General features: G+C 74.5%; 338 protein-coding genes, 6 tRNA genes, 3 pseudogenes and 4 riboswitches. Of the genes and pseudogenes, 205 read left to right on the top strand and 142 right to left on the bottom strand.

The window, feature by feature from the left end; all coding sequences use genetic code 11:
* The 5 genes and pseudogenes from ACH443_RS10190 to ACH443_RS10210 form a co-directional block, all read right to left on the bottom strand.
* Positions 1-125 (bottom strand): annotated as a pseudogene (locus ACH443_RS10190) (superoxide dismutase); the annotation flags it as partial.
* Between the two features lie 170 nt (positions 126-295).
* Positions 296-1999 (bottom strand): cytochrome b, encoded by a 1704-nt coding sequence (locus ACH443_RS10195; protein WP_429763780.1) that lies wholly within the window; start codon positions 1997-1999, stop codon positions 296-298.
* On the bottom strand, positions 1996-3048 hold the full coding sequence (locus tag ACH443_RS10200) for a Rieske 2Fe-2S domain-containing protein (RefSeq protein WP_430556298.1): 1053 nt from the start codon (positions 3046-3048) through the stop codon (positions 1996-1998). The genes ACH443_RS10195 and ACH443_RS10200 overlap by 4 nt, the downstream gene beginning before the upstream one ends.
* Positions 3045-3824, bottom strand: coding sequence for a c-type cytochrome (locus tag ACH443_RS10205; protein WP_429763778.1), 780 nt, complete (start codon positions 3822-3824; stop codon positions 3045-3047). The genes ACH443_RS10200 and ACH443_RS10205 overlap by 4 nt, the downstream gene beginning before the upstream one ends.
* A gap of 67 nt (positions 3825-3891) precedes the next feature.
* The gene (locus tag ACH443_RS10210) at positions 3892-4545 is read right to left on the bottom strand and encodes a cytochrome c oxidase subunit 3 (RefSeq protein WP_429763777.1); all 654 of its coding nucleotides are present in this window, start codon (positions 4543-4545) and stop codon (positions 3892-3894) included.
* 307 nt (positions 4546-4852) lie between these two features.
* Here ACH443_RS10210 and ACH443_RS10215 point away from each other — a divergent pair, with 307 nt between their 5' ends.
* Together ACH443_RS10215 and trpD are read left to right on the top strand one after the other, a co-directional pair.
* Entirely contained in the window at positions 4853-5275 is a 423-nt protein-coding gene (locus ACH443_RS10215) for a hypothetical protein (protein WP_430590420.1), read from the top strand.
* Positions 5276-5342: 67 nt separating this feature from the next.
* Positions 5343-6437, top strand: coding sequence for an anthranilate phosphoribosyltransferase (trpD, locus tag ACH443_RS10220; protein WP_429763776.1), 1095 nt, complete (start codon positions 5343-5345; stop codon positions 6435-6437).
* Between the two features lie 69 nt (positions 6438-6506).
* Here the strand turns inward: trpD and ACH443_RS10225 are convergent, their stop codons facing one another.
* The 3 genes from ACH443_RS10225 to ACH443_RS10235 form a co-directional block, all read right to left on the bottom strand.
* Positions 6507-6788 carry an Lrp/AsnC family transcriptional regulator gene (locus ACH443_RS10225; RefSeq protein WP_380245000.1) on the bottom strand — a complete coding sequence of 94 codons (282 nt, stop codon included), beginning with the start codon at positions 6786-6788 and terminating at the stop codon, positions 6507-6509.
* A complete protein-coding gene (locus ACH443_RS10230; protein ID WP_430590230.1) occupies positions 6782-8590 on the bottom strand; it encodes a DEDD exonuclease domain-containing protein in 1809 nt (602 codons plus the stop codon). Before ACH443_RS10230 ends, ACH443_RS10225 begins: the two co-directional genes overlap by 7 nt.
* 101 nt (positions 8591-8691) lie before the next feature.
* Positions 8692-10503, bottom strand: coding sequence for an AMP-dependent synthetase/ligase (locus tag ACH443_RS10235; RefSeq protein ID WP_429763774.1), 1812 nt, complete (start codon positions 10501-10503; stop codon positions 8692-8694).
* A gap of 276 nt (positions 10504-10779) precedes the next feature.
* On the opposite strand from ACH443_RS10235, the gene ACH443_RS10240 reads away from it, so the two are divergent.
* The gene (locus ACH443_RS10240) at positions 10780-11724 is read left to right on the top strand and encodes an ROK family glucokinase (RefSeq protein ID WP_429763773.1); all 945 of its coding nucleotides are present in this window, start codon (positions 10780-10782) and stop codon (positions 11722-11724) included.
* A 49-nt stretch (positions 11725-11773) separates the two neighbouring features.
* Here the strand turns inward: ACH443_RS10240 and ACH443_RS10245 are convergent, their stop codons facing one another.
* Positions 11774-12322 carry a hypothetical protein gene (locus ACH443_RS10245; protein ID WP_429763772.1) on the bottom strand — a complete coding sequence of 183 codons (549 nt, stop codon included), beginning with the start codon at positions 12320-12322 and terminating at the stop codon, positions 11774-11776.
* 116 nt (positions 12323-12438) lie between these two features.
* On the opposite strand from ACH443_RS10245, the gene ACH443_RS10250 reads away from it, so the two are divergent.
* A complete protein-coding gene (locus ACH443_RS10250; protein WP_429763771.1) occupies positions 12439-13158 on the top strand; it encodes a lysophospholipid acyltransferase family protein in 720 nt (239 codons plus the stop codon).
* 4 nt (positions 13159-13162) lie between these two features.
* On the opposite strand, the gene ACH443_RS10255 is transcribed toward ACH443_RS10250, so the two are convergent.
* A complete protein-coding gene (locus tag ACH443_RS10255; RefSeq protein WP_430590231.1) occupies positions 13163-13786 on the bottom strand; it encodes a GNAT family N-acetyltransferase in 624 nt (207 codons plus the stop codon).
* Between the two features lie 169 nt (positions 13787-13955).
* On the opposite strand from ACH443_RS10255, the gene ACH443_RS10260 reads away from it, so the two are divergent.
* Both ACH443_RS10260 and ACH443_RS10265 read left to right on the top strand, forming a co-directional pair.
* Positions 13956-15182 (top strand): pyrophosphate--fructose-6-phosphate 1-phosphotransferase, encoded by a 1227-nt coding sequence (locus tag ACH443_RS10260; RefSeq protein ID WP_430590232.1) that lies wholly within the window; start codon positions 13956-13958, stop codon positions 15180-15182.
* Positions 15183-15228: 46 nt separating this feature from the next.
* The gene (locus ACH443_RS10265; RefSeq protein ID WP_430590233.1) at positions 15229-16593 is read left to right on the top strand and encodes a class II 3-deoxy-7-phosphoheptulonate synthase; all 1365 of its coding nucleotides are present in this window, start codon (positions 15229-15231) and stop codon (positions 16591-16593) included.
* 3 nt (positions 16594-16596) lie between these two features.
* On the opposite strand, the gene ACH443_RS10270 is transcribed toward ACH443_RS10265, so the two are convergent.
* A complete protein-coding gene (locus ACH443_RS10270) occupies positions 16597-18633 on the bottom strand; it encodes a PASTA domain-containing protein (protein WP_430590234.1) in 2037 nt (678 codons plus the stop codon).
* A 48-nt stretch (positions 18634-18681) separates the two neighbouring features.
* Between ACH443_RS10270 and ACH443_RS10275 the strand changes: the two genes are divergently transcribed.
* Entirely contained in the window at positions 18682-19113 is a 432-nt protein-coding gene (locus ACH443_RS10275) for an Rv2175c family DNA-binding protein (RefSeq protein WP_429763766.1), read from the top strand.
* A 36-nt stretch (positions 19114-19149) separates the two neighbouring features.
* On the opposite strand, the gene ACH443_RS10280 is transcribed toward ACH443_RS10275, so the two are convergent.
* Positions 19150-20256, bottom strand: coding sequence for a polyprenyl synthetase family protein (locus tag ACH443_RS10280; protein WP_430590235.1), 1107 nt, complete (start codon positions 20254-20256; stop codon positions 19150-19152).
* Positions 20257-20330: 74 nt separating this feature from the next.
* Positions 20331-20969 carry a hypothetical protein gene (locus ACH443_RS10285; protein ID WP_430590236.1) on the bottom strand — a complete coding sequence of 213 codons (639 nt, stop codon included), beginning with the start codon at positions 20967-20969 and terminating at the stop codon, positions 20331-20333.
* 170 nt (positions 20970-21139) lie between these two features.
* Here ACH443_RS10285 and ACH443_RS10290 point away from each other — a divergent pair, with 170 nt between their 5' ends.
* The 3 genes from ACH443_RS10290 to ACH443_RS10300 all read left to right on the top strand — a co-directional run bounded on the left by ACH443_RS10290 (position 21140) and on the right by ACH443_RS10300 (position 24771).
* Positions 21140-22468 carry a DUF4192 domain-containing protein gene (locus ACH443_RS10290; protein WP_430590237.1) on the top strand — a complete coding sequence of 443 codons (1329 nt, stop codon included), beginning with the start codon at positions 21140-21142 and terminating at the stop codon, positions 22466-22468.
* Positions 22469-22477: 9 nt separating this feature from the next.
* A complete protein-coding gene (locus tag ACH443_RS10295) occupies positions 22478-22834 on the top strand; it encodes a universal stress protein (protein ID WP_430590238.1) in 357 nt (118 codons plus the stop codon).
* Between the two features lie 344 nt (positions 22835-23178).
* On the top strand, positions 23179-24771 hold the full coding sequence (locus tag ACH443_RS10300; protein ID WP_430590239.1) for an RNA polymerase sigma factor: 1593 nt from the start codon (positions 23179-23181) through the stop codon (positions 24769-24771).
* A gap of 95 nt (positions 24772-24866) precedes the next feature.
* Here the strand turns inward: ACH443_RS10300 and ACH443_RS10305 are convergent, their stop codons facing one another.
* Positions 24867-26306 (bottom strand): FAD-binding oxidoreductase, encoded by a 1440-nt coding sequence (locus ACH443_RS10305; protein WP_430590240.1) that lies wholly within the window; start codon positions 26304-26306, stop codon positions 24867-24869.
* A gap of 136 nt (positions 26307-26442) precedes the next feature.
* Between ACH443_RS10305 and ACH443_RS10310 the strand changes: the two genes are divergently transcribed.
* Positions 26443-28032: a SpoIID/LytB domain-containing protein gene (locus ACH443_RS10310; RefSeq protein WP_430590241.1), complete on the top strand. Its 1590-nt coding sequence runs from the start codon at positions 26443-26445 to the stop codon at positions 28030-28032.
* Between the two features lie 97 nt (positions 28033-28129).
* On the opposite strand, the gene ACH443_RS10315 is transcribed toward ACH443_RS10310, so the two are convergent.
* Complete coding sequence (locus ACH443_RS10315; protein WP_429729875.1) at positions 28130-28345, bottom strand: DUF7455 domain-containing protein; 216 nt, start codon at positions 28343-28345, stop codon at positions 28130-28132.
* Between the two features lie 136 nt (positions 28346-28481).
* On the opposite strand from ACH443_RS10315, the gene ACH443_RS10320 reads away from it, so the two are divergent.
* From ACH443_RS10320 to ACH443_RS10335, 4 genes are all read left to right on the top strand, one after another.
* Positions 28482-30608 carry a type IIA DNA topoisomerase subunit B gene (locus ACH443_RS10320; RefSeq protein WP_430590242.1) on the top strand — a complete coding sequence of 709 codons (2127 nt, stop codon included), beginning with the start codon at positions 28482-28484 and terminating at the stop codon, positions 30606-30608.
* A gap of 70 nt (positions 30609-30678) precedes the next feature.
* A complete protein-coding gene (locus ACH443_RS10325; RefSeq protein WP_430590243.1) occupies positions 30679-31098 on the top strand; it encodes a DUF4430 domain-containing protein in 420 nt (139 codons plus the stop codon).
* Positions 31095-31709 (top strand): DUF6580 family putative transport protein, encoded by a 615-nt coding sequence (locus ACH443_RS10330; protein ID WP_429763756.1) that lies wholly within the window; start codon positions 31095-31097, stop codon positions 31707-31709. The genes ACH443_RS10325 and ACH443_RS10330 overlap by 4 nt, the downstream gene beginning before the upstream one ends.
* Before the next feature lie 67 nt (positions 31710-31776).
* The gene (locus ACH443_RS10335; protein ID WP_430590244.1) at positions 31777-32112 is read left to right on the top strand and encodes a DUF2200 domain-containing protein; all 336 of its coding nucleotides are present in this window, start codon (positions 31777-31779) and stop codon (positions 32110-32112) included.
* Positions 32113-32281: 169 nt separating this feature from the next.
* On the opposite strand, the gene ACH443_RS10340 is transcribed toward ACH443_RS10335, so the two are convergent.
* The 5 genes from ACH443_RS10340 to ACH443_RS10360 all read right to left on the bottom strand — a co-directional run bounded on the left by ACH443_RS10340 (position 32282) and on the right by ACH443_RS10360 (position 40938).
* Positions 32282-33271 carry a sugar phosphate isomerase/epimerase family protein gene (locus ACH443_RS10340; RefSeq protein WP_430590245.1) on the bottom strand — a complete coding sequence of 330 codons (990 nt, stop codon included), beginning with the start codon at positions 33269-33271 and terminating at the stop codon, positions 32282-32284.
* Positions 33272-33357: 86 nt separating this feature from the next.
* A complete protein-coding gene (locus ACH443_RS10345) occupies positions 33358-35490 on the bottom strand; it encodes a PQQ-dependent sugar dehydrogenase (protein ID WP_430590246.1) in 2133 nt (710 codons plus the stop codon).
* A 169-nt stretch (positions 35491-35659) separates the two neighbouring features.
* Complete coding sequence (locus ACH443_RS10350; RefSeq protein WP_430590247.1) at positions 35660-36319, bottom strand: GNAT family N-acetyltransferase; 660 nt, start codon at positions 36317-36319, stop codon at positions 35660-35662.
* Between the two features lie 61 nt (positions 36320-36380).
* Positions 36381-39956, bottom strand: a complete 3576-nt coding sequence (gene metH, locus ACH443_RS10355; protein ID WP_430590248.1) for a methionine synthase — start codon at positions 39954-39956, stop codon at positions 36381-36383.
* An 88-nt stretch (positions 39957-40044) separates the two neighbouring features.
* Entirely contained in the window at positions 40045-40938 is an 894-nt protein-coding gene (locus ACH443_RS10360; protein ID WP_430590249.1) for an SMP-30/gluconolactonase/LRE family protein, read from the bottom strand.
* A gap of 150 nt (positions 40939-41088) precedes the next feature.
* Between ACH443_RS10360 and ACH443_RS10365 the strand changes: the two genes are divergently transcribed.
* Positions 41089-42204 (top strand): GNAT family N-acetyltransferase, encoded by a 1116-nt coding sequence (locus ACH443_RS10365; RefSeq protein WP_430590250.1) that lies wholly within the window; start codon positions 41089-41091, stop codon positions 42202-42204.
* Between the two features lie 85 nt (positions 42205-42289).
* Positions 42290-43039 (top strand): lysoplasmalogenase, encoded by a 750-nt coding sequence (locus tag ACH443_RS10370; RefSeq protein ID WP_429763747.1) that lies wholly within the window; start codon positions 42290-42292, stop codon positions 43037-43039.
* On the opposite strand, the gene ACH443_RS10375 is transcribed toward ACH443_RS10370, so the two are convergent.
* Together ACH443_RS10375 and ACH443_RS10380 are read right to left on the bottom strand one after the other, a co-directional pair.
* Positions 42952-43167 carry a GNAT family N-acetyltransferase gene (locus ACH443_RS10375; protein WP_430590251.1) on the bottom strand — a complete coding sequence of 72 codons (216 nt, stop codon included), beginning with the start codon at positions 43165-43167 and terminating at the stop codon, positions 42952-42954. The two genes, ACH443_RS10370 and ACH443_RS10375, sit on opposite strands and share 88 nt — an antisense overlap.
* A gap of 44 nt (positions 43168-43211) precedes the next feature.
* A complete protein-coding gene (locus ACH443_RS10380) occupies positions 43212-43421 on the bottom strand; it encodes a hypothetical protein (protein WP_430590252.1) in 210 nt (69 codons plus the stop codon).
* A gap of 50 nt (positions 43422-43471) precedes the next feature.
* On the opposite strand from ACH443_RS10380, the gene ACH443_RS10385 reads away from it, so the two are divergent.
* Positions 43472-44179: an alpha/beta fold hydrolase gene (locus tag ACH443_RS10385; protein ID WP_430590253.1), complete on the top strand. Its 708-nt coding sequence runs from the start codon at positions 43472-43474 to the stop codon at positions 44177-44179.
* Positions 44180-44188: 9 nt separating this feature from the next.
* Here ACH443_RS10385 and ACH443_RS10390 read toward each other — a convergent pair whose 3' ends face one another.
* The gene (locus ACH443_RS10390) at positions 44189-46672 is read right to left on the bottom strand and encodes a DNA gyrase/topoisomerase IV subunit A (RefSeq protein ID WP_429763743.1); all 2484 of its coding nucleotides are present in this window, start codon (positions 46670-46672) and stop codon (positions 44189-44191) included.
* Positions 46673-46865: 193 nt separating this feature from the next.
* Between ACH443_RS10390 and ACH443_RS10395 the strand changes: the two genes are divergently transcribed.
* The 6 genes and pseudogenes from ACH443_RS10395 (at position 46866) to ACH443_RS10420 (ending at position 53829) form a co-directional block, all read left to right on the top strand.
* On the top strand, positions 46866-49700 hold the full coding sequence (locus ACH443_RS10395) for a GNAT family N-acetyltransferase (protein WP_430590254.1): 2835 nt from the start codon (positions 46866-46868) through the stop codon (positions 49698-49700).
* Between the two features lie 84 nt (positions 49701-49784).
* A pseudogene (locus tag ACH443_RS10400) lies at positions 49785-50354 on the top strand (DUF899 family protein); the annotation flags it as partial.
* Between the two features lie 282 nt (positions 50355-50636).
* Entirely contained in the window at positions 50637-51236 is a 600-nt protein-coding gene (locus ACH443_RS10405) for a DUF5998 family protein (protein ID WP_429763740.1), read from the top strand.
* Positions 51233-52450: an alkaline phosphatase family protein gene (locus ACH443_RS10410; RefSeq protein WP_430590255.1), complete on the top strand. Its 1218-nt coding sequence runs from the start codon at positions 51233-51235 to the stop codon at positions 52448-52450. The genes ACH443_RS10405 and ACH443_RS10410 overlap by 4 nt, the downstream gene beginning before the upstream one ends.
* A gap of 56 nt (positions 52451-52506) precedes the next feature.
* Positions 52507-53121, top strand: coding sequence for a DinB family protein (locus ACH443_RS10415; RefSeq protein WP_430590256.1), 615 nt, complete (start codon positions 52507-52509; stop codon positions 53119-53121).
* 48 nt (positions 53122-53169) lie between these two features.
* Positions 53170-53829: a thymidine kinase gene (locus ACH443_RS10420; RefSeq protein ID WP_429763737.1), complete on the top strand. Its 660-nt coding sequence runs from the start codon at positions 53170-53172 to the stop codon at positions 53827-53829.
* Between the two features lie 44 nt (positions 53830-53873).
* Here the strand turns inward: ACH443_RS10420 and sepH are convergent, their stop codons facing one another.
* A complete protein-coding gene (sepH, locus tag ACH443_RS10425) occupies positions 53874-55091 on the bottom strand; it encodes a septation protein SepH (protein WP_429763736.1) in 1218 nt (405 codons plus the stop codon).
* A 152-nt stretch (positions 55092-55243) separates the two neighbouring features.
* On the opposite strand from sepH, the gene ACH443_RS10430 reads away from it, so the two are divergent.
* The 3 genes from ACH443_RS10430 to ACH443_RS10440 all read left to right on the top strand — a co-directional run bounded on the left by ACH443_RS10430 (position 55244) and on the right by ACH443_RS10440 (position 57388).
* On the top strand, positions 55244-55906 hold the full coding sequence (locus ACH443_RS10430) for a trimeric intracellular cation channel family protein (RefSeq protein WP_429763735.1): 663 nt from the start codon (positions 55244-55246) through the stop codon (positions 55904-55906).
* A gap of 66 nt (positions 55907-55972) precedes the next feature.
* Positions 55973-56818, top strand: a complete 846-nt coding sequence (locus tag ACH443_RS10435; protein ID WP_429763802.1) for an inositol monophosphatase family protein — start codon at positions 55973-55975, stop codon at positions 56816-56818.
* 270 nt (positions 56819-57088) lie between these two features.
* Positions 57089-57388 (top strand): DUF4193 domain-containing protein, encoded by a 300-nt coding sequence (locus tag ACH443_RS10440; protein WP_429729811.1) that lies wholly within the window; start codon positions 57089-57091, stop codon positions 57386-57388.
* A 122-nt stretch (positions 57389-57510) separates the two neighbouring features.
* Here ACH443_RS10440 and ACH443_RS10445 read toward each other — a convergent pair whose 3' ends face one another.
* Positions 57511-57981 (bottom strand): DUF3093 domain-containing protein, encoded by a 471-nt coding sequence (locus ACH443_RS10445; RefSeq protein WP_429763734.1) that lies wholly within the window; start codon positions 57979-57981, stop codon positions 57511-57513.
* Positions 57982-58123: 142 nt separating this feature from the next.
* Here ACH443_RS10445 and dut point away from each other — a divergent pair, with 142 nt between their 5' ends.
* The 4 genes from dut (at position 58124) to ACH443_RS10465 (ending at position 60812) form a co-directional block, all read left to right on the top strand.
* Positions 58124-58609 (top strand): dUTP diphosphatase, encoded by a 486-nt coding sequence (gene dut, locus ACH443_RS10450; protein WP_430590421.1) that lies wholly within the window; start codon positions 58124-58126, stop codon positions 58607-58609.
* Between the two features lie 106 nt (positions 58610-58715).
* The gene (locus tag ACH443_RS10455) at positions 58716-59498 is read left to right on the top strand and encodes a DUF3710 domain-containing protein (protein ID WP_429763733.1); all 783 of its coding nucleotides are present in this window, start codon (positions 58716-58718) and stop codon (positions 59496-59498) included.
* A gap of 46 nt (positions 59499-59544) precedes the next feature.
* On the top strand, positions 59545-59913 hold the full coding sequence (locus ACH443_RS10460; RefSeq protein ID WP_429729800.1) for an OB-fold nucleic acid binding domain-containing protein: 369 nt from the start codon (positions 59545-59547) through the stop codon (positions 59911-59913).
* Between the two features lie 47 nt (positions 59914-59960).
* Complete coding sequence (locus ACH443_RS10465; protein ID WP_430590257.1) at positions 59961-60812, top strand: DUF3159 domain-containing protein; 852 nt, start codon at positions 59961-59963, stop codon at positions 60810-60812.
* On the opposite strand, the gene ACH443_RS10470 is transcribed toward ACH443_RS10465, so the two are convergent.
* Positions 60809-61570 carry a potassium channel family protein gene (locus ACH443_RS10470; RefSeq protein ID WP_429763731.1) on the bottom strand — a complete coding sequence of 254 codons (762 nt, stop codon included), beginning with the start codon at positions 61568-61570 and terminating at the stop codon, positions 60809-60811. The genes ACH443_RS10465 and ACH443_RS10470 overlap by 4 nt on opposite strands.
* On the bottom strand, positions 61570-62223 hold the full coding sequence (locus ACH443_RS10475) for a potassium channel family protein (RefSeq protein ID WP_430590422.1): 654 nt from the start codon (positions 62221-62223) through the stop codon (positions 61570-61572). The genes ACH443_RS10470 and ACH443_RS10475 overlap by 1 nt, the downstream gene beginning before the upstream one ends.
* A gap of 139 nt (positions 62224-62362) precedes the next feature.
* Here ACH443_RS10475 and ACH443_RS10480 point away from each other — a divergent pair, with 139 nt between their 5' ends.
* Together ACH443_RS10480 and ACH443_RS10485 are read left to right on the top strand one after the other, a co-directional pair.
* Positions 62363-64357, top strand: a complete 1995-nt coding sequence (locus tag ACH443_RS10480) for an APC family permease (RefSeq protein ID WP_429763799.1) — start codon at positions 62363-62365, stop codon at positions 64355-64357.
* A 65-nt stretch (positions 64358-64422) separates the two neighbouring features.
* Positions 64423-65733, top strand: a complete 1311-nt coding sequence (locus ACH443_RS10485) for a class I SAM-dependent RNA methyltransferase (RefSeq protein ID WP_429763730.1) — start codon at positions 64423-64425, stop codon at positions 65731-65733.
* 17 nt (positions 65734-65750) lie between these two features.
* On the opposite strand, the gene ACH443_RS10490 is transcribed toward ACH443_RS10485, so the two are convergent.
* Positions 65751-66479, bottom strand: coding sequence for a DUF5701 family protein (locus tag ACH443_RS10490; RefSeq protein ID WP_430590258.1), 729 nt, complete (start codon positions 66477-66479; stop codon positions 65751-65753).
* 254 nt (positions 66480-66733) lie between these two features.
* Between ACH443_RS10490 and acnA the strand changes: the two genes are divergently transcribed.
* Positions 66734-69499 carry an aconitate hydratase AcnA gene (gene acnA, locus ACH443_RS10495; RefSeq protein WP_429763728.1) on the top strand — a complete coding sequence of 922 codons (2766 nt, stop codon included), beginning with the start codon at positions 66734-66736 and terminating at the stop codon, positions 69497-69499.
* 60 nt (positions 69500-69559) lie between these two features.
* Here the strand turns inward: acnA and ACH443_RS10500 are convergent, their stop codons facing one another.
* A complete protein-coding gene (locus tag ACH443_RS10500; protein ID WP_430590259.1) occupies positions 69560-70426 on the bottom strand; it encodes an alpha/beta fold hydrolase in 867 nt (288 codons plus the stop codon).
* Between the two features lie 82 nt (positions 70427-70508).
* Between ACH443_RS10500 and ACH443_RS10505 the strand changes: the two genes are divergently transcribed.
* Complete coding sequence (locus ACH443_RS10505; RefSeq protein WP_430590260.1) at positions 70509-71210, top strand: TetR/AcrR family transcriptional regulator; 702 nt, start codon at positions 70509-70511, stop codon at positions 71208-71210.
* Between the two features lie 15 nt (positions 71211-71225).
* Here the strand turns inward: ACH443_RS10505 and ACH443_RS10510 are convergent, their stop codons facing one another.
* Genes ACH443_RS10510 through ACH443_RS10525 form a run of 4 tightly spaced genes read right to left on the bottom strand, consistent with a single transcriptional unit; the run spans position 71226 to position 74875 of the window.
* On the bottom strand, positions 71226-71693 hold the full coding sequence (locus tag ACH443_RS10510; protein WP_430590261.1) for a DUF1801 domain-containing protein: 468 nt from the start codon (positions 71691-71693) through the stop codon (positions 71226-71228).
* Between the two features lie 34 nt (positions 71694-71727).
* The gene (locus ACH443_RS10515; protein WP_430590262.1) at positions 71728-72675 is read right to left on the bottom strand and encodes an aminoglycoside phosphotransferase family protein; all 948 of its coding nucleotides are present in this window, start codon (positions 72673-72675) and stop codon (positions 71728-71730) included.
* Between the two features lie 51 nt (positions 72676-72726).
* Positions 72727-73419: an NUDIX hydrolase gene (locus tag ACH443_RS10520; protein ID WP_430590263.1), complete on the bottom strand. Its 693-nt coding sequence runs from the start codon at positions 73417-73419 to the stop codon at positions 72727-72729.
* Between the two features lie 7 nt (positions 73420-73426).
* On the bottom strand, positions 73427-74875 hold the full coding sequence (locus ACH443_RS10525; protein ID WP_429763721.1) for a GuaB1 family IMP dehydrogenase-related protein: 1449 nt from the start codon (positions 74873-74875) through the stop codon (positions 73427-73429).
* 194 nt (positions 74876-75069) lie between these two features.
* Between ACH443_RS10525 and dxs the strand changes: the two genes are divergently transcribed.
* The 6 genes from dxs (at position 75070) to ACH443_RS10555 (ending at position 81728) form a co-directional block, all read left to right on the top strand.
* On the top strand, positions 75070-76956 hold the full coding sequence (gene dxs, locus ACH443_RS10530) for a 1-deoxy-D-xylulose-5-phosphate synthase (protein WP_429763720.1): 1887 nt from the start codon (positions 75070-75072) through the stop codon (positions 76954-76956).
* A 71-nt stretch (positions 76957-77027) separates the two neighbouring features.
* Positions 77028-77342: a hypothetical protein gene (locus tag ACH443_RS10535; RefSeq protein WP_430590264.1), complete on the top strand. Its 315-nt coding sequence runs from the start codon at positions 77028-77030 to the stop codon at positions 77340-77342.
* Complete coding sequence (locus ACH443_RS10540) at positions 77339-77692, top strand: HAD family hydrolase (protein ID WP_430590265.1); 354 nt, start codon at positions 77339-77341, stop codon at positions 77690-77692. Before ACH443_RS10535 ends, ACH443_RS10540 begins: the two co-directional genes overlap by 4 nt.
* A 107-nt stretch (positions 77693-77799) precedes the next feature.
* Positions 77800-80055, top strand: coding sequence for a formate C-acetyltransferase (pflB, locus tag ACH443_RS10545; RefSeq protein ID WP_430590266.1), 2256 nt, complete (start codon positions 77800-77802; stop codon positions 80053-80055).
* A gap of 2 nt (positions 80056-80057) precedes the next feature.
* On the top strand, positions 80058-80942 hold the full coding sequence (gene pflA / locus ACH443_RS10550; protein WP_430590267.1) for a pyruvate formate-lyase-activating protein: 885 nt from the start codon (positions 80058-80060) through the stop codon (positions 80940-80942).
* 18 nt (positions 80943-80960) lie between these two features.
* A complete protein-coding gene (locus tag ACH443_RS10555; protein WP_430590268.1) occupies positions 80961-81728 on the top strand; it encodes a PIG-L deacetylase family protein in 768 nt (255 codons plus the stop codon).
* A 15-nt stretch (positions 81729-81743) separates the two neighbouring features.
* Here the strand turns inward: ACH443_RS10555 and ACH443_RS10560 are convergent, their stop codons facing one another.
* Positions 81744-82847, bottom strand: coding sequence for a glutamate--cysteine ligase (locus ACH443_RS10560; protein WP_430590269.1), 1104 nt, complete (start codon positions 82845-82847; stop codon positions 81744-81746).
* Positions 82848-83030: 183 nt separating this feature from the next.
* On the opposite strand from ACH443_RS10560, the gene ACH443_RS10565 reads away from it, so the two are divergent.
* Positions 83031-84425 (top strand): pyridoxal phosphate-dependent decarboxylase family protein, encoded by a 1395-nt coding sequence (locus ACH443_RS10565; RefSeq protein WP_430590270.1) that lies wholly within the window; start codon positions 83031-83033, stop codon positions 84423-84425.
* 112 nt (positions 84426-84537) lie between these two features.
* Here the strand turns inward: ACH443_RS10565 and ACH443_RS10570 are convergent, their stop codons facing one another.
* The 4 genes from ACH443_RS10570 to ACH443_RS10585 form a co-directional block, all read right to left on the bottom strand.
* Positions 84538-86694, bottom strand: coding sequence for a 3-hydroxyacyl-CoA dehydrogenase NAD-binding domain-containing protein (locus ACH443_RS10570; RefSeq protein ID WP_430590271.1), 2157 nt, complete (start codon positions 86692-86694; stop codon positions 84538-84540).
* Between the two features lie 5 nt (positions 86695-86699).
* On the bottom strand, positions 86700-87959 hold the full coding sequence (locus ACH443_RS10575) for a thiolase family protein (protein ID WP_430590272.1): 1260 nt from the start codon (positions 87957-87959) through the stop codon (positions 86700-86702).
* Between the two features lie 205 nt (positions 87960-88164).
* Positions 88165-89394 (bottom strand): HRDC domain-containing protein, encoded by a 1230-nt coding sequence (locus tag ACH443_RS10580; protein WP_430590273.1) that lies wholly within the window; start codon positions 89392-89394, stop codon positions 88165-88167.
* Positions 89391-90050 (bottom strand): DUF3000 domain-containing protein, encoded by a 660-nt coding sequence (locus tag ACH443_RS10585; protein WP_430590274.1) that lies wholly within the window; start codon positions 90048-90050, stop codon positions 89391-89393. The genes ACH443_RS10580 and ACH443_RS10585 overlap by 4 nt, the downstream gene beginning before the upstream one ends.
* A 201-nt stretch (positions 90051-90251) precedes the next feature.
* On the opposite strand from ACH443_RS10585, the gene gndA reads away from it, so the two are divergent.
* The 4 genes from gndA to ACH443_RS10605 are packed head-to-tail and all read left to right on the top strand — an operon-like array spanning position 90252 to position 95078.
* Complete coding sequence (gene gndA / locus ACH443_RS10590) at positions 90252-91688, top strand: NADP-dependent phosphogluconate dehydrogenase (protein ID WP_429763709.1); 1437 nt, start codon at positions 90252-90254, stop codon at positions 91686-91688.
* The gene (locus tag ACH443_RS10595) at positions 91685-93016 is read left to right on the top strand and encodes a hypothetical protein (protein WP_430556252.1); all 1332 of its coding nucleotides are present in this window, start codon (positions 91685-91687) and stop codon (positions 93014-93016) included. The genes gndA and ACH443_RS10595 overlap by 4 nt, the downstream gene beginning before the upstream one ends.
* Positions 93013-94335, top strand: coding sequence for a carboxylate--amine ligase (locus ACH443_RS10600; RefSeq protein WP_430590275.1), 1323 nt, complete (start codon positions 93013-93015; stop codon positions 94333-94335). Before ACH443_RS10595 ends, ACH443_RS10600 begins: the two co-directional genes overlap by 4 nt.
* Positions 94332-95078, top strand: coding sequence for an aspartate/glutamate racemase family protein (locus tag ACH443_RS10605; RefSeq protein ID WP_430590276.1), 747 nt, complete (start codon positions 94332-94334; stop codon positions 95076-95078). Before ACH443_RS10600 ends, ACH443_RS10605 begins: the two co-directional genes overlap by 4 nt.
* A gap of 88 nt (positions 95079-95166) precedes the next feature.
* On the opposite strand, the gene ACH443_RS10610 is transcribed toward ACH443_RS10605, so the two are convergent.
* Both ACH443_RS10610 and ACH443_RS10615 read right to left on the bottom strand, forming a co-directional pair.
* Positions 95167-95664: a hypothetical protein gene (locus ACH443_RS10610; RefSeq protein ID WP_430590277.1), complete on the bottom strand. Its 498-nt coding sequence runs from the start codon at positions 95662-95664 to the stop codon at positions 95167-95169.
* A 99-nt stretch (positions 95665-95763) separates the two neighbouring features.
* Positions 95764-96567, bottom strand: a complete 804-nt coding sequence (locus ACH443_RS10615) for a dihydrofolate reductase family protein (RefSeq protein WP_430590278.1) — start codon at positions 96565-96567, stop codon at positions 95764-95766.
* Positions 96568-96605: 38 nt separating this feature from the next.
* On the opposite strand from ACH443_RS10615, the gene zapE reads away from it, so the two are divergent.
* Complete coding sequence (zapE, locus tag ACH443_RS10620; RefSeq protein ID WP_429763703.1) at positions 96606-97712, top strand: cell division protein ZapE; 1107 nt, start codon at positions 96606-96608, stop codon at positions 97710-97712.
* Positions 97713-97782: 70 nt separating this feature from the next.
* Here zapE and ACH443_RS10625 read toward each other — a convergent pair whose 3' ends face one another.
* From ACH443_RS10625 to ACH443_RS10660, 8 genes are all read right to left on the bottom strand, one after another.
* Positions 97783-99294 (bottom strand): hypothetical protein, encoded by a 1512-nt coding sequence (locus ACH443_RS10625; RefSeq protein WP_429763702.1) that lies wholly within the window; start codon positions 99292-99294, stop codon positions 97783-97785.
* 597 nt (positions 99295-99891) lie between these two features.
* Positions 99892-100203, bottom strand: coding sequence for a hypothetical protein (locus tag ACH443_RS10630; protein ID WP_429763701.1), 312 nt, complete (start codon positions 100201-100203; stop codon positions 99892-99894).
* A gap of 14 nt (positions 100204-100217) precedes the next feature.
* Positions 100218-100544, bottom strand: a complete 327-nt coding sequence (locus ACH443_RS10635; RefSeq protein WP_429729700.1) for a DUF2277 domain-containing protein — start codon at positions 100542-100544, stop codon at positions 100218-100220.
* Between the two features lie 109 nt (positions 100545-100653).
* Positions 100654-100728 (bottom strand) — tRNA-Val (locus ACH443_RS10640).
* Between the two features lie 42 nt (positions 100729-100770).
* A tRNA-Gly gene (locus tag ACH443_RS10645) sits at positions 100771-100843 on the bottom strand.
* 226 nt (positions 100844-101069) lie between these two features.
* A tRNA-Val gene (locus ACH443_RS10650) sits at positions 101070-101144 on the bottom strand.
* Between the two features lie 8 nt (positions 101145-101152).
* A tRNA-Cys gene (locus ACH443_RS10655) sits at positions 101153-101223 on the bottom strand.
* A 54-nt stretch (positions 101224-101277) separates the two neighbouring features.
* Positions 101278-101350: transfer RNA gene (locus ACH443_RS10660), tRNA-Gly, on the bottom strand.
* Positions 101351-101476: 126 nt separating this feature from the next.
* Here ACH443_RS10660 and ACH443_RS10665 point away from each other — a divergent pair.
* Together ACH443_RS10665 and ACH443_RS10670 are read left to right on the top strand one after the other, a co-directional pair.
* The gene (locus tag ACH443_RS10665; RefSeq protein WP_429763700.1) at positions 101477-102598 is read left to right on the top strand and encodes a chorismate-binding protein; all 1122 of its coding nucleotides are present in this window, start codon (positions 101477-101479) and stop codon (positions 102596-102598) included.
* 46 nt (positions 102599-102644) lie between these two features.
* Positions 102645-103247, top strand: a complete 603-nt coding sequence (locus ACH443_RS10670) for a dihydrofolate reductase family protein (RefSeq protein ID WP_430590279.1) — start codon at positions 102645-102647, stop codon at positions 103245-103247.
* Between the two features lie 17 nt (positions 103248-103264).
* Here the strand turns inward: ACH443_RS10670 and ACH443_RS10675 are convergent, their stop codons facing one another.
* Both ACH443_RS10675 and ACH443_RS10680 read right to left on the bottom strand, forming a co-directional pair.
* Positions 103265-104800, bottom strand: a complete 1536-nt coding sequence (locus ACH443_RS10675; protein ID WP_430590280.1) for a multicopper oxidase family protein — start codon at positions 104798-104800, stop codon at positions 103265-103267.
* Between the two features lie 12 nt (positions 104801-104812).
* Complete coding sequence (locus ACH443_RS10680) at positions 104813-105310, bottom strand: hypothetical protein (protein ID WP_429763697.1); 498 nt, start codon at positions 105308-105310, stop codon at positions 104813-104815.
* A 160-nt stretch (positions 105311-105470) separates the two neighbouring features.
* Between ACH443_RS10680 and ACH443_RS10685 the strand changes: the two genes are divergently transcribed.
* Positions 105471-106337, top strand: a complete 867-nt coding sequence (locus ACH443_RS10685; RefSeq protein ID WP_430590281.1) for an aminotransferase class IV — start codon at positions 105471-105473, stop codon at positions 106335-106337.
* Positions 106338-106396: 59 nt separating this feature from the next.
* Positions 106397-106468 (top strand) — tRNA-Val (locus ACH443_RS10690).
* A gap of 235 nt (positions 106469-106703) precedes the next feature.
* Here ACH443_RS10690 and ACH443_RS10695 read toward each other — a convergent pair.
* On the bottom strand, positions 106704-108080 hold the full coding sequence (locus tag ACH443_RS10695) for a glutamate decarboxylase (protein ID WP_429763695.1): 1377 nt from the start codon (positions 108078-108080) through the stop codon (positions 106704-106706).
* Between the two features lie 206 nt (positions 108081-108286).
* Between ACH443_RS10695 and ACH443_RS10700 the strand changes: the two genes are divergently transcribed.
* A complete protein-coding gene (locus ACH443_RS10700) occupies positions 108287-108748 on the top strand; it encodes a DUF7144 family membrane protein (protein WP_429763694.1) in 462 nt (153 codons plus the stop codon).
* Between the two features lie 66 nt (positions 108749-108814).
* Entirely contained in the window at positions 108815-109078 is a 264-nt protein-coding gene (locus ACH443_RS10705; protein ID WP_429763693.1) for a hypothetical protein, read from the top strand.
* Positions 109079-109123: 45 nt separating this feature from the next.
* Here the strand turns inward: ACH443_RS10705 and ACH443_RS10710 are convergent, their stop codons facing one another.
* The gene (locus ACH443_RS10710) at positions 109124-111910 is read right to left on the bottom strand and encodes a LuxR C-terminal-related transcriptional regulator (protein WP_430590282.1); all 2787 of its coding nucleotides are present in this window, start codon (positions 111908-111910) and stop codon (positions 109124-109126) included.
* A gap of 415 nt (positions 111911-112325) precedes the next feature.
* Between ACH443_RS10710 and ACH443_RS10715 the strand changes: the two genes are divergently transcribed.
* The gene (locus ACH443_RS10715) at positions 112326-113594 is read left to right on the top strand and encodes a family 43 glycosylhydrolase (RefSeq protein ID WP_430590283.1); all 1269 of its coding nucleotides are present in this window, start codon (positions 112326-112328) and stop codon (positions 113592-113594) included.
* Between the two features lie 26 nt (positions 113595-113620).
* Here the strand turns inward: ACH443_RS10715 and ACH443_RS10720 are convergent, their stop codons facing one another.
* Positions 113621-114409: a uracil-DNA glycosylase family protein gene (locus tag ACH443_RS10720; protein ID WP_429763690.1), complete on the bottom strand. Its 789-nt coding sequence runs from the start codon at positions 114407-114409 to the stop codon at positions 113621-113623.
* A gap of 167 nt (positions 114410-114576) precedes the next feature.
* On the opposite strand from ACH443_RS10720, the gene ACH443_RS10725 reads away from it, so the two are divergent.
* The 4 genes from ACH443_RS10725 to ACH443_RS10740 are packed head-to-tail and all read left to right on the top strand — an operon-like array spanning position 114577 to position 119129.
* Positions 114577-116109 (top strand): amidohydrolase family protein, encoded by a 1533-nt coding sequence (locus ACH443_RS10725; protein ID WP_430590284.1) that lies wholly within the window; start codon positions 114577-114579, stop codon positions 116107-116109.
* Complete coding sequence (locus ACH443_RS10730; protein ID WP_430590285.1) at positions 116106-117767, top strand: S41 family peptidase; 1662 nt, start codon at positions 116106-116108, stop codon at positions 117765-117767. Before ACH443_RS10725 ends, ACH443_RS10730 begins: the two co-directional genes overlap by 4 nt.
* Before the next feature lie 46 nt (positions 117768-117813).
* Positions 117814-118065, top strand: coding sequence for a hypothetical protein (locus ACH443_RS10735; protein WP_429763687.1), 252 nt, complete (start codon positions 117814-117816; stop codon positions 118063-118065).
* Between the two features lie 44 nt (positions 118066-118109).
* Entirely contained in the window at positions 118110-119129 is a 1020-nt protein-coding gene (locus ACH443_RS10740; RefSeq protein ID WP_430590286.1) for a LacI family DNA-binding transcriptional regulator, read from the top strand.
* A 13-nt stretch (positions 119130-119142) separates the two neighbouring features.
* On the opposite strand, the gene ACH443_RS10745 is transcribed toward ACH443_RS10740, so the two are convergent.
* Together ACH443_RS10745 and ACH443_RS10750 are read right to left on the bottom strand one after the other, a co-directional pair.
* Positions 119143-119571 (bottom strand): MmcQ/YjbR family DNA-binding protein, encoded by a 429-nt coding sequence (locus tag ACH443_RS10745; protein ID WP_430590287.1) that lies wholly within the window; start codon positions 119569-119571, stop codon positions 119143-119145.
* A 7-nt stretch (positions 119572-119578) separates the two neighbouring features.
* On the bottom strand, positions 119579-120361 hold the full coding sequence (locus tag ACH443_RS10750) for a GTP pyrophosphokinase family protein (protein ID WP_430556237.1): 783 nt from the start codon (positions 120359-120361) through the stop codon (positions 119579-119581).
* Positions 120362-120539: 178 nt separating this feature from the next.
* A riboswitch (SAM riboswitch) is annotated at positions 120540-120653 on the top strand.
* Positions 120654-120988: 335 nt separating this feature from the next.
* On the opposite strand from ACH443_RS10750, the gene ACH443_RS10755 reads away from it, so the two are divergent.
* From ACH443_RS10755 to ACH443_RS10840, 18 genes are all read left to right on the top strand, one after another.
* Positions 120989-122260, top strand: a complete 1272-nt coding sequence (locus tag ACH443_RS10755) for an LLM class flavin-dependent oxidoreductase (protein WP_430590288.1) — start codon at positions 120989-120991, stop codon at positions 122258-122260.
* A gap of 95 nt (positions 122261-122355) precedes the next feature.
* The gene (locus ACH443_RS10760) at positions 122356-123288 is read left to right on the top strand and encodes a DUF1684 domain-containing protein (protein ID WP_430556235.1); all 933 of its coding nucleotides are present in this window, start codon (positions 122356-122358) and stop codon (positions 123286-123288) included.
* Positions 123285-124379, top strand: coding sequence for an amino acid ABC transporter permease (locus ACH443_RS10765; RefSeq protein WP_430556234.1), 1095 nt, complete (start codon positions 123285-123287; stop codon positions 124377-124379). The genes ACH443_RS10760 and ACH443_RS10765 overlap by 4 nt, the downstream gene beginning before the upstream one ends.
* The gene (locus ACH443_RS10770) at positions 124376-125200 is read left to right on the top strand and encodes an amino acid ABC transporter ATP-binding protein (RefSeq protein WP_430590289.1); all 825 of its coding nucleotides are present in this window, start codon (positions 124376-124378) and stop codon (positions 125198-125200) included. Before ACH443_RS10765 ends, ACH443_RS10770 begins: the two co-directional genes overlap by 4 nt.
* Before the next feature lie 87 nt (positions 125201-125287).
* Positions 125288-126322, top strand: a complete 1035-nt coding sequence (locus tag ACH443_RS10775; protein ID WP_430590290.1) for an ABC transporter substrate-binding protein — start codon at positions 125288-125290, stop codon at positions 126320-126322.
* A 61-nt stretch (positions 126323-126383) separates the two neighbouring features.
* Entirely contained in the window at positions 126384-127352 is a 969-nt protein-coding gene (locus tag ACH443_RS10780) for an NADPH-dependent oxidoreductase (RefSeq protein ID WP_430590291.1), read from the top strand.
* Between the two features lie 59 nt (positions 127353-127411).
* Positions 127412-128608: an LLM class flavin-dependent oxidoreductase gene (locus ACH443_RS10785; protein ID WP_430590292.1), complete on the top strand. Its 1197-nt coding sequence runs from the start codon at positions 127412-127414 to the stop codon at positions 128606-128608.
* Positions 128609-128644: 36 nt separating this feature from the next.
* Complete coding sequence (locus ACH443_RS10790; RefSeq protein WP_430590293.1) at positions 128645-129088, top strand: rhodanese-like domain-containing protein; 444 nt, start codon at positions 128645-128647, stop codon at positions 129086-129088.
* A 54-nt stretch (positions 129089-129142) separates the two neighbouring features.
* Positions 129143-130315: an LLM class flavin-dependent oxidoreductase gene (locus tag ACH443_RS10795; RefSeq protein WP_430590294.1), complete on the top strand. Its 1173-nt coding sequence runs from the start codon at positions 129143-129145 to the stop codon at positions 130313-130315.
* Complete coding sequence (locus tag ACH443_RS10800; RefSeq protein ID WP_430590295.1) at positions 130315-131463, top strand: LLM class flavin-dependent oxidoreductase; 1149 nt, start codon at positions 130315-130317, stop codon at positions 131461-131463. The genes ACH443_RS10795 and ACH443_RS10800 overlap by 1 nt, the downstream gene beginning before the upstream one ends.
* A gap of 96 nt (positions 131464-131559) precedes the next feature.
* Entirely contained in the window at positions 131560-131994 is a 435-nt protein-coding gene (locus tag ACH443_RS10805; protein WP_429763673.1) for a TlpA family protein disulfide reductase, read from the top strand.
* Positions 131995-132025: 31 nt separating this feature from the next.
* Positions 132026-132502, top strand: a complete 477-nt coding sequence (locus tag ACH443_RS10810; RefSeq protein ID WP_430590296.1) for a DUF4395 domain-containing protein — start codon at positions 132026-132028, stop codon at positions 132500-132502.
* A 148-nt stretch (positions 132503-132650) separates the two neighbouring features.
* Positions 132651-132764: riboswitch (SAM riboswitch) on the top strand.
* Positions 132765-132842: 78 nt separating this feature from the next.
* Positions 132843-134504, top strand: a complete 1662-nt coding sequence (locus tag ACH443_RS10815; protein ID WP_430590297.1) for an ABC transporter substrate-binding protein — start codon at positions 132843-132845, stop codon at positions 134502-134504.
* A gap of 1 nt (position 134505) precedes the next feature.
* Positions 134506-135498 carry an ABC transporter permease gene (locus ACH443_RS10820; protein ID WP_430590298.1) on the top strand — a complete coding sequence of 331 codons (993 nt, stop codon included), beginning with the start codon at positions 134506-134508 and terminating at the stop codon, positions 135496-135498.
* On the top strand, positions 135495-136409 hold the full coding sequence (locus ACH443_RS10825; protein WP_429763669.1) for an ABC transporter permease: 915 nt from the start codon (positions 135495-135497) through the stop codon (positions 136407-136409). Before ACH443_RS10820 ends, ACH443_RS10825 begins: the two co-directional genes overlap by 4 nt.
* The gene (locus ACH443_RS10830; protein WP_430590299.1) at positions 136406-138100 is read left to right on the top strand and encodes a dipeptide ABC transporter ATP-binding protein; all 1695 of its coding nucleotides are present in this window, start codon (positions 136406-136408) and stop codon (positions 138098-138100) included. Before ACH443_RS10825 ends, ACH443_RS10830 begins: the two co-directional genes overlap by 4 nt.
* 101 nt (positions 138101-138201) lie before the next feature.
* Complete coding sequence (locus tag ACH443_RS10835) at positions 138202-138720, top strand: gamma carbonic anhydrase family protein (RefSeq protein WP_429763667.1); 519 nt, start codon at positions 138202-138204, stop codon at positions 138718-138720.
* 85 nt (positions 138721-138805) lie between these two features.
* Complete coding sequence (locus ACH443_RS10840; protein ID WP_430590300.1) at positions 138806-139810, top strand: aldo/keto reductase; 1005 nt, start codon at positions 138806-138808, stop codon at positions 139808-139810.
* Positions 139811-139893: 83 nt separating this feature from the next.
* Here the strand turns inward: ACH443_RS10840 and ACH443_RS10845 are convergent, their stop codons facing one another.
* From ACH443_RS10845 to ACH443_RS10870, 6 genes are all read right to left on the bottom strand, one after another.
* On the bottom strand, positions 139894-140658 hold the full coding sequence (locus ACH443_RS10845; protein WP_430590301.1) for a GNAT family N-acetyltransferase: 765 nt from the start codon (positions 140656-140658) through the stop codon (positions 139894-139896).
* A 34-nt stretch (positions 140659-140692) separates the two neighbouring features.
* Entirely contained in the window at positions 140693-142135 is a 1443-nt protein-coding gene (locus ACH443_RS10850; protein ID WP_430556221.1) for an LLM class flavin-dependent oxidoreductase, read from the bottom strand.
* 9 nt (positions 142136-142144) lie between these two features.
* Entirely contained in the window at positions 142145-143338 is a 1194-nt protein-coding gene (locus tag ACH443_RS10855) for a nitrilotriacetate monooxygenase (protein ID WP_430590302.1), read from the bottom strand.
* A gap of 14 nt (positions 143339-143352) precedes the next feature.
* Positions 143353-143886 (bottom strand): flavin reductase family protein, encoded by a 534-nt coding sequence (locus ACH443_RS10860; protein WP_430556825.1) that lies wholly within the window; start codon positions 143884-143886, stop codon positions 143353-143355.
* Positions 143887-143915: 29 nt separating this feature from the next.
* Positions 143916-144530 (bottom strand): NADPH-dependent FMN reductase, encoded by a 615-nt coding sequence (locus ACH443_RS10865; RefSeq protein WP_430590303.1) that lies wholly within the window; start codon positions 144528-144530, stop codon positions 143916-143918.
* A gap of 21 nt (positions 144531-144551) precedes the next feature.
* Positions 144552-144686: riboswitch (SAM riboswitch) on the bottom strand.
* 139 nt (positions 144687-144825) lie between these two features.
* Positions 144826-145380 (bottom strand): DoxX family protein, encoded by a 555-nt coding sequence (locus tag ACH443_RS10870; RefSeq protein ID WP_429763660.1) that lies wholly within the window; start codon positions 145378-145380, stop codon positions 144826-144828.
* A gap of 148 nt (positions 145381-145528) precedes the next feature.
* Here ACH443_RS10870 and ACH443_RS10875 point away from each other — a divergent pair, with 148 nt between their 5' ends.
* Both ACH443_RS10875 and ACH443_RS10880 read left to right on the top strand, forming a co-directional pair.
* Positions 145529-145948, top strand: a complete 420-nt coding sequence (locus tag ACH443_RS10875) for a hypothetical protein (RefSeq protein WP_430590304.1) — start codon at positions 145529-145531, stop codon at positions 145946-145948.
* A 73-nt stretch (positions 145949-146021) separates the two neighbouring features.
* Positions 146022-147104, top strand: a complete 1083-nt coding sequence (locus tag ACH443_RS10880; protein ID WP_430590305.1) for a DNA polymerase IV — start codon at positions 146022-146024, stop codon at positions 147102-147104.
* A gap of 18 nt (positions 147105-147122) precedes the next feature.
* On the opposite strand, the gene ACH443_RS10885 is transcribed toward ACH443_RS10880, so the two are convergent.
* The 4 genes from ACH443_RS10885 to ACH443_RS10900 form a co-directional block, all read right to left on the bottom strand.
* The gene (locus ACH443_RS10885; protein ID WP_430590306.1) at positions 147123-148220 is read right to left on the bottom strand and encodes a rhamnogalacturonan acetylesterase; all 1098 of its coding nucleotides are present in this window, start codon (positions 148218-148220) and stop codon (positions 147123-147125) included.
* Positions 148217-150946: a Tat pathway signal sequence domain protein gene (locus ACH443_RS10890; protein ID WP_430590307.1), complete on the bottom strand. Its 2730-nt coding sequence runs from the start codon at positions 150944-150946 to the stop codon at positions 148217-148219. The genes ACH443_RS10885 and ACH443_RS10890 overlap by 4 nt, the downstream gene beginning before the upstream one ends.
* A 121-nt stretch (positions 150947-151067) precedes the next feature.
* Positions 151068-152096 (bottom strand): hydroxyacid dehydrogenase, encoded by a 1029-nt coding sequence (locus tag ACH443_RS10895; RefSeq protein WP_430590308.1) that lies wholly within the window; start codon positions 152094-152096, stop codon positions 151068-151070.
* Positions 152093-154357, bottom strand: coding sequence for a DUF2264 domain-containing protein (locus tag ACH443_RS10900; RefSeq protein ID WP_430590309.1), 2265 nt, complete (start codon positions 154355-154357; stop codon positions 152093-152095). The genes ACH443_RS10895 and ACH443_RS10900 overlap by 4 nt, the downstream gene beginning before the upstream one ends.
* Before the next feature lie 131 nt (positions 154358-154488).
* On the opposite strand from ACH443_RS10900, the gene ACH443_RS10905 reads away from it, so the two are divergent.
* Entirely contained in the window at positions 154489-155571 is a 1083-nt protein-coding gene (locus ACH443_RS10905) for a substrate-binding domain-containing protein (RefSeq protein ID WP_430556732.1), read from the top strand.
* A gap of 15 nt (positions 155572-155586) precedes the next feature.
* Here the strand turns inward: ACH443_RS10905 and ACH443_RS10910 are convergent, their stop codons facing one another.
* The gene (locus ACH443_RS10910; protein ID WP_429763651.1) at positions 155587-156300 is read right to left on the bottom strand and encodes a hypothetical protein; all 714 of its coding nucleotides are present in this window, start codon (positions 156298-156300) and stop codon (positions 155587-155589) included.
* A gap of 224 nt (positions 156301-156524) precedes the next feature.
* On the opposite strand from ACH443_RS10910, the gene ACH443_RS10915 reads away from it, so the two are divergent.
* From ACH443_RS10915 to ACH443_RS10925, 3 genes are read left to right on the top strand one after another with little or no spacing between them, the layout of a single operon-like run.
* Positions 156525-156950, top strand: coding sequence for a DUF6325 family protein (locus ACH443_RS10915; RefSeq protein ID WP_429763650.1), 426 nt, complete (start codon positions 156525-156527; stop codon positions 156948-156950).
* A 1-nt stretch (position 156951) separates the two neighbouring features.
* Positions 156952-157317, top strand: a complete 366-nt coding sequence (locus tag ACH443_RS10920; RefSeq protein ID WP_429763649.1) for an SHOCT domain-containing protein — start codon at positions 156952-156954, stop codon at positions 157315-157317.
* Between the two features lie 43 nt (positions 157318-157360).
* Positions 157361-158683 (top strand): chloride channel protein, encoded by a 1323-nt coding sequence (locus ACH443_RS10925; protein WP_430590310.1) that lies wholly within the window; start codon positions 157361-157363, stop codon positions 158681-158683.
* An 18-nt stretch (positions 158684-158701) separates the two neighbouring features.
* Here ACH443_RS10925 and ACH443_RS10930 read toward each other — a convergent pair whose 3' ends face one another.
* From ACH443_RS10930 to ACH443_RS10940, 3 genes are all read right to left on the bottom strand, one after another.
* Entirely contained in the window at positions 158702-159784 is a 1083-nt protein-coding gene (locus ACH443_RS10930; RefSeq protein WP_429763647.1) for a DUF664 domain-containing protein, read from the bottom strand.
* A gap of 100 nt (positions 159785-159884) precedes the next feature.
* Entirely contained in the window at positions 159885-160661 is a 777-nt protein-coding gene (locus tag ACH443_RS10935) for a uracil-DNA glycosylase (RefSeq protein WP_429763646.1), read from the bottom strand.
* A 124-nt stretch (positions 160662-160785) separates the two neighbouring features.
* Complete coding sequence (locus ACH443_RS10940; protein WP_430590311.1) at positions 160786-161283, bottom strand: aromatic ring-opening dioxygenase LigA; 498 nt, start codon at positions 161281-161283, stop codon at positions 160786-160788.
* Positions 161284-161531: 248 nt separating this feature from the next.
* On the opposite strand from ACH443_RS10940, the gene ACH443_RS10945 reads away from it, so the two are divergent.
* The 24 genes from ACH443_RS10945 (at position 161532) to ACH443_RS11060 (ending at position 186280) form a co-directional block, all read left to right on the top strand.
* Entirely contained in the window at positions 161532-161771 is a 240-nt protein-coding gene (locus ACH443_RS10945; protein ID WP_429763644.1) for a hypothetical protein, read from the top strand.
* Between the two features lie 203 nt (positions 161772-161974).
* Positions 161975-163969, top strand: coding sequence for a threonine--tRNA ligase (gene thrS / locus ACH443_RS10950; RefSeq protein WP_429763797.1), 1995 nt, complete (start codon positions 161975-161977; stop codon positions 163967-163969).
* An 11-nt stretch (positions 163970-163980) separates the two neighbouring features.
* Positions 163981-164589 carry an HIT family protein gene (locus ACH443_RS10955; protein ID WP_430590312.1) on the top strand — a complete coding sequence of 203 codons (609 nt, stop codon included), beginning with the start codon at positions 163981-163983 and terminating at the stop codon, positions 164587-164589.
* Positions 164589-165236: a phosphatidylinositol phosphate synthase gene (gene pgsA / locus ACH443_RS10960; RefSeq protein ID WP_429763643.1), complete on the top strand. Its 648-nt coding sequence runs from the start codon at positions 164589-164591 to the stop codon at positions 165234-165236. Before ACH443_RS10955 ends, pgsA begins: the two co-directional genes overlap by 1 nt.
* The gene (locus ACH443_RS10965; RefSeq protein WP_430556740.1) at positions 165236-166198 is read left to right on the top strand and encodes a phosphatidylinositol mannoside acyltransferase; all 963 of its coding nucleotides are present in this window, start codon (positions 165236-165238) and stop codon (positions 166196-166198) included. The genes pgsA and ACH443_RS10965 overlap by 1 nt, the downstream gene beginning before the upstream one ends.
* A 41-nt stretch (positions 166199-166239) precedes the next feature.
* Positions 166240-167445 carry a glycosyltransferase family 4 protein gene (locus tag ACH443_RS10970; RefSeq protein WP_429763796.1) on the top strand — a complete coding sequence of 402 codons (1206 nt, stop codon included), beginning with the start codon at positions 166240-166242 and terminating at the stop codon, positions 167443-167445.
* A complete protein-coding gene (locus ACH443_RS10975) occupies positions 167442-168032 on the top strand; it encodes a hypothetical protein (protein ID WP_429763641.1) in 591 nt (196 codons plus the stop codon). Before ACH443_RS10970 ends, ACH443_RS10975 begins: the two co-directional genes overlap by 4 nt.
* A gap of 69 nt (positions 168033-168101) precedes the next feature.
* Positions 168102-169022 carry a pyridoxal 5'-phosphate synthase lyase subunit PdxS gene (pdxS, locus tag ACH443_RS10980; protein WP_429763640.1) on the top strand — a complete coding sequence of 307 codons (921 nt, stop codon included), beginning with the start codon at positions 168102-168104 and terminating at the stop codon, positions 169020-169022.
* 80 nt (positions 169023-169102) lie between these two features.
* Positions 169103-171628, top strand: a complete 2526-nt coding sequence (gene hrpB / locus ACH443_RS10985) for an ATP-dependent helicase HrpB (RefSeq protein WP_430590313.1) — start codon at positions 169103-169105, stop codon at positions 171626-171628.
* A 168-nt stretch (positions 171629-171796) separates the two neighbouring features.
* Entirely contained in the window at positions 171797-172372 is a 576-nt protein-coding gene (locus ACH443_RS10990) for an NUDIX hydrolase (protein ID WP_429763638.1), read from the top strand.
* A gap of 109 nt (positions 172373-172481) precedes the next feature.
* Positions 172482-173018 carry an alternate-type signal peptide domain-containing protein gene (locus ACH443_RS10995; RefSeq protein WP_429763637.1) on the top strand — a complete coding sequence of 179 codons (537 nt, stop codon included), beginning with the start codon at positions 172482-172484 and terminating at the stop codon, positions 173016-173018.
* 7 nt (positions 173019-173025) lie between these two features.
* Positions 173026-173712, top strand: a complete 687-nt coding sequence (locus ACH443_RS11000; RefSeq protein WP_430590314.1) for a signal peptidase I — start codon at positions 173026-173028, stop codon at positions 173710-173712.
* Entirely contained in the window at positions 173709-174392 is a 684-nt protein-coding gene (locus ACH443_RS11005) for a hypothetical protein (protein ID WP_430590315.1), read from the top strand. The genes ACH443_RS11000 and ACH443_RS11005 overlap by 4 nt, the downstream gene beginning before the upstream one ends.
* Positions 174385-175278 (top strand): hypothetical protein, encoded by an 894-nt coding sequence (locus ACH443_RS11010; RefSeq protein ID WP_430590316.1) that lies wholly within the window; start codon positions 174385-174387, stop codon positions 175276-175278. Before ACH443_RS11005 ends, ACH443_RS11010 begins: the two co-directional genes overlap by 8 nt.
* Positions 175279-175321: 43 nt before the next feature.
* The gene (gene pdxT, locus ACH443_RS11015) at positions 175322-175966 is read left to right on the top strand and encodes a pyridoxal 5'-phosphate synthase glutaminase subunit PdxT (protein WP_429763633.1); all 645 of its coding nucleotides are present in this window, start codon (positions 175322-175324) and stop codon (positions 175964-175966) included.
* Positions 175967-175973: 7 nt separating this feature from the next.
* Positions 175974-176732 carry a YebC/PmpR family DNA-binding transcriptional regulator gene (locus ACH443_RS11020; protein ID WP_429763632.1) on the top strand — a complete coding sequence of 253 codons (759 nt, stop codon included), beginning with the start codon at positions 175974-175976 and terminating at the stop codon, positions 176730-176732.
* 54 nt (positions 176733-176786) lie between these two features.
* Complete coding sequence (gene ruvC, locus ACH443_RS11025) at positions 176787-177377, top strand: crossover junction endodeoxyribonuclease RuvC (protein WP_429763631.1); 591 nt, start codon at positions 176787-176789, stop codon at positions 177375-177377.
* 163 nt (positions 177378-177540) lie between these two features.
* Positions 177541-178179, top strand: a complete 639-nt coding sequence (gene ruvA / locus ACH443_RS11030; protein WP_430556744.1) for a Holliday junction branch migration protein RuvA — start codon at positions 177541-177543, stop codon at positions 178177-178179.
* Entirely contained in the window at positions 178172-179263 is a 1092-nt protein-coding gene (gene ruvB, locus ACH443_RS11035; protein ID WP_429763629.1) for a Holliday junction branch migration DNA helicase RuvB, read from the top strand. The genes ruvA and ruvB overlap by 8 nt, the downstream gene beginning before the upstream one ends.
* Positions 179264-179429: 166 nt before the next feature.
* Positions 179430-179873, top strand: coding sequence for a preprotein translocase subunit YajC (gene yajC, locus ACH443_RS11040; protein ID WP_429763628.1), 444 nt, complete (start codon positions 179430-179432; stop codon positions 179871-179873).
* Between the two features lie 187 nt (positions 179874-180060).
* Positions 180061-182121: a protein translocase subunit SecD gene (gene secD / locus ACH443_RS11045; protein ID WP_430590317.1), complete on the top strand. Its 2061-nt coding sequence runs from the start codon at positions 180061-180063 to the stop codon at positions 182119-182121.
* Positions 182121-183218 (top strand): protein translocase subunit SecF, encoded by a 1098-nt coding sequence (gene secF / locus ACH443_RS11050; protein WP_430590318.1) that lies wholly within the window; start codon positions 182121-182123, stop codon positions 183216-183218. The genes secD and secF overlap by 1 nt, the downstream gene beginning before the upstream one ends.
* 15 nt (positions 183219-183233) lie before the next feature.
* Complete coding sequence (locus tag ACH443_RS11055; RefSeq protein ID WP_430590319.1) at positions 183234-183860, top strand: adenine phosphoribosyltransferase; 627 nt, start codon at positions 183234-183236, stop codon at positions 183858-183860.
* Between the two features lie 53 nt (positions 183861-183913).
* On the top strand, positions 183914-186280 hold the full coding sequence (locus ACH443_RS11060) for a RelA/SpoT family protein (RefSeq protein ID WP_429763624.1): 2367 nt from the start codon (positions 183914-183916) through the stop codon (positions 186278-186280).
* Here ACH443_RS11060 and ACH443_RS11065 read toward each other — a convergent pair.
* On the bottom strand, positions 186223-186582 hold the full coding sequence (locus ACH443_RS11065; RefSeq protein ID WP_429763623.1) for a hypothetical protein: 360 nt from the start codon (positions 186580-186582) through the stop codon (positions 186223-186225). The genes ACH443_RS11060 and ACH443_RS11065 overlap by 58 nt on opposite strands.
* A 102-nt stretch (positions 186583-186684) precedes the next feature.
* On the opposite strand from ACH443_RS11065, the gene ACH443_RS11070 reads away from it, so the two are divergent.
* The 3 genes from ACH443_RS11070 (at position 186685) to ACH443_RS11080 (ending at position 188865) form a co-directional block, all read left to right on the top strand.
* The gene (locus ACH443_RS11070; protein WP_429763622.1) at positions 186685-187077 is read left to right on the top strand and encodes a hypothetical protein; all 393 of its coding nucleotides are present in this window, start codon (positions 186685-186687) and stop codon (positions 187075-187077) included.
* Between the two features lie 10 nt (positions 187078-187087).
* On the top strand, positions 187088-188242 hold the full coding sequence (locus ACH443_RS11075) for an ATP-dependent DNA ligase (RefSeq protein WP_430590320.1): 1155 nt from the start codon (positions 187088-187090) through the stop codon (positions 188240-188242).
* Positions 188243-188322: 80 nt separating this feature from the next.
* Positions 188323-188865 (top strand): dihydrofolate reductase family protein, encoded by a 543-nt coding sequence (locus tag ACH443_RS11080; protein WP_430590321.1) that lies wholly within the window; start codon positions 188323-188325, stop codon positions 188863-188865.
* A 3-nt stretch (positions 188866-188868) separates the two neighbouring features.
* Here the strand turns inward: ACH443_RS11080 and ACH443_RS11085 are convergent, their stop codons facing one another.
* The 4 genes from ACH443_RS11085 to ACH443_RS11100 all read right to left on the bottom strand — a co-directional run bounded on the left by ACH443_RS11085 (position 188869) and on the right by ACH443_RS11100 (position 193324).
* A complete protein-coding gene (locus ACH443_RS11085) occupies positions 188869-189957 on the bottom strand; it encodes a DNA polymerase domain-containing protein (RefSeq protein WP_430590322.1) in 1089 nt (362 codons plus the stop codon).
* A 10-nt stretch (positions 189958-189967) separates the two neighbouring features.
* Positions 189968-190654 (bottom strand): hypothetical protein, encoded by a 687-nt coding sequence (locus ACH443_RS11090; protein WP_430590323.1) that lies wholly within the window; start codon positions 190652-190654, stop codon positions 189968-189970.
* A 109-nt stretch (positions 190655-190763) separates the two neighbouring features.
* The gene (locus tag ACH443_RS11095; protein WP_430590324.1) at positions 190764-192542 is read right to left on the bottom strand and encodes a DUF349 domain-containing protein; all 1779 of its coding nucleotides are present in this window, start codon (positions 192540-192542) and stop codon (positions 190764-190766) included.
* Positions 192539-193324 carry a peptidylprolyl isomerase gene (locus tag ACH443_RS11100; protein WP_429763616.1) on the bottom strand — a complete coding sequence of 262 codons (786 nt, stop codon included), beginning with the start codon at positions 193322-193324 and terminating at the stop codon, positions 192539-192541. The genes ACH443_RS11095 and ACH443_RS11100 overlap by 4 nt, the downstream gene beginning before the upstream one ends.
* A gap of 139 nt (positions 193325-193463) precedes the next feature.
* On the opposite strand from ACH443_RS11100, the gene ACH443_RS11105 reads away from it, so the two are divergent.
* Positions 193464-194231 carry an MBL fold metallo-hydrolase gene (locus ACH443_RS11105; RefSeq protein WP_430590325.1) on the top strand — a complete coding sequence of 256 codons (768 nt, stop codon included), beginning with the start codon at positions 193464-193466 and terminating at the stop codon, positions 194229-194231.
* A gap of 74 nt (positions 194232-194305) precedes the next feature.
* Positions 194306-195724 carry a histidine--tRNA ligase gene (gene hisS / locus ACH443_RS11110; RefSeq protein WP_429763614.1) on the top strand — a complete coding sequence of 473 codons (1419 nt, stop codon included), beginning with the start codon at positions 194306-194308 and terminating at the stop codon, positions 195722-195724.
* Between the two features lie 12 nt (positions 195725-195736).
* On the opposite strand, the gene ACH443_RS11115 is transcribed toward hisS, so the two are convergent.
* The gene (locus ACH443_RS11115; RefSeq protein ID WP_429763613.1) at positions 195737-196120 is read right to left on the bottom strand and encodes a VOC family protein; all 384 of its coding nucleotides are present in this window, start codon (positions 196118-196120) and stop codon (positions 195737-195739) included.
* Between the two features lie 191 nt (positions 196121-196311).
* Between ACH443_RS11115 and ACH443_RS11120 the strand changes: the two genes are divergently transcribed.
* The 3 genes from ACH443_RS11120 (at position 196312) to ACH443_RS11130 (ending at position 200283) form a co-directional block, all read left to right on the top strand.
* Positions 196312-196926, top strand: a complete 615-nt coding sequence (locus ACH443_RS11120) for a hypothetical protein (RefSeq protein WP_429763612.1) — start codon at positions 196312-196314, stop codon at positions 196924-196926.
* Between the two features lie 61 nt (positions 196927-196987).
* Positions 196988-198058: a hypothetical protein gene (locus ACH443_RS11125; RefSeq protein ID WP_430590326.1), complete on the top strand. Its 1071-nt coding sequence runs from the start codon at positions 196988-196990 to the stop codon at positions 198056-198058.
* Positions 198059-198105: 47 nt separating this feature from the next.
* Entirely contained in the window at positions 198106-200283 is a 2178-nt protein-coding gene (locus tag ACH443_RS11130; protein WP_430590327.1) for an intein-containing Rv2578c family radical SAM protein, read from the top strand.
* Between the two features lie 13 nt (positions 200284-200296).
* On the opposite strand, the gene ACH443_RS11135 is transcribed toward ACH443_RS11130, so the two are convergent.
* Complete coding sequence (locus ACH443_RS11135; RefSeq protein ID WP_430590328.1) at positions 200297-200656, bottom strand: DoxX family protein; 360 nt, start codon at positions 200654-200656, stop codon at positions 200297-200299.
* A gap of 54 nt (positions 200657-200710) precedes the next feature.
* The gene (locus tag ACH443_RS11140) at positions 200711-201184 is read right to left on the bottom strand and encodes a PPOX class F420-dependent oxidoreductase (RefSeq protein ID WP_430590329.1); all 474 of its coding nucleotides are present in this window, start codon (positions 201182-201184) and stop codon (positions 200711-200713) included.
* Between the two features lie 117 nt (positions 201185-201301).
* On the opposite strand from ACH443_RS11140, the gene aspS reads away from it, so the two are divergent.
* Both aspS and ACH443_RS11150 read left to right on the top strand, forming a co-directional pair.
* Positions 201302-203074: an aspartate--tRNA ligase gene (gene aspS / locus ACH443_RS11145; protein WP_430590330.1), complete on the top strand. Its 1773-nt coding sequence runs from the start codon at positions 201302-201304 to the stop codon at positions 203072-203074.
* Positions 203071-203931, top strand: a complete 861-nt coding sequence (locus ACH443_RS11150; protein ID WP_429763606.1) for a GNAT family N-acetyltransferase — start codon at positions 203071-203073, stop codon at positions 203929-203931. Before aspS ends, ACH443_RS11150 begins: the two co-directional genes overlap by 4 nt.
* On the opposite strand, the gene ACH443_RS11155 is transcribed toward ACH443_RS11150, so the two are convergent.
* Positions 203920-205422: an FAD-dependent monooxygenase gene (locus tag ACH443_RS11155; RefSeq protein ID WP_430590331.1), complete on the bottom strand. Its 1503-nt coding sequence runs from the start codon at positions 205420-205422 to the stop codon at positions 203920-203922. The genes ACH443_RS11150 and ACH443_RS11155 overlap by 12 nt on opposite strands.
* Before the next feature lie 89 nt (positions 205423-205511).
* On the opposite strand from ACH443_RS11155, the gene ACH443_RS11160 reads away from it, so the two are divergent.
* Positions 205512-206081, top strand: coding sequence for a TetR family transcriptional regulator (locus ACH443_RS11160; protein WP_430590332.1), 570 nt, complete (start codon positions 205512-205514; stop codon positions 206079-206081).
* 42 nt (positions 206082-206123) lie between these two features.
* Positions 206124-207512, top strand: a complete 1389-nt coding sequence (locus ACH443_RS11165) for a replication-associated recombination protein A (protein WP_429763603.1) — start codon at positions 206124-206126, stop codon at positions 207510-207512.
* A 26-nt stretch (positions 207513-207538) separates the two neighbouring features.
* Here ACH443_RS11165 and ACH443_RS11170 read toward each other — a convergent pair whose 3' ends face one another.
* Positions 207539-207982, bottom strand: a complete 444-nt coding sequence (locus ACH443_RS11170; RefSeq protein WP_429763602.1) for a globin domain-containing protein — start codon at positions 207980-207982, stop codon at positions 207539-207541.
* Positions 207983-208285: 303 nt separating this feature from the next.
* Between ACH443_RS11170 and rpsD the strand changes: the two genes are divergently transcribed.
* The 10 genes from rpsD to aroB all read left to right on the top strand — a co-directional run bounded on the left by rpsD (position 208286) and on the right by aroB (position 218354).
* Complete coding sequence (gene rpsD, locus ACH443_RS11175) at positions 208286-208912, top strand: 30S ribosomal protein S4 (protein WP_429729429.1); 627 nt, start codon at positions 208286-208288, stop codon at positions 208910-208912.
* A gap of 145 nt (positions 208913-209057) precedes the next feature.
* The gene (locus ACH443_RS11180) at positions 209058-209441 is read left to right on the top strand and encodes a DUF948 domain-containing protein (protein WP_429763601.1); all 384 of its coding nucleotides are present in this window, start codon (positions 209058-209060) and stop codon (positions 209439-209441) included.
* Positions 209441-209833 (top strand): hypothetical protein, encoded by a 393-nt coding sequence (locus ACH443_RS11185; protein WP_429763599.1) that lies wholly within the window; start codon positions 209441-209443, stop codon positions 209831-209833. Before ACH443_RS11180 ends, ACH443_RS11185 begins: the two co-directional genes overlap by 1 nt.
* Before the next feature lie 160 nt (positions 209834-209993).
* On the top strand, positions 209994-212705 hold the full coding sequence (gene alaS / locus ACH443_RS11190; RefSeq protein WP_430590333.1) for an alanine--tRNA ligase: 2712 nt from the start codon (positions 209994-209996) through the stop codon (positions 212703-212705).
* Positions 212702-213247, top strand: coding sequence for a Holliday junction resolvase RuvX (gene ruvX / locus ACH443_RS11195; protein WP_429763597.1), 546 nt, complete (start codon positions 212702-212704; stop codon positions 213245-213247). The genes alaS and ruvX overlap by 4 nt, the downstream gene beginning before the upstream one ends.
* Positions 213248-213314: 67 nt before the next feature.
* Positions 213315-214463 carry an endolytic transglycosylase MltG gene (gene mltG, locus ACH443_RS11200; protein WP_429763596.1) on the top strand — a complete coding sequence of 383 codons (1149 nt, stop codon included), beginning with the start codon at positions 213315-213317 and terminating at the stop codon, positions 214461-214463.
* A gap of 1 nt (position 214464) precedes the next feature.
* Positions 214465-215349: a shikimate dehydrogenase gene (locus tag ACH443_RS11205; protein ID WP_430590334.1), complete on the top strand. Its 885-nt coding sequence runs from the start codon at positions 214465-214467 to the stop codon at positions 215347-215349.
* Between the two features lie 43 nt (positions 215350-215392).
* Positions 215393-216610, top strand: a complete 1218-nt coding sequence (gene aroC, locus ACH443_RS11210) for a chorismate synthase (protein WP_430590335.1) — start codon at positions 215393-215395, stop codon at positions 216608-216610.
* Positions 216607-217203: a shikimate kinase gene (locus ACH443_RS11215; protein WP_430556766.1), complete on the top strand. Its 597-nt coding sequence runs from the start codon at positions 216607-216609 to the stop codon at positions 217201-217203. The genes aroC and ACH443_RS11215 overlap by 4 nt, the downstream gene beginning before the upstream one ends.
* Positions 217200-218354, top strand: coding sequence for a 3-dehydroquinate synthase (aroB, locus tag ACH443_RS11220; protein WP_429763592.1), 1155 nt, complete (start codon positions 217200-217202; stop codon positions 218352-218354). Before ACH443_RS11215 ends, aroB begins: the two co-directional genes overlap by 4 nt.
* On the opposite strand, the gene ACH443_RS11225 is transcribed toward aroB, so the two are convergent.
* Complete coding sequence (locus ACH443_RS11225; protein ID WP_430590336.1) at positions 218351-218809, bottom strand: hypothetical protein; 459 nt, start codon at positions 218807-218809, stop codon at positions 218351-218353. The genes aroB and ACH443_RS11225 overlap by 4 nt on opposite strands.
* A gap of 65 nt (positions 218810-218874) precedes the next feature.
* Between ACH443_RS11225 and ACH443_RS11230 the strand changes: the two genes are divergently transcribed.
* Complete coding sequence (locus tag ACH443_RS11230; protein ID WP_430590337.1) at positions 218875-219603, top strand: ArsR/SmtB family transcription factor; 729 nt, start codon at positions 218875-218877, stop codon at positions 219601-219603.
* 12 nt (positions 219604-219615) lie between these two features.
* Here ACH443_RS11230 and ACH443_RS11235 read toward each other — a convergent pair whose 3' ends face one another.
* Both ACH443_RS11235 and ACH443_RS11240 read right to left on the bottom strand, forming a co-directional pair.
* The gene (locus ACH443_RS11235) at positions 219616-220422 is read right to left on the bottom strand and encodes a glycerophosphodiester phosphodiesterase (protein ID WP_429763587.1); all 807 of its coding nucleotides are present in this window, start codon (positions 220420-220422) and stop codon (positions 219616-219618) included.
* A complete protein-coding gene (locus tag ACH443_RS11240; protein WP_430590338.1) occupies positions 220419-221525 on the bottom strand; it encodes an alpha/beta hydrolase in 1107 nt (368 codons plus the stop codon). The genes ACH443_RS11235 and ACH443_RS11240 overlap by 4 nt, the downstream gene beginning before the upstream one ends.
* Before the next feature lie 99 nt (positions 221526-221624).
* Between ACH443_RS11240 and ACH443_RS11245 the strand changes: the two genes are divergently transcribed.
* On the top strand, positions 221625-223094 hold the full coding sequence (locus tag ACH443_RS11245) for an MFS transporter (protein WP_430590339.1): 1470 nt from the start codon (positions 221625-221627) through the stop codon (positions 223092-223094).
* Here ACH443_RS11245 and sigJ read toward each other — a convergent pair.
* Positions 223033-224097, bottom strand: a complete 1065-nt coding sequence (gene sigJ, locus ACH443_RS11250) for an RNA polymerase sigma factor SigJ (RefSeq protein WP_430590340.1) — start codon at positions 224095-224097, stop codon at positions 223033-223035. The genes ACH443_RS11245 and sigJ overlap by 62 nt on opposite strands.
* Positions 224098-224188: 91 nt before the next feature.
* On the opposite strand from sigJ, the gene ACH443_RS11255 reads away from it, so the two are divergent.
* Entirely contained in the window at positions 224189-224542 is a 354-nt protein-coding gene (locus ACH443_RS11255) for an iron chaperone (RefSeq protein WP_430590341.1), read from the top strand.
* 31 nt (positions 224543-224573) lie between these two features.
* Here ACH443_RS11255 and ACH443_RS11260 read toward each other — a convergent pair whose 3' ends face one another.
* The 3 genes from ACH443_RS11260 to ACH443_RS11270 form a co-directional block, all read right to left on the bottom strand.
* Positions 224574-225977: an FAD-binding oxidoreductase gene (locus tag ACH443_RS11260; protein ID WP_430590342.1), complete on the bottom strand. Its 1404-nt coding sequence runs from the start codon at positions 225975-225977 to the stop codon at positions 224574-224576.
* A gap of 98 nt (positions 225978-226075) precedes the next feature.
* Complete coding sequence (locus tag ACH443_RS11265; RefSeq protein ID WP_430590343.1) at positions 226076-227422, bottom strand: MFS transporter; 1347 nt, start codon at positions 227420-227422, stop codon at positions 226076-226078.
* On the bottom strand, positions 227419-228429 hold the full coding sequence (locus ACH443_RS11270; RefSeq protein ID WP_430590344.1) for an alcohol dehydrogenase catalytic domain-containing protein: 1011 nt from the start codon (positions 228427-228429) through the stop codon (positions 227419-227421). Before ACH443_RS11270 ends, ACH443_RS11265 begins: the two co-directional genes overlap by 4 nt.
* A 74-nt stretch (positions 228430-228503) precedes the next feature.
* Here ACH443_RS11270 and soxR point away from each other — a divergent pair, with 74 nt between their 5' ends.
* From soxR to pyrF, 13 genes are all read left to right on the top strand, one after another.
* Positions 228504-228983, top strand: coding sequence for a redox-sensitive transcriptional activator SoxR (soxR, locus tag ACH443_RS11275; protein WP_429763571.1), 480 nt, complete (start codon positions 228504-228506; stop codon positions 228981-228983).
* Between the two features lie 103 nt (positions 228984-229086).
* A complete protein-coding gene (locus tag ACH443_RS11280) occupies positions 229087-229533 on the top strand; it encodes a type II 3-dehydroquinate dehydratase (protein WP_430590345.1) in 447 nt (148 codons plus the stop codon).
* 84 nt (positions 229534-229617) lie between these two features.
* Positions 229618-230340: a hypothetical protein gene (locus tag ACH443_RS11285; RefSeq protein WP_430590346.1), complete on the top strand. Its 723-nt coding sequence runs from the start codon at positions 229618-229620 to the stop codon at positions 230338-230340.
* The gene (locus ACH443_RS11290; protein WP_430590347.1) at positions 230337-230714 is read left to right on the top strand and encodes a hypothetical protein; all 378 of its coding nucleotides are present in this window, start codon (positions 230337-230339) and stop codon (positions 230712-230714) included. Before ACH443_RS11285 ends, ACH443_RS11290 begins: the two co-directional genes overlap by 4 nt.
* Positions 230715-230807: 93 nt before the next feature.
* Positions 230808-231371 (top strand): elongation factor P, encoded by a 564-nt coding sequence (efp, locus tag ACH443_RS11295; RefSeq protein ID WP_429763563.1) that lies wholly within the window; start codon positions 230808-230810, stop codon positions 231369-231371.
* Between the two features lie 15 nt (positions 231372-231386).
* Positions 231387-231803 carry a transcription antitermination factor NusB gene (gene nusB / locus ACH443_RS11300; protein ID WP_429763561.1) on the top strand — a complete coding sequence of 139 codons (417 nt, stop codon included), beginning with the start codon at positions 231387-231389 and terminating at the stop codon, positions 231801-231803.
* A 278-nt stretch (positions 231804-232081) separates the two neighbouring features.
* Positions 232082-232693 (top strand): bifunctional pyr operon transcriptional regulator/uracil phosphoribosyltransferase PyrR, encoded by a 612-nt coding sequence (pyrR, locus tag ACH443_RS11305; protein WP_429763795.1) that lies wholly within the window; start codon positions 232082-232084, stop codon positions 232691-232693.
* The gene (locus tag ACH443_RS11310; protein WP_429763559.1) at positions 232690-233736 is read left to right on the top strand and encodes an aspartate carbamoyltransferase catalytic subunit; all 1047 of its coding nucleotides are present in this window, start codon (positions 232690-232692) and stop codon (positions 233734-233736) included. The genes pyrR and ACH443_RS11310 overlap by 4 nt, the downstream gene beginning before the upstream one ends.
* The gene (locus ACH443_RS11315; protein ID WP_430590348.1) at positions 233733-235082 is read left to right on the top strand and encodes a dihydroorotase; all 1350 of its coding nucleotides are present in this window, start codon (positions 233733-233735) and stop codon (positions 235080-235082) included. Before ACH443_RS11310 ends, ACH443_RS11315 begins: the two co-directional genes overlap by 4 nt.
* The gene (locus ACH443_RS11320; RefSeq protein ID WP_430545476.1) at positions 235079-235621 is read left to right on the top strand and encodes a hypothetical protein; all 543 of its coding nucleotides are present in this window, start codon (positions 235079-235081) and stop codon (positions 235619-235621) included. The genes ACH443_RS11315 and ACH443_RS11320 overlap by 4 nt, the downstream gene beginning before the upstream one ends.
* 56 nt (positions 235622-235677) lie before the next feature.
* Complete coding sequence (carA, locus tag ACH443_RS11325; protein WP_430556829.1) at positions 235678-236931, top strand: glutamine-hydrolyzing carbamoyl-phosphate synthase small subunit; 1254 nt, start codon at positions 235678-235680, stop codon at positions 236929-236931.
* Positions 236931-240302: a carbamoyl-phosphate synthase large subunit gene (carB, locus tag ACH443_RS11330; protein WP_430590349.1), complete on the top strand. Its 3372-nt coding sequence runs from the start codon at positions 236931-236933 to the stop codon at positions 240300-240302. The genes carA and carB overlap by 1 nt, the downstream gene beginning before the upstream one ends.
* Positions 240299-241186 carry an orotidine-5'-phosphate decarboxylase gene (pyrF, locus tag ACH443_RS11335; protein WP_430590350.1) on the top strand — a complete coding sequence of 296 codons (888 nt, stop codon included), beginning with the start codon at positions 240299-240301 and terminating at the stop codon, positions 241184-241186. The genes carB and pyrF overlap by 4 nt, the downstream gene beginning before the upstream one ends.
* 85 nt (positions 241187-241271) lie before the next feature.
* On the opposite strand, the gene ACH443_RS11340 is transcribed toward pyrF, so the two are convergent.
* Complete coding sequence (locus ACH443_RS11340; protein ID WP_430590351.1) at positions 241272-242057, bottom strand: class I SAM-dependent DNA methyltransferase; 786 nt, start codon at positions 242055-242057, stop codon at positions 241272-241274.
* A gap of 207 nt (positions 242058-242264) precedes the next feature.
* On the opposite strand from ACH443_RS11340, the gene mihF reads away from it, so the two are divergent.
* The 11 genes from mihF (at position 242265) to ACH443_RS11395 (ending at position 253614) form a co-directional block, all read left to right on the top strand.
* Positions 242265-242576 carry an integration host factor, actinobacterial type gene (gene mihF / locus ACH443_RS11345; RefSeq protein WP_079575226.1) on the top strand — a complete coding sequence of 104 codons (312 nt, stop codon included), beginning with the start codon at positions 242265-242267 and terminating at the stop codon, positions 242574-242576.
* Between the two features lie 85 nt (positions 242577-242661).
* Positions 242662-243270, top strand: coding sequence for a guanylate kinase (gmk, locus tag ACH443_RS11350; protein WP_429763793.1), 609 nt, complete (start codon positions 242662-242664; stop codon positions 243268-243270).
* 80 nt (positions 243271-243350) lie between these two features.
* Complete coding sequence (gene rpoZ / locus ACH443_RS11355; protein ID WP_430545481.1) at positions 243351-243668, top strand: DNA-directed RNA polymerase subunit omega; 318 nt, start codon at positions 243351-243353, stop codon at positions 243666-243668.
* 55 nt (positions 243669-243723) lie between these two features.
* A complete protein-coding gene (gene coaBC, locus ACH443_RS11360; protein ID WP_429763543.1) occupies positions 243724-244971 on the top strand; it encodes a bifunctional phosphopantothenoylcysteine decarboxylase/phosphopantothenate--cysteine ligase CoaBC in 1248 nt (415 codons plus the stop codon).
* A gap of 75 nt (positions 244972-245046) precedes the next feature.
* Entirely contained in the window at positions 245047-246264 is a 1218-nt protein-coding gene (gene metK, locus ACH443_RS11365) for a methionine adenosyltransferase (RefSeq protein WP_429763541.1), read from the top strand.
* 141 nt (positions 246265-246405) lie between these two features.
* Complete coding sequence (locus ACH443_RS11370) at positions 246406-248694, top strand: primosomal protein N' (RefSeq protein ID WP_430590352.1); 2289 nt, start codon at positions 246406-246408, stop codon at positions 248692-248694.
* Positions 248694-249320 (top strand): HAD family hydrolase, encoded by a 627-nt coding sequence (locus ACH443_RS11375; RefSeq protein ID WP_429763537.1) that lies wholly within the window; start codon positions 248694-248696, stop codon positions 249318-249320. Before ACH443_RS11370 ends, ACH443_RS11375 begins: the two co-directional genes overlap by 1 nt.
* 158 nt (positions 249321-249478) lie before the next feature.
* Positions 249479-250462, top strand: a complete 984-nt coding sequence (gene fmt, locus ACH443_RS11380) for a methionyl-tRNA formyltransferase (protein ID WP_429763535.1) — start codon at positions 249479-249481, stop codon at positions 250460-250462.
* Complete coding sequence (locus tag ACH443_RS11385) at positions 250459-252006, top strand: RsmB/NOP family class I SAM-dependent RNA methyltransferase (RefSeq protein ID WP_430590353.1); 1548 nt, start codon at positions 250459-250461, stop codon at positions 252004-252006. Before fmt ends, ACH443_RS11385 begins: the two co-directional genes overlap by 4 nt.
* A gap of 92 nt (positions 252007-252098) precedes the next feature.
* Positions 252099-252344 carry a helix-turn-helix transcriptional regulator gene (locus ACH443_RS11390; RefSeq protein WP_429763531.1) on the top strand — a complete coding sequence of 82 codons (246 nt, stop codon included), beginning with the start codon at positions 252099-252101 and terminating at the stop codon, positions 252342-252344.
* Positions 252331-253614: a type II toxin-antitoxin system HipA family toxin gene (locus tag ACH443_RS11395; RefSeq protein ID WP_430590354.1), complete on the top strand. Its 1284-nt coding sequence runs from the start codon at positions 252331-252333 to the stop codon at positions 253612-253614. The genes ACH443_RS11390 and ACH443_RS11395 overlap by 14 nt, the downstream gene beginning before the upstream one ends.
* A 14-nt stretch (positions 253615-253628) precedes the next feature.
* Here ACH443_RS11395 and ACH443_RS11400 read toward each other — a convergent pair whose 3' ends face one another.
* Positions 253629-254180, bottom strand: coding sequence for an N-acetyltransferase family protein (locus ACH443_RS11400; protein ID WP_429763526.1), 552 nt, complete (start codon positions 254178-254180; stop codon positions 253629-253631).
* Positions 254181-254218: 38 nt separating this feature from the next.
* On the opposite strand from ACH443_RS11400, the gene rpe reads away from it, so the two are divergent.
* The 4 genes from rpe (at position 254219) to ACH443_RS11420 (ending at position 256739) form a co-directional block, all read left to right on the top strand.
* Complete coding sequence (rpe, locus tag ACH443_RS11405; RefSeq protein WP_430590355.1) at positions 254219-254881, top strand: ribulose-phosphate 3-epimerase; 663 nt, start codon at positions 254219-254221, stop codon at positions 254879-254881.
* A gap of 136 nt (positions 254882-255017) precedes the next feature.
* A complete protein-coding gene (locus tag ACH443_RS11410; protein WP_079575216.1) occupies positions 255018-255281 on the top strand; it encodes a phosphoribosyl-ATP diphosphatase in 264 nt (87 codons plus the stop codon).
* 101 nt (positions 255282-255382) lie between these two features.
* Entirely contained in the window at positions 255383-256231 is an 849-nt protein-coding gene (gene hisG, locus ACH443_RS11415) for an ATP phosphoribosyltransferase (RefSeq protein WP_429763524.1), read from the top strand.
* 61 nt (positions 256232-256292) lie between these two features.
* Positions 256293-256739, top strand: a complete 447-nt coding sequence (locus ACH443_RS11420) for a PH domain-containing protein (RefSeq protein ID WP_430590356.1) — start codon at positions 256293-256295, stop codon at positions 256737-256739.
* Positions 256740-256829: 90 nt separating this feature from the next.
* Here the strand turns inward: ACH443_RS11420 and ACH443_RS11425 are convergent, their stop codons facing one another.
* Positions 256830-258716: a DEAD/DEAH box helicase gene (locus tag ACH443_RS11425; RefSeq protein WP_429763522.1), complete on the bottom strand. Its 1887-nt coding sequence runs from the start codon at positions 258714-258716 to the stop codon at positions 256830-256832.
* Between the two features lie 235 nt (positions 258717-258951).
* On the opposite strand from ACH443_RS11425, the gene ACH443_RS11430 reads away from it, so the two are divergent.
* The 8 genes from ACH443_RS11430 (at position 258952) to ACH443_RS11465 (ending at position 265105) form a co-directional block, all read left to right on the top strand.
* Entirely contained in the window at positions 258952-259563 is a 612-nt protein-coding gene (locus tag ACH443_RS11430; RefSeq protein ID WP_429763521.1) for a CDP-alcohol phosphatidyltransferase family protein, read from the top strand.
* Positions 259560-260540: a DUF881 domain-containing protein gene (locus tag ACH443_RS11435; protein WP_429763520.1), complete on the top strand. Its 981-nt coding sequence runs from the start codon at positions 259560-259562 to the stop codon at positions 260538-260540. The genes ACH443_RS11430 and ACH443_RS11435 overlap by 4 nt, the downstream gene beginning before the upstream one ends.
* On the top strand, positions 260537-260869 hold the full coding sequence (locus ACH443_RS11440) for a small basic family protein (RefSeq protein ID WP_079575212.1): 333 nt from the start codon (positions 260537-260539) through the stop codon (positions 260867-260869). The genes ACH443_RS11435 and ACH443_RS11440 overlap by 4 nt, the downstream gene beginning before the upstream one ends.
* Before the next feature lie 7 nt (positions 260870-260876).
* Positions 260877-262250, top strand: a complete 1374-nt coding sequence (locus tag ACH443_RS11445) for a DUF881 domain-containing protein (RefSeq protein WP_430590357.1) — start codon at positions 260877-260879, stop codon at positions 262248-262250.
* Between the two features lie 185 nt (positions 262251-262435).
* Positions 262436-262912, top strand: a complete 477-nt coding sequence (locus ACH443_RS11450; RefSeq protein WP_430556788.1) for an FHA domain-containing protein — start codon at positions 262436-262438, stop codon at positions 262910-262912.
* Positions 262909-263652: a MerR family transcriptional regulator gene (locus ACH443_RS11455; RefSeq protein WP_429763517.1), complete on the top strand. Its 744-nt coding sequence runs from the start codon at positions 262909-262911 to the stop codon at positions 263650-263652. Before ACH443_RS11450 ends, ACH443_RS11455 begins: the two co-directional genes overlap by 4 nt.
* 117 nt (positions 263653-263769) lie before the next feature.
* Positions 263770-264303 (top strand): bifunctional nuclease family protein, encoded by a 534-nt coding sequence (locus tag ACH443_RS11460; protein ID WP_429763792.1) that lies wholly within the window; start codon positions 263770-263772, stop codon positions 264301-264303.
* 214 nt (positions 264304-264517) lie between these two features.
* Positions 264518-265105 carry a MerR family transcriptional regulator gene (locus ACH443_RS11465; protein WP_429763516.1) on the top strand — a complete coding sequence of 196 codons (588 nt, stop codon included), beginning with the start codon at positions 264518-264520 and terminating at the stop codon, positions 265103-265105.
* A gap of 37 nt (positions 265106-265142) precedes the next feature.
* On the opposite strand, the gene ACH443_RS11470 is transcribed toward ACH443_RS11465, so the two are convergent.
* The 3 genes from ACH443_RS11470 to ACH443_RS11480 form a co-directional block, all read right to left on the bottom strand.
* On the bottom strand, positions 265143-266420 hold the full coding sequence (locus ACH443_RS11470; RefSeq protein ID WP_429763515.1) for a phospholipase D-like domain-containing protein: 1278 nt from the start codon (positions 266418-266420) through the stop codon (positions 265143-265145).
* A gap of 14 nt (positions 266421-266434) precedes the next feature.
* Entirely contained in the window at positions 266435-267595 is a 1161-nt protein-coding gene (locus ACH443_RS11475; protein ID WP_430590358.1) for a tyrosine-type recombinase/integrase, read from the bottom strand.
* Positions 267596-267913: 318 nt separating this feature from the next.
* Positions 267914-268471 carry a methylated-DNA--[protein]-cysteine S-methyltransferase gene (locus ACH443_RS11480; RefSeq protein WP_430590359.1) on the bottom strand — a complete coding sequence of 186 codons (558 nt, stop codon included), beginning with the start codon at positions 268469-268471 and terminating at the stop codon, positions 267914-267916.
* 1225 nt (positions 268472-269696) lie between these two features.
* Between ACH443_RS11480 and ACH443_RS11485 the strand changes: the two genes are divergently transcribed.
* Entirely contained in the window at positions 269697-271526 is a 1830-nt protein-coding gene (locus ACH443_RS11485) for a glycoside hydrolase family 3 protein (RefSeq protein ID WP_430590360.1), read from the top strand.
* 66 nt (positions 271527-271592) lie between these two features.
* On the opposite strand, the gene ACH443_RS11490 is transcribed toward ACH443_RS11485, so the two are convergent.
* Genes ACH443_RS11490 through ACH443_RS11500 form a run of 3 tightly spaced genes read right to left on the bottom strand, consistent with a single transcriptional unit; the run spans position 271593 to position 274347 of the window.
* Entirely contained in the window at positions 271593-272387 is a 795-nt protein-coding gene (locus ACH443_RS11490; protein ID WP_430556797.1) for an SDR family NAD(P)-dependent oxidoreductase, read from the bottom strand.
* A 57-nt stretch (positions 272388-272444) separates the two neighbouring features.
* Positions 272445-273245, bottom strand: coding sequence for a hypothetical protein (locus ACH443_RS11495; protein ID WP_430590361.1), 801 nt, complete (start codon positions 273243-273245; stop codon positions 272445-272447).
* A gap of 52 nt (positions 273246-273297) precedes the next feature.
* Positions 273298-274347, bottom strand: a complete 1050-nt coding sequence (locus tag ACH443_RS11500; protein WP_430590362.1) for a nitronate monooxygenase — start codon at positions 274345-274347, stop codon at positions 273298-273300.
* 143 nt (positions 274348-274490) lie between these two features.
* Between ACH443_RS11500 and ACH443_RS11505 the strand changes: the two genes are divergently transcribed.
* From ACH443_RS11505 to ACH443_RS11515, 3 genes are read left to right on the top strand one after another with little or no spacing between them, the layout of a single operon-like run.
* Entirely contained in the window at positions 274491-275123 is a 633-nt protein-coding gene (locus tag ACH443_RS11505) for an AAA family ATPase (protein WP_430590363.1), read from the top strand.
* A 10-nt stretch (positions 275124-275133) separates the two neighbouring features.
* Positions 275134-275586, top strand: a complete 453-nt coding sequence (locus ACH443_RS11510) for a pyridoxamine 5'-phosphate oxidase family protein (protein ID WP_430590364.1) — start codon at positions 275134-275136, stop codon at positions 275584-275586.
* Positions 275579-276433, top strand: a complete 855-nt coding sequence (locus ACH443_RS11515) for an alpha/beta fold hydrolase (protein WP_430590365.1) — start codon at positions 275579-275581, stop codon at positions 276431-276433. The genes ACH443_RS11510 and ACH443_RS11515 overlap by 8 nt, the downstream gene beginning before the upstream one ends.
* 67 nt (positions 276434-276500) lie before the next feature.
* Here ACH443_RS11515 and ACH443_RS11520 read toward each other — a convergent pair whose 3' ends face one another.
* Positions 276501-277520, bottom strand: a complete 1020-nt coding sequence (locus tag ACH443_RS11520; protein WP_429763505.1) for an LLM class flavin-dependent oxidoreductase — start codon at positions 277518-277520, stop codon at positions 276501-276503.
* Positions 277521-277633: 113 nt separating this feature from the next.
* Here ACH443_RS11520 and ACH443_RS11525 point away from each other — a divergent pair, with 113 nt between their 5' ends.
* Positions 277634-278473: an alpha/beta fold hydrolase gene (locus tag ACH443_RS11525; RefSeq protein WP_429763503.1), complete on the top strand. Its 840-nt coding sequence runs from the start codon at positions 277634-277636 to the stop codon at positions 278471-278473.
* Between the two features lie 39 nt (positions 278474-278512).
* Here the strand turns inward: ACH443_RS11525 and ACH443_RS11530 are convergent, their stop codons facing one another.
* Positions 278513-278662 (bottom strand): hypothetical protein, encoded by a 150-nt coding sequence (locus ACH443_RS11530; RefSeq protein WP_430590366.1) that lies wholly within the window; start codon positions 278660-278662, stop codon positions 278513-278515.
* Between the two features lie 130 nt (positions 278663-278792).
* On the opposite strand from ACH443_RS11530, the gene ACH443_RS11535 reads away from it, so the two are divergent.
* Complete coding sequence (locus tag ACH443_RS11535; protein ID WP_430590367.1) at positions 278793-279308, top strand: GNAT family N-acetyltransferase; 516 nt, start codon at positions 278793-278795, stop codon at positions 279306-279308.
* Positions 279309-279317: 9 nt separating this feature from the next.
* Positions 279318-280232: an alpha/beta fold hydrolase gene (locus ACH443_RS11540; RefSeq protein ID WP_430590368.1), complete on the top strand. Its 915-nt coding sequence runs from the start codon at positions 279318-279320 to the stop codon at positions 280230-280232.
* Between the two features lie 33 nt (positions 280233-280265).
* Here the strand turns inward: ACH443_RS11540 and ACH443_RS11545 are convergent, their stop codons facing one another.
* Positions 280266-280877, bottom strand: coding sequence for an Lrp/AsnC family transcriptional regulator (locus tag ACH443_RS11545; protein ID WP_430590369.1), 612 nt, complete (start codon positions 280875-280877; stop codon positions 280266-280268).
* A 157-nt stretch (positions 280878-281034) separates the two neighbouring features.
* Between ACH443_RS11545 and ald the strand changes: the two genes are divergently transcribed.
* Positions 281035-282147 (top strand): alanine dehydrogenase, encoded by a 1113-nt coding sequence (gene ald / locus ACH443_RS11550; protein ID WP_430590370.1) that lies wholly within the window; start codon positions 281035-281037, stop codon positions 282145-282147.
* A gap of 39 nt (positions 282148-282186) precedes the next feature.
* On the opposite strand, the gene ACH443_RS11555 is transcribed toward ald, so the two are convergent.
* The 6 genes from ACH443_RS11555 to ACH443_RS11580 form a co-directional block, all read right to left on the bottom strand.
* Positions 282187-283116 carry an alpha/beta fold hydrolase gene (locus tag ACH443_RS11555; RefSeq protein WP_430590371.1) on the bottom strand — a complete coding sequence of 310 codons (930 nt, stop codon included), beginning with the start codon at positions 283114-283116 and terminating at the stop codon, positions 282187-282189.
* 9 nt (positions 283117-283125) lie between these two features.
* Complete coding sequence (locus ACH443_RS11560; RefSeq protein WP_430590372.1) at positions 283126-284139, bottom strand: ribonuclease Z; 1014 nt, start codon at positions 284137-284139, stop codon at positions 283126-283128.
* Positions 284140-284149: 10 nt separating this feature from the next.
* Positions 284150-284416 (bottom strand): hypothetical protein, encoded by a 267-nt coding sequence (locus ACH443_RS11565; protein ID WP_430556809.1) that lies wholly within the window; start codon positions 284414-284416, stop codon positions 284150-284152.
* A 58-nt stretch (positions 284417-284474) separates the two neighbouring features.
* Positions 284475-285497 carry a UDP-glucose 4-epimerase GalE gene (gene galE, locus ACH443_RS11570; RefSeq protein WP_430556810.1) on the bottom strand — a complete coding sequence of 341 codons (1023 nt, stop codon included), beginning with the start codon at positions 285495-285497 and terminating at the stop codon, positions 284475-284477.
* Between the two features lie 79 nt (positions 285498-285576).
* On the bottom strand, positions 285577-286227 hold the full coding sequence (locus ACH443_RS11575) for an FMN reductase (RefSeq protein ID WP_430590373.1): 651 nt from the start codon (positions 286225-286227) through the stop codon (positions 285577-285579).
* Positions 286224-287408 (bottom strand): LLM class flavin-dependent oxidoreductase, encoded by a 1185-nt coding sequence (locus ACH443_RS11580; protein ID WP_430590374.1) that lies wholly within the window; start codon positions 287406-287408, stop codon positions 286224-286226. Before ACH443_RS11580 ends, ACH443_RS11575 begins: the two co-directional genes overlap by 4 nt.
* A 383-nt stretch (positions 287409-287791) precedes the next feature.
* On the opposite strand from ACH443_RS11580, the gene ACH443_RS11585 reads away from it, so the two are divergent.
* Positions 287792-288136, top strand: a complete 345-nt coding sequence (locus ACH443_RS11585) for an RNA polymerase-binding protein RbpA (RefSeq protein ID WP_079575180.1) — start codon at positions 287792-287794, stop codon at positions 288134-288136.
* An 87-nt stretch (positions 288137-288223) separates the two neighbouring features.
* Here the strand turns inward: ACH443_RS11585 and lnt are convergent, their stop codons facing one another.
* From lnt to ACH443_RS11635, 10 genes are all read right to left on the bottom strand, one after another.
* Positions 288224-290056 carry an apolipoprotein N-acyltransferase gene (lnt, locus tag ACH443_RS11590; RefSeq protein ID WP_430590375.1) on the bottom strand — a complete coding sequence of 611 codons (1833 nt, stop codon included), beginning with the start codon at positions 290054-290056 and terminating at the stop codon, positions 288224-288226.
* A 126-nt stretch (positions 290057-290182) separates the two neighbouring features.
* On the bottom strand, positions 290183-291847 hold the full coding sequence (locus ACH443_RS11595; protein WP_430590376.1) for an amidohydrolase: 1665 nt from the start codon (positions 291845-291847) through the stop codon (positions 290183-290185).
* A 126-nt stretch (positions 291848-291973) separates the two neighbouring features.
* On the bottom strand, positions 291974-294964 hold the full coding sequence (locus ACH443_RS11600) for a DEAD/DEAH box helicase (RefSeq protein WP_429763486.1): 2991 nt from the start codon (positions 294962-294964) through the stop codon (positions 291974-291976).
* Between the two features lie 135 nt (positions 294965-295099).
* On the bottom strand, positions 295100-296128 hold the full coding sequence (locus tag ACH443_RS11605) for a diacylglycerol/lipid kinase family protein (RefSeq protein WP_430590377.1): 1029 nt from the start codon (positions 296126-296128) through the stop codon (positions 295100-295102).
* Between the two features lie 61 nt (positions 296129-296189).
* Entirely contained in the window at positions 296190-296930 is a 741-nt protein-coding gene (tatC, locus tag ACH443_RS11610) for a twin-arginine translocase subunit TatC (RefSeq protein ID WP_429763484.1), read from the bottom strand.
* A 36-nt stretch (positions 296931-296966) separates the two neighbouring features.
* Positions 296967-297266, bottom strand: a complete 300-nt coding sequence (tatA, locus tag ACH443_RS11615) for a Sec-independent protein translocase subunit TatA (protein WP_429763483.1) — start codon at positions 297264-297266, stop codon at positions 296967-296969.
* 133 nt (positions 297267-297399) lie between these two features.
* Complete coding sequence (locus tag ACH443_RS11620) at positions 297400-297570, bottom strand: hypothetical protein (RefSeq protein WP_430590378.1); 171 nt, start codon at positions 297568-297570, stop codon at positions 297400-297402.
* A 225-nt stretch (positions 297571-297795) separates the two neighbouring features.
* Complete coding sequence (locus ACH443_RS11625; protein WP_429763481.1) at positions 297796-298191, bottom strand: hypothetical protein; 396 nt, start codon at positions 298189-298191, stop codon at positions 297796-297798.
* Between the two features lie 5 nt (positions 298192-298196).
* Positions 298197-299240, bottom strand: coding sequence for a helix-turn-helix transcriptional regulator (locus ACH443_RS11630; protein ID WP_430590379.1), 1044 nt, complete (start codon positions 299238-299240; stop codon positions 298197-298199).
* Complete coding sequence (locus ACH443_RS11635; RefSeq protein WP_430590380.1) at positions 299233-300387, bottom strand: helix-turn-helix transcriptional regulator; 1155 nt, start codon at positions 300385-300387, stop codon at positions 299233-299235. Before ACH443_RS11635 ends, ACH443_RS11630 begins: the two co-directional genes overlap by 8 nt.
* Before the next feature lie 34 nt (positions 300388-300421).
* Between ACH443_RS11635 and ACH443_RS11640 the strand changes: the two genes are divergently transcribed.
* The 8 genes from ACH443_RS11640 to ACH443_RS11675 are packed head-to-tail and all read left to right on the top strand — an operon-like array spanning position 300422 to position 307371.
* Positions 300422-301684, top strand: coding sequence for a DUF3866 family protein (locus ACH443_RS11640; protein WP_430590381.1), 1263 nt, complete (start codon positions 300422-300424; stop codon positions 301682-301684).
* 9 nt (positions 301685-301693) lie between these two features.
* Positions 301694-302431, top strand: coding sequence for a DUF4129 domain-containing protein (locus tag ACH443_RS11645; RefSeq protein WP_430590382.1), 738 nt, complete (start codon positions 301694-301696; stop codon positions 302429-302431).
* The gene (locus ACH443_RS11650; protein WP_430590383.1) at positions 302428-302982 is read left to right on the top strand and encodes a hypothetical protein; all 555 of its coding nucleotides are present in this window, start codon (positions 302428-302430) and stop codon (positions 302980-302982) included. Before ACH443_RS11645 ends, ACH443_RS11650 begins: the two co-directional genes overlap by 4 nt.
* Positions 302979-303992 carry an AAA family ATPase gene (locus ACH443_RS11655; RefSeq protein WP_430556820.1) on the top strand — a complete coding sequence of 338 codons (1014 nt, stop codon included), beginning with the start codon at positions 302979-302981 and terminating at the stop codon, positions 303990-303992. The genes ACH443_RS11650 and ACH443_RS11655 overlap by 4 nt, the downstream gene beginning before the upstream one ends.
* A gap of 7 nt (positions 303993-303999) precedes the next feature.
* Positions 304000-305346: a DUF58 domain-containing protein gene (locus ACH443_RS11660; protein WP_430590384.1), complete on the top strand. Its 1347-nt coding sequence runs from the start codon at positions 304000-304002 to the stop codon at positions 305344-305346.
* On the top strand, positions 305343-305930 hold the full coding sequence (locus tag ACH443_RS11665; RefSeq protein WP_429763472.1) for a hypothetical protein: 588 nt from the start codon (positions 305343-305345) through the stop codon (positions 305928-305930). Before ACH443_RS11660 ends, ACH443_RS11665 begins: the two co-directional genes overlap by 4 nt.
* A gap of 42 nt (positions 305931-305972) precedes the next feature.
* Positions 305973-306635 carry a Dps family protein gene (locus ACH443_RS11670; protein ID WP_430590385.1) on the top strand — a complete coding sequence of 221 codons (663 nt, stop codon included), beginning with the start codon at positions 305973-305975 and terminating at the stop codon, positions 306633-306635.
* Positions 306636-306672: 37 nt separating this feature from the next.
* Complete coding sequence (locus tag ACH443_RS11675) at positions 306673-307371, top strand: GNAT family N-acetyltransferase (protein ID WP_430590386.1); 699 nt, start codon at positions 306673-306675, stop codon at positions 307369-307371.
* A 119-nt stretch (positions 307372-307490) separates the two neighbouring features.
* On the opposite strand, the gene ACH443_RS11680 is transcribed toward ACH443_RS11675, so the two are convergent.
* Positions 307491-308207 carry a hypothetical protein gene (locus ACH443_RS11680; protein WP_430590387.1) on the bottom strand — a complete coding sequence of 239 codons (717 nt, stop codon included), beginning with the start codon at positions 308205-308207 and terminating at the stop codon, positions 307491-307493.
* 77 nt (positions 308208-308284) lie between these two features.
* On the opposite strand from ACH443_RS11680, the gene ACH443_RS11685 reads away from it, so the two are divergent.
* Positions 308285-308989 carry an IMPACT family protein gene (locus tag ACH443_RS11685; RefSeq protein ID WP_430556824.1) on the top strand — a complete coding sequence of 235 codons (705 nt, stop codon included), beginning with the start codon at positions 308285-308287 and terminating at the stop codon, positions 308987-308989.
* A gap of 98 nt (positions 308990-309087) precedes the next feature.
* On the opposite strand, the gene ACH443_RS11690 is transcribed toward ACH443_RS11685, so the two are convergent.
* The 3 genes from ACH443_RS11690 to ACH443_RS11700 form a co-directional block, all read right to left on the bottom strand.
* Positions 309088-310503 (bottom strand): UTP--glucose-1-phosphate uridylyltransferase, encoded by a 1416-nt coding sequence (locus tag ACH443_RS11690; protein WP_430590388.1) that lies wholly within the window; start codon positions 310501-310503, stop codon positions 309088-309090.
* Between the two features lie 85 nt (positions 310504-310588).
* Positions 310589-311209 carry an L-threonylcarbamoyladenylate synthase gene (locus tag ACH443_RS11695; RefSeq protein WP_430553344.1) on the bottom strand — a complete coding sequence of 207 codons (621 nt, stop codon included), beginning with the start codon at positions 311207-311209 and terminating at the stop codon, positions 310589-310591.
* A gap of 65 nt (positions 311210-311274) precedes the next feature.
* Positions 311275-312282: a threonine/serine dehydratase gene (locus ACH443_RS11700; RefSeq protein WP_430590389.1), complete on the bottom strand. Its 1008-nt coding sequence runs from the start codon at positions 312280-312282 to the stop codon at positions 311275-311277.
* A 94-nt stretch (positions 312283-312376) separates the two neighbouring features.
* Between ACH443_RS11700 and ACH443_RS11705 the strand changes: the two genes are divergently transcribed.
* The 3 genes from ACH443_RS11705 (at position 312377) to ACH443_RS11715 (ending at position 316099) form a co-directional block, all read left to right on the top strand.
* Positions 312377-313336: a LysR family transcriptional regulator gene (locus ACH443_RS11705; protein WP_429763466.1), complete on the top strand. Its 960-nt coding sequence runs from the start codon at positions 312377-312379 to the stop codon at positions 313334-313336.
* Between the two features lie 9 nt (positions 313337-313345).
* Entirely contained in the window at positions 313346-314842 is a 1497-nt protein-coding gene (locus ACH443_RS11710) for a lipase maturation factor family protein (RefSeq protein ID WP_430590390.1), read from the top strand.
* A 195-nt stretch (positions 314843-315037) separates the two neighbouring features.
* Positions 315038-316099 (top strand): pectinesterase family protein, encoded by a 1062-nt coding sequence (locus ACH443_RS11715; RefSeq protein WP_430590391.1) that lies wholly within the window; start codon positions 315038-315040, stop codon positions 316097-316099.
* 255 nt (positions 316100-316354) lie between these two features.
* Here ACH443_RS11715 and ACH443_RS11720 read toward each other — a convergent pair whose 3' ends face one another.
* The 3 genes from ACH443_RS11720 to ACH443_RS11730 all read right to left on the bottom strand — a co-directional run bounded on the left by ACH443_RS11720 (position 316355) and on the right by ACH443_RS11730 (position 322169).
* Positions 316355-318220 (bottom strand): ABC transporter ATP-binding protein, encoded by a 1866-nt coding sequence (locus tag ACH443_RS11720; RefSeq protein WP_430590392.1) that lies wholly within the window; start codon positions 318218-318220, stop codon positions 316355-316357.
* The gene (locus ACH443_RS11725; protein ID WP_430590423.1) at positions 318217-320037 is read right to left on the bottom strand and encodes an ABC transporter ATP-binding protein; all 1821 of its coding nucleotides are present in this window, start codon (positions 320035-320037) and stop codon (positions 318217-318219) included. Before ACH443_RS11725 ends, ACH443_RS11720 begins: the two co-directional genes overlap by 4 nt.
* Before the next feature lie 431 nt (positions 320038-320468).
* Positions 320469-322169 carry a bifunctional hydroxymethylpyrimidine kinase/phosphomethylpyrimidine kinase gene (locus ACH443_RS11730; RefSeq protein WP_430590393.1) on the bottom strand — a complete coding sequence of 567 codons (1701 nt, stop codon included), beginning with the start codon at positions 322167-322169 and terminating at the stop codon, positions 320469-320471.
* Positions 322160-322290: riboswitch (TPP riboswitch) on the bottom strand. It overlaps the preceding gene by 10 nt.
* Positions 322291-322424: 134 nt before the next feature.
* Between ACH443_RS11730 and ACH443_RS11735 the strand changes: the two genes are divergently transcribed.
* The 5 genes from ACH443_RS11735 (at position 322425) to ACH443_RS11755 (ending at position 326597) form a co-directional block, all read left to right on the top strand.
* Positions 322425-323078 (top strand): hypothetical protein, encoded by a 654-nt coding sequence (locus ACH443_RS11735; protein ID WP_430556204.1) that lies wholly within the window; start codon positions 322425-322427, stop codon positions 323076-323078.
* A gap of 89 nt (positions 323079-323167) precedes the next feature.
* Positions 323168-323977, top strand: coding sequence for a YcnI family protein (locus ACH443_RS11740; RefSeq protein ID WP_430590394.1), 810 nt, complete (start codon positions 323168-323170; stop codon positions 323975-323977).
* Positions 323974-324621, top strand: a complete 648-nt coding sequence (locus ACH443_RS11745) for a copper resistance protein CopC (protein WP_430590395.1) — start codon at positions 323974-323976, stop codon at positions 324619-324621. The genes ACH443_RS11740 and ACH443_RS11745 overlap by 4 nt, the downstream gene beginning before the upstream one ends.
* Before the next feature lie 178 nt (positions 324622-324799).
* A complete protein-coding gene (locus tag ACH443_RS11750) occupies positions 324800-326251 on the top strand; it encodes a hypothetical protein (protein WP_430590396.1) in 1452 nt (483 codons plus the stop codon).
* Between the two features lie 67 nt (positions 326252-326318).
* Complete coding sequence (locus ACH443_RS11755) at positions 326319-326597, top strand: acylphosphatase (protein WP_429763456.1); 279 nt, start codon at positions 326319-326321, stop codon at positions 326595-326597.
* On the opposite strand, the gene ACH443_RS11760 is transcribed toward ACH443_RS11755, so the two are convergent.
* Complete coding sequence (locus ACH443_RS11760; protein WP_430590397.1) at positions 326587-327291, bottom strand: class I SAM-dependent methyltransferase; 705 nt, start codon at positions 327289-327291, stop codon at positions 326587-326589. The two genes, ACH443_RS11755 and ACH443_RS11760, sit on opposite strands and share 11 nt — an antisense overlap.
* A 64-nt stretch (positions 327292-327355) precedes the next feature.
* Here ACH443_RS11760 and ACH443_RS11765 point away from each other — a divergent pair, with 64 nt between their 5' ends.
* Positions 327356-328096, top strand: a complete 741-nt coding sequence (locus ACH443_RS11765) for a class E sortase (protein WP_429763454.1) — start codon at positions 327356-327358, stop codon at positions 328094-328096.
* A 25-nt stretch (positions 328097-328121) separates the two neighbouring features.
* Positions 328122-328283, top strand: a complete 162-nt coding sequence (locus tag ACH443_RS11770; protein WP_429763453.1) for a hypothetical protein — start codon at positions 328122-328124, stop codon at positions 328281-328283.
* A gap of 16 nt (positions 328284-328299) precedes the next feature.
* Here the strand turns inward: ACH443_RS11770 and ACH443_RS11775 are convergent, their stop codons facing one another.
* A complete protein-coding gene (locus ACH443_RS11775; RefSeq protein WP_430590398.1) occupies positions 328300-329289 on the bottom strand; it encodes a LacI family DNA-binding transcriptional regulator in 990 nt (329 codons plus the stop codon).
* A gap of 44 nt (positions 329290-329333) precedes the next feature.
* On the opposite strand from ACH443_RS11775, the gene ACH443_RS11780 reads away from it, so the two are divergent.
* Positions 329334-330206 carry an LLM class F420-dependent oxidoreductase gene (locus ACH443_RS11780; RefSeq protein WP_430590399.1) on the top strand — a complete coding sequence of 291 codons (873 nt, stop codon included), beginning with the start codon at positions 329334-329336 and terminating at the stop codon, positions 330204-330206.
* Positions 330207-330217: 11 nt separating this feature from the next.
* On the opposite strand, the gene ACH443_RS11785 is transcribed toward ACH443_RS11780, so the two are convergent.
* Both ACH443_RS11785 and ACH443_RS11790 read right to left on the bottom strand, forming a co-directional pair.
* Complete coding sequence (locus ACH443_RS11785) at positions 330218-332005, bottom strand: ABC transporter ATP-binding protein (protein ID WP_430590400.1); 1788 nt, start codon at positions 332003-332005, stop codon at positions 330218-330220.
* A 34-nt stretch (positions 332006-332039) separates the two neighbouring features.
* On the bottom strand, positions 332040-332363 hold the full coding sequence (locus ACH443_RS11790) for an antibiotic biosynthesis monooxygenase family protein (RefSeq protein WP_429763449.1): 324 nt from the start codon (positions 332361-332363) through the stop codon (positions 332040-332042).
* Between the two features lie 125 nt (positions 332364-332488).
* Between ACH443_RS11790 and ACH443_RS11795 the strand changes: the two genes are divergently transcribed.
* Positions 332489-332908, top strand: coding sequence for a hypothetical protein (locus tag ACH443_RS11795; RefSeq protein ID WP_430590401.1), 420 nt, complete (start codon positions 332489-332491; stop codon positions 332906-332908).
* 93 nt (positions 332909-333001) lie between these two features.
* Here the strand turns inward: ACH443_RS11795 and ACH443_RS11800 are convergent, their stop codons facing one another.
* The 6 genes from ACH443_RS11800 to ACH443_RS11825 form a co-directional block, all read right to left on the bottom strand.
* Positions 333002-334189, bottom strand: a complete 1188-nt coding sequence (locus ACH443_RS11800) for an RNA polymerase sigma factor (protein ID WP_430590402.1) — start codon at positions 334187-334189, stop codon at positions 333002-333004.
* Positions 334186-334599 (bottom strand): YciI family protein, encoded by a 414-nt coding sequence (locus ACH443_RS11805; RefSeq protein ID WP_429763446.1) that lies wholly within the window; start codon positions 334597-334599, stop codon positions 334186-334188. The genes ACH443_RS11800 and ACH443_RS11805 overlap by 4 nt, the downstream gene beginning before the upstream one ends.
* A 109-nt stretch (positions 334600-334708) precedes the next feature.
* Positions 334709-334870 (bottom strand): hypothetical protein, encoded by a 162-nt coding sequence (locus ACH443_RS11810; protein ID WP_430556213.1) that lies wholly within the window; start codon positions 334868-334870, stop codon positions 334709-334711.
* 90 nt (positions 334871-334960) lie between these two features.
* A complete protein-coding gene (locus ACH443_RS11815; protein ID WP_429763445.1) occupies positions 334961-335236 on the bottom strand; it encodes a metal-sensitive transcriptional regulator in 276 nt (91 codons plus the stop codon).
* 31 nt (positions 335237-335267) lie between these two features.
* On the bottom strand, positions 335268-336998 hold the full coding sequence (locus tag ACH443_RS11820; protein ID WP_430590403.1) for an FAD-dependent oxidoreductase: 1731 nt from the start codon (positions 336996-336998) through the stop codon (positions 335268-335270).
* A gap of 74 nt (positions 336999-337072) precedes the next feature.
* Positions 337073-338548 (bottom strand): MFS transporter, encoded by a 1476-nt coding sequence (locus ACH443_RS11825; RefSeq protein ID WP_430556191.1) that lies wholly within the window; start codon positions 338546-338548, stop codon positions 337073-337075.
* 109 nt (positions 338549-338657) lie between these two features.
* Here ACH443_RS11825 and ACH443_RS11830 point away from each other — a divergent pair.
* Both ACH443_RS11830 and ACH443_RS11835 read left to right on the top strand, forming a co-directional pair.
* A pseudogene (locus tag ACH443_RS11830) lies at positions 338658-338995 on the top strand (substrate-binding domain-containing protein); the annotation flags it as partial.
* 46 nt (positions 338996-339041) lie between these two features.
* The gene (locus tag ACH443_RS11835; protein ID WP_429763442.1) at positions 339042-339662 is read left to right on the top strand and encodes a TetR/AcrR family transcriptional regulator; all 621 of its coding nucleotides are present in this window, start codon (positions 339042-339044) and stop codon (positions 339660-339662) included.
* Between the two features lie 50 nt (positions 339663-339712).
* Here ACH443_RS11835 and ACH443_RS11840 read toward each other — a convergent pair whose 3' ends face one another.
* The gene (locus ACH443_RS11840; protein ID WP_429763441.1) at positions 339713-340810 is read right to left on the bottom strand and encodes a Gfo/Idh/MocA family protein; all 1098 of its coding nucleotides are present in this window, start codon (positions 340808-340810) and stop codon (positions 339713-339715) included.
* Positions 340807-341607: a sugar phosphate isomerase/epimerase family protein gene (locus ACH443_RS11845; RefSeq protein ID WP_430590404.1), complete on the bottom strand. Its 801-nt coding sequence runs from the start codon at positions 341605-341607 to the stop codon at positions 340807-340809. The genes ACH443_RS11840 and ACH443_RS11845 overlap by 4 nt, the downstream gene beginning before the upstream one ends.
* A 216-nt stretch (positions 341608-341823) precedes the next feature.
* Between ACH443_RS11845 and ACH443_RS11850 the strand changes: the two genes are divergently transcribed.
* Entirely contained in the window at positions 341824-342462 is a 639-nt protein-coding gene (locus tag ACH443_RS11850; RefSeq protein ID WP_430590405.1) for a dihydrofolate reductase family protein, read from the top strand.
* 21 nt (positions 342463-342483) lie between these two features.
* On the opposite strand, the gene arfB is transcribed toward ACH443_RS11850, so the two are convergent.
* The 3 genes from arfB to ACH443_RS11865 form a co-directional block, all read right to left on the bottom strand.
* Positions 342484-342921 carry an alternative ribosome rescue aminoacyl-tRNA hydrolase ArfB gene (arfB, locus tag ACH443_RS11855; RefSeq protein WP_430590406.1) on the bottom strand — a complete coding sequence of 146 codons (438 nt, stop codon included), beginning with the start codon at positions 342919-342921 and terminating at the stop codon, positions 342484-342486.
* 100 nt (positions 342922-343021) lie between these two features.
* On the bottom strand, positions 343022-344050 hold the full coding sequence (locus ACH443_RS11860; protein ID WP_430590407.1) for a linear amide C-N hydrolase: 1029 nt from the start codon (positions 344048-344050) through the stop codon (positions 343022-343024).
* 72 nt (positions 344051-344122) lie between these two features.
* Positions 344123-344872 (bottom strand): hypothetical protein, encoded by a 750-nt coding sequence (locus ACH443_RS11865; RefSeq protein ID WP_430590408.1) that lies wholly within the window; start codon positions 344870-344872, stop codon positions 344123-344125.
* A gap of 1310 nt (positions 344873-346182) precedes the next feature.
* Here ACH443_RS11865 and ACH443_RS11870 point away from each other — a divergent pair.
* Genes ACH443_RS11870 through ACH443_RS11885 form a run of 4 tightly spaced genes read left to right on the top strand, consistent with a single transcriptional unit; the run spans position 346183 to position 353121 of the window.
* Positions 346183-347661, top strand: coding sequence for a DUF3375 family protein (locus ACH443_RS11870; protein WP_430590409.1), 1479 nt, complete (start codon positions 346183-346185; stop codon positions 347659-347661).
* Positions 347658-348473: a DUF4194 domain-containing protein gene (locus ACH443_RS11875; RefSeq protein WP_430590410.1), complete on the top strand. Its 816-nt coding sequence runs from the start codon at positions 347658-347660 to the stop codon at positions 348471-348473. The genes ACH443_RS11870 and ACH443_RS11875 overlap by 4 nt, the downstream gene beginning before the upstream one ends.
* The gene (locus ACH443_RS11880) at positions 348470-351958 is read left to right on the top strand and encodes an ATP-binding protein (RefSeq protein WP_430590411.1); all 3489 of its coding nucleotides are present in this window, start codon (positions 348470-348472) and stop codon (positions 351956-351958) included. The genes ACH443_RS11875 and ACH443_RS11880 overlap by 4 nt, the downstream gene beginning before the upstream one ends.
* A complete protein-coding gene (locus tag ACH443_RS11885) occupies positions 351955-353121 on the top strand; it encodes a Wadjet anti-phage system protein JetD domain-containing protein (protein WP_430590412.1) in 1167 nt (388 codons plus the stop codon). Before ACH443_RS11880 ends, ACH443_RS11885 begins: the two co-directional genes overlap by 4 nt.
* A gap of 141 nt (positions 353122-353262) precedes the next feature.
* Here ACH443_RS11885 and ACH443_RS11890 read toward each other — a convergent pair whose 3' ends face one another.
* The 6 genes from ACH443_RS11890 to ACH443_RS11915 form a co-directional block, all read right to left on the bottom strand.
* On the bottom strand, positions 353263-354465 hold the full coding sequence (locus ACH443_RS11890) for a tyrosine-type recombinase/integrase (RefSeq protein ID WP_430590413.1): 1203 nt from the start codon (positions 354463-354465) through the stop codon (positions 353263-353265).
* A 64-nt stretch (positions 354466-354529) separates the two neighbouring features.
* Positions 354530-354808, bottom strand: coding sequence for a helix-turn-helix transcriptional regulator (locus ACH443_RS11895; protein ID WP_430590414.1), 279 nt, complete (start codon positions 354806-354808; stop codon positions 354530-354532).
* Positions 354809-355478: 670 nt separating this feature from the next.
* Positions 355479-355988: a hypothetical protein gene (locus ACH443_RS11900; protein ID WP_430590415.1), complete on the bottom strand. Its 510-nt coding sequence runs from the start codon at positions 355986-355988 to the stop codon at positions 355479-355481.
* Between the two features lie 327 nt (positions 355989-356315).
* Entirely contained in the window at positions 356316-356942 is a 627-nt protein-coding gene (locus ACH443_RS11905) for a hypothetical protein (protein ID WP_430590416.1), read from the bottom strand.
* 13 nt (positions 356943-356955) lie between these two features.
* Complete coding sequence (locus ACH443_RS11910; protein ID WP_430590417.1) at positions 356956-357192, bottom strand: hypothetical protein; 237 nt, start codon at positions 357190-357192, stop codon at positions 356956-356958.
* A 426-nt stretch (positions 357193-357618) separates the two neighbouring features.
* Complete coding sequence (locus ACH443_RS11915) at positions 357619-359382, bottom strand: ATP-dependent nuclease (RefSeq protein ID WP_430590418.1); 1764 nt, start codon at positions 359380-359382, stop codon at positions 357619-357621.
* Between the two features lie 282 nt (positions 359383-359664).
* On the opposite strand from ACH443_RS11915, the gene ACH443_RS11920 reads away from it, so the two are divergent.
* Complete coding sequence (locus tag ACH443_RS11920; protein WP_430590419.1) at positions 359665-360543, top strand: HIRAN domain-containing protein; 879 nt, start codon at positions 359665-359667, stop codon at positions 360541-360543.
* The last annotated feature ends 362 nt before the right edge of the window (positions 360544-360905 follow it).

The following is a 360905-nucleotide window of genomic DNA, read 5'->3' on the forward strand; positions in this document are numbered from 1 at the left end:
GTGTTGGCGCCGGTGACGTAGGCCGCGTGGTGCTTGTCGTGGTGCAGCTCCATGATCTTGCCGCTGATGTGCGGCTCGAGGGCGCTGTAGTCGTAGGGCAGGTCAGGGAGCGTGTAGACAGCCATGCTGAGATACCTCCGGTTGCGTGCCGCACGTCGTACCGGCGTGCGATGGGGACGTCGTCGACGGCTGGTCCCCGGCCGCTCTCACGTGCCGGGGACGACGACGGCCCGCGCACCCCGCCCGACGGATCGGGGGAGGGGAGCGCGGGCCATGGGTCCAGCCTGCAGGAGACTCAGTGCTCCCGCTCGACGTTGCCAGACCCCGAGACGAGCTCGGGGGTGTCGTGGGCGGGCTCGAGCTCGTCGTGCTCGCCGTGGGCGTGCGCCGCGGCCAGCTCGGCCGGGGTCACGGGCTCGACCCGGTCCTCGTAGAAGAACTGCGACAGCTTCTGCCAGCGCTTGTCCTTCTTGTAGCCCTTGCGCTTGACGCCACGGGCGTCGGTCGCGGGCTCGATCTCCAGGGGCCGGCGCGCCTCGTAGTTGACGCGCAGCCAGCGCTCCTGCTCGTCGAGCGGGCGGTGGACCTCGATGTACTCGCCGTTGGCGAACCGCACGATGCGACCCGTCTCGTGCCCGTGCAGCACCAGCTCGCGGTCCTTGCGCTGCAGGCCCAGGCAGATCCGCTTCGTGACCCAGAAGGCGAAGACCGGTCCGACGAAGAACAGGACCCGGAAGACCCAGGTGATCGTGTTGATCGACAGGGCGAAGTGCGTCGCGATGAGGTCGTTCGACCCCGCCAGCGCCAGGATGACGAACGCCGTGAGGAACGCGACGCCGAGGCCCGTGCGGGTCGGGACGTTGCGCGGACGGTCGAGCACGTGGTGCTCGCGGTGGTCGCCGGTCACCTTCGCCTCGAGGAACGGGTACACGAACAGGAACGTGAACAGCAGGCCCGGGATGATGACCGCCGGCACCAGGATGTTCAGCGACAGCGTGAAGTCACCCCACGTGACGATCTCGGCCTGGCCGGGCATCAGACGCAGCGATCCCTCGAGGAACAGCATGTACCAGTCCGGCTGGGCACCCGCGGACACCGGTGACGGGTCGTACGGGCCGTAGTTCCAGACGTTGTTGATCGCCATCGTGCCGCCCATGAGGGCCAGCACGCCGAAGATGATGAAGAAGTTGCCGCCCATCTTCGTGGCGAACGCCGGGACCGCGGGGTAGCCGACCACGTTCTTGTCGGTGCGGCCGCCGCCCGGGTACTGGGTGTGCTTGTTGAGCACCATGAGGAACAGGTGCACGCCGATCAGCGCCAGGATGAGCGCGGGCACGAGCAGGATGTGCACCGTGAACAGGCGCGGGATGATGTGCTCGCCCGGGAACTCGCCGCCGAAGACGAACCACGAGAGGTACGACCCGATGATCGGGATCGACTTGATGACGCCGTCGGTGATGCGCAGGCCGTTGCCGGAGAGCACGTCGTCCGGGAGCGAGTAGCCCGAGAACCCGGCGAGGAGGCTGCAGATCAGCAGCAGCGTGCCGACGAGCCAGTTGAGCTCGCGGGGCTTGCGGAAGGCGCCGGTGAAGAAGACGCGCATCATGTGCACCACGATGCCGGCGACGAAGATCAGCGCCGACCAGTGGTGGATCTGCCGCATGAGCAGACCGCCGCGCACCTCGAACGACATGTTCAGCGTCGAGGAGAAGGCCGTGGACATGAGCTGGCCGTCCATGGTCGCCGGCGCGCCGTGGTGCGTGACGAGCGCCATCGACGGGTCGAAGAACATCGCCAGGAACACGCCGGAGATGAGGAGCACGACGAACGAGAACAGCGCGATCTCGCCGAGCATGAAGGACCAGTGGTCCGGGAAGACCTTGCGGACGAGCTGCTTCGCGAGCACGCCGACCTTGGTCCGCTGGTCGAGGTAGTCGGCGGACTTGCCGATCACGGTGGTCGGCTCCGCCGCGGTGGGGGGAGTTGTCGTGGTGCTCACTTCAGGCGCTCCCAGTAGCTCGGGCCGACGGGCTCGTTGAAGTCGTCCTCAGCCACAAGATACCCCTCGTCGTCGACGGTGATGGGCAGCTGGGGCAGCGGGCGCTTGGCAGGTCCGAAGACCACCTTGGAGCCGTCGGAGATGTCGAACGTCGACTGGTGGCAGGGGCACAGCAGGTGGTGCGTCTGCTGCTCGTACAGGGCGACCGGGCACCCGACGTGGGTGCAGATCTTCGAGTACGCGACGATGCCGTCGTAGGAGGCGCCCTCGCGGTGGTCGCGCTTGTGGTCGCGCGGGTCCATGCGCACCAGGAGCACGACGGCCTTCGACTTCTCGGTGATCCACTCGTGCGACTCGCGCTCCTCGGCGGGCACGTCGGGGATGACGTGCGCGACGGAGCCGACCGTCAGGTCCGACGCCTTGATCGGGCGGCCGGACGGGTCGTAGGCGAGGCGCGTGCCCTTCTTCCAGATGGTGTGCCGGAAGGAGTTGACGTTCCACGTGCCGCCGACGCTCGAGACGAGCGGCACGGCGATGGTCAGCGGGAAGAGAGCGAGCGCGGAGACGACCGCGCCCTTGAGGACGGGCCGGCGCGCGATGCCGGAGTCCTCGAGCCCGTCCTTGAACTGCTGCTGGACGACCTCGCGGACGTCCTCCGAGCTGCTGCTCGAGTGGCGCTCCTCGACGTACTCCTTGCCGGACATCAGGGTCTTGGCCCAGTGGACGGCCGCGAAGCCGATGCCGAACAGGGAGATCGCGATCGCGACACCGAGCAGCACCGTCGAGAGGCGCACGCCGGGCGTCGTGCCGTCGGGACGCACGGCGAAGTAGGCCACGATCGAGGCGATCGTGCCGAGGCACGAGATGGCGAAGAGGATCGCGATGATCCGCTCGTTGCGCTTGGCCGCCTTCGGGTCCGTGTCCGCGAGGCGCGGGTGGTGCGCGGGGACGCCCGGGTCCGCGAAGCGGTCGGTCCGGGCGACCGTGCCGTCGCCGTCGTGCCGGGCCACGTCGCGGGACGGGCCCTGGGGGTTCTGGTTCTCGCTCACGAGGACTTCGCTCCGATCCACACCGCGCCACCGATGATCAGGCCGATGCCGATGATCCAGGCCCACAGGCCCTCGCTGACCGGACCGAGCGAGCCCAGGGTGAGGCCGCCGGCCGAGCCCTGGTCCTGCTCGTCGAGGAACGCGATGATGTCGCGCTTCTCGTCGGGGGTGATGTTGGCGTCGTTGAACACCGGCATGGACTGCGGGCCGGTGAGCATGGCCTGGTACACGTTGCGGCCGGAGGTGTCCCACAGCGGCGGCGCGAACTTGCCCTCCGAGAGGGCGCCACCGGCGCCGACGGCGTTGTGGCACATCGCGCAGTTGGTGCGGAAGAGGGCCATGCCGTTGGCGGGGTCGCCCTTGCTCCCGTCCACCTGCTCGTCGGTGGGGATGGCCGGGCCGGCGCCGAGGGACGCGACGTACGCGGCGAGCGCGGCGGTCTGGTCCTCGTCCATCTGCCGGGGCTTGGCCTCGGCCTGGGGGCCGTTCATCTGCATCGGCATCCGGCCGGTGGAGACCTGGAAGTCGACCGCGGCCGCACCGACGCCCACGAGCGACGGCGCCTCGGTGGTGCCTTCCGCGTTCGGGCCGTGGCAGGTGGCGCAGTTGGCCTGGAAGAGCTTCTTCCCGGTCTCGATGTCCGCGGTGCTGGCGGTGTCGGCCTGGGCCGGGCTCGGGGCCAGGGCGGCGTAGACGCCGCCCGTGACCAGCAGCGCCAGCAGCAACAGCACGACCGGTGCGAACCGGTGGTGCCTGCGGGCGGCGAGTGCCTTCACGAAATGATCCTCGTCTCGCAGATCGAAGGTGCAGGGTCAGTGCCGGCGGCGACGCCGGCCGGGGGGTTCAGCGCAGGAGGTAGATGACGGCGAAGAGGGCGATCCACACCACGTCGACGAAGTGCCAGTAGTAGGACGTGACGATCGCGGTGGTGGCCTCGTGGTGGCCGAAGTTCTTGGCGGCGAAGGAGCGCCCCAGCAGGAACAGGAAGGCGATGAGGCCGCCCAGCACGTGGAGGCCGTGGAATCCGGTGGTCAGGTAGAAGACCGAGCCGTACGGGCTGGAGGAGATGGTCAGGCCCTCGTGCACCAGCTCGGTGTACTCGAAGATCTGGCCGCCGATGAAGAACGCGCCCATGAGGTAGGTGAGGGTCATCCACTCGTGCATGCCCCACTTGCTCACCTGCAGCAGGGAGCCGGAGCGCACCGGCTTGAACCGCTCGGCGGCCCACACGCCCATCTGGCAGGTGACCGACGACAGCACCAGCACGGTGGTGTTGATCGTCGAGAAGGTGATGTTGAGCTTGTCCGCCTGAGCGGCCCACTCCGCCTCGGGCATCACCGACCGGACGGTGAAGTACATCGCGAAGAGGCCGGCGAAGAACATGAGCTCGCTCGCGAGCCAGACGATCGTCCCGACCGACACGGGGTTCGGACGGTTGACGCTCACGTGCTGGTGGGCATGGGGGGCAGCAGCCGTTGCGGTCGACACGTCAGCCATTATGGCCGACATACGGCCTGTTCGAGCCACTCGGGCGGGTCTGGCGGAAAGTCGATGTGCACAGAATCTGCGGAAACTCGCCACTCTGCTACTACGAGGTGACGGATCCGTGGAGAGTGCCAGTAAAAGACCACGTTCGGCACCTGCCCGAGGTGACGCGAGTGTGCCACGATGCCAGCAAACGTCGACGTCCGACGGTCGCTGTACAGCTGCCGGACGTCGTGCCCGTGCCCGAAGCCGTGCACGTCCGCGAAGGGGAGCCAGAAAGTTGACGGATCAGACGGACCAGACGGACCCGACGACGACCATCTCGACCCGCTCGACCGGAGCGATCGCCCCGGCGGCCCGCGGACCGCGCATCCTGCTCTACAGCGACGACCGGACCGTCCGCGCCCACGTGCGGACCGCCGTCGGGCCCCGTCTGCGCGCCCACGCCCCGGAGATCGCGTGGGCGGAGGTCGCGACGCCTGCGGCACTCATCGCCGCGGCCGACCGCGGCGGGTGGGACCTGCTCGTGCTGGACGGTGAGGCGGACAAGTCCGGTGGCATGGGACTGTGCCGTCAGCTCAAGAACGAGGTGTACCGCTGCCCGCCCGTCGTGGTCCTCACCGGCAGGCCCGACGACGGATGGCTAGCATCGTGGTCGCTCGCCGACGCCGTGGTGCCGAGGCCGCTCGACGCGATCGAGCTGCAGCGCGCCGTGGCCGGCCAGCTCGCCGCGACGGCCTGACCGACGGACCCGTGAGGGTCGAGCCAGGTGCGTCCGGACCGCGCGACCACCGAACCGGAGGAACCTGGTGCCCACGAACGACCGCCCCGTGCCCGCGCAGCCCGAGCAGACGTCGCCCGAGCAGACGTGGCCCGGGCTGCTCACCGAGCTCATCGCAGGCCACGACCTGAGCTCGCAGGACACCGCCTGGGCCATGGACGCGGTCATGTCGGGCGAGGTGTCGCCGGCCCGGCTCGCGGCCTTCCTGGTGGCGCTGCGGGCCAAGGGCGAGACGGTCGAGGAGCTGACGGGGCTCGCGGACACGATGCTCGCGCACGCCCGCCGGTTCACCGTCCCGGGGCCGAGCGTGGACATCGTCGGCAGCGGCGGCGACCGCGCGCACACGGTGAACATCTCGACCATGGCGGCGGTCGTCGTGGCCGGCACGGGCGTCAAGGTGGTCAAGCACGGCAACCGCGCCGCGTCCTCCTCGTCCGGTTCGGCCGACGTCCTCGAGGCGCTGGGTGTGCGGCTCGACCACGGACCCGAGCGCGTCGCCGAGCTGGCCGAGCAGGTCGGCATCACCTTCTGCTTCGCGATGGTCTTCCACCCGTCGTTCCGGCACGCCGGCGTGGCGCGGAAGGAGCTCGGCGTCGCGACCGCGTTCAACTTCCTCGGTCCGCTGACGAACCCGGCGCAGCCGCGGGCCACGGCTGTCGGGGTCGCGGACCCCCGGATGGCGCCGCTGGTGGCGGGTGTCTTCGCCGCGCGGGGGACGCGGGCGCTCGTGTTCCGTGGCGACGACGGCCTGGACGAGCTCGCTGCGACCGGCGGCTCGACCGTCTGGGAGGTCCGCGACGGTCAGGTCACCGAGGCGCGCCTCGACGCCGCCGCCGAGCTCGGGCTGCGGCGCATCGACGTCGCCGACCTGCGCGGCGCCGACGCGCACCACAACGCCGGCGTGGCACGCGACGTCCTCACGGGGGTCGACCAGGGCCCGGTGCGGGAGACGGTGCTGCTCAACGCGGCGGCCGCCCTCGTGGCGGACGGCAGCCTGCCCGGCACGGACGCCGGCACGCTCGTGGAACGGCTGGCGGCCGGTATCGGCCACGCCGCGCGCAGCATCGACGACGGCGCTGCCGCCCGCGTGCTGGAGCGCTGGGCGGCCGCGACGCAGGACTGACCGGAGGTGCACGGCGGGCGGCCGATCCTTCGCGCGCGAGCACGTGTCCGGCCGCCCGCCGGGGCGGCGTCAGTCGTCGAGGCCGATCGCGAACGCCTGCTCGAGGTCGACGTTCGAGTAGGTGCGGAAGGCGATCAGGGTCTCGGTGCGCACGACGCCCGGGACCTTGCTGATCCCGTCGGCGATGACGTCGGCCAGCTCCTCGTGCTCGCGTACCCGGACCATGGCGACCAGGTCGGCCTTGCCGGTGACGGAGTAGACCTCGCTGACTCCCTTGAGGTCGGTGACCTTGGTGGCGACCTCGGGGATCTGGTCGGCCTCGGTGTCGATGAGCACGATCGCGGTCAGCATGCCGTCATCGTAGCCACCGGCGGCGGGGCCGCGAGGCGCCCGGCGGTCTCGTCGCCCTCGCCCGGCGCGGCCCACAGACCCGCGACGGTCGTCGAGACCGCGCCGAGGTCGGCGTGGGCGGCGGCGGAGCGCACGGGGCACGTCCAGGGGTCGCTCACGTGCACCAGCCGGACCCCCGGCTCGTCCAGCCAGGCCAGCACGAGGGCTGCCTCCTCGGGATGGCACGCGGGAGCGGGAGCCACGGGCGGGGTGACGGCCTCCGCCGTCGCGCGCAGGGCGTCGACGACGGGCAACGGGTCCTCGTCGGGTCCGGTGACGGCGGTCGCGGCGAGCCGCGCGTGCTTCACGACGACGAGCTCCCAGCCGCCCGCGGGGGTGGGCCGCGCGGCGACGAGCTCCGCGCACCGGGCGACGGGGTCCAGGCGCTGGGCACGCGCCGCGCCCTGGACGAACGCCCGGAGCCGGTGGGTCACCGTCCCCGCCTCCTCGAAGCGTTCCTGGGCCGCGAGCCGGCCCACCCGCGCGGCGAGGACGTCGACGACGACCGAGGGGTCGGACGTGAGCGCCGTGCGTGCCGCGTCCGCGACGGCGTCGTACCCCTCGTCGGGTGTGCCGGTCGCCGTGCACGGCGCGGAGCAGCGGCCCATCCCCGCGAGGGCGCACGGGCTGCCGGCCGTCCGCGCGACCCGGGGGAGCCGTGCCGCGCACTGGCGCAGCGGCAGGGCGTCGTGGACCGCCTCGACGGCGGCCAGCGCGGCCTGCCGGGACGTGAACGGGCCGATGTGCGGGGTCCCGGCCCGCACCTCGCGCACCACCGACAACCGGGGGTAGGCCTCGTCCGTGAGACGCACCCACGCCTGGCGCTCGGGGTGCTTCGAGCGCCGGTTGTACCGCGGCGCGTGCTCGGCGATGAGGCGCAGCTCGCGCACCGACGCCTCAAGCGGCGTCGCGCAGACCACGGGCGTGACGGCGTGCGCGATCCGCACCATCTCGGTGATCCGACCGCGCTTCTCGGCAGCCGTGAAGTAGGACCGCACCCGCTTGCGGAGGTTCGTGGACGTCCCGACGTACAGGACCTCGTCCCCGGGGCCGCGGAAGAGGTAGACGCCCGGGGCCTCGGGCAGGCCGTCGGCGAGGGTGCGCTTGCGGCGCACGTCGGGCGGGACGGGGTCGGCGGCGCCGGCGAGATCCTCCAGGTGGGTGATGCCGAGGGGCGCCAGCCGCTCCAGGAGCGCGTGCAGCACGTCGACGGTCGCCCGCGCGTCCGCCAGGGCGCGGTGCTCGGGCGTCACCCGCGCACGGAAGAGCGCGGCCAGGGTGGACAGCTTGTGGTTCGGCGCCTCGTCGCGGGTGACGACGCGACGCGCGAGGGGGACGGTGTCCACCACCCGGAACCCCGGCCAGTCGTAGCCGAGCCTGTCGCAGGCGGCCCGCAGGAAGCCGACGTCGTACGGCGCGTTGTGCGCGACGAGCACGGCGTCGCGCGCGAACTCCAGGAAGCTCGGCAGGACGAGCTCGACCGGGGGAGCCGTGGCGACCATGGACGTCGTGATGCCCGTGAGCCGGGCGACGAAGGCCGGCACCGGGTGGCCCGGGTTGACGAGCGACTGCAGCTCGCCCAGCACCTCTCCGCCGCGCACCTTGACCGCGCCGATCTCCGTGATGCCGCCGTCGGCGGCCCGCCCCCCGGTCGTCTCGAGGTCGACCACGACGAAGGTGACGTCCCGCAGGGAGGTGCCGAGGTCCTCGAACGAGGGCTGGAGCGCGGTCGTGCGCGTCGGGTGCGGGGTGGTGCTCGGCATGCCGGGACCGTAGCGGCGGCCTCCGACAGTCGGGGGTGGGGACGGGCGAGCCCGCCGAGACGGTGGTCTCGGCGGGCTCGGGTCCGTGCGGGCGTGCCGGGTCAGCTCGCGGACTTCTGCCGGGTGTCGACGTACAGCTCGTCGATCTCGGCGGCGAAGTCCTTGACGAAGACGTGGCGGCGCACGCTCTGCTTGGGCGTGAGATAGCCGTTCTCGACCGTGAGGTCGCCCGGCAGCACGGCGAACTTGCGGATCGACTCGGCCTTCGAGACCGCCTGGTTGGCGCGGGTGACGGCGGCGTCGAGCGCGGCCAGCACCTCCGGGTCGGTCGCCGCCTGCGCGGGCGTCATCTCGGGCTTGCCGTGCATCTTGAGCCAGCCGGGCAGGCCCTCGGCGTCGAGAGTGATCAGCGCGCCGATGAAGGGGCGGTTGTCGCCGACGACGACGCACTGGCTCACGAGGGCGTGCGCCCGGATACGGTCCTCGAGGAGCGCCGGGGCGACGTTCTTGCCCCCGGCCGTCACGATGATCTCCTTCTTGCGGCCCGTGATCGTGAGGAACCCGTCGTCGTCGAGCGTGCCGAGGTCGCCGCTGCGGAACCAGCCGTCGGCGAACGCCTCGGCGGTCGCCTCCGGGTTGTTGTGGTACCCGCGGAACACCTGGATGCCGCGCAGCAGGACCTCGCCGTCCGAGGCGATCTTGACCCCGCAGCCGGGCAGCTGGGGCCCGACCGAACCGATCTTGATGGCGTCGGGGCGGTTCACGCTGGTCGGCGCGGTGGTCTCGGTGAGCCCGTAGCCCTCGAGGATGGTGACCCCGAGACCGCGGAAGAAGTGCCCGAGCCGCTCGCCGAGGGGGCCGCCCCCGGAGACGGCGTACTGGGCCTGCCCGCCGAGCACGGCGCGCAGCTTCGAGAACACGAGGGTGTCGGCGACCTTGTGCTGGAGGCGGAGCCACAGCGACGGGCCCGACGGCGTGTCGAGCGCGCGCGAGTAGGCGATGCCGGTCGCGGCCGCCCAGTGGAAGATCTTCAGCTTGCCCCCGGCGGCGGCCTTCTGCTCCGCGGCGTTGTAGACCTTCTCGAAGACCCGCGGCACCGCGAGGATGTAGGTGGGCCGGAAGGCCTCCAGGCCGGCGGTGACCGTCTTGAGGTCGGCCCAGTGGCCGAGCACGGTGCCGCTCGCGATCGCGAGGATCTCGATGTAGCGCGCGAAGACATGCGCCAGGGGCAGGAAGAGCAGGGTGCGCCCGCCGTCCTTGAAGACGTCGGGCACGGCGGCGACGGCGTTCACGCCGAGCAGCGCGAGGTTGCCGTGGGTGATCTCGGCACCCTTGGGGGTCCCGGTCGTGCCGGAGGTGTAGATGATCGTCGCGACGTCGGCGAGATCGGCGATCCCGCGGCGGCGGGCGATCTCGTCGTCGGCGACGTCGGCGCCCGCGGCCGTCAGCTTGGCGATCGCGCCGTCCTCGATCTCGAGGACCTCGCGCAGGGCCGGGGCCCGGTCGGAGACCTCCGCGACGGTGGCGGCGAGGCCGGAGTCCTCGACGACGAGCAGCGTGATGCCGGAGTCGGTGAGGATCCACTCCACCTGCTCGGCGGAGGACGTCTCGTAGATCGGCACCGGGACCGCGCCCGCCGCCCAGGCGGCGAAGTCGAGCAGCGTCCACTCGTAGCGCGTGTGCGACATGATGCCGACGGGGTCGCCGGGCTGGACGCCCCGGGCGACCAGCCCCTTCGCGACGGCCACCACCTCGGCGTCGAACTGTGCGGCCGAGACCGGCTGCCAGCCGTCGCCGGAGGGACGCTCGGCGAGCGTGGCGCGCGGGTCGCTCGCCACGCGGGTGGCGAGGAGGTCGTTGAGGTTCGACGTGGCAGGCAGCTCGACCGCCTGCGGAATGGTGATCTCGTCCATGCTGACTCCATCGTCCATGCTCATGCATTGGCCAGGGGTGCGTTCCCCGGCCGCCACGATACCGGGTCTCACGCGTGGTCCAGGACACGGTTCGGTGACGGTCCGTGACCACCGGTGACGTCGCGGTGACGTCCCGGTGGTGGACGAGCGTCGCACCCCTCGGTCGCGGTGGCTAGTCTTGTCCCTGCGCGCACCGCGCGCCCCCGCGCCGCGACGGCGACCGGGTGATGCGCCGTACGGACGCGGCGTCCCGACACATGAACGCGAGGTTCCCGCATGCACGCCATCGGAGTCGACATCGGCGGCACGAAGATTGCCGTGGGTGTGGTGGACGAGGCGGGCAAGATCCTCGCGAAGGTGCGGCGCGAGACGGTCGCCGACGACGTCGCCTCCATCGACCGGGCCATCGCGGACGCGTGCGCCGAGCTGGCCAAGGAGCACGAGGTCGGCGCCATCGGCCTGGCCGCCGCCGGCTTCGTGAGCCCCGACCGCCGGTCCGTGCTCTTCGCCCCGAACATCGCCTGGCGCGAGTACCCGCTCGCCGAGCGGATCGAGGCGCTGCTGGACGTCGACGTCCCCGTGGTCGTCGAGAACGACGCGAACGCCGCGGGCTGGGCGGAGTTCCGCTTCGGTGCCGCCCGCGAGGCCACCGACATGCTCATGCTGACGGTCGGCACCGGGCTCGGCGGCGCGATCGTGGTGGACCGGGAGCTCGTGCGCGGCAAGTGGGGTGTCGCGGCCGAGGTGGGGCACATGCGGGTCGTCCCGGGCGGCCACTACTGCGGCTGCGGGCACGAGGGCTGCTGGGAGCAGTACGCGTCCGGCACGGCCCTGGTGCGCGACGCGAAGCAGGCCGTGATCGCCCAGCCGGAGCGGGCGACGCGGCTGGTCGAGCTCGCCGGCGGCGACGTGTCGGCGCTCGAGGGCCCGCACGTCACGCAGGCGGCACAGGAGGGCGACGAGCTCGCGGTCGAGCTGCTGGCGACGCTCGGCCGGTGGATCGGCGAGGGCTCGGCGTCCGTCGCCGCGCTGCTGGACCCCGAGCTCATCGTCATCGGAGGAGGCGTCGGCGCGGCCGGCGACCTGCTGCTCCTGCCCGTGCGCAAGGCCTACGAGGCGCAGCTGTCGGCCCTCGGGCACCGCCCGGTGGCGCAGATCGAGCTCGCCGAGCACGGCAACGAGGCGGGCATCATCGGCGCCGCCGACCTCGCCCGGCGCTGATCCGCCCGTCGCCCGGCCCCGTCGCCAGGCCTGGCCCCGCACGGGCCGGTCAGACGACGGCGCCCGTGCTGTGGTCGTCCGGGTCGCGGCGGTGCGGCATCCGCCAGACGAGGATGCCCAGCGCGACGAGGAACAGGACGCCGGCGACAGGGCCGGACCATCCCGGGATGCGCAGGGCCGGGACGGCCGAGCGCAGGACGACGCCGAGCACGACGAGCACCGGCACCCCGACGACCACCGCCCACGCGAGGGTGAGGAGCGGGTCGCGGGAGAGCACCGGTTCCGGCTCCGGCGGCGTGAAGTGAGACTCCGTCTCTTCGAGATCCTCGATCTCGGGCGTGACGGGCCAGTCGCGGGGACCGGGGCTCACCACCCGACCGGGCGGCGGCGCGGTGTCCTCGCGGCGCGGGTCGGCCGCGGGCTCGCTCGCGGTGTCGCCCGTGGTGCCGCCCGCAGGCTCGTCCGCCCGGTCGGCGTCGTCGGGCTCGTCGAGCGGCCCGAGCTGGGCGACGATGTCGGCCCACCGCGCCTCGACGGCGTCGTCGGGCAGGTCGTCGTCCGGCAGGTCCGGATCGGCGTCCGGGTTCGGTGCGGGCATGGGTTCACTCTATTGTCGTGGGCGAAGCAACGCGTCGACGGTCCGCCCGCCGGCGCCACGGCCCGTCGACGGCGGTCCGCTGACCGGGGGCTGCCGGGACTGGGCGAGGAGGACAGTTGTTCTACTGGGTGATGAAGAACGTGCTGGTGGGGCCGTGGCTCCGGCTGGCGTTCCGCCCCTGGACGAAGGGCGTCGAGAACGTTCCGACCTCCGGTCCGGCGATCCTCGCGAGCAACCACCTCGCCGTCATCGACTCGTTCGTGCTGCCGCTCGTCCTCGACCGCCAGGTCCAGTTCCTGGGCAAGTCGGACTACTTCACCGGGGGAGGCGTCCGCGGTCGCCTCGTGGCCGGCTTCATGCGTGGGGTCGGGACGATCCCGGTGGACCGCTCGGGCGGCAAGGCCAGCGAGGCCGCGCTCAACACGGGGCTGCGGGTGCTGGACGACGGCGACCTGTTCGGCATCTACCCCGAGGGCACCCGCAGCCCCGACGGGCGGCTGTACCGCGGCAAGACCGGCGTCGCCCGCCTGGCGCTGGAGTCCGGCGCCCCCGTGATCCCCGTCGCGATGGTGGGCACCGACGTCGCGCAGCCGCTCGGGCGGTCGGTCCCCAAGCCGATGCCGATCGGGATGGTCTTCGGCGAGCCTCTCGACTTCAGCCGCTACCGCGGGATGGAAGGCGACCGGTTCGTGCTGCGCTCCGTGACCGACGAGATCATGTACGCCATCCTGCGGCTGTCCGAGCAGGAGTACGTCGACGTCTACGCGGCCACGATGAAGGCGCGCCTCGCGGCGGCCCAGCAGCAGCCGCCGGAGGAGCCCGCCGCCGGCTCCTGACCGGCTACCCGGGCACCTGGCCCAAGACGAGGCTCAGCCAGGCGTCCGGCGGGACCTCGGGCCGGCCGGGCACCGGACGGTGCGTGACCGACCACCCGTCGCCCGCGACGTCGGTCGCGACGCGCGGCCAGAACGACGCGGCGCCGGCGTTGGCGTCCTGGTACGCGATCTCCCACGGGCCCGGCACGTCGCGCAGCACCGCCGCCGCGACCTCGCGCCCGACGCCGCGCTGGCGGGCGGCGCGCGCGACGAAGAACGCCGAGAGCACGCGGGTCGGCGCGTCGAGCCCCCGGACCAGGGCGAACGCCACCGGCCGCTCGTCCGAGCGGCCCCGTGCCCCGTCGGGGGCCATGGCCAGGTAGCCGCGCCAGGTCGCGGCACGACGGCCCGTCCCGTCCTCGTCCGCCCGCACGTCGCGGTCGATCTCGTCGAGGGCGGTGCGGAGCCGGTCGTCGCGGAACCGGCCGTCGGGCCCCGGCAGCTCGCCCGAGACGGCGGACATGTCGTGGCGGAAGAGCAGCCACAGCCGTTCGAGGAGCGCGCGGTCCTCCGGCGTGGCGCGGCAGACTCGGACCGGCGCGCCGGCGAGGTGGGCGGACGGGTCGGGGAGGGGTGCAGGAGTCGTCATACGCAAGAGCCTCCCGGCGCCGGACGGCGGGGAGGCTCGCCCGACATCATCGCACGGCCGGGCGCCGCCGCGCACGGCGCGTTCGCCCGGCGGACGGCCGGGACCGGCACGGGGAGGTGCTCCTAGGATGGAGTCGCTGTCCGTCCCCCACCGAGAGGTAACCCCTGTCATGTCGGTTCGTCGCGTGGCTCTCCTGACCGCCGGCGGCTTCGCGCCCTGCCTGTCCTCCGCCGTCGGCGGCCTCATCGAGCGCTACACGGAGCTCGACCCGTCGATCGAGATCATCGCCTACCAGTACGGCTACCACGGGCTCCTCACGGGCGCGAAGATCGTGGTCGACGAGGAGGGCCGCAAGCAGGCCGGCATCCTGCACCGCTTCGGCGGCTCGCCCATCGGCAACTCGCGCGTCAAGCTGACCAACGCCGCGGACTGCGTCAAGCGCGGCCTCGTGCAGGAGGGCCAGAACCCGCTGGAGGTCGCGGCCGAGCAGCTCAAGGCCGACGGCGTGGACGTGCTGCACACCATCGGTGGCGACGACACGAACACCACGGCCGCCGAACTCGCCGCGTACCTGCACGACAACGGCTACGAGCTCACCGTCGTGGGCCTGCCCAAGACGATCGACAACGACGTGGTGCCGATCAAGCAGTCGCTCGGCGCCTGGACCGCCGCCGAGGAGGCCGCGGGCTTCGCCGCGAACGTCATCGGCGAGCACCGCTCCGGTCCGCGCATGCTCATCGTGCACGAGGTCATGGGCCGGCACTGCGGCTGGCTCACGGCGGCCACCGCGAAGGAGTACCGCTCGTGGCTCGACGCCCAGGAGTGGGCCCCGGCCCTCGGCCTGACGCGCGAGCGCTGGGACGTGCACGCCGTCTTCCTGCCCGAGCTGGAGATCGACATCGACGCCGAGGCGGCGCGCCTGCGCGCCGTCATGGACGAGATCGGCAACGTCAACATCTTCCTGTCCGAGGGCGCGGGGATGAACGAGATCGTGCAGCAGCTCGAGGCCGCCGGCGAGGAGGTGCCGCGCGACCCGTTCGGGCACGTCAAGCTCGACACCATCAACCCCGGCCAGTGGTTCGCGAAGCAGTTCGCGGAGAAGCTGGGCGCCGAGAAGGTCATGGTCCAGAAGTCGGGCTACTACTCGCGCGCCGCGGCCGCGAACGCCGAGGACCTGCGCCTCATCAAGTCGATGACGGACCTCGCCGTCGAGTGCGCGCTGCGCGGCGAGGCCGGCGTCATCGGCCACGACGAGGAGGACGGCGACCGCCTCAAGGCGATCGCGTTCCCGCGCATCGCCGGCGGCAAGGCGTTCGACGTCAGCCAGCCGTGGTTCGGCGAGATCCTCGAGGGCATCGGCCAGCCGCTGGTGCCCGCGAAGCCCGCCGCGCACTGACGACGGCGACCCGCCGACCACCGAGCCAGAGGCAGGAGCAGCCCGCATGACCACCGCCGTCGACACCGTGGTGCCCGGGAGCGACCCCGAGGGCCTGGACCGGTTCCGGACCCTCGAGGCGCGCCAGCAGCCCGTGTGGCCGGACGCCGAGGCGCTCGCGGCGGTGGCGGGCCGGCTCTCCCAGGCGGCGCCCCTCGTGGTGCCGGCAGAGGCCCGGCTGCTCACGGAACGTCTCGCCGCGGCGGGCCGCGGCGAGGCGTTCCTGCTGCAGGGCGGGGACTGCGCGGAGACGTTCGCAGACGCGAACGCGACCCGCATCCGCAACAAGGTGCGCACCATCCTGCAGATGGCGGTGGTGCTCACCCACGGCGCGAGCACGCCCGTGGTGAAGATGGGGCGGCTCGCGGGGCAGTACGCCAAGCCGCGCTCGTCCGACCTCGAGACCCGCGACGGCGTGACGCTGCCCGCCTACCGCGGCGACATGGTCAACGGGCACGAGTTCACCCCGGAGTCGCGCACGCCCGACCCGGTGCGCCTCGAGCAGGCGTACCGGATCTCGTCGGCGACGGCGAACGTCGTGCGGGCCTTCACCCAGGGCGGCCACGCCGACCTGCGCCGGGTGCACGAGTGGAACCGTGGGTTCATGCGCAACCCCGCCTACGCGCGGTACGAGCGCACCGCGGCGGAGATCGATCGCGCGATCCGCTTCATGGAGGCCTGCGGGGCGGACTTCGACGCCCTGCGCTCGGTGGAGTTCTACCTCAGCCACGAGGCGCTCATCCTCGACTACGAGCGGGCGCTGACCCGCGTCGACGCCCGGACCGGCGAGGCCTATGCGACGTCGGCCCACTTCCTGTGGATCGGCGAGCGCACCCGTCAGCTCGACGGCGCGCACGTGGAGTTCCTCTCGCGCGTCGCCAACCCCGTCGGCGTCAAGCTCGGCCCGACGACGTCGGCTGACGACGCACTGGCGCTGGCGGCGCGGCTCAACCCGGGAAACACCCCCGGCCGGCTCACGTTCGTCACCCGGATGGGCGCGGGCAAGGTGCGCGACGTGCTGCCCGAGGTCGTCGAGAAGGTCACCGCCGCGGGCGCGGCCGTCACCTGGGTGACCGACCCGATGCACGGCAACACGATCACCTCCGACAGCGGCTACAAGACGCGCCGGTTCACCGACGTGCTGGACGAGGTCACGGGCTTCTTCGAGGTGCATCGCGCCCTCGGCACCGTGCCCGGCGGGCTGCACATGGAGCTCACGGGCGACGACGTCACCGAGGTGCTGGGCGGCAGCGAGGAGATCGACGACGCCGGGCTGGCGCTGCGGTACGAGACGCTGGTCGACCCGCGTCTCAACCACCAGCAGTCGCTCGAGATGGCGTTCCGCGTCGCGGAGATGCTGACGAGCTGGTGACGCTCACCAGACGGTGACGGTCACCGTGCTGCCCTTCGGCGCCCTGCCGGTGGGGTCCTGGAACCGGACGGTGTCGAGGATGCCGCCGAGGTAGGTGTTCTCCTTGACCACGAAGCCGGCCTTCTCCAGCGCCTTGCGGGCAGGCTCGGTGTGCTTGCCCACCACGTTCGGCACCTCGACCAGGGGCGGCCCCTGCGAGATCGTCAGCGTCACGGTGTCGGTGCGGTGCGCGGTGGCCCCCTCCTTCGGGTCCTGCGCCAGCACGTGCCCCTTCGGGACGTCCTCGGAGTACTCCGGGTCGGCCAGCTCGACGACGAGCCCCAGACCCTCGAGGTCGGTGACGGCCGCGTCCTTCTCCTTGCCCACCTCCTGCGGCACCTGCACGGGGGCGGGGCCGTCGGAGACGGTGAGCGTCACGACGGTGTCGTGCCGCTGGCGCGAGCCCTCGTCCACCGACACGTCGAGCACCTGGCCCCGGGCGGCCTCGTCGTCGTACGACCGGGCGGGGTCGCCGACCGTGAAGCCGGCGTCCTCCAGCGCCGCGGTGGCGTCCTTGTCGGCGGCGCCGACCAGGTCGTCGGGCACCGTGAGCATCTGCACGCCGCGGGACACGACCAGCTCCACGGAGCCGTCGGTGCGCACCCGGTCGCCGGGCGCGGGCACGCTCGTCACGACCGAGCCCTCCGGGACGTCGTCGTCGAAGGCGCGGCTCGTCGTCGTGCCGAGCCCGGCGTCCTCGAGGACGGCGCGGGCGTCGTCGGCAGCGACTCCGGCGATGCCGGTCGGCACCGAGGTCCACGCCCCGGGACCGTCCGCGAACCACCACCACGTGCCCAGCCCGCCGCCGGCCAGGACGAGCACCAGGGTGAGGGTCCACGCGACCGCGCGGCGACGGCGGGAGGGGCGCCGGTACGCCTCGGTGGGCTGCTCGACGAGCCGGTCCGTGGGCTGCGCCGGCGCGCTCGCCGACACCTCCTGGAAGAACGCCGTCGGGATCTCGTCGACGGCGTCCGTCCCCGTGCGCCCGTCGTCCTCGTCGTCGTGCGGCGCGCCGCCGGTCCCGCTCGGGCCGCCGGCGTCGGAGGGGCCGTCGGCGGGCCGTTCCGCGCGGCGCGCGAGCACGTCGGCGTCGAGCGACGACCGCAGCGCTTCGACGGCGGCGAGGGCGGCGCCCGCGTCGGGCGGGCGCTGCTCGGCGTCCCGGGCCGCGAAGGACGCGACGAGCGCGTCGACCTCGGCGGGCAGCCAGTCCACGAGCGCGGACGGGGCCGGGAGGTCCTCGTGCACGTGGTGGAAGGCGACCTGGATCGGCGTCTCGCCCGCATACGGCAGGGTGCCGGTGACGAGCTCGTACGCGAGCACCCCGACCGCGTAGACGTCGGTGCGGGCGTCGCAGGTGCCGCTGGTGATCACCTCGGGCGCCAGGTACGCGACCGTGCCCAGGACGGTGCCGGTGGTGGTGGTGGTCACCTCGGTGACCGCGCGGGCGAGGCCGAAGTCGGCGACCTTGACCCGCGTCCCCGGCGGTGTGCCGCCCGGGGCGTCGTCCTGGGCGGTGCCGCCAGGGACGGCGTCGTCGCCGACGACGAGCACGTTCTCCGGCTTGACGTCCCGGTGGACCAGGCCCTTGCGGTGCGCCGCGGCGAGGGCCGCGAGGACCTGCGCCACGACGTCGAGGGCCCGGTCCAGGGTGAGGGCGCCGGACGTGTGCAGCTCTCGACGCAGGTTGGTGCCCGGCACGTACTCCATCGCGAGATAGCTGGTGTCGCCGTCGACGCCCTGGTCGTAGACCGCCACGACGCCGGGGTGGGTGAGCCGGGCGGCGGCGCGCGCCTCGCGGCGGAAGCGGGACACGAAGGCGGCGCCGTCCACCCCGTCCGCGAGGTGCGGGTGCATCACCTTGACGGCGACCTCGCGGTCGAGCCGCCGGTCGGTGGCCCGGTACACGGTGGCCATGCCCCCTCGGGCGACGCGCGCGACGATCTCGTACCGCCCGTCGACCAGGCGGCCGAGCATCGGGTCGGTCGTCGTGATGGCCACGCGACGAGTGTAGGGGCGCCCGGTTCGGCAGGCCCGTAGGCTGGCCCGGTGAGCGACACCACTGCGCCGGAGCCCGGCGCCCCCGTCCCCGACAGCACCGACGACCGCACCGACGACCGCGCCGCCCTGGAGTCCCTCGTGGACGCGTGGCTCACCCTGCCCGACGTGGCGGAGGTCCTCGGGACCCAGGTGTCCAAGGTGCGCGGGCTGGTCTCGGAGCGGACCCTCGTCGGGGTCAAGCGGGGCGACCGGAACACGTTCCAGGTGCCTGCCGCGTTCCTCGTGACCGACGACGGGGCGCCCCACGTGCTGCACACGCTGCGCGGCACCGTGCTGGTGCTCTCGGACGTCGGGCTGGACGACGCCGCCATCCTGCGCTGGCTGTTCGAGACCGAGCCGTCGATCGGCGCCACCCCGATCGGGGAGCTGCGCGCCGGTCGTCGCGCCGAGGTGCGCCGGGTGGCCCAGGCGCTGCTCTGACGCCCGGTCCCTCCGGTCGGAGGGATGGCCGGCGGGTCAGGCCGCCCGGTCGACGGCGGCCCGCGCCAGGTCCAGGAGGACCTCGCGGGCGGGCTCGGCGAGCCCTGCCGCGGACAGCGCGTCCAGGGCGCCGTCCGCGAGCGTGTCGATGAGGGCCTCGACGCCGTCGAGCGCCCCCGAGCCGGCGATGACCCCGCGCAGCCTCTCGACGGTGGCGCCGTCCAGGTCGGGGTCGCCGAGGCGCGCGACGACGAGGTCGCGGTCGCTCGCGCCCGCGGCCGCGAGCGTGCGGGCCACCAGCACGGTGCGCTTGCCCTCGCGCAGGTCGTCGCCGGCGGGCTTGCCCGTCACCGACGGGTCGCCGAACACGCCCAGCACGTCGTCGCGGAGCTGGAACGCCTCCCCGAGCGGCAGCCCGGCGTCCGAGACGGCGGCCACGTGCGCGGGGGACGCCCCCGCGAGGACCGCGCCGAGCACGAGCGGGCGCTCGACCGAGTAGCGCGCCGACTTCGCGCGCAGGACGTCCCGGGCGCGCTCTTCGTCGGCCGCGGGGTCCAGGCCCCACGGCTCGGCCTGCACGAGGACGTCGAGGTACTGGCCCACGACGACCTCGGTCTGCATGGCGTCGAACAGCGCGCGGGCCGCGGCCGCGCGCTCCGTCGGCAGGTCGGCGACGGCAGCGGCGATCTCGCGCTGGCATGCGACGAGGCACAGGTCGCCGAGCAGGATCGCGGCGGACGTGCCGAACCGCTCGGCCGATCCCGCCCAGCCGGCCGCGGCGTGCCGTGCCTCGAAGGCCCGGTGCGCGGTGGGCTCGCCACGCCGCGTGTCCGAGGCGTCCATGACGTCGTCGTGCAGCAGGGCGGCGGCCTGGAACAGCTCGAGCGCCGCCCCGGCCCGCACCACCGCGTCCCGCTCGGGGCCGGACGTGGCGCCGCCGTGGGCCCGGTAGGACCAGTAGCAGAACGCCGCCCGCAGGCGCTTGCCCCCGCTGAGCAGCACGGCCGCCTGGTCGGTCAGCGCGGTCGCCGCGTCGCCGATCGAGGCGACCTCCCGGGCGAGGGCGTCGAGGTGCTCCTCGACCCTGGTGTCGACGTCGGTGCGGAGGTTCTCGAGGTCGACCAGCGACGCGGCGGTGGGCATGCCGACAGCCTATGCGCCCGGCCGGGCGGTCCCGACGGGGGCGGGGCCGGTCAGCAGGTCCGTCAGCAGGTCCGTCAGCCGACGACGACGGAGCCGCTGACCGTCACGAGGCGGCGCTCGCCGTCGTCGAGCACGCCGAGGGTGACGGACTCCACGATCGGGCCCGCGTCCTTCTTCTTTCCCCGGGGCGTGCTCTCGCGGCCGAACACCGTCTGCGCGGTGAGGCCGGAGAGGCTCGACGTGCCGGACTCCTCGAAGCCGGCCTTGCGCAACCGCTCGGCGAGCTGGTCGATGACGTCCTGCGTGCCGCGCTGCGTGGCGAGGTTGAGGGTGACGTCGGTGAGGCCGCCCTCGCCCGGGGTGGCCGAGCTGGCGAGCACCGTCGCGTCCTCGGGCGCGCCGAGCAGCTTCTCGGGGAAGCCGTCGGCGTACCCGCCGACCGTCGTGTCGGGGTCGAACGTCGGCAGGGCGGACGCGCCGCCCGTCCCCGGCTCCGCGCTAGGGGTCTCCGTGGCGCCACGCACGCCGACGCCCGACCCGTTCTCGCCGGTCGCGGAGACGTCGTCGTCCGGGGCCCCTCCGCCGCCGAGCAGACCGCAGCCGGACAGCGCGAGGAACGCGGTGAGCGCCACGGCGCCCACGCCGCGTGCCCTGGTCGCGGGCGCGCGACGCGACCGGGCGCGGCGGCGCGGGGCGCGGGGGAGCGAGGGCACGGCGCCTACCGTAGCGGCCCGCGGCACCTCGCTCGCACGTCTCGGACGAGGGGGACGCCGCGGACGTCGCACGGCGGCGCAGGCCACGGAGTCTGCCCCCAGCGGGGTGCCGTCCACAGCGGGGCGGCCCGCGGCGCCGGGGCCCGCGGTCGTGCCCTGGGATCGGACCCATGGACGCCGCATACGCCACCGACCGCGCCGGGGAGCCCGGCACCGCCTTCGACACCCCGCTCGTGCTCCGCTCGTCCCGCGACCTGCTCGCGGCCGTGCCGTACCTGCTGGGGTTCCGCCCGCGGGAGTGCGTGGTCGTCGTCGCGGTCACCGACGAGGGCCGGGTCGGCCTCGTCGCACGGACCGGCCTGCCCGACCTCGACGGACCCGTCGGCGACCCCGGGGACGAGGCGGGCGCCGGGACGACGGGAAGCGCGGCCGTCGTCGCCCGGGCGGCCGCCCGGGTCGGGGCCCGCCTGGCGCTCGTCGTGCTCTACACCGCGTCACCGCCGGACCGGGTCCGGGCGTGGGAGGCGGCCGCGGTCGGGGCGCTGGAGGAGTTCCTGGGCCCGACGGTCGACGTGGAGACCTGGCTCGTCGGCCCGGACGGCTATCGCGGCCTCGACTGCACGGACCCCGCGTGCTGTCCGGCGGGAGGACGACCCACGAGCGAGCTCGAGCACGGCGAGGTGGGGGCGGCGTTCGTGGTCGCGGGGCGGGCGATCGCCCGCTCGGAGCAGGAGGCGTACCGGGTCCGTACGCTGCCGGCGGGAGTGCGTGACCGAGTCGCCAAGGCGGCGGGACGTGCGGAGCGGGCGCGTGCGGCGGCAGGTGACGCCACCGGTGCGGCGTCTCGTGAGCCGGCCCGTGCGACGCCCCGTGCGACGGCACCTGACGGGCCGGGTCGCTGGCGCACCGAGGCCTACGGCGTCTGGTGCGACCTGGTGCGACAGGCGGCCGCGGAGCTGCGCACCTGTCCGGCCGGCGACGTCGAGCTGCCCCCGGCACGCCTCGGTCGCCTGGCGGTGGCGCTCGCGGACGTCCGGGTCCGGGACGCCGTGCTGCTGTCCCTGGTGCCGGGCGCACGAGAGGCGGCGGACCGGACGGTCCGGGCGGGCGGGGGCGTCGACGTCCCGCGCGACGTGGAGTCGGGCACGGCCCGGGCGATCGCCCGGGTGGTGGACCCGCGGGTCGGGGTGCCTCCCGACGGGGCGACCGCCGACGCGGCCCGGCTCGTGCTGGAGCAGCTGGTGGGCGGCGCGCCGCGGCGGTGGCACGCGCCGCCCCTCGCGCTCCTGGGCTTCCTGGCCTGGTGGCGGGGCGACGGGTGGCTCGCGGCCCGGCGCGTGCGAGAGTCCGCGCGGCAGGACCCGAGCTACCGACTGGCCGCGCTCGTGGCCGGGGTGCTGGAGGCGGCGGTCCCGCCCGGGTGGGTGAGCGCGGCGCGAGGGCCTGCTGCGGAGGATCTCGCCGGGGCGACCGATGTGGCCGGGCCGACGGTCGGGTAGCGTGCCCCCATGGCGATCGTCGTCGGACTCCTGAGCACGGCCGAGGGACAGGCGGCACTCGCCGCAGCGAAGCGCGAGGCGCAGGAGCGGTCCGTCCCGCTCACGGTCGTCGTCACCCGGGACGACGGCGGGCCCGAGAGGCAGGCGGTCGAGGACGACCTCGCCTCCTCGGGGCTCGCCTACTCGGTGGTGGGCGGCACGGGGGACCTCGCCGAGGATCTCGTGCGCACGGCGCAGGAGGTGGACGCCGAGCTCATCGTCGTGGGTCTCCGACGACGCAGCCCGGTGGGGAAGCTGATCCTCGGGTCCGGCGCGCAGCGCATCCTCCTCGAGGCGCCCTGTCCGGTCCTGGCGGTGAAGCCGTGACGACACGCGCGGCGACGCGCGCGGTCCACGCGTCGTGCGATGTGACGCTCGCGACCGTCCTCGGGCGGTCCTGCGCGCGGGCGTGCGAGGCCCGGCCCCACCGTGCCGCCCGGGGTTTCGCCCGTCGTTCCGCCTCTGCCGTCGGGAATCTTCGCGACTCCCCGGACGTTGAGCCAGCACCGGGGAACGGACGACGTGGGTACGGGAGTGGGCGCAGGAGCCCGTGGTGCCCTTCCGTCGCGGATGTCGCCGGTACAATAGAGGTGTCCGCCTGAGCCACGACAGTCCGAGTCGGAGGCCTTGACGGCGGTGCACCGTCCCCTCGAATGCCGAAAGGTCGGTTTGTGGCGTCCACTGCGCAGAACCCTGCACTTCCCCGCGAGTTCGAGCACCCTGCCCTGCAGGGGCTGCTCGCTCGAGGCACCGCCGACGGCCGGGTCGACGCCGAGAGCTTCCGCGCTGCCTGCGAGAACGCCGCGGTGGCGGACCCCAAGCGTCTGAAGGCGGTCCTGCGCGCCTTCGCGACCGCCGGGGTGGAGATCGGTGTGCCCACGGCCACCAAGGTCGCCGCCGCCAGCTCGAGCCGGGGCACCACCACGCGCGCGAAGGCGCCGGCGGCGCGCTCCGCGAGCGCGGTGAAGACCTCGACCGTGACGACCTCCGCCGTGAAGTCCGCCGCGTCGACGGACGACGAGCCGGCCGAGGCGACGTCCGCGAAGAAGCCCGCGACCAAGGCCGCCGGCACCAAGACGGCGGCCAAGGGGGCGAAGCCGACGCGTGGCCGCAAGGCGGCGTCGAAGGACGAGCCCGCAGCCGACGACGTCGAGGACGTCGAGCTCGACGACGCGACCGACGCCGACGACGAGCAGGAGAACGAGGCCGCCGCGAAGGGTGCTAAGCCCGCGGCCGGCAAGGGTAAGGGCGAGGACGAGGAGACCGGCTTCGTCGTCTCGGACACCGACGACGACGACCAGCCCGCGCAGCAGGTCGTCACGGCCGGCGCGACCGCCGACCCCGTCAAGGACTACCTCAAGCAGATCGGCAAGGTCGCGCTGCTGAACGCCGAGCAGGAGGTCGAGCTCGCGAAGCGCATCGAGGCCGGCCTGTTCGCGGAGGAGCGCCTGTCCCAGGACTACGCCGCCTACGACAAGACGAAGGCGAGCGCCGACGAGCGCCGGATGTACCGCGACCTGCGGTGGATCGCGCACGACGGCAAGCGCGCCAAGAACCACCTGCTGGAGGCGAACCTGCGCCTCGTCGTCTCCCTCGCCAAGCGCTACACCGGCCGCGGCATGCTGTTCCTGGACCTGATCCAGGAGGGCAACCTCGGTCTGATCCGCGCCGTCGAGAAGTTCGACTACACCAAGGGCTACAAGTTCTCGACGTACGCCACCTGGTGGATCCGGCAGGCCATCACCCGCGCCATGGCCGACCAGGCCCGTACCATCCGCATCCCGGTGCACATGGTCGAGGTCATCAACAAGCTGGCCCGCGTGCAGCGGCAGATGCTCCAGGACCTGGGTCGCGAGCCCACCCCGGAGGAGCTCGCCAAGGAGCTGGACATGACCCCCGAGAAGGTGGTCGAGGTCCAGAAGTACGGGCGCGAGCCCATCTCGCTGCACACCCCGCTGGGCGAGGACGGCGACAGCGAGTTCGGTGACCTCATCGAGGACTCCGAGGCCGTCGTCCCGGCGGACGCCGTGAGCTTCACGCTGCTCCAGGAGCAGCTGCACCAGGTGCTCGACACCCTGTCGGAGCGCGAGGCGGGCGTCGTCTCCATGCGCTTCGGCCTGCAGGACGGGCAGCCCAAGACGCTGGACGAGATCGGCAAGGTCTACGGGGTCACCCGTGAGCGGATCCGCCAGATCGAGTCCAAGACGATGTCGAAGCTGCGGCACCCGTCGCGGTCCCAGGTGCTGCGCGACTACCTGGACTGATCCGCCTCAGGAGCACGTCGTCACGAGAGCCCCGGTACCCGTCGGTACCGGGGCTCTCGTGCGTCCGCGCGGCTCGTCGAGCAGTGGGCCAGCCGTCAGGGCGCGACGTCGGCGGCGATGTCGGCGGCGACGGACCAGCGCGACGACGGGGCGAGGGTGCCGGCGGGGTCCAGCCGGCGGCGCAGCGCCAGGAGCCGGTCGTAGGTCGCCGGGCCGTACGCCTCGCGCACCAGGGCGGCGGAGACGTCGTCCCGCGGGCCGGCGAAGTTGAGCAGCGAGCCGCCGGTGGTCCAGGGCGCCAGCGCGTCGTGCACCGCCTGGAGGCGGTCGGCGACGTCGGGCGGCCCGACCGGGCTGCCGAGCGCCCCGGTGAACAGGGTGCAGGCGGCGTCGCGCCCGCCGACGGCGTTGGCCACGGCGGGCGGCCCGGCCACGGCGCCGCCGAGGAGCCGGATCTCGGCCGCGAGGACGGGGGAGTCGGGCGGCACGGCCCCGAGGAACGCGTCGACCGCGTCCTCGGTCAGCTCGCGCAGCAGCCCGCCACGCTCGACGAACGGCATCGGGTCGTCCGGGTCGGCGTGCACCGCCCCGATCTGCGCGTACGGCAGGTCTCCGACCGCGTCGAGGATCGGCACGGCGACCTGCCTCAGGTCGTCGACCAGGGGGTCGGGCGCCGCGAGGTGCCCGTGCCGGACGTAGCGCACCACGAGCACCGCGCGCCCGCGCAGCGGCTCGGGCACGTCGGGCAGGGGCGGCAGGTTCAGGCGTGCGACGGACGTCGAGACGTCGTCGGCCAGCGTCGTCGTGTGCTCGCGCCACCGGTGCAGCACGGCGTGCGCGTCGTCGACGTCGAACCAGAGCGTGCCCGCGCGCACGGTGGACAGGGGGAAGAGGTCGAACGTCATCCCGACGACGACCCCGAACGCGCCCCCGCCGCCGCGCAGCGCCCAGAAGAGCTCTTCGTGCTGCGTCGGCGTCGCCGTGACGAGGTCGCCGGCCGGGGTGACCACGTCGATCGCGCGGACGTGGTCGGCGGCGAAGCCGAAGGTGCGCGCCAGGGGGCCGAGCCCGCCGCCGAGCGTGTAGCCGATCACCCCGACCTGGGGGGACGAGCCGCAGAGCCCGCCCAGCCCGTGGTCCGCGCCGGCGGTGAGCACCGCCTGCCAGGGGACGCCGGGCCCGACGGTCGCGGTGCGGGCGACGGGGTCGACGACGAGGGCGTCGAGGGCGGACACGTCGAGCAGGACGTCGCCGGCGCCGGTCGCGGCGGCGCTGTGGCCCGTGGAGCGGACTCCGACGCCAAACCCGTGGCCCGCGGCGGCGCGGACCGTCGCGACGACGTCCTCGGGCGAGGCAGCCCGCACGACGAGCGCCGGCCGGTGGGCGAGCGCGAGGTTGAAGCCGGGGAGCGCGGCGTCGTAGGCCGGGTCGGCGGGCAGGGCCGTGGTGCCGTCGAGCGCGGGGTCGAGCTGTGCCGCGAGGGCGGCGGCCCTGTCGAGGTCGCGGTCGGGGGCGACGGGAGCGGAGCTGGACATCGGGGACTCTCCTTCGGTGGACGGTGCCGAGAGGAGAGAGACGCCCGCGCGCCGGCGATGACGGTCGGTGCCCCGGGCCCCCGGGTGAAGTGCGGGGGCGTTCCCCTGACCTGGGCCGATGTGGCAAGGTGTCCGCGTGCTCCAGACCACGACCCTCCCCGGGCGGCCCCGGGTCGTCGCCCTGCTCGCGCTCGTCGTCGCCCTGGCGCTGTCGCTCGCGTCGGTGCTCGTGGCGCCTGCGGCGCAGGCGGCGACCTGGTCGCTGACGGGCTCCGGCGGAGGGACGACGACGGCGGCGACCGGAAAGTCCCTCACGGTCCGCTACCTCAAGTCCGGCCAGCCGGTGCGGGGCGCGACGGTCACGCTGCAGCGCAAGGCGGGGACGTCGTGGGTGAAGGTCCGCACCGTGCGGACCGGGTCGACGGGCCGCGTGTCGACGACGGTGAAGCCCACCGCCTCGACGACGTACCGCTTCAGGACCAGCCACGCCACGAGCGGCGGTGTCACGGTGCTCGTGGTGCCGGTGCGGTTCGCGATCTCCGGCTCGGGCTCGGGGCACGGCGTCGGGATGGCCCAGTGGGGCGCTTACGAGCAGTCGCGCTCAGGTCGTACCGCGGCCCAGATCCTCGGTTACTACTACCCGGGCACCACCGTCTCGACGGCGAACGACCCCCGGACCACCCTGGACGTGCAGGTGCTCGGACCGCCGTCGGACAGCCGGACCACGACGGTGCTGGCGGTCGGCTCCGGAGCCTGGCGGCTCATGGACCCGGCGGGGGCCGTCGTGGCGAGCGGCGGAGCCGCGGAGAGGGTCACCGTCGGCGTCGCGCCCTCGGGGGTGACTGCCAAGGTGACGAAGGGCGGTGCGACGACGAAGAGCGTGTCCGCGCGCTCCAGCCTGACGTACGAGTGGTCCGGCACGCGGAACTACCAGCCCACCGGGACGAAGGCGGTCGCGACCGTGGCGGGCGCCCAGGGGACCTACCGCAACGGACGCCTGGTGGTGACGAAGCGGTCGGACCGGCCGAACGTCGTCAACCAGGTGGTCATCAACACCGAGTACCTCTACGGGCTGGACGAGATGCCCTCGGGCTGGGGCGCGAGCAGCAACCGCGGTGCTGCGGCGCTGGAGGCGCAGGCGGTCGCGGCGCGCAACTACGCGATCGTCGAGAAGGTCAAGGGCCTGAAGTCCACGTGCGGCTGCCACGTCTACGACGACACCCGCTCGCAGCACTACACCGGCTGGAAGAAGCAGGGCGGAAGCTGGGGGAGCGCCTGGGTCGCGGCGGTGGACGCCACGGTGCAGGACGGCACGGTGACCGTGCTGCGCGACGCCGAGGGCGGGTTCGCGGAGACGCCGTACTTCGCGTCGACCGGCAGCGCGGGAGGGCGCCGCGGCACGGCGACCAACACGGAGGTGTTCGGGACGGCGGCCCTGCCCTATCTCGCGCACGTCGCCGACACGTACTCGGCCAAGGCGCCCGGCAACCCGTACCTGACGTGGAGCGACTCGATCACGCAGGCGACGGCCAGGTCGGTCTTCGGCCTCGCGTCGGTGCGCTCGATCGCGGTGACGTCGCGGTGGTCGAGCGGCCAGATCAAGACGCTGACGGCCACCTCGGCCATGGGGACGAAGGTGTCGCGGACCAAGACGGCGGACGGGTGGCGCACCACCCTCGGCGTCCGGGCGTCGTGGGTCGGCTCGCTCTCGGGCCGCAGCAGCTGATCCTCGCCGGCCTCGGCCGTCGTCCCGCCCCCCCACGCACGAGAGCCCCGCACCGGACGGTGCGGGGCTCTCGTGGGGTCGGTGTGCTTGCGCCGGGTCAGCGCGCCCCGTGCTCCTCGTGGAGCCGGTCCGTCTCGTCCTGGACGTGGACGGCGACACCCTGGTAGGCGTCCGCGTGCGCGCGTGCGTGGTGCCCGCAGAAGAGGAGCTCTCCGACAGGCAGGACCACTCGCACGTACGCCTGGGCGCCGCAGCGGTCGCAGCGGTCGGCGGCGGTCAGCGGCTGGGTCGGTTCGGTCGTCGTGGTGCTCACATGACCATCCAACCAGACAGGTGGACCGGAGCATCCCGGACCCGGGCCGGGTTCGCTCCGGGCATAGCGGCGTGGAGCACAGTCCGACGGCGTGGAGCGCACAAGAACACCTGTTCGGTCGTCTACCCTCGTTCCCGTGACTGCCACCTCCGAGTCCGGGTACACCGCGCGCCACCTCACCGTCCTCGAGGGCCTCGAGGCCGTGCGCAAGCGCCCCGGCATGTACATCGGGTCGACGGACTCGCGCGGCCTCATGCACTGCCTGTGGGAGATCATCGACAACTCCGTCGACGAGGCCCTCGGCGGGCACGCGACGAACATCCGCGTGGTGCTGCACGCCGACTCGTCGGTCACGGTCGAGGACGACGGCCGCGGCATCCCGGTCGACGTCGAGCCGAAGACCGGCCTGAACGGCGTCGAGGTCGTCTTCACGAAGCTGCACGCCGGCGGCAAGTTCGGCGGCGGTTCGTACACGGCGTCGGGCGGACTGCACGGCGTGGGCGCCTCCGTGGTCAACGCGCTCTCGGCGCGCCTCGACGTCGAGGTCGACCTCGGTGGCAAGACCCACCGGATGACGTTCCACCGCGGCGAGCCGGGCGTCTTCTCCGACCCGGTCTCCGGGCCGTCCCCGGAGTCGCCGTTCGAGCCGTTCGTGTCGGGGTCCGAGCTGGCGATCGTCGGGAAGACCAAGCGGGGCGTCACCGGTACCCGGGTGCGCTACTGGGCGGACCGCCAGGTGTTCCCGAAGACGGCGGTGTTCAGCTACGACGAGCTGGTCACGCGCGCCCGCCAGACGACGTTCCTGGTCCCCGGGCTGAAGCTCACGCTGCGCGACGAGCGCGGTCTGCCGGGCACGCCGGGGGAGTCCGGCCCGCACGAGGAGGTCTTCCAGCACGACGGCGGCGCGATCGACTTCGTCGAGTTCCTCGCGCCCGACGCCCCGGTGACGTCGACGTGGCAGCTCAAGGGCAGCGGCCACTTCACCGAGACGGTGCCGGTGCTGGACTCCCGCGGTCACATGTCGCCGCAGGAGGTTCAGCGCGACTGCGAGGTGGACGTGGCCCTGCGGTGGGGTGGCGGGTACGACACCGAGGTCCGCACCTTCGTCAACATCATCGCGACGCCCAAGGGCGGCTCCCACCTGTCCGGGTTCGAGCAGGGCCTGCTCAAGACCGTCCGCAAGCAGATCGAGGCGAACGCGCGTCGTCTGAAGGTCTCCACGAAGGACGCGGCCGAACGGATCGAGAAGGACGACGTCCTCGCCGGCCTCACCGCTGTCGTCACGGTCCGGCTCGCGGAGCCGCAGTTCGAGGGCCAGACCAAGGAGGTGCTCGGCACCGCTCCCGTGCGGGCGATCGTCTCCCGCGTCGTCGAGAAGGAGCTGGGCGCCCTCCTCACGTCGTCCAAGCGCGACGAGAAGGCGCAGTCCGCCCTGCTCCTCGAGAAGGTCGTCGCCGAGATGCGTGCGCGCGTCACGGCCCGCAAGCAGAAGGAGATCTCCCGGCGGAAGAACGCCCTCGAGGCGTCGTCGCTGCCGGCGAAGCTCGCGGACTGCCGCAGTGACGACGTGAACCGCAGCGAGCTCTTCATCGTCGAGGGCGACAGCGCCCTCGGCACGGCCAAGCTGGCCCGCTCGAGCGACTTCCAGGCGCTGCTGCCGATCCGCGGCAAGATCCTCAACGTCCAGAAGGCGTCGATCAGCGACATGCTCCGCAACGCGGAGTGCGCGGCCATCATCCAGGTGCTCGGCGCCGGTTCCGGCCGGTCCTTCGACCTGGACGCCGCCCGCTACGGGAAGATCGTCCTGATGACGGACGCCGACGTCGACGGCGCGCACATCCGCACCCTGCTGCTCACGCTCTTCTACCGGTACATGCGGCCGATGCTCGAGGCGGGCCGCGTGTTCGCCGCCGTCCCGCCGCTGCACCGGGTGGAGGTGCTGGGCAGCGGCCGGCGCAAGAACGAGTACCTGTACACGTACTCGGAGGCGGAGCTCACCGCGACGCTCAAGAAGCTCGACCGGGCCGGGCGCCGGTACAAGGAGGACATCCAGCGCTACAAGGGCCTGGGGGAGATGGACGCCGACCAGCTCGCCGAGACCACCATGGACCCGCGCCACCGCACGCTGCGCCGGGTCACGGTGGAGGGCGCGGAGGCGGCGGAGCGCGTGTTCGAGCTGCTCATGGGCAGCGACGTCGCGCCCCGCAAGGAGTTCATCGTCGCCGGGGCGAGCACCCTCGACCAGTCCCGCATCGACGCCTGACCCGTCCGGGCCGTCGTCCGCATGGCGGCCCGAGCGGCGGGTGCGCTCCGGTGATGGGTACCCTCTGGCCGTGAAGACCGCACCGCGCCGGACGGCGCCTCGACTGCTCGTGCTCCTGCCCGCTCTGGCCCTGACCGCGGGGCTCGTCGCCGGGTGCTCGGAGGGCGGCTCGTCGGACGGCGCCTCGCCCACCGCGTCCGCGTCGGTGGAGGCCTCCGAGCAGGTGGCCGGGAACGTGGGCGAGTTCTCCTACGAGGGCGTGGACGGCAAGACCGCTCTCGAGCTGCTGCAGGAGAAGGATCCGGACGCCCAGGTGCAGGGCAAGGGCGAGAACGCGTACGTCACCGCGATCCGCGGGCGCGAGGCCGACCCGGAGACGGAGTTCTGGGGCCTGTACGTCGACGACGAGCTGGCCCAGGTCGGGGCGGGCTCGCTCGAGACGAAGGACGGCCAGACGATCACCTGGAAGCTCGAGGAGATCGAGCAGTGAGCGCCGCGACCACTCGCCTGGAGGCTCCGCTCACCGCCCGCGAGCTCGTGCACCGGTGGTGGCGGCCCGCGCTGGCGGTGCTGCTCGTCGCGGGCGCCGTCGTCTGGCGGCTCGTGAAGACGGACCTCGGCGCACCGCCGAACCTCGAGCTCTCGACCGCCGCGGCCTTCGCCGCCGCCGGGCTGCTGCGCCACCGGCTCGCGATGCTCGCGCCGCTGGTCGTGGTGGCGCTGAGCGACGTGCTGCTCGGCAACTCCTCGGTGCTGGTGTTCACGTGGACCGCGTGGGCCGCGATCGGCGTCGGCGCCTGGTGGGCCGGCCGCACCCGGGGCGCCATGGGTCGCCTCGTCGCCGCGCTGGGCTTCGGCGTCGGCAGCTCGCTGTTCTTCTACCTCTGGACCAACGCGGGCGTGTGGTGGCTCGGCCGCGGGACGTTCTACCCTGCGGGGCTGGACGGCCTGCTGGCCAGCTACGTCGCCGGCCTGCCGTTCCTGCGCCCGATGCTGCTGGGCAACCTCGTGCTCGTGCCGCTCGCTGCCGGTCTCGTCGCGCTCGTGGCGCGGCTCGAGCGAGCGTCGTCGGCTGCTGTCGACGCGCTCCCCGCGCGGTAGCCTCGGCAGGAGCACACCCGACCGTCACGACAGGGGGCGACCGATGCCTGCCGACCGGATCCGCCGGATGACCTTCGCCAGCATCTACCCGCTGTACGTGCGGAAGGTGGAGCGCAAGGACCGCAGCACGGACGACCTCGACCGGGTCCTCACCTGGCTCACGGGCTACGACGACGCCGGCCTCGAGAAGGTCATCGCCGACGAGGTGGACCTGGAGACGTTCTTCGCCGAGGCGCCCGCGATGAACCCGAACGCGTCGCTCATCACCGGGGTGATCTGCGGTGTCCGCGTGGAGGACATCGACGACCCGCTGATGCAGCAGATCCGCTGGATGGACAAGCTCGTCGACGAGGTGGCCAAGGGCAAGAAGATGACGTCGATCCTGCGGGGCGTGGCCGCGTAGCCGGGCGGGCGTCCCGGCGTGGGGGGGCCCCCCCCGGGCCCCCCCCCCGGGCCCCCCCCCCCCCCCCGGGGGGGGGGGGCGGGGGGGGGGGGGGGGGGGGGGGGGGGGGGGGGGGGCGGGGGGGGGGGGCCCCCGGGCGGGCACCCGGGCGGGGCCCCCCCACCGCCGGTCAGTAGCGGATCCTGCGGAGGTAGTCGTAGCCGACGTCCGCCGTCTGGAGGTACGTCACGTCAGGCGTGTCGTTCTCGACGATGTACTCCTCGACCTCGTGCGCGCGGAAGATGCGCGCGAAGTCGATGAAGCCCGTGCCGAGGTCGGCGTGGCTGGTCTCCTCCGGCCCGTCGTCGTGGCGGTCCTTGACGTGGTACTGCCGCACCCGGAGGGGTGACCTGCGGATGGTGCGGATGGCGAAGTCCTCGGCCTGCCGGTTCGACAGGCCGAGGTTCACCCCGCCGGTCACGACCCAGTACAGGTCGACCTCGAGATGCACGAGGTGTGGATCGAGCTGCGAGGTGAGGACGTCCCACGGGGTGACGCCGCCTCCCAGGTCCGTCGTGAACTCGTGAGCGTGGTTGTGGTAGCCGTACCGCAGGCCGTACAGCCGTGCGAGGGCCGCCTCCTTGTTCATCTGTCGGGCCCATGTCTTCCAGTCCGCCAGCGAGTCGGACGCGAGGAACGGCACCACGACATAGCGCTGACCGAGCGTCGTCGCGTTCTGGAACTTCTCGTGCAGCGCCGCGCGGGACTCGGAGATGCCGTCGTGCGACGACGAGGCACGGATGCCGAGGTCGTCGTAGAACTCGCGCAGGTCGCGGGCCGTCCGGCCGAAGTACCCGAGCGCCTGCTCGACGCGGGGGTACCCCGTCTCGGCGATGGCGCCGAGCGTCTCGTCGTAGAGACCGCCACCGAGCCCGTCCCGCACGGTCCAGAGCTGGATGCTGATCCTCCCCCGTGGGACGCGCCGCCCCCAGCGCGGGCCGTGGCCCGCCCGGGGCCTGGCGGAGGCGGAACCGGTGGCGGCGGTACCGGCCAGCGCCACCCCGGCGGCGCCGGTGAGGCTCCCCCGAAGCAGGGTGCGGCGGCTGACGCCGGACGGGTGGGAACCTCTGGTCTCGAGCGAACGCCGCAGCGCGTCGTGGCCGTCAAATCCATAACACATGTCGACTCCTCGTCGTCGAGGCAGATCGTGCAGGGCATCACGGAGGGTGGGGGCGCCCGGCACGGGCCGGGCACCCCCGGTGCTGGTCACTCGGCGGGCACGAGCACCACCTCGGCGCTGCCGGTGAGGCCGGGCAGCCCGTCGACGCCAGGGTCGGTGTACCCGGCCACGAACACCCCGCGAAGGGTGTCGTTCTCCGGGTCGTGACCGGACGGCACCGAGGTGACGATCGACCCGGTGCATCCGGACGCGGTCGTCTGCGGGTGGCCGTGGTCGTCGTGGCCGACGACGTACGTCACCTGGACCCGGGCACAGTCGACCGGCTGGTCGTCCGTGACCTCGACCTCGAAGTCCACCGTGTCGCCGAACGAGAACGACTGGCCCGCGACCGGGGCCACGAAGCTCACCTGCGGCGACTCGTTGCCGACCACGACGTCCACGTCGGCGGAGGCGTGCCGGCCGCGGTCGCGTCCCCCGACGTCCCTGACGGTCAGGGTGGCGCGGTAGACGCCGGGCTCGTCGTACGTGTGGGTGGCGTCGGGACCGCGCGCGTCGACGTCACCGTCGCCGTCGAAGTCCCAGGCGTAGCGGAGCCGGTCGCCGTCGGGGTCGGCCGTCCCCGCGCTGGTGAACTGCACCGTCAACGGCGGGAGGCCCGCCGTGACGTCGGCTCCGACGACCGGGACCGGACTGTGGTTCCCGCGGCGGCCGATGTGGTCGTACCGGGCGAGCTGCGCGTCCGGGTTCTCGGCGAAGTACCCGTCTCCGTACTCGAGGACGTAGAGCGCCCCGTTCGGGCCGAACTCCATGTCCATCGGGTTGTCGAACACGAACGACGGCAGCACCGGCTCGATGTCCGCCAGGGTGCCCCGCCGGTCGAGGTGCATGGCCTTGACGTAGTCGCGCGTCCACTCGTAGAACAGCGGGATCCCGTCGTAGTGCTCCGGCCACGCGACTGCCCGCGGCCGCAGGGTGTCCCTGCGGTCGAACTGGTACACCGGGCCGGCCATCGGCCCGATGCCGTCGTCCGGTCCCGCCGTGAGCTCCGGGAACTCGGGTGAGACGCCGTACGAGTACCAGACGTCGGGCTGCGCGACGGGTGGGAGCACGGTTCGACCGGTGTTGTACGGGGAGTCGTTGACCAGGTTCGCGCAGTCGAACGGCTCCCCGGAATCACCGGTCGCGAAGTCGTGGTCGACGTACGGCAGCTCCGGCGTCGCGCAGAACGGCCAGCCGTAGTTGGCGGGTCTGTCGACGATCGTCCACCTGCCGTGTCCCGCCGGCCCACGTGCCGGGTCGGCCTCGCCGGCGTCGGGAGAGTAGTCCCCGACGTAGACCGCGTCGGTCTCGGGGTCGACCTCGATGCGGAACGGGTTGCGCAGTCCCATCGCGTAGATCTCCGGGCGGGTGTCCGGGGCGCCGGGCCGGAACAGGTTGCCCCTCGGGACGGTGTAGCCGCCGCCGCGCTCCGGCGTGATCCGTAGCAGCTTGCCGCGCAGGTCGTCGGTGTTGGCCGACGTGCGGCGGGCGTCGAACGCGGGGTTGGTCCCGGGGGAGTCGTCGATCGGGGTGTACCCGTCCGAGAAGAACGGGTTGGTGTCGTCTCCCGTGGAGAGGATGAGGTTGCCGTCGGAGTCGAACACGATGTCGCCGCCGACGTGGCAGCAGATGCCGCGGTCGACCGGCACGTCGATGACCTGCTGCTCCGAGCAGAGGTCGATCCCGCCGTCCCGGTACTGGAACCGCGACAGGCGGATGAGTCCCTCGAACGGCGCGAAGTCCTGCGGCGTCCCGGTCAGGGGCGCGTCGCCCTCGTTGACGTCCGGGGTCGCGGGGTCGTCGACCGGGGTGTCCAGCGGCGGCGAGTAGTACATGTAGATCCAGTGGTTGTCCTCGAAGTCCGGGTCGAGGGCGATGCTCTGCAGCCCTTCCTCGTCGTGCTGGTAGACGTCCAGCTGGGCGATCTGGCGGTTGACGCCCGAGCGGGCCTCGTTGAGCCAGACGGCGCCCGCCCGGGTGACGTGCAGGACGTCGTTGTTCGGCAGGACCGCGAGGTCCATCGGCTCGCCGGGCCGGTCGTTGAGCGTGACCTTCTGGAACGTGGTGTCCCGAGGTGGGTCGTCGCTCGAGGTGGCCGCCTCGCCGGTGGCCACGAACGTTGCTGTCAGCAGTGCTGCTGTCACGCCTGTCGCGACGTTGCGACCTGTCGTGCTGCGCACGGCGCCTTCTCCTTGTCTGGCGACGACCCACCGTGGGGCCCGGTGCTCATCACCGTGGTCGAGTCAGCGAGACAGCAGCATCATGTCGCGCGCGGGCAACGGTCGCGACCCGGGCGGTGCGGTCCCAGCGGACGACGTGTCGTCGGCTCGACCGCGGCGGCCGGCGGGGTCAGCGGCGCGGCAGGCGCATCCCCATGGTCAGGCCCCAGGGGTGGTGCTCCAGCGTGCGGAAGCCCAGGTGCTCGTAGAAGCCGATGGCGCGCACGTTGCGCCCGCCGACACCGAGGTGGATGCCTGGTGCGCCGGTGGCGGCGACGGCGTCGAGCGTCGCCTCGAGCACGCGGCGGCCGCGGCCTCCGCCCTGCGCCTCGGGCAGCAGGTCCACGTGCAGGTGCGCGGGGAACTCGGCGAGCCACGGGGTCTCGGTCCGGGACGGCGAGTAGATCGTGCGCAGCAGCCGCGCGTCCGGAGACTCGTCGTCCTCGGCGGGGGCGTCGTAGCGGGCGCGCAGCGCCGGCCACCAGCGCTCCTCGCAGCGGCGCTCGAAGTCGGTGGTGCTCGCGGTGGCCACGCAGTAGCCGACGGCGGCACCGTCCTCTCGGCGCAGGACACGCGCGAGCTCGGGGTCGAGCTCGAGGTACGCGCCCAGGTAGACGTGGCCGAGGAGATCGCCGTCGGCGTACAGGCCGGTGGCGTCCTCGCCCGAGTCGCCCGTGCGCAGGCAGACGTCGTAGAGGCCAGCGCGGTCGGTGGGCCGGTAGGAGTCCACCGTGATCGCCGGACGGGTCCCCGCGGGCATGACGTCGTGACCGGTCTGCGGCGTGATCATGACCGTATCCTCCCCGGTCGCGCGCCTGACGTCGAACCTCGCGCGCCCCGACAGGCCGACGTCAGACGCTGAAGTACTTCGCCTCGGGGTGGTGGAAGACGAACGCGTCGGTGGACTGCTCGGGGTGCAGCTGCAGCTCGTCGGACAGGGTCACGCCCACGCGCTCGGGGCGCAGCAGCTCGACGACCTTGTGGCGGTCCTCCATCTCCGGGCACGCGGGGTAGCCGAGGGAGAACCGCGCGCCGCGGTACTGCAGCTTGAACAGGCCCTCGACGTCGGTGGGCTCCTCGTCGGCGAAGCCGAGCTCGTCGCGCACGCGGGAGTGCCAGAACTCGGCCAGCGCCTCGGTGAGCTGCACGGACAGGCCGTGCAGCTCCATGTACTCGCGGTAGGCGTTCGCCTCGAAGAGCTTCGCGGTGTGCCCCGAGACGGCGTCGCCGACGGTCACGAGCTGCACGGGCAGCACGTCGAACCGCCCGGACTCCTCGGCGAACGAGCGCGGGCGGACGAAGTCCGCCAGGCACAGGTGCCGGTCGCGGCGCTGCCGCGGGAACCGGAACCTCAGGCGCTCGGTACCCGGCTCGCCGCCGGAACCGCCGTCCGGCCCGTCGTGGTGCGCCACCACGACGTCGTCTCCCTCGGACCACACGGGGAAGTACCCGTACACGACGGTGGGATCCATGATCTGGTCGGTGCGGACCCGATCGAGCCAGGCGGCCAGCCGTGGCCGGCCCTCGGTCTCGACGAGCTCCTCGTACGACGCCCCGTCGTCCCCGCGGCCGGGCTTGAGCCCCCACTGGCCCATGAACGTGGCGCGCTCGTCGAGGAACGCGGCGTAGTCGGCGAGCTGGATGCCCTTGACGATGCGGGTGCCCCAGAACGGCGGCTCCGGCACCGGGTTGTCGGCGGCGACGTCGGAGCGCGCGGGCAGGTCCTCCGGCGCGGTCTCCGTCACGGTCACGACGCCGTGCCGGCGCTTGCGCAGCGCGGGCAGACCCACCGACTCCGGGTCGGCGCCACGCGCGATGGCGACGAGCGGCTCCATCAGCCGCAGGCCCTCGAAGGCGTCCTTCGCGTACCGCACGGTGCCGGGGAACGCGGAGGCGAGGTCGTCCTCGACGTACGTCCGGGTCAGGGCGGCGCCGCCGAGCAGCACCGGCCAGCGCTTCTCCATGCCGCGGGAGACCAGCTCCTGGAGGTTCTCCTTCATCACGACCGTCGACTTCACGAGCAGCCCGGACATGCCGATGACGTCGGCGTCGTGCTCCTCGGCGGCCTCGATCATGGCGCTCACCGGCTGCTTGATGCCGATGTTCACCACCGTGTAGCCGTTGTTGGTGAGGATGATGTCGACGAGGTTCTTGCCGATGTCGTGCACGTCGCCGCGCACGGTGGCGAGCACCACGGTGCCCTTGGACCGGCCCTCGCCGCCCTCGACCTTCTCCATGTGCGGCTCGAGCAACGCCACCGCGGTCTTCATGACCTCGGCGGACTGCAGCACGAAGGGCAGCTGCATCTGGCCGGAGCCGAACAGCTCGCCCACGACCTTCATGCCACCCAGGAGGTGGGTGTTGACGATGTCGAGGGCCTTCATGCCGGCGGCCAGCGCCTCGTCGACGTCCCCCTCGAGACCCTTGCGCGCGCCGTCGACGATGCGGCGCTCCAGGCGCTCGCCGACGGGCAGCGCGGCGAGCTCGGCGGCACGCTGGTCGCGCAGGGCGGTGGCGTCGACGCCGGAGAACAGCTCGAGGAGGTGCGCGAGCGGGTCGTGGACGAGGTTGCCCTCGTCGTCGTACCGGCGGCGGTCCCACACCAGGTCCGCCGCGGCCTCCCACTGCTCGTCGGGGATCGCGTTGCGGGGCAGGATCTTCGCCGCGTGCACGATGGCGGAGTCCAGGCCCGCCTGCGTCGCCTCGTGCAGGAACACCGAGTTCAGCACGGTGCGGGCGGCCGGGTTGAGGCCGAACGACACGTTCGAGACGCCGAGCGTGGTGTGCACGCCGGGGTAGCGGGTGGTGATCTCGCGGATCGCCTCGATCGTCTCGATGGCGTCGCGCCGCGTCTCCTCCTGACCTGTCGCGATGGGGAAGGTCAGGGCGTCGACGATGATGTCGTCCACCCGCATGCCCCAGTCGCCCGTGAGCTGCTCGACGAGGCGGGTGGCGATGGCGACCTTGCCGTCCTTGGTGCGCGCCTGCCCCTCCTCGTCGATGGTCAGCGCGACGACGGCCGCGCCGTGCTCCTGCACGAGCGGCATGATCTTGGCGTAGCGCGAGCCGGGGCCGTCGCCGTCCTCGAAGTTCACCGAGTTCACGACGCCGCGGCCGCCGAGCAGCTCGAGCCCCGCCTGCAGCACGGCCGGCTCGGTGGAGTCGATGACCAGCGGCAGCGTGGACGCCGACGCCAGCCGCGAGACGACCTCGCGCACGTCCGCGACGCCGTCGCGCCCCACGTAGTCGACGCAGACGTCGAGCAGGTGGGCGCCGTCGCGCGTCTGCGCGCGGGCGATGTCGACGACGTCGTCCCATCGGCCCTCGAGCATCGCCTCGCGGAACGCCTTGGAGCCGTTGGCGTTGGTGCGCTCGCCGATGGCCAGGTACGACGTGTCCTGCCGCAGGTCCGTGTGCGAGTACAGGGACGCGACGCCGTTCTCGCGCTGCGGGTTCCGGTCGGGCAGCGCGCGGCCGCGCACGGCCTCGACGACCTGGCGCAGGTGCTCCGGCGTCGTGCCGCAGCAGCCGCCCACCAGGCCGAGGCCGAACTCCTGCACGAACTGCGTGTGCGCCGCGGCCAGCTCCTCGGGCGTGAGCGGGTACACGGCGCCGTGCGGCCCCAGCTCCGGCAGGCCCGCGTTGGGCATGCAGGTGACCGGGACCTCGCTGTGCCGCGCGAGGTGGCGCAGGTGCTCGCTCATCTGGTCCGGGCCGGTGGCGCAGTTCAGCCCGATCGCGTCGACGCCGATCGCCTGCAGGGCGGTGAGCGCGGCGCCGATCTCCGACCCCATGAGCATGGTGCCGGTGGTCTCGACCGTCACGGAGACGATGACCGGCGCCGACCGGCCGACCTCCGCGATCGCGTCGTGGCAGCCCGTGACCGCGGCCTTCGCCTGCAGCAGGTCCTGGCTCGTCTCGACGAGGAGCGCGTCCGCGCCGCCGTCGAGCAGGCCGGCCGCCTGCTCGGCGAACGTCGCGCGCAGGTGCGCGTACGTGGTGTGCCCCAGGCTCGGGAGCTTGGTGCCGGGGCCCATCGACCCGAGCACCCAGCGCGGGTGGTCGGCGGTCGCGAAGGCGTCGGCGCGCTCGCGCGCCAGCGCCGCCCCGGCCCGCGCGAGCTCGCGGATCCGGTCGTCGATCCCGTAGTCGGACAGGTTGGACCAGTTGGCGCCGAAGGTGTTCGTCTCGATCGCGTCGACGCCCACCTCGAGGTACTCGTCGTGCACGGCGCGGATGATGTCCGGGCGCGACACGTTGAGGATCTCGTTGCAGCCCTCGTGCCCCTCGTAGTCCTCGAGGGTGGGGTCCGCGGCCTGGATCATCGTGCCCATGGCGCCGTCGGCCACCACGACGCGCGTGCGCAGGGCCTCGCGCAGGGCGGTGGAACGGGCGTCGGCGGCGGCGGGGTCGAGCGTGGTCGTCACCCGTGCAGCGTAACGGCGCGGGGCGGGGCTCGGACGGTGCGTCCACAGCCGCGGGCGGGCCACCGAGCACGCACCCCGGGCGGGCCGCTCAGAGCAGCGGCGCGCCGTTCACGGTGAGCAGGATCGAGTACACCGACGTGGACGCCGTGACGAAGAGACGGTTGCGCTTGCGGCCGCCGAACGCGAGGTTCGAGACCTCCTCGGGCAGGTGGAGCCGCCCGAGGAGGGTGCCGTCGGGGTCGAGCACGTGCAGGGCCTCGCCGGCGGCCACCCAGACGCGGCCCGCCGTGTCGACGCGCACGCCGTCCGGGCCGCCGTCGAGCTCGGCGAACACCTCCCCGCCCGCGAGCCGGCCGCCGTCGACGGCGAAGACCCGCAGGTGCCGGCGGTGCGTGTCCGCGACGTACAGGTGCGTCCCGTCCACCGACAGCGCGAGGCCGTTGGGCCGCTCGAAGTCCGTGGCGACGGCGGTCACGTCGCCCGTGGCGGGGTCGACCCGGTAGACGTGGCAGCCGTCGATCTCCGGGTCCGCGCGCTCGCCCTCGTAGTCGGTCGTGATGCCGTACGGCGGGTCGGTGAACCACACCGCTCCGTCGGCGGACACCACCACGTCGTTCGGGCTGTTGAGCCGCCGTCCGCGCCAGCGGTCCGCGAGGACCGTCGTCGAGCCGTCGTGCTCGGTGCGCTCCACCCGGCGCGCGCCCTGCCGGCACGTCACGACGCGCCCCTGGCGGTCGATCGTGCGGCCGTTCGGGTAGCGGCCCGGTGACTCGAGGACGCTCACCGACCCGTCCGCCTCGTCCCACCGCAGCACGCGGTCGTTGGGGATGTCGCTGAACAGCAGGTACCGGCCGGCGGGCACGTACAGCGGGCCCTCCGTCCAGCGGCCACCCGTCCACAGACGTTCGAGGCGGCCGTCGCCGCGCACGGCGGCGAAGCGCTCGTCGAGGCGTTCGTAGACGGCGGGGACGGTCTCGGTCATCGCGGGCTCCGGCGGTTCGTGGTGCGTGGTCCGCGCAGGTCAGGAGGCTGCGCGGTGGCTGCACCGTGCCACACGCCGTCGCACCGCGACAACCGGCGCCGGCCGCGAAAAGCCGTGCGCGCGACGCCGCGGCCGACCTACCGTGGGCCCATGGCCAGCACCGACCTGCGCGGGTCCCTCGCCGAGCGCGCCGCCGCCCCCGCCGTGCTGCCGGCGCTGACCGCGGGCGGCCTGACCTGGCGGCCCGCGACGACCGACGACGCGCCCGCGCTCCTGGACCTGCGGAACACGATCGCCGCCGCGGACCACGAGCCCTACCGCGAGTCCCTCGCGGAGATCGTCGAGCTCCTGGGGACGCCCTGGCGCGACCTCGCGGCCGACACGGTGCTCGGCCTGGACGCCGCGGGCGCGCTGCGCGCCTACGGCGACGTCGAGACGATGCCCGGCGACACGCGGCGCGTCCGTGCGTTCCTGTGGGGCGGGGTGCACCCGGACCGCCGCGGTGAGGGCATCGGCCGGGAGGTGTTCGCCTGGCAGGAGGCGCGGGCGCGCCAGGTGCTCGCGGCCTCCGGCAAGGACGTGCCGGGACGGCTCGCGGGGTTCCTCGAGGACAACGCGCCCGCCGCGAAGGTGCGCCTGTACGAACGGGCGGGCTTCACGCCGCGGCGCTACTACTCCGACCTCGAGCGGGACCTGCGCGACCTCCGCACCCACCCGCTGCCCGTCGTCGAGCTCGGCGACGGCCTCCGGCTGGTGCCGCTCGACGACGAGCACGACGAGCCGGCCCGCCTGGCCCACAACGACGCGTTCCGCGACCACTGGGGCAGCGAGCCGCAGACGCCGGAGCAGTGGCGCAGCGGCCGGGCGACGTACGCGCCCGAGTGGTCGTTCGTCGTCGTGGACCCTGCACCGGACGTCGAGGCCCTGCTCGCCGACCCCGCCACCGACGCCGAGACCGCGGCCGCGCTGCAGGTCGGCGCTCCGCTCGTGGTCGGCTACCACGTGGGGTCGCGGTACACCGAGGACTTCGCGGTGCGCGGCCACCCGTTCGGCTACACGGACATCCTCGGCGTGCGCCGTGCGTACCGCGGGCGCAAGGTCGCGGTCGCGCTGCTCGCGGCGGGGATGCGGGCGTTCGCGGCCGACGGCATGGCGGTCGCGGCGCTCGACGTCGACACGCAGAACCCGAGCGGGGCGCACGGGCTGTACGCGAGCCTCGGGTACACGAAACGCCACGGGTCGCGGCTGCTGACGATCGAGCTCTGACCGCGCAGCGCCCGCGCGCCGTGCCGCGGCGGAGCCGGGAGGCCGGGTTTCGGCGGGAGGCCCCGGGGGGCCTAGGCTGCCGGGCGTGACCGACGTCGTTCATCACGGGCTGCTCCCGGCGCCGCCCCCGCGGCTCCTGCCCACCGTCACCTCCCGCGCGGCAGCCGTGGCGCTCGCGATGCTCACCGTGCTGCACCTCGTGGCCCAGGTGGCCGAGGCCAGCACCTGGGCGCGGGTCACGCAGGTCTGCCTGATGCCGCTGCTCGCCGCGACGCTCTGGTGCGCCGCGCCCGCCCCTCGCTCGCGGCTGGTCCGCCTCGTCGTCGTCGCCCTCGGCCTGTCGTGGCTGGGGGACACGGCGCCCGCGGCGTTCGAGGGCGACGCCGCGTTCCTCGTCATGGTGGGCTTCTTCCTGCTCGCCCAGGTGGCCTACGTCGTCGCGTTCTGGCCGTCCCGGCGAGCGAGCGTCGCGCGCCGACCGGCGCTCCTCGCCCCCTACGCGCTCGCGGCCGTCGCACTCGTCGTGGCGTGCGCCCCCGGCGCGCCCGGCCCGCTGCTGGGCGCCGTGGTCGTGTACGGGGTCTGCCTGGTGGCGATGGCGGTGCTCGCCACGGGCGTGCACCCGCTGGCCGGAGCGGGCGGTGCCGTGTTCCTGGCGTCGGACGCCATGATCGCGCTGGGCGCGTTCACCGGCTGGTTCGACCCGCCCGCCTCCGGCTTCTGGGTGATGCTCACCTACGTCGCGGGTCAGGCGCTGCTGGTCGCCGGCGTGCTCGCGCGCAGCTGCAGCCAGCTGTCGGGCTCGGGGACGGGCGTGAAGCCGGCGCGCTCGTAGATGCGCCGGCCCTGGTCGGACGCGCGGAGCAGGACCCGCTTCAGCCCGAGGGACTCGATGTCGGCCAGCGCCCCCGCGACGACGGCGCGGCCCAGCCCGTGCCCGCGGTGCGCGGGGTCGACGATCACGTCCGCGAGCCAGCCGAACGTCGCGCCGTCCGTGACCAGGCGGGCTAGGCGGCGAGGTCGCCCGTCGCGGCGAGGACGCCGTAGTTCCGCGACCCCGCCATGGCGGCGCGGTGCCGCTCGCGGGAGCGGCCGACGGCCCAGTACGCGTGCGCGGCGAGCAGCTCGTGCACCCGGTCGGCGTCGATCCGCTCGGGGGCGGTGGTGAAGGCATAACCGTCGGGCAGATGGAGGTCGGTCGGGTCGAGGTCCGGCATGGCGGCAGTGAAGCAGCCGACGTGTCGGAGGTCACGCCTAATCTCGGGACATGGACATCATCCTGGTACCCGGGTTCTGGCTCGACGGATCGGCCTGGGACGACGTCGTCCCGGTGCTCACGGCGGCGGGGCACACGCCCCACGCCGTCACTTTGCCGGGCATGGAGGCGGTCGACGCCGACCGCTCCGGCATCCACCTCGCGGACCACGTGGACGCCGTCGTCGCCGCGATCGACGCCGTCCCGGGCGACGCGCCCGTCGCCCTGGTCGGGCACTCCGCAGGCGGCGGGCTCGTGTATGCGGCCTCCGACCGGCGACCCGGGCGGGTGGCCCGCGTGGTGTACGTCGACTCGGGGCCGTTCGCCGAGGGCCAGGCCGTGAACGCCGAGCTCCCGGCCGACGTCGTCGACCACGAGCTGCCCGCGTGGGACGCGTTCGAGGAGCAGGACCTCGCCGGGCTCGACGACGACCTGCGCGCGCGGTTCCGGGCGCGCGCGATCCCGCAGCCAGGCGGCACCGTCCGCGAGGGGCACCGGCTCAGCACCGACCTGCAGCGGCTCGACGTCCCGACCACCGTCATCGCCTGCGAGATGCCCGGCGAGGTGCTGCGCGGCCTCATGGCCGAGGGGCACCCGTTCGTCGCCGAACTTGCGCGGCTGCACGACTACGAGATCGTCGACCTGCCCACAGGGCACTGGCCGATGTTCTCGCGCCCGGCCGACCTGGGCGCGGCGGTCGTCGCCGCCGTCGCGCGCTGAGTCGCGGCGTCAGCCGATCGCCGCGACCGGCGCGGCGAGCGGCTGGCCCGAGCCGTCGCGGCGGTCGGTGCTCTCCGGCAGCTCGGCGGGCTGGCCGGCGCCGCCGACGGCGCGGGCGGGGCCCTCGCCCACCCAGGCCAGGACGAGGCCGTCCTCGCCCTTGAGGAAACGGTGCGCGCGCACCCCGCCCGTGCCGCGCCCCTTGCCGGGGTACAGCTCGTACGGCGTGACCTTGGCCGAGCCCCCGCCCGTGCCAGGCAGCGCGCCCGACGCGCCTGCCACCGTGACGACGGTGTGCAGGTCGCGGGTCGCCGCCCGTGCGACGCCGAAGAAGACGACCTGCTGGCCTGCACCGAGGCGGATGCCCGCCATGCCGGCCGCGGCCCGGCCCTGCGGGCGCACGGCGGAGGCGTCGAAGTGCAGCAGGCTCGCGTCGGAGGCGACGAAGACGAGCTCGTCGTCCTCGCCCACCGGTGCGGCGCCCACCACCCGGTCGCCGTCCTTGAGGGCGATGACGTCCCACTCGTCGCGGTTCGCGGGCACGTCGCCCGCCGCGACGCGCTTGACGACGCCGTTCGCGGTGCCGAGGGCCAGGGTGGGCGCGTCCTCGTCCAGGGAGGCCACGGCCAGCGCCGTCTCGCCGGGCGCGAGCGCGACGAGCTCGCTCACCGGGATCCCGCCCGACAGCGACGGCGGGCCGTCGACCGGGGGCAGCGCGGGCAGGTCGAGCACCGACACCCGCAGCAGGCGGCCGGCGGACGTGACGAGGCCGACGTCGCCGCGGGTGGTCGTCGCGACGTCGCCGCGCATCGCGTCGTGGGCGTGCCGGCGGCCGGCGCGCTCGAGGGGCGCGTCCGCGGCCTCGCCCGACGTGCGGGCCAGGAGTCCGGTGGCGGACAGCAGCGCCCGGGTGGGGGAGTCCGCGATCTCCAGGCTGATGGCCGGGGCCTTGCTGCGACCGTTCGTCGCCGCGGGGGCGGTGGCGCCGCCGGCGGAGTCGAGCAGCACCGTGCGGCGTGGCGTGCCGTAGGTGGAGGCGACCTCACCCATCTCGGCGCTGACGACGGCGCGCAGGCGCGCGTCGTCGGCGAGGATCTCCTGCAGCTCGGCGATCTCGCGCTCCAGCTCCGACTGCTCCTTCTCCAGCTCGATCCGGGAGAACTTGGTCAGGCGGCGCAGCTGCAGGTCGAGGATGTACGTGGCCTGGGGCTCCGACAGGTCGAACACGCCCATGAGGCGCTCGCGGGCGGCCGCGGCGTCGTCGGAGGAGCGGATGACCTGGATGACCTCGTCGATGTCGACGATGGCCAGCAGCAGGCCCTCCACCAGGTGCAGGCGCTCCTGACGCTTGGCGAGCCGGAACGTCGACCGGCGGCGCACCACGTCGATGCGGTGCTCCACCCACACGCGCAGCAGCTCCAGCAGGCCGAGCGTGCGCGGCTGGCCGTCGACGAGGGCCACGTTGTTGATGCCGAACGAGTCCTCGAGCGGCGTGGTGCGGTACAGCTGCTCCAGCACGGCGTCCGGGTCGAAGCCGGTCTTCACCTCGACGACCAGGCGCAGGCCGTGGGTGCGGTCCGTGAGGTCCTGCACGTTCGTGACGCCCTGGATCTTCTTGGCCTTCACGCCGTCGGCGATCTTCTCGATCACCTTCTCCGGGCCGACGCCGTAGGGCAGCTCCGTCACGACGATGCCCTTGCGGCGCGGCGTGACGTTCTCGACGCGGGCCGTCGCGCGGGTGCGGAAGGTGCCGCGCCCCGTGCGGTACGCGTCGCGCACGCCGTCGAGCCCCACGATCTTGCCGCCAGAGGGCAGGTCGGGGCCGGGGACGAAGCGCATGACGTCGTCGAGCGTCGCGTCCGGGTGCGTGATGAGGTGCTGGGCCGCGGCCACGACCTCGACGAGGTTGTGGGGCGCCATGTTCGTCGCCATGCCGACGGCGATCCCGGACGAGCCGTTGACGAGCAGGTTCGGCACGGCGGACGGCAGCACGGACGGCTGCGTGAGCTTGTTGTCGTAGTTCGGGACGAAGTCGACGACGTCCTCGTCGAGCCCGGCGGTCATCGCCATCGACGGCGGGGCGAGCCGGGCCTCGGTGTACCGGGGGGCGGCCGGCCCGTCGTCGAGCGAGCCGAAGTTCCCGTGCCCGTCGACCAGCGGCAGGCGCATCGAGAAGTCCTGCGCGAGGCGCACCAGCGCGTCGTAGATCGCGGTGTCGCCGTGCGGGTGCAGCTTGCCCATGACCTCGCCGACCACGCGCGACGACTTCACGTGCGCGCGGTCGGGCCGCAGGCCCATGTCCGACATCATGTAGAGGATCCGGCGGTGCACCGGCTTCAGGCCGTCGCGGGCGTCGGGCAGCGCGCGCGAGTAGATGACGGAGTACGCGTACTCGAGGAACGACGTCTCCATCTCCGCCGCGACGTCGATGTCGACGATCTTCTCGTCGAACGGCTCGTCGGTGACGGGTGCGCTGGTGCTCTTGCGCGCCATGCGGTGCGGCTCCTGAGTTCGAAGGGTGGCTCGGCGGGACGGACGGTGTCGTGCTCGTGTCGTGCTCGGTGTCGTGCTCGCTGGGGGCGCGGGCGTCCTCCGCGGACGGCACCAGACTCTAGTCGCCGGCGCCCACAGGGCCGCGCAGGCGCGGCGACGAGCCGCCGTCGCAGGCCCCGGATAGCCTGCTCGGGTGGACGTACCCGACACTCCGGACGAGCGGCAGGACGCTCGGCAGCACCCCGAGTACCCGGTCGCGTGGGAGGCCGACGTCGTGCTGCGCGACGGCACCACCATGCACGTGCGCCCGCTGCGTCCCGACGACGCCGACGCGATCCAGCGCTTCCAGGTGGCGCAGTCCGAGCGCTCGGCGTACTTCCGCTTCTTCGCGCCGGTGCGCCGGCTCACGGACCGGGAGCTGAACCGCCTCACGCACCTCGACCAGCGCGACCGGGTGGCCCTGGTCGCCGTGCGCCCCGGCGTCGACGACGACGGCCGCCCGCGCGAGGACGTGCTCGGCGTCGCCCGGTACGACAAGGTCTCGCCCGCGGAGGCGGAGGTGGCCTTCAACATCGCCGACGCGATGCAGGGCAAGGGCCTCGGCTCGGTCCTCCTCGAGCACGTCGCCGCGGCGGCGCGCGAGCGCGGGGTGCGGCGCTTCACCGCGGACGTGCTGCCGCAGAACTCGTCGATGCTCGCCGTCTTCCGTGACGCCGGGTACGCGGTGAGCCAGCACCTCGACGACGGCGTGGTCACGGTCGCGTTCGACCTCGACCCCACGGAGCGCTCCCGCGAGGTGATGGCCGACCGCGAGCACCGCGCCGAGGCGCGCTCGATGCAGGCGCTGCTGTCGGCCCGCCGTGTGCTGCTCGTCGGACCCGGCCCGGTCGGGCCGGCGGGAGCGACGCCGGAGCACCACCTCGCGCAGCGCGTCGTCGACGCCGCCGCGGCCGACCCGGGGGACACCCGGCTCACCGTGCTCGGCGCCCCCGGGCCGGTCCCGGACGCCCCGGGGCTCGCGGTCGCGGCGTCGTGGGACGACGCGCTGGGGGTCGAGGGCGGCGCGAACGGCGCTGCGGACGGCGGCGCTGCGGGCGGCGGCGACGACGGCGACGCCGACGACGGCGTCGACCTCGCCCTGCTGTCGGTGCCGCCGGACGACGCCGTCGACGCGGTGCGGCGCCTGGCCGGGCGCGGCGTGCGCGGCGTCGTCGTGCTGGCCGCCGGGTACGCGGAGACGGGGCCGGACGGCCTGGCCAGGCAGCGCGAGCTGGTGCGCGCCGCGCACGCGGGCGGGATGCGGGTGGTCGGCCCCGCGTCGTTCGGCCTGCTCACCACGACGCCGGGCGCACGGCTGCACGCGAGCCTCGCGGAGCGGTCGCCGCGCGCCGGCGTGGTCGGGATGTTCTGCCAGTCGGCGCCCGCCGCCGTGACGCTCACGCGGACGCTCGAGCGGCGCGGCCTCGGCGTCTCGGCCCTGCTGTCCGCGGGCCACCGCGCCGACGTGTCGGGCAACGACCTCATGCAGTACTGGCAGGACGACGCGCGCACCGCCGTCGTCTGCCTCTACCTCGAGTCCATCGGCAACCCCCGCAAGTTCTCCCGGATCGCGCGCCGCCTGGCCGGGGTCAAGCCCGTCGTCGTGGTGGTGGCGGGCCGGTCGGGGCAGGTCGTGCCCCCGGGGCACGCCGTGCGCGCGACGCGTGCGCCGCGCCGCCTGCTCGACGAGATGCTGCGGCAGTCCGGCGTCATCCGCGCCGAGAACACCCACCAGCTCATGGACGTCGCGCAGGTGCTCGCGCACCAGCCGCTGCCGACCGGCGGCCGGGTGGGCATCCTCGCGTCGTCCGCCGCGCTGGCCGCCCTCGTCGCCGAGGCCGCGGCCGCCGCGGGCCTCGTCGTCGCGGCGTCGTCCGACTTCCTGCCGCCGGACGCCACCGACGAGCAGATCGCCCACGTGACCGACGCCCTGTACGCGCCGGGGGCGTGCGACGTCGTCGTCGCCGTCGACGTGCCCGTCGTCGTGCCGCGCACCGGAGCCGTGGCCCGGGCCGTCGCCGAGGCCGCCGCGCGGACCGGGCGCACCACGGTCGCGTCGATGCTCGGCCTCAGCGGCCTGCCCGACGAGCTCGCGGCGACGGGCCCGGACGGCACGCCCGTGCGGATCCCCGCGTTCTCCACGCCGGAGGACGCCGTGACGGCGCTCGGCAAGGTCGTGACGTACGCGCGCTGGCGCACGGAGGACCGCGGCACCCACGTGCGGCCCGAGGGGATGGACGCGCGGCGCGCGCGCCGGCTCGTCGAGGGCTGGCTCGCCGACGCCGAGGGCGGCGACGGGCGGGTGCTCACCCAGGACGAGACGGCCGAGCTGCTCGACTGCTACGGCGTCCGGCTGTGGCGCTCGCGGACCGTGCGCACGGCGGACGAGGCCGTCGCGGCGGCGGACGCGCTCGGCTGGCCGGTCGCCCTCAAGACCGCGTCGACGGCGCTGCGCCACCGCACCGACCTGGGCGGGGTGCGCCTGGACATCGCGGACGCCGCCGAGCTGCGTGCCGACGTCGAGCGCATGCGACAGGTGGCGCTGGAGGTCCTGGGGGAGGACGAGCCCGCCATGGAGGTGCAGGCGATGGCTCCCGTCGGGGTGCCGTGCGTCATCCGCTCCGGCGAGGACCCGCTGTTCGGCCCGAAGGTGTCCTTCGGCCTCGCGGGCGACGCGACCGACCTCCTCGACGACGTGGCCTACGGCATCCCGCCCCTGACCGACGTCGACGTGGCCGCCATGGTGCGCACCGTGCGCGCGGCGCCGCGGCTGTTCGGGTACGGCGGCGCGCCGGAGGCCGACATCGACGCGCTCGAGGACGTGCTCGCGCGCGTGTCCGTGCTGGCCGACGACCTCCCCGAGCTCGCGTCGCTGGAGCTGTACCCGGTCGTCGTCGGCTCGGTCGGCGTGAGCGTGCTGCACGCCGTCGTCCGGCTGCGGTCGGGGGCCCAGCGGGCCGACGCTCCCCGGCGCGCGCTGCCCGGCTGATCCCCGGCTGGTGCCCGGCTGAGTGTCGGTCCGGGCGTCCCCCGTTCGTCGTGCTGATGACAGCCGACCAGCGAGGAGCGCACCATGACCACGACCCGGACCGAGGGCGTCGCCTCGGCGCCCGCCGTCCCGCCCATCGTCGACCGGGAGGCCTGGCGGGCCACCCGCGAGGACCTGCTCGTCCGGGAGAAGGCGCACACGCGGGAGGGAGACGCGATCGCCGCCGCCCGCCGCCGCCTGCCGATGACGGAGGTCGACGCGGGCTCCGTCGTCGTCGGGCACCACGGCCCCACCACGCTGCTGGACCTGTTCGCCGGGCGCGAGGAGCTCGTCGTCTACCAGCACATGTGGCACCCGGGCGCGCCGGTCGAGGACCAGTGCGCGGGCTGCACCCTCACGTACCTCGCCGTGCAGGACCCTGCCTACCTCACCGCCCGTGGCGTGTCGTTCGCGGTGCTCGCGCAGGCGACCTACGCCGAGCTCGCGCCGTTCGTGGAGTTCATGGGATACCCGCAGCACTGGTACGCGGTCGCGGACCCCGCGTCCCGCGGGGAGGACGAGATCGTGCGCGGCGACAACTCCGGTACCTGGGTGTGCTTCCTGCGCCAGGGCGACCGGGTGTTCCTCACCGGCACGCTCACGGGGCGAGGTTGCGAGGCCACGATGCCGGCGCTCGCGCTGCTCGACCTGACGCCCCGCGGCAGGCTCGAGGCCTGGCAGGACTGCCCCCGGGGTGGCCGGACGGCAGGGAGCCCGGCTGGTTCTGGCGGGCGCACGCGGACGGGTCCGGCAGCGGCTGGGGTGCGGGCCGGCCCACCGCCCAGTGGGCGCGCCCGGACGCCGCCCCGGCGGGGGACTCGGGTCACGACCACCCGCACGGGACGGCCCGCCCCGGCGATGGTGGTCTCCCGCCGGGGGTGGTGGGAGAATGCGCGGGTGCCGCATGCGACCGCCCGTGAGAACCTCCGTGCCGACCTGTCCGCCCACGTGCGCCGGGCCGGGTACTACCCGGACCTCGTGGAGGACGTCCTCGACGTCGCCCTCGCCGACGAGGACGTCCTCGCCCACCTCGTCCAGGCGGAGACCACGTTCGACGACGCCGTGCGCCGGCACCTCACCGTGCTGGCCCTCACGCCGACGCGCCTCGTCACCGCGCACGTCGACGACCACGAGGGCGACGCCGCCCACCCGTCGTCGGCGGCCGCGACCACGGAGGCCGTGCCGCTGAACGAGATCCGGTCCGTCGCGCTGACGCACATCGTGGACGAGCCGGCGGAGCACCGGCCCGGCGACAGCGCGTCCGAGCTCACGCTCGCGATCGGGTGGGGCGCCGTCTCCCGCGTCGACCTCGAGCCGGCGCAGTGCCCGGACCCGAACTGTGAGGCCGACCACGGCCTCACCGGCACGCTCACGCCCGACGACGTCGTGGTACGCGTCAGCGGGGCCGCGGAGGGTCGGGACGCCCTGCGCCGCGCGATCGCGTTCTCGCGCTCCTTGTCGGCGGCGACCGGGGCGGGCGGGCGCGCCGCCCGATGACGGCGACCCTCGCGCTGCCCGACGGCCTCCTCGCACCCTCCTACGGGACGGGCTCACTCGCCGCCGTGCTGCCCGCCGTCGCGGGCGCCCTCGGGGCGGACCTCACGACGGCGACCGGGCTGCGGTCGGCGGACTGCCGCGACGCGCTCGGGCTGCCGTCCGAGGTGCAGCGCGCGGTCGTGGTCCTCGTCGACGGCCTGGGCCTGGCCAACCTCGCCGAGCGCGGCGGGCACGCCCCGTTCCTGCGCTCGCTGGCCGCGGACGGCCGATCGGTGCTCTCCAGCTTCCCCTCGACGACGGCGGCGGCGCTCGCGACCTTCGGCACCGGGACGGCCCCCGGCCGCACAGGGCTCCTGGGCTACACGCAGCGCAACCCCGCCACGGGCGGCCTCGCCACCACGGTGTCCTGGACCGAGCAGTCGGACCCGTACCGGCGCACCAAGCTCTCCGGGCCGATGCGTGCCGAGCCTGAGGACGTGCAGCGCGAGCCCACGGTGCTCGAGACGCTCGTGCGGGACGGCGTGCGCGTCACCTCGCCCGGCCCCGCCCGGTTCGCGGGCTCCGGGATGACCCGCGCGGCGCTGCGCGGGCCGCGCTACCTGGCCGCCGAGGGGCTGGACGCCCAGGTGGGTGCCACGGTGCGCGAGCTGCGCGCGCCCGGCCTCGTGTACCTCTACCACGGCGCCGTGGACAAGGCGGGCCACCAGCACGGCCCGCAGTCGTGGCAGTGGGGAGACGCCCTGGAGGAGACGGACTCCGAGCTGCGCCGCCTCGTGCGCTCCGTGCCGAGGGGCACGCTCGTCGTCGTCACGGCCGACCACGGTCAGGTGACGGCGGACCTCTCCCGCCAGCACGACGTCGCCGCGCACCCTGAGCTCGCGCGCGACGTCGCGCTCCTCGGCGGCGAGCCGCGCGCGGGCCACGTGTACGTCACGCCCGGCGCCGACCCGCGAGACGTCGCGGCCCGCTGGGCCGCGGTGCTCGGGGACGACGCGCTCGTCGTCCTGCGCGACGACGCCGTCGCGGCCGGCTGGCTGGGCCCGGTGGCCGACCACGTGCTCCCCGCCGTGGGCGACGTCCTGGTCGCGGCGCGAGGAGCGGCGACCGTGGTCGACTCGCGCCTGCACCCGTCCGGCGCCCGCGAGATGCCGGGCGTGCACGGGTCGCTGACACCCGCGGAGATGGTCGTGCCGCTGCTCGTCGTGCAGGCGTAGCGCGCGCCGCGCCGAATGTCGTGGCGCGCCCGCGTGCCGGGTGCCACGATGCCGAGATGGAGCAGCTCGATCAGGGCGGCGAGCAGGACCCCGCGCCCCGCTGGACCCGCGCCACCGTCTACCCGGACATGTGGGTGGACCCCGACGACGACCCGCGCGAGAGCGACGTCGAGCTGGTCGACGAGCGGGCGATCCTGCTCGACGCGCTGCGCTCGTACCGGCTGACCGTCGAGATGAAGTGCGCCGACCTGGACGCGGAGCAGCTCGCCCGCCGCTCGGTGCCGCCGTCCACGATGTCGCTGCTGGGCCTGGTGCGGCACCTCACGGAGGACGAGCGGCACGTGCGCCGCATCATGACCGGCGAGGACGCGCCGTGGCTGTACCGCAGCGAGGCCCGCCGCGACGGCGACTGGGACGGCGCCGTCGCCGACCCTGTCGTCGTCGACGAGGCGTTCCGGCACTGGCGCGAGGAGATGGCCGCCACGGACCGCATGATCGACGGCATCGACGACCTCGGCGCGACGAACGCCGGCTTCTCCGACCTCGGCGCGGAGCCGGGCGGCGCGATCTCGCTGCGGGAGCTGCTGCTCAGCCACGTCGAGGAGTACGCGCGGCACTGCGGGCACGCGGACCTGCTGCGGGAGCGCGTGGACGGGCGCGTGGGCCAGTAGCGCGGGGCACGACGCCGGGGAGGCGCGAGGTCTGACAGGATCTGGCCCATGGCCGAGCTCGTCTTCTTCTCCGGGACCATGGACAGCGGCAAGTCGACGCTGGCGCTGCAGACCGACCACAACCACGCGGCGCGCGGGCGGACCGGGCTGATCTTCACCCGCGACGACCGCGCCGGCACGTCCCGGCTGTCGTCGCGGCTCGGGCTCGAGGTGGACGCCCGCGAGGTCACCGATCACACCGACTTCTGGGACGTCGTGGCCGCCGAGCGGCAGGCTGGTCGCGTCGTCGACTACCTCGTGTGCGACGAGGCGCAGTTCTACTCCCCGGCGCAGGTCGAGCAGCTCGCCCGGCTCGTCGACGAGGTGGAGCTGGACGTCTTCGCCTTCGGCATCACCACCGACTTCCGCACCCGGCTGTTCCCCGGCGCCGCCCGCCTCATCGAGCTCGCGGACCGCGTCGAGGAGCTGCAGGTGCGCTCCCTGTGCTGGTGCGGCGCCCGGGCCACCCACAACGCGCGCACCGTCGGTGGCGTGATGGTCGTCGAGGGCGACCAGGTGGTGGTCGGCGACGTCGCGGGGGCGCCCGACGGCGGGCCGGTGTCGTACGAGGTGCTGTGCCGGCGTCACCACATGCGACGCATGACGCAGGCCGACGCCCGCCGTCGCGCGGCGGTCACGGACCAGCTGGACCTGGGCGACGGCGCGTAGCCCGCCGGACGTCGGCCGGAGGTGGGCCGGCGGTGGGCCGGCGGTCAGGACGAGGGGCGGCCGCCGCCGAACACGATCTCGTCCCAGCTCGGCACCTGCGCGCGGCCCTTGCGTCCCGGGCGTCGCGCGCCCGCAGGCTTGTCGGTCCGGGGCGCCGGTGCGGCGGGCTGCGGCCCGGCGGCGCCCTGCGCGGGCGGACCGCTGGGTGCGGGCGCGTCGTCGACGACGTCGGAACGGGTGTCCTGGTGACCGTCCTGGTGATGGTCCTGGCGCGCGTCCGTGGCGCCGTCGGCCTTCTCGGACCCGTCGTCGGCCTGGTCGAGCGGCAGCACCCCGGGCACCGGCCGGCGCGCGGACGACGGGTGGGTCGAACGGTCGGGAGGCGGGCGCAGGCCCGCCCGGCGCGACCCGAGGTCGACGACGCTCGCGCCCGCCGGGTCGGCGTGCTCCGGCTCCGGGGCGCCGGCCGACGCGTCGGCCGGGGGAGCGCTGACGTGGCCGACGGGAACCGGCTCCGGCGCGGGCGGGACGTCGTCCGCCGCGCGGGCGGGCGTCCTCCGGCGGTCGCCGGGCCGCTGTCCGCGCCGTCCGGCCAGGTCGTCCAGGAGCAGCGCCGTGGTGTCGTCGTCGGGGTGGCGGCGGGGGGCGACCGTCCGGCCGCTCGTCGAGGGCACGCCCAGCACGTCGGGGGAGACCGGGTCGTCCGGCTGGCCGAGCCAGCGCGCCTCGTCGTCGAGCGGTGTCACGACGCGGCCCTTGGGGTCGAAGGTCCAGCGTGCCGACCGGTCGCGGTCGCCGGCGGAGAACCGCACCTCGACCACCCACGGCGCGGTGCCGTCGCGGCGGGCGGACCAGCGGGCCTCGTCGGCCGTAACGCCCCTCGCGGCCAGCCGCGTGTCGGCGACCTCCCCGAGCGTCGTCGTCTCGTCGTCGCCCGGCAGCCGGTGGGCGCGCACCTGACCGATGACGTGGTCGCGCTCCGCGGCCACGGGCCACTCGTAGCGCTGCACGTGCTCGACCGGGAGCCCGGACTCCTCGGCCAGCTCCTCGACCGACGCCCCCGCACGCAGGCGCGCCTGGAGGTCGCGCGGGCGCAGGGTCGTCGCCGCCTGGGCGCGCAGCGCCTCCGTGCGCGGTCGGTCGCGTCGCACCGCGGCGCGCAACGCCTCCGTGATGGGCAGGGTGCTCTCGGTGCCGTCGGGGCCGCGCAGGACCAGGCGCTCACCGTCCTCGTGCAGCCTCACGAGCTCGAGCTCGGCCATGCTTCCTCCCTCACAGGTCGCCCTCGGGAACTCCGTCGGGGCGGGTCCGCCTGTTCGAGGGTGCCACCGGCGCGGGGCGGCGCCGCGCAGGCGCGTCGGTGTGCCGTCGATTGGCGCGCCCCGGGCGGGCGGGCCTGGGAGGATGGCGTCCCGTGGACGCGTTCACCTCCGGCCCCGTCTCCTACCTGGAGCTCGTCGCCGTCTTCGTCGCGGCGGTCTCGGGAGGGCTCGCCGCCGTGCGCAAGCGGTTCGACGCGTTCGGCGTCCTGGTCCTCGCGTGGGTGACCGGGCTCGGCGGCGGGATCCTGCGCGACGTCCTGATCGGCGACACGCCCCCGGTCGGCATCTCGAGCTGGCGGCTCGTGCTGGCCGCGCTCGCCGCGGGCGTGATCATCTTCTTCTTCCACCCGGGCCTGGAGCGGATGCGGCGCTCCATCCTCGTGCTCGACGCCGCCGCGCTGTCGCTCTTCGTGCTGCAGGGGACCACGAAGTCGCTCGACCTCGGCGCGGGCGTCCTCGCCTCCGTGGTGGTCGGGGTCCTCACCGCCGTGGGCGGCGGGATCCTGCGGGACGTGCTCGTGGGCGAGGTGCCGCTCGTGTTCGCGGACCGCCAGCTCTACGCCGTGCCCGCGCTCGTCGGCGCCGGCCTCACCGCGCTGCTGTGGCACGAGGACGTGCTGCAGGTATGGACCGCCCTCGGGGTGGTGGTCCTCGTCTTCGGTTTTCGCATCGCGTCGCTCGCGCGCGGGTGGACCGTGCCGCACCCCGGCCCCGGGTGGACCGCCCGGTGGGGGCGGCGGTCGGGCAAGATGTAGGCCGTGGACGAGCGAGCGGCGAACGGGGACCAGACCGACGGGAGCGACACCGGCACCGGTGTCGAGATCGACGTCGAGATCGACGTCGACGTCGAGGCGCTGCGGGCGCTGGCCCGCAGCCTCGCGTGCGAGGCGGGGGCCCTGGTGCGCGACGGCCGCCCGGAGCGGGTCGAGGTCGCCGCGACCAAGTCGTCCGACGTCGACCCGGTGACGGACATGGACCGGGCGGCCGAGGCGCTGCTGCGCCGGCGGCTGGCCGAGGAGCGGCCCGACGACGCGATCCTCGGCGAGGAGGGCGACGACGTCCCGGGGACGTCCGGGCTCACGTGGGTGCTGGACCCGATCGACGGCACGGTCAACTACGTGTACGGCGTCGCGTCCTATGCCGTCTCGGTGGCCGTCGTGGCGGGTCCCCCCGACCCGCGGCGGTGGACGGCGCTCGCAGGCTGCGTGCACTCGGTGGTCGACGGACGCACCTGGACCGCGGCACGGGGTGGCGGGGCGGAGCGCGACGGGCGGCCGCTGTGCGTGCGCCGCCCGGACGCGCTGTCGCGGTCGCTGGTCGGCACGGGGTTCGGGTACGCGCCCGAGCGGCGCGCCCGCCAGGCCGAGGTCCTCGTCGACGTCCTGCCCCGGGTGCGCGACATCCGGCGGATCGGGTCCGCGGCGATCGACCTGTGCCTGCTCGCAGAGGGAGCGCTGGACCTCTACTACGAGCGCGGGCTCAACCCGTGGGACCTGGCGGCCGGGGCGCTCGTGGCCGCGGAGGCCGGGGCGTGGGTCGGCGGGCTGCACGGTCGTGGCCCGGGCGCCGCCATGACGGTCGCGGGCGCGACCCCGGTCGTGACGGAGCTCGTCCGGTTGCTCGAGGACGCCGACGCCGACCGTCCGGAGGACGGCGCGCGCGGCTGAGCGGCTGACGAGGTTCGGCGTTCCACGCCCGGGCGCCGGGGTGAAAAACTGCGTCAGACCGACCGTCACGCCGAGGGCGAACAGCGCGCAGCGGCGGTGCGTCGTCGCAGGTCAGCGGCCGATCGTCGCGCTGTGACACGAGGAACAGCGCGTGGTGTCGCGCGCCCGCCCGAAATGGTGCACAATCCGTGGGCCGACCGGGAACAAAACCCGGTCACCGAGCATTATCAGCGCGTACCGATCCCGACACCACGGAGCGTGACCACACAGATGGCAACCGACTACGACGCCCCCCGCAAGAACGACGAGGACGTGGAGCAGGACTCGATCCAGGAGCTCCAGGCGCGTCGTTCCGACAAGTCGTCGGGTGTCGTCGACGAGGACGAGACGGAGGCCGCGGAAGGCTTCGAGCTTCCCGGCGCCGACCTGTCCGGCGAGGAGCTCGCGGTCCGCGTCCTGCCCCGCCAGGCCGACGAGTTCACCTGCACGAGCTGCTTCCTCGTCCACCACCGCAGCCAGCTGGCCTACGAGAAGAACGGCCAGATGATCTGCACGGAGTGCGCCGCCTGACCGACCGCAGCGTCGGGGCACCAGCACCACGGACGACACGGGCCGTCACGTCGAGGACGTGACGGCCTTCGTCGTCCCCGGGACGGCGCGACGACGGGAGCCGACGAGACGGGTGCCTGCCCTCAGCGCGTGAGCGCCGCGGCCAGCTCCTGCGGACGCCGGGTCGACAGCAGCCAGTACGGGGTCGGGTCGAGCGGGTCCTCGAGCTCCACACGCACGCCGGTGCGCGCCCACGCGCGCAGGCACACGAACGCGCGCGCGTCGAGGGCGGGGCCGAGGGCGGTCCGCATCGCCTCGGTGTCGTCCATCGTGGTGACCTCGCCCAGGAGGTCGACGGCGATCTGCGCCTTGCCGGCGCGCAGCCGCCCGTCGGCCACCTCGATCACGGGCGCGGTCGCGACGAGGGCCGCGAGGGTGGCGGCCGCGACGAGCAGGCCGACCACGGCACCGACCGTGTGCGCCAGCGGCCACAGGGTCACCCCGACGATGACGCCCAGCCCGACGGCGCCGCACCAGGCCGCCGGCCCCGGGGACAGCCGCTCCCGGTAGACCGGGCCGGTGACGGTGGGAGGGTGGGCCGCGTGCTCGCTCATGGGTCCATCATCCCAGCACCGCGGCACGGACCCGCCCCGGTCCGGGACGCCGGTGAGCCGTCCGCCGGTCGGCTACGCTTCCCGGGTGCCTGACACCGCCAGCCAGCCCGTGACGCCGCCCGCGAGCCACGACGCCAGCCACGTGAGCACGGACCCGAGCACCGACCCGAGCACCGACCCGAGCACCGTCGACGTCCTCGTCACCCTGCTCGACGACGTGCCGACCCCCGCGTACGCGCACCCGGGCGACGCGGGCGCGGACCTCGTGACCACGGTCGACGTCGAGATCCCTCCGCAGTGCCGCGTCGTCGTGCCCACCGGGGTCGCGATCGCGCTGCCGGAGGGGTACGCCGCGTTCGTGCACCCGCGCTCCGGCCTCGCGGCGAAGCACGGGGTGACCGTGGTGAACGCCCCCGGCACGATCGACGCGGGCTACCGGGGGGAGATCAAGGTGATCCTCCTCAACACGGACGTCGCCGAGCCGGTGCGGCTGCGCCGGGGCGACCGCGTGGCGCAGCTCGTCGTGCAGCGGGTGGAGCACGCCCGTTTCCTCGTGGCGACGACGCTGCCCGGGTCGCACCGGGGCGCGGGCGGGTTCGGTTCGAGCGGCGGTTTCGCCGGCGGCTGACGCCCCCGGGCGCGGACCGGGGGCGTGAGCGAACCGGTCTACTGTGGGAGATGGGTAGGGCTCGTCCGGCCGCCGGACGAGCAGGACGACGAGAAGGAGATCCTCCGTGGGGCTGTTCCGGCGCAACGCGTCGCAGAAGGCGACCGACGAGGCCCGCGAGCCCGCGGCCGCGGAGGCCGTGGCGCCCGCCACCGGCGCCGACGCCGCCACCGACCCGGGAACCGACGGGGCCGCGGGCGAGCGTCCCGAGCGCGGCCCGTTCGACTCGACCCAGGTGACGGGCATGGGCCCGCGCGTGGACCTCGGCGCCGTCTGGCTGCCCGTCCTGCCCGGCCTCGAGCTGCGCATGGAGGTCGACAAGAAGACCCAGAAGGTCACCGGGGTGTCCGCGACGCTCAACGGGTCCGGTCTGCAGGTCCAGGCGTTCGCCGCCCCCCGCACGGAGGGCATCTGGGACGAGGTGCGCGCCGAGATCGGGTCGTCCATCACACGCCAGGGCGGCACGGTCGACGACGTGCCCGGCACGTTCGGGCGAGAGCTCATCGCGCGCATCCCCGCCACCGGGCCCGACGGCAAGCCGGCCGTGCGTCCCGCCCGCTTCGTGGGCGTGGACGGGCCGCGCTGGTTCCTGCGCGGCGTGCTGTCCGGGCGCGCCGCGGTCGACCCGGAGGCCGCGAAGCAGCTCGAGTCCGTGTTCGCGAACGTCGTCGTCGTGCGGGACGGCAACCCCCGCCCGCCGCGCGACCTGCTCACGCTGACCCTGCCCAAGAGCGCGCGCCAGGGCGACGCGCCGGGCGAGGACACCACCGCGGGCCCGGAGGGCGCCGCGCCGCAGACACCGTCGTTCGACCCGCTGACCCGCGGGCCGGAGATCACCGAGATCCGGTGAGCGACCCGGCCGCGAGGCCGGCCCGTCCACCAGCCTGGAGCTGTTGATGTCCCTGCGAACCGCCGTCCGGCACGCGCTGGCCTCGGCCGACGAGGTCGCCGCCGACGAGGAGCGCCACGAGGCCGCGGCCCACCGCGGCTGCACGCCGGTCGCCGACCTGGGCGACCGACGTCGGGCGAGCGCCGCCGGCGTGCTGCGCTCGGTCGTGCTGCGCCCCCGCGAGGGCGTCCCGACCGTGGAGGCCGAGCTGTACGACGGCTCCGGCTCCCTCGACCTCGTGTGGCTCGGGCGCCGGGCCATCGCGGGGATCGACCCGGGGCGCCGCATCCGGGTCGAGGGCCTGGTGTGCGACATCGACGGGCGGCGCACCATGTTCAACCCCCGGTACGAGCTGCGCGCGCGGGCCGGCGAGTGAGCGACGGGTACCCCGCGGCGGGGAAGCCGACCGGGCCGACGGAGCCCGTGACGTCAGCAGCGCCCGCGGGGCCCGCGGCGGACGGGCGCGGCGTGCGGGCGGTCACGGGCGACTCGTTCTCGTTCGGGCAGGCCGTCGGCGGCGTGCGCGGCGTGGTCGAGGCGGTGCTCCCCGGCCTGCTCTTCGTGGTCATCTACGTCGTCGCGTCGATGGGCGGCGATGAGCGCGGTGCCCTGACCTGGGCGCTGATCGCCTCCGTGGGCGCGGCCCTCGTCGCCGTCGTGGCGCGGCTCGCGCAGCGCACGCCGATCACGCAGGCCCTGGGCGGGCTGCTCGGCATCGGCGTGGGCGTGTTCTGGGCGTGGAAGTCCGGCGAGGCCCAGAACTTCTACGTGTGGGGGCTGTGGACCAACGCCGCCTACCTCGCGGCCATCCTCGTCTCGCTGGTGGTGCGCTGGCCCGTCGTCGGGCTCGTGGTGGAGGCGGTGCGCGGCGGGTTCGCCGACGTCGCCGCCGAGCGCGCCCGGCACGCCGACGGCGAGCAGCCGCAGGCCGGGCCCGCCGGCACCGGTTCGCCCGAGACCGCCGCGTCCGGGGCGACCGCGCCGGACGCCGCTCCGAGCCCCCTCGCCGCGCTGGTGGCGTGGCGCAAGGACCCGGAGCTGGTCCGGCGCTACACCCTCGCCACGTGGTTCTGGGCGGGGCTGTTCGCGGTGCGCCTGGCGGTCAAGGTGCCGCTGTACTTCGCCGACAGCGTCGGCTGGTTGGGCACCGCCCACCTGGTGCTGGGCGTCCCGCTCTGGGGCCTCGTGCTCTGGCTCACCTGGGTCGTCGTGCGCGGCGCGCACTCCGGCCGGCCCGCGGCCGCGGCCGACGAGCCGGCCCGACCGGGCGCCTAGCGGTCGTCGCCAGGTCCCTCGTCGTCGAGGCCGTCCACCGCGGCGAGCTCCGGCGCCACGAGGGGATCGCCCGCCGCGATGGCGGGGACGGCCGGGGCGCCGTGGCTGAGCAGGTGCTGGAGCGACTCCTCGTCCGCCTGGCTGCCCATCACGAGCACCAGCTCGTCGCCGGTCTCGAGCGTGTCGTCCGCGGTCGGCGCCAGAGGCTGCGCGCCGCGCACGATGCACGCGAGCACCGTGTCCGTCGGCCAGACGACGGAACCGACGCGGGCGCCCACGAGCGGCGAGTCGTCCGGCAGCGTCACCTCCACGATGTCCGCGCCGGACTGGTGGAAGGTGAAGATCCGCACCAGGTCCCCGACCGCCACGGCCTCCTCGACCATCGCGGTCATGATCCGCGGGGTCGACACGGCGACGTCGACGCCCCAGGAGCCGTCGAACATCCACTCGTTCTTCGGGTTGTTGACCCGCGCCACGGTGCGGGGCACCCCGAACTCGGTCTTGCACAGCAGCGAGAAGACGAGGTTGGCCTTGTCGTCGCCGGTGGCGCCGACGACGACGTCGGCGCTCGTGACGTCCGCGGCCTCGAGCGAGGACAGCTCGCAGGCGTCGGCGAGCAGCCAGTCGGCCTCGGGCACCTGCGCCACCCGCATCGCGGCGGGGTTCTTGTCGATGAGCACGACGTCGTGGTCGTGCGAGAGGAGCTCGCGGGCGATGGACCGGCCGACCGACCCGGCCCCGGCGACGACGACGCGCATCAGCTCTCCTCCCGCCGCGGCTCGTGGGTGAGGACCCGCTCGACGGCGGCCGCGTCGTCGGCGCGCATGAGGACGTGCAGCACGTCGTTCTCCTGCAGCACGGAGCCGGGCGTCGGCAGGATGCCGTCGGTGTAGCGCGACAGGAAGGCGACGCGCGCGCCGGTGGCCTCCTCGATGCGGTGCACCGTCAGGCCGGCCCAGCCGGGGTGGTAGTCGATCTGCGCGAGGCGCACCTGCCCGGACGGGTCGCGGTACTCGTCGGTGGCGCCCAGGGGGAGCATGCGGCGCAGCACCTGGTCGGCCGTCCAGCGCACGGTCGCGACCGTCGGGATCCCGAGGCGCTGGTAGATCTCCGCGCGCTGGGGGTCGTAGATGCGGGCCACGACGTTCTCGACGCCGTACGTCTCGCGCGCGACCCGCGCGGCGAGCACGTTGGAGTTGTCGCCGTCGGACACGGCGGCGAAGGCGTACGTGTCCTCGATGCCCGCCTGGACCAGCGTGTCGCGGTCGAAGCCGACGCCCGTCACCTTCTGCCCGGAGAACCCGGCCGGCAGACGGCGGAACGCGTCGGGGTTCTGGTCGACGACGGCCACGGAGTGGCCGTGGGACTCGATCGTCTGCGCGAGCGTCGACCCGACGCGGCCGCAGCCCATGATCACGAAGTGCACGGGCGAAACGCTATACCTCGCGGGGCCCCTCGACATCGCCGCCGGCGTCGCCACCGACGTCGCCGCCGACATCGCGACGGGACGCGCGCGCCCGCCGGGCACGGCGGGCATAGCATTGCTCGACGTGTCGGACATCGCGGACGCTGCCAAACGGCTCCTCATCGGGCGCCCCGTGCGCAGCGAGAACCTGGGGCACACCCTCCTGCCCAAGCGGATCGCCCTGCCGGTCTTCGCCTCCGACGCGCTGTCGTCGGTCGCGTACGCCCCGGACGAGATCCTCCTGACCCTGGCGGTCGCCGGCATCGCCGCGACGACGATCTCCCCGTGGGTGGGTCTCGGCGTCGTCGTCGTGCTGCTCGTGGTGGTGTCGTCCTACCGCCAGAACGTGCGCGCCTACCCCTCCGGCGGTGGCGACTACGAGGTGGCGACGACGAACCTCGGGCCGTCGGCCGGCATCGGCGTCGCCTCGGCCCTGCTCGTCGACTACGTCCTCACCGTGGCGGTCTCGATCTCGTCGGGGGCCCAGTACGCGGCCTCCGCCCTGCCGTTCCTCCGCGGCCACGAGGTGCTGTTCGCCGTGGCGGTCGTCGTGATCCTCACCGTGATGAACCTGCGGGGCGTGCGCGAGTCGGGCACGGTCTTCGCGATCCCCACCTACTGCTTCATGGCTCTCGTCGGCCTCCTGGCCGTCGTCGGGGCGATCCGGTTCTTCGCCGGCGACCTGCCGCTGGCCGAGAGCGCAGGCTTCGAGATGACGCCCGAGGCGGGCTTCGACCAGGGGCTCACCGGCCTGGCGGGCGCGTTCCTCCTGGCCCGGGCCTTCGCCTCGGGCTGTGCCGCCCTCACCGGCGTGGAGGCGATCAGCAACGGCGTCCCGGCGTTCCGGAAGCCCAAGTCGCGCAACGCGGCCACCACCCTGGCCCTGCTGGGCGGCATCTCCGCCACGATGATGATCTCGATCCTGCTGCTCGCTCAGGCCACCGGCGTGAAGTACGTGGAGGACGCGCACGAGCAGCTCACCGCCGGCGGGCAGCCGCTGCCGTCCGACTACAACCAGCACCCCGTGCTCAGCCAGCTCGCGGAGGCCGTCTTCCAGGGCTTCACCCCCGCGTTCGTGGCGATCTCGATCGTCACGGGGCTGATCCTCGTGCTCGCGGCGAACACGGCGTTCAACGGCTTCCCCGTGCTCGGCTCGATCCTCGCCAAGGACGGCTTCCTGCCGCGCCAGCTGCACACGCGCGGCGACCGGCTCGCGTTCTCCAACGGGATCATCACGCTCGCCGTCGCGGCGATCGTCCTCATCGTGGCGTTCGACGCGCAGGTCACGCGCCTCATCCAGCTGTACATCGTCGGTGTGTTCGTGTCGTTCACGCTCTCGCAGCTCGGCATGCTGCGGCACTGGACGCGGGCGCTGCGCAAGGAGCCCGACCCCGCCGAGCGTGCCCGCATGCAGCGTTCCCGGATCGTCAACGGCGTCGGCTTCGTGATGACGGCGACCGTGCTCGTCATCGTGCTGGCGACGAAGTTCACGCACGGCGCGTGGATCACCCTCCTGGCGATGGGCGTGCTCTTCGCGCTGATGAAGGCGATCCGCGCCCACTACGCCCGGGTGCGCACCGAGCTCGAGCTCGACGACGTGGCCGGGGCGCGTGCCCTGCCCAGCCGCGTCCACGCGATCGTGCTGGTGTCCAAGATCCACAAGCCGACGATGCGCGCCGTGGCGTACGCGCGGGCGTCGCGCCCGTCGGTGCTCGAGGCGGTGACCGTCGGCGTGGACGCCGAGGAGATCGCGGAGCTGCGTGCGAGGTGGGAGGCGTTGGACCTCCCGGTGCCGCTCCGCGTCCTCGACTCGCCCTTCCGGGAGATCACGCGGCCGGTGCTGAAGTACGTGCGCTCCGTGCGCCGTGACTCGCCGCGCGACCTGGTGGTCGTCTACATCCCCGAGTACGTCGTCGGGCACTGGTGGGAGCAGCTGCTGCACAACCAGTCGGCCCTGCGCCTCAAGGGGCGGCTGCTGTTCACGCCCGGCGTGGTGGTGGCGTCGGTGCCGTGGCAGCTCTCGTCGTCGGCCGGCCAGACCGGGCTGGAGGGGACGTCGCCCCGCGGTCCGCGGTTCTGACCGGTGTCCTGACCGGTGTCCTGACCGTGTTCTGACTGGGCCGCGCGCGGGGGAGAATGGTGCCCATGCCCCGACCTCGCCGTTCCGCGCCGCGCCCCCGTCCCACCACACCGGACCCCGAGGTGGGCCGGGAGGTCGAGCTCGAGATCGGCCCTGTCGCGCACGGCGGGCACTGCGTCGCGCGGCTCGACGGCCGCGTCGTCTTCGTACGCCACACGCTGCCCGGCGAGCGCGTCCGCGCACGCGTCACGGAGACCGGCAGCCGGTTCTGGCGCGCCGACGCGGTCGACGTCCTCGAGGCGTCGCCGGACCGCGTCCCGTCCGCCTGGCCCGAGGCCGGCCCGGGCGGGGTCGGCGGAGGCGAGCTCGCCCACGTGGCGCTGCCCGCGCAGCGCCGCTGGAAGGCCGCCGTCCTCGTCGAGCAGCTGCAGCGGCTCGCGAGGCTCGAGCGCGACGTCGTGGTGGAGGGGGCGCCCGGGGACGACGAGCGCGGCGGGCTCGGCTACCGCACCCGCGTCGACCTCGTGGCCGACGCCGACGGCCGGGCCGGGATGCGGCGCTTCCGCTCGCACGACGTGGTGCCGCTCGACGGCATGCCGCTCGCGACCGAGGCGGTCGCGGCGCTCGCGGACGCCGAGGACGTGTGGAGCCGCCGCTGGCGGCCGGGCGCCCGCCTCGAGCTGGTGGCACCGGCCGACGGCGCGGACGCCCTGCTCCTGGTCGACGAGGTGCCGTCGCGTCGCGGCCGCGCGGACACCCGCCCGAACGCCCGCCGGTCGGTCACCGAGACGGTGCGGGCGGGCGGCGCCGAGCACCGCTACCGCGTGGCGGGCGACGGGTTCTGGCAGGTGCACCGGGCGGCGCCCGACCTGCTCGCCGGCGCCGTGCTCGACGCCGTGCACGCGACCCCGGGCGGCCTCGACGGCGCGACCGTGCTCGACCTCTACTCCGGTGCGGGCCTGTTCACCGTGCCGCTCGCCGCGGCCGTGGGTGGCTCGGGCCGCGTCGTCGCCGTCGAGGGCGACGCCCGCGCCGTGAAGGACGCCCGCCGCAACGCCCACGACCTGCCGCAGGTCGAGCTGCACCTCGGCGCCGTCGACCGTGTCCTGGCCGACGGCGACGCGACCGGCGCGGACGTGGGCGCCGCGGACGTCGTCGTGCTGGACCCGCCGCGCGCCGGCGCCGGCCGGACCGTCGTCGACGCGATCGCCGGCCGCGGCCCGCGGCGCGTCGTCTACGTCGCCTGCGACCCCGCGGCGCTCGCCCGCGACGTCGCCTACCTCGCCGGGCACGGGTACGAGCTCACCGGGCTGCGCGCCTTCGACCTGTTCCCGATGACGCATCACGTCGAGGCGGTCGCGGTCCTCGACCGCTGACGGGTGTCGTCCCCGGGTCAGGGGTGACGAGCGGCCGTGGACGCGAAGCCGAGCCACGTGTGCCGGTTGCGCCACCAGCACCAGCCGACCTTGGGGGCGCCGCGCCGCTCGCTGCCGTCACGGCCGGTCCCGTTCGAGATCCACACGGCGGGGGTGCGCGCGTCGTAGGTCCCGTCCGGCCGGCGCAGCCGGGAGCCGATCGTCATGAAGCAGAGGTTCCGGGCGAGGACGTCGGGGGACTGCAGCACCCAGTGGATCCCCTCGGCGAGGGTGAGCGGGCTGCGACCCTGCGCGGCGATCGCCGGCTCCGCCTCCTCGGGCGACCAGTTCGCCATCTCGTCGCCCCGGTCGGGGCCGGCGACGGCGTAGACGTCGGCGTCCGGCACGTCGACGCCTGGCACGGGCACGAAGTCGTCCGCGTCGGTCATGTCGACGACGACGAAGCCCGCGCGCTCCACGGCGCGTCCGCGGACCGTCGTCGTGCGGCGCAGGTGCCCGGCGAGGGCGGACGGCGGCAGGACGCGCGGGTGGACCACCAGGAGCGACCCGGCCGGGGCCGTGCGCTCCAGCGCCGCGGCGGCGTCGCGCAGCGCGGCGGGGGAGAGCGCCTGCGGGGGCACGACGTCGCGCGCCAGGAGGAGCTCGGCCTGCGCGGTGAGCGAGGGCAGCCGGGGCAGGCCGCCGGTCGCGACAGCGGCGCGGGCGTCGGACGGGGCGGCAGAGGTCGTGGGCGTGCGCGACGGCATGGGCGTCCTTCCGGTCGAGGGCAGCAGCACAACGCGCTGGCCACGACGGTTGTTCCCGTGCGCCGTACGGAAATCTGCCCGCGCACCGGGCCGGGGGACCTGACGCCGAGATATCTTGACGTCAAGATATATGGGCTATGCTGAGCAGGTGCCCGGCGTACGCTGGGCGGAGCCCCCCAGAACCACGGCGTCGGAACCGTCGCGCCGCAGCGCGCACGGTGCCCTCGCCGGCCAGCCCCGCAGAAGGAGCCGCAGTGAGCAGCGTGGACACGTTCGGATCGAAGGGAACGCTGGAGGTCGGCGGGAAGGCCTACGAGATCTTCCGCCTCTCCGCCGTCGAGGGCGCCGAGCGCCTCCCGTACTCCCTGAAGATCCTCGCCGAGAACCTCCTGCGCACCGAGGACGGCGCCAACATCACGGCCGACCACGTGCGCGCCCTCGCGTCCTGGGACCCGGACGCCCAGCCCGACACGGAGATCCAGTTCACGCCCGCCCGCGTGATCATGCAGGACTTCACCGGCGTGCCCTGCGTCGTCGACCTCGCCACGATGCGCGAGGCCGTCGCGGAGCTCGGCGGCGACCCGAAGCGGATCAACCCGCTCGCCCCCGCCGAGATGGTCATCGACCACTCCGTGCAGATCGACGTCGCCGGCCGTGCGGACGCCTTCGCCCGCAACGTCGAGTTCGAGTACGAGCGCAACCACGAGCGCTACCAGTTCCTGCGCTGGGGCCAGACGGCGTTCGACGACTTCAAGGTCGTCCCGCCGGGCACCGGCATCGTGCACCAGGTCAACATCGAGTACCTGGCGCGCACGATCATGACCCGCGAGGTGGAGGTCGACGGGCAGAGCGTGCTGCGCGCCTACCCCGACACCTGCGTCGGCACCGACTCGCACACCACGATGGTCAACGGCCTCGGCGTGCTGGGCTGGGGCGTCGGCGGCATCGAGGCCGAGGCGGCCATGCTCGGCCAGCCGGTGTCGATGCTCATCCCGCGCGTCGTCGGCTTCAAGCTGTCGGGCTCCATCCCGGCCGGCGTGACCGCCACCGACGTCGTGCTCACGATCACCCAGATGCTGCGCCAGCACGGCGTCGTCGGGAAGTTCGTCGAGTTCTACGGCGCGGGCGTCGCCCAGGTGCCGCTGGCCAACCGCGCCACCATCGGCAACATGAGCCCCGAGTTCGGCTCGACCGCCGCGATCTTCCCGATCGACGACGTCACCCTCGACTACCTGCGCCTCACGGGCCGCAGCGACGAGCAGCTCGCGCTCGTCGAGGCGTACGCCAAGGAGCAGGGCCTGTGGCTCGACCCGAGCTCGGCGTCCTACGTCGAGCCGAAGTTCTCGGAGTACCTCGAGCTGGACCTCGGCACCGTCGTGCCGTCGATCGCCGGCCCGAAGCGCCCGCAGGACCGCATCGAGCTGTCGCACGCCAAGTCGGCGTTCGCCCGCGACCTGCCGGCCTACGCCCCCGAGGTCATCGACTCCGTGGACGAGGCCGAGAAGGAGTCCTTCCCGGCCTCCGACTCGCCGTCCACCCACGCCCAGGTGCGGCGCACCGTGCCGGTGACGGACAGCGAGGGCAAGCAGTTCGACCTGTTCCACGGTGCGGTCGCGATCGCGTCGATCACGTCGTGCACCAACACGTCGAACCCGTCCGTCATGCTCGCCGCGGCGCTCCTGGCCAAGAAGGCCGTGGAGAAGGGCCTCGTGTCGAAGCCCTGGGTCAAGACGTCCATGGCGCCCGGCTCGCAGGTCGTGACGAACTACTACGAGAAGGCCGGCCTCTGGCCCTACCTCGAGAAGCTCGGCTTCCACCTGGTCGGCTACGGCTGCGCCACCTGCATCGGCAACTCCGGCCCGCTGGACGAGAAGATCTCGGAGTCGGTCAACGAGCACGACCTCGCCGTCGTCTCGGTGCTGTCCGGCAACCGGAACTTCGAGGGCCGCATCAACCCCGACGTGAAGATGAACTACCTGGCGTCCCCGCCGCTGGTCATCGCGTACGCGCTCGCGGGCACGATGGAGTTCGACTTCGAGTCCGACCCGCTGGGCCGCGACGAGGCCGGCGACCCGGTGTTCCTGCGGGACATCTGGCCGACGCCGGAGGAGGTCCAGGCCACGATCGACGCCTCGATCGACCGCGACATGTTCACCAAGGACTACGCGGACGTCTTCACCGGCGACGAGCGGTGGCGCGCGCTGGAGACCCCGGAGGGCGACACGTTCTCCTGGGACGGCGAGTCCACCTACGTCCGCAAGCCCCCGTACTTCGAGGGCATGGGCGCCGAGCCGTCGCCGGTCACCGACATCTCCGGCGCCCGCGTGCTGGCGAAGCTGGGCGACTCGGTCACGACCGACCACATCTCGCCCGCCGGCTCCATCAAGGCGGACAGCCCGGCCGGCAAGTACCTGGCCGAGCACGGCGTGGGCCGCCGCGACTTCAACAGCTACGGCTCGCGCCGCGGCAACCACGAGGTCATGATCCGCGGCACGTTCGCGAACATCCGCCTCAAGAACCAGCTGCTCGACGGCGTCGAGGGCGGCTTCACGTTCAACTTCGTGAAGAACGCGCAGGACACCATCTACGACGCGGCGCAGGACTACGCGGCGCAGGGCACCCCGCTGGTCGTGCTCGGCGGCAAGGAGTACGGCTCCGGCTCGTCGCGCGACTGGGCCGCCAAGGGCACCGCGCTGCTGGGTGTCAAGGCCGTCATCACCGAGTCGTTCGAGCGCATCCACCGCTCCAACCTCATCGGCATGGGCGTGCTGCCGCTGCAGTTCCCGGCCGGCGAGAACGCCGAGTCGCTGGGCCTCGACGGCACCGAGACGTTCGACATCGCGGGCATCACCGCGCTGAACGACGGCGCCACCCCGGAGACGGTCAAGGTCACCGCCGCCAAGGCGGACGGCTCGACCGTCGAGTTCGACGCCGTGGTGCGCATCGACACGCCCGGTGAGGCGGACTACTACCGCAACGGCGGCATCCTGCAGTACGTGCTGCGCTCGCTCGTCGCCTGACGGGCCCGCACCGACGGCGCCCCGTCCCTCCCGCGCGGAGGGGCGGGGCGCCGTCGTCCGTCACGGCGTGACGGCGGGCAGGGGCGCCGTGACGTGCGCGACGACGGCCGCCACGACCGCCGGGTCGTCGAGCACCCGGTTGTGGCCGAGGCCGCGGGTGGTGAGGAGCGTGCTGCCCGGCACCGCCGCGTGCAGGAGGGGCGCGCCCGTGGGCAGCGACATGCGGTCGTCGTCGTCCTGGACGAGCAGCGTCGCGACGCGCTCCGGGACGGGGTGCGCGACGAGGTCGATCCGGGAGCGGACGTCGCGCACGCCGCCCGGGAAGGTGCGCTCGACGTGGTCGCAGAACCGGTCGTGCAGCCCGGCGGGCATCCCGACCAGGCGCAGGAACGACTCCGCGATCGCGTCGAAGCCGGTCATCGCGGCCACCGAGACGAAGCGGTCGACGGGCAGTCCGTCGGCGAGGGAGAGCCCGGCCGCGAGGGCGCCCAGGGAGTGCCCGACGACGGCGGTGAACGGCCCCTCGGCGTCGTGCACGGCCCGGATCGCCGCCATGTGCTCGAGGGCTGACATGCGCCGGCCGCTCGACGCGCCGTGGGCGACGCCGTCGAACGACACGACGCCCAGGCCGGCCGCCTCGAGGGACGTGACGAGCCCCGCGAACCGTGAGGCCCGGCTCTTCCAGCCGTGCACGAGGAGCACGGTGGGCGCCCGGGGGTCGCCCCACCGGTAGGTCACGACGCGCTCGCCGTCGACGTGGACCGCGCCCTGGCGGGCGCGGTCGTGCACGGCGCGGTCGGCGGGGCGGACGTCGGCGGGCGGGCCGACGTACCAGAACGCCCGGGCGGCGACCCGGACCGCGAGCGGGGGAGCGACGGCGGACAGCGCGCGCAGGCCGGCGCTGACAGGGGCGGGGACGTAGGGCACGACGACCTCCAGGTGAGGGCCACGAGATATCTGAACGAACGTTCGCACAGTAACACTGAACGAACGGTCGTACACTCATCCCGTGAGCACCGAGACGCCGACCACCCCGACAGGCCGCTCGACCCACGCCCCGACGGGCGACCCGGGCGACGCGCCGACCGACGGCCGCCGCGTGCGTGGGGACCGGTCCCGCCGCGCCGTCCTCGACCTCGCCGTCCAGGACGCGTCGGTCCGCGGGCTCGAGGCCCTCACGCTCGGCTCCCTGGCCGCGCGGCTGCCGGTCAACAAGAGCGGTATCGCAGGCCTGTTCGGCGGCAAGGAGGGCCTGCAGCTCGCGGCCGTGGAGCACGCCCGGGGCATGTTCGTCGAGGCCGTCGTCGAGCCCGCGCGGGTGGCGGGGCCGGGGCTGGCCCGGCTGTGGTCGCTGGTGCGGTGCTGGTCGGACTACTCCCGCCGCCGGGTGTTCGCGGGCGGCTGCTTCTTCCGCACGGTGGAGGTCGAGTTCGACACGCAGGACGGGGTGGTGCGCGACGCGGTCGTCACGGCACACCGCGACTGGACGTCCTACCTGCGCCGGCACGCGGAGCTGGCGGTGGAGGTCGGGGAGCTCGCGGCCGGCACCGACGTCGACCAGCTCGCCTTCGAGATCACGGCGATGCTGAACGCCGCCAACGACGGCTCGCTGCTGCTCGGCGACGACGCCGCCTACGACCGCGCGCTCGCGGCCGTGCGGGGGGCGCTCGTGGCCCGCGGCGCGGACCCGGCGGCCGTCGCCGCGGGCTGACGGCCGTCGGTGGGGTCAGCGCGGCGCCGACGTCGGGTCGCCTCCCTCGCGCGCCCGCAGCCCGTACGTCCCCGTCGTGAGCGTGGCGTAGGACGCGGCGACGATCTCCTCCAGGACGCCGAGGTCCACCTGCGTGAGGTCCTTGAGGTAGAGGCAGCCGACGGCGGTGGTGTGCGGGCCCAGGCGGGCGAGGGCGTCGGCGTGCGCCTCGACGCCGTCGGAGAGGTAGACGACCGACGCCGCCGCCCGCGGGGAGAACCCGGCGGCGGCCGCGTGGCCCGTGCGCCCGCTGGCGTAGGCGTACCGGTCCTCGCCGAACCCCACGATCGAGGTGCCGAACATCCGCGCGGGCTGCCCGGTGGCACGCTCCATCAGCGCGAGCAGCGTCTCCGCGTCCCTCCGGCGGCCGGGGCGCGCGACGGCGGCGACGACCGCGCGCGGGTCGGCGTCGCTCCAGGTGGTCTTCTGCGTGTCGCGGGCCATGCCTCGAGTCTGCCGCAGCGATGCCGTCCGCCGCTCAGGCAGCGCCGTCGAGCAGCGCCGCGAGGGCGTGCCGGCCGATCGGCACCATGCGGGGGTGCTGCTCGGGGTGCGCGAGCATGTTCGTCGCGTACAGCAGCGACCAGCCCGCGGCGCGCGCCCACGTCGCCTCGTCCCAGCCGCCGCCGCCGTTGGCCCGGGCCTGGATCTCGGCCCGGCAGGCGGCCCGGCCCGCGTCGTCGAAGCACAGCCACAGCGACCCCAGGTCGGAGGCGGGGTCGCCGGACGTCACGTCGCCCCAGTCGACGACGGCGGCCAGCCGGTCCGCCCGCCCGCCCGCGCCGGGCGCCACGACGAGGTTCGCGGGGTGCGGGTCGCCGTGCAGCCACACCGGCGGGCCGTCGGACGCGGGGGCGTCCAGCGCACGCTCCCAGACGCGGCGTGCCGCCCCCCGGGCCTCCGCCGGGACCACCGCCAGACGCTCGTCGAGGGCGGCGGGGTCGCGCGCCTCGGCACGCTCGCGCATGGGCACCCCGCGCACCGGGTTCGGCGGCGCGTCCTCCGGGGCGGGGGTGTGCACCGCGGCGAGGAGCCGGCCGAGCGTGCCCGCCCAGGCGGTGCGGGCGGCCACGGACGTCGCCTCCGCGCTCACCCCGTCCGCCCACGGCACGACGTTCCAGGGCCACGGGTAGTCGAGCGCGGTGCTCGGTCGCCCGACACGGACGGGCACGGGCACGACGACGTCGGGCGCCGCCGCGCGGAGCCGGGCGGCCAGCGCGGGGAGCGCCCGCTGCTCGTGCTCGACGAGAGGCGCGGCCAGGGCGCGCCGTGGCAGCCGCACCGCCAGGTCGTCGCCGAGCCGCACCATGACGTTGTCCCAGCCGTGGGCGACGATCTCCAGCGGACGGTCCGCCAGGTCGGGGTGCTGCTCGGCCAGCAGCGCGCGGGTCAGGCGGACGTCGACGTCGATCTCGGCGGCAGGCACCCGGGCATCATCCCAGGCGACGGGGTCGACGACGGCGCGGGCGTCGTCGGCTCAGAGCTCGCGCTCGCGGGAGTGGTCCCACGGCTCGGTCCACCCGAGGCGGTCGAACGCGGCGTCGAGGATCCCCGCGGTGAAGCCCCACACCAGGTGGGGCACGCCCGCGCCGTCGAGCACCTCGAAGCCGGGCCCGCGCCAGGTGCGCCCGGCGCGGTGCAGCACCGTCGTGACCCGGTGCTCCGGGTCCAGCAGGTCGGCGACGGGGGCGCGGAAGACATGCGCCGACTCGGCGACGTCGACCACGCGCACCGGCGTGGGCCGCGCCCACCACCCGAGCACGGGCGTGACCAGGTGGTTGCTCACCGGCATCGGGAGCTGGGCGAGCGTGCCGAGCACCTCGACCCCGGCGGCGTCGAGCCCGGTCTCCTCGACCGCCTCGCGCAGCGCGGCGTCGACGGGGCCCTCGCCGTCCTCCGCGCGCCCGCCGGGGAACGCGACCTGCCCGGCATGCGAACGCAGCGTCGCCGCCCGCTCCAGGAGCAGGACGTCGAGGTCCTGAGCGACGGCGAGAGCCTGGGCGTCGTGGTCGGCGGCGAGGTCGTCGAGCACCCCGAAGAGCACGAGGACGGCCGCGGGGCGCGCGGACGCGGCGTCCAGGTCGCCCCGCGCCAGCCCCCAGTCGGACAGGAAGCGGCGGTCTGCCGCCAGTGCCGCGAGCTGGGCGCGCGCGGCGGCCGTCCCCCTCATGGCCGGCTCACCAGCTCGTGGCGACCGGCATGCCCTCGGCGTAGCCGGCGGCGGACTGCACGCCGACCAGCGCGCGCTCGTGGAACTCCCCGAGCGTGCGCGCCCCGGCGTAGGTGCAGCTGGAGCGCAGGCCCGAGGTGATCTCGTCGAGCAGGTCCTCGACGCCCGGGCGCAGCGGGTCGACGTACATCTTCCCGGTGGAGATGCCCTCCTCGTAGAGGGCCTTGCGCGCGCGGCCGAAGGCGGTGCCCGCCCCGGCGGTGCGCGCCGCCACGGCCCGCGCGGAGGCCATGCCGAACGAGTCCTTGTACAGGCGGCCCGTGCCGTCGTCGTGCAGGTCGCCGGGCGACTCGTACGTGCCGGCGAACCACGAGCCGACCATCACCTGCGACGCGCCGGCGGCCAGCGCCAGCGCGACGTCGCGGGGGTGGCGCACGCCGCCGTCGGCCCACACGTGCTTGCCGAGCTCGCGCGCTGCAGCCGCGCACTCGAGCACGGCGGAGAACTGCGGGCGGCCCACGGCGGTCTGCATGCGCGTGGTGCACATCGCGCCCGGCCCGACGCCGACCTTGAGGATGTCGGCGCCCGCGGCGACGAGGTCGCGCACGCCGGCGGCGGTCACGACGTTGCCGGCCACGACCGGCACCTGCGGGTCGACGGAGCGCACGGCCTCGAGGGCCTGCAGCATCTTCGACTGGTGACCGTGCGCGGTGTCGACGACGAGCACGTCCACCCCCGCGTCGAGCAGCTCGCGGGTCTTGGCGGCCACGTCGCCGTTGATGCCGACGGCCGCGCCGATCCGCAGCCGGCCGGCGGCGTCGAGCGCGGGCCGGTACACGGACGAGCGCACGGCGCCCTTGCGGGTGAGGACGCCCGCAAGGACGCCGTCGCGCACGACGGGCGCGAGGTGGATCTTGGCGGCGTGCATGCGCTCGAACGTGGCTTCGAGCCCCTCGGCGTCGATCGCCGCGGCGTCGAGCGCGACGACGTCGTCCGACATCACCTGGTGCACCTGGGCGAACCGGTCGACGGCGGCGCAGTCGCCCTCCGTGACGACGCCCACGGGCTTGCCGTCGGCCACCACGACCGCCGCGCCGTGCGCGCGCTTGCCCAGCAGCGTCAGCACCGTGGAGACGGTGTCCGTGGGCGCCACGACGACGGGCGTCTCGATGACCGGGTCCTTGGACTTCACGTCGGCCACGACGTCGGCGACGACGTCGACCGGGATGTCCTGCGGGATGATCGCGATGCCGCCGCGGCGGGCGACCGTCTCGGACATCCGGCGGCCCGCGACGGCCGTCATGTTCGCCACGACGACCGGGATCGTCGTCCCCGTGCCGTCGTCGGTGGAGAGGTCGACGTCGAAGCGGCTGGTCACGTCCGAGCGGGACGGGACCATGAAGACGTCGCCGTAGGTGAGGTCGGTGGTGGGCTGCTGCCCGTCGAGAAAGCGCACAGGTGTCCCCTGAGAGGTGTGTCGGGAGAGGACGAGCTTCCTGGGTCGTCCCTCTGCCGAACGCTCGCCGGCGGTCACGTGTTCCCGTCGGCAGGGTCGAAACTACCCCGTGCGGCGCCGGTACGTGGGGCGCGACGGTTCGTGGGACGCTGCGGACCGCCTATTGTGGTGTGGCTATGAACGGGGAGGAACGCATGAGCCTGCTGAGCACCATCGGCTCGCCCGAGGACGTCCGCCGGCTCTCGCCGGAGCAGACGACGCGGCTCGCGGCGGAGATCCGGGCCTTCCTGGTCGACCAGGTGTCGCGCACCGGAGGGCATCTGGGGCCGAACCTGGGCGTCGTCGAGCTGACGATCGCGCTGCACCGCGTCTTCGCCTCCCCGCGGGACACCCTCGTGTTCGACACGGGCCACCAGGCGTACGTGCACAAGCTCCTCACGGGCCGGCAGGACTTCTCCGCGCTGCGCAAGGCGGGCGGCATGTCCGGCTACCCCTCGCGCGCCGAGTCCGAGCACGACGTCGTCGAGAACTCGCACGCCTCCACCGCGCTGTCGTGGGCCGACGGCGTGGCCAAGGCCAACGCCGTGCAGGGGCACCCGGAGCGGCACGTCGCCGCCGTCATCGGCGACGGCGCGCTCACGGGCGGCATGGCCTGGGAGGCGCTGAACAACATCGCGGCGTCGCAGGACCGCCGGCTCGTCATCGTCGTCAACGACAACGGGCGCTCCTACTCGCCGACGATCGGCGGCGTGGCCAACCACCTCGACACCCTGCGGACCACCCGCGGCTACGAGGCGTTCCTGTCGTGGGGCAAGCGCACGCTGCACCGCACGGGCGCGCCCGGCCGCTTCGCGTACGACTGGCTGCACGGGCTGAAGAAGGGCATCAAGGACGTCGTCGCGCCGCAGGGCATGTTCGAGGACCTCGGCCTGAAGTACGTCGGCCCGGTCGACGGGCACGACGTCGCGGCGATGGAGCAGGCGCTGCGCCGGGCCAAGGCCTACGGCGGGCCCGTGATCGTGCACGCCATCACCGAGAAGGGTCGCGGCTACACCCCGGCCGAGCAGGACGTCGCCGACCGTTTCCACGCCGTCGGTCAGATCCACCCCGAGACCGGCCTGCCCGTCGCGCCGTCGCGGTTCGGCTGGACCAAGGTCTTCGCCGACGAGATCGTGAAGATCGGCCGCGACCGGCCCGACGTCGTCGCCATCACCGCGGCGATGCTGCACCCGGTGGGTCTGGCGCCGTTCGCGCAGGAGTTCCCGGACCGCACCTTCGACGTGGGCATCGCCGAGCAGCACGCCGCGACCTCGGCGGCCGGCATGGCCTTCGCCGGGCTGCACCCGGTGGTCGCCGTCTACGCCACGTTCCTCAACCGCGCCTTCGACCAGGTGCTCATGGACGCCGCGCTGCACCGGGCGGGCGTGACGTTCGTGCTCGACCGGGCCGGGATCACCGGCGACGACGGGGCCAGCCACAACGGCATGTGGGACATGGCGATGCTGCGCATCGTCCCCGGGCTGCGGCTCGCCGCCCCCCGCGACGAGCCCACCCTGCGCGCAGCCCTGCGCGCGGCGGTGGACGTCGACGACGCGCCGACCGTCGTGCGCTACCCCAAGGGCGCGCTCTCCGACCCGCTCCCGGCCCTCGAGTCGCTCGACGGTGTCGATGTGGTGGCCCGGCACCCGTCCGCCCCCGGCGCGGACGGACGCAAGGTCCTCGTCGTGGGCGTGGGCTCGATGGTGGGCACGGCGCTCGCGGCGGGCGAGTCCCTGGCCGCGCACGGCCTGGCGGTCGACGTCGTCGCGCCGACGTGGGTGCTGCCGGTGCCCGAGGCGCTGGTGAAGCTGTCCGGCGAGCACGACCTCGTGCTCACGATCGAGGACGGCGTCGTCGACGGCGGCGTCGGCGCCATGACCGCCCAGCGGGCGGGGGAGCAGGGCGTGCGCACGCCGTTCGTGCACGTCGGCCTCCCGGTGGCCTTCCTCGACCACGCGAGCCGCGACCAGATCCTCGGCCAGCAGCGGATGCGGGCCGAGGACGCCGTGCGGGACACCCTCGCCGTGCTCGCCCGGGACTGACGCCACCCGCCACGGGGCCCGCGCGGCGAGACGGCCGGGTGCGACCGCGCCCCGGCCGTTAGCCTCCCGTCATGATCTGGCTCCTCGACCTCGACAACACCCTGGTGGGCCGCGCCGAGGCGTTCGAGGCGTGGGCGTCGGGCGAGGTCGACAGGGCCGGGCTGGGTCCCGCCGAGCTGGGCGCGATCCTCGCCGCAGACGAGGGCGGGCACGGCTCCAAGGAGGCGCTCGCGCGGGTGCTGATCGACCGCCTCGGCTGGGACGACGACGTCCCCGCCGCGATCCGGCGGTTCCGCGCCGGCATCCTCGACGGCGTCCGGGTGTACGACGGGTCCTCCCCGCCCTCGACGCGCTGCGTGGCGCGGGTCACCGGGTCGCCGTCGTGACCAACGGGACGTCGGCCCAGCAGCGCGGCAAGATCGCGCGCTGCGGCCTCGGCGACCACGTCGACGCCGTCGTGGTGTCCGAGGAGGAAGGTGTCGCCAAGCCCGACCCGCGCCTGCTCGAGATCGCCCTCGAGCGACTGGGTGCGGCGGACGCGGACCGGCGCCAGGTCTGGATGGTCGGCGACGCCGGGCACGCCGACGTCGCGGCCGGGCGCGCGGCGGGCACGCGCACGGCGTGGGTCTCCCACGGTCGGTCGTGGGACGGGCCGGACCGGCCCGACGTCGTCGCGCCGACGACCCGCGCGGCCCTCGCGCTCGCGACGTCCCCTCCCGCCCTCGTCCTGGACTGAACCCGCGACCGGTTCGGCGGTGTCTGCGACGTCACAGCCGCTCGGCATCGCTTGTGAAGATGTTCACGAATAGGCTGTGGTCATACCTCAGAAGGAGGGGGCTCCCTATGACCACCGACGCGGCACCCACCACGACCACCGCCTGGACGGGCTTCACCCCGGGACCGTGGTGCGACGGCATCGACGTGCGCGACTTCATCCAGCGCAACTACACCCCGTACACGGGGGGCGACGGGTTCCTCGCGGGACCGACGGCGCGCACCACGGCGGTGTGGGAGCAGCTCTCGGCGATGTTCCCGGCCGAGCGCGAGAAGGGTGTCTACGACGTCGACGCGCACACGCCGGCGGGCATCACCGCGCACGGGCCGGGCTACATCGACCGGGACGCGGAGCTGATCGTCGGCCTGCAGACCGATGCCCCGCTCAAGCGCGCGATCATGCCGAACGGCGGCTGGCGCATGGTCGAGGGTGCGCTGAAGACCTACGGCTACCCGGTGGACGAGGACCTCAAGAAGGTCTTCTCCGAGTACCGCAAGACGCACAACCAGGGCGTCTTCGACGTCTACCCGCCGAACGTCCGCGCCGCCCGCAGCTCGCACGTCATCACCGGCCTGCCGGACGCCTACGGGCGCGGACGCATCATCGGCGACTACCGCCGCGTGGCCCTGTACGGCGTCGACCAGCTGGTCGCCGCGAAGAAGGTCGACAAGCTCGGCCTCGACGTCCAGCCGTTCAGCGAGTCCGTCGTGCGCGAGCGCGAGGAGCACGCGGAGCAGATCCGCGCGCTGGGCGAGCTCAAGGAGATGGCCGCGTCGTACGGGTACGACATCTCGGGCCCGGCGACGACGGCGCGCGAGGCCGTGCAGTGGCTCTACTTCGGCTACCTCGCCGCGGTGAAGGAGCAGAACGGCGCCGCGATGTCGCTCGGCCGCACGTCGACCTTCCTCGACGTCTACATCGAGCGCGACCTGGCCGCCGGGCGGCTCACCGAGCCCGAGGCGCAGGAGATCGTCGACGACTTCGTCATCAAGCTGCGGATCGTGCGCTTCCTGCGCACCCCCGAGTACGACGCGCTGTTCTCCGGCGACCCGACCTGGGTCACCGAGACCATCGGCGGGATGGGCGAGGACGGCCGGCCCCTCGTCACGAAGAACTCGTTCCGCTTCCTGCAGACCCTGTACAACCTGGGCCCGGCGCCCGAGCCGAACATGACGGTCTTCTGGAGCCCTCGGCTGCCCGCGGGGTTCAAGGAGTTCTGCGCCAAGGTGTCGATCGACACGTCCGCGGTGCAGTACGAGTCGGACGAGCAGATCCGCCCCGCGTGGGGCGACGACGCCGCCATCGCGTGCTGCGTCTCGCCGATGGCCGTCGGCAAGCAGATGCAGTTCTTCGGCGCCCGCGTGAACCTCGCCAAGGCGCTGCTGTACGCGATCAACGGCGGCAGGGACGAGGTCACCGGGAAGCAGGTCTCGCCGGCGTTCCCCGCCGTCGCGCCGGGGCTGCCGCTGGACTACGACGACGTGCGCGCCCGCTTCGACCGCACCATGGACTGGCTCGCCGAGACGTACGTCGAGGCGCTGAACTGCATCCACTGGTCGCACGACAAGTACGCGTACGAGCGGCTCGAGATGGCCCTCCACGACAAGGACGTGCTGCGCACCATGGCCTGCGGCATCGCCGGCCTGTCCGTCGCGGCGGACTCCCTCTCGGCCATCCGGTACGCCACCGTCACCCCGGTGACCGACGAGCGCGGCATCGTCGTCGACTACGAGACGGACGGCGACTGGCCCGCCTACGGCAACGACGACGACCGCGTCGACGCCATCGCCGTCGAGCTGGTCGAGTCGTTCATGGCGAAGATCCGCAGCCACCGGATGTACCGCGACGCGGTGCCCACGCAGTCGGTGCTGACGATCACGTCCAACGTGGTCTACGGCAAGGCGACCGGGAACACGCCGGACGGCCGCCGCGCGGGGGAGCCCTTCTCGCCCGGCGCCAACCCGATGAACGGCCGCGACACGCACGGCATGCTCGCCTCGGCGCTGTCCGTCGCGAAGCTGCCCTACGACCAGGCGCAGGACGGGATCTCGCTGACCAACACCGTCGTGCCGTCCGGCCTCGGCCGCACCCGCGAGGAGCAGGTCGCGAACCTCGCCGGCCTGCTCGACGCCTCGGTGGGCGCCGACGGCTACCACATGAACGTCAACGTCCTCGTGCGCGAGACGCTCGAGGACGCGATGGAGCACCCGGAGAAGTACCCGCAGCTCACGATCCGCGTCTCCGGCTACGCGGTGAACTTCGTGCGGCTGACCCGCGAGCAGCAGCTCGACGTGCTGTCGCGGACCTTCCACGGGGGGCTCTGACCATGACTGCCGGCCCGGCGTTGCTGGACGCCCCCTCCCGGCGCCGGGCCGGCGCCGGCCTCGGGGGAATCAGGTCCGTGGGGAGCGAGACCGTGGACACCGCCGAGGTGGGCCGCTCCGACCGCCTGGCACTGATGCGCTCGGGGGAGCTCGGCTCGGTGCACTCCTGGGAGCTCGTGACCGCCGTCGACGGCCCGGGGACGCGGCTGACGGTGTTCCTCAGCGGCTGCCCGCTGCGCTGCCTGTACTGCCACAACCCCGACACCCTGGCGATGAAGGACGGCGAGCCCGTCCTCGCCGAGGACCTGCTGGCCCGCGTGGCGCGCTACCGCGGCATCTTCTCCGCGACGGGCGGCGGCGTCACGCTCTCGGGCGGCGAGGTGCTCATGCAGCCCGCGTTCGCCGCGCGGGTCCTGCGCGGGGCGAAGGAGCTCGGGGTGCACACGACCCTCGACACCTCGGGCTTCCTCGGCGCCAACGCGACCGACGCGATGCTCCACGACACGGACCTGGTGCTGCTCGACATCAAGGCGGGCGACGAGGAGACCTACCGGCGGGTGACGGGACGCTCCCTGGCACCCACGCTCCGCTTCGGCCGCCGCCTCGCCGAGCGCGGCGTCACGGTCTGGGTGCGGTTCGTCCTCGTGCCCGGCCTCACCGACGACCCGGAGAACGTCGCCGCCGTCGCCCGGCACGCGGCGGACATCGAGGCCGTCCGCCCCGGCACGGTCGAGCGCGTCGAGGTGCTGCCGTTCCACCAGATGGCCCGCGACAAGTGGGCCGAGCTCGGGCGCACCTACGAGCTCGACGGCACCGAGCCGCCGACGCCGGAGGCGACCGAGGCCGTGCGCGACGTCTTCCGCGCCCACGGGCTGACGACGTACTGAGTCGCTAGCGTGGTCGGCATGGCGACGACACCCGACCGTGCCGACGAGGACGCCCCGCTGCGCCCCCTCGACGAGACCTGGACGACGGCGCTCGCGGTGGTGGCGCACCCCGACGACATGGAGTTCGGCGCGGCCGCGGCCGTCGCCCGCTGGACGGGCCAGGGCAAGCGGGTCGTCTACAGCATGGTGACCAGCGGCGAGGCCGGGATCGACGGCATGCACCCCGACGAGGCGCGCCGGGTGCGCGAGGCCGAGCAGATCGCCTCCGCGAGGGCCGTCGGCGTCGAGGAGGTCGAGTTCCTCGGGTTCGCCGACGGGGTGATCGAGTACGGCCTGCCGCTGCGCCGGGCGATCGCGGGCGCCGTGCGCCGGCACCGGCCGGAGGTCGTCATCACCGGCAACTACCGCGAGACCTTCCCCGGCGGGATGCTCAACCAGGCCGACCACGTCGCGACCGGGCGCGCCGTCGTCGACGCGGTGCGCGACGCCGGCAACCGGTGGGTCTTCACCGACCAGCTCGAGGCCGAGGGGTTCCAGCCGTGGGGCGGCGTGCGTCAGGTGTGGGTCGCCGGGTCGCCCGACGCGGGACACGCGGTCGACGTCACCGACACGTTCGACGCCGGCGTCGCGTCGCTGCGGGCCCACGCCGCCTACCTGGACGGTCTCGGGTGGGAGCACTTCGACCCGGCCGAGTTCCTCGCCCGGATGACGTCGGCCACGGGGCCGCGCCTCGGCGTGCAGCACGCGACCCCGTTCGAGGTGCTCCGCATGGGCTGGGACGACTGACGCGAGACCGCACGCTCAGGCGTGGGTGACCTCGACGGCGCGGTCCACGACGGCGCGCAGGTCGCCCGACTCCGCGTGCCACGCGCGCTGCCGTGCTGCACCGCCGCCCCCGGCCCACAGCCGTCCGAGAAGCTCGGTGACCGCGTCCAGGTCGCCGTCGTCGGCGAGCGCCTCGCGCACGTGCGCCACGAGCTGCCCGACGACGTCGTGCGCGGGGGCGGGCTGCCACGTGTGCGGCGACAACAGCTCCGTCGACAGCCCCGAGCGACCTGCGCGCCACGAGGCGGTGCGCAGCAGCTCGGGCCGCAGCAGCGGCGCGGCAAGCCCCTCCGAGGCCTCGCGAGCCGCCGTCTCGACCAGTCCGCGGGCGAGGGCGCCCAGCAGGGTGGCCGTGTCGGCGTCGAGGCAGACGTCGGCGACGCGGATCTCGACGGTGGGGTAGCGGGAGGAGAGCCGGGCGTCGAAGTACACCATGTTCTGGTCGAGGATCGTCCCGGTGGCGACGAGGTCGTCGACCGCCTGCCGGTAGCCCTCCGGCGACCCGAAGGAACGGGCCGGCCCGGACGTGGGCCAGCGCGCCCACACCTGGGAGCGGTAGCTGGCGAAGCCGGAGTCCTCGCCCTGCCAGAAGGGCGAGTTCGCGCTCAGCGCGAGCAGCACGGACAGCCACGGCCCGATGCGGTCGAGGACGGCCACGCCCTCGGCGTCGTCGGCCACGGCGACGTGCACGTGGCAGCCGCTGGTGAGCTGCTCGCGGGCCGTGAGGCCGAACGCCGCCCGCGCCTCCAGGTAGCGCAGCCGCGCCACCGTCGTGCCCTCGAACGGCCACGGGGACGTGGCCAGCGCCGCGACGCGCACCCCGACCCGGTCGGCCGCCGCCTGGGCGCGCTGCCGGCCCGCGCGGACCTCCGCGGCGAGGTCGGTGAGCTCGTGGCGCGGGTGGGTCGCCGTCTCGAGCTGTTCCTCCATGAACTCGGTCTCGAGCGCGCCTCCGCCGGTCTCGGGGGACCTCGTCAGGTCGACGCCGGAGGCGTCGAGCGCCTCGCTGGCCCGTGCGACCGGCCGTCCGTCGTCCCCGACCAGCAGGAACTCCTCCTCGATACCCATGGTCCGCTTCATGCGGGGAAGTCTCACACGCGTGCGTGATCGTCGCGCACTTCCGCCGGCCCCCGGGACTTCGCGGCGAGGACGTCCCGGGCGTCGGGCGCTGCCCTCCCTCCTACCGAGGCGTCGTCCCGCCCCGTGATATTCCCCTCGGTATCCTGGCGGCGGCACCGAGGCCGGTCGCGAAGGAGCACCCGGATGACGGTCAGAGGCAAGGACTTCGACGGCGCGCTCGACCGCGCCGTGCACCACGCGCGCGCCTGGCTCGACGACGTGGGGGAGCGGCCCGTCCCGCCGCGCGCCGACGCGGACGCCGTCGGGCGGACGTTGCCCGGGCCGCTGCCCGATCAGGGGCTCGCGCCGGCGGGCGTGGTCGACGAGCTCGCCGCCCGGGTCGAGCCCGGCCTGATGGCGATCGGGTCGGGCCGGTTCTTCGGCTGGGTCATGGGCGGCACCCTGCCCGCGGCGCTGGGCGCCGACTGGCTCGTGAGCGCCTGGGACCAGAACGCGGGGATGCGGTTCTCCACGCCGGGCGTCGTCGCGGTCGAGGAGGAGGCGGGACGGTGGGTGCTCGACGCGCTCGGCCTGCCCGCGGGCTCCGACGTGGGCTTCGTGACCGGCGCGACGACGGCGAACCTCACCGGGCTGGCCGCGGCGCGCGGTGCGGTGCTCGCCCGCGCGGGGTGGGACGTCCACGAGCGGGGCCTGACGGGCGGCCCTCCGGTGCGCGTGCTGGTCGGTGCCGAGCGCCACGACTCCGTCGATCTCGCGCTGCGCTACCTCGGGCTCGGCGCCCCGACGGAGGTGGCGGCCGACGACCAGGGCCGGCTGCGCACGGACTCCCTCGCCGCCGCGCTCGCCGAGGGGTCGCCCGGGACGCCGACGATCGTGGCCCTGCAGGCCGGCAACGTGCACTCCGGGTCCTTCGACCCCTTCGCGGAGGCGATCCCGCTCGCGCACGACCACGGCGCCTGGGTGCACGTCGACGGCGCGTTCGGCCTCTGGGCGGCGGCGACACCCGGCCTCGCTCACCTCGTGCGTGGGATCGAGGGCGCCGACTCCTGGGCGACCGACGCGCACAAGACCCTGAACGTGCCTTACGACTGCGGCGTCGCCGTCGTGGCTGATCCCGCCTCCGTGCGCGCGGCGTTCGGCGTGCACACGGCCTACCTCGTGGACGCGCCCGGCCCCGGCAACCCCTACGACAAGGCGCCCGAGCTCTCGCGGCGTGCCCGCGGCGTCCCCACCTGGGCCGCGCTGCGTTCGTTGGGGCGGGAGGGGTTGGCCGGGCTCGTCGGAGGGCTGGCGGATCGCGCCCGGGCGATCGCCGAGGGCGTGGCACGCATCGACGGCGTGCGGGTGGTCAACGACGTCGTCTACACCCAGGTGTGCCTCGCGCTGGACGACGACGCCCTGACGCGGGCGGCCGGCGTGCGGCTCCTCGCCGACGGCGAGACATGGATCTCCGGCTCCCGGTGGCGCGGCCAGGACGTCCTGCGGGTCTCGGTGAGCAACTGGTCCACGGACGAGGACGACGTCGCGAGGACGGTCGAGGCGGTCCGGCGCGCGGTCCGAGGCCCGGCCTCGTCGTAGTCCACGGCGCAGGTCTGCGGGTCGAGGCACGCTCCGGTGGCCCGGTCCCGACGAGGGACCGGGCCACCGGAGCGTCCTGAGCCGTGGGGCTCGGGTCTCCGAGGAGGGCGTGTCAGGCGACGGCCTCGGGGACGTTCGCGGCGCCGTCGGGCAGGATCCGGCGGCCCAGGACCTTCACCGAGTACCCGGCGCGGTCGAGGTACGGCGTGATGCCGCCGGTGTGGAAGCCCCACCCGGCGCCGAGGATCATGCACAGGTCGATCTGCTGCGGCCCGGCGACCACGCCCTCGTCGAGCATGTGGCCGATCTCGACCGTCAGCGCCGTGAGCACGGAGTCCAGCACGCCCGCGGCGTCGAGCACCGGGGTGCCGTGCCGGCCCTGCTCGCCTGCCGGGAGCGCCTCGCCGAAGACGGCCTGGATCGCCGGGTCGACCGGCTTGGGCAGCCCGGGGGCCGGACGGTCGAGCACGACGCGCGTGCCGTCGGCGACGAGCTTCTCCAGGCCGGGGGAGGTCGGGAACCGGTCGCCCAGGTCCTCGCGCAGCGAGGTGAGCACGTGCAGGCCGACGGCCGGGCCGACGAGGTCGAAGAGCTCGAAGGTCGGCATCGGGAAGCCCAGCGGCGCCAGCGCGGTGTCGGCCACCTCGACGGACGTGCCGTTCTCGATGGCCTCGACGACCTTGCCCATGACGAGCACGAGCAGCCGGTTGACGACGAAGCCGGGCCGGTCGGCCACGAGCACCGCCGTCTTGCGCAGCTTCTTCGTGATGGCGAACGCCGTGGCCAGCGCCTCGTCGGAGGTCCGCTCGGCCTTGACGACCTCGACCAGCGGCATCTGGGCCACGGGGTTGAAGAAGTGGATGCCCACGACCCGCTCGGGGTGCTGGAGGTCGGCCGCCATCTCGGTGACCGACAGCGCGCTGGTGTTCGTCGCGAGGATCGTGTCCTCGCGGACGATGCCCTCGAGCTCGGCGAAGACCTTCTTCTTGAGGCCCATGACCTCGGTGACGGCCTCGACCACCACGTCGCAGGTGGCGAACTCGCCGATGTCGGTGGTGCCGTGCACGCTCGCGACGATGCGCGCGGCGGCCTCGGGCGCCATCCGTCCGCGGCCGACGAGCTTCTCGACCGTGGACCGGACGAAGCCGAGGCCCTTGTCGACCCGCTCCTGGTCCAGGTCGCGCATGACGACGGGTACGCCGAGGCGCTGCGCGACGAGCAGGGCGATCTGCGCGGCCATGAGGCCGGCGCCGACGATGCCGACCCGGGTGACCGGTCGGGCGAGGCTCTTGTCCGGGGCGCCGACGGGCTTCTTGCCGCCCGAGACGAGCTGGAAGGCGTAGACGCTGGCGCGCATCTCGTCGGACATGATGAGGTCGGCCAGCGCCCGGTCCTCGGCCGCGAAGGCCTCCTCGCGGGTGGCCGTGCGGGCCGCCGCGAGCAGGTCCAGGGCGCGGTACGGCGCCGGGCGAGAGCCCGCGACGACGGCGTCGAGCCGCTGGCGCGTGGCCGCGACGACGGCGTCCCACACCGGCTGCGGGTCGAGCTCGCGGCGGGGAACCTCGACGTCGCCGCGCAGCACCCGCGACGCCCACAGGATCGACTGCTCGAGGAAGTCGGCCGGCTCGAGGAGCTGGTCCACCAGGCCGATCTGCGCGGCCTCGGCCGCCTTGAACGGCTTCTGCGTCGCGGGGCGCGTGAGGATGACGTCGACGGCCTTCTCGATGCCCACGAGGCGCGGCACGAGGTAGGCGCCGCCCCAGCCCGGGATGAGGCCGAGGCCGGTCTCGGGCAGGCCGAGCGCGGGGGCGTCGGACGACACCGTGCGGTAGTCGCAGTTGAGCGCGACCTCGAGGCCGCCGCCGAGCGCCAGCCCGTTGACGAACGCGAACGTGGGCACGCCCATCGTGTGCAGCAGCTCGTAGGCGGCGTGGCCGGACCGGCCCAGCTCGAGCGCCTGCTCGTGCGAGGTGACGGTGGAGACCTGCAGCAGGTCGGCGCCCGCGGCGAGGAAGTACGGCTTGCCGGTGACGGCGACGGCGGCGATCTCCCCGCGGCCCGCGCGCTCCTGCAGCGCGGTCAGCGCCGCGGTGAGCTCGGCCATGCCCTCGGGGCCCAGGGTGTTGGGCTTGGTGTGGTCGAGGCCGTTGTCCAGCGTGACGAGCGCGAGGGTGCCCGCGCCGCCCGGGAGCTCGACGTCCCGGACGAGGGAGTGCGTGACGCGCTCGGCGCGGACGCCGGAGGTGTTCTCGGTCGTGTTCGAGGGCATCGTGGTCAGTTCTCCTCGTCCGTCGCGGTCGTCGCGGTGGTGTGGCCGGAGTAGTCGGCGTGGTGCGGGTTCTCCCAGATCACGGTGCCGCCCTGGCCCAGGCCCACGCACATGGTGGTGATGCCGTACCGGACCTCGGGGTGCTGCGCGAACTGGTGCGCGAGCTGCGTCATGAGGCGCACGCCCGAGCTGGCCAGCGGGTGGCCCATGGCGATGGCGCCGCCGTAAGGGTTGACGCGCTCGTCGTCGTCGGCGATGCCGTAGTGGTCGAGGAAGCTCAGCACCTGCACGGCGAACGCCTCGTTGATCTCGAACAGGCCGATGTCGTCGATGGTCAGCCCGGCCTGGGCGAGCGCCCGGTCGGTGGCGGGGACCGGGCCGTAGCCCATGATCGACGGGTCGACGCCGGCGAACGCGGACGAGACCAGGCGCATCGCGACGGGCAGGCCCAGCTCGGCGGCGGTGTCGCCCGAGGCGAGCAGCGCGGCGGTGGCCCCGTCGGTCAGCGGGGACGCGTTGCCCGCGGTGACGCGGCCGCCCGGGCGGAACGGCGTCTTGAGGTTCGCGATGCCCTCGACGGTGGTGCCGGGGCGGGGGAGCTCGTCGGCGGTGGCCAGGCCCCAGCCCTGCTCGGCGGAGCGGACGGCGACCGGGACGAGCTCCGGGCCGACGTCGCCGTTGGCGAGCGCCTTGGCGTACTTGGCCTGGCTGTTGACGGCGTAGGCGTCCGCGCGCTCCTTGGTGAGGTGCGGGAACTTGTCGTGCAGGTTCTCCGCCGTGACGCCCATGTTGAGCGACTCGGGGTCCACGAGCTTCTCGGACAGGAAGCGCGGGTTCGGGTCGGCGTCGAAGCCCATCGGGTGGCGGCCCATGTGCTCCACGCCGCCCGCGATCACGACGTCGGCGCCGCCGGTCGCGATGCCGGCGGCGGTCGTCGTGACGGCCGTCATCGCGCCCGCGCACATCCGGTCGATGGCGAAGCCCGGGACGGTCTGGGGGAGGCCGGCGAGCATCCCCACGGTGCGGCCGAGGGTCAGGCCCTGGTCGCCCTGCTGGGTGGTGGCGGCGATGGCCACCTCGTCCACGCGCTCGCCCGGCAGCTCGGGGTGGCGGCGCAGCAGCTCGCGGACGGCCTTGACGACCAGGTCGTCGGCTCGGGTCTCGGCGTACAGGCCGTCGGGCCGGGCCTTGCCGAACGGCGTGCGCACGCCCTCGACGAAGACGACGTCGCGCAGCGCGCGGCGGGCCGGGTTCCGTGTGGTCATGGAAGCTCCATCCGCAGGCGGGGGTCGGGACTTCGGCGTCCGACGAGCGACGCCGCTCTCGGGCGACGACCCGGTAGGGCCGGCGCCGAGGTACACGCTACCGCGAGTACCGGGAACCAGGATAGACCACTCTGAGACCCCGTCTCACACGAGCTGTCAGGGCCAGGAGCACCACTACCTGCGTGTGGTCCTGACAGGTCGGGGGTCAGGAGACGGTGGAGAAGGCGTCCTCGAGGAGGGTCGCGACCAGCTCGATCTGCCACGGCCGGGCTCCGCGGCCCCGGAGGAACTCCGCGATCTCTGCCGAGCGGGCCGGGTCCGGCGGCGTCCAGCACAGGCGGCGCAGGGCGTCCGGCTGCAGCAGGTTCTCCACGGGCACGTGCAGGTCGCCGGACATCGTGGCGAGAAGGTCGCGGGCCGTCGTGAGCCGCCGGGCTGCGACGGGGTCTCGGTCGGCCCAGGTGCGCGGCTGGGGCGGCCCGTCGGTGCGCGGGCCGCGCTGGCTCGGCAGCCGGTCGTCGGGCAGGGCGAGGGCCTCGTCGATCGCGCGCTGCCAGGCGGGCGCGCGGCGGCGCGTGGCCTTCCCGGCGAACTCCGGCAGGGCGGTGAGCTGCGGCACCGTGCGCGGCAGCGCGCGGGCGGCGGCCACGATGGCGCGGTCCGGCAGCACCCGGCCGGGGGAGACGTCGCGGGCGCGCGCGCTCGCGTCGCGCGCCAGCCAGAGGCTGCGGACCACGGCCAGCTGGCGACGGTCGCGCAGCGTGTGCGTGCCGGACGTGCGCCGCCACGGGTCGACGCGCGGTGCCGGCGGGGGCGCGGTGCGCTCGGCCTCGAACTCCTGGGCCGCCCACTCCGCCTTGCCGTCCGCGTCCAGCCGTTCCGCCAGGCGGTCGCGCAGGTCCACCAGCACCTCGACGTCGAGCGCGGCGTAGCGCAGCCAGTCCTCGGGCAGCGGCCGCGTGGACCAGTCGACGGCCGAGTGCTCCTTCGCCAGGCCCAGTCCGAGCAGCTCGGCGACCACGGCGGCGAGCCCCACGCGCTCCAGGCCCAGCAGCCGGGCGGCGAGCTCGGTGTCGAAGACGCGCGCCGGCCGCAGCCCGTGCTCGGCCAGGCCCGGCAGGTCCTGGGAGGCGGCGTGCAGCACCCACTCGGCGTCGCCCACGGCGTCGCCGATCGCCGACAGGTCGGGCAGCGCGACCGGGTCGAGGAGCGCCGTGCCGGCGCCTTCGCGCCGCAGCTGGACCAGGTAGGTGGCCTGACCGTAGCGGTAGCCCGAGGCGCGCTCCGCGTCGGCGGCGACGGGGCCGGTGCCGGCCGCGAACCGCTCGACCACGCGGTCGAGGGCGGCCGGGGTGTCGACGACGCGCCCGACGCCGTCCGCCGGCTCGGTGAGCGGGACGACGTCGGTGGCGGTCGGGGGGACTGCTGAGCTCATGGCCCCACGGTATGCGGTCGGGACCCGGGGCGTGGGTGCCCGCGACCGCCCGAGCGTGCGGCGAGCGAGGCGACGCCGTCGGGCAGCGGGGGCAGGCCGCCGGCCGTCGCCATGAGGTCTCCCCACACGGCGAGGTGCACCCCGAGGTCGGTGTCGGTGGCCGTCCAGGACGCGCGGATCTCGAGGTCCACGGCGTCGGGCGTGGCGCCCAGCGCGCCGAAGCTCTGGGAGAGGACGCGCGTCACGGTGCCACCGACCGCGAGGGCGTCCACGCCCGCGGCGTCGAGCGACTCCGTCACCCAGGTCCACGCGACGTCGGCCAGCAGGGGATCGGCAGCGAGCTCGGGCTCGAGGGTGGCGCGCACCAGCGTGACGACCCGGAACGTTCCCTGCCAGGTCTCCTGCCCCTCAGGGTCGTGCAGGACGACGAACCGGCCCGTGGCGACCTCCTCGCCCCCGGGCTCGGCGACCTCGCCCTCGAGGGCCACCGAGAACGGGGCCACGCGCGTGGGGCCGGGGATCTCCGCCAGGTGCACCTCGCCGCGCAGCCGCCGCTCGCGCAGGGACGCCAGCGCGGCCGCGAACGGGGCGGGCACCTGCTGCCTGGGATCCTGCTGCGGATCCCGCTTCGAGTCACCCGTGCGATCGCCGGTCACGCCAGCCACCGTACGGCGCGGTGCGGTCGGTCGGGTGAAACGACGCACCGGGGGGCCGGTCGTGTCCGGATCGTGATGGTCCGTACACCTCGGCCGCTGCGACGACTACGCTGGTCCCGGCTCCCGGGCGGGGGAGCGTGCGCCAGTCGCCGCCACCCGGCCGCCCGACCCGAACCGAGAACCGACGGAAGCAGGGAAACGATGACAGCTCGTGCCCAGATCGGCGTGACCGGCCTTGCGGTGATGGGCCGCAACCTCGCCCGCAACTTCGCGCGGCACGGCTACACGGTGGCGGTGCACAACCGGTCGTACGCCAAGACGCAGTCGCTGATCGCCGACGCCGGGCACGAGGGCGACTTCGTCCCGTCCGAGTCGATGGCCGACTTCGTCGCCTCCCTGGAGCGGCCCCGCAAGGTCGTCATCATGGTCAAGGCGGGCGCCGCGACCGACGCCGTCATCGACGAGCTCGTGCCGCTGCTGGAGGAGGGCGACATCGTCGTCGACGCCGGCAACGCGCACTTCCCCGACACCATCCGCCGCGAGAAGGACCTCAGCGCGAAGGGCCTGCACTTCGTGGGCACCGGCGTCTCCGGCGGCGAGGAGGGTGCGCTCAACGGCCCGTCGATCATGCCGGGCGGCACCCGCGAGTCGTACGCGAGCCTGGGCCCGATCCTCGAGGACATCTCGGCCAAGGTCGACGGCACGCCGTGCTGCACCTACGTCGGCCCCGACGGCGCCGGGCACTTCGTCAAGATGGTGCACAACGGCATCGAGTACGCCGACATGCAGCTCATCGCCGAGGCCTACGACCTGCTCAAGCAGGGGCTGGGCGCGTCCGCGGCCGAGATCGGGCAGATCTTCGCCGAGTGGAACACCGGCGACCTCGAGTCGTTCCTCATCGAGATCACCGCCGACGTGCTGCAGCACGTCGACGCGGCCACCGGCAGCGCGTTCGTCGACGTCGTGCTCGACCAGGCCGAGCAGAAGGGCACCGGCCGCTGGACGGTGCAGAACGGCCTCGACCTCGGCGTGCCGATCACCGGCATCGCCGAGGCGACGTTCGCCCGCGCGCTGTCCGGCTCCGTGCCGCAGCGCGAGGCCGGCCGCGCCGCGCTGCCCGCCGATGCCGGGACCTGGGAGATCGCGGACCGCGACGCCTTCATCGAGGACGTGCGCCTCGCGCTGTACGCGTCGAAGGTCGTCGCGTACAGCCAGGGCTTCGACCAGATCGCCGCCGCCTCCGCCGAGTACGGCTGGGACATCGACCGCGGTGCCATGGCCCGCATCTGGCGCGGCGGCTGCATCATCCGCGCCCGCTTCCTCAACCGCATCACCGAGGCGTACGAGCGCGACGCCGCGCTGCCGCTGCTGCTCGCAGACGAGTACTTCACGAACGCCGTGGGGAACGGCCTCGCCGCCTGGCGTCGGGTCGTGTCGCAGGCCGCCCTCAACGGCGTCCCGACCCCCGCGTTCTCCTCGTCCCTCGCCTACTACGACGGCGTGCGCGCCGAGCGGCTGCCCGCCGCGCTCATCCAGGCGCAGCGCGACTTCTTCGGCGCGCACACCTACCGCCGCACCGACCGCGAGGGCACCTTCCACACCGAGTGGTCGGCAGACCGCTCCGAGCAGGAGGCATGAGCGCACCCGTGAGCACCACCAGCACCGACGCCGGCCCCGGGTTCCAGCCCGTCATCGTCGGCTCGGACATCGGTGTGTACGCCCTCGCCCGCTCGTTCCACGAGCGCTACGGCGTGCGCACCACCGTCGTCGCCTTCGCCGAGCCGGGCCCGATCGCGCACTCGCAGATCATCGACACCGAGCTGTCCGGCACCGCGCCCGAGCAGATCGTCGCGGCGCTCCAGGACGTCGCGGGCCGGATGTCGGCCCCCGGCCGCACCCTCGTGCTCCTCACCAACATGGACTGGGTGGTGCGCGTGCTCGTGCACCACCGCACGGAGCTCGAGGCCGCCGGTTACGTCGTCCCGTTCGCGGACGCCGCGCTCATCGACCGGATCTCCGACAAGGCGGAGTTCCAGGAGGTGTGCGCGGAGCTCGGGATCCCGACGCCGGCCACGGTGATCCAGGACTTCGCCCGGGCGGCCGAGCCCGGCTGGGAGCCGCTGCCCGTCGGCTTCGACTTCCCGGTCATCGCCAAGCCCGCGAGCAGCGCCGACTACCACGACGTGCAGTTCGCCGGGAAGAAGAAGATCTACGAGATCGCGACGCCGGCCGAGCTGGACCGGCTGATGATCTCGCTGCGCGAGGCCGGCTTCCGCGGGCGCTTCCTGGTGCAGGAGAACATCCCGGGTGACGACACGCGGATGCGGTCGGTCACGGCGTACGCCGACTCGAGCGGGAGGGTCACGCTGCGCTCCTCGGCGCAGGTGCTCCTCGAGGAGCGCACGCCGGCCGCGCGGGGCAACCCGTCGGCGATGATCGTCGAGCCGATCGACGAGATCCTCGACGCCGCCCAGCGGATCCTCGAGCACACCGGCTGGCGCGGGTTCGCGAACTTCGACGTCAAGCTCGACCCGCGCGACGGCGTGTTCAAGTTCTTCGAGCAGAACCCGCGCATCGGTCGGAACAACTACTACCTCACCGCGGGCGGGCAGAACCCGACCGAGGCGCTGGTGGACGACGTCGTGCACGGCGTGCGTCGCGAGCCGGTGACGGCGGACCGCGAGGTCCTGTACGCCGTCGTGCCGAAGCGGTTGCTGCGCTCGTACGTGCTGGACCCCGAGCTGCGCGCCCGCGTCGTGCGGCTGCAGCGTTCCGGGCGCACCGTGCACCCGCTGCGCTACAAGGCCGACGCGTCGCCGCGGCGCCGCCTGTACGTCCTCACGGCGATGCTCAACCACGTGCGCAAGTACCGGCAGTTCTACCCGGCCGACGCGCTGCGCCGGAACTACGCGGCCAACAGCGCGGCCGGCACGTCGTCGACCACCGGCGCCAAGGAGGCATCGTGACGCAGACCCCGCAGCGGCGGCTGCAGCCCGTCGTCCTGGGCGGCGACATCGGCGCGTACAGCCTGGCCCGGGCGTTCCACGAGGCGTACGGCGTGCGCTCCGTGGTGGTGTCCGGCGCGTCGACGGGCCTGGTGCGGCACTCGCGCATCCTCACCCACGTGGCCGAGCCGCGGATCGACGACCCCGAGGCGATCGTGGCGCGCCTGCGCCGGATCGCGGACGAGCACACCGACGCCGACCTGGTCGTGGTGGGCTCCGCCGACTGGCTGGTGCGGATGCTCGTGCAGCACCGCGACCGCCTCGAGGACCGCTACCTGGTGCCCTACGTGGGCGAGGAGCTGCTGCTGCGGCTCACCGACAAGGAGGAGTTCGGGGCCCTGTGCGCCGAGCTCGGCCTCGCGCACCCGACGACGGTCGTGCACGACGTCGCGTCGGGCAGCGAGCCGGACACGAGCGGGCTCACGTTCCCCGTGATCGCGAAGGCGGCCAGCACCGCGGCGTACCACGACGTCGAGTTCGCGGGGAAGAAGAAGGTCTTCCTCGTGGACACCCGCGCCGAGCTGCTCGACCTGCTCGGGCGCGTGAAGGACGCCGGGTACGTCGGCTCGTTCGTGGTGCAGGACTACATCCCGGGCGACGACTCCGGCATGCGGATCCTCACCTGCTACAGCGACGCGCAGGGCAAGGTGCGGTTCTCCTCCTTCGGGCACGTCCTGCTCGAGGAGCACGCCCCCGGTGCCCTCGGCAACCCGGCCGCGATCGTCACGGGCACCCAGCCCGAGGTCGTGGAGCAGGCGCGCCGCCTGCTCGAGCACGTCGGCTGGACCGGCGTCGCGAACTTCGACCTCAAGTACGACCCGCGCGACGGCCGGTACGTGTTCTTCGAGCTCAACCCGCGCCTGGGCCGCTCGAACTACTACGTCACGTCGACGGGCGCCAACCCGGTGAAGTTCTACGTGCACGAGCACCTGCGCGGGCTCGACCCCGACCCGCGCGCCGCGCTCGGGCCCGACGTCCCGCTCTCCGGCGACGGCGAGGTCACCACGGAGCACCTGTACACGGTGCTGCCGGGCGCCCTGCTGCGGCGCTACGTCGCGAACCCCGCGATCCGCTCCAGGACGCGGCGCCTGCAGCTGACGCGCCGTGCGTCCAACCCGCTCTGGTACCGCAAGGAGTGGGACCCCCGCCGGGTCGCGTACCTGCTGGTGGCGCAGCTCAACCAGTTCCGCAAGTACGCCAGGCACTACCCGGTGGCGCAGTCGCGGGCCCTCGCCTGGACCGGCCCGGCCGCACGGCAGGGCACCCGGGAGGGCGCGTGACCCCGGAGGCCGGGCACGACGCCGACGGGGCGCTCGACGACCGCCCCGTCGGCGTGATCGGCGGAGTCGGCCCGTTGGCCACCGCCTACTTCCTGCAGCGGGTGGTGCAGCGCACCGACGCCGAGCGGGACCAGGACCACGTGGACCTCGTCGTGCTCAACCACGCGACCATCCCGGACCGCACGGACTTCGTGCTCGGGCGGTCGCCCGCCGACCCGGGCCCCGTGCTCGCGCGGGACGCCCGGCGCCTGCAGGACTTCGGCGTGCAGTTCCTCGTCATGCCGTGCAACACCGCGCACTACTTCACCCAGCAGGTGCTCGACGCGGTGACGGTGCCGTTCGTCTCGATCATCGACGTGACGGTCGCGGCGGCGCGCGAGCGGGTGCCCGGCCTGCGGCGCGTCGGCCTGCTGGCCACGGCGGGCACGGTCGTGTCGAAGGTGTACGACGACGCGTTCGCCGCCCACGGGATCGACGTCGTCGTCCCGGACGCGGCGGACCAGGACGTCGTCAACGCGGTGATCTACGACCAGGTCAAGGCCGGCCGGCCGGCGGACCCCGACGCGCTGCGCGGCGTGGCGGCCCGGCTCGTGGAGCGCGGCGCGTCGGTCGTCGTGCTCGGGTGCACGGAGCTGTCCGTCGCGGCGGTCGACCACGACCTGCTCGACGAGGAGCCCTTCCTCGACTCCATGGACGAGCTGGTGCGCGCGACGATCACGGGTGCCGGGCACCGCGTGCGCTGACGCTCCGCACGCCGCACGGCACGCACGAGGGCCCCGTCCGTCCGCCGGACGGGGCCCTCGTGCGTGTCAGGGTCGGAGGGGACCGGCCTCAGTCGCCGATCTCGCTGGTCCCGGCGTACAGGTGCAGCACGGGGACCTGCAGGTGCTCTCGCGCGCGCGACGCCCAGTCGGAGCGGAAGGTGTCGGCGACCACGTGCGGGTAGGTCACCACGACGACGTCCTGCACGGAGTCCGCGCCGCCCTGGGCGGCGACGGCGGCGCTCAGGGCGGGCAGCGGGTCCTCCTCGGTGACCGTGCCCTCGGCGGCTGCACCGGCGGCCCGCAGCGCCGCGAGGGACCGCTCGAGGCGCTCTGCGGCGGTCACCTTCGCCTGCTCGGGCGTGGGCTCCTTGCCCACCAGGTCCTGCCCGGCCTCGCGCAGCTCGCCCACCCACAGGTGGTCGATGATCGCGGCGACCACGTTGCGGTCGGTGTCCGAGGGGACGAGCACGCGATAGCGCTCGGCCTGCTCGTCGTGCAGGGACAGGATGTGCGCCACGTCGGCGTCGGTGAGGGCGTCCTCGGTGAGGACGACGGTCGTCGGCATGCCAGCACCGTAGCCACCCGGGGCCGCGGATGCGAGGCCAGGCGCCTGCCGGGGGCCGGGACGTGACGCGTGCCTCTCCGCCGCCGTTCCCGGGATCGCTCAGCGCAGCAGCCAGCGCGCGACGAGCGTGCCCGTGCTCGGCGCGTGCAGCAGGTGCGCGAGGCGGGCGGGCGTGGGCGGTGTCGCCGGCATCCCGGCCGGCGCAGGGGCCTCGCCGGGGGCCCCGGCGGGTGAGGCGGCGACGATGCGGGAGGGTCCCGGCCCGACGAGGCACGGGCTCGTGGTCACGCACAGCTCGTCGACCAGGTCGTCTGCGAGCAGGGCGGCCAGCAGGGTCGGCCCGCCCTCGCACAGCACGCGACGCAGCCCCCGGTCGGCGAGAGCGGCGAGGCCGGCGCGCAGGTCCACCTCGTCGGGGTCGTGCGCCGACGCCACCGTGAGCACCCGGTCGGCGGGGACCATCCGGCTCGCGGTCCGCGCGCCGGCCTCGCCGGTGAGGACCAGCGGCGGCCGGTCGCCGTCGGCGAGCTGCTGCGGCACGCGGCCGGAGCGGCTGACGAGCGCGAGCTCCAGGGGACGGTCGCCGGCGGCGCGCAGGCTCTCGGGCCGCTCGAGCGCCGTGTAGCCCTCGTGCCGGGCCGTGCCCGCCCCCACCAGCACGACGTCGGCCGCGGCGCGCAGGACGCGGAACACGCGCCAGTCGGCGTCGTCGTTGATCGAGCCGGACAGGTGGTCCGGGCCCCACGCGCCGCCGTCGACCGTGCTGACGAAGTTGGCCCGCAGCCGGGCGCCCGACCCGGTGCCCTCGTCGTACAGCGCGGCCAGCCGGGTCTCGGCGGGGTCGGCCGGGAGATGCTCGGGTGCCGGGACGAGCAGGTCGAGGGGCGTGGTGGCAGATCTCACAGCGGTCAGCGTACTGACGCGGCGTAGCCTTGACGGTCGTGACGCTCACGCAGGACGAGGACCGGGACCAGGACACGGGCGCGGACGCAGTCGCGACGCCCCCCGCCCGGGGCGGCGCGGTGCCGTCCCTGTCGGCCGTGCGCCCGACCGTCTCCCCGGGCCGGCTGCTCGCCGACCTCGTGCCTCCGCGCCACTTCGCCGAGGCGCGCTTCTCCACCTACCGGGCCGACCCCGCCCACCCGAGCCAGACGACGGTGCCCGCCCGCCTGCAGGAGGTCGCGCGCGAGATCGTGGCGCCCCGGTCCTCCGGGCTGAAGGCGCTGTTCGGCCGGCGTCGCGCGGTGCCCGCGGTCTACATGGACGGCGGCTTCGGCGTCGGCAAGACCCACCTGCTCACCTCGCTCGCGCACGAGGTCGCCGCGACCCTCGGCGAGGGGTCGGTCGCGTACGGCACGTTCGTCGAGTACACGAACCTCGTGGGCGCCCTGGGCTTCCTCCCCACGGTCGAGGCGCTCGCCACGCGCCGCCTGGTCTGCATCGACGAGTTCGAGCTGGACGACCCGGGTGACACCGTGCTGATGTCCCGGCTGCTCCGCGAGCTCGCGGACCGCGACGTCGCCCTCGCCGCGACGTCGAACACCCTGCCCGAGGCGCTGGGCGAGGGCCGCTTCGCGGCCGAGGACTTCCTGCGCGAGATCCAGGCGCTCTCCTCCCGCTTCGAGGTGCTGCGCGTCGACGGCGAGGACTACCGGCACCGCGCGGTCGTGACCGAGGCGTCCCCGCTCGCGGCCGACGTCGTCGCGCGCGCGGCGGCCGACCACCCCGGCGCGGTCCTCGACGAGTTCGACGGGCTGCTCGCCCACCTCGCGACCGTGCACCCGAGCCGCTACGGCGCCCTCCTCGACGGCGTGGAGCTCGTGGCGCTCACCGGCGTGCGCCCCGTGCAGCGGCAGGAGGTGGCCCTGCGTCTCGTGGTCCTCGTCGACCGCCTCTACGACCGCGACGTCCCCGTGCTCCTCGCCGGCGACGGCGCGCAGCACCTGTTCTCCGACGAGATGCTGCGCGGGGGCTACCGCAAGAAGTACTTCCGGGCGCTCTCGCGCCTCGGCGCCCTGGCGGAGGAGGGTCGGCGCCTGACGGCGTGACGGCCCCCTGACGACCGCTGACGACGCCGGGACGGCTCGGTGACGGCCCGCCCGCGGCGAGCCGTGGCCGCTACGGCTCGACCGGGCCGGCGTGCAGCACGGCCGGGGCGCGCGGCGGGATCCGCAGGACGCCGTCCGCGAGCGTCGTCCCCTCGGGGTCCCAGGCGGCCAGGACCTCCGTGCCGGCCGGCAGGGAGGAGACGTCGACGTCCGCCGGCTCCGTGCCGGTGACCAGCGCGACGGCGGTGCGCCCGCGGCGGCCGAGGAGCGTCGTCCCCTCGGTCCGCACGTCCACCGGAAGGTCTCGGTCCGCCGACGCGGCGGGGCGCAGGGACAACAGCGTCCTGGTCCAGTCGACGAGACGCCGTGCCCGCTCGTCCCTGGCGGGGACGGGGAGGTGCTCGGTGTCGAGCACCGGCGGCGTCCCGGCGAGGATCGCGAACGTCAGCAGGCACGCCCGGTCGTCGTCGGTCGAGCCCGAGGCCTCCAGGGAGGGCTCGCCCGCGTCGGGCGTCCACGGGACGGAGCGGTTCGCGGCGGGCAGCCGCGTGAGGTCGCGCACGAGCACCGCGGAGGCCCGCTGCGCGGCGCGGTGCGCCCGTCGCAGGCTGGGCGGACGCCACGGTGCCGTCGTCGGGGGGAACACCTCGTGCGCGAGCCGACGCAGGTCCTGGACGGCGTCGGCGTCGCCCGGCGCGGCGAGGATGTCGTGCACGACGGTGGTGAGCCGGTCGCTGCGCCCCGGCCCGTCGACGAGGAGGTGGAGCCGGCGGCCGAGCTGCTCGCCGAGGTGGTGCACGTCCTCGGCGAGCTCTCCGAGGAACGGCACCGCCGAGCGGTCCACGAGCGCCTCGACGTCGAGCAGCAGGCCGTCCACGTGGAAGTCGCGCAGCCAGCGCTCGGCGTCGGCCACGAGGAAGTCGCGCGGGCCGCGGCTCCCGCTGCCGTCGAGGTTGATCCGCGGGCTGTCGGAACCCGGCGGGCCCGGCCGCGCGCCGGTGCGGGGACCGATCCGCGAACCGGTGGCGTAGGGACCGAAGGCGTGCAGGCCGAGGTCGTCGGCGACGGCCCACCGGTGGGGCGCGTCCAGGACGACGGCGAGCCCGCACCGGTGCGCGCGGTCCACGAACCGGTGGAGCGCGCGGGGGCCGCCGAGCGGCTCGTGCACGGCGAACAGGCGCACGCCGGCGGCCGGGCCGCGGTCGGGGTCGTGCGCGGCGACGGGGGAGAGCTCGACGCCCAGGACACCGGTCGCCGCGACGTCCTCCAGGAGGTCGGCGGCCGCGTCGAGGGTGCCGGCGGCGGTGAACGTGGGCAGGTCGACGCGCAGCAGCGCGCCGGTGTCGAGGTCCACGCCCCGCCAGGCGCCGTCGGTCCAGCAGAACTCCTGGTCCAGCACCCGCGAGGGGCCGTGCAGGCCGCGCGGCAGCCAGGCGCTGCAAGGATCCGGGACCGGCGGTCCCCCGTCGACGGAGAAGAGGTAGTCGGTGCCGGGCGTGAGCTCGGCGTCCGCGCGCCAGTACCCGGGCTCGTGGGCGCCGACGAGGCGCAGGGGGAGCCGGGAGCCGGACGCCGGAAGCACGACCTCGACCGTGTGGGCCCGCGGCGCCCACACCAGCGGCCGGGGCCCCGGCCAGCGCTCCCGCGTCCCGGGGAGCGGGGGAGGGGTTCCGGGTGCCGCCCTGTCGGCAAGGCCTGGATCGGCAGCGGTCACGGCGGACACTCTAGCCACCGGAGGCAACCTTCGCGGCTCCGGGTCCAGGTGCCGGATGTCGCGGGCGAAGGTGGCGCGCAGCGCTCGTCCGGCCGGCGTCCGGCGCGCGTGCAGGCGGAGATCCTGCCGAGCTGTCCGCGTTAAATAGTGTGCCAAGCGCGAGCGCGGCACACCGCCGGCTGCTAGACCTTGGCCATGAGCACGGATGGCACAGGCACCCGACCCACGGTGCCGGTGGACAGGTTGGACGAGTCGATCGCCTCGCAGGCCAGGCTGGCACCCCGGCGGCGCCCGCTGGGCGATCGCGACCGGGACGCCAGGTCCGGGGGAGACGCGGCGAAGGCGCCTGCGTCCCTCTCCGCGGCGGAGCTCGGCCCCATCGAAGGCGCCTCGAGCGGAGTCTCCTGGGACGACCCGGACGAGCTCTGACCCCGAGCGTCGACGCGACCCCGAGGGCGCCTGGCGTCAGCGGGGCAGGCGGTCCGCGCCGACGGGGACCAGCCGCGGCATCCCGGCGGGGGCCACACGGCTCAGCGCGACGTAGCGCGCCTCGGCGCGGTGCAGCCTGATGTGCTCGTCGAGGGACCAGTCCGGCCCGTTGGTGAGGACCATCCCGCAGGAGCAGTCGATCTCCACGGCGCCGCCGTGGCCGTGCCGGACCTGCCCCACGGTGACGTGCGACGCCCGGGCGTGCGCCTTGGCGCGGTGCATCGTCGCGGAGACGGGGTCGGGCGCGGTCGGCGGCACGTCGACGGGGGCGGGGAGGGGCTGATCCACGCGGGCGAGCCTACCTAGTGGGTGTGCGCGATCCCGAGCTCGTGCATCCGCTCGTGCTCCTCGCGCGCGGCCTGGCGTGCGGCGATGCGCGCCTGCACCTCCTCGCGGCGCAGCGGGGGCACGGTCTTCGGGGGCTGGCGTCGCTCGGGGAGCTCGCCGAGCAGGCGGGTGACGATCTCCGCGATCTCCGCGGTCGCCTGCTCGCACGGCTCGCGGGTGGCGGCGCTCGCCGAGCGCTGGACGCCCGTCACCTTGCGGACGAACTGCTCCGCGGCGGCCCGGATCTCCTCGTCGGTGGCGGGCGGCTCGAGCCCCCGCAGGGTCGTGATGTTGCGGCACATGCTCTCGACGCTACGCCGCGGGGGTGACGAGGGCGACACCCTGCGGAGAGAGGGGCCCGAGGGCGGGTACGCGAAAGGCCGCCCCGGGCGAACCGGGACGGCCTCGTTCTGGTGGGCGATACTGGGATCGAACCAGTGACCTCTTCCGTGTCAGGGAAGCGCGCTACCGCTGCGCCAATCGCCCGTACGGCTGCTGCGCTTCCCGCGAGGGAAATGCAGAGCTCGGAGCGGATGACGGGACTCGAACCCGCGACCCTCACCTTGGCAAGGTGATGCTCTACCAACTGAGCCACATCCGCGCGACCGGGTCGTTCAGGATCGCTGTCCTGGCCTCCCGGCGCCTGAGGAACATTACTCGACCTTCGGCGCGCTGGTCCAATCGCGGCCGTGTGACCTGCGACGCTGCCACGGCTCCGGCCCTCGGTGGCGCGTCGGTGGGCACGCCGATGGGCACGTCGGAGGGGCTGGCCCGTGTTCCGGGAACGACGAAGCCCCGACCGGATCCCGGTCGGGGCTTCGTGATGCTGGTGGGCGATACTGGGATCGAACCAGTGACCTCTTCCGTGTCAGGGAAGCGCGCTACCGCTGCGCCAATCGCCCGTGCTGCGAGGTGGGTACGGGATTCGAACCCGTGTATACGGCTTTGCAGGCCGCTGCCTCGCCTCTCGGCCAACCCACCTTGAGACGTGCTCTCTCGACGCTCGACGTGAGTCGATCAGAGAGTGGGCCTCCGAGCGGATGACGGGACTCGAACCCGCGACCCTCACCTTGGCAAGGTGATGCTCTACCAACTGAGCCACATCCGCACGACCAGGACCAGGACACCCTGCGGTGCCCGCCGTTCTGGCGCGCCCCAAACATTAGTGGACCCCTGGCGGTCCGTCCAATCGCCCCCGCCCGGAGCTCCGCGCGGGACCCGCTAGCGTGCTCGTGTGCACGAGCCGACCTCCTGGGCCGCGTTCGCCGGCCGCCGTGCGTCGCGCGCCGTCGAGTGCGTCGACCTCTCCGAGCAGCCGGAACGGCTCGACTCGGGGCTGTGGTTCGTCGTCGCCGACTTCGAGGCCGACCTGGGTCGCGACGGCGCGACGCGGCCGGGCGGCCGGGCCCGCGCGTGGCGGTTCGCCGACGTCGGCCCCGCGCCGGCGACGCAGAGCGACCCCGGGCCCTGGCACGGCCCGGCGCCGTCGTCCTGGACCAGCTCGCTCGACCGCGACACGTACGTGCGCGCCGTCGCCACGGTCCGGGACCGGGTGCGGCGCGGCGACGTCTACCAGGTCAACGTGTGCCGGGTCCTGTCCGCGCCGTTGGCCGCGACGGACGCCGGCGCCGTCGTCGAGCCCGACGCCGCCGCGCTCGCCGCCCGGCTGGCGGCCGGCAACCCCGCCCCCTACGCGGCCGCGGTGCACGTGCCCGCCGCGACCGGGCTCGACCCCGTGTGGGTCGTGAGCGCGTCGCCGGAGCTCTACCTCTCGCTCGAGGCCGCCCCCGGCGGGACGGCGTCGCTCGCCTCGGGCCCGATCAAGGGCACGGCGCGCACGCCGTCCGGCCTCACCGCCAAGGACCGCGCCGAGAACGTGATGATCACCGACCTCGTGCGCAACGACCTGCAGCGCGTCTGCCGCCCCGGCACCGTCGACGTGACCGACCTGCTCTCCGTCGAGGAGCACCCCGGGCTCGTCCACCTCGTGTCCCGCGTGCGCGGAGAGCTGCTCGCCGCCGGCCCCGGGCTCTGGGCGCGGGCGCTCGAGGCCACGTTCCCGCCGGGGTCGGTCTCCGGGGCGCCCAAGTCGTCCGCGCTGCGGCTGATCGCCGAGCTCGAGCCGACGGCCCGCGGGCCCTACTGCGGGGCCGTTGGCTGGGTCGACGGCGACGCCGGGCGTGCCGAGCTCGCCGTCGGGATCCGCACCTTCTGGTGGGAGGACGAGGGCGACGGCGGCGTCCTGCGGTTCGGCACCGGCGCCGGGATCACGTGGGGGAGCGACCCCGGTCGGGAGTGGGACGAGACGGAGCTCAAGGCGGACCGGCTGGTGGGTCTCGCGACGTCGGAGCGGTGAGTCGCCGCACCGATGAGTCTCCGTGCCCGGCGCCGTCTCCCCGTGCATGACACAGGTGACGTGCGACCTCGGCATCTCCCTCGACGGCATCTCCGCGGGGGTGAACCAGTCCCTCGACCAGCCGTTCGGCGACGGCGTCGGCGACGGCGAACGGATCATGCACGCGTGGATGTTCGACAACCCCGACGACCACCGGGCGGAGCTCGACGCGATCACCGCGGCGGGCGCGTTCGTCATGGGCCGCAACATGTTCAGCCCCGGCCGCGGGGACTGGGACCTCTCGTGGCGAGGCTGGTGGGGAGAGGACCCGCCGTACCACGCGCCGGTCTTCGTCCTGACGCACCACGAGCGCGACCCGATCGAGATGCAGGGCGGCACGACGTTCCACTTCGTGACCGGCGGGCCGCAGGAGGCCCTCGCCCGGGCGCGCGAGGCGGCCGGCGACCAGACCGTGTCCGTGGCCGGCGGGGCGACGACCGTCAACCAGTTCCTCGCCGCGGACCTCATCGACGAGCTGCGGCTGCACGTCGCGCCCGTGGTGCTCGACGTCGAGGGGGTGCGCCTGTTCCAGGGCGTCGGGACGCACGACCTGCGCATCGTGTCCGCGCGCGTCACGCCGGAGGTGACGCACCTGGTGCTGCGCCGCTGAGCACCACCCGGCGCCTGTCACTCCGGGACGTTGCCGCTGTCGTGCCCCAGCAGGTACGGCGTCGTGACACCCGCGTACATGAGGTGCGCCACGAGGCCCTCGGTGGCGTGCGGCAGGTTGTGGCAGTGGTCCATCCAGATCCCCGGGTTGTCCGCGAGGAACGCGACCTCGTAGACCTCGCCGTCGGCCACCTCGAGCGAGTCCGTCCACCACGGGCTGCCGCTCGCGGCCACGCCGTCGCGGGACAGCACCACGACGTGGTGGCCGTGCAGGTGCATCGGGTGCGGGGCGCCGCTGCGGTTGTCGATCCGCATGCGCACGACGTCGCCCTCCGCCACCTCGAACATCGGGACGTCCGGGTAGGTGTGCCCGTTCACCGTCCAGTGCATGCCCGGCTTGCCGTCGAGGAACCCGGGCGCCCGGCCGATGACGTAGTCGAACGAGCGGTCGGCCGCGCCCGGGTCCAGGCCGAGCGGCGCCGGCGTCCCGTAGGTGAGCAGGTCGAGGGTCGCCGTCGGGCGGGCCGTCGCCGAGGACGCCGCGCCGTCGGGCCCGACGACGACGGCGGAGGCGCCGCCCAGCTCGACGCGCGCCGCCGAGCCGTCCGCCGGCGCCACGACGAGCAGGTCCGCGCGCCCGCCGGCCGGGACCACCACGGCGCGGTCGCGCACCTCGGGCGGGCCGTGCACGTCGGTGCCGTCGACGGCGAGGAGGCGGAACGCAGCCCCGCCCACCCAGACCGGCAGGACGCCGTTGTCGGTGTTGATCACCCGGACGCGCGCCGCCGTCCCCGGCGGGACGTCGACCGGCAGGTCCCCGGTCGCCCCCTGCACCGTGCGCCGCGCCCCGTACCGGTGCACCAGCGCCGGGACGTCGACGGCGTCGTCCAGCAGCCTCGCGACCTCCGGCCCGCCGACCGGTCGGGCGTCCCGCCGCGGGGACACGACCACCGCCCCGAGCAGCCCCTTGCGCACCTGCTCGTGCGAGACCTGGTGCGAGTGGTACCAGAAGGTGCCTGCGTCGGCGACGACGAACCGGTACGTGTGCGACCCGCCGGCCGGCACGGCGTCCTGCGTCACGCCCGCGACGCCGTCCGCAGCGTTCGGCACGTCGATCCCGTGCCAGTGCAGCGTGGCGCCGCCCGGCACGCTCTCGTTGACGAACCTCACCTCGACCACGTCGCCCTGCGCGGCGCGCAGCGTCGGGCCGGGGGTGGTCCCGTTCACCGTGTACGCGTCGGTCGCGACGCCGGGAGCGAGCTCGACGCGCTCGGCGCGTGCCGTGAGGGTGAGCGCCACGTCGGCAGGGCCGGGCGGGGCCACCAGGGCGTCGACGCTCGTGGCGGCGGCCGCGGGCCCGCCGCCGTGGCCCGCGTGCCCCTCGAGCGTCGTGACGCGCGGCCCGCTGCCCCGCTCGAACGCGCCCGCCTCCGAGACGGAGAACCGGCCGGGCGTCCTGCTGGTCTGCCAGAGCAGCAGGAGCGGGACCAGGACGGCCGCCGCCGCCAGGCCGGCGACGACGCGCCGCAGGACCGGTGAACGGTCGGCCGTCATGGTGCGCCGAGGTCAGGGCGTGACGCCGTCGGCTGCCAGGCCCGGGGACGCGACGGCAGGTGCGCCGCGATCGGCCCGGCCGCGCGCCGCCACGCGCCAGCCCGTGTACAGCGAGACGCCGAACAGGAGCAGCGCGTTGACCCCGTGCAGGCCGCCCAGGAACGGGACGCTGTGCCCCGCGATGCCCAGCGTGGCCTGGAGCGCCACCAGCAGCAGGATCGCGAGGCCCCAGCGCCAGGCGCCGCGCACGCCCGCGAAGAACGAGGCGACGAACGTCAGGAGGGCGACGACGGGGATCACCATCATCCCGTTCGTCCCGTGCAGCAGCATGCCGGACTGCTCCGGGAAGACCTCCTCGCCGGCGAACACCTGCTCCATCGCCGCCTGGTCGAGGACGCCGCCGTCGTCGATGTAGAGGCCCATGCCCGCCACCGCGTAGACGATCACGGCCGCCTGGACGACGACGCCCGCGGCGACGACGTACGCGAGCACACGAAACACCTGTCTCATGCCGATCACCTCGATCGTGCAGGGGCCGCGCTGTCGCGACCCGTTCTCTGATGGTGAGACGGGCGCAGTGCCCCCGCTACGAGCGACCGGGGTGAACCAGGGGTGAATTCGAACGCCCCGGGCGACGCCGTCCGGGCGTGATGTCGGGCACACTGGCCCCATGAGTCTGGTGATCTGGGCGGAGGGCCGCCTCGTCGGGCAGGGGGAGGCCGCGCTGAGCGCCGTCGACCACGGCATCACGGTCGGCGACGGCGTCTTCGAGACGTGCACGGTCTTCGACGGTCGGGCGTTCGCGCTCACGCGGCACCTGCGGCGCCTCGCGCGCTCGGCCACCGGGCTCGGCCTCGCAGCCCCCGACGAGCAGAAGGTGCGCGACGGCGTCGCGGCCGCGCTCGCCGAGGCCGTGCGCCTCGACGGCGCGTTCGACGGCCGGCTCCGCATCACCGTCACGGCCGGTGTCGGCCCGCTCGGCTCCGGCCGCGTCGACGCGCCGGAGACCGTCGTCGTGGCCGCGCAGCAGTCGGCCATGGCGCCCACGTCGCGGTCGGCGCGCTCGCCGTGGCCGCGCAACGAACGGTCCGCCGTCGCGGGCCTCAAGACGACGTCGTACGCCGAGAACGTGGTGGCCCTCGCGGACGCCGTGGGGAAGGGCGGAGACGAGTCGATCCTGCCCAACACCGTCGGCGACCTGTGCGAGGGCACGGGGTCCAACGTGTTCGTCGAGCGCGACGGCGAGCTGGTCACCCCGACCCTCGACTCCGGCTGCCTTGCCGGCATCACCCGCGCCCTCACGCTCGAGTGGGCGGCGGAGGAGGGGCTGCCCGTGCGCGAGGCGAAGGAGGGTGAGCTGTCCTTCACGGTGCTCGACGAGGTGTCTGAGGGTCGCGCGCAGCTCGCGCTCACGTCGTCGGGGCGCAACGTGCAGCCCGTCGTCTGGCTGGACGGCGTCGGCGTCGAGGCGGGGGACGTGACCCGTGCGGCGCGCGAGCTCTTCGAGCGGAACTGCCGCGAGCGCCTCGACCCGTGAGTGCCCGCGGCGCCGGTTTGGTCCGCCGCCCGATCTGTGGCTAATATCGTCCACGCACCGGGCGATTGGCGCAGTGGTAGCGCGCTTCGTTCACACCGAAGAGGTCACTGGTTCGAACCCAGTATCGCCCACCCGTAAGCAAGGCCCCTTGACCAGCGAGCACGCTGAGCAGGGGGCCTTGTCGCATCCCGGGGCCCGCCGCAGGTGGTCTGCTGCGCGGGCAGGCCCGCCGCTGGGGTGGTGTCATGGGCCGGGCCGGGGCGTGGCGGTCGCCCTCCACAGGCGGGGGAGTCGCGACCCGGAGCCCGACCACGGGGGCGTCGACCTGCGAGGGCCGGCGTAGGACGTCTGCGGCACCCGCGACCGTCAGTGGCCGCTGCCCGTGACGATCCGGCGGCGTTCCGACTCGTGCACGCCCCCCTTCTTGTCCAGGGTCGCGCACGCCTCCTCGATGTCCCGGGCGAGCGTGTCGACGTGCTCCCGGCTGAGGGTCTGCTTCACGAGCGCTCGCATGATCGTCACGTCCTGCGCGTCGGGGGGCAGGGTGTACGCCGGGACCATCCAGCCGCGTTCGGCGGACAGCTGCCAGGCGATGTCGAACTCGTCGTAGGGCTGCCCCTGGTCCGCGAGCCGGAAGGCGACGAGAGGCAGCTGCTCCTCGCCGGCCCCGATCAGCTCGAACCGGCCGATGGCCTGCAGCTTCTCCGCCAGCGCGCGTGCGTTGAGCTGCATGTTGCGCATGATGTAGGTGTATCCGGCGCGCCCGTAGCGCACCAGGTTGTAGTACTGCGCCAGGACCATCGCGGAGCCGGTGGAGAAGTTCAGGGTGAAGGTGGCGTCGGTCTTGCCGAGGTAGTTCTCCTCGAACACGAGCTCCGGAGCGAGGTCGGCCCGCTCGCGGAAGATCAGCCAGCCGATGCCGGGATAGACGAGCCCGAACTTGTGGCCCGACACGTTGATGGACCGCACCTGCTCGAGGCGGAAGTCCCAGGGGGAGTCGGGGTAGAGGAACGGCCAGACGAAGCCCCCGCTCGCGGCGTCGACGTGCAACGGGACGTCGAGACCTCGCGTCTCCTTGAGGTGCACCAGCAGGTCGTTGATACCCACGACGTCGTCCTTGTGCCCCGTGAACGTCGTGCCCAGGACGGCGGCGACCCCGATCGTGTTCTCGTCGACGTGCGGGGCGACGTCGTCCGGGCCGATGGTGTACTTGCCCGGCGTCAACGGGACGATCCTCGGCTCGACGTCGAAGTACCGGCAGAACTTCTCCCAGACCACGTGGACGTCGCCGCCGAAGACGAGGTTCGGGTTCGACGTCGACGCCCGCGCCGCCTCTCGGCGCTTGCGCCAGCCCCACTTCAGGGAGAGCGCGCCGAGCATGATCGCCTCGGAGGACCCCTGCGTGCGCGCGCCGGTCGTCTCGCCGGGCGCGTGGAAGAGGTCGGCGAGCATGCGGATGCACCGCTGCTCGATCTCCGCGGTCCGGGGATACTCCGCGTGGTCGATGAAGTTCCGGTGCAGGTTCTGGGCGATCACCCGTTGAGCCTCGGGCTCCATCCAGGTGGTCACGAAGGTCGCCAGGTTGCGTGCGGGGTCGCCCTCCAGCGCCAGATCCTCCCCGACCAGCCGCATCGCGTCGACGGCGGACATGCCGTCCTGGGGAAACTCGCTGGTCGGGACCTCTTCGATCGCAAAGCGGTTGCCGAACAGCGTGGCGTCGACGTCGCGTGGCGGGGTGCTCATGGATACTCCTCCGGCCGGGCTCCAGGCACACATCCTCGTCCGTGCCTCCTGCGAAGTACTCACCCTCTTCGGGTGAGCGCGGGACGGGGCGCCGGCGGGGTCGGCGCTCCGCGCGGGTGCGGCGCTCACCCGTTCGGGAGGAGGCCGCCCGCCTCTCCGGGGCCCACCCTGGAGGGGACCGCCCCCCCGCGCACCGAGGAGCCGACATGACCGACACCAGCTCGACCGCCGCCTACGGTTCGCCCGGCCCGTACGTCCCGGGCCAGTTCACCCAGACCCCCGAGGCCACGGGATGGGCGGGCTGGGTGGTCTTCGCCGGGACCCTGATGATCATGCTCGGGATCTTCCACGCCATCCAGGGTGTGGTCGCGCTGTTCAACGACGAGTACTTCCTCGTCGGTCCCAGCGGGCTCACCCTTCAGCTGGACTACAGCGCGTGGGGCTGGGTGCACCTGATCGGTGGGACCGTCGTGCTCCTGGCGGGCGTCGGCCTGCTGGCCGGCCAGATGTGGGCCCGGGTCGTCGGGGTCCTGCTGGCGATCGTCAGCGCGGTCGCCAACTTCGCGTTCATCGCGGCCTACCCGGTGTGGAGCACCATCATGATCGCGATGGACGTCGTCATCATCTTCGCCCTCACGATGCACGGCCAGGAGCTCCGCAGGCGCTGAGGTCCTCCCGCCGGTCCCGGACGGGGCCGATCCAGCAGGTCTGCAGCGAGAGAAGGGGAACGGGAGATGGCACAGCGGGCCGAGGCGGGCGCCATGATCTACGAGATCCGGGTCGACGGCCGGCTCGACCCGGCCCGGCTGGCGGACTACGCCGCGGTCACAGCACGGCACCAGGAGGCCGGGACCGTGCTGACCTGCGCCATCGTGGACGCGTCGGCGCTGACCGGCATGATCGCGCTGATCGCCGACCTCGGCCTGATCGTGCGTGACGTCCACCAGGTGTCGGCCGGCGCGTCGGTGACGCCGTCGTCCGACAGCTCGCCGCGGTGACCCCGCGACCCGCTCGACCGCCCCGCCCGGCCCGGAGGGCATGACTCAGAGGGCATGACGTTCCGTGGCGATGCGGACGGCGTCACGCCGGCCGGCGGCCCCGAGCTTGCGATAGATGGCCCGCAGGTGCGTCTTGACGGTGTTGGACGAGACGAACAGCGCCTGGGCGATCTCGGTCGTCGTCATCGGGGAGCGGAGGTAGACCAGGACGGTGCGCTCTCGGGCCGTGAGCTCCCAGTAGGACCGCCGTCGGTGGTCGTCCCCGCGGGGCTGCATCCGCGCGACGATGTCGGCCACCAGCTCGAGGTGCCCGGTGCCCCAGGCCTGGTGGTCGTGGAGCAGACCGCGCAGGTCCGCGCCGCGCTCGACGAAGGGGCGGCGGATCCTGGCAGGGCTCGCCACCTCCAACGCCCGCTCAAGCCTGTGGTGTGCCTCCCGCACCCTGCCGCGATCACGTTCCAGCAGGGCCTCGGTGAGCGTGGCGGCCACGTCGATGTGGGAGACGCGCCGGTCGGCGGGGATCCGGGCGAGGGCGGTCGCGGCCCCGGCGACGTCTCCGACCCGACGGGAGACCTCTGCCTCCCAGAGGCTCACGACGGGGTGTCGTTCGCCCGGGTCCGTGGTCGTCAGCGCGGCCAACGCCAACTCGTCGTTCCCACGCGCGTACGCCACGATCGCGTCGACCAGCCGGGCGAAGCCGACCAGGTACGGCGGTGCCGCCTCGGCGGACACGCCCGCGAGCGCACGGGCACGGTCCAGGACGGCCGCGTCGTCGCTCGCGACCGCGATCAGCGCGAGGAGGACCGCCGCGTGGAGCCGGTAGCCGGCCTGCCGTGGCGTGGCCAGGCGGAGCACCTGGTCGAGGCTGCGCCGGGCGGGCACGAGCTCGTCCCGCCAGAAGTCGGCGAGGCTGCACGTCAGGTATGCGGGGACGACGATGCCGGCCCAGTGCTGGCCCGTGCGGTGCGCCCGGCCGATCGAGTCACGGGCGAGCGCGTCGGCCTCGTCGAGACGCCCGCTCATGAAGAGCGGGACGGACATCGAGGCGCGGCACGCGAAGCCGATCGCCGGCAGCTGGTGCTCGGCGGCGAGAGCCGCGCCCTCCCTCAGGTGCCGGAGCGCGGTGGCGGGGTCGCGCTGGAGCTGGGCGACCGCCTCTCCGACGAGGAGGTGCCCGAACGCGCGGGCGACGGGCGCGTCCGTCGCGTCACGGAGTGCCGCGCGCCCCCGGCGGACCGCCTCCTCCGGGCCGGGCCGACCCGGGGCCAGGAAGTCCGTCAGGAGCACGTCGGTGAGCTCGAACCGGCGGCGGCGTCGGGCCGGCAGCCGGCCCGCGACGGAGCGGGCCCTGCTCATCGCGATATCGGCTGACCGGCCGTCGAGCAGCTGCCCCACCGCGCGGAGCTGGAGCACCTCGGCGTCGTCGGACCGGGGCGCGGGGATCCGTTCGCACAGGTCGGTCAGGGCACCGGAGTCGCTGCGGACGAGGAGCTCAGGCCAGCGCTCCGTGAGCACGTCGGCGGCGAGGCCGGGGTCGTCCGCCGCGAGAGCGGCGGAGACGGCCTCGGCGGCGTCACGCGTGCGCCAGTGGTTCGCGACGACCCGATGCAGCTCCTGAACCGTCCCGGGCGACCTCTCGGTCATGATGGCGCGGCACTGGGACGCGAACACCGGGTGCCAGCGGTACGACGGCTCGCTCTCCGTCTCTGCCTCGGGTGCCAGGAAGACGGCCTTCCGGGCCGCCTCCGCGAGCAGCTCGGCACCGCCCGTACCGTCGTGGAGCGCCTCCGCCAGCCCGGCGTCGATGCGGTCGCCGACGGTGGCCCGCATGACGAACCGTGCCAGGTCGGGCCGCAGCGCGCCGAGCACCTCCTCGGTCAGGTACTCGGTGAGCGGGAGGTCGCCACGCTGCAGACCTGCGAGCCGGTAGACGGGTGCGGGGTCGTCCTCGACCGTGAGGAGGGCCATCCGGACGGCGGCCGGCCAACCCCGGGTGAGCGCGCTCAGCGAGCTGGCGACCTCGGGGGTGAGCGACGGGCCGGTCAGGGCGGCGAGCTCGGCGATCTCACGGGCGGAGAAGGCGAGGTCGTGCTCGCGTACCTCGCCGAGCTCGCCCGCGAGACGCAGGCGGTGCAGCGGCAGCTCCGGATCCGACCTGCTGGACAGGAGGAGATGGAATCCGCCGGGGGCGAGGCGGATCAGCCGCGCGAGGACCTCCCGCGCCTTGGCGCCGGCGAGCAGGTGGAGGTCGTCGACGACCAGGACCATCGGTTCGACGAGCGCCTCGATCGCGCGCACCAGCTCGTCGTGGTGGTCGGGCCAGCCGGCGTCCCGCGGCCACCGGCCGATGGGGTCGCGGCAGGCGATCTCCAGGAGCGGGCCCGCGTCGTCCCGTGCCTGCCCGTGCGCCGCGACCTGCAAGGCCGCGACCACGTGACGGAAGAATCGGCGCGGGTCGCTGTCGAACGCGTCCACCGTGAGCCAGCCGACGGTGGTGTCGGTGCGGTGGCACCACTGGGCCAGCACCGAGGTCTTCCCGAAGCCGGCGGGTGCTGCCACGAGCGTCACCGGGCGGTGGACGACGACGTCGTCCAGGAGCGACATGAGCCGGGCGCGCGGGATGATCTGCTCGCCGAGCGGGGGGACCGTGACCTTCGTGACCGGCGTCGAGAGGGCCGCGTCGCCGGGGGCGTGCGTCCCGTGCGCCGGGCTCTCCGCGCCGGCCGGCGTCCGGGTCAGGGGCGGCCGGTGGGCGCCCGGGACCGCCCCGGACAGGCGGAGCTCCGGGGTGACCTGCGACGCCCCGCGCGAGCGCCCGTCGGGGTTGCTCATCCTGGACCCGTGGCTCTCTGCCGTCGCCGCCCACCGCCGGCACGTTGTCAGCGTCCGGATCGTCGACGAGGCGGACGTACCGTGTCGAGTGTAGGAGCGGGCCGGGCGGTCTGTCCCACGTCGGGCACCCCGGCGCCGTGACTTCACCCTCATGTGCACCTGTCGACAAGCGCCTCAGGCTCATGCTCTGCTCCGCGAGAACGGGTGGGGCCCGGTGCTCGTCCCGGACCACAACTCCGACGACCTGAGAGCCTGGTTCGGGCTCGACGGCGCGACCCTCGCCACGCTCCGCGAGCACCGGCTGCTCGACGACAGGTCCGCCGACGGCGAGCTCCGGCACTTCTCGGCTGATCGTCGTCGACCGTGGCGTGCAAGCGCTTTCCTCCGTCCGTGGACTGTGGTCTGCTGTCGGCCCATGATCCTCAACGGAGTGCCTTGGTTCGACGACCGCGGCGAGGTCGTCAACGCCCACGGCGCCTGCCTCGTGGACCACGAGGGGCGCTACTACCTGTTCGGCGAGCACAAGACCGACGACGTCAACCGGTTCGACGGCGTGGGGTGCTGGTCCTCGGCCGACCTCGAGCACTGGACGTTCGAGCGCGTCGTCCTGCCGGTGCAGCCGGACGGTCCGCTCGGGCCGGACCGGGTGGGCGAGCGCCCGAAGGTGATGCGCTGCCCGGCCACCGGGCGCTTCGTGATGTACGTGCACGCGGACGACCTCGGCTACACCGACCCGCTGGTCGCCGTCGCCACGTGCGACACCGTGGCCGGCGAGTACCGCTGGCACGGCCCGCTCGTGCACCAGGGCGAGCCCGTCCGCCGGTGGGACATCGGCGCGTTCCAGGACGACGACGGCACGGGCTACCTGCTGGTGCACGAGGGCGACGTGTACCGGTTGGGCGACGACTACCTGACGGCGGAGGAGAAGGTCGCGGAGAACCTGGCCCCCGGCGGCGAGTCGCCCGCCATGTGGCGCTCCGACGACGGCTACCACCTCCTGATGTCGCGGAAGACGTCCTGGGAGCGCAACGACAACGAGGTGCTCACCGCGCCGTCCGTGCACGGCCCGTGGCGGCGCGCCGGGCTGCTGGCCCCCGAGGGCACGCTGACGCACAACTCGCAGTGCTCCTTCGTGGCTCGCGTACGGCGGGGCGACGACGTCGTGCCGATGTACCTCGGCGACCGCTGGTCGTTCCCGCACCAGGCCTCGGCGGCGACCCAGGTGTGGCTGCCGCTCCTGACCGACGGCGGGCGGGCGCGGCTGGGGGAGTACTGGCCCGCCTGGGACCCGGCGACCGGGGAACCGGTGCCCCTCGACCACGACGCCGCGGGCGCCGTGGCTGCCGTCGACGCGCCGTTCCGGTCCGCCGGCCCCGGCGATCGCCTCGAGGTCGACCTGGAAGGGGCGCGGTTCGCCGTGGTCGGCACGTCGGACGACGAGAGCGGGTATGCCCGGGTCGAGCTGCTCGACGACGGGCGCGTCGAGACGTCGCACCTCGTGGACTTCTACTCGAAGGTGCCCGACACCGGCCCGCGCTACGTCTCGCCCGTGCTGCCGGCGGGGCGCTGGACGCTGCGCGTGACGCCCACGGGCGAGGTGCCGACGTGGTCCCAGAAGGACGGCACCAGGTTCGGGTCGACGGGCAGCCGCGTCACCGTGCACCGGGTGCTCGTCCTCGCCTGATCGGATCGCCCCGAGGGCGGACCCGCTCAGGCAGGCGGCATCTCGATGGTGATGTTGGCGCGCTCGGTGCCCGGCGGGTCGCCGAGGGTCGCCCAGAAGTCGGTGTCGCGCATCCAGCCGGGGAGGCCGGCGGGGAGGTCGCGGCTCGGGATGGCGGGCAGCTCGGCGGGCGTGAAGTCGGCGCCGTAGGGGACGAGGGGGCGCGCCTCGTCGGGCTGCTGGATCCTCGCGTGCAGCCGCCCCAGCGCCACGTTCCAGTTGTCGAGCAGGTCCTGGCGGCTGATCGGCCCGCCCGGCTTGTCCGCCGTCGGGTGCAGGGCTCGCTGGTGGAACACGGAGACGCCGGCGCCCTCGGGCGAGGTCACGAACGTGCGCCAGGCCTCGAAGGCGGGGGTGCCGAACGTCACCACCGCCTCGATGCGGCCCGGCGCGAGCGCCGCCGCGAACCACCGGTGGCGGTAGGCGACGACCTCCGGGTCGTTCAGGTGGGGCAGCGCCATCTTCTGGTTGTAGATGCCGTAGAGGAACGCGTTGACCATGAGGTAGCTCGACGTGAACCCGAGCTTCTCGACGAAGCCCTGCACCCGGCGTCCCGCCTGCCCGGACAGGATGCGCCGGGTGAACGCCTCGGTCTGGGCAGGGTCCTGCCCGACGACGAGCAGCCGGGCGGTGCCGTTCGCGCGGCCCCGGTAGAACACGGGCCCCCACAGCGACCGGAAGCCGTCGGCGCCGCGGAACACGGTGTCGTCGGGGTAGGTGCGGCACAGCGTCCGGAACCGGCCGGTGGGCCCGGCGTCGAACGGGTCGGTGATCATGGCGCCTCCTCACCGACAGGGAGCGCCGCGCGGCGTCCGCACGCACGCGCACGACCGGGTGAAGTCGGGGCGCACAGCCGGTGGGACGCTGTCGCCCGTGCCGACAATGAGGGAGCAGTCCCGGTGCGGGCGCCCGCCCCGCCGGGGTCGACCTCAGGGGGACGGCCATGGCGCAGCTGGTCATCACCGGGAACGTCGCGACGATGGCGCAGGGGGCGACGGCGCCCCCGGTGCCCGGTCGGGTCTGGATCGACGGCGACACCGTCGTCGACGTGACGACCGGGCGCCGCCGGGTCGCCGGCTTCTCCCGGGCCCCGGAGGTCGACGTCGGCGACGCGGTCGTGCTGCCGGGGTTCGTCGACATGCACAACCATCTGGCCTACAACGCCCTGCCGCTCTGGACGGAGCCCGGCCGCACCGAGCCGTGGCTGCACAACAAGCACTGGCCGGACGCCGACACCTACACCGAGTCGATCACCGAGCCGGCCTGGGTGTACGCGAAGGCCTGCCCCGAGGCGCTGCTCGCCTACGTGCAGGTGCGGGCGATGGCCGGGGGAGCGACCGCGGCGCAGGGGTGGCCCACCGCGAACCGCGGGTATCGCACCGTTATGCGCAACGTCGACGCCGAGGACGTCGGCACCGGCCGGGACGACCTGATCTACACCTCGGTGGTCACCAAGACGGGCGAGGCGCTCACCACCGCCGTCCGCCGCATGGCCGCCGGATCCGGGTTCATCTACCACTGCGCGGAGGGGCGCCGCGGCTCCCGCGTCCTGTCCGACTACACGGACCTGGACCGCGCCGACGGGCTGCTCCCCACCCTGCTGGCCGTGCACGCCTGCGCGGTGGACGCCGACGGCTGGGCCCGGTGGGACACCGCCGAGGCGGGCGGTGTCGTCTGGTCGCCCCTGTCCAACCTCCTGCTCTACGCCGAGACGACGCTCGTCGACGACGCGCGCGCCCGCGGGATCACCGTGTGCCTGGGCAGCGACTGGGGCCCGTCGGGCACGAAGAACCTCCTCGGCGAGATGAAGGTGGCCCGCATCGCCGCCGACCACCTCGGCTACGACCTCACCGACGCACAGATCGTCGAGATGGTCACCAGCAACCCCGGCACGCTGCTCGAGCGGTGCTGGCACCGACCCGTCGGCCGCCTCGTCCCGGGGGCGCTCGCGGACGTCACCGTCGTGCGGGGGCGGGGGCGCGGCGACGCCTGGACGCGCGTCGTCGCCGCCCGGGAACGCGACGTCGCCCTCGTCGTCGTCGGCGGCGTCCCGCGCTACGGGGACACGAGCCTCATGACGGCGGCCGCGGCGCCGCCCAGCTTCGCCGCCACGGTCGGGGGCCGACGGCGCCGGGTCGCGGTGCCGGACCCCGCGGACCCGCAGCGGGCCTGGTCGTGGCGGGCGGTCCTGGACACGCTGCGGGAGGTGCAGCAGGACCCCCAGCAGGCCATCGCGACCGCCCAGGCGCGCGCCTCCGCCGGCCCGCGCTTCGCGGAGGACGCCGAGCTCGAGCTCTTCCTCGACATGCCCGACACCCGGCGCACCGGCCGTGCCGGGCCGCCCAAGGACCCGGCCACGGTCCGGATCCCACCGGTGCCCGCGCCGGAGCACGACGCGGCGTACTTCGACCTCCTCGACGCCGCGCCGATCCCGCAGGGCGTGCTCGCCCCGCTGCGCGCGAGGTTCGGGCAGTGACGCCCCCGAGCCCGGCGGCCCTCCGGGCGCGCGCCGGCAGCCGCCTCGACGACGTCGTGCCCACCCGGGCCGAGCCCGGACCGGAGCCGGTGGCGCTCACCGCGACGCAGCAGCACGACCTCGTCGACCTCTGGACCACGCTGCTCACCGACGTCTACGTGCACGCCGGGCAGAAGCGCGCGCTCTACGGGTACGACCCGCTGCGGGCGCTCGCGGCCCTGCGCCGGGAGCTCCCCCTGCTCGACAGCGCCGGGTTCCTCCGGGCGCTCACCAGGGTGGTCAACCGGCTGCGCGACCAGCACACCCAGCTGTTCGTGGGCGCACCGGGGGCCGAGCCGTACGTCGCCGCGCTGCCGTTCCTCGTGGAGCCGTTCGGCCCGTACACGTCGCCCACGTTCCTGGTCACCAAGACGACGGGCGAGGCGCCCGACCCGGCGTTCGCCCCCGGGGTGCGGCTCACCACCTGGAACGCCGTGCCCTTCACCAGGGCGGTCGACCTGTTCGCCGACACCCTCACCGGGGGCCGGCCGGACGCGCGCCGGGCGCGCGCCCTCGAGACGCTCACCCAGCGGCCGCTCGCCTACCTGCCCCCGCCGGACGAGCTGTGGGTCGACGTCGGCTTCCGGCTCCCCGGGGACCCGGCGGGCGACCCCGACCGCACCGCCCGGTTCGAGTGGCGGGCGATCCGCCCGGGGGCGGCCGCGACCGCCGACGACCGGGTCGCGACCCGGACACGCCGCGGGATCGACGTCGTGGGCGAGACCGCGCGCCGCGCCCGCAAGCTGTTGTTCGCCACCGACCTGTGGGAGGGCGACCGGCAGGGTGTCCAGCCCCGGGCGAAGGGCTCCGGCTGGCTGCGCACCAGCGTGGCCGACGCCCTCGCCGCCCGGCCGGTGACGACCTCGCACGGCACGTTCGGCTACCTGCGGATCTGGACGTTCGACGTGCGCCACCCCGGACGGTTCGTCGACGAGGTCGCCCGGCTCCTTCGCCGGCTGCCCCAGGAGGGTCTCGTCGTCGACCTGCGCTCCAACCCGGGGGGCGTCGTCGACGCGGCCGAGCGGTTGTTCCAGCTCTTCACGGACCGACGCGTCGAGCCCGTGCGGTTCGCGTGCCGCGCGACGCCGGCGATGGCCGACCTCGCCGAGGCCGATGGCAACGGCGCCGACCTCGCCGACTGGGCGGGCTCCCTGCGCGCCGCCCTCGACCTCGGCGAGGAGTTCTCCCAGCACCTGCCGCTCGCGGACCCCGACCTCTGCAACGGCGCGGCCCGCGCCTACCGGGGACCCGTCGTCGCCGTCGTCGACGCCAACACCTACTCGTGCGGCGACCTCTTCGCGGCCGGGATCGTGGACCACGGCATCGGGCGGGTGGTCGCCGTGGGCGCCGCGACCGGCGGGGGTGGCGCGAACGTCTGGACCGGCGACGACGTCCAGTACGCCTACCACGCGGCCCACCGCACGCTCCCGGCGCTGCCGCCCGGGATCGGCTTCTCGCTCGCGGTGCGCCGCATGGTCCGGTCCGGCACGTCCGCGGGCCTCGCGATCGAGGACGTCGGGGTGGCCGGCGAGGAGCGGTACGACATGACCGAGCGTGACGTCGTGGACGGGAACCCCGACCTGCTCGAGCACTGCACCGCGCTCCTCGCCTCCGCGTAGCCGCGCGAGGTCAGGACGCCGGGGCCGCCGTCGTGAACAGTCCGCGGTGCACGATCTCCCGGGCCCGCGTGCCGCGGGCGGCGGCCAGGGACTTGAGGTCGGCGACGTTGTGCTCGAGGACGGCCGACGCCAGCGCCTCGCGGCCCCGACGTCGTACAGCCCCGGCCCTGTCGCGTTCCACCGCCTGCTGGCCGAGTGGCGCGAGGGCGACATGAGCGACGTCCTCGTGCTGTCCGGCGACGGGGCCACGGCCCGGCCCGAGCGTGCCGGCGCCGGGCTCGCGGCGCGGCGCGGGTAATCTCGTCCCGTCCCCACCCGCAGGCCCGAGGAGCGACGACCCCGGTGAGACGTTCGTCCCCCAGCATCTCGGACGTCGCGCGCGCCGCCGGTGTGTCGATGGGCACGGTGTCGAACGTCCTCAACGGCACGGTGCGCGTCTCCCCGGCGACCCGGGCCCGGGTCGAGGCCGCGATCCGGGAGCTCGGGTTCGTCCGCAACGGCGTCGCGCGGTCGCTGGCGGCCGGTCGGAGCTCGACGCTCGGCTTCGTGATCATCGACCTCGCGAACTCCTACTTCCTGGACATCGCGCGGGGCGCCGAGGAGGAGGCCGGCCGGGCGGGGCTGAACCTGCTGCTGGCGAACTCCGACATGTCGGAGGAGAAGCAGCGCACGTACGTCGACCTGTTCGTCGAGGACCGGGTGGCGGGCATCCTCGTCGCGGCGAACCACGGGTCGACGCACGACCTGCACCGTTCGGCGCCGGGCGTGCCGCTCGTCGTCGTCGACGCGCCGGGCGACCACTCCGACGTCTGCTCCGTGGTGCCGGACAACGAGCTGGGCGGCTACCTCGCCGCGACGCACCTCGTCGAGCAGGGGCGCCGGCGGCTCCTGTTCGCCGGCACGACCGAGCTCGTGCCGGTCCGCGACCGCCTGCTGGGGGTCGAACGTGCCGTCGCCGAGCACCCGGGCGTCGTGCTCGAGGTGGAGCAGACGGGGAACGTCCAGGTCGAGGACGGGCGCCGCGTGGGCGACGACATCGTGCTGCGCGACCCCCGCGAGCGTCCCGACGCCGTCGTCGCGGCGGCGGACCTGCTCGCCGTGGGCGTGCAGCAGTCGCTGCTGCTGTCGTCGTCGCTGCGGGTGCCGGACGACGTCGCGATCATCGGCTACGACGACAACCGCGCCGCGTGGGACTCCGCCGTCCCGCTGTCGACGATTCGGCAGCCGGGGGAGGCCGTCGGCCGGGAGGCGGTGCGGCTCCTGCTGGAGGAGCTGGAGACCGGACCCGAGGCCCACCGGCACCGGCTCGTCACGTGCGAGCCGCGGCTCGTGGTGCGGGCGAGCACCGCCGGAACCTCCTGACGGGTCGGCGGGGTCAGCCGCCCGGCGGGAGCCGGCCGACGAGCACGTCGCGCAGGCCGGTGCGGGACCGCTCCGTGTCGTCGAGGTCGACCGGTCGCAGGCGACGGGGGAGTGCCGCGACGACCAGCGCGTACGCCTCGAGGACCAGCTCCTCCACGAGGTCGGGCGTGATCCCCGGCCCTGGGGCCAGCGAGATCCAGTGGCGCTTGTTCATGTGGTAGCCGGCGGTCACGCTCTCGAGCTCCTGGCGGAGCGCCTCGCCGTCGTCGGGCGTGCACTTGAGCGTCACGAGCGGGGTGCCCGTGACCTCCGTGGTCATGCAGAAGACCTTGCCCTGGACCTTGAACACGTCGTGGTCGGGCCCGAAGGGCCAGGTGCGGGTGGCACCGGGGAGGGCGAGCGCGACGGCGGTGGCGAGGTCCTGGTGCTCGGAGGGTCCCATGCCCGCCTCAGCTCTCGCGGGTCGTGCGGAGCACGTCTCCCTCGGCCTTGGCCGCCGTCCAGAAGGTGCGGAGCATCTCCTCGGGGGTGAGCAGCGAGTCCCGCTGCTCGACAGGCTCCGCCTCGCCGGCGATGGCCTTGACCTCGTCGTGGATGCGTTCCATGGAGCTGTCGAGCGACGACGCGACGTCGGCGGCGAGCTTGAGCGAGTCCGTGAGGTGCCGGGGCACGTCGCGCGCGTACTTGTAGTAGATCTTGTGCTCGAGGCTCGCCCAGAAGTCCATGGCGATGGTGCGCAGCTGGATCTCGACGACGACGTGCTCGACCCGGTCGGAGAGGTACACGGGCACCTGGACGATGAGGTGCAAGGACTTGTACCCGTTCGCCTTGGGGTGGGCGATGTAGTCGCGCTCCTCCAGGACGGTGATGTCGGCCTGGTTGGTCAGCATGTCGCGGACCTTGTAGATGTCGGAGACGAAGCTGCAGGTGACGCGGACCCCCGCGACGTCGAACATCTGCTGGCGCACGCCGTCGGGCGTCAGCGGGATGCCCTTGCGGCGGCACTTCGCCACGATCGACTCGAGCGACTTGAGTCGCGAGCCCACGTGCTCCACGGGGTTGTAGTTCTGCATGAGCCGGAACTCGTCGCGCAGGATCGAGATCTTCGTCATGACCTCGTCGATCCCGAACTTGTAGGTGAGGACGAGCCGGCGCAGCTGGTCGACCAGCTCCCGGATCTCGGCGACCGCGGGAGTGTGCTGCTCGGGTCCGTGCCCTGCGTCCTGGCTCACGGGCACCACGGTAGACGGGTTTCCTGACGCTCGATAATCCGATAAAAACGGTCGGAACTGTTCGGTATTCGAGACGGTCGGGAGGAACCGTTGACACCCCCCTTCCGGAGACCTACGTTCCTGCGCACCGGGTCGGACGACCGCGGCGCCCCAGGCGGTGCGGCCGGACGTCCCGGATGGTCACGAGCTCCGACGCGAAGCCCCGGCTCGTCGGACGGCAACCCCCAGCGCGGGCGGGTGCCCCGGGTGAGGACCAGGCCGGCCGTCGCCGACGGCACGGCAACACGCGACCCCCGCCCCGGCGGGGAGCAGGAGAGGACGAGCATGCACCGCGTCGCCACCACCGTGCGCCCCCTGTCGTCCCGGCACGTGCCGTCCGCCTCGCCGGTGACCTCGGCGTCCGCCCGGGCGTGGTGTCGCCGCCGCTGATCGCGGCCTGATCGTCCGCCGCCCGCGGCGGACGACCCTCCTCGACGGCCCGGCACCCGCCGGGCCCGGCCGCAGACGGCCCCGCCCGCCGGTCCCGGCGGGCCTTCCTCCCCGTGCCCTCCCGGCGGCGGCGCGCACCCGCAGGTCCACGACCCGCGCCCGAGTGCGCCCGTCCGCCGCGCCCTGATCGGAGCCGACGTGCCCTACTCCCTGCCCTCGACGTCCACCACCAGCACCCCGTCCCCCCTCGTCGTCGGCGTCGACCTCACGGCGGCCGGCGCCCGCCCCGGCGTGCACCGGGCGCGCGGCATCGTGCAGCCGCGGTCGTTCGACGCCGAGCGCTTCGTCCAGCTCGTGCGCACCGCCGACGGCGGCGGCCTCGACCTCGTCACCCTCGACGAGGGCTTCCTGCTGCACCCGGGCCGGCGGCAGGTGACCGGGCGGCTCGACGCGGCCGTGGCCGCCGCACGGGTGGCACCCCACACCACGCGGGCCGGGCTGGTCGCCGCCGTCGACACCGCGCACGTGGACCCGGCGCACGTCGCCCAGGCCGTCGCCCGCGTCGACCAGGCGAGCTCCGGCCGGGCCGGGTGGCAGGTCGGGCTCCCCACCGGAACCGTCGCCCAGGACGACGCGTGGGCGGAGCAGGCCCGCGACGTCGCGGCACAGGTCGTGCGGCACTGGGACGGGCTCGCGACGTCGGCCGGGCCGAACGCGGGTGACACGGCCGGCGCCGTCGCCGTCGACGACGAGGGGCGCTTCCGCGTGGACCACGACGGCATCCGCTTCGCCGTGCGCCGGCACCGGCCCGCCGAGGGCCGGGCCGCCGACGGGCCCCGGAGCGCCGGGACGCGGCAGGGGCGGCCGCCCGTCGTCGTCTCCGCCCGGAGCGAGGCCGCGCTCGACCTCGCCGCCCGGACGGCGGACGTCGTGCGCGTCGCCGCCACCGCGCCGGCCCGCGCCGTCCGGCTGCGCTCCCGGCTGCGCGACGCTGCCGAGGCCGCGGGCCGCGACCCCGACACGCTGCGCGTGCTCACCGAGGCGTATGTCGTGCTGGCCGAGGACCGGGCCAGCGCGCAGGCGCGGCTGGAGCTGGTCGAAGCCCTCGAGGGCCCGGAGATCTCCGGCGGGCTGCTCGTCGTGGCCGGCACCCCCGACGACCTCGCCGAGACGATCGTGGACTGGCGGGACGCCGGCGCGTCCGACGGGTTCCTGCTGCGGCCCTCGTCGCTCGGCCCCGACCTGGACGCCCTCGTCGACGGTGTGCTCCCGCGCCTCGCGCGGGACGGCGTGCGGGCGGTGGCGTCCCCGGCGCCGCGCACCCTCCGCGCGACCCTCGGGCTGCCGGACGTGGGGCCCGCCGCCGACGCCGGCGATGCCGGCAGCGCCGTCGTCGCCCCCGCACCGGCGCACGCGCGGCCGCGCGCCCGGGCGGGCCGCACCGCCGACTCCCGGCTGGTGCGCGCGTGACCGCCCGCCCCGACGCCCGCCACGTCACCCCCGCCGCCCGCATCGCCGACACCCGCCGCGACGTCGCTCGCCCTCTTGTGACCGGAGGCCCCCCGATGACCGTCACCGACACACCACGCGTCCGTCCCACGGACCCCGCAGGCGCCCCTGCGCACGCGCCGGCCGCCGGTTCCGCCGCCGGTCCTGCCGCGGCACGGAGCGCGAGCCGGCGGGCCGACCGCGAGCGCGAGCTCGCCGCGCCCCACGGCTGGCTGAGCCTGGCGGGGTTCCACTGGCTGCCCTCGCGACCCGAGCCGCTGCCCGGCGTGCCCGGGCTCTGGCTCGCCGACGGTGCCGGCGCCCACCTGCGGCCGGGGGAGGCCGACGGACCCCGGGTCCGAGGGCCGGAGGTCGCGGACGGCGCGTACGACGGCGACGTCCCCGAGGGTGGCAGCGTCGTCCTGGGCACGTTCCTGCCCTCCGGGCGCGAGCCCGCCGACGGCGCCGACCCGGACCTCCCGCCGGCAGGGGAGACGGCCGCGGTGGCGATCGAGCTGGTGCGGCGCACCGGACGCCTCGCGATCCGGCTGCGCGACCCGCACGCCCGCACGCGCCTCGACTTCGCCGGGGTGCCCGCCTTCGACCACGACCCCTCGTGGGCGGTCGAGGCGCCCGTCCGCCTGTACGACGTACCCCGCGGGCTCGTGGTCGGGGCCGCCCGTCCCGGCCTGGTGCACCGGCTGCAGGCGGTCGGCGAGCTCGACCTGAAGCGCGGCGACCGGACGGTCACGCTCGTGCTGACCGGCTCCCCGGGTGGCGCCCCGACGCTGCTCTTCAGCGACGAGGCACCCGGCGTCGCGCCCTGGCGGGTGGTGCGCCCCGAGCTCCCCGGGTCCCTGACCCCGGGCGACGCGGGCGTCGCACACCTCGACCTCAACGACGCCGTCAACCTGCCGTACGCGTTCAGCGACCACGGCACGTGCCCCGCCCCGCCGCCGGGCAACCACGTCCCGTTCGCCGTCACGGCGGGGGAGAGGGCGCCGCGATGACCGCCGTCACGACGCCGGGCGCACAGACGCCGAGCGCACAGACACCTGGCGCACGGGCTCCGGGGCCTGCGGCACCGGCTCGGGACGCCGCGGCCACCCCGTACGCGGACCTGCGCATCGTCCCCGCCCGCCACCCGGGGCGATGGGTCGCGACGGCCGGCGTGGCCGTGCTGCTGGCGATGGTCGTCAGCTCGCTGCTCACCAACGACCGGTGGGAGTGGGACGTCGTCGCGCAGTACCTCACCTGGCCCTCGATCCTGTCCGGCGCCTGGGCGACGATCCGGCTCACGGCCGCGGCGTCGGTGGTGGGGTTCGCGCTGGGCACCGTGCTGGCGCTCATGCGGCTGTCGCGCTCGCCGCTGCTCGTCGGGGTGTCGTGGGCGTACACGTGGGTCTTCCGCTCCGTGCCCCTGCTGCTGCAGCTGCTGCTCTGGTACAACCTCGCCTATCTCTACCCGCACCTGAGCCTCGGGGTCCCGTTCGGCCCGGAGTACCTCTGGTTCGACACCCTCGGCGTCATCGACAAGTTCGGCGCCGCCATCCTGGGCCTGGGGCTCTCGCAGGCCGCCTACTCCGCCGAGATCGTGCGCGCCGGCATCCTCAGCGTCGACCAGGGGCAGCAGGAGGCGGCCGCGTCGCTCGGCATCCCGCGCCGGCGCCAGGTGACCCGCATCGTGCTGCCGCAGGCCATGCGCTCGATCGTGCCGACGGCCGTCAACGAGGTCATCGGCCTGCTCAAGGGCACCTCGATCGTCTACGTCCTGGCGTACGGCGAGCTGTTCTACATCGCGTCCGTCATCTACGGCCGCAACGGCAAGGTCGTGCCCCTGCTCATCGTCGCGGCGATCTGGTACCTGGTGCTGACCACGCTGATCACGATCGTCCAGTACTACGTCGAGCGGCACTACGCGAAGGGCGCCGTGCGCACCCTGCCGCCCACGCCCCTGCAGCGGCTGCGCTGGTCGTCCGCCGTGACCGTGGCCCGCCTCACCGGCCGTCCGGTGCCCCCGCACGTGCCGCCGGCGTTCGCGGCCCGCGCCCGGGTCGGCGTCCTCACCCGCACCGCCCGCACCTCGGGAGGCCCCGCATGACCGCCACGACGACACGCACGACGGCGCACGAGGGCGCGGCGGGCCGGGTCGAGGTGCACGGCCTGCACAAGAGCTTCGGCACCCTCGAGGTGCTCCGGGACGTCGACCTCACCTTCGAACCCGGCACCGTCACCGTCGTCCTCGGGCCGTCGGGCTCCGGCAAGTCCACGCTGCTGCGCGCGATCAACCACCTCGAGAAGGTCGACGCGGGCTTCGTCACGGTGGACGGTGACCTCGTGGGCTACCGACGCCGGCACTCCCGACGTGGTGGCCGCCGGGGCGACGTGCTGCAGGAGCTCAAGGAGCGGGAGATCCTCGGGCAGCGCACCCGCATCGGGTTCGTCTTCCAGGGATTCAACCTGTTCCCGCACCTCACCGTGCTGGAGAACGTCGTCGAGGCGCCGCTGTCCGCGCAGCGCCGCCCTCGCGCCGAGGTGGAGCCCGAGGCCCGCGAGCTGCTCAGCCGCGTCGGGCTCGCGGACAAGGCGGACGCGCGACCACGGCAGCTGTCCGGCGGGCAGCAGCAGCGCGTCGCGATCGCCCGCGCCCTCGCGCTGCGGCCCCGGGTGCTGCTCTTCGACGAGCCCACCTCCGCGCTCGACCCCGAGCTGGTCGGCGAGGTGCTCGAGGTCATCAAGGACGTCGCGAGCACCGGCACCACCCTCGTCGTCGTCACCCACGAGATCGGCTTCGCCCGCGAGGTCGCCGACAACGTCGTCTTCATGGACGGCGGGGTGGTCGTCGAGCAGGGGCCGCCCGCCGAGGTGCTCTCCCGCCCACGCCACGCCCGCACCCGCGCCTTCCTCGACAGGGTCCTCTGACCTTCTCCGGCCCCACATGCCTTCCCACGTCCGTTCACATCCCCTGACCTGCGGCCCCGGCCGCACACCCATCCCCTGGAGACACCCGTGACCGCACCGACCCGCCGAGCCCGCGCGCTCGCCCTGCTCGCCACCGTCCCCCTGCTGGCACTCACGGCCTGCGCCGGTGTCAGCACCTCGGCCCCCGAGGCCGCCGGCACCGGCGACGGCGTCGAGGCTCCCGCCGGCACCAGCTCCGAGGGTGCCGCTGCAGCCGGGCTCGAGGTCAGCACCAGTCCCGACCAGGACCGGATCCGGTCGACCGAGTCGGCCGAGGCCGTCGGCCTGCTGCCGGAGGCGTTCGCGGACAAGGACGACTTCGTCGTGGCCGTGAGCGCCGGCGCGGCACCTCCGCTCGGCTTCTTCGCCGATGACGACAAGACCCCCATCGGCAACGAGACCGACATCGCGCAGCTCGTCGCCGACGGCCTCGGCAAGGACCTGCGCCTCGAGGTCAAGGCCTGGGCCGACTGGCCCCTGGCCCTCCAGTCGGGCGACGTCGACGCCGTCATCTCCAACGTCACCGTGACCGAGGAGCGCAAGGAGACGATCGCCTTCTCCTCCTACCGCAACGACGAGCTGGGCTGGCTCACCAAGGCGGGCTCCGACGTCCCGGAGATCGGCGAGCGGCAGGACGTCGCGGGGCTGCGGGTGGGCGTCGGCTCGGGCACCAACCAGGAGAAGATCCTGCTCGAGTGGAACGACCAGAACGTCGCCGAGGGGCTCGAGCCCATCGCCGGCGGACAGCCGGAGTACTACGAGCAGCTCTCCGACGTCCTCCTCGCCCTGAAGTCCGGCCGTCTCGACGTCTACGTCGGCCCCAACGCGTCCCTGGCCTACCAGGCCAAGATCGCGCCCGACGAGCTCGCCGTCGTCGGCACGCTCAACGGCGGCTGGCCCGACACCGCGCAGATCGCCGTCGCGACCAAGAAGGGCAACGACCTCGCGCCCGCCGTCACGGCCGCTCTGCAGCAGGCCTTCGACGACGGCACGTACGCCCAGGTGCTCGAGCGCTGGGGCCTGGAGACCGAGGCCGTCGAAAAGCCCGAGACCAACCCGCCGGGCCTGCCGAAGACGGAGTGACGGCACCCGACCGTCCGGACCATCCGTCCCGTCCCCGACCCGTCCGTCCCGAGGAGTGCAGGTGACCGAGAACGCCACGCCGTCCGCCGTCGCGGTGCCGCGACCCCCGAACCGCCCCCGCCCCGCCCGTCCGACGACGCCCCGCGTGGCCGCGGACCTGCGGGACCTGCGGGCCCGCGCGCGGGTCGCCGCCCGCTACGGCGTGCGGCCCGAGGACGCGGACGACGCCGCGCCGGGCGTCGCCGCAGCGCTCACCGCGGCGGTCACCGGCGCCCCGGGCGGCGGGCCGGCCGTCCTCGACGTCCAGCTGGGCCACCGCTCCGTGCGGGCGTTCCTGCCGGGACCGTTGGAACCGTGGGTGCTGCCCACCGTGGTGGCGGCGGCGCAGTCCGCGCCCTCGTCGTCGAACCTGCAGCTGTGGAGCGTCGTGGCGGTCACCGACCGCGACCGGCTTGCCCGGGTCGCGGCGCTCGCCGGGCACCAGGAGCACGTGCGCGACGCGCCGCTGCTGCTCGTGTGGGTGGCCGACGTGGCACGGGCCCGGCAGCTGGGCGCGCAGGACGGCGTCGAGCTCGAGGCCGCCGGCTACCTGGAGACGACGGTCGTCGCGTTCCTCGACGCCGCGCTCGCGGCGCAGAACGCGGTCGTCGCGGCCGAGTCCCTCGGCCTCGGCACCGTGTACGTCGGGGCGGTGCGGAACCACCCCGAGGACCTTGCGGCCGAGCTCGGCCTGCCGCCCGGCGCGGTCGCCGTCGTCGGGCTGGCCGTCGGGCACCCCGACCCCGGCCACGCCCCGCGCGTCAAGCCACGCCTGCCCCAGGACGCCGTGCTGCACCGCGAGACGTACGACGAGGGGCGCGTCGCGCACGTCGCCGACTACGCGCCGCGCATCGACGCCTTCTACCGCGAGGAGCGGCTCGACGGCTCGTGGTCGCGACGGGTCGTCGACCGACTGCGCGGCGGAGGCTCGCTCCAGGGCCGCGAGCGCCTGCGCGAGGCGCTCACCGCCCTCGGGCTGCCGTCGCGCTGACCGACCGCGCGCCACGCCCGAACCGCCCGACCCGCACCACCCGCCACCTGGAGACCACCATGACCGACCCCGCCGCGACCCCGAACCGCAGGGTGCCCCTGTCCGTCCTCGACCTCGCCCTCGTGCCCGAGGGCCGCGCGGGCGCGCAGGCGGTGCGCGACGCCGTCGACCTCGCCGTGGACCTCGACCGGCTCGGCTACCGCCGGGTCTGGTACGCCGAGCACCACCTGTCGCCGGGGGTCGGGTCCGCCGCGCCGGCGGTGCTCGCCGCCGCCGTCGCCGCCCGCACCGAGCGCATCCGCGTCGGCTCGGGCGCGGTGCTGCTGAGCACCACGAGCCCGCTCGTGGCGGCCGAGCAGTTCGGCACGATCGCCGCGCTGCACCCGGGGCGGGTGGACCTCGGCCTGGGCCGGGCGTTCACGCCGCCGAAGGGCGGCGCGCCGCGCCCGGCCCCGGCGGCGGCGCCGGAGAGCGGACCGCGCGTCGTCGACGGGCTGTACGTGCCGCCCGCGCCGCCGACCGCGGGGGACTCCGTGCTGCGCGAGCGCGCGCTCGCGCAGGCCGCCGTGGTGGGGGCCTCGCGCACCCCGGCGAGCTTCCGCGCCGAGGTCGAGCTCGTGCTCGGGCTGCGGGCGGGCACGTACGCCGACGACGGCGGGCGCCGGTACGTGTCGCCGCCCGTGCAGGACGCCGCGTTCGACCTGTGGGTGCTGGCGTCCTCCGGCGGCGGGAGCGCCCGTGTGGCCGGAGAGCTGGGCCTGCCCCTGGCGGCGAACTACCACGTGAGCCCGTCGAACACCCTCGAGACCGTCGCCGCGTACCGGGCGGCGTTCCGCCCCGGGGTGCTCGCCGAGCCGTACGTCGTCGTCTCCGCCGACGTGCTCGTCGCCGACACCACCGAGCGGGCCCGCGAGCTCGCGGCGCCGTTCGCCGACTGGGTGCTGTCCATCCGCCGCGGGGCGGACGGCGCGATCGCCTACCCGCGCCCCGCCGACGCCACGGACTGGGCCGAGCGCCCCGAGGACGAGCGCGCGGTGGTCGCCGACCGGGTGGACACGCGCGTCGTCGGCGACCCGGCGACCGTCGTGGGCCGCCTGGAGACCCTGGCCCGGGTCACCGGGGCCGACGAGCTCCTCGTCACCACCGCCGCGCACGACCTCGCCGACCGGCAGCGGTCGTTCGCGCTGCTCGCCCAGGCGTGGGGTGCGACCGAGGGCGAGGCGCCCCGCGTCCCCGCCCTGGCCGCGACGCCCTGACCCGCACCGACCGACCACCACCCCTCAAGGAGGACCATGACCACGTCCGAGACCGCGCCCGATACCGCGCCCGAGACCACGTCCGAGACCGTGCCCGGGACGGCACCCGGAGGCACCGGTCCGACCACGCCGCCGACGCAGGACGCGCGCACGGCCGGCGCGCGGGTCGCCGACGGCGCCCTGCTGGTCGACGTGCGGTCGGCGCGCGGCCGCGCCGCCACCGGCGACATCCCCGGGGCGACGCTCGCCGACCGGGACGACCTGGACGCGCTCTTCGGCCCGGCCGACGCGCCTGCGATCTCGCTCGACACCCCGGTCGTCGTGGTCTGCGGCTCGATCGACGGCTCCGGACCGGTCGCCGCGGCGCTCACGGCCCGCGGCTTCACCGACGTGACCCACGTCGACGGCGGGTTCCCCGCCTGGCGCGACGCCGGCCTTCCGGCGACCGCGCCGTCGGACGGCCCCGCCGCGGGCGCCTGACCCGCCCGGCACGAGCACGACCCCAGCCCCACCGCTGCAGCGAAGGAGACCACCATGCCCGTCGAGTTCCTCGGCATCGCCACCACGAACGACGCGTCCGAGACGTCCGCCCGCACCACCGCCGCGTTCGACCCCGCCTACCTGGAGCGCATCGTGCGCGCGCACGAGGACAACGGGTGGACGCGGGTCCTGTTCGCCTACGGGTCCTCCGGCCCGGAGCCGGCGGCCCTCGCCGCGTACACGGCGGCACGTCTGCAGAGCATCGAGCTGCTGCTGGCCCACCGGCCCAACGTCTCGTACCCGACGTACGCCGCCAAGACGTTCGCCACCCTCGACCAGCTCTCCGGGGGCCGGTTGTCGGTGCACTTCATCACCGGCGGCAACGACCACGAGCAGGGCCGCGAGGGCGACCGGCTCACCAAGGACGATCGGTACGCGCGCACCCACGAGTACATCCGGATCGTCAAGCAGGCGTGGTCCAGCGCGGAGGCGTTCGACCACCACGGCGAGTTCTACGACTTCGAGGACTTCGTGCTCGACGCGAAGCCGGTCGAGGGCCACGTGCCGACGATCTCCTTCGGGGGGTCCTCGGATGCCGCCTTCCGGGTTGGGGCGGCCGAGGCCGACATCTACGCCGTGTGGGGCGAGCCCCTGGCCCGCACGCAGGAGCAGATCGACCGCGTGCACGCCGAGGCCGCGGCCGCGGGACGCACGACGCCGCCGCGCATCCACGCGGCCTTCCGGCCGATCGTGGCGCCCACCGAGGAGCTGGCCTGGGAGAAGGCGCACCGCGTGCTGGACCGGATCGAGGCGCGCAAGGCGCAGCTGGGCGGGCAGCTGTCCCGGCGGCACCCGATCGACAGGCCCGAGAACGCCGGGTCGCAGCGCCTGCTCGAGATCGCCGCCGCGGGGGACCGGTACGACACCGCGCTCTGGACCGCCACGGCGAAGGCGACGGGAGGGGCCGGCAACTCCAACGCGCTGGTCGGCACGCCCGAGCAGGTCGCGGAGGCGCTGCTCGCCTACTACGACCTCGGGGTGCGGGTCATCTCGGCGCGCGGTTACGACCTGCTCGACGACGCCATCGACTTCGGCAGACACGTCATCCCGCTCGTGCGCGAGGGCGTGGCCGCGCGCGACCGCTCGACCGCCCGGGCCGCTGCGACGGCCGAGGCCTCCGCGGATGCCGACGGCGCGGCGGTCGGCACCGGGGAGCGCGTGGCCTGATGCGCTTCCAGCTGCTCGACATCGTCTTCAACCCGCCCCATCCCGTCACGGGAGAGGCGGTGCCGCCCGCGGACCGCCTCGCGCGCGTCGTCGAGCACGCGGTGCTGGCCGAGGAGCTCGGGTTCGACTCGTTCGCGGTCGGGGAGCGGCACGCCGGCGACGTGCTGTCGTCCGCGCCCACCGTGATCCTCGGGGCGGTGGCGGCCCGCACCCGCCGCATCCTGCTGTCGACCGGCGTGACCGTGCTGTCCCTGCTCGACCCGATCCGGGTGGCGGAGGACCTGGCGACCGTCGACCAGCTCTCCCGCGGGCGGCTGGAGATCGTCATCGGCAAGGGCAACGAGGAGCTGCAGTACCCGCTGCTCGGCCTCGACATCGCGAAGCAGTACGAGTACCTCGAGGAGAACTACGAGCTCCTGCGGCTGCTCCTGTCGTCCGAGGACGTCACCTGGTCAGGCCGCCACCGCCACCGGCTGGAGCACGCCACCACACTGCCGCGACCCTTCGCCGGGCCCTTCCGCATCTGGCACGGGTCCGCGACGAGCGAGTTCGCCGTCGACCTGGCCGCCCGGTGGGGCGACCCGATCGTGAGCGCCAACGCGCTGCAGCCGCGGGAGAGCTACGGGCGGCTGATCGACCGGTACCGCGAGCGGTACGCGGCCGCCGGGCACGACCCGGCGTTCCGGTTCGTCGGCGCCGGCTCCGGGGGCCTGTTCCTCGCCGACACCACGGAGCAGGCGATCGAGCAGTACCGGCCGCTGTACGAGGGGCAGGTCGCGCGGCTGCGGGCGCGCGGCTACGACCCCGCGACGCACGTCGGCAAGGCCCAGGCGTTCGAGACGATCGAGGACGCCGTCGAGCGCGGCCCGGCGCTGGTCGGGTCGCCCGAGCGGGTGGCCGAGAAGATCCTCGACTACCACGGCTCCTTCGGGCACGTGCTGCAGTCCGTCTCGGTGAACCACCTGCTGGAGCCGTCCCGCCAGGAGGACGTGCTGCGCCGGTTCGCGGCCGAGGTCGCGCCCGTCGTGCGCGCCGAGGTCACGACGACGCTCTGGGGGCCCGACGACGAGCGGCGGGCCGCCGGCCTCACCGCGGCGCAGGCCCCCGCGGTGCACGACGGCACGCGTGCCGCGGCGCTGACCGTCTGACCGCCTGGCGGGGTGTCCGGCATGCGGTCATCCCGTCGACCGGATGGTGGGCGCCGGGGAGAATGGCCGCGACGTCGACCGTGTGAGGAGGCCACCGTGACGGTCCAGCCCACCCAGCTGGTGATCCTGGCCGTGCTCGTCCTGGCGACCGTCGTCCTCGGCGCGGTGTGGAGGTCCCGCCAGGGGCGCGTCCGCACCACGCCCGCGCGGCAGGACCCCGTCGTGGACTGGGCGGCCCGCGGGGTCCGGCTGGGGGAGCGGGCGACGTTCGTCCAGCTGTCCGCCGAGGTGTGCGCCCCGTGCCGCGCCACGGCCCGCGTGCTGGAGGGCCTCGTCGAGCGCGAGGCCGGCGTGGAGCACCACGAGCTCGACGTCGACGACCATCTCGACCTCGTGCGCGAGCTCGGCGTCCTCACCACCCCGACGGTGCTGGTGCTGGACGCGACCGGGGCGCAGGCCGCCCGCAGCAGCGGCGGGATGTCGCCCGCTCAGGCGCGCCAGGCCCTGGCCGCCGTCGTCCCCGTCGGCTGAGCCCGCCGAACCCCGTCCCCGAGGAGAACCGATGACCTCCGAGCGTCCCGCCGGCCAGGCCCCCGTCACGCGGGCCCCGGCCGGCATCGACCCGCGCGGCCCTCGGGTGGGCGCCGCCGTCACGGCGCTGCTGCTCGCCGTGGTCGTGCTCCTCGGGGCGAGCCCCGCCGGCCTCGTGCTGCTCGCCGTCGTGGCCGCCGGGTTCCTCCTGGGCGCCGTGCGCGGCGCGCAGGGCACGGTGCAGGGCTGGCTCTTCAAGACCCTCATTCGCCCCCGGCTCGCGCCGCCCGCCGAGCTCGAGGACCCGCGCCCGCCGCGGTTCGCCCAGCTCGTCGGCCTCGTCGTCACGGGCGTCGGCGTCGTGCTCGGGCTCGCAGGCGTGCTGGCCGCGGTGCCGTGGGCCGCGGGGATCGCGTTCGTCGCGGCCGGCCTCAACGCCGTCGTCGGCCTGTGCCTCGGCTGCGAGCTCTACCTGCTCGGCGCGCGCCTGCGGCCCTCCGCCCGCTGAGGCCGCCGCCCACCACCGGACCCCTCGAGGCCCCGCCGTCACCGACGGCGGGGCCTTCGGCGTCTGCGGCGCCCGTCCCGCGTCCGTGATGTGAGACGACCCGCCCGACCCTTGACTCGGGAGGCCGCGGCGGCTTCCCTGCCGCCCAGGTGACGAGCGCCAGCACCCAGGCCCGGCTCGCTGGCCAGCAACCCTTCGACGTGACGGGGTGCTCCGGGAACGACCTGACCCCGCCGCGCCCGCGGCCGGGTAAGCACGGCTCCGGTCGTCCATGACCGCGCCCCGGCCCGTGCCGGCGCGGGGGTGGGCGACCCGCCATGACCACGAGGAACACCACGCGATGACCACCACCCCGCGCGCACCGCGCACCCAGGACCCCAGGCGCACCCCGCGACGCTGCGTCGTCGGGCTCGCCGCCACCGTCTCGGCCGCCGGCCTCCTGCTCAGCGCCTGCTCGACGGGCGCCGACGCCGCGGGCACCGGCACCGACGCGGGCGGCGAGCCCGTCGCCGGCGGCGACCTGACGTTCGCCATCACGGTGGACTCGCACTGCGTCGACCCGCAGCAGGTCGGCAACAACGACGCGATCGCGGCCGCCCGTCAGACCGTCGCGTCGCTCACCGCCCAGGACCCGGAGTCCGGCGAGATCCTGCCCTGGCTCGCGGAGAGCTGGGAGGTGAACGACGACGCCTCCAGCTACACGTTCCACCTGCGCGACGACGCCACGTTCGCCGACGGCACGCCGATCGACGCCGCCGCGGTGAAGACCAACTTCGACGCGATCGTCGACCTGGGTGCCGTGGCGTCCCTCGGCTCCCAGTACCTCGTCGGCTACGCGGGCACCACCGTCGTGGACGAGCACACCGTGACCGTCGACTTCGACGAGCCGAGCGCGCAGTTCCTCCAGGCGACGTCGACGTTCTCCCTCGGCCTGCTCTCGCCCGACTCGGCGACCCTCTCGACCGAGGACCGCTGCGCCGGGAAGTACGTCGGCTCCGGGCCGTTCGCCGTGAAGTCCTACACCCCGGACCAGGAGATCGTGCTGGAGAAGGTCGCGGGCTACGACTGGGGGTCGGAGGCCAGCAGCCACACGGGCGAGGCGTACCTCGACACGGTGACCCTGAAGGTCATCCCCGAGGCGGGTGTGCGCTCCGGATCCCTGCAGTCGGGACAGATCGACGCGACCGCCGCGCTGAACGCCGTCGACCTGCCGCAGTTCGACGGCAACGGGTTCTGGCTGTCCTACCGCGCGAACCCGGGCGTCGTGTTCAACCTGTTCCCCAACGAGTCCAGCCCGCTGGCCGCCGACGAGGCCGTGCGCACCGCGCTCGTCAAGGGGATCGACCGCCAGCAGATCGTGGACACCGTGCTGACCCCGCAGGACCAGCCGGCCACCGGTGTGCTGTCCCGTTCGACGCCGCTGTTCGAGGGTGCGGACGACCTGCTCGCGTACGACCCCGAGGGTGCGACGAAGGTCCTGGACGACGCGGGCTGGGTCGTGGGCGCCGACGGCATCCGCGAGAAGGACGGTCGGAGGCTCTCCACCACGGTGACGTTCTGGCAGGAGCCCGGCGCGCTCGAGCTCGTGCAGCAGCAGCTCCGGCAGATCGGGGTCGACCTGCAGCTCAAGCACGTCACGGTGGCCGAGAAGGAGGCGGCCACCGCCGCCGGCGACTTCGACTTCGACTACTACAACCTCACCCGGTCGGACGCCGACGTGCTGCGCACGATCTTCTCGGCGAACGCGCGCAACGTGAACCAGCGCGACCCGGAGGAGGTCGACGAGCTGCTCGACGACTCGGCCGCCGCCACCGACCCCGAGGAGCGCCGGACGCTGGTCTCCGAGGCGTCGAGGCTGCTGCTGGAGCGTGGTCACGCCATCCCGGTCTACGAGCTGTCCACCACGATCGCGGCGGCCGACCGCGTGCAGGGGCTGACCTTCGAGGCCTCCTCGCGGCTCGACTTCTACGACGCCTGGGTGACCGACGGCGCGGGAGAGTGAGATGACCCGCTACGTGCTGCGACGGGCCGGGCAGGGGGTGTTCGTCCTCTGGGCGGCCTTCACCGTCGCGTTCTTCGTCCTGTACCTGCTGCCGAGCGACCCGGCCGCGCTGGTCGCGTCCGGGGGCGGCGAGGTGAGCCAGGTCGACCCGGCCCAGCTCGCCGCGCTGCGCGCGGAGCACGGGCTCGACCGCCCGATCCTCGTGCAGTACGGCGACGCGCTCCTCGGCGCGCTGGCCGGCGACTTCGGCGCCTCGTACGTGAGCGGCGCCTCCGCGACGGCCCTCGTCGCGCAGGCGCTGCCCGAGACGCTCAGGCTCACCGGTGCGGCGCTCCTTGTCGCCGTCCTCGGCGGGACGGCGGTCGCGGTGGCCAGCGTCCTCCCGCGGGCCCGGTTCCTGCGCCAGGCGCTGTCCGCGCTGCCGCCGCTCGGCGTCGCCCTGCCCACGTTCTTCGTGGGCCTGGTGCTGCTGCAGTGGTTCTCGTTCCGGCTGCCGGTGTTCCCGGCGATCGGCAACGAGGGCGCCGTCAGCCTGGTGCTGCCCACGATCACGCTGGCCGTCCCGGCCGGGGCGCAGCTCGCGCAGATCCTGTCCCGCTCCCTGCGCGGCACGCTCGGCGAGCCCTACGTCGAGACGGCGTGGGCGAAGGGCGCGAGCCGCGCCCGGGTGCATCTCGCGCACGCCCTGCGCAACGCCGCCATCCCGGCGTTCACCGTTCTCGGCGTCATGGTGGGTGGCCTGCTCGGCGGCGCCGTCGTGACTGAGACCGTGTTCTCGCGGCAGGGGCTCGGGCGGCTCACGGTGCAGTCGGTCAACCAGCAGGACGTGCCCGTGGTCCTCGCGATCGTGGTGTTCTCCGCGCTCGTCTTCGTCGTCGTGACCCTGGTGGTCGACCTCGTCTACCCCGTGCTCGACCCCCGGATCCAGCTCCGGACACCGCGGGCCGCCTCCCGGCGGGCTGCGTCCCGGCGAGCCACGGCGGTGACCGCATGACGCTGCAGACCCTCACCCGCCCCGTCGTGACCGACGCGTCGGCGCCGGATCCCGCGGCGACGCCTGCCCGGCACGGCGGTGCCCGGCGCACCCTGCGCGGCGCACGCCACGTGCTGCGGCGGCCGGGCCTGCTCGTCGCGGTCGCCGTCCTGCTCCTCGTGGCCGCCTGGGCCGTGGCACCGCAGGTGTTCACCGCCCAGGACCCGCTGGTCGGCGTCCCCGCCGACCGGCTCCAGCCACCGTCGGGCGCGCACTGGTTCGGCACGGACCACCTGGGCCGCGACGTGTACGCCCGCGCGGTGCACGGGGCGTCGCTGACCCTGCGCACGACGGCGCTCGCGGTGGCCGTCGGCCTCGTCCTCGGCTCGCTCCTCGGCCTGCTCGCGGGGTTCCTGCGCGGCTGGGTGGACGACGTGGTCGGCCGGCTCGTCGACGTGCTGCTGGCGATCCCGAGCATCCTGCTCTCCCTGGCGATCATCACGGCGCTCGGCTTCGGTCCGGTCAAGGTCGCGATCGCGGTCGGCATCGGCTCGGTGGCGACGTTCGCCCGCGTGATGCGGGCCGAGGTGCTGCGCGTGTCGACCTCCGTCTACGTGGAGGCGGCCCGCGCGTCCGGCCTGCGGTGGCCGGCCGTGCTCGGGCGGCACGTGCTGCCCAACTCCTCCGGCCCGGTGCTGGCGCTCGTCGCCCTCGACCTCGGGACCGCCGTGCTGGCCGTGTCGGCGCTGAGCTTCCTCGGCTACGGCACCCCGCCGCCCGCGCCCGAGTGGGGCGCGCTCGTCTCCGGTGGGCGCGACTACCTCGCCACCGCCTGGTGGCTCACCACCCTGCCGGGTCTCGTCATCGTGGCCGTCGTGCTCGCCGCCAACAGGGTGTCGCGGGCCCTGGAGAAGACGGGAGAGGACCAGTGACACGCACGACGGCGAGTACCCCGGTGCTGGAGATCAGCGGACTCGAGGTGGCCTACCGGACCGCCGACGGCGGGCATCGACCGGCCGTGCGCGGCGTGGACCTGCGGGTCGGGGCCGGAGAGGTCGTGGCGCTCGTCGGCGAGTCGGGCTCGGGCAAGAGCACGACGGCGCACGCCGCGCTGCACCTGCTGCCACGGGGCGGCGAGGTGACCGCAGGCCGCCTCCGGCTCGACGGCCGCGACCTGTCCGGCCTCACCGAGAAGGAGTGGCAGGACGTCCGTGGTCGGCACGTCGGCCTGGTGCCCCAGGATCCGACCGTCTCCCTCAACCCCGTGGTGCGCGTCGGCGACCAGGTCGCCGAGGTGCTCGTCGTCCACGGGCTGGTGCGCCGCGCCGACGCCAGGGTCCGGGCCGTCGAGCTGCTGCGCCAGGCCGGCGTGGACGACCCCGCGGCGCGGGCCCGCCAGTACCCGCACCAGCTCTCGGGCGGGCTGCGGCAGCGCGTGCTCATCGCGATCGCCATCGCGGCAGGGCCGCGCCTGATCGTCGCGGACGAGCCCACCAGCGCGCTCGACGTCACCGTGCAGCGGCGCATCCTCGACCACCTCGATGCCCTCGCGCGGGAGACCGGCACGGCCGTGCTGCTCATCACCCACGACCTGGGCGTCGCCGCCGACCGCGCGGACCGGATCGTCGTCCTCCAGGACGGGGTGGTGGTGGAGGAAGGACCGGCAGCGCGGCTGCTGGACGACCCGCGGCACCCGTACACGCGTGCGCTGATCGCGGCCGCCCCCAGCCTCGCGAGCGCGCGACTCGTCGTCGGGGCGCGGGACGGCGGTGCGCGGGAGGGTGCTGCGCAGGGCGGGGAGGCGCCGCCGTCCTCGGCGGAGCCGGCGCCCGTCCTCGCCCTCGACGGTGTGCGCAAGGAGTTCGCCCTGCCGCGCGGCGCCGAGCGCCGCACCCTCGTCGCGGTGGACGACGTCAGCCTTGCCGTCGGCCCGGGGCGCACGTACGCGCTGGTGGGCGAGTCCGGCTCCGGCAAGACGACGACGGCGCGCCTGGCGCTGCGGCTCGAGCGGCCCTCGGCCGGGCGGGTCGTGTTCCGGGGCGAGGACGTCACCGCCGCGCGCGGCCGGGAGCTGCGGTCGCTGCGGCGCGGGTTCCAGGTCGTGTACCAGAGCCCGTACGCCTCGCTCGACCCGCGCTTCACCGTCGAGCAGATCGTCACCGAGCCCCTGCGGGCCTACGGCGTCGGCGACCGGGCGGAGCGTGCCGACCGGGTGCGCTCCCTGATCGACGACGTGGCGCTGCCCGTGGACGTGCTGCGGCGGGGCCCCCGGGAGCTGTCCGGCGGGCAGCGCCAACGCGTCGCCATCGCGCGGGCGCTCGCCCTGCGGCCGGACCTCGTGGTGCTCGACGAGCCGGTGTCCGCGCTCGACGTCTCGGTGCAGGCGCAGATCCTCGAGTTGCTGGTGCGCCTGCAGGCGGAGCACGGGCTCGCGTACCTGTTCGTCTCGCACGACCTCGCCGTGGTGCGCCAGGTCGCCGACCAGGTCGGTGTGATGCGCCGGGGCCGGATCGTGGAGCAGGGCGCGGCGGACCAGATCCTGCTCGACCCGCAGGAGGACTACACGCGCGAGCTCGTCGCGGCCATCCCGGGCCGCCGGGCGCGGTCCGGGACCTCGACGTAGTAGCCGCTGTCGCTTCCCGGCCCGGAAGCGACAGCGGGTACGACGTCGGTGGCGCTCCGTCGGTGGCGTGGCGCCTGCCCGGGGCAGGTAGGGTCGCGCGCATGGCGACGGTGCTCCCCTTCGACGGTCACACTCCCGACATCCACCCCACGGCGTGGGTCGCCCCCACGGCGACGATCGTGGGGAACGTGCGCATCGGCGCGGGGGCGAGCGTCTTCTACGGCGCGGTGCTGCGCGGCGACATGGACGCGATCGTGCTCGGCGAGGGCTCCAACATCCAGGACAACTGCGTGGTGCACACCGACACCGGCGTGCCCGCGACCATCGGCGCCGGCGTGGGCGTCGGCCATGGCGCGATCGTCCACGGCGCCACGGTGGGCGACGGCAGCCTGATCGGGATGGGCGCGACCCTGCTGAACAACGCGGTCGTCGGCGAGGGCGCGTTCGTCGCGGCGGGCGCGCTGGTGCGCGAGGGCCAGGAGATCCCGGCCGGGCACCTCGCCGTCGGCGTCCCGGCGAAGGACCGCGGTGAGCTCGACGCCGAGGGCGCCGAGCGCGTGCGCCGCAACGCGATCGAGTACCAGGAGCTCGCCGAGCGCCACCGCCGCTCGGTCGGCTGACCCGCTCGCGCGCACCGCTCGTCCAGCATCCGAGAGGGGCGGCCCGGCCCTTGCGCGCCGGCGGTCGCGGTGGTCGGCTGCGGCCATGACGACACCTCCCACGGGCACGCTGCCCACCCGCACCCTGGGCTCCGGCGACCACGCCCTCACCGTGTCCGCGCTCGGCTTCGGCGGCATGTCCGTCGCCGACTCGTACGGCCCGGCCGACGCCGCCGAGGCGGAGGCGGTGCTGCGGCGCACCCTCGAGCTCGGCGTCACGCTGATCGACACCGCCGACGTGTACGGCGCAGGGCGCAACGAGGAGCTCATCGGGCGCGTGCTCGGCCCGCACCGCGACCGGGTCGTGCTGGCGTCGAAGTTCGGGCTGGGGAAGCACCCCGACGGCCGCCCCGTCGACGGGCGCCCGGAGTACCTGCGCGCCGCGATCGACCGTTCGCTGGCCCGCCTCGGCACGGACCACCTCGACCTGTACTACCTGCACCGCGTGGACCCGCAGGTGCCCGTCGAGGAGACCGTCGGGGCGCTCGGCGAGCTGGTCGCGGCAGGCAAGGTCCGCGCGATCGGCCTCTCGGAGGCGGGCGCGGGCACCGTGCGTCGCGCGCACGCCGTGCACCCGGTCACCGCCGTGCAGAGCGAGTACTCGCTGTGGACCCGCGACCCCGAGGACGCCGTCCTGCCCGCCCTGCGCGAGCTCGGCATCGGCTTCGTGCCGTTCTCCCCGCTCGGGCGCGGCATCCTCACCGGCACCGTCGACCGGGTCGCCGAGCTTGCGGACGACGACGTGCGGCGCAGGCACGCCCGGTACGCCGGGGAGGCGTTCGAGCACAACCGGACCCTGGTCCGCTCGCTCGAGGGGCTCGCCGCCGAGCGCGACGTCACCGCCGCGCAGCTCGCCCTCGCGTGGCTGCTCGCGCAGGGCGACGACGTCGTGCCCATCCCGGGCACCAAGCGGCTGCGCTACCTCGAGCAGAACGTCGCCGCCGCGTCGATCACGCTGTCGCCGGACGACGTCGCCGCGATCTCGCAGGTCATCCCCCGCGGCGCCGTGCAGGGTGTGCGGCACCCGCAGCCGGACCTGCTCGAGGCCTGAGCCGACGGCGCGACCAGCCGCCGGGAGCGCAGCGTGCGACGGCCCGGGTCCCCGCGGGGACCCGGGCCGTCGGCCTGCGGAGGTCAGGCCGAGGGCGTGCGCACCGCGCCGAACGCGGTGCGTGCGCGCAGCCGGAACCCGAGGTTCTCGTACAGCCGGATCGCGTTCGCGTTGTTCCCCGCCGCGTGCAGCATGGGGCGCGCGCCACGCTCGCGGACGTGGTGCGCGACGTCGAGGACCAGGCGCGTGGCGAGGCCCTGGCCGCGGTGGTCGGGGTCGGTGGTCACGGCGCTGATCTCGGTCCAGCCCTCCGGCTGCAGGCGCTCGCCGGCCATCGCGACGAGGCGCCCACCCCGCCGGATGCCGACGTACCGGCCCATGAGATAGGTGCGGGGGAGGAACGGGCCGGGCCGCGACCGCTCGACGAGCGCCAGCATGTCGGGGACGTCCTCGGCGCCGAGCACGACGGCCTCGTCGTCGGCGCGGGTGCGCAGCCGGTCCGTCTCGACGAGCTGGACACCCTCGTGGAGCGAGGCGCGCTCCCAGCCCGCGGGGAGCACGACGTCGGCCGGCGGGCCGGGGAACTCGGCCCCGCGGCCCGCGACGTCGACGATCGCGTCCCACACGTCAGGGTCGTCCCACGACCGCACGGCGGCGAACGGGGACACGTCGGCGGGGTAGCGCAGCACCAGGTCGTTGCCCTCCGCCAGGTGGGCGTGCGCCCCCGTGAGCGACGACCAGCGCGGGTTGTCGAGGACGGCCTCGGACGCCTCGTCAGGGGTGCCGGCGGGAGCGTCGGTCGTGGTGGTCGTGGTGGTCGTGGTGGTCGTGGTGGTCGTGGTGGTCATGTCGCCTCCTGGTCTGCCGGTGCAGCGTACGTGCTCAGGGCACCGGTACAGGCGTCGGTTCGCTGTCGGCGTCGAGGACCCCGGACCGGTCGCGGGCACGACGGGTCAGCGGTGCGCGCAGGCCGAGGTGCTCGCGCAGCGTGCCGCCCTCGTACGCGGCGGGGTAGGCCCCGCGCTCCTGCAGCGCGGGCACGACCCTGTCCACGACGTCGTCGAGGCCTGACGGCACGATCCACGGGCTGAGGTTGAACCCGTCGACGGCGCCGGTGCGCACCCAGCGGGTCAGCTCGTCCGCCACGGCCTCGGGGGTGCCGGTGAAGCCGCGCTCGCCCGCGTTGCGCACGACGAGCTCGCGGATCGACAGGTTCTCGGCCTCGGCGACGGCGCGCCACTGCCGCGCGATCTCGTGCGTGCGCGCGCCGGTCGTGGCGGAGCCGCGCTCGCCGCCGAGCTCGGCGACCACCGGGTCGTGCGCCGGGAGCGGGCCGTCCGGGTCGTAGGACGAGAGGTCCTCGCCCCAGATGTTGCCGACGATCGACAGCGCCGTGGCGGGGGTGACCTGGGCGCGGCGCACCCAGCGGGCCTTCTCCTCGGCCTCGGCCGGGGTGTCGCCCACGACGATCGCGGTGCCGGGGAAGATCTTCACGTCGTCCTCCGGGCGCCCGGCGGCGACGACGCGGCGGCGGACGTCGGCGGCGAACCCCAGCGCGTCGGCGAGCACCGCGCCGTGCCGGGAGAAGATCACGTCGGCGTGCGCGGCGGCGAAGTCGCGGCCCTGCGGGGAGTCGCCCGCCTGGAAGATCACCGGGTGGCCCTGCGGGCTGCGGGGCGTGGTGGCGTCGAGGACCAGGTCGCGAGGCGTGCGCAGGTCGGTGCCGGGCACGGTCACGCGTGCCACCGTTCCCTCCCCGGCCCCGCCCGTGGCGTCCGGGAACGCGTCCCAGACGCCGCGGGCGACCGCGAGGACGGCGGCCGCGCGCTCGTAGCGGTCGGCGTGGTCGAGGTACCCGCCGCGGCGGAAGTTCTCGCCGGTCCAGGCGTTGTCCGTCGTGACGACGTTCCACGCCGCCCGCCCGCCGGACAGGACGTCGAGGCTCGCGAGGCGCCGGGCCAGGTCGGCGGGGTCGTGGTACGTGGTGTTCTGCGTGGCCACGAGGCCGATGCGCTCGGTGATCGCCGCGAGCGCGGCGAGCTGGGTGATCGCGTCGGGCCGGCCCACGACGTCGAGGTCGTGGATCCGGCCGCGGGTCTCGCGCAGGCGCAGGCCCTCGCCGAGGAAGAACGCGTCGAACAGGCCGCGCTCGGCCGTGCGGACCACGCGTTCGAAGGACGCGAAGTCGGTCTGCGACCCGGACTCCGGGTCGGACCAGATGGTGGTGTGGTTGACGCCCTGGAAGAAGACGCCGAAGTGCACCTGCGCGCGGGGGCGGGTGATCGGGGCGTCGGGGGCGTGGGGCGGTGTCGTCGGTGCGGTCATCGGGGTTCCTCAGGCGATCGCGGCGGCGTGCGGGGCGGCGTGCCGCGCCCGGGTGCCGGCGCCGGGGCGGGTGTCGTAGCGGTTGGCGGGGCGCGGGAGCCCGAGCGTCTCGCGCAGGGTGGCGCCCGCGCGGGGCGCTGCGGTGAGCCGGGCGGCACGCAGCGCGGGGAGCACGTCACGGGCGAGCACCGGCAGGTCGACGTCGAGCACGGCGGGCAGCAGCCGCACGCCCGCGACGTCGCCCGAGGCTGCCAGCCGGGCGAGGAGACCGGACAGGCCCGCGGCGTCGCCGGAGTACCGCAGGGCACCCGCCCCCCAGCCCGTGCGTGCCCCGGCGGGGGTCGCGGCGTCGAGCTCGGCGAGCCGGGCCCGTGCGGTGCGGCCGTCGGCGTCGAGCACCACCTCCAGGTCGACCACCGCCAGTGCGGCGCCGTCGTCCGCGCCGGGCGCGGGGGCGGTCGCGGCGCGCGCCGCCGCCCGGGCGGCCGCGATGTCGGAGCCGCCGACGAGCGCGACGTCGACCAGGGGATCGTCGCTCACCGACGGCGCGACGTCGCCGGCCGGGGCGAGCACCACGAGCTGCCCCTGCGGCGGCCGGGGGCTGATGAGCGGGCCCTTCACCGAGAAGGTCTCGCCCACGAAGTCGACGTGGTGCAGCCGGTCGCGATCCACGTAGCGTCCGGTCGCGACGTCGCGGATCACGGCGTCGTCCTCCCACGAGTCCCAGAGGTCGCGCACCACCTGCACGACGTCGCGGGCCTCGCGGGCGAGATCGGCGACAGGCTCGCGACCGTAGGCGTCGGCCGTCTCCGGGGTGCGGGTGGCCGCGGCGAGCCAGCCGCCGCGGCCACCCGCCACGATGTCGAGGGAGGCGAGCTGGGCCGCGACGTGGAACGGCTCCGGGTAGGTGGCCGGGACCTGGGGCACCAGGCCGATCGCGGTGGTGGTGCGGGCCACGAACGCCGCGCGTGTGACGGCGTCGAGCCGCGCGGAGCCGGGCGACCCGGCGACCGCGGGCAGCAGCGCGTCGGCGAACGTCGCGAAGGTGACGCCGGCGTTCTCGGCACGCCGCACGCCGCGGGCGAGGCGAGGTGCCCCGACGAGCTCGGCCGGCGTGAGGCCTGTCGCGGGGGCTGCCGCAGGGTGGGCGCCCGCGCCGTCGACGTCGAGCCCGACGACGAAGGGGGTGGTGAGGTCGGTCATGTGTCGCTGTCCCGTCAGATCGCGGACTCGTCGCCGAGCCGGTGGTAGGTGCGGTCGAGGTAGACCAGGGGCGAGGTCCCGTCCGACCCGGACTGCAGCGCGCGCAGCGAGACCAGGTAGCTGTCGCCGACCGGGGTGCGCTGCAGCACGCGGGCGCGCACCCAGGAGACGGCTCCGTCGATGACGGGCTCGCCCGAGGGCAGCGCCGTCCAGCCGCCCCCCGCGAAACGGTCGATGCCGCTGGTGGCGAAGCGGGCGGAGAGGTCGTCCTGGTGGTCGGCGAGGAAGCTGATCGCGAGCGTGCTGGCCGCCGAGACGGCGGGCCAGGACGACGACGTGGACGCCAGCGAGAACGCGAGCAGGGGCGGCGCGGCGGACACGGAGATCACGGACGTGGCGGTGAACCCGACGGGGCGGCCCGCGTGCTCGAGCGCGACGACGGCCACGCCGGCCGGGTGCTGGCGGAACACCGTCTTGAACTCGTCCGGGGACAGCTGGGGCTCGTCCTGCTGGGCCAGGAGCTCCTCGATCTCGGACAGGGCGGACAGGTCGGTGCGCTGGTGGGCGTGTTCCGTGGTCACAGGGCGGCTCCCGTCAGCTCGGTGGTCGAGGGGGTGGTCGAGGGGGTGGCCGTGGGGGTGGTGGTCGTGGCCGACGGGACGGGGACGCCGGCGGCCCGGCGCAACGGCGTCGCCCAGCGGGCGAACCAGGGGTCCAGCGCCTCGCCGAGCTCCGGCAGCTGGGCCTCGGTGAGGGTCAGCGTGCGGGTGGGCACGACCGCACCCAGCTCCACGAGCACGGGTCGGAGGTGTGCCTCGCCGGCGAGGGCGTGCGCCGGGTTACCGGACACGACGAGCGGCACGACGACGACGCCCGCCAGGCCGTCGGGCCCGTAGAGGTCGAGGAACGCCTTGAGGAGGCCCGTGTAGGAGGCCTTGTAGACGGGGGTCGCGACGACGGCGACCGTGGCGCGCGCCAGGCGCTCCTTCGCCGCGTCGGCGGCCGGGTGCGCGGCCGTGAGGATCTCGCCCGCGAACGCCGCGAGCTCGATCGTCGCCACGTCCGCGGTGCCGAGCAGCTCGGCGACGCGGCTGGCGGCGGCCTCCGCCGCGGTCACGGTGCGCGAGCCCGCGCGCGGGTTGCCGGAGACCACCACCACGGAGGGGGTGGCGGGGCGGGTGTTCTCGGTCATGGGTCGTCCCTCGCAGTCCGTCGATCACGCTTGCCGCACGGCGTCTCGACCCGCGGGGACGGGCCGGCCGGCGGCCAGGTCATCTCCCGGAGCACCCCGCCGTGACATGGGGGTTGCTGCCCAGCCAGCCGGGGCTTCGCGCTGGGGCTCGTGACCTGCGCGGAGGTATAGCAGCCGGTCGGACGAACGCCAGGGCCGTCCGGAGACTTCTCACCATCCGGACACGTGGACGCACCGGAGCCTCCGGCCGGGGGACGGCCGGAGGCTCCGGGGTGGTGCGAGGGCGCCTGTCTCGTCAGGCCTCCAGGCGCAGGCGCGCGCCGAGCGCGACGGCCGCGACGACGGCGGCGCCCGCGACCAGGACGACGTCCTTGAGCACGTACTGGCCCAGCAGGGTCATGCCGTGCCCGAACAGCTCGTCGCCGAACAGCGCGACGGGGGACAGGATGCCGACCATCGCGACGGCGAGGACGACCAGCCCGACCCGCAGCAGGCGGCCGGAGACCAGGGTGAGCCCGATGAAGGTCTCCATGACGGCGACCAGGACGACGGCGGTCGTGGCGGGGACGAGCCCGAGCGTGAGCGTCTCGACGGTGCGGCCCGCGATCTCCTCGGCGGGGCTGGCGCCGGGGAAGAACTTCAGGACGCCGAAGCCGAGGAACACGAGCCCGAGCGCGACCCGCAGAGCCGGGACGGACCACCGGGTCAGGAACCGGGCCAGGGCGGTGACGGCGACGTCGAGCCGCAGCGCCACCTGCTCGGCCAGCGCGTTCGGGAGCCGACGGGCGGCGGGGGCGCTCGGTGCGCGGGTGCCGGCGGTCGTGCGGTGGGTCGGGGTGGAGACGGACATGGTGGTGCTCTCTTCCAGGGGGAGGTGCGACCCGGGGGTGGTCGCCCTGGGAGAGAGCGGCCCACGGGGCCGGGAATGCGTGCGCCCCCGGTTTTCGCCCGGTCCTCACCCGCTCGACGACGCGCCCGGCACCGCCTACGGTGCCGGCATGGACCACGAGCCGATGCGACGGGTCGCCGAGTTCCGTGCGGCGTTCGACCTCGAGGTCGAGACCGCCCGACCGGGTCTGGCGGAGCACCGCCGGGCGCTGCTGGCAGAGGAGTCCGGGGAGGCGGCCGAGGCGCTCGCGGACCTCGCGACGGCGCTGGCCGAGGGCGGCGACGTCGCCGCCGCGTACCGGGCCGTGGCGAAGGAGCTGGCCGACGTCCTCTACGTCACGTACGGCGCCGCCGACGCGCTGGGGATCGACCTTCCGGCGGTGTTCGTCGAGGTCCACCGCTCGAACATGAGCAAGGTGGACGCCGACGGCTGCGTGCTGCGGCGGGCGGACGGCAAGGTGCTGAAGGGGTCGGGATACAGCCCGCCGGACCTCGGCGCGCTGGTCTCCCCGCCGACGGGCCCCGCGTAGGTTTCCGCACGACGGTCCCCGCGCGGACGTCCCCGCGCGGCGCGGGCGGGACGTCGTGACGCAGACTCGGGGCATGGGCGCGCGCCGCTTCCGCTGGGTGCTGCACGTCGACCTCGACCAGTTCCTGGCCGCGGTCGAGGTGCTGCGGCGCCCGGAGCTCGCGGGCAGGCCGGTGATCGTCGGTGGGCGCGGCGACCCGACGGAGCGGGCGGTGGTCTCCACCGCGTCGTACGAGGCGCGGGCGTACGGCGTCCGGTCGGGGATGCCGCTGCGCGTGGCGGCCCGCAAGGTCCCGGACGCGGTGATCCTGCCGGTCGACCACCCGGTGTACGAGGCGGCCTCCGCGCAGGTGATGGGGGCGCTGCGCGGGCTGGGCACGGTGGTCGAGGTCCTCGGCTGGGACGAGGCGTTCCTCGGGTACGACGGCGAGGCCCCGGAGGCGTTCGCGCACGACGCGCAGCGGGCGGTGCTCGACGCGACCGACCTGCGCTGCTCGGTCGGCATCGGCGACACCAAGGTCCGCGCGAAGATCGCGACGGGGTTCGGCAAGCCGGCGGGTGTCTACCGGCTCACCGCGGAGAACTGGTTCGAGGTGATGGGGGAGCGTCCGACCTCCGACCTGTGGGGCGTGGGCCCCCGGGTGTCGAAGCGGCTCGCGGCGCACGGCCTCGACACCGTCGCGCAGCTCGCCGCCGCGGACGACGCCGTCCTGGTCGGCGAGCTCGGGCCGCGGATGGGCGCCTGGTACGGGGAGCTGGGGCGCGGGGAGGGCTCCGCCGTCGTCGACGACACCCCGTGGGTGGCCCGCGGGCACAGCCGGGAGACCACCTACCAGCGCAACCTCACGACGACCGACCAGGTCACGGCGGCGTTGCGCGAGCTCGCCGCGCAGGCGCACGCGGACACCGAGGCCGAGGGCCGGGCGGTGTTCCGGGTGGGACTCAAGGTGCGCTACGCGCCGTTCTTCACGCGGACGCTCTCGCGGAAGCTCCCGGCACCGACGCGCTCCCTCGAGGAGGTGACCGCCGCGGTGCTCGACCTCGCGGCCGGGCTGGAGCCCGGCCGCGAGGTGCGGCTGCTCGGCGTCCGCGCCGAGATGGTGATGCCCGAGGGCGGCACGGACGCCGAGACCACGCCGGTGCGCGGGCGGATCTGAGCCACAGGGGCACGGGACTCAGCGCCAGTACCGCTCCGGCACGAGGCCGAGCCGGTGCAGCTCGTCGGCCACGAGGTCGGCGTAGACGCCGGCTCCGTACCACGAGGTGTGGGTGCGGTCGCCGTTCTCCCGGACCAGGTAGATCGGCTGGGCGTCGACGGGTCCGAGCCGCTCGACCAGCTCCTCGCTCAGCGCGGTGAGGTCGACGAGGTCGACGTCGAGGTCGGCGGCGACGTCGCGGACGTGCTGGGGCAGGCTGCCGGCGGCGGTCTCGACGAGGCCGGTGGAGCTCAGCTGGTCGCCGTCGAACCGGAGCCGGACGATCGGGGTGACGAGCACGGGCGTGGCCCCCGTGGCCCGCACCCGGGTGACGATCTCGGTGAGGTTGGCGCGGTACTGCTCGGCGGTCGTGGTCTTGTCGTTGTGCGCGAGCTGCACGAGCGCGAGGTCGCCGGGGCGCAGCTGCGGCACCAGGGCGTCGAACATCTCCGGCTCGGCCAGCACCGAGACCGTGCTCTCGCCGGAGCCGGAGTGGTTGATGACGCTCACCCCGAGCCGGAGGTGCGCCGGCAGCCGTTGGCCCCAACCCGTGTACGGCGCACCGCCCTGGTCGGTGACGGTGGAGTCGCCGAGCAGGGCGATGCGCGGGGTGCGGGCGTCGGCGGCCCGGATCCCGATCCCGGCGACGTGCGGCGCGTCGCCGGTGAACGTGAGCGTGAGGCCGGCGGTGCCCTCGCCGACGGGCTGGTTCTGCTGGCTCTCGGGGTCGCGCACGTTGACGGTGAACGTGCGGCGGGCGAGCTCGCCGTCGGCGGTGTGGACCTCGGGGACCATGAGGAGCCGTGCCTCCGCCTGCACCTCGGTGCCGGCCGGGCCGTGCCGGTCGCCCAGCATGACGGTGACGTCGTAGTGGCCCGGCGACAGGTCGGGGTAGGTGCACACGACCGGGTCGGTGCCGGTGCACCGCTCGAGCAGCGCCGCGTCCGGGCGGGGACCGGCCAGGCCGGGTCGCCCGACGGCGGCGTGCGCGGTCGGATCTCCGAGTGCGGCGCCGGCGACGAGCGCGCAGAGCGCGGCCGTCGTGACACGGCCGACAGGGCGACGTCGGGCGCTCACGACAGCTTCTCCCCGACGAGGGCGAGGCACTGGATCGCCGCGAGCCCGTACTGCGCGGACGCGTTCGACGAGAAGCCGGCCTCGTCGACCGCCCGCAGGACGGCGGGCGGCTCCACGCGGTGCGTGCCCCAGTCCATGTCGTCCGGGTAGCCGGCGTGCCCGGTCGCGAGCTCCTTCCAGGCGCGCGCCGCGAGCACGTCGTCGTCGAGGCGCACGGCGGCGTACGCGGTGGCGCGGGCGTACGACTGCTTGAGGTTGAGGCTTCCCCAGTCCGAGCCGGTCGCGTCCTTCTGCTCGGCCTTCGAGCTGTTGTAGAGCCGGCAGAACTCCACCCAGCGGGCCTCGACCTCCGGCTCGTCGACGAGGTCGAGGAGCTCCGTCATGACCTCGACCAGGCCGAACACGGAGCTGAGGCTGCCGACCTCCACCGCCTTCTCGGGTCCGGAGCTGAACGTCGCGGTCTCCAGGTCGTAGGTGGAGCCGGCCTGGACCCACGCGTTGGGCAGCGCCGCGATCGACCGCGCGCTCGCCAGGAGGCGCTCCTTCGCCCTCGGGTCGCCGCCGCGCTCCCACTCGGTGAGCCACGCCCCGGCGATGGCGCCCCAGTCCGTGGTCTTGCTCAGCGGGAGCGCCGTCGGGTCCGGGTCGTACTCGCCGGTGGACCCGTCGACCTTGCGGCCCGCGTTGAGGACCAGGTACGTGCGGTCGGAGTCGACGAGCTCGTGCAGCAGGTCGCCGGAGCGCTCGTCGCCCGTGAGGAAGTAGGCGAACCGGCGGTAGTTCGCGTTGCTGATGCGGACCTGCTTGGCGCTGTCGCCCCAGTGCTGCACTCCGTGCCGGGTCCCGAGGCCCTTCCACTCGCCCAGGTGGTACTGGTCGACCTCGCCGGTGTGCCGGCTCATGGCCTCGGCGAACCGGAACGCGGCGGCGTCGCCGGTGCGCAGGTAGTGGTACCAGAGCCACAGGTCCGTCGACAGCTCCGAGTTGTCCCACGCGTAGCCGCCGACGTCGTACCTCCACTGGTGCCGGTCGCCGTCGTAGGAGTGCATGACGTCGCCGTAGTCCCAGAAGCCGTACCAGGAGCGCTGGTCGACCTGCTCCAGGTGGTAGCGGTGGATCGCGTCCAGCCGGTCCTCGATGGTCGCCCTCGCCGTGGTGGACCGATCGACCGGGGACCAGGACCCGAACACGCCCGCGGAGTGGTTGTGGGCCGGTGTGCTCGCGGGCAGGGGCGGGGTGGCGGTCGCCGCGGCGAGCTCGGCGAACCGCGCGGCGGTGGGCGTGGCGGCCAGGGCCCAGAACATCAGCTCGGTGGTGCGCGCGACGCCGTAGGGCGTCCCGAACCCGGGCTCGTAGTCCTCGTAGGTGATCTCGAGGGCGTCGAGCTGCTCGGGGTAGGTGTCCTGGCCCATGCCGTCGTGGTAGAAGCGCAGGTCCATCGCCTCGGCCCGCGGCGACCACATCCACACCGTGGCGTCGGCCTCGTCGGTGGCGGCGCCGGTGATCTCCAGCTCCGTGGGGTGAAGCTGCCAGAAGTTCCGCATCCCGAACACCAGACCGCCCGCCGGCGTGCCGACGTAGCCGAGGCCGGGCGCACGGCCTCCGGCGTCCGACCTGATCCACGAGTGCCCGGAGCCCGTGCGCTTGCGGATCTCGAACCCGTGCGCGGTCAGCTGCGACAGGCTGTGGTCGCCCCACGCGGGGATCCACTTCAGGCGGGTGGTGACCCGCTGGTCCCAGGTGGCGGGGTCCGGCAGGGCCCGGCCCTCGACCTGAGCGGCACGCACCGCCTCGCCCGGGTCGCGGCGCATCCCGGTGACGCCGCGCACCGCCTCGGCGAGGACGCCGCCGTCGGGCCCGGCGAAGCGGACGTGCCGGTCGTAGAGCTCGCCCCGCATCGGGACGGTGAACCGCACGCCCAGCCCGGTGACGAAGTCCTTGTCCTCGTCGCCGTCGAAGACGAACGTGTGCACGAGCCGGATCCCGTCCGAGCCGGCGAACAGCGCGAAGCGCAGCACGAACGGCAGCCAGTCGCGGCGGCCCTTGCGATGCCTGCCCTCGACCTTGACGACCGCGCGCACCGGCCCGGACTGCTCGACGGTGACCTTCTCGACCGTCCCGGCGAACGCCTCGGACCCGACCTTCGCGCCGCGGCCGGTGTCGGGGGAGTCCTGCCGCTGCGCGACGAGCCGCCCGTCCTGGGCGATCACCGCGCCGTCGCGGCGGATCGCGCGGACGACCTTGTCGCCCTGGCGGCCGAACTCGACCTGCACGACCCCCGTGTCGACCACGACGCGGCCAGGGTTCTCCCGCACCGTGATCGCGTGGGTGCCCTTCGCGGGGGCCCCCGGCGCGAGCCGGTACGACTCGGCCCGCGGCGCGGACTCGCTCACGGCGTGCGCGGTCCACTTCAGCGACCCGTCGGGCCACCAGGCGGTGGGCCAGGTCTGCACGGGCACGGCCTCGCCGGCCGCGGTCGTCAGGGCGAAGGCCTGGTCGCCGGCCAGGGCGCCGCGCGGCCAGGGCACGCCCCAGGTGGCGCCGCCGGCGAGGGCGGCGGGGGCGCCGCCCTCCAGCCAGCGCACGTCGACCGGGTCGTGCCCGGCGGGGGCGGACGGGACCGCGGCCGTGGCCGGTGCGGCGCTCGCGGTGCGCGCGCTGAGCGCGGCGACCGCGCCGGCGGCGAGGGCGGAGGTGAGGACGGTACGGCGGCTGACGTCGACCACGGTGGGTCACTCCTTCGTGACGGTGGGTGCGTTGTCCGTCGGCGGACGTGCCCATCGTGCGAGGAGTCCGCGCATCCGGTCGGGAAACGTGCAAAACCGGACCGGCGACGACGCGGGACGCTCAGGCGGTGGTGCCGAGCTGTTCCGGGAGCACCTCGTGCCCGAGCGGCGCACCGGCCGCGAGGCGCTCCACCTCGCCCACGGCGAGGTCGCCGAGCCGCCGCAGCTCGTTGCCCAGCGACCCCGCGACGTGCGGCGTGAGCAGCGCCCCGGGGGCGTCCCACAGGGGATGGTCGGCGGGCAGCGGCTCGGGGTCGGTGACGTCGAGGACGGCGCGCAGCCGCCCCGACAGCACCTCCCGCGTGAGCGCCGCGGTGTCGACCAGGCGCCCCCGCGCCGTGTTCACCAGGGTCGCGGCGTCCGGCATGAGGGCCAGCTGAGGCGCGCCGATCATCTGGTACGTCTCCGGCAGGTCGGGGGCGTGCACGGTGACGACGTCGCTCGCCCGTGCGAGGTCGTCGAGCGACACGGCGGTGGCGCCGAGGGCACGCGCCGCGTCGGCGTCGACCCACGGGTCGTGCAGCAGCACGTCGACGTCGAACGGCGCGAGCAGCCGCATCACCTGCCGGCCGATCCGGGAGGCCCCGACGACGCCGACCGTCAGGCCGTGGTTGCCCAGCGGGTCGGGCAGCGACCAGCCGTCGAAGCGGCGGTGGGACGCGAAGGCGTCCGCGGCCTCGAGCACGCGCTTGCCCGCCAGCAGCACCGTCGCCAGCGTGTACTCGGCCACCGGGCGCGCGTTCGCGGCCGCGGCGCTGGACACCCGCACGCCGCGCGCCCAGAGCGCGGGCGTGACGAGCGGCTTCACCGACCCGGCGGCGTGCACGACGGCGCGCAGTCGCGGCGCGCGCCGCAGCAGCGCGTCGTCGAGGCGGGGCGCGCCCCAGCCGGTGAGGAGCACGTCGACGTCCGCGAGGGCACCGCCGGCCGGCCCCTGTCCCGGGTCGCCGCCGCGGGCCAGCGCGTCCGGGGTGAGCACGCCCTCGGCCACGTCGGCCACGCTGCGCAGCCTGGCCACCGCGGCGTCGTCGAACAGCTCGGGGACGAGGTCGGGGTGGCGCACGGCGAAGGCGGCGCGCAGCCGCGTCACGACGCCGCCCCGGCGGTGCCCGTCGTGCCTGTCGTGCCCGTCGTGGCCGCCGCGGCGGGTGCGCCCGTCGGGACGGTGTCGACGCGGCCGTCCGGCCATCGCACCTCCACGGCCACGGGCGGGCCTTCGTCCGCGCCGGGCAGCACCCGCACCGCGGGTACCGGTCGGCGTCGTGCGCCGTCCTCGCCCGTCAGCACGACGAGTGCGGCGACCACCTCGCCGGCGTCGACCGACCCCGACGTGCGCAGCCAGGGCACGGCCGACGCCGCGCCGAACGGGTCCGACCCGGTGCGGCGTGCCGCCCCGACGATGTCCAGCGAGACGTCCGGCGAGGTGGTCGGCAGGGCGTCCGGTGCGCCGTCGTCCTGGCCGGTCACGCGGAGGGCGCGCACGGACGACGACGTGCCGTCGTCGCGGACGACCCGGACCAGGGTGCCCGAGCGGTCGGCGCTCCGTTCGACGTGCAGCGCCCCGTCCTTCGGCGCGGCGAGCGGCCAGCCGCCCACGTGCAGTCGCCAGGGGCCGGGGTCGACGGGCCACGCGGCGTCCCGGTCCAGGTCCTCGGCCGTGGTGCCCGGCGCCGGCGCGCGGCCGGGCACCGCCGTCGCGGGGGGCGTCCACCACGCCAGCCGGACCTCGTCCGGGCCGCGCACCACCGACGCGGTCGTGAGCACCGGGCCGAGGCGCAGGCCCGCCCACCCGGCGTCGTCGCCCGGTCCGACGGCGGGCCGCGCGGCGGCCGGGCCCTCGTCGTCCGGCGCGCCGCCGGGGACGTCGAGCCAGCAGACCCGGGAGCGGGACACGGCCACGGCGTCGTCCAGGTGCACGCGCTCGACGGCGTCGCGGTGGGACGGCACGCCCCGCGCGTCGAGGAGCGCGGTGTGCGAGTCGAGCGGGGCGGCGACGTCGGCCGCCCCCAGCTGCGGGGACGTCGCGCCGGAGTAGGCGAGACGTCGGTAGAACGGGTCGTCGCCGCGGGGCGCCAGCGCGTGCTCGATCGCGCGGTCGGACCCGTGGTTGAGCAGGCGCACGACGCCGTCGGCGGGCGTGGCGCTCACGAGCCACCCGGGCGCCCGGAGCGCCACGGCGTGCGGCTCCTGCCAGGCCTCGGGCAGCTCGGGCGCCGCCGTCCAGACGGGGTGGTCGGCGCCGAGCAGCAGGCCGAGGAAGCCCTTGCTCGCCCAGTAGGGCGACGACCCGCCGGTGTAGAGCTGGCGCACGCGGTCGTACGGGCCGTGCCAGCCGACCGGCAGCAGCCCGCGGTCGTCGACCGCGCCGGCGGCGTCGAAGTGCCCGGCCACCGCGGCGGTGAGCGCGCGGGTGGCGCCGTGCGACAGCGGCGTCGCGTCCGCGATCGCCCCCGCCCAGAACGGGGCGAGCACGGCGTGCCGGTAGGTCACCGAGCGGCCCTGCAGCATCGGCGCCCCGCGCGATCCGACGAGGTGCCGGGCCTGGTCGAGGTACGCCCGCAGGCGCCCGGCGTGCACGGCGTCGAGCGGGCGGCCCTGGATCCGTGCGTGCAGCAGCGGGTAGACGTGCCAGGCCCACCCCGCGTAGTGGTCGAAGTTCTGCCGCCGTCCGTCGCGGCCCTGGCCGTCGGAGTACCAGCCGTCGCCCACGTACAGCGCCTCGGCGGTCTCGGCGTTGTGGTCCAGGTCGGCCTGCTCCCAGGGGCCGCCGACGCTCGCCAGGAACGCCTCGATGACGTTCTGGAACCACAGCCAGTTGTTCGTGTACCCGCGGGTGCCGACGACGCCGGCCAGCCAGTCGACCGTGCGCTGCCGGGTGCCGTCGTCGAGCCGGTCCCACAGCCAGGGCCGCGTCTCGGACAGCCCGATCGCCACCGACGCCGCCTCCACCACGGCCTGCCGCCGCTCGTCGACCCGGGGCCAGCGCTCGTCGCCGGCGGGGTCGGTGCCGTGCCGCAGCCCGGCGGCGTACCGCTCGAGCAGCCCGCGCGGGTCACGACCGTCCTCGCCGCGCAGGCGGAACGCCGCGAGCAGGAACGTCCGCGCGTACCCCTCGAGCCCGTCGCTCCAGGTGCCCGACCCGCTGACGGGCCCGGGCAGCGTGATCAGCGCGCCGCCCGGCGAGGCGAAGGGGCGGACGGCCTCGAGCAGCCCGTCGGCGGTCGCGAGCCACCGCTCGCGGGTCCAGCGGCGCGCGGGCGCGAGACGCGGGTCGGACGTCGCGGCACCCGTCGTCCTTCCCGTCGTGGCTGTGCTCGTGGTGCGGGCGGGCGTCGTCGCGGCGGGTGTCACCTCGGCATCCTCGCCCAGCGGAAGGCGGTCGCGGAAGGTCCGAACATTTCCGATCATCCCCGGACATCGTCGGCTACGGTGCTGCTCTGCCACGACGACCCGATCCGCTCGACGACGACGGAGGACCACCCATGCACCTGCCCACGGCCCGGCACGAGTACCTGCTGCGCGAGGTGGAGCTGCGGGGGAGCGTGCGCTCGGCGGAGGCGGCCGCCGCGCTCGGCGTCGCCGAGGTGACCATCCGCCGCGACATCGTCGAGCTCGACCGCGCGGGGCGGCTGGCGCGGGTGCACGGCGGTGCCGTGACCGTGCGCTCGGCCCGCGAGCCGCAGGCCGCCCGCGTGCTGGTCGGCGTCGTCGTGCCGAGCTCCACGGTGCACTTCCCGCCGCTCGTGCGCGGCATGGAGGCGCTCGCGCCCAGCCTGCACGTGCGTCTCGTGCTCGGCGTCTCGCAGTACCGGCCCGAGGTGGAGGCCGCCCAGGTGGACCGGCTCGTCGGCCTCGGCGTGCAGGGGATCGTCGTCGCCCCCACCACCCGGGACCGGTCGCCGGAGGAGCTCGCGGCGTGGCTGCGGTCGGTGCCCGTGCCGGTGGTGGTCGTCGAGCGCCGCGTCGACGGGCTCACCGCCCTGAGCGAGCTCGACCAGGTCCGGTCGGACCACGCCCACGGGGCGGTGCTCGCAGTCGAGCACCTCGCGCGGCTCGGGCACCGCCGGATCGGCCTGGCGGTGTACGACCGGACGCCGACCGCCCCGCACGTGCGGGAGGGCTTCGCGACGGCGGTCGCCCGGCTCGGCGTCGAGCCGGGGCCGGACGTGTCGCTGCCCAAGGGCGAGGGCGACCCGGCCGGGCTCGAGCGCGAGCTGTCCGCGTTCCTCGACCGGTGCCGCGACACCGGCACGCGCGCCGTCCTCGTGCACACGGACGACCACGCCGCGCGCCTGGTCGAGGCGGCGCTCGACCGCGGCCTGCGCGTGCCGGAGGACCTCGCCGTGGTGGCGTACGACGACGAGAACGCGGAGCTCGCCGTCGTCCCGCTCACGACGGTCACCCCGCCCCGCCGCGAGCTGGGCCGCGAGGCGTTGCGCGTGCTCGTCGGGCGGATCGTGGGGGACGAGGGCGGCGAGGTGCCGGGGGCTCACGGGTCGCCGCGGCACGTCGCCCTGCTGCCGCGGCTCACCGTCCGGGGCTCCTGCGGCGCGGCGGCGCCCTGACCGGCCGGTACCCCGCTACAGCTCCTTCGGGAACGTCAGCACCACGACGGTGGAGACGACGAAGAGCACCGCGGCGACGCCGAGCAGCCCGCGCCGGGCGGTGCGGTGCGCCAGCTTGGTGCTGAGGGCGGCGAACAGGGCGACCGACGCGAACAGGATCGACGTCAGCACGTAGTTGTCGCCCGTCTGGTTGGCCTGCCGCGCCGTGGCCGACAGGTCCTCCGCGCGGTCGAGCTCGGCGTCGGCGCGCGCCTGCGCCTCGAGCCGGTACTCGGGCATGAGGAACGGCGTGCGCGGCGCGTCGTCGTCGTGGATCGGGTCGGTGGCGAGCCAGGCGTCGAACGCGGGCACCATCTCGGGCCGGAACCGCGTGTACAGGAACTCGGACTCGGTCCCGTCCACGGGCTCGTACGTCCCGTCCTCGGCGAGCCCGGAGTCCCGGCCCGCGCGGGTCTCGGCCGCGACGGCGTCGATCCAGGACGCGAACGCCGTCACGTCCATCACCGTGAGCTGACCGGCCTCGGTCGAGGCGCGCGTGGACTCCGCCCGGGCTGCTCCGGCCGCGGCGTAGCTGTTGGCCTGCACGCCCGACCACTTGGTGGCCTGGAACGCCGACCACGCCGTGACGACGGTCGCCAGGGCGAGCAGGACGGTGGCGGCGAGCTCGACCCGCCGGCTCATCGTGCCGCCGCCCGGGTTGTCCGGGTCGCGCTCGTCCCGCCGTGTCATCGCGTCGCCCTCCGTCCCGGCGCCGGGTCTCCGGTCGCCGCCGCGGTCACGGCTCATCGTGTCGGATGACCTGCGACTTCGCCCCCGGAGCAGGCGGTCGTGTGAGTTGCGCCGCCCGGAATGCGGACCGTCCGCAGCGGTGCCAGAGTGTCGGCAGGACGGGCAGGGGCGGACGGCTTCCACCATGCCCGTCCTCCGCCGACAGGTCGACCGAGAGGCAGGACATGCGACCCACAGGACCCGTAGAGCTCGTGCTCATCGAGTTCCCCCGGAGCGACTTCAAGGGCGAGATCGTCGCGGAGCTCGGGCGTCTCGTCGACGCCGGCACGATCGACGTGCTCGACGCGCTGGTCGTGCGCAAGGGCGAGGACGGCTCGGTCGAGTGGCTCGAGGCGAGCGAGGAGAGCGGCGCCGAGGAGCTGGCCCGCATCGTGGGCGAGCCCGCCGGGCTGCTCGCGGCCGACGACGTCGAGGACATCGCGGACGAGCTCGCCCCGGGCTCCGCTGTCGGGATGCTCGTGTTCGAGCACACGTGGGCGCGGGGCCTCGGAGCCGCCGTGCGCGGCGCCGGCGGGCAGGTGCTCGACTGGACGCGCGTGCCGGCCGAGGCGATCGACGCCCTCGCCGACGAGATCGAGAAGGAGAACTGAGATGCCCCCCATGCGACGGATGGGCCGGCCCGGCCTGATCGGCACGATGGCCCGCACGGCCGTGATCACCGGGACCGCGAACGCGACCAGCCGGGCGATGAACCGCCGCGCCGCCTCGCGCGAGCAGCAGCAGTACGAGGCCCAGCAGTACCAGGCACAGCAGGCGCAGGAGCAGGCCTGGGCCCAGCAGCAGGCCCAGCAGCAGGCCCAGCTGCAGGCCCAGCAGCAGGCGCAGCTCGCGGCGGCGCCTGCGGCGCCGGCGGAGGACGACCTCATCGCGCAGCTGAAGCAGCTCGGCGACCTCAAGGCCGCCGGCATCCTGTCCGACGCGGAGTTCGCCGCCGCCAAGGCCAAGCTGCTCGGCTGAGCGAGCGCCCCCACCCGCGACCCGTGCACCCCGAAGAGGAGCCGTGACCGACGCTGTCGCCGACGACCCGACCACCCGCCGGCCCTGGGCGAGATTCCTCGGCGTGTGCGCGCTGCTCGGCATCCCGGTGTCGGTGGCCGCCTTCCTGTTCCTCGCGGTCCTGCACGAGCTGACCCACCTGGTCTGGGAGACGCTGCCGGAGGCCTGGGGCTTCGAGGGGCCGCCGTGGTGGTGGCCGCTGCCGTGGCTGGCGGTGGCGGGCGTCATGGTCGGCGTCGCGGTGCGCTCGCTGCCCGGGCACGGGGGCCATCTGCCGGTGCACGGGCTGAGCCTCGGCCCGGTCCCCGCGTCCCACGTCCCCGGCGTCCTCCTCGCCGCGCTGGCCGGCCTCCCGCTCGGCGTCGCGCTGGGCCCCGAGGCGCCGTTGCTGGCGATCGGCGCCGCGCTGGCCCTGGTCCTCGTGCGGCCGTGGGACGCGCGGCTCGGCGACCCGGCGCGCCAGGTCCTCGCGGTGGCGGGCTCCGCCGCGGCACTGTCGGCGATCTTCGGTAGCCCCGTGGTCGGGGCGGTGTTCGTCGTGGAGGCCTCGGCGATGACCGGCGTGACCGGCGCGCGGCTCGCGGCCGTCGTGCTGCCGAGCCTGGCGGCCTCCGGGGTCGGTGCCCTCGTGTTCACGGGCATGGGGACGTGGACCGGCCTCGAGATCGCCTCGCTGGCGCTGCCCGACGTCGACGCCCCGGCCCGGCCCGACATCGGCGACGTGCTGTGGACCCTCCCGGTGGCCGTGCTCGTCGCGGTCCTGGTCCGGCTCGTGCACCGGCTGGGCGAGGCGGTCGCCCGCCGGGCGGCGTCCCGGCCGTTCTCGGGGGCGGTCGTCGGGGCGCTCGTGGTCGCGGTCTGCGCGTCGGCCTACGCCCTGGCCACCGGCCGGTCGCCCGAGGAGGTCGCGCTCTCCGGGCAGGCGCTGCTCCCGACGCTCGCGGCCGACCCCGCGGCGTGGGGCGCCGGGGCCCTGGTCGCCCTGCTCCTGCTCAAGGGCGTCGCCTACGCCGTGTCCCTCGGCACCCTCCGCGGCGGCCCCATCTTCCCCGCCGTCCTGCTGGGCGCCGCCGCCGGTGTCCTGGCCGCCGACCTGCCCGGGTACGGGGCGGTGCCGGCCCTAGCAGCCGGCATGGGCGCGGCCACCGCCGCGACCCTGCCGTTCCCGGTCTCGTCGACCGTGCTGGTGGTCATGCTGCTGGGGTCGGGCGCACCGGCGATGGCGCCGGTCGTGATCGTCGCGGTCGTCGTCGGGTACACGACCGAGCAGTTCCTGCTGCGACCCCGCCGCGAGGCCAGGGACCGGGCGCGCGCCGCGGCCGGCTGACCCCGCGGGCCGCGCCGGTCACTCCCCGGTCGAGCCGTCCAGCGCCTCGCGCAGCAGGTCGGCGTGGCCGTTGTGCCGCGCGTACTCCTCGATCATGTGCACGAGGATCCAGCGCAGGCTGAACGCGCCCTCGCCGGGACGCCGGGACTCCCGGGCCGACGTGCCGTCCAGCCCGCCCGCGGCGAACGCGGACTCGATGCGGCGGTCCGAGTCGGCGACGGCGGCGTCGAGCAGGGCCCGGAGCTCCTCCGGGGAGTCGTCGGCCGCGGAGTGGAACTCCCAGTCGCCGTCGGCGTCCCAGTCCACCGTGTCGAACGGCGGCATGAGGGTGTCGCCGTCCAGCTTCTCGGCGAACCAGCCCGACTCGACCAGGGCGAGGTGCTTGACCAGGCCGCCGAGCGTCAGGCTGCTCGGCGGGTGCGCGGCGTTGAGCTGCTCGGACGTGAGGCCCGCCGTCTTCCACCGCAGGGTGTCACGGTGGAAGTCGAGGAACGCGCGCAGGGTGGTGAGCTCGTCGGCCCGCAGCGGCGGGTCGACCCGCGTGTCGTCGGCCCGCAGGGTGGCCGCCGCAGGCAGCCGGAACGCGCCGCCGGCGAGCGCCGCGCGCACGGCCGCGGCGGTCTCCGCAGGTTCCTCGGCGCCCGTGTCCCGGGCGTGCGCCTCCAGGTCGGCCAGGTCGGCGAACGCGGCGTGCATGCTGCGCACGGCGGCCGGGTCGCGCAGCTCGGCGTCGGCGCGGCCCGTGGCGCGCGCGAGCGTGGCCTCGAGGTCCGGGCGCAGGACGACGTACGCGAGGTCCCAGCCCTCCCGCGCGGCCGCGGCCCGGAACGGGGGCAGGAACCACGGGCCGACGACGCCGTCGAGGACGACGTCGTAGCCGCCCCGGGCGTAGGCGCTCGCCGCCGCGACGATCACCTCGGCGACGACCTCGTTCTGCCGCTGCGACCCGGCGAGGTACGGCGGCACGAACCCGGTGCTGATCGACCGGTAGAACGTGTCGGTGGTGAGGGTCGCGGTGGGGCGGTCGGCGTCGGCCCCGAGCAGCGCGGCCACGGTGGTCTTCCCGGCGCCGGGCGGCCCGGTCAGGATGGTCACGGTCACGCCGCGACCCTAGCCGTGGCCCCGGACACGAGCCCCGTCTTTTCCGCGCCCCGTCCTTTCGCACGCCTCTCGCACGACCCGCCCACGACCTGGTCTCCGCTCAGGCGCCCGCGAGCTCGCGGGCACGACGCAGCACGCGGTCCAGCATGTCCGGCGTGAGGCGACCGGTGAACGTGTTCTGCTGCGAGACGTGGAAGCAGCCCAGCACGGTGAGGGTGGCTCCCGCGGCGGTCGTGGCGCCGTCGGCGGACCGGCGCGCGAGGGTCACCTCGGCGCCGTGGGCGAACCGCGGCCGGGGTCGCGGCACGTCCCAGCCCTGCTCCGCGAGCGTCGTGAGCAGCGCCTGCCAGCCGATGCCGCCGAGCGCGACGGCGACGCGCACGCCGGAGCCCACGAGCTCCAGCTCCCGCGCCAGGTACGGAGCGCAGCGGCGCCGCTCCTCGGGGGTGGGCGTGTTCGCGGGCGGCGCGCAGCGGACCGGGGCGGTGACGCGGATGTCGCGCAGCTCGAGGCCGTCGTCGGCCGCGACCGACGTCGCCTGGTTGGCGAACCCGGTGCGGTGCATGGCGGCGAACAGGAAGTCCCCGCTCCGGTCGCCGGTGAACATGCGACCGGTGCGGTTGGCGCCGTGCGCCGCGGGGGCGAGGCCCACGACCACGACGCGCGCGGCCGGGTCCCCGAAGCCCGGGACGGGGCGCCCCCAGTAGTGCTCGTCGCGGAAGGCGGCGCGACGCTCGCGGGCGACCTCCTCGCGCCAGGCGACGAGGCGCGGGCACGCGCGGCACTCCACGAGGTGGTCGTCGAGCGCCGCCAGCGTCGGCGCGGTGCGGGCGGCGAGCGGGTAGTCGGGGGAGTCGGGTGGCGGGACGGCGGGCACCGGTCCATGGTGGCGTACGGCGGCCGGCCCCACGACGGCGCGGGCGGTGCGGACGCACGAGGGCCCGCCGTCCCGGGTCGGGGGAGGGCGGGCCGTGCGGGTGTCGTCGGGGCGACGCGGGGTGTCAGACCGCCGGGTTGAGCCGGCCGCGGGCCGGGGTGGCCGTGGCGGCGGGCACGGTCGCGGTGGCGACGGCGGGCTCGGCGGCGAGGCGGCGCACCGACCAGCCGAGCAGCCCGAAGAGGACGCCGAGGCCCATCACCAGGGCGCTCACGCCGTAGGCGACGACCGACGTGAACAGCGAGGCCCGCAGGAACGAGGCGTTCATCGCGGTGGCGCGCAGCGGGTCGTCCTGCTCGAGCTGGGCGTAGGTCTGGCCGCCGGTGGCCTCGAGCGCGTGCTTGTCGATGACCTGCGCCTGGGCGTACGCCGTGAGCGGGCCGTCGACCGTGGCTCCACCGAGGAACGCGGCGTCCTCCGAGACGGTGATGTCCTGGGCGGCGAGCTGCGTGCTCACGGTGGCCCACGTGGCGGCGCCGGCACCGATCATCAGGATGCCGGCGATCAGCGCGATGAGGCCGACGATGCGAACCGGTCGCTGGGTGGTGCGGGTGGTGGTCATGGTCCCCTCCGGGTGCCGGGTCGCGTGGTCCGCGGCCGGTCTGGACTGCGCCGGGTCTGGCGCTGCCTCTATGGTATGACCACAGGTCCTGACCTGCACGGACGATTCTTGTGAAGTCCTTCACAAAGCGTCCCGGGGCGACGGCCCGCGTGCTCGCGGCCCGCCCCGGTCGCGGGTGCGCGGCGGGCGTGGTGGTCTGGACGGCGGCCGGACGGCACCGGGCCGGCCGGCACCGAAGGGGGAGCAGCATGAGCGAGAGCTCGGGCCTGGGCGGCCTGTTCGACAAGGCCAAGGAGAAGATCAAGGACCTCGCCACCGACGAGAACATCGACAAGGCGGCGGCCGAGGTGAAGAAGCGGACGCCGGACAACGTCGACGGCTACGTCGACAAGGCGGCGGCGGAGGCCAAGAAGCGCAACGACGACGGCCCGGCCGCCCGGCCCGACGACGGCCCGGCCGCCCGGCCCGGCGGCGGCCAGGGCGCCTGACCAGGTCGGCCCGCGCCCGCCCGACGGCGCGTGGCGCGGGCCCGGGCCCCGCGGATGAGTACGATCGTGGGGCGTCACCGAAGGTGGCGCCCCACGACCGTGCCCGGCGCCCAGCCCCGGCCGGTCCCGCCCAGGCGCTGCCGTGCCCGTCCGCAGCGCCCACGACCCGCAAGGAGCAGCACGTGTCCGACGTCGCCTCGCCGATGCCACCGAACCCCGACGACGCCACCCAGGACACGGTGACGGTGCAGACGCCGACGACGGGCACGGAGCTGTTCGCGGACCGTAAGGACGTCGTCGTGATGCGCGTCGGCGGCGAGCTGCTCGACCTCTCGCGCGACCTGGCGGCCGGCACGGTCGTCGAGCCCGTGACGATCGGCTCGCCCGACGGCCTCGCCGTGCTGCGCCACAGCGCCGCGCACGTGCTGGCCCAGGCGGTGCAGCAGGTGAACCCGGACGCGAAGCTCGGCATCGGCCCGCCGGTCACCGACGGCTTCTACTACGACTTCGACGTCGCGACGCCGTTCACCCCCGAGGACCTCAAGGCCCTCGACAAGGCGATGGCGCGCATCATCAAGGAGGGCCAGACCTTCCGCCGTCGCGTCGTCACGGAGGACGAGGCGCGCGCCGAGCTGGCCGACGAGCCCTACAAGCTGGAGCTCATCGGCCTCAAGGGCGGCTCCTCGGACGAGGACGGGTCCTCGGTCGAGGTCGGCGGCGGCGAGCTGACGATCTACGACAACGTCCGCGGCGCCGGCCGCGAGAGCGAGACGGTGGTCTGGAAGGACCTGTGCCGCGGGCCGCACCTGCCGAGCACGAGGCTCATCGGCAACGGCGTGCAGCTCATGCGCAACGCCGCCGCGTACTGGCGGGGCAGCGAGAAGAACCCGATGCTGCAGCGCGTCTACGGCACCGCCTGGCCCAGCAAGGACGAGCTCAAGGCGTACCTCGAGCGCCTGGCCGAGGCCGAGCGTCGCGACCACCGCCGCATCGGGTCCGAGATGGACCTGTTCTCGTTCCACGACGAGGTCGGGTCGGGCCTGCCGCTCTTCCACCCCAAGGGCGGCGTGATCAAGCGGGTCATGGAGGACTACGTCCGCCAGCGCCACATCGAGGAGGGCTTCTCGTACGTCGGCACGCCGCACATCACCAAGGAAGAGCTGTTCTACACGTCGGGCCACCTGCCGTACTACGGCGACACGATGTTCCCGCCGCTCGACCTCGAGGACGTCGGCGACCACGGGCGCTACCGCCTCAAGGCGATGAACTGCCCGATGCACAACCTCATCTTCTCGAGCCGTGGGCGCTCCTACCGCGAGCTGCCGATCCGGCTCTTCGAGTTCGGGTCGGTGTACCGGTACGAGAAGTCGGGCGTGGTGCAGGGCCTCACGCGCGTGCGCGGGCTGACCCAGGACGACTCGCACTCCTACGTCACCCCGGAGCAGGCGCCCGCCGAGGTCAAGCACCTGCTGGACTTCATGCTGTCGGTGCTGCGCGACTTCGGCCTCGACGACTTCTACCTGGAGCTGTCGACGCGCGACGACAAGAAGAAGGACAAGTTCGTCGGCTCCGACGACGACTGGGCCAAGGCCACGGCGGTGCTTCAGGAGGTCGCGGTCGCCTCCGGCCTCGAGCTGGTCGCCGACCCGGGCGGTGCCGCCTTCTACGGCCCCAAGATCTCCGTCCAGGCCAAGGACGCGATCGGTCGCACGTGGCAGATGGGCACCGTGCAGTACGACTTCAACCAGCCCAAGGGCTTCGGTCTGGAGTACACCGCGGCGGACGGCACCAAGCAGCAGCCGGTGATGATCCACTCCGCCAAGTTCGGCTCGATCGAGCGGTTCATGGGCGTGCTCATCGAGCACTACGCGGGGCTCTTCCCGGCCTGGCTCGCGCCCGTCCAGGTGCTCGCCGTGCCCGTCGCCGAAGCGTTCGACGACTACCTCAAGGACGTCGTCGCCCAGCTCACGGCCCGCGGCATCCGCGCCGAGGTCGACCTGTCGGACGACCGCTTCGGCAAGAAGATCCGCAACGCGTCCAAGGAGAAGGTGCCGTTCGTGCTCATCGCCGGCGGCGAGGACGTCGAGGCCGGGGCCGTGTCGTTCCGGTTCCGCGACGGCACCCAGGAGAACGGGGTGCCCGTCGCCGACGCGATCGAGCGCATCGTCGCGGCGGTGCGCGACCGCGCCCAGGTCTGAGCGGGGCGCGCATGAGCGGCCACCATCAGGAGCACGACGAGGAACCCGGCGCGACGACGGTCCCGGCGGGCGGCTTCGGGCCGCCCGAGGACGGGCTACAGCGGCTGTGGACCCCGCACCGCATGGTCTACATCGGCGGGCAGGACAAGCCCGCCGACGGGACGGTGGCGCAGTGCCCGTTCTGCCGCATCCCCGCGGGCGACGACGAGGCGGGCCTCGTCGTCGCCCGCGGGGCGGAGTGCTACGCGGTGCTCAACCTGTACCCGTACAACTCCGGGCACCTCATGGTGCTGCCGTACCGGCACGTGTCGGGCTACGTCGACCTCACGGGGTCGGAGACCGTCGAGCTGGCCACGATGACCCAGACGGCGATCCGCACCCTCACCGCGGTCTACGGGCCGGCCGGCTTCAACATCGGTATGAACCAGGGTGAGGTCGCCGGCGCCGGCATCGCGGCGCACCTCCACCAGCACGTCGTGCCGCGCTGGCTCGGCGACGCGAACTTCCTGCCCGTCGTCGGGCAGACCAAGGCCCTCCCGGAGCTGCTGGCGGACACGCGCGCCCGGCTCGCCGCGGCGTGGCCGGCGGGCCGCGGCGCCGCGCCCGAGGGAGGTCGCTGATGCTCGGCGGGCTCCGCGCGGCCATGCAGCGCCTGTTCACCCCGCTCGCGCGGCTGCTCCTGGGCTGGGGCGTGTCGCCGGACGCGGTGACGATCGCCGGGACGGTGGTGGTGTCCGTCCTCGCGCTCACGCTGCTGCCCACCGGCCACGTGCTGCTCGGCGGGCTCCTCATCGGCCTGTTCGTCCTCACCGACTCGCTCGACGGCGTCATGGCGCGCCTGTCGGGGCGTTCGGGGCCCTGGGGGGCGTTCCTCGACTCGACGCTCGACCGGGTGTCGGACGGCGCGGTGTTCGCGGGCATCACCCTGTGGTTCGTGCTGCACCCCGACCTCCCGTACGCCACGTGGGGGGTGGCGGCGTCGCTGGCCTGCCTCGTGCTGGGCGCCGTCGTCCCCTACGCGCGGGCGCGCGCGGAGAGCGTCGGCGCCACCGCGGCGGTCGGCATCGCCGAGCGCAGCGACCGGCTGCTGGTCGCTCTCCTGGCGGTCGTGCTCACCCAGGTAGGGGTGCCGGTCGTCGTGGCCGAGGTCATGCTCACGCTGCTCGCTGTCGCGAGCCTCGTCACGGTGGTGCAGCGCGTCGCGACCGTACGTCACCAGCTGTCGCGCAGCGCGCACACCGAAGCCACCCCCGACCCGGAGGCCTGATGCGGATCGACGTCGCCCGCCTGTACACGTTCGCGTGGCGCCACGCGCCGAAGATCCCGGAGCCGGTGCTGCGCGCGGCGTTCACCGCCGTCGCCGACGTCACCTGGCTGCGGCGCACCGAGGGGGTGCGGCGGCTCGAGGCGAACTACGCGCGGGTGCGGCCCGACCTGGGCGGCCCCGAGCTGCGCCGGCTGACGCGCGCGGGCATGCGGTCGTACATGCGGTACTTCCGCGAGGCGTTCACCCTGCAGGGCGCGACGGCCGAGCAGGTCGCGGCGCGGGTGCGCGTCGACGGGCTCGAGCACGTCGCGGGCCCGGTCGCCGACGGGCGGGGGGTCTCGCTCGCGCTCGCCCACCTGGGCAACTGGGACCTCGCGGGCGCGTACGCGACCCCGCACATCGCGCCCGTCCTCACGGTCGCGGAGCGACTCAAGCCGGAGGAGCTCTTCGTCGAGTTCGTCGAGTTCCGGCGATCGATCGGCATCGAGGTGCTGCCGCTCGGCGACCACGACGTCTTCCGCAACCTCGTGCGGGGCGCGGTGCGGGGCGGCTGCATCGTCCCGCTGCTCGCCGACCGCGACCTCACGGCGTCCGGCGTCGAGGTGGACCTCTGCGGGCACCGCGCCCGCGTCGCCGCCGGGCCGGCCGCCCTGGCGCTCGCGGCCAAGGTCCCGCTCGTCCCGGTGGGGATCACCTACGAGCGGCTCACGGGAGAGCGCCGGCGCGCCGCCGGCACGGCCTGGGGCATCGTGATCCGGTTCTACCCGCCCGTCCCGGTGCCCGACGACTCCGGGCTGCACCGCAAGGACCGGGTGGCGCGCATGACGCAGGGGTGGGTGGACGCGGTCGCCGTCACCCTGCAGGAGTCCACGCAGGACTGGCACATGCTCCAGCGCGTCTTCGTCGACGACCTCGACGCCGAGCGGTACGCCCGGACCAGGGCCGAGGCGGGCGAGGCATGAGCGCGCCCGCCGACCTCGCCGCCGCGACGCCGTCGCGCCCGCTGCGCGTCGGGATCGTGTGCCCGTACTCGTTCGACGCGCCGGGCGGCGTGCAGTTCCACGTGCGCGACCTCGCCGGTGCGCTGCAGGACGCCGGGCACCACGTCTCCGTGCTCGCGCCGGCCGACGACGACACCCCGGTGCCCGACGTCGTCACGTCCGCGGGCCGTGCGGTGCCGGTGCGCTACAACGGCTCGGTGGCGCGCCTGACCTTCGGCCCCCGCACCGCGGCGCGGGTGCGGCGCTGGCTGGAGGCGGGGCGCTTCGACGTCGTGCACGTGCACGAGCCGATGGTGCCCAGCCTGTCCATGCTCGCCCTGTGGTCCGCCGAGGGGCCCGTGGTGGCCACCTTCCACACGTCCCAGACGAGGTCGCGGGCGCTGCAGGTCGCCTACCCGCTGCTGCGTCAGTCGCTGGAGAAGATCGCGGCGCGGATCGCGGTCTCCGAGGACGCGCGCCGCACCCTCGTCGACCACGTGGGCGGCGACGCCGTCGTCATCCCCAACGGCGTCTACGTGGACACGTTCGCTGCCGCCGCGCCGTCCGACCGGTGGCGCGGCACCCCCGAGGCACCGACCGTCGCCTTCCTCGGCCGGCTCGACGAGCCGCGCAAGGGCCTCCAGGTGCTCGTCGCGGCCGCGCCGCGGGTGCTCGAGCAGGTTCCGGGGGCGCGCTTCCTCGTGGCCGGCAAGGGCGACGACGGTCGCGACGCGGCCCTCGAGGCCCTCGGCCCGCACGCCGGGTCGTTCGAGTTCCTCGGCGGCGTGAGCGACGAGGACAAGGCGTCGCTGCTCGCGTCGGCGGACCTGTACGTGGCGCCGCAGACGGGCGGCGAGAGCTTCGGCATCGTCCTGGTCGAGGCCATGAGCGCCGGCGCGGGCGTCGTGGCCAGCGACCTCGGGGCGTTCCGCCGGGTGCTCGACGACGGCGCCGCGGGGCGTCTGTTCCGCACCGGAGAGCCCGACGACCTGGCGCGCGCGATCCTCGCGGCCCTGGCGGACCCGGTGGGCACCGGCGAACGGCGCGAGCGCGCCACGGCGTTCGTGCGCCGGTTCGACTGGTCCGCGGTGACCGCGCAGGTGCTCGCGGTCTACGAGATGGCGCTCGCCGCCGGGGAGGCGCTGGGCTCCCCGGTGGCCCCGTCGCGGACGGAGAGCGCCGTCGGCTGGCTGCGCACGCGGCGTGCCGGGGGAGGTGAGGGCGCATGACCTGGTCCGAGCTCGCGCTCGTCGTCCTCGTCGTCGCGGCCGTCGCGGTCTGGCTCGCCTGGATCTCGGCGTCGCGCCTCGACCGGCTCCACCGCAAGGTGGTCGCGTCGCGCATCGCCCTGCAGGCCCAGCTCGCGCGCCGCGCGGGCGCGGCCGTCGACCTGGCCTCCTCGGGGCTGCTCGACCCGGCGGGGGCCGTGCTCGTCGCGGACGCGGCGTTCGCCGCCCTGGAGGACGACACCGGGCCCGCGCCGGCGGCGGGCGCCGAGCTCGCGCTCGAGGGGTTCGGGCCCGGTCGGGAGCGCGCCGAGAGCGAGCTGTCCGCGACGCTGCGCTCCGCGCTCGGCGACGACGAGGCGCTGGCGGAGCTGCGCCGGGAGCCCGGTGGCGACGAGCTCGTCGGACAGCTCTCGGCGGCCTGGTACCGCGCCCAGCTGGCCCGCCGGTTCCACAACGAGGCCGTCGCGCAGGCGCGACGGGCGCGACGCAGCTGGTACGTGCGTCTGCTGCGCCTCTCGGGGCACGCGGCGCTGCCGCACATGGTCGAGCTGGACGACCAGATGCCGGAGGGGCTCTCCGGGGCCTGACACGCGGAACTAGGATGGAGGGTGCGTGACAGCGGTCACGCGTCCCACTGCGACACGAGCGAGGTTGCGTTGAGCGAGACCAGCGGCAGCGACGGCCGGATCCCCGCGGGCGAGGTGGGCACCGCCCGCGTCAAGCGCGGCATGGCCGAGATGCTCAAGGGCGGCGTCATCATGGACGTCGTCACGCCCGAGCAGGCGAAGATCGCCGAGGACGCCGGCGCCGTCGCCGTCATGGCCCTGGAGCGGGTGCCCGCCGACATCCGTTCGCAGGGCGGCGTCGCCCGCATGAGCGACCCCGACATGATCGACGGCATCATCGACGCCGTCTCGATCCCCGTGATGGCGAAGGCGCGCATCGGGCACTTCGTCGAGGCGCAGGTGCTGCAGTCCCTGGGCGTCGACTACATCGACGAGTCGGAGGTGCTCACCCCCGCCGACTACGCCAACCACATCGACAAGTGGCAGTTCACGGTGCCGTTCGTGTGCGGCGCCACCAACCTCGGCGAGGCGCTGCGCCGCATCACCGAGGGCGCGGCGATGATCCGCTCCAAGGGCGAGGCCGGCACGGGCGACGTCTCCAACGCGACCACGCACATGCGCCAGATCCGTGCGCAGATCCGTCGGCTGACCTCGCTGCCCGAGGACGAGCTGTTCGTCGCCGCCAAGGAGCTGCAGGCCCCCTACGAGCTCGTCGCCGAGGTGGCGCGGGCCGGCAAGCTGCCGGTCGTGCTGTTCACCGCGGGCGGCATCGCCACCCCGGCGGACGCCGCGATGATGATGCAGCTCGGCGCCGAGGGCGTGTTCGTCGGCTCCGGCATCTTCAAGTCGGGCGACCCGGTCGCGCGCGCGAAGGCGATCGTCCAGGCGACCACCTTCCACGACGACCCGGACGTCGTCGCCAAGGTCTCCCGCGGGCTGGGCGAGGCCATGGTCGGCATCAACGTCGAGGCCGAGCCGGCGCCGGTGCGCCTGGCCGAGCGCGGCTGGTAGCACCGGCTCCGACCGCGACCGGGGGTCCCGCCGACATCGCGTCCGCGGGGCCCCTGGTCGCGCTCGACTAGTGTCGGGGCGTGCTGCTCCCTGAACCTTCGGTGCCGGGTGCGGACCTGCCCGTCCGGGCGGTCCTGCCTGCCACGGTCGACGCGGTGCGGTCGAGCGGCGCTGCGGTGCTGGTCGCGCCGCCCGGGTCGGGGAAGACCTCGTTGCTGCCCCTGGCCCTGGCCGACGCGCTCGGCGGCAGGATCATCGTCGCCGAGCCGCGCCGGATGGCCACCCGTGCGGCGGCGACCCGGCTGGCGGCGCTGGTCGGCGAGCCGCTCGGACGGCGGATCGGCTACGCGATGCGCGGTGAGCGCAGCGGCGGGAAGGACCTCCGCGTCGAGGTGGTGACGACGGGGCTCCTCGTGCGTCGGCTGCAGCAGGACCCGGAGCTGGCGGGTGTCACGGCGATCGTGATCGACGAGTGCCACGAGCGGCACCTGGACGCCGACCTCCTGCTCGCGCTCCTCGTCGACGTCCGGGCGAACCTTCGGGACGACCTGGCCGTCGTCGCGACCTCGGCCACGGCGGACACGGTCGGGCTGAGCCGCGCGCTCGGCGCGGGCGCTCCCGCACCCGTGATCACGGCGACCGCCGCGCTGTTCGACGTGGCGACCGAGTGGGCGCCCCCGCCGTTGCCCACGCCGCTGCTTCCCGGCGGTCGGGTCGACCCTCGCCTGCTGGACCACGTCGGGACCGTCGTCCGGCGCGCCCTGACCGAGAACGACGGCGACGTCCTCGTGTTCGTCCCGGGCGAGGCCGAGATCGACGGGATGGCCCGCCGGTTGGCCGACCTCCATGTCCTGCCGCTGTTCGGTCGCCAGTCCCGGGCCGAGCAGGAGCGAGCGCTGGTGCCGTCCGCCGCGCGTCGGATCGTGGTGACGACGTCGGTGGCGGAGAGCTCGCTGACGGTGCCCGGGGTCAGGGTCGTGGTGGACGCGGGTCTCGCCCGGGAGCCGCGGACCGACCAGTCCCGCGGTCTCGGGACGTTGGTCACCTGCCGGGTCTCGAGGTCGTCGGCCGACCAGCGGGCGGGTCGCGCCGGGCGGGAGGCGCCGGGCCGGGTCTACCGGTGCTGGTCCGCCACCGACCACGCGCGTCTCGACGATCATGCGGCGCCGGAGATCGCGGTCGCCGACCTGGCGGCGTTCGCCCTCGACCTCGCGGCGTGGGGCGCGCCTGCGGGGGCCGGCCTGACGCTGCTCGAGGCGCCGCCCGCGCCCGCGATGACGGCGGCCACCGCGCTGCTGCGCCGCGTCGACGCCGTGGACGACGACGGCAGGATCACCGAGCGGGGCCGGCGGATGCGGGCGATCGGGGCGCATCCTCGCCTCGCTCGTGCGTTGCTGGACGGGGCCCCGCGGGTCGGCGACGACCGGGCGCGCGAGATCGTCGCGATGCTCTCGGACGACTCGGGCCGCGCCTTCGGCGACGACCTGCCGGCACGCCTGCGGGCACTCCGCCGCGGTGACGACCGGGGGGCGACCGCCCGCTGGCGGGAGGAGTCGGCGCGCCTCGGCCGCGGCGCGCCGTCGGGCCACCCGTCGGACGGGCGGGCCGGTCGGGGGACGCCCGGGGTGCCGGACGATCTCGCGGTGGGCATCGTGGCGGGGCTGGCGTACCCGGAGCGGATCGCGCGGGCCCGGGGGGCCGACTCGACGACGTACCAGATGTCCGGCGGCACGGGTGCTGCGCTGGATCCGCGGTCGCCGTTGCGAGGCACCGCCTGGCTGGCGATCGCGGTCGCCGACCGGGCACCCGGTCGCGCCGACGCCCGGATCAGGTCCGCGGCGCCGATCGACGAGCAGACCGCGCGGGACGTCGCGGGCGATCTCGTCTCGACCGAGGACCGGATCCGCTGGGACGACGGCCGGATCGTGACGCGGCGGGTCGAGGCGCTCGGCGCGATCGTGCTGGGCGACGTCCCGTTGACCGACCCCGACCGGATGCTCGTCCAGGCGGCGGTGCGCGAGGGCATACGGGGCAGCGGTCTGTCCGTCCTGCGCTGGTCGGAGACCGCGCTCACCCTGCGGCAGCGGCTCGCGTTCTGCCACGCCCACCTCGGAGCCCCGTGGCCCGCGGTCGACGACGAGGCGCTGCTCGCCGATCTCGACGCGTGGCTGGGTACGGAGCTCGCCTCGGTGCGGGTCGCGCGCGACCTCGCCCGCATCGACGTGGCCTCGGCGCTCCGTCGGCTCCTGCCGTGGCCCGCGGCAGCCCGGTTCGACGAGCTGGCGCCGGAACGGCTCCAGGTCCCGTCGGGCTCCGCGGTCCGGCTCGCGTACGACGGTGCCGAGCCGCCGGTCCTCGCGGTGAAGCTGCAGGAGGTCTTCGGCTGGACCGCGGCCCCGGCCGTCGCGGACGGCCGCGTCCCCGTCGTCCTGCACCTGCTGTCGCCCGCCGGACGACCGGTCGCGATCACGAGCGATCTCGCGTCCTTCTGGAGACAGGGCTATCCCGGGGTCCGGGCCGACCTGCGGGGCCGCTATCCCCGCCACCCGTGGCCGGAGGATCCGCTGTCCGCCCTCCCGACGAAGCGGGTGAAGCCCCGCCGGTGAGCGCCGGCCCGGTCCCGTCCGTGGCGGTGACCGTCCAGGGCGCGGGGACCGGGTCGTCGAGGTCTCGCCCCTGGCTACCATGAGCGCCATGGATGCACGTTCCCCGTCGGCCGTGAACCGCGACGTCGAGGCCGAGCCGGAGTCGGCGCGCCTCACGGGGCGGGACCGGTGACGCCGGCGCTCGGCGACGACTGGGCGGTAGGGCCGGACGGGCTGCGCCAGCGGCGCGCGGCGCGCGTCATCGTGCTCGACGACGCGGACCGGGTGCTGCTGGTGCGCGGTCACGACGCCGACCAGCCGGAACGCTCGTGGTGGTTCACCGTCGGCGGCGGCATCGACGCCGGCGAGAGCGAGGTCGACGCGGCCCTGCGCGAGCTGCGCGAGGAGGCCGGGCTCGAGCTCGCGCCGGGCGACCTGGTGGGCCCCGTGCTGACCCGGGACGCGTACTTCCACTTCTTCGCGGAGACGTGCCGCCAGCAGGAGGTCTTCTTCCTGGCGCGCGTGGACGGCGGCCACCGGCCCACCGACGACGGGTGGACGGCGGAGGAGCGCGACGTGCTCGACGAGATGCGCTGGCTGACCACGGCCGAGCTGCGCGCCGAGACGCGCGAGGTCTTCCCGACCAGCCTGCCGGACGTCGTGGAGGACCTGGCCCGGGGGTGGGACGGCACCGTCCGCCACCTCGGCGTCCAGCACGACGACGAGCCGTCCGACCCCGAGGAGCTGGGTACCCGCACGCCCTGACCCTCCAGGCGTCCCGGGCCGCCGACGCGCGCCCCGGGCATCAGTTGGCTACCGTCGTCTCATCGGGCCGCACGCAGGGGTGCGGACAGAGCGGCAGGGGGATGTCGACATGAACCGACTGACGAAGGCTGCGATCGCCGTAGGAGGGGCCGCCGTCCTGCTCGTCGGCGGCGCCCAGACGATTGCCTACTGGACGGCACAGGGCACGGCCACCGGGTCGGACGTCACCGCCGGCACGCTCACGATGTCGGACGGGGCGTGCGGTGACTGGACCCTCGACGGCGGCGGCTCGGTCGCGGCGGGCATCGTGCCGGGCGACACGGTCACCACCACCTGCACGCTGGCGGTGGGGGGCACCGGTGACCATCTGGCGCTGGGCGAGATCACCGTCTCGTCGCCGACCTGGGCGGCGGAGAACGCGCTCACGGGCGCGCTCGACCTCAGCCTCACCTCGGCGACCCTGGGCGGCGAGACGCTGGAGCTCCCGCTGACCGAGCCGGTCCCGGTCGGCGAGACCGACTCGCTCGTCGTCAACCTCGAGGCGGCGTTCGACACGGCCGCGGGGAACGACACGCAGGCGCTGACCGCCGCGCTCGAGGACGTCACGGTCCAGGTCACGCAGGCGCACGTCGTCCCCGCTCCCTGAGCGCGCCGTGGCTGCGGCACCGCCGGGCCCGGGCCGTGTCGTGGGACGCGCGGCGGGGCGCGTCCTCGCGTGCGTCGTCCTGCTGGTCGCGGGCGGGGCCCTGCTCCTCGTCGTCCTGGTTCCGCGCCTGGCCGGCGCCACTCCGTACGGCGTGGCGACCGGGTCGATGCGCCCCGCGCTCGACGTCGGCACGCTCGTGGTGGTGCGCCCGGTCGACGTGGACGAGATCACGACCGGACAGGTGGTCACGTACCAGCTGCGCTCCGGGGACCCCACGGTCGTGACGCACCGGGTGGTCGGCCTCGGCACCACCGTCGACGGGGAGCGGACGCTGCTGACCCGGGGTGACGCGAACGCGGTCGCCGACCCGGAGCCCGTGCAGGCCGTGCAGGTGCGCGGCACGCTCTGGTACGCCGTCCCGCAGCTGGGCCGCCTCATGGGTCTCGGGACGCCCGAGCAGCGCCGGTTCCTCACGACCGGGTTCGCGGTCCTCCTCCTGGGGTACGCGTCGTGGCTCGTCGCGGGCGAGGTCCGGGAGCGGCGGGGGCGCCGGTCGTCCGGCGCGGGGGAGCCCCCGTCGGCCCCCGCTCCGGCGTCGGGTACCGGGCCGAGCGTTCCGCCCGACGGGCTCGCGACCTGGTGGCCGGCGGCGCCGCCGGCCGCGGGCGGTGCGCGGAAGGGCGACGGCCGATGAGGGGCGAAGGGCGCCGGGTCGCGACGTGCGGGGCCGCGCTCGTCGCCGGGGTGCTGCTGGCGCCGGCGCCGTCGGCGGGAGCGTACGGCGGCCCCGAGCACGGAGGCGTGGCGCTGAGTGTGGACGGCCGCCGCTGGACGACCGACCTCGAGGCGGCGCTCTTCGGCTCCGCGCCCTGGACGCCGGGCGAGACGCGCCGGGCCGTGCTGCTCGTGCGCAACGACGGGCCCGGCCCGGCCGGCAGCCGCGTCGCCGTCTCGGTCGGGGACGGGGTGACCGGCCACGGAGCCTCCGCCCTCGCAGAGGCGGTGCAGGTCCGGGTGCGCCCGGAGGGGGGCCGGTGGTCCGACGGCGCGGGGTCCGCCCCGGTGCTGCTCGCCGAGTCGGAGGTGCTGCCCGTCACGGTGGAGGCGTCGCTCGACCGCGCGGCGGGGAACGAGACGCAGGGCGGGACCGTCCCCGTGGACGTGCTCGTGACGTTGGCGGGCGACGGGCCGCCGGACAGCGGAGGCGAGCAGGACGGCGGGCGCCGACAGGCCGACGACGTCCCCGACGGCCCGGGCGCGCTCGCACGGACCGGTGGGCAGCCGCTGCCGGTGCTGCTCGCGGCCGCGGGTGCCGTCGTGGCCGGCGTGCTGCTGAATCGTGCCCGCCCGCGAGGGAGCGACCACCGTGCCTGAGCCGACGCGGGCCGGGGCGACCGTGCGCCGCGTCGCGGTCCTGGTGGTCGCGGCGATGGTGTGCGTGCTCGCCGGGGGCGGGATCGCCTGGGCCTGGTGGCGCGGGTCGGGCACCGCCGCGGCGCCGACGACCCAGATCTCTGCGGGCACGGTGGACGTGCAGGTCGCGAACCTCGGCAACGGCCTCGTGGGCCGCGGGGGCACGGTCAGCCTGCCCGCTCTCACCCTCCCCGGCGCGGTGCCGGGCTCCGGCGCGTCCGAGATCGTCACGGTGCGCAACGGCGGCTCGCGGCCGACGACGGTGACCGCCACGCCGACGCGGACCGGGACCCTGGGCACGTCGTTCACCACCAGCGCGTCGTTCGGCGCCGCCGACACCGGGACGGGGTGCGGCGCGGGCAACGGCACCTCCGCGACCATCCCCGCGGGTGGGACGGCCGCGCTGTGCGTGGCAGTCACGCTCTCCGCGTCGGCGCCGTCGACGGTGCAGGGGCAGGCAGGCGGGGTGTCCGTCGCGCTCGCGGCCTCGCTCGGGGGCACGGCGTGGACCGACACGGGCACGGTCGTGAGCGGCGCCGTGAGCGCGGCGACCGTTCCCGCCCCCACCCTCTCGTGCGGCGCGCTCGGTCTGGTCTCCGTGACCTTCAACTGGACGGCGGTCGCCAACGCGACCCGGTACCAGTTCACCTTCGGACCCGCCGCCACGCCCACCACCGTGCAGGTGCCGGCCGGTACCACCAACTATCAGGTGACGGGGGTCGCGACGAACGCCTCGGCGCGCGTGCGCGCCGAGCGGGTCTTCACGGGCAACGTCGTGTGGACGTCGGTGCCGTCGAACACTCGCACCTACAACATAGCCCTGGGCCTGATCGGCACGTGCACCTGAGCGGCCGCCGGTCGGGCGGGCCCGGGGCCCCTACACTGCCCCGGTGACCACGACGATCGGAGTCCTCGCCCTGCAGGGCGACGTCCGCGAGCACGCGGCCGCGCTGGAGCAGGCGGGGGCGCGCGCCGTGAGCGTGCGCCGCCCGTCCGAGCTGGACGCGGTCGAGGGGCTCGTCCTGCCGGGCGGCGAGTCGACGACGATCGACAAGCTGCTGCGGCTGTTCGAGCTCGCCGACCCGCTGCGGCGGCTGATCGGCGAGGGGTTGCCCGTGTTCGGCTCGTGCGCGGGGATGATCCTGCTCGCGGACCGCATCGAGGGCGGCACCGCCGACCAGCGCACGCTGGGCGGGATGGACGTCGTCGTGCGGCGCAACGCGTTCGGCCGCCAGGTGGACTCGTTCGAGGCGGACCTGCAGGTCGCGGGCGTCTCGGACGCGCCGGGCGGGCGCCCGGTGCGCACCGCCTTCATCCGCGCTCCGTGGGTCGAGGAGGCCGGGCCGGACGTCGAGGTGCTCGCCCGCATGCCGGACCGCTGGGCGGACGGCTCCACGGTGGGGCCCGCCGCCGGTAAGATCGTCGCAGCACGTCAGGGACGGCTGCTCGCCACCGCGTTCCACCCGGAGATCACGGGGGACGCGCGCGTGCACGGGTTGTTCGTCCGGCTCGTCCAAGCATCGCGAAGGAGTTAGGGAGCGCATGTCAGGTCACTCCAAGTGGGCCACGACCAAGCACAAGAAGGCGGCGATCGACGCCAAGCGCGGCAAGCTTTTCGCGAAGCTGATCAAGAACATCGAGGTCGCCGCGCGCACGGGCGGCGGCGACCCGGCCGGCAACCCCACGCTGTTCGACGCCATCCAGAAGGCGAAGAAGTCGTCGGTCCCCAACGACAACATCGACCGCGCGCTCAAGCGCGGCTCCGGCGAGGGCGCCGACGCCGTCGACTACCAGACGATCATGTACGAGGGTTACGGCGCGAACGGCATCGCCGTCCTCGTCGAGTGCCTCACGGACAACAAGAACCGTGCCGCCTCCGAGGTGCGCCTCGCGTTCTCCCGCAACGGCGGTAACCTGGCCGACCCGGGCTCCGTGTCCTACCTGTTCTCCCGCAAGGGCCTCGTCGTGGTGCCGAAGGCGGAGGGCGTCACGGAGGACGACGTCATGCTCGCCGCGCTCGACGCGGGCGCCGAGGAGGTCAGCGACGAGGGCGACGTCATCGAGGTCCTCTCGGAGGCCACCGACCTCGTCGCCGTGCGCACGGCGATCCAGGAGGCCGGCATCGAGTACGACTCGGCCGACTCCATCTGGCACCCCTCCATGGAGGTCGAGGTCGACGTGGAGGGCGCGCGCAAGATCATGCGCCTCATCGACGCGCTCGAGGACAGCGACGACGTCCAGAACGTCTACGCGAACTTCGACGCCTCCGACGAGGTCATGGCGGCCCTCGACGAGGAGTGACGGCTCCCGGCGCGGGTCGGCCGTCCGCGGCCGCCCGCGTGAGAGGGTGACGACGTGCGCGTGCTGGGGGTGGACCCGGGTCTGACCCGGTGCGGGGTCGGCGTCGTCGACTCGTTGCCGGGCCGCAAGGCCCGGATGGTCGACGTCGGGGTCGTGCGCAGCGAGCCCGAGCTGAGCGTCGACCTTCGGCTGCTGCGCGTCGCCGAGGGGCTCGAGGAGTGGCTCGAGCGCACGGTGCCCGACGTCGTCGCCGTGGAGCGCGTCTTCGCCCAGAACAACCGCGGCACCGTGATGGGCACCGCGCAGGTCGCCGGCCTCGCGATGGTCGCGGCCGCCCGGCGCGGCGTCCCGGTCGCGATGCACACGCCGAGCGAGGTGAAGGCCGCCGTCACCGGGTCCGGCCGCGCCGACAAGGAGCAGGTGCAGCGCATGATCGCGCGCATCCTCGGGCTCGACGAGCTGCCGCGGCCGGCCGACGCCGCCGACGCGCTCGCCCTCGCCGTCACGCACCTGTGGCGGCCGTCCGGAGCGCTCCAGGGCGGCGAGCGGAACGAGCTCACCCCGGCCCAGCGCGCCTGGGCGGCGGCCGAGCGCACCGCGCGCACCGGCTCGCACCGCGGCGCCCCCTCCCGAGCCCGGCGCTGAGCGGGACCCGGGCCGCCCGGTCGCCGTCGCGCGGCTCGTCGTGCGGCTCGTCGAGTGTCGCCCGCCCCGGCGTCGGCGCCGGTTGTTACAGTGACGCCTCGTACGGGTGTTCGACGGCCGTGTCGACGGACATCTCGACGGCCTCTTCGACGGAAGGACCACGGTGATCGCCTCCCTGACCGGCACGGTCACGCACGTGACGCTGGAGCGGGCCGTGCTCGACGTCGGCGGGGTCGGGTACCTCGTGCACGCCACCCCGGGCACCCTCGCCGGCCTGCGGGTGGGGGAGCGGGCCCAGCTGCACACCACGCTGGTCGTCCGTGAGGACTCGATGACGGTGTTCGGCTTCGCGGAGGCGGACGAACGGGAGGTCTTCGAGACCGCCCAGTCCGTGTCCGGCGTCGGGCCCCGGATCGCTCTCGCCATGCTCGCCGTGCTGACCCCCGACGCCCTGCGCCGCGCCGTCGCGTCCGAGGACCTCGCGGCGCTGCGCCGCATCCCCGGTGTCGGCCCCAAGAGCGCCCAGCGCATGGTGCTCGAGCTGTCCGGCAAGCTGGGCGCCCCGACGTCCGCCGCCGCCGGCGCCGTCGTGCCCGACGCGCCGCCCGTCGCCGCGGGAGACCCGGCGCGCGACCAGGTGGTCGAGGCGCTCGTGGGCCTGGGCTGGGCCGCCAAGGTCGCCCAGGACACCGTCGACCGGGTCCTCGCGGACGCGGGCGACGACCGCCCGGCCGACAGCCCGATCGACGTCGCGGCCACGCTGCGCGCGGCGCTGCGTTCCCTGGGCGGCCGCCGTGGCTGAGGCGGACCCGGAGTACGGCGGGGAGCGGCTCGTCACCTCCTCGGCCGACGACGTCGAGCGCGCGGCCGAGGCGGCGCTGCGCCCGAAGAAGCTCGACGAGTTCGTGGGCCAGCGCGTGGTGCGCGACCAGCTCTCCCTCGTCCTGCAGGCCGCGCTCGCCCGCGACGCGTCGCCCGACCACGTGCTCCTGTCCGGACCTCCCGGGCTCGGCAAGACCACGCTGGCGATGATCATCGCCGCCGAGCTCGGCACCTCGCTGCGGGTCACGAGCGGGCCGGCCATCCAGCACGCGGGCGACCTCGCCGCCGTCCTGTCCTCGCTGGAGGAGGGCGAGGTCCTGTTCATCGACGAGATCCACCGCCTCGCGCGCCCCGCCGAGGAGCTCCTGTACGTCGCGATGGAGGACTTCCGCGTCGACGTCGTCGTCGGCAAGGGGGCGGGCGCGAGCGCGATCCCGCTGGCGCTGCCGCCGTTCACCGTCGTCGGCGCGACGACGAGGTCGGGCCTGCTGCCCGCCCCGCTGCGCGACCGCTTCGGGTTCACCGGGCACCTCGACTTCTACGACGCCGCCGAGCTGGAGCGCGTCATCACCCGGTCCGCCGGCCTGCTCGGCGTCGACATCCAGCACGCCGCAGCGCACGAGATCGCGGGCCGGTCGCGCGGCACCCCCCGCATCGCCAACCGCCTGCTGCGCCGCGTGCGCGACTGGGCCCAGGTGCGCGGGGACGGCAGCCTCGACCTCCGGGCGGCCCGGGCGGCGCTGGAGGTCTACGAGGTCGACCCGATCGGCCTCGACCGGCTGGACCGTGCCGTGCTCGACGCCGTCTGCCGCCGGTTCGCCGGCGGTCCCGTGGGCCTGGGCACGCTCGCGATGACCGTGGGTGAGGAGCCGGACACCGTGGAGACGGTGGCCGAGCCGTACCTCGTCCGCGAAGGGCTCCTGGGCCGCACGCCGCGCGGCCGGGTCGCCACGCAGGCCGCCTGGGAGCACCTCGGGCTCGAGCCGCCGCCCGGCGCGTGGGGCGCGCCGCTCGGGGGAACCCTGTTCGACGGGTCCGACAGGGACGCCGGGCCGCCCCAGTAGACTGGGAGCGCCCCCGGCCGCCGACGGCCCAGGGCCGGAACTCGACGGGTGCCGTGCTCGTTGGGGGCCGTGTGCGCAGGACTCTGCGCCGGCGTGCCGACCGGTGCGCCCCCGACGCCCGGCAGTCGGTCGACGACCGTCGGGCAGCGACAGACAAGGACGCTCCGTGGAACTCATCATCCTCTTCGTGGTCCTCGCCGGCCTCATGTTCTTCATGAGCCAGCGGACGCGCAAGCAGCAGAAGCAGCAGGCCGAGTTCCGGTCGCAGCTCGAGCCGGGTCAGGAGGTCATGACCGGTTCGGGCCTGTTCGGCACGGTCGTGGAGATCGACGAGGCGACCGACACCGTCACCATCGAGACCGGCCCCGGCGGCGCGCAGACCCGCTGGCTGCGCGCGGCCATCGCCAAGCGCGTGGACGCGCCGGTCGAGGAGCCCGTGGCCGAGGCCGACGAGACCGACGTCACAAGCGACTCCTCCGCGACCGGTACGATCACCTCCGGCGACGGTCACATCGACGTCCCCGACGACCTGTCGAGCCTGGACACCGCGCAGCGGGAGTACCGGGAGCAGCAGCGTCGTGACGAGGGCGAGGCCGGCACCACCAAGTGACAGCATCGAAGTGACAGCACCAGCGACATGGGACGGCGGGCGCTCGCGCCCGTCGGCCTGACGACGCGCCGGTCGGGGTGATCCCGGCCGGCGCCATCACGCGCCGGCCCCGCGGCGGCGCGCAGACGGGAAGAGACAGAAGTTGGCGAACTCACGCACGAAGCGGTCGCGTCCGGTACGCACCCTCGTGGTCTTCACGATCCTGACGATCGTCCTGCCGTTCCTCGCCCTCGGCGCCGGCGTCTTCTGGGACGCCAAGTCCGACTCCAACCCGGACGGCGCGAGCTGGGCCCCGGGGCTGGCGCTCGACCTGCAGGGCGGCACGCAGCTCATCCTGAAGGCGGACACCACCGACGGGTCGCAGGTGACGTCGGCGACGATCGACGAGTCGATCAACGTCATCCGTCAGCGCATCGACTCCTCGGGCGTGTCCGAGGCGGAGATCACCGCGCAGGGCTCCCAGAACATCGTCGTCGGGATCCCCGGCGAGGTGTCGCAGGAGACCATCGACCTCATCTCGCAGCCGGCGCAGATGCGCTTCCGCCCGGTGCTGACGTACGCCGCGGGCACGCCGACCCCCGAGCCGTCCGCCTCGCCCAGCGCCGACGCCGGCGACGCGGCGCAGGACGACGCCGCCAAGGACGACGCGGCCAAGGACGACGCGGCCGCTGAGGACGCCGCCGGCGACGCGCCGAGCGGCAAGGGCGCGGGTGCGCCGCTGTCCGTCCCGGCGGACGTCGACCCGTCGGCCACGCCGACCGCCACCGCGACCCCGACCGAGGGCGACGACGCGGACCCGTCGCCGTCGGCGACCCCGGAGGGCGAGGAGGCAGCAGCCTCCGACCCGAGCGACCTGGCGCAGATCACGCCGGAGATCCAGAAGCAGTTCGAGCAGCTCGACTGCACCGACCCCGCCAACCTCAAGGGCGGCGGCGGGGACGACCCGGACAAGCCGCTGGTGACGTGCGGCGAGCAGGACGGGCTGAAGTACATCCTCGGCCCGATGGAGGTCGACGGCGTGCACATCTCGTCGGCGAGCTCCGGCCTCGTCCCCGGCGCGAACGGCACCACCACCAACGAGTGGGGCGTCTTCCTCAACTTCGACTCCGTGGGCACGAAGGAGTTCCGCGAGACCACGACCCGTCTGCAGGGTCTCGAGGCGCCGCGCAACCAGTTCGCCATCGTCCTGGACGGGCTCGTCGTCTCGGCGCCGTCCCTGTCCCCGGGCACGATCATCTCCAACGGCCAGGCGACGATCTCCGGGTCGTTCACGCGCGACTCCGCGGCCACGCTGGCCAACCAGCTGAGCTTCGGCGCCCTGCCGGTGCAGTACACCGTCGAGAGCCAGGAGGTCATCTCCGCGACCCTCGGCTCCGAGCAGCTGCGCAACGGCCTGATCGCCGGCCTCATCGGCCTCGCGCTCGTCGTCGTGTACTCGCTGCTGCAGTACCGCACGCTCGGCCTGCTGACGGTCGCGTCGCTGGTGGTCGCGGGCGTGATCACCTACGTGTCGATCGCCCTGCTCTCCTGGGGGATGGGCTATCGGCTCTCGCTCGCGGGCGTCGCCGGCCTGATCGTCGCCATCGGCTTCACGGCGGACTCGTTCATCGTGTACTTCGAACGGATCCGCGACGAGCTGCGCGACGGGCGGACCCTCGCCTACGCGGTCGAGCGCGGCTGGGCCCGCGCCCGGCGCACGGTGCTCGCCGCCAAGGCCGTCAACCTGATCTCCGCGATCATCCTGTACTTCCTCGCCGTGGGCGGCGTGCAGGGCTTCGCGTTCACCCTGGGTCTGACCACGATCATCGACGTCGCCGTCGTGTTCTGGTTCACGCACCCGATGATGGAGGTCATCACCAAGATCCCGTTCTTCCGGGACGGCCACCTGTGGTCGGGCCTGTCGCCCGAGCGCCTGCGCGCGAGCTCCGGCCCGCGGTACGCGGGCGCCGGGCGGGTGCGGATGCCGCAGCCCGCCGTGGCCGGCGCCGCCTCCGAGGGCGCCGACGCCGGCGCCGGGGCGCCGGGCGAGCGCGTGGTCGCCGAGCCCGTGCACAGCGGTGCACGGCAGGCCCCCGCGGCCCCCGTCACCGACGCCTCCGGGCGCCGGCTGACGATCGCCGAGCGGCGCGCGGCCGAGCGCCGGGCGGCCGCGGAGGAGGCGGACCCGCAGCCGGACGCAGGACCGGACGACGGATCGCCCTCGGCGACCGGTGAGAACCACTCCGGCACGAACGAGGAGAGCCGCTGATGGCCGGCATGCACTTCGCCCAGTGGGGCAACGACCTGTACACGGGCCGGCGGTCCTACCCGATCGTGCAGCGCCGCAAGCGCTGGTTCACGATCGTGGGCATCCTCGCCGTCGCGTCGATCGCCGTGATCCTGATCAAGGGCCTCACCCTCGGCATCGACTTCCGCGGCGGCACGGAGTTCACGGTGAACGACGCGAGCTCCACGGAGCAGCAGGTCGCGATCGACGCGGTGCACGAGGTGCTCCCGAACGAGGAGCCCCGCGTCGCGATCGTGGGCGGCTCGGCGGTCCGGGTGCAGACCGAGACGGTCACGCCGGAGCAGGAGGCCGCCCTGGTCACGGGCCTCGCCACCGCGTACGACGTCGACGAGTCCGCGGTGACGACGTCCTTCGTCGGCCCGACCTGGGGCGCGGGCGTCTCCATGCGGGCGCTGTGGGGCACCGTGGTGTTCGTGGTGGCCGCGGCGCTGTTCATGGCGGTGTACTTCCGCGCCTGGCGGATGTCCGTGGCGGCGATCGTCGCGATGCTCGCCGACCTGCTCATCTCGGCCGGCGTCTACGCGGCCATCGGCTGGGAGGTCACGCCGTCGACGATCATCGGCTTCCTCACCATCCTCGGCTTCTCGCTCTACGACAAGATGGTCGTGTTCGACAAGGTCCGCGAGAACACGGCGGACGTACTCACGCAGACCCGCAGCACGTACGCGGAGCGCGCCAACCTCGCCGTGAACCAGACCCTCGTGCGCTCGATCAACACGTCGGTCGTGGCGCTCCTGCCGGTGGCGAGCATCCTCTTCGTCGGCGCGTTCCTGCTGGGGGCGGGCACGCTCCGCGACCTGTCGCTGTCGCTGTTCGTCGGTATCGCCGTCGGCGCCGCGTCGTCGCTCTTCCTCGCGACGCCGCTCGACGTCGCGCTGCGGGATCGCGAGCCGAAGATCGCCGCGCACACGAAGGCGGTCCTGGCGGAGCGCGCCGGCCTGGTCGCCGAGGGCGGACACGACGCCGAGGTCGCGGCGTTCACGACAGGGTCCGCGCAGCTGATCCCGGGCCATCACCAGGGCAACCGCGCCCAGCCGCGCCGCAAGCGCGGACACTGAGCCGGGGGCCACGCGATGGATGACAGCTCAGGCTTCGGCGCGCCTGGCGGCGGGCGCCCCGGCGACCGTCCGGACGACATCGTCCTGGACGGGCTCCGGGGGCTCGGCGCCGAGCGGGCGGCGGAGGTGCGCGCGCTGATCCGCGACGTGCCGGACTACCCGCACCCGCCCGTCGTGTTCCGCGACATCACCCCGCTGCTCGCGGACGGCCCGGCGCTGGCGGACGTCGTGGAGGCGTTCGCCCGCCTCGTGGACGCGGACGGCGGCGTGGACGTCGTCGCGGGCATGGAGGCGCGGGGCTTCCTCCTGGGGGCGCCGCTCGCCACTCGCCTCGGGGTGGGGTTCCTGCCGCTGCGCAAGGCGGGCAAGCTGCCGCCGCCGGTGGAACGGGTGGACTACGACCTCGAGTACGGCTCCGCCGCGATCGAGCTGCGCACGGGAACGCTCGAGGCGGGGGCGCGTGTTCTCCTGGTCGACGACGTGCTCGCGACCGGCGGCACGGCGTGCGCGGCGGCCGAGCTCGTGGAGCGGTCGGGCGGCCAGGTGGTCGCCCTGGCGTTCCTGCTCGAGCTCGCCGGCCTGGGCGGACGCGACAGGCTGACCGGACGGACGGTCGAGGCTCTGCTCCGCGTGGAGTCGTAGACTTGCCGTCCCGGCCGGCGGCGACCCCGCGGTGGTTGCGGAAGGAGGCGCAGATGAGCGACGAGACGAAGGTCGTGCGCGCCGCCAACGCGCCCCAGGGATCGACCGGGCAGGGGGCTGTCCCGGGCCGAGGCTCGGGGTCCGGCCGGAGCGTGCGCAACCGGCTCGTGCGGCTCGGGGTGCGGGGCGCGCCGCCCACGACGCCGGCGCTGGAGCCGGTGCTCCAGGCTGTGCGCACCAACCACCCGAAGTCCGACCTCTCGGTGCTCGAGCGCGCCTACGCGACGGCGGAGCGGTGTCACCGGGGCCAGGAGCGCAAGTCCGGCGACCCGTACATCACGCACCCGGTCGCCGTGGCGACCATCCTCGCCGAGCTCGGGTTCGACGGCGCGACCCTGGCGGCCGCGCTGCTGCACGACACGGTCGAGGACACGGACTACGGGCTCGACGAGCTGACCCGCGAGTACGGCGAGGAGATCGCCATGCTCGTCGACGGCGTCACCAAGCTGGACAAGGTGAAGTACGGCGACGCCGCCCAGGCGGAGACCGTGCGCAAGATGGTCGTGGCGATGGCCAAGGACATCCGCGTGCTGGTCATCAAGCTCGCGGACCGGCTGCACAACGCCCGCACGTGGAAGTACGTCTCCGGCTCGTCGGCGCAGCGCAAGGCGCGCGAGACGCTGGAGATCTACGCCCCGCTGGCGCACCGGCTGGGCATGAACACCATCAAGTGGGAGCTGGAGGACCTGTCCTTCCAGACGCTCTACCCCAAGGTGTACGACGAGATCGTGCACCTGGTGGCGGAGCGCGCGCCCGCCCGCGAGGAGTACCTGTCGGTGGTGCGGGAGCAGATCTCCGCCGACCTGCGCAGCGCGAAGATCAAGGCGACGGTCACCGGCCGCCCGAAGCACTACTACTCGATCTACCAGAAGATGATCGTCCGCGGGCACGACTTCGCGGAGATCTACGACCTGGTCGGCACGCGCGTCCTCGTGGACACGGTGCGGGACTGCTACGCGGTGCTCGGCGCGCTCCACGCGCGCTGGAACCCGGTCCCGGGCCGGTTCAAGGACTACATCGCGATGCCGAAGTTCAACATGTACCAGTCGCTGCACACGACGGTCGTGGGCCCTGGCGGCAAGCCCGTCGAGATCCAGATCCGCACGCACGACATGCACCGTCGCGCGGAGTACGGCGTCGCCGCGCACTGGAAGTACAAGCAGATGGCGCCTGCCGGCAAGACGACGTCGGACGACCCGCGCGCCAACGACATGGCGTGGCTGCGCCAGCTCGTGGACTGGCAGCGCGAGACCGCCGACCCGAGCGAGTTCCTCGACTCGCTGCGCTACGAGATCGGCGGCGCGGAGGTGTACGTCTTCACGCCGAAGGGCGAGGTGATGGCGCTGCCCGCCGGGGCGACGCCGGTCGACTTCGCGTACTCGGTGCACACCGAGGTGGGCCACCGCACCATGGGGGCCCGCGTCAACGGACGGCTCGTGCCGCTGGACTCGACGCTGCAGAACGGCGACACGGTCGACATCCTCACCTCCAAGGCGGAGTCCGCGGGCCCCTCGCGCGACTGGCTCGCCTTCGTGAAGTCGGCGCGCGCCCGCAACAAGATCCGCCAGTGGTTCACCAAGGAGCGGCGCGAGGAGGCGATCGAGCAGGGCAAGGACGCCATCACCAAGGCGATGCGCAAGCAGAACCTGCCGATCCAGCGCCTGCTCAGCCACGAGGCGCTGGTCGGGCTGGCGAACGACATGCGCTACGCCGACGTCTCCGCGCTCTACGCGGCGGTGGGCGAGGGGCACGCGTCCGCGCCGCACGTCGTCGACCTGCTGGTCAAGTCGCTGGGCGGCGAGGAGGGCACCGAGGAGGACGCCGCAGAGGCCGCGGCCCCCGGCCGCCCGTCGCGCCGCGGCCGCACCGGCGACCCCGGCGTCGTCGTCAAGGGCGTGGACGACATCTGGGTGAAGCTCGCCAAGTGCTGCACCCCGGTGCCCGGCGACTCGATCGTCGGCTTCGTGACCCGCGGCGCTGGCGTCAGCGTGCACCGCGCGGACTGCGCCAACGCCGAGCAGCTGGCCAAGGCGCAGCCCGAGCGCATGGTGGACGTGTCCTGGACCACGGGCGCCAACACGATGTTCCTGGTGCAGATCCAGGTCGAGGCGCTCGACCGGTCGCGGCTGCTGTCCGACGTCACCAAGGTGCTGTCGGACTACCACGTCAACATCCTGTCGGCGTCGGTCTCGACGTCGTCCGACCGGATCGCCCTGTCGAAGTTCGTCTTCGAGATGGCGGAGCCCGGCCACCTGCAGCAGGTGCTCACCGCGGTGCGCAAGGTAGACGGCGTCTTCGACGTCTACCGCATCACCGGGACGAGGGCCGCCGACGTGCACCAGGAGTCGGCGGGAGCCTGAGCGACTCCAGCAGCCCCCGGCCGGTCGGGGCGGGCAGCCGCACGGCGCCGTCGGCGCGCAGCCCGCTGAGCAGGAGGCCGACGAGCCGGCGCGAGGCGACCGCGGCCTCCTCCGGTGTGGCGGCCACCGACGCCGCTGTCGGCCATGACGACGAGCGCGAGGTCGTCGCGGGTGACGGCGAACAGCTCGCGCGCCGCGGCGACGATCCGGTCGCGGTTGTGGCGGGCGTCGGCCCGCTGCGCGGCCGTGGCGCCGTCCGCGGGGCGCGCGGCCGGGCGGGTGTGAGAGTGCTCGGCGGTCATCGCTCTCACTCGAGGCGGAAGTGGACGAGTCGTTCCGGTTGCCTTGCTAGCGTGACGGGGCGCCGACCGGCGTCCCCGCCGCGCGTCAGGAAGGAACACCTCATGCCGAGCCTGGGCTCGCCCCGCTCCCGCCGCTTCGTCACCCGGTTCAACGCCGGGGTGCTCGCCTGGCGCAGGTCGCCCCGCTGGGGCGGAGCGCTCCGCCGCACCCTCACGATCGTCCGGTACACGGGGCGCCGGTCGGGGCGCGAGTTCGCGATCCCGGTCGGGTACCGCCGCCGGGGGGACGAGGTCGTCATCGGGGTCGGGATGCCGGACGCCAAGAGCTGGTGGCGCAACTTCCTGGGCGAGGGCGCCCCCCTGACGGTCGAGCTCGACGGCGCCGAGCGCGGAGGGCACGCGGTCGCGCACCGGGACGACGCCGGCAGGGTGACCGTCCGGGTGCGGCTCGAGTTCCCGAGGCGAGCGGAGGTGCCAGCCCACCTCCCGGAGTAGGTTCGCCAGCATGACACTGCCGCTCGAACCGCCCGTGCTGCCCATGCTCGCGAAGTCGGTGCCGGACGTGCCGGACCAGCCTCCGGGCGACGACGTCTGGGTGTACGAGCCGAAGTGGGACGGGTTCCGCGCCCTGGTGTTCCGCGACGGCGACGACGTGCGGATCGACTCCCGCAACGGTCGGCCGATGCAGCGCTACTTCCCGGACGTGGTGGACGCGGCGCTCGACGCGCTGCCGCAGCGCTGCGTCGTCGACGGCGAGATCGTGGTCGTGCGCCCCGGGGACGGCGCGGCCCGGGCGGCGCACCTGGACTTCGACGCCCTGGGCCAACGGATCCACCCCGCCGAGTCGCGGGTGCGGCTCCTCGCGTCGGAGACGCCGGCCAGCCTCGTCGTCTTCGACGTCCTCGCCCTCGGCGGCGACGACCTGTCCGGGCGGCCGCTGCGCGAACGGCTCGAGGCGCTCGACGGGCTGGCGCTCGACGGGCCGCAGGTGCACGCCACGCCCCGCACGCAGGACGCCGGCGTCGCGCGCGACTGGTTCGAGGCGTTCGAGGGCGCGGGCCTCGACGGCGTGGTCGCAAAACGGCTCGACGACCCGTACCAGCCGAACAAGCGGGCGCTGCTGAAGATCAAGCACGCCCGCACGGCCGACGTGGTCCTCGCCGGCTACCGGCTGCACAAGACGTCGACGCCCTCGACGCCGCTCATCGGCTCGCTCCTGCTGGGCCTGTACGCACAGGAGGACGACCCCGACAGCCTGCAGTTCGTCGGCGTCTCCGCGTCGTTCCCCGCCGCACGCCGGGCGGCCCTGCACGCCGAGCTCGCACCGCTCGTCGTGGAACCGGGCACCGAGGACGCCGCCGCGCACCCGTGGGCGGACTGGCAGGACCCGGCGGTCGCGGACGGCAGCGCGGGCGAGAGGCGCCCGGGAGCGCAGTCGCGCTGGAGCGCCGGCAAGGACCTGTCCTTCACGCCGCTGCGCGTGGAGCGGGTGCTGGAGGTCGGCTATGACCACATGGAGGGCGCGCGCTTCCGGCACACCGCGCAGTTCAAGCGGTGGCGCCCCGACCGCGAGCCGTCGTCGTGCACCTACGACCAGCTCGAGGAACCGGTCGGCTACGACCTCGCGAGCCTCCTGCCCGGGGCTCCGGGCACCGCCTGAGCCCACCGATCGGCGGGCCGCCGATGAGTCGAGGCCCCCGGGCGGGTCTGGGGAGCATGGGCACACTGAGGTACGGACTGATGAGCTGTTCCATCGACGGCTACGTGGCCGACGCGTCGGGCGACTTCGACTGGGGCGCACCGGACGACGCCGTCCACGCGTTCATCAACGACCGGGTCCGGGACGTGCGGACCTTCGTCGTGGGCCGCCGCATGTTCGAGACGATGCGCGTGTGGGACACGTGGGAGCCCGGGCAGAGCGACGCCGCGGACGAGTTCGCCGAGATCTGGCGCGGGATCGACAAGATCGTCTGCTCCGACGGCCTCGTGGCGGAGCAGGGCACGGTCGACGCGCCCCGCACCACGTTCGAGGCGCGCCTCACCCCCGAGCGCCTGGCCGAGATCGCGGCGGGGACCGACGGCGTCGTCGAGGTCTCGGGCCCGACGACCGCCGCGGTGGCGCTGCTGGCCGGAGTGGTCGACGAGATGACGGTACGCGTGGTGCCGCACGTCGCCGGCGGCGGGCTGCGCCTGCTGCCCGACGGGATGCAGGCCGACCTCACGCGCGCCGAGTGCGTCCCGCTCGGCGACGGGTCGGTCTTCCTGCGGTACACGCGTCCCTGACGGTCAGGTGCGCTTGCGGTCGGTGTCCCGGCTGGGCTGCACACGCTTGGGCTCGCCGGGCATCTTGGGATACTCCGGCGGGTAGGGCAGGTCGCCCAGGCCGTGCTCCTCCTCGTCGCGGCGCGCGAGCTCGAGCGCGGCGTCGAGGGAGCAGTCCAGCACCGGGTCGCGGTCGGCGCGCAGGGCGGCGAACAGGTCGCCGCGCTCGGCGAACCGGGCGGGGACGGTCGTGACGTCGAAGTCGTCCGGGTGCACCTCGCCGACCTCGTCCCACTCCAGCGGGGTGGAGACGGTGGCGCGCTTGTTCGCCCGGACGGAGTACGCGGAGGCGATGGTGCGGTCGCGGGCCATCTGGTTGTAGTCGACGAAGATCGCCTCGCCCCGCTCCTCCTTCCACCACTTCGTCGTGACGTGGTCGGGGAGGCGGCGCTCCAGCTCGCGGCCGACCGCGATCGTGGCGCGCCGGGCCTGCTGGAAGGACCAGCGGGGCGCGAGCGGGACGAAGACGTGCAGGCCGCGCCCGCCCGAGGTCTTGGGGTACCCGGTGAGCCCGAGCTCCGTGAGCAGGTCGCGCAGGTGGGGCGCGACGGCCGCGGCGTCGTCGAAGGAGGTGCCGGGCTGCGGGTCGAGGTCGATGCGCAGCTGGTCGACCGCCTCGACGTCGTCGCGGCGCACGGGCCACGGGTGGAAGGTCAGGGTGCCGAGGTTCGCCGCCCAGGCGACGACGGCGAGCTCGGTCGGCGCCACCTCGTCGGCGGTGCGCCCGCTGGGGAAGGCGATGGTCGCGGTCTCGACCCAGTCGGGGGCTCCCTTGGGCAGCCGCTTCTGGTAGAAGGCGTCGCCGCGGTTGTCGGCGCGCGTCGCCATCACCGCCTCGGGCCACCAGCCCTTCGGCCACCGCTCGAGCGTCGTGGGCCGGTGCAGCAGCGCGCCGAGGATCCCGTCGCCCACCGACAGGAAGTACTCGACGATCTCGCGCTTCGTAAGGCCCGGGCGGTCGGGCAGCTCGGGGAAGACGACGCGGTCGGGGCTGGAGACGCGCACGGCGCGGCCAGCGGCGTCGAGCTCGACGGCGGGTGCGGCGGAGGCCATGCGGCTCAACCTAGGGCAGGGCGGCGGGCGCCGCACGGAGGGCGGCGGCCCGGGCCAGCACGCGGCGGGCCCGCGGGCGTCCGACGACGCGGACGCGACGTTCCAGCAGCGCGGCCGCGTCCGGGAGAGCGAGGCCGCAGGAGTCCGCGACGACGCGGGCGAGGCGGGTCGCGTCCTCCTCGCCCGGCACGTGCACCGCCACGTCGACCACGGTCCGCAGCGGCGCGGTCACCCGCACCCCGGCCAGCTCGACGACGTCGCCGCGCAGCAGCGGCGCCTGCCACACGAGCCCCGCTCCCCAGAGCTCGGGCCGGTGCCCGCCGGCCGGGTAGGTGACGTCGAGGTGCTCGGCGGACCGGGTGCCCGCCAGCCGGCCGGCGTGCACCCACGCCGCCGTGCGCCCGGCGGCCACGGCCCCCGCGGGCAGCGACCCGGCCAGCAGCGCGGCCCGCAGCACGGGGGTCACGGTCGTGCCGGCGACGACGGCCGCGTCGTCGCGCACCACCTCGAGGGAGCCGTCGCGCACGAGGACGTCCCACGCCGCCCGCCCGCCGACGTCCGCCGGGCGTACCAGGGGACCGGACGCGCGTCCCGGCGCCGTGAGCAGGTCACCGAGCCGCCGCGGAGCGACCGGGGACCGGAGGCGGTCGCCCGTGGGTGGGCCGGGCGGTGCGGGGAGGACGACGAAGGGGCTCACGACGCGGAAACTATCCGGTCGTGAGCCCCTTCGGGCACCGCCTGTGGATCGTCGCGCGCACGCGCCGTCCGGTCGGGCCCCGCCCGGTCAGGCCGGCGGCCGTGCGCCGTCAGCCGCGGGTGTCCTCCGCGGCGCGGACGACCTGCTCGAGCCAGGCGCGCCGCGCGGCGAGCGCCGTCTCGGCCTCCTCGACGCGCCGCGCGTCACCCGACTCGCGCGCCTCGGCGAGATCGCGCTCGAGCCCCTCGATGGCGGCCTCGAGCTGTGCCGCGGCACCCTCGGCCCGCGCGCGGGTCTCGGGGTTGGTGCGATCCCAGCGAGCCTGCTCGGCCCCCCGGACGGCCGTCTCGACCGCCCGCATGCGGGCCTCGACGCGCTGGATGTCCCCGCGCGGCACCTTGCCGGCCTCCTCCCAGCGGTCCTGGAGGTCGCGCAGTTTCTCCTTCGCCGCGGCCAGGTCCTTGACGGGCAGGAGGGCCTCGGCCTCGGCGAGCAGCGCCTCCTTGACCTCGAGGTTCTGCCCGTACTCGGCGTCGATCGCCGCGTTCTCGGCGTCGCGGGCGCCGAAGAACGCGTCCTGCGCCGCCCGGAACCGGGCCCAGAGCGCGTCGTCGTCCTTGCGGCTGGCACGCCCCGCGGCCTTCCACTGCGCCATGAGGTCGCGGTAGGCGGCGGCGGTCGCTCCCCAGTCGGTGCTGGTCTGCAGGGACTCCGCCTCGGCGACCAGCTGCTCCTTGGCCGCCTTGGCCGTCGAGTTGCGCTGCTCGAGGTCGGCGAAGAAGTGCCGCCGCTCCCGGTCGAACGCGGTGCGCGCGTGGCTGAACCGCTTCCAGAGGGCCTCCTCCGAGGGGCGGTCGATGCGCGGCCCGCTGCGCTGCGCCTCCTTCCAGCGATCCAGGAGGCCCCGCAGCTCCTCGCCTGCCGGGCGCCACTGCATCTTGGCGGGGTCGGTGGCGGCGATCTTCTCCGCGGCCTCGACGATCGCGGTGCGGGCGGCGACGGCCTCGGCCTTGGCGGCCGCACGCTCCTGCTCGAGCGCGGCCCGGCGCTCCGCCGCGCGTGCCTTGAGGCCCTCCACGCGGGCCCGCAAGGCGTCCAGGTCGCCGACGGCGGCGGGCTCGCCCGTCTCCTCCGCGAGCTTCGCGAGGGTCTGGTCGATCTCGCGCACCGACAGGTCGGCGCTGTCCAGCCGGGTCTCGAACAGCGCGACCTTGGCGTCCAGGTCCAGGTAGCGCCGCACGTAGAGACTCATCGCCTCCGAGGCGTCCACGCCGGGGAACTGGCCCACCTGGCGCTCGCCGGCGGCCTCCCGCACGAACACCGTGCCGTCGTCGTCCACCCGACCGAACGCCTCCGCGGCGGACGCCGCGGCCGCGTCCAGCGCCGGGGGGACGACCGGCGCCGCAGGCGTCGTTGGCTCGGCCGGCGGCACGTCGGCGGGTGTGGGCGCGGCCGGGCGGCGCAGCGCCGACGGCTTGGGCGCGCCCGGGCGGGGCGGCTTCGGCACGGCGGACGGCTTCGGCGCCGCGGGAGTCGCCGGGGCGGGCGCGGCGGTCGCCTCGGCCTCGGCCTCGGCGGCCTCGGGCTCAGCGCTCGTCCCGGTCGTCCCGGTGGTCTCGGTCGACTCGGCCACGGGGGCCGTCTCGGCGGCCTCGGCGGGAGCCTGCTCCGCGGTCTCGGGCTCCGCGGTCTCGGGCTCCGGGGTCTCCTGCGCGGGCTCGGCCGGGGGAGCCGGGTCCGTGGTCTCGCCCGGGACGGGCTGCGGGTCCGCCGCGGGAGCCGGCGGGGTCGCCTCGTCCGGGGTCGTCTGCGATGGAGTCTCGGCCGTCTCCTCGGTGCCGGCCGGGGTCTCCTCGGGGCCGGTCGAGCCGGGGGTGCTCTCGCTCACTGGGTCTCCACTCCTTCGATGATGACGGGGGTCGCGGGGGAGCCGTCGCCGGCCCCTCCGTCGACGCCCTCGTCAGCGACTGCCTGGACGGCGTCCAGGCCGGACGTGACGGTGCCGAGCACCGTGTACCCGCCCGCGGTGTCGGACGGGATGGTCGAATCCTGGTACACGATGAAGAACTGCGAGCCCATCGACTCGCCGTCGTCGCCGCGGCGGGCCATCGCGATGGTCCCGGCGGGGTAGACGTCGTCCTCCGGGGCGTTCTCGATCGGGCCGTACGAGTAGCCGGGGTCACCGGTCCCGGTCCCCGTGGGGTCGCCGCACTGCAGGACGTAGATGCCCTGGGTGGTGAGGCGGTGGCAGGGGGTGCCGTCGTAGTAGCCCTGGTCCGCGAGCGACACGAAGCTCGCGACGCCCTGCGGGGCGGCGGCGCCGTCCAGCTCGAGGACGAGGTCCGTCTCCGTGCCGCCGGCGCACAGGTCGACGGTCGCGGTCCACGTGCGGTCCTCGGCAGCCGAGGGGTCGGGCAGGTCCCCGCCGTCGCGGGCGCCGACCTCCGCCGCGGGGCAGTCACCTGCGGCCTGCGGCGTCGACGATGCTGCGGGGTTCGCGGCACCGCCCAGGTTCGCGACGACGAACCCGCCGCCCACCAGGGCGAGCACCGCCACGATCGCCACGATCGCGAACGTCCGCTGCCGCCGGGCGCGCGCCTGCGCCTGCCGCTGCTCCCACTGCTGCTGCCGCTTGCGGGCGTACTCCCGCTCGCGCTTGGTGGCCGCCAACGCGCGGTCCTCCTCGCCTCGTCCCGGTCGCCGCACGGGAACTCCCGCGCGCGGGGGACAGTCTAGAGGCCGGGACGCAGGTCACATCCGCTACGGCGGCGGCGACCCCGGGCCGGGCCGCGGCGGCTACGGTGGCGCGGTGCAGATCCTCCTCGTCGTCGCGCCCGTCTTCGCCACCAACTGCAGCGTCGTGGTCGCCGGCGCAGAGGGCCGGGACGCCGACTGCGTGGTCGTGGACGCCGGGGCGGGGGTCGCCCCCGACGTCGAGCGCCTGGTCGCCGAGCGCGGCCTGGTCCCGCGCGCCGTCGTCGCGACCCACGGGCACGTGGACCACACCTGGGACGCCGCGGCGCTCTGCGAGCGGTACGACGTCCCGTTCCGCATTCATCCCGCGGACGCCTACCGCCTGGCCGACCCGTTCGGGACGCTGGGCCTCGCTGCGGTGCGCGACGGCGGCGACCCGGGGGTGAGCGGCGCGCTCGCGCAGGCGCTCGCGGCCACGGGCCGGCGGGCCGAGGACTACCGCGCGCCGGCCGTCGTCGAGCCGCTCGACCTCGGACCCGACGGCGAGGGGGCGCTCGCTGCGGGAGCGGTGCGGCTGCGCACGCTGCACGCTCCGGGGCACACCGAGGGCTCGACGCTCCTCGTCGTCCGGGACGGCGACCACGACGGCGACTCTGGCGGCGACCACGGCGGCGGCGTCGTCCTCGCGGGAGACGTGCTCTTCGCGGGCGGGGTCGGGCGCACCGACCTGCCGGGTGGAGACGCCGCCACCATGGCGCGCACGCTGCGCGACGTCGTGGGCGCGCTCGGCCCGGAGCTCGGCGTCGTGCCCGGCCACGGCCCGACCACCACCGTCGGCCGCGAGCTGGCGACGAACCCCTTCCTGCGCCCGCACCTGCGCTGATCCGTCCCGTCCGCCCCGTCCCCGGCGGTGGGACGGGTCCGGACACGGCCCCGGCGTCTGGGAGGATAAGGCCCATGGCACGCCCCACCCCGCTCTCCGGCTTCCCCGAATGGCTCCCCGACGGTCGCGTCGTCGAGCAGCACGTCCTCGACACGCTGCGGCGGACGTTCGAGCTGCACGGGTTCGCCGGTATCGAGACGCGGGCGGTGGAGCCGCTCGACCAGCTGCTGCGCAAGGGCGAGACCTCGAAGGAGGTCTACGTGCTGCGCCGGCTGCAGGAGGAGCAGGACGGCGACGCCGAGGGATCGAGGGCCGACAGGGCAGCGGCGGCCGAGAAGCAGCTCGGCCTGCACTTCGACCTCACCGTCCCGTTCGCGCGGTACGTGCTGGAGAACGCCGGCCGCCTCGCCTTCCCTTTCAAGCGCTACCAGATCCAGAAGGTCTGGCGCGGCGAGCGCCCCCAGGACGGCCGCTTCCGCGAGTTCGTCCAGGCCGACATCGACGTCGTCGGCGCGGGCGAGCTGCCCTACCACTACGAGGTCGAGCTCCCGCTCGTCATGGCCGAGGCGCTCGGCGCGCTGCGCGACGTCGGCGTGCCCGAGGTCCGCATCCTCGTGAACAACCGCAAGGTCGCCGAGGGCTTCTACCGCGGCCTGGGGCTCGACGACGTCGAGGGCGTGCTGCGCCAGGTCGACAAGCTCGACAAGATCGGGCCGGACGCCGTCGCGGAGCTGCTGCAGGCGGAGCAGGGCGCCGCCCCCGAGCAGGCCAAGGCGTGCCTCGAGCTCGCCGCGATCTCGGGCGCGGACACGACCGTGGTGGACCGGGTCCGGGCCCTCGCGGCGTCCTACGACGCGGGCACGGAGCTGCTCGAGACGGGGCTGGGCGAGCTCGCCGCGCTGATCGAGGCGGCCGCACGCCGCGCTCCCGGCGTCGTCGTCGCGGACCTGAAGATCGCGCGCGGCCTCGACTACTACACCGGGTCGGTCTACGAGACGGTGCTGGTGGGGCACGAGCAGCTCGGCTCGATCTGCTCGGGCGGGCGCTACGACACCCTCGCCTCCGACGGCAAGAACACGTACCCGGGCGTCGGCCTGTCGATCGGCGTCTCCCGCCTCGTCTCGCGGCTCCTGTCCGCAGGGCTGGTCGCCGCGACGCGCGGCGTGCCCACGGCCGTGCTGGTCGCCGTCACGGACGAGGCGCACCGGGACCGGTCCGACGCGGTCGCGGCGGCCCTGCGCGCCCGTGGGGTTCCCGCCGACGTCGCGCCGTCGGCGGCGAAGTTCGGCAAGCAGATCAAGGTGGCCGACCGCCGCGGCATCCCGTTCGTGTGGTTCCCGGCGCAGCCGGGCGAGGACGGCACCGAGCCCGCCGTCCTGTCCGGCGAGGTGAAGGACATCCGCTCGGGGGAGCAGGTGGACGCGGACGCCGCGACGTGGGAGCCGCCGGCGGAGGACCTGTTCCCGCGGGTCGTGCCGGCCGCCGCCGAGTGAACCCGGCGTCCCTCAGGCCTCGATGAGCGCGACGACGTTGCGCGCCGGGTCCCGGAACCAGCCGATGGTCGGGCCCTGGCGCGGGTCGTCGCTGCGCACGACGCCGTCGGCGTCCTGGGCGAACCCCGGGTAGCGCACCAGGTCCACGCCGGCGGCGTGCAGGTCCGCCGCCGCGGCGGCGACGTCGGGCACGACGAGGTTGAGCACGGTGTGGCTCGCGGGCTCGTGGGCCTCGCCCTTCGGGTAGACGAAGACGGCGCTGCCGCCGGTGACGTCCAGCTCGAGCCCCATGGACGTGCGGTGCACGCGGAGCCCCACGACGTCCCGGTAGAACGACTCGACGGCGTCGAGGTCGTCGACGGAGAAGCTGCTGAAGCCACGCTGCACGGTGATCACGGGGGTCTCCTCGGGTCGGGAAGCAGCCGGCGGGGACCGGCCTGAGAGGTGGACCCCGCGGGCGGCCGGAACTGATCGGGAGCCATCCCGCGGGGGTTGTCCCCCGAAGACCCTGAGGCGCCCCTGAGATTCACCCTGATCTCGCCGCTGACCTGGCCGGACGGCGCCCGGGGGACGGTACGGTGACCGCCGTGAGCATCTACGTCGTCCTGTCCCGCAGCAGCACCGTCCTGTCGCGGACGATCCGCCTCGCGACGCGGGACGAGTACACGCACGCGGCCCTGGCCCTCGACGCCGACCTCGAGCTCATGTTCAGCTTCGGGCGTCGCCGCGCGTCCAACCCGTTCGTCGGCTGCTTCAAGCGCGAGCGGCTCGACGACGACCTGTACCGGGGGATGGACCGGCTGCCGGGCGTCGTCCTCGAGGTCCCCGTGACGTCCCGCCAGCGGGACGCCGTGGGCGCTCGCGTCGCGGAGTTCCTCCTCGACAGCCACACCTACGCCTACAACGCCCCCGGCCTCGTGACCGGTCTGCTCGGGCGGGGGTCCGAGGACGACCGGCGGTTCTTCTGCTCCGAGTTCGTCTACCACGTGCTGCGCGACGCGGGGGTGTGCGACCTGGGCGTCCCGCGCTGGAAGGTGCGCCCGCAGACGCTGCTGGACGTGCCCGGCACCGTCGTCTACCGCGGGGACCTCAAGCGCTACCGGTCGTCGGACCTCGCCGCGGCGCCGGTCCCGGCGCTCACGCTCCAGGGCGCGGACGGGCTGTTCGCCACGTCGCGGTCGGGGGTCTCGCTGGCGTTGTGAAGCCGAGCCACGGGCGGACGCCGTCCAGGGCTCGCACAGGGCGTCGTGCGACGCTGGGCCCATGCCGAGCCGAGTCTTCCTGCACGTGGGCGCGCCCAAGTCCGGCACCACCTACCTGCAGTCGCGTCTCCACGCGAACCGCCACGACCTGCGCCGGCACGGGGTGCTGTACCCCAGCGGGCCGCTGGGCGAGCCGAGGGTGCACTACTGGGCCGCGCTGGACGCCACGGGGGCGCGGCACGGCATCGACCCGCGGCGACTGCGCGGCGCGTGGGACCGCCTGGTGGGCCAGGTGCGGCGGGCGCGGGGAGACGTCGTCGTCAGCCACGAGCTGCTGGCGAGGGCGGACCCGGCCCAGGCGGCCCGGGTGCTCGCGGACCTGGCGGCGACCGGCGCCGAGGTCCACGTGGTGCTCACCGTCCGCGACCTGGCGCGCGAGCTCGCGAGCGGATGGCAGGAGACGCTGAAGTTCGGCGCGAGGACGACGCTGCGCGCCTACCTCGACCGGGTCAGGGCGGGGCGGTCCGCGTTCCTGGACTCCGTGGACCCGACCCACGTGCTGACCGTGTGGGCCGCGGACCTCCCTGCCTCGCGGGTCCACGTGGTGACCGCGCCGCCGGCGGGCGGCGCCGGGGACACGCTCTGGCTCCGCTTCCTGGAGGCCGTCGAGGTCGACCCCGCCTGGGCGCCGCGGGACGCCGAGCGGTCGAACGCCTCGGTCGGGGCGCCCGAGGCGCAGGTGCTGCGCGGCCTCAACCGCCGGCTCGGGGACGAGGTGCGGCGCGGCGGTGCCCTCTCGCCGCTCGTCGACGGCGTCGTCGCCGGGGACGCGCTCGCGCCGAGGCGGTCCACCCCCATCGCCCTGGGGCCCGACGACCACCCGTGGGTGGCAGAGCTCAGCGAGACCTGGGTCGCCTGGCTGCGCGACCAGGACGTGACCGTGCACGGCGACCTGGCCGACCTGCTGCCCGTCCCGCCCGGCGACGACTGGACCGACCCCGACACGCCGCGACCGCGCGAGGTGACCGCGGCCGCCCTGGACACGGTCGCGGTGCTGCTCGCGGAGCTGGCCCGGCGCCCGCTGCCGTGGCGGGATCGGGCCCGCCGGGCGCTCGCGCGGCTCCGCCGCTGACGCCGGGCGGGCTGGACAGCGAGTCGAACGTCTGTTCGAATGATGGCGTGAGATGGGATGGTCAGACGGTCGGCGCCGACGACGGTGCCCTGCCCGGGCTCGAACGCTCCGCCCTGGGGCGGCTCGGCCTGGTGCGCACGGTGCGGACGCCGGAGTTCGCCGACGTCACGTTCCACGAGGTGCTCGCGAAGAGCGCGCTGTCCAAGGTGCCCGCCGCATCGAAGATGCCGTTCGGGTGGACCGTCAACCCGTACCGGGGATGCAGTCATGCGTGCCGCTACTGCACCAGCCCGGAGACCCTGGTTCTGATGGCCGACGGGAGGCAGAAGCCGATTCGCGACATCCGGGTGGGGGAGCAGATCGTCGGGACGGTCGTCGACGGCCGATATCGGAGGTATGAGGCGACGGCGGTCCTCGCCTGGTGGCGGACCATCCGTCGGGCGTACCGCGTGACCCTGGCCGACGGGACGGAGATCGTGGCCAGCGGTGACCACCGGTTCCTGGTCAGCGGGCGCGGCTGGAAACATGTGGCGCGGCAGGAGCGCGGCTACCCGCAGCGTCCGTTCCTGACGCTGAACAACACGCTCATGGGGTTCGGCAACGGGAGGGCCGCCGCCGAGCCGACGGTTGCTGGACCCTCGAAGGAGTACCGGCGCGGCTATCTCACGGGCATGATCCGCGGTGACGGCATGCGCCTCGACAAGACGTACACAAGGGCTTCCGGGCGGCCGGTGCGCGTCACCCATGTCCGTCTGGCGTCGGCCGACGCGGAAGCTCTGGAGCGCTCGGCCGACTACCTCACGCAGGAAGGCGTCGCGCTCAAGCGTCGCCCGTTCAGCGCCGCGTCCGCGACCCGTCGGGCGATCGACTGCATATACACCGGTCGCCGTGCGGACTACGAGAAGATCAACCGGTTGGTGGCCTGGCCCGGTGACCCGACCGAAGAGTGGTCGAGGGGGTTCCTGGCGGGCATCTTCGATGCGGAAGGATCGTGTTCGCGGGGCATCCTCCGCGTCTCGAACAAGGACGAGGAGATCCTCTCCAGGACGAGCGCATCCATGGATCGGCTCGGTGTGCCGAACGTCCGAGAGCGCTCCAACCCTCGCGGCGTCGGGGGCGTGCGGGTCGTGGGTGGGCTTCCCTCCCGGCAACGCTTCTTCCGTCTCGTGCGCCCGGCGATCACCCGGAAGCTCTCCGTGCTCGGTGGGGCCGTCAAGACAGCCGCCGACCTGCGCGTCGTGAGCATCGAGGACCTGGGTTACGAGCAGGAGATGATCGACATCACCACCGGCACCGGCGACTTCATCGCGAACGGGGTCGTCTCGCACAACTGCTTCGCCCGCCCCACCCACGAGTACCTCGACCTGGACGCCGGCCGGGACTTCGACTCCCAGGTCGTGGTGAAGACGAACGTGGCCGAGGTGCTGCGCGCCGAGCTGGCGCGGCCGGCCTGGACGCGGGAGCCGGTGGCGATGGGCACCAACACCGACCCGTACCAGCGGGCCGAGGGGCGGTACCGCCTCATGCCCGGCGTCATCGGGGCGCTCGCTGACTCCGGCACGCCGTTCTCGATCCTCACCAAGGGCACGCTCCTGCGTCGGGACCTGCCGCTGATCGCCGAGGCGGCGCAGCGCGTGGAGGTCGGGCTCGGGGTCTCCCTCGGCTTCGCCGACTCGCCCGCCGACGAGGAGCTGCAGCAGTCGGTCGAGCCGGGGACACCGACACCCCGGGCGCGCCTCGACCTGATCCGCGCGGTGCGGGCCACGGGCCTGCCCTGCGGCGTCATGGTGGCCCCGGTGCTGCCCTGGCTGACCGACTCCCGCGACCACCTGCGCCGCCTGCTGGACGCCGTCGCGGACGCCGGTGCCACGGGAGTCACCGTGGTGCCGCTGCACCTCAAGCCCGGCACCCGCGAGTGGTACCTGCAGTGGCTGGAGCGCGAGCACCCACGCGCCGTCGCCGGCTACGGGCGCGTGTACGCCCGCGGCACCTACGCGCTCGAGGCCTACCGGCAGTGGCTGTGGGACCGGGTCGAGCCGCTCCTCACCGAGCGCGGCTTCCGCTCGTCCGGGCACCGCTCGCGGTCGGGCGCCACGGGGCGGTTCCCGGACGACCTCACGCCGCACGACGAGGGTGACTACCCGTCCGGGGCGCTCGCGGGGATGCCTCGCGACGGCGGCGGGCTCCAGGTGGCCGGCGCGGACGTCGAGCAGGTGCTCTTCTGAGGCACAGGCGGGCTCAGCGCAGGAACGAGAACCACAGCACGAACAGGCACAGCAGGAACATGCCCGTGGCGTTGACGAAGAAGTTGCGGCCGAAGTCCCGCGCCCGGACGTGGAACGTCAGGGCGAGCACGAAGTACACGACCAGGCAGACGGCGGTCACGAGCCCGAGGTAGGGGATCCAGATCCCGGCGACGAGCCCGGCCGCGGCGGCGGCCTTGATCCACGGCATCACCCACCACCAGCGCTCCGGGAAGTTCACGTCCCGGAAGCACTGCGCGATGAACGCCGCGGGTCTCACGCACAGGAGCGCGTCGCCCGCGGAGACGAGCGCGAGAACGAGCACGGGCCAGACGGGGTCGGGCAACGTCGCCATGGGGTCGACGTTACGGCCCGCCGGGCAGGCCGTGCCGTGGGTGTGACCAGGCTCTCAGGCGCCCTCGACCAGCCGGGCGGGGAACCCGCCGGTGGCGACGGGGCCCCACCGCTCGATCGTGATCCGCACGACGCTCTTGCCCTGGCGCAGCATCGCCTCCCGGTACTCCTCCCAGTCGGGGTGCTCCTTGCCCGCGGCGGCGCGGTAGTACTCGACCAGCGGCTCCACCGAGTCGGGCACGTCGATGACCTCGGCCGTGCCGTCCACCTGCACCCAGGCGTCGTCGAAGTCGTCGCCGAGGGCCAGGAACGACGCCCGCGGGTCCCGCCGCAGGTTCACGGCCTTCGCGCGGTCCGGGTACGTCGAGACCACCACCCGGCCGGCCGTGTCGACGCCGAACGTCACCGGGCTCAGCTGCGGCGAGCCGTCCCGCCGGGTGGTGACGAGCACGCCGTGCCGACGCTCCCGCAGCACCTCCAGCAGCCCGTCGCGGTCGACGGCGGTCGTGGTGGCGATCCGTGGCGCCATGGGAATCTCCTCGCAGAAGGGGGCCGGCCAACGACTAGACTCGCACGGGCGCGCCAGCGCGCCCGGACGTCGCCACCGGCGACACGGTCCCCCCACCCTGTTCGAAAGGAACACTCCGTGCTCCGCACCCACACGGCCGGCTCACTGCGGGCCGAGCACATCGGTCAGACCGTCACCCTCACGGGGTGGGTCGATCGGCGCCGGGATCACGGGGGAGTGGCCTTCATCGACCTGCGCGACGCGTCCGGCATCGCCCAGGTCGTCATCCGCGACGAGGCGGTGGCGCACCCGCTCCGCTCCGAGTTCGTCCTCCAGGTCACGGGCGAGGTCGGTCGCCGCCCCGAGGGGAACGCCAACCCGAACCTCGCCACCGGCGAGATCGAGCTCCTGGCCAAGGACGTCGTCGTGCTGAACGAGTCCGCGCCGCTGCCGTTCCAGGTGTCGACGGCGCTCGCGGACACCGAGGTGATCGGCGAGGAGGCGCGCCTCAAGCACCGCTACCTCGACATCCGCCGCCCCGCGCCGGCACACGCCCTGCGGCTGCGCGCCAAGGCGAACCAGGCGGCCCGCCGCGTGCTCGACGAGCACGACTTCGTCGAGGTCGAGACGCCCACGCTGACCCGCTCGACGCCCGAGGGCGCGCGCGACTTCCTGGTGCCCGCGCGCCTGGCGCCCGGCTCCTGGTACGCGCTGCCGCAGAGCCCCCAGCTGTTCAAGCAGCTGCTCATGGTCGGCGGGCTGGAGCGCTACTACCAGATCGCACGCTGCTACCGCGACGAGGACTTCCGCGCCGACCGCCAGCCGGAGTTCACGCAGCTGGACGTCGAGCTGAGCTTCGTCGACCAGGACGACGTCATCGCGCTCGCCGAGCAGGTCCTCGCCGCCCTGTGGAAGCTGATCGACGTCGAGATCCCCACGCCGATCGCCCGTATGACCTACGCCGAGGCCATGCGCCTGTACGGCACGGACAAGCCTGACCTGCGCTTCGGCAACCCGCTGGTCGAGCTGACGGACTACTTCGCCGAGACCCCGTTCCGGGTCTTCCAGGCCGAGTACGTGGGTGCCGTCGTCATGACCGGGGGCGCGTCGCAGCCGCGCCGCCAGTTCGACGCCTGGCAGGAGTGGGCCAAGCAGCGCGGGGCCAAGGGCCTCGCGTATGTCACCTACGGCGAGGACGGCACGCTGGGCGGCCCGGTCGCCAAGAACCTGTCCGACGCCGAGCGCGACGGCCTCGCCGCCGCCACCGGCGCGCAGCCGGGCGACGCCGTGTTCTTCGCGGCGGGCAAGACCGCCGAGGCCCGCGCGCTGCTCGGCGCGGCCCGGCTCGAGATCGCGCACCGCACCGGCCAGGTCGACGAGGACGCCTGGGCGTTCGTCTGGGTCGTGGACGCGCCGCTGTTCAAGCCGACCGGCGAGGACGACGACGTCGACCTGGGCCACTCCGCCTGGACCGCCGTGCACCACGCGTTCACGTCGCCCAAGCCGGAGTGGGTCGACAGCTTCGAGTCCGACCCGGGCAACGCGCTCGCCTACGCCTACGACATCGTCTGCAACGGCAACGAGATCGGCGGCGGCTCGATCCGAATCCACCGCCGCGACGTGCAAGAGCGCGTGTTCGACGTCATGGGCATCGGCCCCGAGGAGGCGCAGGAGAAGTTCGGCTTCCTCCTCGACGCCTTCAAGTTCGGCGCCCCGCCGCACGGCGGCATCGCGTTCGGCTGGGACCGCATCGTCGCGCTGCTGACGAGGTCGGCGTCGATCCGCGACGTCATCGCGTTCCCGAAGTCGGGCGGCGGCTACGACCCGCTCACCGAGGCCCCCGCCCCGATCACGCCCGAGCAGCGCAAGGAGGCCGGGGTGGACGCCGTCCCCCAGGCCGACGGGGAGTGACGCTCTCCCTCGACGCGCCGTCGCTCGCCCCGGTCACCCAGGTGGCCGGGGCGAGCGTGCCTCCCCGTTGGGCGCACCACCCCGTCGTGGTCGCCGAGGCCGCCCACGGCGGGTGGGACGCCAGCCACGTCTGGCACGACGACGACGCGTTCCTCGTGCGGCTGCGCTGGCGCGAGCGGATCGACGGGGGGCGCCCGCTGGCCGTCGACCACGACGCGGCCGGGGTCAGCCTGCTGGCCGTGGGCGGCGCCGAGGGCGCGGCACGTCTGCTCCTCGCCGCGGAGGCGGAGCTTCGCCCTGGCGGGCTGGGGCCGGTCGTGCGGGCGTCCATGCCGCGCGGCACCTACGCCGCGGTGTCGGCGGCCGGCGCGTGCGGCGGCGCCGTCGTCCCCGCGCCGTTCGACCGTGCGCCGTTCGACGCGTGGGACTGGTACGCCGTCACGGGACCGCCCGCCGTCGTCGCGGGCGAGGAGCGGGTCGTCGAGCTGCTGGGCGACGCCGGACGTGCCGAGGCGGCCGCCTGCCTCGCGGTCGCGAACCCGGACGGCGAGCTGCCCGTGGGCGAGCCGCGGTCCCGCTGGTGGGGCTGGCGGGACGACGACGGCGTCGTGCGCGCCGTGGCAGGCGCGTCGCGCCGCGTGCCGGGGCGGCCGTGGACCCTGGGGTCGATCGGGACGGACCCGGCGTGGCGGGGCCGGGGGATCGGGGCGGCCGTGACGGCCTCGGCGACCCGCGCCGGGGTCTCCGAGGCGTCGATGGTCACGCTGGGCGTGTACGCCCACAACGTCGCCGCCCGCAACATGTACCGGCGGCTGGGGTACGTCCTGGGTCAGGAGTTCGAGAGCTCACGCCCCTGACGTCGCCGCCGGCACCCGGGCGTCGGCGAGGTAGCCGTCGGGGCGCACGAGCAGCGTCGCGTCGCGGCCGTCCGCGCGCCGCACCACCACCCGCTCGGCGGCGTCGACCTCACCGGGTCCCGGCGGGACCGTCGCCGGGGAGCCCTCCGCGGGCCCGACGAGCACGAAGCGCCCCTCGCGCAGGGCCTCGGCCAGGCGCGACCCCGAGGGGCCCGCGACCAGCGGCAGGTCGGGCACGCGGCGCCCGGCGGCATGGTGCGCCCCGGGCGGGGCCGGGTAGCGCACGCCGAGCGCCGACACCACGCCCGCGGCGCGGCGGCGCACGGGCGCCGCGCGGGACAGGAGCGTGGCGCCCGCCGCGCGCGCCGCGGCTGCGGCCGGTCCCGGGCGGGTGGCGAGCCGCAGCAGGGTCCCGCTCGCGCGCAGCACCTGGGCGCCCACCGGGTGCCGCTCGGCCGAGTACCCGTCCAGCAGCGCGTCGTCGGCGCCACGCACCACGGCGGCGAGGCGCCACGACAGGTTCGCGGCGTCCTGCAGCCCCGTGTTCATGCCGAGCCCGCCCGCCGGGCTGTGCACGTGCGCGGCGTCGCCCGCGAGCAGCACGCGCCCGACCCGGTACCGCGGCACCTGGCGCTCGTCGGCGGCGAACCGGGTGGCGAACCGCAGCTCCGCCATGCCGTGGTCGTCGCCGAGCGTCGCCCGCGCGACGGCGCGCACCTCGTCGAGATCCACGGGCCCCTCGTGGCCGGGGTCGAGCGCCTCGTCCCAGCCGATGAACCGGTACCAGTCGTCGCCGAACGGCGCGAGGAAGCCGAGCGAACCCCCGGACGACGCCACGGTGAGCGCGTCCTGCGGGGGCCGGGCGAGGCGGACGTCGGCCAGCACCATCGCGCGGATCACCGTCTCCCCGGGGAACGGCAGGCCCGCCGCCCGCCGCACCGTCGAGCGCACGCCGTCCGTACCGACCACCCACGGCGCGCGGAACCGGACCGGGGCGCCCGCAGCCGCGTCGCCTCCCTCGTGGCCGGCCCCGTCGCCGGTCTCGTCGGCCGCCAGCACGGAGGCGCCGCCGTCGTCCTGGCCCACGTCGGTGACGCGCATCCCGTGCCGGAACACGGCGCCCGCCTCCTCCGCACGCCGGCGCAGCAGCCGCTCCACCTCGTACTGCGGCGTGACGAGCACGAAGGGGAACCGGCCGGGCAGCGTGTCGAGGCGCACGTCGGCCCGCCCGAACACGCGGATGCTCCGCACCCGCCGGCCGGTGGCGAGCAGCTCGTCCGCCAGCCCGCGCGCGTCGAGCGCCTCGAGGCTGCGCGCGTGCACCGCGAACGCGCGGGTGAGGTTGCTCAGGCCCGCAGGCCGCTTCTCGAGGACGGTCACGCGCGCCCCTGCCGCGGCGAGGTCGCCGGCGAGGAGCAGCCCGGTGGGCCCGGCCCCGACCATCATCACGTCCGCCACCGGGTCCGATGTCGTCCTGTTGCGCGCGCTCATGATCCCTCCCGACGTCAACAAGCGTTGGCATGTTCGACGGTAGGCCTGTCGGCCCGCAAGGTCAACAGGTGTTGGCATATGCTCTCGGCATGGAAGTCACCCCCGCACCCCGGCGCTCGGACGCCACCCGCGCCGCGATCCTCGAGGCCGCGCGGGACCGGTTCGCCCAGGACGGCTACGACGGCGCGACGGTGCGGGCCATCGCCGGGCAGGCGGGCATCGACCCCTCGATGGTCATCCGCTACTTCGGCTCCAAGGAGGGCCTCTTCGCGCGGGTGGTGGACGTGGCCCTCGACATCCCCGACCCCGCGCGGATCCCCGCCGAGGACCTCGGCCGCGTGCTGGTCACGCACTTCCTGGAGCTGTGGGAGCGCGACGGCGTGCTCGTCACGCTGCTGCGCGTCGGCGTCACGAACCCGGCGGGCGCCCAGCGCCTGCGCGGCGTCTTCCGCGACCAGCTCGTGCCCGCCGCGGAGCGCTTCGGCCACGACCCCGCCGACGCGCCCCGCCGCGCGACGCTGGTCGCGTCGCAGATCCTCGGGATGGCGCTGCTGCGGTACGTGCTGAAGTTCGGTCCCGCGGCCGAGATGTCCCGCGCGGACGTCGTCGCCTGGCTCGCGCCGACCGTCGAGCGCTACATCACATCCCCCGAGCCGTGACGCGGGCCCGGGGCGTGGGTGGCGCTCCGTAGGCTGGGCCGCATGGACCTGTTCGACGCCGCGCTCACCGGCACCCGCGGCACGCCGGCGACCGGCCGCAGCGGCCCGAGCGCCCCCCTGGCCGTGCGCATGCGGCCGGCTGCCCTCGACGAGGTCGCGGGCCAGGCGCACCTGCTCGTGCCGGGATCGCCGCTGCGCCGCCTGGTGGAGCCGGACGACGAGTCCGCGCGCCGTGCCGCCCCGGGGTCCGTGATCCTGTGGGGGCCGCCCGGCGTGGGCAAGACCACGCTGGCGTACCTCGTCGCGACGGTGTCCGGGCGGCGGTTCGTCGAGCTCTCCGCGGTCACCGCCGGCGTGAAGGAGGTGCGCCAGGTCGTCGAGGACGCCCGGCGGCGTCTCGCCACCGGCGGCGAGGAGACCGTCCTCTTCATCGACGAGGTGCACCGCTTCTCCAAGACGCAGCAGGACGCGCTGCTGCCCAGCGTCGAGAACCGCTGGGTGACGCTGGTGGCCGCCACCACGGAGAACCCGTCGTTCTCGGTCAACTCCCCGCTGCTGAGCCGGTCCCTGCTCCTCACGCTCAAGCCCCTCACCGGCGACGACGTCCGCGCCCTCGTGCGCCGCGCCGTCGCGGACGAGCGCGGCCTGGACGGCGCCGTCGAGCTGACGGACGAGGCCGAGGACCAGCTCGTGCGCATGGCGGGCGGGGACGCGCGCAAGGCCCTGACCATCCTGGAGGCCGCCGCCGGCGCGGCCCTCGCGGACGCGGTCCCCGGCCGCACGCCCGGGGACCCGGTCGCCGTGGACCTCGACACGGTCGAGCGCGCCGTCGACGTCGCCGCCGTGCGGTACGACCGCGACGGCGACCAGCACTACGACGTCGTCTCGGCGTTCATCAAGTCGATCCGGGGCTCGGACGTGGACGCCGCCCTGCACTACCTGGCCCGGATGGTGGCCGCGGGCGAGGACCCGCGCTTCATCGCGCGGCGTCTCGTGATCTCCGCGGCGGAGGACGTCGGCATGGCCGACCCGTCCGCCCTGCAGACCGCGGTGGCGGCGGCGCAGGCCGTCCAGCTCATCGGGATGCCCGAGGGGCGGATCGTCCTCGCGGAGGCGGTCGTGCACCTGGCGACCGCGCCGAAGTCCAACCGGGCGTACCAGGGGATCGACGCGGCGCTCGCGGACGTGCGGGCGGGGAAGGTGGGCGTCGTGCCGCCGCACCTGCGTGACGCGCACTACGCGGGCGCCGAGGGGCTCGGGCACGGCAAGGGATACCGGTACGCGCACGACGCGCCGCACGCGATCGCGGCGCAGCAGTACCTCCCCGACGAGCTCGCGGGGCGGCGGTACTACGACCCGAGCGACCGCGGGTTCGAGAAGCAGGTCACCGACCGGGTGGCGCGGATCCGGCAGATCCTGGACGACGCCTGACGCGCCTACCGGCCGGCGACCGTGCGTCAGGCGGCCTCGAGCTCGATGAGGGTGCCCGCCATCGTCCGGTAGACCTCGTCCCAGGCGGCCGCCACCTCCGGCGTCACCGCGTCCCCCAGCACCGCGACGATGGCGGCGAACAGGTGCTGGTGGACCACCTCGTACTGGGCCGGCTCCACGCCGACCGCGCGGTGCCGCTGGGCGACCGGGGCGAGCACGTCGCGGGGGTCGGCGTCCTCGTCGGCGACGAGCATCGCCGCGCACGAGGTGATCGCGGCCGCGAGCGCGCGCTGCTGGCTGCCGTCGGTGATGCGTTCGGGGGAGAACATCGACCCGAGCAGGCCGGGGTGCTCGTCCAGGAGGGTGCGGTAGAAGATCGTGGTGATGTCGTCGATCGAGTCCTCGACCACGGGCAGGGTGGAGCGGACCACCTCGGCGGAGCGGGGCGAGAGGGTGACGGGGGAGGGCATCGGGGCGACTCCTTCGGGCGACCGACCGGCGCCGTGCCGGCGGTGCACAGTCAAGCGCCCGGGCGACGCCGGCGACAAGACCTTGCCGGAGGAGGCATGGGTGGAGCCCGACGGGCCGGGGCGCCCCGCGGGATGCGGTAAGATGCTGCGGTTGCCGTTTCCGGCGACCACCTGGGACCTCGGCCCCGTGAGCACCCGCCCCGCGCAGGAGCTCCATCGGCTGGTCCCGCACCCGAGACCTCCCCTCCACGGGGCGGACGTCGGGTGTGACCTCATCCATCACCACAGGACAGGAAGCAACCAGTGACCGCTGTCACCAAGTCGCGCCGCCAGGTCCGCCTGAGCCGCAAGCTCGGCCTCGCGCTGACCCCGAAGGCCGTCCGCCACTTCGAGAAGCGCCCGTACCCCCCGGGTGAGCACGGCCGCGCCCGCCGCCGCACCGAGTCGGACTACGCGGTCCGCCTCCGCGAGAAGCAGCGTCTGCGCGCGCAGTACGCGCTCCGCGAGAAGCAGCTCCTCAAGGTGTACGAGAACGCCCGCAAGCACCCGGGCCTGACCGGTGAGGTCATGGTCGAGGACCTCGAGACGCGTCTCGACGCGCTCGTGCTGCGCGCCGGCTTCGGCCGCACCATCCTGCAGGCCCGCCAGGCCGTGACGCACCGTCACATCCTGGTGGACGGCAAGATCGTCGACCGTCCGTCGTTCCGCGTGAAGCCGGGCCAGACCATCCAGGTCAAGCCGAAGTCGCAGACGACCACGCCGTTCCAGGTCGCCGCCGCCGGTGCGCACCGCGACGTGCTGCCGGCCGTCCCGGGCTACCTCGACGTGAACCTCGAGAAGCTGTCGGCCACGCTGACCCGCAAGCCGAAGCGCGCCGAGGTCCCCGTGACCTGCGAGGTGCAGCTCGTGGTCGAGTTCTACGCGCGCTGATCCTGCGCATCGCCGCGGACGAGTCCGCAGCACCTCGGACGCCCCGTCACCCGCCTCGCGGGGGGCGGGGCGTCCGCCGTTCGTGGCCGGTCACCCGGGATAGGGTGACGACCGACCGTCTGACGCCTGTGCGAGGAGAGATCTGATGTCGATGGGTGACGTGGCCGGGCTCATCGCGGCCGTCGCGTTCGTGCTGCTCGTGGGCCTGCTCGCGATCCCGCTCGTGAAGCTGGGGCGCGTGCTCGACGAGGCGACGCGCTCCATCCGCGAGGTCACGGAGCACTCGGTGCCGATCCTCGACGAGGCCGCCACCACGGTGGCCTCCACCAACGACCAGCTGGTCAAGGTGGACACGATCACGACCTCGGCTGCCCAGGTCAGCGAGAACGTGTCGGCGCTGGCCGGCCTGTACGCCTCGACGCTCGGCCGCCCGCTGGTCAAGGTCGCGGCGTTCTCCTACGGCGTGCGCCAGGCGTTCGCCCGGGCCTCGCGCTCGGGCCGCGGCGACGACGCGAAGGCCGGCCGCTGATGCGCCGGTTGTTCTGGGTCGGCGTGGGCGTCGTGGTGACGGTCGTCGTCGTCCAGCGTGGCCGCAAGATCGTGGCGCAGTACGCGCCCGAGGCGGTGGTCGACCGCGCGGAGCGTGCGGCGCAGGACGCCGGACGCCGGGCGGAGACCTTCGTCGCCACGTTCCGGCGGGAGTTCACCCAGGCTCGCAGCGCCCGGGAAGCCGAGCTCACCGCCGCGCTGCTCGCCGAGGGGCAGCCGGACCCGGACGACGTCCGCGCGAGCGGGCTGCGCGCCGCCGACCTGCGCGGAGGGCCCGGACGAGCCCGGCACGCGGCATCCGCTCCCGACGGACGGCCCGACACCGAGGCCGAGATCGCCGCCGACGAGGCGGACCTCGGCTACTCGTTCTGATCCCCGCTCCGCGAAATCCCGTTCCGACCATCCCCCGGCGGGCGCGAGAATAGGGGTCGGCCGCCCCCGGCGGGCGGCCACCCGCTCGTCACACCCGTCACCAGCCGTACCGGTCTGACGTCAGCCTCGACATCGGCCTCGACATCATTTGAAGGACACCATGCGCACCGCCGAGATCCGCAAGCGTTGGCTCGACTACTTCGAGTCGAAGGACCACGCGATCGTGCCCAGCGCACCCCTGGTCTCGCCGGACCCGTCGATCCTGTTCACGATCGCGGGCATGGTGCCCTTCATCCCGTACATCCTCGGTACGGAGCCGGCGCCGTGGCCGCGGGTCGCGAGCGTGCAGAAGTGCATCCGCACCAACGACATCGAGAACGTGGGCCGCACCACGCGGCACGGCACGTTCTTCCAGATGAACGGCAACTTCTCGTTCGGGGACTACTTCAAGCGCGAGGCGATCGACTTCGCGTGGGAGCTCCTCACGACCGACCAGGGCCAGGGCGGCTACGGCCTCGACGGCGACCGCCTCTGGGTGACCATCTGGGAGGAGGACGCCGAGGCCTTCGACGCGCTCACGAAGGGCGTCGGGCTCGACCCGAAGCACGTGGTGCGCCTGCCCCGCGAGGAGAACTTCTGGGACACGGGCCAGCCCGGCCCGGCGGGCCCCTGCGCCGAGTGGCACTACGACCGCGGCCCCGCGTACGGCCCCGACGCCGTGGGCGGCACGGTCGACCCGGGCGGCGACCGCTACCTGGAGATCTGGAACCTCGTCTTCGACCAGTTCGTGCGCGGCGAGGGCCAGGGCAAGAACTACCCGCTGCTGGGCGAGCTCGAGCACAAGAGCATCGACACCGGCGCGGGCCTGGAGCGCATCGCCTACCTGCTGCAGGGCAAGGAGAACCTCTACGAGATCGACGAGGTGTACCCCGTCATCGCGCGTGTCGAGGAGCTGACGGGCAAGCGCTACGGCGCCGACCCCGAGGACGACGTGCGGATGCGCGTGATCGCCGACCACGTCCGCTCGTCGCTCATGGTGATCGGGGACGGCGTGCGCCCGTCGAACGAGGGCCGCGGCTACGTGCTGCGCCGCCTCGTCCGTCGCGCCGTGCGCGCCGTGCGCCTCCTCGGCGTCGACGAGGTCGCGCTCCCCTCGCTGCTGCCCGTGTCCAAGGACGCGATGAAGGCGTCCTACCCGGAGGTGGAGGCCGACTTCGCCCGCATCAGCGACGTCGCGTACGCGGAGGAGGACGCCTTCCGCCGCACGCTCGCGCAGGGCACGTCCATCCTGGACACGGCCGTGGGTCGCGCGAAGTCGCGGGCCTCGGACGGAGCGGACGGCGGCACCCCGGTGCTCGGTGGCGCCGAGGCGTTCCAGCTCCACGACACGTACGGCTTCCCGATCGACCTCACGCTCGAGATGGCGGCCGAGCAGGGCGTCCAGGTGGACGAGAAGGCGTTCCGCGACCTCATGGCGGAGCAGAAGCAGCGCGCCCGCGCCGACGCGCTCGCGAAGAAGACGGGCCACGCCGACCTCCGCTCGTACGAGCACCTGAACAAGGAGCTGTCCGCGCCGGTCGAGTTCCTCGGGTACACCGACACGGAGTCCGCGGTGACGGTGGCCGGTCTGCTCGTCGACGGGGTGCCCGCCCCCGCGGCGACCGCGCCCGCCGACGTCGAGGTCGTCCTCGACCGCACGCCCTTCTACGCGGAGGCCGGCGGCCAGCTCGCCGACCAGGGCACGATCGTGCTCGACGGCGGCGCGACCATCGAGGTCGACGACGTGCAGCGCCCGGTGAAGGGCCTGTCCGTGCACCGCGGCCGTCTGGTCGAGGGCACGGTGGCGCTGGGCGACCCCGGCACCGCGACGATCGACGTCGCGCGTCGCGTCGCGATCAGCCGCGCCCACTCGGCCACGCACATGATCCACAAGGCGCTGCACGAGATGGTCGGGCCGGACCGCACCCAGGCAGGTTCGGAGAACGCCCCGAGCCGCGTGCGCTTCGACTTCCGGTCGCCGACGCCGGTGGCGGCGGACGCCCTCGGCGAGATCGAGGAGCGGGTCAACGGCCGCCTCACCGAGAACCTCGAGGTGACGGACGCAACGATGCCGATCGCCCGCGCCCGCGAGCTGGGTGCCATGGCGCTGTTCGGCGAGAAGTACGGCGACACCGTGCGCGTCGTCTCGATCGGCGGCGACTGGTCGCGTGAGCTGTGCGGCGGCACGCACGTCAAGGCCACCGGGGAGGTGGGTCGCGTCGCGCTGCTCGGCGAGGCCTCGATCGGCTCCGGCGTGCGTCGCGTGGACGCTCTCGTGGGCGACGGCGCGTACGGCTTCCAGGCCAAGGAGCACGCCCTGGTGGGCCAGCTCACCGGCCTCCTGGGCGCGCGCCCGGACGAGCTGGCCGACCGCGTGGGCTCGCTGCTCACGCGCCTGAAGGACACCGAGAAGGAGCTGGCGGGCCTGCGCCAGGACCGCATCCTCGCCGCGGCGGGCACGCTCGCCGCGCAGGCGGAGCGCGTCGGCGACGTGCGGGTGGTGGCGCACGACGCCGGCGAGGTGGCCTCGGCCGACGACCTGCGCGCCCTCGTGCTCGACGTGCGCGGGCGCCTGGGCGACGCGGAGGCCGTGCTCGTCGCCGTCGGCGGCGTCGCGGGCGGACGTCCCCTGGTGGTCGTCGGCACGAACGCCGGGGCGCGCGACGCGGGCCTGCGGGCCGGCGACTTCGTCAAGGTGGCCGCGAAGGCGCTGGGCGGCGGGGGCGGCGGCAAGCCGGACCTGGCCCAGGGCGGCGGCACCGACGCGTCGGCGCTGCCGGCCGCGCTGGCCGGCGTGTCCGAGGGCGTGCGCGCGGCCCAGGCGGGCGCGTGACGGGACCGTCGCCGGAGCCGGACGCGCCCCGCGGGCTGCCGCGGGGCGCGCGCCTCGGGGTGGACGTCGGCAAGGCGCGCATCGGGCTGGCGGGCAGCGACCCCGACGGCCTCGTCGCGACGCCGGTCGAGACCGTGCCTCGCGTGCTGGAGGTGCCCGCGGGCGCCGACGGCGCGCCCACGATGACGCCCGACGTCGCGCGGATCGCGACGGAGGCCGAGGAGCGGTTCGCCGCGGTCGTGTACGTCGGGCTGCCGCGGCACCTGTCCGGGGCGGAGGGCGCGGCCACCGCCGACGCGCGCGACTTCGCCTCCCGGCTGGCGGCCGCCGTCGCGCCCGTCGAGGTGCGTCTGGTGGACGAGCGGATGACGACCGTGACGGCGCACGCGCAGCTGCGGTCGGCGGGGCGACGCACCAAGACCCACCGGTCTGTCGTCGACCAGGCCGCAGCCGTTATCATTCTGCAATCTGCACTCGACGTGGAGCGGTCGGCGGGGGAGCGCGCCGGCGAGCTCGTCGAGCTGCGGCGACCGGGCGCCTGACCAGCCCGGACGGCAGAACCCGACCCACCGTGCCCACCCCAGGCCCTGTCAGAAGGAAGAACCCGGCGTGACGGACCTCTTCGAGCACCCCGCCCTCCAGGAGGCGCCTGCGGCACCCTCGCGGCGCCGCTCGGCCGCCGGCCGGAGGGCCGCCGCCAAGCGCAAGCGCCGCCGCAGGCAGCGCACCGCGGTTGTCTTGGTCGTGGTGCTCGCGTTCGTGGGCGCGGGTGCCTACCTGCTCTGGGACCGCATGGACTCGCTCGTCGGCGACCTGCCCTTCATCGGCTCGCAGAACGACGACTACCCGGGACCGGGCGGGGACCCCGTCGACGTCGTCATCCCCGAGGGGGCCACCGGCGGCCAGATGGGCACGGTGCTGCAGGAGGCCGGCGTCGTGGCCAGCGTCGGCGCGTTCACGGACGCGTTCGGCCAGAACCCGGCCGCCGCCGGCATCCAGCCCGGCACCTACCAGCTGCAGGCCGAGATGAAGGCGTCGGACGCCGTCGCCGCGCTGGTGAAGAACGAGAAGCTGCAGACCAACGTGACCATCCCCGAGGGGTACACGGTCGCGCAGGTCGTCGACAAGGTCGGCTCGGTCACGGACATCACGCCGAAGGAGCTCGAGAAGGCGCTGAAGGACCCGGGGTCGTTCGGGCTGCCGAAGCAGGCCGACGGCAACGCCGAGGGCTGGCTGTTCCCGAAGACGTACACCGTCCAGCCGGGCGACGACGCCACGACCCTGCTCACGGCGATGGTGGACCAGACGAAGAAGGAGCTGGAGTCGCTCGGGGTCGAGAAGTCCGACTGGCAGGACGTCCTGAACAAGGCGTCGCTGGTCGAGAAGGAGGCGCCGGACGGGTACCGGGGCGAGGTCGCACGCGTGATCGAGAACCGCCTGGACCGCGACGAGGCGCTGTACCTGGACGCGATCAACTCCTACGGGCTCGGCAAGCCGGCGGACGAGATCACGAAGTCGGAGTTCGCAGACGCGAGCGATCCGTACAACTCCCGCAAGAACACCGGGCTCCCGCCCACGCCGATCGCCAACCCGGGTCGGCCGTCGGTCGAGGCCGTCCTCGACCCGCCCGAGGGCGACTGGAACTGGTACGTGACGGTGAACCTGGACACCGGCGAGACCAAGTTCACGGACAACTACCAAGAGTTCCTCGAGTACCGCGCCGAGTACCAGAAGTGGGCCTCGGAGAACGCCGGCTGACATGACGGTCACCCGACGAGCGGCGGTGCTGGGACACCCCGTCGCGCACTCCCTCTCGCCCGTCCTGCACACCGCCGCGTACGACGCCCTCGGCCTCGAGGGGTGGGAGTACTCCGCGATCGACACGACCGTGGCGGACCTCCCGGCGCTGGTGCGAGGGCTGGACCTCGGCTGGGCCGGACTGAGCGTCACGATGCCGCTCAAGCACGCGGTCATGGACCTCGTGGACCACGTCGACCCGCTCGCCGTGGCCGTGGGCGCCGTCAACACGGTGCTCGTCGGCCCCGCGCAGTGCGGCGTGACGCTCACGGGCACGAACACCGACGTCTACGGCCTGGTCACCGCGCTGCGCGAGGGGTTCGCCGCCCAGGGGCGTTCCGGCGCCGGCGCGCAGAGCGCCGTCGTCCTCGGCGGCGGCGCCACGGCCGCGTCCACGCTGGCTGCGCTGGGCGAGCTCGGCTGCACGACGCCGCGCGTCCTGGTCCGCTCCCTCGGCCGGACGGCGGGCCTGCAGGAGGCGGCGGCGCGCATGGGCGTGTCCCCGCGGTTCGAGGTGCTCGACCCGTCGGCGTCGCTCGGCGCGCTGCGGGACGCCGACGTCGTCGTCTCCACCATGCCCGCCTACGCCGCCGACCCGGTCGCGGCCGCGCTCGCCGCCCACGGCGGCACGCCCGCCGGCGTGCTGCTCGACGTCGTCTACGACCCGCGTCCCACCGCCCTGTCGACCGCCTGGTCGGACGCGGCCGGCACCGTCGTCGGGGGCGAGCGGATGCTGCTGCACCAGGCGGTGGAGCAGGTGCGCCTCATGACCGGGCGCACGGCCCCGGTCGCGGCCATGGACGACGCGCTCGGCCGGGCCCTGACGGCGCCGGCGTCCGCCCGCTGACCACCGGACGGATCGGCGGCGCGAGCGTGGAAGAATCGCAGGCATGCTGCGCTGGATGACGTCGGGGGAGTCGCACGGTCCGTCACTCGTGGGGGTGCTGGAGGGACTGCCCGCCGGCGTCGAGGTGGTGACCGCGGACATCCAGGCCGCGCTCGCCCGCCGGCGGCTCGGCTACGGCCGCGGCGCCCGGATGAAGTTCGAGCAGGACGCGGTGCGCGTCCTCGGCGGCCTGCGCCACGGGATCACGCAGGGCGGCCCGCTGGCCTTCGAGATCGGCAACACCGAGTGGCCCAAGTGGACCGACGTCATGTCGCCGGACCCCGTCGACCGCGAGGCGCTGCTCGTCGACGCCGGCACCGGTGACGAGCGGGAGATCGCGCGCAACCGTCCGCTCACCCGGCCGCGCCCGGGCCACGCCGACCTCGTCGGGATGCGCAAGTACGGGTTCGACGACGCGCGACCGGTGCTCGAGCGGGCGTCGGCGCGCGAGACCGCGACGCGCGTCGCGCTGGGCCTGGTCGCGGCGAAGTTCCTCGAGCAGGCCGTCGGCGTCCGGCTGGTGTCGCACGTCGTGGCGATCGGCCCGGTCGAGGTGCCCGAGGGCACCGACCTGCCCGCGCCCGAGGACGTCGCCGCCCTCGACGCCGACCCGGTGCGCTGCTTCGACGCCACGACGAGCGCGGCGATGGTCGCGGAGATCGACGAGTGCCGCAAGGACGGCGACACGCTGGGCGGCGTCGTCGAGGTGCTCGCCTACGACGTGCCGACCGGCCTCGGCAGCTACGTGCAGGGCGACCGGCGCCTCGACGCCCGGCTGGCGGGCGCGCTCATGGGCATCCAGGCGATCAAGGGCGTGGAGGTCGGCGACGGCTTCCGCACCGCCCGCCGCCGCGGCTCGGCCGCGCACGACGAGATCGAGCGCGGGGACGACGGCCACATCCACCGCCGCTCCAACCGTGCGGGCGGCATCGAGGGCGGCATGTCGAACGGCGAGGTGCTGCGCGTGCGCGCCGCGATGAAGCCGATCTCCACCGTGCCGCGCGCCCTGGCGACGGTCGACGTCGCGACGGGCGAGGCCGTCACCGCCCACCACCAGCGCTCGGACGTGTGCGCGGTGCCGCCCGCCGCCGTCGTCGCGGAGGCGATGGTGGCGCTCGAGCTGGCGCAGGCCGTCGTGGAGAAGTTCGGCGGGGACTCGGTGGCCGAGGTGCGGCGCAACGCCGAGTCGTACCTGGCCTCGATCCCCGAGCTGCTCCGATGAGCGCGGGCGTCCCTCGCGCCGTCCTCATCGGCCCGCCCGGCAGCGGCAAGACGACCGTCGGCCGCCTGCTCGCGCAGCGGCTCGGTGTCGCGTTCCGGGACACGGACGCCGACGTCGAGGACACCGCGGGCAAGCCGGTCGCCGACATCTTCGTGGAGGACGGCGAGCCGCGGTTCCGCGAGCTCGAGCGGGAGGCCGTCACCACGGCCCTGGCCTGCCACCCCGGCGTCCTCGCGCTCGGCGGCGGCGCGATCATGGACGAGCACACCCAGCGGGCGCTCGAGGGCTACGTCGCGGGCGGCGGCACCGTCGTCTTCCTGGACGTCTCCCTCGCGCACGCCGCGCCCCGCGTCGGCTTCAACCAGTCCCGTCCGTTGCTCGTGGGCAACCCGCGGGCGCGGTGGGTCGAGCTGATGCAGGCGCGTCGGCCCACCTACGAGCGCCTCGCCACGGTGCACGTGGTCTCCGACGAGCGTCCCGCGCACGAGGTCGCCGCGCAGGTGCACGCCGGGGTGACGGGCGGCTCGGCACAGCAAGGCGCGGCGCAGCACGACGCGGCCGCGGGCACATCGGCACAGGAGGTCCAGTCATGACGGTCCGCGTGACCGTGCAGGGCAGCACGAACGAAGCCCCGTCCTACGACGTCGTCGTCGGACGACACCTGCTCGGCGAGCTGCCGGGCCTGCTCGGGGACGGGGTGCGGCGGGTGCTGGTCATGCATCCCGCGTCGCTGCAGGCCACCGGCGAGGCCGTGCGCGAGGACCTCGTCGCGCAGGGCTACGAGGCGTTCGCCGTCGAGCTCCCGGACGCCGAGGAGCAGAAGACCGCCCAGGTGGCGGCGTTCTGCTGGCAGGTGCTGGGGCAGGCCGACTTCACGCGCTCGGACGCGATCGTCTCCGTCGGCGGCGGCGCGACGACCGACCTGGCAGGGTTCGTCGCGGCCACGTGGCTGCGGGGGATCAAGGTCGTGCACGTGCCGACCACGCTGCTCGCGATGGTCGACGCCGCCGTGGGCGGCAAGACGGGCATCAACACGGCCGAGGGCAAGAACCTCGTGGGCGCCTTCCACCCGCCCGCCGGGGTGCTGTGCGACCTGGCGGCCCTGGAGACCCTCGACCGCTGGGACCTCGTCGCCGGCATGGCGGAGGTCGTCAAGACGGGCTTCATCGCCGACCCGCGCATCCTCGAGCTCGTCGAGGAGCACGCCGACGAGCTCCGGGAGTGGAAGGGTTCGGACGCCTCGCCCGAGACCTGGGCCGTGCTGACCGAGCTCATCGAACGGTCGGTGCGCGTCAAGGCCCGCGTGGTGGGGGAGGACCTCACGGAGCAGGGGCTGCGGGAGATCCTCAACTACGGGCACACCCTGGGGCACGCGATCGAGCTCACCGAGCGCTACCAGCTGCGGCACGGCGCCGCGGTCGCGGTCGGGATGGTCTTCGCGGCCGAGCTCGCCCGGCTCGGCGGCAAGCTCGACGACGCCGTCGTGGACCGGCACCGGTCGATCCTCGACTCGCTCGGCCTGCCGACCACCTACCGCGGCGACCGCTGGGACAAGCTCCTCGCCGCCATGCAGCGGGACAAGAAGACGCGCGGGAACCTGCTGCGCTTCGTCGTGCTGGACGACGTCGCGAAGCCGACGCGCCTCGAGGGGCCGGACCCGACCCTGCTCGCCGCGGCGTACGCGGAGATCTCGAAGGAGCCGCCGGCCGGCCGGCCCGGCGTGACGGTCCAGCTCGGGCTCTAGCGGTAGCCGGCCGTCCCGCCGGCCGTGCGCGCGGACTCGCGGTCGGCGTCCCACGCGCGCACCACGTCCCGGCATGCCGGGAGGTCGTCGTCCGCGACGAGCAGCACGAGGTTGCCGTCGTGGTCGCTGTACAGGGTCCGGACCACGACGCCCGCCTCCGCGAGGCGGCGCGCGAACGCGCCCATCTGCCCGGGGACGTCCTGGGCGAGGCGGGTGGTGACGACGTCGCGGGCGACCGCGGGCCCGAGGCCCGCCGCCACCAGCGCGGTGACCGCGCGGGGCCCGTCGTCGACGAGGAAGTGGGCGACGCGGCCGCCGTCGAGGCCGGTCACGCCGCCGCCCTCCAGGCTGACGCCGGCGCGCCCGAGCGTCTCGCCCAGGTCGGCCAGGGCGCCGGGCGTGCCGGGCAGGCGGACCTCGAGGTCCTGCGGGGCGGGGGCATCAGAGGCGGTCATGCGGCGACCGTAGACCCGGGACGTTTCGGCGTCCGCCGAGGCGTCGTCGCCGTATCGTCGGGGTCATGGGTGGTGACGGGCGGGACCGGGACTTCACCGACGTCGGGCGGGCGCTGTCCGCGCCGGCGCGGTCGGCGATGGTCGGGCTCCTCATGGACGGCACGGCACGCCCCGCCGGGGAGCTGGCGAGGGCGGCGGGCGTGGGCGCCCCCGCTGCGTCGGAGCACCTGGCGGTGCTCGTCGCCGCCGGGCTGGTGACCGGCCGCGCCCGCGGCAGGCACCGGTACTACGCCCTCGCGGGACCCGACGTGGCCGACGCCCTGGAGGCGCTCGGCGCGCTGGCGCGCCCTCTGCCCGTGGCGGGGCTGCGGCGCAGCCGGGAGGCCGACCGGCTGGCGGCGGCCCGGTTCTGCTACGACCACCTCGCGGGCCGGCTCGGCGTGGGGCTGGCCGAGGCGTGCGTCGCGCGGGGGTGGCTGGACGATCCCGACGTCCTCGCCCTCACGGACGCGGGCGCCGACGGGCTGCGCGGTCTCGGCGTGGACGTGGACGGCGCGGCCGCCGCCCGCCGCCCGACGACGCGGGCCTGCCTGGACTGGACCGAGCGCCGCGTGCACCTGGCCGGTGCGCTCGGCGCCGCCGTCGGCGCCCGCTTCCTCGACGCCGGATGGGTGGCGCGGACGAGCGGGCGGGGGCTGCGGCTGACGTCTGACGGGCGGGACGTGGTGCGCGAGACGTGGGGCGTCGAGCTGGTGCCGCCGTCCGGCGGTGGCGCGGGCCCTGAGCGGGCCTGACCGGCGGGACGCTCAGGCCCACAGGCCGCGCGCGACGAGCACGTCGCGCAGCAGGTCGGCGCGGTCGGTGACGATGCCGTCGACGCCGAGGTCGAGGAGGCGGCCCATCTCCCCGGGGGTGTTGATCGTCCACACGTGCACCTGCCGCCCGGCGCGGTGGGCGGCGGCGACGGTCCTCGCGTCGACCACGGGCACGCGGCCCTCGGAGACGGGGACCTGCAGGGCGTCCACGTCGCGCAGGGCGCGGCGGGCGAGTGCGTCCACCCGGAGACGGGCGCCGGCGAGGAAGCCCGCCACCTCGCGGCGGCCGGCCGACGTCGCGACCGGGCGGGTCAGGCGGGCGAGGGTCGCGCGGCGGCGCCCGACGTCGAACGACGTGACGCAGACCCGGTCGTGCGCGCCCGTGCGCTCGATCGCCGCGGCCGTGGGCTCGACCCCGGAGTCCTCCTTGACGTCGACGTTCACGCGCAGGTCGGGCCAGGTGCCGAGCACCTCGTCGAGGCGGGGCACGGGCTCGCTGCCGCCGATGCGCGCGTGCCGCACGACCGACCACGGCAGGTCGGCCACGCGGCCGGTGGCGTCGGTGGTGCGGTCGAGGGAGGCGTCGTGCAGGGCGACGGCGACGCCGTCGGAGGTGCCGTGCGCGTCGGTCTCGACGTACCGGAAGCCCAGGTCGACCGCGGCGGCGAACGCGGCGAGGGAGTTCTCCAGGTTCTCCCGGCCGTGCGAGAAGCCGCGGTGCGCCAGAGCGAGGACGGGCAGCGGTGCGCCGTCGGCGCCTCGAGGGTCGAGGTACGGGTGCGCGGGGGTCGGTCTCACGGCTGCTCCTGGTCCTCGTGCGTGTCGACGGTCGTGCCGTCGGTGACGGCGCGAGGCGGCTCGACGCCCGGGGGACGGACGTCCGGCAGACGGGCGTCGAGCCACGCCAGGACGCCGTCGAGGTAGGCCCGGCGGGGGGCGTCGGCGGACAGGGAGAGGTCGTGCACGCCGCCGGGCACGACCAGCGGCGCCGTGTCGGGCCCGACCCGGGGCCTCAGGGCCGCGATCCGCCCGACGTCGAGCACGGTGTCCTGCGCGTCGAGGCGCGGGTTGTCGGGCCGGTCGGGGCCGGAGGAGTCGCTGCGCGCGACCAGGACCGGCCCGGGGACGGCGAGGCCGCGGGCCAGGCGGGCCTGCGCCCGCGTGACCGTGCGGAGCCAGCCCGCGCGCGCCGGGAGCCCCTCGGGGCGCTTGAGCGTGGTGTCGAAGTCCCACCGGCCGCCGCGGGAGGCGTGCTGGGACGCGGCGTACACCGACGGGTTCGCACTGACGACGGCCAGCGGGCGACGCCGCCCCAGCACCTCGAGCACCGCGGAGCGGCCCGCGTCCGCGAGGCGCGAGCCGCTGAGGGAGAAGAAGGGCGAGTTCAGCACCAGGAGGTCGGGCCCGTGCGCCGGGTCGTGCCGGACGGCGTGCGCCCACAGCGCCGCGCTCAGGCCGCCCGTCGAGTGCGCGTGCACCACGAGCGGCAGCCCGGGCTCGATCTCCCGGACGGCGTGCGCCGCGGCGGACAGGTCGGCGCCCGCCTCGCGCAGGCTCGCGACGTAGTGCGGGGGCAGCGGGTCGCCGGCCCCCGGGCCGGCGGCGAGGTCGGTGTCGGAGTCGCTGTCGAGCAGGGAGCGCCCCGCGCGGCGCAGGTCGACGGCGTGGAACGCCAGGCCGCCGTCGACGAACGCCCGCGCGAGGTGCGCCTGGAAGAAGTGGTCGTTGTACCCGTGCACGTGCAGCACGACGGCGCGGGGACGCTCCGGTCGGTCGACGGCCCGCACCAGGGTGGCGGGGCCGAGCGGCCGCTCCTCGAAGCCGGGGCCGAGGAGCCGGTCGGGCTGCCACCGCCCGGCGGGACCGGGGTGCCGAGGTGGTCGCGGGGCGGGAGCGTGCACGGCGCGATCGTATCCGCGGGGGCCGGCCGCGGCGCGCCGTCGACCGCGCTGCGACGTGCCCCTCCCGCCAGGGCCCCCGCGTCGGGCAGACTGCGCCTCATGAGCGACCGACCGGCGGTGCCGGAACCCGTACCCGACGCCGTGCCCACCGCCCCGCACGGGTCGCCGCACAGCCCGCCTCACGGCCCGCTGCACGGCGGCGCGGCGGGGTCGGACGTCGCGGAGGCGCCGGTGCCGCGCCGTCAGGTCGTCTCGTGGGCGATGTGGGACTGGGCGACGCAGCCGTTCAACACCGTGATCGTCACGTTCGTCTTCACGGCGCTGTACCTCACGAGCGACGCCTTCCTGACGCCGGAGGTGGCAGCGCTGCCCGCGACCGACCCGGTGCACGAGCGCGCCCAGGCCGGGCTCACCAGCGGGCTGGGCCTCTGGATCACGATCGGCGGGCTGCTCGTGGCGCTCCTCGCGCCCGTGCTGGGGCGGCGCGCCGACGTCGAAGGGCGCCGCAAGGCCTGGGTGGGCGGCGCGACCCTGGTCATGGTCCTGGCCATGGCGGCCCTGTTCGCGGTGCGCGCCGACCCGGCCTGGTTCGTGCTCGGCGCCGCCCTGGTGTCCCTCGGCAGCGTGGCGAGCGAGATCGCCGGCGTGAACTACAACGCGATGCTCGTGCAGGTGTCCACGCGCGCCACCGTGGGGCGGGTGTCCGGCCTCGGGTGGGGGCTGGGGTACCTGGGCGGGATCGTCGCGCTCGTCCTCGTCGTGGTGGCGCAGACCTTCGACTGGTGGGGCATGCCGACCGACGACGGCCTGGCGTACCGGGTCATCGCGCTCGGCTGCGCCCTGTGGGCCGTGGCCTTCGCCTGGCCGCTGTTCCGGTACGTGCCCGAGGCGCCGCCGGCCGAGGACCGGCCACGCGTCGGGTTCTTCGCCGGTTACGTCGTCCTGGTGCGCGACGTGGTCGCCCTGTACCGGCACGAGCGGCCGACCTTCTGGTTCTTGCTCGCGAGCGCCGTCTACCGCGACGGGCTGTCCGCCGTGTTCACGTTCGGCGCCGTCATCGCCGCGGTGTCGTTCCGCTTCAGCGACGACGCGGTGATCGCGTTCGGCATCGCCGCCAACCTGCTCGCCGGCCTCAGCACGATCGTCGCCGGGCGCCTGGACGACCGGTTCGGGCCCCGCGCGGTGATCATCGGCTCGCTCACCGGGCTCGTGGCGTGCGGGCTGCTGGTCGTCGCGCTGCACTCGTTCGGGTCCGTGGTGTTCTGGGTGGCGGGGCTGGCGCTGACCTGCTTCGTCGGCCCCGCGCAGGCCGCGTCCCGCTCCCTGCTGGCCCGCGTGGCGCCCGCCGGGCGCGAGTCCGAGATCTTCGGCCTCTACGCCACGACAGGACGCGCGGTGTCGTTCCTCGCCCCCTCGATGTGGACGCTGCTCATCGCGCTCACCGGCGCCACCATCTGGGGCACCCTGGGCATCGTCGCCGTGATCCTCGTGGGACTGGTGCTCATGCTCAAGGTGACGGTGGGCCGTCGGGAGCCTGCGCGTCCCGACGGCGCCGCCCCGCGGCCCTGATCTCGGCGGCGACCGCCTCCAGGTCGGCCAGCGGGGCCAGGTGCTGCAGCTTCTCCGGGTTGATGACGCCGTCGATCCGGGAAATGCGGCCGCCGGAGAACTGCAGGGCGTACGTGCCGATGACGCCGCCGCCCACCGAGTCGTCGGCGTACGCGATCATGCCCGGGCTGCCGTTGACCACGGTCGCCTCGATGCGCGCCGGCGCGCCCCGCCTGGCGAAGCCCGACAGCAGCCTGGCCACCGCCACGTTGCCCGACACCGGGCGCGACACCGCCAGCCCCACGGGCACGTTGCCGCCGCTGTCGCCGGTGAGCGCGACGTCGTCGGCCAGCAGCTCCACCAGCGCGTCGACGTCGCCCTCCTCGGTCGCCGCGATGAACCGCCGCACCAGCTCCTCCGCGTGCGGGTCGGGCGACCCCGACCGGACGGGACGCGCGTCCGTCGCGGCGTCCTGCCGCGCCGCCACGCGCCTCCGCGCCCGGGACGCGAGCTGCCGCGCCGCCAGCTCCGTCGTCCCGATCACCTGGGCCGACTCCCGGTGGGGATAGCCGAACACGTCGTGCAGCAGGAACGCGGCCCGCTCCGCCGGGGTGAGGGTCTCCAGCAGCACGAGGAACGCCGTGGACAGGTCGTCGGCGAGCTCGGCGTGCGCGGCGGCCTCCCGGCCCGCCGACCCGGCGGCGACGACGTCCCCGACCAGCGGCTCGGGCACCCACTCGCCGACGTACGACTCGCGGCGCACCCGCGCCGAGCGCAGCACGTCCAGCGCGATCCGCGTCGCGACCGTCGTGGTGTACGCGGCCGGGTTCACCACCACCGGGTCCACCATCCCGACCGGGGCCACGCGCAGCATGGCCTCCTGGGCGACGTCCTCCGCCTCGGTGACGCTGCCGAGCATCCGGTACGCGGCGCCGAACGCCACCCGGCGCAGGTCCTCGAGGTCGACGGCACCGTCGGGTGCGCGCCCGGCGCGTCGTCGGGCGGGGGTGTCGGTGCGTGGCATGCTGCCCATCCTTCCGCGGGGCGGGCGATCCACCCCGCACTGCCGACGACGTGGCGTGGCGCGACGTGACAGCGGGCCGCACGATGGACCCGTGGGAGACGTCGAGGACTACCTGGCCACCCTGTCCGGACCGGAGCGCGCCGCCGTCGCGCGCGTCTACGAGCGGGCGCGGGCGCTGGTGCCCGACGTCGAGGAGGGCCGCAGCTACGGCATGCCGGCGCTGCGCTACCGCGGCAGCCCCCTGGTCAGTGCCATGGTGACGCGCACGCACGTGGGCCTCTACCCGTTCAGCCCGGACGTCGTCGCGGCGCTCGCGGGCCACCTGGACGGGTTCGGCACCACCAAGGGCTCGGTCTCGTTCCAGCCCGACTCGCCGCTTCCGGACGACGTCGTCGACCGGCTCGTGCTCGCGCGCCGCGACGAGATCGACGCGCGGGCCGGCTGACCGTCGCCCTCGCCCTCCTCGCCGTCCTTCCTTACGCCGGCGGCACGTTGACGTTGCCACGGAACAGGTTCTGCGGGTCGTACCGGCGCTTGACGTCGCGCAGCCGGTCCCAGGTGGCGCCGGGGTAGGCGGCCTGCGCGACGTCGATCCCGCCGTCGAGGCTGAAGTTCACGTACGCGCCGTCTGCGCCGCGCAGCCGGTCGGCCAGCGCGTCCACCCAGGGCCGGTACCCGGCGGCGCCGGCCGCGTCGCGGGCGACCGCCGCGACGTTGCCCACCAGGCGTGCCCCGCGGTGGGCGTAGGCCGTCGCGTCGGCGGGGACGTCCGCCACCGCGCCGCCGAGCACGCGCAGCTGGGCGGCACGCATCAGCGCGTCGGAGCCCTCCAGCTGCTCCAGGAGGTGGGCCGCGGCGGCCTCGTCCAGCCCGTCGGCGAAGAAGGTGCGCCCGGTCGCGACGAGCGGGCCGCCCTCGGGGCCGCCCTCGAGCAGGCTGGGGTACGGCGCGGCGCGCAGGCCGTCCAGCAGGGCGCCGCCGGCACGGGCGGCGACGTCGCGCAGGGGGGCCAGTGCCGCGTCCGCACGGTCCAGGTCGCCGGACCAGCAGGCGTTGGCCATGACCACGAGGCGCCCGTGCCACTCCGCAGGGATCATCGACATCGGGGGCGCCGGCATGACCATGACCACCATCGTCAGCTCCGGCGGCGCGGCGTCCGCGGCCGCGATCACCCCGGCCACGCTCTCGGGCGTGGCCGGCATGAGGAGCACGCCGCCGACCACCTGGGACACCTCGTGCAGGGCGAACCGGAACCGCGTCACGACGCCGAAGTTGCCCCCGCCGCCGCGCAGCGCCCAGAACAGGTCGGGCTCGCGGTCGGCGTCGGTGCGTACGACCTCGCCGTCGGCGGTCACGACCTCCGCGCCGAGGAGACTGTCGACGGTCATGCCGAGCGAGCGCGACAGCAGCCCGATGCCGCCGCCCAGCGTGATGCCCCCGACACCGACCGTGCCGGTGTCGCCGAACGGGGTCGCGAGGCCGTGCTCGCCGGCGGCGCGCGAGTACGCGCCGGCGGTGATGCCGCCGCCGGCCCAGGCGGAGCGGCCGTCGACGTCGATCTCGACGGCGTCGAGGCCGCGGAGGTCCAGGGTGACGGCGCCGTCCGCGGCGCCCAGCCCGAACACGGAGTGCCCGCCGGACCGGACGGAGACCTCGGCGCCCGCGTCGCGCGCGACGCGCACGGCCCGCGCCACGGCATCGGCGTCGGCGGGCCGGACGACGGCCACCGGGCGCTGCTCGACACCGCCCGGCTCGATGGCCCGGGCGGCGCCGTAGCCGGCGTCGTCGGGGGCGACGACGGGCGAGCCGTCGCCGAGGGCGGCGCGGAGCGCGCCGACGGGTACGGCGGGGGACGTGGGGGGACTCGACGGCTGGGACATCGTGGCTCCTCGTCGGGACGACGGTGCGGGGGAGCGGGCCGAGGTGCCGGCCCGGTTCGTGCGGAAGGGCGCGCGGACGCTCGCCCAGGACGGTGCACTCAGGAGGACCGGGCGGGGATCGCATCCTCATCGGCAGCATCCCGTACACCCGACGGGAAGTCGACGGAATTCGTGACGGAGCGCGCGCCGGCAGCGGGCCGGGTGCGGCCCACCAGGGCGGTCGCCGTGAGCGCGAGCGTCGCCGCGAGGCCGAGACACACCGCGTAGGCGGCCGCGCCGACCCGGTCGTGCAGGGCCCACAGCAGCGCGCCCGTGCCGGTGAGCGCGAGCGCGGAGGCCGTCGCGTCCGCCACCTGGAGCACCGACATGGACACGCCCTGCGCCGAGGACGGCGCGAGCTCGAGGACGAGCAGGTTGAGGGTGGGGAACACCAGCCCCATCCCGAGCCCGCTCAGCACCCACGGCGCGGCCGCGGCGACCACCGGCACGCCCGGGACGACCAGCAGGGCCACGCCCGCGGTCCCCAGCGCGAGGGACGCGCAGCCGACGCGGAGGAAGCCCGCGTGCGACAGGCCGCCGCGCCCGCGCGCCCACGACCCCGCCGACCAGCCGAGCACGTGGAGCGTGAGGACGGCCCCGGCGAGCGCCGGGGCGAGACCCCGCTCGCGGGTGAGCGCGAGCGGCAGCAGCACCTGCGCCCCCACGAACGCGGCGGCCACGAGCGCCCGCACCAGCACGACCGTCCCCAGCCCGCGTGCACCGCGCAGCACCTGTCCCGCGACGTCCCGCCACGGCGTGGTGTCCCCGCCGTCGGCGACCGGTCCGTGAGGGCCGGTCCGGCCGGCCGCGAGCGCCGGCCGCAGGGTCAGCAGGGCGGGCACGGCCAGCACGGGCACGGCGAGGAACACCCACCGCCACCCGAGGTACTGCGTCATCGCCCCGGCGAGCAGCGGTCCCACCACGCCGGGCACCACCCACGCGGCGGCGAACCACGCGAAGACCTTCGGTCGTCGCGCCTCGGGGAACACGCGCGCCACCAGCACGAAGATCGCGACCCCCTCGATGCCGCTGCCCGCGCCCTGCACGGTGCGGCCGGCCAGGAGCACGGGCATGCTCGGCGCCAGCCCCGCGACGAGCAGCCCCACGAGGAACAGCGAGATCCCGGCCAGCAGCGGCGGTGTCGGACCTCGCCGGTCCGTCCACCGGCCCGCGACGAGCATCCCCACCACGCCCGCGGCGGAGCCCGTCGCGAACGCGAGTGTGTACAGGCGCAGGCCGTCCAGCTCGGCGGCCACCGTCGGCATCGCCGTCGAGACCGCCAGGGACTCGAACGCCCCCAGCGCGACGTACGCCACCATGCCGATCAGCACCGTGCGCTGCGCCCGCTCGGCCAGCAGCCCGCCGCGCGACCCGTCCGCCGCACCCCCGGCCGACGCGCCGGTCACCCGAGCACCACCTTGCCGACCGTGCGGCGCTCCTCGAGCTCCCGGTGGGCCCGCGCGGCCTCCGCGAACGCCACCCGGTGGGTGAGCACGCGCCACTCGCGCGACGCGGCCCGCTCCAGGGCCCGCCGCTGGTAGTCGCGGAGGTCGCCGAACGCGGGCGCGCCCGGGCCGACGACGGCGCGCACCTCGACCGGATGCCCGTCCGGCGTGACGGCGCTCGCGGTCACGGGGTTCGGGCTCCCGGAGGCCCAGCCCTGCACGACGAGCCGCCCGCCCGGGCCGAGCAGCGCGGCGGCGTCGGCGCCGAGGTCCCCGCCGACGCCGTCGATCAGCAGCGTCGCGGCGGGCGCCCGCAGGCGCCCGAGCGCGGCACGCGCGTCCTGCGGCCAGGACGGCGCCGCGACGTCGACGGCGGCGAGCGACTGCCCGGCGTCGGGCGCGAGGCCGCGCACGGCCCGGACCTTGCGCGGGCCCCCGGCCAGCGCGAGCACCCGGGCGCCCGCGGCGAGGGCCGACTGCACGAACAGCGAGCCGAGCCCGCCGGCCGCGGCGGTGATCACCACGACGTCGTCCGGCCCGGGCCGCGCGACCTCCAGCGTCATGAGCGCCATCCGGCCGGTGCCGATCATCGCGACGGCGTCGGCGAGGTCGAGACGGTCGGGGAGGCGGTGGAGGGTGTCGACGGGCGCGACGGCGAGACGGGCGTACCCGCCGCCGTCGGGCGTGGCGCCCAGGTGGGCGGCGACGCGGGCCCCGAGCCAGCCGTCCCCGACGCCCGGGCCGACGGCGACCACCGTGCCGGCGACCTCGCGTCCGGGGATCGCGGGGAGGCGCGGCGCGGGCAGGGGGCCGGTGGCCTCGCCCCGGCGGAGGGTGGTGTCCAGCAGGTGCACGCCGTGCACGCGGGCGGCGACGAGCACCTGGCCTGGACCGGGCACGGGGTCGGGGACCTGCTCGAGGACGAGGGTCTCGGGCGGGCCGTAGGTGTGGTGGCGGATGGCGTCCATGCCGTCATGCTGTGACCTGAACTATGGTTGAGGTCAAGGGTCGGGAGGCCGCTGCGCGGGAAGGGACACGGATCGTGCCGGAGCACGCGACCGAGAGGGTCCCGTGGGACCACGTCGAGCTGACCGTCGGGGAGGTGGCCGCGCGCAGCGGCGTCGCCGTCTCCGCGCTGCACTTCTACGAGCGGCGCGGGCTGATCGCCAGCCGTCGCACGTCGGGCAACCAGCGGCGCTACCGGCGTGACGTCCTGCGGCGGGTCTCGTTCATCCGGGTCTCCCAGCGGGTCGGCATCCCGTTGGCGCGCATCGCCGAGGCGCTGGAGACCCTGCCCGCCGACCGCGCGCCGAACGTCCGCGACTGGGAGCGCCTGTCCAGGGCCTGGCGCACCGACCTCGACGCGCGGATCGCGCAGCTCGAGCGACTGCGCGACGACCTCACCGACTGCATCGGGTGCGGCTGCCTGTCCCTGAGCCGGTGCGTGCTCGCCAACCCGCACGACGCCCTCGGGGACGACGGCCCCGGCCCACGCCGGCTGCTCGTCGACGACCCGGAGTGAGCGGACCGGAGCGACGCCAGGGTCCGAGGGCGGTGCCCTTCCGGTGGTGCCGCGACCGCGGACGGCCGGGACGGGGGCGCTGGTGCCGCCGTACCCTCGGGCCATGACTCACGTCCTCGTCCTCAACGGTCCCAACCTCGGTCGGCTCGGCGTGCGCGAGCCCGAGATCTACGGCCACGCGTCCATGGCCGACCTCGAGCGGGAGGCCGCCGTCTGGGGGAGCGAGCTGGGCGTCACCGTCGACGTGCGCCAGACCGACGACGAGTCCGAGCTCGTGGGCTGGCTGCACGAGGCCGTGGACGCCAGCGCGCACGTGGTGCTCAACCCTGCGGCGTTCACCCACTACAGCTACGCGCTGCGCGACGCCGCGGCCCAGGTGACGACCTCCGGGCTCCTGCTCGTCGAGGTGCACCTGTCGAACCCCGCCTCGCGCGAGTCGTTCCGGCACTACTCGGTGGTGGCCGGCATCGCGACGGGGACGGTCGCGGGCTTCGGCTTCGACTCCTACCGGCTCGCGCTGAGCGCCCTGGCTCGCAAGCTTCAGCCCTGAAGTTCGTCCTCTCCAGGTTCAAGGGTTGACAGGAGTCAAGCCCAGAGTCTTGATACGTATCGCACAAGCGCTTAGCCTTGAGTGATGATCGTCGTGACGGCGGACCAGCGGGGCAGCACCCGGGGGCACGACCGCGTGCCCGAGGCGCTCGCGATCGTCGGCTCGCGAGCGGCCGGGAGGTCCGGCGTCGTGCTGCCGTTCGACCGGACGGTCGGGGACGAGCTGCAGGGCGTGCTGGCCGCGGACGACGACGGCGCCGCGCTGGCCGTCGACCTGGTCCTCGACCTCGTGCGCGACGGCGGCTGGTCCGTGGGGATCGGGCTGGGTGCCGTCGACCGACCGCTGCCCGCGGCGTCGCGGGAGGCGTCCGGGCCGGCGTTCGTGCGGGCACGGGCGGCCGTCGACCGGGCGAAGCGGCGCGGGCGGGGCAGCGTGCCCCTGGCCGTGGTGGGACCGGACGAGGAGCCGCGCGCGACCGTCTCCGCGGACGCGCAGGCGCTCCTGCACCTGCTCGGGGCCGTCGTCGCGCGCCGTTCCGCGGCGGGATGGGAGGCCGTCGACACGCTCGTCGCGCAGCGAGGCCCGGCGCCGCAGCGGGCCTCGGCGGCGGCGCTGGGGGTCAGCGAGCAGGCGGTGAGCCAGCGGTTGCGTGCCGCGCTGTGGGCCGAGGACGCGGCCTCCCGGCCGCTGGCGGCGCGCCTGCTGCGTGCGGCGGGCGCCGACCGGGACGATGTCACCGACGACGAACCGGACGACGAACCGGACGACGAACCGGACGACGAGGCAGGAGAGGGGCACGCGCGGTGAGCTTCGGAGCGGTCGCGGCGGACGTCGCGGTGTGGGTCGTGGGCCTGGCCGCGAGCGTGGGCGGCGGTGCCTGGCTCGTGCCCTGGGTGCTCCGGCACTCCGAGCGCGAGCCCCAGGCGGCGGCGGAGGCGGTCGCCGTGCTGCGCGGCGGCACCTGGATCGGCCTGCTCGAGCGGCTGTGCGTCACGGGCTCGCTGCTCGCCGGCTACCCGGAGGGCGTGGCCGTGGTCGTCGCGGTCAAGGGGCTCGGCCGGTTCCCTGAGCTGCGCGAGCACCCGGTCGCGAGCGAGCGGTTCGTCGTGGGCACGCTGGCGTCGCTCGCCTGGTCGGCCGCCCTCGGTGTCGCGGGGCACGTGCTGCTGGTCGCGCTGTAGAATGTTCCGGGCCCTCTGCGGCCCGGCACGTCGACTCTCGCAGACATCCGCTGTCATCCGCTCCGTACCCGACCCCGAGGACGAACAAGAAACGTGGCTACCTCCAACGACATCAAGAACGGCACCGTGCTCCGCATCGACGGTCAGCTCTGGACGATCATCGAGTTCCAGCACGTCAAGCCGGGCAAGGGTGGCGCGTTCGTCCGCACCAAGATGAAGAACGTCGTGTCCGGCAAGACGGTCGACAAGACCTTCAACGCGGGCACCAAGATCGAGACCGCGAACGTGGACCGCCGCGACTTCCAGTACCTGTACATGGACGGCGCCGACTACGTGTTCATGGACACCGACACGTACGACCAGATCACCGTGCCCGGCGCCACCGTCGGCGACGCGAGCAACTACATGCTCGAGGGCATGAACATCATGGTCGCGTCCAACGACGGCACGCCGCTGTACGTCGAGCTCCCGTCGTCCGTGGTCCTCGAGATCACCTACACGGAGCCGGGCCTGCAGGGCGACCGCTCCACCGGCGGCACCAAGCCGGCCACGCTCGAGACGGGCGCGGAGATCCAGGTCCCGCTGTTCCTCGAGCAGGGCACCAAGGTCAAGGTCGACACGCGTGACGGGTCGTACCTGGGCCGCGTGAACGACTGACGGGCGCCTGCTGACATGGGTGCACGCACCAAGGCGCGCAAGCGCGCCGTCGACATCCTCTTCGAGGCGGAGCAGCGCGGGATCGACCCGCAGGTGCTCGTCGCGGACCGGGTGATCGAGCCGCACACCGAGGCCGCCGTGCCGCAGTACACCGTCGACCTCGTCGAGGGCGTCGCCGCCCACCGCGAGCGCATCGACGAGCTGCTGGCCACCTACTCCCAGGGGTGGACGGTGGAGCGGATGCCCGCGGTCGACCGCGCGCTGCTGCGGATCGGCACCTGGGAGCTGCTGTACAACGACGACGTCCCCGACGCCGTCGCGGTGGACGAGGCGGTCGACCTCGCCGGGCAGCTCTCGACGGACGACTCGCCGTCGTTCGTCAACGGCCTGCTGGGCCGGCTCGTCGACATCAAGCCGACGCTGCTCATCTGACGCCGGCCCGTCGCCGAACAGGCGGTGGCGCACGCATTCGGGCCTGGATGCGTGCGCCGCCGCCTGTGGTGCGTTCCGGCGCCAGGCGTGCCGGTCGTGTGACGTACGCCGCGCCCGCATCGTGGGCACGCTCACGGGCGGTGCGGGGGCGACGGGATAGGGTGGAGGGCGTCAGAACGACACCCCGGGACAGCCTCCCGAGGGGCAGGAGAACCGACACCCTTTAACACCGTCCCGTGAGGCGGAGAAGGAGGTCGCCAGTGACTGCTGGCACCGGCATGCCCGGAACACCCGATCCGCGCGACGTCCCCGAAGGGACCGTCGTGCTCGGCGCGAGCGACGTCGCCCGCGCCCTCACCCGCATCGCGCACGAGATCGTCGAGCGCGCCAAGGGAGCCCAGGACGTCGTCCTGCTCGGCATCCCGACCCGCGGGGTCACCCTCGCCGCCCGCCTCGCGCAGCGGCTCGCGAGCATCGACCCCGCCTTCGACCCGGAGCGCGACCTCGGCGAGCTGGACGTCACGATGTACCGCGACGACCTGCGCCGGCAGCCCACCCGCGCGGTCGGCGTCACGCGGCTGCCCGCCGCGGGGATCGAGGGCAAGACCGTCGTCCTCGTCGACGACGTCCTCTTCTCCGGCCGCACGATCCGCGCCGCGCTCGACGCCATCGGCGACCTCGGCCGCCCGCAGGCCGTGCGTCTCGCCTGCCTGGTGGACCGCGGGCACCGCGAGCTGCCGATCCGACCCGACTTCGTGGGCAAGAACCTCCCGACCGCCCAGACGGAGCGGGTGCGCGTGCTGCTCGCGGAGGTGGACGGCTCCGACGCCGTGGTGATCAGCGGGCGCGAGCCCGGCGCCGCGGCCCCGGGAGAGGGGGACCAGCGATGAGGCACCTGCTCTCCACCGCCGACCTGGCCAAGGACGAGGCGATCGAGCTCCTCGACACCGCCGCGCAGATGGCCGCGACGCAGTCCCGCGAGATCAAGAAGCTGCCGACGCTGCGCGGCCGCACCGTGGTGAACCTCTTCTTCGAGGACTCCACCCGCACCCGCATCTCGTTCGAGACGGCCGCCAAGAGGCTGTCCGCGGACGTCATCAACTTCTCGGCCAAGGGGTCGAGCGTCTCCAAGGGCGAGTCCCTCAAGGACACCGCGCTCACCCTGCACGCGATGGGCGCCGACGCCGTGGTGGTCCGCCACTGGGCCTCGGGCGCCCCGTACCAGCTCGCGCACGCGGGCTGGCTCGACGCGGCCGTGCTCAACGCCGGCGACGGCACGCACATGCACCCCACGCAGGCGCTGCTCGACGCCTACACGATCCGCCGGCACCTCGGCGGTCACGGCGGCGGGCTGCGCCGAGGGGGCGACGACGGCGTCGGCGCCGACCTGGCGGGCGTGAAGGTCGCGATCGTGGGCGACGTCCTCCACTCGCGCGTCGCCCGGGCCAACGTGTGGCTGCTGCGCACGCTGGGCGCCGAGGTGACGCTCGTGTCGCCGCCCACGCTGCTGCCGGTCGGGGTCGAGTCCTGGCCGTGCCGCACGTCCTACGACCTGGACGCCACGCTCGCCGACTGGCAGCCCGACGCCGTGATGATGCTCCGCGTGCAGCGCGAGCGGATGTCCGGGGGAGCGGGGGCGTTCTTCCCGAGCCCGCTGGAGTACACCCGCTACTTCGGCCTCGACGGCCGCCGCCTGGCGCTGCTGCCCGCGCACTCGATCGTCATGCACCCTGGCCCGATGAACCGCGGGCTGGAGATCTCCGCCGAGGCGGCCGACTCCGACCGCGCCGTCATCGTGGAGCAGGTCGCGAACGGCGTCGCCGTGCGCATGGCCTCGCTCTACCTGCTGCTGTCCGGCACCGCCTCGTCGGCCGCGGTGCCCGCCTCCCTGCCCGCCCCTGTCTCGAGCACCACCGAAGGGACCGCCCTGTGACGACCACGACCTATGTGCTGCGCGGGGCCCGTCCCCTCGGCGGCGAGCCCGCCGACGTCGTCCTCGCGGACGGCGTGATCACCCAGGTCGCCGCCCCGGGTGCCGTGGACGTGCCCGCCGGCGACGACGTCGTCGAGATCGCGGCCGACGGGCACGTGCTCCTGCCTGGGCTGGTCGACCTGCACACCCACCTGCGCGAGCCGGGCCGCGAGGACGCCGAGACGGTCGCGTCCGGCACCCGCGCGGCCGCGGTGGGCGGCTTCACCGCCGTGCACGCCATGGCCAACACGTCGCCCGTCGCCGACACCGCCGGCGTCGTCGAGCAGGTGTGGCGCCTGGGTCAGGAGGCCGGCTGGGTCGACGTGCACCCGGTCGGGGCCGTCACCGTGGGCCTGGGGGGCGAGCGTCTCGCCGAGCTCGGCGCGATGGCGGACTCCGCGGCTCGCGTCCGGGTCTTCTCCGACGACGGCAAGTGCGTGCACGACCCGATCCTCATGCGCCGCGCGCTGGAGTACGTCAAGGCGTTCGACGGCGTCGTCGCGCAGCACGCGCAGGAGCCGCGCCTCACCGAGGGCGCCCAGATGAACGAGGGCGTCGTGTCGGCCGAGATCGGCCTGGCCGGATGGCCGGCGGTCGCCGAGGAGGCGATCATCGCCCGCGACGTGCTGCTCGCCGAGCACGTCGGCTCGCGCCTCCACGTCTGCCACCTGTCGACCGCCGGCTCGGTCGAGATCGTCCGCTGGGCCAAGGGCCGCGGCATCGACGTCACCGCCGAGGTGACGCCGCACCACCTGATCCTCACGGACGAGCTCGCCCGCACGTACGACCCCACGTACAAGGTGAACCCGCCGCTGCGCACCGCCGAGGACGTCGAAGCCGTGCGCCAGGGCCTGGCCGACGGCACGATCGACATCGTCGCCACGGACCACGCCCCGCACACCCGCGAGAACAAGGACTGCGAGTGGGGCGCCGCCGCGTTCGGCATGACCGGGCTGGAGACGGCCCTGGCGGTCGTGCAGCAGACCATGGTCGACACCGGCCGGCTCAGCTGGGCCGACGTCGCGCGCGTCCTGTCGACCAACCCCGCCCGGATCGGCCGGGTCGCGGACCACGGCCGGCCGGTCGAGGTCGGGGAGCCCGCCAACCTCACGCTGGTCGACCCGGCTGCCTCGCGGACGGTCGACGGCGCCGCCCAGGCCACCGCGAGCGGCAACACGCCCTTCGCCGGCCGCGAGCTGCCCGGCCGCGTGGTGGCGACGTTCCTGCGCGGCCGCGCGACCGTGCTCGACGGCGCGCCCGTCGAGCCCGCCGCCGCGCCGGCAGCCCAGCGGGGAGGCGCACGATGAACCTCCCCATGCCCGTCGCGGTCGGGATCTGGGTCGTCATCGGCGTCCTGCTCCTGCTCGTGATCCTCACCGGCCGGCGCCGGCTCGCCGCCCGCACCCGGGACACCGTCCCCGTGCCTCCTGCCGTCCCCGAGGACCTCGGTGCGCTGCGCCTCGGCCCGCTCGACGCCACGTACGTCTCCTCGACCCTGGCGGGGGACTGGCTGGCGCGGGTCGGCGCCCACCACCTCGGCGACCGCTCCACCGCACACGTGTCCGTGCACGACGCCGGCGTCCTGGTCGAGCGAGACGGTGCCCCCGACGTGTTCGCGCCCGTGGCCGCCCTGCGCGGCGTCGGGCTGGCCCCCGGCATGGCCGGCAAGTACGTCGGCGCCGACGGCCTGGTCGTCGTGACCTGGGAGGACCCGGAGCGCGACGGCGTGCCGGCGGTCGCCCTCGACACCGGCCTGCGCACCCGCCTCGCGCCCGACCGCTCCCGCCTGGTCGACGCCGTGCGCCACCTCATGACCTCCGCCCCCGCACCGAAGGACGAGCAGTGACCTCCAGCTCCCTGACCAGCTCCGCGTCGAGCGGCCCCGTGCCGAGCCGCGCGCCCGTGCCGCACGCGGCCCTCCTCGTGCTCGAGGACGGCACCGTGGCCCGCGGCCGTGCGTACGGCGCCCGTGGCGCCACCTTCGGCGAGATCGTCTTCTCCACCGGCATGACCGGCTACCAGGAGACCCTCACCGACCCCTCCTACCACCGCCAGATCGTCGTGATGACGGCCCCGCACGTCGGGAACACCGGCATCAACGACGAGGACCCGGAGTCCGGCAAGATCTGGGTCGCCGGCTACGTGCTGCGCGACCCCGCCCGCCGCATGTCCTCCTGGCGTGCGGACCGCTCCCTCGAGGAGGAGCTCACGGCCCAGGGCGTCGTGGGCATCAGCGACGTCGACACCCGCAAGCTCACGCGCCACCTGCGCGAGCTGGGCGTCATGCGCGCCGGGATCTTCTCCGGCGACGCCCTGGTGCGCGAGGTCGCCGGCGGCACGCTCGTCGAGAGGTCGGTGCCCGAGCTGGTCGCCGAGGTGCAGGCGTCCCCTCAGATGGCGGGCGCCAACCTCTCCCCGGAGGTCACGACCGACCAGGCGTACGTCGTCGAGCCCTCGGGCGACTTCGCCGGGCGGGAGCCGCTGGCGACCGTCGTCGCCGTCGACCTGGGCATCAAGGCCATGACCCCGGCGCGGCTGGCGCAGCGGGGCGTGCGCGTGCACGTCGTGCCCCAGTCGGCCACGATCGCCGACATCGAGGCCCTGCTGCCGACCGACGGCTCGCCCACCGGCGTGTTCTTCTCGAACGGCCCCGGCGACCCGTCGTCGGCCACCCACGAGATCGAGCTGCTGCGCGGCGTGCTGGACCGGGGCATCCCGTTCTTCGGCATCTGCTTCGGCAACCAGCTGCTGGGCCGCGCCCTGGGGTACGGCACGTACAAGCTCGGGTACGGCCACCGCGGCATCAACCAGCCCGTCATGGACCGCACCACCGGCAAGGTCGAGGTCACGGCGCACAACCACGGCTTCGCCGTCGACGCGCCCCTGGACGCGGTGTCCACCGCGCCCCACGACGCCGAGCGCGCCGACGGCCGCGCCTACGGCCGCGTCATCGTGTCCCACGTCGGCCTCAACGACCAGGTGGTCGAGGGGCTGACCGCGCTCGACGTGCCGGCCTTCTCCGTGCAGTACCACCCCGAGGCCGCCGCCGGACCGCACGACAGCGCCTACCTCTTCGACCGCTTCGTCGAGCTCATGACGAGCCGCGAGCCCGTGACCGTCCCCGCCGCCACGCTGGCCGCGCTGAAGGAGAACTGATGCCCCGCCGTTCCGACCTCTCCTCCGTCCTGGTCATCGGCTCCGGCCCGATCGTCATCGGCCAGGCCTGCGAGTTCGACTACTCCGGCACGCAGGCATGCCGCGTGCTGAAGGAGGAGGGCCTGCGGGTCGTCCTCGTGAACTCGAACCCGGCCACGATCATGACCGACCCGGAGTTCGCCGACGCCACGTACGTCGAGCCGATCACCACCGAGGTGCTCACCTCGATCATCGCCAAGGAGCGCCCCGACGCCCTCCTGCCCACCCTCGGCGGCCAGACGGCGCTCAACGCCGCCATCGCCCTCGACGAGGCCGGCGTCCTCGAGCAGTACGACGTCGAGCTCATCGGCGCGAACATCCCCGCCATCCAGAAGGGCGAGGACCGCCAGCAGTTCAAGGACGTCGTCGCCAAGTGCGGCGGCGAGTCCGCCCGCTCCGTCATCGTGCACACCGTGGAGGAGGCCGTCGCGGCGGCCGCCGACCTCGGCTACCCGATGGTCGTGCGCCCGTCCTTCACGATGGGCGGCCTCGGCTCCGGCTTCGCGTACGACGAGACCGAGCTGCGCCGCATCGTCGGCCAGGGCCTGCACTACTCGCCCACCACCGAGGTGCTCCTGGAGGAGTCCATCCTCGGCTGGAAGGAGTACGAGCTCGAGCTCATGCGCGACAAGGACGACAACGTCGTGGTCGTCTGCTCGATCGAGAACGTGGACCCGGTCGGCGTGCACACCGGCGACTCGGTCACCGTGGCCCCCGCGATGACGCTCACCGACCGCGAGTACCAGAAGCTACGCGACATCGGCATCGCCGTCATCCGCGAGGTCGGCGTCGACACGGGCGGCTGCAACATCCAGTTCGCCGTCGACCCCGACACCGGGCGCGTCATCGTCATCGAGATGAACCCGCGCGTGTCGCGCTCCTCGGCCCTGGCGTCGAAGGCGACCGGCTTCCCGATCGCGAAGATCGCGGCCAAGCTCGCCGTCGGGTACACGCTCGACGAGATCCCGAACGACATCACGCGCGTCACGCCGGCGAGCTTCGAGCCCACGCTCGACTACGTCGTCGTCAAGGTGCCCCGCTTCGCGTTCGAGAAGTTCCCGGCCGCCGACCCGACGCTCACCACGACCATGAAGTCGGTGGGCGAGGCCATGGCGCTGGGCCGCAACTTCACCGAGGCGCTCGGCAAGGCCCTGCGCTCGATCGACAAGGGCGGGGTCTCGTTCCACTGGGACGGCGACGCGCCGTCCGGGGCGGAGCTCGACCAGCTGCTCGCCGAGATCGTGCGACCCACCGAGCACCGCATGGTCGGCGTGCAGCAGGCCCTGCGGGCGGTCGTCGCCGGGCACACCACGCTCGAGGCCGTCTTCGACGCGACGAAGATCGACCCCTGGTTCCTCGACCAGATCCTGCTGATGAACGAGGTCGCCGCCGAGGTGGCCGCCGGCCCGACCCTCACCGAGGACGTGCTGCGCCGCGCCAAGCGGCACGGCCTGTCCGACGTGCAGGTCGCGCGGCTGCGCGGCATGGGCCCGGCGGGGGAGGCCACCGTCCGCGAGGTGCGGCGCGCGCTCGGCGTCCGGCCGGTCTACAAGACGGTCGATACCTGCGCCGCCGAGTTCGCGGCCCGCACGCCGTACCACTACTCGTCCTACGACGAGGAGACCGAGGTGGCGCCCCGCGAGCGCGAGGCCGTCATCATCCTGGGCTCCGGCCCGAACCGGATCGGCCAGGGCATCGAGTTCGACTACTCGTGCGTGCACGCCGCCCTGACCCTGTCCGAGCGGTACGAGACCGTCATGGTCAACTGCAACCCGGAGACCGTCTCGACGGACTACGACACCTCCGACCGCCTGTACTTCGAGCCGCTCACGTTCGAGGACGTCCTCGAGGTCTACGAGGCCGAGCTCGCCGCCGGCCCGGTCAAGGGCGTCATCGTGCAGCTCGGCGGGCAGACGCCGCTCGCTCTCGCGCAGCGCCTGGCGGACGCGGGCGTGCCGATCCTCGGCACCTCGCCCGAGGCCATCGACGCCGCCGAGGACCGCGGCATCTTCGGGCAGGTGCTGCTCGACGCCGGCCTGCCCGCGCCCGCGTTCGGCACGGCCCGCTCGCTGGGCCAGGCCCGCGAGGTGGCCGAGACGATCGGCTACCCGGTGCTGGTGCGCCCGTCGTACGTGCTCGGCGGCCGCGGCATGGAGATCGTGTACTCCGCCGAGCAGCTCACCGAGTACGTCGAGCGGGCGCTCGCGGCCGCCGCCGCGGACGAGCGCACGGCCGGCGGCCTGCTGCCCGCGCCGCTGCTCATCGACCGATTCCTCGACGACGCGATGGAGATCGACGTCGACGCCCTGTACGACGGCGAGGAGATGTTCCTCGGCGGCGTCATGGAGCACATCGAGGAGGCCGGCATCCACTCCGGCGACTCCGCGTGCGTGCTGCCGCCGGTCTCGCTGTCGACCGCGGAGATCGAGCGCATCCGCCGCTCCACCGAGGCGATCGCGAAGGGCGTCGGCGTGCGCGGCCTGCTCAACGTGCAGTACGCGCTCGTCTCGGACGTCCTGTACGTGCTCGAGGCGAACCCGCGCGCGTCGCGCACCGTCCCGTTCGTGTCCAAGGCGACGGGCACCTCGATGTCCAAGGCGGCGGCCCGGGTCATGGTCGGCGAGTCGATCGCCGAGCTGCGCGCAGCCGGCGTCCTGCCCGCCGAGGGCGACGGCGGCACGCTCGACCTCGGGGCGCCGCTGGCGGTCAAGGAGGCCGTGCTGCCGTTCAAGCGGTTCCGCACCGCCGAGGGCCAGGTCGTCGACACGGTGCTCGGCCCGGAGATGCGCTCCACCGGCGAGGTCATGGGCTTCGACAAGGACTTCCCGCACGCGTTCGCGAAGTCGCAGGCCGCCGCGTTCGGCGGGCTGCCCACCGAGGGCCGGGTGTTCGTGTCGGTCGCCGACCGCGACAAGCGCTCGATCATCTTCCCGGTGAAGCGGCTCGCGGAGCTGGGCTTCGAGGTGCTCGCCACCTCCGGCACGGCGCAGGTGCTGCGGCGCAACGGCATCGGCAGCACGGTCGTGCGCAAGTTCTCCGAGGGCCGGGGTGCCGACGGCGAGCCGACGATCGTCGACCTCATCAGCGACGGCAGCGTCGACCTCGTGGTCAACTCCCCGTCCGGCCAGGGCGCTCGCGCCGACGGCTACGAGATCCGCGCCGCGACGACGGCGGCGGACAAGCCGATGATCACCACCGTGGACCAGCTCGCCGCAGCGGTGCAGGGCATCGAGGCGGTCCGTGGCGGCCCGTTCGACATCGCGAGCCTCCAGGAGCACACGACGGCGACGCGGGAGCGGCTCGGCGCCGCGGCGGCGGGGTTGCCGGCATGAGCGCCGCGGCCACGCCCCTTGCCACCTCGGCGCCGTTCGGCGCGCGGCTCGCCGCGGCGATGGACGCCCACGGGCCGCTGTGCGTGGGCATCGACCCGCACGCGTCGCTGCTCTCGGCCTGGGGGCTGGGGGACGACGCCGCAGGGGTCCGCGAGTTCGGCCTGCGGGTCGTGGACGCGCTCGGCGGGCGGGTGGCGGCCTTCAAGCCGCAGGCCGCGTTCTTCGAGCGCCACGGTTCCGCCGGCGTCGCGGCGCTGGAGGACGTGATCGCCGCCTCCCGCGCCGTGGGCACCCTGACGATCGTCGACGCCAAGCGCGGCGACATCGGCTCGACGATGGGTGCCTACGCCGACGCGTTCCTCGCGGACGGCTCGCCCCTCGCCGGTGACGCCGTGACGGTGTCGCCGTACCTGGGCTTCGGCTCGCTCGCGCCGGCCGCCGAGCTGGCCGCGCGCACCGGGCGCGGCATCTTCGTGCTGTGCCTCACCTCCAACAAGGAGGGGCACGAGGTGCAGCACGCCGTCGGGCCCGACGGCGTGAGCGTCGCGGCGTCGGTCGCCGCCCAGGCGGCCGTGCTGAACGCCGGCGCCGTCGCCGAGGGGCTGCCGATGGGCTCGGTCGGGCTCGTCGTCGGTGCCACGGTCGGCGACGCCGCCCGTGAGACCGGCACGGACCTCGTGGCCGTGCACGGCCCGCTGCTCGCGCCCGGCGTGGGTGCCCAGGGCGCGGGGGAGCGGGAGCTCGCCTCCGCCTTCGGGGACGCGCGGCGACAGGTGCTCGCCTCGTCGTCCCGCGGCGTCCTCGCGGCGGGGCCCGACGCCGAGGGGCTGCGCGCGGCCGCCGCGTCCGCAGCGGCGGACGCGCGGGCCGCGCTGCGTCCCTGACGCCGGCCGTCCGCACGACGGGCCCGCCCCTCCCGGGGGGGCGGGCCCGTCGCCGTCTCCGTGGCCCTCGCGTCAGGTGGCGGCGTCAGGACCCGGAGACCTGCCAGACGGACACGTGCCGCTCGCTGTCGGCGGTGAAGGGCGTGCGGTCCCAGTCCTCCCAGCGGTGCACCAGGCGCATCCCGGCGATCCGCGCCATGAGGTCCAGCTCGGCCGGCCAGACGTACCGGAACGGCAGCCACCGGAACCGACCCGAGCCGTCCGGCCCGACGGTCACGTGGTTCGACGTGAAGCGCTGGGTGACGACGTCGATCCGGTCGAAGCCCGCGTACCCGCCGCCGGCGTCGTCGGGCGCGACCGTGAACGGCACGGTGTCCTGCCCGGGCGGCATGCGGCGCAGGGGCGGCACCCCGACCTCGACGACGAAGTGCCCGCCGGGGCGCAGGTGCGCCGCCGCGGTGCGGAAGCAGTCGACCTGGCCGTCCTGCGTCGTGACGTTGCCGATGGTGTTGAAGACGAGGTACGCGACGGCGAACTCCCCGGGCACGCGGGCGGTCGTCATGTCGCCGATCGTCACCGTCACCCGGTCGCCGCCCGGCTTGTCCGCGACGCGCGCCGCCATCGCCCGGGACAGCTCGATCCCGTGCACGGGCACGCCGCGCCGCGCGAGGGGAGCCGCGACGCGGCCGGTGCCGACGGCGAGCTCGAGGGCGGCGCCGTCGCCCGCGAGGCCCGCGAGCAGATCGACCGTGCGTCCGACGACCGCCGGGTCGAACTCGTCGTCGGTCGACGAGTCGTAGGAGGCGGCGACGCTCTCGGGGAACCACCCGTCCTCGACGGCGTCCGGGGTCGTGCTCGGGTCCGTCGGCATGCACCGACCGTAGGCCTCGGCGCACGAGCCGCGGGAGCCCTTTTCCGTGCAGGCGTGCGACCTGCGACGATGTCCTGACCCGAATGCCGCTTTCCTCCCGGTCGGACGGCGATCCGTCCTGCGCTACGGATTGCCGCCTCCGCAGGTCGTGGCTACTTTCGAGGGAGCAGTTCCCTCACAGGCGGACCGACAGAGTAGGTGACTTGCGTGGCTCTCCCCCCTCTCACCCCGGAACAGCGTGCTGCGGCCCTCGAGAAGGCGGCCGAGGCTCGGCGCGTCCGCGCGGAGATCAAGAACCGGTTGAAGTACTCCCAGGGCTCCCTCAAGGACGTGATCGAGAAGGGGCAGAAGGACGACGTCGTGGGCAAGCTCAAGGTCGTCTCGCTGCTCGAGTCGCTCCCGGGGGTCGGTAAGGTGAAGGCCCGGGCGATCATGGAGGAGATCGGGATCGCCGAGACCCGCCGGGTCCGCGGCCTCGGGCCGCACCAGGCTTCGGCGCTCATCGAGAGGTTTGGCTGACATTTCCGCACGATCCGCCGGCAGTCCGGCACCGCAGCAGGCCCCTGTCACGGCGGACGCGGGAGCGACGTCGGCGCGCCTGACCGTGCTGGCCGGGCCGACGGCCGTCGGCAAGGGCACGGTCTCGGCCGACGTGCGCGCCCGCTACCCGCAGGTGTGGCTGTCGGTGTCGGCGACGACCCGGCCGGCGCGCCCCGGCGAGGTGCACGGCGTGCACTACCTGTTCGTCTCGCCCGAGGAGTTCGACCGGATGGTCGCCGACGGGGAGATGCTCGAGTGGGCGGTGGTGCACGGTCGGCACCGGTACGGCACCCCCCGGGGGCCGGTCGAGGAGCATCTCGCCGCCGGCGTGCCCACCCTGCTGGAGATCGACCTGCAGGGCGCGCGGCAGGTGCGCGAGGCGGTCACGGCGAGAGGGCTCGCCGCGCAGTTCGTCTTCCTCGCCCCGCCCAGCTTCGACGAGCTCGTGCGGCGCCTTGTCGGGCGCGGCACGGAGGACGCGGAGGAGCGTGAGCGACGCCTGACCACGGCGCGGACCGAGCTCGCCGCCGAGGCCGAGTTCGACGTGACGATCGTCAACGACGACGTCACCCACGCCACGGACCGGCTCGCGCGGGTGATGGGTGTGACGTCCGCCGCACCCCGGGTCGCCCTGGAGGGCACCGGCTGGGGGTCCGCGCCCGAGCGCAGGTAGGATGGACCGCTGACCCCCTGACATCGCGTCACCGCAGCTGTCAGCGAACCCGTCACCGAACTTTGTCTGGAGTGTGACCCATGGCCGGAACCGTGGCCCAGCCCATCGGCATCACCGACCCGCCCATCGACGAGCTGCTCGAGCGCACCGACTCGAAGTACGGCCTCGTGCTGTACGCGTCCCAGCGCGCCCGCCAGATCAACGCCTACTACTCGCAGCTCAACGAGGGCCTGCTCGAGAACGTGGGCCCGCTGGTCGAGACCCGCAACCAGGAGAAGCCGCTCTCCATCGCCATGCGCGAGATCAACGAGGGCCTGCTCACCTCGACCCCGGTCGAGGAGAAGCCCGAGGCCGCCGCGGAGCCGGTCGCCGAGCCCGGCGACGAGATCACCTTCTGACGGCACGGCGCCGGTCGGCGACCGGCGTCCCCCTGCGGCGACGAGGTAGCGCGCGATGAGGATCCTGCTCGGCGTCAGCGGCGGCATCGCCGCGTACAAGGCCGTGCTGCTGCTGCGGCTCCTGCGCGAGGACGGCCACGCGGTCCGGGTGATCCCGACCGCGTCCGCCCTGCGCTTCGTGGGCGCGCCGACGTTCGAGGCGCTCTCCGGCGAGCCGGTCACGGACGAGGTCTTCGAGGACGTCGCGCACGTCCCCCACGTGGCGCTCGGACAGGGCGCCGACCTCGTCGTCGTGGCGCCCGCGACGGCGGACCTGCTCGCCCGGGCGGCGACCGGCCGGGCCGACGACCTCCTCACCTCGACCCTCCTCACCGCCCGCTGCCCGGTCGTGATGGCCCCCGCCATGCACACCGAGATGTGGGAGCACCCCGCCACCCGCGCCAACGTGGCGACGCTGCGCGAGCGGGGCGTCACGGTGATCGAGCCGGAGAGCGGCCGTCTCACCGGCGCGGACACGGGCCCGGGGCGCCTGCCCGAGCCGGAGGAGATCGCGCGTGCAGCCCTCGCGGCCGCGGCGTCCGCCGGCCCCTCGACTCCCGGGGACGGGCCTCCCGGCGACCTGTCCGGTCGCACGGTGGTCGTCTCGGCGGGGGGCACCCGCGAGCCGATCGACCCGGTGCGCTTCATCGGCAACCGGTCCAGCGGGCGCCAGGGCGCCGCGCTCGCCGAGGCCGCCCGCGCCCGCGGCGCCGCGGTCACGCTCGTGGCCGCCAACCTGGACGACGCCGTGTGCGGGGCCGCGCGCGCGGCCGGCGTCGTCGTCGTGCCCGTGGAGACCACGGCCGAGCTGCGCGACGCCGTGCGTGCGGGCGCGTCGGAGGCCGACGTCGTCGTGATGGCGGCGGCGGTGGCCGACTTCCGCCCGGCCGACGTGCCGGACGCCAAGATCAAGAAGGTGCCGGGCGAAGGCCCCGCGCCCCTCACGCTCGTCGAGAACCCGGACGTGCTCGCCGAGCTCGCGCACGACCGGCTGCGCCCCGGCCAGCTCGTCGTGGGCTTCGCGGCCGAGACCGGCGACGCGGACGGCTCCGTGCTCGAGCACGGGCGCCGCAAGGCGCTGCGCAAGGGCGCGGACCTGCTCGCGGTGAACGCCGTGGGCGCCGGGCGCGGCTTCGGCGCCCCCACCAACGCCGTCACGGTGCTCGACGGCCGCGGCGAGGTCGTGACCGAGGCCGCCGGGTCGAAGCGCGAGGTCGCGGACGCCATCTGGGACGCCGTGACGAAGACGCTGCCCGGCATCTGAGATTCACCCAGCATGTGAGACATTTCCCGTCTCGAGGGCCCGATGGGGCGGCCTGTTCCCCGTAGGCTGTCCGCCATGACCGATGCGCTGCGCCTCTTCACGTCCGAGTCCGTGACCGAGGGCCACCCGGACAAGGTCTGCGACCAGATCTCCGACGCGATCCTCGACGCGCTGCTCGCACAGGACCCGCGCTCGCGCGTGGCGGTGGAGACGATGGTGACCACGGGCCTGGTGCACGTGGCGGGCGAGGTCACGACAGACGCGTACGTCGAGATCCCACAGATCGTGCGCGAGGTGGTCCGCCGCATCGGGTACACGTCCTCGGCGATCGGGTTCGACGGCGACTCCTGCGGCGTCTCCGTGTCGATCGGGCAGCAGTCGCCCGACATCGCGCAGGGCGTCGACAAGAGCCTCGAGGAGCGCGACGACGCCTCCGGACCGGGCCTCGACCGCGACCCCCTCGACGCGCAGGGCGCGGGCGACCAGGGCCTGATGTTCGGGTACGCCACCGACGAGACGCCGTCCCTGATGCCGCTGCCGATCTGGACGTCGCACCGGCTCGCGGAGCGGCTGTCGGCCGTGCGGCGCTCGGGCGAGCTGCCCGGCCTCCGCCCCGACGGCAAGACGCAGGTGACGGTCGCGTACGACGGCGACCGGCCGGTGCGCATCGACACCGTGGTGCTGTCCACGCAGCACGACGCCGACATCGTGCAGGAGAAGCTGCAGCGCGAGGTCGCGGACGTCGTCATCGCGCCGGTGCTGGCCCAGGTGGCCCAGGAGACCGGCGTCGAGACGGCGGACGCACGCCTCATCGTCAACCCGACCGGCAAGTTCGTCGTGGGCGGACCGCAGGGCGACGCCGGCCTCACCGGCCGCAAGATCATCGTCGACACCTACGGCGGCATGGCGCGGCACGGCGGCGGCGCGTTCTCCGGCAAGGACCCGTCGAAGGTCGACCGGTCCGCCGCGTACGCGATGCGCTGGGTCGCGAAGAACGTCGTCGCGGCGGGGCTGGCGCGCCGGTGCGAGGTGCAGGTCGCGTACGCGATCGGCAAGGCGCACCCGGTAGGGCTGTACGTCGAGACGTTCGGCACGGAGACGGTGCCCACCGAGCGGATCGCCGCGGCCATCGAGAGCGTCTTCGACCTGCGCCCGGCGGCGATCATCCGCGACCTCGACCTGCTGCGCCCCGTGTACGCCCAGACGGCCGCCTACGGGCACTTCGGCCGCGACCTGCCCGGGTTCACCTGGGAGCGCACCGACCGCGTCGACGCGCTGCGGGCCGCGGTCTGACCCACCGTTCCGGCCTTCGGTCGCGGCTGAGTGGTGCGAAGGCACCTTGCCATCACGTGCTCCTCTCGTCCGGCGGCGGCGTCGGTCGAGCCTGGTGTCACCGTGCTCGGCTGCGTCCGTGGGGCGTGATGGGATGGCCTCGTGACTGAGACCCCCGAGCCCGAGCAGCCCGCGCTGCTCGGGCTCGACGACGTCCCGGCCCCGCGCGACGCCGGCGCGAAGGGGCGTCGCAAGCCCGGGAAGGGCGGCAAGGCCGCCCTGGGCGCCACCCCCGTCGCCGACGAGCTCCCCGTCGCCCGGGTGGTGCTCGACCTGCAGCCCGCGCACCTGGACCGCCCGTACGACTACCTGGTGCCCGCCCCGATGGCCGACGACGCCCGGCCGGGCGTGCGGGTGCGGGCCCGGTTCGGGCCGCAGGAGGTGGCGGGGTACGTGGTGGAGCGTCGCGAGACGTCCGACCACGACGGGCGGCTGGTGCCCCTCAGGCGCGTGGTCTCGGCCGACGCCGTGCTGTCGGAGCCGGTGCTGCGGCTGGCCCGCGCCGTCGCGGACCGGTACGCGGGAACGCTCGCCGACGTGCTGCGCCTCGCCGTGCCGCCGCGGCACGCCCGCGTCGAGAAGGAGGTGCTCGCCTCCCTGACCACGGCTCCGGACGGGGCGGCGCGGGTCGCGTCGAGCGGCGAGCCGGCCGATACCCAGGGCGACAGCACCCAGGGCCTCGCTCAGGAGCCCGTGGAGGGCGTCCAGGACGCCCCGGAGGACGTCGGGGAGGGCGCGGACCGTCCCGGCCCCGTACGGCTCGTCTCAGCGGGCTCGACGACCGCATGGGAGTCCTACCTGGGCGGGGAGGCGTTCTGTCGTCACGTGCTCGCCGGCGGCGCTCCGCGGGCCGTGTGGACGCCGCTGCCCGGCCTCGCGCCCCCGGCGGGCGACGGGCCGGCGCGCGTACCGCACTGGGCGTCCGCCGTCGCACAGGCGGCCCGTGCCGCCGTGGCCGGCGGACGGCGCGTCCTCGTCGTCGCGCCCGACGCCCGCGACGTCGAGCGCGTCGTGGCCGCCCTCGGCGAGGCCGGGCTCGACGACGTCGTGCGGCTCCTCGCCGACGACGGACCCGCCCCGCGCTACCGCGCCTTCCTGCGCGCCCGGCACGGGCTGGCCGACGTCGTCGTCGGGACGCGGGCCGCCATGTTCGCCCCGGTGCCGGACCTCGGTCTCGTGGTGCTGTGGGGCGACGGCGAGGACACGCTCGCGGAGCCGCACGCCCCCTACCCGCACGCCCGAGACGTGCTCGCCCTGCGCAGCGACCTGGAGGACGCCGCCTACCTGCTGGGGTCGCCGGGCCGGACCGTGCAGGCGCAGGCCCTGCTGGCGTCCGGGTGGGCGCGCGAGATCGCCGCGCCCCGAGACGTGCTGCGCGCCCGCGCCCCCCGTGTGCGCGCCCTCACGTCCGTCGAGCTCGCCGCCGAGGGGCCGGGAGCCGCCGCCCGGCTGCCGACCGCCGCCTGGCGGGCCGCCCGCGACGGGCTGACCCGCGGGCCCGTCCTCGTCCAGGTGCCCCGCACCGGCTACCTGCCCGTCGTCGCGTGCGCGCGGTGCCGGACCGCCGCCCGCTGCGCCGCCTGCCACGGCCCGCTCGGCATGACCCGCACCGGCAGCGCGCCCCAGTGCTCCTGGTGCGGCCGGCTCGCCGGCGGCTGGCGCTGCGAGGAGTGCGGCGACACCCACCTGCGTGCCGTCCGCGTCGGGTCGGACCGCACCGCCGAGGAGCTCGGCCGGGCGTTCGCGGGCACTCCCGTGCGCGTGTCCGCGTCCTCCGCGCCCGCCGGGGTGCTCGACCGGGTAGGTCCCGAACCGGCCCTCGTCGTCGCGACACCCGGCGCCGAGCCCGTCGCCGACGGCGGGTACGCCGTCGCTCTCCTGCTCGACGCCGCCGTGGCCACCGCGGGCACGGGCCTCGCCACGGCGACGGAGGCGCTGCACCGTTGGCTCGCGGCCGCGGCCCTCGTGCACCCGTCCCGCGCCGGCGGACAGGTGCTCCTCGTCGGCGACGGCGCCCCCGCCCCGACCGGGGCGCTCGTGCGCTACGACCCCGGGGGCCTGGCCGACCGGGAGCTCGCCGAGCGTCGCGAGCTCGCGCTGCCGCCCGCGGTCCGTGTCGCGTCCGTCACCGGGGACCGGGGCGCGGTGGACGCCGTCGTGGGCCGGGTGGCGCTCGCGGGCCCCGACACCGTCCTGGGGCCCGTCGAGCAGCCCGACGCCGACCCGCGCCGCGGCGCCACGCTCGAGCCCCAGGTGCGCACCGTGCTGCGCGTCCCCCTCGCCCAAGGCGGCGAGCTCGCCGCCCAGCTGCGCGCCTCCCTCGCCGTCCGGTCGGCCCGGCGGGAGGGCGGCGCCGTGCGCGTCCAGGTCGACCCGAAGGAGATGCTCTGATGGCTCCTGGCCCCGCCGAGGCCCTCGTCGACACGGTGGTGCTCGACTTCGGCAACGTGCTCGTCGGCTGGGACCCCTACGGGGCGTTCCCGGGGCGCACGCGCGCCGAGGTGGACGCCTGGATGGCGGACGTCGACTTCCCCGCCCTCAACCTCGCCCAGGACGCCGGGCGCAGCTGGACCGACGCCCGCGCCAGCCTGGCCGACCGGCCCCACCTGCAACCGCTGCTCGACGAGTACGTGGCGGGCTTCCCCGGCACCCTGACCGGGCCCGTCCCGGGCTCGGCGGAGCTCGTCGACGAGCTGGCGGCCGCCGGCGTGCGCCTCCTCGGGCTCACCAACTGGTCGGACGAGCTGTTCGGGCACGCCGCCGGGGCGGCCCCCGCGACGACGCGCATGGAGCACGTGGTGGTGTCCGGGCGGGTGGGGCTCGCGAAGCCCGACCCGGCGATCTTCCGGCACCTGATGGTCACGCACGACGTCGACCCCGCGCGCGCCGTCTTCGTCGACGACAGCCCCGCCAACGTCGAGGCCGCCCGCGAGCTGGGCTTCCACGCCGTCCGCTTCACCGACGCCGCGGCGCTGCGCGCCGCCCTGCGCGACCTCGGTCTCCCTGTCGGCCGGTAGCCGGCACGAGCACGAGGGAGGACGTCGACCGGACGGTCACGATGCCGGTCGGCGCCCACGACCTCTCGCGACCACGGCCGGGCCACGCCGCTGCATGACGCTCGACGGCACCCCGGCGCTCGCGGACCGGGACCCGCTCGCCCGACTACGATCGGGTGGTGCGCCTGCTCTTCGCCGGAACCCCTGACCCTGCCGTCCCGTCCCTGCGCGCCCTGCTGGCGTCGCGCCACGAGGTCGTCGCCGTCCTGACCCGGGCGGACGCGCCCGCCGGACGCGGCCGCCGGCTCGTGCCCAGCCCGGTGCGCCTCGCGGCCGAGGAGGCCGGGATCCCGGTCCTCACCGAGCGCCCGCGCGGGGAGGAGTTCCTCGCGACGCTGCGCGAGCTCGACGTCGACGCCGCCCCCGTCGTCGCGTACGGGCACCTCCTGCGCGCCGACGTGCTCGCCGTCCCGCGCCTCGGCTGGGTCAACCTGCACTTCTCCGTCCTGCCCGCGTGGCGCGGGGCCGCCCCCGTGCAGCACGCCGTGCTCGCCGGGGACGAGGTCACCGGCGCGACGACGTTCCTCCTCGACGAGGGCATGGACACCGGCCCGGTGCTCGGCACCGCCACGGAGACGATCCGCCCCCGCGACACCTCCGGCGACCTGCTCGGCCGGCTGGCCACCAGCGGCGCCGACCTGCTCGTCGCGACCCTCGACGCCCTCGAGGACGGGACGCTCGCGCCCCAGCCGCAGCCCGCGGACGGCGTCTCCCTCGCGCCCAAGGTGACGACCGACGACGCCCGCGTCCGCTGGGACGACCCCGCACTCGCCGTCGACCGACGGATCCGCGCCGTCACCCCCGCCCCCGGCGCGTGGACCACCCTGCCGCCCACCGCCGGGCTCGACGCCGCCCCGGGCGCCCGCCTCGGCCTGGGTCCCGTCACCCCGCGACCCGACGTCGCTGACCTCGCCCCCGGCGAGGTGCGCCCCGGCAAGAAGGAGGTCCTCGTCGGGACCGCCACGCACGCCGTCGCGCTCGGGCACGTGCAGCCCGTCGGCAAGAAGCCGATGCCCGCCGCGGACTGGGCACGCGGCGCGCGCGGCCTCTTCACCGGGGACGCCGGCGACGCCTCCCTGCGCCTCGGGCAGGACGCCCGATGAGCGACGACCGCCGGGACGAGCGCCGCGCGCCCGCCCGCAACAGCAAGGGACGCCAGCGCAGCGCCGCCCGCACCCGCGGCGAGACGCACCGCAGCGCCCAGGCGCCCGGCGAGCGCCGCCGCCGCACCGACCCGGCCCGCACCGCGGCCTACGACGTGCTGCGCCAGGTGGACGGCTCCGACGCCTACGCCAACCTCGTGCTCCCGCCCCTGCTCCGCGAACGCAGGATCGCCGGCCGCGACGCCGCGTTCGCCACCGAGCTCGCGTACGGCACCCTGCGCCTGCGCGGACGCTACGACGCGATCCTCGCCCGCTGCGTGACCCGCCCCCTCGACCAGCTCGACCCCGAGGTGCTCGACGTCCTCCGCCTCGGCACGCACCAGCTCCTGGGGATGCGCGTCCCGTCCCACGCGGCCGTCTCCGAGACCGTCGCGCTCGCCCGCGACCGCGTGGGCGCCGGGCCGGCCCAGATGGTCAACGCCGTCCTGCGCGCCGTCGGACGCACGCCCCTCGAGGAATGGCTCGCCCGCCTCACCGAGGAGGCGCCCGACACCGTCACCGGGCTCGCCACGGTCGGCTCGCACCCGGTGTGGATCACCAGGGCCCTGCGCGAGGCGCTCGCGGGCCACGGACGCGGCCCCGACGAGATCGCCGACCTGCTCGACGCGGACAACGCCGCGCCCCGCGTGACCCTCGTCGCGCGCCCCGGCCTCGCGGCGCCCGACCTGCTCCAGGAGCAGGCCCACGACGCCGACGTGCGGCTCGAGCCGGGCCGCTGGGCGCCGACCGCGCTCGTCCTCGCCGGCGGCAGCGACCCCGCCGCGCTGCCTGCCGTCGCTGATGCCCGCGCAGGCGTCCAGGACGAGGGCTCGCAGCTCGTCACCCTCGCACTCGCAGGCGCCCCGCTCGACGGCGCCGACGCGCGCTGGCTCGACCTCTGTGCCGGGCCGGGCGGCAAGGCCGCCCTCCTCGCGGCGCTGGCGGGGGAGCGAGGCGCCACCCTCGTCGCCAACGAGGTGCAGCCGCACCGCGCCCGCCTCGTCGAGCGGTCCCTGCGCGCCGTGCCGGAGGGCGTCGTGGAGCGCGTGCGCACCAGCGACGGCCGGGAGGTCGGCACCGAGGAGCCCGCCGCCTACGACCGGGTCCTCGTCGACGCCCCCTGCACCGGGCTCGGCGCCCTGCGCCGGCGTCCCGAGTCGCGCTGGCGCCGCACCCCGGCCGACCTGGGCACACTGACGGTGCTGCAGCGCGAGCTGCTCGCCTCCGCCCTCGACGCGGTGCGTCCCGGCGGTGTCGTCGCGTACGTCACCTGCTCCCCGCACCTGGCGGAGACGCGGCTCGTGGTCGACGACGTGCTGCGCCGCCGGGACGACGCGGAGCGCATCGACGCCCGGTCGGCGGTGCGCGACGCGCTGGTGCCCGGTGCGGACATCGATCTCGGCGCCCCGGACGGCGGCGCGCACGGGCTGGACGTGCAGCTGTGGCCGCACGCGCACGGCACCGACGCGATGCACCTCACGCTGCTGCGCCGGGTCGCGCGCTAGATGTCGGGATCTTCTTGCACTGCCCGGTGTTGCCAGGATATGGTGGCGCCACCCAGGGGGGTCAGGAAATCCCGACGCAACGAGGTGGCGACATGAACGGCGAACGATGGACGGTAGCGCGAAGCCCGCGCGACATCGGACGCTTCGTCCAGCAGACACGCAAGCGCGAAGGCCTGAGCCAGGGGGCGCTCGCGGACGAGCTCGGGCTGACCCGACAGTACGTGTCCGAGGTCGAGTCGGGTGTCGAGAACCTCTACATCACGCGACTGTTCGAGATGTTCGACGCCTTGGGCGTCGACGTGCGGCTGGCGGAGAGGGCGGGCCGTGCCGGCGAGTGAGCTCGACGCGTGGCTGTACGGGGTCCGGGTAGCCCGGTTCGTCGGGCGTTCGAGTCCACGGGGGACTCACCGGGTCGACCTGGAGTGGGACGCCGGAGCGGTCGCGCGATGGGGATACGGCGCGCGCGTGCTGTCCCACCTCCTCCCCATGGACCCGGACGCACCGCCGTCGTCGGCCCGGGTGACGGCCTGGCTCGACGGGCTGATGCCCGAGGGGCGCGTGCGTGACTCCATGGCGATGGAGGCCGGCGTCGACCCCGAGGATTCCGTCGGCTTCTTCGCCGCCTTCGGAGGTGACACCGTCGGTGCCCTCCTGCTCGTACCTCCTGGGGCCGACCCGGAACCGGCGGCACGACCGGCGACCCGTCTCGACGACCGAGGCGTGGCGACGCTCCTTCGGGAGAGCCTGGCACGTGCCGGCGGGCATGGACGCAGCAGGCACCTGACGAGCTCCCTGCCCGGCATGGAGCCCAAGATCGGGCTGGTACGCGACGAGCGCGGCTGGCTCCGTGCGTCGCCCACCCAGCCGACGACGCACATCCTCAAGGTGGCGCGCGAGGCGGGCTCTCCCACGGCCGACCTGGTCGATACTGAGGCCGCCGCGCTCGACCTGGCCCGCCGCGTGGGTCTCACGTCGATCGACGCCGAGGTGGTCACATTCGACGACGTTCGCGCGATCGTCGTCTCACGCTACGACCGCGTGCCCGACGCGGACGCCCCGGGCGGTCAGCGACGGGTGCACCAGGAGGACGGGGCGCAGGCGCTCGGCATCAACACCCGCGACCCCGAGCGCAAGTTCCAGCACGGGCGCGCGCTGCCCTCCCTGGCCCGGATCGCCCGCACGCTGCGCGACGACGGCGCCCGGCCCGACGGCCTGCTCGCCCTCACGACCCTGAACCTGGCGGTCGGGAACACCGACGCGCACGCGAAGAACGTCTCGGTGCTCCGGCGCGCGGACGGCACGGTCGCGCTCGCGCCCGCCTACGACGTGTCCATGCACCTGCACCACGCGCACGCGTCGCGGGTCTTCGCGATGGACGTGTCCGGGGAGCGCGACATGGACCGCATCACGGCCGAGCACCTCGTCGAGGAGGGGGAGTCGTGGGGGCTGCCCCGCCGCCGTGCCCTGCGCGCCGTGGCGGCCACGCTCGACGGCCTGCGCACCGGGCTCGAGGAGATCGACCGCGACGCGCACCCGGGCGTGGGCCCCGAGGCGTGGCGGACCGTGGAGGACCGGACCGACACGCTGCGTGCCGGGCTGCACTCCTGAGGCGCGCAGGCGCGTCAGGCGAGGGTGAGCTGCAGCAGCGTGGTGCTCACGGTGCGGCCGTGCTTGACCCCGACGTCGCGCAGCACGCCGGCGACCTCGAAGCCGAACCGGCGGTGCAGGGGCAGGGAGCCGGCCGCCGCGGGGTCGTCGGCCACGACGGCCACGACCTGCCGCACGCCGGCGCGCGAGCAGGCCTCGAGCAGCGCCGTCATGAGCAGGGAGCCGACGCCGCGTCCCTGGGCCGCGGGGGCGAGGTAGATCGTGTCCTCCACCGTGTACCGGTAGGCGGCCTTGGGGCGCCAGGGGGACGCGTACGCGTAGCCGACGACGGCCCCGTCGACCTCGGCCACGAGGAACGGCAGGCCGCGGGCGTCCAGGTCCACGAGGCGCTGGCGCCACGCCGCGACGTCGGGGGCCTGCTCGTCGAACGTCACGGCCGTGCCGGTGACGTACGGCTCGAGGATGGCCGCGACGGTGGGCAGGTCGTCGGCGACGGCGGCACGCACGACCGGGGGCGCGACGGCCGTCGTCGGCGACGGCTCGGTGGGGGAGGGGAGCGGTGGCACGGGGCGAGCGTAGTGGCTGCGCCGCCTACGCTGGGCGCATGCCTGCGCTGATCAACCCGAGCATCCTGTCGGCCGACTTCGCGAACCTCGAGCGCGACCTGGGGGCCATCGCCACCGCCGACTACGCCCACGTGGACGTCATGGACAACCACTTCGTGCCGAACCTCACGCTGGGCCTGCCGGTCTTCGAGCGGCTCGCGCAGGTCTCGCCGGTGCCGCTCGACGCACACCTGATGATCGAGGACCCGGACCGCTGGGCGCCCGCGTACGCGGAGGCCGGGGCCGCCTCGGTGACGTTCCACGCGGAGGCCGCCACGGCTCCGGTCCGCCTCGCGCGGGAGCTGCGGCGTCTGGGGGCGAGGGCGGGCGTCGCGCTCCGGCCGGCGACGCCGGTGGAGCCGTTCCTCGATCTCCTGCCGGAGATCGACATGATCCTCGTCATGACCGTGGAACCCGGCTTCGGCGGGCAGTCGTTCATCGACGGCACGCTGCCGAAGATCCGGCGCGCCCGGCAGGCGGTGGGGGAGTCGGGGCTGGACGTGTGGATCCAGGTCGACGGGGGAGTGTCGCGCGACACGATCGAGCGCGCGGCGGACGCGGGGGCGAACGTCTTCGTCGCGGGCTCCGCCGTCTACGGGGCGGAGGACGTACCGGCGGAGATCGAGGCGCTGCGGGATCTGGCGTCGGCGCACGCCCACTGATCCTCGGGGGGACTGGTCCCGGGTCCGCTTCTCCTCACAAAAATAGTGTGCCAAGCGCCATGAACGACTGGAACTCACCGTCCCGAGGGACGAAACCCCGCCCGGAGCCCGGGGTCCCGGCGTCTAGGCTGAACGGGTGAAGACGTTCGACTCCCTGTTCGCCGAGCTGACCGAGAAGGCCACGACCCGCCCCGCCGGGTCGGGGACCGTGGCCGAGCTGGACGCCGGCGTGCATGCGATCGGGAAGAAGATCGTGGAGGAGGCGGCCGAGGTCTGGATGGCCGCCGAGCACGAGACCGACGAGGCGGCCGCGGAGGAGATCTCGCAGCTGCTGTACCACCTGCAGGTGCTCATGCTGGCCAAGGGGCTGACGCTCGAGGACGTGTACGCGCATCTGTGAGCGCCCGGACCGGGGTCGCACCGTCACGGTGCGGCCCCGACGTCCGTCGCGCGCGCCCAGCCGCCCGACACGTCCCGACCTGATCAGAACGAGGTAACGCAGTGCTCCGTATCGCCGTCCCCAACAAGGGGTCCCTCTCCGTCCCGGCCTCCGACATGCTGCGCGAGGCGGGCTACCGCCAGCGCCGCGACACCCGCGAGCTCGTGCTCGCCGACCCGGACAACGGCGCCGAGTTCTTCTTCCTGCGCCCGCGCGACGTCGCGGTGTACGTGGGGTCCGGCACCGTCGACGTCGGCATCACCGGCCGCGACCTGCTGCTCGACTCGGGGGCGGACGCCGTCGAGCACCTGCCGCTGGGCTTCGCCGCGTCGACGTTCCGGTTCGCCGCGCCGGCGGGCACCATCACCGACGTCGACCAGATCGCGGGACGCCGGGTGGCGTCCTCGTACGACACCCTGGTCCGGTCCTACCTGCGCGAGCGGGGGATCGAGCCGTCGGCGGTGGTGCACCTCGACGGCGCGGTGGAGAGCTCCGTGCGCCTGGGCGTCGCGGACGTCATCGCCGACGTCGTCGAGACGGGCACCACGCTGCGCGCGGCGGGCCTGGAGGTGTTCGGTGAGCCGATCCTGCGCTCCGAGGCGCTGCTCATCCGCCGCAGCGACGTCGCGGAGCCGGCCGGGCTGGACGTGCTCACCCGGCGCCTGCAGGGCGTCATCACCGCGCACGAGTACGTGCTCATGGACTACGACGTGCCGATGGAGCTCGTGGACGCCGCCGTGGCGGTGACCCCCGGCTTCGAGTCGCCCACCGTGTCGCCGCTGCACAACGGCGAGTCGGCGGCGGTGCGGTCGATGGTGAAGCGCTCGGAGACGAACCGCGTGATGGACGCGCTGTACGAGGTGGGGGCGCGCGGCATCATCGTGACCTCCATCCACGCCAGCCGCCTGTGACCTGGCGGGTCGGCGCCCGCCGGCCTGTCGAGCACGCGCGCGCGGTGGCAGCGTGGTCGGCATGAGCGCGTCACGCTTCCGCACGTTCCGCCCGCTGTGGGGCCAGGTCTCGGCCTGGTTCGTGTGGGTGGTCGCCGCGGTCGGGAGCGTCGTGGTCGGCCTCAGCTCGAACGGGCCGATGGGCGCGGCCGCGGTGAACAAGGTCTCCTTCATCGTCTTCGCGCTCGGCGTCACCTGGCTGCTGTGGCGGCTCGGCGGCGTGCATGCCGTCCCGTCGGAGGAGGGTCTGCGGGTCCGCAACCTCGTCCGCTCCCGGACGCTCGCGTGGGCGGAGATCGTCGAGGTGCGGCTCGGCCCCGACGACCCGTGGGTGCGGCTCGACCTCGCCGACGGCGGCACGATCGCCGTCATGGGCATCCAGCGCGCCGACGGCGAGCGGGGGATGGCGGAGGCGCGGCGGCTGAGGTCCCTCGTCGTGAGCCTCGGCGAGGCGCCGGACCGCACCTGACCGCCTTCGCCACCGCCGCGACACGACGAAGCCCCGCGAGCCGTGCGGTTCGCGGGGCTTCGTCGTGTCGCGGGCAGGCCGCCCGGTGCGTCAGGCCGTGCGGGCCGGACGACGGTCGGTGCGGGGCCGCTCCGTGCGCGGGGCGCGGCGCTCCGGCGCGCCCTTGTCGACGGAGATGCGGAGCGCCTTGCCGGCCACGTGGGCGCGGCCGATCCGGTTCATGTCGGCGTCGTCGAGCGGCCGCGTGATGTCGACCAGCGAGAAGTTGCCGAAGATGTCGATCTTGCCGATGTCGCTGCCCGACAGGCCGCCCTCGTGCGTGAGCGCCCCGACGATGCCGCGCGGCTGCGCGCCGTGCGTGTGGCCGACGGAGATGCGGTAGCGCGTGCCGGCGGCAGGACGGCGGATGCCGCGGCCGCGGTCGTCCCGGTCGCGGTCCGAGCGGGGGTGGCGGCCGGTGCGGTCGCCGTCGCGCTCGGTCCGCTCGGCGCGGTGCGTCTCGCGGGTGCGCCCGCCCTTGGCCTCGGCCCGCTCGCGCTCGTGCTCCTCCTGGGCTGCGCGCTGCTGGGGGCCGTCGTCCCCGACCGCGAGCGCCAGGAGGGCGGCCGCGACCTGCAGGGCGTCGTCGCCACCCTCGACGGGGGCCGGCGTGCCCTCGGCGTCCGCGGCGTCGGACGCGGAGCCGGCGCGCTCCTGGAGCATCCGGGTGTACAGGTCGAGGCGGCCGGCCTCGATGCGCGTGCCGACGGCGTCGAGGAGGCGACGGGCGCGGTGCTCCGAGACGTCGCGGGGCGAGGGGATCTCGACCTCGGCGAGCGTCGTGCGGATGGTCCGCTCGATGTGCTTGAGCTTGCCGCGCTCATGGGGCGTGACGAACGACAGGGCGCGCCCGGTGCGCCCGGCGCGGCCGGTGCGCCCGATGCGGTGCACGTAGGCCTCGGGCTCGCGGGGGATGTCGAAGTTGACGACGAGGCCGATGCGGTCGACGTCGAGGCCGCGGGCGGCGACGTCGGTGGCGACGAGCACGTCGAGGGCGCCGGACTTGAGGCGCTCGACGATCTTCTCGCGCTCCTTCTGGGCGACGTCGCCGGAGATGGTGGCGGCGGAGGTGCCGCGCTCCACGAGGGCGGCGCCGACCTCCTCGGCGTCCTTGCGGGTGCGGGTGAAGACGATGGTGGCGTCGGCGTCGGAGGTGGCGAGCACCCGGACGAGGGAGCCGATCTTGTGCCGGAAGGGCACGACGGCGTAGGTCTGCTCGACGGTCGACACGGTGGAGGACTGACGGGAGACGGCGATCGCGACGGGGTCGGTGAGGTGGGTCTCGGCGACGGCGCGGATCGCGGGAGGCATGGTCGCGGAGAACAGGGCGACCTGTCGCTTCGCGGGCGCCTGGCCGAAGATCGTCTCGACGTCCTCGGCGAAGCCCATGCGGAGCATCTCGTCGGCCTCGTCGAGGACGAGGAACTTGACCCCGTCGAGGGAGAGGGTGCCCCGCTCGAGGTGGTCCATGACGCGGCCGGGGGTGCCGACGACGACGTGCACGCCGTCGCGCAGGGCGCGCTGCTGCGGCTGGTAGGGGGAGCCGCCGTACACGGAGGTGACGCGCACCCCGGGCAGGTGGGTGGCGAACGACTCGACGGCCTCGGCGACCTGGAGCGCGAGCTCGCGGGTGGGGGCGAGGACGAGGGCCTGCACGTGCCCGCCGGCGACGGAGGCCTGCGGGTCGAGTGCGGCGAGCAGCGGGATGCCGAAGGCGGCGGTCTTGCCGGTGCCGGTCTGGGCGACGCCGGTGATGTCGCGGCCGGCGAGGAGCTCGGGGATGGCGCGCGCCTGGATGGGCGACGGCGTCGTGAACCCGAGGTCGTCGACGGCGGCCTGCAGCGGTGCGGGGAGGCCGAGGTCGGCGAACGTGGGGTCCTGCCCGGTGGTCTGCCCGGAGGTGGGCTCGGTGGGCAGGGTGGAGTCAGGGGTGCTCAAGAGGGGTCACCGTTCTGTGGGTGGTGGGGGAGGAGTCCTGTACCGCCGAGGAGGCGGCACGGTCGCTCGGTCCCGGACACACACCAGCCCCGCTCTGAGCGGGGCACAACGAACACGCGGGAGGCACGACGAACTCCGAAGGTGGTCCCAGTCTACCGGCCGGGGCCGGTGGTCGTCCGGCGGGTGCCGGTGAGTTCGGCCACTGGGCGCAGGGCTCGTGCGTAGGATGTGCCCCGTGCAGGAGGGCCAGGAGATCAGCAGCCGGGTCTTCACGATCCCGAACCTGGTGAGCTTGCTGCGCCTGGCCCTGGTGCCGGTGTTCGCGGTGCTGATCGTGGTGGGCGAGGACGTGTGGGCCCTCGCGGTCCTGGCCTTCTCCGGCTTCACGGACTGGCTGGACGGCGTGCTGGCGCGGCGGCTGCACCAGGTGACGCGGCTGGGGCAGATGCTCGACCCGGCGGCGGACCGCCTCTTCATCTTCGTCACCCTGATCGGCCTGACCTGGCGGGACGTGATCCCGCTGTGGATCCTCGTGGTGATCGTGGCCCGGGACGTGATGCTCGCGTGCCTGCTGCCGGTGCTCGCGCGGCACGGGTACGGGCCGCTGCCGGTGAGCTTCGTGGGCAAGGCCGGGACGTTCGCGCTCCTGTACGCGTTCCCGCTGCTCCTCCTGGCGACGGTGCCGGGTGGGGTCGGCGCGGCGGCGCACGTCGTGGGCTGGGCGTTCACGTGGTGGGGCGTCGGCCTGTACTGGGTGGCGGGCGTGCAGTACCTGCGGCAGGCGCGCGAGCTGCTGGTGGCCGCGAGCGCCGGGCCCGACGTCGAGGGCTCGGGGGGCGAGGCGTGACGGCGCCGGTGCGCGCGCCGGGGCGCCGTCGCCCGGACGAGTCGATGACCCTGCTGGTCGAGGTGATGGAGAAGCCTCTCGACCCGGGGTACGCGGAGGAGGCCGAGCGGCGCGCGGAGGCGGCGCGGGCCGGGCGCCCGACGGGACGGCGGGGGCTCTCCGTCGTGCTCCTGCTGCTGCTGGCCGCCCTGCTGGGTCTGCTGACCGTGTCCGCGGCGCGCCAGCTGCGAGCGCCCCAGGCCGAGGTGGCGGCGGCGCGCGAGGTGCTGGAGACGCAGATCGTGGACCGGCGCGACGAGGTGGACGCGCTGCAGGCCCGGTCGGTGGCGCTGAGCGACGAGATCGAGGCGTTGCAGCACACCGCTCTCGCCAGCGAGGACCCGGGCCTCCTGCAGACGCTCCAGCGCGACGGCGTGGTGAGCGGGTCGGCGGCGGTCAGCGGTCCGGGCCTGGTGGTCTCCCTGTCCGACGGTGACGCCGCGCAGTCCGAGTCCGACCCCGACGCGAGCGCCCGGGTGCGGGACGCGGACGTGCAGACCGTGGTGAACGCCCTGTGGGCTGCAGGCGCGGAGGCGATCTCGGTGGACGACCAGCGGCTGACGTCGCTGTCCGCGATCCGCAACGCCGGTGACGCCATCCTGGTGGACCTCGTGCCGCTCCCGGGGCCGACCTACACGATCCGGGCGATCGGTGACCCTGACGACATGCAGACCGCGTACGCTCGCTCCGGCGCCCCGGCGTACCTGCAGCTGCTGGGGTCGCGCTACGGGATCCAGTCGAGCGTGACCCCGCAGAGCGACCTGTCGCTGCCGGGCGTGGGGAACCAGACCCTGCGGTACGCGTCGCCGTCGGGTGCGGGGGAGTCCTCGCAGCCGGGCGACGACGCCCAGGGGGCACCGCAGAGCACACGTGAGAGCACATCGCCGGGGACGTCGCAGAGGACGTCGTCGTCCGACACCGAGGAGGAACGCTCATGATCGCCGCGATCGGGCTCGTGATCGGCGTGATCGCCGGGCTGGTGCTGCAGCCGACCGTGCCGGTGGCGTTGCAGCCCTATCTTCCGATCGCGGTCGTGGCCGCGCTGGACGCCTTGTTCGGGGGCCTCCGCGCCAAGCTCGACGGCCTGTTCGACGACAAGGTGTTCCTGGTGTCGTTCCTGTCGAACGTGGTCGTGGCGGCGTTCATCGTGTTCCTGGGCGACCAGCTGGGCGTGGGTGCGCAGCTGTCGACCGCGGTCGTGGTGGTGCTGGGCATCCGGATCTTCTCGAATGCGGCGGCCATCCGCCGCCACCTGTTCAAGGCGTGAGCGGCGGATGAGCGACCCGAAGGGCGACCGCCCCGACACCCCCGACGTCGCCGGCACCGACGACGACGCCACCGCCGGGACCCCGTCGTCGGGCGCCACGGATGGTGGCATCGACGACGGCGCGGGCACCGCCCCGAGCGCCGGGCCCTCCCAGGACCGCGACGCCCGCGAGACCCCCGGCGCGGAGGACGAGCAGTCCGACGTCGCGGAGGAAGCGGATCTCCCGGAGGAGGCCGCGCCCCTTGCCGTCCCTTCCGACGAGGCACCGGTCGACGTCCCCTCCACGCAGGCCGACACCTCTGCGGAGGGCGCTGCCCTCGGTGCCGAGCCTGCGGACGACGAGGAACCGGTGACCAGCGCCGCGCCGCTCGTCGACGCGTCCGTGCCGCCTGCGGACGACGGCACGGACGACGAGACCGACGGGGCGCCGCCGCCCCCGATCGAGACTCCGGCCGTGATCGAGACTCCGGCCGTGACGGACGTCGGACCGGGGCACGACGAGCAGGGGCACCATGAGCCGGAGAGCGCGGACCCCGCCGACGAGAGCCCGGCCGGGGGCACCGAGGCGCCGGCTGGTGCGAGGCCCCTGACCGGGACTCCGACGAGCGAGCCGGCGACCGAGCCCACGGCCGACGGGACCGACGGGACCGCGGACCCCGCACCGAGCGGCTGGCGCCGGCTCGGGGCGGCGCTGCGCCCCCGGGCGAGCCGGTCCCAGGTGCTGGCGGGCGTGCTGTGCGCCGCGCTGGGGTTCGCGCTGGTCGTGCAGGTGCAGCAGTCGGCGTCGGACCAGCTGTCGTCGGCCCGGCAGGAGGACCTGGTGCGCCTGCTCGACGAGGTCACGGACCGGGCGCAGCAGCTCGGTGACGAGGTCTCGGGGCTGGAGGCGACGCGCGACGAGCTGGAGTCCGGCTCCGGGCAGGCGCGGTCGGCCCTCGAGCTGGCGGAGCAGCGTGCGGAGTCCGAGGGCATCCTGTCGGGACGGCTGCCGGCGCAGGGCCCGGGCGTGCGGGTCACGATCCAGGACCCGGGCGCCGCGCTGAAGGCGTCACAGATGTTCAACGTGCTGGAGGAGCTGCGCAACGCGGGTGCGGAGGTCGTCGAGCTCAACGGGGTGCGGCTCGTCACGTCCACCTGGTTCGAGGACGAGGGGAACGCGATCGTCGTCGACGGGACGTCCCTGTCCTCCCCGTACGAGTGGACCGTCATCGGCGACCCCGAGACGATGGACCGCGCGCTGGAGATCCCGGGCGGCGCGCTCGCGACGGTGCGCACGGCGGGCGCCGAGGCGTCGACGGCCCGCGAGGACGCGGTGAAGATCACGGCGGTCACGCCGCCGCAGGAGCCCGAGTACGCCCAGCCGGAGCGCGAGCGCGGCTGACGAGTCCGACGTGCGGTCGGGCGTGCCCTCCGGAGGTGGGCGGGCTTCCCGCCCGTGCCCCGGTCGGGGTAGGTTTGTCGGACGACGGCGCACGTCGGACGCACAGTCGGCCTTCCGGGGGCACCGGTCTTCGGGCCGGCCGGCAGCGTCGCCCGACCCACCGGCCCGACCTCACAGGAGGACTGATGACGGACCCCCGCTCTCTTCCGCCGCACCAAGCGGCCGCGGACACCACCGCGCACCTGGGGCGCGTGGGCGCGCCCGCGGAGGAGCAGGCGTTCCGGATCCCGCTCACCGCCGAGGAGGCCGCCGCCGTCGCGGCACTGCCGCGGCACTCGGCGCTCCTGGTGGTGCAGTACGGCTCCGGAGCGGTCGGGGAGCGTTTCCTGCTGGACTCCGACCGCGCGGTCGCCGGCCGCAGCGAGCAGGCCGACATCTTCCTCGACGACGTGACGGTGTCGCGCAAGCACGCGGAGTTCGCCCGCGAGGGCGACCGCTTCGTCGTCCGGGACATCGGCTCGCTCAACGGCACGTACGTCAACCGGGAGCGCATCGACGCGGCGCCGCTGACCACGGGCGACGAGGTGCAGATCGGCAAGTTCCGCATGTCGTTCCACGCCAGCCCGCAGGCGCCGCGGGACCCGCAGGCGCCCGCGTCGTGACGGCGGCGCAGGCCGCGCAGGGCGAGGAGCCCGGCGGTGCGCCGGAACCCTGGCCGCGGGGGATCTCGCGCCAGGCGACGATGCGGATCTCCGACGTGCTCGCCCAGCTGGGCCCGGAGTTCCCGTCCGTCTCGCACTCCAAGCTGCGGTTCCTCGAGGACCAGGGACTGATCGACCCGGTGCGCACCCCGTCGGGCTACCGGCAGTACAGCCCCGCCGACGTCGAGCGCCTGCGGTTCGTGCTGACGGAGCAGCGGGACTCGTACCTGCCGCTGAAGGTCATCAAGGAGCGTCTCGCCGAGATGGACGCGGGGGAGCCCGCGCCCGGCCCGGCCCCCCGGCTCGCCGACGCGGGTGCCGCGACAGAGGTCGCCCGGCGGCGGTGGACGGTGGAGTCCGTCGCCGAGGCGACCGGCACGACGCCCCGTTTCGTGCAGGAGCTGGTGTCCGCGGGCGTGCTGCAGGCCCGGGCCGGCAGCCGGCTGGACGACGGCGCCCCCGACGTGGTGCGGATCGCGGCCCGGCTCGCGGAGCACGGCATCGAGCCGCGGCACCTGCGGTCGTTGCGCGCGTCGGCGGACCGGCACGTGGGCCTGGTCGACCAGCTGGTGGCGCCCTACCGCAGCCAGCAGACCCCGTCCGCACGCGCCCAGGGTGCGGAGCTGGCGGCCGAGGTGGGCGAGCTGCTCGCCCGCCTGCACTCGACATGGGTGCGCCAGGGGTCGAGCGACCTCGTCTGACCGGCCCGTCGCGGTCGCGGGCTGCGCCGTCGCGATCCGGCTCGCCCCCGGGCGACGTGCGGCACCGTGCGGACGTACCGTGGATCGGTGGAACCCGACGACGCGAGCGACGCCCCGATGGTCCCGGTGGAGGTCCTCGGGGTGCGGCAGCAGCAGCACGACCAGGAGATCGTCGTGCTGCTCCTGGACGCCGCCGCGAACCTCGCCGTCCCCATCGTCATCGGGGCGCGCGAGGCGTCGGCCATCGCGATGGCGCAGGCCGGGCTCGTGACCCCGCGCCCGATGACGCACGACCTGCTGCGGGACCTCCTCGGCGCGGTGGGCGTCGAGCTCGAGCGGGTCGAGATCGTCGCGCTCGACGGCGGGGTGTTCTTCGCCGAGCTCGTCCTGTCGAACGGCACCCGCCTCGACTCGCGCGCGTCGGACGCCATCGCCCTGGCGGTGCGGACGGGGAGCCCGGTGCTCTGCTCCGCCGAGGTGGTCGCCGTCGCCGGCGTCGAGGTGGTGGACGTCGAGCAGCAGCGCGAGGTGGAGAAGTTCCGCGACTTCCTGGACCACGCGACCGCGGCGGACTTCACGGCGCCCGGGGGACCGCACGAGCCGGGCACCCCACCGAACGGTGGGGAACGGCCTGACGACGCGCCCCCCTGACGTCGCCACGCCCGGACCGACCCTCGACCTCCGGTTGACGGTCGGACTCGGTTACCGTAGGAGCCGAACCCTCAAGTCGTGATCGACAGTTGAGGGACGGGCGCAGGCCCCGGCGCGGGGGCACGGCAGCGCGACACGCGGTCCCGCTCGGCGCCGACGTCGTTGACGACCCCCCAGGGGCGTCCTAGCGTGGAGTCGAACACCAGGAGGCACAGTGAACAGCAGCGGTGAGGCAAGCGTCCCCACGGGTGCTTCGGTGCCGCACGGCGCCCAGGGGCTCCTCTTCGGCGAGGACCTCACGGAGCAGGACGCCGCCACCGGGTACCGCGGCACCACGGCGTGCCGGGTCGCCGGGATCACCTACCGCCAGCTCGACTACTGGGCCCGCACCGGGCTCGTGGAGCCGTCCATCCGGCCTGCGACCGGCTCGGGCACGCACCGCCTGTACAGCTTCCGCGACATCCTCGTGCTCAAGGTGGTCAAGCGACTCCTCGACACCGGGGTCTCGCTGCACCAGATCCGCAGCGCTGTCACGCACCTGCGCGAGCGCGGCGTCGAGGACCTGGCGCAGATCACGCTCATGAGCGACGGCGCGTCCGTCTACGAGTGCACGTCGCCCGACGAGGTCGTGGACCTCGTCCAGGGCGGCCAGGGCGTGTTCGGCATCGCCGTGGGCCGCGTGTGGCGCGACATCGAGGGCACCCTGTCCGAGATGCCGACCGAGTCCCTCGAGGACGAGGAGCCCGCCGCGCACGAGGGCGACGAGCTCGCCGCCCGGCGCCGCGCACGCACCGCGGGCTGACAGCGTCAGCGTCCGCCAGCCGCCCCCCTCAGCGGGATCAGAGGAAGGGGCGCAGCGGTGACATGAGCCGCTCGGCGACCTTCGAGAGCGGGTGCCGGCGCTGCCACTCCGCGAGGGTCAGCTCCCGCGAGTTCGACTGGTCCATACGGAACGCGTCCTCGAGCTGCCCCGCGAGACCGTCGTCCACGACCTCGAGGTTGATCTCGTAGTTGCCCGTGAGGCTCAGCCGGTCGATGTTCGCGGTGCCGACCGTGGTCCAGCGCCCGTCGATCGTCGCGGTCTTCGCGTGGATCATCGCCCCCTGGTAGAGGAGGATCCGCACGCCGCCGCGCAGCAGCGTCGAGTAGTGGCCGCGGGCGAGCCAGTCGGCCACCACGTGGTTCGACCGTTCCGGCACGAGGACGCGCACGTCGACCCCGCGCGCCGCGGCCGCGAGCAGCCCCGCCTGGATGTCCTCGTCGGGGATGAAGTACGCCTGGGTGATGTACACGTGCGAGCAGGCGCGGTCGATCGCGTCGAGGTAGATGCCCCGGATGGGGAAGACGAGCTCCGAGGGCGCGTTGCGCGCCGCCCGCAGCTCGGGCAGCCACAGCGAGGAACCGACGTCCTGCAGGACCGGCAGGCGCGGCCCGCGCCACCGGTTCCAGAAGTCGACGAACGCGTTCCGCAGCTCCCACGCCGACGGGCCCGTGAGGCGCAGGTGCGTGTCGCGCCACTGCGTCGCGTAGAGGGAGCCGATGTTGTACCCGCCGACGAACGCGGTCTCGTCGTCGACGACGAGGATCTTGCGGTGGTCGCGGCCCGAGCGCCGCACGTCGAGCATCAGCAGCCCGGGCCGCATCGCGGGGAAGCGCAGCACGTGCACGCCGGGCAGGTCGTAGAAGCGCCGGGAGATCACGAGGTTCGCGAAGCCGTCGTAGACGACGTAGACCGCGACGCCGCGGGCCGCCGCCTCCACCAGAGCCTGCTTGAACTGGCGGCCGACCTCGTCGTCCTTCCAGATGTACGTCTCCAGGAAGATCTCCCGCTGCGCGCCGCGGATCGCCTCGAGCATCGCGTCGTAGAGGTCCGCGCCGTACGTGTAGAGCGTCGCGCTGGTGTCCTCGATCTCGGTCGACGACGGCGGGGCCGTGGGGAACGGCTCGTCGAGCGGGTACTGGTGGCGGCGGAACCGCTCCAGCCCCATCACCGTGGCCGCGGCCGCCACCGGGACCGCCGCGGCGAGCACCGCGCCGCGGGTCGCGTACCGGCGCAGGGCAGGCCAGTCGATCTGGACGCGGACGGGCTTGCGGAGGCGGCGGAAGCGAGGCGGCACGAGGCTCACCGTAGTCACGGGGCGTCGGCGCCGCGCGCCGAACTGTCGGGTACGTCGGTGATGTCACCCGCCGCCGCGGCGGTCGGTGCCTCTGCCGCGGTCGACGCGGGTGCGGCGAGGCCGGCCGAGAGCGGGTGCGATCGGATGGCCGCGGCAAGCTCGCCCTCGATCCGGTCGAGGTACACGCCGGTGGTGGCGATGGACCGGTGCCCGAGCAGCTCCGCGACGACCTTGACGTCCCAGCCCTCGGCCACCAGGAGGGTGGCCGTGGTGTGCCGCAGCGCGTGCGGCGTCGCGGGCCGGCGGTAGGGGGCGGGCATCCGCTCGACGGCGCGCGCGAGCAGGGCCCGCACCGTCTGCGTGTCGACGCGACGGCCGCGCCAGGTCAGCAGCAGGGCGCGCTGCGCGTCCGGGTCGTCGGCCCGTCGGGCCGCGAGCCGGGGCCGCAGCTCGTGCAGGTACTCCTCGAGCGCCGCGGCCAGGGGCGCGGAGAGCGCGACCGTCCGGATCGACCCGCCCTTGCCGACGATCCGCCACCGCGTCTCCTCGGGCTCGCGCGTGAAGTCCGCGACGTCCGCGCGGGCCAGCTCCGACACCCGCGGGCCGAGCACGAGGAGCAGCGCGACGACCAGGCGGTCGCGCAGCGCCAGCGCCTGGTCCGACCGCGCGGCGCGCGTCCCGGTCCCTGCCGCGGTCGCGGGCCGGTCGGGCACCGCTGACGCCTGCAGCAGGGCGCCCGCCGCCGACGCCGACAGCGCCGTCCGTTCCACCCGCAGGCGGTCGCGGGAGCGGGCGGGCGGCGCCGCCCACTGCATCGGGTCCGCCTGGACCCAACACTGCCGGGCCGCATGCGCGAAGAAGCGGCTCACCGACTGCCGGAACCGGTTGACCGTGGCGACCGAACGTCCGGGGGCACCCTTACGGCCCGGGTCGCTGTACCGGCCGTCGGGGCTGGCCTGGTAGCGCACGAGCGCGTCGTCGACGTCCTCGCCGGTCACGTCGTCGAGCACGCGGTCGTCGCCGACCAGGGCGGCGAACTCGCGCACGTCGCGCTCGTAGCTGCGTGCCGTGGCGGGCGAGAGGACCCCGCGCACGCTCTCCACCTGCACCGACGCGAGGTAACGGTCGGCGGCCGCGGCCACCGTGAGGCGGTTCAGACGGGGAGGGGCGACCACGGGACCAGGCTAGGCGGGCGCACCGACACGACCGGTGCACGGCGCCGAGCAGGGCCGCGAGCGCCGTGGGGTCGCCGGGCAGGACGTCGCCGCGCCAGGCGACGTGCTGGTCCTGGCGCGCGATGACGTACCGGGTGGCGTAGGAGGCGGGCACGAGGTCGTCGGGCACGACCACCGGCTCGATCGGCAGCCCGGCGGACCGGGCGGCGGTGACCCAGTCCTCCACTCGGCGTCGTGCTGACCGGAGCGGCCCGGCCGCGACGAGTGTGTACCACGGGCCCAGCCGGCTCTCCTGGGCGTCGCGGGGGAGCGGCGGGCTCAGACGTCGAAGAGGGTGGGGTGCTCGAGGTGCACCCCCTCGGCCTCGAGCATGCGCAGCTTGGTGCGCCGCCCACCGCGCGCGGAGAACCCGCCGACCTGGCGGCCCGCGGCGAGCACGCGGTGGCACGGCACGATCGGCGGGAACGGGTTGCGCCCGAGGGCCTGACCGACCGCCTGCGCCGCGCCGGGGGCGCCGAGCCGTGCCGCCACCTCGCCGTAGGTGAGGGTGTCGCCTGCCGGGATGGTGCGCACCACCTCGTACACGCGGCGGTCGAAGTCCGGGACGGCTGCGAGGTCGAGGTCGACGTCGGTCAGGTCGCCGGCGCCCGTCCCGAGCAGGCAGGCGACCTCGGCCACGACGCCGGCGATCGCGGGGTCCGGGTCGCTCTCGCGGGCGGCCGGGTACCACCGCGTGACGGCGGCGCGGGTGTTCTGCGCCGAGCCGTGGGGGAGTGCGGTGCCCACGACGGTGCCCGGCGCGCGCCACACGAGGGCGCAGTACCCGATCGCGGTGGGGAAGACGCAGAAGGCGAGCCCGCCGGGGGGAGTGGCCATGTCGCTCACCGTAGTCACGCCGTCCGACACGACACCGGCGGGGAGCGGGAGGGCGATCCTGCGGGGGTGCGGCCAGCCGATGCCGTGATCCGCGCGAGACCACTGTGTTGTGTCATACACAATGGTTTGAGGTGTATGTCCGAATCATCCTACCGCGCACCATGATGGATGGCGAGAGCCTTGCCGTCCGGTCGTCGTGAGCCCCGAGCGCACAAGGTCGGTGCGGCGCACCGTCTCGACGCCGCGGCGCGCCGCCGCCCGGGGGATCGGAGAGCGTTCGAGGACGAGGGGATCTCGTACGGCGTCGCCGGTGCGTATCGGACGCGCCGGACGAACGATTCGGACGGACACGTCAGGAAGAATCTGTACGCGCCGACGACGTCGTCGATGTCGGCGTGCGACGTCGTCCATGCCGGCGAGCCGCCGGACCCGCGCCGTGCATCGCGGCGATGTCGTCATCGCGGTCGTCGCCGCGCGCCCTGCGTGCACCCGTGGCGCGAGCTGCTCGTGCAGCGGTGGTGGACCGCACGCAGACCTGCGGTGACGGGTGTCATGCGAGCCTCGTCCCGCCGCCGCGAGGGAGGGGGTCCGGGCGGCTTCTTCTCGCGTAATGACATAATGTGCATTATCGGTTAACTGCATCGGGGCCTACGGACCCCGCTCGATCCCCAGAAACCGGCCCGGGTCGGCGGCACCTCGACCGCGATATGGGCGTCGGGACGCCGGCCGCTGTCCGACCTTGCGACTGTTCGGCGACTGAGTCCTGCGCGGGTTCGACGCGGATCGCCGCCGGCCCGATGAGCTTCGTTGCGGGACGGTCACCGTGACGCTCCAGCTGCCGCCGTCGTCGGCGGCAATGTCGCGAGGCTGGTCGTCAGGCCGCTCGGTACCCAAACCACCGCCGATCCCCATGGCGGCCACGCCCCTCGTCGGTGCCTGATGCCCGGCTCTCATCGCGCCCCTGACCCGCGTGCGACAACCGCGTCGGCCCCCAGGAGTGACTCCCCCACGAGGCGTCGTCGCAGGGCCTCTCCCCTGCCGTGCGGCCGTCGGCTCCGCCTGCAGATCGGTGTGTGTTCGTGTGAAAATTCCTTCACCGCGCAGAGCAGACCGCGGTAACTCTTGACGCAGACCGGGGCCGGTCCTAGCGTCCAGGACAGGCGCACCTGGACAACGACGTCCAGCGGTCCCGCACCGTCGCGCCGTCCCCACCGAGGAGGACCTCGTGAAGGATCCACAAGAACGGCGCCTGGTGCGCGCCACGGCGGCGGTCGCGGGCGCGGGCCTGCTGCTCGCCGTCATGGCCCCCGCCCAGGCGGACACGACCGACACACCGGCGGGCACGTCGAGCGTCGACGTCGGCGCGATGGTCGACGCGATGACGCTCGACCAGAAGATCGGCCAGATGACGTGGACCCACGTCTACGGCTCGTCCGCCCACGACACCTCGATGGCGGCGAGCAACCGGGCCCGCTACGGCGTGGACACGCCGGCGCAGGTCGTCCAGAAGTACGACCTCGGCGGCGTGCTCTACTTCGCCTGGTCGGGCAACACGGCCAACCCGCAGCAGGTCAACGGCCTGTCGAACGGGCTCCAGGAGGCCGCAATGGACGACGGCGGACCCGGTGTCCCGCTGGCCGTCACGATCGACCAGGAGGGCGGGCTTGTGGCCCGCGTCGGGCCGCCGGCCACGGCGCTGCCCGGCAACATGGCCCTCGGCGCCACCTTCGACGCCGGGCTCGCCCGGGCGCAGGGCGACGTCCTCGGGTCCGAGCTGAAGGCGATGGGTGTCAACGTCGACTTCGCGCCGGTGCTCGACCTCAACACCAACCCGGACAACCCGGTCATCGGGATCCGCTCGATGGGCGCGGACCCCGACGCCGTGAGCAAGCTCGGCGTCGCGCAGATCGAGGGGATCCAGCGGCACATCGCGGCCACCGCGAAACACTTCCCCGGCCACGGCGACACCGAGACGGACTCGCACTACGGCCTGCCCGAGGTCAGCTACGACCGCGCCACCCTGAAGAAGCACCTGCAGCCGTTCCAGGCCGCGATCGACGCGGGGATCGACATGATCATGACGGCGCACATCGTCGTCGACGCGATCGACCCCGACCTGCCCGGCACTCTCTCCCCCAAGGTGCTCACCGGCCTGCTGCGGGAGGAGATGGGCTTCGACGGCATCATCACGACCGACGCGCTCGACATGGAGGCCATGACCGACAACTGGTCCCAGGAGGAGATGTCGGTCATGGCGATCCAGGCCGGCTCCGACATCCTGCTCAACTCCCCCGACGTCGACGCGTCGGTCGCCGGGGTGAAGCAGGCCGTCGCGGACGGGACGATCACGGAGGCACGGCTCGACGAGTCCGTCACCCGCATCCTCGAGTGGAAGGCGGAGCGCGGCATCCTCGCCGACGCGTACGCCGACCCGGCCGAGGTCGGGACGGTCGTGGGGTCCGCGGACCACCTGGCCACGGCCGCGACCATCGCGGACCGGTCCATCACCATGGTGCGCAACGAGGACCGCCCGCTGCCGCTCCGCCCGGGCGAGGACTCGCTGCTGGTGGTGGGTGCCGGCGCGGCGTGGCCGGAGCGGCTCGCGCCGATGCTCGCCGACCGCGGGTTCGACGTCACGACGGAGCTCGAGAACGGCACCTCGCCGTCCGCTGCCTACCGGGCGCGGGCCGTGGCGGCCGCAGCGGGCGTCGACGCGGTCGTGTTCACGTCGTACAACGCGAGCGGCAACACGGCGCAGCAGGCGATGGTGGACGCGCTGGCGGCGACGGGCACGCCGGTGGTCGTGGTCGCGGCGCGCAACCCGTACGACGTCAACGTCTTCCCGACGGCCGACGCGGTGCTGAACAGCTACGGGTACGGCGTGGTCAACTACGCGGCGGTCGTCCGCGCGATCGCGGGCGACATCAACACGCTGGGCAAGCTGCCGGTGGCGGTGCCGACGGCGGACGGCGACGAGGTGCTGCTGCCGCTCCGGTTCGGGCACCGGTACCCGGGATGGCCGCACGTACCAGGGTCGGGCAAGCCGGGACGCTGAGGTGGGGAGCGCCCGCCGGTCGCCTCCTGCAGAGGCGATCGGCGGGCGCGGCCCAGCACGCTCGTCTCAGCGCTCTCCCCCGCCCCCGAGGGACTCGAAGCGTGCGAGCGGGCCGGCGAGGACGCCGCCGTCGACGGGCAGCGTCACACCGGTGATCCAGGCGGCGTCGTCGGAGCCGAGGAACGCGATGGCGGCAGCGACGTCCTCGGGCTCGCCGATCCGGCCGAGGGGGTAGAGCGCCGCGAGCCGGTCGGGGTCGGAGCGCTGGTCCCACGAGCGGGTGCGGACGGTCCCGGGCGCGACGACGTTGATCCGCACCCCCCTGCTCCCGAGCCGCACCGCGAGGTTCTGCGCGAGGGACACGAGCCCCGCCTTCGCGGCCGAGTAGTCCTCGTCCCCGAAGGCCTGCAGACCGTTGACGGAGCCGACCAGCACGACCGATCCCCCCCGCGGCAGGTGCGGGGCCGCGGCCCGGACGCAGCGCGCCGGTCCGGCGAGGTTGAGGTCGACGCCGGCGGCCCAGGTGGCGTCGTCCATACCGTCCAGGAGGCCCGGGTGCACGCCCGTGCCGCCCGCCACGCCGACGAGCACGTCGAGGCGGTCGTGCCGGTCGAGCGTCGCGGCCACGGCGGCCTCCACCGACGCGGTGTCGGTGATGTCGCACGCGACGGCCGAGGCGGGCGGCCCGCCGGCGGGGAGGCCGTCCGCGGTCCGCTGCGCGGCGTCCGCGTCGAGATCGGCGACCACGACGGTGGCACCCTCCGCGTGCAGGCGTCGCACCGCGGCCGCGCCGATCCCGTGCGCGCCGCCGGTGACCAGCGCCACGCGGCCGCCGAAGCGTCCTGCCGAAGGTCCTGTCACGTCCGTCCTCCTCGTCGAGCCTGTGGTCGTCCCGGTCGCCGCCGCGTCAGAGCCGCGTCAGAGCGTGAGCCGGTAGTAGTTCTCCTCGCCGTACCGCTCGAACCCCGCCCGGCGCAGGAGCCGGGCGGAGGTGCTGACCCGGCCCTTGACGAGGGCGAGCGACGCGCCCGCGGCGGCCGAGAGGCGCAGTCGTTCCTCGAGCACGGCTCGGTAGGCGCCGCGGCCGCGACGGTCGGGCACGGTGCCCGCGCCCCACAGCCGGGCGACGGTGCCCAGCTCGGGTCGGGGCGCCGGCGCGAGCGTGACCCCGGCGGACGCCACCGGCTCGCCGTCCTGGTAGGCCACGACACGGATCTCGCTGCTGTCGTCGGACAGCAGCGTGCGCGCGGCGGCCGCGAGCCGGTCGTCGTCCATGGGCTGCTGGTCCCACACCGCGGTGTCGACGCGGTCGGCGTCGCGCAGCCCGTCCACGTCGGTCACGCGTCGCACGACGAGGCGCCCGTCGCGTTCCGGCGGCTCGCGGAGCCCCTGCTCGAGGGCGCGTGCGAGCACGTCCACGGTGTCCTCGAGCAGGGCGCCGCGGGAGAGCAGCAGGTCGGTGAGGTCGGGGGCGCTGCTGGCCGAGACCCAGACGCCGAGGGTGTCGCTGCCCCAGGCGCGCGCTCGCTCGACGGCGTCGCGCAGGACGTCCTCCGGCGCGCGGGCGGACGCGAGCCCGGTGAGCACGACGCGGCCCTGCGCCCAGGCGGGCCACCGGGTGAGGGTGACGTCGGTGACGACACAGTCCGCGTCGGGCGGCACCCACGACCACTCGGCGGCGGCGCGCAGCACGGTCGGCGGGTCCCAGGCGTCGCTCATGACGGCAACCTAGCGAACCGGCGTGCGGCCGCGGCGGTGCCGCGCGCGGGCGTCACAGGTCGGCGGCGAGGGCGCGGACGACGTCGGCCGCGGGCCCGGTGGCGGCGCTGCGGTGGCCGGTCCCGGCCCACAGGTGCAACCGGTCGGCGTCCCCGGCGGCGGCCGCGCGTCGGCGCAGCTCGCGGGTGAGGTGGTGCACCTGCGGGTAGGCGACCGGGGCGTGCGCGTCGTGCCGGTCGAGGAAGCCGTTGCGCAGCGCCCGGGCGGGACGTCCCGTGAAGGCGCGCGTGACCGCCGTCGTCGTGAACCGGCGGTCGCCGAGGGCGTCCCGATGGGTCCGGGAGGTGCCGGCCTCGTCGGTGCGCAGCAGCAGCGTCCCGACGGCGACGGCCTGCGCCCCGGCCCGCAGCAGCCGGGCGACGGCCGCGGGTCCGTCCACTCCCCCGGCGGCGACGACCGGGAGGCGCGAGCGCGCGACGACCGCGGCGACGGCGTCGTCGGTCGTGCCGTCGACGACGGTGCGGCCCGGGTCCCACGTGCCGCTGTGCCCGCCCGCGCGGGGCCCCTGGACCACGAGACCGTCGGCCCCGAGCGCCTCCGCGGCCGCGGCCTCCTGCGGCGTCGTGACCGTGACCAGGACGACGGACCCGGCGGCGCGCAGCGCCGCGACGTCGGCCGCCGGCGGGGGCCCGAACGTGCACGACACCACGGGCACGGGGTCGCGACGCAGCAGGTCGACCTTCGCCGCCCATCCGTCGTCGTCGATGGCCGGAACGGCGGCCAGCGCGGCGTCGAGGTCGACGCCGTGCGCCGCGGCGTCCGGCGCGATCCGTCGCGCGTAGGCCGCGAGCGCCGCGGGGTCGGGCGCGGGCGTGGTGGCGGGGACGAAGAGGTTGACGCCGAAGGGGTGTGCCCGCTGGTGGGCGCGGTGGACCAGGTCGGCGAGGGCGTCAGGTTCCTGGTAGCCCCCGGCGAGGAAGGCGAAGGCTCCGGCGTCGGTCGTGGCGGCGAGGAGGTCGAGCGTGGTGGCCCCGCCGGCCATGGGCGCGGCGGCGAGGGGCAGGTCGGTGCCGAGGAGCGTGGTGCGGGCCGTGTCTCGCATGTCTCGCATCGTCTCGCATCGTGCCACCGGCGGGCGCGGTCGTCGCGAGCCGGTCTCATCTGACGCTCATGCGGGCCTGGCACGCTGGGCGCCCCGCCGGACGGCGGTACGGGGATCGGTACGGAGAGGGGTGGGTGCGCCGCATGACGACGGTGGTACGCGAGCGCTCGGCGGTGCGGGCGGCGGGCGTGGCGACGTTCGTGCTGGTGGGCGGTGTGCCGGGGGCCGGCAAGAGCACGGCGCTCGCGCGGGTGGCGGGGTGTCGTTCCGGGGTGCGGGTGCTGGACAGCGAGGCGGCGCGTCGTGACCTGCGGGGGCGGGTGCCGCGCGGGGTGCCGTACGCGGTGTACCGGCCGGTGGTGCACGTGCGGCACCTGGCGGGGGTGGTGCGGGCGGTGCTGGGTGGCCCGCGGGACGGCGCGGGGGTGCTGGTGGTGCACGACCCGGCGACGTCACGGGTGCGGCGGTGGTGGTGGGCGTGCCTGGCGCGTCGGGCGGGGTGGCGTCCGGTGCTGGTGATGGTGGACGTGGGGCGCGGCGAGGCGTTGTCGGGGCAGGAGGCGCGGGGGCGGGTGGTGCGGGGACGGGCGTTCGCGCGGCACTGGCGGCGGTGGGCAGCGCAGCGTGCGGGCCTGGTGGCGGCGTCGGGCGGGTCGAGGGAGGGCCCGGCCGACGGGTGGTCGCAGGTGCGCGTGGTGGGCCGGGGTGAGGCCGTGTCGGTGCTGGTGGGGGTGGTGGACGCGGCGTCGCCGGTCGGGGTGCGCGGTGCCCGCTAGGGTCGCGGTCATGACGTCGTCGGGGCTGTCGGGTGGTGCGCTGGAGCGGGTGGTCGCGCAGGTGCGTGCGGTGGGCGACGGCGTGGTGTCGTCGCTGGGCCCGGGCGGCGCCCCGCAGGCCGCGTACCTGACGCTGGCGGTCACGGAGCGGGGCGAGCTGGTCTTCGACGCGCGGGAGGGGTCGCGCAAGGTGGCCAACCTGCGCCGCGACCCGCGGGTGGCGGTGGTGGTGGGCGGCCCGGGCGGGACGACCCTGCAGGTCGAGGGCGTGGCGGACGTCCCGGACGTCGCGGACCGGGAGCGGTGCGCGGAGGCCTACCGGTCGGCGTTCCCGCACTTCGCGGCGTCGTTGGACGACCCGGGGATCGTGGTGGTGCGGGTGGTGGTGCGGTGGGCGCGCTGGGGCGACCACCGCACGTCTCCCCCGGTGGTCGTGGAGCTCGTGGGCGGTGGGCGTGCCTGAGCTGCCCCGGGTCGTGCGGTGGGTGGACCCTGAGGGGGTGCGGGTCCTGCCTCGGCGTCCGGTGGGGACGGGGGCGTTGGTGCTCGCCGGGTCGAGCGGCCGGGTCGACGAGGGTCGGGCACGTCTGCTGGCCGGACGCGGGGTGCTCGCGGAGTCGGTGCGATGGTTCGGTGGCCCCGGTCAGCCTGCGGGGCCGTGGGACGTCCCCGTGGAGACGTTCGTGCGCCGCGTCGAGGCGCTCGCGGCGGAGTGCGACCGCGTGGTGCTGGTGGGGACGTCGTTCGGGGCCGAGGCCGCGCTCGTCACGGGGGCGCTGGCCGCGGGGACGGGCGTGCCGGTGGACGCCGTGGTCGCCTTCGCACCGTCGGACGTGGTGTGGGCGGGGGTGGCACCGGGTGGTCGGGAGACGTCGCACTGGACGTGGGGCGGGCGGCCGCTCCCGTTCGTCCCGTTCGTGCCGGGGTGGGCTCCGGTCGACGACCCGCCGGCGTTCCGTGACCTGTACCTGCGGTCGCGGGAGGCGGACGCGGCCCGCACGACGGCGGCAGGTATCGCGGTCGAGCGGATCGCGGAGGTGGTCCTCGTGGCGGGCGGGGACGACCAGGTGTGGCCCGCGGTGCGGCACGCGGAGGAGATCGTCCGGCGCCGGGAGGCGCACGGGCTGGCGACGACCCTGGTGACGGACCCGGAGGCCGGCCACCGCGCGACGCTGCCCGGGGAGCCGCGGGTGTCGGCGGGCATGGCGATGCGTCGTGGCGGCAGCGAGGCCGCCGACCGCCGTCTGGGCGAGGCGGCGTGGGCGGCGCTGTGTCGGGCGCTGCGCCTGCCGGACGACGCCGCCCCGTGACGTCCTTCGTGACGTCCCTCGTGCCGTCCCTCGTGACGTCCCTCGTGCCGGCAGGCGGTGAGTGCGCTCAGCGCCAGCCGAGGGCGGGCGCGACGTGCCGGACGACGTTCTCGACGAGGTGCGCGTTGTACTCGACGCCGAGCTGGTTGGGCACGGTGAGCAGGAGGGTGTCGGCCGCGGCGACGGCCTCGTCCTCGGCGAGGTCGGCGACGACGTCGTCGACCTCGCCGGCGTAGGTCTTGCCGAAGCGGGCGCGGACGCCCTCGAGGACGCCGACCTGGTCGGTGCTGGCGGTCTCCAGGCCGAAGTAGGCGCGGTCGCGGTCGTCGGTGATCGGGAAGATGCTGCGCGACACGGACACGCGCGGCTCCCACCCGTGGCCGGCGTCCGCCCAGGCGTCGCGGAAGCGCTGGATCTGCTCCGCCTGCAGGCGGTGGAACGGGACGCCCGTGTCCTCGGACAGGAGGGTGGAGCTCATGAGGTTCATGCCCTGCGCGGCGGTCCACTCCGCGGTGGCGCGGGTGCCGGCGCCCCACCAGATGCGCTCGCGCAGGCCCTCGGAGTGGGGCTCGACGCGCAGCAGCCCGGGCGGGTTGGGGAACATGGGGCGCGGGTTCGGCTCGGCGAAGCCGTCGCCGTCGAGCACCTCGAGGAAGCGGGCGGTGTGCCGGCGGGCCATGTCGGCGTCGGACTCCCCCGCCCGCGGCTCGTGCCCGAAGTGGCGGAACCCGTCGATCACCTGCTCGGGCGACCCGCGGCTGATGCCGAGCTGCAGGCGGCCGCCGGCGATGAGGTCCGCGGCGCCGGCGTCCTCCGCGAGGTACAGGGGGTTCTCGTAGCGCATGTCGATGACGGCGGTGCCGATCTCGATGCGGCTCGTGCGCGCGCCGACGGCGGCGAGCAGCGGGAACGGGGACGCGAGCTGGCGCGCGAAGTGGTGCACGCGGAAGTACGCGCCGTCGGCGCCGAGCTCCTCCGCCGCGACGGCGAGGTCGATCGACTGCAGCAGGGCGTCGGACGCCGAGCGTGTGGCGGACTGCGGGTGCGGCGTCCAGTGGCCGAAGGACAGGAACCCGAGGTGCTTCACCTGCTCAGTCAAGCCCACGCGGCGCGGTCACGCGCGGTCGACCGGCAGGGGGGTCGGTCGGGGTCCCGGACCACCCGGGGTGGAGCAGGGCGACCGCCTGCAAGAATGGCCCCGTGAACGACACCGTCGGGGACTCCCCGCGCCCGCTGCCGTCCCTGGCCCACGACGTCGCCGGCGACGCCGGCGCCCCCGCCGTCGTCCTCCTGCACGCCGGGGTGGCCGACCGCCGCATGTGGGACGCCGTCGCCCCCGCCCTGGCGCACCGGTTCCGCGTGGTGCGGCCCGACCTGCGCGGCTACGGCGACTCCCCGCTGCCCACCGGCGGCGGCCCGTACACGAACGCGGGCGACGTCGCCGCGCTGCTCGACCAGCTCGGAGTCGCCGACGCCGCCGTCGTCGGGTCCTCGTTCGGCGGGAAGGTCGCGCTCGAGCTCACGACCGCGCACCCCGAGCGGGTGCGGGAGCTCGTGCTGCTGTGCCCCGCCGCCCCTGGCGTGCCCGACACGGAGACGTCCGACGCGTTCGACGCCGAGGAGGCCCGCCTCCTGGCCGCCGGCGACGTCGACGGCGCGGTGCGGCTCAACGTCACGACGTGGCTCGGCCCGGACGCCGACGACACCGCCGCGCAGGCGCTCGCCGTCATGCAGCGCCGCGCGTTCGAGGTGCAGCTCGCGGCCGACGCGGCCGCGAGCGCCGCCGGACTGCCCGAGCCCGGCCCGGAGGGCGTCGAGGTGGACCTCGCCGGCATCCGCGTGCCGACGTTCGTCGTCGAGGGGGCGCACGACATGGACGCGCTGCGGGCGTGCGCGCAGCACGTGGCGGCGTCGGTGCCGGGGGCCGAGCTGTCCCTGCTGGCGTGGGCGGGTCACCTGCCGGTGCTGGAGCGGCCCGACGCGATCCTGGCGCTGCTGCTGGACGTGCTGCGCGACGACCCCACCGTGCACACGCCCTGACCGGGCCGACCGTGCCCGGCGCGGGTCGCCCGGCCTAGGTCAGGCGGCGAGCAGCCACAGCACGTGCCCGAGCGCCCCGAGCAGGGCGAGCGCGCCGAGGTCGCTGCCGATGCTGACGACCTTGGCCGTCGCGGATCCGCGCAGGAAGTCGGTGCCGAGCGCGCTGACGAACAGCGCGACCAGCAGCACGCCCGCGTGGAGCCGACCTCGTCCGGCCCCGCGCGGGCGCGGGTCCTCGAAGTGCTGGACACGAGCTGTCGAACGAGTGGCGTCGGGTGCGTGACACGTGCGCGAAACACCGGGGCGCGAGGATGCCGGGGTGATCATCGCCCCGGAGTCCCCGGTCGCCGCCGACGTGCGCGCCCTGCTGGCCGAGCACCTCGCCGACATGTACGCCACGTCGCCCGCCGAGTCGGTGCACGCCCTCGACCTCACGGCGTTGCTCGCCCCGGCCGTGACCTTCCTGACGGCGCGCGACGACGACGGGACGCTGCTCGGCTGCGGCGCCCTCAGCGAGCTGCGGCCCACCACCGCGGCGTCCGCCGGGCAGGGCGAGGTGAAGTCGATGCGCACGGCGGGCCCCGCGCGCGGACGCGGCGTGGCGGGCGCCGTCCTGGAGCGTCTGGTCGCCCTGGCCCGCGAGCGCCGGTACGCCTCCGTGAGCCTGGAGACGGGGCCGCAGGAGTACTTCGCGGCCGCGCGGCGCCTGTACGCGCGGCACGGGTTCGTGCCCTGCGGCCCGTTCGGCTCGTACTCCCCCGACCCGTGCAGCGTGTTCCGCACCCTCGACCTGACGGACGACCGCACGGACGCGGCTGTCGGCCCGGCCGCCTAGCCTCGCGGGATGACCGACACCCCGACCTGCGACGCGCCGGAGACGGCGCCCCTGCTGGACCGGCGGTTCGCCTGGCGGGGCCGCGAGGTCGCGTGGACGGCGTTCGGCTCCGGCCCGCCGCTGGTGTTCTGCCACGGCACGCCGTGGTCGTCGTGGCTGTGGGAGCCGTACGCACGCGCCCTGGCCGGCGGGTTCACCGTGCACCTGTGGGACATGCCGGGCTACGGGGCGTCGTCGAAGGACCCCGCGCACGACGTCCACCTCGGGACGCAGGGCGAGCTGTTCGCCGACCTGCTGGAGCACTGGCGGCCCGCCTGGGCCACGACCGGACCCACCGGGCCCGACGGCGAGGGCGACGGCGGCACGCCGCCGCTGCCGCACGTCGTCGCGCACGACTTCGGGGGCGCGGTGAGCCTGCGCGCCGCGGTCCTGCACGGCGCCCGGTACGCGTCCCTGTGCCTCGTGGACGTGGTGGCGCTGCGCCCGTGGGGCTCGCCGTACTTCGCCCTGGTGCGCGAGCACGCCGACGTCTTCGCGGCCACGCCCGCGGCCGTGCACCGGGGCGCGCTGGAGGCGTACGTGCACACGGCCGCGCACCGGCCGCTGCGTGAGGAGCACCTGGCCGCGCTCGTCGCCCCGTGGACGGGCGAGGCAGGGCAGGCCGCGTTCTACCGGCAGATCGCCCAGGCCGACGAGCGGTACACCGCCGAGCTCGAGCCGCTGCTCGGCGACCTCGACGTCCCGGTGCGCGTGCTGTGGGGCGAGGAGGACGCGTGGATCCCGCCGGACCGCGCGCGGCGGCTGGCGGAGGCGCTCCCGGACGCCGACGTGCGGCTGCTCCCGGGCGCCGGGCACCTGGTGCAGCTCGACGCACCCGTCGCGCTCGCCGTCGAGCTGCAGCGCTGGTTGTCCGCGACCCGCTGACGGTCGGTACCGGCCAATACCAGTCAGTACCGCTCAGTACCAGCTCGCCCGCGCGTGCTGGAAGATGAGGTTGGTCTCGGTGAGCGCCACGTCCGGGTCGGTCGACAGGTGCTCGATGACGAACTCGTTCAGGGCGTCGGAGTCCGCCGCGGCCACGTGCACGAAGAAGTCGTGCGCCCCGCCCAGCAGGAAGACGTTCAGCACGCCGGGCAGCTCGGCGAGGCGCTGCAGGTAGCCGCTGAGGCGGGTGCGCGCCGCGCCGCGCATCTGCACCGCGATCATCGCCTGCAGGGGGTGCCCCGTCCGCGCCGGGTCGACGTCCGCGTGGAAGCCGCGGATCACGCCGCGCTCGCGCAGCTGCCGCACCCGCGTCAGGCAGGTGGACGGCGCGATCCCCGCTCGCGCCGCGAGCGCGTTGTTCGGCAGCCGCGCGTCGTCGGCGAGCGCCGCGAGGATCCGCTGGTCGACGTCGTCCAGCCGTGCGGGAGCGGGGCCTCGCCGTTCGAGCCCCCACGACGGGTCCGACCGGGCGTCCGCGGGCCGGACCTCCTGCGTGCGGACGTCCTGCCCACGCCTCTCCCCGGATCGAACATCCTTCGCGCGGGGCTGACGTGGCACGGGCTGAGCCGGGCGTCGTGTCGACATCCTGGCAATCTACCGAAGGATGTGCGGATTCGTGGCGTAGTGCCGAATCGGCCCGTCAGACTGGGACGTGAGCGGGGTCACATGCCCCGCGCCACGCACCCGCCGTCCCCCGGCCACGAGTCGGGGCCGGCGCCGAGCCACGAAGGCGGACTCACCCATGCGCATCGGCGTCCCGAAGGAAGTCAAGAACCACGAGTACCGGGTGGCGATCACGCCGGCCGGCGTGCACGAGCTCGTCGCCCGCGGGCACGACGTCGCCGTGGAGGCGGGCGCCGGGGCGGGGTCCGCGATCACCGACGACGAGTACCGCGCCGCCGGGGCGGAGCTCGTCGCCGACGCGGACGAGGTGTGGGCCGGCGCCGAGACGGTGCTCAAGGTCAAGGAGCCGGTCGAGCAGGAGTACCACCGGCTGCGGCCGGGGCTGGTGCTGTTCACCTACCTGCACCTCGCGGCCGACAAGGCGCTCACCGAGGAGCTGCTGGCCCGCGACGTGACCGCCGTCGCGTACGAGACGGTGCAGACCCCCGACGGGCGGCTCCCGCTGCTGGCCCCCATGTCGGAGGTCGCGGGACGGCTCGCGCCGCAGGTCGGGGCCGCCACCCTGCTGCGCGCCGCGGGCGGTCGCGGGGTCCTGCTCGGCGGCGTGCCCGGCGTACCCGCCGGGCACGTGGTGGTCATCGGGGCGGGCGTCTCGGGCATGGACGCCGCCCGGATCGCCGTCGGGCTGGGCGCCCGCGTCACCCTCCTGGACACGAGCGCCGACGCACTCAAGGCCGCCGACCGGGAGTTCGGCGGCCGCGTGCAGACCCTCGCCTCGAACCGGCTCACCCTCACCGAGGCGGTGCTCGAGGCCGACCTGGTGGTCGGGGCCGTCCTGGTCCCCGGCGCCAAGGCGCCCGTGCTGGTGGCGAACGACGTCGTGGCGCGCATGCGGCCGGGCGCCGTCCTCGTGGACATCGCGATCGACCAGGGCGGCTGCTTCGAGGACTCCCGCCCCACGACGCACGCCGACCCCACGTTCCCCGTGCACGACACGGTCTTCTACTGCGTGGCGAACATGCCCGGCGCCGTGCCCCGCACCTCCACGTACGCGCTGACGAACGTGACGCTGCCGTACGCCGTGGCGCTCGCGGACCACGGCTGGCGCGAGGCCCTGCGCCGCGACCCGGCGCTGGCCCGCGGCCTCAACGTGCACGACGGTCGCGTCACCAACGCGGGCGTGGCCGAGGCGCACTCCCTCGACCACGTGGACGTAGCCGCCGTCCTCTGACACGCGCAGGAGGGTCGGTCGCGCCGCGAGGCGGCACGCTCAGCGGGCGAGGGCGGCGATCGCCCGCTCGAGCGCAGCGACCGACTCCGGGCCGCCGTGGCCCTCGTCGAGGACGACCAGCTCGCTGCCGGGCCACGCGCGGTGCAGCTCCCAGGCGGTGCGGGCGGGGCTCGAGACGTCCCTGCGGCCGTGGACGAGGACGCCCGGGACGCCGTGGAGGCGGTCCATCCGCCCGAGGATCTCGTCGCCGCCGAAGCCCGAGTGCGACCAGTAGTGGGTGACGAGGGTGGCCAGCACGTCGCGGGACGGGGAGGTGTGCCAGCGCGGGTCCGACCGCCAGCCGGGCCCGAGGGAGACGTGCACGTCCTCCCAGCGACCCCAGGCCGCCGCGGCGCGCGCCCGCACGCGCGCATCGGGGTCGCGCAGCGCCCGGGCGTAGGCGTCCACGACGCGCTCGCCCGGCGCGCGGTCCACGGCCGCGGCGAAGACCTCCCACTCCTCCGGGAACACGCGCCCCATGTCCTCGGTGACCCATTCCACCTCCGACGTCGACGTGGTCACGACGGCGAACAGTGCCAGCCCCGTGACGCGCTCGGGGTACGCCTGCGCGTACGCCAGCGCCAGGGTGCTGCCCCAGGACGCGCCGGTCACCAGCCAGCGGTCGACGCCCAGGTGGCGGCGCAGGGCCTCGACGTCCTCGATCTGCGCGGCCGTCGTGTTCTCGTCCAGCAGGTCGAGGCGTTCGGTGACCAGCGGGCGGCTGCGGCCGCAGCCGCGCTGGTCGAACGTGATCGCCTGCTGCCGTGCCGGGTCGATGCGGCGGCGGTGGCCGGTCCCGGCGCCGCTCCCGGGCCCGCCGTGCAGCCAGAGCACGGCCGGGCCGTCGGGGTCTCCCACGGCCTCGTAGTACAGCTCGTTCCCGTCCGCCACGCGCAGGCGCCCCGTACGGAGCGGGGGCTCAGGAGGCATCCCGCGAGCCTACCGAGGCCGGGTGCGCGGCGGCACGGGCACCCGGTCGAGGTCCGCCGCGACGGTGAGGCCGCCGTCGAACACCTCGCGGGCCTTACGCTCGAACTCGTCGGGCAGCTCGTCGGGCACGCGGTAGCGCTGGGAGAAGTGCGTGAGCACGAGGTGGCGCACGCCGGCGCGCGCGGCGACGATCGCGGCCTGCCGGCACGTGAGGTGCGCCCACCGGGCGGCCAGCTCGGCGTCGCGGTGCAGGAACGTCGACTCGACGACGAGCAGGTCGACGCCGTCGGCGAGCTCGAGGACGGCGTCGCACAGGCGGGTGTCCATGACGAACGCGACCGACTGCCCGGGCCGCGCCACGGAGACGGCGTCGCGGCGCACGGTGCGGCCGTCGTCGAGGACGAGGACGCCGTCGCGCAGCAGCCGCCCCACCGCCGGGCCGGCGGGGACGCCCGCGGCCGCGAGCGCCGCCGGGTCCAGGGACACGCCGTCCGGCTCGTCGAGGCGGTAGCCGACGGCGTCGACGCGGTGGTCCAGCGGCCGCGCGGTGAGGACCGGCGCGCCGTTCGTGTCACTGCCGGCGCCGCGCTCGCCGTCCACGCGGGGCAGCGTCACCACGGGCGACGGACCGGGCGACCGACCGGGCGACGCGACGGGGAAGGCCACGGGCTGCAGCGCGACCCGCTCGTGGTGGTCGTAGGCGCTGGCGTCGAGCAGGTGGCGCACCCAGGGCTCGCCGGAGGCGGGGAACGAGATCGGCACGGTGTGGCGCACCTGGTCCCCGGACAGGCGCTGCACGACGCCCGCGAGGCCGAGGGAGTGGTCGCCGTGCAGGTGGGTGATCGCGATGCGGGTGAGGTCGGTGGCGGACACCCCCGCGAGCGTCATCTGTCGCTGCGTGCCCTCCCCCGGGTCGAACAGGATCGCCGCGTCGTCGAAGAACAGCACGTACCCGTTGTGGTTGCGGGTGCGCGTGGGCACCATGCTCGCGGTGCCGAGCACGACGAGCTCGCGTCGTGACACGCCGCCGCGCTCAGCGGCCGAGCGCGCGCCCGACGACGCGCACCAGCCCCGTGGTCACGTGCTGCACGGGGTGCCACAGGTCGCGGTCGAACACCGCCGTGCGGGTGGCGGGGCCGCGGCGCAGCCGCCCCGCGAGGCGGCTCGTGGCGGGCGCCGGCGCGGAGGGCGCGGGCTTCAGGGACGGCAGGCCGGCGAGCACGGACGGCCGGTAGCGGGCGCCCGGGTCCCACCGCGGGTGGGGGCGCTGCCTCGCGTCGTCGGGGGTCGGGGCCTGCATGAGGTCATCGTGGCGCGGCGGCGTGGCCGCCGCAAGGCCGGGGACTTCCCCGGGACGCTCAGGCGCCGGGGTAGCCCTGCGGGTTCTCGGACTGCCAGCGCCAGGTGTCCGCGCACATGTCGTCGATCGTCTTGACGGCGCGCCAGCCGAGCTCGGTCTGCGCGCGCGTGGGGTCGGCCCAGAAGGCCGCGAGGTCGCCCGCGCGGCGCGGCCCGACCTCGTAGGGCAGCTCGCGGCCCACGGCCCGCTCGAACGCGTGCAGCATCTGCAGCACGGACGTGCCGGTGCCCGTGCCGAGGTTGAAGGCGCGCACGGGCTCGGCCATCGCGTCCAGGTGGTTCAGCGCGGCCACGTGCCCGGCGGCGAGGTCCTCGACGTGCAGGTAGTCGCGCTCGCACGTGCCGTCCGCGGTCGGGTAGTCGTCGCCGAACACCACGAGCTTGTCCCGCTTGCCGACGGCGACCTGCGCCAGGAACGGCATGAGGTTGTTCGGGATCCCCTGCGGGTCCTCCCCGATCCGGCCCGACGGGTGCGCGCCCACCGGGTTGAAGTAGCGCAGCAAGGCGACCTTGAGCCCGCCGACCGCGACCGCCGCGTCGGCCGCGATGCGCTCGATCATCACCTTCGTCTGCCCGTACGGGGACGACGACGACAGGTACTCGTAGTCCTCGCGGTAGGGCACGGGCGCCTTCTCCCCGTACACGGTGGCCGAGGAGGAGAACACCAGGCGCGGCACGTCGTGGCGGCGCATCGCCTCCAGCAGCGACAGCGTCGAGTCGAGGTTGTTGCGGTAGTACTCCAGCGGCTTGGCCACCGACTCGCCCACGGCCTTGAAGCCGGCGAAGTGCACGACGGCGTCGAACCTCTCGTGCGCGAACAGCCGGTCGGTCTTCTCCGCGTCGGTGAGGTCGATCGCGTGCACCGGCACGTGCGCCCCGGACAGGGACTCCAGACGACCCATCACCGTGGGCTTGCTGTTGGAGAAGTCGTCCACCACGACGACGTCGTGCCCGGAGGCGACGAGGGACAGGACGGTGTGGGAGCCGATGTACCCGGCGCCGCCGGAGACGAGAACGCGCATGGGCCCAGCCTAGGGCGTGGTCACGCCGTCCTTCGACGGCGTCCGCACCCCGGGCCGGGCCCGTGCGCGCCGGGTCGTGTCAGCTGCCGCCGAGGAGCTCCGTGAAGCTCGGCGTCGCGGCGAACGGGTCGGCCGGGCCGTCGTTCTCGCGGCGCGCCACCCGCTGCGCCAGGTCGCGCCCGGCGCGGGCGATCCGCCTCGGCAGGCCGGCGCCCGGGTCGTCGGCGCTCGCGGCCCAGTCGTCGGTGGCGGCGAACACGCTGGTCGGCACGACGTCGGCGCGCAGGTACGTGAACAGCGGCCGCATCGTGTACTCCAGCGCCAGGGAGTGGCGGGCGGTGCCGCCGGTCGCCCCGAGCAGGACCGGCATGCCGGTCACCGAGTCGGGGTCGACGACGTCCCAGAACGACTTGAACAGCCCCGAGTAGCTCGTCGTGAACACGGGCGAGACCGCGATGAGCCCGTCCGCGCCCGTCACGGTCTCCAGCGCCCGGGCCAGGTCGCCGGTCGGGAACCGGGTGAGCATCGCGTCGACGACGGCGTGCGCGAGGTCGCGCAGCTCGATCGTCTCCACCCGCACGGTGTGGCCGGCGTCCTCCAGCTCCCGCACGGTGGCGTCCGCGAGCCGATCGGCCAGCAGGCGCGTCGACGACGGCTGGGACAGTCCCGCCGACACGACGGCGAGGGTGCGGGTGGGGCGGATGCCCGAGGGCCCCGAGGACATGGTCATGCGCGTGCCTCCTGCGATGCGGCGGGCTGGGTGCCCTCGGCAACGGTACCGGTGTACGGGTCGGCGGTGTCGCCGACGTGGGTGGCGCCCGCCTCGCCCGCGGCGCGGGCGGCGGCGACGCGCTCGGCGTGCGTCGGCGGGTTCAGCGGGACGTCGTCCGCGGGGCGCTTGGCCTCGACGATCTTGCGCAGCTCGGGCACGACCTCCTCGCCGAGCAGGTCGATCTGCTCGAGCACGGACTTCAGCGGCAGGCCCGCGTGGTCCACGAGGAACAGCTGGCGCTGGTAGTAGCCCACCTCGTCGACGAACGACGCGTACCGGTCGATGACCTGCTGCGGCGAGCCGACCGTCAGCGGCGTCTCGCGCGTGAAGTCCTCCATCGACGGGCCGTGCCCGTACACGGGCGCCTCGTCGAAGTAGGGCCGGAACTCGTTCCACGCGTCCTGCGACCGCTTGCGCATGAACACCTGGCCGCCGAGGCCGACGATCGCCTGGTCCGCGCGCCCGTGACCGTAGTGCTCGAAGCGCTGCCGGTAGAACCGCACCATCTGCCGGGTGTGGTGCATGGGCCAGAAGATGTTGTTGTGCAGGAAGCCGTCACCGTAGAACGCGGCCTGCTCCGCGATCTCGGGGCTGCGGATGGAGCCGTGCCACACGAACGGCGGCACCCCGTCCAGCGGGCGCGGCGTGGACGTGAAGCCCTGCAGCGGGGTGCGGAACTTGCCCTCCCAGTCCACGACGTCCTCGGTCCACAGCCGGCGCAGCAGCGCGTAGTTCTCGATCGCGAGCGGGATGCCCTGGCGGATGTCCTGCCCGAACCACGGGTACACGGGGCCGGTGTTGCCGCGGCCCATCATGAGGTCCATGCGCCCGTCGGAGATGACCTGGAGCATCGCGTACTCCTCGGCGAGGCGCACCGGGTCGTTGGTCGTGATGAGCGTGGTCGCCGTCGACAGGGTGATGTGCTTCGTGACGCCGGCCAGGTAGCCCAGCATCGTCGTGGGGGACGACGCCACGAACGGCGGGTTGTGGTGCTCGCCCGTGGCGAAGACGTCCAGGCCCGCCTCGTCGGCGTGCCGCGCGATGGTGAGCATGTTGCGCACCCGCTCGGTGTCGTCCGGGGTGTGGCCCGTCGTGGGGTCGGTGGTGACGTCGCTGACGGAGAAGATTCCGAACTGCACGGCTGCGCTCCCTGTTCGTGGTCTCTTGCTGCTGGGCTCTGACGTGAGGCCCAGGTTCATGCGTTTGCATGTACATGGCGGTGAACCGTGCACCACTCCCGGTTGTTCCCGGTTGTTCCCGGCAGTTCCCGGCCCTCACGCGGGCCGGCGGGTGACGTCGCGCACAAAGGGTGCCCGCAGGGCGGTCTCGAGTTGCGCACGGCGCGCCGACTGGCCAGCCTGGGTGCAACCGTCACGTCCCGCCACAGTGCCCGACCGCTCTCCCGGTCGGTGGCTCCGGTGTGGACCGTGCTTCACGGGACCTTCACGGACCGCCGGAACAACCCCCGGCAGGGCCGCGTTGGAACCTCAGGCCCCTTCCCACCGACCTCCAGGAGGACGACATGCCCGACCGGTCCCTGCGCGGCATGAGCATCGGCAGCAAGAGCATGGAGTCCGACGAGGGCGTCGACTTCGCCCCCCGGTTCCAGGCGCACTACGACTGCCCCAACGGCCACACCATCATCCTGCCCTTCTCCACCGAGGCCGAGGTGCCGCCGGTGTGGGAGTGCCGGTGCGGCGAGGAGGCGCTCCTGCGCGACGCCGAGCGCCCCGAGGTGAAGCCCGGCAAGCCGCAGCGCACCCACTGGGACATGCTGCTCGAGCGCCGCACCGTCGCCGAGCTGGAGGAGCTCCTCGACGAGCGCCTCGAGCTGCTGCGCGCCGGCAAGCTGCGCCGCAGCGCCTGACACGCGACACGCTCAGACCGCACGAAGGGCGGGCACCCCACCGGGTGCCCGCCCTTCGTCGTCCCCGTCGTGCCTGCTCGGCGGGTGTCAGCGCCGCCGGGCGCGCACCGCGGACACGATCCCGCCGACGACGAGCACGACCGCCGCCGCGCCGACCCCCCAGCCGGGCCAGTAGCCGGCCCGCACCGCCGGAGTCAGCTCCGTGCGCAGCGGCAGGTCCGCCACCCAGTGGTCGGCCGTGAAGAGCTGCGTGCGCGCCACCAGGGTCCCGTCCGGGGCGACGACGCCGCTCACGCCCACCGTCGAGACCTGCACCGCCGCCCGGCCCGTCGTGATCGCCTGCAGCCGCGTCATCGCGAGCTGCTGCGTCGACTCCGCTGTGTACCCGAACGACGCGTTGTTCGTCGGCACCACCAGCACCTGCGCGCCCCGCCGCACGGCGTCGCGGATGATCTCGTCGTACGCCACCTCGAAGCAGATCACCGTCGCCATCGGCACCGTCGTCGGCCCGGTGCCGCGCCCGATCGCCGCGCCGTCCACCGGCAGGTCGACCACCGCGGGCTCGGTGCCGGGGATCATGTCCGTCGTCACCCGGTCCACCTGGGCGCTGAACAGCCGCACGAAGGAGCGGATCGGGATGTACTCACCGAACGGCGCCGGGTGCTGCTTCGCGTACCGCTGGGTCACGCCCTTCCCCGGCTCCCACAGCAGGGCCACGTTGTACCGCCCGCCCGTGTCCGGCCACTCCTGGGCGCCCACGAGGATCGGCGCGCCCACCGCCTGCGCCGCGTCGTCGATCGCCACGCCCACCTCCGGCGTCGTCTGCGGGTCCAGGTCCGAGCCGTTCTCCGGCCACAGCACCACGTCGACCGCGTCGCCCGGCTGGTCGCCGAACGCGCCGGACGCCTGCTCGTCCGCGATCGCGTACGTGCCCTCCAGGTGGTTGTTCAGCACCTCCGCCCGGTTCGCGAACGACCCCTCCCCCGGCTCCGACACGTTGCCCTGCACCGCCCCGGCGCGCAGCACGCCCGCCTCCGCGGTGCCCGTGCCCGCGTCCACCACCGTCCCCGCGCGGCCCGGGTCCTCCGCGTCCGTCACCTCGCGCGTGCCCGGGTCGTGCGCCAGGGGCAGCAGCAGCGGCACGGTCACCAGGACGGCCGCGGCCAGGACGAGCACGGCGGCGCTCGCGGCCGAGCGCGCCCGGCGTCGGGCGTCGCGCCACGGCGTGCGCAGCAGGCGCCCGACGGCGAGCGCGAGCAGCACGCCCGCTGCGGCCACCAGCAAGGACACCAGCGTGGTGCCGCCGAGCCAGGCGGCGCGTCCGGTCGGCGCGCCCGCCATCGCCCACGCGAGGCGGCCCCAGGGGAACCCGCCGAACGGGATCTCGGAGCGCCACTGCTCCACCGCGACGAACACGACGGCGAACACAGCGGCCTGGGCGCCGGCGTGCCGCCGCACCCAGCCCCAGCGGCGCGCCCACGTCCACAGCGACCCGAACGCGGCGAGGAACAGCGTCTCCAGCACGGACAGCGCCACCCACGGCACGGTGTCCGTGGCGAAGTTCGCCCACCAGATGTGCGGCAGCCAGAACGTCAGCCCGGCGACGAGGCCGACGAGGAAGTTCCAGCCGGCGGCCCGGCGCCCGTCGCGGCGCAGCGCGGCGAACAGCAGGGCGACGCCGACGAACGCCAGCGGCCACGCCCCGACGTCCGGGAACGAGGCCCACAGCGCGGCCCCGGCCGCGACGGCGAGCAGCAGGGTCGCGGGACGGCTCGCCCACCGGTCGGCGGGCGACGTCCGGCGCGGGGTGGAACCCTCGTCACGGCTGACGTCACGGGTGACGTGATGGCTGTCGTCGACGCCGGGGGCGGCTGACCCGTCGGAGGGCTCCTCGACCGGGCCCGGGCTCACGTGCAACACCCCCGCAGGGTACGTGACCCGGCGCCGCGGCCGGGCTGCCGGGAGCCCGTCGAGCAGGCGATCCGTCGCGGGAGCCGGGTGGTCGCCGCGCCGGGTCGCTTCCTCGAGGGCATGGGACGGCCGGGGTCAGTCGAAGGTGTCGTGCAGGACGACGCCGTCGCGCACGGTCTGCAGGCACACGGGGTCGGGCTCGCCCTCCGACAGGTCGGGCAGCAGCGGCTGGCCGGCGCGCGCCTCCGGGTTCCACGCCGACAGGCGGTCCCCGGGGGCCTGGACGGACAGGGTGTCCGCACGCCAGACGGCCAGGTGCGCGGGCGCGCCGACGCGCAGCTCGCCCGCGCCGGTGTGGTCCATCCCGGCGAGCCGCCACCCGCCGCGGGTGTGGGCGCGGAACGCGGCCCGCGCGGAGATGCGCTGCATGCTGTCCTCGTGGGTGAGGGTGGCGCGCACCGCCTGCCACGGGTCGAGCGGCGTCACCGGGGTGTCTGAGCCGAACGCGAGCGGCACGCCCGCCCCGGCGAGGTCGGCGAACGGGGACAGGGTCGACGCGCGCCCCGGCCCGAGCCGGGCCGCGTACATGCCGAGGCTGCCGCCCCAGGCGGCGTCGAACGCGGGCTGCACGGACAGCGCCACCCCGTACAGCAGTAGCGCGGCCAGGGCGGACGCGTCCACGAACAGGGCGTGCTCGAGGCGGTGGTGGCCCGAGCGCAGCAGGCTCGTGCCGTGCTCGGTGGCGGCGAGCTCCAGCCCGCGCACCACCTCGTCCATCGCGCGGTCGCCGATGACGTGAAACCCACCCTGGGTGCCGGCGGTCGAGCAGGCGGCCAGGTGCGCGGCGATGTCCTCGCCCGTGAGGAAGAGGCGGCCCGTGGGCTCGGCGCCGCCCGGTGCGGCGAGCAGGTCGCTGTAGGGGTGGCGCAGCGCCGCGGTGCGGGAGCCGATCGACCCGTCCGCGCACAGGTCGCCGGCGATGCCGGTGAGGAACGGCAGCTCGGCGAGCATCTGCCGCGCGTCGTCCGCCGTCGCGCACAGCTCGCCCCGGTAGGCGACGACGTGCGGCAGCCCGCCCGCCGGGTCCGCGGTGAGCCCGACCAGCTCGGCCAGGCCCTCGCGGGTGTCCATGGTGGGCTCGCTCATCTCGTGCACGCCCACGATGCCGCGGGCGGCGGCGTCGGCGAGGGCGCGCCGGTAGGCGCGCGTCCGGCGCGCGGGCGAGACCTGGCGGACCGCGGCCGCCGCCGCGTGGTGGGCGTCCGACGTCACCATCCCCGACGCCTCCCAGCCGGGCGTGCGGTCGATGCCCACTGCGCGGGCGAAGGACCCGGACACGACGGCGGAGTGACCGTCGACCCGCGCCGCGTACACGCGCCGCCCGCCGCAGGCCGCGTCGAGCTCGTCCGCCGTGGGGGCACGCCGCTCCGGCCAGGTCTGCTCGTCCCACCCGAACGCGAGCAGCACCTCCTCGCCGCCCGGGTCCGCGGCGTCGAGCTCGCGAGCGCCGCGGGCGAGGGCGTCGAGCGCCGCCGCGAGCGACGTCGCCCCGCCCGCCGCGGTGAGGTCGACGGACTCGGCCGCGAGGCCGGTCTCCAGCAGGTGGACGTGCGCGTCGACGAACCCGGGCGCCACGAGCGCGCCGTCCAGGTCGATGACGCGGTCGGCGCGGGCCGCGAGCCCGGCGGCGGTGTCCTCCGCGCCGAGCCAGGTCACGACGCCGTCGTCGACGAGCAGGGCCTCGGCGAACGGGTCCGCGGGCGAGTGGACGACTCCGTTGCGATACAGGGTGGACGTCACGGCCTGCACTCTATGGCACCGCTGCCCACCGCACCCCCACACCTGCCGCACGGATTCCTCACACCTGGCCTCACACCTGGCCCCGCACCCGGCGACGCGCGCGGCGACGCGCGCGGCCGCCGCCCGTCACACGCTGGAGTAGGCGACGACGCCGCGCAGCACGGCGGTCTGCGCCTTGCGGGCCGTGGCCCGCAAGGCGGGACGCGGAGCCGCCTTGGCCAGCTGGTCCAGCACGTCGAGCACCTGCTTGCACCAGCGCACGAAGTCCCCCGCCGCCACGTCCGTACCGCGCAGCACCGCGTCGAGGTTCTTCCCCGACGCCCACCGGTGCACCGGTGCCACCAGGCCCAGGTCCAGGGGGCCCGTCGCCTCCAGGCGGTGCGCCGCCTCGAGGTCGGTGACCTCGGACCAGGCCCGCGTGGTGGCGTCCAGCGCGCGGGCGAGCCGCCCGTGCGGCCCGCCCGGCACGAACGGCTCGGACGCCTCCTCACGGCGCCCCGAGTACACGACCGTCGACACCGCCGCCGCCAGGCCGGGCGCGTCCAGGTCGTCCCAGATCCCGCGGCGCAGGCACTCCGCGAGCAGCAGGTCGTCCTCCGCGTACAGGCGACCCAGCCACCGCCCGTCGTCCGTGACCGCCAGGGTGCCCGGCGTCCCGCCGTCGGGGGGTGTCGAGGTGGCGTCGTCGGCGCGTGCCAGGTAGCCGAGCCGCTCGAGGACGTCGCAGGTGCGGTCGAACGTGCGCGCGATCGACCCGGTGCGCCCCTCGACCCGGCGCACCAGCTGCTCGTGCTCGGCGCGCAGCCGCTCCCACCGCTCCGCCCAGCGGGCGTGGTCGTCGCGCTCCGGGCAGCCGTGGCACGGGTGCGCGCGCAGCGCGTCGCGCAGGCGCTGCAGCTCGGCGTCGGACGCCGCGTCCGAGCGCCGCCCGCCGTGCCCGCCCCGGTGCCCGCCCGTGCGACCGTCCTGGTGCCCGCCCGCCGACGCGCCGCGCCGGGCGCCCGGGTGCCGGCCGGTCCCGCCGTCGCCCGAGAACGCCCCGAGCGCGTTGCGCAGGCTCGAGGCCAGGTCGCGCCGCTGGTCGGGGCGGCGCGGGTTGAACCCCTTCGGGATGCGCACGGTCGTCACCACCTGCACGCCGCCCGGCGCGTCCGCGAGGGTGAGCTTCTTGACCTGCTTCTCCTGGGTGAGCACGGTCGGCCGCGGCCCGTCGAAGCCGCGGTCGTCGCGGCCCGGGTCCAGGATGACGACGTACCCGCGCCGCCGCCCCGACGGCACCTCGACGACGTCCCCGCGCCGCAGCTTCTCGAACGACGCGACCGCGTCGGCCCGCCGGGCACCGGACACCGCGCGCGACAGCTCCTTCTCCCGGTCCTTGATGGCCCGCCGCAGGCCCATGTACTCGGCGAAGTCGCCCCGGTCGCACGCCATCGCCTCGGCGTACCCCTCCATCGCCTCCGCGTGCGCCTGCGCCTGCTTCGCCAGACCCACCACGCCGCGGTCGGCCTGGAACTGCGCGAAGCTCGTCTCCAGCACGTCGCGGGCCCGCTCGCGACCCACCTGGCCCACCAGGTTGACCGCCATGTTGTACGTGGGCCGGAAGCTGGAGCGCAGCGGGTACAGCCGCTTGGACGCGAGCCCCGCCAGGGCCACCGGGTCCAGGCCCGTGTGGTCGACGACGACGGCGTGCCCCTCGACGTCGATCCCGCGCCGGCCGGCGCGGCCGGTGAGCTGGGTGTACTCCCCCGGCGTCACCGGCTGGTGGGCGGTGCCGTCCCACTTCACCAGCTTCTCCAGCACCACCGAGCGGGCGGGCATGTTGATGCCCAGCGCCAGGGTCTCGGTGGCGAAGACGACCTTCACCAGGCCGCGGGAGAACAGCTCCTCCACGGTCTCCTTGAACACCGGCAGCATGCCCGCGTGGTGCGCGGCGATCCCGCGCGACAGGGACTCGGCCCACGACCAGTACCCGAGCACGTCGAGGTCCTCGGTGGGGATCGTGGCGGTGCGCTCCTCCACCACCCGCCGGATCTGCGCCTCCTCCTCCCCGTTCGTCAGCCGCAGGCCGGCGCGCAGGCACTGCTGCACCGCCCCGTCGCACCCGGCGCGGGAGAAGATGAAGTAGATCGCGGGCAGCAGGGCGTCCGCGTCGAGGGAGTCCACGACGGCGAACCGCGGCGGCGTGCGGCGGTGCGCCACCGGCCCGCCGGCGCCCGGCCGGTTGCCGCCGCGACCCCGGTAGCCGCGGTCGCCCCGGCCCCGGTGCCCGTGCCGGCCGTGCGAGGACTCCGCCCGCGCCGCGACGCGGAACATCGCCTGCAGGTCGGGGTTGATCGGCGGGTTCGTGCCCGGGTCCGTCGGGTCGACGTGCCCCGCGTACAGGTCCATGAGGCGCGGCACGCCGCGCGGCTCGGGGGCCGAGACGACCACGTGCTGCCACAGCGGCACCGGCCGGCGCTCGCTGACCACCACGGCCGTGTCGCCGCGGACGGTGGCGAGCCAGTCGCCGAACTCCTCCGCGTTCGACACCGTCGCGGACAGGGACACGAGCTGCACGTGGTCGGGCAGGTGGATGATGACCTCCTCCCACACCGGGCCGCGGAACCGGTCGGCGAGGTAGTGCACCTCGTCCATGACGACGTACGCCAGCCCGTCGAGGGCGGACGACCCCGCGTAGAGCATGTTGCGCAGCACCTCGGTGGTCATGACGACCACGGGCGCGCCCGCGTTGATGGACGTGTCCCCGGTGAGCAGGCCGACGTTCGCGACCCCGTGCCGGGCGACCAGGTCGGTGTACTTCTGGTTGCTCAGCGCCTTGATCGGCGTCGTGTAGAACGCCTTGCCGCCGCGCGCGAGCGCGAGGTGGACGGCGAACTCCCCCACGACCGTCTTGCCCGCGCCCGTGGGGGCGGCGACCAGGACGCCGCGGCCCTCCTCGAGCGCGACGCAGGCGTCCACCTGGAACGGGTCGAGCTCGAACCCGACCACCTGACGGAACAGTCGCAGCTCACCCTCGGCGTCGGCCTTGTCGCGGGCGCTGCGGGACCGGGAGGCGGCGTACCGCTCGGCCGGGCTGAGGACGTCCTGGCCGGCGTCGGGGCGGGGGTGGGCGGTCATACCGTCAGCCTAGGCGCCGGAACCGACCCCTCGTCCTGCGGTGCCGGCCGCGTCCCGGGCCGGGTGCTGTCCGACGCACGGGGCACTCCGGCGACGCCTGTGCCCGACAGCTTGGCACACAGCTCGGCACACGCGTCAGCGGGGCTCGACCAGGACCTGCAGGGCGCGGGCCCGCACCTCGACGCGCAGCGGCAGGGCCCCGAGGCGCTCGCCGTCCGCGTGCGCGACCGGCAGGGGTCGCTCGCCCGCGACCCAGGCCTCCGGCCCGGGCTCGATCGTCACGGCGCGCGCCCGCACGACGTGCACCTTGCGGCGGCGCACGTGGCCGCCGGTGAACATGCTCGGGAAGACGGCGAGGGCGCCCGCCCTCGACAGGTCGGTGGCGACCAGCACGTCCAGCAGGCCGTCGTCGAGGGACGCCGACGGGGCGACGCGGATGCCGCCGCCGATCTGCGGGCCGTTGGCCGCGGTGACGAGCGCCGCACGGCCCGTCCACGTCGCGGTGCCGGCCGGGCCGGGCCGCAGTCGCAGCCCGGTACCGGCGTCGGTCGCCGCTGCACCGGTCGTCACCCGGTCCACGGCGCCGTCGAAGGTGAGCCGGTACGACCAGGGCCGGTAGCGCACCAGCTCGAGCGCCGCGGCCACGGTGTACCGGGCGCTGCCGCGCGGGTGCCGCAGCAGGTTGGCGCGCGCGTTCACCGCGGCGTCGAGCCCGGCCGAGACGGCGCCGGCCACCCAGCGGGGGCCGGCGCCGGTGCCCGGGGCGAGGCCGGGGCCGGTGACGAGCGCCGCGTCGACGTGGCGGCGTCCGGCGGGGCCGGCGTCCAGCGCCCGGCAGAGTGCGGCGCCCGCCGCCGCGGGGTCGCGCACGGGCAGCCCGAGCGTGGCCGCGAAGTCGTTGCCGGTGCCCACGGGCACGATCCCGAGCGGGACCTCGGTCCCTGCGACGGCCTGCGCCCCGAGGTGCACTATCCCGTCGCCGCCCACGACGACGAGCGCGTCGACGGGCCTGCCGGGCGCGTCCACGGCGGCGCGCGCCCGCGCGAGCGCGGCGTCCGCGTGCGGGCCCGACAGGTCGACGACGTCGTGCCCGGCCCGGCGAAGCCCGGCGAGCACGCCCTCGCCGGCGTACGCGGCCCGCCCCTTGCCCGCGGTGGGGTTCACGACCACGCCGAGGCGCAGCGGACGGCTCGCCCCGGCCGGACCTCGCCGCGACCGGTCCCGCTCAGACAGTGGGGGCGACCCTGCGCTTGTCGACGCGCCGGTCGTGCAGCACGCACAGTCCGAGGGCGCCGAAGTACAGCACGCAGATCGGCAGGGCCACGAAGATCATCGTCAGCGCGTCGGGCGTCGGCGTCATCACGGCCGCGAACACGAACGCGACGAGCACCGCCCACCGCCAGCCCTTGGCGAGGACCTCGTGCCGCAGCACGCCGGCCATGTTCAGGCCGACGAGGAACACGGGCGACACGAACGCGATGCCGAACGCCAGCACGAGGCGCATGACGAAACTGAGGTACCCCTGCGCGTCGGTGAAGTTCACCGCCCCGTCGGGGACGAACCCCGCGAGGATGTCCACGGCGTGCGGGAGCACCCACCAGGCGAGCGCGGCGCCGCCGAGGAAGAGAGGCACCGCGGCACCGAGGAACCCGTAGGCGTACCCCTTCTCCCGCCTCGTCAGCCCCGGGGTCACGAAGGCCCACAGCTGGTAGAGCCACCACGGGCACGTCACGATGACGCCGAGGAAGAGCGAGACCTTGATCTTCATGTCGAGCGCCGACGCCATGCCCGTGAAGTTGAGCGCGATCGTCTTGCCCTGCTCGAGCGCGGCGACCTTCAGGGGCGCCTGGAGCGCGGCGAGCAGCGGTTCGTACAGGACCCATCCGGCGGCCGCACCCACGACGAGGCCGCACGCGGCGAGGAAGAGCCGCTTGCGCAGCTCCAGCAGGTGCTCGCGCAGGGGCATGCGCCCCTCAGGGTCCCGGGTGTCTCCGGGCACCGACTACGCCCGCGGCTGCTTCGGGTCGATGAGACCCGGGATCTGCTCGCCGTCGCCCGTGCTCGTCGCGGTCGACGACGTCGTCGAGGAGGACGCGGTGCCGGTGGACGGCGACGTGGTGTCGGCCGGCGGCTCGTTCGAGTCGTTGAGCTTGCCGTCGTCCGTGAGGTCCTTGACCTCCTTCTTGAAGATCTTCAGCGACTGGCCGACGCTGCGCGCCAGGTCAGGGAGCCTGCGCGCCCCGAACAGCAGCAGGATCACGACCACCAGCACGATGATGTGCCAGGGCTTGAGCATGCCCATGAGAATGGCTCCTCGTTCTCGTCCGCCCGTGAGCGGGGGTGTGTCGGGGTCAACCCTAGTGGGTCCCCGGGGTCGCGGAGGTGACGTTCGGGTGACGACACGGCCCGATCGGCGCTGCGACCGGCGGATCCGGTCAGAACGGAGAGCCCTGCACCCGGGGCTGCACCGTCACCCACTGCGTCTCGGTGAGGGCCTCCACGTCGGCGTCGTGGCCGCCGAACCGGGCGCCGGTGCCCGAGGCGCCGACCCCGAGCACCCCGGCCGGCAGGTCCGCCTCGTCCAGCACGGCCGCCCGCCGCAGCACGGCGGCCCGCTCCTCGGCGGGTCGCCCTGCCCGCCCGGTCGGTGTCCGCCGGGGACGCCGGCGAGCGTAGCCCCCGTGGCCGGGGAGACGACCGGCCGGGTGCCGGTCAGCGGGGGTCCAGCCGCCGATGAACGCGGCGCCGTCCCAGGTGTGCGAAGAACGTCATCGTTGCCTCCCGGGTGGTGCAGCGGGTGCTGCGCCGGGCAGCGCAGCCGGTGGTCGGGGCTAGCGCCTCCGCGCCCGGGTGCGGGACCTCAGGTCGGCGTGCGCGGCCTTGTCGGCGGTGCGGGCGGCGAGCCAGCTCTCGTCCTGCCACCGGCGCCACGTCGCGGCCCGGCGCTCGCGGCGTGCCGCGGCCCGCTCGGCCGTGAGGCGGCGGCGCTCGGCCACGCGCTCGCGCAGCACGACCGGGTCGTCGAAGAGCGTGGGCGACGTGTCGACGCGGTGCGCCTCCGCCTCGGCGACGGCGGCGGAGATGCGGTCGGCGGCGGACCCGAGCACCTCCCCGGCGCGGGACGCCTCGCGCAGGGCGCGCACACCGGTGCGCCACAGGTGGCGTCCGAGGAAGAAAGCGCCCACGAGAGTCGCAACGACGAGCCCCGCCCAGATCCAGCCCCACATGCCGGTCAGCCTACGGTCTCGTCGGAGCTGGTCTCGTCGGTGCCGGACACGCTGCCGCCGGGCCCGTCCGCGGTGGTCGAGGCGTACACGGCGAGCGCGGCCCGGGCGGACTGCGCGACGTCGTGCGCCACGTCGGGCGGGTCGACGGCGACGACGTCGGGCGCGTTGGCCAGCAGGAGCCGCCGCAGCCATGCGGGGTTCGTGACCCTCAGCCGCACCTCGACCGTGCCGTCGGGCAGGTCGCGGACCGACTCGGCGGGCACCTCCTCCGCGACCCACCGGGCCGCGGACGCGAGCCGCAGCGTCGCGGCCGGGGCGCCCCGGTGCGCGACGGACGCCCACACGTCGGCGCCCAGGTCGCCCGCGACGGCGACGTCGCGCTCGGCGACCGGCTCCTCCAGCACGTGGGCGTCGAGGATGCGGTCCACCCGGAACGTGCGGCGCCCGTCCACCCGCAGGCACCAGCCCACGAGGTACATGGCGCCGTCCTGGGTGAGCAGGCGCAGCGGGTCGACGTCGCGCTCCGTGGTGACGTCGGCGGCGTTGACGTAGCGCAGGTGCAGGCGGCGGCCCTCGGCGAGCGCGGTCGTGACGGCGGCGACCACCTGCGGGTCCCCGTCGCCCTCGAGCTGGACGTCGACGGCCCCCGCGGCCTCGCCGGTCGCGGCGGTCAGCTTGTCCAGGGCGGAGGCGACGACGGCGGCCCGCCGCCGGTCCGCCTGCACCGCGGGCGAGGCGTGCATCGCACGCAGCGCGGCGACGAGCGCCACGGCCTCCCGGGTGCCGAGCCGCAGCGGGCGGGTCATGCCGCGCGCCTGCGTGAGGGTCACGACGCCGTCCTCCAGCGAGAACGCGTCGAAGTCGATGAGGTCGTCCGGCATGTACCCGGGGGTGCCGGACACCCACAGCGCGTCCACGTCCTCGCGCACCTGGCGCGGCGTCACGCTGAAGCGGTCCGCGAGCTCCTCCACCCGCACCGGCCCCGCACCGTCGAGGAACGCCACCAGCCCCAGCAGCCGCACCAGCCGGTCGTCCGCCCGCTCAGCCATCCGTCGTCTCCCCCGCCGTGTCCGTCACCCCGCCGGCCGAGCCCGCGTCGCCCGCGGCGCCGGCGGCGTCGAGCCCCGCGGCCGCCTCCAGGCGGCGCAGCACGTCCGCGCGCAGCTGCGGCGGCTCCAGCACCACGACCGCGGGCCCGTACCCCGCCACCTCGTCCGCGAACGCCGACAGGCTGCGGAACTCGACCTCCAGCAGGTCCCGCCCGTCGCGGCGGCCGCCCCGCCGCCCGCCGTCGCCACCGTTCTCATGGTCGGCAGCGTCACCGCCGTCGGTCGCGGGCACCGCGCGCGCCCGCAGCGCCTGCGCCCGCTCCGGCACCACGGCCAGCCGCGCCCGCTGCAGCGCCCCGACCCGCTCCCCGAGCATGGCGTCCACGTCCACCGCGTCGGGCACGTCGAACGCGCCCGCCTGCGACCCCACGCGCACCTTGCCCGAGATCCGCGACAGCCGGAAGACCCGCGCCGCGCCGCGCGCCCGGTCGAAGCCCACCAGGTACCAGCCGCTGCCCCGCGCCGCGATCCGCCACGGCTCCACGTGCCGCGTCAGCTCCTGCCCCGTGCTCGCGGCCCGGTACCGGAACGACACGTCCCGCCGCTCCGAGACCGCCTCCAGCAGCGGCACGTACGCGTCGCCCGCCGCCCGCACCCGCGGCGCCAGCCCGGCCACCGCGTCCCCCGCGACCTCTCCCGCGCCCGCCGCCCGCAGCTTCGTCATCGCGCGCGACATGTCCGTGCGCAGCGTCTTGTCCGACCACAGCTGCGCCGCCAGCGCCACCACGCCCAGCTCCGCCGGCGTCAGGTCCACCGCGCCCAGCGCGTACGCGTCGTTGTCGATCCGGTACCCGACCTCGTCGCTGTGCCCGCCCGCGTCCACCGTGACGATCGGGATGCCGAGCGCCCGCAGCGTGTCCTTGTCGCGCTCGAACATCCGCTCGAACGCCTCCGTCGACGGCGCGTCGCCGTACCCCGCCACCCCCGCGCGCACCTGCTGCTTGGTCATCGACGCGCTCGTGTTCACCAGCGCGATGACGAGGTTCAGCAGACGCTCGGCCGGCGGGGTGCCCCGCGACGACGGCGCAGGGTCGGACGGCGCGGCGACGGGCGGGCCGGAGGCCGGTTCCACGGGGTTCGCAGGCATCGGCACCAACCTAGTCGCCGGTAGCCTCTCGTGGGTGACGACAGCGCCGAACCAGCCCCAGCCCCGCACGCCCCGCGACGCCCGGGACGACGCGCCCACCGGGCACGTCACCTGGCGCACCGGCACCGTCACGGCCCGCGGCGCCGGCTGGACCGGTGCCCGCGAGGTCACCCTCCGCCTCGACACCCCCCTGCCCTCGCGCGACCTCACCACCGCGCCCTGGGAGGTCCGCGGCCTCGCCTACACGACCCTCGTCGGAGACCCGGACGTCGGCGACCGCCTGCTCCTCAACGTCTCCGCGCTCGCCCGCGGCCTCGGCACCGGCGGGTACGCCCTCGTCGTCGGCCCCGCCGGGGACGCCACCGCCCTGCCCGCCGACCCCCACGCCGGCCCCGGCCACCTCGTCAAGGCGCGCTACACCCCGCTGCAGGCCATGGTCCTCGGCGTCGACGAGCAGGAGTCCGCCCACCACGACACCCTCCGCGACGCCGACGACCTCGCGGGCCTCCCCGTCGTCGTCGCCGACCTGCACTCCGCCCTGCCCGCCGTCGTCGCCGGCGCCCGCCACGCCGCCGACCTCGCCGGCCGGCCCCACCCCCGCGTCGCCTACGTGATGACCGACGGCGGCGCCCTGCCCGCCGCGTTCTCCCGCACCGTCGCCACCCTCCGCGACGCCGGCTGGCTCCACACCACCGTCACCGTCGGGCAGGCCTTCGGCGGCGACCTCGAGGCCGTCACCGTGCACACCGGCCTCCTCGCCGCCCGCCACGTCATGGGCGCCGACCTCGTCGTCCTCGCCCAAGGCCCCGGCAACCTCGGCACCGGCACCCGGTGGGGCTTCTCCGGCGTCGCCGCCGGAGAGGCCGTCAACGCCGCCGCCACCCTCGGCGGCCGCCCCGTCGCCTCCCTGCGCGTCTCCGGCGCCGACCCCCGCGACCGCCACCGCGGCGTCTCCCACCACAGCCTCACCGCCTACGGGCGCGTGGCGCTCGCGGCCGCCGACGTCCCCGTCCCCGACCCCACCGGCGACCTCGAGTCCCTGGCCCCGTGGGGCACCGAGCTCACCCGCCAGGTCCGCGACCAGGCCGGCACCCTCGCCCCCCGGCACCGCCTCGTCGACGTCCCCGCCGACACCGCCCTCCTCGACGCCCTGCGCGGCTCCCCCGCCCGCCTGTCCACCATGGGCCGCTCCCTCGACGGCGACCCCGCCGCCTTCGTCGCCGCCGCCGTCGCCGGCATGCACGCCGAGCACCTCACCCACGAGCACCTCACCCACGAGGACCCCGCCACCCGATAGCGTCGGCGCATGGCCCCACCGACGCGGACCCGGCACGCGGCACGCCGCGCCCTCGCACCCCTCGCCGGGGCCGCGCTCGCCCTCCTCGTCGTGCTCGGCGCCGCCACCGCCACCCCCTGGCGCTTCCGGCTCCCCGACGTCGCCCTCCCTCAGCCCGCGGCCTCCGACCCCGTCCAGCCCCAGATGCCCGGCGAGATAGTCCCCGGCGACCAACCCCCGCCCTCCTACGACGTCATCACCTGGATCGTCGTCACCCTCTCCGTCGCCGGCGCCCTCCTCGTCGCCGTCCTCCTGTGGCTCCTCGCCCGCCGCGTCGTCCGCGCCCTCGCCACCCCCGAGGACGACGACGCCGACGGCCTCGCACCCGGCCACGCCACCACCGCCACCATGGCCGACCTCTCCCTGCCCGAGCTCCAGGACGCCGTCGCGACCGCCCTCGCCCGCATCGACGACGCCGCCACCCCGCACGACGCCGTCGTCGCCGCCTGGGTCGCCCTGGAGGACGCCGCCGCCCGCCACGGCACCCGGCGCGACCCCGCGCAGACCGCCACCGAGTTCACCGCACGGCTCCTCACCACCCGCCGCCAGGACGGCCGCGCCGTCCCCGCCCCCGACGTGGACACCCTCCGCCGCCTCTACCAGCACGCCCGGTTCACCGACCGGCCCGTGCACCCCGACGACGTCCACGCCGCCCGCACCGCCCTCTCCCGCATCGCTCGCGCCCTCGACCCCGCCCCGCACGCATGACCCCCACCCGACCGCCGCGTCCCACGCCGCTGCGCGCCCTCCTCGTCGTCGGCCTCCCGGCGCTCGCGGCCTGCGCGGCGCTCATCCTCACGGGCGTGCTCGACCCGCTGCACGCCGCGCTGCTCGTCGTCGTGGCCGCGACGGCCGTCGCGCTGTGGCGACGCCTCGACGACGGCGACGAGGCCCCGTGGCCGGACGTCATCCAGGACCGCCGCGAGGGCGCGCGGAACGACGTCAGCGAGCTGGGCTGGGCCACGTTCACCCGCAGCGGCGCCGTCGGCGACCGCGTGCTGCGCCGGGTCCGGGACCTCGCGGCGGCACGGCTCGCCGAGCGTGGCGTCGACCTCGCCGCGCCCGGCGGCCCCGAGGCGGCCGCGCAGCTCCTCGGCACCGACGTCGTCGACGGGCTGGTCGCCCGCCGCGCGGTGAGCAGGGTCGAGGTGCACCGCTGGCTCGATGCGATCGACACGGTGCCGACGACCACCGCTCCCGCCACCGCTCCGTCACCCTCCCCGTCCCCCGACCGTCCCGCAGGAAGGCCCCCGAGATGACCGTCGACCCGCCCGACGCCCCCACGCCGAGGACTCCGGTGCACCCCCTCCCCGTCGCCGAGGTCGCGGCCCAGGGCCGGCGCGTCCTGGACGAGGTCGGGACGGCCGTCGTCGGCATGCGCGGCACCCTCGAGCTCGCCCTGGCCACCGTGCTCGCGGGCGGGCACGTGCTCTTCGAGGACGTGCCCGGGCTCGGCAAGACGCTCGCCGCACGCTCGCTGGCCACCGCCCTCGGCCTCGACTTCGCGCGGCTCCAGTGCACCCCTGACCTGCTGCCCAGCGACATCACGGGCTCGTCGGTGTTCGACCCCGCGAGCCGCGAGTTCGTCTTCCGCCCCGGCCCGGTGTTCACCGGGCTCTTCCTCGCGGACGAGGTCAACCGCACGCCGCCGAAGACGCAGTCCGCGCTGCTCGAGGCGATGGCGGAGCGGCAGGTGTCGGTCGACGGCGCCAGCCGGCCCCTGCCGCGCCCGTTCCACGTCATGGCCACCTCCAACCCCGTGGAGTACGAGGGCACCTACCCGCTCCCGGAGGCGCAGCTCGACCGGTTCATGGTCCGGCTCGAGGTCGGCTACCCGGACCGGGCCCAGGAGCGGGACGTGCTGCTGCGCCGCGTCGCGCGGCGCGAGGAGGCGGCCCCCGTGCGACCCGTCGTCGACGCCGCGACCGTCCTCGCCATGCAGGCCGGCGTCGAGACCACCGAGGTGGACCCCGACGTCGCGGGCTACTGCGTCGACATCGCCGCCGCCACGCGCACCCACGGGGCGCTCGAGGTGGGCGCCTCGCCCCGCGGCTCGCAGAACCTCCTGCTCCTGGCCCGCGCGGTCGCCGTCCTCGACGGCCGCGACTTCGTGCTGCCCGAGGACGTCAAGCGGGTCGCGGTCCCGGTGCTCGCGCACCGCCTCACCCTCACGCCGACCGCGTGGGCGTCGGCGGTCCGCGCCCAGGACGTCGTCTCCGAGCTCCTCGGCTCCGTGCCCGGGCCCGCCACGGTGGGCCGGCGGGGGTGACGAGCGCATGAGCGGGCCCACCACCACGAGGGCGGCCGCGGCCGTCTGGCGACGCAGCCCTCAGGCCGCCGCCGGGCTCGGCACCGGGGTGCTCGTGCTCGGCCTGGGACTGCTGGCGGGCCGGGCCGACGTCGCCCTGCTCGGCGTGGCCCCGCTCCTCGGCGCGCTGTGGGCCGGCCGACCCGGGTCATGGCGCTCGGGCGCACCGCGACGGGGCACCGGTGTCGTGATCGTCCCGACCTCCGCCGCCGCCGCGCCCGGGGATCTCACCGCCGTCCTGCGCCTCGACCCGGCACCCGGGACGGAGCTGGTGCACGCGCGGGTCTCCGCGCCCGGGCACCGCACGGCCGGGGTCGTGATCGCCGCCGGCCCGCGCGACCTGCCCCTCACCCTGAGCACCGTGCGCACCGGCCCGCAGCGCACCTTCCACGTCGACGCACGCGGCTACGGCGCCGGCGGAGCGACGACCGAGGACCCCGTCTCCGTCACCGCGCCCGACCGGCTCGTGCTCCCCACGGCGATGCCGCTCGGTCGCGTGCCCGTGCCCCGCCGTCTGCGAGGGCTCACCGGTCCGCACACCTCCCGGCGGCTCGGCGACGGCGACGAGCTGCGCGACGTGCACCCCTTCGCGCCCGGCGACCGGCTGCGGCGCATCGACTGGCACACCAGCGCGCGGCGCTCGCCCGACCTGTCCACCCTGTACGTCCGGCGCACCTACGCCACGGCCGAGGCGACCGCGGTGCTCGTCGTCGACTCGCGCGACGACGTCGGCCCCGACCTGCGCACCTGGCGCGGCACCGGCCCGCAGCGCGTCGACGAGCCGACGTCCCTCGACCTCGCCCGGCACGCCGCCGCGTCCGTGGCCGGCGCGCTCGTCGCCGCCGGCGACCGCGTCGGGGTGGACGACCTCGGCCGGCGCCGTCGCCCGCTCCTGCCCGCCGCGGGCCGCCGACAGCTGCGCCGCGTCCTGCACGCGCTCGCACTGAGCAGCCCGGTCGGGTCCCCCGCCCGGCGGCTGCGCGCGCCGCAGGTCCCCGCGGATGCCGTCGTGTACCTGTTCAGCACCGCGCTCGACGACGAGCCGCTCGCGCTCGTGCGGGCGTGGCGCGCCGTCGGGCACCCCGTCGTCCTGGTCGACACGCTGCCCGACGTCCGGGGGGCGCACGAGGAGCACATGCGGCTCGCGTGGCGGGTCACCCGGGCCGAGCGGGACGACCGGCTGCGCCGCATGGCGGCCGAGGGCGTGCCGATCGTGCGCTGGGCAGGCGACGCCCGCCAGGACGCCGCCCTCCGCTTCGAGGCCCTGGTCCGCGCCGACGAGCGCCACCGGCGGGGCGCGGTGGGGGCGCGATGAGACGCTCCCTGCCCGCCCGGGTCCGGGCCTGGTGGCGGTCGCGGTACGAGACGGGGCGCCCGCTGCCCGTGGTCGGCGTCGAGCTGGGACGCCGGCTGCCCGGCGTGGTGCTCCGGGTCGCCTTCGTCGTCGCCGTGGCCGCCCTCGTGGTCGCGGCGGGCGCGCGGACGGACCTGATCGCCGAGGTGGTCGTCCTTCTCGCAGGCGTCGTCACCGTCTGGGCCGCGGTCCGCCCGGGACCGGCCCCCGCGCACGTCGCCCTCGTGACGGCGGCCCTCGAGCTGCTCGGCTCCGGCGCCGCGCCGTTCGACCCGGCCGTGCTGTGGCTCGCCCCGCTCGGGTACGTCGTGACGCGCCTCGGGTGGTGGGCGTCGCACGTGACCGCGACGGACCGCGTGGAGCTCGCGGCGCTGCGGCACGGCCTGGCGCGCGACGGCGTCGTCGTCGCGGCCGCGCTCGCCGTCGGGGGCGCGGCGTGGGCGCTGGCGGGGCGCCAGGTGTCCTGGCTCGTGGCCCTCGGGGTCGTGGCCCTCGCCGCGCTCGCGTGGATCGCCGTCCGGCGTGACGATGACGAGGCGCGCTGACCTCCCGGCCGCGCCGACCCCGACGAGGACGGAGACCTCCCGATGGCTGACCGCAACACCCCGCGCTACACGGTGCCCTCGCTCACGCCGCAGCAGGGCGCGAAGGTGGCCGCCATCCTGCAGGAGCGGCTGAACTCCCTGACCGACCTCCACCTGACCCTCAAGCACGTGCACTGGAACGTGGTGGGTCCGCACTTCATCGCGGTGCACGAGATGCTCGACCCGCAGGTCGACGCCGTGCGCGCCATGACCGACGCCATCGCTGAGCGCATCGCGACGCTCGGCACCTCGCCCGTCGGCACCCCCGGCGCGCTCGTCGCCGCCCGCACCTGGGACGACTACTCGCTCCGCCGTGCGTCCGCGATCGAGCACCTCGGCGCGCTCGACGAGGTCTACGAGGGCGTGATCACCGCGCACCGGAAGGCGGCGAAGGACACCGAGTCGCTCGACGACGTGACGAACGACCTCCTCATCGGTCACCTGCACGAGCTCGAGCTGTTCCACTGGTTCGTCCGCGCCCACCTGGAGAGCGCCGGCGGCGAGCTCTCGACCGCGGGTGCCACCACGGAGAAGGGCGCCGCGCAGAAGGCGGCAGCCGGCGCCCGGGCGACCTCGACCCGCAGCGCGGGCGCGAAGGCCGCACCGAAGACGGCAGCGGCCAGGACTTCGTCCGCCAAGACCACGACCGCGCGGAAGAAGAAGTAGGCGCAGCACCCGCCGCGTGCCCGTCCCCTGCGGCATGATGACCCCCGTGATCCGCCTCTACCGCGACACCGACCGGGCCGCCGTCGCCGAGATCTGCGTCCGCACCGCCGCCGCCGGCTCCGACGCCCGCGGCCTCTACTCCGACGACCTCCTCATGCCCGAGGTGTTCGCGCTCCCGTACCTGGAGTACGCGCCCGAGCTCGCGTTCGTCGTCGTGCGCCCCGACGAGGAGCCGGCGCGCGAGGCCGCCCCCGCCGACGCCGCGGACGACGTCCTGCGCGTCGACGACGGCCGACTCACCGGGTATGTCATCGGCGTCGCCGACACCCGCGACTTCGTGGCGTGGTGGGAGCGGGCCTGGGGCCCCGGGTTCGCCGAGCGCCACCCGGGGGCCGGCGCCTCGCCGTCCGGGCGCGAGCCCGGGTTCTCGGAGGCGGCCCTGCTCGACGCCGGGAAGGACCCCGGCCGCATGGTGCGCGGCATCACCGCCGGCGAGCTCGACCGGTACCCCGCGCACCTGCACATCGACCTGCTGCCCGAGAACCAGGGTCGCGGGCTCGGTCGCGCGCTCATGGACACGCTGCGCGCGGCGCTCGCCGCGCGCGGGGTGCCCGGCGTGCACCTCGGCATGGACCCGAGCAACACCCGCGCCCGCGCGTTCTACGACCGGTACGGCTTCCAGGAGCTGCCGTCGCACTCCCCCGGTGCGCCGCTGCTGGGCATCGCCACCGCCTGACGCACGGCCCGCGTCCTCACGCCCACGGGCCGGCCTCGTACGCCGCGGGGCCGGCCCGCTCGCCCCTGCTGCCGTGAGGTCTTCGCGGCCGCATCGCGTGTTTCGAGACGCTTGGCACACTATTTTTCAGAAGAGTCCGTGGATTCCGGTGGGTCCGAGGCCGGCGCCAGGTCCCGACCGAGGTCCGGCACGCCCGCGTCCACCCACGCCCGACGCACCTGCTCGAACCGCGTAGGCAGCGGCGCCCGCACCGCCCCGTAGCGCGCGTTGGTGCGATGGACGAAGCGCCGCCAGGACAGCACCAGCCCCTGCCGCGTGATCGGCAGCCCGCTGGAGACCGTCGTGCCGTGGTCGTGCGTGTGGTGCACCGTGAGCAGCAGTGCGCGCGGCACGGAGCCCTCCAGCTCGGAGGCCAGCTCCTCACGCACCACCATCCAGTGCCGCAGCAGCAGCACCATCTCCGGCGGCAGGCGGTGCTCCCGGAGGGTCCGGTGCTTGCCGTGCCGCAGCAGCACCCTCCCCTCCCCCGGGTCCCGCGTACCCCCGACCCGCCCGCGACGCGCGGCGGCGTCCGGCTCCGGACCCAGGTCGAGGTCCTCCGCCCGCACGCGCAACAGGTCGCCGTAGCGCGCCCCGGTCGCCCGCGTCAGCCCGGCGATCACGGCCAGGCGCACGACCTCCGGCTTCCCGCCCGGGCGCAGCGCCTCCACGGACAGCTCGCGCCACACCCACTCCGCCTCGTCCAGCGTGACCGTCGGCCGTGGGTACCTGGCGACCGGCGTGGCGTCGGCGCCGTCAGCCTCTGGGGCGGGGGGCTCCCCCGTGCTCTGGGTCATGGGCCCATCGTGGCGCTTGGCACACTTTTTCTTCGGAGGGGCGCTCGGCGTGTCGGCGGGCGTCGTAGCCTCGTGCGGTGAGCCGACCCGACAGCCCCGCCCCCACGACGCCGCAGGGTGGGCCCCGGGGCGGGCTCCCCGGCACGCTCGCCGCCCCCGTCGACCACGAGCTCGTGGTGAAGAAGTCGCGCTTCCTCGCGCACCTGGCCCCTGCGCCGTCGGTCGAGGCGGCGGACGCCGTCGTCGCCCGCCTCCGCAAGGAGCACTGGGACGCCCGCCACCACTGCCTGGCGCTGGTCGTCGGCACGCACGCCGACCAGCAGCGCTCCTCGGACGACGGCGAGCCCTCCGGCACCGCGGGCGTGCCCATGCTGGAGGTGCTGCGCCGCCGGGAGCTCACCGACGTCGTGGCGGTCGTGACCCGGTACTTCGGCGGCGTCCTGCTCGGCGCCGGCGGCCTGGTGCGCGCCTACTCCGGCGCCGTCGCCGAGGCCCTGGACGTCGCCGCGGCCGACGGGCTGCTGCGCCGGCGCGAGGTGCTCACGGAGGTCACCGTCGACGTGCCGCACGCCGACGCCGGCCGCGTCGACCACCTGCTGCGCGACTGGGCGCAGTCCCACGACGCCGTCCTCGAGGAGCCGACGTACGCCGCCGTCGCCCGGCTGGCGCTGCTCGTGCCGCCGGCCCAGCTCCCCCACCTGCGCGACGACCTGGCCGCGGCGTCCGCCGGCACGCTCACACCCGTCCCCGGCGCCGACCGCGTCGTCGACCTGCCGAGATAGAGAACCCGGACCCGCGAGATAGAGAGGCCGGGACGGCACCGCAGGTGGTGGCGTCCCGGGTTCTCTATCTCGCGGGTCCGGGTTCTCTATCTCGGCGGTCAGGGCTGGACGCCGTCCGCGGTGACGGTCGCGCCGTCGGGCACGGTGGCGGCCTCGCCGGCGTCGGCGAGCACCGCGTCGCCCTCGGCGCGCACGCGGGCGCCGAAGGTCCAGTCCCCCTCGACCGTGAGCGACGACGCCGCCCGCAGCGACGGCGCGCCCTGGGCGAACCGCGCGTCGAAGCCTGCGATCTGCTTGTAGGTCGTCGAGAGCTTCACCAGCGGCGCGTCGACCTGGGCGACCAGCCGGTAGTCGTCGGTGAGCTCGTAGACGTCCGAGCGCATGAGCAGCAGGTCGCTCGTCGTCTTCACCGGCAGGAACCGCTCGCGCCCCACCTCGATCGCCGTCGCCCCCTCGAAGACGGCCACGGCCGCGCCCATCGCGGACTCGATCTGGACGACGGCGGGCGACGACGCGTCCGTCGGGTCCACGGTCTTCTCGTTCCGGATCAGCGGGAGCTCGAGCACCCCGCCGGTGCGGTCGAGCTCGGCCGCGAGCGCCTCGAGGTCGAACCACAGGTTGTTCGTGTGGAAGTAGCGGTGCACCGTCGGGTCGAGCGAGACGTCGACGTCGTCGGGGTGCGTCTGCGCCGTCTCGCGCTGCACGATGCGGCCGTCGCTCTTGCGCACGACGAGCTGGCCGCCCTTGACGTCGGCGGGCGACTTGAGGCACATCTCGGCGGCGTACGGAGCCCCGGACGCCGCGAACCAGGCGGCGATCGCGCCGTCGGGGGCGGCGCCGAGGTTGTCGGAGTTGGAGACGCTGGCGTAGCGGAAGCCCGCGTCCAGGAGCGCACGCACGACGCCGGACGCGTGCAGGGCCGGGTAGAGGTCGCCGTGCCCGGGCGGGCACCACTCCAGGGTGGGGTCGGCGGGCCACTCGACGGGCTCGAGGGTGTCGGCGCGCAGCTTGGGCTCGCGGTTCTGGAGGAAGTCCAGCGGGAGGCCGTCGACGGCGATGTCGTCGTAGGGCGCGAGCGCGGCGAGGGTGTCGTCGCGGGTGCGGAACGAGTTCATCAGCACGAGCGGCAGGCGGGCGCCCGTCGCCTCCCGGGCGGCGCGCACCTGGCGGACGATGACGTCGAGGAAGGTGAGCGCTCCGCCCTCCTCGCCCCGTGCGTCGTCACGCACCGTGAGCAGCGACTTCGCCTTGTCCATGCCCATGGACGTGCCGAGCCCGCCGTTGAGCTTGATGATCGCGGTCCGCGCGAGGGCGGCCTGGGCGTCGGCGTCCGGGACCGCGAGGTCGGCGTGCCGCGGCAGGTCGGTCAGGGGGTCGACGTCGGCCTCGCGCACGAGCCCGGTCTCCCCCGACTCCAGCAGATGGTAGAAGCGGGTGAAGGTCTCGATCGCGGCGGGGGCGACGCCCTCCGCCTGCATCTTGGATCGGGCCAGGGCAAGTCCGCGGTCGCTCATGGGCAGCACCCTAACCGCGCCCGGGGAGGCCTGCGGGGAGCGTCCGGCCGCCCGGGACGCCTGCCCGGGGTCGGTGCTCGGACCCTTACTCGAAACGGGACGGGTCGCCGGCCCCGACGCGGACGACGTCGGGGTATCCCTCGGACCAGTCGACGACGGTCGTGGGCTCGGCCAGGACCTCGCCCGCGTCGACGACCGCGTCGACCACGTGGTCGAGCTCCTCCTTGACCTGCCAGCCGTCGGTGAGGGGCTGTTCGGCCCCCGGCAGGATGAGGGTCGACGACAGCAGCGGCTCACCCAGCTCGCGCAGCAGCGCCTGCACCACCCGGGAGTCGGGGATGCGCACGCCGATGGTCTTCTTCTTGGGGTGCGCGAGTCGCCGCGGGACCTCCGGCGTGGCCGGCAGGATGAAGGTGTAGGGCCCCGGGGTGGCCGCCTTGATGGCGCGGAAGGCGCTGTTGTCGAGGCGCACGAGCTGGCCGAGCTGGGCGAAGTCCGCGCACACGAGGGTGAAGTGGTGACCGGCGTCCAGGTGCCGGATCTGGCGGATCCGCTCCGTGCCGTCGTGCTGGCCGACGCGGCAGCCGAGGGCGTACCCGGAGTCGGTCGGGTAGGCGATGAGGCCCCCGTCGTTCAGCAGCGCGACGACCTGGCCGATCGCCCGGGGCTGCGGGTCGACGGGGTGGACGTCGAAGTAGCGGGCCATGCCGGGCAGCGTATCCCCGGGCCGTGCCACCCCACCCGGTGAGCGGTCGCCGCGCGGCGGTCGAGTCAGGCCGCCAGGGCGCGGCGGAGCTCGGTCTCGCTGGCGTTGCCCCCGGAGCAGACGACGCCGACGCGTCGCCCGGCGAACGCGGCGGGGTGGCTGAGGACGGCGGCGAGGGCCGCGGCGCCGGCGCCCTCGGCAACGGTCCGCGCGCCGGTGAGGTAGTGGCGCTGCGCGGCGGCGATGGCGTCGTCGTCCACGAGCAGGAAGTCCGCCAGCCTCTCGCGGAGCACGGCCTGGGTGAGGGCGAACCCGCACCCGACGGCGAGCCCCTCCGCGCGGGTGGCGTTGGCGGCGGTGCGCAGCTCACCCGCGCGCCAGGAGTCGTGGGCGGCCGGCGACGCCGCGGCCTGCACGGCGACCACCCGCAGCCCCGGGGCGAGCGCGCTCGCGACGAGACAGGCAGCTGCGGCGCCGGAGCCCCCGCCGACGGGGACGACGAGCACCTCGAGGTCCGGCGCCTGCTCCAGGAGCTCGAGCGTCGCGGTGGCCACGCCGGCGACGAGGACCGGCTCGTTCGCCGCGCCCACGAGACGCGCCCCGGTGGCGGCGGCCACCTCGCCGGCGCGGGCCCGGGCGTCGTCGAAGGTCGCCCCGTGCAGCACGACGTCGGCGCCGAGGTCGCGCACGGCCCGCTCCTTCAGGGGGTTCGGGTGGTCGGGCATGACGATCGTGCAGGCCGTGCCGGTGCGGCGGGCGGCATGGGCCAGCGCCTGGGCGTGGTTCCCCGTGGAGTAGGCGACGATGCCGCGCCGGCGCTCGTCGTCGTCGAACCCGAGCAGGAGGTTCAGCGCCCCGCGCACCTTGAACGCGCCCGTGTGCTGCAGGTTCTCGTGCTTGACGACGAGGCTCGCTCCGGCGGCGCCGGCCGACGCGGCGGCGCGGTCGAGCTCCGGGTGGGCCAGGGCGGGCGTGCGGACGACGAGCCCCTCGATCCGCCGGGCGGCGGCCAGCACGTCGCGCATCGTCGGCGGCGCGGGCACCTCGTGGGCAGGCTGCGGAGTCGTCGTCATCACAGCAGGATCGCCCCGTGTCGATCGATAGGTCCAATGCCTGTTCTGACTGTCCGTCATCGATACGGCCGATGATTGGTCGTAGGCTGGCGCCGTGTCCGTCGAACCCGCTCCCCCGCCCCACCTCGACCTCACGCGCCTGCGCGTCCTGGCCGCCGTCGCGCGCACCGGGTCCGTGACCGCGGCGGCGCGCGAGCTGCACTACGCCCAGCCGTCGGTGAGCCACCACCTGGCGCGGCTCGAGGCGGAGGCGGGGATCGCTCTGCTGCAGCGCGCGGGCCGCGGCGTCCGCCTCACCGAGGCGGGCCGCCTCCTCGCCGCACGCGCGGAGGAGATCCTCGGCCGCGTGGAGGGCGCACGGCGCGAGCTCGACGCCCTGGTCGGCCTCCGCGCCGGCCGCGCCCGGCTCGCCGCGTTCCCCTCCGCGCTCGCGACCCTGGTGCCCGCCGCCGTCGCCGGGCTGCGGGCCGCGCACCCCGGGCTGGGGGTCGGCCTGGTCGAGGCCGAGCCCCCGGAGGCGATCGCCGCGCTCCAGGCCGGCGACGTCGACGTCGCCCTCGTCTTCCGGCACACCGACGCCCCGAACGCCCGGCCCGGCGCGGACCTGTCGCGGTTCGAGGTGACCGTCGTGCACTCCGAGCCCATCGCCCTCGTCCGGCGGACCACCGACGCGACCCCCGACGGACCGGACGCGTCGAGCCGCTCCGGCGACGTCCCGCCGCCGCTGGCCGACCTGCGCGACGCCGCCTGGATCGCAGGGTGCGAGCGGTGCCGCGCCGACCTGGTCGCGCGCTGCGCCACCGCCGGGTTCGCCCCCCGCATCGCGTTCGAGACCGACGACTACGTGGCCGTGCAGGCGCTCGTCGCGTCCGGCGCGGGGGTGAGCCTGCTGCCGTCGCTCGCGTTGCGGGCGCACCGGAACCCGGACGTCGTGGCGCAGCCCCTGCCCGGCGCCACCCGCGAGGTGCTCGCGCTCACCGTCGGCGCGCCGACCCCGGCGGCGCACGCCCTCGTGCAGCGGCTGGTGGAGGCGGGTGACGCCGCCCGCGACTAGCGTGGAGGCGTGCCTGAGCAGCTGGGACGGCAGCTGGAACAGCTCGGTGGCTGGTGGGCCACCGCCGACTACGACGTCGCCCGCGAGGTGCTGCAGCGCGGCGTCGGCGCGCTGCTGTGCCTGGCCTTCCTCCAGGCCCTGGGCCAGTTCCGCCCCCTGCTCGGGGACCGCGGGCTGCTGCCGGTGCGGCGGTTCACGGCGCGGGTGCGGTTCCGCGACGCGCCGTCGCTGTTCCACCTGCACTACTCCGACCGCCTGCTGGTCGTGGTGGGGGTGCTCGGGGCCGCAGGGGGCGCCGCCGTGGTCGTAGGGCTGCCGCAGGCCGGGCCGTGGTGGGTCACGACCGTCGTCCTGCTCGCGCTGTGGGCGGGCTACCTCTCGCTCGTCTCGGTCGGCCAGCGCTTCTACGCGTTCGGGTGGGAGACGCTGCTGTGCGAGCTGGCGTTCCTGGCCGCCTGGTTCGGCTCCCCCGCCGTGCCCGTGCCGTTCCTGCTCGTGCTCGCCGCCCGCTGGCTGCTGTTCCGGCTGGAGCTGGGCGCGGGCCTCATCAAGTGGCGCGGCGACCCCGCGTGGCGCGACCTCACCGCCATGGACCACCACCACGAGTCGCAGCCGATGCCCGGCCCGTTCAGCTGGCACGCGCACCACCTGCCGCGCTGGTGGCACCGCACGGAGGTGGTCGGCAACCACGTCACCCAGCTGCTCGTGCCGTGGCTGCTCTGGCTGCCGCAGCCGTTGCCGAGCGTCGCGGGCGGCGTCGTCGTCGTGACCCAGGGCTGGCTGGTGCTCACCGGCAACTTCGCGTGGCTGAACTGGGCGGCGATCGTGCTCGGCGCGGCCATGGTGTCCGACGACGCGTGGCGCGCGCTCCTCGGCGGCCTCGCCCCGGACCCGGCCGCCGGCCCGGGGACCGCGGTAGCCCCGGGACCGACCGGCTACCTGGTCGCCGTCACGGTCGTCGTCGTGCTCCTCGCGGCGCTGTCGGTGCGCCCCGCCGTCAACCTCGCCTCGTCGCACCAGAGGATGAACGCGAGCTTCGAGCCGCTGCGGCTGGTGAACGCGTACGGGGCGTTCGGGAGCGTGACGCGGCGCCGCGACGAGGTGATCGTCGAGGGCACGCTCGCCGACGAGCCCGGGCCCGACGACTGGCGGGAGTACGGGTTCCGCGGCAAGCCCGGGGACGTGGGCCGGCGCCCGCCCCAGGTCGCCCCGTACCACCTGCGCCTGGACTGGGTGCTGTGGTTCGTGCCGCTCGGTGCGCCCGCGCCGTGGCTCCCGACGCTGTGCCGGCGGCTGCTCGAGGCGGACCGGGCGACGCTCCGCCTGCTGCGCCACGACCCGTTCGACGGCGCCAAACCGCGCTGGGTGCGGATGCGGCTGTTCCGCTACCGCTACACGACGCCGGAGGAGCGGCGACGCTCCGGCGACTGGTGGGTGCGGCGCGAGCTCGAGGTGCTCGTCGACCCGATGGACCTCGCCCTCTTGTCCCGGCTGCGGCGGTCGTGACACGATGCCGAGCGACGGGGAACCGGTTTCTCAGCGCTCGGTCCCCGGCGTACCCCTCGCACCGCGGGTCGACGGCGACCCGCCCGAGCCCCGGAGGCGACGTTGCCCGCACCGCACGAGAGCTCCCACCCGTCCCCTGCCGACCGTCCCGCCTCGGACCCCACGTCCGCGCCCCGCACCGTCCGACGCCGGTCGGTGCTGGCCCTGCCCGGGGCGCTGGCCCTGGGCGCCGTGCTCGCCTCGGCCACGCCCGCGTCCGCGGGCGGCCGCGGCCCGCGCCCGGCCGCGGCGACACGGATCGTCGTGGCCGCGGACGGCACGGGCGACGCGACCACGCTCCAGCAGGCCGTGGACCTCGCGCCGGCCGGGTCGGCCCAGCGGGTCGAGATCCTCGTGCGACCCGGCCGGTACCACGGCCGTGTCGACGTCGGGTCGGACAAGGTGAACCTGACGGTCGTCGGGTCGACGGGCGACCCCGAGGACGTCGTCTTCACCGACGACCGGGCCGCCGAGACCCCGAAGCCCGGCGGCGGGACCTGGGGCACGACCGGCAGCGCGTCGGTCACGGTGTCCGGTGCCGGCTTCGAGGCCCGGCACGTCACCTTCGAGAACGCGTTCGACGAGGCCGCCCACCCGGACCTGCCCGGCCACCAGGCGGTCGCCGTCAAGACCCGTGCCGACCGCGTCGCGTTCGACCACTGCCGCTTCCTCGGCAACCAGGACACCCTCTACCTGGACACGCCCAGCGCCGACGTGCCCGCCCGCGTCTACGTCACGAACAGCTGGATCGAGGGCGACGTCGACTTCGTGTTCGGGCGCGCGACCGCCGTCATCGAGGACTCCACCATCAAGGCGCTGCGCCGCGACAGCACGCCGTCGGGGTACGTGTTCGCACCGAGCACCTCCTCGGGGTTCGCCCACGGCTTCCTCGTCACCGGGACCCGGTTCCTCACCAACGCCGGCACCGGCACGTACTACCTCGGCCGCCCGTGGCACCCGAGCAGCAACCCCGACACCGACCCCCGCGTCGTCGTCCGCGACTCCTGGCTGGGCGTGCACCTGCGGCGCGACGACGTGTGGACCACCATGTCCGGCTTCGACTGGGTCCCGGGCAGCAACGCCGAGCACGCCAACACGGGCCCGGGCGCCCTCACCGGCCCCGGGCGCCCGCAGCTCACCGCCGCGCAGGCCGCCGCGCACACGCGTGAGACCTACCTCTCCGGCGACGACGGGTGGTCGCCGTGTCACGCCCGCTGAAGCCTCCGTACTACCTCGCCGCAGGCTGGACTACCTCGCCGCGATGAGTACCACCTCGCGGGAATCCGTACTACCTCGGCCGAACGGGCGTCCCTCACGGCCGTGAGCCGACGGCGGACGGGTCGGCCGAGAGGTTCTTCGCGGGGACGTATCCCTCCCGAAGTGGAGGGCGCCCTGGCGCCCGTGAACGCGTCCCCGCGAAGAACCTCTCGGCCGGCCCGTCCCCCAGCCACGGACAGCAACCACGTCGCAGGACTACACCAGCGAGTCCTGCCACGCCGCGTTGAGGGCCGCATAGTGCCCGTCCCCCGCCGCCAGCTCGTCGGGCATGCCGTCCTCGATCACCCGGCCGTGCTCCATGACGAGCACGCGGTCGGCGATCGCGACGGTCGACAGCCGGTGCGCGATGATGATCGCCGTCCGGTCGGCCAGCAGGGTCTGCAGGCCGTGCTGCACGAGCCGCTCGCCCGGGATGTCGAGGGACGACGTCGCCTCGTCGAGCACCAGCACCGCCGGGTCGGCGAGGAACGCCCGCGCGAAGGAGAGCAGCTGCCGCTGCCCCGCCGAGACGCGGCCGCCGCGCTTGTTGACGTCGGTGTCGTACCCGTCGGGCATGTCCATGATGAACTCGTGCGCCCCGACCGCCCGTGCGGCGGCCTCGATGTCCGCCTGGGGGGCGCCGGGCCGCCCGAGCGCGATGTTCTCGCGCACGGACCCGCTGAACAGGTAGGCCTCCTGGGTGACCATGACCACGGCGCGCCGCAGGTCCGTCGTCGACAGGTCGCGCACGTCGACGCCGTCGAGCAGCACGCGGCCCTCGCTCGCGTCGTAGAACCGGGTCACGAGCTTGGCGAGCGTGGACTTGCCCGCGCCCGTCGTGCCGACCAGCGCGACCGTCTGCCCCGCCGGGAGCGTGAGGTCGAGGTCGGGCAGCACGACCGGGCCGTCGCCGTAGCGGAACGTGACGTGGTCCAGCCGCAGGGCGCCGCGCGCGTGCGGCAGCGCCACGGGGCGGCGCGGCTCGACGACCGTCGGCTCCTCGGCCAGCAGGCCCGAGACCTTCTCCAGCGCTGCCGTGGCGGACTGGAAGGAGTTGTAGAAGTTCCCGAGCTGCTGGATCGGCTGGAAGAACCGCTTCACGTACAGCAGGGCCGCCACCAGCACGCCGACGTCCAGCCCCCCGGAGTAGACCCGCCAGCCGCCGATCGCGAGCGCGATCGCGACCGCGACGTTCCCGATGAGCACGAGGCCCGGCTGGTAGCGGCCGTTGAGCCCCATGGTGTTGAGGTTGGCGTCGCGGTACTGCTCGCTCAGCCGGCCGTACTCCGCCTCCGTGGTCGACTCCCGGCGGAACGCCTGCACGGCGCGCATCCCCGTCATCGTCTCGACGAACTTCACGATGAGCCGCGCGGACGTGGTGCGCTGCTCGCGGTAGAACACCTGCGAGCGCTTCTGGAACCACCGGGTGAGCAGCCAGGCCGGCACGAGGGCCACCGCGAGCACGAGGCCCGAGCGCCAGTCGAGCAGGAACAGGCTCAGCCCGGTGAAGACCATGAGCATGAGCGAGGAGACGACGCCGGTGAGCCCGCCGTCGAGCAGCTCGCGCAGCGCCTCGAGGTCGGACGTCTGGCGGCTGATGATGCGGCCGGACGTGTACGACTCGTGGAACTCCAGGCTCAGCAGCTGCGTGTGCCGGAAGACCCGACGGCGCAGGTCGAGCAGCACCCCCTGGGCGATGCGCGCGGCCTGGCGGACGTAGGCCCCGGCGCACAGGCCGCCGACGACGGCGGCGACCAGGTAGACGGAGCCGACCAGCACGAGGGTGCCCACGTCGCCGTCCATGAGGTCGGGCACCGCGGAGTCGATGGCGAGGGACACGAGCCACGGGCCCGCCACCTGGCCGAGCGTCGACACCACGACCAGGAGGCCCGCGACGGCGAGGGCCCCGCGGCGCGGCCTCAGCAGCGCGCCCAGCAGGCGCAGCGACCGGGACCTGACGTCGCGGGACGCCTCGGCGTCGAGCCGGGTGGCATCGTCCGCGCTCGCGTCGGTGGGGCGACGGCGCTCGTCCGGCCCGGACGTCGCGGGCCGGGGCGATTCCGGCGTGCTGGGGCGGCTCACCGCTGGACCTCCTTCTCGTCGTGCCCGGTCCGGGCCTGCTCGGGGTGTTCCTGCTCGGCCTGGGCGCGGCCGGGCTCTTCCCGGCCTGAGTGCTCGGCGCACTCCTCCCAGTCCTGCTCCAGGCTGGAGATGACGTGCCGGTAGTGGGCGTCGGTGGCGAGCAGGTCGCGGTGGGTGCCCACGGCCGTGATCCGGCCGTCCTGCAGCACGGCGACCCGGTCCGCGAGCGCCACGGTGGACGGCCGGTGCGCGATGACGAGGCTGGTCGTGCCGTCGAGGACGTCGCGCAGGCGCGTGGTGACGGCCTCTTCGGTGGCGACGTCGAGCGCGGACAGCGGGTCGTCGAGCACGAGCACGGCGGGGTGTGCCGCGATGGCCCGGGCGAGCGCCAGCCGCTGCCGCTGCCCGCCGGACAGGGACAGCCCTTCCTCCCCGATGCGGGTCTCGACGCCCTGCGGCAGGTCGGCGACGAAGCCCGCCTGCGCCACCTCGAGCGCCTCGTGCAGGCGCCGCTCGCGCTCCTCCTCCGGCACGGCGTCGGGGCCGGCCTCCGGGACGCCGAGCAGCACGTTGTCCCGCACCGACGCGGAGAACAGCGTGGGGTCCTCGAACGCGACCGCGACGGCGCGGCGCACGTCGTGCCGTCGCAGGCGCCGCACGTCCACGCCGTCGAGCAGCACCTCGCCGCCGGTGACGTCGAAGATGCGCGGCACCACCATCGCGAGGGTGGACTTGCCCGAGCCGGTGAGGCCGACGAGCGCCGTCGTCGTGCCGACGGGGAGCTCGAGGTCGACGTGCGCGAGGACCGGGCGCGCCGCGTCCTCGTAGCGGAACGTGACGTCGCGGAGCTCGACGTGGCCTCGCGCCGGGCCGGGCTCGGCGGGGTCGGCCGGGTCGGCCAGCGGGTTCGGGGTCTCCATCACCTCGAAGAAGCGGTCGACGGCGGTGCGCGCGTTGAGCGTCATCGACAGGGTCATCCCGAGGTCGACCACGGGGCCGTTGATCACGGCCGTCGTCAGGAAGAAGGCGACGAGGCCGCCGACGGTGATCTGCCCCTGGGCGGCGAGCACCGTGCCGAGCACGAGGCAGACGGCCAGCGTGACCTCGGGGATGAGCTGCAGCGACGTGGTGACGGTGGCCTGGTTGCCCGCCTTGCGGATCTCCGTGCGACGCAGCTCCTCCGCCTGGTCGGTGAACGAGTCGAGGGCGTCGCGCCCGCGGCCGAACGCCTTGAGCACGCGGATGCCGTGCACGGACTCCTCGACCGTGGTGGCGAGGTCGCCCGACTGGTCCTGCGACAGGCGTGCGATGACGCGGTACCGCCGCGAGAAGCGGAACGCGATGACCGTCACCGGGATCGCGCCCGCGAGGTACACGAGGCCGAGCCAGCCGGCGGTGGCCAGCAGGATGCCCACGCCGACCACGATCGTCACGATGCTGACGACGAGCTGCAGGACGCCGAAGACCAGCCAGCGGCGCAGCAGGCCGAGGTCGCCCATGATCCGGCTCAGCAGCTGCCCGCCGGGCCACCGGTCGTGGAACGCGACAGGCAGGTCCTGCAGGTGGCGGAACAGCGCCATCCGCAGCTCTGCCTCGACCCGCGTGCCGGGGTACATCACGAGGTTGCGGCGCAGCAGGACGAACCCGGCCTCCGCGATCCCCAGCACGAGCACGAGGAGCACCGGCACCACGAGGGCGCCGAGGTCGTGGGCGGCGGCGCCCTCCGCGAGGGGGCCCTCGACGAGGGCCTGCAGCACGCGGGGGATCGCCAGCGCGGCGAGGCTCGCGCCGAGCGCCGAGAAGAGGCCGCCGACCATGCGCGGCAACGCGGGCCGGACGTACGGGTAGAGCCGGCGCACGGACGCGAACGTGGAGAGCTCGGAGCCCGCGGGGGCGACGGCCGCCACGGGGGCGACGGCGGCCGCGGGGGCGGCGCCCGGCCGGCCGGGCGGGCCCTCGGCGCGACCCGGCGGCGTGCCGGGCGCGGCGGGACGGCGGGGAGCGGAGGAGGCGGGGCTCCTCCTGGGACTTTCGGAGGGATCGGCGCGGCGTGCGCCTCGGCTGCGGCTGCGCGAAGTGCGCTTCGTGTCGGGCATCACATCCATTCTGTCACTCGCCTCCGACACGCTTGCCCCGATCACGCGGTGGGTCCCAGAACCGGGTCACCGCTTACCGCCGCGTGATCCCGCCGTCCGGCAGGACGGCGGGGCCCGCGACCGGCCCCACGACGGGGCCGGCGAGGCTGCGGTCAGCCCACCGCGACGCGGTCGGCGGGGCGCCCGTCGACGTCCTCGGCCGCGCCTTCCGTGCCCGCTGTGCCGGGGAGGCCCGTCTGGTCGAAGAACGCCAGCTCGTGCTCGCACGCCGCGCGGAACGCCGCCGCCATCCGGTCCCGGGTGGACGCGTCGGACGCCGCGGCGGCGCGGCGCAGGATCGCGACGGCCTCCCGCGTCGCGCCCGCGAACGCGTCGTCCGCGTAGGTGCCCAGCCACTCAGCGTACGGGTGGCCCGCGTGGTTGCGGGCGGCCAGCCGCTCCCCCACGTCCTGGTAGATCCAGTAGCAGGGCAGGACGGCGGCCACGAGGGTCGCGTAGTCGTCGCCGGCCGCGCGCAGGTGGTCGAGGTAGGCGGCCGTCGTGGCGCTGGCGGGCACGTCCTGCGGCTCCCCGCCCAGCCAGCGCGTGTGGAGGTCGAGCTCCGTCACCAGGGCGCCGTGCGCGCCACCGGCCCAGAACGCCTGCTCGGCCCGCGTGGGCGCGAGCTCGCTCGCCCGCGCGAGGCAGCGCGCGTAGTCGCGCAGGTAGAGCGCGTCCTGCTCCAGATAGGTGCGGAAGTGGTCGGGGTCGAGGGTCCCGTCGCCCAGCGACCGGACGAACGCCAGGTCGTCGATCGCGGCACGCACGTCCGCGGCGTCGTCCCACCACCGGGCGACGACGTCCTCCGCGCCCGCACCGGCCGCACGGGACGGCGCCTGGGGTTCCGCGCCGCCCGCGCGCAGCCCCACCAGGTGGTCGACGGGGCCGTTCCCGCCGCCGACGCGCAGGGCCTCCCCCGCCCGGATCGCCGCGGTCAGCCAGGCCTTCGTGCCGCGCAGCGCCTCCGCCCAGTCGCCCGTGCGCGCGTACCGGGCGGCCAGCCCGCTGGACAGCGAGCAGCCGGTGCCGTGGGTGGAGGTGCTGGTCAGGCGCGGGCCGGGGAGCTCCACGAGCACGCCCTGCGGGCCGACGAGGGCGTCCGGGGCGCCCTCCTCCCTCGCGTCCGGACGCGCGAGCAGGTGGCCGCCCTTCGCCACCACCAGGACCCCGTGCCGGGCGGCCAGCCGTCGCGCCTGCTCGAGGGCGGCGGGCCAGTCCGCGGCGGGGGGCTCCTGCGCGAGGACCGCGAGCTCGGGCAGGTTCGGCGTCACGACGTCCACCCGGCCGAGCAGGTCCCGCACGGCGTCCTCGGCCGCCGGGTCGAGCAGCCGGTCCCCGCTGGTCGCCACCATGACCGGGTCCAGGACGACGGCGGGGCGCGCGGTCGTGCCCGACCGGTCGGACGTGGCGTGCGACAGCGCGTCGAGCCACGCGGCCACCGCCCGGGCCACCGGGGCCGAGGCGAGCATCCCGATCTTCACGGCGTCGACGGTCACGTCGTCGGTGACGGCGTCGAGCTGCGCGGCGAGGAACGCGGGGGGCGGCACGTGCACGTCGCGCACGCCACGGGTGTTCTGCACGGTCAGGGCCGTGACGGCGGCCATCCCGTAGCCGCCCGCGGCCGCGATCGACTTGAGGTCGGCCTGGACGCCCGCGCCCCCGGACGGGTCGGACCCGGCGACCGCCAGGACGCGGGGCCTGCTGCCCGTCCGGAGCGCCCTCGTCGGCGACGAGACGGGAGCGGGGGCGGCGTGAGCAGGGGTGGTGCTGCCGGCGCGGCCGGCGGAGCTGTCTTCAGGTGCGCGCGCACTCATGTCGACATCCCTTCGCTAGTACGAGCTAGATCAGGTTCGACGGGTGTGTTCTCAGCGCCCGCCGGCCGGCCGTGACGAAGTCGCGGCGATGACCGGTCGGGACGCACCCCGTGTCGTGGCGCCCACCGTAGCCCAGGTCGGCACCGGCGGGTCCGGCGTCCCGCGCGGGTGCGTCGTTCCTGGCTCCGCCGTCGTCCGGGCGGCCGCCCGGGGCGAGACTGCAGGTCCCGGCCGACGCCGCGGTAGGGTGCGGGGGTGCCCGTGGTCGTCCGTCGTGTGCGCGAGCTCCTCGTCGCCGGCACGACGCTCAGCATCGCGGCCGCCGCCCACCTGCTGGCCGGCGGCGCGCTCCCCGGGGCACCCCTCGCCTGGCTCGTCGTCGCGGCGCTCACGGCGCCGCTCGCGGTGTGGACCGCGCGCCGCAGGCTGACCCTCCGGCGCCTCCTGCCGGCGATGGTCGCGCTGCAGCTCGTCCAGCACACGACGTTGTCCGTGCTCGGCGCGGCGGGCACGGGCGCTCCCTCGGCACCGCTCCCGACCCCGGGCACCACCCTGGACGGGCACGCGCTCCACGCCATGGGCCCGGGCTCCCTCGCGCCAGCGACGGGCGGCGGGCTGCTGCATCACGCGGGCGACGCCGGGACGACGTCCTGGATGCTCGCCGCGCACGCCGCCGCGGTGCTGCTCACCGCCCTGCTGCTCGCGGCGGGCGACCGGGCGGCCCTCACCGTCGTCGGGCACCTGCGGCACGTCGCGCTCCTCGTGCAGGAGCCGCCGGCGCTGCCGGTGGTCCGCGAGCCCGCCGTGGTCGTCGGGCGCACCTGGCGCCCCCACCCGGCCCGCGTCCGCCGGCGCACGCCCCCACGAGGACCCCCTCTGCTCCCGGGCGCCCTCGCGCGCGCCGCCTGACCCTGCCCTGGTCCGTCGTCGGACGGGGGCGGGTCCCTCGCCGTCCCACGACCGCCTGACACACCTGACAGCCAGGAGCAGAAGAACCCATGTCCAGGACCACCCCTGTCATCACCCGTGCCCTCCGCCCGCGCCGCCTCGTCGGCGCGGCCGCGCTCGCCCTCCCCGCCCTCGTGCTCGGCGCGACCGCCGCGTCCGCGCACGTGACCGTGACCCCCGACGCGGCCGAGGCCGGGTCGTACGCCACCCTCACCTTCAAGGTCCCGAACGAGTCCGCCGAGGCGTCGACCACCGCGGTGCAGGTCGACCTGCCCACCGACACCCCCTTCACCAGCGTGTCCGTCGAGCCCGTGCCGGGCTGGACCGCGAAGGTCACCCAGGCGCCCCTGCCCGAGCCCGTCGAGGTGCACGGCACCACCGTCACCGAGGCGCCGGCGAGCATCGAGTGGACCGCCGACGACGCCGACGCCGGCATCGCGCCGGGCGAGTTCCTCCGGTTCACCGTGTCGGCCGGCGCGGTCCCGGACGGCGTGGCGGAGATCGTCCTCCCCGCCACCCAGACCTACTCCGACGGCGAGGTCGTCGCCTGGGACCAGGAGGCGTCCGGCGACGCCGAGCCCGAGCTCCCGGCCCCTGTCCTGCAGGTCGTCCCGGCCGCCGAGGACGGCGGCCACGGCGCGGCGTCGGCGGCCGGTGCCGGCGACGCCGCCACGGACGCGCACACCGACGCGGCGGCCGAGGACGGCGGCTCCGGCACCCTCCCGCTCGCGCTCGGCGCCGCGGGCCTCGGGCTCGGGCTGGTCGGCGCCGTCACCGGCGTGACCGCCCTCGCCCGGACGCGCGCACGGGCCACCGACACGGACGGCACGGACGGCACGGACGGCACGGAGCAGCGATGAGCGCGCCGGACGGCCGCCCCGCCGCGCGACGCGCCCTCGCCGCGGCCGGGTCCTTCGCGCTCGCCCTGGGCCTCGGCGCGGCCGGCGTCGTCGGCGCGGCGGGGCCCGCGAGCGCCCACAACGTCGTCGTCGGGACCTCGCCCGCCTCGGGGACGACCGTGACCGAGCCGCCGGAGTCCGTCGACGTGACGTTCGACGACGTGGTGCTCGACCTGTCCGCCGAGGGCTCCAGCACGGTGATCACCGTGACGGACGCCGACGGCACGGACCACGCGACGGGGTGCCCCACGACGCAGGACCGCACCGTGTCCGTCCCCGTCGCGCTGGGCGAGGGCGGCGAGTACACGGTCGACTGGCGGATCGTGTCGGCCGACGGGCACCCCACCAGCGGCGAGTACTCGTTCACCTACGAGCCGCCCGCCGGGACCGAGGCGGCCCCCGCGGCGGACGTGACGCCGTGCGCCCCGGCCGGGGGCGCGGACGAGGCGTCCGACGGTGCCGCGGAGGGCGCGTCGGCCGCCGCGGACGCCGGGGGCGGCGACGCCTCCGAGCTGGTCGTGGTGCTCGGCATCGCGGGCGGCGTCGTCGTGCTCGCCGGCGCGGCGGTGCTGGTGGCGCTGCGGCTCGCCCGACGTCGCGGCTGACGCGCCGCACCCGCGACCTGTCAGGGCCAGGGCCGGAATGACCGCCGCGCCCTGGCCCTGACGGGTCGCCGTCGTGATGCTCCCGGGCGTCCGCGTCGTCGTCGGGTCGTCGTCGGGTCGTCGTCGGGTCGTCGTCGGTCGTCCCCGGACCCCGCCGGAGCCGCCTACGATGCCGAGCATGGATGCGGGGCAGATCGTCGGGATCGTGACGGGCCTGGTCGTGGTGGTCGTGCTGGTCACGGCGGTGGTCTTCTGGGCGGCACGACGCCGCAGGGCGGCGCGCGGGCGGGCACAGGACCTCGAGGCGGAGCTGCAGCGCCTCGGCCTGGAGGCGGGCTCCGCCCTGGTGCGCGCGGACGAGCGGGCCCGCCTCGCGGAGGACGAGCTCGCCTTCGCCCAGGCGGAGCTCGGCGACCGGGAGACGCGCGAGCTCGCGCCCACGCTGCGGCGGGCACGCGAGCGCCTCTCCGAGGCGTTCCACCACAACCAGCTCCTGCACGACCACGTCCCGGACACCGACCAGCAGCGCCGGGAGTGGTCGGCGCGGATCGTCGACCTGTGCCGGTCGGCCGACGCGTCCTTGGACGAGCTCGACCGCGGGCTCGCCGCCCTGCGGCAGACGGTCCGCTCGACCCCCGACGCCGTCGACCGGGTCGACGCCGAGCTGGCCCGGGTGCGCGAGGCCGTGCCCGCGGCACGCGCCGACCTCGAGCGGCTGCGCGAGCAGTACGCCGAGCGGGCCCTGCTGCCCGTCGCGGACAACCCCGAGCAGGCGGAGCGCCTGCTCGAGTTCGCGGGTCGCAGCACGGCGGCGGCCCGCAAGCGCCTCACGACCCAGCAGGTCGCGGAGGCCGGTGCCGCGGCCCGCGCGGCGGAGGAGGCCGTGCGCCGCGCCGAGGGGCTGCTGCGCGCCGTCGACGACTACGAGGCCGAGGCGCTGCGCGCGGAGGCGGCGCTCGGCGCGATCGTCGCGGAGTCCCGTGCCGAGCTCGCCCAGGCGCGCGCGCTCCCGGCGGCCCAGCGGGCGGGGCGCATCGACGGCGCCGTCACCGCGCTCGAGGACGCCCTCTCGGCGCTGCCCGCCCCGGGCGACCCGGGCGACCCGGTGGGCTCCCTCACCCGCGTCCGGGAGGCCAACACCGCCCTCGACGACGCCGTGGCCGAGCGGGCGGAGCGCGACGAGCGCGCGCGCCGGGCGGCGTCGCGGCTCGGGCCCGCGCTCGACGACGCCGAGCGCCAGCTCGCGGCGGCGCGGTCCGTCGTCGACGACTACCGCGCCCCCGTGGGCCCCGACGCCCGCACGCGCCTGGCCGAGGCCGAGCGCGAGGTGGCGCAGGCCCGCGCCGCGGAGGACCCCGAGCGCGGGGTGGCCGCCGCCCGCCGGGGCGCGGCGCTCGCCGCGGAGGCCGCGACCCTGGCGCACCGCGACATCGCCCGGTCGGGCCAGGGGCAGCGCTGGGACGGCGGCTACAACGGCGGACCGGACGGGTACGGCGGGGGGTACGGCTGGCAGGGCGGCCGCCGCCCTGGCGGCCGGGGCGGCTCCGACGTCTTCGGCGCCGTCCTGGGCGGGATGGTGCTGGGCGGTATCCTCGACGACATCGGGGACATCGGGGACATCTTCGACTGACGTGGACGGCGCCGCCGGGGTACGCGCGGGGGACGACGGCGCGGGGACGGCGAGCACGGGAGGGCGGATGACCACCACGGTGCGGCGGCGGGTGCGGGTGCACGGCCGCGTGCAGGGCGTCGGGTTCCGCTGGTCGACCCGCGAGGCGGCCCGCCGGGCGGGCGTGGGCGGGCTCGTGCGCAACCTCCCCGACGGGACGGTCGAGGCGGAGGTCGAGGGCACGCCCGACGCGGTGGACGCGATGCTCGCGTTCCTCCGCGAGGGCCCGCCCGGGGCCCTCGTCACGGGGGTCGACGTCGAGGACGTGCCGCCGGTCGGCGAGACCGCCTTCGACGTCAGCGGCTGACGCCCCGCACGGTGGCCGGCACGCGCGCCGCCACGAGCTCGACGACGCCGGCCCGGGTGCGCGCGTGCTCCTCGATCGCGAGCCCCCGGTCGAGCACCCACCGCATCGGCCGGCGCCGGAAGTGCTCCCCGGCCAGCGGGACGCTCACCGCGTCCGCGAGCGCCTGCAGCGCCCGCACCGGCCAGGCGCTCGAGGCGACGTGGTCGGCCAGCAGCAGCAGGCCGCCAGGGCGCAGCACCCGCGTCATCTCGGCGAGGGCCGCGCGCTCGTCGGCGATGCCGCACAACGAGAACGTGCACACGACGGTGTCGAACGCGGCGTCGGGCAGGTCGAGCGCCTGCGCGTCGCCGACGCGGAGGTCGGCGTCCGGGTCGATCCCGAGCCCCAGGCGGGCGGCGCGGCTCCGCGCGACGTCGAGCATCCCGGCGCTCTGGTCGACGCCCACGTAGCCGTCGGGCCGGGCGGTCACCGCGGGCGGGAAGTGCTCGAGGTTGAGCCCCGTGCCGACCGCGACCTCGAGGGTGCGGCCCTCGGCCAGCGCGCAGAGCCTCTCCCGCACGCCGGGGAACATGCGTCGCTCGGCGGCCGTGAACGCCCGGTCGTAGCCCGCGGACTCGCGGTCCCACCGCCGCCGCAGCCGCGCCGCACGCCCGCGCTCTGCGCGCCCGTGCTGCGCGCCGTCGTCGCTGGTCACCGCCCCAGGTTCCCACGGCCGCCGGGACCCGCGACAGGGCCGCGGACCACGTAGCATTTCGCAGGTGACGAGTCCCACCCATGCCCGACCCGCCCGACGCCGCGGCGCCGGCAGCGCGATCGTGGGCGGCGTCGGCGAGATCCTCATCACTCTCGGGGTGGTGCTCGGGCTGTTCGTCGTCTGGCAGCTGTGGTGGACGTCCGTCGAGGCCACGGCCCAGGCCCAGCAGGTCATGCAGGAGTTCGAGGCGACGCTGCCGCCCGCCAACCCCGAGCCCGCCGAGCTGCGCACGGACGACCCGCCGGTGCCCGACGCCGTCGGCTACGGGGAGACGATCGGCACGCTCATCGTGCCCGCCTGGTACGGCCTGACGAACAACGCGATGCCGATCGCGGAGGGCACCGGCATGGACGTGCTCGACCGGGCCATGGCGGGCCACTACGAGACGTCGCAGCAGGTGGGCGACATCGGCAACTTCGCGCTCGCCGGGCACCGGCGCACGCACGGCAACTCGTTCCGGCACGTCGACAAGCTGGAGGAGGGCGACCAGATCATCGTCGAGACGGCGAAGACCTGGTACGTCTACGAGGTCACCGACCACGAGATCGTCACGCCCGACCAGGTGGACGTCGTGGCGCCGGTGCCCCACCACCCGGACGAGAAGCCCACCGAGCGGCTGCTGACGCTCACCACGTGCCACTCGCTCACCCTGGGCGAGTACGGCAACGACCACCGCTGGATCACGTACGCGACCTTCGTCGGCTGGATGGACCGCGCCGACGGCACCCCCGACCAGGTGCGCTGACCGGTCCGCTGGAGCTGGAGACGACATGTACGCGTGGATCTTCCACCACCTGCCGGGCAACGTGTTCTGGCGCGTCCTGCAGTCGCTGGTGCTGGTCGCCGCCGTCGTGGCGGCCCTCTTCCTGTGGGTGTTCCCCGCGATCGCCCCGTACCTCACGCTGCTGGAGGGCGACCCCGCGGTGGGCTGACGCCCGGCCCGACCACTCAGCTGCTCGCGCGCACCACCAGCTCGGGGTCGAACAGCACCTCCTCGGGCGCCGACGCGGGGTCGTCGATCTCCCGCAGGAGGATCTCCGCGGCGGTGGTCCCGATGGCCTCGGCCGGCTGGCGCACCGTGGTCAGCGGGACGGCGCCGGTGGTCGCGAACGGGATGTCGTCGTAGCCCACGAGCGCGACGTCGTCCGGCACCCGCACCCCGCCGTCCAGCAGGGCGCGCACGAGGCCGAGGGCGTGCATGTCGTTGCCGGCCAGGACGGCGTCCGGTCGCCGGCCGGGGGCCGCCGCGGCGATGCGGCGGCCCACCTCCGCGCCCTCGGCCATGCCCAGGTCCGCCGAGTGCACGACCTCCAGCGTCGCCCCCGCGGTGCCGTCCACGACCTCCTGCATCCCGGCGAGCCGCCGGCGGACCTGCTGCACCCGGGCCCGGCCGGTCGCCGCGAGCAGCCTGCGGCGGCCGCCGTCCACCAGGTGCTGCGCCGCGAGGCGGCCGCCCTCCCGGTGCCGCAGCGAGACGGTCGACAGCCGCCCGGCCGGGTCCTGCTGGTCGACCACCACGACGGGGCTGCCGCGGTCCTTGCGCGCCGTCAGCGCGACCATCTGCGCGTCGTGCGGGGCCACCACCATGCCGTCGAAGCGCAGCTGCTCGAACAGGGCGACGAGGCGCTCCTGCTGGTCGGGCGACTCGTGGGTGCTGCCCGTGACGAGGGTGAGGTCCGCGCCCGCGACCACGCGCTCGACGGCGGTCACGACGTCCGCGAAGAACGGGTTGGACGCGTTGATCACCGAGACGCCGACGATCCCGGACCGCTGCCAGCGCAGCTGCCGGGCCGACAGGCTCGGCACGAAGCCGAGCTGCTCCACGGCGGCCCGGATGCGCGCCGTCGTCGCCGGCGCCACCTTCTCCGGGCGGTTGAGGTAGTTGGAGACGGTCGCCGCCGACACGCCGACGTGCCGCGCGACGTCGTGGATGGTCACCACCGGGGCTCACCCGCCAGGACGGTGCGGTGCAGGATGGGCGGATGGACACGCGACCGACGCCCCGCGCCCCGCTGCGCTTCGGGGTCAAGCTGACGCAGGACGCCCCGGTCGACACCTTTCGCCAGGTCTGGCAGGTCGCCGACGAGGCCGGGTTCGACCACGTGTGGGTGATGGATCATCTCGCCTCCCTGGGCGCGGACGACGACCGTCCGATCTTCGACGCGTGGGCCATGCAGGCGGCGATGGCCGTGGCCACCTCGCGGGTGCGGATCGGCTGCATGGTGTCGGGCAACTCCTACCGCCACCCGGTGATGCTGGCCAAGCTGGCCACGACCGTCGACCACCTCTCGGGCGGCCGGCTGGAGCTCGGGATCGGCGCCGGCTGGAACGAGCACGAGCACACGATGTACGGGCTCGACCTCGGCACCGTGCGCGAGCGCATGGACCGGCTCGAGGAGTCGCTGCAGATCCTCACCTCGCTCTGGACCGAGCCGCGGACCACGTTCGACGGCGCGCACTACCGCCTGGCGGACGCGGTCGCCGAGCCGAAGCCCGTGCAGCGCCCGCACCCGCCGATCTGGGTGGGCGGTTCCGGGCCACGGCGCACCCTGCGGCTGGTGGCGCGGTTCGCCGACGCGTGGAACGACACGTCCAGCACGCCGGAGCAGGTGGCGGCGCTCGGCGAGGTGCTCGAGCGGCACTGCGCCGACGTCGGCCGGGACCCGGCCGAGATCCGGCGCACCGTGCAGCTGCGGCTGCGCGAGCACCCGCTCGCCGAGCTCCCGGGGCTGGTGGAGCGGTACGCCGCGGCGGGCGTGTCGGAGTTCGTGGTCGTGCTGTCCTCGGGCGAGGCGGCGCTGCGGGAGCTCGACGGCGTGGTCGCCGCGCTGCCCACGCTGCGCGGCGCCGCCTGAGCCGGCCCGCACTACGCCGCGCCCGCCTGCGCGGCGTGCAGCGCGGCGTACCGGGCCCCGCGCCGCAGCAGCTCGTCGTGGCTGCCGACCTCGACGACGCGGCCGTGCTCGAGCACGACGATGCGGTCCGCCGCGCGCACCGTCGAGAGGCGGTGCGCGACGACCAGGGTCGTGCGGTCGCGCATGAGGCGGTCGAGGGCGTCCCGGACGACCGCCTCCGCCTCCGGGTCGAGCGCGCTGGTGGCCTCGTCGAGGAACAGGACGCGCGGGTCGCGCACCAGGGCCCGCGCGATGGCGAGGCGCTGGCGCTGGCCGCCCGACAGCCGGGCGCCGCGCTGCCCGACCACCGTGTCCCAGCCGTCCGGGAGCGCGTCGACGAACTCGAGGGCGTTGGCGTCGCGCAGGGCGGCGCGGACCCGGTCGTCGGTGGCGGCGTCGTCGTCCAGCCCGTATGCGACGTTCTCCCGGATCGTGCCCTCGAACAGCACCGACTCCTGCGGCACGACCGACACCCAGCGCCGCACGCTGCGCAGGTCGAGCCCGGCCATGTCCGCGCCGTCGAGCAGGAGACGGCCGGCGGTGGGCCGCACGAACCCGAGCACGAGGTTGAGCAGGGTCGACTTGCCGGAGCCGGACGGCCCGACGAAGGCGACCGTCTCCCCCTCCCGGACCTCGAGGTCGACGTCGTGCAGCGCGTCCTGCGTCGCGTCCGCGTACCGGTGCGACACGTGCTCCAGGCGCAGGTGCCCGCGCACCTCGTCGACGCGCCGGCGTCCCTCGTTGCGCTCGAGGTCGGGCTCCGCGAGCACCTCCGCGATCGAGCGCACCGACTCCACGCCGCGCGCGGTCACGGGCACGAGGTTGAGCACCTGGGTGAGCCCCTGGGTGAGAAGGCCGAAGTACGTCGACAGCAGCACCACCTCGCCGGGCGTGACGGGGATGAGCCCGGTGAGGGAGACGACGGCCGCGAGCACGAGGCAGCAGACGCCGAGCAGCTGCATCGCGACCCACGAGACGGACGCGACGCGCCCGTTGAGCAGGTCCAGCCGCAGGGCGGCGCGGCGCACCTCGTCGGCGCCGTCGGCGACGCGGGACACGGCCGTGCGCTCCAGGCCGTGGGCGCGCGTCACGGGGATGAGGGACGCCATCTCCCCCACCTGGGCCGAGAAGCCCTCGATCTCGCGGCGGAACTCCGCGTTGCGCGCCTGCGAGCGCCGCGACATCGTGCGCCGGATGACCAGCGCCGTCGGGATGGCGAGCGCGTAGACGGGCAGGAACTCGGGGACCTTCAGCGCCGTCATGGTGATCGCGCCGACCATCACCATCGCCGCCGACAGGAGGGGGTGCGTGACCTGCTGCAGCATGAGCTCGACGTTCTCGACGTCGCGCACGACCTTGCTCTGCACGACGGCGGAGCTGGCCCGGGAGTAGTAGCCGATGGACAGCTCCTGGAGCCGCTCGACCAGCGCGTTGCGCAGGGCGGCGCCCGTGTCGCGCACGACGGTCATGAAGTTCCGCGTGTACACGATGTGGTTCGGGTAGTTCTGCGCGAGGAGCACGACCGCCACGGCGAACCAGATCAGCACGGTCGTCACCGGCCCACCCTGGGCGACGACGTCGATCACGGCCCCCGTGATGACCGGCAGGAACCACAGGGGCGTCTCCTTCACCGCGAAGGCGAGGAGCGCCACCGTCATGCGGCGCGGCCGTGTGGCCAGCAGGCGCAGCAGCGAGCGCACCGGCCGTCGGCCGTCGAGGAGGGGCTGGTCGGACGTGCTGGCAAGGGCTTTCCGGCGCACGAATCGATTCTAGTCAGACCGGTCAGGCCCGTTCTCAGCGAGGCCCGTCGGGCCCGTAGGACCGCGACACGGTGGCAACGCGCACCTGATAGTCGGAGTACCAGGCGTCCCGGCCCCGCCGCTGCGCCACCACGTGCTCGGAGACCTGCTTCCACGCGGCGGCCGCGGCGTCATCGACCCAGTACGAGACCGTGATGCCCAGGCCGTCGCGGGCGGACTCGATGCCGAGGAAGCCCGGCTCGGCACGGGCGCGCTCCTCCATCCGTTCGGCCATGCGGGCGTACCCCTGGTCGCCCTCGGTGCGCAGCGACGTGAAGATGACGGCGGTGTAGGGCGGGGCGGGTGTGGTGGCGATCACGTCGGGATCGTAGCCGGACCGCGGGCGTGACGACGAGTCCCTGCGGTCCTCGCCACAGTCGGGCCCAGACGGTCGGAGGGCGCCCGCACCGCGACTAATCTGATGCCGTGGCTACCTTCTCGAGCGTGACGCGCCAGCACATCCTCCGGGCGATCGAGGAGCACGACGACCGCGGCCCCGACGCCTTCGTCGGCGTCTACGGGTTCACGCCGACGCCCGGCCACACCTTCGTCCACGAGGAGCGCACGTACGACTCCAAGGCCGTGCTCGGCGTCGCGCACAAGTACGCCACGGGCGTCCCGGCGCGCGCCGAGGACCTCGTCGACGCCAAGTGCGACGACGCCGCCCTCCTGCGCAAGCACGGCTTCGTGGCCACCGCCCCCGCGTCGGCCGCGCCGGCCACGGCCCGCAAGGCCGCCGCCCCGCGCCGCAAGGCCGCGAGCGCCCCGACCCGCAAGCCCGCCGCCCCGGAGCCCGAGCTCGCGATCTGCCCCACCTGCTTCACCGCGCTGCCCGCCACCGGCATCTGCGACGAGTGTGGCTGAGCCCCGCCCGCTGACCCGGCGGCCCGCGAACCCCGCACCCCCGCAGGCGCGGGTGCGGAGGGCTCGACAGCGGAGGGCTCGACAGCGGAGGGCTCAGCCGCCCTGCTGCCGCACGCGCGCGGCCTGCGCCGTCAGGTGCGTGCGCTCCGCGGTGCTCGTGGCCGCGTCGGCGGCCAGGGCGTAGCGCCGTGCCGCCTCGGCGAGGTCGCCCGCCCGCTCGTGCAGGAAGGCCGCAGCGGCGTCCCGGCGCGGGACGTCGGGCGGCAGGTCCTCGACCAGGCGCAGGCCGGCGAGCGGACCGTCCACGTGCCCGACGGCGACGGCGCGGTTGAGCTCCACCACCGGGTTGCGGGGCTCCAGCCGGACCAGCTCGTCGTACCACTCGAGGACCTGCGGCCAGTCCGTCTCCTCCGCCGTCGCCGCGTCGTCATGGAGGGCGGCGATCGCCGCCTGCGCCTGGTACGGCCCGAGCCGGTCGCGGGCGAGGGCGCGCTGCAGCAGCGCGACCCCCTCCGCGATCGCCGTCGTGTCCCACCGGGAGCGGTCCTGCCGATCGAGCGGCACGAGCTCACCCGCCGCGGTCGTCCGGGCGTCGCGGCGGGCGTGGTGCAGCAGGAGGAGGGCCAGCAGGCCCGCGGCCTCGGCGTCGTCGGGGACGGCACCGACGAGCTGGCGCGTCAGCCGGATCGCCTCGGCCGCGAGGTCGACGCCGTCGGCCCGGCCCGTGGGCCCGCCCGTGAAGCCCTCGTTGAAGATCAGGTAGAGCACGCGCAGCACGGCGCGCACGTCCCCGGGCTCGCCGAACCGCTCCCCCGCCACCGTCCGCTTTGCGCGCGAGATGCGCTGCGCCATGGTCGCCTCCGGCACGAGGAACGCGCGGGCGACCTGCGCCGTCGTCAGCCCGCCGACCGCACGCAGGGTGAGGGCCACCGCCGAGGCCGGGGAGAGCGCCGGGTGGCAGCAGCGACTGAGCAGCAGCAGGGTGTCGTCGGCCTGCTCCGCCGGGCCGGGCGGGGGCTCGAGCGTCACGCGGATCTCGCGCTGCGCGCGGGACGACGCCGACCGGCGCGCGTCCACGAACTTGCGCCACGCGACCGTGACCAGCCACCCCTTGGGGTCCGACGGCGCGCCGCCCGGGGCGTCCCAGCGACGCACCGCCTCCAGGAGCGCCTCCTGGACGGCGTCCTCGGCCGTCGCGAAGTCGGCGCCCCGCCGGACGAGGACGCCGAGGACCTGGGGGCCCAGGTCTCTCAGCGTCTCGTCCCGGTCGGTCGGCGTCATCCGGTGACCTCGGCGTCGTCCGTGAGGAAGGGCCGCACCTCGATCCACTCGTGCAGCGGACGCCCCCCGGGGCCAGGGGCCGAGGACAGGTATGCCGCGGCCTCGTACGCCCGGTCCTGGGAGTCGACGTCGATCGCCATCCACCCGGCGATGAGGTCCTTGGTCTCGGCGAAGGGCCCGTCGGTGACCGGCGGCCGCCCCTCGCCGTCGTACCGCACGAAGTCCCCGCGCGGGGAGAGCGCCTGGGCGTCCACGAACTCGCCGCGCTCCTTGAGGTCCTCGATCATCCGGCCCATGAACTCCATGTGGGCGGTGACCTCGTCGGGCGTCCACCGGTCCATCGGCACGTCCGTGCCGGGCACCGGCTCCGGGATCCCGCGGTAGTGCTTCAGCAGCAGGTACTTGGCCATGGTCCACATCCTGTCGTCGCGGGCGGCGCCTGTCACCGCCGACACCCCAGGGACGGAGCCGCGCGCCGGTTCTCGACATCCGCCCGGGCCTCCGCTCCGGCGGCGCGGGTCAGCGGCCGAGCAGGCGCGACAGGAAGCCGCCCCCGGACCTCGTGGACGGCTCGTCGTCGTGACCGGGGCACCACTGGCCCGCGGGGACAGCGCGGCGGACGTCGTCGACGTGCTGGCCGCAGCCGTTCCAGGTCGTCTTGCCGCACGTCGTGCAGGTCACGGGGTAACACACGGTGGGGGATCTCCTTCGGTGGTGCGGGGAGCCGCAGTCGCGGGTGCGCTGGGCGGGAGGGTCGGGACAGGCGCCGGCTCAGGCCAGCGTGAGGAAGAGCTTCTCCAGCTCCTCGGTGGTCAGGCCGTCCTCGCCGGAGCCGGCGTCCGGGTCGGCGAGGCACTCCTTCATCGCCGTCGAGATCACGGCGAAGCCGGCACGGTCCAGGGCGGCCGAGACGGCGGCGAGCTGGGTCACGACGTCGCGGCAGGAGCGCCCCTCCTCGACGGCCTCGATGACAGCGTTCAGCTGGCCGCGGGCGCGGCGCAGGCGGTTGGCGATGCGGCGCTGGGCGTCGCTGTCGGTGGTGAGCATCGGTCCTCCGTGTCGGGCGGGTGGCGGTGGGTCAGGCGTGGACGGGCACGACGAGCAGGTCCTCCGCCCGGTCGCCGAGGACGGCGCGCAGGGTGAGCGTCCCGCCGGAGAGCGAGGCGGAGTCGAGCCCCGCCTGAGCGAGCACCCGGTGGGCGATCGCCGACCGCACGCCGGACGCGCACAGGACGCGCACGGGCCGTCCGGCGGCGGCCTCCCGGACCTCGGCGAGCCGGCCGCGCAGCTCGGTGTGCGGGACGAGCAGCGCGCCGGGCAGGTGCCCGGTCGCGACCTCCTGCGGGGTGCGCACGTCGAGCACCAGCGCCTCGGCGAGGACCGCGTGCACGTCCTGCGCGTACCAGAGCCGCAGGGTGCCGTCGAGCACGTTGGAGCCGACCATCCCGGCGAGGTTGACCGCGTCCTTCGCCTGCCCGTACGGCGGGGCGTACGCGAGGTCGAGGTCGACGAGGTCGCCCACGGCCATGCGGGCGCGGAGCGCCGTGGCCAGCACGTCGACGCGCTTGTCGACGCCGTCGCGCCCCACGGCCTGGGCACCGAGCAGCAGCCCGTCGTCCGGGCGCACGTGCAGCACGAGGTGCACCTGACCGGCGCCGGGGAAGTACCCGGCGTGCTGGTGGGGGTGCAGGTGCAGCGTGCGGTAGGCGATCCCGGCGGCGTCGAGCGCCGCGCGGTTCGCGCCCGTCGTGGCCGCGGTCAGCTCGCCGACCCGCACGATCGCCGTGCCCAGCGGCGCCGGCAGGGGGCGGGCCGTGCGCGGGCGGACGACGTCGTCGGCGACCAGGCGGCCCGCGCGGTTGGCGGGGCCGGCCAGGGCCACCGGGCGCCTGAGGCCCGTGACGGCGTCGGCCTGCACGACCGCGTCGCCCACCGCCCACACGCCCGGGGCGGAGGTGCGGCCGTGCTCGTCGACGACGATCGCGCCGCGCTCGCACTCCAGCCCGGCGGCCTCGAACGTCTCCGTGTCCGGTCGGACACCCACGGACAGCACCACGACGTCGGCCGGCACCCGGGCGCCGTCGCCCAGCACGACGACGTCCTCGTCGGGCCCGCCCTCGACGGCCTCGGCGGCCACCCCCGTCCGCACGGCCACGCCGAGGCGGCGCAGCTCCTGGGTGACGGGGTGCGCGACCTCGTCCTCCAGCGGCGGCAGCACGTGCGGGCCGAGCTCGACGAGGGTGACCTCGAGACCGGCGGAGGCGAGCACCTCGGCGGCCTCGACGCCGATGAACCCGGCGCCGAGCACGACGGCGCGGCGCGCCCCGTCCTGCACCCGCTCCCGCAGCGTCCGGGCGTCGTCGACGGTGCGCAGCGTGCGCACCCGCGCGGAGCCGAGCCCGTCGATCGGCGGGCGCACGGCGCGCGCGCCCGGCGACAGCACGAGGGCGTCGTACCGCAGCTCGACGACGCCGTCGGCGGTGGTCGCGGTGACGACGCGCCGGTCGGTGTCCAGGGTGGTCACGTCGTGGCCGGTGCGGACGTCGAGGGCGAGGGACGCACGCAGGGACTCCGGGGTCTGCACGAGGAGCAGATCCGCGTCGGGGATCTCGCCGCCCACGTGGTACGGGAGGCCGCAGTTCGCGAACGAGACGTGCGCCCCGCGCTCGAGCACGACGATCTCGGCCGACTCGTCGAGGCGCCGGGCACGGGCGGCGAAGCTCATGCCGCCGGCCACTCCCCCGACGACGACGATCCGCCGGCGGGCGGGCGGGGCGACGGCGATCGGCGCGGTGCTGCTGTCGGTCATGGGTCGAGAATACCCCTGGGGGTATTGCGTGTGCCAATCCGCTGGTCAGCGCCGCGCGCGCCGCGCACCGACGTTCAGGCCTCCCCGTCGCGCTCCGCGTCCCGCGCGGACAACGGGGTCGCCACGTCCTCCAGGGAGCGCCGCTCGGCGCCGACGCCGAGGAACATCGCCACCACCCCGCCCGCGACCATCAGCGCGGCGCCGACGTAGTACCCCACCGCGATGCCGGAGATGTCCTGCGCCTGGCTCGCCGACTCGATCAGCCGCCCGAACAGCAGCGGCCCGGTGATGCCGCCGACGGCGGTGCCGATCGCGTAGAAGAACGCGATGCACAGCGCCCGGGTCTCCATCGGGAAGACCTCGCTCGCCGTGAGGTACGCGGAGCTCGCCCCCGCCGACGCGACGAAGAAGACCGCCATCCCGAAGAACGTCAGCGTCCACGCCGTGAGGCCGCCGAGCATCAGGCCCGCGACGGCGAGCAGGACCCCGGAGACGATGTACGTCCCGGAGATCATCCGCACCCGCCCCACCTTGTCGAAGAAGGGGCCGAGGACGAGCGCCCCGAGGAAGTTGCTCACCGCGAAGAGCGCGATGTACGCGCCGGTCTGCCCCACCCCGAGGAACGTCTGCAGCGTGTCGCCGAACGTGAAGAAGAACGCGTTGTAGAGGAACGCCTGCCCCACGAACAGCGCGAGGCACAGCACCGTGCGCCGCGGGTACTCGGCGAACACGGTGCGCGCGACCCGCGCGAGGCTCACCGTGTGCCGCTGCTTGACCGTGAGCGAGCCCTCGGGCTCCGCCAGCTCCACGCCGTCCTCCTCGGCCACCCGCCGCTCGATGTCGGACACGATCCGCTCGCTGTCCCGCTCGCGCCCGTGGATGAACAGCCACCGCGGGCTCTCCGGCACGTTGCGCCGGACGAACAGGACGCACAGCCCGAGCACGGCCCCGAGCGCGAAGCACAGGCGCCACCCGAGCCAGGCCGGGATCAGCTCGGGGTTCAGCAGCGGGATGGTCAGCAGGGCGCCGCCCGCGGCGCCGAGCCAGTACGACCCGTTGATGGCGATGTCGATCCGGCCGCGGTACTTCGCGGGGATCAGCTCGTCGATCGCCGAGTTCACCGCCGCGTACTCGCCCCCGATGCCCAGCCCGGTGACGAACCGCATCGCGAAGTAGTACAGCGGGTTCATCGAGAACGCCGTGAGCACGGTGCCCGTGAGGTACACGAGCAGCGTGAGGATGAACAGCCGCTTGCGGCCGAACCGGTCGGTGAGCTGGCCGAACACGAGGGCCCCGAGGCACGAGCCCGTGACGTAGACGGCGCCCGCCAGCCCGATGTCCGCGCTGGTCAGGCCGAGGCCGGTGTCGCCCTTGAGCGCGTCGGACAGGTTGCCGACGATCGTCACCTCGAGGCCGTCGAGGATCCACACCGTGCCCAGCCCGACGACGATCATCCAGTGCCACCGCGCCCACGGGAGCCGGTCGAGCCGGGCGGGGATGTCGGTGGTGATGGTCCGCAGCGTCGTCGCGCCGCCCTGGGTGGAAGGCATGCTCCGTCGTACGCCGCCCCCGGGATGCACGCACGACGACGGCTCATGCTTTGGTCCACGTGGTTGCTCACCCGAACGGACCACGGGTCCAGCGCGCCCGCACGTGAGGAGACCGACCACCGTGGGCATCGCCGCCGCGGCCCGGAACGTCTCGACGTCCGACGCGAAGGGCAAGGTCGCCGTCACCGGCCTCGGCACGCCGAACCAGATGCGGGAGTACGTCGAGGACGGCACGGTCACCGAGTTCGCGCTCTGGAACCCGGAGGACCTCGGCTACCTCGCCGCGTTCGCCGCCGACGCCATGGTCGAGGGCACCATCACCGGGGCCGAGGGCGACTCCTTCACCGCGGGCAAGCTCGGCGACTTCACCGTCGACGCCGACGCGACCGTGCTGCTCGGCGACCCTACCGCTTCACCAAGGACAACAGCGACGACTTCGACTTCTGACACCCGCCACCGAGGACGGTCCGCCCACGCCCGGTAGGTTGGCGGCGTGGACGGACCGGGCGGGGCAGACGACGACGCGGCGCCCCGGCGCGGCTACGCGAAGGGCGCGGCGCGCCGGGCGCAGATCCTGGACCAGGTGCTGCGGATGGTCGCGGAGCACGGGGTGGACGCGTCCTCGCTCCGGTCGGTGGCCGACGCCGTCGGCGTCTCGCACGCCACGCTGCGGCACTACTTCCCCTCGCGCGACGACCTGCTCGTGGCCGTCTACCACGAGCACGAGGTCCAGCGGGGCGACGCCGGCGGCCCGCCCACGTCGGCGGTCGGCGGGATGCGCGAGAGCGCCGTCCTCAACCGCGAGGTGCCCGGGCTCGTCCAGCTCTACACGACGCTCGCGGGCGACGCCGCGAGCGAGGGCCACCCGGTGACCCGCGAGTTCTTCCGCGAGCGCTTCGCGCGCCTGCGGGCCGAGCTGTCCGACCGGGTCCGCGCCGACCAGGAGGCGGGGCGCATCGACCCCGCCGTCGACGCCGGCGACCTCGCCGCGCTGGCGATCGCCGCATCCGACGGGATCCAGGTGCAGTGGCTGCTGGACCCCGACGCCGTGGACGGCGCGCGCGTGCTCGAGCTCCTCGAGCGGCTGGTGCCGCCGCCTCCTCCCGCGTCCTGACATGACGAGGGGCCGGGTCCGCAGGACCCGGCCCCTCGTCGCGGGTGGCGTCAGAAGGTCGACGCCGCCGGGTCGAAGTCCTCCGTCAGCGGCGGCGGCGCGTCGACCGTGGACGCGACGTCGACCGCCGTCCCGGACTCCGCGGCGTCGCGGATCGCGAGGAGCACGTCGAGCACGTGCAGCGCGACCGCGCCGGAGGCCCGCTCGGGGCGCCCCTCACGGATCGCGCGCGCCAGCTCGACGACGCCGGTGCCGCGGCCCCAGGTGGAGCCGGTCGCGGCGACCGTCTCGGGCTCCTCCTGCCCGTACCGCCACAGGGTCGAGTCGCCGTCGAACACGTTCGGGTCGGGCAGCACGATGGTGCCCGTCGTGCCGTTGATCTCGACGAACCCGGCGCGCGGCAGCGCGTGCTGGAACGAGAACGTCGACTGGGCCGACTGCCCGCCCCGGAACTGGATCAGCGCCGCGTGGTGGGTCGGCACCTCCACGGGGAAGGTCGCCCCGGCGCGCGGGCCGGACGCGATCGTGCGCTTCTCGAGCGACTTCGACGACACGGCCTGCACGCGGGCCGCCGCACCGAGGGCGTGCACGAGGGTCGTGACGTAGTACGGCCCCATGTCGAACAGCGGCCCGGCACCCGTCGCGTAGAGGAAGTCGGGGTCCGGGTGCCACGCCTCCGGGCCGGGGACGTGGAACATCGTCGTCGCCGTCAGCGGCTCGCCGATGTCCCCGCGGGCGATGGCCCGCAGCGCGGACTGGATGCCCGCGCCGAGGACGGTGTCCGGGGCGCACGCGACACGCAGCCCCTTCGCCTCGGCGGCCGCCAGCAGCGCGGCGGCCGACGCGTGGTCGGTCGCGATCGGCTTCTCGCTCCACACGTGCTTGCCGGCCGCGACGATCTGGTGCCCGACCTCGGCGTGCACCGCCGGGATGGTCAGGTTGACGACGATCTCGATGTCGTCGCGGGCCAGCAGCTCCTCCACCGTGCCCGACGACGCGACGCCGTAGGCCTCGGCCTGCGCGCGAGCCCGGTCGAGCAGCACGTCGGCCACCATCCGGACCTCGACGTCGGCGAACTGCGTGAGGTTCTCGAGGTACTGCGTCGAGATGTTCCCGGCACCGACGATGCCGACGCCCACGCGGCTCACTTGTCGTTCTCCTGCAGCCAGGCGAGGGACGCGGCGACGCCCTCGAAGACGTCGCCCGCGTAGGAGTCGAACTCCACGACCCGGATGGCCTGCGGCGCGGCGGCGAGGATCGCCGGCACGTCGACGTCGCCCTGGCCGGCGGGGACCTGGTTCTCGTAGGCGGCCTTGAGCGCCGGCGGCACCTCGAGCGCGCTCTCGCTGGAGGGCAGCACGGTCGCGATGTCGCCGGACACCTCGCCGTCCTTGACGTGGATCGCGACGACGCGGTCGCCGAGCGTCTTGAGCACGGCCGGGGCGTCGGCGCCGCCGACGGTGGCCCAGAACGTGTCGACCTCGAGCACGGCCTCCGGGTCGAGCTGCTCGGCGAAGATCTCGAAGACCGGCCGGCCGTCGACCTTGTTCGTGAACTCCCACTGGTGGTTGTGGTAGCCGAAGCGCAGGCCGTGGCCGGCCGCCCGGACGGTCAGCTCGTTGACGCGGTCGGCGAGCTTCTTCGCGTCGTCCGCCGTCTGCCACCGCTCGGTCGGGACGAACGGGTCGATGACGATGCCGATGCCGAGGCGGGCGGCGGCCTCGAAGACGACGTCGGGCTCGGCGACGTCGATGACGGCGGCGTGGCCGGACGGCGCGGCGAGCCCCGTGGCGGCGAAGGCGCGCTCGAAGTCGGCGACGCGCTCGACGAACGCGTACGGCTCGACGTTCTCGTACCCGATCTCGCGGACGCGCGTGACGGCGGCGTCCAGGTCGGCGGCGATGGCATCCCGCAGCGAGTACAGCTGCACGGACGTGATGGGCATCTGGGGGCTCCTTCGCGTGGTCTGCGGTCCGACTTCCGTCGATGCCCGTACAGAAGTACGCCGCACCGCGCCGGAAGCCGTGGACGAGCCTACCCCCAAAACCTCACAGTGGAAGGTTTCTCTCCCGATCTCTGTGCCGATGAGTTCTCCCGACCGACCCGGTCTCCCCCGTGAGCCGGCCGACCGTCCAGCGCCGGACGACCTCCGGAGGACACCATGGGACTCATCCACCTCGAGCTGTTCGCCACCCTCGACCTGGTTGCCCAGGCCCCGGGCGGCCCCGACGAGGACCCGCAGGGCTTCCCGTTCGGAGGCTGGCAGGCCCCGCTCATCGACGAGGTCGCCGGCGAGCAGATCGACGCCGCCTACGGCGAGGGGACGGACGCCCTCCTCCTGGGCCGGCGGACCTACGACATCTTCGCGGGCTTCTGGCCGCACCAGAGCGGCGACGGCCAGGACGGCGACATCGCGACCCTCTTCAACAGCATCCCGAAGTACGTCGCCTCTCGCGGCAACCCCGACCTCTCCTGGGCCGGCTCCACCCAGCTCGGCCCGGACCTGCCCCCCGCCGTGCGGGAGATCCGCGACCGGCACGAGCACGTCCGCGTCGTCGGGAGCCTCGATCTCGTGCAGACGCTCCTGCACGAGAAGCTGTTCGACCGCATCGACCTCTGGGTCCACCCCATCGTCCTGGGGGTCGGCAAGAAGGTCTTCGACGGCGGGGAGGTGCCGACAAACCTCCGGCTCCTCGAACCTCCCGTCGCCGGTCCCAGCGGCACCGTGTACCTCCACTACGGCCTCGCCGACGGCGTGCCCGCGACCGGCGACATGGCGGCACCCGACCGCGGCGCCTGACGACCGCCGTCCTCGCCGGTCTCAGTCCTGCGGCGGGCGCCGCATCCGCTTGACGCCCGCGCGACGCTTCTTCGCGTCGATGCGCCGCTGGGCCGACCCCCGGGTCGGGCGCGTCGGGCGCCGGCTCGGCCCGGGCGGCGCGAGCGCGTCGGCGACGAGCGCGGCCAGCCGGGTCCGGGCGGCGTCGCGGTTGCGCAGCTGCGCGCGGTGCTCGGACGCCACGACGGTCAGCACGCCGTCGGGCGCCCGCCGTCCGAGCCGCTCGAGGATCCGTGCGCGCTGCGTCTCGGTGAGGACCCGCGACGCCGTGACGTCCCACGACAGCTCGACGCGCGAGTCGGTCGTGTTCACGCCCTGACCCCCCGGCCCCGAGGAGCGCGAGAAGCGCCAGGACAGCTCCGCCTCGGGAAGGACGAGAGCTGGCGTCACGCGCAGGCCGCTTCGGGCGTCGTCGGGCATCCGACCATCATGCCCGGCACGCGTCCGCAGGGCGTCGCCAGTCACGTCGCCGCGGTGCGCCGACCGGTCCTCACCCCGCTCGCACGCGGGTCGGGTCGCGCTACGCCAGGACCAGGTCCGTGCCGTCGGCCGGATGGTCGGCCAGCGCGACGCTGCGGATCGCCGGGTCGTCGTAGGTGTTCCAGTAGTACGTCGAGGTCTGGGAGGAGAAGAGCCCCGTGTAGATCGTGATCTCGAACTCGCCCGAGCCCATCGCGGCGCAGCCGTCGACCATCGCCACCTGCTGCAGGGTGTGGAAGGCGCGGCTGACGTTCTCCGTCTCGCTCTCCCTGGAGGGGTAGTGCGCGTTGACGTACGCCGCGCGGACGAACCGGGACGGCGAGTAGTAGTCGCCGGGGATCCCGCGCATGTGCGAACCCGACCCGAACGGGCTGAGGACCGCCCTGCCCAGCGCGACGTCCTGAGGGAACTCCGGCGAGGTGTTGAGGTAGTTGCGCAGGTTCTCGTGGTGCCAGGCGAACCCGGGCTGGTTCGTCAGCACGTCGACGTCGTCGTCGAACACGTGCATGCCGTCGCTCGTGTGCTCCACCACGATCGCCCGCGTGCCGTCGCCGACGATCCAGTGGAGCAGCGAGCTGGGGTACCTGTCGTTGATCGGCCGGTCGACGATCACCACGTCCGCGAGCGCGGCCTCGACCTCGTCCACGCTCGCGAACTGCGAGCACACCCACAGGGGGAACTCGAACGCGGCGACGTTGACGGCGCCGTCCACCGGGGCGGGGGCGTAGGCCGCGTATCCCGGGAAGTTGAGCCCCGCGACCGCCAGCCCCACGTCGTTCCCGCAGTCGAAGTAGAGCGGTGTCGACTCTTCCACGATGCCCATGCCGATGGTGGCGTGCTTGATGTCGGGGACCGCACCGAACGGTGAGCTCGGCGCGAAACCCGTGGGCGTCATCACCACCTGCTGCCCGTAGCCCTCGTCCAGTCGAGGTTCCGCGCCAGGTAGACGCTGCCGTGTCCGTCGGAGAACCGGATTCCCGTGCACATGTCGTGTTTCCCATCGTCGTGCCGATGCGACGTGCCTGAGGCGTGCTCGCCCATGCCGTGTCCCGCCCCGTCTCGTGGCCATCGTGACCCGCAGCGGACATGCGCGCCCGTGGGGCGATGTTCGGGCCGAAGACGCGTCCGTCCGGTGGCGGCGTCAGGACACGTCGGCAGCAGGTCCGGCGGAAGCGAGTGTCGGCAGCCTGTACCGGGCGTACGAGCCCACGTGGATCGCGTGCAGCCCGCCCACGACGGCGGCGGGTATCAGGTACTGCCGCAGCTCGCCGTCGATGACGAAGAAATCGTCGATCTCGTCCGGGTCGTACGTACGCCGTTCGCCACGAGAGGTCGAGAGGTAGACCTTCCAGGTCGCGCCGGCGCGCGTGGTCGTCGTCTTCACCTGGACCCGGCGCGTGCCGGACCGGGTCGACACGAGCAGGTCGTAGCGAGCAGGTTCGAGCGGCCACGAGACATCGGCGCCGCACAGGGTGAACCACGCTGCGGCGAGGAGCGGCCCCGCACGGTCGAGGCGAGCGATATCGGGCCGCGGAGCACCCGTCACATCGACGTCCGACGTCGTGAGGTGGTCGGTATCCAGGCCGAGCCGCGCGGCGTGCCCCTTCGCCGTGACGATCCCGGACCCACCCCTGAGACCCAGTCGAACGGCGACATCCGTCCACGTGGTCGCCTCGCGGACCGCCGTCATCAGTTCGCCCTCGGTCCACCCGCGCTGCCCGGTGAAGTGGCGGTAGTCGAGGCCGAGCGCGTCCGCGCGCCCCCGCACCGATCTCATCGACCCCGCCGACGTGCCCGACATCCCGAGCTCTCGAAGGGTCCCGCGCCATGACCGCGCGCTCGCGACGGCCTCGGCGAGCTGCTCGTCGGTGTACCGGCGTTGCCGTCCCATGGGAGGACCGTAGGGCGCGGGACCGACGGGACCGCAGGGCCGACCGACGCGAACGACGAGAGGCTCGGACCACCTCCGGTCCGAGCCTCTCGTTCGCGTGCTGGTCGGGCTGACAGGATTTGAACCTGCGACCCCCTGGTGGAGATTCCGTTGAAGCGTCTGTCCTTCTGACCTGCAGGAAATCGCCCTGACCTGCATCGATGGTTCTTTGCGGATGCTCTCGTGGTGGTCGCTGATAGGCGTCCATGGGACTTGGTTGTCGCTGTTCTTGGACACTTTTTGGACACCGCAGCCGGAGGCGGCCTGCCACGCAGCGATCCGCGATCCAACCCCCTTCGGCCGCCCCGCTGGACCCCCGCATGACAACGCGAGGGATGGCCTCGGAGCCTGCGCGGGAGGGGACGGTGAGCATGCCTGGGATGCTAGCGACTGGCTCCGGGTGAGTCGCATCCTGCTGCTGGCGTCGGCGAGGATCACCCGACGCCACGTCCGTCCACGTGTCGTCGTGGCGTGCCGGCGGACGTTCAAGCACCCACTTTTCGTGAGGTGCTCCGGTGCCCGCCCGTCTGTGGGTGCTGCCGGCGCGGTCCTTGTGGCGGCCCCGATGTCAGGGCCGGTGCTGTACTCGTGTCACCGCGCGTGACGCGGCCGAGTGGAGGAAGTGGTCTGGATGGGCATGTCATCGAAGCTCTCCAAGTCCGCGCTGTCCAAGGCAGGCAAGACGCTTGCGAGCGACGGCTCTAGCAAGTCCACCAAGTCGAGGGCAGGTTCGATGCCGGGCAAGGGGTGAACGTCAGGCGGCCCTCGCCGACAGTGTAGTTCGGGCTGGCTGACCGTCTGAGGGGACGTTCACGCGCCTGCTCCAACCGCCACCGACGGTGCGCGCTGGCCCGTGACGACGATGCCAGTACCCGGCGGGGCTGGGGGGCGCGCGTGTCCGCGCTATCGCACCACCACCGCCAGTGGCGTCAGGGTGCCGCGGTACCAAGATGCACTCGAATCGGTCATGCCGACGTTGAGTGATCTAGTGCCTCGGGCGCCTCGGATACCCGTACCCCGCCGGGCGCGCGCTCTTGTTTGCACCTCGGACAGAAGAGATGCGGGTGGACCATCGCGGACCATGCCGTGCGGCACCGCCGGCATCCTTAACGCGGACCCGGCTCGCTCGCCTGGAAGCGCTGGCCCGGGTGAAATTCGCCGGTCGGCCACCTGGCAGCACGCCGAGGACGCCGCTGTGTCGGTGATTGTCCGTACGGTTCCTGTGTGGTCGCCGCGCGGACGCGGTCAGCCGAACCGTTGCGGAGGCGGTAGTGAGTGACGTCGTGGGGCAGTACGCCCGGGTGCGCGCAGCGTTCGACCAGCCCACCCTCACACTCCTCAACCGGCCCGGCGCCCCGGTGGCCGTCACGCTCTTGCGCACGTGCTTCTCACGCGAAGTCACCTCAATCGATACCGCCCGAATGCACCAGCTCATCTCTAACCACCTGATCGACCTGCGCGGCGCCGGTGCGACCCAGGTGCCCGACCTCGACGGTCGTGAACTGTGCATGCGGTGGGTCAAGGGAGAGTGGCTCTACCGCGACAACGCCGATGGCGGTGGGCAGGTCTACACCCTCACGTCGCACGCCCAGACCGCCCTCGCGCTCGTCGACAGCCTTGAGCACGATCGACCCACGCTCTCTGAGCACCGCATCGCCACGATTGTCGACACGGTGCGCCGATTCAACGCGTCTGCAAACCCATCACGCGAGGCTCGTGTGCTGATTTTGGACGATCGGATCAACGAGCTCGTCGCTGAGAGGGACCGGCTCGAGGCCGGAGGGGAACTCGCCCCCGTCACCGAGGACTACATGGTCCAAGGGTTCATCCACCTGCTCTCCCTCGTCGCAGCACTCCCCTCGGACTTCGCGCGGGTTACCGAACGATTCGAGGTCATCCGCAAGCAGATCCTGGACGACTTCCGCTCTGAGGAGCACGCCGCCGGCGCAGTTGTCGACGCGTACCTGCGCCGCGCGGACGAGTTGACCACGACCACAGCCGAGGGACGCGCATTCGAAGGCGCTTTCACACTCCTGCGTAACGACGCGCTCCTCCTCCAGCTACGTGAGGACCTCAACGCCCTGCTGTCCCACCCGCACGCCGACGCGCTCGATGATATGGAGAAGCGGGAGCTGCGCTCCACGGTCGCGGTCGTTCGCCGTGGCCTCGAGGACGTACTGACCCAGCGCTCCCGTGCGACCAAAGCGATCAAGGACTACATCACCACCCACGACGTCGTGCGCGACCGGCAGCTTGACTCGACCCTGCGCGCCTTGGACGCCGAGTTCGGGCCGTGGCTGGCGCGCACCGGTGTCCGCCACCGCGTCCCTGTCGAGCTGCTTCCCGAGCCCCTCGATATCGACTACCTCCCCCGAAAGTTCCACGACCCCGACGGCGCCGCTCCCCCAGCCCCACTGTCCGATCCCGCCGACGACGATGACGACGCCTCCGAGGAGTCCCTGGCCGACATGATCGCCTGGGGCGGACCGTCCCTCGACGCGCTCGCCGAGGCTCTCGCAACTGGCTACGGCGACAGCGTGGGCGAACTGTTCAACGCACTCGACCCGTCCCTGCGACGCCCGGTCGACGTCCTGGGGATCCTGCACCTGGCGGACTCCACGTTCGAGACCGACCCGGACGGCGCAGACCTCGAAGGGTTCGAAGCCGTGCGCCCCGACGGAACCATGCGCCGGTTCGCCACCGCGAGAACCGCCCTACCGACCTCACCCGACCAGGAGGCCACGCAGTGAGCACGATCGACGACCTCCCGGGTGACGTGAGCCCGTTTGAGACCGAGGACGTGCCGGGTATCGATACGGACGACCCGCGCGTAGGTGCCTGGGACGACCCCGACCTTGACGCGACCAGCAGCCACGCCGAGTTCGACGGCGACGTCGGCGGCCTAGATCCGGTCACCCGACGGGCCATGGTGCTGCTGATGAAGAACAGGTTCATCACCGCTCGCTCCCACCGCGCGGAGTTCGAGGCGCTGGTCAAGAACACCCACATGGTTCGCGCACGCCTCAACGACATGTACCTGACACTCGAGCTCGACCACGATCTCCAGGTCGCGTACAAGCGGCAGGTCGTCTCCGAGACGTCCGAGCGGTATCCCACTCTGCTGTACGCGACGTCATGGCCGCGCGAAGAGACGATCCTGCTGGTCCACCTGCGCACTCTCGTGCGTGCCAGCCGCGCTGCCGGGCGCCCCCGCACGTTCGTCGACCGGGCGGAGCTCCTCGACCGGCTCGCGGAGATCTCCACCGACACCGATCGGTCCGACACCACGAGGCGCGCCAACCGTGCCGTCGAGGCGCTCGTGTCCGCCGGAGTCCTCCTCGGGCGGATGGACGCCGACTCCTTCGAAATCGACCCCGCTGTCGAGGCGCTCCTCAACCAGCGTGTCCTCGAGCAGCTCCTGACCTGGATCCGCGCCCACGGTGCGCCCGAAGCCGCCCCAATTGGCGGAGGGCCCGGCAACGGAGCCGACCACGACCATCCGAGCACCGACAACTCCACCGACACGCGTGCCCCCGCCTGGGACCAGGAGCAGCAGCGATGACGACATTCGACGACCCGGTCCTCGACCTGGCCTTGCCAGCCAACGGCCCGCGCGACGCAGCGACCACACCGGTGGGCGAGGCACTCTTCTCCATCCCTGGAGGCACCGAGGGCACCACGCAGTGGAAGGTCCACGAGATCCAGCTGATCAACTGGGGCGGGTTCGACGGACCGACCACCATCACGTTCGACGAGATCTCCACGCTCTTGTCCGGTGCGTCCGGGTCCGGAAAGTCGACCCTTCTGGACGCGTACACCGTCGCGATGATGCCGACCGGCACGGCACTCAACGGAGCGTCGAACGCCGCGATCGGACGAGCGCGCGGACATGACCAACGCAACGTGGTCAGCTACGTGCGCGGGCAGACCGACGAGACCACAGATGATGACGGCGTCTCGCGCGAGCACGTGCTGCGCGGCGGAAAATCCGCCGCCTGGGGTGGCGTCGCGGTCGAGTTCGTCGACGACCACGGCAAGACATTCACGCTCGCCCGCCTGTGGTACGTGCCGCCGACCGCTCGCCTTGACGGTGAAACCACGATGCGTCTGCTCACCTGCGACGGACATCTGAACCTGCGCGACGCGCAGACGCTGGCCGAAGAGGTCTTCCCACCGCGCAAGCTGCGCGCCCTGTTCCCCGGCATCACCTACCACGAGACGTACGACTCGTTCGCGGCGCGGCTGCACACCCGGCTCGGGATTGGTGCGAACAACGACGGTTACAAGGCGCTGAACCTGCTCTACCGGGTCCAGTCCTCCATCCAGTTCCGTACCGTCGACGAGCTCTACAAGGAGACCGTCCTCGAGCAGCCCGTGACGTTCGTTCAAGCGGAGAAGGCTCTCGAGGACTTCGGGCACCTCGCCGACGCTTACCGCAAGATGACCGACGAGGCCCGCAAGGAGTCGATCCTCCAGCGCATCCCCGAGCAGTGGGCGACACTCACGGACGCCCGGACCGCCATCGCGACCCTGGACGAGCTCGGGCTGACGACATCCGGGGTGACCCCGCTAGTGGTGTGGGAGACGAACCGCGAGGCCGACCTGCTCGAGATCGCCGAGGCTGACGCGTTTAGCCGCCGCAAGGTGGCCATCGAGGCCGAGCAGACGGCCGGGGCCGTCCTGAAAGAGGCCGGGGTGCGTGAGGACGAAGCCCGCGAGGAGTACAACCAGGCCGGCGGGAGCGAGGTCGCGATGCTCGACGTCGCGATCCGGCAGGCCGAGCTCGATGCCACCAACCGCGGAACCGTCCTGGCACAGCTGACCAAGGATGTTGCCGTGCTTATTGATCGCGACGGCATTGATCTTTCTGACCGTGCCCAGTTCGAGGCGCTCCGAGCTGAAGGGCGGGCCGCCGTCGAGAGCCTCACCGCCCGGCGCCGCGAGCTCGGCAATGCCATCACCGAGGCCGGCCTGGACGTGCGTGTCAAGGAGGGCGATCTCTCTGCCGCCAAGGTCGAGCTTGCGCGCCTCAAGGCGTCCAAGAGCCGCATTTCCGCCGATCTCGAGCACATGCGCGCCCAGGTGTGCGAGCTCGCCGGCCTACACATATCCGAGGCGCCGTTCCTCGCCGAGCTCGTCCAGGTGTCCGTCGCCGAGACGCGGTGGACGACCGCGATTGAGAAGGTCCTCGGGCCCGCCGGGTCGCGGATGATCGTTCCCGACGCGAAGCTCGACGCGTTTCAGGTGGCCGTCAACGACCTCCATCTGCGTGGTCGCGGCCTGCGCTTCGACGGTGCCGAGTCGAACCTTTCCGAGCCTGCACCCGCACCGGTGAACACGACCGCCGGCAAGCTCGATTTTGCACCCGGCCGCTACCGCGGGTGGGTCATGCGCAAGGTCGCGGAAGCTGCCAACAACGCCGTCTGCGTGGAGGACCCCGCGGACCTCGGAGGTGGCGGCTACCGCGTCACTTTGACCGGGCAGACCCGGTTCGGTCGCTCGGGGTCGCTCGGAGGTGGGCGAGAAGGGCGTCAGCTCGGCTTCTCGAATGAGGACCTGCGCGAGGAGACCGCTGCGCTTATCGCCAGGCTCACGGGCGAGCTGCACGACCTCGCGAAGATCAAGTCGGACCTCGAGGAACAGTTCGCCGCGCTCGACGACCGCGCCAGTGCGTACCGTACCTTTGCCAGCGCAGTATTCGAACTACTCGACGTGCGTGAAGCAGGCCAGCGCCTCACCGAGAAGGTTGCGGCGCGCCAGGCGCGTCTGGATGGCAACGACGTCCTCGCAGAGGCACAGGAAGCGCTCAACGCACGACACGCCGAGGCGATCGAGGCCGCCCGCGCGCACGGCGCCGCCCGTACCGCCGCCGCGGAGCTCGACGAGCTCTGGAACAAGGTCCTGAACCGGCGTGAGAAGGCCACAAGGATGCAGGACGCACACCTGCGTGACTACCCGGATTTGCTCGACGACGAGACCAACGCCTACCTCGACATGCAGTTCGCCGCCATGTGCGTCGGCGGCGACCCCAACGACCTGGACGCGTTCCCGCGCCGAGTCACCGCCATGCAAAAGAGCCTCGCTGAGGGAAGGGACAAGGCGGCCACGACGGTTGCCAAGATGACCACCGAGCTCGAGCGGACGTTCGACCAGTTCCTGACTCAATTCCCGTCGAACACGCTCACGGCGAGCCTTGGCGCCTACCACGACTTCGCGCAGATCCTCACCGACATCACCGTCATCGGCCTGCACGAACGCCGCCGTGCATGGCACGAGAAGCTCATGGAGTGGTCCGGGCAGCGGCTCTTCCTGTTGCACCAGGCCATGGACTCCGCCCTGGCGGACATCGACGACCGCCTCCACCCGATCAATGAGATCCTCGCGACCCTGCCGTTCGGGCCGACGAACGCACGCCTGAAGATGCGCGTCGACCGTGCCCACCGCGCCGACGTCATCACCTTCCGACGCAAGCTCAAGGAGCTTTCGTCCGTCGCGACCGCGGCGCTGCCCGAGCATCTGATGGAGACCAAGTTTCGTGAGCTCGAAGCGTTCATGGCGAAGCTGCGCGGCCCAAAGGACCCGTTGTACAACCCGAAGCTGTCCCAGCGTGACGACCTGCTCGACGTGCGCCGACACGTGACCGTCCGGGCCGAGCGCCGAGACAAGGACGGCAACCTCGAGGCGACATACAACTCGCTGGGGTCGAAGTCCGGCGGTGAGACCCAGGAGCTGATCGCCTTCATCGTCGGCGCCGCGTTGCGGTTCCGGCTCGGCGACGAGGACAAGGTCCGGCCCCGGTTCGCGCCCGTGTTCCTCGACGAGGGGTTCATCAAGGCCGACGCGCAGTTCGCGTCGCGTGCCGTGCAGGCCTGGACCGGCCTCGGGTTTCAGCTCATCGTCGGCGCGCCGATGGACAAGTTCGCCGCGCTCGAGCCGCACATGCACCGCTGCCTGCTGATCACGAAAAACCAGAGCACCAAGAAGTCGAAGATCCGCGCCATCACCGACACGGAACGAGGCGCCGTACGTGCAGGCGCGGCCAAGTGAGCACCAAGACACCCGCGGACGTCCTCGCGCTGCTCGAGAAGCGCCTGATCAAGGTGTGGGCGCGCGCAGCGGTTGGCGTCGACCACCAGTGGGGGGCCCGCATCCCGCTCGGCGCGCTCACCTCGACCGAACTCGCCCGCGACCTCGCCACACACGCGAAGTGGGCGCGCGACTGGGTCGCCTGGGCGGGCGACCACGACGTCGAACTCGACGTACGCCACCAACGCGTTGACGGCACAGTCCAGCAGATTCCCAACGCCGTGACCATCCCCGACGCCGATGCTGCCGCGCGACTCGTCGGCGAGCCCTGGCCCCTACGCCTCGCGCGCGGCCGGGCACGAGCCCAGCGAGTCCGCGAGGAGCTTCCCGCCACCGAGATGGACCTCATCGTGCGCGTCGTGCGCGAGACCGACGCTTGGACCGACCTCGACGTCGGCCACCTCATCACCGCCGCGCACTGGTTCACGGGCAACGACGCGACCGGGAAGACACCCCGGCAGGTGGCCATTGGCGGCCTGCACGCCAAGTGGCTCAACACTTCCCAGCACCTCGTCGCGGGCCTCGCCGGTCGCGACACGCTTGGCCTGTCCGGGCCTCACCCGTCCGTCATCCACTTCGCCTACCTGGATCCGGACTACCTGAGCACCGGTGGGCGCCGGTACGACTCGTACGCCGTAGCCGACAACTGGTCCCTGCCCTATAGCCCGCGCATCGTCCTGATCTGCGAGAACAAGGACTGCGTTGTCACGTTCGGCGACGTCCCCGGCGCGATCGCCGTCGAAGGCAACGGCGCAGGTGCGGCGCCATTCGCGGCGACCCCGTGGATCCGCGACGCTCCCCTGGTCGTCTACTGGGGTGACATGGACGCGGACGGTCTCGCCATCCTCGGCCAGTTCCGCGCCGCGGGCATTGTGAACGCCTCGATGCTGATGGACCTCGCCACGTACGAGGCGTACCAGGCGGACGGCGGCACCCGGTACGACAAGAACGGCAAGGAGCTGACCGCCGGGACACCAAACCCGGGCCTGGACCTCACCGACAACGAGCGAGAACTGTACGAGATGCTGCTCGATCCCGAGTACACCGGGTACCGACGCCTCGAGCAGGAACACATTCCCGACGATGTCGCCCACCGTGCACTCCTGGCCGTTGCCGCAGGCTGACGCTCTTGGGCGGCAAGTCGCTGCCTGCTACGTCAACCCGCTCGACGAGGCCGCCCAGCCGCGTCTGCACGTGCGAGATCAGGCATGACCGCAACCACAAGACAACTAACTATCCACGTTGTGCAGCGGATAACGCCGGCCTCAACCTCGCTCCCCCACCAGCGCGTCGAGCGCGGCGGTGACGTCTGGGGTGTTTCTCAGTTCCTCGATGTAGTACTTCTCGGTCACGGCCGGGGCTGAGTGGCCGAGCACCTTGGACGCGTCGGACACCGAGAACCCGCCGTGCGCGATCGCCGTGCCCACCGTCGAGCGGAAGAGGTGCGGGTGAACCAGTGCGGGGTCCATCCCGTATGCCTCCAGAGCCTTGTTGAGGGACCGGCGCATGTTGCCCGGCTGGATCGGCTTGCCGCTGCGTGATGCGAACACGAAGGCCTGCGGGTCGGTGTTCTCCGGCCGGATCGACAACAGGGCCCTGATTGCGAAGCCGGGAAGGATGATGCGCCGCTGGCCCGACTTCGACTTCGTCTCCGGCTGGTAGACGACCTTGCCTTCGAGTTCGACCATCGTCGCCGCGACGGTGATGTAGGGCTGCCCTGCCAGGTGCGCGAAGTCGCCCCAACGCAGCGCCAACGCCTCCCCGATCCGGATCCCGCTGCCCAGCATGACGTCCACGCACACGGGTAACTTGCCGTCCGGCCGCGGGCCCAGGTGCTGCTTGCCATCGTTGCGCCACAGTCGAACAGCCTCCCGGACCTCCCGGACCTCCCCCACCGACAAGGCCTGAGGCTTCCTCTGGTTGGGGATGGCGGGCTTGCGGGTCTTGCGGGCCGCGTTGTCGTGGACCACATCCATGCGCACGCACATGTCCAAGACCTGGCAGACCGTCTCACGGAACAACTGCGCCTTGCGATAATGGCCCTCCGCGACAATCTCGTACACAGCGCCCTCGATGCGCGACACCGTCATCTCCCCAAGCCGGAGCCTCCCGAGCCGAGGGACAGCCTGCGCCCGCAAGATCCGCTCGTAACGAGCCACAGTCTGCGGACGGCGTCGCCCACCGTTCCGCACGTCAGTCTGGGCCTGTTCGAGCCACACGCGCGCAGCAGACATGAAGTACGACTCACGCGTCAGGTCACCGGCGACGACGCCATCAGACCGCGACGCGATCCTCTCCTTGAGCTTCCGATCGGCCAGCACCTCCGTGCGCGCGATGGCACGCACCCTGCGCGCGACACCATCGCTGTCTCGAACGTGTACCGAAGCCAACACGGTTCTGTTGGCGCGGTGGGTGAAGCTGATGTGGCCGTACTGCCCGACCTTCGTACTGGGCCTGCCCGTAGCCATGACCCTGTCCTTCCATCGTCCCGAGATCAGTTCGGCAGGGACGACCGCATCCTGCGTCTGGGGGTCAGTCGGCCCAGAACGCTTCATCGTCCTTGATGGACCCGCGAGCCGCGGGCCTGCGCGAAGGCTCGACCTTCTGCGTCGGCGCCTGCACTTGCGCCTCGAGCCAATCGTTCACATCAGAGGGCCGGAAGCGGATGTGCCTTCCAACCTTGAACGACCTGGGGCCCTCGCCATACTTGCGCCAGCGGTAGATCGTGTTCACCGGCACGACGAGGAAGTCAGCCAGGTCCTCGATGGACCACAGACGCTCGGGTGCCGCGGTGGTGGTGTTGGTAGCCATACCCCCAATGTGCGCCCGCCTCGTCACCTGATCCAGACCGCGGGCGTAACCTCCTCCGAGCATCTGCATTCGTCACTTTTGGCACCCAGCCAGTCGGCGCTCTGGGAGCCAACGGACGTTGGGTCTCCCCACGCGCGGGATGCAGCCCCCCCCCCCCCCCCCCCCTTCTCGTCCCTCCGACCGCGTCGTTGGCTCTGCAAGGCCCCTCAAGGGGACTGGAAACGACCCGCCCGATACGAATCGGCATGCACCCCAGCCCGCGCCCGCAGCGCGCCTGCAGCAACTGCCGGCTGATTGCCCGATGAGTCGTTCAGGGCGCCGTGGTCAACGCTCGAGCCCAAGAGTGCCGGACGTCGAACCGATCGCGAGAAGAGCATCGTGAAGTCGCCGGCCATACCGGCGCGTAGGCCGACCTGCGATCGGACACCGACCAGCCGCGTTGCACCCTCACGTCCAACCTGGCGCTTCTCCTCGCGTGAAGCTCCACCCATCGATGGTCTGAGCCGCAACCGGCACGGTCTGGAGCCACGCCAGATCCGACGGCGGACTGACGGGGTTGAGCCGGAAACCTTCGAGCTGGTTCCAGATCATGTCGGAGTAGGTCTTGTTTGGAATGAGGACGAATGCGACGTCCTCAGGTGTGAAGTTCCAGCTCCACGCCGACGTTAGCTCAGCGGGCCGAGGGAATCCGCCACTCACGCTCATGCGTCCACTCGCTCACCCCAGAAACACTACGAGGCAGCAGCACGTTCGCCCACGGGTCGTCCTCGCTGGCCCCTGGCCACCAGCGCACAACCCGTGATCGAAACGCTTCGGACAGCAGGTCGTTGTCGTGTACGGCGTCATACTCGTCGCCCCGCACATACAGCACTGGCCCACCGCCTGCATCGAACACCGCCTGCGCATGAAATGCGATCCCGACGCCGTCGAACTGATGGGTTAATCCCGCAAGTGCCCGGCGCGTCGTATGCGTGAAACAGACTACCGGCCAGTCACTCCCGAACACCGGCGCCGCGTGCAGTTGACGGAGCCAGAGAATCGACGCCAGCCGCTGAGCTGAGTTGATCGCGACGATGCCTGGAAGCACACCGTCAGTCTTCTTCCCCCATCTGCCCGTCATGTGCAAGACCACGTCGGGCAGGTCGACGTTCGAGCTCGGACGCAACGGGTTGACCTTCATACCAATGAACCGTACCGAGCCACGAAGTGACTATATGGGCCGCGCCGGTCCTTGGCTCGAGCGCAAGCGAAGCTTTAGGCCCTCAGACCGTCTTCCGGTGCCGCTCTTCGTACTGACGCGGATCCTCGATCCAGGTGCCGAGCCCCAGCAGCACATCCTCCTCGTGCGTCGTCGCCCGCTTAGCAGGCGATGTCCAACGCGTCGGGTCGAAGACCGCTCTATAGGCGGCTATCGTGCGGCGAACACTCAGAGGTAGCGGGACACCATATCCTTGCGAGAACCTCTCCTCGGTCGCCTCGGCTCGACGACCTGCTCGCACACGAGAGATCAGGACGCGCGCCCGAACCTTGCCTGGGCTGCCTGCCGCGTCACCCCGAGCGTCCTGCCAACCTCCGCCCACGAGCGCCCCTCCCGCCGCGCGCTCGCGACGGCATCCCGTAGCTCCCGCTCCGCGTCCTCGATGGCTCGCTGGGCGAGTCCGACTCGACGAAGCTCGTAAGGATCCTCGACGAGCGGAGGCTCGATGCTGGGGTCGTGATGGTCAACCTCGAGGCTGTCGAGCCAACCTTCCGCTTCCGCGACCTCGTCGTCAGACTGGCCCGCGTGCTCGCTCGCCATTGCCTGATGGACGAGATCCGCGAAGCGTCGCCTCTGCTCGTCGGTGACGGGGCCGCTGATCACGTCCCCCAGCAACCAGTCGGACGACAGGATCAAGACCGGGATCCCCTCGATGGTCTCGACTCGACCGGGTGCGGTGCAGACGAAGTCCATCGCCCGCACCGAGCGGGTGAAGGCCAGAGGCAAGGACAGGCGGTCAGACCAGTCCGAGCCCAGTCCCGCTACACGACGCGGATGGAAGGCTCGGAGGCGTTCGCGCGACTCGGCGGTGGTCACATGCCCGGCACCGCTTCGAGGGGCCGTCGCACTGGTCTTGATCGTGGGGGCCTTCGGCATAGTCATCACCCTCTCAGAGGTAGCGGTAGAACTTCGGTCGGAGTCGCATCGCGTGGATCACGCGAGGGTCATCGCCGTCACGGTCGACCACGACAAGTTCGAGCAGCTGTCCCGAGCGGTCGGCCCCAATGACAAGTTCCTTACTGGGGGCTCGGTGCTGCTGCGTCACGACACTCATGGGCACCTGGAGTCCCTGCCTGATCTGCTCGGGAGTGATCCCGTGCTTCAAGGCGGACTCTGCGATGCGCACATGTCAATCCTAGTTTGACGTTCCGCTCACGTCAAAACAGCCTTGACGCGAGCAGGGCAAGTCCAACCCGCACGCCGCTCCAGCGCACTGCTCTGCGCAGGGGGCATCCGGCGCTCGCCACACGCAGCGGATGATGCGGGGAGCACCAGCCCGAGCCTGGAAGCGACGCACGCCGTGGGCAGCTCCGCCAGCATGGACGACCCTGCGGCGCGTAAAGCGAGACGAGCCAGCTTGCCGACGCTGGGGCAAGCGCGCGCCGATATAGAACACATAGTGCCGTTCGGCTTCAGAGCTCCAGCACCGACTGAACGAACCACAGGGCAACGTGCTCACCTTGCCGCCGCGAGAAGACCCGCGCCAAACTACAGCCCGACGCAGGCCGGCGAGCAAAAACTCGCCGCAGCAGTATTCTCCGTTCGTGAGCGGTCACGGCACCTTCGAGCCACCGTCCAAAATCGCCTGCGCGCCTGACAATCCTTGTTTCTCGGGCGGCGTCAGAGACATTGCCGCCGGCGCGGTCGTCCGGTCGAACTCGAGGAAGTAACCCGCGTACTCGTCTGGCGTATTGACGGTGAGCCTGTACCGCCCATCACCGAGTGAGGTCACATCGACGAATTCCTTGGCCGAGAGGTCCCCACCGACCGGTGCGGAAAACTCCGCCTCCGATTCTTCGCCTTGAGCCCGCTGGATCCCCTGAGCGATGCCCTCGACCGCCGACCTGACGAGCAGCGCGAGGTCGCCACCGAGGTCCAGTTCGTAGGCACACCAGTGCGCGACAGCGTCGATGTCGCCCGGCCCTGCCTCGGCGGCGCGCCGGGCAATCTCCCGCCCCTTGTCACCGTCAATTCCAAGCACGTCTTCAAGGGTGCCCTGCGGATGAAGCCATACGCCTGCCTCACGCCAAATCTCACGCACCTTGGCGCCCTTCTTGGCCTCCGTGGAGGCGTCTGGTCCTGTGGCTGCGAGCCACGCCGCCCTGCCCCGGGGGTTCCCGTCGTAGCCGGCGCCCCGTGCCGCATTCACCAGGTCGCGGATCACCGCATGCGTGCGCGGAGGGTTCACGAACAGGGTCTCCCGGTAGGCAGCAATCACTTCCGGATTGTCGTCCATCTCAGCGTGCACGCCGGGCGAAAAGAGTGCGTCGAGGTCTGCGATCGCACGGACATCGAGGCCAAGACGACGGGCAATCCCGTGCCACATGGCGGTGTTGCCCGCTCCCCCGCACTCCACCAAATCGGTCTGCGCGACGACCTCGGGCGGGCAAAGTCGTTGCAGAGCCGCGGTCAGTGCAGCAACGTCGGTCGGTCCCTCCACGAGAACCGGACGCGGAGAGAACGCGAGCAAGCTCACAAGCGACGGGTTTTGCGCGAGAGACGAATCGGCCCTGTCCCTGTCAGCCGGTCGCACTGCTTCGCCAAACCGTGCGGGGCGTTCTCCGGGCCGAAATACCCAGATTGCGTCCAGGTCGGAACTGGTTTTCGGCCGGAGCAGCGATGGCTCATGGGTCACGACTACCGCGCGTCGCCCCCGCCTCGCGCACTCCTGCGACAGTTCTGAGAGCCACAGGCGTGCCATCGACGGATGTAGGTGGAGCTCGGGCTCATCGATGACCAGTACGTTCCAGTCATCCCGGTAGATCTCCACGAGGAGCAGAATTAGTTCACGGAGGCCGTGGCCTTCGTCTCGGAACAGGGAGTATTCCTTCCCGTTCAGCCGCACGTAGGGATCGAGGTATCCCGCGCTCTCCCGCAGCTCGATCGAGCGGCCCAGCGCCCGCCGGAGAAAGGCCATCACACGCAGTCGAACGTCGGGCCGGTCATGGAGAGCGTGCAGCCCTAGAACCGCTTCCCCGCCTCCGTACCTCCGCGCCGCGTTCTGAAAGTCTTGAAGTTCCTGTGCCCCGAGAGGTACCCCGCGAAACTGTCCGGGAAGGTGAGCGCCGGACCAGGCGGTGAAGCCCATGATCCCCGTGAGCCGGTCGGTCGAGACGAACCGTCCACCGCACTTCACCGCCACCTCACGGGCTGTCTTCGACTTGCCGCTGCCGTTGCGGCCTACGAAGAACTGGACCCCTTTCCAGGACGGTGGAAGGCTCAAATAGACCTCCGCATGATCCGGTCCTTCAGCCGCCGGGAAGACGTCCTGCCACCGCAGTGAGATGGGCTCCAAAGCTTCGACGTCCTCAGTCATGGGTAGATCATGGCCCATTGGCTACGCGCCGGCGTCGCGCACCCGGCACTCGTTCTCGTCGTCGCCGATGCGCTACGCAGGATCCCAGGGTGCCGGCGCTGGCGCGGTGAAACCGGACGGTTCTTGGCTAGAAGCAGTGCAAGTGGTGATTGGAGACCAGCCTGGCGACGACGGGCGCTCCGGCGTCGAAGCGAAGGTGACTTGATGGCCGTACAGCGCCATGCCGCGGCCGAGATCGGGCACCGTGCCCCGCGAGGTCGCCCGCGGTGGGATCATCCACCCGTGAGTCTTTTGGAATGGCTTGGCAAACGTCGTAGCCCGCGCCCCGCCAGTCCGCTGCCCGCCACGCGCGCGGAACCCTCACCACCAGCGCAGCGCCCAACACTCACCATCAGCCTGTCCGGGAGTCCGCTGGTCAAGCTTGCCGGGACGACCACCTTCTGCGCCGAGGCAGCGCAGGGACTCGTTCGCCGACGAGGCCTCACCGGGCAAGGGCTGCTCGAAGAGACAGCTCTCCTCGAACGCGAGCCGAGCAACGCCGCAGATCCGAACGCTGTCGCGGTCCTCGTGGAAGGCGAACGAATCGGCTACCTCCCCAGCGGCGTTGCTGGCTCCCTGCGGCTCGACGAGCGAACAGCGCAAGCGGCGCCGATGCAACTGGCGTACATCGTCGACGGCGAGACTGCTCGCGTCGAGGCGTGGGTTTGGCTCGGGAGCGATCTGTCTCCTCGGTGGCAGTACACCGCAGAGAACCTGCCTCCGCTGACACCGCAGGAGAAGCGCACCGGCGAGCTCCTCGTCCGGCGCGAGATGGTTGCCGAGGCTCTGGCGGGTGGCGGTGACCGCGCGAAGGCCTTCGAAGCAGGGATGGTCAGTGGCGTTCACTACCTGGAACTCGTTGAACCCATCAAGCAACTCAAGCGCGACGATCGGCTCGAGGAGGCCCTCGAACTCTGCTACGCAGCGATCCAGGGCGCCGAGGGCGATCGCGCTGGCTCGACGCCCGCACCTTGGTACACCGAGCAAGCGGCGATCATCCACCGCAAGCTTCGCCAACCAGACAAAGAAGCCGCAATACTAGAACGCTGGCTTGCGTTCGTTCCCGTCGAGCAACGCGCATCAACCCAGCTCGGGCAGCGCCTCGCCAAACTGAAGAACTAACGCCACACCTGGCAGAACCCGTACACGCGGCGACGACACGCTCAACCCCTCACCTCGGCACGCCTGCGCAGCGCCGCTACGGTGGCCCGCTCGAATGCGCCGTCACGTCATCAGGCAGTCGTTCCGGCGCCTCAAGCCCACGCACTCCCCCGGAGGATACGGGCTGGCCACGAACGCGAGGCGGCGCCTTCGTATCGACCAGCCACGGGAAGGCGCGCGTGGGACGCGACCGCACGCCGCAAGTTCCCTCGTTGCGCGCCTGTTCCTGGGACTGCTGCAGGGCTGGTTGACACTCCATCTGTGGGACGCCGTCCCGCTGGAAGGATGTCTCTGTGCCCAAGAAGTTCCCGCCTGAGTTCAAG

The sequence above is a fragment of the Isoptericola sp. NPDC019571 genome (genome assembly GCF_044389385.1).
Classification (GTDB): domain Bacteria; phylum Actinomycetota; class Actinomycetes; order Actinomycetales; family Cellulomonadaceae; genus Isoptericola; species Isoptericola nanjingensis.

What these genes read in the sequence shown, in the direction of transcription:
- ACH443_RS10210 (WP_429763777.1), bottom strand. Translation starts at nt 4,545, where the DNA reads ATGGCTGACGTGTCGACCGCAACGGCTGCTGCCCCCCATGCCCACCAG.
- ACH443_RS10225 (WP_380245000.1), bottom strand. Translation starts at nt 6,788, where the DNA reads ATGCTGACCGCGATCGTGCTCATCGACACCGAGGCCGACCAGATCCCC.
- ACH443_RS10230 (WP_430590230.1), bottom strand. Translation starts at nt 8,590, where the DNA reads ATGCCGAGCACCACCCCGCACCCGACGCGCACGACCGCGCTCCAGCCC.
- ACH443_RS10235 (WP_429763774.1), bottom strand. Translation starts at nt 10,503, where the DNA reads ATGGACGAGATCACCATTCCGCAGGCGGTCGAGCTGCCTGCCACGTCG.
- ACH443_RS10240 (WP_429763773.1), top strand. Translation starts at nt 10,780, where the DNA reads ATGCACGCCATCGGAGTCGACATCGGCGGCACGAAGATTGCCGTGGGT.
- ACH443_RS10245 (WP_429763772.1), bottom strand. Translation starts at nt 12,322, where the DNA reads ATGCCCGCACCGAACCCGGACGCCGATCCGGACCTGCCGGACGACGAC.
- ACH443_RS10255 (WP_430590231.1), bottom strand. Translation starts at nt 13,786, where the DNA reads ATGACGACTCCTGCACCCCTCCCCGACCCGTCCGCCCACCTCGCCGGC.
- ACH443_RS10260 (WP_430590232.1), top strand. Translation starts at nt 13,956, where the DNA reads ATGTCGGTTCGTCGCGTGGCTCTCCTGACCGCCGGCGGCTTCGCGCCC.
- ACH443_RS10265 (WP_430590233.1), top strand. Translation starts at nt 15,229, where the DNA reads ATGACCACCGCCGTCGACACCGTGGTGCCCGGGAGCGACCCCGAGGGC.
- ACH443_RS10280 (WP_430590235.1), bottom strand. Translation starts at nt 20,256, where the DNA reads ATGCCCACCGCCGCGTCGCTGGTCGACCTCGAGAACCTCCGCACCGAC.
- ACH443_RS10290 (WP_430590237.1), top strand. Translation starts at nt 21,140, where the DNA reads ATGGACGCCGCATACGCCACCGACCGCGCCGGGGAGCCCGGCACCGCC.
- ACH443_RS10295 (WP_430590238.1), top strand. Translation starts at nt 22,478, where the DNA reads ATGGCGATCGTCGTCGGACTCCTGAGCACGGCCGAGGGACAGGCGGCA.
- ACH443_RS10305 (WP_430590240.1), bottom strand. Translation starts at nt 26,306, where the DNA reads ATGTCCAGCTCCGCTCCCGTCGCCCCCGACCGCGACCTCGACAGGGCC.
- ACH443_RS10335 (WP_430590244.1), top strand. Translation starts at nt 31,777, where the DNA reads ATGACCTTCGCCAGCATCTACCCGCTGTACGTGCGGAAGGTGGAGCGC.
- ACH443_RS10340 (WP_430590245.1), bottom strand. Translation starts at nt 33,271, where the DNA reads ATGTGTTATGGATTTGACGGCCACGACGCGCTGCGGCGTTCGCTCGAG.
- ACH443_RS10350 (WP_430590247.1), bottom strand. Translation starts at nt 36,319, where the DNA reads ATGATCACGCCGCAGACCGGTCACGACGTCATGCCCGCGGGGACCCGT.
- ACH443_RS10360 (WP_430590249.1), bottom strand. Translation starts at nt 40,938, where the DNA reads ATGACCGAGACCGTCCCCGCCGTCTACGAACGCCTCGACGAGCGCTTC.
- ACH443_RS10365 (WP_430590250.1), top strand. Translation starts at nt 41,089, where the DNA reads ATGGCCAGCACCGACCTGCGCGGGTCCCTCGCCGAGCGCGCCGCCGCC.
- ACH443_RS10380 (WP_430590252.1), bottom strand. Translation starts at nt 43,421, where the DNA reads ATGCCGGACCTCGACCCGACCGACCTCCATCTGCCCGACGGTTATGCC.
- ACH443_RS10385 (WP_430590253.1), top strand. Translation starts at nt 43,472, where the DNA reads ATGGACATCATCCTGGTACCCGGGTTCTGGCTCGACGGATCGGCCTGG.
- ACH443_RS10390 (WP_429763743.1), bottom strand. Translation starts at nt 46,672, where the DNA reads ATGGCGCGCAAGAGCACCAGCGCACCCGTCACCGACGAGCCGTTCGAC.
- ACH443_RS10410 (WP_430590255.1), top strand. Translation starts at nt 51,233, where the DNA reads ATGACGGCGACCCTCGCGCTGCCCGACGGCCTCCTCGCACCCTCCTAC.
- ACH443_RS10415 (WP_430590256.1), top strand. Translation starts at nt 52,507, where the DNA reads ATGGAGCAGCTCGATCAGGGCGGCGAGCAGGACCCCGCGCCCCGCTGG.
- ACH443_RS10420 (WP_429763737.1), top strand. Translation starts at nt 53,170, where the DNA reads ATGGCCGAGCTCGTCTTCTTCTCCGGGACCATGGACAGCGGCAAGTCG.
- sepH (WP_429763736.1), bottom strand. Translation starts at nt 55,091, where the DNA reads ATGGCCGAGCTCGAGCTCGTGAGGCTGCACGAGGACGGTGAGCGCCTG.
- ACH443_RS10440 (WP_429729811.1), top strand. Translation starts at nt 57,089, where the DNA reads ATGGCAACCGACTACGACGCCCCCCGCAAGAACGACGAGGACGTGGAG.
- ACH443_RS10445 (WP_429763734.1), bottom strand. Translation starts at nt 57,981, where the DNA reads ATGAGCGAGCACGCGGCCCACCCTCCCACCGTCACCGGCCCGGTCTAC.
- ACH443_RS10460 (WP_429729800.1), top strand. Translation starts at nt 59,545, where the DNA reads ATGTCCCTGCGAACCGCCGTCCGGCACGCGCTGGCCTCGGCCGACGAG.
- ACH443_RS10470 (WP_429763731.1), bottom strand. Translation starts at nt 61,570, where the DNA reads ATGCGCGTCGTCGTCGCCGGGGCCGGGTCGGTCGGCCGGTCCATCGCC.
- ACH443_RS10475 (WP_430590422.1), bottom strand. Translation starts at nt 62,223, where the DNA reads ATGGGCTGCGGCCGCGTCGGGTCGACGCTCGCGCAGACGATCGAGTCC.
- ACH443_RS10485 (WP_429763730.1), top strand. Translation starts at nt 64,423, where the DNA reads ATGCCCCGACCTCGCCGTTCCGCGCCGCGCCCCCGTCCCACCACACCG.
- ACH443_RS10490 (WP_430590258.1), bottom strand. Translation starts at nt 66,479, where the DNA reads ATGCCGTCGCGCACGCCCACGACCTCTGCCGCCCCGTCCGACGCCCGC.
- ACH443_RS10510 (WP_430590261.1), bottom strand. Translation starts at nt 71,693, where the DNA reads ATGGCCCGCGACACGCAGAAGACCACCTGGAGCGACGCCGACCCGCGC.
- ACH443_RS10520 (WP_430590263.1), bottom strand. Translation starts at nt 73,419, where the DNA reads ATGAGGGGGACGGCCGCCGCGCGCGCCCAGCTCGCGGCACTGGCGGCA.
- dxs (WP_429763720.1), top strand. Translation starts at nt 75,070, where the DNA reads ATGAGCCTGCTGAGCACCATCGGCTCGCCCGAGGACGTCCGCCGGCTC.
- ACH443_RS10535 (WP_430590264.1), top strand. Translation starts at nt 77,028, where the DNA reads ATGATCTGGCTCCTCGACCTCGACAACACCCTGGTGGGCCGCGCCGAG.
- pflB (WP_430590266.1), top strand. Translation starts at nt 77,800, where the DNA reads ATGACCACCGACGCGGCACCCACCACGACCACCGCCTGGACGGGCTTC.
- pflA (WP_430590267.1), top strand. Translation starts at nt 80,058, where the DNA reads ATGACTGCCGGCCCGGCGTTGCTGGACGCCCCCTCCCGGCGCCGGGCC.
- ACH443_RS10555 (WP_430590268.1), top strand. Translation starts at nt 80,961, where the DNA reads ATGGCGACGACACCCGACCGTGCCGACGAGGACGCCCCGCTGCGCCCC.
- ACH443_RS10560 (WP_430590269.1), bottom strand. Translation starts at nt 82,847, where the DNA reads ATGAAGCGGACCATGGGTATCGAGGAGGAGTTCCTGCTGGTCGGGGAC.
- ACH443_RS10565 (WP_430590270.1), top strand. Translation starts at nt 83,031, where the DNA reads ATGACGGTCAGAGGCAAGGACTTCGACGGCGCGCTCGACCGCGCCGTG.
- ACH443_RS10570 (WP_430590271.1), bottom strand. Translation starts at nt 86,694, where the DNA reads ATGCCCTCGAACACGACCGAGAACACCTCCGGCGTCCGCGCCGAGCGC.
- ACH443_RS10575 (WP_430590272.1), bottom strand. Translation starts at nt 87,959, where the DNA reads ATGACCACACGGAACCCGGCCCGCCGCGCGCTGCGCGACGTCGTCTTC.
- ACH443_RS10580 (WP_430590273.1), bottom strand. Translation starts at nt 89,394, where the DNA reads ATGAGCTCAGCAGTCCCCCCGACCGCCACCGACGTCGTCCCGCTCACC.
- gndA (WP_429763709.1), top strand. Translation starts at nt 90,252, where the DNA reads ATGACAGCTCGTGCCCAGATCGGCGTGACCGGCCTTGCGGTGATGGGC.
- ACH443_RS10595 (WP_430556252.1), top strand. Translation starts at nt 91,685, where the DNA reads ATGAGCGCACCCGTGAGCACCACCAGCACCGACGCCGGCCCCGGGTTC.
- ACH443_RS10610 (WP_430590277.1), bottom strand. Translation starts at nt 95,664, where the DNA reads ATGCCGACGACCGTCGTCCTCACCGAGGACGCCCTCACCGACGCCGAC.
- ACH443_RS10635 (WP_429729700.1), bottom strand. Translation starts at nt 100,544, where the DNA reads ATGTGCCGCAACATCACGACCCTGCGGGGGCTCGAGCCGCCCGCCACC.
- ACH443_RS10670 (WP_430590279.1), top strand. Translation starts at nt 102,645, where the DNA reads ATGACACAGGTGACGTGCGACCTCGGCATCTCCCTCGACGGCATCTCC.
- ACH443_RS10675 (WP_430590280.1), bottom strand. Translation starts at nt 104,800, where the DNA reads ATGACGGCCGACCGTTCACCGGTCCTGCGGCGCGTCGTCGCCGGCCTG.
- ACH443_RS10680 (WP_429763697.1), bottom strand. Translation starts at nt 105,310, where the DNA reads ATGAGACAGGTGTTTCGTGTGCTCGCGTACGTCGTCGCCGCGGGCGTC.
- ACH443_RS10685 (WP_430590281.1), top strand. Translation starts at nt 105,471, where the DNA reads ATGAGTCTGGTGATCTGGGCGGAGGGCCGCCTCGTCGGGCAGGGGGAG.
- ACH443_RS10695 (WP_429763695.1), bottom strand. Translation starts at nt 108,080, where the DNA reads ATGAGCACCCCGCCACGCGACGTCGACGCCACGCTGTTCGGCAACCGC.
- ACH443_RS10700 (WP_429763694.1), top strand. Translation starts at nt 108,287, where the DNA reads ATGACCGACACCAGCTCGACCGCCGCCTACGGTTCGCCCGGCCCGTAC.
- ACH443_RS10705 (WP_429763693.1), top strand. Translation starts at nt 108,815, where the DNA reads ATGGCACAGCGGGCCGAGGCGGGCGCCATGATCTACGAGATCCGGGTC.
- ACH443_RS10710 (WP_430590282.1), bottom strand. Translation starts at nt 111,910, where the DNA reads ATGAGCAACCCCGACGGGCGCTCGCGCGGGGCGTCGCAGGTCACCCCG.
- ACH443_RS10715 (WP_430590283.1), top strand. Translation starts at nt 112,326, where the DNA reads ATGATCCTCAACGGAGTGCCTTGGTTCGACGACCGCGGCGAGGTCGTC.
- ACH443_RS10720 (WP_429763690.1), bottom strand. Translation starts at nt 114,409, where the DNA reads ATGATCACCGACCCGTTCGACGCCGGGCCCACCGGCCGGTTCCGGACG.
- ACH443_RS10725 (WP_430590284.1), top strand. Translation starts at nt 114,577, where the DNA reads ATGGCGCAGCTGGTCATCACCGGGAACGTCGCGACGATGGCGCAGGGG.
- ACH443_RS10745 (WP_430590287.1), bottom strand. Translation starts at nt 119,571, where the DNA reads ATGGGACCCTCCGAGCACCAGGACCTCGCCACCGCCGTCGCGCTCGCC.
- ACH443_RS10760 (WP_430556235.1), top strand. Translation starts at nt 122,356, where the DNA reads ATGACCGTCACCGACACACCACGCGTCCGTCCCACGGACCCCGCAGGC.
- ACH443_RS10765 (WP_430556234.1), top strand. Translation starts at nt 123,285, where the DNA reads ATGACCGCCGTCACGACGCCGGGCGCACAGACGCCGAGCGCACAGACA.
- ACH443_RS10770 (WP_430590289.1), top strand. Translation starts at nt 124,376, where the DNA reads ATGACCGCCACGACGACACGCACGACGGCGCACGAGGGCGCGGCGGGC.
- ACH443_RS10785 (WP_430590292.1), top strand. Translation starts at nt 127,412, where the DNA reads ATGACCGACCCCGCCGCGACCCCGAACCGCAGGGTGCCCCTGTCCGTC.
- ACH443_RS10790 (WP_430590293.1), top strand. Translation starts at nt 128,645, where the DNA reads ATGACCACGTCCGAGACCGCGCCCGATACCGCGCCCGAGACCACGTCC.
- ACH443_RS10795 (WP_430590294.1), top strand. Translation starts at nt 129,143, where the DNA reads ATGCCCGTCGAGTTCCTCGGCATCGCCACCACGAACGACGCGTCCGAG.
- ACH443_RS10800 (WP_430590295.1), top strand. Translation starts at nt 130,315, where the DNA reads ATGCGCTTCCAGCTGCTCGACATCGTCTTCAACCCGCCCCATCCCGTC.
- ACH443_RS10810 (WP_430590296.1), top strand. Translation starts at nt 132,026, where the DNA reads ATGACCTCCGAGCGTCCCGCCGGCCAGGCCCCCGTCACGCGGGCCCCG.
- ACH443_RS10815 (WP_430590297.1), top strand. Translation starts at nt 132,843, where the DNA reads ATGACCACCACCCCGCGCGCACCGCGCACCCAGGACCCCAGGCGCACC.
- ACH443_RS10820 (WP_430590298.1), top strand. Translation starts at nt 134,506, where the DNA reads ATGACCCGCTACGTGCTGCGACGGGCCGGGCAGGGGGTGTTCGTCCTC.
- ACH443_RS10825 (WP_429763669.1), top strand. Translation starts at nt 135,495, where the DNA reads ATGACGCTGCAGACCCTCACCCGCCCCGTCGTGACCGACGCGTCGGCG.
- ACH443_RS10835 (WP_429763667.1), top strand. Translation starts at nt 138,202, where the DNA reads ATGGCGACGGTGCTCCCCTTCGACGGTCACACTCCCGACATCCACCCC.
- ACH443_RS10840 (WP_430590300.1), top strand. Translation starts at nt 138,806, where the DNA reads ATGACGACACCTCCCACGGGCACGCTGCCCACCCGCACCCTGGGCTCC.
- ACH443_RS10845 (WP_430590301.1), bottom strand. Translation starts at nt 140,658, where the DNA reads ATGACCACCACGACCACCACGACCACCACGACCACCACGACCACCACG.
- ACH443_RS10850 (WP_430556221.1), bottom strand. Translation starts at nt 142,135, where the DNA reads ATGACCGCACCGACGACACCGCCCCACGCCCCCGACGCCCCGATCACC.
- ACH443_RS10855 (WP_430590302.1), bottom strand. Translation starts at nt 143,338, where the DNA reads ATGACCGACCTCACCACCCCCTTCGTCGTCGGGCTCGACGTCGACGGC.
- ACH443_RS10865 (WP_430590303.1), bottom strand. Translation starts at nt 144,530, where the DNA reads ATGACCGAGAACACCCGCCCCGCCACCCCCTCCGTGGTGGTGGTCTCC.
- ACH443_RS10870 (WP_429763660.1), bottom strand. Translation starts at nt 145,380, where the DNA reads ATGTCCGTCTCCACCCCGACCCACCGCACGACCGCCGGCACCCGCGCA.
- ACH443_RS10875 (WP_430590304.1), top strand. Translation starts at nt 145,529, where the DNA reads ATGGACCACGAGCCGATGCGACGGGTCGCCGAGTTCCGTGCGGCGTTC.
- ACH443_RS10880 (WP_430590305.1), top strand. Translation starts at nt 146,022, where the DNA reads ATGGGCGCGCGCCGCTTCCGCTGGGTGCTGCACGTCGACCTCGACCAG.
- ACH443_RS10905 (WP_430556732.1), top strand. Translation starts at nt 154,489, where the DNA reads ATGCACCTGCCCACGGCCCGGCACGAGTACCTGCTGCGCGAGGTGGAG.
- ACH443_RS10910 (WP_429763651.1), bottom strand. Translation starts at nt 156,300, where the DNA reads ATGACACGGCGGGACGAGCGCGACCCGGACAACCCGGGCGGCGGCACG.
- ACH443_RS10915 (WP_429763650.1), top strand. Translation starts at nt 156,525, where the DNA reads ATGCGACCCACAGGACCCGTAGAGCTCGTGCTCATCGAGTTCCCCCGG.
- ACH443_RS10920 (WP_429763649.1), top strand. Translation starts at nt 156,952, where the DNA reads ATGCCCCCCATGCGACGGATGGGCCGGCCCGGCCTGATCGGCACGATG.
- ACH443_RS10940 (WP_430590311.1), bottom strand. Translation starts at nt 161,283, where the DNA reads ATGACCACCACCCGCACCACCCAGCGACCGGTTCGCATCGTCGGCCTC.
- ACH443_RS10945 (WP_429763644.1), top strand. Translation starts at nt 161,532, where the DNA reads ATGAGCGAGAGCTCGGGCCTGGGCGGCCTGTTCGACAAGGCCAAGGAG.
- thrS (WP_429763797.1), top strand. Translation starts at nt 161,975, where the DNA reads ATGCCACCGAACCCCGACGACGCCACCCAGGACACGGTGACGGTGCAG.
- ACH443_RS10955 (WP_430590312.1), top strand. Translation starts at nt 163,981, where the DNA reads ATGAGCGGCCACCATCAGGAGCACGACGAGGAACCCGGCGCGACGACG.
- pgsA (WP_429763643.1), top strand. Translation starts at nt 164,589, where the DNA reads ATGCTCGGCGGGCTCCGCGCGGCCATGCAGCGCCTGTTCACCCCGCTC.
- ACH443_RS10965 (WP_430556740.1), top strand. Translation starts at nt 165,236, where the DNA reads ATGCGGATCGACGTCGCCCGCCTGTACACGTTCGCGTGGCGCCACGCG.
- ACH443_RS10975 (WP_429763641.1), top strand. Translation starts at nt 167,442, where the DNA reads ATGACCTGGTCCGAGCTCGCGCTCGTCGTCCTCGTCGTCGCGGCCGTC.
- ACH443_RS10995 (WP_429763637.1), top strand. Translation starts at nt 172,482, where the DNA reads ATGAACCGACTGACGAAGGCTGCGATCGCCGTAGGAGGGGCCGCCGTC.
- ACH443_RS11005 (WP_430590315.1), top strand. Translation starts at nt 173,709, where the DNA reads ATGAGGGGCGAAGGGCGCCGGGTCGCGACGTGCGGGGCCGCGCTCGTC.
- ACH443_RS11020 (WP_429763632.1), top strand. Translation starts at nt 175,974, where the DNA reads ATGTCAGGTCACTCCAAGTGGGCCACGACCAAGCACAAGAAGGCGGCG.
- secF (WP_430590318.1), top strand. Translation starts at nt 182,121, where the DNA reads ATGGCCGGCATGCACTTCGCCCAGTGGGGCAACGACCTGTACACGGGC.
- ACH443_RS11055 (WP_430590319.1), top strand. Translation starts at nt 183,234, where the DNA reads ATGGATGACAGCTCAGGCTTCGGCGCGCCTGGCGGCGGGCGCCCCGGC.
- ACH443_RS11060 (WP_429763624.1), top strand. Translation starts at nt 183,914, where the DNA reads ATGAGCGACGAGACGAAGGTCGTGCGCGCCGCCAACGCGCCCCAGGGA.
- ACH443_RS11065 (WP_429763623.1), bottom strand. Translation starts at nt 186,582, where the DNA reads ATGACCGCCGAGCACTCTCACACCCGCCCGGCCGCGCGCCCCGCGGAC.
- ACH443_RS11070 (WP_429763622.1), top strand. Translation starts at nt 186,685, where the DNA reads ATGCCGAGCCTGGGCTCGCCCCGCTCCCGCCGCTTCGTCACCCGGTTC.
- ACH443_RS11075 (WP_430590320.1), top strand. Translation starts at nt 187,088, where the DNA reads ATGACACTGCCGCTCGAACCGCCCGTGCTGCCCATGCTCGCGAAGTCG.
- ACH443_RS11080 (WP_430590321.1), top strand. Translation starts at nt 188,323, where the DNA reads ATGAGCTGTTCCATCGACGGCTACGTGGCCGACGCGTCGGGCGACTTC.
- ACH443_RS11085 (WP_430590322.1), bottom strand. Translation starts at nt 189,957, where the DNA reads ATGGCCTCCGCCGCACCCGCCGTCGAGCTCGACGCCGCTGGCCGCGCC.
- hisS (WP_429763614.1), top strand. Translation starts at nt 194,306, where the DNA reads ATGGCACGCCCCACCCCGCTCTCCGGCTTCCCCGAATGGCTCCCCGAC.
- ACH443_RS11125 (WP_430590326.1), top strand. Translation starts at nt 196,988, where the DNA reads ATGCCGAGCCGAGTCTTCCTGCACGTGGGCGCGCCCAAGTCCGGCACC.
- ACH443_RS11135 (WP_430590328.1), bottom strand. Translation starts at nt 200,656, where the DNA reads ATGGCGACGTTGCCCGACCCCGTCTGGCCCGTGCTCGTTCTCGCGCTC.
- ACH443_RS11140 (WP_430590329.1), bottom strand. Translation starts at nt 201,184, where the DNA reads ATGGCGCCACGGATCGCCACCACGACCGCCGTCGACCGCGACGGGCTG.
- ACH443_RS11155 (WP_430590331.1), bottom strand. Translation starts at nt 205,422, where the DNA reads ATGAGCGCGCGCAACAGGACGACATCGGACCCGGTGGCGGACGTGATG.
- ACH443_RS11160 (WP_430590332.1), top strand. Translation starts at nt 205,512, where the DNA reads ATGGAAGTCACCCCCGCACCCCGGCGCTCGGACGCCACCCGCGCCGCG.
- ACH443_RS11165 (WP_429763603.1), top strand. Translation starts at nt 206,124, where the DNA reads ATGGACCTGTTCGACGCCGCGCTCACCGGCACCCGCGGCACGCCGGCG.
- ACH443_RS11170 (WP_429763602.1), bottom strand. Translation starts at nt 207,982, where the DNA reads ATGCCCTCCCCCGTCACCCTCTCGCCCCGCTCCGCCGAGGTGGTCCGC.
- ACH443_RS11180 (WP_429763601.1), top strand. Translation starts at nt 209,058, where the DNA reads ATGTCGATGGGTGACGTGGCCGGGCTCATCGCGGCCGTCGCGTTCGTG.
- ACH443_RS11185 (WP_429763599.1), top strand. Translation starts at nt 209,441, where the DNA reads ATGCGCCGGTTGTTCTGGGTCGGCGTGGGCGTCGTGGTGACGGTCGTC.
- alaS (WP_430590333.1), top strand. Translation starts at nt 209,994, where the DNA reads ATGCGCACCGCCGAGATCCGCAAGCGTTGGCTCGACTACTTCGAGTCG.
- ACH443_RS11205 (WP_430590334.1), top strand. Translation starts at nt 214,465, where the DNA reads ATGACGGTCACCCGACGAGCGGCGGTGCTGGGACACCCCGTCGCGCAC.
- aroC (WP_430590335.1), top strand. Translation starts at nt 215,393, where the DNA reads ATGCTGCGCTGGATGACGTCGGGGGAGTCGCACGGTCCGTCACTCGTG.
- ACH443_RS11215 (WP_430556766.1), top strand. Translation starts at nt 216,607, where the DNA reads ATGAGCGCGGGCGTCCCTCGCGCCGTCCTCATCGGCCCGCCCGGCAGC.
- aroB (WP_429763592.1), top strand. Translation starts at nt 217,200, where the DNA reads ATGACGGTCCGCGTGACCGTGCAGGGCAGCACGAACGAAGCCCCGTCC.
- ACH443_RS11225 (WP_430590336.1), bottom strand. Translation starts at nt 218,809, where the DNA reads ATGACCGCCTCTGATGCCCCCGCCCCGCAGGACCTCGAGGTCCGCCTG.
- ACH443_RS11230 (WP_430590337.1), top strand. Translation starts at nt 218,875, where the DNA reads ATGGGTGGTGACGGGCGGGACCGGGACTTCACCGACGTCGGGCGGGCG.
- ACH443_RS11245 (WP_430590339.1), top strand. Translation starts at nt 221,625, where the DNA reads ATGAGCGACCGACCGGCGGTGCCGGAACCCGTACCCGACGCCGTGCCC.
- sigJ (WP_430590340.1), bottom strand. Translation starts at nt 224,097, where the DNA reads ATGCCACGCACCGACACCCCCGCCCGACGACGCGCCGGGCGCGCACCC.
- ACH443_RS11260 (WP_430590342.1), bottom strand. Translation starts at nt 225,977, where the DNA reads ATGTCCCAGCCGTCGAGTCCCCCCACGTCCCCCGCCGTACCCGTCGGC.
- ACH443_RS11270 (WP_430590344.1), bottom strand. Translation starts at nt 228,429, where the DNA reads ATGGACGCCATCCGCCACCACACCTACGGCCCGCCCGAGACCCTCGTC.
- ACH443_RS11280 (WP_430590345.1), top strand. Translation starts at nt 229,087, where the DNA reads ATGACTCACGTCCTCGTCCTCAACGGTCCCAACCTCGGTCGGCTCGGC.
- ACH443_RS11285 (WP_430590346.1), top strand. Translation starts at nt 229,618, where the DNA reads ATGATCGTCGTGACGGCGGACCAGCGGGGCAGCACCCGGGGGCACGAC.
- nusB (WP_429763561.1), top strand. Translation starts at nt 231,387, where the DNA reads ATGGGTGCACGCACCAAGGCGCGCAAGCGCGCCGTCGACATCCTCTTC.
- pyrR (WP_429763795.1), top strand. Translation starts at nt 232,082, where the DNA reads ATGCCCGGAACACCCGATCCGCGCGACGTCCCCGAAGGGACCGTCGTG.
- ACH443_RS11310 (WP_429763559.1), top strand. Translation starts at nt 232,690, where the DNA reads ATGAGGCACCTGCTCTCCACCGCCGACCTGGCCAAGGACGAGGCGATC.
- ACH443_RS11320 (WP_430545476.1), top strand. Translation starts at nt 235,079, where the DNA reads ATGAACCTCCCCATGCCCGTCGCGGTCGGGATCTGGGTCGTCATCGGC.
- carB (WP_430590349.1), top strand. Translation starts at nt 236,931, where the DNA reads ATGCCCCGCCGTTCCGACCTCTCCTCCGTCCTGGTCATCGGCTCCGGC.
- pyrF (WP_430590350.1), top strand. Translation starts at nt 240,299, where the DNA reads ATGAGCGCCGCGGCCACGCCCCTTGCCACCTCGGCGCCGTTCGGCGCG.
- ACH443_RS11340 (WP_430590351.1), bottom strand. Translation starts at nt 242,057, where the DNA reads ATGCCGACGGACCCGAGCACGACCCCGGACGCCGTCGAGGACGGGTGG.
- rpoZ (WP_430545481.1), top strand. Translation starts at nt 243,351, where the DNA reads ATGGCCGGAACCGTGGCCCAGCCCATCGGCATCACCGACCCGCCCATC.
- coaBC (WP_429763543.1), top strand. Translation starts at nt 243,724, where the DNA reads ATGAGGATCCTGCTCGGCGTCAGCGGCGGCATCGCCGCGTACAAGGCC.
- metK (WP_429763541.1), top strand. Translation starts at nt 245,047, where the DNA reads ATGACCGATGCGCTGCGCCTCTTCACGTCCGAGTCCGTGACCGAGGGC.
- ACH443_RS11375 (WP_429763537.1), top strand. Translation starts at nt 248,694, where the DNA reads ATGGCTCCTGGCCCCGCCGAGGCCCTCGTCGACACGGTGGTGCTCGAC.
- ACH443_RS11385 (WP_430590353.1), top strand. Translation starts at nt 250,459, where the DNA reads ATGAGCGACGACCGCCGGGACGAGCGCCGCGCGCCCGCCCGCAACAGC.
- ACH443_RS11390 (WP_429763531.1), top strand. Translation starts at nt 252,099, where the DNA reads ATGAACGGCGAACGATGGACGGTAGCGCGAAGCCCGCGCGACATCGGA.
- rpe (WP_430590355.1), top strand. Translation starts at nt 254,219, where the DNA reads ATGCCTGCGCTGATCAACCCGAGCATCCTGTCGGCCGACTTCGCGAAC.
- ACH443_RS11420 (WP_430590356.1), top strand. Translation starts at nt 256,293, where the DNA reads ATGAGCGCGTCACGCTTCCGCACGTTCCGCCCGCTGTGGGGCCAGGTC.
- ACH443_RS11440 (WP_079575212.1), top strand. Translation starts at nt 260,537, where the DNA reads ATGATCGCCGCGATCGGGCTCGTGATCGGCGTGATCGCCGGGCTGGTG.
- ACH443_RS11445 (WP_430590357.1), top strand. Translation starts at nt 260,877, where the DNA reads ATGAGCGACCCGAAGGGCGACCGCCCCGACACCCCCGACGTCGCCGGC.
- ACH443_RS11450 (WP_430556788.1), top strand. Translation starts at nt 262,436, where the DNA reads ATGACGGACCCCCGCTCTCTTCCGCCGCACCAAGCGGCCGCGGACACC.
- ACH443_RS11460 (WP_429763792.1), top strand. Translation starts at nt 263,770, where the DNA reads ATGGTCCCGGTGGAGGTCCTCGGGGTGCGGCAGCAGCAGCACGACCAG.
- ACH443_RS11480 (WP_430590359.1), bottom strand. Translation starts at nt 268,471, where the DNA reads ATGGCCACTCCCCCCGGCGGGCTCGCCTTCTGCGTCTTCCCCACCGCG.
- ACH443_RS11495 (WP_430590361.1), bottom strand. Translation starts at nt 273,245, where the DNA reads ATGAGCGACGCCTGGGACCCGCCGACCGTGCTGCGCGCCGCCGCCGAG.
- ACH443_RS11500 (WP_430590362.1), bottom strand. Translation starts at nt 274,347, where the DNA reads ATGCGAGACACGGCCCGCACCACGCTCCTCGGCACCGACCTGCCCCTC.
- ACH443_RS11505 (WP_430590363.1), top strand. Translation starts at nt 274,491, where the DNA reads ATGACGACGGTGGTACGCGAGCGCTCGGCGGTGCGGGCGGCGGGCGTG.
- ACH443_RS11510 (WP_430590364.1), top strand. Translation starts at nt 275,134, where the DNA reads ATGACGTCGTCGGGGCTGTCGGGTGGTGCGCTGGAGCGGGTGGTCGCG.
- ACH443_RS11540 (WP_430590368.1), top strand. Translation starts at nt 279,318, where the DNA reads ATGACCGACACCCCGACCTGCGACGCGCCGGAGACGGCGCCCCTGCTG.
- ACH443_RS11545 (WP_430590369.1), bottom strand. Translation starts at nt 280,877, where the DNA reads ATGTCGACACGACGCCCGGCTCAGCCCGTGCCACGTCAGCCCCGCGCG.
- ald (WP_430590370.1), top strand. Translation starts at nt 281,035, where the DNA reads ATGCGCATCGGCGTCCCGAAGGAAGTCAAGAACCACGAGTACCGGGTG.
- ACH443_RS11555 (WP_430590371.1), bottom strand. Translation starts at nt 283,116, where the DNA reads ATGCCTCCTGAGCCCCCGCTCCGTACGGGGCGCCTGCGCGTGGCGGAC.
- ACH443_RS11565 (WP_430556809.1), bottom strand. Translation starts at nt 284,416, where the DNA reads ATGCAGGCCCCGACCCCCGACGACGCGAGGCAGCGCCCCCACCCGCGG.
- galE (WP_430556810.1), bottom strand. Translation starts at nt 285,497, where the DNA reads ATGCGCGTTCTCGTCTCCGGCGGCGCCGGGTACATCGGCTCCCACACC.
- ACH443_RS11575 (WP_430590373.1), bottom strand. Translation starts at nt 286,227, where the DNA reads ATGACCATGTCCTCGGGGCCCTCGGGCATCCGCCCCACCCGCACCCTC.
- ACH443_RS11585 (WP_079575180.1), top strand. Translation starts at nt 287,792, where the DNA reads ATGCCCGACCGGTCCCTGCGCGGCATGAGCATCGGCAGCAAGAGCATG.
- ACH443_RS11600 (WP_429763486.1), bottom strand. Translation starts at nt 294,964, where the DNA reads ATGACCGCCCACCCCCGCCCCGACGCCGGCCAGGACGTCCTCAGCCCG.
- tatC (WP_429763484.1), bottom strand. Translation starts at nt 296,930, where the DNA reads ATGCCCCTGCGCGAGCACCTGCTGGAGCTGCGCAAGCGGCTCTTCCTC.
- tatA (WP_429763483.1), bottom strand. Translation starts at nt 297,266, where the DNA reads ATGGGCATGCTCAAGCCCTGGCACATCATCGTGCTGGTGGTCGTGATC.
- ACH443_RS11625 (WP_429763481.1), bottom strand. Translation starts at nt 298,191, where the DNA reads ATGTGGGGCTGGATCTGGGCGGGGCTCGTCGTTGCGACTCTCGTGGGC.
- ACH443_RS11630 (WP_430590379.1), bottom strand. Translation starts at nt 299,240, where the DNA reads ATGGCTGAGCGGGCGGACGACCGGCTGGTGCGGCTGCTGGGGCTGGTG.
- ACH443_RS11635 (WP_430590380.1), bottom strand. Translation starts at nt 300,387, where the DNA reads ATGCCTGCGAACCCCGTGGAACCGGCCTCCGGCCCGCCCGTCGCCGCG.
- ACH443_RS11645 (WP_430590382.1), top strand. Translation starts at nt 301,694, where the DNA reads ATGGCCCCACCGACGCGGACCCGGCACGCGGCACGCCGCGCCCTCGCA.
- ACH443_RS11650 (WP_430590383.1), top strand. Translation starts at nt 302,428, where the DNA reads ATGACCCCCACCCGACCGCCGCGTCCCACGCCGCTGCGCGCCCTCCTC.
- ACH443_RS11655 (WP_430556820.1), top strand. Translation starts at nt 302,979, where the DNA reads ATGACCGTCGACCCGCCCGACGCCCCCACGCCGAGGACTCCGGTGCAC.
- ACH443_RS11660 (WP_430590384.1), top strand. Translation starts at nt 304,000, where the DNA reads ATGAGCGGGCCCACCACCACGAGGGCGGCCGCGGCCGTCTGGCGACGC.
- ACH443_RS11665 (WP_429763472.1), top strand. Translation starts at nt 305,343, where the DNA reads ATGAGACGCTCCCTGCCCGCCCGGGTCCGGGCCTGGTGGCGGTCGCGG.
- ACH443_RS11670 (WP_430590385.1), top strand. Translation starts at nt 305,973, where the DNA reads ATGGCTGACCGCAACACCCCGCGCTACACGGTGCCCTCGCTCACGCCG.
- ACH443_RS11675 (WP_430590386.1), top strand. Translation starts at nt 306,673, where the DNA reads ATGACCCCCGTGATCCGCCTCTACCGCGACACCGACCGGGCCGCCGTC.
- ACH443_RS11680 (WP_430590387.1), bottom strand. Translation starts at nt 308,207, where the DNA reads ATGACCCAGAGCACGGGGGAGCCCCCCGCCCCAGAGGCTGACGGCGCC.
- ACH443_RS11690 (WP_430590388.1), bottom strand. Translation starts at nt 310,503, where the DNA reads ATGAGCGACCGCGGACTTGCCCTGGCCCGATCCAAGATGCAGGCGGAG.
- ACH443_RS11695 (WP_430553344.1), bottom strand. Translation starts at nt 311,209, where the DNA reads ATGGCCCGCTACTTCGACGTCCACCCCGTCGACCCGCAGCCCCGGGCG.
- ACH443_RS11700 (WP_430590389.1), bottom strand. Translation starts at nt 312,282, where the DNA reads ATGACGACGACTCCGCAGCCTGCCCACGAGGTGCCCGCGCCGCCGACG.
- ACH443_RS11725 (WP_430590423.1), bottom strand. Translation starts at nt 320,037, where the DNA reads ATGGTCGGCGGCCTCTTCTCGGCGCTCGGCGCGAGCCTCGCCGCGCTG.
- ACH443_RS11730 (WP_430590393.1), bottom strand. Translation starts at nt 322,169, where the DNA reads ATGAGTGCGCGCGCACCTGAAGACAGCTCCGCCGGCCGCGCCGGCAGC.
- ACH443_RS11740 (WP_430590394.1), top strand. Translation starts at nt 323,168, where the DNA reads ATGTCCAGGACCACCCCTGTCATCACCCGTGCCCTCCGCCCGCGCCGC.
- ACH443_RS11745 (WP_430590395.1), top strand. Translation starts at nt 323,974, where the DNA reads ATGAGCGCGCCGGACGGCCGCCCCGCCGCGCGACGCGCCCTCGCCGCG.
- ACH443_RS11750 (WP_430590396.1), top strand. Translation starts at nt 324,800, where the DNA reads ATGGATGCGGGGCAGATCGTCGGGATCGTGACGGGCCTGGTCGTGGTG.
- ACH443_RS11755 (WP_429763456.1), top strand. Translation starts at nt 326,319, where the DNA reads ATGACCACCACGGTGCGGCGGCGGGTGCGGGTGCACGGCCGCGTGCAG.
- ACH443_RS11770 (WP_429763453.1), top strand. Translation starts at nt 328,122, where the DNA reads ATGTACGCGTGGATCTTCCACCACCTGCCGGGCAACGTGTTCTGGCGC.
- ACH443_RS11780 (WP_430590399.1), top strand. Translation starts at nt 329,334, where the DNA reads ATGGACACGCGACCGACGCCCCGCGCCCCGCTGCGCTTCGGGGTCAAG.
- ACH443_RS11800 (WP_430590402.1), bottom strand. Translation starts at nt 334,189, where the DNA reads ATGACGCCGACCGACCGGGACGAGACGCTGAGAGACCTGGGCCCCCAG.
- ACH443_RS11805 (WP_429763446.1), bottom strand. Translation starts at nt 334,599, where the DNA reads ATGGCCAAGTACCTGCTGCTGAAGCACTACCGCGGGATCCCGGAGCCG.
- ACH443_RS11815 (WP_429763445.1), bottom strand. Translation starts at nt 335,236, where the DNA reads ATGCTCACCACCGACAGCGACGCCCAGCGCCGCATCGCCAACCGCCTG.
- ACH443_RS11820 (WP_430590403.1), bottom strand. Translation starts at nt 336,998, where the DNA reads ATGACCGACAGCAGCACCGCGCCGATCGCCGTCGCCCCGCCCGCCCGC.
- ACH443_RS11825 (WP_430556191.1), bottom strand. Translation starts at nt 338,548, where the DNA reads ATGCCTTCCACCCAGGGCGGCGCGACGACGCTGCGGACCATCACCACC.
- ACH443_RS11845 (WP_430590404.1), bottom strand. Translation starts at nt 341,607, where the DNA reads ATGCCCATCACGTCCGTGCAGCTGTACTCGCTGCGGGATGCCATCGCC.
- ACH443_RS11850 (WP_430590405.1), top strand. Translation starts at nt 341,824, where the DNA reads ATGGGACTCATCCACCTCGAGCTGTTCGCCACCCTCGACCTGGTTGCC.
- arfB (WP_430590406.1), bottom strand. Translation starts at nt 342,921, where the DNA reads ATGCCCGACGACGCCCGAAGCGGCCTGCGCGTGACGCCAGCTCTCGTC.
- ACH443_RS11860 (WP_430590407.1), bottom strand. Translation starts at nt 344,050, where the DNA reads ATGGCCACGAGACGGGGCGGGACACGGCATGGGCGAGCACGCCTCAGG.
- ACH443_RS11865 (WP_430590408.1), bottom strand. Translation starts at nt 344,872, where the DNA reads ATGGGACGGCAACGCCGGTACACCGACGAGCAGCTCGCCGAGGCCGTC.
- ACH443_RS11880 (WP_430590411.1), top strand. Translation starts at nt 348,470, where the DNA reads ATGACGACATTCGACGACCCGGTCCTCGACCTGGCCTTGCCAGCCAAC.
- ACH443_RS11890 (WP_430590413.1), bottom strand. Translation starts at nt 354,465, where the DNA reads ATGGCTACGGGCAGGCCCAGTACGAAGGTCGGGCAGTACGGCCACATC.
- ACH443_RS11895 (WP_430590414.1), bottom strand. Translation starts at nt 354,808, where the DNA reads ATGGCTACCAACACCACCACCGCGGCACCCGAGCGTCTGTGGTCCATC.
- ACH443_RS11900 (WP_430590415.1), bottom strand. Translation starts at nt 355,988, where the DNA reads ATGAAGGTCAACCCGTTGCGTCCGAGCTCGAACGTCGACCTGCCCGAC.
- ACH443_RS11905 (WP_430590416.1), bottom strand. Translation starts at nt 356,942, where the DNA reads ATGCCGAAGGCCCCCACGATCAAGACCAGTGCGACGGCCCCTCGAAGC.
- ACH443_RS11915 (WP_430590418.1), bottom strand. Translation starts at nt 359,382, where the DNA reads ATGACTGAGGACGTCGAAGCTTTGGAGCCCATCTCACTGCGGTGGCAG.